This is a genomic window from Pseudomonas lijiangensis, from assembly GCF_018968705.1.
Taxonomy (GTDB): domain Bacteria; phylum Pseudomonadota; class Gammaproteobacteria; order Pseudomonadales; family Pseudomonadaceae; genus Aquipseudomonas; species Aquipseudomonas lijiangensis.
On sequence record NZ_CP076668.1, the window covers coordinates 3,895,575 to 4,356,947 of the forward strand.

410 protein-coding genes, 10 tRNA genes, 7 pseudogenes and 1 riboswitch (2 of these 428 running past the window's edge) are annotated in these 461,373 nt (G+C 58.3%); of the genes and pseudogenes, 177 read left to right on the forward strand and 250 right to left on the reverse strand.

Annotated elements, in window-relative coordinates:
• The 8 genes and pseudogenes from flgE to KQP88_RS16055 form a co-directional block, all read right to left on the reverse strand.
• A protein-coding gene (gene flgE, locus KQP88_RS16020; RefSeq protein ID WP_216703583.1) for a flagellar hook protein FlgE crosses the window boundary here: on the reverse strand, nucleotides 1–393 show its 5' end (the start). The gene continues 945 nt to the left of window position 1, outside the view; the window shows 393 of its 1,338 coding nt (coding positions 1–393); the start codon lies at nucleotides 391–393; its stop codon lies off the left edge, out of view.
• 28 nt (nucleotides 394–421) lie between these two features.
• Nucleotides 422–1,102: a flagellar hook assembly protein FlgD gene (locus KQP88_RS16025; RefSeq protein WP_216703584.1), complete on the reverse strand. Its 681-nt coding sequence runs from the start codon at nucleotides 1,100–1,102 to the stop codon at nucleotides 422–424.
• 15 nt (nucleotides 1,103–1,117) lie between these two features.
• On the reverse strand, nucleotides 1,118–1,558 hold the full coding sequence (flgC, locus tag KQP88_RS16030; RefSeq protein WP_025260919.1) for a flagellar basal body rod protein FlgC: 441 nt from the start codon (nucleotides 1,556–1,558) through the stop codon (nucleotides 1,118–1,120).
• Between the two features lie 3 nt (nucleotides 1,559–1,561).
• Entirely contained in the window at nucleotides 1,562–1,969 is a 408-nt protein-coding gene (flgB, locus tag KQP88_RS16035; RefSeq protein ID WP_025260920.1) for a flagellar basal body rod protein FlgB, read from the reverse strand.
• A gap of 229 nt (nucleotides 1,970–2,198) precedes the next feature.
• Nucleotides 2,199–3,479, reverse strand: a complete 1,281-nt coding sequence (locus KQP88_RS16040) for an efflux RND transporter periplasmic adaptor subunit (RefSeq protein ID WP_216703585.1) — start codon at nucleotides 3,477–3,479, stop codon at nucleotides 2,199–2,201.
• Entirely contained in the window at nucleotides 3,472–4,947 is a 1,476-nt protein-coding gene (locus KQP88_RS16045; RefSeq protein WP_200993368.1) for a TolC family protein, read from the reverse strand. Before KQP88_RS16045 ends, KQP88_RS16040 begins: the two co-directional genes overlap by 8 nt.
• Nucleotides 4,940–6,154, reverse strand: a complete 1,215-nt coding sequence (locus KQP88_RS16050) for an ABC transporter permease (RefSeq protein WP_216703586.1) — start codon at nucleotides 6,152–6,154, stop codon at nucleotides 4,940–4,942. The genes KQP88_RS16045 and KQP88_RS16050 overlap by 8 nt, the downstream gene beginning before the upstream one ends.
• A 168-nt stretch (nucleotides 6,155–6,322) precedes the next feature.
• A pseudogene (locus KQP88_RS16055) lies at nucleotides 6,323–6,902 on the reverse strand (ABC transporter ATP-binding protein); the annotation flags it as partial.
• Between the two features lie 469 nt (nucleotides 6,903–7,371).
• Between KQP88_RS16055 and KQP88_RS16060 the strand changes: the two are divergent.
• Nucleotides 7,372–7,800: a flagellar protein FlhE gene (locus KQP88_RS16060; RefSeq protein WP_216703587.1), complete on the forward strand. Its 429-nt coding sequence runs from the start codon at nucleotides 7,372–7,374 to the stop codon at nucleotides 7,798–7,800.
• A gap of 149 nt (nucleotides 7,801–7,949) precedes the next feature.
• Here KQP88_RS16060 and cheR read toward each other — a convergent pair whose 3' ends face one another.
• Both cheR and KQP88_RS16070 read right to left on the reverse strand, forming a co-directional pair.
• Nucleotides 7,950–8,801 carry a protein-glutamate O-methyltransferase CheR gene (gene cheR, locus KQP88_RS16065; protein WP_200993371.1) on the reverse strand — a complete coding sequence of 284 codons (852 nt, stop codon included), beginning with the start codon at nucleotides 8,799–8,801 and terminating at the stop codon, nucleotides 7,950–7,952.
• A 23-nt stretch (nucleotides 8,802–8,824) separates the two neighbouring features.
• Entirely contained in the window at nucleotides 8,825–9,757 is a 933-nt protein-coding gene (locus KQP88_RS16070; protein ID WP_198728470.1) for a chemotaxis protein CheV, read from the reverse strand.
• Nucleotides 9,758–9,836: 79 nt separating this feature from the next.
• Between KQP88_RS16070 and flgA the strand changes: the two genes are divergently transcribed.
• The 4 genes from flgA to KQP88_RS16090 all read left to right on the forward strand — a co-directional run bounded on the left by flgA (nucleotide 9,837) and on the right by KQP88_RS16090 (nucleotide 12,422).
• Nucleotides 9,837–10,595, forward strand: a complete 759-nt coding sequence (flgA, locus tag KQP88_RS16075; RefSeq protein WP_200993372.1) for a flagellar basal body P-ring formation chaperone FlgA — start codon at nucleotides 9,837–9,839, stop codon at nucleotides 10,593–10,595.
• A 162-nt stretch (nucleotides 10,596–10,757) separates the two neighbouring features.
• The gene (gene flgM, locus KQP88_RS16080) at nucleotides 10,758–11,075 is read left to right on the forward strand and encodes a flagellar biosynthesis anti-sigma factor FlgM (RefSeq protein WP_200993373.1); all 318 of its coding nucleotides are present in this window, start codon (nucleotides 10,758–10,760) and stop codon (nucleotides 11,073–11,075) included.
• A 50-nt stretch (nucleotides 11,076–11,125) separates the two neighbouring features.
• Nucleotides 11,126–11,593 (forward strand): flagella synthesis protein FlgN, encoded by a 468-nt coding sequence (locus KQP88_RS16085; protein ID WP_200993374.1) that lies wholly within the window; start codon nucleotides 11,126–11,128, stop codon nucleotides 11,591–11,593.
• A gap of 82 nt (nucleotides 11,594–11,675) precedes the next feature.
• Nucleotides 11,676–12,422: a flagellar brake protein gene (locus KQP88_RS16090; RefSeq protein ID WP_216703588.1), complete on the forward strand. Its 747-nt coding sequence runs from the start codon at nucleotides 11,676–11,678 to the stop codon at nucleotides 12,420–12,422.
• 92 nt (nucleotides 12,423–12,514) lie between these two features.
• On the opposite strand, the gene KQP88_RS16095 is transcribed toward KQP88_RS16090, so the two are convergent.
• Together KQP88_RS16095 and KQP88_RS16100 are read right to left on the reverse strand one after the other, a co-directional pair.
• Nucleotides 12,515–13,885 carry an MFS transporter gene (locus KQP88_RS16095; protein ID WP_216703589.1) on the reverse strand — a complete coding sequence of 457 codons (1,371 nt, stop codon included), beginning with the start codon at nucleotides 13,883–13,885 and terminating at the stop codon, nucleotides 12,515–12,517.
• A 54-nt stretch (nucleotides 13,886–13,939) separates the two neighbouring features.
• On the reverse strand, nucleotides 13,940–15,181 hold the full coding sequence (locus tag KQP88_RS16100; protein ID WP_216705977.1) for a glutamine synthetase family protein: 1,242 nt from the start codon (nucleotides 15,179–15,181) through the stop codon (nucleotides 13,940–13,942).
• 382 nt (nucleotides 15,182–15,563) lie between these two features.
• Here KQP88_RS16100 and vioA point away from each other — a divergent pair, with 382 nt between their 5' ends.
• The 3 genes from vioA (at nucleotide 15,564) to KQP88_RS16115 (ending at nucleotide 21,002) form a co-directional block, all read left to right on the forward strand.
• Nucleotides 15,564–16,679 carry a dTDP-4-amino-4,6-dideoxy-D-glucose aminotransferase VioA gene (vioA, locus tag KQP88_RS16105; RefSeq protein WP_200992407.1) on the forward strand — a complete coding sequence of 372 codons (1,116 nt, stop codon included), beginning with the start codon at nucleotides 15,564–15,566 and terminating at the stop codon, nucleotides 16,677–16,679.
• A gap of 2 nt (nucleotides 16,680–16,681) precedes the next feature.
• Nucleotides 16,682–17,407, forward strand: a complete 726-nt coding sequence (locus KQP88_RS16110; protein WP_216703590.1) for a class I SAM-dependent methyltransferase — start codon at nucleotides 16,682–16,684, stop codon at nucleotides 17,405–17,407.
• 73 nt (nucleotides 17,408–17,480) lie between these two features.
• The gene (locus KQP88_RS16115; protein WP_216703591.1) at nucleotides 17,481–21,002 is read left to right on the forward strand and encodes a glycosyltransferase; all 3,522 of its coding nucleotides are present in this window, start codon (nucleotides 17,481–17,483) and stop codon (nucleotides 21,000–21,002) included.
• A gap of 234 nt (nucleotides 21,003–21,236) precedes the next feature.
• On the opposite strand, the gene KQP88_RS16120 is transcribed toward KQP88_RS16115, so the two are convergent.
• The 7 genes from KQP88_RS16120 to KQP88_RS16150 form a co-directional block, all read right to left on the reverse strand.
• The gene (locus KQP88_RS16120; protein ID WP_216703592.1) at nucleotides 21,237–22,256 is read right to left on the reverse strand and encodes a ketoacyl-ACP synthase III; all 1,020 of its coding nucleotides are present in this window, start codon (nucleotides 22,254–22,256) and stop codon (nucleotides 21,237–21,239) included.
• A gap of 5 nt (nucleotides 22,257–22,261) precedes the next feature.
• Nucleotides 22,262–22,903, reverse strand: coding sequence for an acetyltransferase (locus KQP88_RS16125; protein WP_200992411.1), 642 nt, complete (start codon nucleotides 22,901–22,903; stop codon nucleotides 22,262–22,264).
• Nucleotides 22,900–23,661, reverse strand: a complete 762-nt coding sequence (locus KQP88_RS16130; RefSeq protein ID WP_216703593.1) for an SDR family NAD(P)-dependent oxidoreductase — start codon at nucleotides 23,659–23,661, stop codon at nucleotides 22,900–22,902. The genes KQP88_RS16125 and KQP88_RS16130 overlap by 4 nt, the downstream gene beginning before the upstream one ends.
• 203 nt (nucleotides 23,662–23,864) lie before the next feature.
• Nucleotides 23,865–24,071: an acyl carrier protein gene (locus tag KQP88_RS16135; RefSeq protein ID WP_200992413.1), complete on the reverse strand. Its 207-nt coding sequence runs from the start codon at nucleotides 24,069–24,071 to the stop codon at nucleotides 23,865–23,867.
• A 228-nt stretch (nucleotides 24,072–24,299) separates the two neighbouring features.
• The gene (locus KQP88_RS16140; protein WP_200992414.1) at nucleotides 24,300–24,992 is read right to left on the reverse strand and encodes a sensor histidine kinase; all 693 of its coding nucleotides are present in this window, start codon (nucleotides 24,990–24,992) and stop codon (nucleotides 24,300–24,302) included.
• Complete coding sequence (locus KQP88_RS16145) at nucleotides 24,989–26,590, reverse strand: tetratricopeptide repeat-containing response regulator (protein WP_216703594.1); 1,602 nt, start codon at nucleotides 26,588–26,590, stop codon at nucleotides 24,989–24,991. The genes KQP88_RS16140 and KQP88_RS16145 overlap by 4 nt, the downstream gene beginning before the upstream one ends.
• A 279-nt stretch (nucleotides 26,591–26,869) precedes the next feature.
• Nucleotides 26,870–27,541 (reverse strand): TIGR04211 family SH3 domain-containing protein, encoded by a 672-nt coding sequence (locus KQP88_RS16150; protein ID WP_200992416.1) that lies wholly within the window; start codon nucleotides 27,539–27,541, stop codon nucleotides 26,870–26,872.
• Between the two features lie 334 nt (nucleotides 27,542–27,875).
• On the opposite strand from KQP88_RS16150, the gene ppnN reads away from it, so the two are divergent.
• Nucleotides 27,876–29,249: a nucleotide 5'-monophosphate nucleosidase PpnN gene (ppnN, locus tag KQP88_RS16155; protein ID WP_200992417.1), complete on the forward strand. Its 1,374-nt coding sequence runs from the start codon at nucleotides 27,876–27,878 to the stop codon at nucleotides 29,247–29,249.
• Between the two features lie 36 nt (nucleotides 29,250–29,285).
• Here the strand turns inward: ppnN and KQP88_RS16160 are convergent, their stop codons facing one another.
• Nucleotides 29,286–30,155, reverse strand: coding sequence for a helix-turn-helix domain-containing protein (locus KQP88_RS16160; protein WP_216703595.1), 870 nt, complete (start codon nucleotides 30,153–30,155; stop codon nucleotides 29,286–29,288).
• Nucleotides 30,156–30,306: 151 nt separating this feature from the next.
• Between KQP88_RS16160 and pobA the strand changes: the two genes are divergently transcribed.
• The 10 genes from pobA to KQP88_RS16210 all read left to right on the forward strand — a co-directional run bounded on the left by pobA (nucleotide 30,307) and on the right by KQP88_RS16210 (nucleotide 42,326).
• Nucleotides 30,307–31,491 (forward strand): 4-hydroxybenzoate 3-monooxygenase, encoded by a 1,185-nt coding sequence (pobA, locus tag KQP88_RS16165; RefSeq protein ID WP_216703596.1) that lies wholly within the window; start codon nucleotides 30,307–30,309, stop codon nucleotides 31,489–31,491.
• A gap of 257 nt (nucleotides 31,492–31,748) precedes the next feature.
• Nucleotides 31,749–33,077 (forward strand): MFS transporter, encoded by a 1,329-nt coding sequence (locus KQP88_RS16170; RefSeq protein ID WP_216703597.1) that lies wholly within the window; start codon nucleotides 31,749–31,751, stop codon nucleotides 33,075–33,077.
• Between the two features lie 781 nt (nucleotides 33,078–33,858).
• Nucleotides 33,859–34,731 (forward strand): 4-hydroxy-tetrahydrodipicolinate synthase, encoded by an 873-nt coding sequence (gene dapA / locus KQP88_RS16175; protein WP_216703598.1) that lies wholly within the window; start codon nucleotides 33,859–33,861, stop codon nucleotides 34,729–34,731.
• Between the two features lie 15 nt (nucleotides 34,732–34,746).
• Complete coding sequence (locus KQP88_RS16180; protein WP_216703599.1) at nucleotides 34,747–35,916, forward strand: iron-containing alcohol dehydrogenase; 1,170 nt, start codon at nucleotides 34,747–34,749, stop codon at nucleotides 35,914–35,916.
• Nucleotides 35,913–37,172, forward strand: coding sequence for a four-carbon acid sugar kinase family protein (locus KQP88_RS16185; RefSeq protein ID WP_216703600.1), 1,260 nt, complete (start codon nucleotides 35,913–35,915; stop codon nucleotides 37,170–37,172). The genes KQP88_RS16180 and KQP88_RS16185 overlap by 4 nt, the downstream gene beginning before the upstream one ends.
• Complete coding sequence (gene pdxA / locus KQP88_RS16190; protein ID WP_216703601.1) at nucleotides 37,165–38,187, forward strand: 4-hydroxythreonine-4-phosphate dehydrogenase PdxA; 1,023 nt, start codon at nucleotides 37,165–37,167, stop codon at nucleotides 38,185–38,187. Before KQP88_RS16185 ends, pdxA begins: the two co-directional genes overlap by 8 nt.
• Nucleotides 38,188–38,254: 67 nt before the next feature.
• A complete protein-coding gene (locus KQP88_RS16195; protein ID WP_216703602.1) occupies nucleotides 38,255–39,670 on the forward strand; it encodes a sodium:solute symporter family protein in 1,416 nt (471 codons plus the stop codon).
• Nucleotides 39,657–40,781 (forward strand): sialidase family protein, encoded by a 1,125-nt coding sequence (locus KQP88_RS16200; RefSeq protein ID WP_216703603.1) that lies wholly within the window; start codon nucleotides 39,657–39,659, stop codon nucleotides 40,779–40,781. The genes KQP88_RS16195 and KQP88_RS16200 overlap by 14 nt, the downstream gene beginning before the upstream one ends.
• Before the next feature lie 48 nt (nucleotides 40,782–40,829).
• On the forward strand, nucleotides 40,830–41,513 hold the full coding sequence (locus KQP88_RS16205) for an SDR family NAD(P)-dependent oxidoreductase (protein ID WP_216703604.1): 684 nt from the start codon (nucleotides 40,830–40,832) through the stop codon (nucleotides 41,511–41,513).
• Nucleotides 41,514–41,549: 36 nt separating this feature from the next.
• Complete coding sequence (locus KQP88_RS16210) at nucleotides 41,550–42,326, forward strand: DeoR/GlpR family DNA-binding transcription regulator (RefSeq protein ID WP_095066841.1); 777 nt, start codon at nucleotides 41,550–41,552, stop codon at nucleotides 42,324–42,326.
• Here KQP88_RS16210 and araD1 read toward each other — a convergent pair whose 3' ends face one another.
• Both araD1 and KQP88_RS16220 read right to left on the reverse strand, forming a co-directional pair.
• Nucleotides 42,327–43,319 (reverse strand): AraD1 family protein, encoded by a 993-nt coding sequence (araD1, locus tag KQP88_RS16215; RefSeq protein WP_216703605.1) that lies wholly within the window; start codon nucleotides 43,317–43,319, stop codon nucleotides 42,327–42,329. It lies immediately after the preceding gene.
• Between the two features lie 12 nt (nucleotides 43,320–43,331).
• On the reverse strand, nucleotides 43,332–44,648 hold the full coding sequence (locus KQP88_RS16220) for an MFS transporter (protein WP_200992426.1): 1,317 nt from the start codon (nucleotides 44,646–44,648) through the stop codon (nucleotides 43,332–43,334).
• Between the two features lie 156 nt (nucleotides 44,649–44,804).
• Here KQP88_RS16220 and KQP88_RS16225 point away from each other — a divergent pair, with 156 nt between their 5' ends.
• Entirely contained in the window at nucleotides 44,805–46,547 is a 1,743-nt protein-coding gene (locus KQP88_RS16225) for an IlvD/Edd family dehydratase (RefSeq protein ID WP_216703606.1), read from the forward strand.
• A 99-nt stretch (nucleotides 46,548–46,646) separates the two neighbouring features.
• A complete protein-coding gene (locus KQP88_RS16230) occupies nucleotides 46,647–47,363 on the forward strand; it encodes a FadR/GntR family transcriptional regulator (RefSeq protein ID WP_198728439.1) in 717 nt (238 codons plus the stop codon).
• Between the two features lie 190 nt (nucleotides 47,364–47,553).
• Here KQP88_RS16230 and KQP88_RS16235 read toward each other — a convergent pair whose 3' ends face one another.
• The 15 genes from KQP88_RS16235 to KQP88_RS16305 all read right to left on the reverse strand — a co-directional run bounded on the left by KQP88_RS16235 (nucleotide 47,554) and on the right by KQP88_RS16305 (nucleotide 63,699).
• Nucleotides 47,554–49,947, reverse strand: coding sequence for an efflux RND transporter permease subunit (locus KQP88_RS16235; protein WP_216703607.1), 2,394 nt, complete (start codon nucleotides 49,945–49,947; stop codon nucleotides 47,554–47,556).
• Nucleotides 49,948–49,974: 27 nt separating this feature from the next.
• Complete coding sequence (locus tag KQP88_RS16240; protein ID WP_122320577.1) at nucleotides 49,975–51,015, reverse strand: WD40/YVTN/BNR-like repeat-containing protein; 1,041 nt, start codon at nucleotides 51,013–51,015, stop codon at nucleotides 49,975–49,977.
• Nucleotides 51,016–51,296: 281 nt separating this feature from the next.
• Nucleotides 51,297–52,454: a glutathionylspermidine synthase family protein gene (locus KQP88_RS16245; protein WP_095066835.1), complete on the reverse strand. Its 1,158-nt coding sequence runs from the start codon at nucleotides 52,452–52,454 to the stop codon at nucleotides 51,297–51,299.
• Between the two features lie 12 nt (nucleotides 52,455–52,466).
• Nucleotides 52,467–53,207 (reverse strand): DUF1190 domain-containing protein, encoded by a 741-nt coding sequence (locus KQP88_RS16250; protein ID WP_216703608.1) that lies wholly within the window; start codon nucleotides 53,205–53,207, stop codon nucleotides 52,467–52,469.
• A 27-nt stretch (nucleotides 53,208–53,234) separates the two neighbouring features.
• Nucleotides 53,235–53,660: a DUF350 domain-containing protein gene (locus KQP88_RS16255; RefSeq protein WP_095066833.1), complete on the reverse strand. Its 426-nt coding sequence runs from the start codon at nucleotides 53,658–53,660 to the stop codon at nucleotides 53,235–53,237.
• A gap of 13 nt (nucleotides 53,661–53,673) precedes the next feature.
• The gene (locus KQP88_RS16260; protein WP_216703609.1) at nucleotides 53,674–54,327 is read right to left on the reverse strand and encodes a YjfK family protein; all 654 of its coding nucleotides are present in this window, start codon (nucleotides 54,325–54,327) and stop codon (nucleotides 53,674–53,676) included.
• Entirely contained in the window at nucleotides 54,324–55,349 is a 1,026-nt protein-coding gene (locus KQP88_RS16265) for an ion channel (protein WP_216703610.1), read from the reverse strand. Before KQP88_RS16265 ends, KQP88_RS16260 begins: the two co-directional genes overlap by 4 nt.
• Nucleotides 55,350–55,435: 86 nt before the next feature.
• On the reverse strand, nucleotides 55,436–56,143 hold the full coding sequence (locus KQP88_RS16270) for a PspA/IM30 family protein (protein ID WP_095066830.1): 708 nt from the start codon (nucleotides 56,141–56,143) through the stop codon (nucleotides 55,436–55,438).
• 26 nt (nucleotides 56,144–56,169) lie between these two features.
• A complete protein-coding gene (locus tag KQP88_RS16275) occupies nucleotides 56,170–56,823 on the reverse strand; it encodes a YjfI family protein (RefSeq protein ID WP_216703611.1) in 654 nt (217 codons plus the stop codon).
• Nucleotides 56,824–57,174: 351 nt separating this feature from the next.
• The gene (pepN, locus tag KQP88_RS16280) at nucleotides 57,175–59,835 is read right to left on the reverse strand and encodes an aminopeptidase N (RefSeq protein ID WP_216703612.1); all 2,661 of its coding nucleotides are present in this window, start codon (nucleotides 59,833–59,835) and stop codon (nucleotides 57,175–57,177) included.
• A 10-nt stretch (nucleotides 59,836–59,845) separates the two neighbouring features.
• Nucleotides 59,846–60,682, reverse strand: coding sequence for a DUF2797 domain-containing protein (locus KQP88_RS16285; protein ID WP_216703613.1), 837 nt, complete (start codon nucleotides 60,680–60,682; stop codon nucleotides 59,846–59,848).
• On the reverse strand, nucleotides 60,679–60,939 hold the full coding sequence (locus KQP88_RS16290) for a YeaC family protein (protein WP_025260969.1): 261 nt from the start codon (nucleotides 60,937–60,939) through the stop codon (nucleotides 60,679–60,681). The genes KQP88_RS16285 and KQP88_RS16290 overlap by 4 nt, the downstream gene beginning before the upstream one ends.
• 29 nt (nucleotides 60,940–60,968) lie before the next feature.
• Nucleotides 60,969–61,841, reverse strand: coding sequence for a rhomboid family intramembrane serine protease (locus tag KQP88_RS16295; RefSeq protein WP_216703614.1), 873 nt, complete (start codon nucleotides 61,839–61,841; stop codon nucleotides 60,969–60,971).
• Nucleotides 61,838–62,809 (reverse strand): metallophosphoesterase, encoded by a 972-nt coding sequence (locus tag KQP88_RS16300; RefSeq protein ID WP_216703615.1) that lies wholly within the window; start codon nucleotides 62,807–62,809, stop codon nucleotides 61,838–61,840. Before KQP88_RS16300 ends, KQP88_RS16295 begins: the two co-directional genes overlap by 4 nt.
• Nucleotides 62,809–63,699, reverse strand: a complete 891-nt coding sequence (locus KQP88_RS16305; protein WP_025260972.1) for an NAD(+) kinase — start codon at nucleotides 63,697–63,699, stop codon at nucleotides 62,809–62,811. Before KQP88_RS16305 ends, KQP88_RS16300 begins: the two co-directional genes overlap by 1 nt.
• Nucleotides 63,700–63,890: 191 nt before the next feature.
• On the opposite strand from KQP88_RS16305, the gene KQP88_RS16310 reads away from it, so the two are divergent.
• Nucleotides 63,891–64,874, forward strand: coding sequence for a DUF1853 family protein (locus tag KQP88_RS16310; RefSeq protein WP_216703616.1), 984 nt, complete (start codon nucleotides 63,891–63,893; stop codon nucleotides 64,872–64,874).
• Here KQP88_RS16310 and KQP88_RS16315 read toward each other — a convergent pair whose 3' ends face one another.
• The 4 genes from KQP88_RS16315 to KQP88_RS16330 all read right to left on the reverse strand — a co-directional run bounded on the left by KQP88_RS16315 (nucleotide 64,875) and on the right by KQP88_RS16330 (nucleotide 70,828).
• Nucleotides 64,875–66,083: an MFS transporter gene (locus KQP88_RS16315; RefSeq protein ID WP_200992437.1), complete on the reverse strand. Its 1,209-nt coding sequence runs from the start codon at nucleotides 66,081–66,083 to the stop codon at nucleotides 64,875–64,877.
• Between the two features lie 160 nt (nucleotides 66,084–66,243).
• On the reverse strand, nucleotides 66,244–67,578 hold the full coding sequence (locus tag KQP88_RS16320) for an MFS transporter (RefSeq protein WP_216703617.1): 1,335 nt from the start codon (nucleotides 67,576–67,578) through the stop codon (nucleotides 66,244–66,246).
• Nucleotides 67,579–67,682: 104 nt separating this feature from the next.
• Nucleotides 67,683–68,591 (reverse strand): 1-aminocyclopropane-1-carboxylate deaminase/D-cysteine desulfhydrase, encoded by a 909-nt coding sequence (locus KQP88_RS16325; RefSeq protein WP_216703618.1) that lies wholly within the window; start codon nucleotides 68,589–68,591, stop codon nucleotides 67,683–67,685.
• A gap of 200 nt (nucleotides 68,592–68,791) precedes the next feature.
• Nucleotides 68,792–70,828, reverse strand: coding sequence for an NADPH-dependent 2,4-dienoyl-CoA reductase (locus KQP88_RS16330; RefSeq protein ID WP_216703619.1), 2,037 nt, complete (start codon nucleotides 70,826–70,828; stop codon nucleotides 68,792–68,794).
• Between the two features lie 201 nt (nucleotides 70,829–71,029).
• Here KQP88_RS16330 and KQP88_RS16335 point away from each other — a divergent pair, with 201 nt between their 5' ends.
• The 3 genes from KQP88_RS16335 (at nucleotide 71,030) to ilvA (ending at nucleotide 75,247) form a co-directional block, all read left to right on the forward strand.
• Nucleotides 71,030–72,175: a nitrilase-related carbon-nitrogen hydrolase gene (locus tag KQP88_RS16335; protein ID WP_216703620.1), complete on the forward strand. Its 1,146-nt coding sequence runs from the start codon at nucleotides 71,030–71,032 to the stop codon at nucleotides 72,173–72,175.
• A 2-nt stretch (nucleotides 72,176–72,177) separates the two neighbouring features.
• Entirely contained in the window at nucleotides 72,178–73,299 is a 1,122-nt protein-coding gene (locus tag KQP88_RS16340) for an AraC family transcriptional regulator (protein ID WP_216703621.1), read from the forward strand.
• 424 nt (nucleotides 73,300–73,723) lie between these two features.
• Nucleotides 73,724–75,247, forward strand: a complete 1,524-nt coding sequence (gene ilvA, locus KQP88_RS16345; protein ID WP_407681808.1) for a threonine ammonia-lyase, biosynthetic — start codon at nucleotides 73,724–73,726, stop codon at nucleotides 75,245–75,247.
• Between the two features lie 112 nt (nucleotides 75,248–75,359).
• Here ilvA and KQP88_RS16350 read toward each other — a convergent pair whose 3' ends face one another.
• Both KQP88_RS16350 and KQP88_RS16355 read right to left on the reverse strand, forming a co-directional pair.
• Nucleotides 75,360–76,124 (reverse strand): DUF2242 domain-containing protein, encoded by a 765-nt coding sequence (locus KQP88_RS16350; protein WP_216703622.1) that lies wholly within the window; start codon nucleotides 76,122–76,124, stop codon nucleotides 75,360–75,362.
• Between the two features lie 150 nt (nucleotides 76,125–76,274).
• The gene (locus KQP88_RS16355; protein ID WP_216703623.1) at nucleotides 76,275–77,177 is read right to left on the reverse strand and encodes a LysR family transcriptional regulator; all 903 of its coding nucleotides are present in this window, start codon (nucleotides 77,175–77,177) and stop codon (nucleotides 76,275–76,277) included.
• Nucleotides 77,178–77,283: 106 nt separating this feature from the next.
• On the opposite strand from KQP88_RS16355, the gene KQP88_RS16360 reads away from it, so the two are divergent.
• The gene (locus KQP88_RS16360; RefSeq protein WP_216703624.1) at nucleotides 77,284–78,162 is read left to right on the forward strand and encodes an MBL fold metallo-hydrolase; all 879 of its coding nucleotides are present in this window, start codon (nucleotides 77,284–77,286) and stop codon (nucleotides 78,160–78,162) included.
• Nucleotides 78,163–78,295: 133 nt separating this feature from the next.
• Here the strand turns inward: KQP88_RS16360 and KQP88_RS16365 are convergent.
• The 32 genes from KQP88_RS16365 to KQP88_RS16520 form a co-directional block, all read right to left on the reverse strand.
• Nucleotides 78,296–78,372 (reverse strand) — tRNA-Asp (locus tag KQP88_RS16365).
• Nucleotides 78,373–78,494: 122 nt separating this feature from the next.
• A tRNA-Asp gene (locus KQP88_RS16370) sits at nucleotides 78,495–78,571 on the reverse strand.
• A gap of 55 nt (nucleotides 78,572–78,626) precedes the next feature.
• Nucleotides 78,627–78,702: transfer RNA gene (locus KQP88_RS16375), tRNA-Val, on the reverse strand.
• 178 nt (nucleotides 78,703–78,880) lie between these two features.
• Nucleotides 78,881–80,152, reverse strand: a complete 1,272-nt coding sequence (locus tag KQP88_RS16380; protein ID WP_216703625.1) for a family 16 glycosylhydrolase — start codon at nucleotides 80,150–80,152, stop codon at nucleotides 78,881–78,883.
• Between the two features lie 237 nt (nucleotides 80,153–80,389).
• Complete coding sequence (locus KQP88_RS16385; protein WP_216703626.1) at nucleotides 80,390–81,154, reverse strand: SDR family oxidoreductase; 765 nt, start codon at nucleotides 81,152–81,154, stop codon at nucleotides 80,390–80,392.
• A gap of 11 nt (nucleotides 81,155–81,165) precedes the next feature.
• Complete coding sequence (locus KQP88_RS16390; protein WP_117167338.1) at nucleotides 81,166–82,377, reverse strand: O-succinylhomoserine sulfhydrylase; 1,212 nt, start codon at nucleotides 82,375–82,377, stop codon at nucleotides 81,166–81,168.
• A gap of 19 nt (nucleotides 82,378–82,396) precedes the next feature.
• Nucleotides 82,397–83,905 carry an amidophosphoribosyltransferase gene (purF, locus tag KQP88_RS16395; protein WP_200992447.1) on the reverse strand — a complete coding sequence of 503 codons (1,509 nt, stop codon included), beginning with the start codon at nucleotides 83,903–83,905 and terminating at the stop codon, nucleotides 82,397–82,399.
• Between the two features lie 12 nt (nucleotides 83,906–83,917).
• Nucleotides 83,918–84,505 (reverse strand): CvpA family protein, encoded by a 588-nt coding sequence (locus tag KQP88_RS16400; RefSeq protein WP_025260989.1) that lies wholly within the window; start codon nucleotides 84,503–84,505, stop codon nucleotides 83,918–83,920.
• Nucleotides 84,506–84,591: 86 nt separating this feature from the next.
• The gene (locus KQP88_RS16405; RefSeq protein ID WP_216703627.1) at nucleotides 84,592–85,287 is read right to left on the reverse strand and encodes an SPOR domain-containing protein; all 696 of its coding nucleotides are present in this window, start codon (nucleotides 85,285–85,287) and stop codon (nucleotides 84,592–84,594) included.
• The gene (gene folC, locus KQP88_RS16410) at nucleotides 85,271–86,578 is read right to left on the reverse strand and encodes a bifunctional tetrahydrofolate synthase/dihydrofolate synthase (protein WP_216703628.1); all 1,308 of its coding nucleotides are present in this window, start codon (nucleotides 86,576–86,578) and stop codon (nucleotides 85,271–85,273) included. The genes KQP88_RS16405 and folC overlap by 17 nt, the downstream gene beginning before the upstream one ends.
• Entirely contained in the window at nucleotides 86,575–87,495 is a 921-nt protein-coding gene (accD, locus tag KQP88_RS16415; protein ID WP_117182866.1) for an acetyl-CoA carboxylase, carboxyltransferase subunit beta, read from the reverse strand. The genes folC and accD overlap by 4 nt, the downstream gene beginning before the upstream one ends.
• Nucleotides 87,496–87,734: 239 nt before the next feature.
• Nucleotides 87,735–88,355 (reverse strand): phosphoribosylanthranilate isomerase, encoded by a 621-nt coding sequence (locus KQP88_RS16420; RefSeq protein WP_200992450.1) that lies wholly within the window; start codon nucleotides 88,353–88,355, stop codon nucleotides 87,735–87,737.
• A 60-nt stretch (nucleotides 88,356–88,415) separates the two neighbouring features.
• A complete protein-coding gene (gene truA / locus KQP88_RS16425) occupies nucleotides 88,416–89,240 on the reverse strand; it encodes a tRNA pseudouridine(38-40) synthase TruA (protein WP_216705979.1) in 825 nt (274 codons plus the stop codon).
• 154 nt (nucleotides 89,241–89,394) lie between these two features.
• Nucleotides 89,395–92,253, reverse strand: coding sequence for a FimV/HubP family polar landmark protein (locus tag KQP88_RS16430; RefSeq protein WP_216703629.1), 2,859 nt, complete (start codon nucleotides 92,251–92,253; stop codon nucleotides 89,395–89,397).
• Nucleotides 92,254–92,361: 108 nt separating this feature from the next.
• Nucleotides 92,362–93,372 carry an aspartate-semialdehyde dehydrogenase gene (locus KQP88_RS16435; RefSeq protein ID WP_216703630.1) on the reverse strand — a complete coding sequence of 337 codons (1,011 nt, stop codon included), beginning with the start codon at nucleotides 93,370–93,372 and terminating at the stop codon, nucleotides 92,362–92,364.
• An 83-nt stretch (nucleotides 93,373–93,455) separates the two neighbouring features.
• Nucleotides 93,456–94,016, reverse strand: a complete 561-nt coding sequence (locus tag KQP88_RS16440; RefSeq protein ID WP_025260997.1) for a DUF1285 domain-containing protein — start codon at nucleotides 94,014–94,016, stop codon at nucleotides 93,456–93,458.
• A gap of 9 nt (nucleotides 94,017–94,025) precedes the next feature.
• Nucleotides 94,026–94,628: a DUF4823 domain-containing protein gene (locus KQP88_RS16445; protein ID WP_216703631.1), complete on the reverse strand. Its 603-nt coding sequence runs from the start codon at nucleotides 94,626–94,628 to the stop codon at nucleotides 94,026–94,028.
• Between the two features lie 241 nt (nucleotides 94,629–94,869).
• Nucleotides 94,870–95,523, reverse strand: a complete 654-nt coding sequence (locus tag KQP88_RS16450; RefSeq protein WP_200992455.1) for a TetR/AcrR family transcriptional regulator — start codon at nucleotides 95,521–95,523, stop codon at nucleotides 94,870–94,872.
• Between the two features lie 121 nt (nucleotides 95,524–95,644).
• Entirely contained in the window at nucleotides 95,645–96,289 is a 645-nt protein-coding gene (locus KQP88_RS16455; RefSeq protein WP_216703632.1) for a LysE family translocator, read from the reverse strand.
• A 360-nt stretch (nucleotides 96,290–96,649) separates the two neighbouring features.
• On the reverse strand, nucleotides 96,650–97,438 hold the full coding sequence (locus tag KQP88_RS16460) for a TatD family hydrolase (protein ID WP_216703633.1): 789 nt from the start codon (nucleotides 97,436–97,438) through the stop codon (nucleotides 96,650–96,652).
• Between the two features lie 14 nt (nucleotides 97,439–97,452).
• Complete coding sequence (locus KQP88_RS16465; protein ID WP_200992458.1) at nucleotides 97,453–97,809, reverse strand: PilZ domain-containing protein; 357 nt, start codon at nucleotides 97,807–97,809, stop codon at nucleotides 97,453–97,455.
• A 33-nt stretch (nucleotides 97,810–97,842) separates the two neighbouring features.
• The gene (locus KQP88_RS16470) at nucleotides 97,843–98,829 is read right to left on the reverse strand and encodes a DNA polymerase III subunit delta' (protein ID WP_198727202.1); all 987 of its coding nucleotides are present in this window, start codon (nucleotides 98,827–98,829) and stop codon (nucleotides 97,843–97,845) included.
• Entirely contained in the window at nucleotides 98,822–99,454 is a 633-nt protein-coding gene (gene tmk / locus KQP88_RS16475) for a dTMP kinase (RefSeq protein ID WP_025261004.1), read from the reverse strand. Before tmk ends, KQP88_RS16470 begins: the two co-directional genes overlap by 8 nt.
• A 19-nt stretch (nucleotides 99,455–99,473) precedes the next feature.
• Nucleotides 99,474–100,601 carry an endolytic transglycosylase MltG gene (mltG, locus tag KQP88_RS16480; RefSeq protein ID WP_216703634.1) on the reverse strand — a complete coding sequence of 376 codons (1,128 nt, stop codon included), beginning with the start codon at nucleotides 100,599–100,601 and terminating at the stop codon, nucleotides 99,474–99,476.
• A 3-nt stretch (nucleotides 100,602–100,604) separates the two neighbouring features.
• On the reverse strand, nucleotides 100,605–101,420 hold the full coding sequence (gene pabC, locus KQP88_RS16485) for an aminodeoxychorismate lyase (RefSeq protein ID WP_216703635.1): 816 nt from the start codon (nucleotides 101,418–101,420) through the stop codon (nucleotides 100,605–100,607).
• Nucleotides 101,420–102,664: a beta-ketoacyl-ACP synthase II gene (gene fabF / locus KQP88_RS16490; protein WP_200992461.1), complete on the reverse strand. Its 1,245-nt coding sequence runs from the start codon at nucleotides 102,662–102,664 to the stop codon at nucleotides 101,420–101,422. Before fabF ends, pabC begins: the two co-directional genes overlap by 1 nt.
• Nucleotides 102,665–102,773: 109 nt before the next feature.
• Entirely contained in the window at nucleotides 102,774–103,010 is a 237-nt protein-coding gene (gene acpP, locus KQP88_RS16495; protein ID WP_025261008.1) for an acyl carrier protein, read from the reverse strand.
• Between the two features lie 191 nt (nucleotides 103,011–103,201).
• Nucleotides 103,202–103,945 (reverse strand): 3-oxoacyl-ACP reductase FabG, encoded by a 744-nt coding sequence (fabG, locus tag KQP88_RS16500; protein WP_025261009.1) that lies wholly within the window; start codon nucleotides 103,943–103,945, stop codon nucleotides 103,202–103,204.
• A 15-nt stretch (nucleotides 103,946–103,960) separates the two neighbouring features.
• Entirely contained in the window at nucleotides 103,961–104,899 is a 939-nt protein-coding gene (fabD, locus tag KQP88_RS16505) for an ACP S-malonyltransferase (protein ID WP_038399950.1), read from the reverse strand.
• Between the two features lie 117 nt (nucleotides 104,900–105,016).
• Nucleotides 105,017–106,039: a phosphate acyltransferase PlsX gene (gene plsX, locus KQP88_RS16510; RefSeq protein WP_216703636.1), complete on the reverse strand. Its 1,023-nt coding sequence runs from the start codon at nucleotides 106,037–106,039 to the stop codon at nucleotides 105,017–105,019.
• A gap of 4 nt (nucleotides 106,040–106,043) precedes the next feature.
• Nucleotides 106,044–106,226 (reverse strand): 50S ribosomal protein L32, encoded by a 183-nt coding sequence (gene rpmF, locus KQP88_RS16515; RefSeq protein WP_003179396.1) that lies wholly within the window; start codon nucleotides 106,224–106,226, stop codon nucleotides 106,044–106,046.
• 12 nt (nucleotides 106,227–106,238) lie between these two features.
• The gene (locus tag KQP88_RS16520) at nucleotides 106,239–106,766 is read right to left on the reverse strand and encodes a YceD family protein (protein ID WP_025261012.1); all 528 of its coding nucleotides are present in this window, start codon (nucleotides 106,764–106,766) and stop codon (nucleotides 106,239–106,241) included.
• A gap of 106 nt (nucleotides 106,767–106,872) precedes the next feature.
• Between KQP88_RS16520 and KQP88_RS16525 the strand changes: the two genes are divergently transcribed.
• Complete coding sequence (locus tag KQP88_RS16525) at nucleotides 106,873–107,451, forward strand: Maf family protein (protein WP_216703637.1); 579 nt, start codon at nucleotides 106,873–106,875, stop codon at nucleotides 107,449–107,451.
• Between the two features lie 217 nt (nucleotides 107,452–107,668).
• Here KQP88_RS16525 and KQP88_RS16530 read toward each other — a convergent pair whose 3' ends face one another.
• From KQP88_RS16530 to rluC, 3 genes are read right to left on the reverse strand one after another with little or no spacing between them, the layout of a single operon-like run.
• On the reverse strand, nucleotides 107,669–108,670 hold the full coding sequence (locus KQP88_RS16530) for a S49 family peptidase (RefSeq protein ID WP_216703638.1): 1,002 nt from the start codon (nucleotides 108,668–108,670) through the stop codon (nucleotides 107,669–107,671).
• A 25-nt stretch (nucleotides 108,671–108,695) separates the two neighbouring features.
• Nucleotides 108,696–109,358, reverse strand: coding sequence for an HAD-IA family hydrolase (locus tag KQP88_RS16535; RefSeq protein WP_216703639.1), 663 nt, complete (start codon nucleotides 109,356–109,358; stop codon nucleotides 108,696–108,698).
• Complete coding sequence (gene rluC / locus KQP88_RS16540; RefSeq protein WP_025261016.1) at nucleotides 109,348–110,304, reverse strand: 23S rRNA pseudouridine(955/2504/2580) synthase RluC; 957 nt, start codon at nucleotides 110,302–110,304, stop codon at nucleotides 109,348–109,350. The genes KQP88_RS16535 and rluC overlap by 11 nt, the downstream gene beginning before the upstream one ends.
• A 722-nt stretch (nucleotides 110,305–111,026) precedes the next feature.
• Here rluC and rne point away from each other — a divergent pair.
• Nucleotides 111,027–114,191: a ribonuclease E gene (gene rne / locus KQP88_RS16545; RefSeq protein WP_216703640.1), complete on the forward strand. Its 3,165-nt coding sequence runs from the start codon at nucleotides 111,027–111,029 to the stop codon at nucleotides 114,189–114,191.
• Nucleotides 114,192–114,266: 75 nt separating this feature from the next.
• Here rne and murB read toward each other — a convergent pair whose 3' ends face one another.
• The 10 genes from murB to KQP88_RS16595 all read right to left on the reverse strand — a co-directional run bounded on the left by murB (nucleotide 114,267) and on the right by KQP88_RS16595 (nucleotide 123,451).
• Nucleotides 114,267–115,286: a UDP-N-acetylmuramate dehydrogenase gene (gene murB / locus KQP88_RS16550; RefSeq protein ID WP_216703641.1), complete on the reverse strand. Its 1,020-nt coding sequence runs from the start codon at nucleotides 115,284–115,286 to the stop codon at nucleotides 114,267–114,269.
• Between the two features lie 34 nt (nucleotides 115,287–115,320).
• On the reverse strand, nucleotides 115,321–116,085 hold the full coding sequence (gene kdsB, locus KQP88_RS16555) for a 3-deoxy-manno-octulosonate cytidylyltransferase (protein ID WP_216703642.1): 765 nt from the start codon (nucleotides 116,083–116,085) through the stop codon (nucleotides 115,321–115,323).
• Nucleotides 116,082–116,267, reverse strand: a complete 186-nt coding sequence (locus KQP88_RS16560; protein WP_025261020.1) for a Trm112 family protein — start codon at nucleotides 116,265–116,267, stop codon at nucleotides 116,082–116,084. Before KQP88_RS16560 ends, kdsB begins: the two co-directional genes overlap by 4 nt.
• Nucleotides 116,268–116,284: 17 nt before the next feature.
• The gene (lpxK, locus tag KQP88_RS16565; protein WP_216703643.1) at nucleotides 116,285–117,280 is read right to left on the reverse strand and encodes a tetraacyldisaccharide 4'-kinase; all 996 of its coding nucleotides are present in this window, start codon (nucleotides 117,278–117,280) and stop codon (nucleotides 116,285–116,287) included.
• Nucleotides 117,280–117,711 (reverse strand): ExbD/TolR family protein, encoded by a 432-nt coding sequence (locus KQP88_RS16570; RefSeq protein WP_025261022.1) that lies wholly within the window; start codon nucleotides 117,709–117,711, stop codon nucleotides 117,280–117,282. The genes lpxK and KQP88_RS16570 overlap by 1 nt, the downstream gene beginning before the upstream one ends.
• Nucleotides 117,708–118,382, reverse strand: coding sequence for a MotA/TolQ/ExbB proton channel family protein (locus KQP88_RS16575; RefSeq protein ID WP_025261023.1), 675 nt, complete (start codon nucleotides 118,380–118,382; stop codon nucleotides 117,708–117,710). Before KQP88_RS16575 ends, KQP88_RS16570 begins: the two co-directional genes overlap by 4 nt.
• 81 nt (nucleotides 118,383–118,463) lie before the next feature.
• A complete protein-coding gene (locus KQP88_RS16580; RefSeq protein ID WP_216703644.1) occupies nucleotides 118,464–120,680 on the reverse strand; it encodes a DNA internalization-related competence protein ComEC/Rec2 in 2,217 nt (738 codons plus the stop codon).
• Between the two features lie 266 nt (nucleotides 120,681–120,946).
• Nucleotides 120,947–121,735: an ABC transporter permease gene (locus KQP88_RS16585; RefSeq protein WP_025261025.1), complete on the reverse strand. Its 789-nt coding sequence runs from the start codon at nucleotides 121,733–121,735 to the stop codon at nucleotides 120,947–120,949.
• A complete protein-coding gene (locus KQP88_RS16590; RefSeq protein ID WP_025261026.1) occupies nucleotides 121,732–122,664 on the reverse strand; it encodes an ABC transporter ATP-binding protein in 933 nt (310 codons plus the stop codon). Before KQP88_RS16590 ends, KQP88_RS16585 begins: the two co-directional genes overlap by 4 nt.
• A gap of 163 nt (nucleotides 122,665–122,827) precedes the next feature.
• Nucleotides 122,828–123,451 (reverse strand): glutathione S-transferase family protein, encoded by a 624-nt coding sequence (locus tag KQP88_RS16595; RefSeq protein ID WP_216703645.1) that lies wholly within the window; start codon nucleotides 123,449–123,451, stop codon nucleotides 122,828–122,830.
• A 159-nt stretch (nucleotides 123,452–123,610) separates the two neighbouring features.
• Between KQP88_RS16595 and KQP88_RS16600 the strand changes: the two genes are divergently transcribed.
• Complete coding sequence (locus KQP88_RS16600) at nucleotides 123,611–126,058, forward strand: acyl-CoA dehydrogenase (protein WP_216703646.1); 2,448 nt, start codon at nucleotides 123,611–123,613, stop codon at nucleotides 126,056–126,058.
• A 75-nt stretch (nucleotides 126,059–126,133) separates the two neighbouring features.
• Complete coding sequence (locus tag KQP88_RS16605; RefSeq protein ID WP_117167382.1) at nucleotides 126,134–126,544, forward strand: PA2817 family protein; 411 nt, start codon at nucleotides 126,134–126,136, stop codon at nucleotides 126,542–126,544.
• A 279-nt stretch (nucleotides 126,545–126,823) separates the two neighbouring features.
• On the opposite strand, the gene KQP88_RS16610 is transcribed toward KQP88_RS16605, so the two are convergent.
• From KQP88_RS16610 to recQ, 3 genes are all read right to left on the reverse strand, one after another.
• A complete protein-coding gene (locus KQP88_RS16610; RefSeq protein WP_216703647.1) occupies nucleotides 126,824–129,001 on the reverse strand; it encodes a FimV/HubP family polar landmark protein in 2,178 nt (725 codons plus the stop codon).
• A gap of 85 nt (nucleotides 129,002–129,086) precedes the next feature.
• A complete protein-coding gene (locus KQP88_RS16615) occupies nucleotides 129,087–129,521 on the reverse strand; it encodes a MarR family transcriptional regulator (RefSeq protein ID WP_025261031.1) in 435 nt (144 codons plus the stop codon).
• Between the two features lie 91 nt (nucleotides 129,522–129,612).
• Nucleotides 129,613–131,742 carry a DNA helicase RecQ gene (gene recQ / locus KQP88_RS16620; protein WP_216703648.1) on the reverse strand — a complete coding sequence of 710 codons (2,130 nt, stop codon included), beginning with the start codon at nucleotides 131,740–131,742 and terminating at the stop codon, nucleotides 129,613–129,615.
• Nucleotides 131,743–131,919: 177 nt separating this feature from the next.
• Here recQ and KQP88_RS16625 point away from each other — a divergent pair, with 177 nt between their 5' ends.
• Together KQP88_RS16625 and KQP88_RS16630 are read left to right on the forward strand one after the other, a co-directional pair.
• Entirely contained in the window at nucleotides 131,920–132,507 is a 588-nt protein-coding gene (locus tag KQP88_RS16625) for a UPF0149 family protein (protein WP_025261033.1), read from the forward strand.
• A 10-nt stretch (nucleotides 132,508–132,517) separates the two neighbouring features.
• The gene (locus KQP88_RS16630; protein WP_216703649.1) at nucleotides 132,518–132,919 is read left to right on the forward strand and encodes a YbaN family protein; all 402 of its coding nucleotides are present in this window, start codon (nucleotides 132,518–132,520) and stop codon (nucleotides 132,917–132,919) included.
• A 3-nt stretch (nucleotides 132,920–132,922) separates the two neighbouring features.
• Here KQP88_RS16630 and KQP88_RS25385 read toward each other — a convergent pair whose 3' ends face one another.
• The gene (locus KQP88_RS25385; protein WP_216703650.1) at nucleotides 132,923–135,505 is read right to left on the reverse strand and encodes a retention module-containing protein; all 2,583 of its coding nucleotides are present in this window, start codon (nucleotides 135,503–135,505) and stop codon (nucleotides 132,923–132,925) included.
• Nucleotides 135,506–135,924: 419 nt separating this feature from the next.
• Between KQP88_RS25385 and KQP88_RS16640 the strand changes: the two genes are divergently transcribed.
• From KQP88_RS16640 to KQP88_RS16670, 7 genes are all read left to right on the forward strand, one after another.
• Complete coding sequence (locus KQP88_RS16640; RefSeq protein WP_216703651.1) at nucleotides 135,925–137,280, forward strand: TolC family outer membrane protein; 1,356 nt, start codon at nucleotides 135,925–135,927, stop codon at nucleotides 137,278–137,280.
• 164 nt (nucleotides 137,281–137,444) lie between these two features.
• On the forward strand, nucleotides 137,445–139,592 hold the full coding sequence (locus KQP88_RS16645) for a type I secretion system permease/ATPase (protein ID WP_216705980.1): 2,148 nt from the start codon (nucleotides 137,445–137,447) through the stop codon (nucleotides 139,590–139,592).
• Nucleotides 139,593–139,603: 11 nt separating this feature from the next.
• Complete coding sequence (locus tag KQP88_RS16650; protein ID WP_216703652.1) at nucleotides 139,604–140,944, forward strand: HlyD family type I secretion periplasmic adaptor subunit; 1,341 nt, start codon at nucleotides 139,604–139,606, stop codon at nucleotides 140,942–140,944.
• Between the two features lie 326 nt (nucleotides 140,945–141,270).
• Nucleotides 141,271–141,723, forward strand: coding sequence for a TIR domain-containing protein (locus KQP88_RS16655; protein ID WP_216703653.1), 453 nt, complete (start codon nucleotides 141,271–141,273; stop codon nucleotides 141,721–141,723).
• Nucleotides 141,720–142,325 carry an Nmad2 family putative nucleotide modification protein gene (locus KQP88_RS16660; RefSeq protein ID WP_221592356.1) on the forward strand — a complete coding sequence of 202 codons (606 nt, stop codon included), beginning with the start codon at nucleotides 141,720–141,722 and terminating at the stop codon, nucleotides 142,323–142,325. The genes KQP88_RS16655 and KQP88_RS16660 overlap by 4 nt, the downstream gene beginning before the upstream one ends.
• A 218-nt stretch (nucleotides 142,326–142,543) precedes the next feature.
• Nucleotides 142,544–143,749, forward strand: a complete 1,206-nt coding sequence (locus tag KQP88_RS16665) for a hypothetical protein (RefSeq protein WP_216703655.1) — start codon at nucleotides 142,544–142,546, stop codon at nucleotides 143,747–143,749.
• Nucleotides 143,750–143,754: 5 nt separating this feature from the next.
• Complete coding sequence (locus KQP88_RS16670; protein ID WP_216703656.1) at nucleotides 143,755–144,429, forward strand: uracil-DNA glycosylase; 675 nt, start codon at nucleotides 143,755–143,757, stop codon at nucleotides 144,427–144,429.
• A gap of 463 nt (nucleotides 144,430–144,892) precedes the next feature.
• On the opposite strand, the gene KQP88_RS16675 is transcribed toward KQP88_RS16670, so the two are convergent.
• The 4 genes from KQP88_RS16675 to KQP88_RS16690 all read right to left on the reverse strand — a co-directional run bounded on the left by KQP88_RS16675 (nucleotide 144,893) and on the right by KQP88_RS16690 (nucleotide 148,365).
• The gene (locus KQP88_RS16675; protein WP_216703657.1) at nucleotides 144,893–146,155 is read right to left on the reverse strand and encodes a HEPN domain-containing protein; all 1,263 of its coding nucleotides are present in this window, start codon (nucleotides 146,153–146,155) and stop codon (nucleotides 144,893–144,895) included.
• A 161-nt stretch (nucleotides 146,156–146,316) separates the two neighbouring features.
• On the reverse strand, nucleotides 146,317–146,937 hold the full coding sequence (locus tag KQP88_RS16680; RefSeq protein ID WP_216703658.1) for a hypothetical protein: 621 nt from the start codon (nucleotides 146,935–146,937) through the stop codon (nucleotides 146,317–146,319).
• 7 nt (nucleotides 146,938–146,944) lie between these two features.
• Nucleotides 146,945–147,838 (reverse strand): glycine zipper family protein, encoded by an 894-nt coding sequence (locus KQP88_RS16685; RefSeq protein ID WP_253950493.1) that lies wholly within the window; start codon nucleotides 147,836–147,838, stop codon nucleotides 146,945–146,947.
• Complete coding sequence (locus tag KQP88_RS16690) at nucleotides 147,835–148,365, reverse strand: PAAR domain-containing protein (protein WP_216703659.1); 531 nt, start codon at nucleotides 148,363–148,365, stop codon at nucleotides 147,835–147,837. The genes KQP88_RS16685 and KQP88_RS16690 overlap by 4 nt, the downstream gene beginning before the upstream one ends.
• A gap of 181 nt (nucleotides 148,366–148,546) precedes the next feature.
• Here KQP88_RS16690 and KQP88_RS16695 point away from each other — a divergent pair, with 181 nt between their 5' ends.
• Nucleotides 148,547–148,903 carry a DUF7079 family protein gene (locus KQP88_RS16695; RefSeq protein ID WP_216703660.1) on the forward strand — a complete coding sequence of 119 codons (357 nt, stop codon included), beginning with the start codon at nucleotides 148,547–148,549 and terminating at the stop codon, nucleotides 148,901–148,903.
• 172 nt (nucleotides 148,904–149,075) lie between these two features.
• On the opposite strand, the gene KQP88_RS16700 is transcribed toward KQP88_RS16695, so the two are convergent.
• Together KQP88_RS16700 and KQP88_RS16705 are read right to left on the reverse strand one after the other, a co-directional pair.
• A complete protein-coding gene (locus tag KQP88_RS16700; RefSeq protein WP_095067425.1) occupies nucleotides 149,076–149,435 on the reverse strand; it encodes a DUF7079 family protein in 360 nt (119 codons plus the stop codon).
• 14 nt (nucleotides 149,436–149,449) lie between these two features.
• Nucleotides 149,450–150,076: a TetR/AcrR family transcriptional regulator gene (locus KQP88_RS16705; RefSeq protein WP_216703661.1), complete on the reverse strand. Its 627-nt coding sequence runs from the start codon at nucleotides 150,074–150,076 to the stop codon at nucleotides 149,450–149,452.
• Between the two features lie 111 nt (nucleotides 150,077–150,187).
• On the opposite strand from KQP88_RS16705, the gene KQP88_RS16710 reads away from it, so the two are divergent.
• Together KQP88_RS16710 and KQP88_RS16715 are read left to right on the forward strand one after the other, a co-directional pair.
• Entirely contained in the window at nucleotides 150,188–151,393 is a 1,206-nt protein-coding gene (locus tag KQP88_RS16710; protein ID WP_216703662.1) for an MFS transporter, read from the forward strand.
• A gap of 173 nt (nucleotides 151,394–151,566) precedes the next feature.
• Nucleotides 151,567–152,007, forward strand: coding sequence for an aegerolysin family protein (locus tag KQP88_RS16715; protein ID WP_216703663.1), 441 nt, complete (start codon nucleotides 151,567–151,569; stop codon nucleotides 152,005–152,007).
• A 217-nt stretch (nucleotides 152,008–152,224) separates the two neighbouring features.
• On the opposite strand, the gene KQP88_RS16720 is transcribed toward KQP88_RS16715, so the two are convergent.
• The 4 genes from KQP88_RS16720 to KQP88_RS25315 form a co-directional block, all read right to left on the reverse strand.
• Entirely contained in the window at nucleotides 152,225–152,581 is a 357-nt protein-coding gene (locus tag KQP88_RS16720) for a DUF7079 family protein (RefSeq protein ID WP_216703664.1), read from the reverse strand.
• Nucleotides 152,566–153,348 carry a hypothetical protein gene (locus KQP88_RS16725; protein WP_216703665.1) on the reverse strand — a complete coding sequence of 261 codons (783 nt, stop codon included), beginning with the start codon at nucleotides 153,346–153,348 and terminating at the stop codon, nucleotides 152,566–152,568. The genes KQP88_RS16720 and KQP88_RS16725 overlap by 16 nt, the downstream gene beginning before the upstream one ends.
• Nucleotides 153,349–153,358: 10 nt before the next feature.
• Complete coding sequence (locus KQP88_RS16730) at nucleotides 153,359–153,904, reverse strand: PAAR domain-containing protein (RefSeq protein WP_216703666.1); 546 nt, start codon at nucleotides 153,902–153,904, stop codon at nucleotides 153,359–153,361.
• A gap of 192 nt (nucleotides 153,905–154,096) precedes the next feature.
• Nucleotides 154,097–154,435 carry a hypothetical protein gene (locus KQP88_RS25315; RefSeq protein ID WP_253950494.1) on the reverse strand — a complete coding sequence of 113 codons (339 nt, stop codon included), beginning with the start codon at nucleotides 154,433–154,435 and terminating at the stop codon, nucleotides 154,097–154,099.
• A gap of 149 nt (nucleotides 154,436–154,584) precedes the next feature.
• Between KQP88_RS25315 and KQP88_RS16740 the strand changes: the two genes are divergently transcribed.
• The 3 genes from KQP88_RS16740 to KQP88_RS16750 all read left to right on the forward strand — a co-directional run bounded on the left by KQP88_RS16740 (nucleotide 154,585) and on the right by KQP88_RS16750 (nucleotide 157,059).
• Nucleotides 154,585–154,833 (forward strand): helix-turn-helix domain-containing protein, encoded by a 249-nt coding sequence (locus KQP88_RS16740; RefSeq protein WP_201000261.1) that lies wholly within the window; start codon nucleotides 154,585–154,587, stop codon nucleotides 154,831–154,833.
• A 552-nt stretch (nucleotides 154,834–155,385) separates the two neighbouring features.
• Nucleotides 155,386–156,510: a hypothetical protein gene (locus tag KQP88_RS16745; RefSeq protein ID WP_216703667.1), complete on the forward strand. Its 1,125-nt coding sequence runs from the start codon at nucleotides 155,386–155,388 to the stop codon at nucleotides 156,508–156,510.
• 69 nt (nucleotides 156,511–156,579) lie between these two features.
• The gene (locus tag KQP88_RS16750) at nucleotides 156,580–157,059 is read left to right on the forward strand and encodes a GNAT family N-acetyltransferase (RefSeq protein ID WP_216703668.1); all 480 of its coding nucleotides are present in this window, start codon (nucleotides 156,580–156,582) and stop codon (nucleotides 157,057–157,059) included.
• A 221-nt stretch (nucleotides 157,060–157,280) separates the two neighbouring features.
• Here KQP88_RS16750 and KQP88_RS16755 read toward each other — a convergent pair whose 3' ends face one another.
• The 4 genes from KQP88_RS16755 to KQP88_RS16770 form a co-directional block, all read right to left on the reverse strand.
• Nucleotides 157,281–158,108 carry a TIR domain-containing protein gene (locus tag KQP88_RS16755; protein WP_216703669.1) on the reverse strand — a complete coding sequence of 276 codons (828 nt, stop codon included), beginning with the start codon at nucleotides 158,106–158,108 and terminating at the stop codon, nucleotides 157,281–157,283.
• 60 nt (nucleotides 158,109–158,168) lie between these two features.
• Nucleotides 158,169–159,035, reverse strand: coding sequence for a TIR domain-containing protein (locus KQP88_RS25320; protein WP_253950495.1), 867 nt, complete (start codon nucleotides 159,033–159,035; stop codon nucleotides 158,169–158,171).
• A 309-nt stretch (nucleotides 159,036–159,344) separates the two neighbouring features.
• On the reverse strand, nucleotides 159,345–160,841 hold the full coding sequence (pap, locus tag KQP88_RS16765) for a polyphosphate:AMP phosphotransferase (protein ID WP_216703670.1): 1,497 nt from the start codon (nucleotides 160,839–160,841) through the stop codon (nucleotides 159,345–159,347).
• A gap of 139 nt (nucleotides 160,842–160,980) precedes the next feature.
• Entirely contained in the window at nucleotides 160,981–161,562 is a 582-nt protein-coding gene (locus KQP88_RS16770; RefSeq protein WP_216703671.1) for a YciE/YciF ferroxidase family protein, read from the reverse strand.
• 259 nt (nucleotides 161,563–161,821) lie between these two features.
• On the opposite strand from KQP88_RS16770, the gene KQP88_RS16775 reads away from it, so the two are divergent.
• Together KQP88_RS16775 and KQP88_RS16780 are read left to right on the forward strand one after the other, a co-directional pair.
• Nucleotides 161,822–163,045 carry a zinc-dependent alcohol dehydrogenase gene (locus KQP88_RS16775; protein ID WP_216703672.1) on the forward strand — a complete coding sequence of 408 codons (1,224 nt, stop codon included), beginning with the start codon at nucleotides 161,822–161,824 and terminating at the stop codon, nucleotides 163,043–163,045.
• Between the two features lie 18 nt (nucleotides 163,046–163,063).
• A complete protein-coding gene (locus tag KQP88_RS16780; protein ID WP_216703673.1) occupies nucleotides 163,064–163,288 on the forward strand; it encodes a PLDc N-terminal domain-containing protein in 225 nt (74 codons plus the stop codon).
• Nucleotides 163,289–163,438: 150 nt separating this feature from the next.
• Here KQP88_RS16780 and KQP88_RS16785 read toward each other — a convergent pair whose 3' ends face one another.
• A complete protein-coding gene (locus KQP88_RS16785; RefSeq protein ID WP_200992488.1) occupies nucleotides 163,439–164,170 on the reverse strand; it encodes an aspartate/glutamate racemase family protein in 732 nt (243 codons plus the stop codon).
• 372 nt (nucleotides 164,171–164,542) lie between these two features.
• Here KQP88_RS16785 and KQP88_RS16790 point away from each other — a divergent pair, with 372 nt between their 5' ends.
• The 9 genes and pseudogenes from KQP88_RS16790 to KQP88_RS16830 all read left to right on the forward strand — a co-directional run bounded on the left by KQP88_RS16790 (nucleotide 164,543) and on the right by KQP88_RS16830 (nucleotide 177,981).
• Complete coding sequence (locus KQP88_RS16790) at nucleotides 164,543–165,994, forward strand: NCS1 family nucleobase:cation symporter-1 (RefSeq protein ID WP_216703674.1); 1,452 nt, start codon at nucleotides 164,543–164,545, stop codon at nucleotides 165,992–165,994.
• Nucleotides 165,995–166,101: 107 nt separating this feature from the next.
• Nucleotides 166,102–168,084 (forward strand): bifunctional tRNA (5-methylaminomethyl-2-thiouridine)(34)-methyltransferase MnmD/FAD-dependent 5-carboxymethylaminomethyl-2-thiouridine(34) oxidoreductase MnmC, encoded by a 1,983-nt coding sequence (gene mnmC / locus KQP88_RS16795; protein ID WP_216703675.1) that lies wholly within the window; start codon nucleotides 166,102–166,104, stop codon nucleotides 168,082–168,084.
• Between the two features lie 233 nt (nucleotides 168,085–168,317).
• Nucleotides 168,318–168,986 (forward strand): ABC transporter ATP-binding protein, encoded by a 669-nt coding sequence (locus KQP88_RS16800; RefSeq protein ID WP_200992491.1) that lies wholly within the window; start codon nucleotides 168,318–168,320, stop codon nucleotides 168,984–168,986.
• Nucleotide 168,987: 1 nt separating this feature from the next.
• A complete protein-coding gene (locus KQP88_RS16805; protein WP_216703676.1) occupies nucleotides 168,988–171,468 on the forward strand; it encodes an ABC transporter permease in 2,481 nt (826 codons plus the stop codon).
• Nucleotides 171,458–172,534 (forward strand): lipocalin-like domain-containing protein, encoded by a 1,077-nt coding sequence (locus KQP88_RS16810; RefSeq protein ID WP_216703677.1) that lies wholly within the window; start codon nucleotides 171,458–171,460, stop codon nucleotides 172,532–172,534. The genes KQP88_RS16805 and KQP88_RS16810 overlap by 11 nt, the downstream gene beginning before the upstream one ends.
• Nucleotides 172,535–172,753: 219 nt before the next feature.
• Nucleotides 172,754–174,524 (forward strand): annotated as a pseudogene (locus tag KQP88_RS16815) (N-acetylglutaminylglutamine amidotransferase).
• A 3-nt stretch (nucleotides 174,525–174,527) separates the two neighbouring features.
• Nucleotides 174,528–176,281, forward strand: a pseudogene (ngg, locus tag KQP88_RS16820) (N-acetylglutaminylglutamine synthetase).
• A gap of 101 nt (nucleotides 176,282–176,382) precedes the next feature.
• A pseudogene (locus tag KQP88_RS16825) lies at nucleotides 176,383–177,555 on the forward strand (osmoprotectant NAGGN system M42 family peptidase); the annotation flags it as partial.
• Between the two features lie 198 nt (nucleotides 177,556–177,753).
• Nucleotides 177,754–177,981 carry a YheU family protein gene (locus KQP88_RS16830; RefSeq protein WP_216705982.1) on the forward strand — a complete coding sequence of 76 codons (228 nt, stop codon included), beginning with the start codon at nucleotides 177,754–177,756 and terminating at the stop codon, nucleotides 177,979–177,981.
• Here KQP88_RS16830 and csrA read toward each other — a convergent pair.
• The 4 genes and pseudogenes from csrA to KQP88_RS16850 all read right to left on the reverse strand — a co-directional run bounded on the left by csrA (nucleotide 177,978) and on the right by KQP88_RS16850 (nucleotide 180,060).
• A complete protein-coding gene (gene csrA, locus KQP88_RS16835) occupies nucleotides 177,978–178,181 on the reverse strand; it encodes a carbon storage regulator CsrA (RefSeq protein ID WP_025261121.1) in 204 nt (67 codons plus the stop codon). The genes KQP88_RS16830 and csrA overlap by 4 nt on opposite strands.
• A 167-nt stretch (nucleotides 178,182–178,348) precedes the next feature.
• The gene (locus tag KQP88_RS16840) at nucleotides 178,349–178,681 is read right to left on the reverse strand and encodes a YnfA family protein (protein ID WP_216703678.1); all 333 of its coding nucleotides are present in this window, start codon (nucleotides 178,679–178,681) and stop codon (nucleotides 178,349–178,351) included.
• Nucleotides 178,682–178,772: 91 nt separating this feature from the next.
• A pseudogene (locus KQP88_RS16845) lies at nucleotides 178,773–179,589 on the reverse strand (SDR family oxidoreductase).
• Between the two features lie 93 nt (nucleotides 179,590–179,682).
• Nucleotides 179,683–180,060 carry a DUF2784 domain-containing protein gene (locus KQP88_RS16850; RefSeq protein ID WP_198725475.1) on the reverse strand — a complete coding sequence of 126 codons (378 nt, stop codon included), beginning with the start codon at nucleotides 180,058–180,060 and terminating at the stop codon, nucleotides 179,683–179,685.
• A gap of 310 nt (nucleotides 180,061–180,370) precedes the next feature.
• Between KQP88_RS16850 and KQP88_RS16855 the strand changes: the two genes are divergently transcribed.
• Nucleotides 180,371–180,529: a DUF3309 family protein gene (locus tag KQP88_RS16855; protein WP_038399964.1), complete on the forward strand. Its 159-nt coding sequence runs from the start codon at nucleotides 180,371–180,373 to the stop codon at nucleotides 180,527–180,529.
• A 70-nt stretch (nucleotides 180,530–180,599) separates the two neighbouring features.
• On the opposite strand, the gene KQP88_RS16860 is transcribed toward KQP88_RS16855, so the two are convergent.
• From KQP88_RS16860 to KQP88_RS16870, 3 genes are all read right to left on the reverse strand, one after another.
• Nucleotides 180,600–182,258 (reverse strand): cation acetate symporter, encoded by a 1,659-nt coding sequence (locus KQP88_RS16860; RefSeq protein WP_200992501.1) that lies wholly within the window; start codon nucleotides 182,256–182,258, stop codon nucleotides 180,600–180,602.
• Nucleotides 182,255–182,566, reverse strand: a complete 312-nt coding sequence (locus tag KQP88_RS16865; protein WP_198725470.1) for a DUF485 domain-containing protein — start codon at nucleotides 182,564–182,566, stop codon at nucleotides 182,255–182,257. Before KQP88_RS16865 ends, KQP88_RS16860 begins: the two co-directional genes overlap by 4 nt.
• 211 nt (nucleotides 182,567–182,777) lie before the next feature.
• Nucleotides 182,778–183,632, reverse strand: a complete 855-nt coding sequence (locus KQP88_RS16870) for a glycine betaine ABC transporter substrate-binding protein (RefSeq protein WP_198725467.1) — start codon at nucleotides 183,630–183,632, stop codon at nucleotides 182,778–182,780.
• Nucleotides 183,633–184,802: 1,170 nt separating this feature from the next.
• Between KQP88_RS16870 and KQP88_RS16875 the strand changes: the two genes are divergently transcribed.
• The 3 genes from KQP88_RS16875 to KQP88_RS16885 all read left to right on the forward strand — a co-directional run bounded on the left by KQP88_RS16875 (nucleotide 184,803) and on the right by KQP88_RS16885 (nucleotide 187,839).
• Nucleotides 184,803–186,101, forward strand: a complete 1,299-nt coding sequence (locus KQP88_RS16875; protein WP_200992502.1) for a serine/threonine protein kinase — start codon at nucleotides 184,803–184,805, stop codon at nucleotides 186,099–186,101.
• Nucleotides 186,094–186,906, forward strand: coding sequence for an MlaA family lipoprotein (locus KQP88_RS16880; protein WP_200992503.1), 813 nt, complete (start codon nucleotides 186,094–186,096; stop codon nucleotides 186,904–186,906). Before KQP88_RS16875 ends, KQP88_RS16880 begins: the two co-directional genes overlap by 8 nt.
• A 138-nt stretch (nucleotides 186,907–187,044) precedes the next feature.
• Nucleotides 187,045–187,839 (forward strand): alpha/beta hydrolase, encoded by a 795-nt coding sequence (locus tag KQP88_RS16885; protein WP_216703679.1) that lies wholly within the window; start codon nucleotides 187,045–187,047, stop codon nucleotides 187,837–187,839.
• 154 nt (nucleotides 187,840–187,993) lie between these two features.
• Here KQP88_RS16885 and KQP88_RS16890 read toward each other — a convergent pair whose 3' ends face one another.
• Together KQP88_RS16890 and KQP88_RS16895 are read right to left on the reverse strand one after the other, a co-directional pair.
• Complete coding sequence (locus tag KQP88_RS16890; protein ID WP_253950496.1) at nucleotides 187,994–190,141, reverse strand: autotransporter family protein; 2,148 nt, start codon at nucleotides 190,139–190,141, stop codon at nucleotides 187,994–187,996.
• A 734-nt stretch (nucleotides 190,142–190,875) separates the two neighbouring features.
• The gene (locus KQP88_RS16895) at nucleotides 190,876–191,235 is read right to left on the reverse strand and encodes a DUF805 domain-containing protein (protein ID WP_216703681.1); all 360 of its coding nucleotides are present in this window, start codon (nucleotides 191,233–191,235) and stop codon (nucleotides 190,876–190,878) included.
• A 291-nt stretch (nucleotides 191,236–191,526) separates the two neighbouring features.
• Between KQP88_RS16895 and KQP88_RS16900 the strand changes: the two genes are divergently transcribed.
• A complete protein-coding gene (locus tag KQP88_RS16900) occupies nucleotides 191,527–192,381 on the forward strand; it encodes a pirin family protein (RefSeq protein ID WP_216703682.1) in 855 nt (284 codons plus the stop codon).
• Nucleotides 192,382–192,558: 177 nt separating this feature from the next.
• Here the strand turns inward: KQP88_RS16900 and KQP88_RS16905 are convergent, their stop codons facing one another.
• Both KQP88_RS16905 and KQP88_RS16910 read right to left on the reverse strand, forming a co-directional pair.
• A complete protein-coding gene (locus tag KQP88_RS16905; protein ID WP_025261132.1) occupies nucleotides 192,559–193,743 on the reverse strand; it encodes a patatin-like phospholipase family protein in 1,185 nt (394 codons plus the stop codon).
• Between the two features lie 33 nt (nucleotides 193,744–193,776).
• On the reverse strand, nucleotides 193,777–194,709 hold the full coding sequence (locus tag KQP88_RS16910) for a lipid A biosynthesis lauroyl acyltransferase (protein WP_216703683.1): 933 nt from the start codon (nucleotides 194,707–194,709) through the stop codon (nucleotides 193,777–193,779).
• Nucleotides 194,710–194,830: 121 nt separating this feature from the next.
• On the opposite strand from KQP88_RS16910, the gene minC reads away from it, so the two are divergent.
• The 7 genes from minC to KQP88_RS16945 all read left to right on the forward strand — a co-directional run bounded on the left by minC (nucleotide 194,831) and on the right by KQP88_RS16945 (nucleotide 200,084).
• Complete coding sequence (gene minC / locus KQP88_RS16915) at nucleotides 194,831–195,571, forward strand: septum site-determining protein MinC (protein WP_200992509.1); 741 nt, start codon at nucleotides 194,831–194,833, stop codon at nucleotides 195,569–195,571.
• 230 nt (nucleotides 195,572–195,801) lie between these two features.
• Nucleotides 195,802–196,614 carry a septum site-determining protein MinD gene (gene minD / locus KQP88_RS16920; protein ID WP_117164165.1) on the forward strand — a complete coding sequence of 271 codons (813 nt, stop codon included), beginning with the start codon at nucleotides 195,802–195,804 and terminating at the stop codon, nucleotides 196,612–196,614.
• A complete protein-coding gene (minE, locus tag KQP88_RS16925) occupies nucleotides 196,615–196,875 on the forward strand; it encodes a cell division topological specificity factor MinE (RefSeq protein WP_025261136.1) in 261 nt (86 codons plus the stop codon).
• A 91-nt stretch (nucleotides 196,876–196,966) separates the two neighbouring features.
• Nucleotides 196,967–197,602, forward strand: a complete 636-nt coding sequence (locus KQP88_RS16930) for an RluA family pseudouridine synthase (RefSeq protein WP_216703684.1) — start codon at nucleotides 196,967–196,969, stop codon at nucleotides 197,600–197,602.
• Nucleotides 197,603–197,712: 110 nt separating this feature from the next.
• Nucleotides 197,713–199,002: a M18 family aminopeptidase gene (locus tag KQP88_RS16935; RefSeq protein WP_025261138.1), complete on the forward strand. Its 1,290-nt coding sequence runs from the start codon at nucleotides 197,713–197,715 to the stop codon at nucleotides 199,000–199,002.
• A 266-nt stretch (nucleotides 199,003–199,268) separates the two neighbouring features.
• Nucleotides 199,269–199,601, forward strand: a complete 333-nt coding sequence (locus KQP88_RS16940; RefSeq protein ID WP_200992510.1) for a hypothetical protein — start codon at nucleotides 199,269–199,271, stop codon at nucleotides 199,599–199,601.
• Between the two features lie 141 nt (nucleotides 199,602–199,742).
• Nucleotides 199,743–200,084, forward strand: coding sequence for a hypothetical protein (locus KQP88_RS16945; RefSeq protein ID WP_216703685.1), 342 nt, complete (start codon nucleotides 199,743–199,745; stop codon nucleotides 200,082–200,084).
• Nucleotides 200,085–200,215: 131 nt separating this feature from the next.
• Here KQP88_RS16945 and KQP88_RS16950 read toward each other — a convergent pair.
• Nucleotides 200,216–200,929, reverse strand: a pseudogene (locus KQP88_RS16950) (UTRA domain-containing protein); the annotation flags it as partial.
• Nucleotides 200,930–201,279: 350 nt separating this feature from the next.
• On the opposite strand from KQP88_RS16950, the gene KQP88_RS16955 reads away from it, so the two are divergent.
• The 10 genes from KQP88_RS16955 (at nucleotide 201,280) to KQP88_RS17000 (ending at nucleotide 217,100) form a co-directional block, all read left to right on the forward strand.
• The gene (locus KQP88_RS16955) at nucleotides 201,280–202,347 is read left to right on the forward strand and encodes an ABC transporter substrate-binding protein (RefSeq protein ID WP_200992513.1); all 1,068 of its coding nucleotides are present in this window, start codon (nucleotides 201,280–201,282) and stop codon (nucleotides 202,345–202,347) included.
• A gap of 91 nt (nucleotides 202,348–202,438) precedes the next feature.
• Nucleotides 202,439–203,245, forward strand: a complete 807-nt coding sequence (locus KQP88_RS16960) for an alkaline phosphatase family protein (protein WP_216703686.1) — start codon at nucleotides 202,439–202,441, stop codon at nucleotides 203,243–203,245.
• Nucleotides 203,242–204,084, forward strand: coding sequence for an ABC transporter permease (locus KQP88_RS16965; RefSeq protein ID WP_216703687.1), 843 nt, complete (start codon nucleotides 203,242–203,244; stop codon nucleotides 204,082–204,084). Before KQP88_RS16960 ends, KQP88_RS16965 begins: the two co-directional genes overlap by 4 nt.
• Complete coding sequence (locus tag KQP88_RS16970; protein ID WP_216703688.1) at nucleotides 204,071–204,868, forward strand: ABC transporter permease; 798 nt, start codon at nucleotides 204,071–204,073, stop codon at nucleotides 204,866–204,868. Before KQP88_RS16965 ends, KQP88_RS16970 begins: the two co-directional genes overlap by 14 nt.
• Nucleotide 204,869: 1 nt before the next feature.
• Nucleotides 204,870–205,859 carry an ABC transporter ATP-binding protein gene (locus tag KQP88_RS16975; RefSeq protein ID WP_216703689.1) on the forward strand — a complete coding sequence of 330 codons (990 nt, stop codon included), beginning with the start codon at nucleotides 204,870–204,872 and terminating at the stop codon, nucleotides 205,857–205,859.
• A gap of 138 nt (nucleotides 205,860–205,997) precedes the next feature.
• A complete protein-coding gene (locus tag KQP88_RS16980) occupies nucleotides 205,998–206,651 on the forward strand; it encodes an HAD family hydrolase (RefSeq protein ID WP_216703690.1) in 654 nt (217 codons plus the stop codon).
• A 168-nt stretch (nucleotides 206,652–206,819) separates the two neighbouring features.
• Nucleotides 206,820–211,877: an Ig-like domain-containing protein gene (locus KQP88_RS16985; protein ID WP_216703691.1), complete on the forward strand. Its 5,058-nt coding sequence runs from the start codon at nucleotides 206,820–206,822 to the stop codon at nucleotides 211,875–211,877.
• A gap of 72 nt (nucleotides 211,878–211,949) precedes the next feature.
• A complete protein-coding gene (locus KQP88_RS16990; RefSeq protein WP_200992520.1) occupies nucleotides 211,950–213,560 on the forward strand; it encodes a hypothetical protein in 1,611 nt (536 codons plus the stop codon).
• Between the two features lie 42 nt (nucleotides 213,561–213,602).
• A complete protein-coding gene (locus tag KQP88_RS16995) occupies nucleotides 213,603–215,186 on the forward strand; it encodes a hypothetical protein (protein WP_216703692.1) in 1,584 nt (527 codons plus the stop codon).
• A gap of 69 nt (nucleotides 215,187–215,255) precedes the next feature.
• Nucleotides 215,256–217,100 (forward strand): hypothetical protein, encoded by a 1,845-nt coding sequence (locus tag KQP88_RS17000; RefSeq protein WP_216703693.1) that lies wholly within the window; start codon nucleotides 215,256–215,258, stop codon nucleotides 217,098–217,100.
• Nucleotides 217,101–217,140: 40 nt separating this feature from the next.
• Here the strand turns inward: KQP88_RS17000 and KQP88_RS17005 are convergent, their stop codons facing one another.
• From KQP88_RS17005 to KQP88_RS17020, 4 genes are all read right to left on the reverse strand, one after another.
• On the reverse strand, nucleotides 217,141–219,390 hold the full coding sequence (locus KQP88_RS17005) for an autotransporter outer membrane beta-barrel domain-containing protein (RefSeq protein WP_221556322.1): 2,250 nt from the start codon (nucleotides 219,388–219,390) through the stop codon (nucleotides 217,141–217,143).
• A 307-nt stretch (nucleotides 219,391–219,697) separates the two neighbouring features.
• Nucleotides 219,698–221,692, reverse strand: coding sequence for a hypothetical protein (locus KQP88_RS17010; protein WP_216703694.1), 1,995 nt, complete (start codon nucleotides 221,690–221,692; stop codon nucleotides 219,698–219,700).
• Between the two features lie 149 nt (nucleotides 221,693–221,841).
• Entirely contained in the window at nucleotides 221,842–223,146 is a 1,305-nt protein-coding gene (locus KQP88_RS17015; protein WP_216703695.1) for a hypothetical protein, read from the reverse strand.
• Nucleotides 223,147–223,278: 132 nt separating this feature from the next.
• Nucleotides 223,279–224,241, reverse strand: a complete 963-nt coding sequence (locus KQP88_RS17020; RefSeq protein WP_216703696.1) for an NAD(P)H-quinone oxidoreductase — start codon at nucleotides 224,239–224,241, stop codon at nucleotides 223,279–223,281.
• 309 nt (nucleotides 224,242–224,550) lie between these two features.
• On the opposite strand from KQP88_RS17020, the gene KQP88_RS17025 reads away from it, so the two are divergent.
• The 3 genes from KQP88_RS17025 to KQP88_RS17035 all read left to right on the forward strand — a co-directional run bounded on the left by KQP88_RS17025 (nucleotide 224,551) and on the right by KQP88_RS17035 (nucleotide 230,788).
• Nucleotides 224,551–226,395, forward strand: a complete 1,845-nt coding sequence (locus KQP88_RS17025; protein WP_216703697.1) for a hypothetical protein — start codon at nucleotides 224,551–224,553, stop codon at nucleotides 226,393–226,395.
• A gap of 422 nt (nucleotides 226,396–226,817) precedes the next feature.
• On the forward strand, nucleotides 226,818–228,899 hold the full coding sequence (locus tag KQP88_RS17030) for a carboxy terminal-processing peptidase (RefSeq protein ID WP_200992527.1): 2,082 nt from the start codon (nucleotides 226,818–226,820) through the stop codon (nucleotides 228,897–228,899).
• Nucleotides 228,900–229,015: 116 nt separating this feature from the next.
• A complete protein-coding gene (locus KQP88_RS17035; RefSeq protein ID WP_216703698.1) occupies nucleotides 229,016–230,788 on the forward strand; it encodes a bifunctional diguanylate cyclase/phosphodiesterase in 1,773 nt (590 codons plus the stop codon).
• 164 nt (nucleotides 230,789–230,952) lie between these two features.
• Here the strand turns inward: KQP88_RS17035 and KQP88_RS17040 are convergent, their stop codons facing one another.
• The 13 genes from KQP88_RS17040 to KQP88_RS17100 form a co-directional block, all read right to left on the reverse strand.
• On the reverse strand, nucleotides 230,953–231,318 hold the full coding sequence (locus KQP88_RS17040) for a hypothetical protein (RefSeq protein ID WP_200992529.1): 366 nt from the start codon (nucleotides 231,316–231,318) through the stop codon (nucleotides 230,953–230,955).
• The gene (locus tag KQP88_RS17045; protein WP_216703699.1) at nucleotides 231,315–231,656 is read right to left on the reverse strand and encodes a helix-turn-helix domain-containing protein; all 342 of its coding nucleotides are present in this window, start codon (nucleotides 231,654–231,656) and stop codon (nucleotides 231,315–231,317) included. Before KQP88_RS17045 ends, KQP88_RS17040 begins: the two co-directional genes overlap by 4 nt.
• 101 nt (nucleotides 231,657–231,757) lie before the next feature.
• Nucleotides 231,758–232,210, reverse strand: coding sequence for a YkvA family protein (locus KQP88_RS17050; protein ID WP_200992531.1), 453 nt, complete (start codon nucleotides 232,208–232,210; stop codon nucleotides 231,758–231,760).
• 357 nt (nucleotides 232,211–232,567) lie between these two features.
• Nucleotides 232,568–233,317, reverse strand: a complete 750-nt coding sequence (locus KQP88_RS17055) for an FKBP-type peptidyl-prolyl cis-trans isomerase (protein ID WP_198725413.1) — start codon at nucleotides 233,315–233,317, stop codon at nucleotides 232,568–232,570.
• A 159-nt stretch (nucleotides 233,318–233,476) separates the two neighbouring features.
• Nucleotides 233,477–234,883: a DUF4329 domain-containing protein gene (locus KQP88_RS17060; RefSeq protein ID WP_216703700.1), complete on the reverse strand. Its 1,407-nt coding sequence runs from the start codon at nucleotides 234,881–234,883 to the stop codon at nucleotides 233,477–233,479.
• Between the two features lie 94 nt (nucleotides 234,884–234,977).
• On the reverse strand, nucleotides 234,978–235,412 hold the full coding sequence (locus KQP88_RS17065; RefSeq protein WP_200992533.1) for a RidA family protein: 435 nt from the start codon (nucleotides 235,410–235,412) through the stop codon (nucleotides 234,978–234,980).
• 24 nt (nucleotides 235,413–235,436) lie between these two features.
• Nucleotides 235,437–237,020: a flavin monoamine oxidase family protein gene (locus KQP88_RS17070; RefSeq protein ID WP_216703701.1), complete on the reverse strand. Its 1,584-nt coding sequence runs from the start codon at nucleotides 237,018–237,020 to the stop codon at nucleotides 235,437–235,439.
• A gap of 22 nt (nucleotides 237,021–237,042) precedes the next feature.
• Nucleotides 237,043–237,990 carry an ABC transporter substrate-binding protein gene (locus KQP88_RS17075; RefSeq protein ID WP_200992535.1) on the reverse strand — a complete coding sequence of 316 codons (948 nt, stop codon included), beginning with the start codon at nucleotides 237,988–237,990 and terminating at the stop codon, nucleotides 237,043–237,045.
• 29 nt (nucleotides 237,991–238,019) lie between these two features.
• Entirely contained in the window at nucleotides 238,020–238,805 is a 786-nt protein-coding gene (locus tag KQP88_RS17080) for an amino acid ABC transporter ATP-binding protein (protein ID WP_216703702.1), read from the reverse strand.
• Entirely contained in the window at nucleotides 238,798–239,766 is a 969-nt protein-coding gene (locus tag KQP88_RS17085) for an amino acid ABC transporter permease (RefSeq protein WP_216703703.1), read from the reverse strand. Before KQP88_RS17085 ends, KQP88_RS17080 begins: the two co-directional genes overlap by 8 nt.
• Nucleotides 239,767–239,846: 80 nt before the next feature.
• Nucleotides 239,847–242,252, reverse strand: coding sequence for a TonB-dependent receptor plug domain-containing protein (locus KQP88_RS17090; protein ID WP_216703704.1), 2,406 nt, complete (start codon nucleotides 242,250–242,252; stop codon nucleotides 239,847–239,849).
• 752 nt (nucleotides 242,253–243,004) lie between these two features.
• Nucleotides 243,005–243,081, reverse strand: a tRNA-Asp gene (locus tag KQP88_RS17095).
• Nucleotides 243,082–243,102: 21 nt separating this feature from the next.
• Nucleotides 243,103–243,178 (reverse strand) — tRNA-Val (locus KQP88_RS17100).
• A gap of 161 nt (nucleotides 243,179–243,339) precedes the next feature.
• Here KQP88_RS17100 and rdgC point away from each other — a divergent pair.
• Nucleotides 243,340–244,260, forward strand: coding sequence for a recombination-associated protein RdgC (gene rdgC / locus KQP88_RS17105; RefSeq protein ID WP_025261164.1), 921 nt, complete (start codon nucleotides 243,340–243,342; stop codon nucleotides 244,258–244,260).
• A gap of 81 nt (nucleotides 244,261–244,341) precedes the next feature.
• Nucleotides 244,342–245,307 (forward strand): bile acid:sodium symporter family protein, encoded by a 966-nt coding sequence (locus KQP88_RS17110; protein ID WP_216703705.1) that lies wholly within the window; start codon nucleotides 244,342–244,344, stop codon nucleotides 245,305–245,307.
• 45 nt (nucleotides 245,308–245,352) lie between these two features.
• On the opposite strand, the gene KQP88_RS17115 is transcribed toward KQP88_RS17110, so the two are convergent.
• Complete coding sequence (locus tag KQP88_RS17115; RefSeq protein ID WP_216703706.1) at nucleotides 245,353–247,227, reverse strand: MFS transporter; 1,875 nt, start codon at nucleotides 247,225–247,227, stop codon at nucleotides 245,353–245,355.
• A gap of 125 nt (nucleotides 247,228–247,352) precedes the next feature.
• Complete coding sequence (locus KQP88_RS17120) at nucleotides 247,353–249,299, reverse strand: membrane-associated oxidoreductase (protein ID WP_253950497.1); 1,947 nt, start codon at nucleotides 249,297–249,299, stop codon at nucleotides 247,353–247,355.
• 133 nt (nucleotides 249,300–249,432) lie between these two features.
• Between KQP88_RS17120 and KQP88_RS17125 the strand changes: the two genes are divergently transcribed.
• On the forward strand, nucleotides 249,433–252,906 hold the full coding sequence (locus KQP88_RS17125) for a hybrid sensor histidine kinase/response regulator (RefSeq protein ID WP_216703707.1): 3,474 nt from the start codon (nucleotides 249,433–249,435) through the stop codon (nucleotides 252,904–252,906).
• 177 nt (nucleotides 252,907–253,083) lie between these two features.
• Here the strand turns inward: KQP88_RS17125 and aceK are convergent, their stop codons facing one another.
• Complete coding sequence (gene aceK / locus KQP88_RS17130) at nucleotides 253,084–254,793, reverse strand: bifunctional isocitrate dehydrogenase kinase/phosphatase (protein ID WP_216703708.1); 1,710 nt, start codon at nucleotides 254,791–254,793, stop codon at nucleotides 253,084–253,086.
• Nucleotides 254,794–255,017: 224 nt separating this feature from the next.
• Between aceK and KQP88_RS17135 the strand changes: the two genes are divergently transcribed.
• Nucleotides 255,018–256,628, forward strand: a complete 1,611-nt coding sequence (locus tag KQP88_RS17135) for a methyl-accepting chemotaxis protein (protein WP_371856561.1) — start codon at nucleotides 255,018–255,020, stop codon at nucleotides 256,626–256,628.
• Between the two features lie 153 nt (nucleotides 256,629–256,781).
• Here KQP88_RS17135 and KQP88_RS17140 read toward each other — a convergent pair whose 3' ends face one another.
• Nucleotides 256,782–257,720 (reverse strand): aspartyl/asparaginyl beta-hydroxylase domain-containing protein, encoded by a 939-nt coding sequence (locus KQP88_RS17140; RefSeq protein WP_095067451.1) that lies wholly within the window; start codon nucleotides 257,718–257,720, stop codon nucleotides 256,782–256,784.
• Nucleotides 257,721–257,837: 117 nt separating this feature from the next.
• Entirely contained in the window at nucleotides 257,838–258,812 is a 975-nt protein-coding gene (gene cysK, locus KQP88_RS17145; protein ID WP_095067452.1) for a cysteine synthase A, read from the reverse strand.
• 126 nt (nucleotides 258,813–258,938) lie between these two features.
• Between cysK and KQP88_RS17150 the strand changes: the two genes are divergently transcribed.
• From KQP88_RS17150 to KQP88_RS17165, 4 genes are all read left to right on the forward strand, one after another.
• Nucleotides 258,939–260,009, forward strand: a complete 1,071-nt coding sequence (locus KQP88_RS17150; protein WP_216703709.1) for a DUF748 domain-containing protein — start codon at nucleotides 258,939–258,941, stop codon at nucleotides 260,007–260,009.
• 156 nt (nucleotides 260,010–260,165) lie between these two features.
• On the forward strand, nucleotides 260,166–261,011 hold the full coding sequence (locus KQP88_RS17155) for an AAA family ATPase (protein ID WP_200992542.1): 846 nt from the start codon (nucleotides 260,166–260,168) through the stop codon (nucleotides 261,009–261,011).
• A 39-nt stretch (nucleotides 261,012–261,050) separates the two neighbouring features.
• Nucleotides 261,051–262,229 (forward strand): vWA domain-containing protein, encoded by a 1,179-nt coding sequence (locus tag KQP88_RS17160; RefSeq protein WP_216703710.1) that lies wholly within the window; start codon nucleotides 261,051–261,053, stop codon nucleotides 262,227–262,229.
• A 186-nt stretch (nucleotides 262,230–262,415) separates the two neighbouring features.
• Nucleotides 262,416–263,135 carry a WbqC family protein gene (locus KQP88_RS17165; protein WP_216703711.1) on the forward strand — a complete coding sequence of 240 codons (720 nt, stop codon included), beginning with the start codon at nucleotides 262,416–262,418 and terminating at the stop codon, nucleotides 263,133–263,135.
• A 193-nt stretch (nucleotides 263,136–263,328) separates the two neighbouring features.
• Here KQP88_RS17165 and KQP88_RS17170 read toward each other — a convergent pair whose 3' ends face one another.
• From KQP88_RS17170 to KQP88_RS17180, 3 genes are read right to left on the reverse strand one after another with little or no spacing between them, the layout of a single operon-like run.
• On the reverse strand, nucleotides 263,329–263,853 hold the full coding sequence (locus KQP88_RS17170) for a DUF2937 family protein (protein WP_216703712.1): 525 nt from the start codon (nucleotides 263,851–263,853) through the stop codon (nucleotides 263,329–263,331).
• Between the two features lie 28 nt (nucleotides 263,854–263,881).
• On the reverse strand, nucleotides 263,882–264,667 hold the full coding sequence (locus tag KQP88_RS17175; protein ID WP_216703713.1) for a class II glutamine amidotransferase: 786 nt from the start codon (nucleotides 264,665–264,667) through the stop codon (nucleotides 263,882–263,884).
• 52 nt (nucleotides 264,668–264,719) lie between these two features.
• Nucleotides 264,720–265,190 carry an MFS transporter gene (locus KQP88_RS17180; RefSeq protein WP_095067455.1) on the reverse strand — a complete coding sequence of 157 codons (471 nt, stop codon included), beginning with the start codon at nucleotides 265,188–265,190 and terminating at the stop codon, nucleotides 264,720–264,722.
• Between the two features lie 141 nt (nucleotides 265,191–265,331).
• On the opposite strand from KQP88_RS17180, the gene KQP88_RS17185 reads away from it, so the two are divergent.
• The 7 genes from KQP88_RS17185 (at nucleotide 265,332) to KQP88_RS17215 (ending at nucleotide 272,126) form a co-directional block, all read left to right on the forward strand.
• Nucleotides 265,332–267,380 (forward strand): S9 family peptidase, encoded by a 2,049-nt coding sequence (locus tag KQP88_RS17185; RefSeq protein WP_216703714.1) that lies wholly within the window; start codon nucleotides 265,332–265,334, stop codon nucleotides 267,378–267,380.
• 75 nt (nucleotides 267,381–267,455) lie between these two features.
• On the forward strand, nucleotides 267,456–267,932 hold the full coding sequence (locus KQP88_RS17190) for a cyclic nucleotide-binding domain-containing protein (protein ID WP_025261183.1): 477 nt from the start codon (nucleotides 267,456–267,458) through the stop codon (nucleotides 267,930–267,932).
• 68 nt (nucleotides 267,933–268,000) lie between these two features.
• Nucleotides 268,001–268,372, forward strand: a complete 372-nt coding sequence (locus KQP88_RS17195) for a YajD family HNH nuclease (RefSeq protein WP_216703715.1) — start codon at nucleotides 268,001–268,003, stop codon at nucleotides 268,370–268,372.
• A 120-nt stretch (nucleotides 268,373–268,492) separates the two neighbouring features.
• Nucleotides 268,493–270,247, forward strand: coding sequence for a copper resistance system multicopper oxidase (locus KQP88_RS17200; RefSeq protein WP_216705985.1), 1,755 nt, complete (start codon nucleotides 268,493–268,495; stop codon nucleotides 270,245–270,247).
• Between the two features lie 58 nt (nucleotides 270,248–270,305).
• Complete coding sequence (locus KQP88_RS17205) at nucleotides 270,306–271,130, forward strand: copper resistance protein B (RefSeq protein ID WP_407681840.1); 825 nt, start codon at nucleotides 270,306–270,308, stop codon at nucleotides 271,128–271,130.
• 52 nt (nucleotides 271,131–271,182) lie between these two features.
• Entirely contained in the window at nucleotides 271,183–271,671 is a 489-nt protein-coding gene (locus KQP88_RS17210) for an RNA methyltransferase (protein ID WP_198728969.1), read from the forward strand.
• 77 nt (nucleotides 271,672–271,748) lie between these two features.
• The gene (locus KQP88_RS17215; protein WP_216703717.1) at nucleotides 271,749–272,126 is read left to right on the forward strand and encodes a YgaP family membrane protein; all 378 of its coding nucleotides are present in this window, start codon (nucleotides 271,749–271,751) and stop codon (nucleotides 272,124–272,126) included.
• A 5-nt stretch (nucleotides 272,127–272,131) separates the two neighbouring features.
• On the opposite strand, the gene KQP88_RS17220 is transcribed toward KQP88_RS17215, so the two are convergent.
• Entirely contained in the window at nucleotides 272,132–272,581 is a 450-nt protein-coding gene (locus tag KQP88_RS17220; protein WP_200992549.1) for a YcgN family cysteine cluster protein, read from the reverse strand.
• Nucleotides 272,582–272,796: 215 nt separating this feature from the next.
• Here KQP88_RS17220 and KQP88_RS17225 point away from each other — a divergent pair, with 215 nt between their 5' ends.
• Entirely contained in the window at nucleotides 272,797–273,390 is a 594-nt protein-coding gene (locus KQP88_RS17225; RefSeq protein ID WP_216703718.1) for a nitroreductase family protein, read from the forward strand.
• Between the two features lie 132 nt (nucleotides 273,391–273,522).
• Here KQP88_RS17225 and KQP88_RS17230 read toward each other — a convergent pair whose 3' ends face one another.
• The 5 genes from KQP88_RS17230 to KQP88_RS17250 form a co-directional block, all read right to left on the reverse strand.
• Nucleotides 273,523–274,455 (reverse strand): D-2-hydroxyacid dehydrogenase, encoded by a 933-nt coding sequence (locus tag KQP88_RS17230; RefSeq protein ID WP_200992551.1) that lies wholly within the window; start codon nucleotides 274,453–274,455, stop codon nucleotides 273,523–273,525.
• A 107-nt stretch (nucleotides 274,456–274,562) separates the two neighbouring features.
• Nucleotides 274,563–274,856 carry a YcgL domain-containing protein gene (locus tag KQP88_RS17235; protein ID WP_025261192.1) on the reverse strand — a complete coding sequence of 98 codons (294 nt, stop codon included), beginning with the start codon at nucleotides 274,854–274,856 and terminating at the stop codon, nucleotides 274,563–274,565.
• Nucleotides 274,853–275,986, reverse strand: a complete 1,134-nt coding sequence (rnd, locus tag KQP88_RS17240) for a ribonuclease D (protein WP_216703719.1) — start codon at nucleotides 275,984–275,986, stop codon at nucleotides 274,853–274,855. The genes KQP88_RS17235 and rnd overlap by 4 nt, the downstream gene beginning before the upstream one ends.
• Before the next feature lie 183 nt (nucleotides 275,987–276,169).
• On the reverse strand, nucleotides 276,170–277,819 hold the full coding sequence (locus KQP88_RS17245; RefSeq protein WP_216703720.1) for a phosphoethanolamine transferase: 1,650 nt from the start codon (nucleotides 277,817–277,819) through the stop codon (nucleotides 276,170–276,172).
• Nucleotides 277,820–278,062: 243 nt separating this feature from the next.
• The gene (locus tag KQP88_RS17250; protein WP_198728963.1) at nucleotides 278,063–279,754 is read right to left on the reverse strand and encodes an NAD-dependent malic enzyme; all 1,692 of its coding nucleotides are present in this window, start codon (nucleotides 279,752–279,754) and stop codon (nucleotides 278,063–278,065) included.
• A gap of 284 nt (nucleotides 279,755–280,038) precedes the next feature.
• Between KQP88_RS17250 and KQP88_RS17255 the strand changes: the two genes are divergently transcribed.
• Complete coding sequence (locus KQP88_RS17255) at nucleotides 280,039–280,686, forward strand: HAD-IA family hydrolase (RefSeq protein ID WP_216703721.1); 648 nt, start codon at nucleotides 280,039–280,041, stop codon at nucleotides 280,684–280,686.
• Nucleotides 280,687–280,741: 55 nt separating this feature from the next.
• Here the strand turns inward: KQP88_RS17255 and gvpU are convergent, their stop codons facing one another.
• From gvpU to dapA (KQP88_RS17290), 7 genes are all read right to left on the reverse strand, one after another.
• Nucleotides 280,742–281,209, reverse strand: a complete 468-nt coding sequence (gene gvpU, locus KQP88_RS17260) for a gas vesicle accessory protein GvpU (protein ID WP_200992555.1) — start codon at nucleotides 281,207–281,209, stop codon at nucleotides 280,742–280,744.
• 149 nt (nucleotides 281,210–281,358) lie between these two features.
• Nucleotides 281,359–283,395 carry an acyltransferase family protein gene (locus tag KQP88_RS17265; protein ID WP_216703722.1) on the reverse strand — a complete coding sequence of 679 codons (2,037 nt, stop codon included), beginning with the start codon at nucleotides 283,393–283,395 and terminating at the stop codon, nucleotides 281,359–281,361.
• A gap of 302 nt (nucleotides 283,396–283,697) precedes the next feature.
• Nucleotides 283,698–283,787: transfer RNA gene (locus tag KQP88_RS17270), tRNA-Ser, on the reverse strand.
• A gap of 92 nt (nucleotides 283,788–283,879) precedes the next feature.
• Nucleotides 283,880–284,590, reverse strand: coding sequence for a phosphoribosylaminoimidazolesuccinocarboxamide synthase (purC, locus tag KQP88_RS17275; protein ID WP_095067461.1), 711 nt, complete (start codon nucleotides 284,588–284,590; stop codon nucleotides 283,880–283,882).
• A 28-nt stretch (nucleotides 284,591–284,618) separates the two neighbouring features.
• Nucleotides 284,619–285,377 (reverse strand): MBL fold metallo-hydrolase, encoded by a 759-nt coding sequence (locus KQP88_RS17280; RefSeq protein WP_025261202.1) that lies wholly within the window; start codon nucleotides 285,375–285,377, stop codon nucleotides 284,619–284,621.
• The gene (gene bamC, locus KQP88_RS17285) at nucleotides 285,378–286,493 is read right to left on the reverse strand and encodes an outer membrane protein assembly factor BamC (protein WP_216703723.1); all 1,116 of its coding nucleotides are present in this window, start codon (nucleotides 286,491–286,493) and stop codon (nucleotides 285,378–285,380) included.
• Nucleotides 286,494–286,511: 18 nt separating this feature from the next.
• Nucleotides 286,512–287,390, reverse strand: a complete 879-nt coding sequence (gene dapA, locus KQP88_RS17290) for a 4-hydroxy-tetrahydrodipicolinate synthase (protein WP_216703724.1) — start codon at nucleotides 287,388–287,390, stop codon at nucleotides 286,512–286,514.
• 326 nt (nucleotides 287,391–287,716) lie between these two features.
• Here dapA (KQP88_RS17290) and KQP88_RS17295 point away from each other — a divergent pair, with 326 nt between their 5' ends.
• Nucleotides 287,717–288,280 carry a glycine cleavage system protein R gene (locus KQP88_RS17295; RefSeq protein WP_025261205.1) on the forward strand — a complete coding sequence of 188 codons (564 nt, stop codon included), beginning with the start codon at nucleotides 287,717–287,719 and terminating at the stop codon, nucleotides 288,278–288,280.
• Nucleotides 288,281–288,289: 9 nt separating this feature from the next.
• On the forward strand, nucleotides 288,290–288,763 hold the full coding sequence (locus KQP88_RS17300; RefSeq protein ID WP_200992556.1) for a peroxiredoxin: 474 nt from the start codon (nucleotides 288,290–288,292) through the stop codon (nucleotides 288,761–288,763).
• Between the two features lie 45 nt (nucleotides 288,764–288,808).
• Here KQP88_RS17300 and KQP88_RS17305 read toward each other — a convergent pair whose 3' ends face one another.
• Together KQP88_RS17305 and KQP88_RS17310 are read right to left on the reverse strand one after the other, a co-directional pair.
• Entirely contained in the window at nucleotides 288,809–289,879 is a 1,071-nt protein-coding gene (locus KQP88_RS17305; RefSeq protein ID WP_200992557.1) for an AI-2E family transporter, read from the reverse strand.
• Between the two features lie 33 nt (nucleotides 289,880–289,912).
• Nucleotides 289,913–290,164, reverse strand: coding sequence for a sulfurtransferase TusA family protein (locus KQP88_RS17310; RefSeq protein ID WP_198729002.1), 252 nt, complete (start codon nucleotides 290,162–290,164; stop codon nucleotides 289,913–289,915).
• Between the two features lie 148 nt (nucleotides 290,165–290,312).
• Here KQP88_RS17310 and KQP88_RS17315 point away from each other — a divergent pair, with 148 nt between their 5' ends.
• Nucleotides 290,313–291,746 carry a M48 family metalloprotease gene (locus tag KQP88_RS17315; RefSeq protein WP_025261209.1) on the forward strand — a complete coding sequence of 478 codons (1,434 nt, stop codon included), beginning with the start codon at nucleotides 290,313–290,315 and terminating at the stop codon, nucleotides 291,744–291,746.
• A 186-nt stretch (nucleotides 291,747–291,932) separates the two neighbouring features.
• Here KQP88_RS17315 and nadA read toward each other — a convergent pair whose 3' ends face one another.
• From nadA to KQP88_RS17350, 7 genes are all read right to left on the reverse strand, one after another.
• Complete coding sequence (gene nadA / locus KQP88_RS17320; protein ID WP_216703725.1) at nucleotides 291,933–292,991, reverse strand: quinolinate synthase NadA; 1,059 nt, start codon at nucleotides 292,989–292,991, stop codon at nucleotides 291,933–291,935.
• 152 nt (nucleotides 292,992–293,143) lie between these two features.
• Nucleotides 293,144–294,364: a 23S rRNA pseudouridine(2605) synthase RluB gene (gene rluB / locus KQP88_RS17325; RefSeq protein WP_200992559.1), complete on the reverse strand. Its 1,221-nt coding sequence runs from the start codon at nucleotides 294,362–294,364 to the stop codon at nucleotides 293,144–293,146.
• Nucleotides 294,365–294,549: 185 nt separating this feature from the next.
• Nucleotides 294,550–294,741 (reverse strand): DUF1289 domain-containing protein, encoded by a 192-nt coding sequence (locus tag KQP88_RS17330; RefSeq protein ID WP_216703726.1) that lies wholly within the window; start codon nucleotides 294,739–294,741, stop codon nucleotides 294,550–294,552.
• A gap of 52 nt (nucleotides 294,742–294,793) precedes the next feature.
• Nucleotides 294,794–295,558, reverse strand: coding sequence for an SMC-Scp complex subunit ScpB (gene scpB, locus KQP88_RS17335; RefSeq protein WP_216703727.1), 765 nt, complete (start codon nucleotides 295,556–295,558; stop codon nucleotides 294,794–294,796).
• 15 nt (nucleotides 295,559–295,573) lie between these two features.
• The gene (locus KQP88_RS17340) at nucleotides 295,574–296,272 is read right to left on the reverse strand and encodes a segregation and condensation protein A (RefSeq protein ID WP_176767540.1); all 699 of its coding nucleotides are present in this window, start codon (nucleotides 296,270–296,272) and stop codon (nucleotides 295,574–295,576) included.
• A gap of 119 nt (nucleotides 296,273–296,391) precedes the next feature.
• A complete protein-coding gene (locus tag KQP88_RS17345; RefSeq protein WP_198725034.1) occupies nucleotides 296,392–297,021 on the reverse strand; it encodes an L-threonylcarbamoyladenylate synthase in 630 nt (209 codons plus the stop codon).
• Nucleotides 297,022–297,034: 13 nt separating this feature from the next.
• Entirely contained in the window at nucleotides 297,035–297,898 is an 864-nt protein-coding gene (locus KQP88_RS17350; RefSeq protein WP_216703728.1) for a PHP domain-containing protein, read from the reverse strand.
• 67 nt (nucleotides 297,899–297,965) lie between these two features.
• Between KQP88_RS17350 and KQP88_RS17355 the strand changes: the two genes are divergently transcribed.
• The 6 genes from KQP88_RS17355 to KQP88_RS17380 all read left to right on the forward strand — a co-directional run bounded on the left by KQP88_RS17355 (nucleotide 297,966) and on the right by KQP88_RS17380 (nucleotide 302,124).
• Nucleotides 297,966–298,565: a septation protein A gene (locus tag KQP88_RS17355; protein ID WP_198725030.1), complete on the forward strand. Its 600-nt coding sequence runs from the start codon at nucleotides 297,966–297,968 to the stop codon at nucleotides 298,563–298,565.
• Nucleotide 298,566: 1 nt separating this feature from the next.
• Nucleotides 298,567–298,866, forward strand: a complete 300-nt coding sequence (locus KQP88_RS17360) for a YciI family protein (protein ID WP_198725029.1) — start codon at nucleotides 298,567–298,569, stop codon at nucleotides 298,864–298,866.
• A gap of 137 nt (nucleotides 298,867–299,003) precedes the next feature.
• Nucleotides 299,004–299,417: a translation initiation factor 2 gene (locus tag KQP88_RS17365; RefSeq protein WP_200992563.1), complete on the forward strand. Its 414-nt coding sequence runs from the start codon at nucleotides 299,004–299,006 to the stop codon at nucleotides 299,415–299,417.
• A gap of 7 nt (nucleotides 299,418–299,424) precedes the next feature.
• The gene (locus KQP88_RS17370; RefSeq protein WP_216703729.1) at nucleotides 299,425–300,102 is read left to right on the forward strand and encodes a response regulator transcription factor; all 678 of its coding nucleotides are present in this window, start codon (nucleotides 299,425–299,427) and stop codon (nucleotides 300,100–300,102) included.
• A 141-nt stretch (nucleotides 300,103–300,243) separates the two neighbouring features.
• Nucleotides 300,244–300,705, forward strand: a complete 462-nt coding sequence (locus KQP88_RS17375; RefSeq protein WP_216703730.1) for a Spy/CpxP family protein refolding chaperone — start codon at nucleotides 300,244–300,246, stop codon at nucleotides 300,703–300,705.
• 78 nt (nucleotides 300,706–300,783) lie between these two features.
• Nucleotides 300,784–302,124: a sensor histidine kinase gene (locus tag KQP88_RS17380; protein ID WP_216703731.1), complete on the forward strand. Its 1,341-nt coding sequence runs from the start codon at nucleotides 300,784–300,786 to the stop codon at nucleotides 302,122–302,124.
• Nucleotides 302,125–302,157: 33 nt separating this feature from the next.
• On the opposite strand, the gene KQP88_RS17385 is transcribed toward KQP88_RS17380, so the two are convergent.
• A complete protein-coding gene (locus KQP88_RS17385; RefSeq protein WP_025261223.1) occupies nucleotides 302,158–302,718 on the reverse strand; it encodes a nitroreductase family protein in 561 nt (186 codons plus the stop codon).
• 162 nt (nucleotides 302,719–302,880) lie between these two features.
• Here KQP88_RS17385 and KQP88_RS17390 point away from each other — a divergent pair, with 162 nt between their 5' ends.
• Together KQP88_RS17390 and KQP88_RS17395 are read left to right on the forward strand one after the other, a co-directional pair.
• Nucleotides 302,881–304,335 carry a TrkH family potassium uptake protein gene (locus KQP88_RS17390; protein ID WP_200992566.1) on the forward strand — a complete coding sequence of 485 codons (1,455 nt, stop codon included), beginning with the start codon at nucleotides 302,881–302,883 and terminating at the stop codon, nucleotides 304,333–304,335.
• A gap of 57 nt (nucleotides 304,336–304,392) precedes the next feature.
• A complete protein-coding gene (locus KQP88_RS17395) occupies nucleotides 304,393–304,704 on the forward strand; it encodes a DUF962 domain-containing protein (protein ID WP_200992567.1) in 312 nt (103 codons plus the stop codon).
• Nucleotides 304,705–304,710: 6 nt separating this feature from the next.
• Here the strand turns inward: KQP88_RS17395 and KQP88_RS17400 are convergent, their stop codons facing one another.
• Entirely contained in the window at nucleotides 304,711–305,532 is an 822-nt protein-coding gene (locus tag KQP88_RS17400) for a UDP-2,3-diacylglucosamine diphosphatase (protein ID WP_216703732.1), read from the reverse strand.
• A 99-nt stretch (nucleotides 305,533–305,631) separates the two neighbouring features.
• Nucleotides 305,632–305,934 (reverse strand): SelT/SelW/SelH family protein, encoded by a 303-nt coding sequence (locus KQP88_RS17405; RefSeq protein WP_200992569.1) that lies wholly within the window; start codon nucleotides 305,932–305,934, stop codon nucleotides 305,632–305,634.
• A 407-nt stretch (nucleotides 305,935–306,341) separates the two neighbouring features.
• On the opposite strand from KQP88_RS17405, the gene KQP88_RS17410 reads away from it, so the two are divergent.
• The 5 genes from KQP88_RS17410 to KQP88_RS17430 all read left to right on the forward strand — a co-directional run bounded on the left by KQP88_RS17410 (nucleotide 306,342) and on the right by KQP88_RS17430 (nucleotide 313,790).
• Nucleotides 306,342–307,223, forward strand: a complete 882-nt coding sequence (locus KQP88_RS17410) for a DUF4123 domain-containing protein (RefSeq protein ID WP_216703733.1) — start codon at nucleotides 306,342–306,344, stop codon at nucleotides 307,221–307,223.
• Nucleotides 307,216–310,599 (forward strand): T6SS effector BTH_I2691 family protein, encoded by a 3,384-nt coding sequence (locus tag KQP88_RS17415; protein WP_216703734.1) that lies wholly within the window; start codon nucleotides 307,216–307,218, stop codon nucleotides 310,597–310,599. Before KQP88_RS17410 ends, KQP88_RS17415 begins: the two co-directional genes overlap by 8 nt.
• Nucleotides 310,600–310,853: 254 nt before the next feature.
• Complete coding sequence (locus tag KQP88_RS17420) at nucleotides 310,854–311,306, forward strand: permease (protein ID WP_253950498.1); 453 nt, start codon at nucleotides 310,854–310,856, stop codon at nucleotides 311,304–311,306.
• A 516-nt stretch (nucleotides 311,307–311,822) separates the two neighbouring features.
• Nucleotides 311,823–312,521, forward strand: coding sequence for a permease (locus KQP88_RS17425; protein WP_216703736.1), 699 nt, complete (start codon nucleotides 311,823–311,825; stop codon nucleotides 312,519–312,521).
• 180 nt (nucleotides 312,522–312,701) lie between these two features.
• Nucleotides 312,702–313,790 carry an LLM class flavin-dependent oxidoreductase gene (locus KQP88_RS17430; protein WP_216703737.1) on the forward strand — a complete coding sequence of 363 codons (1,089 nt, stop codon included), beginning with the start codon at nucleotides 312,702–312,704 and terminating at the stop codon, nucleotides 313,788–313,790.
• 60 nt (nucleotides 313,791–313,850) lie between these two features.
• Here KQP88_RS17430 and KQP88_RS17435 read toward each other — a convergent pair whose 3' ends face one another.
• Nucleotides 313,851–314,756 carry a LysR family transcriptional regulator gene (locus KQP88_RS17435; protein ID WP_216703738.1) on the reverse strand — a complete coding sequence of 302 codons (906 nt, stop codon included), beginning with the start codon at nucleotides 314,754–314,756 and terminating at the stop codon, nucleotides 313,851–313,853.
• A gap of 229 nt (nucleotides 314,757–314,985) precedes the next feature.
• Here KQP88_RS17435 and KQP88_RS17440 point away from each other — a divergent pair, with 229 nt between their 5' ends.
• The 14 genes from KQP88_RS17440 to KQP88_RS17505 all read left to right on the forward strand — a co-directional run bounded on the left by KQP88_RS17440 (nucleotide 314,986) and on the right by KQP88_RS17505 (nucleotide 329,856).
• The gene (locus tag KQP88_RS17440) at nucleotides 314,986–315,594 is read left to right on the forward strand and encodes a cysteine dioxygenase family protein (RefSeq protein WP_200992573.1); all 609 of its coding nucleotides are present in this window, start codon (nucleotides 314,986–314,988) and stop codon (nucleotides 315,592–315,594) included.
• Nucleotides 315,591–317,174: a rhodanese-related sulfurtransferase gene (locus tag KQP88_RS17445; protein WP_216703739.1), complete on the forward strand. Its 1,584-nt coding sequence runs from the start codon at nucleotides 315,591–315,593 to the stop codon at nucleotides 317,172–317,174. Before KQP88_RS17440 ends, KQP88_RS17445 begins: the two co-directional genes overlap by 4 nt.
• Before the next feature lie 374 nt (nucleotides 317,175–317,548).
• Nucleotides 317,549–318,901: an LLM class flavin-dependent oxidoreductase gene (locus KQP88_RS17450; RefSeq protein ID WP_216703740.1), complete on the forward strand. Its 1,353-nt coding sequence runs from the start codon at nucleotides 317,549–317,551 to the stop codon at nucleotides 318,899–318,901.
• Entirely contained in the window at nucleotides 318,898–320,076 is a 1,179-nt protein-coding gene (locus KQP88_RS17455) for an acyl-CoA dehydrogenase family protein (RefSeq protein WP_216703741.1), read from the forward strand. The genes KQP88_RS17450 and KQP88_RS17455 overlap by 4 nt, the downstream gene beginning before the upstream one ends.
• A gap of 507 nt (nucleotides 320,077–320,583) precedes the next feature.
• On the forward strand, nucleotides 320,584–321,675 hold the full coding sequence (locus KQP88_RS17460; RefSeq protein WP_216703742.1) for a methyl-accepting chemotaxis protein: 1,092 nt from the start codon (nucleotides 320,584–320,586) through the stop codon (nucleotides 321,673–321,675).
• 33 nt (nucleotides 321,676–321,708) lie between these two features.
• The gene (locus KQP88_RS17465) at nucleotides 321,709–322,074 is read left to right on the forward strand and encodes a response regulator (RefSeq protein ID WP_095067474.1); all 366 of its coding nucleotides are present in this window, start codon (nucleotides 321,709–321,711) and stop codon (nucleotides 322,072–322,074) included.
• A gap of 4 nt (nucleotides 322,075–322,078) precedes the next feature.
• Nucleotides 322,079–322,396 (forward strand): STAS domain-containing protein, encoded by a 318-nt coding sequence (locus KQP88_RS17470; RefSeq protein ID WP_216703743.1) that lies wholly within the window; start codon nucleotides 322,079–322,081, stop codon nucleotides 322,394–322,396.
• Nucleotides 322,397–322,399: 3 nt separating this feature from the next.
• Nucleotides 322,400–324,472: a chemotaxis protein CheA gene (locus tag KQP88_RS17475; protein ID WP_216703744.1), complete on the forward strand. Its 2,073-nt coding sequence runs from the start codon at nucleotides 322,400–322,402 to the stop codon at nucleotides 324,470–324,472.
• A 27-nt stretch (nucleotides 324,473–324,499) separates the two neighbouring features.
• Nucleotides 324,500–326,128 carry a methyl-accepting chemotaxis protein gene (locus tag KQP88_RS17480; protein ID WP_216703745.1) on the forward strand — a complete coding sequence of 543 codons (1,629 nt, stop codon included), beginning with the start codon at nucleotides 324,500–324,502 and terminating at the stop codon, nucleotides 326,126–326,128.
• Between the two features lie 15 nt (nucleotides 326,129–326,143).
• Complete coding sequence (locus tag KQP88_RS17485) at nucleotides 326,144–326,662, forward strand: chemotaxis protein CheW (protein ID WP_200992580.1); 519 nt, start codon at nucleotides 326,144–326,146, stop codon at nucleotides 326,660–326,662.
• Between the two features lies 1 nt (nucleotide 326,663).
• Nucleotides 326,664–327,476 carry a CheR family methyltransferase gene (locus KQP88_RS17490; RefSeq protein ID WP_216703746.1) on the forward strand — a complete coding sequence of 271 codons (813 nt, stop codon included), beginning with the start codon at nucleotides 326,664–326,666 and terminating at the stop codon, nucleotides 327,474–327,476.
• Entirely contained in the window at nucleotides 327,467–327,985 is a 519-nt protein-coding gene (locus KQP88_RS17495; protein WP_253950499.1) for a chemotaxis protein CheD, read from the forward strand. The genes KQP88_RS17490 and KQP88_RS17495 overlap by 10 nt, the downstream gene beginning before the upstream one ends.
• Nucleotides 327,982–329,037, forward strand: a complete 1,056-nt coding sequence (locus tag KQP88_RS17500; protein ID WP_216703747.1) for a protein-glutamate methylesterase/protein-glutamine glutaminase — start codon at nucleotides 327,982–327,984, stop codon at nucleotides 329,035–329,037. The genes KQP88_RS17495 and KQP88_RS17500 overlap by 4 nt, the downstream gene beginning before the upstream one ends.
• Nucleotides 329,038–329,193: 156 nt before the next feature.
• Nucleotides 329,194–329,856, forward strand: coding sequence for a response regulator (locus KQP88_RS17505; RefSeq protein ID WP_200992583.1), 663 nt, complete (start codon nucleotides 329,194–329,196; stop codon nucleotides 329,854–329,856).
• 2 nt (nucleotides 329,857–329,858) lie between these two features.
• Here the strand turns inward: KQP88_RS17505 and KQP88_RS17510 are convergent, their stop codons facing one another.
• From KQP88_RS17510 to KQP88_RS17520, 3 genes are all read right to left on the reverse strand, one after another.
• The gene (locus KQP88_RS17510; protein WP_216703748.1) at nucleotides 329,859–332,129 is read right to left on the reverse strand and encodes a molybdopterin guanine dinucleotide-containing S/N-oxide reductase; all 2,271 of its coding nucleotides are present in this window, start codon (nucleotides 332,127–332,129) and stop codon (nucleotides 329,859–329,861) included.
• 61 nt (nucleotides 332,130–332,190) lie between these two features.
• Nucleotides 332,191–333,129: an ABC transporter substrate-binding protein gene (locus KQP88_RS17515; RefSeq protein ID WP_216705987.1), complete on the reverse strand. Its 939-nt coding sequence runs from the start codon at nucleotides 333,127–333,129 to the stop codon at nucleotides 332,191–332,193.
• 213 nt (nucleotides 333,130–333,342) lie between these two features.
• Nucleotides 333,343–334,236 carry a LysR family transcriptional regulator gene (locus tag KQP88_RS17520; RefSeq protein ID WP_216703749.1) on the reverse strand — a complete coding sequence of 298 codons (894 nt, stop codon included), beginning with the start codon at nucleotides 334,234–334,236 and terminating at the stop codon, nucleotides 333,343–333,345.
• A 150-nt stretch (nucleotides 334,237–334,386) separates the two neighbouring features.
• Here KQP88_RS17520 and KQP88_RS17525 point away from each other — a divergent pair, with 150 nt between their 5' ends.
• The 3 genes from KQP88_RS17525 (at nucleotide 334,387) to KQP88_RS17535 (ending at nucleotide 338,995) form a co-directional block, all read left to right on the forward strand.
• Nucleotides 334,387–335,409, forward strand: coding sequence for an alpha/beta hydrolase (locus tag KQP88_RS17525; RefSeq protein WP_216703750.1), 1,023 nt, complete (start codon nucleotides 334,387–334,389; stop codon nucleotides 335,407–335,409).
• A gap of 308 nt (nucleotides 335,410–335,717) precedes the next feature.
• Nucleotides 335,718–336,122: a helix-turn-helix domain-containing protein gene (locus KQP88_RS17530; protein WP_200992886.1), complete on the forward strand. Its 405-nt coding sequence runs from the start codon at nucleotides 335,718–335,720 to the stop codon at nucleotides 336,120–336,122.
• 98 nt (nucleotides 336,123–336,220) lie between these two features.
• Entirely contained in the window at nucleotides 336,221–338,995 is a 2,775-nt protein-coding gene (locus KQP88_RS17535) for an ATP-binding protein (RefSeq protein WP_216703751.1), read from the forward strand.
• On the opposite strand, the gene KQP88_RS17540 is transcribed toward KQP88_RS17535, so the two are convergent.
• Entirely contained in the window at nucleotides 338,975–340,444 is a 1,470-nt protein-coding gene (locus KQP88_RS17540) for an ATP-binding protein (protein WP_216703752.1), read from the reverse strand. The genes KQP88_RS17535 and KQP88_RS17540 overlap by 21 nt on opposite strands.
• Nucleotides 340,445–341,081: 637 nt before the next feature.
• Between KQP88_RS17540 and KQP88_RS17545 the strand changes: the two genes are divergently transcribed.
• Nucleotides 341,082–342,002, forward strand: a complete 921-nt coding sequence (locus KQP88_RS17545; protein WP_216703753.1) for a hypothetical protein — start codon at nucleotides 341,082–341,084, stop codon at nucleotides 342,000–342,002.
• A 79-nt stretch (nucleotides 342,003–342,081) separates the two neighbouring features.
• Here KQP88_RS17545 and KQP88_RS17550 read toward each other — a convergent pair whose 3' ends face one another.
• The 3 genes from KQP88_RS17550 to KQP88_RS17560 all read right to left on the reverse strand — a co-directional run bounded on the left by KQP88_RS17550 (nucleotide 342,082) and on the right by KQP88_RS17560 (nucleotide 343,667).
• The gene (locus KQP88_RS17550; protein ID WP_216703754.1) at nucleotides 342,082–342,369 is read right to left on the reverse strand and encodes a type II toxin-antitoxin system RelE/ParE family toxin; all 288 of its coding nucleotides are present in this window, start codon (nucleotides 342,367–342,369) and stop codon (nucleotides 342,082–342,084) included.
• Nucleotides 342,347–342,595 (reverse strand): CopG family ribbon-helix-helix protein, encoded by a 249-nt coding sequence (locus KQP88_RS17555; RefSeq protein ID WP_216703755.1) that lies wholly within the window; start codon nucleotides 342,593–342,595, stop codon nucleotides 342,347–342,349. Before KQP88_RS17555 ends, KQP88_RS17550 begins: the two co-directional genes overlap by 23 nt.
• Before the next feature lie 121 nt (nucleotides 342,596–342,716).
• Nucleotides 342,717–343,667 carry a GlxA family transcriptional regulator gene (locus KQP88_RS17560; RefSeq protein WP_216703756.1) on the reverse strand — a complete coding sequence of 317 codons (951 nt, stop codon included), beginning with the start codon at nucleotides 343,665–343,667 and terminating at the stop codon, nucleotides 342,717–342,719.
• A 203-nt stretch (nucleotides 343,668–343,870) separates the two neighbouring features.
• Here KQP88_RS17560 and KQP88_RS17565 point away from each other — a divergent pair, with 203 nt between their 5' ends.
• Complete coding sequence (locus KQP88_RS17565) at nucleotides 343,871–344,593, forward strand: pirin family protein (protein ID WP_216703757.1); 723 nt, start codon at nucleotides 343,871–343,873, stop codon at nucleotides 344,591–344,593.
• A gap of 115 nt (nucleotides 344,594–344,708) precedes the next feature.
• On the opposite strand, the gene KQP88_RS17570 is transcribed toward KQP88_RS17565, so the two are convergent.
• The 4 genes from KQP88_RS17570 to KQP88_RS17585 all read right to left on the reverse strand — a co-directional run bounded on the left by KQP88_RS17570 (nucleotide 344,709) and on the right by KQP88_RS17585 (nucleotide 345,122).
• A tRNA-Gly gene (locus KQP88_RS17570) sits at nucleotides 344,709–344,784 on the reverse strand.
• Nucleotides 344,785–344,786: 2 nt separating this feature from the next.
• Nucleotides 344,787–344,862 (reverse strand) — tRNA-Glu (locus tag KQP88_RS17575).
• 104 nt (nucleotides 344,863–344,966) lie between these two features.
• A tRNA-Gly gene (locus KQP88_RS17580) sits at nucleotides 344,967–345,042 on the reverse strand.
• A 4-nt stretch (nucleotides 345,043–345,046) separates the two neighbouring features.
• Nucleotides 345,047–345,122, reverse strand: a tRNA-Glu gene (locus tag KQP88_RS17585).
• Nucleotides 345,123–345,407: 285 nt separating this feature from the next.
• Between KQP88_RS17585 and KQP88_RS17590 the strand changes: the two genes are divergently transcribed.
• Complete coding sequence (locus KQP88_RS17590; RefSeq protein WP_216703758.1) at nucleotides 345,408–346,166, forward strand: hypothetical protein; 759 nt, start codon at nucleotides 345,408–345,410, stop codon at nucleotides 346,164–346,166.
• Between the two features lie 51 nt (nucleotides 346,167–346,217).
• On the opposite strand, the gene KQP88_RS17595 is transcribed toward KQP88_RS17590, so the two are convergent.
• Nucleotides 346,218–346,700 (reverse strand): GAF domain-containing protein, encoded by a 483-nt coding sequence (locus KQP88_RS17595; RefSeq protein WP_200992591.1) that lies wholly within the window; start codon nucleotides 346,698–346,700, stop codon nucleotides 346,218–346,220.
• Nucleotides 346,697–347,587 carry an ATP-binding protein gene (locus KQP88_RS17600; RefSeq protein ID WP_025261258.1) on the reverse strand — a complete coding sequence of 297 codons (891 nt, stop codon included), beginning with the start codon at nucleotides 347,585–347,587 and terminating at the stop codon, nucleotides 346,697–346,699. The genes KQP88_RS17595 and KQP88_RS17600 overlap by 4 nt, the downstream gene beginning before the upstream one ends.
• Before the next feature lie 87 nt (nucleotides 347,588–347,674).
• Here KQP88_RS17600 and KQP88_RS17605 point away from each other — a divergent pair, with 87 nt between their 5' ends.
• Nucleotides 347,675–350,035, forward strand: a complete 2,361-nt coding sequence (locus tag KQP88_RS17605; protein ID WP_216703759.1) for a hybrid sensor histidine kinase/response regulator — start codon at nucleotides 347,675–347,677, stop codon at nucleotides 350,033–350,035.
• On the opposite strand, the gene KQP88_RS17610 is transcribed toward KQP88_RS17605, so the two are convergent.
• Nucleotides 350,028–350,513, reverse strand: coding sequence for a glutathione peroxidase (locus tag KQP88_RS17610; protein ID WP_216703760.1), 486 nt, complete (start codon nucleotides 350,511–350,513; stop codon nucleotides 350,028–350,030). The genes KQP88_RS17605 and KQP88_RS17610 overlap by 8 nt on opposite strands.
• A 163-nt stretch (nucleotides 350,514–350,676) precedes the next feature.
• Entirely contained in the window at nucleotides 350,677–351,072 is a 396-nt protein-coding gene (gene msrB, locus KQP88_RS17615) for a peptide-methionine (R)-S-oxide reductase MsrB (protein WP_216703761.1), read from the reverse strand.
• A 191-nt stretch (nucleotides 351,073–351,263) separates the two neighbouring features.
• Between msrB and KQP88_RS17620 the strand changes: the two genes are divergently transcribed.
• The 3 genes from KQP88_RS17620 to KQP88_RS17630 all read left to right on the forward strand — a co-directional run bounded on the left by KQP88_RS17620 (nucleotide 351,264) and on the right by KQP88_RS17630 (nucleotide 354,541).
• Nucleotides 351,264–352,475, forward strand: coding sequence for a pyridoxal phosphate-dependent aminotransferase (locus KQP88_RS17620; RefSeq protein WP_216703762.1), 1,212 nt, complete (start codon nucleotides 351,264–351,266; stop codon nucleotides 352,473–352,475).
• 240 nt (nucleotides 352,476–352,715) lie between these two features.
• Nucleotides 352,716–353,603 (forward strand): protease HtpX, encoded by an 888-nt coding sequence (gene htpX / locus KQP88_RS17625; protein ID WP_216703763.1) that lies wholly within the window; start codon nucleotides 352,716–352,718, stop codon nucleotides 353,601–353,603.
• 170 nt (nucleotides 353,604–353,773) lie between these two features.
• Nucleotides 353,774–354,541 (forward strand): DODA-type extradiol aromatic ring-opening family dioxygenase, encoded by a 768-nt coding sequence (locus tag KQP88_RS17630; protein WP_216703764.1) that lies wholly within the window; start codon nucleotides 353,774–353,776, stop codon nucleotides 354,539–354,541.
• Nucleotides 354,542–354,613: 72 nt separating this feature from the next.
• Here KQP88_RS17630 and KQP88_RS17635 read toward each other — a convergent pair.
• Nucleotides 354,614–356,318 (reverse strand): annotated as a pseudogene (locus KQP88_RS17635) (DEAD/DEAH box helicase).
• A 416-nt stretch (nucleotides 356,319–356,734) separates the two neighbouring features.
• A complete protein-coding gene (locus KQP88_RS17640) occupies nucleotides 356,735–357,496 on the reverse strand; it encodes a spermidine synthase (protein ID WP_216703765.1) in 762 nt (253 codons plus the stop codon).
• A gap of 161 nt (nucleotides 357,497–357,657) precedes the next feature.
• On the opposite strand from KQP88_RS17640, the gene KQP88_RS17645 reads away from it, so the two are divergent.
• Entirely contained in the window at nucleotides 357,658–359,004 is a 1,347-nt protein-coding gene (locus KQP88_RS17645) for a class II 3-deoxy-7-phosphoheptulonate synthase (RefSeq protein ID WP_216703766.1), read from the forward strand.
• Between the two features lie 154 nt (nucleotides 359,005–359,158).
• On the opposite strand, the gene KQP88_RS17650 is transcribed toward KQP88_RS17645, so the two are convergent.
• A complete protein-coding gene (locus KQP88_RS17650; RefSeq protein WP_216703767.1) occupies nucleotides 359,159–360,361 on the reverse strand; it encodes a winged helix-turn-helix domain-containing protein in 1,203 nt (400 codons plus the stop codon).
• A gap of 65 nt (nucleotides 360,362–360,426) precedes the next feature.
• Nucleotides 360,427–361,173, reverse strand: a complete 747-nt coding sequence (locus tag KQP88_RS17655) for a sulfite exporter TauE/SafE family protein (protein ID WP_200992598.1) — start codon at nucleotides 361,171–361,173, stop codon at nucleotides 360,427–360,429.
• A 192-nt stretch (nucleotides 361,174–361,365) separates the two neighbouring features.
• On the opposite strand from KQP88_RS17655, the gene KQP88_RS17660 reads away from it, so the two are divergent.
• From KQP88_RS17660 to KQP88_RS17670, 3 genes are all read left to right on the forward strand, one after another.
• On the forward strand, nucleotides 361,366–361,839 hold the full coding sequence (locus tag KQP88_RS17660; RefSeq protein WP_216703768.1) for a MarR family winged helix-turn-helix transcriptional regulator: 474 nt from the start codon (nucleotides 361,366–361,368) through the stop codon (nucleotides 361,837–361,839).
• Between the two features lie 243 nt (nucleotides 361,840–362,082).
• Nucleotides 362,083–362,502 carry an organic hydroperoxide resistance protein gene (locus KQP88_RS17665; RefSeq protein ID WP_025261270.1) on the forward strand — a complete coding sequence of 140 codons (420 nt, stop codon included), beginning with the start codon at nucleotides 362,083–362,085 and terminating at the stop codon, nucleotides 362,500–362,502.
• Nucleotides 362,503–362,525: 23 nt separating this feature from the next.
• Nucleotides 362,526–363,545 carry an alpha/beta hydrolase gene (locus KQP88_RS17670; RefSeq protein WP_216703769.1) on the forward strand — a complete coding sequence of 340 codons (1,020 nt, stop codon included), beginning with the start codon at nucleotides 362,526–362,528 and terminating at the stop codon, nucleotides 363,543–363,545.
• Between the two features lie 67 nt (nucleotides 363,546–363,612).
• Here KQP88_RS17670 and KQP88_RS17675 read toward each other — a convergent pair whose 3' ends face one another.
• Together KQP88_RS17675 and earP are read right to left on the reverse strand one after the other, a co-directional pair.
• Nucleotides 363,613–364,182, reverse strand: a complete 570-nt coding sequence (locus KQP88_RS17675; RefSeq protein ID WP_025261272.1) for an elongation factor P — start codon at nucleotides 364,180–364,182, stop codon at nucleotides 363,613–363,615.
• A 99-nt stretch (nucleotides 364,183–364,281) separates the two neighbouring features.
• A complete protein-coding gene (gene earP, locus KQP88_RS17680; protein WP_216703770.1) occupies nucleotides 364,282–365,415 on the reverse strand; it encodes an elongation factor P maturation arginine rhamnosyltransferase EarP in 1,134 nt (377 codons plus the stop codon).
• A gap of 117 nt (nucleotides 365,416–365,532) precedes the next feature.
• Between earP and KQP88_RS17685 the strand changes: the two genes are divergently transcribed.
• The 4 genes from KQP88_RS17685 (at nucleotide 365,533) to KQP88_RS17700 (ending at nucleotide 367,517) form a co-directional block, all read left to right on the forward strand.
• Complete coding sequence (locus tag KQP88_RS17685) at nucleotides 365,533–365,919, forward strand: hypothetical protein (RefSeq protein ID WP_025261274.1); 387 nt, start codon at nucleotides 365,533–365,535, stop codon at nucleotides 365,917–365,919.
• Nucleotides 365,920–365,922: 3 nt separating this feature from the next.
• Nucleotides 365,923–366,405, forward strand: coding sequence for a GreA/GreB family elongation factor (locus tag KQP88_RS17690; RefSeq protein ID WP_216703771.1), 483 nt, complete (start codon nucleotides 365,923–365,925; stop codon nucleotides 366,403–366,405).
• A 110-nt stretch (nucleotides 366,406–366,515) separates the two neighbouring features.
• Complete coding sequence (locus tag KQP88_RS17695) at nucleotides 366,516–366,722, forward strand: hypothetical protein (RefSeq protein ID WP_025261276.1); 207 nt, start codon at nucleotides 366,516–366,518, stop codon at nucleotides 366,720–366,722.
• Nucleotides 366,723–366,977: 255 nt separating this feature from the next.
• On the forward strand, nucleotides 366,978–367,517 hold the full coding sequence (locus KQP88_RS17700; RefSeq protein ID WP_216703772.1) for a PaaI family thioesterase: 540 nt from the start codon (nucleotides 366,978–366,980) through the stop codon (nucleotides 367,515–367,517).
• 81 nt (nucleotides 367,518–367,598) lie between these two features.
• Here the strand turns inward: KQP88_RS17700 and KQP88_RS17705 are convergent, their stop codons facing one another.
• Together KQP88_RS17705 and KQP88_RS17710 are read right to left on the reverse strand one after the other, a co-directional pair.
• A complete protein-coding gene (locus tag KQP88_RS17705) occupies nucleotides 367,599–368,876 on the reverse strand; it encodes an aromatic amino acid transport family protein (protein ID WP_216703773.1) in 1,278 nt (425 codons plus the stop codon).
• Between the two features lie 205 nt (nucleotides 368,877–369,081).
• Nucleotides 369,082–370,572, reverse strand: coding sequence for a DASS family sodium-coupled anion symporter (locus tag KQP88_RS17710; protein ID WP_200992606.1), 1,491 nt, complete (start codon nucleotides 370,570–370,572; stop codon nucleotides 369,082–369,084).
• A gap of 255 nt (nucleotides 370,573–370,827) precedes the next feature.
• Between KQP88_RS17710 and KQP88_RS17715 the strand changes: the two genes are divergently transcribed.
• Entirely contained in the window at nucleotides 370,828–371,364 is a 537-nt protein-coding gene (locus KQP88_RS17715; protein ID WP_200992607.1) for an RNA polymerase factor sigma-70, read from the forward strand.
• 224 nt (nucleotides 371,365–371,588) lie between these two features.
• Entirely contained in the window at nucleotides 371,589–372,155 is a 567-nt protein-coding gene (locus KQP88_RS17720) for a TetR/AcrR family transcriptional regulator (RefSeq protein ID WP_216703774.1), read from the forward strand.
• Nucleotides 372,156–372,243: 88 nt separating this feature from the next.
• On the opposite strand, the gene KQP88_RS17725 is transcribed toward KQP88_RS17720, so the two are convergent.
• From KQP88_RS17725 to mtnA, 13 genes are all read right to left on the reverse strand, one after another.
• The gene (locus KQP88_RS17725) at nucleotides 372,244–372,576 is read right to left on the reverse strand and encodes a ComEA family DNA-binding protein (protein WP_216703775.1); all 333 of its coding nucleotides are present in this window, start codon (nucleotides 372,574–372,576) and stop codon (nucleotides 372,244–372,246) included.
• Between the two features lie 174 nt (nucleotides 372,577–372,750).
• Nucleotides 372,751–374,754, reverse strand: coding sequence for a polysaccharide biosynthesis protein (locus KQP88_RS17730; RefSeq protein ID WP_216703776.1), 2,004 nt, complete (start codon nucleotides 374,752–374,754; stop codon nucleotides 372,751–372,753).
• Between the two features lie 102 nt (nucleotides 374,755–374,856).
• The gene (locus tag KQP88_RS17735) at nucleotides 374,857–375,873 is read right to left on the reverse strand and encodes an MraY family glycosyltransferase (protein ID WP_200992610.1); all 1,017 of its coding nucleotides are present in this window, start codon (nucleotides 375,871–375,873) and stop codon (nucleotides 374,857–374,859) included.
• Nucleotides 375,874–376,064: 191 nt separating this feature from the next.
• Nucleotides 376,065–377,495 (reverse strand): MBL fold metallo-hydrolase RNA specificity domain-containing protein, encoded by a 1,431-nt coding sequence (locus KQP88_RS17740; protein ID WP_216703777.1) that lies wholly within the window; start codon nucleotides 377,493–377,495, stop codon nucleotides 376,065–376,067.
• A gap of 421 nt (nucleotides 377,496–377,916) precedes the next feature.
• Entirely contained in the window at nucleotides 377,917–378,159 is a 243-nt protein-coding gene (locus KQP88_RS17745) for a lipopolysaccharide assembly protein LapA domain-containing protein (protein ID WP_200992612.1), read from the reverse strand.
• A gap of 24 nt (nucleotides 378,160–378,183) precedes the next feature.
• Nucleotides 378,184–378,480: an integration host factor subunit beta gene (ihfB, locus tag KQP88_RS17750; protein WP_003369729.1), complete on the reverse strand. Its 297-nt coding sequence runs from the start codon at nucleotides 378,478–378,480 to the stop codon at nucleotides 378,184–378,186.
• Between the two features lie 321 nt (nucleotides 378,481–378,801).
• The gene (gene rpsA / locus KQP88_RS17755; RefSeq protein WP_025261287.1) at nucleotides 378,802–380,487 is read right to left on the reverse strand and encodes a 30S ribosomal protein S1; all 1,686 of its coding nucleotides are present in this window, start codon (nucleotides 380,485–380,487) and stop codon (nucleotides 378,802–378,804) included.
• Between the two features lie 122 nt (nucleotides 380,488–380,609).
• Nucleotides 380,610–381,299: a (d)CMP kinase gene (cmk, locus tag KQP88_RS17760; protein ID WP_200992613.1), complete on the reverse strand. Its 690-nt coding sequence runs from the start codon at nucleotides 381,297–381,299 to the stop codon at nucleotides 380,610–380,612.
• Complete coding sequence (locus KQP88_RS17765) at nucleotides 381,296–383,536, reverse strand: bifunctional prephenate dehydrogenase/3-phosphoshikimate 1-carboxyvinyltransferase (protein ID WP_216703778.1); 2,241 nt, start codon at nucleotides 383,534–383,536, stop codon at nucleotides 381,296–381,298. Before KQP88_RS17765 ends, cmk begins: the two co-directional genes overlap by 4 nt.
• Before the next feature lie 96 nt (nucleotides 383,537–383,632).
• Nucleotides 383,633–384,727, reverse strand: a complete 1,095-nt coding sequence (pheA, locus tag KQP88_RS17770) for a prephenate dehydratase (RefSeq protein WP_200992615.1) — start codon at nucleotides 384,725–384,727, stop codon at nucleotides 383,633–383,635.
• Complete coding sequence (gene serC / locus KQP88_RS17775) at nucleotides 384,727–385,812, reverse strand: 3-phosphoserine/phosphohydroxythreonine transaminase (RefSeq protein WP_216703779.1); 1,086 nt, start codon at nucleotides 385,810–385,812, stop codon at nucleotides 384,727–384,729. Before serC ends, pheA begins: the two co-directional genes overlap by 1 nt.
• 135 nt (nucleotides 385,813–385,947) lie before the next feature.
• Entirely contained in the window at nucleotides 385,948–388,728 is a 2,781-nt protein-coding gene (gene gyrA, locus KQP88_RS17780) for a DNA gyrase subunit A (RefSeq protein ID WP_200992616.1), read from the reverse strand.
• 235 nt (nucleotides 388,729–388,963) lie between these two features.
• Complete coding sequence (gene mtnA, locus KQP88_RS17785; protein WP_216703780.1) at nucleotides 388,964–390,040, reverse strand: S-methyl-5-thioribose-1-phosphate isomerase; 1,077 nt, start codon at nucleotides 390,038–390,040, stop codon at nucleotides 388,964–388,966.
• Between the two features lie 123 nt (nucleotides 390,041–390,163).
• Between mtnA and KQP88_RS17790 the strand changes: the two genes are divergently transcribed.
• From KQP88_RS17790 to KQP88_RS17810, 5 genes are all read left to right on the forward strand, one after another.
• Nucleotides 390,164–391,492, forward strand: coding sequence for a TRZ/ATZ family hydrolase (locus tag KQP88_RS17790; protein ID WP_216703781.1), 1,329 nt, complete (start codon nucleotides 390,164–390,166; stop codon nucleotides 391,490–391,492).
• A 69-nt stretch (nucleotides 391,493–391,561) separates the two neighbouring features.
• Nucleotides 391,562–392,260 carry a bifunctional 2-polyprenyl-6-hydroxyphenol methylase/3-demethylubiquinol 3-O-methyltransferase UbiG gene (gene ubiG / locus KQP88_RS17795; protein WP_025261295.1) on the forward strand — a complete coding sequence of 233 codons (699 nt, stop codon included), beginning with the start codon at nucleotides 391,562–391,564 and terminating at the stop codon, nucleotides 392,258–392,260.
• A gap of 3 nt (nucleotides 392,261–392,263) precedes the next feature.
• Complete coding sequence (gene mupP / locus KQP88_RS17800) at nucleotides 392,264–392,935, forward strand: N-acetylmuramic acid 6-phosphate phosphatase MupP (protein ID WP_025261296.1); 672 nt, start codon at nucleotides 392,264–392,266, stop codon at nucleotides 392,933–392,935.
• A 29-nt stretch (nucleotides 392,936–392,964) separates the two neighbouring features.
• On the forward strand, nucleotides 392,965–393,705 hold the full coding sequence (locus KQP88_RS17805) for a YciK family oxidoreductase (protein WP_216703782.1): 741 nt from the start codon (nucleotides 392,965–392,967) through the stop codon (nucleotides 393,703–393,705).
• A 215-nt stretch (nucleotides 393,706–393,920) separates the two neighbouring features.
• Entirely contained in the window at nucleotides 393,921–394,847 is a 927-nt protein-coding gene (locus tag KQP88_RS17810) for a GGDEF domain-containing protein (protein WP_216703783.1), read from the forward strand.
• Nucleotides 394,848–394,941: 94 nt separating this feature from the next.
• Here the strand turns inward: KQP88_RS17810 and KQP88_RS17815 are convergent, their stop codons facing one another.
• The 7 genes from KQP88_RS17815 to KQP88_RS17845 all read right to left on the reverse strand — a co-directional run bounded on the left by KQP88_RS17815 (nucleotide 394,942) and on the right by KQP88_RS17845 (nucleotide 402,745).
• Complete coding sequence (locus tag KQP88_RS17815; protein WP_025261299.1) at nucleotides 394,942–395,727, reverse strand: TenA family transcriptional regulator; 786 nt, start codon at nucleotides 395,725–395,727, stop codon at nucleotides 394,942–394,944.
• Complete coding sequence (locus KQP88_RS17820; protein ID WP_216703784.1) at nucleotides 395,724–398,222, reverse strand: EAL domain-containing protein; 2,499 nt, start codon at nucleotides 398,220–398,222, stop codon at nucleotides 395,724–395,726. The genes KQP88_RS17815 and KQP88_RS17820 overlap by 4 nt, the downstream gene beginning before the upstream one ends.
• 141 nt (nucleotides 398,223–398,363) lie before the next feature.
• A complete protein-coding gene (locus KQP88_RS17825; RefSeq protein ID WP_216705988.1) occupies nucleotides 398,364–400,181 on the reverse strand; it encodes an ABC transporter ATP-binding protein in 1,818 nt (605 codons plus the stop codon).
• Nucleotides 400,174–400,806 carry a DsbA family protein gene (locus tag KQP88_RS17830; protein WP_200992622.1) on the reverse strand — a complete coding sequence of 211 codons (633 nt, stop codon included), beginning with the start codon at nucleotides 400,804–400,806 and terminating at the stop codon, nucleotides 400,174–400,176. Before KQP88_RS17830 ends, KQP88_RS17825 begins: the two co-directional genes overlap by 8 nt.
• Before the next feature lie 3 nt (nucleotides 400,807–400,809).
• Nucleotides 400,810–401,748: an oxygen-dependent tRNA uridine(34) hydroxylase TrhO gene (gene trhO / locus KQP88_RS17835; RefSeq protein ID WP_216705989.1), complete on the reverse strand. Its 939-nt coding sequence runs from the start codon at nucleotides 401,746–401,748 to the stop codon at nucleotides 400,810–400,812.
• A 160-nt stretch (nucleotides 401,749–401,908) separates the two neighbouring features.
• Entirely contained in the window at nucleotides 401,909–402,202 is a 294-nt protein-coding gene (locus KQP88_RS17840; RefSeq protein WP_025261304.1) for a BolA family protein, read from the reverse strand.
• 15 nt (nucleotides 402,203–402,217) lie between these two features.
• Complete coding sequence (locus KQP88_RS17845) at nucleotides 402,218–402,745, reverse strand: DUF2059 domain-containing protein (RefSeq protein ID WP_025261305.1); 528 nt, start codon at nucleotides 402,743–402,745, stop codon at nucleotides 402,218–402,220.
• Between the two features lie 180 nt (nucleotides 402,746–402,925).
• Here KQP88_RS17845 and KQP88_RS17850 point away from each other — a divergent pair, with 180 nt between their 5' ends.
• Nucleotides 402,926–404,320 (forward strand): class II fumarate hydratase, encoded by a 1,395-nt coding sequence (locus KQP88_RS17850; protein WP_200992624.1) that lies wholly within the window; start codon nucleotides 402,926–402,928, stop codon nucleotides 404,318–404,320.
• Nucleotides 404,313–404,924 (forward strand): NAD(P)H-dependent oxidoreductase, encoded by a 612-nt coding sequence (locus tag KQP88_RS17855; protein WP_025261307.1) that lies wholly within the window; start codon nucleotides 404,313–404,315, stop codon nucleotides 404,922–404,924. Before KQP88_RS17850 ends, KQP88_RS17855 begins: the two co-directional genes overlap by 8 nt.
• Before the next feature lie 9 nt (nucleotides 404,925–404,933).
• On the opposite strand, the gene KQP88_RS17860 is transcribed toward KQP88_RS17855, so the two are convergent.
• Complete coding sequence (locus KQP88_RS17860; protein ID WP_216703785.1) at nucleotides 404,934–405,890, reverse strand: DMT family transporter; 957 nt, start codon at nucleotides 405,888–405,890, stop codon at nucleotides 404,934–404,936.
• Nucleotides 405,891–406,170: 280 nt separating this feature from the next.
• Complete coding sequence (locus KQP88_RS17865; protein ID WP_216703786.1) at nucleotides 406,171–406,767, reverse strand: tRNA-uridine aminocarboxypropyltransferase; 597 nt, start codon at nucleotides 406,765–406,767, stop codon at nucleotides 406,171–406,173.
• A gap of 163 nt (nucleotides 406,768–406,930) precedes the next feature.
• On the opposite strand from KQP88_RS17865, the gene KQP88_RS17870 reads away from it, so the two are divergent.
• Complete coding sequence (locus tag KQP88_RS17870; protein ID WP_216703787.1) at nucleotides 406,931–407,191, forward strand: hypothetical protein; 261 nt, start codon at nucleotides 406,931–406,933, stop codon at nucleotides 407,189–407,191.
• Nucleotides 407,192–407,291: 100 nt separating this feature from the next.
• On the opposite strand, the gene KQP88_RS25390 is transcribed toward KQP88_RS17870, so the two are convergent.
• Together KQP88_RS25390 and rmuC are read right to left on the reverse strand one after the other, a co-directional pair.
• Nucleotides 407,292–407,414 carry a PA1414 family protein gene (locus KQP88_RS25390; protein WP_117164006.1) on the reverse strand — a complete coding sequence of 41 codons (123 nt, stop codon included), beginning with the start codon at nucleotides 407,412–407,414 and terminating at the stop codon, nucleotides 407,292–407,294.
• 184 nt (nucleotides 407,415–407,598) lie between these two features.
• Nucleotides 407,599–408,963 (reverse strand): DNA recombination protein RmuC, encoded by a 1,365-nt coding sequence (gene rmuC / locus KQP88_RS17875; protein ID WP_216705990.1) that lies wholly within the window; start codon nucleotides 408,961–408,963, stop codon nucleotides 407,599–407,601.
• 1,020 nt (nucleotides 408,964–409,983) lie between these two features.
• On the opposite strand from rmuC, the gene KQP88_RS17880 reads away from it, so the two are divergent.
• The 3 genes from KQP88_RS17880 (at nucleotide 409,984) to KQP88_RS17890 (ending at nucleotide 412,385) form a co-directional block, all read left to right on the forward strand.
• Nucleotides 409,984–410,208 (forward strand): hypothetical protein, encoded by a 225-nt coding sequence (locus KQP88_RS17880; RefSeq protein ID WP_200992889.1) that lies wholly within the window; start codon nucleotides 409,984–409,986, stop codon nucleotides 410,206–410,208.
• Nucleotides 410,209–410,470: 262 nt separating this feature from the next.
• Nucleotides 410,471–410,989 carry a hypothetical protein gene (locus KQP88_RS17885; protein WP_200992628.1) on the forward strand — a complete coding sequence of 173 codons (519 nt, stop codon included), beginning with the start codon at nucleotides 410,471–410,473 and terminating at the stop codon, nucleotides 410,987–410,989.
• A gap of 112 nt (nucleotides 410,990–411,101) precedes the next feature.
• A complete protein-coding gene (locus KQP88_RS17890; RefSeq protein WP_216703788.1) occupies nucleotides 411,102–412,385 on the forward strand; it encodes an OmpP1/FadL family transporter in 1,284 nt (427 codons plus the stop codon).
• 88 nt (nucleotides 412,386–412,473) lie between these two features.
• Here KQP88_RS17890 and KQP88_RS17895 read toward each other — a convergent pair whose 3' ends face one another.
• The 13 genes from KQP88_RS17895 to cobO all read right to left on the reverse strand — a co-directional run bounded on the left by KQP88_RS17895 (nucleotide 412,474) and on the right by cobO (nucleotide 423,517).
• Nucleotides 412,474–413,025 carry a glutathione peroxidase gene (locus KQP88_RS17895; RefSeq protein WP_216703789.1) on the reverse strand — a complete coding sequence of 184 codons (552 nt, stop codon included), beginning with the start codon at nucleotides 413,023–413,025 and terminating at the stop codon, nucleotides 412,474–412,476.
• A 60-nt stretch (nucleotides 413,026–413,085) separates the two neighbouring features.
• Entirely contained in the window at nucleotides 413,086–413,208 is a 123-nt protein-coding gene (locus KQP88_RS25395; protein WP_260406087.1) for a hypothetical protein, read from the reverse strand.
• Nucleotides 413,205–414,413, reverse strand: a complete 1,209-nt coding sequence (locus KQP88_RS17900) for an MFS transporter (RefSeq protein WP_200992631.1) — start codon at nucleotides 414,411–414,413, stop codon at nucleotides 413,205–413,207. The genes KQP88_RS25395 and KQP88_RS17900 overlap by 4 nt, the downstream gene beginning before the upstream one ends.
• 300 nt (nucleotides 414,414–414,713) lie before the next feature.
• Complete coding sequence (locus KQP88_RS17905) at nucleotides 414,714–415,454, reverse strand: adenosylcobinamide-GDP ribazoletransferase (RefSeq protein WP_216703790.1); 741 nt, start codon at nucleotides 415,452–415,454, stop codon at nucleotides 414,714–414,716.
• 1 nt (nucleotide 415,455) lies between these two features.
• Nucleotides 415,456–416,028, reverse strand: coding sequence for an alpha-ribazole phosphatase family protein (gene cobC, locus KQP88_RS17910; protein WP_216703791.1), 573 nt, complete (start codon nucleotides 416,026–416,028; stop codon nucleotides 415,456–415,458).
• Entirely contained in the window at nucleotides 416,025–417,077 is a 1,053-nt protein-coding gene (gene cobT, locus KQP88_RS17915; protein WP_216703792.1) for a nicotinate-nucleotide--dimethylbenzimidazole phosphoribosyltransferase, read from the reverse strand. The genes cobC and cobT overlap by 4 nt, the downstream gene beginning before the upstream one ends.
• Nucleotides 417,074–417,595, reverse strand: a complete 522-nt coding sequence (cobU, locus tag KQP88_RS17920) for a bifunctional adenosylcobinamide kinase/adenosylcobinamide-phosphate guanylyltransferase (RefSeq protein WP_216703793.1) — start codon at nucleotides 417,593–417,595, stop codon at nucleotides 417,074–417,076. Before cobU ends, cobT begins: the two co-directional genes overlap by 4 nt.
• 1 nt (nucleotide 417,596) lies before the next feature.
• Entirely contained in the window at nucleotides 417,597–419,057 is a 1,461-nt protein-coding gene (locus tag KQP88_RS17925; protein WP_216703794.1) for a cobyric acid synthase, read from the reverse strand.
• Nucleotides 419,054–420,055 carry a threonine-phosphate decarboxylase CobD gene (gene cobD, locus KQP88_RS17930; protein WP_216703795.1) on the reverse strand — a complete coding sequence of 334 codons (1,002 nt, stop codon included), beginning with the start codon at nucleotides 420,053–420,055 and terminating at the stop codon, nucleotides 419,054–419,056. Before cobD ends, KQP88_RS17925 begins: the two co-directional genes overlap by 4 nt.
• Nucleotides 420,048–420,956, reverse strand: coding sequence for an adenosylcobinamide-phosphate synthase CbiB (gene cbiB, locus KQP88_RS17935; protein ID WP_200992638.1), 909 nt, complete (start codon nucleotides 420,954–420,956; stop codon nucleotides 420,048–420,050). Before cbiB ends, cobD begins: the two co-directional genes overlap by 8 nt.
• Complete coding sequence (gene bluB, locus KQP88_RS17940) at nucleotides 420,953–421,603, reverse strand: 5,6-dimethylbenzimidazole synthase (protein WP_200992639.1); 651 nt, start codon at nucleotides 421,601–421,603, stop codon at nucleotides 420,953–420,955. The genes cbiB and bluB overlap by 4 nt, the downstream gene beginning before the upstream one ends.
• A complete protein-coding gene (locus tag KQP88_RS17945; RefSeq protein ID WP_216703796.1) occupies nucleotides 421,600–422,895 on the reverse strand; it encodes a cobyrinate a,c-diamide synthase in 1,296 nt (431 codons plus the stop codon). Before KQP88_RS17945 ends, bluB begins: the two co-directional genes overlap by 4 nt.
• A 10-nt stretch (nucleotides 422,896–422,905) precedes the next feature.
• Nucleotides 422,906–423,517, reverse strand: coding sequence for a cob(I)yrinic acid a,c-diamide adenosyltransferase (cobO, locus tag KQP88_RS17950; protein ID WP_117163990.1), 612 nt, complete (start codon nucleotides 423,515–423,517; stop codon nucleotides 422,906–422,908).
• Between the two features lie 92 nt (nucleotides 423,518–423,609).
• Nucleotides 423,610–423,831, reverse strand: a riboswitch (cobalamin riboswitch).
• Nucleotides 423,832–423,935: 104 nt separating this feature from the next.
• On the opposite strand from cobO, the gene KQP88_RS17955 reads away from it, so the two are divergent.
• Nucleotides 423,936–425,255 (forward strand): PQQ-dependent sugar dehydrogenase, encoded by a 1,320-nt coding sequence (locus tag KQP88_RS17955; protein WP_216703797.1) that lies wholly within the window; start codon nucleotides 423,936–423,938, stop codon nucleotides 425,253–425,255.
• A gap of 74 nt (nucleotides 425,256–425,329) precedes the next feature.
• On the opposite strand, the gene KQP88_RS17960 is transcribed toward KQP88_RS17955, so the two are convergent.
• The 6 genes from KQP88_RS17960 to KQP88_RS17985 form a co-directional block, all read right to left on the reverse strand.
• A complete protein-coding gene (locus tag KQP88_RS17960; protein WP_200992642.1) occupies nucleotides 425,330–425,878 on the reverse strand; it encodes a C40 family peptidase in 549 nt (182 codons plus the stop codon).
• An 84-nt stretch (nucleotides 425,879–425,962) separates the two neighbouring features.
• Nucleotides 425,963–426,640, reverse strand: a complete 678-nt coding sequence (locus tag KQP88_RS17965) for a C40 family peptidase (protein WP_025261328.1) — start codon at nucleotides 426,638–426,640, stop codon at nucleotides 425,963–425,965.
• 75 nt (nucleotides 426,641–426,715) lie between these two features.
• A complete protein-coding gene (locus KQP88_RS17970; protein ID WP_216703798.1) occupies nucleotides 426,716–427,480 on the reverse strand; it encodes an NAD-dependent deacylase in 765 nt (254 codons plus the stop codon).
• Nucleotides 427,474–428,178 carry a DnaA regulatory inactivator Hda gene (gene hda, locus KQP88_RS17975; RefSeq protein WP_025261330.1) on the reverse strand — a complete coding sequence of 235 codons (705 nt, stop codon included), beginning with the start codon at nucleotides 428,176–428,178 and terminating at the stop codon, nucleotides 427,474–427,476. Before hda ends, KQP88_RS17970 begins: the two co-directional genes overlap by 7 nt.
• A gap of 205 nt (nucleotides 428,179–428,383) precedes the next feature.
• On the reverse strand, nucleotides 428,384–429,457 hold the full coding sequence (locus tag KQP88_RS17980) for an AI-2E family transporter (RefSeq protein WP_200992643.1): 1,074 nt from the start codon (nucleotides 429,455–429,457) through the stop codon (nucleotides 428,384–428,386).
• Between the two features lie 49 nt (nucleotides 429,458–429,506).
• Nucleotides 429,507–430,583 (reverse strand): DUF2066 domain-containing protein, encoded by a 1,077-nt coding sequence (locus KQP88_RS17985; protein ID WP_200992644.1) that lies wholly within the window; start codon nucleotides 430,581–430,583, stop codon nucleotides 429,507–429,509.
• Between the two features lie 326 nt (nucleotides 430,584–430,909).
• Here KQP88_RS17985 and purM point away from each other — a divergent pair, with 326 nt between their 5' ends.
• From purM to KQP88_RS18005, 4 genes are all read left to right on the forward strand, one after another.
• Nucleotides 430,910–431,968 (forward strand): phosphoribosylformylglycinamidine cyclo-ligase, encoded by a 1,059-nt coding sequence (purM, locus tag KQP88_RS17990; protein ID WP_025261333.1) that lies wholly within the window; start codon nucleotides 430,910–430,912, stop codon nucleotides 431,966–431,968.
• A complete protein-coding gene (gene purN / locus KQP88_RS17995; protein WP_200992645.1) occupies nucleotides 431,968–432,618 on the forward strand; it encodes a phosphoribosylglycinamide formyltransferase in 651 nt (216 codons plus the stop codon). The genes purM and purN overlap by 1 nt, the downstream gene beginning before the upstream one ends.
• Nucleotides 432,619–432,626: 8 nt before the next feature.
• Nucleotides 432,627–433,340 (forward strand): DUF3108 domain-containing protein, encoded by a 714-nt coding sequence (locus KQP88_RS18000; protein ID WP_198727064.1) that lies wholly within the window; start codon nucleotides 432,627–432,629, stop codon nucleotides 433,338–433,340.
• Nucleotides 433,341–433,673: 333 nt separating this feature from the next.
• The gene (locus KQP88_RS18005) at nucleotides 433,674–433,853 is read left to right on the forward strand and encodes a hypothetical protein (RefSeq protein WP_025261336.1); all 180 of its coding nucleotides are present in this window, start codon (nucleotides 433,674–433,676) and stop codon (nucleotides 433,851–433,853) included.
• Between the two features lie 58 nt (nucleotides 433,854–433,911).
• On the opposite strand, the gene KQP88_RS18010 is transcribed toward KQP88_RS18005, so the two are convergent.
• From KQP88_RS18010 to cysM, 5 genes are all read right to left on the reverse strand, one after another.
• A complete protein-coding gene (locus tag KQP88_RS18010; RefSeq protein WP_200992646.1) occupies nucleotides 433,912–434,451 on the reverse strand; it encodes a DUF2058 domain-containing protein in 540 nt (179 codons plus the stop codon).
• 30 nt (nucleotides 434,452–434,481) lie between these two features.
• Nucleotides 434,482–435,315 (reverse strand): nucleoside triphosphate pyrophosphohydrolase, encoded by an 834-nt coding sequence (gene mazG, locus KQP88_RS18015; protein ID WP_200992647.1) that lies wholly within the window; start codon nucleotides 435,313–435,315, stop codon nucleotides 434,482–434,484.
• Between the two features lie 96 nt (nucleotides 435,316–435,411).
• A complete protein-coding gene (relA, locus tag KQP88_RS18020; protein ID WP_198727069.1) occupies nucleotides 435,412–437,652 on the reverse strand; it encodes a GTP diphosphokinase in 2,241 nt (746 codons plus the stop codon).
• 158 nt (nucleotides 437,653–437,810) lie between these two features.
• Nucleotides 437,811–439,166 (reverse strand): 23S rRNA (uracil(1939)-C(5))-methyltransferase RlmD, encoded by a 1,356-nt coding sequence (gene rlmD, locus KQP88_RS18025; protein ID WP_216703799.1) that lies wholly within the window; start codon nucleotides 439,164–439,166, stop codon nucleotides 437,811–437,813.
• Entirely contained in the window at nucleotides 439,166–440,068 is a 903-nt protein-coding gene (gene cysM / locus KQP88_RS18030; RefSeq protein ID WP_216703800.1) for a cysteine synthase CysM, read from the reverse strand. Before cysM ends, rlmD begins: the two co-directional genes overlap by 1 nt.
• A gap of 242 nt (nucleotides 440,069–440,310) precedes the next feature.
• On the opposite strand from cysM, the gene KQP88_RS18035 reads away from it, so the two are divergent.
• From KQP88_RS18035 to KQP88_RS18050, 4 genes are all read left to right on the forward strand, one after another.
• The gene (locus tag KQP88_RS18035; RefSeq protein ID WP_216703801.1) at nucleotides 440,311–443,064 is read left to right on the forward strand and encodes a response regulator; all 2,754 of its coding nucleotides are present in this window, start codon (nucleotides 440,311–440,313) and stop codon (nucleotides 443,062–443,064) included.
• Between the two features lie 176 nt (nucleotides 443,065–443,240).
• Complete coding sequence (locus KQP88_RS18040; protein WP_216705991.1) at nucleotides 443,241–444,236, forward strand: 2-hydroxyacid dehydrogenase; 996 nt, start codon at nucleotides 443,241–443,243, stop codon at nucleotides 444,234–444,236.
• Nucleotides 444,237–444,262: 26 nt separating this feature from the next.
• On the forward strand, nucleotides 444,263–444,700 hold the full coding sequence (locus tag KQP88_RS18045; RefSeq protein ID WP_200992651.1) for a hypothetical protein: 438 nt from the start codon (nucleotides 444,263–444,265) through the stop codon (nucleotides 444,698–444,700).
• Nucleotides 444,697–445,101: an META domain-containing protein gene (locus tag KQP88_RS18050; RefSeq protein ID WP_198727080.1), complete on the forward strand. Its 405-nt coding sequence runs from the start codon at nucleotides 444,697–444,699 to the stop codon at nucleotides 445,099–445,101. Before KQP88_RS18045 ends, KQP88_RS18050 begins: the two co-directional genes overlap by 4 nt.
• Before the next feature lie 72 nt (nucleotides 445,102–445,173).
• Here KQP88_RS18050 and KQP88_RS18055 read toward each other — a convergent pair whose 3' ends face one another.
• Nucleotides 445,174–445,641 carry a TlpA disulfide reductase family protein gene (locus KQP88_RS18055; RefSeq protein ID WP_216703802.1) on the reverse strand — a complete coding sequence of 156 codons (468 nt, stop codon included), beginning with the start codon at nucleotides 445,639–445,641 and terminating at the stop codon, nucleotides 445,174–445,176.
• A 118-nt stretch (nucleotides 445,642–445,759) separates the two neighbouring features.
• On the opposite strand from KQP88_RS18055, the gene arsC reads away from it, so the two are divergent.
• The 4 genes from arsC to KQP88_RS18075 all read left to right on the forward strand — a co-directional run bounded on the left by arsC (nucleotide 445,760) and on the right by KQP88_RS18075 (nucleotide 447,940).
• Complete coding sequence (gene arsC / locus KQP88_RS18060) at nucleotides 445,760–446,113, forward strand: arsenate reductase (glutaredoxin) (protein WP_200992654.1); 354 nt, start codon at nucleotides 445,760–445,762, stop codon at nucleotides 446,111–446,113.
• Nucleotides 446,110–446,715, forward strand: a complete 606-nt coding sequence (gene wrbA / locus KQP88_RS18065) for an NAD(P)H:quinone oxidoreductase (RefSeq protein ID WP_198727085.1) — start codon at nucleotides 446,110–446,112, stop codon at nucleotides 446,713–446,715. Before arsC ends, wrbA begins: the two co-directional genes overlap by 4 nt.
• Nucleotides 446,708–447,124: a DUF2069 domain-containing protein gene (locus tag KQP88_RS18070; protein ID WP_216703803.1), complete on the forward strand. Its 417-nt coding sequence runs from the start codon at nucleotides 446,708–446,710 to the stop codon at nucleotides 447,122–447,124. Before wrbA ends, KQP88_RS18070 begins: the two co-directional genes overlap by 8 nt.
• Nucleotides 447,125–447,268: 144 nt before the next feature.
• Complete coding sequence (locus tag KQP88_RS18075) at nucleotides 447,269–447,940, forward strand: DNA-3-methyladenine glycosylase I (protein ID WP_200992891.1); 672 nt, start codon at nucleotides 447,269–447,271, stop codon at nucleotides 447,938–447,940.
• 7 nt (nucleotides 447,941–447,947) lie between these two features.
• Here the strand turns inward: KQP88_RS18075 and ttcA are convergent, their stop codons facing one another.
• A complete protein-coding gene (ttcA, locus tag KQP88_RS18080; protein WP_025261351.1) occupies nucleotides 447,948–448,772 on the reverse strand; it encodes a tRNA 2-thiocytidine(32) synthetase TtcA in 825 nt (274 codons plus the stop codon).
• A 227-nt stretch (nucleotides 448,773–448,999) separates the two neighbouring features.
• Between ttcA and KQP88_RS18085 the strand changes: the two genes are divergently transcribed.
• Entirely contained in the window at nucleotides 449,000–449,599 is a 600-nt protein-coding gene (locus tag KQP88_RS18085; protein WP_198727091.1) for a Yip1 family protein, read from the forward strand.
• 122 nt (nucleotides 449,600–449,721) lie between these two features.
• Nucleotides 449,722–450,216 carry a SprT family zinc-dependent metalloprotease gene (locus KQP88_RS18090; RefSeq protein WP_198727139.1) on the forward strand — a complete coding sequence of 165 codons (495 nt, stop codon included), beginning with the start codon at nucleotides 449,722–449,724 and terminating at the stop codon, nucleotides 450,214–450,216.
• A 70-nt stretch (nucleotides 450,217–450,286) separates the two neighbouring features.
• On the opposite strand, the gene KQP88_RS18095 is transcribed toward KQP88_RS18090, so the two are convergent.
• From KQP88_RS18095 to KQP88_RS18110, 4 genes are all read right to left on the reverse strand, one after another.
• Nucleotides 450,287–451,630: a dicarboxylate/amino acid:cation symporter gene (locus KQP88_RS18095; RefSeq protein ID WP_216703804.1), complete on the reverse strand. Its 1,344-nt coding sequence runs from the start codon at nucleotides 451,628–451,630 to the stop codon at nucleotides 450,287–450,289.
• 444 nt (nucleotides 451,631–452,074) lie between these two features.
• Nucleotides 452,075–453,418: an ATP-binding protein gene (locus KQP88_RS18100; protein WP_025261355.1), complete on the reverse strand. Its 1,344-nt coding sequence runs from the start codon at nucleotides 453,416–453,418 to the stop codon at nucleotides 452,075–452,077.
• Nucleotides 453,415–454,092 carry a response regulator gene (locus KQP88_RS18105; protein ID WP_025261356.1) on the reverse strand — a complete coding sequence of 226 codons (678 nt, stop codon included), beginning with the start codon at nucleotides 454,090–454,092 and terminating at the stop codon, nucleotides 453,415–453,417. The genes KQP88_RS18100 and KQP88_RS18105 overlap by 4 nt, the downstream gene beginning before the upstream one ends.
• A gap of 10 nt (nucleotides 454,093–454,102) precedes the next feature.
• Nucleotides 454,103–454,453 (reverse strand): hypothetical protein, encoded by a 351-nt coding sequence (locus KQP88_RS18110; protein WP_095067500.1) that lies wholly within the window; start codon nucleotides 454,451–454,453, stop codon nucleotides 454,103–454,105.
• A gap of 172 nt (nucleotides 454,454–454,625) precedes the next feature.
• Here KQP88_RS18110 and KQP88_RS18115 point away from each other — a divergent pair, with 172 nt between their 5' ends.
• Both KQP88_RS18115 and KQP88_RS18120 read left to right on the forward strand, forming a co-directional pair.
• Complete coding sequence (locus KQP88_RS18115; RefSeq protein ID WP_216703805.1) at nucleotides 454,626–455,414, forward strand: dienelactone hydrolase family protein; 789 nt, start codon at nucleotides 454,626–454,628, stop codon at nucleotides 455,412–455,414.
• Between the two features lie 142 nt (nucleotides 455,415–455,556).
• On the forward strand, nucleotides 455,557–456,282 hold the full coding sequence (locus KQP88_RS18120) for a 4'-phosphopantetheinyl transferase family protein (RefSeq protein WP_216703806.1): 726 nt from the start codon (nucleotides 455,557–455,559) through the stop codon (nucleotides 456,280–456,282).
• Nucleotide 456,283: 1 nt separating this feature from the next.
• Here KQP88_RS18120 and fhuF read toward each other — a convergent pair whose 3' ends face one another.
• From fhuF to KQP88_RS18135, 3 genes are read right to left on the reverse strand one after another with little or no spacing between them, the layout of a single operon-like run.
• Nucleotides 456,284–456,970 (reverse strand): siderophore-iron reductase FhuF, encoded by a 687-nt coding sequence (gene fhuF, locus KQP88_RS18125; RefSeq protein ID WP_216703807.1) that lies wholly within the window; start codon nucleotides 456,968–456,970, stop codon nucleotides 456,284–456,286.
• On the reverse strand, nucleotides 456,967–458,577 hold the full coding sequence (locus KQP88_RS18130; protein WP_216703808.1) for an ATP-binding protein: 1,611 nt from the start codon (nucleotides 458,575–458,577) through the stop codon (nucleotides 456,967–456,969). Before KQP88_RS18130 ends, fhuF begins: the two co-directional genes overlap by 4 nt.
• A 3-nt stretch (nucleotides 458,578–458,580) precedes the next feature.
• Entirely contained in the window at nucleotides 458,581–459,318 is a 738-nt protein-coding gene (locus KQP88_RS18135; RefSeq protein ID WP_162880412.1) for a response regulator, read from the reverse strand.
• A 682-nt stretch (nucleotides 459,319–460,000) separates the two neighbouring features.
• Between KQP88_RS18135 and KQP88_RS18140 the strand changes: the two genes are divergently transcribed.
• Nucleotides 460,001–461,373: the start of a ribonucleoside-diphosphate reductase subunit alpha gene (locus KQP88_RS18140; protein WP_216703809.1), read on the forward strand. The gene runs 1,540 nt beyond the window's last position; the window shows 1,373 of its 2,913 coding nt (coding positions 1–1,373); the start codon lies at nucleotides 460,001–460,003; its stop codon lies beyond the right edge, outside the window.

Below are 461,373 nucleotides of genomic sequence, written 5' to 3' on the forward strand. Positions count from 1 at the left end.
CGCATCAACGTTGTAACCCTGAAGGTTCATGCCCGAGCTGTTGACGACATAGCCATCCTTGTCGGTACGGAATGCACCGGCACGGGTATAGAGCGTCTCGCCGTTGTTGCTGAGCATGAAGAAACCATTACCGTTGATTGCCAGGTCCAGGCTGTTACCAGTCCCGGTGGTCAGGCCACCCTGGGCAAACTGCTGGGAAACGGCAGCCGTGGTCACACCGCTACCGATGCTGGTACCACCGGAAGTGCCACGAATCGACTGAGCATACTGGTCAGCAAATTCGATACGCGATTGCTTGAAACCAGTGGTCGCAACGTTGGCAATGTTGTTGCCGGTAACGTCGAGACTTTTGTTTGCTGCATAGAGCCCACTAAGGCCGATATTGAATGACATGTACCACTCCTACGCCGTCTAGTCGGCTCTATATTCCGATTGATTGCACTTTGGACAGAGCGATCGAATTGCCGCCAGCCAGGTTTAGAGTCATTTCCCCACCACTCACAGCCGTAGTAACGCTGTTGACTGTTGCTGGAAGGTAAGTCGAGAGACCATTGTTCGTGCCGTTGATAGTGCCATTTGCAATAAAGCTGTAAGTCCCCGAAGGCATGGCAGTACCTTCGCTGTTGAGGCCATCCCAAGTGAAACTTGCATTGCCTGCGCTCTTGGAGCCCAGGTCGATGGTATCCACCAGATTGTTGCTGGCATCGTATACCTTGACCGTCGTTGCCGAGGTCGAGGACGGCACTACAACCGAACCGGTCAGGCCTTTAGTGGTATCCACCTGAGCGGTACCGGTCTCGACAATCACCGAACGACCTACCAGCGAGGAAGCCTGCAAAGCCTGGGAAGACTTGTAGCTGGTCGCAATCGAGTCAACGGTCGAGGTCAGGTTCTGCATGCTTTCCAGACTGCTGAACTGCGCCAACTGCGCAACGAATTGCGTGTTGTCCTGCGGATCCAGCGGGTTCTGGTTTTTCATCTGGGTGACGAGCAACTGCAGGAACGCATCCTTGCCCAGCGCTTCGCCCGAACTGCTGGCACTGGCTTTGGGGTTCTGCAGCGAGTTTATAAAACTCGTCGATACATCGTTTTCAACGGCCATAACGTTCGCCCTTTATTACTGACCGAGGGTCAGAACTTTCTGCATCATGGATTTTGCGGTGTTCATGATTTCGGCGTTCGTCTGGAACGAACGGCTGGCGGAAATCATGTCAGCCATTTCTTCCACGACGTTGACGTTGGGGTAGTAGACGTACCCGTTCTTGTCAGCGGAGGGATGATTAGGCTCGAAACGCGCTTCAAGGTTGGAGCTGTCTTCGATGATGCCGTTGACCTGAACGCCCTGACCGGCATCGCTCTGATCCTGAAACAGCGAACCACCGTTGGACTGCTGACCCTGCAACACGGTTGCGAACACCGGGTGACGGGCACGGTAGGTCTGATCCATGCTCGATGACACGGTCTCGGCGTTGGCGATGTTACTGGCAGTGGTGTTCAGACGCGTGGTCTGGGCACTCATGGCGCTACCGGCAATGTTGAACACATTGGCTAGTGACATGGATTATTCTCCGCGCAGGGCTGAGATCAGCCCTTTGAATTTGCTGTTGAGCAGGGTGAAACTGGCCTGGAAACCCATGGCGTTATCGGTGTAGCTGGCCTGCTCGACCTGCGAATCGACGGTGTTCTGGTCCAGCGAAGGCTGAGACGGGGTGCGGTACATCAACGTACCATCGCCATTGCCCATGCCTTCAGCTTCGATATGACGGTTATTGGTCATGTTCAGCGCAAAACGACCGTTCTGAGCCTTCTCGTTTTCGGCGGCCAGCACCGAGGAAAAGTCCAGATCACGGGCCTTGAAATTCGGGGTATCGGCGTTGGAAATGTTGTTGGCCAACACCTCTGCACGCTGAGCCCGGAAGTTGAGGGCCTTTTCGTGTATGCCTAATGCTTTATCGAAGCTGATGCTCATTTCGGGAAACCTTTGCCGGTTGACCTGATTCTCGTATCACTGAGAAAGCAATCAGCGTGCCAAATCCATAAAGCCAGTGTTTGCGGGGTCTGTAGCGACATGCAGGTCGGCAATGCCAGAAAAGCGGCAAGGCATTTCCGCTACGAAGGGTTAAAGCGGCAAGGGATGTGCCGTTTTTTTGCCATGTCCGCGGCACAGGCTGCCGCAGGCTGCACAATCACTGAGCCTGTCAGCGGGCGGTGGCAGGCAACTCGACATAACCGGGTTTCAGGCCGGAAACCTCGACCCCCTGAGGCATCGCACGACCGGCAGTGACCATGACCCGCTGCGGCGCATCGGCCATGTCTTTGCGATAGACAATGAAAGTTCGGCCTTCGGCATCCTGGCGCAACACCTCAGGCGGCACCGCGAAGCCGTTGTCAGTCCGATAGGTGACGATCGCCAGCCGGGCACTCATGCCAAGGCGGACCTTCACCTGCTGGGCAGGCGTCAGGGAAGCGATGCTGATGACCACTTCGTACGTCGTGCCGCCGCCGAAATCGGGGGCCACGCCCTGCGCAGCAATCGAAGACAGGGTTCCCTGCAGGGTAATACCCTCGAAGCCATCACCCGTGACCTGCACAGGCATGCCATCGGCCAGTTGATGCAGATCCACCTCTTCGACACGGGCAACCGCCCGGATCTGCTCCAGACTCGCCAGCTCGAAAAGCGGCGTACCCTGAGGCATGCGCATCCCTTGCTGGATCAAGGGCGCAACGCCTCCTTCCGGCCTCTGTGGGCGCAATACAATCCCGGCGAACGGCGCCTCGATTTCCCGGCGGGCATGCAGAGCCTGCAAGGCCTGATAACGCGACTGGGCATTGGCCAGCTCCATATCGGCTATCTGGCGATTTTCACCCTTGCCCTTCTCCATGACGGCATTCAATTCGGACTGCGAGGCTGTCATGTCAAGTCGCTGGACCCTGGCCTGCTGCTCGAGTGAATCCACATCCATGCGCGCGACAATACCCCGCTCGAACAAGCGGCGCGTATCCGCCAGTTTTCGCTCGGTATCGCTCAGTCCGTACTGAGCACTTGTGAGTGCTCGACGCGCACGCGCCACCTCTTCGCCCTGCGCCCAGTTTTCCATATCCTTTACTGTGCGCTGAAGCTTCAACTGGGCAGCCAGCGCCTCACGCAACTGGATATCCAGTTGTGCGGTATCCAGTGTCAGCAAATGCTGACCACGCTCGACCCGCTGCCCCTCGACGACAGCGACCTGCTGCACGACACCTTCAAACGGAGCTGCCATCGTTGATCGGCTGGCTGCCTCGATTCGCCCCACCAGCCCCAACTGACTCTCCAGCAATTGCGGCTGCACGGCTATCCAGCGAACGTCTGGCGATGCCGATTCGGACTGCGACTGATAGCCATAGACAAGGCCCGCAAGAAGCCCGGCAGCAACAACGCCAGCGACAGCAGCCCGAACACCGACGCGAGAGGTGCGCAATCGAGTCAGATACTTAGTCATTGAGATCAATATCCCAGCTCTCCAGAGTCGTACCCAGCGTCTGATCCAGACTTGTCTGGGCATTGAGGTAAGCAATCAATGCATTGAGGCGAGCATTTTCGGCATTGCGCAGGTCGGCCTCGAAACTCAGGACCTGGAAGTTGCTGGAGCGGCCGGACTGCAGTTTTTCCCGCTCGATATTCAGTTTGCGAAGCGACAACTCACGCGCCCTCTGGGAAATCTCATACTGTCGCCAACGGGTCCCCAGATCGCGCACACCATCCCCGACATCCTGCGCCAGGGACTGATTCGCCTCAGCCAGGAGCAGCTCCTGGTTTTCCACATCGACCCGCGCTCGCACCTCGGCTTGCCGCCGACTCAAATCACCAATCGGGATATCGATCTGAACACCGGCATAGCCCTCCCAGGTACGGTTTGTGCTGGGGCCGAAATCATTCTGGGAACGATCACGCACCTGAGTGGCACCGCCGATCAATGACACATCCCATAACCGCTCGTTACGGGCGACAAGAAGATTGATTTCCGCCTGCTTGCCGGCAATCAAGCGAGTGAGATAGGCAGGCTGCCGCTCCCTCGCAGTGAGCAAAGCCTGCTGCGCACTGACCTCGATACGACGCGCATCAAGCACCTCGACCGCACGCAATCGCGTGCCCAGGTCCAGGGCCAGGAGACGCAACAGTTCAAGGCGACTGGCATCCAGCTGGTTGGCCGCCTCCTCTATCGCCAGTTCCTGAGTGGCGACGTCAGCTTCAGTCTGAACAATGTCGAACTCTGCCATTTGCCCCGCTGAAATCATCGCCCTGTTTGCGTCAAGCAACTGACGTGAACGCTCAAGCGCATCACGCGCAATGCGTACCTGCTCCTGGGCACGCAACAATTCACGATACCCCGTAATGATCCGGTTGATGGTGTCCGAAACCGTAGACTTCAGAGCCAGACGGTTGACCTTCTCCGAAAGAACCGCCAACCGCACGGGAGCTGTGGCCACCTCTTTTCCGGCACCTCGCAACAAAGGCTGAATGACCGTGAGGGTTGCGCCATCGTTACGAGTGCGGCCTGCCGTGTCGGCCATGGTCAGTTGATTCGACCAGGCAAGGGAAAGCTGGGTCCCGTACTCACCCAGCATGGTGGTCTGGGGAATGACTTCAGCCTGACGATAGTGATCGCTCTGATTGCGCGTCGCCAGATAACGGCTGCTGAGTACCAGCTTGGGCGTAAAGAGGTCCTGGGCAACACGCAAATCGAACTTCTGGGCAATGCGATCAAGATAGGCACTGCGAATGGAGCGGTTGTCCCGCAACCCCAGAAATACCGCATCGGCCAGGGTCAGCTCGATCGTCTGCTCACTCAGGGAGACTGCCCGACCCGGCATGCTCGGACCGCCCGGCACAAGCGGTGCCGCCACGGCAGATTCAAGGCCACCGAGAACCAGGCAACACACCAACAGACTCCGACAGAGATCAATCATCGCGCAACGCCTGTACCGGTTCCAGGCGAGCCGCCATCAAGGCCGGGTTCAATCCGAAGAAAAGCCCCACCAGCAGCGAACTGACAATACCCAGCGGGAGCGAAGGCAACGACAAGGTGAATCCCCAGCCCGACACTACCGAGAACAGCCAGGCAGCCAGCAGCCCCAGACACGCGCCTATCGTCGCTCCTGCAATGGACAACACAGCCGCCTCCAGCAGAAACAGTCGCCCGATATCCACAGGACGCGCGCCCAGCGCCATGCGAACACCAATCTCACGGCGTCGCTCGGACACATTCATGACCATCACATTCATGACCCCGACACCGCCTACCAACAGGGAAATACCGCCCAGGCCCGCCAGCAGATAGGAAAAGGTCCGGGACTGTTGCGCCAGACCATCAATCAATTGCTGGGGAATCTGCACCTGGACATCGCGCCCTGGCGCCAGCGTTTGCAGGTAACTGCTCAAGGCGTTTCCATCCTGCTCCAGGGTTTCGCCGCCCCCGCCCCTGGCAATGACATTGGTGATTTCCGGCTTTGAACTGATGCGCCGCATGCCTTCGATGGGGACGAAAACAGCGTCATCCACGGAAACGGGAATAAGCGGGTTCTGCCCATGCCCGGACAGGATCCCGACCACCTCAAAAAGATAACCGTCGATCTGTATGCGTCTCCCCGCCACATCCCGAAGACTCTCGATGCCCAGCTCCCGGGCCACTTGCGCACCCAGCACGGCATAGGTGCTGCGACTGTCGTAACTGGAAAGGAACCGGCCCTGGGCAACACGCAATCCAAGCACTGCCGCCAGATCACTGGAAGTACCCGCGATATTCGTATTATGCGTGCGCCCATCAAAACTCACTCTGGTCGAAAGCATCATGACAGGCGCGACATGAAGAACTCCGGGAACCGCCTCCATGACCGCCGGGACATCCAGCGTTGCCGGGGCCGGACGCATCTTCATTCCCGGCACTGCCGCAAAGCTGACCACCAGCATATCGCTGCCAAGCCCCTTGAACGCGCTGATGGCCTCGTTGGCCGCGTTCTGGCCAATGTTCAACAAGGCGACCACCGAAGCGCATCCCACGGCAATGCCCAGCAAGGCCAGCAACGATCGGCGCCCCAGGAGACGCAAACTGTTCAGAGGCTCCAGGAATATCTGCCCTGTCGACGGGCCGTAATGGGCGAACCGCTCTTCAGACATGAGCAATCCCGGCTGGCGCTACCCGCTCTTCGAGACAACCATCACGCACATGCAGGCAACGCTGCATGTGCCGGGCCAGGGCGTTGTCGTGCGTAACCACAATCAAGGTCACGCCTTGCTCCCGGTTCAGGGCAAGCAGCAGAGAAAGAATCTCGGCAGCCGTAGCGCTGTCGAGGTTGCCGGTCGGCTCATCGGCAAGAATCAGGGCTGGCTGCCCTACAAGAGCACGGGCAATGGCAACTCTCTGCCGCTGCCCACCGGAAAGTTCGGCAGGACGATGATGAGCCCTGTCGGCCAGCCCCACGCGCTCGATTTCTCGCTGCGCGGCCACTCGCGCAGCGTGGCGGGAATAGCCGCGATACAGCAACGGCAGGGCGACGTTATCCAGAGCATTCAGACGCGGCAGGAGGTTGAAACTCTGGAAGACAAAACCGATGAGCCGGTTACGGACCTTCGCACGCGACGGTGCAGAAGCGTCGCCCATGTCCAGCCCATCCAGAAACAGACCGCCCGCTGTCGGACGATCAAGAAGGCCGAGGATATTGAGCAGCGTACTCTTGCCTGAGCCGGAGCTGCCGACAATGGCACAGCTCTGGCCGCGCTCGATGGTCAGCGATACATCGTGCAGAACCGAGTGAGATACCGCGCCTGCCTGATAGGAATGGCAGATACGATCCAGTTGAATCAGGTTTGTGCAAGGTAGCGGCGTGGCGCTTGTGCATTGCTCCTGAGTGACGTGCCCTTCCATTGCGTACAGCCTTCTCCATGACCTCGTATTCGCCCGCCCTTATATCACCTCGACAAAGGGTGTTGGAGCGTTTTTTTGCATGAAGGAAAAAAATTCATACTGTCACTCAACGCATGAACCCTGAAAAACTTTAGTGCTTACTCAACACACCAATAAAAATAATACAAAAAATGACAAGACAAATAATAAAGTCATGTAGGAAATCATAAGAAACTCAGACAGCACAGCACCTGACCACCATTACCACCAAAACACAATTCAAAATATTTCAAGCCAAAAAAACATAAAAACAAAGATTAAATCTTTCAGCACGAAGAGCGCTAGAAAGAACCAGCACTGCTTAAAATTATTTTTCACGTTACTGTCTTGCCTGAATAAAAATGAGAAGGTATAAAGCTCCCGCCGCCTGTCAAGACAGGCAGGGGCTTCGCAAAGAATGCGAACTCATGGATTAGAAGGAGTCTTAAAAATGAAAAGAAAAGGTATTCTTGGGTGTGCAGCAGCATTGGCACTGGCAACGATTGGCAGCAATGCCTTTGCAGTAGGGGGTGGATACGCTCAAACAGCTAATATTAAACCCACCTACTCTACGAACCAATGGAACACCACAACTGTTCCGATTATTGGCACCACTCCTGCAAGCGGGAAAATAACATTTATCAGTTGGAATTATACAATCGGTGCAATACCCGCCAATGCAACCTTCAATGCCCTCCTATGTCACGGAGATACAAGCTCTTGCATTGATGTGACATCCCTGAGAAGCGGATCGACCACCTTTTTCGCAAACAAATCGCCAAGCAAGAATTTCTTTCTGTACCACCGCATCTATCGCTCAAGCTCATTCGCGCCTGTCACAGGCGGCCCACTGCAAGTCATCGTTAACTGGGAAAATTAATCCCCGCTAAACGCACTTGCCGAGTCATAAAAACTTAACACTCATGATTCGGCAAGTACTTCTCTGCGCACTAAAAACCTGCATATCAGAAGAACACCCACAAAAAAGAGACCCGAAGGTCTCTTTCATGCTCATACCTACAACCACCATCACTTGGCCTTGTAGATAATCCCCGGACTGCACTGAACCATCTGATAATGATCCGGCAAGCCGTTAAGCGCTTCGGAAGCACCCAGGAACAGGTAGCCACCCGGCTTGAGCGTGCCGTGGATGCGCAGCAGGATGTCTTTCTTCACTTCGGCCGAGAAGTAGATCAACACGTTGCGGCAAAACACGATGTCGAACTTGCCCAGGCTTGCGTAGCTGTCGAGCAGGTTGAACGAGCGGAACTCGACACGGCTCTTGATCGGAGCCTTCACCACCCAGCGACCCGGACTTTTCACGTCGAAGTAGCGCTGCAGGCGATCCGGCGACAGGCCGCGGCCGATTGCCAGGCTGTCGTACTCGCCCGTCTTGCAGTTGGTGAGCATCAAGCCGGACAGGTCGGTTGCAACGATCTGTGCACCCGCCTTGAGCTGGCCCGGATTGCTGCGCTCGAACTCGTCGATGGACATCGACAGCGAGTACGGTTCCTGACCCGACGAACAGGCCGCCGACCAGATACGCAAGCGCTGGCCCGGGCTGGCCTTGATCTGCTCTGGCAGCACCCTGTTCTTCAGCACCTCAAAGGGATAGGTATCACGAAACCACAGGGTTTCGTTGGTCGTCATCGCATCGACCACCTGTTCGCGCAAACCGCTGCGGGGTTGCGACTGGATACGCTGCACCAGTTCGCCCAACGATTTGAGTCCCTGCTGCTCCATCAGCTTGTTGAGACGGCTGGAGACCAGGTACTGCTTGTTTTCCCCCAGCAAGATGCCACAGGCTTTTTCCAGAAAGACCCGGAACTGTTCAAAATCCAAATTACCTGTAGAAGACAAGGTGCCGCCTCTCAAAATCATGTGAACCACCAGGAGCGACGCTCCTAGCTATTGTCTGCCGCCTTGATCCGCGCCACGACCCTGGCCGCGAGGTCATCAGGTCGAAATTTCGCGAGAAAATCGTCAGCACCCACTTTCTTTACCATCGCCTGGTTGAACACCCCGGAAAGCGAGGTATGCAAGGTGATGTGCAGCTTCTGCATTCGCGGATCGTTGCGTATCGCTGTTGTAAGGGTATAGCCATCCATCTCCGGCATTTCAATGTCGGAAATCATCATCAGAAACTCTTCTTCGGGTTTCTTGCCCTCTTCAACCATCGCACGCAGGTAATCCAGCGCCTGACGCCCGTCGTTCAAGGCAACCACCTCGACACCGACAGTTTCCAGGCAGCGACTCACCTGCTTGCGCGCAACCGACGAGTCATCGACCGTCAGCACTCGCAACGATACAGCCTTGCTATGAGTCTCTTCGTCGATCACGCCGTGGGATACAGCCTCGGTAATCGGCGCCACCTCGGCGAGAATCTTCTCGACGTCGATGATTTCCACCAACTGGTTGTCCACACGCGTCACGGCCGTCAGGTAGTGATCGCGTCCGGTGCCCTTGGGTGGTGGATGAATCTCTTCCCAGTTCATGTTCACGATGCGTTCTACCGAATGCACCAGAAAACCCTGAACCTTGGTGTTGTATTCGGTAATGATGACGAAGGAATTAACCAGCGAAATCATTCCGGTCGAACCCGTCGCCATTGCCAGATCCATGATCGGGATCGTGCCACCGCGAATGTTGGCCACACCACGCACAATCCGGCTGGACTTGGGCATGATGGTCAGTTTCGGGCATTGCAGTACTTCTTTAACCTTGAATACGTTGATCCCATAGAGCTGCTTGCCGTCCAGACGGAATAACAGCAGCTCAAGGCGATTCTGACCGACCAGCTGAGTTCGCTGGTTCACCGAATCCATTACACCCGCCATGCCCGACCCCCTTAACAAAAGCCACCGTTCGCCACACACCAGATTTGGCAAGCGGCACGAGCCTTGCTTTTTATACGCCATGAACGCAAAGACGACAATTTTTCGACACCTGAAACTGGAAACCCGCAGACTGCTCTGCGTGATCGCTCTCCTGTGCCTTTCAAGCACTGCAAACTACGGCCGCGCCGAGAATTTCACACTGCCTGAACAGCTTATCGGCGTCACACAGGGGTTTCTTGAGTTCACAGTAGAAGACTATTTAGCGAGCAACCAGATTGAAGGCCGTTTTGAAATTCAGGTGAGGCAACTGGACCCCAGAATGCGCATGGGTTCCTGTGACAAGGATTTGACAGCAAAACTGGAAAGCGCCAAGCCATTGGGCAGAGTGAGCGTACGCGTACGCTGTGAAGGCTCATCCCCATGGACCGTGTTTGTGCCGGCGGAAGTGAAGCTGTTTCGCAATGTGGTGGTGTCGGTACGCCCCTTGAAACGCGACAGTATTGTGTCGCAGGACGATGTCATGTTGAGGGAAAGGGACATCGGCAGCCTGGGCCTGGGTTTCCTCTCCTCACTGGATCAGGCAGTCGGGCAAAAGGTAATCCGACCAACGGTCATCGACCAGGTCATGTCGCCCGTATTTCTGGAACAGCCACAGATGGTTCGCAAGGGCGACCAGGTGGTCATTACCGCCCGTAGCGGCTCGCTGGCGGTGCGCATGCCCGGCGAGGCGCTGTCCGATGGCGGTTTCAACGAGCAGATACGGGTGAAAAACCTGAATTCGAATCGCGTCATCAAGGCCAATATCACTGGCCCGGGGCAGGTGGAAGTCGCAATGTAGATCGATTGAGGCTAGCGTCGAACGCGCGTTTTTCCTAGACTGCGGTGCATATTCCCGCGGTGGAAAGCCCGTTCCATATGCTTTTCACACAAAGCCTAAAGTTTTTTTGGGATGGGCCGAAAACAAGGCAAGCGTCCAAACACCCAAGAGGTTTTTTCAATCATGGTCATCGATTTCAGTCGCCTTGGAAATTCACAGTCTGCCGGTAGCGTTTCGCGCACCGGGACTACAAAGGAAAGCGGTAAAACCGGCGCAACCGAGTCTGCAGCAGCTGCTGCAAACGTCAAAGGCACCGGGGAATCCGTTCATTTGAGCAGTGAGGCTCAGCAGTTGCAGAAGATCACTGATAAGTTGGGCGATCTGCCAACCGTCAACAGCGCTCGCGTCGCCGAATTGAAGCAGGCGATTGCAGACGGCACCTACACAGTGGACAGCAACCGCGTAGCCAGCAAACTGCTCAACTTCGAAACCCAGCGCTAAGCCCTGTGCTTGCGGTGGATAATCTGGACGCTTGAAAACCAGAGCATGCGATGCAAGATACTACTTTGCTTCAGATGATCACCGAAGGCATGGCTCCGACCCGGCAACTGCTTGAGTTGCTGCAGGCCGAGTCACTGGTTCTGCATGGCCGCGACATGGGCGAGATGGAACATATCCTGGCGCAGAAACAGGCGCTGGTGATTCTCCTCGAGCAACATGGCCGCAGACGCAGTCAGTTACTTGCCGGCCTTGGGCTACCTGCGAACCGCAAAGGTCTCCAGGAGCTGGCCAGCCATTCGGATGTGGGCGAACAGCTTCTCGCCGCGAGCGATGAACTGAGCGCATTGATCGCTGAGTGCCAGGCTATCAACGAGCAGAATGGTAGTCTTATCCAGTTGCAGCAGGTGACAACCGCTCACCAGCTCCGCATCCTGAATGGTGCCGATACCCCGACGCTGTACGACAGCCGGGGATCGACCGCAGGAAGAGCAAGACCACGCCCTCTGAGTCAGGCGTAACTTCCTGTTTCAAGGTTCAGTGCGTAGTGGCAGAATGCCTGTTGTTGCGTTGCCGTAGTATTTTGCCTGGAGAAGTTAAAACGTGAATGGCTCAATCGCGGATGATGCTCCGCAGCCCCCGAAGGTCCTCAATACACCTTTGGAAATTGCCGCCAACCTGCGGTTACTGCATGAACATAATGATCCACTGATCATTACCTTTCATGAGCGCGCCCAACGCTTCCAGAGCTACCTGATCGAGGTCGATCGTGACAGTAATGTCATGGCCCTCGATGAAATGATTCCACGCGACGGTGAACGATTCCTGGCCAATGGCGAATCGTTCAGGGTCGAAGGCTTCCACGACGGTGTGCGCATCGCCTGGGAAAGCTCGGATCAGATGACCATCGTCGACGTGGATGGCCAGCGCCTCTACCGCGGCCCCCTGCCGACTGAAGTGATCTACCACCAGCGTCGCAACGCCTTCCGTGCAGCCCTCAAGCTCGCACAACTGGTCGACATTGAAATCGGTGGCGACAGACTCAAATCCCCTCTGGTCGGCAAACTCCTGGATATCTCGGCAACCGGCTGCAAACTGCGTTTCGAGGGCGATGTGTCCGAGCGTATGCAACTGGGTCAGGTATACGAGCGTTTCATCGCCAAGCTGCCTTTCGGCGCGATGACTGCGCCGGTCGAGCTGCGCTACCTGCACTTCGAAGAAAGATTCCACACCACTTTCGCAGGCGTGCGCTTCCACAACATGAGCGGCCTGGTACAACGCCAGGTGGAACGCTTCGTTTATCAACTGCAGCGCGAAGCGCGTCGGTTCGATAAAGACGACGATTTTTGATCGCACCCCGTAGGAGCGAATTCATTCGCGAAAGGCCAAGAGCTGCGTCTGCCTTTCGCGAATAAATTCGCTCCTACAGCCCCGCTCCTCTGTCAGGGCCGATTGATTTCCTCTTCCTCTTCCTCAGCAACCTTTGCCGCTTTCACCGGCTGCTCGGCGCTGACTTCCTGCTCAGGTTCCGGCTCAGGCTCAGGCTCAACCGTCGCCTGCATCTGCTCCTGAACCACCTGCTCGTCGACCCGCGGGTCAAGCGCTACCACCAGTGGCGAACTGGACATGCTGTCCGGCATTGCCACGTGATGCAGCGGCGCGTCGTCCACCTGATGCTGATGGGTAACAGCTTTAGGTCGGGTCAGCAGCGCCAGTACCAGTGAGATGAAACAGACAAACGCATAAAGCATGTTGCTGCCGAACTGCTTCATCAGAGCACCGGCTACCAGCGGGCCAATGCTGGCGCCAATGCCGAAGGTCATCAGCAGCATGGCTGTCAGCGACACACGCCGCTCGCCCTCGACGTGGTCGTTGGCAAAAGCCACCGCCAGCGGGTACAGGCTGAACTGCACCAGCGAAGCAATGAAACCCACCACCAGCAGCATTTCCAGCGGCATGCTCGGCAGCACCGCAAGCGGCAAGGCGGCAATCACCAGGACACCCGCGAAGGTACGCATCAGTTGCGCCCGGTCATAGCGGTCGGAAAGCAGGCCCAGCGGCCATTGCACCAAAAGGCCGGCAAGAATGCAGAAACCCATGAACATACCCACATGCTCAGTCGACAGACCTTGCTGGGCGGCATACAGCGGCGCCAGACCATAAAAGGCTCCGACGATAAGCCCGGAAGCCAGCACCGTGGTCAGCGACTGCGGCACACGGCTGATGAAAAAGCGCGGCTCCAGCGGCGCCGGACGCAGTGGCGCAGGGTGAATGCTGCGGGTCATGGCCACCGGCACCAGACACAGGGCAAAACACATGGCGATCAGCATCAGCAGCTCAGGCCCGAGCCCTGGATGAACCACCAGAATCAGTTGCCCCAAGACCAGTCCCAGGTACGACGCAATCATGTAGCCGCTGAAGACCATGCCTCGCTGGCGTGCCGCCGCCTGCTCGTTGAGCCAGCTTTCGACCACCATGTACTGACACATCATCCCCAACCCGACGATCATGCGCAGGAACAGCCAGGCCGGCAGCCAGTTGATCAGCCCAAGTCCCAGCACCGCAGCGCCCACGATCCCGGCGCAGGTCGCATAGGCACGGATGTGCCCTACCCGGCCGATCAGGCGGTGCCCGACTTTGCCGCCCAGCACCAACCCGAAATAGTTGGCGGCCATCATCGCACCGATCCACAGACCGTCGACCTCATCGGCCGCCAGCCGCAAGGCCAGGTAGGTGCTTAAAAGACCCGAGCCGATCAACATCATCAGCGAAGCAAAATACAGACCCCGAAAAGACTTCCAGATTTGACGCATGGAGATTCCAAAAATAAAGAGTCGCCCGCACAGGCGACGCCAAAACAACGGTTCTTAGACCTGGGCACCCAGCACACGCCGCTCCCAAGGGGTTATTTCATCAAGAAAACTGGTCAGTTCCATGGTCTTCGAGGCGATGTAGCCTTCGATAAACACATGACCAAACAGTTCCTTGGCCAACGGACTGCGCTTCAGACGCTCCAGAGCAGCGTGCAAGGTACACGGCAATGCCAATTCTTCCGGCACCTCGATTTCCCCCTGCACAGGAGCGGTGGGCTCTAGCCTGTGTTCGATGCCATACAGACCTGCCGCCAGACTCGCGGCAATCGCCAGATAAGGATTGGCATCGGCACCCGGCAGGCGATTCTCCACCCTTCGGGCCACAGGCGAACTCGCCGGAATGCGCAGCCCCGCACTGCGGTTATCCAGGGACCAGCAGACATTATTGGGCGATGCATAAGGATGAAACAGTCGCAGGTAGGAATTCACGTGGGGTGCGAACAACGCCGTGAAATCGCCAAGGCATGCCTGCTGCCCCGCAATGAAATGCCGGAAGATATCCGTCGGCAGCCCCTGATCATCGCTGAACACATTACGCCCAGACGCCGACTCCACCACGCTCTGGTGAATATGCATCGAGCTGCCCGCCGTCTGCGCCAACGGCTTGGCCATACACACCACGTTCAGACCGTGCTTGAGCCCGACCTCCTTGAGCAGGTGCTTGAACAGGAAGGTCTGGTCAGCCAGCAACAAAGGGTCGCCATGCCAGAGATTGATCTCGAACTGGCTGACGCCCATCTCATGCATGACCGTGTCACGCGGCAGCCCCAGTTCCGCCATGCATTGGTAGACCTCCCTGAAGAACGGGCGCAGGCCATTATTGGAACTGATACTGAAGGCCGAAAAACCTTCTTCACGCCGACCATCCAGCCCCACCGGCGGCACAAAGGCCTGGCAAGGATCAGGATTGGAGGCAAAGACAAAGAATTCGAGTTCAGTCGCCACCACCGGCACCAGACCGCGCTCGGCATAGCGGGCAATGACGGCCTTCAGTTGTACCCGCGTCGACAACTCGCAACCTTCACCACTCAGATTGTCAGCATCACAGATCGCCAATGCGCGCGGCTGCTCGCTCCAGGGCAGGCGATGGATCTGTTGCGGATCAGCGACCAGAGCAAGGTCGCCATCATCACTGCTGTAAAAGCGCGCGGGTGGATAGCCTCCCATGATGCATTGCAGCAATACGCCACTGGCCAGTTGCAGGCGACGCCCCTCAAGGAAACCGGCAGCGGTCATCACCTTGCCTCGTGGCACGCCATTGAGATCAGGCGTAACGCATTCCACTTCATCGATGCCCACCAACCGTTGCGCAAGGGAATGGGGGTCACTGCAGGTCATTGCTCAATCCTTTGATTGTCATGGGGACCGTCTTTCGGCATCTGTACAAAATACTCACCGGGCGTTCTCAATATCAAGCACTGAAAACACTTCCTCGACAGGATCACAACCCGGAGCACCCGAAACGCGGCACGGCACTCTTGGCCGGTTTTTTGCTTTTACCATCGGCAAAACAGTTTGGCTGCCATTTTTATGTCAACGCCATTCCCGCGAACGGGTGAAGCGTCAAGAAATGTCCTGCCGAGCAGCAATCATCTGCGACACGAGTAGAGAAGTCTCCATGAGCGCATCGATTCCCGTAACTCGTCCCCTGTTACCGCCTCTTGAGGAATTCATTCCCTACCTCGAAAAGATCTGGCAAAGCCATCAGCTCACCAACGGCGGCCCGTTTCACCAGCAGCTCGAAAAAGAGCTGGCCGAGTATCTGGGCGTCCAGCATCTTTCGCTGTTTTCCAATGGCACCCTGGCGCTGATGACCGCCATCCAGGCGCTGCGAATCAAGGGCGAAGTCATCACCACGCCCTACTCCTTCGTCGCCACCGCACACTCCTTGCTGTGGAATGACCTGACACCGGTCTTCGTCGACATCGACCCCAACACCTACAGCCTGGACCCGGACCGCATCGAGGAAGCCATTACTCCGGCAACCACAGCCATCATGCCGGTGCATTGTTACGGGATTCCTTGCGATGTGGACCGCATTCAACAGATCGCCGACCGTTACGGCCTGAAAGTCATCTATGACGCAGCCCATGCCTTCGGCGTGCAGTTCCGTGGCGAAAGCCTGCTCAATCACGGCGACCTGTCGGTACTGAGCTTCCACGCCACCAAGGTATTCAACACCTTTGAAGGCGGCGCCATCGTCAGCCCGGATGCGAAAACCAAGCAACGCATCGACTACCTGAAGAACTTCGGCTTCGCCGATGAAGTCACGGTGGTCGCGCCCGGCATCAACGGCAAGATGAGCGAAGTGAATGCCGCTTTCGGTCTCTTGCAACTGCAACACATCGACCAGGCGCTTCTGAAACGTCAGCGCATCGACGAACGCTATCGGGAGGCGCTGGCCTCGGTGCCCGGTATCGACATCGTCTGGCAGAGCACCGAGAAGCACAATTACTCGTACTTCCCGGTGCTGGTCAGAAAAGAGTTTGCCGTATCCCGAGATGACCTTTATCAACGCATGCGCGACAACAATATCCTCGCACGTCGCTATTTCTACCCGCTGATTTCCACCTTCCCGATGTACAGGGGCCTGGACTCGGCCAAACCTGATCGCCTGCCTGTCGCTACCGATCTGTCCAACCAGATCCTCTGTCTGCCCATTTTCGACAGCCTCACCGATGAAGCCTTCGACAGCATCATCGACGTGATTGTCTCTGCAAGTAATGAGAACTAACCATGCGAACGTGCCCGGTATGCTCCTGTCGTTTTCCGAATTTCTATCCCTTGGGAAAAGGTCATCTGGAAGCCCTCCATCGCTTGAACGTCTATTACTCGATCGAGGACTTCGAAACACTCAATGTCGGCCAGTACAGCTGCCCTGAGTGCCTCGCCTCCGATCGTGACCGGCTCTATGCCCTGTTCTCCATGCACCTGCTGAACAACCCGGAAGGCAAGGAACTGCGCATTCTGGACATTGCACCAGCGCCGGTGCTGTCAAAGTTTCTGCGCAGCCTGCCCAATGCCCGCTATCGCTCGGCAGACCTGTTTTCGCCCATGGCCGATGACAAGGTCGACATCATGGACATGAACATCTATGCCGATGAGTCCTTCGACCTCATCGTCTGCTCACACGTACTCGAACATGTGCGTGACGACGCCAAAGCCATGTCCGAGCTCTATCGCGTGCTGGCCAAGGGCGGCTCGGCCATCCTGATGGTGCCCTTGCTGCTGACAGCTACCACCACCGACGAAGACCCGGATGAAGAGAGCGTGGATGAGCGCTGGGCGCGTTTTGGCCAGGACGATCACGTGCGCATGTATGCAAAACACGACTTCATTGGCCGCCTGGAAACAGCCGGCTTCCAGGTCGATGCACTGGGCACCCGGGCCTTCGGTGATGGCGTATTCAAACAGCACGGCATCACCGAGCAATCGGTTCTGTACATAGGCCGCAAGTGTTGAGCAAAGCCTGCCCACTTGCACCGACCCCGTTGAACGGCCGGTCCTCCCTACTCTCTTCACATGTGGTATTGCGATGAGTTCTTCACGCCTGGTCAGTATTGTTATTCCCGCCTACAAGCCTGCTTTTTTTGAGGCAGCGCTTGCCAGCGCACTGCGACAGAACCATGACGAGATCGAAATTCTGGTCTGCGATGACTGCCGGGATGACGGCATCAAAAATATTGTCGACAAGCTCAGCCCCGACAGCCGCTGGCCCATTCGCTATCTGAAAAATGCCACCTCACTGGGCGAACCACACAATATTGCATACGGCATCAGCCAGGCCCGTGGTGAATACATCAAGTTTCTCTACGACGATGACATCCTCGTCCCGGATTGCGTGCGCCTGCAGTTCGATGTGCTGCATGACAGCCCGGATATCAAGCTTGTGTCCGCCACCCGAAAGAGAATCGACAGCAACGGCGATCTGCTGCCCGACAATCTGGCCACCCTCAACCCCTTCGGAAAAAACGTCGTTCTGGACGGTCCGGAGCTGGTTTCGTTTCTCTCCCAGAACCCCATCAACTTCGTGGGCGAGCCCAGTTCGGTGATGTGCCGTCGCGAGGATGTACTCGCTTTCGGGCAAGACATCATGTCGCTCAACCAGACATTGATCTGGGGGCTGGGCGATGTCGCGCTCTATCTGAAACTGTTGCGCCAGGGCAACCTGGCCATGCTTGCACGAACACTTTCATATTTCCGCGTTTCGGATCAGCAGAGCAGTGAAGGGTTTCGTGTCGATCCGACGCTCCCACGCGAAGGGCATGCCAATCACTACCGTATTACCCGTGAACTGGGCTGGGTTCGTCCCGACGGGCTCAACGACACGGTCAAGATCGCTCCGCTGTCACAGCGCGACCATATTCAGGAACTTGACCTGCGCGCCCATTTCGACAGAAGACCAGAAGCCACAAAACGCAATACGCAATACGCAGGCTGGCTGGGCAAACGCCGACCATCGCCAGCCGAGCACTCACTCCTTGCGGACTACCTGAGCAGCCATGATGGAGGCCCTTCGGTCGCGATTGTCGTCTCGGACTTCAACAATCAACCCGAGAGTGTCCTGAGCACCCTGCAAAGCCTGGCCTCCGAGGCGCCGCTGCTGGACAGGCTCAAGGTCTTCATCCTGGCCGACTACGATCAGTCGACGCAAACCCCGCTCCAGGCACAATTGCCATGGCTGTCGGCTGATCTGGAAAATCGTGGGTCAGTCCTCAATGGGCTGATGCAGGAAAACGTCCATGACTGGTGGATTCTGGTCGACGCAGGCACGACCTTCACCCAGAGCGGCCTGCTGTGTGCCGTCATGAAGCTGATTGAAGCACCGGATGCCTGCGCCCTGTTTGGCGATGAAGTGGCTCTGGATGCAAAGAGCGGTGCCAGCCTCGTGTTTCGCCCAGACTTCAGCCTGGACTACCTGTTGTCCTGCCCTTCAGCAACCAGCCGCCACTGGCTGTTCAATCGAAACAAGGCCCTGGCCGTGGGCGGGTTTGACCCAGCGTATGCCAATGCCCTGGAGCTGGACCTGATCCTGCGCATGATCGAAGATGCCGGCTTTACCGAGTTCGTACATGCCTCAGAGCCGCTGGTCATAGCGCCACAAAGGCACCACCTGCACAACTACGACGAAGCCAATACGCTGCAACGCCATCTGCTTGCCCGTGGCTATGTCAACGGCGCGGTTCATGCCACCGAGGCAGGCCATTACCGCATCGAATACGGCCAGACCGACCAGCCTCTGGTTTCCATTCTCGTGATCTCACAGGAGCAGCTGGATACCCTGCTGCCTTGTATCGAAAGCATTCTGGAAAACACGACCTATCCGCACTATGAAATTCTGGTTGCCGACAACAACAGTCAGTCGTCTCAGACCATCGAATGGCTGGCGACCATCGAGTCGATGCAGTCGGACAGAATCCGTATCCTGCGCCATGAAGAAACCCTGAGCACATCGGCACTCTTCAACTCTGCAGCCCGCAACGCCAGGGGCGACTACCTTTTGATGCTGGCCAGCAATGCCTCGATCATCCAGAGAGACTGGCTGGACAACCTGCTCAATCACGCGCTGCGACCCGAGGTCGGGATCGTGGGCGCCAAAATGGTTTCGCCCGATGGAAACGTCGTGCAGGCAGGCATCATCGTGGGCCTCAACGGTACAGCAGGCGCTGTGACCTCCAAGGATCTGGCGTCCTGTGCCAGTCAGTCGCAACGACTGGATACGGACCAGAACTACAGTGCTGTCAGTGGTTCATGCCTGATCGTGCGCAAGTCCCTGTATGACGATGTTCAGGGTCTGAACGAGCATCTGTTCCACGAGCACTTCAACGATGTCGACCTCTGCCTGAAAGTTCGCGACACCGGGCATCTGGTCGTCTGGACACCGCACTCGATCCTCGCGCTCAGATCCGTGACCATCGAAACCGATGCCCAACAACTGGACTTCGCCACTCGCGCTCTGTACCACAGGTGGCTGCATTACATGGCCTGGGACCCGGCCTACAACAAGAACCTGGCGTTGCAGGCATCCGGTTTCGTCACCCAGAGCAACCCTGAGTTGAGCTGGCGCCCCCTGATACATCGCCCGCTGCCCGTCGTGCTGGCACAACCCGGCAATCGTGGCGACACAGGCAAGCGCATTACCGATCCTCTGCAAGGACTGCGCACTGGCCAAAAGGTCGATGCCATAGTTGAACACAACCCACTTGTGCTGGCAGAAATCGCCAGACTCAGTCCGGATTCGGTCGTGATTCAAGGGCCGGTCAACGAAAGCGCAATGGGCAGAATCAACGCCATCAAGGACCACACCAACGCCCTGGTGATCTACGACCTGCCTGAATATCCCGTTTTCAATGAGATCGATAAAAACGCCCCACCGCTTGCAGCGATACAAGCCTCGTTGCAGTACACACTGGCACGGGCGGACCGGGTAACCGTGCCGACCCCGGCGCTGGCCGAACTGCTTCAGGACGTGCATCCGAACGTGCAGGTCATCGAAACCAGGCTGTCGCCTGATACCTGGCTGAGTCTGGAAAGCCGGCGCAGGACACGCACCAAGCCACGTGTAGGCTGGGTTGGCAGCGCTCACCAGCAGGCCGACCTTTTGATGCTCTCAGGCGTGATAAAAGCGCTGGCCGACAAGGTGGAGTGGGTCATCATGGGACCTTGCACAAGGTGGCTGCGCCCCTATATCCACGAACTGCGCTCCCCTGTTGAAGGCGCTCTGTTTCCTGGCGCACTGGCCAGCCTGGATCTGGATCTGGTCCTGGCTCCGGCTCAGCCACACTTGATCAACCAGAGCAAAAGCGCGGTGTCTCTGCTCGAGTTCGGAGCTTGCGGCTTCCCGGTGATTTGCAGCGACATCCTGTGCTATCAGGGCAGCCTGCCGGTTACGCGGGTCAAGAATGAAACCGCTGCCTGGATCGAAGCCATCAATGCGCACATGGATGACCTGGATGCCTGCGCCCGAATGGGCGATGCACTGAAACAGGAGGTCACTCGGCACTGGATGCTGGATGAGGCTCACCTGCAAACCTGGCGCGATGCCTGGCTAAGCTGAAAGAGATGGGGCACCTGAAGGTGCCCTTTCCCACAGATAAAAGAAAGGGCCTCTGTTGAGTTAAGGCACAAACAACACTTGTGGGAGGCAGCTTGCTGGCGACTTCAGCATACGACGCAGAATATCTGCCAGTGTCAGGCCTTTTTCGCCAGCAAGCTGCCTCCCACAAAGAGGTCTATTGACCTTAACTGATCGCCCTGACTCTGTTGAGGCCCTTTCCTTTCAGATGCTTTTTCACCAGCGAATCAAGCAGGCACCCCAGGAATAGCCGACGCCAAAGCCTACGGCCGCGACGAGATCACCCTGCTTGAGAGCGCCTTTGTTCACGGACTCTTTCAGGGCAATCGGGATCGTGCAGGACACCGTGTTGCCGCAGTGCTGGAACGCCATGGCAAACTTTTCGGCAGGCAACTTCAAGCGACGGCGCAGCGCATCGAGCATGAACTGGTTGGCCTGATGAAAGACGAACAGATCAATGTCAGGCACACCCACTTCTTCATCGAACAACGAGGCAAACAGCTGAGGAACCCGCGTCATCGAGAACTCGAAAATGGCCGGGCCGTTCATGTAAAGGTTCGCATCGGTGCGGACATTGCCGCTGTCATCGCCATACGCTTGCGGCTGCTGATTCTTCGCGAAAGGCCTGCGTGCACCACCAATCGGAACGATCAGGTTTTCGGCGCCAGCCCCGTCGCTGCCATAACGAAACCGCTCCAGAAACGGCCCGTCCTGTTGAGCAGCAGTAAGCAAAGTGACGGCTGCCGCATCGCCAAACAGAGTCCGGACACTCTTGTCCTGCGGGTGAATGTAACGACTGTAGGTTTCTGCCGTTACCAGCAATACATTCCTGCATTGCCCGGACTCGATCAGCCCCTTGGCAATTCCGAGCCCATAAATGTAACCGGAACATCCCTGATTGAAATCGAAAGCAGCGCAGGTGGTAGGTAGTTGCAAGCGGTGCTGCAGAATACAGGCCGTGGCCGGCAATACGTAATCAGGGCTCTGGGTGCAATAAATCAAGGCATCGATATCGCCGCGCTGGATATCGGTGTTGTGAAAAAGCTTCTCGCATGCACGAAACGCCAGATCCGATGCTGTTTCGGACTCATCAACGATGTGGCGCTGATTGATACCGGTCTTCTGGAAGATCTTGTCTACGTCCCATTCGGGAAAATCCCTGGCCAGCGCTTCATTATCCAGCGACCGGGCAGGCAACTCGTACTCTATGTGTGCGATGCGAGCATAGGTACCCATGACACTCACCCTGAAATACGTTTGGCAGGTATACCCAGGACTGTCTGCCCAGGGGACACCGAGCGGACAACGACACTGCCGGCCCCGATGACAGCCTTTTCCCCTACGTGAACGCCCGGGATCATGGTTGCCCCGGTACCGACAAATACCTCTTCATCCAGAGTAACGTTGCCATTGACATCACAATGCGGACTGAGTGTGACAAACCCGCCGATACGAGAATCATGCCCAACGGTGCAGGATAGATTTACCGTGACGAACGGCCCCACTTCAATATCAACCGTCAGTATCGAGAGAGGGCAAACAATCGAGCCTTCGCCGATGACCACATTTCTACCGACGATCGCTTTAGGGTGAACAAGTGTAAAAAACCTGCCTCCCTTGTTCTTCAACTTCTCTACGACCAATCTTTTACCGGAAGGTATTCCTATTGCACAAACCAGATACTCGTCAGGACGAGGCTCATACGCCTCGATCGTAGAAAGAATGGGCGAATACCCTTTCTTGTCGCCAAGATCTTTTTTGAGATCATCGATGAAGCCTGCAATCACCCACCCTTCATGGCAGGCCACCCAGTCTTCAAGCCACTGATGAACTTCCCGTCCAAACCCACCCGCGCCGACAATAATCAGTTTATTCATATTCATTCCGCCAGGTATCCGCCGTCTACAACCAATGAAGTTCCCGTTACCCAACGGGCAGCAGGCGATAACAGATAATTGATCGCATAAGCTATATCCAGTGGATGACCAAAACCCAAGGCATGCTTCTGCTCGATAAGCTCCATTGAGTCTGTACCGACAAGATCTTCCAGCTTCTGCGTCATTTCAGTTCTCACCACACCGGGAGCCACTGAATTCACACGTATTCCCTCACGCGCCAGCTCCAGGGCTGCAGCGCGCACCATTGATTCAACCGCGCCTTTGGTTGCGCAATACCCCACCAGTGCAGGTTGTCCAGCCTGGGCCATGACTGAAGACAAAAGTACGATGCTGGACGCCTGGGTACAGACACCTTTCTGCCGGAATGCCTTGATCAGGGAGAAACCGGATTTGACATTGATCGCAAACAACTTGTCCCACTGCTCCAGCCCCTGGGCACGGATGGGAAGAGGCATTTGTACGCCGGCCGCATGAACCAGACCATGGAGAGGAGAGTACGTCTGAGTGATTTTCTTCATCCAGCCCGAGATATCCTGTCCGTCCAGGAAATCGAAAGGCTCGATGATATGGTGTTCTCCCTGCATTTCAGCTTTCGTGGCTTCCAGTTGCTCTTCGTTCCTGGCCACCAGAACAATACGAGCCCCTTGCTGACTGAGCCAGATGGCAACTTGTCGTCCAATACCGGACGATGCCCCGGTTACCATGATGAACGTGTTGTTCAGTGAAAAAGGATTGGTTTCCACTTATCTTTCCTTATTTGAATACACAACCGGGCTGACTTGTGTATTCGACAGCCATACAACACAACCACCCCATGAATAACCTGCGAAATATCGCCCGTCAGCTTCGGGGCTCATGCACAAGGCAAGCGGTACGATCAGGGGAAAAGTCCATATTCACGCCGCGCTCCAGGCTGAAGATGCCTTTGTTGCACGTCGAAAAAATCTTATCCGTTTACAAGATTGACGACGTCATCAACCGTGTGACAGTTGCTCAATCGGCTAGCCGCGAGTGTCTTGCCAAAATGTTCGTCGGCCAGGGCCATGAAAGTCACCACGGCAATCGAGTCCCAATCAAGAGCCTGCCCCATGCTCAGCGTGCCCTCGTCGGTCTCCATGGCTTCTTCCATCAACCTCAGAACCTTGTCTTCCATTGCCAGTACTCCACAAGCAAAAATCGGATGGGTGACGTGAAGATGGACTTCGCGCGCATTTAAAGGGGGCAAAGCAATAATCGAACCAAGCCCGTTTACGCGGATTCAGAGCATGCGCCATGGGGGTATGGAGCATGCTCTGAAAGACCAGGAGGAGAGAAAGACAAAAAACCGGCGCAGGTAGCAGAACGGAAAAATTGAAAATCCGTATGAGGTGTCAAAAACTCATCAAGGCAGATAAAGACTGAACTTGCCGCCGCCCAGCACACCGCCATTGGCAATCTCGATACGGCCCCGCACACCATTGCGTTCATGCAGGCGAGCGATATGCGCTGCGAAGTAAAGGCCAAGCCCGGTGCTGCCTGTGCTCTGGTTGATACCCTGAACATAATCGTCCTGATTCTCGATCATGTGCGCCGGATAGCCCGGGCCATCGTCATTAATGACGATCTTCAACTGGCCATCCTCTTCGCTTGCGCTGATCACGATTTCCTCACGGGCAAATCGGATGGCGTTGACGATGATATTGGCCACCACCGAACCGATCAGTTCGCGGTCGAAGAAACCCAGCGGGCTCAAGGCATCCACGACATAGTTGGCAGTGATGCCACGACTGCCCAGCACTTCCTGGTGATGCGCCAGTTGTGCCTCGATGAAATCATCCAGCTCGTGATAATCGGGACGCAACGGAAGCTGATTGACGCCCAGCTTGTAGATCCCCAGCAACTGCACCAGCATGCCGTTGAGGTTGGCGAATTCGTAATCGATGACGCCATGCTCGGGAGAACTGCGCTGCTCGCCGGGGAGCTGTGCCAGCCACTCGCTGTGAGCCTGGGTCAGGGTCGCCAGGGAGTTTTTCATGTCGTGGACGGTGGAAGCGATCACCATGGAGAAATCGAGTCCGTTCTCTTTGTCACTCATGCGCCAAACGCCCTTTCCTTGAGTTTCTGATAACGGTCGTACCGTGGGTCGCTATCGGGCATCTTGCCAACCATTTTCAGGGTAGCACGACACTCTTCACGCCCTGCTTCGCCCAGGTTCTGTCCCGGATGCAGCAAGGACTGCGCCATGTTCAGCGCAATACTGATGTTCTTGGGCTGCAAGGCCAGGGCACGACGGAACATGTCCTGAGCTTCGGTGAGATTACCGGCCTTGTAGCTGCGCACGCCCTGGATATTGAGATCGATGGCCGCCTTGTTGGCACCCAGAATCGCAGGATCATCGGTAATGGCGGCGATGCTTTTCATGACAGCCGGGTCATCGCCGTAGATTTCCGCACAGTTCTTGAGCACACCTGCGCCAGCATCTTCCTGACCCAGTTGCTTGAGCTGGGTGGCCACCACCAGCGCCGCCTCCGCACTGAGAAACTGCCCCATATTGTCCAGACGCGACATGGCCTGCTCGGTCAGCTTGGCAGCCATTTCAGGGTCCGAATGCTGCAGGCTGGCCGCTTTCATCAAGCGAGTACGCACTTGCAGACCTTCGTCTTCAACGTGCTCCTTGGCCACATCGCCCAAGGCGTTGTTGATCTCGACACGGGTACGTGCATCCAGTCCCTGGTCGCCACCCTTGCTGATCAGGGCATGGGCCAGACCGAGATTGGTTTCAGGGTCCTTGAAGCGAGAATGCTGGCCCTGGGAAACGGCCTGGCGATAAGCCTTTGAGGCACTCTCGAAATCTTCGTTGCCCAGCGCCAGCTTGCCCAGCAGCTTTTGCCGACGCACCGCCAGAGGCGAAAGGCGCACGGCGTTTTCCAGCACACTCTGGGCGCGTTTGGCATCGCCACGAGCCACCAGCACTTCGGCAAGGCCGTCAAACAGCGCGGGCATGGTGGGGAAAGCCTTGATGGCCTGCTCGAAAACCGCTTGCGCCTCGGTCACCTTGCCACGCTTGAGCAACAGATTGCCCAACGCGCCGTACGCCCAGGGCGTAGCCCGGTCGGCCAGGATGGTCTTGAGGAAGCTTTCCAGAGGTTCATTCTGGTTAAGGTCACGCAGGGCGTCGGCCTTGTAGCGCAGGCACAGGGGCGCAAAGCGCGGGTCCTGTTGAATCAGGGTATTGCAGGCCGCCAGGACTTCGGCAGGCTTGCGACGGTCGAGCGCCTGAAGGATAGGCTTGAGCAGGGTCTTGCGCTGCACCAGCTTTTCAAGGCGCTGGGCAAGGCCTGCACGGTTGAAAGGTTTGGTCAGGTAGCCATCGGGCTCCCATTCAAGAGCGCTCATGACCATGGCCTGGCTGTTTTCGGCAGTCACCATGATAAAGACGCTTTCATAGCTCAACAGCCTTTCGACCATCAGGTCTTCGAGCACCTGCTGACCGTTCTTGCGGCCATCACCCAGGTTGAAATCATGCAAGACGAAGTCATAGCGCTTTTGCGAGCACATGCGCAGAGCCTGCTCACCGGTGTCGGCAGTATCCACTTCCTTGACGCCCAGCTCACGCAGCATCGATCTTACCGAACTCCGAAAATCGGAAAAATCGTCGACGATAAGAAAGTTCTTTTGGTTGTACGCCAGCATCCAGATTCCTGTCTTGCAGAGGGTGAAAATGTGCTTCCAATAACCTGAAAACGCTTTAAATCAGGCTTGGCAACCAACTTTCAGGTCGCACATGATAACTAATGGCTAGTTGCCATTAAACAATTTTCCACTTGCGGGATTCTTTCCGCTATCTGCCAGAAACTGGCAAGACTATTCAGTTTCTCGACCGAAGGTTGAAAAACTGAATAGTCTTGGGCGAACGTACGCGAATTCATTCGCGATGAGGTGATTGGAGCGGGACAGCGCAGCAGCTAATCGTCAGACCCAACCGTCGTTGCGCTTGCGGCTGCGGGTCAGGGAAGGAAGGATCAGGCCAACCAGCAGGCCGATACCGGCAATGCTGCCGCCATAGACCATGTAACGCATCATGACCTGCTTGTTTTCGTCACCCAGTCGGGCCTGGGTGTTGCGCAGTTCGGACTGGGTGTCGGTCAGCTCGGTATTGAGCGCCAGGGTACGGGCTTCCAGTTCGTCAATCAGCTTCTTGCGTGCATCCAGGGTTTCCTGCATGCCCTGAACCCGGGTCTTCCAGGTGTTGTCGATATTGGCCAGTTGCCCGGTCAGTTCGTCTACCTTCTCGGTCAGCTGCGGGACCCTTTCGGCTGGGCCGGCAACATCCTGCAGGTCGCTGCTGAGAATCCAGACGGTGCTGCCACCCTCGCCCCTGACCTGGCTGTAGTTGCCTTGGGTCGAAAGCAGATCGACCTTCTGCCCGGACTTCAGGGTGCCGACAATGCGGTGTCCATCGGTTGGACCGCTGCGCACGTAAGTGCTGAGGTTGTCGCTGACCCAGCGATCGTTTTCCGCCGCGTGGGCATGAGGCGTCAAAACTGTCAGCAGCGTGCCGAAAAGACCGGCACCCAGAGCGCGACGGGAAGCATTGAAGAGGACAGGTGCACGAGATACGAGTGCGGAAAAATGACGAGACATGGCAATGATTATCTTTGTCTGAAATAAGAAATTAAGACCCTGAGGCTCCTGACCTTGTGGTCCGTCGAGTGAGTCCATCAGCTAACAGACCCTCCGAACGGGGTCAGGTTCACTATCGACCCCTCAAGCGTCAAAATTCAGCCATATGGCAAAAGGCCCGTTATTGCCTGATTTCAAACGGTTTCAGCCGTGCGACTATGCTCAAGACAGTGACTGTGATGCACAGCGTTTGCTTTCCCGTCCATGTGCCGTAGACAATGCGGGCAGGCGTGAACGTCATCGATGCTCACCATCCTGATGCAACTGCGGATGCATCGCTCTAATGGAAAATAGAATGATCCCAAGACAAGTGATTAACGCCTCGGTCAGCCCCAAAGGCAGCCTCGAAACCCTCTCCCAACGTGAAGTGCAGCAACTCAGCGCGGCAGGTTCAGGCAGTACCTACACACTTTTTCGCCAGTGCGCCCTGGCCATTCTCAATACCGGCGCCCATGTCGATAACGCCAAGACCATTCTTGAAGCCTACGAGAACTTCGAGGTTCGCATTCATCAGCAGGACCGCGGAGTTCGCCTGGAACTGCTCAATGCGCCAGCGGACGCCTTCGTAGATGGCGAAATGATCGCCAGCACTCGCGAAATGCTGTTCAGCGCCCTGCGCGACATCGTTTACACAGAGAGCGAGCTGGACAGCCAGCGCATCGACCTGAGCACTTCCCATGGCATCACCGACTACGTCTTCCACCTGCTGCGCAACGCCCGCACCCTGCGCGCCGGCGTAGAGCCGAAGATGGTGGTGTGCTGGGGTGGTCACTCGATCAACACCGAAGAATACAAATACACCAAGAAAGTCGGTCACGAACTGGGCCTGCGCAGCCTGGACATCTGCACCGGCTGCGGCCCGGGCGTGATGAAAGGCCCGATGAAAGGCGCCACCATCGCCCACGCCAAACAGCGTATCAATGGCGGCCGCTACCTGGGTCTGACCGAGCCCGGCATCATCGCTGCCGAAGCGCCGAACCCCATCGTCAACGAACTGGTGATCCTGCCGGACATCGAAAAACGTCTGGAAGCCTTCGTGCGTGTCGGCCACGGCATCATCATCTTCCCGGGCGGCGCTGGCACGGCTGAAGAGTTCCTGTATCTGCTGGGCATCCTGATGCATCCGGACAACAGGGATGTACCGTTCCCGGTGATCCTGACCGGTCCGAAAAACACCGAGCCTTACCTGCAACAACTGCATGCTTTCGTCGGCGCCACCCTGGGTGAAGCCGCTCAGAAGCACTACCAGATCATCGTCGATGATCCGGCAGAAGTTGCCCGGGTGATGACCCGCAGCCTGAAGGAAGTCAAACAGTTCCGCCGCGAGCGCAACGATGCCTTCCACTTCAACTGGCTGCTCAAGATCGAAGAAAGCTTCCAGCACCCTTTCGATCCGACCCACGAAAACATGGCGAAACTGCAACTGAACCATGAGATTCCACCTCATGAACTGGCTGCCAATCTGCGTCGTGCGTTCTCCGGTATCGTGGCGGGCAACGTGAAGGACAAGGGTATTCGCCTGATCGAGGAACATGGTCCTTATCAGATCCATGGCGACCCGGCGATCATGAAGCCGCTGGACAAGCTGTTGCAGGCATTCGTCGAACAGCATCGTATGAAACTGCCCGGTGGCGCAGCCTATGTGCCGTGCTATCAGGTGGTGACGTAAGACCGACGGGGCGCCTGCAAAGCGCCCCGTTTTTTATTAACGCCGACTACGAAACTGCCTGGGCGAAAGCCCTGTCGCGCGCTTGAAGAAGCGCGAGAAATACGCAGGCTCTGAAAACCCCAGGCTGTCAGATACCTGGTTGATGGTCATGGTGGTGTAAACCAGACTGCGCCGGGCCTCCAGCAGCAATCGCTGGTTGATGATCTGCAAGGCCGACTGGTCGCAAAGGCGACGACACAAGGCATTGAGATGCGCAGCACTGATACCCATCTGCTGCGCATGTCGCTCGATGGGCCAATGCTCGCGAAAATTCGACTCCAGTTGATGCATGAACGCCTGCAAATGCTCGCGTCCGCGATCAGGAACCTGAATATCCTGAAGCACGTGCTCGTTGCAGCGCCGACTCAGCCAGACCATCAACACATTGATCAATGACTGCAGCATCAAGTCACGTCCGGCACGAGGCTGTCGGTACTCTGCCGCAATCGCGCTGAACAGGGTGTCCACGTAATGACTGTCAGCCCCAAGCGAAAGGCAGTGAGCCGAACCCGACACCGGATCGTCCAGTGCTGCCTCCAGTTGCTCCACCAAAGGCCTGGCCAGGCTGAGGATATGGCCCTGAATGTCTTCGCTGAACTTGAAGGTGTGTACGCTCAGCGCCGGGACCACCAGCAACGAGGGCGTGTCGACCTCATGGACCGCCTCCTCCACCTTCAACACGGCCCGTCCCGATTGCACATACAGCAGTTGCACCAGATCGCTGTGTCGATGGGGCTTGATCTCCCACTCATGAATCCTGCTGCGTTCGGGGATCGACTCGCAATGGATCAGATCCGGCGTGGGCCAGGCGGCCGTCTCGCCATAGAGCTTGAAAACCGGAATCGCGGCAAGCGCTGTTCTGGGCATGACCGGTTCCTGTGGGTAATCCTTGAAAAGTCCAGATAATGTGCTGAATAGTGCCTTCTTATGCCATGGGCATCCATTAAAAATACAGGAGACAAAAACAAGACATCCCGCCGCTCATCGACTGGCAGGGACACAGGACAGGAAAACAACAATGAAAACCCAAGTCGCAATCATCGGCTCAGGCCCGTCCGGGCTGCTGCTGGGCCAACTGCTGCAACGTGCCGGTATCGATAACGTCATCATCGAACGCAAGAACCCTGACTACATCCTTTCCCGCATCCGCGCCGGTGTGCTGGAACAAGGCATGGTCGACCTGCTGCGCGAAGCCGGCGCCGGTGCGCGCATGAACGCGGAGGGGCTGATTCATGATGGTTTCGAGCTGGCTTTCGAGGGACGCTGCGAGCGTATCGACCTCAAAGCCCTGACCGGCGGCAAGACCGTGATGGTCTATGGCCAGACTGAAGTCACTCGCGACCTGATGCAGGCCCGCTCGCAAGCCGGTGCCATGACCGTCTATGACGCTGAAGACGTCCAGCCCCACGACCTGAAAACCGACCGCCCTTATGTGACCTTCAGCAAGAACGGCGAAACACAGCGCCTGGACTGCGATTACATTGCCGGCTGCGACGGCTTCCACGGTGTTTCCCGGCAATCCATTCCCGCAGACAGCCTGAAAATCTTCGAGCGCGTCTATCCCTTTGGCTGGCTCGGCGTACTGGCAGACACGCCACCGGTCAACGAAGAGCTGGTGTACGCCAACCATCCACGCGGCTTTGCCCTGTGCAGCATGCGCTCGACCACTCGAACCCGTTACTACGTACAGGTCAGCACAGATGAAAAGGTCGAAGACTGGCCGGATGAGCGTTTCTGGGACGAGTTGAAGACCCGGCTACCGGAGCACCTGGCCGAACGACTGGTCACCGGCCCGTCCATTGAAAAGAGCATCGCGCCGCTGCGCAGTTTTGTCGTGGAGCCCATGCAGTACGGTCGCCTCTTCCTGGTGGGCGACACCGCCCATATCGTCCCGCCGACCGGTGCGAAAGGGCTGAACCTGGCAGCCAGTGATGTCAACACGCTGTACCGGATCATGCTCAAGGTCTACAAGGAAGGTCGCACCGACCTGCTGGAAAAATATTCACAGATCTGCCTGCGCCGGGTCTGGAAAGCCGAGCGATTTTCCTGGTGGATGACCTCGATCCTGCACAGCTTTCCAGGCACCGATGACTTCAGCCAGCGGCTGCAGCAGACCGAGCTGGATTACTACGTAAGCTCGGAATCCGGGCGCAGGACCATCGCCGAGAACTATGTGGGCCTGCCCTACGAAACGATTGAGTAGTGAGCAGTCACCACAATCCGTGGGAGGCAGCTTGCTGGCGAGAAAGGCATGAAAACCGGCAGATATTCTGCGCCTGTACGCCAAAGTCGCCAGCAAGCTGCCTCCCACAAAGTGATTCATTGACCTTGATTGTGCAATCTCACAACAACCACCCGGCATGGCAGTGCAAATCGCCAAAGAGTTTTCGTCCCCGCCCCCATAAGATCGGAGTCAGTTACACGCAGTATAAAAACAACAAGTTCCGAGGATTCACCGCCATGTCCAACCCATCGATTCGGGATGTTGGCGACGTCGAAGGCAACCATGTCTACCGTCGCATCACCCTGCGCCTCATACCCTTCATTTTCATCTGCTACCTGTTCAACTATCTGGATCGGGTCAACGTCGGCTTTGCCAAGCTGCAGATGCTCGATGCCCTGAACTTCAGCGAAACCGTCTACGGCCTGGGAGCCGGGATCTTCTTCATCGGCTACGTATTGTGCGGCCTGCCCAGCAACCTGGCGCTCAACCGTTTCGGGCCGCGGCGCTGGATCGGCCTGATGATGATCACCTGGGGCACGTTCTCCACCTGCCTGCTGTTCGTCACCACGCCAATGGAGTTCTACGTACTGCGCTTCCTGACCGGCATGGCCGAAGCCGGGTTCTTCCCCGGCATCGTGCTCTACCTCTCGCGCTGGTACCCGAACCAGCGACGTGGCCGGATCATGGCCTTGTTCATGTCCGCCATCCCGGTTTCCGGCCTGTTGGGCGGACCGTTCTCCGGCTGGATTCTCAACCACTTCGCCGCGGGCCAGGGCGGCATGGCCGGCTGGCAGTGGATGTTCCTGATTCAGGGCCTGCCGACCGTCGTGCTGGGCCTGCTGGCGTTCCTGCTGCTGTGCGACAAGGTTGAAGATGCACGCTGGCTGACACCCGAGCAGCGTCAGCTGGTCAAGGCCGATATCACCGCCGATGAACTCAGCCGTCCGGTGATCAGCGAAAAAGCCTCCCCGCTTTCGGTACTGACCATGCCGTTCATCTGGGTGCTGGGCTTTATCTACTTCTGTATCCAGAGTGGCGTGTATGCAATCAACTTCTGGCTGCCGTCGATCATCAAGAACCTGGGTTTCAGCGATGCATTGGTAATCGGCTGGATCAGCGCCGTGCCTTATCTCATGGCTGGCGTGTTCATGATTCTGGTGGGCCGCTCGGCGGATCTGCGCAATGAACGACGCTGGCACTTGGTTGTGCCGATGCTGATGGGGGCTCTGGGCCTGATCATCGCTGCCAACTTCGCCACCGTGCCGGTCATCGCGATCCTTGGCCTGACCATCGCCACCATGGGCGCCCTCACCGGCCTGCCGATGTTCTGGCCACTGCCCACCGCCCTGCTCAACGCCAGCGTCGCGGTTGCCGGATTGGCCCTGATCAACTCCATCGGCCAGATGGCCGGCCTCCTCAGCCCGTACCTGGTGGGCTGGATCAAGGACCAGACCGGCTCCACCACCATGGCGCTGTACTCTCTGGCCGGCCTGACCATCGTCGGCAGCCTGGTGACTCTGCGAATCAGCCGCCAGCAAACGCCGAAGGTGGCAGCCGCCGCGTAAGCCTTGCCCGCAAAGTCAAAAGCCAGACTTCGTGTCTGGCTTTTTTTGTGAGTCAGAAACGTTCTCCGGTGTACATATCCATTATCGGTATGTGCTGGTACTACTGGTTCCGCCTTTACGGCGGCCCCCTTTTGTTTCGGCAAAAGGGGGGAAAACCATCCGCTCCGGGTTCGGCCCCGCCTTGAGGCGGGGTTCCCTCGCTCCGGCATTGCTCCGTGGGTACGCGCCGACGGGCCTTCCATGGCCCTGCGGCGCTTGCTCGGCGTCCTGCCTCGCACCCCACTGCGCAATACCTCCACTCGGCCTTCACCAACGTCGCAATCGGCGGTGTCTGAGCTATCTCGGTTTAAAAAGCACAAGCGACAAGCACAAGCGTAAAAGCTCTTTGCCGCGGTTGTGAGAACACCGCAGAGCGCGACGTTGGTGACGGCTGAGTGGAGGCAGTGATCCGGTGGGAACTCTGCAGGGATGCAGAGTTAGCCGCACAGGGCCATGGATGGCCCATTGCGGCGACCGCCGGATCACTGCCGGAACGAAGGAACCCCGCCCCAAGGCGGGGCCGAACCCGGAGCAATGGCTTTGGTTACTTTGGCCGAAACCAAAGTGACGCGCCGTAAAGGCGCAAGGCGACCTCAAGCCGAACACTCAATTTGCAACAACACTGCACCAGGGCGGCGGGTGATCTCCTACCCGCATTTTGAAAAAACCAATCAAAACCACTTGCCACAAATGATCGATTCAATCACTATCGAGCCACTAACAATAAAACGAGACTATGGCCATGCAATTTCGCGGCATCATTCCAGCTCTGGTCACGCCCTTTACCGATGACCAGCAACTCGATGAGCAAGCCCTTCGCGGCCTGATCGAAAACCTTCTGCAAGCCGGTGTACACGGGCTTTTCGTGCTGGGTACCAACGGTGAGTTCTTCACCCTCTCCGAATCCGAAAAACTGAAAATCGCCCGCATCACCGTCGAAGCGGCAGCCGGGCGCGTGCCTGTAGTCGTGGGCACCGGGGCCTTTGCCACCCATGAAGTGATCGAACTGAACAAAAAAATGATCGATGTGGGCGCAGATGCCCTGTCCATCATCACACCGTACTTCAATGCCATCAGCCAGTCCGAACTCATCAAGCACTACGCAGCCATCGCCGATGCGTCCGAGTTGCCGCTGATGATGTACAACATTCCGGCCAAGACCGGCATGTCGATTGGCATCGGTGCCGTGGCCACCCTCAGCCAGCACCCGAAAATCAAAGGCATCAAGGACAGCGCCGGTAACTTCGACGCGCTGGTGCAGATGATGAAATACCGCAGCGACGACTTCGCCGTGTTCGCGGGCACCGACTCGTTGATCTACTGGAACCTGCTGGCCGGTGGCGATGGCGCTATCGCAGCCACCGCCAATGCGGTGCCGGATGTGGTCATGTCGATCTGGAACAACTTTCAGTCGGGCAATCACGAAGCCGCCCGCGTTGCCCAGGAAGCCCTGCGTCCACTGCGCGATGCGTTCGCGCTGGGCACCATGCCGGTGGTGCTGAAGACCGCGACCCAATTGCTCAATGTCCCCGTCGGCCCATGCCGTGCGCCGGTCCAGCCGCTGGATGCCGCGGCACTGGAAAAACTCCAAGGCCTGCTGGCCGTCTACCGCTAAGCCGGAGGTAATCCCATGTCCGCCACTTATCACTTCCAGACCGTGAAGCATGTGGTTCACGGCCCCGGCAGCCTTGATCTGCTCGCTGAAAAGCTGCCGCTGCTCGATGTCCCGGTCAAAACCGTGGTGCTGGTCACTCAGAACGCCATGCACAATCTGGGCGTGACCCAGCGTGTCATCGAGCAACTTCAGGCCCGCGATATCGCCGTGCACATGCTCGATAACGTCGAGATCGAACCGACGCTGGAAAACATCGAGCGGGTGTTCCGGGAAGACGTTGCCCCTCACGCCCCCGATGCACTGATCGCCATTGGTGGTGGCAGCGTGCTGGACGCCGCCAAGCTGTTCGCAGTGATGCTGACCAACGACACACCACTCAAGGATCTGCTGGGCATCGACAAGGTCACGCACCCCGGCAAACCCATGGTGCTGGTGCCGACCACGTCGGGCACCGGCTCGGAAGTCACCCCCAACGCCATCGTCACCCTGCCGGATGAAGAACTGAAAATCGGCGTAGTCAGCCGTCATCTGCTGCCGACCCTGGTGCTGCTCGATCCGCTGCTGACCCTCAGCCTACCCCGCCCGATCACCGCAGCCACCGGAATGGATGCCTTCACCCATTCGCTGGAATCCTTCATTTCCACCAAGGCCAACCCCATCAGCGATGCCTTTGCGCTGGAGTCCATGCGCCTGATCGCGGGCAGTATTGTCGAGTCCTATGAGCAACCGGAATCGGTGCGGGCACGGGGTGACATGCTGCTGGGTTCGATGTACGGCGGTCTGGCCCTGACGGCGGCCGGAACCGCAGCAGTGCATGCATTGGCTTACCCGCTGGGCGGCAAGTTTCATGTCACCCATGGCGTGGCCAACGCCATGCTGCTGCCCCATGTCATGGCCTTCAATCTGGACAGCTGCGCCGAACGCCTCAAGCGCGCCGCGCTGGTGTGCGGCCTTGCCAGTCATGAGGACAGCAACGAAGCAGCCGCCCATAAACTGATCGAGCAGATTCGCCAGTGGACCCTGGTGCTGAACATTCCTCAGAACCTGCGTGATTTCGGCGTTGCCGAAGAGCATCTGCCGGACATGGCGGTGGCAGCGTCCAAAGTGACCCGCCTGATGACCAACAACCCCAAGCCCTTGAGCCTGGACGACATCCAGCAGTTGTACCGGTGCCTGCTGCCATGAGTCGCGCCGACTTTCCCGGCCTGCTGATACTCGCTGACGATCTGTCAGGGGCAGCCGACTGTGCAGCGGATTTTGCAGCGCGTATCGAGACTCGCGTAGTGCTGACCACTGCGGGCTCGCTGGCAGCGGACGTCGTCGCCATAGATGTTGACTCCCGTCGCATGGCACCCCAGCAGGCAGCCGAACAACACCGTGTCATCCTGCGCCAGCAACATGCCACATCCATGGCGTTGTACAAGAAAATCGACTCCACCCTGCGCGGCAATGTCGCCAGCGAAATCGACGCGTTGCAATCGGTACGCGGTATGGCCCTGGTGGCTCCGGCTTTCCCGGACATGAAGCGCACTACCAGCCAGGGCGTGCAATTGATCGATGGCGTACCGGTGGATCAGAGCGATGTGTGGCGCAACGAGAACCTGCAAGGCACCAGCAATCTGCTGGAGCTGCTGCTCAAGCAGGGTTTGCGTACGCAATGGCTGGGGCTGGACGATCTGCGCGATGGCGCGACTCTGAAACAGACCTTGCGCACGGCCCTGGAAAACGGCGTACAGGCACTGGTCTGCGATGCCGAGCGGGACAGCGATCTGCAGAAACTGGCCCAGGCTTCGGCCCAGTGGCATCAGCAATTGTTCTGGGTCGGTTCGGCAGGTCTTGCCCGGCATCTGCCTCAGGCATTGGGGCTGCCAGCCGCCCGAACCGTCCAGGTAACGCCCCGCTCTCCCGTACTGACCGTGGTCGGCAGCATGTCCCGGCACTCGCAGGTACAGGCCGACACCCTGGCGCAATACAGCCCGCAATACAGCCTGACGATTGCTCCAGCCACCTTGCTGGACAGCCATGCACAGGTCGAACGCGATGCACTGCGCCAGCAACTGGAAGACCAGTTGAGCGCAGGGCATGACGTGCTGGTGCGACTGGATCAGCAACATCGCGACCCGGCACAAGCGGCCGACCTGAGCAACGCACTGGCCCGATGGCTGGCACCGGCCCTGCCCCATGCCGGTTCGCTGATCGCCACCGGCGGCGAAACTGCACGGGCGATTCTGGTGGAGGCCGGGATCGATCACATGACCCTGCTGGGCGAACTCGCCACCGGCGTGGTGCTGTCCCAGGCCCGACTCGGCTCCCGCCACCTCAATGTGGTGACCAAGGCTGGCGGCTTTGGTAACCCCGACACCTTTCTCGCGGCCTGGCGACAGCTGCATGAACCGGCTGCGACCGGCACTACTTTCAAAGAGGAAGCTCCCTATGTCTGAACGTCCTGTCATTGGTATCACCATGGGCGACGCCGCCGGGGTGGGTCCTGAAATCATCATGAAAACCCTGACCCACGCTTCGGTGTACGAAACCTGCCGTCCGCTGGTGATCGGCGACGCCAAGCGCCTTGAAGACGCCAACCGCATCGTCGGCAGCAACCTGCGCGTCAACAGCATTGCCAGCCCGGCACAGGCGCGCTTCGCCCAGGGCGTGGTGGACTGCATCGATCTGGGCCTGATCCCTGCCGACCTGCCTTATGGCAAGTTGTCGCCCATTGCCGGTGACGCTGCCTTTCGCTACATCGAACGCACCGTGCAACTCACCGAAGCCGGTGAACTGGATGCGATCTGCACCGCGCCACTGAACAAGGAAGCGCTGCACGCAGGCGGGCATATCTTCCCGGGCCACACTGAAATGCTCGCTCATCTGCTGGGTGTGGAAGAAGTGTCGATGATGCTGATGACGCCGATTCTGCGGGTCATCCATGTCACCACCCACATCGGCATCATCGATGCCATTGCCCGGATCGAGCCGGGCCTGGTCAAGCGCACCATCGAGCGTGCCCGGGAAACCCTGGTGCGTGCCGGTATCGAAAACCCGCTGATTGCGGTGTGCGGCATCAACCCCCATGCCGGTGAAAACGGTCTGTTCGGCTATGGCGAAGAAGCCACCAAGATCCAGCCCGCCATCGACGAATTGCGCGCACGCGGCTGGCGTGTCGAAGGCCCGCTGCCGGCCGACACGCTGTTCTTCCGGGCCGGTCGTGGCGACTTCGATGCCGTGGTCGCCATGTACCACGATCAGGGCCATGGCCCGGTCAAGGTCATGGGCCTGGAAGCCGGAGTCAACGTCACCATCGGCCTGCCGGTGATTCGGACCTCGGTGGATCACGGCACCGCTTTCGATATTGCCGGCAAAGGCATCGCCGATGAGCGCAGCCTGATCGAAGCCCTGCGCCAGGCCGTGGAACTGGCTACCCGTAAACGCGACACCCGCAATTCCATCGCCGTCTGAAACCAAATCCCGGCAAAGACGTGCGGCACCCATAACGCGCCAAAAAAACAATAATGGAGCGATACCGATGGATACCTTCAACGCACAAGACACCACGATCATCGTCGGCATGGTGATCGTCTACATCGCAATCACCACCTGGATGAGCATGCGCATGCGCAGCAAGACCAGCGAGCAATACATGGTCGCTGCCAGGACCATGCCCGCCATCATCGTCGGCATCCTGATGATGTCCGAATTCATCGGTGCCAAATCCACAGTCGGTACTGCACAGGCAGCCTTTGAAAGTGGCTTCGCCGCTTCCTGGTCGGTAATTGCCGCCGCCATCGGCTTCCCGCTGTTCGGCCTGTTGATGGCCCGCAAACTGTACAGCTCCGGGGAGTTCACCATCTCCGGCTTCATTGCCAAGAAATACGGCACATCCACCAAGCTCGCGGTGTCGATCATCATGATCTACGCCTTGCTGCTGGTGAACGTCGGCAACTATGTCAGCGGTGCGGCGGCCATTGCCACGGTGCTCAAGATCAACCTGACCACTGCCGCGTTCATCACCGCGATCATCAGCACGCTCTACTACGTGTTCGGTGGCCTGAAGAGCGTGGCGTACATGAGCATCCTGCACACCGCGGTGAAATACATCGGGGTCATGATCGTACTGGGCGTGGCCCTGAAGATGACCGGCGGCTTCACGCCGGTGATCCAGAACATGCCGGAACACTACTTCACCTGGGACGGCACCATCGGCGGTTCGAAAATCATGGCGTGGATCATCGGCACTGTCGGCGCGATCTTCTCGACCCAGTTCATCATCCAGGCGATTTCTTCAACCCAGAGCCCGAATGCGGCACGCCGTTCGACTTTCTATGCATCGCTGCTGTGTATCCCGATTGCTCTGGCCCTGGGCTTTATCGGTGTCGCCTCCAAATACCTGCACCCCGACATGAGCAGCCTCTATGCCCTGCCGGTGTTCCTGCAATCCATGAGCCCCGTGGTAGCGGGTGTGGTCACCATTTCTCTGGTCGCTTCGATCTTCGTCAGCGTCAGCACCGTGGCACTGGCCATCGCTTCGCTGGTGGTGCGCGACTTCTACGTGCCGTGGCGTAAACCGTCGGTGGATCAGGAATTCAAGACCACACGCCTGATCGCCCTGGTGATCGGCTTCGTACCGCTGTTCTTCGTGTTCTTCGTACCGGAAATCCTGAACCTGTCGTTCTTCACCCGCGCCCTGCGCCTGTCGATTGCCGTGGTCGCGATGGTTGCCATCTACCTGCCGTTCTTCGGTTCGGGCCGAGGCGCGACACTGGGACTGATCGCATCCTCCATCACCACCAGCATCTGGTATCTGTTGAACAACCCTTATGGCATCGACAACATGTACATCGCGCTGGTGACACCGGCCATCGTGATTGCCATCGAGCATATGCTGCCCAAATCCGCCCAGACCAAACGCCAAGACGCCGAGGTTCCCAATGCCAACCACTGACATTCGCCAGGACGCCTTCCTGCCAACGCCCTACGCCCAGAACCATGCCGCCAACCTGCATGAACTGGCCGACGGTACGCTGCTGTGCACCTGGTTTGCCGGCACTCAGGAAGGCATGGCCGACATCTTCGTCCTGCTGTCACGCCGCGACCCGCAGACCGGCGTGTGGAGCGAACCGCAAAAGCTGTCCGAAGACCCGACCCGCTCCGAGCAGAACCCGATCCTGTTCCAGGCGCCAGACGGGCCACTGTGGCTGATCTGGACAGCACAGGTTTCCGGCAATCAGGAGACGGCGATCATCCGCCGTCGCCTGTCCCACGACCAGGGCAAGACCTGGGGAGCCATCGAAACCCTGTTCGACGAAGCCGGTACTTTCGTTCGCCAGCCACCTGCCGTGCTGGACAATGGCGACTGGGTCCTGCCGGTCTGGTACTGCATCACGGGGCCGGGTGAAAAGTGGGTCGGCAACCATGACGTCAGCGCCGTGATGATTTCCAGCGATCAGGGCGTCACCTGGTCGCGCCATGACGTGCCGGACAGCACCGGCTGCGTACACATGAATGTCCATCAGTTGCCGGACGGCAAGCTGCTCGGGCTGTTTCGCAGCCGCTGGGCGGACTTCATCTACAGCACCCGCTCCAATGACCGTGGCCGCACCTGGAGCGTGCCGGCTCCGACCGAACTGCCCAACAACAACTCTTCGATCCAGTTCGTTCGGCTGGCCACCGATGAGCTGGCGCTGGTCTACAACCCGGTCAGCGCCGAAGGCCACAGCCAGCGCCGTGCTTCGCTGTACGACGAGATCGAGGACGAAGGCGACGACCGTGTCACGCCGGGTGCCCGCAGCGATGGCAAGGCCGCCATCTGGGGCATTCCCCGTGCGCCGATGAGCCTGGCCGTCTCCCGCGATGGCGGCCATAGCTGGCCTACACGCCTGGATATCGAACTGGGCGACGGCTTCTGCCTGACCAACAACTCGCAGGAAAAACTCAACCGCGAGTTCTCCTACCCCAGCATCATCCAGGCCGCCGATGGTAGCCTGCATGTCGCGTTCACTTACTTCCGGCAGAAGATCAAACACGTGCATCTGCCGCTCAATGCCATTCGCTGAAAGCCTTGCGCCGGTCTTCGGGCTGGCGCCTTTTCGGAAACCCTCAACATGCCTTCAATCGAATCCGTACTTGTGACCGGTGCCAGCTCCGGCATCGGTCAGGCCATTGTCGTGCGCCTGCTTGAGCAAGGCCTGCATGTCACCGGCCTCAGCCGCCGCGCCCCCGACCTGCAACACCCGAACTTCACCTGGATCGAATGCGACCTCAATGATTTCAGCGCTCTGGATCGGGCACTGGAACAGACCGTGAAAATCGATGCCCTGGTACACGCCGCAGGCTTCATGCGCACCGCCCCACTGGGGCAACTCGACGATGCCGATGGCCAGGCCATGTGGCATCTGCATGTGGCCGCCGCCAGCCATATGGTCAACGCCCTCTACCCTCGCCTTAAATCCGGTGCCCGTCTGGTGATGATCGGCAGTCGCACCATGCAGGGCGCTGCCGGTCGCAGCCAGTACGCCGCGACCAAGGCCGCGCTGCAAGGCATGGTCCGTTCATGGGCCATCGAGCTGGCGCCACGTGGCATTACCGTCAACCTCATTGCCCCCGGCGCCACCGAAACCCCGATGCTGCTGGACCCGGCACGCAGCGCAACGCCCCCCAACAAACCGCTGCTGGGCCGCTTTGTGCAGCCCCACGAGATTGCCGGGCTGGCCGCGTTTCTGCTCGGCCCGGACGCCGGTGCAATCACCGGTCAAAGCCTGGTGGTATGCGGCGGTGCGTCGTTGTAAGGTTGCACCTCGTTTTCCTGCGCTAGAAGAGCCTGAATGAAAGTCGCCAATCGTCGCCAATCGATACTCGAACTGGTTCTCTCCGGAAAATCCAACGTCGATGAACTGTGCGCCCAGCTCGGCGTTTCGGAAGCCACCGTGCGCCGCGACCTGACAGCCCTGGCCGAAGACGGCCTGATCGTGCGCACCTATGGCGGTGCAGCCCATATCGGCCAGCGCGAACCGGAAACTACGATTGAAGAACGCAGCCGTCAGCACAGCCAGGAGAAGATGGACATCGCCCTGGCGGCGCTGGCCCACATCAACGATCACGACACGTTGTTCCTGGAGGGCGGCACCAGCACCAGCGCGCTGGCCCACGTCCTCAATCAGCGACGCGGCCTGCACGTCATCACCAACAACCTGACGGCTCTGGGGGATCTGGCGCTGATTCCCGAAGGTCGGGTCACGGTGCTGGGCGGCACACTGCGCCCGTCCAGCATGTCGACCTACGGTGTGGCCGCCCAGGCTGCGCTGGAACACCTGAGCGCCGACAAACTGTTTGTCAGCGCCGATGGTGTGGTGGCGGATCTGGGATTGTGCGAAGCCAGCGCCGAGCAGGCCTATCTCAAGGAGAATATGCTGGCCCGTGCCGCACAGATCTTTGTATTGGCCGACTCCACCAAGCTGGGCCGCGCCCGCCAGCAGCACTGGACGCCGCTGCGCCAGCCGTGGACGCTGATCACCAACCCGGTGGACGATGAATCCCTGCTGGCGCCATTCAAGGCCCGCAAGTCGATTCAGGTGGAAATTGCGTACCCGCAAAAGGCCTGATCAGAGTTTGCCGATACCACCGGGCTCGAAGACCGGCTCGCTTGCCGTCAACCAGTTGACCAGCGGCTGCCCGAACTCCGGCTGACTGATCTCGAAACGATCCCCTCGCTGAGTGCGAATACCGTCGGCAAAAGACAGGGTCGCGGTGCCGAAGAAGTGGATATGCACATCCCCCGGACGCAGGAACTGGCTGTACTTGAAGTGGTGGTATTCAAGGTTTTCCAGGCTGTGACACATATTGGCCTCGCCACTGAGGAATTCCTTCTCCCACACCACCTCACCATCGCGCCAGATACGGCTGGTGCCCGCAAGATGCTGGGGCAGATCACCCACCCGCAATTCCGGGCCGAATGAGCAGGCCCGCAGTTTGGAGTGAGCCAGGTACAGATAATTGCGCCGCTCCATCACGTGGTCGGAAAACTCGTTGCCAATGGCAAAGCCCAGCCGATAAGGCTTGCGGTCGTGGCCGATCACATACAGGCCGCTCAACTCCGGCTCCTCGCCACCATCTTCGGCAAACGGCGGCAGCGTAAAGGCGGCTCCCGGACGCACCACGATGCTGCCATCACCCTTGTAGAACCATTCCGGCTGCACACCCGCCTGACCGGCCTGGGGCTTGCCACCTTCCAGACCCCATTTGAAGATGCGCATGGTGTCGGTCATCGCAGCTTCGTCACCGGCCTGCTGATGCATCTTGTCCCGGGCCGAAGCGCTGCCCAGATGGGTAAGGCCCGTGCCGCTGACCAGCATGTGTGCAGGATCGGGATGGTCCAGCGGCGGCAAAACCCGGACCTCGCGCAGCAGTTGCGCATAATCATGGTCGGTGCCAAGCCCCAGCAGATCCACCTGATGCGCCAGACTGGAACCCGCTTCGATAGCCTTCAAGGCCAGCTCGCGAACACTGTCGACACCCGGCACTTCACGTACCCGGTCACCGTCCACCAGACCGACCCGGCGCTGGCCATGACTTACCTCGAACTGTATCAGCCGCATGAAACTCTCCTTTCAACGATGGGTGGAAGCGCTTGCCGAGAACTCGGACTCAGGCAACACGTGCCTGCGCTCCAGTACGCGATAGACAATGCCGGTCAGCACCAGCCCGAACACCATGACGCCTGACAGGAAGTACAGACCCGAGGCCAGGCTGCCGGTGAGTTCTTTCAGGGTCCCGATGACGAACGGGCCGATGTAGCCGCCCAGATTGCCCACCGAGTTGATCAGCGCAATACCGGCAGCCGCACTGGCACCGGCAAAGAAACGGCCCGGCAGGGTCCAGAAGACCGCCGTGCAGGAAAACAGCGAGAACGCCACCAGACACAACGCTGCCAGTTGCGCTGCCGGCAAGGTCAGCCAGGCACTGCAGAACAGGCCGATGGCGCCCAGCACATAGAGTACGGCCAGGTGTCCGTAACGGTCGTTGAGACGGTCGGAACTGCGGGGCACGATCAGCAGGCCGATGATTCCGAAGATGTAAGGCACCGAGGAAACGAAACCGGTAGTCAGGTCGCTGCCGCCGAACTGCTTGATCAGGGTCGGCAGCCACAGGCCAAGGCCATAGATGCTCAGGGTTACCGGCAGATAGAACAGCGCCAGCAGCAACACCCGCTTGTCCTTGAGGGCGTGCAAGGGATTGCCATGGCGGGTCTGGCCATAGGTTTGCAGGTCGTTGTTCAACTCACCGGTCAGCCAGTCCTTCTCGGCCTGGCTCATCCACGCAACCTGCTGCGGACCATCCGGCAACCAGCGTAGGACCGGCCAGGTCAGCAGGATCGCCGGAGCCCCGATGACGATGAACAGCCACTGCCAGCCATGCAGCCCGAGAATGCCATCCATGCCCAGCAACCCGCCGGACACCGGCCCTGTGATCATCATGGCAATGGGTTGCGAGAGGATGAAGAAACCGAGGATCTTGCCCCGATGGCGTACCGGAAACCATTGGGTGATGTAGTACAGCACGCCGGGAAAGAACCCCGCTTCCGCCACGCCCAGCAAGAAGCGCATCACATAGAAGCTGTAAGGCCCTTGCACGAAAGCCATGCCGATAGTGATCGCGCCCCAGGTGATCATGATCCGGGCGAACCAGCGCCGTGCCCCGAAACGTTCCAGCATCAGGTTGCTGGGGATCTCGAACAGAAAGTAGCCGATGAAGAACAGGCCGGCGCCCAGCCCGTAGGCGGCATCGCCGATGCCGATGTCCGCGCCCATGTGCAGCTTGGCAAAGCCCACGGCCGAGCGGTCCACATAGGCGATCAGGTACAGCAGGATCAGGAAGGGAATCAACTTCAGGGTGATGCGACGTATAAGCCCGGTTTCCTGGCTCATGGGGGTCGGTCTCCATTTTGTTTTTGTTATGGAACCTCGATTACCGCTCGACTATATAGTATTACTATTTAGGCTGACAACTCTTCCAATGATGGATATTTAGGCTTACCTTAGCCGAAACAAAAGCAATTAAGTCTTACAATAAGAGAGACGACCATGTCTGATTCCGATAAAAAACCGACCCTGCGTTCTGCCCAATGGTTTGGTACCGCCGACAAGAACGGCTTCATGTACCGCAGCTGGATGAAGAATCAGGGCATTGCCGATCATCAGTTTCAGGGCAAACCCATCATCGGTATCTGCAACACCTGGTCGGAACTGACCCCCTGCAACGCCCACTTCCGCACGATTGCCGAACACGTCAAACGGGGCGTGATCGAAGCCGGTGGCTGGCCGGTGGAGTTCCCGGTGTTCTCCAACGGCGAATCCAACCTGCGCCCCACCGCGATGTTCACCCGCAACCTGGCCAGCATGGATGTCGAAGAAGCAATTCGCGGCAACCCCATCGACGGCGTCGTGCTGCTGACCGGTTGCGACAAGACCACTCCGGCCCTGCTGATGGGCGCCGCCAGCTGTGACGTACCCGCCATCGTCGTCACCGGCGGGCCGATGCTCAACGGCAAGCATCAGGGCAAGGACATCGGCGCAGGCACCATCGTCTGGCAAATGCATGAGTCCTATAAGGCCGGGCAGATCGGCCTGGACGAATTCCTCTCCGCCGAAGCCGGCATGTCCCGCTCGGCAGGCACCTGCAACACCATGGGCACCGCATCGACCATGGCCTGCATGGCCGAGGCACTGGGCACTTCCCTGCCCCACAACGCCGCCATTCCTGCCGTGGACTCACGCCGTTACGTGCTGGCGCACATGTCCGGCATGCGCGCCGTGGACATGGTGCGTGAAGACCTGCGCCTGTCGAAGATCCTCACCAAGGCAGCCTTCGAAAACGCGATCCGGGTCAATGCCGCCATTGGCGGCTCGACCAATGCCGTCATCCACCTCAAAGCCATCGCCGGACGCATCGGTGTGGACCTGGAACTCGATGACTGGACCCGCATCGGTCGCGGCATGCCGACCATTGTCGACCTGCAACCCTCGGGCCGATTCCTGATGGAAGAGTTCTACTACTCGGGCGGCCTGCCCGCCGTGCTGCGTCGCATGAACGAAGCCAACCTGCTGCCCAACCCCGACGCCTTGACCGTCAATGGCAAGAGCATCGGCGATAACACCCGCAATGCGCCGATCTACGGTGAAGACCAGGTCATCCGCGCACTGGACAACCCGATCCGCGCCGACGGCGGCATCTGCGTGCTGCGCGGCAACCTTGCGCCGCTGGGGGCCGTGCTCAAGCCTTCGGCAGCCACGCCGACGCTGATGCAGCATCGCGGTCGTGCGGTGGTGTTCGAGAACTTCGAGATGTACAAGTCGCGCATCAACGATCCGGATCTGGACATCGATGCCAGCTCGGTGATGGTTCTCAAGAACTGCGGTCCCAAGGGTTATCCGGGCATGGCCGAAGTGGGCAACATGGGCTTGCCGGCCAAACTGCTGGCCCAGGGCGTGACGGACATGGTGCGGATTTCCGATGCGCGCATGAGCGGCACCGCCTACGGCACGGTGGTGTTGCATGTGGCGCCGGAAGCGGCAGCGGGAGGACCGTTGGCGGTGGTAAAGGAAGGCGACTGGATCGAACTCGACTGCGCCAACGGGCGGCTGCATCTGGATATTCCTGATGCAGAACTGCAAGCACGACTGGCCGACTGGCAGGCGCCGCAGCAATTGCTGGCTGGCGGCTATCGTCAGCTCTATATCGACCGGGTGATGCAGGCCGACCAGGGCTGCGACTTCGATTTCCTGGTGGGCTGCCGGGGCGCCGAAGTCCCCCGTCACTCACATTAAGTGACGATAATGGCGGGAAGCCATAGGTACGGCTCCCGCCCTCGGTGTTATGCAATGTTATGATGCGCGGCATCACTGCCAGGATCGATTTGCGTTCCCATGGATTACCGAAAGCCCTCCGACCGTAAAAGCATGCACTCGCGTATTGTCCAGGAACTGGGCATGCAGATCGTTTCCGGCCGTTTCAAGCCTGATGACAAGCTGCCTGCCGAAGCCCTGCTCTGCGAGGAGTACGCCGTCAGCCGTCCGGTGTTGCGCGAAGCCACACGGGTATTGGTCGCCAAAGGGCTGGTGTATTCACGCCCGCGGGTCGGCACGGTGGTCAAGGCACGGCGCGAATGGCATCTGCTGGACCCGGATGTGTTGCATTGGGTGATGCAGAGTTCGCCACAGAACGAGTTCTTCAATCTGCTGACCAGCGTGCGGGCCGTGATCGAACCCGCAGTGGCCGCTTTGGCGGCGCAACATGCCACCGATGAGGAAATCGCTTCCATCGGCGAAGCCTACCAGCGCATGGAAGATGCCCCGACGCCTGAAGCCTTGCTGCAGCCGGACCTGGATTTCCACAGCCGTATCGCCGACGCGACCCACAACGACCTGCTGGCCCATTTGTGCAACATGCTGTCGCTGGCGTTGCGTGAAGCCCTCAAGCATTCCAACAAACGCCCCAACCTGCATGAACTGGCCCTGCCCCGCCACAAGGCCATCCTCACCGCCATCCAGAACCGCGACGCCCTCGGCGCCCGGCATGCAACGCTGGTGCAGCTGGATGATGCGAGGAATGCGTTGAGTGTGGTGTTGGGGGTTCGTGAGTAGCGAAGTCTTGCGGTATCTGCGGCACGGTGTGGGAGGCAGCTTGCTGGCGATAGGCCCAGTGAACTCAACGAATATTTATCGGCTTCAACGGCCCCGTCGCCAGCAAGCTGCCTCCCACAGCCACCGAACTGACCAGGTGTTCCAGGGGTCAGGATGACTGTGGGGAGCTCCGCTCATTTGCCCAAAAGCATCAATGTGAAAACAACGAATTCCCCACTTTCCCGGCCATTTTCTCCGGTTTGATCAGGAACCGCGCCAGCGCTGGCAGCAGCCAGAGCGCGCCGAACATGTTCCACAGCAGCATGAAGGTCAGCATCAGGCCCATGTCAGCCTGGAACTTGATTGCCGAGAAGATCCAGGTGCAGACCCCGATGGCCAGGCACAGACCTGTGAACAGCACGGCCTTGCCTGTGGACTTGAGGGTTTCGTAATAGGCTTCCTGCAATGGCAAGCCCGCACGCAGGAAACTCTCCAGGCGGCTGTAGATATAAATGCCGTAATCGACACCGATCCCCACACCCAGCGCCACCACCGGCAAGGTCGCGACCTTCACGCCGATCCCCATGAACGCCATCAGCGCGTTACCCAGCACCGAGGTCAGTACCAGTGGCAGAACGATACACAGCGTCGCCGCCCAGGAGCGGAAGGTGATCATGCACATGGCCGCGACACAGATATAAACCAGAATCAGGATAATCAGCTCGGACTGCTTGATCACTTCGTTGGTCGCGGCCTCGATCCCGGCGTTACCGGCTGCCAGCAGGAATTGCAGGTCCGGCGTGTTGTTCTCCTTGGCGAAGTCCTGCACCGCATGGACGGCGCGGTCCAGGGTTTCGGCCTTGTGATCGTTGAGGAACACCAGCAGCGGAGCCAGTGAGCAATCGTTGTTGTACAGGCCGTCGGCGCGGGCGATGGAACTGTTGAGCACGTCCTTGTTGCGCGACAGGGATTCCCACTTCAGGTTGCCTTCGTTCATGCCCTTGATGACTTGCTTGGAAACAGTCACCAGAGAAATGGCCGACTGCACGCCCGGCGTGTTCTCCATCTTCCACGCCAGCTCATTGATCGCCGACATGGTCGGATAGGCCGAGCAGCCTTCACGTGGCGTCTTGACCATCACCACCAGCACGTCGGAACTGGTGGAGTAATGACTGATGATGAAATTGTTGTCCTGGTTGTAGCGCGAGTCGGGGCGCAGCTCGGGAGCGCCCTGATCCAGGTCGCCGATCTTCAGGTTCTGGCTGTACCAGAGGCCGCCACCGAAAGCCAGCAGCGCCAGGACGATGGAAACCGGAGCGACTTTCGGGCTCGCGAAGTTCGACAGCAGGCGCCAGAACGGATGCTCGGACACCGCATCCTGCTTGCTGCGCACCACCGCCCGTTTGCTGATGCCGACATAGGAAATCGCCACAGGCAAAAGAATCAGGTTGGTGAACACGATCACCGCCACACCGATGGAAGCACCGATGGCCAGTTCGCGGATCACGCCGATATCGATGATCAACAAGGTAATGAAGCCCACGGCATCGGCCAGAATCGCAATCATCCCCGGCAGGAACAACTGGCGGAAAGTCCGGCGCGCAGCGGTCAGGGCATTGTCCGCATCGCTGGATTGCAGCGCGATACCGTTGATCTTCTGCACGCCATGGGAAATACCGATGGCAAAAATCAGGAACGGCACCAGCATCGAATACGGGTCGATGCCGAAGCCCACCACATGCATCAACCCGAGCTGCCAGATCACGGCAATCAGCGTGGTGCTCAATACCGCGATGGTGCTGCGGATGCAGCGCGTGAACCAGATCAGCAAGACCAGGGTAATGACAAAGGCGATGCCGAAGAACATCACCACCATGAACAGCCCGTCGATCAGATCACCGACCTTCTTGGCAAAGCCGACGATGTGGATCTTGATGTTCGGGTTCTGGGCCTGATACTTGTCGCGGATCTTTTCTTCGAGCTGATGGGAGAACTGCTGGTAATCCAGCGCAAGCAGCTTGCCCTGATCCGCCGGGTCGGGGTAGGACTCCATCAGCGGCACATCGATGATGCTGGACTTGAAGTCGTTGGCGACCAGACGCCCTACCTGCCCGGACTTGAGCACGTTGTTGCGCAACTGATCGAGGCTCTTGTCCGAGCCGTCATAGCTCTGGGGGATGACTTCACCACCGGCAAAGCCTTCTTCGGTCACTTCGGTCCAGCGGACGCTGGGGCTCCACAGCGACTTGAGGCCCGAGCGGTCGACGCCTGAGATGTAGAACACCTCGTCGTTGATCTCGCGCAGGGTTTCCATGTAGCCCTTGGAAAAGATGTCGCCATCCAGTGCTTCGACGGAAATGCGCACGGTATTGCCCAGATTCGCCAGGTCATTGCGGTGCGCCATCATGTTCTGGATGAACGGATGATCCAGCGGGATCATTTTCTCGAAACTGGTGGACGGCCGGACCTGCAGGGCCTGCCAGAACAGGAAGCTGCTGGTCAGCAGACACAGCAGGATCACCGTCGGGCGATTGTTGAAGATCAGGCGTTCAAGGAAGGTTGCCTTGTCGCCTTTATGCTGCTGTTCGTGATGAAGGTTGGTCATGCCTGAATGTCCCCGCCCTGAAGGTTCTTATTGTTGGGTCGTCTCGGCACCCGTGGGCGAGGCGACGCGTACGCCCCCCTGCCCGACCAGAATCAGATTGCCTCGGTCATTGGTGGTCACACCCGCCAGCGAAATGCGGTCGGGGCGGTTGAATATCTCGAAAGTCTGACCATCATCGGTGCTGCGCATGACGCTGCCACCATTGCCCACCAGAATCAGCGAACCATCGGCCAGCAAGGTGGCATTGGCCAGGCCGAACTCCAGTGGCCCGCGGGCTGCATTCAGGGAGATGGTTTCCCAGGTATCGCCAAAATCGGTGGAGCGAAACAGATTGCCCCGCAGGCCATAGGCCAATAGCGTCGAAGGCTGGGCGGTGCCGGTCACACCGAACAATGAGCCCTGGTAAGGGCCTTCGAGCTTTTCCCAGCTCTGGCCGTCATCGCCGGAACGGAACATGCTGCCCGCTTCACCGACAATGAACAGGCCGGCGTCCTTGACCTGAGCGATGCTGTTGAGGTGAAACTGGTCCTCGTTATCGAGCCGGTCGCTGACATCTTCCCACTGCTTGCCGCCATCGGTGGTGGTCAACAATGCGCCATAGGCCCCTACGGCAAAACCGTTATTCAGGTCCTTGAACCAGACATCCAGCAAAGGTGCCTCGCGCTTGAGGTCTTCGAACTGCTTGCTCCAGGTCTTGCCGCCATCGGTGGTTGCAAGTACCTGGGCATCATGGCCGACAGCCCAGCCGTGCTGCTCATCGACAAAGTACACCGCCGTCAGCAACTGGCGGGTCGGCACTTTGGCCTGCACCCAGCTCTTGCCCTGATCGTCGGAATAGAGAATGTGGCCGTGATCGCCAACTACCACCAACCGCGCCCCGGCGTGGGCCACGTCCAGCAACAGGCCACGTGCGGCCTTGGCGGATTCGATGGAGTAGATAGCGTCTGCGGAGGGTTTTGCAGGATCGGAAGCGGCCTGTGAAACAGTTGCTGATGCCAGAAGCGCCATGCAAAGCGCCAGGGACAGGCCCGCGGATGATCGGGTGCGCCGGATGAAGGGCTCACTCATGGACTTCTCCCGTTATTGTTATCAGGTGTTTTCTGTAGGCCGGAACGCTCTAGCCTTACCCTTTTGGAAGCAGTCACATCCTAGTCGGCTTTTCAAATCCGTGACAATCGACAACTCGTTATCTTTTGTTAAGCACTGCGCAATTGGACTGTATTGTGCAGACTCTGTGGGAGGCAGCTTGCTGGCGACTTTCACGTACAGCCGCAGAATCTCTGCCAGTTTTCAGGCCTCTTCGCCAGCAAGCTGCCTCCCACATGTGTTGTTTGTGCCTTGAATAGGCATCAATCGATCACGACATGCGGCAGAAACCGGCTGGTGTCCTTGGTAATCAGGCTCTCGTCTTCGCGAATGCCGATTCCCGAGGCCAGGTCACCGATCACCCAGGAGCCAATCAGGGTGTAGCTGTCGTCGAATTTCGGCAGTGGCGAATAGGCTTGCAGGATGTAAGGCGCATCGGTGTAAGGCCCGTCGACGGCAATCACCTGATCGCTCGGCGTGCGCATTTCGATATTGGCGCCCTCACGGGAGAAATACGGCTTGCGGACCCAGCCTTTGGGCACAGGCTTTTCGGGGTTGCGGTCGATATGGGCAGGCAGCAGGTTCGGATGGCCTTCGTTGAACTGCCACAACAGCGGCAATATGCCCTTGTTGCTCAGGATCGCCTTCCAGGCGGGCTCGACGAACTGGGTACCGCTGGCCGCCACGTGCTGGCCGAACGGTTCGTGAAAGATATGCTCCCAGGCATGCAGCTTGAACAGCCGCTCTATCCAGCGCCCTTCCATATCGACGAAACGCCCTTCGCCGTTAAGCCCGATGTCTTCGATATCGATATGCCGCGCATCGATGCCGACGTGGGCCGCCATGCGGCGCAGAAAATCCGTGGTGCCCCGGTCTTCCACCGAACCGGACATCGATGAAAAGTAGAACGGGCTGGTACGCGGAAACTCCGCGAAGGCCCGCACAACATCTTCTGCAATGGAGTTGAACTGGGTGGCATGAGCCGGCAGCACGCCCCGGGCCATCTGCTCTTCGAGCCAGAGCAACTGAAATGCCCCGGCTTCCATCAGGCTGGTGGGCGTATCGGCATTGATTTCGTACATCTTCGCCGGCCCGGTGCCGTCGTAGGCAAAGTCGAAACGCCCGTAAAGATGCGGGTGCCCCTGCTTCCATGAACTGCGAATCAGGTCGAAGAAAGCTTCGGGAATCGCCAGTTGCTCAAGCAATTCTTCGCTGTCCACGACCCGCGATACAGCATCCAGGCACATCTGGTGAAGCTCCTGGGTCGGCGCTTCAAGATCGCGGGTGATCTGCTGCTCGGTGAACAGGTAATACCCGCGCTCGTCCCAGTAGCGTTCGCCGTCGATGGTGTGGAAGTCGAACCCCTCACGCTCTGCGGTGGCTCGCCAGTCCGGGCGTTCCTGGATGCTGATCTTTTTCATGAGCCGCTGTCCTCAACCGCCGAAACTGCTGCCGCCGCTGCTCTTCCCGCCCCAGCCACTGCGCGCCGAAGCCTGACTGCCGAAGCCGCCACGCGAAATCGTCGAAGACACCGACGAACCGGAGCCGGAACTGCCAAGGCTGCGTCCCAGCGTGTTCTTGCTGTAGCTATTGTCCGGGCTGGATCTGGCCTGGGTGGACCGACTGAAGGTTTTGCCCCGGTCTATCTGGCCGGGCAAGGAAGAGGTGTAATACCCGCCACGATCATCGCGGGTCTGATATACGGGCTGCGAGTAGTAGCGCTGGTTACCAAACCCGTTGCTGAGCAGGTTACCGATCAGCAACCCGGTCAACAGGCCACTGGTGCCGCTCATGCCGGCAGGCGCTGACTGGGCAACTTCCTGATTGGCTCTGTCCAGGGCGTCCTTGGGAACATTGCCGGAGAAACCCAGCTCGAAGCCGCCCATTTTCGGCATGTACTTGCCGTCGGAGGTGACCTGACAGTAATCCGGCACGAAGTCGGCATCGCAGGAAGCCTTGTCATCGTAAGTGGGTGCAATGCGCCGATGATCGGACAAGGCCTGCATATAGGCATCCGAGCACACATCGACGGGCACTTTGGACTCGACACACTCCTGAACGGACTTGAAGTTGGCCTGGGCAGTGAAATTCGAGGTATCTTCCGGTGCCCCACATCCGGAAAGAGCGAGGGGAAGCGTGCTGGCAAGCACAAGTTTTGCTGGACTGCGTCTCATCGTAAGTCTCCTTGACCGTCGCCGCTGTCAGACCGAAGGGGTCATGCAGGCCGCGTTGAGCAGACCGACGCTAATGGCAACACTGGCGGAGTAGATGGCCGCTGCCGTCTCGCCTCTGACAATGCGCGCCGAAAGGCCCTTGAGCACCAGACTGGTGACCCCGAACGCCAGCAGTTGCACCACAGCGGCAATCACCACCCAGACGATCACGTCCAGAATGCCGACGCTGTACGTGATGATGTTGCTGGCCGGCAGCGCAAAACCGATCAGCGAGCCGCCCAGTGCCAAGGCTGCCGCGCTGTTGTTCTCGCGGATCAGGGCAAATTCCTTGTGAGGCGTGACCCTGCTGTAGATGAACTGGAACAGGGCGAACAGAATCGCCGCCACCAGGATGTACATGATGAAACCAAACACGGCAGTGGCGTTGAGCGACATACGCAGCGCGTCGATCATGGGGATTTCCTTGTCATAGAACGTTGATATCAGTGGATTGCAGCGTTACGCCAACCGCCGTTGTCAGGGTGATGGCACCCTCTTCGTCTTCTTCTACCGAAAACAGCAGAAATTCCCGACGATTGATCAAGCCCGTTTCCCGGGCGTACAGCATGCTCAGGTGCCGGATGCGATAGCCGCCGTCAGGGCTGCTCACCTCTTCGTCCATGGGCGTCAGCTCGGTCTGACCGGTTTCGGTCCCCCACTGGCGCTCGAACACTTCGCCATCGTGCTCATAGGTCGGCAGGCCGATCTTAGAGGACGGGCCGGTCAGGCGCAGTAACTCGTCCTTGCTGGCAATGGGCGAGGCACTGTAATAGCCGAACAGAATGATGTCTTGAATATCTTCAGGATTGGGGCCGTTGCTGACCACCTGCAGAAAATAATCCTCGTTATCCAGATAGAAACGATGGATGGACATCGACTGGCCAAGATCGATACGGCCCACGGCCCAGACCTTTTCGTCGCCCGGCAGGACCACTTCGGAATGACCGTCGAGCAGCATTTTCAGCGACGAATCCAGGCACAGCATGCGCCCCGAAGCCAGGCCAAAAGGACTGGTCGGGCCGCTGGCGTTACCGGACGACTTGGGCGCCTCCAGTCCCATGGCACGTTTGAACCAACTCATAGCGCATCTCCCTGCAATCGGCTGGAAGCGATGTAGAAAATTTCCCCGCCGCGAATAGACACATCATTGGCAGGATTGATCTCGAACTGCCCGCTGGCAGATGAGCGATAGCCGATCAGCGTGGCATTGAATTCCTGGCGCAGGCGCACATAGAGCTCGCCGCAGGAGGACGTGAAATCGGCAGGCAGCACATGGCGGAATTGCGTGGCGCCCTGGCCGATGCACAGCAACTCGTTGATCACGCTGCTGGAGCCCGGGTCCTGAGAGGAACGGACCAGCATTTCGATAGCCATGTCTGACGTGCATTCCAGTTCGGGGGCGTAGGTTCTGGCCAGCGCCGCCCGCTCGGAATTATTGAAGTGAGCCACGACATGGCCCGATGGCCCAAGGCTCTTGAGCGTCAGCACAATGGCCAGGGTCAGACTGTCGGACTGGGTATGCACCAGAATCCGCTGGGCACCGATGACACCGGCACGGATCAACAGCGCAGGCGAATCCAGGGAATCGCCCTTGATAAAGGATGCCCGGCCCGGCATGGGGTTTTCCGCAATGATCGAGTCGCAGATCACAAGCCCCCCACGGCTGGTCGAGACGTCCTGATCGAGCAGTTCGACGATGCGTTCACTGGACTCGCCATCCCAACCCACCAGAACCGTATGGCCCTTGAGTGCAGAGCAATCGCCCTGTCCCTTCATGTTTCTTCTCCAGATATCGCCGACCGAAGTCGATGCCTTGCCGATCACGGCGGTCAGCAAGGCGATACCGCCCAGCATGATCCAGGTGGTGGTGATGACCTTGCCCCAGCCGGATTTGGGCGACAGATCGCCATAGCCGACCGTGGTCGCGGTGGTCAGGTAGAAATAGGTGAAATCGACGCCCTGGAGCAGATGATCCTCGCCGGCCAGGGTCAGCAACACCCATGAAACGGAATAATGCACGGCCAGCAATATACCGATCCCGGCCCAGCCGAACCGGTCGAAGAATACCGAGGCGTGACGCCGAAGCAACAGAAACAGGGTCATCCGTTCAAATCCTTGAGTCAGCGTTCACTTCCGTACAGCCCCGCCCACGCACGGGATGGCCTTTGCAGCCATCCCTTCCAGACAGCTTACTGGGCGGGTGTCTGGTTACGGGCCTTCAGGCGCGCCAGCACATCTTCGGCACCGCCATTCTTGGCGCCGATGCCAGCGTCCTGCAGGCGACGCTCAAGGTCGCTGCCGCTGGACTGGCTGGCCATTTCTTCAGCCGCTTCCAGCTTGGCGTCCTGTTCATCCTGACGCTGCTTCAGACGCGCCAGAGAACTCACCGCATTTTCTACCGAGCCGCTGGCACCACCGGTCGCCGAGGCCGTGGCAACCCGCGCCTTTTGCACGGTTTCACGAGCCTTGGCCATTTCGACCTGCTGCTTGAGGCCCTTGATGCGGGATTCGGCCTTGAGCACCTGATCCTGCAACAGATTGACCTGCTTGTTGAACTGATCGGCCAGCTCCTGCTCCTGATCGCGCAGGGCTTCGATCTCTGCGACCTTTGCCGCGCACTCGACGGCCAGGGATTCTTCACCCTTGTTCAGTGCCTGCAGGGCACGGTTTTCCCAGTTGGCAATGCTGGTGGCGTGCTCTTCAAGACGCTGAGCGGACAGCTTGTGCTTGGCCTTGATGGTGATCAGGCCGTCGCGAGCCTTGACCAGTGCGCTGTCGGCGTCGCGGATTTCCTGGTCCAGAATGCGGATGGCATTGGCATCGACAATCGACTCGCCGACTTCGGAAGCACCGCCACGAACGGCAGTCACCAGTTTTTTCCAGATACTTGTGGTCATGAATTCTTTCCTCCTGACAGGACTATTCAGCGGATGAAATGGTCGTCGAAAGCTTCGGCCGCACGGATCACGTTGTCCGCGAGGGTAAAGATTTCCTGAACAATCACCGTTAGGGACGATGCGGCGCTCAGTGCGCCAAACAGGCAATAGACTTCCTGGTCGTCAGCCAGGGTTTCGATACCCACCGACGACAGGGGAAACAGGTCACGGCTGCGCAGGACGACATTGTTGAAAGCGGCCACATCCTTGATGTTGCTCACTTCGATCAGCGTGGCATCGGCCAGGATCTGGTCGCCCGCCACCGCAATGTAGATCGGCAGGTCGCCATAGCCTTTCATGGTCAACCGGATGCCGGCCTCGGCACCTTCGGTCACGGCCAGCTCAATTTCACCTTGAGTGACCAGGTCCAGCTCGGCCAGAGACTTCTGCAGGGAGCTGATGGTCCAGTGGGTGTTCTCGGTCATGAAATCCTCCAATTTGATTCTCTCGCCCAGAAAGGGCTGCCTTAGCGCTTTTTCGATGCCGCGCAATGCATCGACGTTTTCAGGGCGGATCCAGAACTCACGCTTGACCAGACCCGCTTCCTTGAGTCGCAGACGCATTTCACGCATGTAATCGGTAGAACTCTTTGACACCTTGGCCGGGAGTACCGAACTGTCGCCTTTGGTTTTACGAGGCACTGGCGTTCCCCTGTGATGTTAATGCCGATCAGTCAAGGCATATGTCACTTGTGGGAGGGGCCTTGGCCGCGACGACTTGCTTGCAGGCAATACATTTTCAGCGCCTGAAAGCTGGCTGTCGCGGCCAAGGCCCCTCCCACGGATTGCAACCTGGCCACCAACTGATCAGCATTACCCTGTCATTTCGCCTTGGATCAGGTCCGCAACTTAGCAGATGCCCTGACGGATAGATACGCCTCACATGTGATATTTTTCCGAATCAGAAACCAGGCGATTCCAGACGCAAAAAAGGTGCTGCCCGCAACCGCGAACAGCACCTTTTCCAAAGCCTACTCAATGCCGCATCAAGCCTTAAACCGCCAGGCTTTTGCTCACCACTTCGAACACGTCCGACGACAGCTCGCCAGAGCTGCGAATGCGCTCAAGCTCGGCCTTCATCAACGCCTGACGGGCGCTGTCGTACTTGCGCCAGCGGGTCAACGGTGCCAGTTGGCGAGAAGCGATCTGCGGGTTGAAGCCATTGAGCTCGATCACCAGATCCGCCAGGAAGCGATAGCCGGAGCCATCCGCCGCATGGAAGTTGATCAGGTTCTGGCCGGCGAAGGCACCGATCAGGGCTCGAACCTTGTTCGGGTTCTTGATGTTGAACGCCGGATGCTGCATCAGCTCCTTGACCCGTTGCAGACCACCCGGTTGGGTGCTGCCCGCCTGGACGCTGAACCACTGGTCCATGACCAGCGGATTGCCTTTGAAGTTTTCGGCAAACACGGCCAGAGCCTTGGCGCGCTCTTCGGTAAATGGCGAATTGACCAGCACCGCCAGCGCTGTGAGACGTTCGGTCATGTTGTCGGCGGCATCGAACTGCTCGATGGCGGCCTCCAGCACCTGCGGCCTGGCGCTGAGCATCAGGTACGACAGCGCAATGTTCTGCAGGCTGCGACGGGCGAAATGCTCGGCTTCGGCGATGTAAGGCGTGGTTTTCGACAGGCTGCGATTGGCCTGATAACGGGCCCACAGCGCATCGAACAGGCTGTCGGCAATCTGCTGACGCGCAAACTCGCGGGCCCCATGAATGGCATCGACATCCGCCACTTCGCTGATTTCAGTGAGGTACGCCTCGCCCGGCAGCGACAGCATCTCGGCGACCATGGCCTGATCCAGCTGCTCATCCGCCAGTACGGTACCCAATGCCGTCACCAGACGCTGATCCATGACCAGTGGCTGACCTTGCTGATGCTGAGCGATCAGCTCCTGAAGCACTTGCACCGACAGTTGCTGACCAGCCTCCCAGCGATTGAAGCCATCGCTGTCGTGCTGCATCAGGAACATCAACTGGTCGCGGTCGTAAGGGAAGCTGAGCTTGACCGGTGCCGAGAAACCACGCAGCAGGGACGGCAGCGGCTTTTCAGCGATATCGACAAAGGTGAAGGTCTGCTCGGCTTCGGTCACCGACAGCACGCGAGACGTCCCGCTGGCGGCGGCTTCGCCGGACAGGCGCAAGGCAATCTCGCCACCCTGCTTGTCCAGCAGACCCAGCGCGACCGGAATCACGAACGGCAGTTTTTCCTGTTTGTCCGGCGTCTGCGGGCAGCTCTGACGGAAAGTCAGGCTGTAGGTGCGCGCCGCACTGTCGTAGGACTCGCTGACCGCCAGACGAGGTGTACCGGCCTGGCTGTACCAGCGTTTGAACTGGGTCAGGTCAACGCCATTGGCGTCTTCCATGGCCTTGATGAAATCGTCACAGGTCACGGCCTGGCCGTCGTGACGCTCGAAGTACAGGTCGCTGCCCTTGCGGAAGCCTTCGGCGCCCAACAAGGTGTGGATCATGCCCACGACTTCGGAGCCCTTTTCGTAGACGGTCAGGGTGTAGAAGTTGGAAATCTCGATAAAGCTGTCCGGGCGCACGGCATGGGCCATGGGGCCGGCATCTTCGGCGAACTGGTGAGTGCGCAGGTAAGCGACATCCTGGATGCGCTTGACCGTGGCCGAGTTCATGTCCGCCGAGAAACCGGAGTCACGGAAGACCGTGAAGCCTTCCTTGAGCGACAGCTGGAACCAGTCGCGGCAGGTCACGCGGTTGCCCGACCAGTTGTGGAAGTATTCGTGAGCCACAATCGCCTCGACCCGCTGGTGAGCGGCATCGGTGGCGGTTTCGGCACGGGCCAGCACGGCGCTGGAGTTGAAGATATTGAGGCCCTTGTTCTCCATGGCGCCCATGTTGAAGTCGTTCACGGCCACGATCATGAAGATGTCCAGATCGTATTCGCGACCGTAGGTTTCTTCGTCCCAGCGCATTGACTTCTTGAGGCTGTCCATGGCGTGCTGGCACTTGTCGATGTTTTCCGGCTCGACATAGATGCGCAGGGTCACGACACGTTCGCTCATGGTGGTGAAGGTGTCTTCGACACACCACAGGTCACCGGCCACCAGCGCAAACAGGTACGCCGGTTTCATGAACGGGTCTTCCCAGGTCGCCCAGTGGCGGCCATCGTCTTCCTGGCCGCTGGCAATCGGGTTGCCGTTGGACAGCAGCACCGGGAAATCATGCTTGTCGGCGCTCAGGGTCGTGGTGAACTTGCTCATCACGTCCGGGCGGTCGAGGTAATAGGTGATCTTGCGGAAACCTTCGGCCTCGCACTGAGTGCAGAACATGCCGCTGGATTTGTACAGGCCTTCCAGGGCGGTATTGGTTTCCGGGTGGATACGCACGGTGCTGTCGACCGTGAAGCGCTCGCCCTTGGGGTGCAGCGTCAGATGGTCGGGCGTCAGCTCGTAATCGGCAGGACTCAGCTCGACATCGTCCAGTTGCAGCGACACAAGCTCCAGAAGCTGACCGTCCAGCACCAGCGGTGGCAAGCCCGCGCCGCGTTCAGGATTACGGCGCATGACCAGTTGTGCGTGCACCAGGGAATGGTCATCGAACAACTCGAAGGTCAGATGCGTTTCGTCAATGAGGTACTCAGGCGCCTGATAGTCTTTCAGGTAAATCATTTTCGGTTGTTCAGTACGCATACTGGAGTCCTTATGACTGATGCACGGCCAGTTGATAAGCCGTGTACTTGCGAATATTGATCACGCCGGTATCGAAAATCAGGTATTGGCCCTTGATCCCCAGCAGCGTGCCCTCGGCAATCGGGTTCTTGTCCAGGTTGAAGCTGACGATCTTGGTCGGATACGCCTCGACCGGATACCGAAACTCCACAGGTTCGGCGTCATGCAGCAACTGGATGGCCTGCAGGCCGAATCGGCCTTGCAACTCCTGTAATCCGGCAGCACAACTGTCGAACAGTTCCTCGCGAATGGCCTTGAGATCCACAGGCTGGGCATCGCCCTTGAGCAAGGCACGCCAGTTGGTACGATCCGCCACCTGACTGCGCAGCAGGTCTTCGACGAAACCGGACTGCTGCCGGGTCGCCACACGCAGGATCGGCAGAGCCTGACTCGCCCCCTGATCCAGCCAGCGGGTCGGCAACTGGGTGGCCCGGGTGATACCGACTTTCACGCCCGATGAATTGGCGAGATAGACGATATGGTCGGTCATGCAGAACTGCTCGCCCCAGGACGGGTCCCGGCAGGTGCCGTGCTCGTGATGGCACTTTTCCGGGCTCATGATGCACACGTCGCACTGGGCCAGCTTGAGCATGCACGGGTAGCAATAACCCTGGCTGTAGCTGGATTTGGTCTTGCGACCGCAATGGCTGCAATGGATGGCACCCAGGTATTCCAGGCGCACCGTCTTGCCGATCAGCGGGTTGACGGGGATTTCCTCATCGCCCAGCCGAAACGCATATTGCACGAACGACGCATCATCCTGACGCGCCGACATTTTGTTGACTGCTCCGCGACCAATCTCGATCAATGGATGGCATCCGACTTGAACAGGATATTGGCCACAGGCTCGGACTTGGACGCACATTCCTGCGGGCCCATGTAGCCGATGCGCTGGTCTTCCGGCAGGTTCTGCGCTTCCCAGGCGATCAACGCCTGCAAGGACAACTCGCGCTGCTCCTGAGTGAGCTTGCGGCCATCGGACCACTTGCCGATTTCCACGGCCAGCTTCAGGCTCTCGTAGATGTCCGGGGTGATGTTTTCAATCATTTCAACAAAAGAGGACATGCCGTACTCCAGAAGATAGGGGGGCAATTCTAAATCCTGCGGCGGGCAATCGCACCACCCACAAGACCTGTAAGACAACCAATGACGAGGCCGCCGACGTGGGCACCGTTGGCGATATCGCCAAAACCCAGCAGGCTCACCAGCCCGGACAGGCAGAGCACCAGCCAGACCAGCATCATGATCAGCACGCCACGGGGCATGCGATAGATCGGGTTGGGCGCCAGCCACTGGAAAATCCAGCAATGGCCCAGCAAACCGTAAAGAACCCCCGACAACCCGCCAAACAGGCTCGGGCCACCGAAAGCATATTGAACAGAGTTGGAAACCCCGGCGAACAGCAGCGTCAGGCCCAGCAAGTGCCAGCGCCCCTGGCGCAGTTCGATGCGCCGCCCCAGTTCCCAGTACCACAGGCCGTTCATGGATAGATGCAGAATGCCGAAGTGGATCAGCATCGGGGTAAAGATCCGCCACCACTGCCCTGCTGCCAGACTGTCGGCAAGAGGCGTGAACATCGCGTATTCGCCCTGGACCTGAAAGTCCAGAAACGTCAGCCAGCGCACGGTATCGAGGTCATCCCCCAACAGGGTGAGCCCGGCAACAATCAGGGTGGCCAGCAGGACCAGGGCGGTCATCGGACTGTTGCGCAACTGCTGAGCGAAGCTGGGGCGCTTCACTTCAGTCACGGCGGCTCCGGGCGGCAACTCGTAGGAATCGTCACCCTCGGGAAAGCGTGCGTACAAGTTACGCACCTCTTCGGGCAGTTGCCCCAGTTCAGGCACCCAGAGCACCTGCTCACCCGCTTCCTCGCTGACCCGATGCGGCACGCCCAGGCGCTGCAAAAGGCTGAGGAATCCCGTCAGGTCGGTACTCAGGGGCAATCGCAGAACGGCAACCGGACTCATTGGGAAACCTCGGGACGCTGCACATCGACCCAGACGAATTTACCCGGATCGATCTGTGTTTCCTGATCCAGCCGATACGCGACCAGCTTGCCGTAGAGCACGGCGCTGTAATCCAGGCAGGCCAGGTTCGGACGAATCGGCGCCGGTATGCCGCTACGCCAGTAATGGCCAACGAACAACAATGGCTCGTCGATGCCATAGCGCAACAGGGCGTTCTTTTCCGAAGTGGACAGCGGCGTCTTGGCCACGCCTTCAGGCAAGGCGTCGGGCTGGAAGACCACATCGCCATAGGTCTGGGGATCGTCTTCCCAGAACTTGGTGCGGAAGAAGGCACGAGACAGGCCATCGCCACCGGTCAGGGTCAGGCCATGGGGCAAACGCATGTCGGTGCCGCGCAGCAAGCGGTTGAAAACGCCACTGGCAAAACTGCCGGGCACCGCCGAAGCCTGGACGAAATGCTTGTCTATGCAGCCATTGCCATGCAGGCCACGCAGCGGCTCGATCAGGCTGGGGTCCCAGCAGGCATGAACCACCCTGAAGCGGCCTGCATCGATGAACAAAGGCAGTTCGTAGAACCACTGGACAAACTCGTTCCACTCCGCCGGATACTGTTCGAACTGCGCCAGCGTTTCACCGATCAGTCGCGCATGCCGCGGCGTGTGCTCGCGCACGAAACGCTGGCTGCCTTCGGGCAAGGCCGGAGTCACCCAGCCCAGCGCGTTGAATTCATGATTGCCCATGATGCAATAGGCCTGACCCGCCACGACCATATCGCGCACGATGTGCAGCGCCTCGCGAATCCGCGGGCCGCGATCGATGATATCCCCCAGGAAAATCACCCTGCGTTCAGGGTGACGCCAGACGCCCGCCTGAAAACGGTAACCGAGCAACTCCAGCAAGTGCTCAAGGGTATGAGCACAACCGTGCACGTCACCGATCAGATCGTAGCCACGCGCAGGATCGAGCATCAGTCTCCTCCGGCGCCGAGTCTGCTGCCCCAGCCGAGCTTGGTGCGGCAGACTTCGTAATAGTTGTGATCCAGCGGATGAATCAGGCGCAGTTTCTGGGATTTCTTGCTGACGGTAATGGTATCGCCCGGTGCGCAGGTGAAATGGTTCTGGCCATCACAGGACACCTGGGGATAGATGGTCATGTCCTTGGACACCACGATTTTCAGCTCGCTGTTGCCGTCCACCACGATCGGGCGACCGGACAGCGTATGCGGGTACATGGGCACAATGACAATGGCGTCGAGCTTAGGGTGCATGATCGGCCCGCCTGCCGACAGCGCGTAGGCGGTCGAACCGGTGGGCGTGGCAACGATCAGGCCGTCGGCCTTCTGGCTGCAGACGAACTGGCCATCGATATAGATCTCGAACTCGATCATCCGCGTGGACTTGCCCGGGTGCAGCACCACATCGTTGAGCGCATCGCCCTGACCGATGGCTTCGCCATGGCGGCGGACTTCGGCCTGAAGCAGGAAGCGGTTCTCCACCAGATAGTGGCCTTCCAGCACTTCAGCGACTTTGACTTCCAGTTCGTCAGGACGGATATCGGTGAGAAAGCCCAGGCTGCCACGGTTGATGCCCAGTACCGGAACATTGTGCTTGGCCAGCGCCCGCGCCGCGCCCAGCAGGCTGCCGTCACCGCCTACCACAATCACCATGTCGCAGACTTCACCGAGCATCTTGCGCGACGAGGTCTGCAGACCGTGGCCGGGCAGCACTTCAGCGATGGTGTCTTCCAGAATGACGTGCAGATGCCGGTCCAACAGGAATCTCTTGAGTCGGCGAACGGTATCGAGCACCTGAACACTGCCCAGACGACCGATGATGCCGATATTGCGAAATTGCTCCATGGGGCTCCTGCTGCGGGTTCGATACGGCTTCAAAGAAAGGGATTATGGGCGAAAGGGCCGGTGAGCGGCAATCTGTGTGCTTTGAAACCCTGCTGGGGCTTGTCACTTTGTGGGAGGCAGCTTGCTGGCGACGGGTCCCTGAAGCCACAACCGCTTTCCCCCCGCCTCCCGTCTCAGGCTATCCTCGGTACATGACTCTATTTCCCGACCTGATCGACCTCCCCCGCCAGTTGCGCCACCCTGAGGTGCGCGACCTGGCCTGGGTCATCCTCGCGCCGCCCATGCTCGCAGAAGCGCCATGGCCGCAACGTCATCCATTGACCGGCAGCGAATGGGTGCAGCATCCCGATCAACTGGCAGACTTCCTGTATCAACTGGATAGGGACAGTTCCCCGCTGGAACACTGGCTGTCGCTCAGCGCGACGCGCAGGCTGGGGCTTTATTACGAACGACTCTGGCAGTTCGCGGTGCATCATGCGCCGGGGGTCGAGATCATTGCCGCCAACCTGCCCATACGCCAGGAAGGCCATACCCTTGGCGAGCTGGACATGCTGCTGCGCGACCGCGATGGCGTGCATCACGTAGAACTGGCCATCAAACTCTACCTCGGACCGCAGGACGGCGACGGCAGTGACGCGGCGCAATGGCTCGGCCCCGGGTGCCATGACCGACTGGACCGCAAGCTCACCCACCTGAGCCAGCATCAACTGCCGATGTCCGCACGTCCGGAAAGCCGGGCAACCCTGTCGACGCTGGGGATCGAGTCCTTTACCGCCGAACTGTGGCTGGGTGGCTATCTGCTCTATCCCTGGCCGGGTCAGGCCCGATCACCCGCAGGCGCCCACAGCCAGCACCTCAAGGGGCGCTGGCTGCATCAGCGGGACTGGGAAGAATTCATCGCGCAAAGCCCGGCAGGTCGATGGCAACCTTTGCCGCGTCACGCCTGGCTGGCACCGGCCCATTACACAGAGGCCTGGAGCCATGAGCAGTTGCAGGACTGGCTGACCCGACTCGACCCGCTGGCGCCAGCGCAACTGCTGGTGCGCCTGAATCAGAACCCGCTGGGCGAATGGGAGGAAACCGAGCGGCTGTTTCTGGTATCGGACATGTGGCCCAATCTGGCCGACACCAGTAACACCCTCAGTTCATTGGCCGTTTCGACACCGCCGGTCTGATCACTTGGTCTTGGGCAGGAAGATGGTCAGGATGCCGAGCAACGGCAGGTACGAACACAGGTTGTAGACGTACAGAATGCCGTGGCTGTCAGCCAGATAACCCAGCAACGCCGCGCCGATCCCGCCAAAGCCGAACATCAGGCCAAAGAAGATACCGGCGATCATGCCCACATTGCCCGGCACCAGTTCCTGCGCATACACAACGATGGCGGAAAACGCAGACGCCAGGATAAAGCCGATGATGACGCTCAGCACGCTGGTCCAGAACAGATCGGCATAAGGCAGCGCCAGGGTGAAAGGTGCCGCGCCCAGAATCGAAAACCAGATCACTTTCTTGCGGCCGATCCGGTCGCCGATCGGGCCGCCAAAGAACGTACCCGCCGCCACTGCCCCCAGGAACAGGAACAGATGCAGCTGCGAACTGGCCACCGACAGGTCAAACTTCTCGATCAGGTAGAAGGTGAAGTAACTGGTGAGGCTGGTCATGTAGAAGAACTTGGAAAACACCAGAAACGCCAGGATGCCCAGGGACAGAATCACCCGCTGTCTCGACAGGCCGTGTGTCGCCGCCTGTCCGGCCTTCAGCTTGAACAGGTTCAGGTGCGCCCGATACCAGCGACTGATGGCGTACAGCAAGCCAAGGGAAAACAGGGCAAACAGGCCGATCCAGGCCACATTGCCCTGACCGAACGGAATGATGATCGCAGCCGCCAGCAACGGGCCGAACGCCGAACCGGTATTGCCGCCGACCTGGAAGGTCGATTGCGCCAGCCCGAAACGCCCACCGGAAGCCAGCCGTGCAATACGCGAAGCTTCAGGGTGAAAGGTCGATGAACCGATGCCGATAAGCGCCGAGGCCAACAGGATCAGCGGAAAACTGCCCACCATCGACATCATCACAATACCGATCAGGGTACAGATCGAACCCAGTGGCAGGACCAGCGGGTTGGGATGCCGGTCGGTGTAATAGCCGACCCAGGGTTGCAGCAGCGAGGCCGTGATCTGGAAGGTCAGGGTAATGAGCCCGATCTGGGTGAAGCTCAAGTCATAGCTGGCCTTGAGCATCGGGTAGATCGACGGCAGGATGGCCTGGATCAAGTCGTTGATCAAATGCGCCAGGGCAACCGCGCCGATAATGCGCATCACCAGTGGGCTGCTCTGCGGAGTCGTCGAAGCCGCGGGAGTGCCGGGCTGAGCGCTGATCGCCATACATTTCATCCGTAAAAATGGTTTTGGAATACCCTCATTCTGATATTACAAAATGTGTCATATCGAGACGGGGTCGCCAATTTGCCATTTTTCAGGGCATCCGTGCCATTTTTTATTGCACATTTGCGATGAGCTTAATGAACTCCAGACAGCAGTGAGTTCATTCGTGAACCAGGTCGCCCGTTTCTCGATGCCCAGCCACGTCATGCAGGGAAATCTTCGAAGTCTCTGGTAACGCCAAGCCACCCACCAATGCCAGAGCCGCCACGGCAATCAGATAAAAGGCTGGCGACAGGTTGCTGCCGGTCGTGCTGATCAACCAGGTCGCCACCAGCGGCGCCGTGCCACCGAACAGGGTGTAAGCCATGTTGTACGTGATGGCCGAGGCCGTGTAGCGGGTACGGGTCGGGAAGGTTTCCGAAAGCAGCGCCGCCGTGACGACGCCACACAATACCGCGCCGACAGCCAACAGCATTACCCCGAAAATCGAAGCCGCGAACGATCCCGAACTGGCCATCAGGAAAGACGGAAACACCACCAGCATCAGCAGGACACAGGCCGTGACCACCGTTGCGCGTCGCCCGACCTTGTCGGAATAAGCACCCGCCAGCGGACAGATCGCGGCCGCGAACAGCAAGGCAATCAGCGACACCAGCAACGCCGTGGCCCGGCTCAAGCCACCGGCCACTTGCAGATAGGTGGCGAAGTACGTGGTGAACATATAGAACGACAGCGCCGTCAGGGAAATGAACGCCCCCAGGCAGCAAATGGCCCCGCCATGGTTGCGCAGGGTTTCCCTGAGGGGCGAATGGGCTACCGCATGTTCCTGTGCCACCGCCTGGAATGCCGGGGTTTCGTCCAGCCTCCAGCGCAGGTACACACCGATCAGTCCCAGCGGTGCCGCGATCAGAAACGGCAGGCGCCAGCCCCAACTGCCCATGGTTTCCGCCGACAGCGACGCCTCCAGCGCATAGGCCACCACGGCTGCGGCAGCAAAGGCCGAAAAGGTCGAAACCGGCAGAAAGCTGCCGTACCAGGCACGCTGGTCCTGAGGCGCGTGCTCCATCAGGTAGGCGCATGCGCCAGCATATTCACCACCCGCCGAAAAACCCTGGGCGCAGCGAATGATGGTCAACAGAATCGGAGCGGTCACGCCGATGGCGGCATAAGTGGGCAACAGACCAATCAGGGTCGTGGCACCCGCCATCAACAGAATGGTGATGGCAAGCGTGCGCTTGCGACCGATTTTGTCACCCAGCATGCCAAAGAAAATCCCGCCCAGAGGCCGGAAGGCAAAGGCGACGGCAAAGACCGCAAAGGTTTTCAGCAGCGCTGCACTGGTGTCGGTACTTGGGAAGAATTGCAACGCGATGGTGGTCGCGAGAAAGCCATAGACTGCAAAGTCGAACCATTCGACAAAGTTACCCAGCGCGGCTGCCACGATGACCTTTCTCAGAGTCGCAGGATCGACCTGCTCTACGACGGTGGTTGTCATGCTGACCTCGGCCATTGATGGGGGAATGGACCGATTATCAGGACAGTGAATGGAAGGCTTTACTCTGAAAGTGTCATCCACATAGTCAGGGACGACGCCCGACCTCAGGACATCATTGCCCGCCGACCTTGCAGGCCGCCGGTGTGAACGAAAATCAGGCGAGTGCCCGGAATGAAGCGTCCGGCTGCCACTTCATGGTGCAGGGCCAGCAGTGCTTTGCCGGTGTAGAGCGGTTCCAGCGGGATACCACTTTGCGCTTCACTGGCGGCGATAAACGCCAGCAGATGCGCATCGGTTTTCGCAAACCCGCCGCGACTGGCATCCAGCAATTGATAATCCGAAGACGAGCCCACCAGAGCTTCCACATTCCGGGCGACCCCATGATCATCCGGCACCGCCAGCGCGCCATAGACCGGGTGAGCACCCGCCTCCGCCAACACCAACCCGGCCAGCGTGGTTCCGGTACCCGCCGCCAGCCACCAACCGTGATAATCGTCCCAGCCCAGTGACTGCAACGGCTGCTTTATCAAATCCAGCAATCGGGCACAGCCCAGCGCACCGGGCATGCCGCCACCACCTTCCGGGATCGGATACAGCTCGGGATACTGCGCCAGCCAGGGCGACCAGAAGCCCTCCTCATGCCGGGCGCGATAACCGCCATAACCCAGCCAGTGCAATTGCATGCCGAAAGCGTGCAGATCAAGCACCGTAGGCGTCTGCTGCTCATGACCGCGCAACAGGCCCACCGTGGGAAAACCAAAACGCCTGCCCGCCGCCGCTATCGCATGCAAATGATTGGAATGAGCCCCCCCAAGGCTGACAACACCCGCCGCACCCCGCTGAACCGCGTAGGTCAGATGCTCGGTGAGCTTGAACCACTTGTTGCCGCTGATGAGAGGGTCGATCAGGTCCAGCCGCAGAATTGCGACTTCGATGGCTGCCTGTTTCAACCAGGGCAGTTCAAGGCGTTCGAGAGGGGCTATGGGTTGCCAGGCAAGTGCGTCATGGATCATGGAGCGCAGTGTATCAGTAGGAGTAATGCTGATCAGTTAAGGTCATGAATTACTTTGTGGGAGGCAGCTTGCTGGCGACTTCAGCGTACGACGCAGAATATCTGCCGGTTTCAGGCCTTTTTCGCCAGCAAGCTGCCTCCCACAAGTGTTGTTTGTGCCTTGACTGATCGGCATTAGTCAGTAAGCGAATTCATTGTTACCTACAATTCAGCAGCCAACCTGGAACCCTGATCAATCGCCCGCTTGGCATCCAGCTCGGCAGCAACATCTGCGCCGCCGATCAGGTGGACGCTCTGCCCTGCCGCGACCAGGCCGTCATACAGTTCGCGCAACGGGTCCTGGCCGGCGCAGATGACGATGTTGTCCACCGGCAGCAGTTTCTCTTCGCCTTCGCCAATGCGGATATGCAGGCCGGCATCGTCGATTTTCAGGTACTGCACGCTGTTGAGCATCTGCACCTGCTTGTTCTTCAGACCGGTACGATGAATCCAGCCGGTGGTCTTGCCCAGGCCATCGCCGACCTTGGTGTCCTTGCGCTGCAACAGGAAGACCTGACGCGCCGGGGCATGGACCTCGGCCTTGATGCCGGCCACACCGCCACGCGCCCGCAGGCTGGTGTCGATGCCCCACTCTTTCCAGAAGGCGTCACGATCCTGGCTGGTGGAGACGCCCTGATGGACCAGAAACTCCGACACATCGAAGCCGATCCCGCCTGCGCCGATCACTGCCACGCTATGGCCCACGGGTTTGCGTTGCAGGATCACGTCCAGATAGCTCAGCACCTTCGGGTGATCGATCCCGGGAATAGCAGGTTTGCGAGGCACGATACCGGTGGCCAACAGCACTTCGTCGAAACCGCCATCCAGCAGATCCTGCACGGCAACACGTGTTTCAAGACGCAACTCGACACCGGTGTTTTTCAGCTTGTGCCTGAAGTAGCGCAAGGTTTCATAGAACTCCTCCTTGCCCGGTATGCGCTTGGCGATATTGAACTGGCCGCCGATTTCACTGGCCGAATCGAACAGCGTCACCTGATGCCCGCGCTCTGCCGCCACGCTGGCTGCAGCAAGGCCGGCAGGCCCAGCGCCCACCACTGCAACTTTCTTGACCTGCCGCACCGGCAGGTAATTGAGTTCGGTTTCATGGCAGGCACGGGGGTTGACCAGACAACTGGTGAGTTTGCCGCTAAAAGTATGGTCCAGGCAGGCCTGGTTGCAGCCGATGCAGGTATTGATCTCCTCGGCACGGCCAGCCGCAGCCTTGTTGACGAACTCCGGGTCCGCCAGAAACGGCCGGGCCATGGACACCATGTCGGCATCGCCTTCGCTGAGGATCTGCTCGGCGATTTCAGGCATATTGATGCGGTTGGTGGTGATCAGCGGGATCTTCACGGCGCCGCGCAGCTTGGCCGTGACCTTGCTGAAGGCACCACGCGGCACTTTGGTCGCGATGGTCGGGATACGTGCTTCATGCCAGCCAATCCCGGTGTTGATGATGGTCGCACCGGCCTGCTCGATGGCCTTGGCCAGGGTCACGATTTCTTCCCAGGTACTGCCGCCGTCCACCAGATCCAGCATCGAAAGGCGGAAGATGATGATGAACTCGGGGCCGACTGCTTCACGCACCCGACGCACGATTTCCACGGGCAGGCGCATGCGGTTTTCGTAGCTGCCGCCCCAACGGTCGGTGCGGTGGTTGGTCTGCGCGACCAGGAACTGGTTGATGAAATAGCCTTCGGAGCCCATCACTTCAACGCCATCGTAGCCAGCGCTCTGGGCCAGCGTCGAGCAGGTGACGAAATCACGGATCTGCTTTTCGATGCCCTCCTCGTCCAGCTCTCGCGGCGTGAAGGGGTTGATCGGTGCCTGGATGGCGCTGGGAGCAACTTGCTCGGGGCTGTAGGCGTAGCGCCCGGCATGCAGGATCTGCAGGCAGATCTTGCCACCGGCCTCATGCACCGCCTCAGTGACGACGCGATGCTGCTCGGCCTCTTCGGGCGTGGTCAGTTTGGCTGCGCCCTTGTAGACACCGCCTTCCTTGTTAGGCGCGATACCGCCGGTGACCATCAGCCCTACGCCACCTCGGGCCCGCTCGGCGAAGTACACCGCCATGCGCTCGAAACCTCCGGGCCTTTCTTCAAGGCCGGTATGCATGGAGCCCATCAGGGTCCTGTTGCGCAGGGTCGTGAAACCCAGGTCCAGCGGGGCCAGCAGGTGCGGATAGCTCGTGGCGGTCATGGGGCGCTCCATCGGTTTCATCACGAAAAACGAAGGCATCTGTGTACCTTCTTGTTGTAGTGCAGGCTCATTGTGCGGCCCGTTCATGACACAACAGTAAAGAGGCGCCCCGCCTCGCTCAATGACCGAAAGTGACAAGTTATTGATCCAAACGTGCAGGCAGGCTAGTGTCCTATATTGATCGGACCTTGATAGCCTTTTATGCGTAAATTCTTCGGCATCTGCCTCATCCTGGCGAGCATGGCCGCGCTGGTCAGTTATGGCCTCTGGACCCAGCAACGCCCGCAGGGACATTACCTGTCCGACCTGCGCATTCATCTGGCCATCAACGAAGGCCAGCCGGGCGAGCGCGGCAATCTGCTGGGGATCGAACCCGAGCTGTTTCCCACCGACTACCAGAACCCCCAACGCCTGCACCGCAAGCTGGCGGCCTATCTGCAACATGCACGCGAACTGGGCCTGATCAATGCCCGGACCATTGTGATTCTGCCGGAGCATGTGGGCACCTGGCTGTTCGTGTCCGGTGAGAAGAACGAACTCTTCCAGGCAAGCGAACGGGATGACGCCATGAGCTGGCTGCCCTGGAGCAACCCGCTGCAATTCATCAAGGCTTTCGTCCAGGCCACCGGCGAGAACCGGCTGGAGGATACCTATCTGCGTATGAAGGCCAGCAGCATGGCGCAGAACTATCAAACCCTGTTCGGCGGTCTGGCCAGGGAGTTCGGCGTCACCCTAGTGGCAGGCAGCATCGTGTTGCCGGAGCCCCGTGTCGAAGAGGGTCAACTGCGCATCGGCAGTGGCGATCTGTACAACAGCAGCCTGGTCTTTGGCAGCGACGGCCTGCCGCTAGGCCAGCCTCAACGCCAATTGTTTGCGAGCCACTATCAGCACGATTACGTCGAAACACAAAGCCATGCGCCACTGAACGTCATCGACACGCCGACAGGTCGTCTGGCCGTGCTGATCGGCAGTGACAGCTGGTATCCCTCCAATTACGCACGCCTGAATGAAAGTGGCGCCGAGCTGATTGCGGTGCCCGCCTTCGTACCCGGCAAAAGCAGTTGGGCCGGTTCATGGCGCGGCTTGCGGGACAAGAGTGAAAATCCTGGCACCGACCTCAAGCCCGGAGCAATCAGCGAAAGCGAGGCTTGGCACCAGTTGACCCTGACCGGTCGCAAACCTGACAGTAACGCCCGGGCCGGAATCAGCGTGTTCCTGCATGGGCAGTTCTGGAATCAGGGCAGCTCCGGGCAAGGCTTTGCCAGCGACAACGGGCAGATCATTGACGAGCAACCGGTGGAAAACAGCGCCATGAGCGGTGCCCGCCTGATCAATATCTGGCTCTGAACATGCCTGACTTGACGCTGCGCCTCGGTGATCTGTCAGTTGGCTTTATCCAGAGCCTGGGAGATGCCGTGCGCAGTTTCGGCCATGATCCCGCCCCGCTTCTGGAGCAATACGGCCTGGACACGGCGCGTCTGAGCGAAGCCGGCGCACGCCTGTCGATCCCGCGTTATATGCGCCTCGGGTATGCGGCCATCCAGCTCACCGGGCAACCGGGACTGGGTTTGCGCATGGGGCAACTGAGTCGCCTCAGTCAGCTCGGGCTGGCGGGCGTCACGGCAGCCCAAGCACCGAATGTGCGGGAAGCGGCGCGGGTCCTGAGCCGTTTCGAGGCGCTGTATGGCTCCAACTATCGTGGTCAGTCCAGCTTTCATGAAGATGCAGAAGGTGCCTGGCTGCGCTTCTACTCCATCAGCCCTTACAACGCTTATAACCGCTTCGTGGTGGACTCGATCCTCTGTGCCTGGATCAGCAACCTGTCTGCCCTGGCCGCCAACCCCTTGCGCGCTCAGCGGGTCGAGATCGAATTCGAAGCGCCCGACTACGCCGCCGATTACAGCTTCATGAGCGACAACCCGGTGATCTTTGGCGCGGCGACCAACCAATTGCGTCTGGATCAGGCCAGCCTGGCGCTGCGCAATCCCGACCATTGTCCGAGCACATGGCAACATTTGCTGCAATTGTGTGAAAGGGAACTGGAACAGCTGACCCGCACCCGCAGCCTGCGTGAGCGCATCATTCAGTTGTTGGGACCGTTATTGAACGGTGGAAGGGAACCGGATCTGGAGGAAATCGCAGCACGGCTCAAGCTGCCGACCTGGACGCTACGCCGAAAACTGGCCGATGAAGGCACCCGCTTTCGCACCATCCTCAATGACACACGCCGTGATCTGGCGATGACTTACATCCGCGACACTGAACTGGCGTTCGGCGAGATCGCGTATCTATTGGGTTTTGCCTCGGCCGAAGCCTTTCAACGCGCCTTCAAACGCTGGAACAGCCAGACTCCGGGAGAGTTTCGCCGCAGCCAGCGTCAAAGCGCATGCCCCCCTCACAGTTCGGTAGCGTCGTCGGAGGGCTCCAGCGGGTCCAGTTCAAAGGCGCGGGATTCCAGCAGTTCTTCTTGATATTCGTCCATCGTTTAAGTCCTTTTGCGTGATTGATTACAGGGGTGGAAACACTGAAATAACTGACCACAGCCACCACAGTAAAGTGCCAATGTGAATAAAAATGTTACGCCTTATAAAAATACGAGCCCTGCTCAGAAGAATTTAGCGCACTCAATTCACTCTTGACTTGGCAGCACCTCCCGCCATAACCTCCGGCTCATGAACGCAATAAAGCAAAACTTCGGCCAGATTATTATTACCGTCATTCCAGTCATGGCGGGTTAGCCGACGTTTGCAAAAAACCCGCCCTGGAGGCGGGTTTCTTCTGTCTCCCGGGCCACTTTCAGCACCAGGAGTCAGACATGATCATCATCCATCGCTCTATCGCGCCTCGCCTGCTTTCGAAGCTGATCATCCTGCCCTTGTCCAAGGGGTTGACGCGATGACCGATCTGCTCAACCACTACGCCCGCAAGATCCTCACTTCCCGCGTCTATGACGTCGCTGTCGAAACCCCGCTGCAGGGCGCCCGCCAGCTTTCCGAGCGGCTGGCCAACCAGATATTGCTCAAGCGCGAAGACCTGCAACCGGTGTTCTCTTTCAAGATTCGCGGCGCCTATAACAAACTGGCGCAACTGAGCGCTGAGGAACTGAGCCGTGGCGTGGTGACGGCTTCGGCAGGCAACCATGCCCAAGGCCTGGCGCTGGCAGCCAAGGTGTTGGGCATCAAGGCCACTATCGTCATGCCCAAGACGACGCCCGAAATCAAGGTCGAAGGCGTCCGCTCCCGGGGCGCCCAGGTGGTGCTGCATGGCGACTCCTTCCCGGAAGCTTTGGCTTACTCCCTCAAGCTGGTGGACGAGCAAGGTTTTGTTTACATCCATCCTTACGATGACCCTGACACCATTGCCGGACAAGGCACGGTGGCCATGGAAATCCTGCGCCAGCAACCGGGCCAGCTGGATGCCATTTTCGTTCCGGTGGGCGGTGGCGGCCTGATTGCGGGCATCGCGGCCTACGTCAAATACCTGCGCCCGGATATCAAGGTCATTGGTGTCGAGCCGGACGACTCCAACTGCCTGCAAGCCGCCATGGCGGCGGGTGAGCGGGTGGTGTTGAATCAGGTCGGGCTGTTTGCCGATGGCGTGGCAGTGGCGCAGATCGGCCATCACACCTTCGAGGTCTGCCGTCACTACGTCGATGAAGTCATCACCGTCAGCACCGATGAAATCTGCGCGGCCATCAAGGACATCTACGACGACACCCGCTCCATCACCGAACCCGCCGGTGCGCTGGGCGTGGCCGGGATCAAGAAGTATGTAGAGCAACGTGGCATCAGCGGCCAGACCCTGGTGGCCATCGATTCCGGTGCCAACGTCAACTTCGACCGCCTGCGCCATGTGGCCGAGCGCGCCGAGTTGGGTGAAGGTCGCGAAGCCATCATCGCCGTGACCATTCCCGAGCAGCCGGGCAGCTTCAAGGCCTTCTGCCAGGCCATCGGCAAGCGCCAGATCACTGAATTCAACTACCGCTACCACACCGACCGCGAGGCCCATATCTTCGTCGGCGTACAGACCCACCCGGACAACGACCCGCGCAGCGCCTTGATTTCAAGCCTGACGGAGCAAGGGTTCCCGGTGCTGGACCTGACCGACAACGAACTGGCCAAGCTGCATATTCGGCATATGGTCGGTGGCCATGCCGAGCGGGTCAGCGATGAAGTGGTGCTGCGCTTCGAGTTTCCGGAGCGGCCGGGTGCGCTGTTCAACTTCCTGAACAAGCTGGGCGGGCGCTGGACCATCTCCATGTTCCACTACCGCAACCACGGCGCCGCCGATGGCCGCGTGGTGGCCGGGCTGGTGGTGCCGGAAGAAGAACGACATCTGGTGGGCGCAGCGCTGGACGAGATTGGCTATCCGTATTGGGATGAGAGCCAGAATCCGGCTTATAAGCTGTTTCTGGGGTAGGCAATCTGTAGGAGCGAATTCATTCGCGAAAAGCCATACATCCGAAGAGCATGTATCGCCTTCAATGATGTCATCGCGAATGAATTCGCTCCCACACAGTTGGCGCTGCTCGCTACTGCTCTTCAACAGGCTCTGCGCTGAAAGTCGCAGGCTCCACAGGTGCAGCAACAGGTTCGCTGCTGACAGGCGTCGCTGGAGACTCCGGCACCACGTCAGCCTTCGGCGCTTCCTCAACCGGCTGGGGCGCCAGGGAAGCAGGTGCTGGAGTCGGGGCCTGCGCTGGAGCCGGTGCAGCCTCAGGCACACCCAGGTCAGTCTTGGGCTTCTCGACGATATGCGCAGCCTGCTTCACTTCCGGAGGCAGGAAGTTTTCCACCAGCGCGAAGAAGCGCTCATAGAACTTGGCCGAAGCAACGGTCTCGCTGGCAACCTTGACCATGGAGTCGTCGGTCGAGCCGATCGGCATCGATACCGAACCCAGCACACCGACACCCAGACTGGCGGAGTTATTGGTCTTCTTCAGTGCATAACGGTCCTGCAGGGCGTTGGCGAACATGGTCGAGCCAGCACCTCCTACATCGGCTGCGCAAACCAGGTTGAAACTGATCTCGATATGCGTCTCGCCCGTCTGCTGGAAGCTCTTGCGCCCGCTGATCATTTTCGGGTCGTTGCTGGTGATGATGTAGCCCTGACTCAGCAATGCACGCCGCCCCGCTTCACAGGACGAATCATCACTAGCCGGATAACTTCTGGAAAAAGTCCCTGCGTCATCGAAATGCTCGTGATCGTAAACAGCCTGCTTGGGCGACGAACAGCCAGCCATGACCAGCAGGACGGACGTCCAGCAGGCGGTACGAAGGTTCAGTAACTTAAACATCGAGAATCCTGGGGAAGATAGCTGTCAGCAGGGCTGTAGCGGGAAAACGTCGGTAAGTCTGCAACAAGGCCAGCACAGGATCAACGCAGACAGTGAAAAGATGCTGATACAAATGGCGAAATTTTCGTGTCGAGGCTTTGCGAGCCCCCCTCAAGCCAGATCCCATACCGGTTCAGGCGCAAAACGTTCGGCCAGGAAGTCCAGCAGCGCCCGCAAGGCCGATGACATATGTTTGCGTGAGGTATAGACCGCATGAATGCTCAGCTCCATGGGCTGGTAGCGGATCAGCAGCGGCACCAGACGACCACTCTTGATGAGCGGCGCGGCCAGGTAGGTGGGCAGCAGTGCAATGCCCGCCCCGCAAAGGGCCGCCTGCAGAGTGGTGATGGAATCATTGGTGCTGAGGTTGCCCTTCACTGCCACGCTATGGGGTACGCCCTTGCGGGTGAAATGCCAGAGGCTGCTGCTGTGATAGGTATGGGTCAGGCAGTTATGCAGGGCCAGGTCTTCAAGGCTGTCGGGGATCGAATGCTCTTCCAGATAAGCAGGCGAAGCACAGACCACCGACCGGCAGGTCGTCAGGCGGCGGGCAATCAGGTTGGGGTCCAGGTCGTTGGTGATGCGAATCGCCAGATCCAGCCCTTCGTCCACCAGATTCACTGTGCGATCTAGCAACACCATGTCGATGCGCACCTGGGAGTAGCGCCCCACAAATTCGGTGACGGCCTGGGTGAGCTGGGACTGACCAAACGAGGTGCTGGAGGTAATACGCAGCAAGCCTTTGGGCTCACTCTCGGGCGCGGCCACGACAGCGCGCATGTCGTCTGCCAGGTCGAGCATGCGCCGACACAGCGGCAGAACCTCGGCACCCGCTGCGGTCAGGTTCAGGCGTCTGGTCGTGCGGTGCATCAGCCGCGCACCGGTCCACTCTTCAAGCTCGGCGAGTAATCGGGAGATAACCGGCCGTGAAAGACCGAGCTTGTCCGCCGCTGTTGTCTGACTGCCGCAGTCTACGACTGTGACGAAAGCCTGCATGGCCTGTAACTTGTCCATTATTCGACCGGTTTACGCAACAAACATGGGCCTAATCTAGCGTTTTTCAGGCTATAAATCTCAACTAATCTGGGCTTCTTTCAATACAGCCCGGATGGAGATTTTCATGCTACCGCTATTTGCACGACGCTTTGTTGCCAGTATCGCCCTGCTCGGCTTCGCCGGCACCAGCCTGGCGGCCCAGCCGTTGAAGCTGGATGTCTACAACCCAGGAGCCGAGGCCATCTTCCCGGTGTCATCGGTGCTGGTCACTGCCGAGAAAGATGCAATCCTGGTGGACGCGCAGTTTGGCAAACCTCAGGCCGAACAGGTCGTGGAGAAGATCCGCAAGAGCGGCAAAAACCTTACCACCATCTACATCAGCCATGGCGACCCGGATTATTACTTCGGCCTGCAAACCATCACCGAGGCCTACCCAAAGGCCAAGGTCGTGGCCAGCGCCGAAACCGTCGCTCACATCAAGGAAACCATGGAGGGCAAGCTGGCCTACTGGGGACCCAAGCTAGGCGATGGCGCACCAAGCAAACTCATCGTTCCTGAAGTCATTCAGGGCAACCATCTGAAGCTTGAAGGCCAGGACCTGCAGATCGTCGGCCTTGACGGCCCTCAACCTGACCGGACGTTCGTGTGGGTGCCCTCCATCAAGGCAGTGATCGGCGGCGTGGTACTGGCCAACAATATCCATGTGTGGATGGCGGATACCCAGAGCACAAAATCTCATCAGGACTGGCTGGCAACCCTGGCCACCATCGAGAAACTCAAGCCTGTGACCATCGTTCCCGGTCATTTCCTGAGTGGCGAACTGAAATCGGAACAGGCGCCCGCCTTCACCACGAACTACATCAAGACCTTCGATGCCGAAACCGCCAAGGCCAAGGATTCGGCAGCACTGATCAAGGCCATGAAAGCTCATTACCCGAAACTGGGTGAAGAGTCCTCACTGGAGCTGAGTGCCAAGGTGGCCAAGGGCGAAATGAAGTGGTGAGCAAGGGTTGAATGATCAGGCTGCGCTTGTCATGAGCGCAGCTTTTTTTGCATGAATCGCAGGCAAAAAAAAGCGACCGGTTAAGGTCGCTTTCTTTTTTGCTTCAAGGAGTTCAAGGCCTTGAAGCTTTGTATGGCGCAGCGGACGGGACTCGAACCCGCGACCCCCGGCGTGACAGGCCGGTATTCTAACCGACTGAACTACCGCTGCGTATCGCTTGTGAAACTCTTTTAATCGACCTGAAACAAACTTTCGGTAGTTTGAATCACTGCCTGATTGAACAACCTTCTGGCTCCTCAATCCCAAACCCGGAAAACCGGATCTGGATAATATGGCGCAGCGGACGGGACTCGAACCCGCGACCCCCGGCGTGACAGGCCGGTATTCTAACCGACTGAACTACCGCTGCGCATGTGTTGCTTCAATCCTGAAAGCCCTCGTGAAACAGCTTCCAGACTCAACGATGGTGGGTGATGACGGGATCGAACCGCCGACCCTCTGCTTGTAAGGCAGATGCTCTCCCGGCTGAGCTAATCACCCTTTGCTTCGCTGAGGCCGCGAAATTTACGCACCTACCGTACCTAAGTCAATACCCCCATTGAATTTTTTCCAAAAAACTTAAAATTGGGGGGATTCAGTCTCCGAGGTTGGGCCGGGGAATGAGAGAGCCGACTCTTGTCTGATTTGTGAAGAACCTTTCGCGAATCCATTGAGGCGGTCAGTCGCTCAATGGATAAACCCTGACATAGTCGACGTCGAAATCGGTCTGGGCGCTGTACTGGTCACCGAACCCCTCGGGAGGGAACTGCCTGGGCACTTCGGAACTCAGGATGACTATTTCGTCACCCAATGAAATCGGCGCGACCGAAGGCGGCACCGTTTTCGTCATTACCCCATCCACATAGAATTCATATCGATCCCTGCCCCACAACACGCCAAACCTGTGAAACTTCCCGTCATCCAGACTATCCAGTAACCCGGCCCAGGCCCAAGACTTGTGATGCTCCCCGTAGAGATCCCAGTGGATGGCATGGTTATAGTTTTTACTTTCTGCACCAGACAAATGCTCGAAGACGTCAATCTCAACGCCCTTCTCCGGATAGCCCACTTCCATGGCTGGGGCTTGAACCCAGAAAGCAACCTGCACACCGAAAGCCCGTTTGAACCGGACCGACGCTTCCCAGTAACCCTGGCTGGCAAGGAAAGTGTCAGCCGTGGAAATCATGCCGCAGTAATTCTGAAGTATCCCGTTGCTCAGCCCACTGTAGGTTTTGATGGTGAGATACCCTGACCTGACACTGACCGTTTCCGGAACATTCTTGCAGTTGTTGCGAATGCCCGGTAACCGATGACTCCATTTGGCGCTATCCAGTTGATCGCCTTCGAACTCGTCAGCAAATATCGGCGTTGAAGCGACACCCTCAGGTAACCGACCATTGAGTTGCCAGCTCCACGTTCCCGATACTGCGTCCGGGTCTGTAACGGTCAAACTGTTGTCGGCGCGCAGGGCCAGCTCGCCGGGTCGGCCGTAGTCGTTCTGCACTTTACTGACCAATGAATACATCCCGGAGGGCCTTAGTATCCGGGTCCAGTAGACGTGCGAGGTGTAGTTCTCGCTGTTACAGGCAGTCATGTTGACGACACTGGCATCGACCGAGCTGAACAGACACAGGTTATCGCCGGCGCCTTCGTTCTTGATCGTGCTGAGCTCACCCACTTGCTTTTCGATGATCCAGGCCTGCCTGACCGATTGATCGCAGGGATTGAAAATCACGACCTGGTTATTGGCGGACAGGTCCATGCACAACCTGGACCCGGCCCGTTCGTTGACGAGCCCGGTCCTGACCCGATCCGGAAACTCGATCTGCGCGGGTGCAGGTGCATCACTGGCATCCTGGTCCTGTAGTGCCTGGGCATCTGGAGATATTGCGAAGCAAGGGCTGAGCATTGCACTCAGTACCGCTAGAGATAGCGCTCTGAGGCTTGCCATGATTGACATTTCCATTGTTATTCACCGTACGTGAGTCCATTCAACTATTCGTCGTTCACCGTTCAGACGGTGTATCAACTACCGGTAAATCGACAACTCCGGGGAATGCCATTCCTCGCAGTACAGCAAACGAGTCTTCGCCCCTGCACCGATGCTGCTCCGAGCAACAATGGTCTTCAACGCATTCAGGACAAACGGCAGCCGTGAGCGCTGGTTGCGAACCGCGGCAACCGGGACTCAGTCGGCGTAAATCATCTTTCGGGTCATGCCGCCATCGACCACGAATTCCTGCCCGGTGACAAACCCGGCATTTCTGGAAAGCAGCCACGCCACCATGGCAGCAACATCGTCCACGGTCCCTACCCTGCCCGCCGGATGCTGTGCGTGATCGCTCTCGGACAGCGGCTCGGCACGACGCTGGGAAGGATCCCGCGCATCGATCCAGCCAGGACTCACGGCGTTGACGCGAATCTCCGGACCGAGACTGATGGCCAGCGCATGAGTCAGGGCCAGCAGGCCGCCCTTGCTCGCCGCGTAGGCCTCGGTATCGGGTTCGGATTGTCTGGCACGGGTCGAGCTCAGATTGACGATGCTGCCGCAATGAGCGCGCAGATATGGCGCACAATGCTTGGCCAGCAGCATCGGACCGCTGAGGTTGACGCCCAGCACTCGATTCCAGTGAGCCAGATCGAGGCTTTCGAGAGTGGTGTTATGGGGATCGGCAACGGCCGCATTGCACACCAGCGCATCAAGGCGACCAAAGCGCCTGAGCACTTCGGCCACACCTGCGGCGACCTGATCCTCGCTGGCAACGTCCATGGCAATGAACAGGGCATTGTCACCCAGCACACCAGCCACTTTTGCGCCACGAGCACGATCAAGGTCAGCCAGCACCACCTGCCAGCCCTCGGTGATCAGCCAGGCAGCGATGCCCAGGCCGATCCCGCGTGCCGCTCCAGTCACCAGAGCCACACGGCCGTTGTTGGTGCTGGCGAATTTCATCGCCCAATCGCTCACAACGCCGCCAGACCGCGTGCCAGGTCAGCCTGAAGGTCTGCAACGTCTTCCAGGCCGACCGCAACCCGGATCAGGCTGTCACGAATGCCGGCCGACTCACGCTCTTGAGGCGTCAGGCGACCGTGGGACGTGGTAGCCGGATGAGTGATTGTGGTCTTGCTGTCACCCAGGTTGGCAGTGATGGAAATCAGGCGAGTGGCATCGATGAAACGCCATGCGCCTTCCTTGCCACCCTTGACCTCGAAACTCACCACCGCCCCGAACCCCTTTTGCTGGCGCTGGGCCAACTCATGTTGCGGATGGCTCTTGAGTCCGGCGTAGTGAACCTTCTCGATGCCATCCTGCTGCTCCAGCCACTCGGCAACGGCCTGGGCATTGGCGCAATGAGCGCGCATGCGCAGGCTCAGGGTTTCGAGGCCCTTGAGGAAAATCCAGGCGTTGAACGGGCTCAGCGTCGGCCCGGCAGTGCGCAGGAAGCCGACCACTTCCTTCATCTGCTCACTGCGTCCGGCAACCACACCGCCCATGCAACGGCCCTGGCCGTCGATGAACTTGGTGGCCGAGTGCACGACGATATCCGCACCCAGGCGCAACGGCTGTTGCAGTGCCGGCGTGCAGAAGCAGTTATCCACCACCAGATGCGCACCCTTGGCGTGGGCGACTTCTGCCAGTGCGGCGATGTCCACCAGTTCGGCCAGCGGGTTGGACGGCGACTCGACGAACAGCATCTTCGTATTGCTCTTGATTGCCGCATCCCAGCCGGACAGGTCCGCCAGAGGCACGTAATCGACTTCGATGCCGAAACGCTTGAAGTACTTCTCGAACAGGCTGATGGTCGAACCGAACACGCTGCGCGACACCAGTACATGGTCGCCCGCACTGCACAGACTCATGACCACCGACAGAATCGCGGCCATGCCGGTTGCCGTGGCAACGGCCTGCTCTGCGCCTTCCAGAGCGGCGATGCGTTCCTCGAAGGAACGCACTGTCGGGTTGGTGTAACGCGAATAGACGTTACCCGGCACCTCGCCCGCAAAACGCGCGGCTGCATCGGCAGCCGTGCGGAATACGTAGCTGGAGGTAAAGAACATCGGATCGCCATGCTCGCTTTCCGGCGTGCGATGTTGCCCGGCACGTACGGCGAGGGTATCGAAACCCACGCCTTCAAGGTCGCTGTCCAGCCGACCGGCATCCCATTCCTGAGTCATGCCGTCACTCCTTGCTCGATTAGTTGTTGTACAGATCGATGATAGCGCTCACTGCCTGGCTTTTTACCTTGGAAGCGTCGTTGCGCGCATGCTCGATCCTGTTCAGATAATGCTCGTCGATGTCGCCGGTGACGTATTTGCCATCGAACACCGAGCAGTCGAAGTTATCGATCTTGATCTTTTTGCTGCCGCTGACCGCTTCGATCAGGTCATTGAGATCCTGATAGACCAGCCAGTCGGCACCGATGAGGTCGGCAACGTCCTGGGTGGAGCGGTTGTGGGCGATCAGTTCGTGAGCACTCGGCATGTCGATGCCGTAGACGTTGGGGTAACGCACTGCCGGCGCAGCCGAGCAGAAGTAGACGTTCTTGGCACCGGCTTCGCGAGCCATCTGGATGATCTGCTTGCAGGTGGTGCCACGCACGATGGAGTCATCCACCAGCATCACGTTCTTGCCGCGGAATTCCAGCTCGATGGCGTTGAGCTTCTGGCGCACGGACTTCTTGCGTGCAGCCTGACCCGGCATGATGAAGGTACGGCCGATGTAGCGGTTCTTGACGAAGCCTTCGCGGAACTTGACGCCCAGGTGGTTGGCCAGTTCCAGCGCAGCGGTGCGGCTGGTGTCCGGAATCGGGATGACCACGTCGATATCGTGATCCGGACGCTCGCGCAGGATCTTGTCCGCCAGCTTCTCGCCCATGCGCAGACGCGCCTTGTAGACCGAGATACCGTCGATGATCGAATCCGGGCGCGCCAGATAGACGTGCTCGAAGATGCACGGGGCATATTTCGGATTGGCCGCACACTGACGGGTGAACAGCTTGCCGTCTTCAGTGATGTAGACCGCTTCGCCCGGCGCCAGGTCGCGAATCAGGGTAAAGCCCAGCACGTCCAGGGAAACGCTTTCGGAGGCGATCATGTACTCGACGCCTTCGTCGGTATGACGCTGGCCGAACACGATAGGACGAATGGCGTCAGGGTCGCGGAAACCGACAATACCGTAACCGGTGATCATCGCCACCACGGCATAGCCGCCACGGCAACGGTTGTGCACGTCGGTCACGGCCGCGAAGATATCTTCTTCGGTAGGCTGCAACTTGCCGCGCACGGCCAGTTCATGGGCGAAGACGTTGAGCAGCACTTCCGAGTCGGAGCTGGTGTTGACGTGGCGCAGGTCGGATTCGTAAATCTCCTTTGCCAGTTGCTCGACGTTGGTCAGGTTGCCGTTGTGCGCCAGCGTGATGCCGTAAGGCGAGTTGACGTAGAACGGCTGAGCTTCGGCCGAAGTCGAGCTGCCCGCTGTCGGGTAACGCACATGGCCAATGCCCATGTGCCCGACCAGACGCTGCATATGGCGCTGATGGAACACATCACGCACCAGGCCATTGTCCTTGCGCAGGAATAACCGGCCTTCATGACTGGTCACGATACCGGCAGCGTCCTGGCCGCGGTGCTGGAGGACGGTAAGCGCGTCATACAGCGCCTGATTGACGTTCGACTTACCGACGATACCGACGATGCCACACATGCGACACAACCCCTACTTAGTGGAACTTGATTTACCAAGCACTTCCTGCGGCATGGTAGCCGGCAGGATCTGCTCCTTGAACGGCAGCTCAGCAGGAATGCTGATGCCGCTGGCGAGCCACTGGCTGGACATCCCGAGAATCAGGTTTTTCGACCAGTCAGCAACCATGAGAAATTGCGGCAGCAGCCTTGATTCCTGCCACCATTGATCCTGTTGTACAGGGCCGAGGCTCAGCAGCCCGACCGCTACCACGACAAGCAACCCTCCGCGCGCAGCGCCGAAGACCATACCCAGAAAACGATCGGTCCCGGAAAGCCCGGTGACGCGAATCAGTTCGCCGATAAGAAAGTTGACCATGGCGCCTACCAGCAATGTGGCGACGAACAGAATGATGCAGCTCGCGATCACGCGGGCTGAAGGTGTATCGATGTAATTGACCAGATAGAGGGACAGCCCCGCACCGAACATCCAGGCCACGACGCCCGCGATGATCCAGGTCAGCAGAGACAGGGCTTCCTTGACGAAGCCGCGCTTGATGCTGATCAGAGCGGAAATGGCGACAATTCCGATAATCGCCCAGTCAACCGGAGTAAATGGCACGGTGCAGCCTACAGACTGATGAGGCGGCGCATTTTAGCAGAGCGCCCGCCTGCCGGTAAGCTGCGATTCGCGATGCGTTGCGACTTTTAGCCACGCTCCGGCTGAAAGCGCACCACAATTCCCTTGAGTTTCTGCTGTTTGTCGAGCTGATCGCGCAGACGATCGGCCTCGGCACGTTCGATCAACGGTCCGACAAACACCCGGTTTACACCATCGGCGGTGCGAATGTAGGCGTTGTAGCCTTGGGCACGCAGCGTCTTTTGCAGGTTATCCGCGTTGGCACGATTGGACATGCTGGCCAGCTGAACCGACCAGCTCACCGAAAGCCCGTTGGCATCGACACCACTCGGCGCTGCCTTGGCAGTTGTTGCCGGAGCAGGAGCTGGAGCTGGAGCAGGTGCAGCAGGCGTTGCGGCCGGAGCAGGCTTGGCAGGCTTGGGTGCTGGAGCAGGCGCTGCAGCCTGTGCCGGTGCTTGCGCCGGGGCAGAAGCGACAGGTGGAGCAGGCGCGATCGGCATCGAAGGCGGCAACTGGCTGGCAGAGCTCATGTCCTCTTCACCGGGTACCGGCTCCTGAGGCAGGATCTGCGGCTCGGGAACCGGCACCGGATCCACCTTGACCTGCGGGGCAACCGGAGCCTGTGGCGCAGCAGGTGCTTCAACCTGCACCTGACGCACTTCGTCCTGACGGGTGAACAGCATCGGCAGGAAGATGACCGCCACCGCAATCAGAACCAGGGCGCCAACCATTCGCTGCTTGAATACTTTATCCAGCAAAGCCATTTGCAGCTTCCTCATCGGTGTACCGGGCCAACCACTCCAGAGCCTCGGCCACACAGTAAAAAGATCCGAACAGCAAAATCTCGTCATCAGCCGTCGCACGTGCGCATTGCGCCTCAAGCGCCAGCGCAACACTGTCGTAAGACGCTACTTGAGCGCCAAGGTTCTGCAAGGCTGACTGCAATTGTGCGACAGGCCGGGTACGTGGTGTCGGCAAAGGCGCCACGGCCCAGTCCTGGACACTGGAAACCAGCTCGCTCACCACTCCGTCGAGATCCTTGTCCGACAGCAGGCCAAATACCGCAAGGCGTTTGCCGATTACTGGCCGCTGAGCCATGCGCTGCGCCAGAAACTGCGCAGCATGGGGGTTGTGGCCCACATCGAGCAACAGATTGAGAGTCTTGCCCTGCCACTGGAATACGCGCCGATCCAGACGACCGGTAATGCGCGCACCTGCCAGTGCAGAGTGGATGACATCGGCCTGCCATGGCATATCCAGTAACAGATAAGCCTGAAGCGCCAGCGCGGCATTCTCCATGGGCAGATCCAGCAAAGGCAGACCGGAAAGCTCGACCACCTGCCCCGTCTTGTCACGACCACGCCAGTTCCAGCCCTCACGGGTCACGGCCAGATCGAAATCGCGACCACGCAACGACAAGGGACAGCCTAGCTTATCCGCCTGCTCCAGCAACGGCGCGGGAGGATCAAGATCACCGCAAAGCGCCGGACGGCCCTCGCGGAAGATACCGGCCTTCTCGAAAGCAACCGACTCACGACTATCGCCCAGCCAGTCGGCATGATCGATACCGATGCTGGTCACCAGCGAAAGATCGGCATCCACCAGATTCACCGCATCCAGACGTCCGCCCAGGCCGACTTCCAGCACGACGGCATCCAGACGCGCCTGCTCGAACAGCCAGAAAGCCGCCAGCGTGCCCATCTCGAAATACGTCAGGGTGATATCGCCACGCGCCGCTTCGACAGCGGCAAAGGCCTTGCACAATTCGGCATCGGACGCTTCGACGCCCTGCACCTGCACACGCTCGTTATAGCGCAGCAGGTGCGGAGAACTGTAGACACCCACTTTCAGACCCTGGGCCTGAAGCAAGGCTGCGACGAATGCGCATGTCGAGCCTTTGCCATTGGTGCCGGTTACCGTGATCACCCGGGGCGCAGGACGGGTAAGCCCCAACTGCTGCGCCACCTGTCGCGAACGATCCAGCCCCATGTCGATGGCCGAGGGATGCAGTTGCTCCAGATAGGCGAGCCAGTCGCCCAGGGTCACAGGGGTCATACAGTGGCCGGAGCCGGCGGAACGACGACAGGCTCGATGACGGGTGCTACGAACTTGGGCGTCGGCAGGTTCATCATCTGGGCCAGCAGATTACCCAGGCGCGGACGCAGCTCGCTGCGCGCAATGATCATGTCGATGGCGCCATGGTTCAGCAGGAACTCGCTGCGCTGGAAGCCTTCAGGCAGTTTTTCGCGAACGGTCTGCTCGATGACGCGAGGACCTGCGAAACCGATGAGGGCCTTTGGCTCGGCAACGATGACATCGCCCAGCATTGCCAGACTGGCGGATACACCACCGTAGACCGGGTCGGTCAGGACGGAAATGAACGGCAGGCCTTCTTCACGCAGACGCGCCAGAACAGCCGAAGTCTTGGCCATCTGCATCAGGGAAATCAGGGCTTCCTGCATCCGGGCACCGCCGGAAGCAGCGAAACAGACCATCGGGCAGCGGTTTTCCAGCGCATAGTTGGCAGCACGTACGAAACGCTCGCCCACGATGGCGCCCATCGAACCGCCCATGAAGGAAAACTCGAACGCCGAAACCACGATCGGCATACCCAGCAGGGTGCCGCTCATGGAAATCAGGGCGTCTTTCTCGCCGGTCTGCTTCTGTGCACCGACCAGACGGTCCTTGTACTTCTTGCTGTCGCGGAATTTCAGGCGATCCACCGGCTCCAGATCGGCACCCAGCTCTGCACGGCCTTCGACATCCAGGAAGATGTTCAGGCGGGCACGGGCGTCAATACGCATGTGGTGGTTGCACTTGGGGCAGACGTCCAGGGTCTTTTCCAGCTCAGGGCGATAAAGCACCGCTTCGCAGGAAGGACATTTATGCCAAAGCCCCTCGGGAACCGAGCTTTTCTTGACCTCGGAACGCATGATCGAAGGGATCAGTTTGTCTACCAACCAGTTGCTCATGCTTTATTTCTCCAGTACCGGTTTGGCTCCCGCACCTGGCGATCAACACCAGGCGCACGCCCTTGACTTAAATTCGTATAGGTGGCGGTGATTGACGGGCAGCGGTCAGCCTGACCTGCATTACCCTCGACCCCGCTGTTAATCGGCGATGCACGCAGGTGCAATCGCTTGTTCAATCCGACCCGCATACTTATGGCGGGGACAGGCTTATGGACGGCGGCAAATCGACAACCGTCACATCAGGCGCCGTGGACCGCACTCATGAAGGCAAGAATCTTGTCGCGATCCTTGATGCCCTTGCTCTTTTCGACCCCGCCACTGACATCGACGGCATACGGCCGGACCTGGGCAATGGCTTGTGCCACATTAGCCGAAGTCAGCCCGCCCGCCAGAATAACCGGCTTGTCCAGGTTGTCGGGGATCAACGCCCAGTCGAAGGTTTCACCCGTACCACCGGGCACACCGGCTACATAGGTATCGAGCAGGATTCCGCTGGCCTTGCCATAGGCGCGACAGGCCGCTGCGATATCGTCACCCGCCTTGACCCTGAGCGCCTTGATATACGGACGATGGTAGCCATCGCACTCTTCAGGCGTTTCATCGCCATGAAACTGCAGAAGGTCCAGGGGCACGGCATCCAGGGTTTCGTTGAGCTCGCAACGGCTGGCGTTGACGAACAGGCCGACAGTGGTGATGAAAGGCGGCAAGGCGGCAATAATGGCTCGCGCCTGCTGCACATTCACGGCCCGGGGACTTTTGGGGTAGAACACCAGACCGATGGCATCGGCACCCGCCTCGACGGCCGCCAATGCATCCTCTATGCGGGTAATCCCGCAGATCTTGCTGCGAACGGCTGACATGTGGTGAAAACCTCAGACCTTTCGGAAAGTCCCGGATGTTAGCAAATGCTGTTCCGGACGTCAGCCGCCAAGTTCGCTGAAGCCTGTAAGAAAGTGCGGGCCGATATAGCGCTCCGGCAGCGGAAACTCGTCCCGATACTCCACCTGCACCAGATACAGACCGTAAGGATGCGCCGTGACGCCACCCGTGCGACGAACCTTGCTTTCCAGCACGTCACGCGCCCACTCCACCGGCCTCTCCCCCGCCCCGATGGTCATCAGCACGCCCGCGATATTACGCACCATATGATGCAGAAAGGCATTGGCCCGCACATCGATGACGATCATCTTGCCATGCCGGGTAACGCGCAAATGATGCAACTGCTTGACCGGCGACTTGGCCTGACACTGCCCGGCACGAAAGGCGCTGAAGTCATGGGTGCCGACCAGATACGCGGCAGCCTCGGCCATCCGCTCGACATCCAGCGGCCGGTGATTCCAGGTGATTTCCTGGCCAAGGTGCGCCGGGCGAATCTGGTCGTTGTAGATAACGTAACGATAGCGGCGGGCAATGGCCTTGAAGCGCGCATGGAAATGGGCCGGCATGACCTTGGCCCAGGTGACGCTGATATCGTGGGGCAGATTGATATTGGCCCCCATGACCCAGGCCTTCATGGTGCGCTCGGCCTTGGTATCGAAATGCACAACCTGACCGCAGGCATGCACACCGGCATCGGTACGCCCGGCGCACATCAGCGAAACAGGTGAGGCTGCGACTTTGGACAAGGCATCCTCAAGGGTTTCCTGTACCGTCAGAACGCCAGAGGCCTGACGCTGCCAGCCGCAATAGCGCGAGCCCTTGTATTCGACGCCCAGCGCGATTCGGGAAAAGCCCTCGGCAGCCATCTCGGCGGCCGGGTTATCTATGTTCGCCAAGGTGCTACAGCCTGTGAGTCCGCGAAAAGGCGGCCATTATACGGGCACCGAAAAAAGACGCCAGTAACAGGCCGCAAAAGCAAACGGCCGCAGAGGCGGCCGTTGCTGTATAGCGCAGGTTGAATCAGGCCAGTCGCGACAACATCTCGCGTGCTTCACTCTTCTGACCGTCATCCCCTTCGCTGACGACTTCATCGAGAATGTCCCGAGCGCCGTCGGCATCGCCCATGTCGATATAGGCACGCGCCAGATCCAGCTTGGTCGCAGCCTCATCGGTACCCGACAGGAAGTCGAACTCAGGCTCGTCATCCAGCGCCGCATCTTCAGCCGTGAAGCGAGGCTCATCGAGCGGTGGATGCTCCAGATTCTGGGAAAGACGATCCAGCTCGGCGTTGACGTCTTCGATCTCGGAAGCGAAAGCCTGGGTCGCCTGATCGGTTTCGATCTCATCGGCCAGCGACAGATCGAAATCTTCAGGCAGCTCCAGATCTTCCTCGACTGAAGGCACCGGCTCACCCAGATCGAGAGGATCGTCACCCAGGCTCAGCAACTGATCATCCTCAGCCTTGAGCGCTGGTTCTTCTTCGGAAAGATCCAGATCGAAATCAGCCAGATCATCAACACCGGCCGCGGCCTGGGCATCTTTCTGCTGCTGCATGATCGACTCGAAGCTCAATTCTTCGTCGTCACTTGCAGCCGAAATGGCAGGCTCGTCCAGCAACAGGTCGTCCAGATCATTGATCGTGGAGACCTCGGCCACAGGCGTTTCGTCGAACTCGTCCAGGCTCAGATCGAAATCGTGATCGAACGGATTGTCTTCTTCGACAACAGGCTCGGCCACCACAGGCGCAGGCTGCTCGGCCACAGGCTCCAGCTCGGGTTCCGGCTCAAGCTCAGGCTCTGGAGCAAGCACAGGCGTTGGATCTTCGGGATCCTCGGCCAGAAGCTCTTCGACATACTTGGCATCCAGCTCCGCCGCCACGGCAGCCGCCGTGACCGCCGCCGCAGCGGCTGCAACGGCAACCTGAGGAGCCACTGCAGGCGCAGGCTCTGGTGCTGGAGCAGGCTCCGGCGCAGCAGGTGCCTGAACAGGTTCAGCAGCCACCGGCGCCGTTACAGGTTCCGGGGCCTTCTCGGTCGAGTATCGATCCTTTAGCTGCTCGACCTCAGCATTACGCTTTCCCGCAGCCACCAACTTCCGTTCGTGGGCCGCATAGGCCTTGTTGTTACCCTGCTCGGCGTAGATTTCCATCAGCTTGCGGCGAATATCGTCACGCGACGGATCTTCCTTGACGGACTCTTCGAGCAACTCGATCGCCTGATTCATGCGACCGTAAGCGATATGGATTTCGGCCTGAACCAGTGGATCGGCCGGACGCTCACGGGAGGCAGCAGCGGCGGCTGCCGGAGCTGCGCCCATCTTGACGTTCGGCGGCGGTACATCAAGCCCGTCGAAACTGGCCTGAGGCACGTCCATGTCCATATCGGAAACGAAGTCGGACTCTTCAGCCAGGGCACGCGCCATGCGCTTGTGCTTTTCAGCCTCGGCCTTGGCATTGCGACGACGAGCCAGGAACAGCAGCAACAGCGCCAGAACCAGAAGAACCCCACCCCCGATCAGACCCAGCAGGACCGGATTATTGAGGATGGCGTTGAGTGGATCTTCTTCCTGGATTGCGACAGGCTCAACGGCCAGAGGCTGATCGGCAGCCGGTGTCGCCACCTGAGCGGCCAATGCATCCTCGGGAGCCACTTCGCCCGCGGGCTTGAGCGGCGCACCATTGGCGTCGACCAGTGCAGCCGGCACCGCCGGATTGACCGGTGCGGCAGGCGCAGGCGCTGCTGCACCGGCTTGTACCTTGGCCAGTTGATCGTTCTTGAGTTCGATGAGGCGCTGCAGTTTATCGAGCTGGCTTTGCAGGTCGTTCATGCGGCTTTTCAGCTCGGCATTGTCACGACGCGAGGTATCCAGCGCTTCCTGAGCCACGGCCAGCTTGTTGCTCAGATCGGCGTCACCTGACGCACCTTTGGCAGCAGGTTTGCCATTTGCAGAAACAAGGCTGAGGTTGTCACGGGTTTCGACCTGCGACGGAGCCTCACCGGCTCGCGTACGCCGGGTAGCATCCACCTGACGGGTACCCGCTGGCAGGCGACGCCCTTCGCGCCAGGCGCGATATTGCTGGGAAACTTCTGCCAGCGCCTGAGGCTGAGGCAGCGCGGTAGTCTGCTGAGGCGTCGGCAGACGCAGCACCTGACCTTTTTTCAGACGGTTGATGTTGCCGCCGATGAACGCATCGGGGTTCAACGCCTGGATCGCCAGCATGGTCTGTTGAACCGTGCCCGCCGTACGAACCTTGGCGGCGATTTCCCACAAGGTATCGTTATTGGTGGTGACGTATTGCGCAGGCTTGTCCGCAGCAGGAGGCGGCAAGGCGGCCTCAGGGGCCTGGGCTGGAGCAGGCGGCGCGGCAGGTGCCGGTACCGGTGCGGCGGCTGGCGGCGCAACCGCTGGCAATTGCGCAGGCGCTGCTGCCGGAGCGGAAGGAGCTGCGGCAGCAGCCGCCGCGGCGGCCTCTGGCGAGAACTTCGGCGGATCCAGCAACAGGCTGTATTCACGCAGCAGTCGGCCATTAGGCCATAGCACCTGAACCAGGAACTTCACATAGGGATCGCGCACCGGCTTGCTGGAAGTAATGCGCAACACGCTTTTACCACTGGCATTGATGACCGGGGTAAAAGTCAGGTCATTGAGAAATGCCTGTCGCGTGACACCCGCCTGAGCGAAATCTGCAGTAGTTGCCAGACTCGGGACAACTTGTGCAGCATCGAGGCCCTGCGCCTGAGTCAATTCAATCTCGGCTACCAGAGGCTGGTTCAGGGTCGACTTTACCGACAATTCCCCGAGCCCCAACGCCTGCGCCATACCTGATGACAGCGCCGAAGCCGCAGCAATTGCTAATACCAGTTTACGAACCTGAACCATAGCCCATCCCTTGTTTAAAGATCCCCCGGTATCCGGGGAGGTAGTCCTGCATTGGGTGTAAGGCATAGCGCCGCTAGAAATATTCTTCAAATTGTTGCCAAGTATCTTTTACACATAGCCTTTTATCAACAATTCGCCAACCTGCACAGCATTCAAAGCGGCTCCTTTTCGAACATTATCGGAAGTAAGCCACAAATTAAGTTGCTCTGGATCGTCTATTCCGCCACGGACACGGCCTATATAAACAACGTCCTGGCCTACGGCATCCCCCACCGGCGTCGGGTAATCACCCGCGTCGACCAGCTCGATACCTGGCGCGGAATCGAGCAATTCATTGATCGCGACGATATCCACCGGGCCGGCGGCCTGCATCGAAACACTGAAGCTGTCACCGAAGAAAACCGGCACCTGAATGCAACTGGCAGAAATCTTGAGCTCAGGCAGCGCCAGCAGTTCGCGCACTTCTTCGACCAGACGCTTCTCAAGCGGTACATGGCCCGACTCGTCCGGCGCGCCGACCTGCGCCAACAGGTTGAATGCCATCTGCCGATCAAAGAAACGTGTTTCCAGCGGGCGAACGTTCAGCAGCTCGGTGGTCTGGCGTGCCAGCTCGGCAACCCCTTCGCGCCCCAGCGTCGAAACAGCCAGACAGGCTGTGACGTTGATTCGCACGATATCCAGAACATTGCGCAAAGGCGCGAGGGCCAGCGCCAGTGCCGTGGCCGACGCACTCGGGCTGCTCACCAGATGCGGGCCGGCATTCGCGGCAAGCAGGTCACCATTGACCTCGGGAACCAGACGCGGCGCCTGGCTGGCTGGCAGCGCACCGGAAAGATCCACCACCGAACAACCGGCGGCAATGGCGCGGGAAGCGAAGCTCAGGCTGACGGCTGGACCGGCGGCGAAAAATGCCAGACGAACCTGGCTGAAATCGAACGCATCGACTTCGTGCACACGCACATTCTTGCCCCTGAACGGCACGGAATGGCCGGCAGACTCGATGCTGGCCAGCAGGTGCAGATTGCCGACCGGGAAATCGCGTTCTTCCAGAATCTGGACGATGGTTTCGCCGACAGTACCGGTGGCACCAATCACGGCGATATCAAAGGACTGACTCATGCAAAAACCTCAGGCAAAACAGGGAGCGGCACTTTAACTGTCGCGATGCCAGCAGGCAATCAAGCCTGCCGAGGCAAACAGCCTCAGGGTTCCAGGCCAATCGGGAAGAATGAGCCATGGCTCCATACACCCAGCCAGGTCTGGCCGTTCAACTGACGCGAAACCGCCAGCTCGACCAGCTCATAAAACACATTGCGATGAATCAGGGCTTCAAGATTGCTGCGCACATGAACGTACGGCGAAGGCTCCTGAGTGACAGGATCGATCAGGACGCGGATCGGATGCTCGGGCCCGGCCTCGACTTCATCCTCCACATGGGTAACAAAGCGCAGGACCTGCGCCTCACCCTCGCCACTCACCTGCACAGCGATCGCTACGAAAGGAGCGTCATCGACCTTGATTCCCACCTTCTCCACAGGAGTGACAAGAAAATAGTCGTCGCCATCGCGACGCAGGATGGTGGAAAACAGGCGGACCATGGGTTTGCGGCCAATCGGCGTACCCAGGTAGTACCAGGTGCCGTCCCGGGCGATACGCATGTCGATATCGCCACAGAAATCCGGATTCCACAAATGAACAGGCGGCAGCCCTTTGCTTGCAGGAATCTGCGAAAGCAGATCGGTGGCCTTGCCTGAATCACTCATGTCCTGCCCCTAGTTTTCCACACCCAACAGTTTACGAGCGTAGTCCCGAAGGGGCGGACCAAGCAAATCCTGAGGCTTGGTATCGTAAAGTGTCAGCAATCCGCCACGGCTGCGAATGCGAGCGCTGTCGATGAGATAACGGGTGCTGGTTTCGATGAGCATCAACTGAATGACGCCGCTGTCTATGCCCAGGCGATCCAGCGCTTCCTGATCGGACCATTCATCGGTGGTGCCGATACGGTCATCGGCCTTGGCAAAGCGCGTGTAGAGCAAGTAATGCGCGCCGGCGCTACGGGCTTCGATCATGGCGTCGTCCAGGCCTACCGGCGCAGCAGCACGGCGGACCATGGGGAAGTATTCGACAAAACCCTTGAACGCCTCTTCGGCGACCACATTGGGACGCGGATAGGCACGGCCTGGCGGTACGAATGGGCCCTGGGCGATATAGATGAAGGAGTCCGGCTGAACGCGCCAGTTGCCCAGGCGACGGGTTTCGCTGTGATCGAGCAGGCCAGCATCACTGAATTGCTCACGAACGCCCTCCCCCATATCACTGACTTTCATGCAACCACTCAACGCCAACAGCGTCAGCAATAAGACCAGGCTACGCATCACATCCTCCCAGATGCCGGTGACGGAAAACCGGCGAATGGTCGTCGGATGCAGCTTCCGCGCCAAACAAGCCCCGAGAGGGGAATACCGATCAGTCACGGCACAAACAAAACCCGTGGGAGGCAGCTTGCTGGCGAAAAAGGCATCGAAACCGGCAGATATTCTGCGCCTGTACGCTGAAGTCGCCAGCAAGCTGCCTCCCACAAAGGAATTTATTGCCCTGAAGTGATCGGCATTGCTCCTACTCGGCTGGTTTTACATCCGGCAAGGGATCACTGTCGCGCTTGCGCTTGTTGCCCATGCGCACGCCGATATCCATCAGGAAGTGGAAAAAGCCTTCCTGATCTTCCAGCACGTTGCTCCAGAAAGGCGAGTGATACAGCGCAACTGCGCCATGCACCAACGCCCAGGCCGCGCAATAGTGATAATAGGGAGGCACGTCTTCCAGCTTGCCTTCGGTGATCCGGCCCTTGATCAGCAGGGTCAGGTGCTCGAAGTTGGAAGCCCGGATCTTGTGCAGCTCTTCGACCAGTTCGGGAACCTGATTGCCCTTGACGACTTTCTCTTCCAGACGATCAAAGAGTCGATAGCGCTGAGGATCGCGCATACGGAATTCGAAGTAGGCACGCGACAGCGCCTCCTTGTCCTTGTCGACATCGGCCGAGTGCAGCAGCTCGTTCAGGTCGCGCTCGTAGTCGAGCATCAGGCGCAGGTAGATCTCGGCCTTGGACTTGAAGTGCTTGTAGATCGTGCCTTTGCCTATGCCCACGGCATCCGCGATCATCTCGACGGTGACACTGTCTTCACCCTGCTCGAGGAACAGCTTTAGCGCGGTGTCGAGAATTTCCTGCTCACGGCGGCGAAATTCACGGATCTTACGAGGTTCTTTCTGCATAAGGAGATCTGTAGGGATCAAAATCGAAGCCGCGTATTATGCCCAAATGGCGCCAGATTGCACGGATCATCCGACCATCTCAACGCATATGGAGAAATTCTGACCGAAATGGCCGTTCTGGTTACGAAAGCGCAGGCTGCCCCACGAACTCCATATAGCCGGTAATCACGACATACAGGGTGAAATAGGCAAAGATCACCGCCGAGGCGATATAGGACCACTTCAGCATTTTCTCGCCCATGAGCCGTCCGCCCTGATGAGCCAGCGCACACAGGGTAATCGACCAGACCACACCAGCCACGAGAAAACCTGCCAGAAAGGACGAAGCGCTCGACATGTCCGAGCCCTGCCGGGCAATCAATGCCCCACCCACCGCTGCGAACCAGAGGATCGCGCTGGGCGATGACATGGCCAGGAAGATGCCGCGAAAGAACAGCGAGGGCGCCGTCCTGCCCCATTGCCCGCCCTCGCTTTCGATCCCGGCACTGACGCCCACTGCACTTCTCATCATCTTGAAGCACAGGTAAGCCAACACCGCCGAGCCTCCCAGCCAGAGTACGTAGCGCACCGCTTCATATTGCAGAAGCACGGCCATGCCCAGCATAGCCAGGACCGCGTACACCAGATCGCCGATGCAAGTCCCCAGGCCGAGCCACAAGCCCCGGGAAAAACCCTGCTGCATGGAAAGCGTGATCATCGCGATATTGGCCAGCCCGATATCCAGGCACAGCGAAAGACTCAGCAGGAAACCGTTGGAAAATTCCACTTGCAACCTCGAAAACTCAGCCCCTCTTGCAGTGCAACGAGGGTAATCAGGAGAGGAAAATCAATTTCATTTCAAATCAGGGACTTTCAGCGAAGAGATAAAAACACGCTGAACAGAGCCGCTCATTGAGCAATCAATAACCGGTTTAGTATTCCAAAACTGTTTAAAAAACGAACAACCTGTACTGGACGCGTCACAATCCTGATCGATACTTAAAACGCTGGCATGTCATACATCCCCCCAAGTGACACGCCGGTAGAGGCGCCAAGGGACCGTGTGCCTTTGCTTTACTCCTAATGGTCTTAACCCGGCTTCACCCCCCAGAATCCGGGTTTTTTTTGCCTGCGATTCAGGGGTGTATTACGGCTTCGATACACGGGCCAGAGGAAACAGCCGGGCAAAGTTGTCTGTGGTCTGCTCGGCAAAACGCTCATAAGGCTCGCCGCGCAACATCGCCAGGAACTCGGCCACTTCACGCACGTATTGCGGCAGGTTTGGCTTGCCGCGATAAGGAATCGGTGCCAGATAAGGGGAGTCGGTCTCGACCAGCAGGCGATCGGCGGGTACCTGACGCGCCACATCACGCAGCGCATCGGCATTGCGGAAGGTCACGATGCCAGACAGGGAGATATAGAAACCCAGATCCAGCGCCGCCTTTGCCATTTCCCAGTCTTCGGTGAAGCAATGCAGCACGCCTGCCTGTGGCAGCGCAGCTTCACGCAACAGATTCAGAGTATCGGCACGCGCCCCGCGTGTATGCACGATGACCGGCTTGCCGGTGACACTGGCCGCCTGCAGGTGCAGACGAAAGGAAGCCTGCTGAAGCTCCGCAGCCTCGGGCTCATAGTGATAATCCAGGCCGGTTTCACCGATGGCCACCACCCGAGGATGATTCAGCTCGGACAGCAGCCAGTCCAGAGCAGGCGCTTCGCCGGGCTTGAGATCCAGCGGGTGAATGCCCACCGAGCAGTCCACGTCGTCATAACGCTCGGCCAGGGCTTTTACAGCGCCGGCATTGTCGGCACTGACGCCAATGCACAGAAAATGCCCGACACCTCTGCCACGCGCCGCATCAAGGGCAGCGTCCAGAGAGCCATCATGCTGGGTGAGATCAAGGCGGTCGAGGTGGCAATGCGAATCTACAAGCATGGGCAAAGAGGCAACTACATCGTATGAGTGGGACGGTCGGACTTCAGAGCACCAACCAGATAGGTTTCGATCAGGTTACGAGCGGTATTGTCACCGTCGTTGAATTGCACGCCGACACCGGCGGCCCGGTTGCCTTGTGCGCCCTTGGGAGTGATCCAGGTCACCCTGCCGGTCACCGGAACCTTCTCCGGCTCATCCATCAGATTGAGCAGCATGAACACTTCATCACCCAGCTTGTAGCTTTTGCTGGTGGGAATGAACAGGCCGCCATTCTTGATAAAAGGCATGTAAGCCGCATACAGCACGGATCTGTCCTTGATGGTCAGGGACAGAATGCCGTTCCGTGGGCCTGTACTAGGTGGCAAGCTCATTGCTACTCCTCATAGGTTCCCAAGTCTGCGAGTCTACGCCTGTCCGGGCAGACCTGCCCACTGCACCAGCAAGGCTTCGAGCAGCAGCACGCGATTGAGGTTGGCCTTGGACAAGACTTTCTGTCGCTGCGCCAGCACCCAGTCCTGAATCTCCAGCACCTTGGTGCGGGGCGTCTTTTGCGCCAGATACTGCACGACCTTGCGCATATCGCTCAAGCCAAGGCCTTCTTCGTCTTCAGTCAACTGGTAACGCAGGATCAGGTGCGACCAGTCGCAGAACCAGTCGAACAGCAGCAACAGCGGGATATCCTTCCAGCCTTCCGCAAGCTGGGTCGGCGATTGCTGCTGCTTGAGCAGCTTTTTCACGCCTTCCACCACCTGGGCACGCTGTTCACGAATACCCTGGGCCTGAAGCGAAACCGCCGCCAGAGGCGAACCGGCCGCAAGGGTCAGCAACTCCACCCGCTCTTCTTCGGAACTGTCCGGCAAGGCCGTTGCCAGCCATTCCAGGCTGGCCTGCCCACTCGGCAGCGGGCAGGCCTGTTGCACACAGCGGCTCTTGATGGTCGGCAGCAACCGGCTCGGCTGATGACTGACCAACAGCAGGACCGTATTGCCCGAAGGCTCCTCAAGACTTTTCAGCAGGGCGTTGGCCGCGTTGATGTTCATCGCCTCGACCGGTTCGACCAGCACCACCTTGCGCCCGCCCATTTGCGCGGTCTGCACGACGAAACTCACCAGATCGCGAACCTGATCGACCTTGATGGGCTTGTCTGCCTCTTCCGGTTCCAGCACGTAATTGTCAGGATGACTGCCAGCCGCCAGCAACAGACAGGACTTGCACTGCCCGCAGGCATCGAGCCCTTCGGGACGCTGGCACAGCAAGGTGTGCATCAGACGCTCGGCCAGCGCCCGCTTGCCGATCCCCACTGGACCATGCAGCAGATAGGCATGAGCATGCTGGGAACGACCGGCCATCTGTTGCCACAGAGATGTCTGCCAAGGGTAGGCTTCAGCCACGATGCCGCTCCAGCAACTCGGGCAACAACGCATCCAGGGATGACTGGACCTGAGCCAGTGTCTGAGACGCATCCACCAAACGGTAACGCGCTGGCTCGGCATGCGCCCGCGCCAGATAAGTACTGCGCACAGCATCAAAGAACGCGCGACCTTCCTGCTCGAAACGATCCAGCCGGCCTCTGGCAGCGGCACGCGCCAGACCCACTTCGACCGGCAGGTCGAACACCAGCGTCAGGTCAGGCCGCAAGGTACCCTGGACAAAACTTTCCAGTGTGGCAATACGCTCATGGGACAAGCCGCGCCCGCCACCTTGATAGGCGTAGGTCGCATCCGTGAAACGATCACACAAGACCACTTCACCACGGGCCAGTGCAGGACGAATGACTTCGGCCAGATGCTGAGCGCGTGCCGCGAAAACCAGCAGCAGCTCGGTATCGGCAGACATGGCTTCGTCGCTGGGTGCCAGCAGCAATTCGCGAATGCGCTCGGCCAATGGCGTACCACCGGGCTCACGGGTCAGCAGCACCTCGATGCCCTGGGCACGCAACTGAGCCGCCAGGTAATCGCGATTGGTGCTTTTGCCAGCACCTTCCGGGCCTTCAAGGGTGATGAACAAGCCAGTCACAGGCAATCCTTAGTTGTTTTCATTGCGAGGCTGAATCGCCGGGCGGCGCATCGGGCGCAGCCGCGGGTTCAGACTCTGTGGGAGTCGAGCCGGATCCGGCAGGTGCTACCGGAGTCGGTGCCGGGCTGGATCGGTAATCTGCACGGCGCTTGAGCTGGTATTCGCGCACCGCGGCATTATGGGCATCCAGATCGTCGGAGAACACATGGCTGCCATCCCCTTTCGCCACGAAGTACAGGCTGGTGCCCGATACGGGGTTGAGGGCCGCATTGATGGCTTCGCGCCCGGCCAGAGCAATCGGTGTCGGCGGCAGGCCGGAAATGACGTAGGTGTTGTAAGGCGTCGCCTCTTTGAGATTGGCGCGGGTCAGCTTGCCGTTGTAGCGCTCGCCCATGCCGTAGATCACCGTCGGATCGGTCTGCAGCATCATGCCCAATCCCAGACGGCGGACAAATACACCGGCAATTTCACCACGCTCGCGAGGCACGCCGGTTTCCTTTTCCACCAGCGAAGCCATGATCAAGGCCTCGTAAGGATCCTTGTAAGGCAAATCCGCAGCCCGCTTGCTCCACTCCTCCTCCAGCACGTCTTGCAGACGGTTGTAGGCCTGTTTGAGCAGATCGGCGTCGCTCATGCCGCGCACATAGCGATAGGTGTCGGGAAAAAAGCGGCCTTCAGGGAAGACATCGGGATGCCCGAGCTTGCCCATCAAGTCCTTGTCGCTCAACCCGGCCAGGGTCTGTTCGAGCTTGGGCTGTTTGGCCAATGCGGCGCGCACCTGACGAAAGTTCCAGCCTTCCACCAGCGTCAGGCTGTACTGCACGACTTCCTTGCGCTTCCAGACACCAAACAGGGCTTGTACGTCCATGCCCGGCGTCATGCGGTATTCGCCACTGTGCAGCGGCTGTTCGGCCAGATTGAAACGCCAGTAAACACGCAACCAGAAGGCGTCCTTGATCACGCCGTCATTCTCAAGGCGATTGAGCACCAGGGAAGGCGACGATCCGGCAGGTACGTCCAGCAGTTGTTCCTGAGTGACATTCAGAGGCTGGTTCAACGCTTCCCGCTGCTTCCACCAGGCAAAGCCCAGCGTCAGCCCTGCCAGGACTACAGCGATTTCCAGCAACACCAGTATTTTTCGGATCACGAATCAGTTATCCAGAAGTGCTCGAGCAATATCTTGCAGTTTACGGGTGAGCGGACCAACCGGCCAGTTCAGCCTTGAAAAGCCACGCACCGGCCACACGCCATAAACGCTATTGCACAGAAACAGCTCATCCGCCTGTTCAAGGTCGGACAAGTGCAGGTCACGGATATCGACAGCAATACCCTGATTTCGTGCCTGATCCAGCAACTCGGCACGCATCACGCCCGCTACACCGCAACGACTCAGGTCAGCCGTCAGCAGGACACCCTCGCGAACCAGAAACAGATTGCTGTAGACACCTTCGATCACGCGACCGGAGGTATCGCACATCAGGCCTTCGGCATGTTCGCTGTCCTGCCACTCGGAGCGGGCCAGCACTTGCTCCAGGCGGTTCAGATGCTTGATGCCGGCCAGCAGCGGCTGCTCGGCCAGACGGGTCTTGCAGGGGAAAAGACGTACGCCCTGCTCGGCATGGGCCGATGGGTACGCGGGAGCCGCAGAGCCCTGCAGAATGCGTCGCGACTGTGTATCGGGGGCTGGTGCATAACCGCGCTGGCTGTCGCCGCGGGTCAGGATCAGCTTCATGACTCCGTCGCCCAGTTGCGCGGCGAAGCGGCTCATTTCAGTACGAAGCAGCACATGATCGACAGGAATGGCCAAACGGTCACAGGATGTTTCAAGACGCTGCAGATGTCGCTCGAACAGCACTGGCTGGCCCTTGCTGACGGCGATGGTTTCAAACACTCCATCGCCATAAGCCAGACCTCTGTCCCTGAGGGACAGAGAATCTTCGGGGCAACCGTCAACCCAGGCGAGCATCACTCGCCGAACCGACGGAACACCAGCGAGCCATTGGTACCGCCAAATCCGAAGGAGTTGGAGATTGCAACATCGATCGGCATGCGACGTGCCTCATGAGGCACGAAGTCCAGATCGCAGCCTTCGCCCGGCTCATCCAGGTTGATGGTCGGTGGCGCGACCTGATCGGCAATCGCCAGGACACTGAAAATCGCCTCGACCGCGCCCGCGGCACCCAGCAGGTGACCGGTCATGGACTTGGTGGAGCTGACCGCCAGTTTGTAGGCGTGATCGCCGAACACCGACTTGATCGCCGAGGCTTCAGCCAGGTCGCCCGCTGGCGTCGATGTGCCATGAGCGTTGATGTACTGGACCTGCTCGACATTGAGCTTCGCATCACGCAGCGCATTGACGATACAACGTGCAGCACCGGCACCATCCTCGGGTGGCGAAGTCATGTGATAGGCATCACCGCTCATGCCGAAGCCAACCAGCTCGGCATAGATGGTCGCGCCACGCGCCTTGGCGTGTTCGAGCTCTTCGAGCACCAGAGCGCCTGCGCCATCGGAGAGCACGAAACCGTCACGCCCCTTGTCCCACGGACGACTGGCACGTGCAGGGTCGTCGTTGCGGGTAGACAATGCACGCGCCGCACCGAAACCACCCATGCCCAGACCACAGGCTGCCATTTCGGCGCCACCGGCGATCATGACGTCAGCTTCGTCATAGGCAATATTGCGCGCAGCCATGCCGATGCAATGAGTCGCGGTGGTACACGCCGTGGCGATGGAGTAGTTAGGACCCTGTGCCCCCAAATGGATGGACAGGAACCCGGAAATCATATTGATGATCGAGCCCGGCACGAAAAACGGAGAAATCCGCCCTGGCCCTTGCTCGTGCAGCAGACGACTGCTGTTTTCGATGTTGGTCAGACCACCGATACCCGACCCCATGGCAACGCCAATGCGCTCGCGGTTGGCATCCGTGACCTCAAGACCCGCATTGCGCACAGCCTGAAAGCTGGCTGCCAGACCGTATTGAATAAAGAGATCGAGCCGACGCGCTTCCTTCGGCGCCAGGTATTCTTCGACATTGAAGCCTTTGACCGAACCACCGAAGCGGGTGGTGAAGGCCGAAAGGTCAGTGTGCTCGATAAGGCCGATGCCACTACGGCCCGCCAGAATCCCTTGCCAACTGCTGGGCACATCATTGCCCAATGGCGAAAGCATGCCCATCCCGGTGACCACGACGCGTCTACGCGACACAGGACTCTCCTTCTCTATTGTTGACAAAACATCGCTTTTTCAAAGAAAAAACCGCACGCCGGTAAGAGCAGTGCGGTTTTCACATCACAGCAACAACGATTACAAAGTCTTAGCCCTGGTGGCTGTTGACGTAATCGATAGCAGCTTGAACGGTGGTGATCTTTTCCGCTTCTTCGTCAGGGATTTCGGTCTCGAATTCCTCTTCCAGAGCCATTACCAGCTCAACGGTGTCCAGGGAGTCAGCACCCAGGTCTTCAACAAAGGAAGCGGTGTTAACGACTTCTTCTTCCTTGACGCCAAGTTGCTCGGCAACGATTTTCTTGACGCGCTCTTCGATGGTGCTCATACCTAGTTTTAACTCCTAGTGGAAATATTCAGGCATCTGGCCAGAGGGTAAGTGTATAGAAGAGGTTTTGCTGATTTCAAGCTTCACGCTCCTCCACCGAACCTCACCCGCCAATTGCCTATTTGTAGATTGCAGTTTTACAACGGATTTTAGACAGCTCGCATGACACTTTTTGAAACGAACATCCACTCTCAGCTCATGTACATCCCGCCGTTGACCGGGATTGTAGCCCCGGTAACGTAGCCTGCGCCTTCCGACGCAAGAAAAGCGACAACATGTGCAATTTCTTCAGCCTGACCCAGACGCCCCAGAGGGATCTGCGTGATCAGGGATTGACGCTGAGCTTCAGGCAGCTCGCGCGTCATGTCTGTATCGATGAAGCCTGGTGCCACCGAGTTCACGGTCACGGCACGGGAGCCCACTTCACGAGCCAGTGCACGGCTGAAACCTTCCAGACCAGCCTTGGCAGATGCGTAGTTTACTTGACCTGCGTTGCCCATGGCACCGACAACCGAACCAATGCTGATGATACGACCCCAACGCGCCTTGGTCATGCCACGCAATACGCCCTTGGACAGGCGGAACAGACTGTTCAGGTTGGTGTTTACTACATCATGCCATTCGTCATCTTTCATGCGCATCATCAGGTTGTCCCGGGTAATACCGGCATTGTTCACCAGAATCAGCGGCGCACCGACACGCTCCTGAATGGTGGACAGCACCGAATCCACGGACTCGGCATTGCACACATCCAGCGCCAGGCCGAAGCCTTCGATGCCGTTTTCCTTGAATGTAGCAGAGATGCGCTCGGCACCGGACTCAGAGGTCGCGGTACCCACAACGACTGCACCATTGCGGCCCAATTCCAGGGCAATGGCTTGACCAATTCCACGACTGGCGCCAGTCACCAGTGCAACTTTACCTTGCAGGCTCATGCAAGCTTCTCCTAATCAGGCCAGTGCCGCACGAGCGGCGGCAAAGGCGTCCGGGGTATCCAGGTTGTAGGTAATCACGCCTTCGGCGCAACGCTTGTTCAGACCAGCCAATACCTTGCCCGGCCCACATTCCACCAACTGGGTCGCACCATGGCTCGCCAGGCTCTGGATGGATTCCACCCAGCGTACCGGCTTGTACAACTGCTCCAGCAGATCGCGCTTGAGCGTAGCCAGATCGTTCACGGCAGCGGCGCTGACATTCTGCACCAGCGATATGACAGGCGCTTGCCACTCGATAGCCTCGATGGACTCGGCAAAGCGCTCGGCCGCCGGACGCATCAGCTCACAGTGGGAAGGAACGCTGACCGGCAAAGGCAATGCACGTTTTGCGCCACGGGCCTTGCACAGCTCCATTGCACGCTTCACAGCCTCGGCGGCACCGGCAATGACGACCTGGCCCGGCGAGTTGAAATTCACGGCACTGACCACTTCGCCCTGCGCAGCTTCGGCGCAGGCAGCGATGACATCGGCATCGTCCAGACCCAGGATGGCAGCCATGCCGCCCTGACCGGCCGGAACCGCTTCCTGCATCAGTTGGCCGCGACGCTCCACCAGCTTGACCGCATCGGCAAGACTGAGGCTCTGCGCAGCAACCAGTGCACTGTATTCGCCCAGGCTGTGACCGGCCACGAACGCCGGAACCGCACCACCTTCGGCCAGCCACACATGCCACAGGGCAATGGACGCCGTCAGAATGGCAGGCTGGGTCTTGTCGGTCTGGTTGAGAGACTCGACCGGACCTTGCTGGGTCAGTGCCCAGAGGTCATAGCCCAGGGCATCGGATGCCTGTTCAAAAGTGTCGAGGATCAACGGATGCTGTGCGCCCTGCTCGGCGAGCATGCCGAGCGATTGCGATCCTTGACCCGGAAAGACGAATGCGAGGGATGCAGACATGTAACAGGCCCCTGAATTGTTGTCGTCGAAAATAGGCGTCCGGGCATGCCGAACGCAGGAATTCAAATTTGCATGACTGCACGTTTGGATGACTGGCCAGTCAATTGCGTCACATTTTCAGGAATCACTACTTTGCAGTAACACTTCAAGCCGCCCGCGCAGGCGTTGCGGCAGGTTTTCCCGAACCTCGATCAGCGCCCGCCGGATCGCACTCTCGAACCCCTGGGCGCTCGCCGAACCATGACTCTTGACCACAATGCCCTGCAAACCCAGCAGGCTTGCGCCGTTGTGCCTTGCAGGCGCCAGCTCGGCCTGCAGACGCCTCAACAAGGGCATCGCCAGAACCCCGACCGCCTTGGCCATCAGATTGCGCCTGAACAGCTCATCCATTCGCGCAACAATCATGGTCGCCAGCCCTTCGCTGGACTTGAGCAGCACATTGCCGACAAAACCGTCACAGACCACCACATCCGCCTCGCCGCGATACAGGCCATCACCCTCGACGAAACCGATGTAGTTGATTCCTCTGGCTGCCTGCAACAAGACGGCAGCCTGCTTCACCTGCTGATTGCCCTTGATGTCCTCGGTGCCGACATTGAGCAAGGCAACCCTGGGATTCACAACCCCGAGCGCCTCCGCCGTGACCGCACCCATGACCGCGAACTGATAGAGAGCCTCGGCCGAACAATCGACATTGGCCCCCAGATCCAGCAACTGACAATAGCCGCTGCGCGTGGGAATGGCGGCGACCATTGCCGGCCTGTCGATACCCGGCAAGGTCTTGAGCACAAGACGCGACAACGCCATCAATGCACCGGTATTGCCTGCACTGACACAGGCCTGAGCCTGACCGTCAGCCACAAGTCCGAGGGCCACGCGCATCGAGGAATCAGGCTTGCCACGCAATGCCTGGGACGGACGCTCATCCATGGTGACCACTTCACTTGCATGAACAATATGCAGGCGCGAGCGATCCACACCGGAATGGCGGGCGATCAGTTCTTCAATCAAGGGAGCTTGGCCGACAAGGGCCAGATGAAGCGAGGGCGTAGCAGTCAGGCACGCGAGGCTTGCCTGAACAATGTTGCGGGGACCGAAGTCCCCGCCCATTGCGTCGATCGCAATGATCGGAGCGGACAAGAAATTACTCGTCAGCGCCCTTGTCGATCACTTTACGGCCACGGTATACGCCTTCTGGCGATACGTGGTGACGCAGGTGAACTTCACCAGTGGTCTTTTCTACGGACAGAGTGCTTGCCTCAAGAGCGTCGTGCGAACGACGCATGTCACGGGCAGAGCGGGATTTTTTGTTCTGCTGAACAGCCATAATGATTAACTCCTAAACGTTTGGGTCACGCTTTAACTGCGCCAATACACTGAACGGGTTGGACCGCGTTACCTCGTCCACGCTCGGTTCGGGCTCATCGAGACCCGCCGGTTGCTGGCATTCTTCCGGATGATGAGCAGGCACAATCGGCAAGGCGAGCAAAAGCTCCTCCTCGATCAATGCCAGCAGATCCAATGGATCTTCGCCCAGTTCCAGCACGTCATAACCTTTCGGTAACGACTGGGTATTCGCACCCTCCTTCACCACCGCGTAACTGCACTCGCTGTGGATCGGCAGGGTGACCAGCTCAAGACAACGCTGGCAAACCATCTTGACCGAGACGTCGATGGAACTGTGGATAACCACAGACCGGCGCTCGTCACGCTCAAAAACGAATTTAGCCTGCACCGTACCGACATCGTCGGAAAGCGGGTCGCAGAGTCTCTCCAAATCGGCCAGAAGCACTTCACCTTGAAGGGTAGTGCCACGATCAGCCAATTTGCGCGGGTCAACGTGAGGTGGAATCGGGTCATTCAACATAGGCGCAGCATTCTAGGGATGCCCCCTTGGCATGTCAAAGGAAATTCAGGCCTGTTCGCAACTCAGGCCTCTCATTAGAATCGACGCTCAGCCCAAGGAGAACCGTATGCCATCCCTGCTTCTCGCCTCCAGCTCCCCTTATCGCCGTGAACTGCTGGGTCGCCTGCGCCTGCCATTCGTCTGCAAATCGCCGGATATCGACGAAAGCCGTCACCCAGAAGAGAGCGCAATCGACCTTGTGCAGCGTCTCGCCCGGGAAAAGGCACAGGCACTTGCCAGCGAATATCAGGACCACCTGATCATCGGCTCCGACCAGGTTGCCGTACTCGGCGACCGGATTCTGGGCAAGCCTCACACCTTCGAGCGCGCTCTGGAACAACTGTCAGCCGCCAGCGGTACCACCGTCACCTTCCTGACAGGCCTGGCCCTGCTCAACAGCAGAACCGGCCACTGCCAGATCGACTACGTGCCCTTCAGCGTCCACATGCGCAATCTGGACCAGGCCAGCATCGAGCGTTACCTGCACGCCGAACAACCTTTCGACTGCGCAGGCAGCTTCAAGGCCGAAGGGCTTGGGGTGAGCCTGTTTCGCAGCACCGAGGGCAGCGACGCCACCAGCCTGATCGGCCTGCCACTGATTCGTCTGGTGGACATGCTTATAAATGAAGGCGTGAGCATTCCCTGATGCCAGAAACAGACAACCCGACCACAGACCTAATACCGGTCAGCCAAGGCGACAAATCACTTTGTGGGAGGCAGCTTGCTGGCGACTTTAACGGACAGACGCAGAATATCTGTCAGTTTTCAGGTCTTTTCGCCAGCAAGCTGCCTCCCACAAGTCTTGTCTGACCTTAACCGATCAACATTACGACCAGTGGTCGGGTTGCTTGGTAAACCAGGGATCAGCGCAACGTCGGCCCGTTGAAGCCAGCCCACATTGCAATCCGCTCCGCGATACTGGCGCCCAGCTTCTTGGAGAACCGGTCAAAAGGTGACTCCTGAATGGTGTAGTCGACGATCTCCTTCTCACCAATCACTTCACGCGCTACATAGCTGGAACTGCCGAGGCCGTCGATCAGACCCAGCGCCAGTGCCTGCTCGCCGGTCCAGACCAGCCCCGAGAACAGCTCGGGATGATCCTTGTCCTTCAGGCGATCGCCACGACCCTGCTTGACGCTGGCAATGAACTGACGATGCGTCGTGTCCAGCACGCTCTGCCAGAACTGCGTTTCGTCAGCTTTCTGTGGCTGGAACGGATCAAGAAACGCCTTGTGCTCGCCCGAGGTATAGGTCCGACGATCCACACCCAGCTTTTCCATGGTCCCGACAAAACCGAAACCGGCTGCCGTCACACCAATGGAGCCCACCAGACTGGCCTTGTCGGCGTAAATCTGGTCAGCGGCACTGGCAATGTAATAGGCACCCGAAGCACCCAGATCGGTAATCACCGCATACACCTTGATATTCGGCTTCTCGGCGCGCAGACGACGGATTTCGTCATAGACATAACCCGACTGCACAGGACTGCCGCCCGGGCTGTTGATGCGCAGGATCACGCCCCTGGTCTTGGAGTCCTCAAAAGCGGTGCGCAGGCTGCCGACAATATTGTCGGCACTGGCCGGCTCCTTGTCCGCGATCATGCCCTGCACTTCGATCAGTGCGGTGTGGCTTGCGCTGCGCGAAGCGCTTTTTTCCATATCCAGCAGCGGCGTGAACAGCAGCAACATGCTGAACAGATAGGCAAAGGTCAGAAATTTGAAGAAGATGCCCCAGCGACGCGCTCGACGCTGCTCCTGAACACCCGCCAGCAGCGTCTTCTCCAGCAGCTTCCAGCTTTTTGCATCTTCCTTGCCAGCGGCGTCATCCGCTTTTTGCGAGGCAGGCGCTTTCCATTCGTCAGACATATCTCACTCACTCCAACCGCAAAGACTAAACGCCACGCCCACTCAACCAGGTGCGCAACTCAGGAAAATTATCAATGGACAGGCGCGGCTGAAATTCGCGCAACGAAGCCATGGACTGAGCACCATAACCGACCGCCACCGAATCCATGCCAGCGTTACGTGCCATCAGCAGATCGAAGGACGAATCACCTACCATCAGCGAGCGCTCGGGACTCACGCCACAATGAGCCATGATCTCATGCAACATCAACGGGTCAGGCTTGCTGGCGGTTTCGTCGGCAGCCCGGGTGATATCGAAGTAATCCAGCCAGTCATTGGACTTCAGGACCCGATCAAGACCGCGACGCGCCTTGCCCGTGGCAACGGCAATGCGATAGCCCTCCTCGCGAAAGGCCTCGATGGACTCGCGCACACCGGCAAACAGAGGCGACGGCACCTTGTCCATTTCCATGTAGCTGTCGGCATAGCGCTGGCGAAACTCGAGCAGATCGCTCGGCGTGATGTGCGGGTAGAGCGTACGAATCGCCTCCGGCAAGCCAAGGCCGATAATGCCCTTGATTGCCGGATCGTCACGAACCTCCATACCGCCCTGCTCTGCCGCCGTACGCATGGCCTGGACGATACGACCGACCGAATCGGCCAACGTACCGTCCCAATCGAAAATCAGCAGATCATAATCACGACGCACTCAAACGCTCCACGGTCTTGGCCCACATCTCATCGACCGGGGCCTGCAACTTCAGTTCGCCACCATCTGGCAATGGCACGGTAAGCATATAGGCATGCAGGAACAGGCGCTTGCCGCCCAGGTCGCGAATCTCGCGACTGAAATCTTCATCGCCATACTTGGTATCGCCGGCAATCGAATGCCCGGCATGCAATGTGTGAACACGAATCTGGTGGGTACGCCCCGTGACAGGCTTGGCCTCGACCATGGTCGCGAAATCACCGAAACGGCGCAGGACCTTGAAAATCGTCAGGGCCTCCTTGCCTTCGTCATTGACCTCGACCATGCGCTCACCGGAACGCAGGTTGCTTTTGAGCAATGGCGCATTGACCTGTTTCTGGGCGGTCGCCCAGTGCCCGCGAACCAGCGCCATGTAGCGTTTGTCGACACCGTCGCCACGCAAGGCAGCGTGCAGGTGGCGCAACATGCTGCGCTTCTTGGCGATCATCAGCAGACCGGAAGTGTCGCGGTCCAGCCTGTGTACAAGCTCAAGCTCCTTGGCATCGGGCCGCAACTGGCGAAAGGCTTCGATGACACCGAAACTCAGGCCGCTACCGCCATGCACGGCAATGCCGGCCGGCTTGTTGAGCACGATCAGGGCCTTGTCTTCATAGACAATGGCCGCCTCGAGGCGCTGCAAAAGACCTTGTGCAACCGGTACCGGCTCATCACGCTCAGGCACACGCACAGGCGGAACGCGCACGATGTCGCCCGCCTGCAACTTGTACTCGGGCTTGATCCGCCCCTTGTTCACACGCACTTCGCCTTTGCGCAAAATGCGGTAAATCAAGGTCTTGGGCACACCCTTGAGATAAGTGATCAGAAAGTTATCGATGCGTTGACCGGCAAGTTCCGGGGCAACCTCTACCAGCTGAACGCCGGGGGTTGGGGGGGCAATATTCGTCATGCGGCAAATCATAACAATTTTTTATGGATTTGAAGCACTTAATGATTGCTGCTATAGTCGCGAACGCCGCCAAAAGCGGCCGGACAGCGGACAAACGGTTGACAACCGGCCCTGACCAACGCAATTCACGAGGACGGGAGGCCGTCCTACGAGGCGTTCGGTGACAACGGAGCACGCTGGAAACGTAACGAGCGCAGGTGACATGAGGCCTGAAACACGCCAGATCGCAGAGCAACCACTCGCCTTCCGCGCGCACAATTCACGGCCAGTTCACAAAGTGCAGTCGCTTCCAGACGCTACGAGCGAATGTTTCGGGAACAACGCCTCAAGCAATGATGCGCGAACTTCCCCTAGAAGCTCGCGGTAAATGCCAACCCGCTGCGGATTCTGCGCACGGCAGCACCCGAATTATCAGGGATACGTGTAGGGTGGAGATGCACAACCATCGGACTGTGTAGCACAAGGCTTGTTCTAGACGCTTCATCTCGTCCGCTACCGATGGTCGATTCCTCCTCCTGACAAAGTTTTTGCTGTAAAGGGTGCCTTTTGTCACCCCAGCAAACAGGAAACGTCGTCGCGACTCTTCGATTCCTTATCGAGAACATCGCTAGACAATGGAGTGTCCACACACTCTTGACGCGCCCTGACACCGACCGTGAGAAGTCGTGTGTGCCGAACGCCGTTTCCGGCAGCCCGGAAACCGACGGTACTACATGAAAAGAATGCTGATTAACGCAACTCAACCCGAAGAGTTGCGTGTTGCTCTGGTAGACGGCCAGCGCCTCTACGACCTGGACATCGAGTCCGGTGCACGCGAGCAGAAGAAGGCCAATATCTATAAAGGCCGGATCACCCGCATCGAGCCAAGCCTGGAGGCTGCCTTTGTCGATTTCGGCTCTGAGCGCCACGGCTTCCTGCCCCTCAAGGAAATCTCCCGCGAATACTTCAAGAAGTCTCCTGAAGGCCGCGTGAACATCAAGGACGTCCTGAGCGAAGGCCAGGAAGTCATCGTCCAGGTCGAAAAGGAAGAACGTGGCAACAAGGGCGCAGCCCTGACCACCTTCATCAGCCTGGCTGGCCGCTATCTGGTCCTGATGCCCAACAACCCGCGTGCCGGTGGCATTTCGCGCCGCATCGAAGGCGAAGAGCGCAACGAACTGCGTGAAGCCCTCAACGGTCTGATCGCACCTGCCGACATGGGCCTGATCGTTCGCACTGCCGGCCTCGGCCGCAGCAGCGAAGAAATGCAGTGGGACCTCGACTACCTGCTGCAACTCTGGACCGCCATCAAGGAAGCGTCCCAGGATCGTGCCGCGCCCTTCCTGATCTACCAGGAAAGCAACGTCATCATCCGCGCCATCCGCGACTACCTGCGCCAGGACATCGGTGAAGTCCTGATCGACAGCATCGAAGCCCAGGAAGAAGCCCTGACCTTCATCCGTCAGGTGATGCCGCAGTACGCCAGCAAGATCAAGCTGTACGAAGACAGCGTTCCGCTGTTCAACCGCTTCCAGATCGAAAGCCAGATCGAAACCGCCTTCCAGCGCGTCGTCGAACTGCCTTCCGGCGGCTCCATCGTCATCGATCCGACCGAAGCCCTGGTGTCCATCGACATCAACTCGGCGCGCGCCACCAAAGGCAGCGACATCGAAGAAACCGCCCTGCAGACCAACCTCGAAGCAGCCGAAGAAATCGCCCGTCAGTTGCGCCTGCGCGACATCGGCGGCCTGATCGTCATCGACTTCATCGACATGACCCCTGCCAAGAACCAGCGCGCCGTGGAAGAGAAAGTCCGCGAAAGCCTGGAAGCTGACCGCGCCCGCGTTCAGGTCGGTCGCATCTCGCGCTTCGGTCTGCTGGAAATGTCCCGTCAGCGCCTGCGCCCTTCCCTGGGTGAAAGCAGCGGCATCGTCTGCCCGCGCTGCAACGGCACCGGCATCATCCGTGACGTCGAGTCCCTGTCGCTGGCTATCCTGCGCCTGATCGAAGAAGAAGCCCTGAAAGACCGTACTGCCGAAGTACGCGCCCAGGTGCCGATCCCGGTCGCGGCCTTCCTGCTCAACGAAAAACGCAACTCGATCACCAAGATCGAACTGCGCACTCGCGCCCGCATCATCATCCTGCCGAACGATCATCTGGAAACGCCGCACTTCGAAGTCCAGCGTTTGCGCGATGACAGCCCGGAAGCGCACAACAACCAGACCAGCTACGAAATCGCCGCTGCCGCTGCCGAAGTGGAAGAAATGGCACCGCAAGCTGCTGCCACCCGCACCCTGGTTCGCCAGGAAGCGGCGGTCAAGACCGCACCAGCCCGCGCCAACGCACCGGTTCCAGCCCAGGCTGCCGCTCCGGTTGCAGCACCTGTCGCTCACGAGCCAAGCCTGTTCAAGGGCCTGGTGAAATCCCTGGTGAGCCTGTTCGCCACCAAGGAAGAGCCTGCTGCACCGGTTGTCGTGGAAAAACCGGCCACCGAGCGCCCTGCCCGCAACGAAGAGCGTCGCAACGGTCGTCAACAGAGCCGTGGCCGCAACAACCGCCGCGACGAAGAGCGCAAGCCGCGTGAAGAACGCGCACCTCGCGAAGAGCGTGCCGAGCGCGCCCCACGCGAAGAACGTGCTCCTCGTGAAGAGCGCGCTCCACGCGAACCTCGTGAAGTCCGTGACGATTCGGCTCCACGTGAAGAGCGTCCGGCTCGCGCACCACGCGAAGAACGCGCACCTCGTGAGCGCAAGCCACGCGAAGCACGTGAAGACCGTCCGGTACGTGAACTGCGCGAACCTCTGGATGCAGCGCCAGCCGCCGCCCGTGAAGAACGCCCTGAGCGCGCTCCACGTGAAGAACGCCAGCCACGCCAGCCTCGTGAAGAGCGTCAGCCACGCGAAGAGCAGGCCGCAGCAGCGGTCAGCGAAGAAGAGTTGCTGAACAACGAAGAACTGGCCAGCGAAGAGAACCAGGAAGGCAGCGAAGGCGAACGCCCTCGTCGTCGCTCCCGCGGTCAGCGCCGTCGCAGCAATCGTCGTGAGCGTCAGCGTGACGCCAACGGCAATGTGATCGAAGGCTCCGAAGAAAACGAAGGCAATGACGATGCAGCTCAGGTCGTGACTGCTGCGGTCGCTGCTGGCGTAATCAGTGCTCCGGCCGAGGCGCAAGCCAACCGTCAGGCAGAAATCGCCAACGCAACCACTGAAACACCTGCCGAGACAACTGCCGAAGAAGCACCGGCACCTGTTGTCGAAGCACCTGCTACCGAAGCCCAGCCAGTCGAAGCTCAGGTTGTAGAGGCCCCGGCCGTTGAAGCACCTGTTGCCGAAACTGCTGTAAAAGCCGAAGCAGCGCCTGAAGTCGAAGTGCAACCAGCAGCAGTCGAAGCCCCGGTACGTGCGGCCCAGGCTGAACTGTTCGAAGCGCCAAAGGCTGAAAATGTCGTGCCGTTCACGCCGACACCAGAGCCGACCCCGGAAGTTGCGGTAGAAGCGCCTGCTGCGGCAGACGTGCCAGCGACCGAGTCCACCGAGCTGCCAGTGCCTGCACCAGCCGCCGAGCCTGTGCTTGTTCAGGAGGAGCCTGCTCCTTATGCAGCAGCACCACAAGCCGTGGAGCCAGAGCCAGAGCCGGCACCGCAAGCAGAGCCTGCTCCTGCCGTAGTCGCTGAAACTCCAGCACTGCCGGTCAGCAGCAATGGTCGTGCACCGAACGACCCACGCGAAGTTCGTCGCCGCAAGCGCGAGGAAGAAGAGCGTCGTCGCCAGGAAGCTGAACAGGCTGCTGCCAGCAGCACTGAAGCCGCACCTGCCGAAGCGGTAACCGAAGAAAAGGCCGAAGAAGCCGTTGCTGCACAGCAACAGCCTCAAGCCAAGGAAGAGACTGAGCCTAAACCTCTCGTCTGATCCATGAAAAAGCCCTACCTGTGTGAGCAGGTAGGGCTTTTTTGTGTCCGCTGTTCAGCGCTGCATCAGGAAACCTCAGTACAGATTGGGCTCCATCTCCAGCTCCACGCCAAAACGCTCGGCAATGTCCGCCTGAATGCGACGGGCAAGGCTCAGCAATTGCAGGCCCGTGGCCTGGCCATGATTGACCAGCACCAGCGACTGAAGCGCATGCACGCCAGCATCACCATCACGAAACCCCTTCCAGCCTGCCTGCTCGATCAACCAGCCAGCCGCCAGTTTCACGCGACCATCGGCCTGGGGATAACCCACCACGCCCGGATAATTGCGCTTGATGGCTTCGCTCTGCCCGGCCGTCACCAACGGGTTCTTGAAGAAACTCCCGGCATTGCCCAGCACCGCAGGGTCCGGCAGTTTTTCACTGCGGATCTCGCAGATGGCGCGGCTGACATCAAAGGGCGTCGGCTCCTTGATGCCCATATCGTCCAGGCGCTGGCGAACCGGCCCGTACTCCAGATGCAGGGAAGGCGCACGCTGCAAGGTAAAGCGCACACGTAGAATCAGCCAACGACCAGGTTGTTGCTTGAATACGCTGTCGCGATAACCGAACCGGCAGTCTTCCAGGGAAAACTCACACAACTCGCCGCTCTGACGATCCAGCGCCGTCAGGCTATGGAAAACATCCTTGATCTCGACGCCATAGGCACCGATGTTCTGCATCGGGGCAGCGCCCACCGTACCGGGAATCAGGCTCAGGTTTTCCAGGCCAGAAAAACCCAGTTGCAGACATGACTGCACGAAGGGATGCCAGGGCTCGCCCGCCTCTGCCTCGATAATGCCCTGCGCACAATCTTCCTTGACGATACGAATCCCGCGACTGGCCATGCGCAGTACCAGCGCCCGGACGTCGTCGGTCAGCAGCAGATTGCTGCCACCGCCAATCACCAGCAAAGGCACATCATGCTCGGCGCTGTAGGCCAAGGCCTGATGCACTTCCTGATCGTCACGGGCCTCGGCGAACAGTTGCGCCTGCACGTCCACGCCAAAGGTATTGAAGGGTTTGAGGGAAACCCCGGACTGCACCTGCAAGGTCATGGGCTTACCTTAGATTGAACAAGACAGACTGACATCAAATCTCCAGCAAGCGCCTTACACGCTCAAGGTCTTCAGGCGTATCGACACCGGCAGGCGGCGTTTCCACCGCATCGGCCACATGAATGCGCACGCCATTCCAGAGCGCTCGCAACTGCTCCAGGCTTTCGGTGTTTTCCAGCCAGCAAGGCCCCCAACCGACGAAGTCATGCAGGAAACCGGCACGGTAGGCATAAATACCGATATGCCGACGATAAGGCACGCCTTCAGGTAACACCTCCCGACTGCTGGCCAGAGCATCACGCGCCCAGGGCAGTGGCGCCCGACTGAACGTCAGGGCCAGGCCGTTTACATCCGCGACCACCTTGACCACATTCGGATTGAACAGCGCAGCCACATCGTCCACCGGCTCGGCCAGGGTCGAAATCCCCGCTTCAGGGTGCGCCGCAAGATTGGCCGCCACCTGATCGATAACCGCTGGAGGGATCATCGGCTCGTCACCCTGGACATTGACCACAATGGCATCAGCCGCCAGCCCCAACTGCTCGGCCACTTCAGCCAGACGGTCGGTGCCGGAGTTGTGATCGTCACGCGTCATCAGAACCTGGGCACCGAATGCCTGACAGGCCTCGAAAATCCGCCCGTCATCGGTGGCAACCACGACACGTTCAGCGCTGCTTTTGCAGGCCTGCTCCCAGACATGCTGGATCATCGGCTTGCCCGCAATGGTTTTCAGGGGTTTGCCGGGAAAGCGGCTGGAGCCGAAACGCGCCGGGATGACCACCGTGAAAGCCATTGTCATTTTTCCAGGCGCTCTTCAGCCGTCAGGGTGCGCGCTTCGGTTTCCAGCATCACCGGGATGCCATCACGAATCGGGTAAGCAAGGCCTGCGCCTTTGCTGATCAGTTCGGTCTTGTCGGCACTGAGCTTCAGCGGTCCTTTGCTGATCGGGCAAGCGAGGATATCGAGCAGTTTGGTGTCCATGGGGACTCCTGAGGCAATTATGGAAAAAGACGTGTCAGCTGCTCATCGAACCAGTTGACGAAGGCAGCACCCGGCACCGCATCCACCGCCAGATACCACCAGTCATCGGCCGCGAAAGACCGGCATTTCACGGCATCCTTCTCGGTCATGATCACGGGCAGCGATGGCGTGAAAGCAAGCGTTTGAGCGCTGTAGACCGCATGGTCGGCAAAAGCGTGGGGTACGGGCCGCCAGTGTAATCCTTCAAGGGTATTGAAGAAACGTTGCGGGTTACCGATGCCGGCCACGGCATGCACTGCCTGACCGGCGGGGAAATAGTCCACCGGCTGACGCTCGCCGCTGCGCAGGTTGATCAGGGCCGAAGGCTTGAGCACAAAGCCATAGCCGTCGTCGCGATCTTCAAGGGCGCCGTTGTAGAGCAAGGCATCGACACTGTTGAGCCGTTCGACCGGCTCGCGCAAGGGACCGGCAGGCAGGCAACGGCGGTTGCCCAGCCCACGCGCGGCATCGATCAGCACCAGCTCAAGATCACGGGCCAGACGGTAATGCTGCAAGCCGTCATCACTGAGGATCAGGTCCAGCGGCTCGGCAGCCAGCAAGGCACGCACGGCACTGCTGCGATCAGGGTCGATCATGAGCGGCACGCCACAACGCTGCACGATCAGCAGCGGCTCGTCGCCCGCCTCGTCGGCACTCTGCTGCGGCAGCACCCGCCACGGCAGGCTTGGGGGTTTGGCTCCATAGCCGCGACTGACCACTCCGACCCTCAGGCCACGGCTTCGGCAGTGTTCGATCATCCACAGGATCAGCGGCGTCTTGCCCGTGCCGCCCACGGTAATGTTGCCCACCACCACGACCGGCACCGGTGCCCTGTAGATCTCGCCCTCACCGGCGAGAAAGCGCTCACGCTTGCCGTTCACGACACGCCGGTAAAGGCTCTCAAGGGGACGCAACAGCGCCAGCGCCGGATGGCCTTTGTACCAGGCTTCAAGCAAACGATCGGTAAGTGCCATCAGTTAGCCTGGTTGGCCTCGACCGTGGTCATGCGCAGATGGCTGAAACCCAGCTTGCCTGCGGCGTCCATGGCCGTAATGACCGATTGGTGGGGAGTCTTGCCATCGGCACTGATCGACAGCGGCAGGCTGGTATCGCCCGCCGACTCGCGTTGCAGGGCTTCGATCAGGGTCGCCAGATCGTTTTTCGGCAGCAACTGGTTGTTCAGGGAAAACAGGCCGTCGGCATTGATGGCGATATCCAGGTGCTTGAGGTTGGCCTCGGTATCCGGAGTGCCCGTCACCGCCTGGGGCAGATCCACACGCAGTTGGGTTTCACGGGTGAATGTCGTGGTGACGATGAAAAACAGCAACAGGATAAACACCACGTCGATCAACGACACGAGGTTGATGTCGATGTTCTCCCGAGGCTTGCGACGGCGAAATTTCACTTCTTCTTGCCCCCGGCACGGGCCTGGGATTTCAGATCGACCGGCGCGTCCACCAGATCGACATCACGGTCGCCCTGCACCACTTCCACCAGACGAATGGCCTGTTGCTCCATGCCGACCACCAGCTCATCGACGCGGCTTTGCAGGAAACGATGGAAGAAAATCGCCGGAATCGCGACGATCAGGCCCGATGCCGTACAGATCAGCGCCTTGGAAATACCGCCAGCCAGCGCACCGGCATTGGCCGTGGCGCCCGAACTGTTGAACGAACCGAAGATATCGATCATGCCCAGCACCGTACCCAGCAGACCCAACAGGGGAGCCATGGCGGCGATGGAACCCAGGGCGCTGAGGTAGCGCTCAAGATCATGGATGACTCGTGCGGCCGCTTCTTCGATGCACTCTTTCATGATCTCGCGACCATGCTTGGAGTTGGCCAGACCCGCCGCCAGGATTTCACCCAGTGGCGAATCGGCGCGCAGTAACTTGAGCTTTTCGTTGTCGAGTTTCTTTTCCTGAATCCATTGCCAGACCTGCCCCAGCAGGTGCGGCGGCGTGATGCGGCTGGCACGCAACGTCCACAGACGCTCAATGATGATGCCGGCAGCGGCGATGGAACTCAAAATGATCGGCAACATCATCCAGCCGCCAGATTTGACCAGTTCCCACACAGTGACCACTCCCTGAAAAATTGGCGCCACTCTAACATAGGCTCGGCGGCTGTCCGAAGCCCGAGATGAACATCCGCGCATTCAATCACGCCAGAAGCGCTGCTCGCCCCGCTCTGCCCGGGGTTGGCCGAAAGTCCCCAGTTGCAGCCCGACAGCACCCAGCTCGGCACTGTCGTAGCTCTTTATCCCGTGCCATCGATAACGCGCCATCACCAGAGGATGAGGATGCCCGAAGGCATTGTTGCGTCCACGGGAAATCAGCACGCCCACCGGGGCCACGGCACGCAGAAACAGCTTGGAAGAAGAGGTCCGGCTGCCATGATGGGGCGCCTGCAACCAGTGAGCACGCAGATCGAAACCGCTGTTAATCGCAGCCTGCTCGGCCTCAACATCGATATCGCCGGTCAGCAGCAATCGCTCACCCATGGCCTCGACACTCAGCAGGCAGGACGACTGATTGCCCTCCTCGGCCTGCTCCCAGCGCCAGGTCGCAAAACGCACACCATCCCATTCCCAGGTTTCATCGTTGCGACACAGTTGAGCATCAAGTCGGGGATCAAGCCTTGCCAGCTCACCACCCAGGACCCGAAGAACCGGCAGTGCACCATGAACAGCCAGCGCACCGCCGGCATGATCGGCGTCGGCATGGCTGAGCAGCATCAGGTCCAGCTTGCGCACGCCGGCTTTGCGAATCGCAGGCAGCACCACTCGCTGACCGATATCGAACTCCCCGAAACGCGGCCCGGCGTCATACAGCAGCGTGTGATGGCGGGTGCGCAAGAGAATCGCCAGCCCTTGCCCGACATCCAGTTGAAGCACCTCGACCTGCCCGTGGGGCACCGATTTGAGCGGCGGGAAAACGCACAGCAATAACAGTGGCCAACCCAACAGACGCATGGGCATGCCCTGGGGCATTAATAACAGCAGAGCGCCCAAGAGGCTCATGGCCCAGGCCCAGACTGGCACTGTGCTTGGCAGCCAGGCAGGCCGGACATCGGCAATCCAGCCCAGAACAACGAACAAGCCTTCCAGCGCAGCACCGGCCAGCCAGAGCAGGCCTTCGCCAATCACTGGGACGGGCAACAGCAGCGTCCCGAGCAATGCGGGAGGCAATACGATCAGGCTGACCCAGGGCACCGCCAGCAGATTGGCCAGCGGGCCACTGATGCTGACCGGCAGATTCAAGGCCAGCAGCATCGGCAGAAGACCAATGGCGATCAACCATTGAGCCCGCGTCCAGCTCTGCCACCAACCCCAGGCACCGAGACGCCCGCCGAAGATCAGGATCAGAATCGCCACCGCCGAGAACGACAGCCAGAAGCCCGGCTGCAAACTGACCAGAGGCTCGAAGATCAGGACCAGATTGAGCGACATCAACAGTGGCAAGAGCAGCCCGAGATGCCGAAAGCGCAAACGCCAGAGCAGCACCATCGCGACCATCACACAGGCCCGACGCACCGGCACATCGAACCCGGCCAGCAGGCCATACCCCAGCGCAGCCCCGAATGCCAGACCGCAGGCCCACGGCAGCCAGGGCAGAAAGCGCGGCCATAATCCCCGGCGAGCCAGCCCCGCGATCAGCAGATAGACCACACCGGCCAACAGGCCGATATGCTGGCCGGATATCACTAGAAGATGCACGGTGCCGGTGTCCTGCAGCACCTGCCAGTCGGAAGTCGACAAGCCCGAACCGTCGCCCAGCACCAGCGCCGCCAGCCCGCCTTCACGACCATGGGCTTCGACCGCCAGCAAGCGTTGCCGAATCCCGTCACGCCATGCAGCGCGTGCGGGTGTCAGCAACTGCCCGTCCACCACCGTGCCGGTAGCGCCAATGCGCTGGGCCAGCAACCAGGCCTGATAATCGAACGCATCGGGATTGACCAGCCCGGCAGGACGCTTGAGCTTGACCGCCAACTTCCAGCGCTCGCCGCTGCGCACTTCGGGACCGCCATACCAGGCCACACGCATCAGTTGCGGCAACCTGGCCCGCCGTGATGTTGCATCCTCCAGCTCGAAACGCACCACGCCCTCGGCAGCACCTGGCAAACCGACCACCTTGCCTTGCAGCCACAAGGTCTGCCCGTCGAGGCGCGGCAACAGACGATCGTCCAGCGCCGACTTTGCCGACACGCAGGCCCAGGTGAGTCCAAACAGAAAAAGTGCCAATGGATAAGTGCGAAACGGCAACAGCATCAACGCCAACACCGGCATCAGCAGCAATAGCCATACCGGAGGCAACACGGGCAAAAAACGCAGGGCCAACAGACCCAGAGCAAGCGCGATCATCCCTGTGCGCATGAACATCCCTCAAAGCGGTGAAGCCTCAAGGATGAGCGCAACAGACAGAAATGGGCGGGATGGAGTGTTACCGCTTTTGTTCTTCAGCCTGCCTGTGCTCCCACTATGGGGGTAATGCAGATCAGTTAAGACACAAACAAAACTTGTGGGAGGGGCCTTGGCCGCGACGACCAGCTGACAGGCAACACAACTTTCAGCGCCTGTTTACATTGCTGTCGCGGCCAAGGCCCCTCCCACGGATTGTGATCCAGCCACCTGCTTTTTGGTTACTGCCTCATACCCCGGCCACTCACCAGCAGGCGGGCGCAGCCGATGTACAGCACCACGGTCGCCACAACCATGAAAGCCAGGGCGATGCTGATCCGGATATCAGAGACACCCAGAATGCCGTAACGGAAGGCATTGACCATATGCAGCACCGGGTTGGCCAGCGAGACGGTCTGCCAGAACGGCGGCAGCAGGCTGATGGAGTAGAACACGCCACCCAGGTAGGTCAAAGGCGTCAGCACGAAAGTCGGGATAATCGAGATATCGTCGAAGTTGCGCGCAAAGACGGCGTTGATGAAGCCCAGCAGCGAGAAAATCGTTGCCGTCAGCACGACCACCACAATCGTCACACCCAGGTGATGCACTTGCAGGTCGGTGAAAAACATCGACAGCAGGGTCACGATGAACCCGACCATCAGGCCGCGCAAGACACCACCCAGGGTGTAACCCACCAGAATGGTATGCGGGGAAACCGGCGAGACCATCAGTTCTTCGATGGAGTGCTGGAACTTGGCACCGAAGAAGCTCGACACCACGTTGCCATAGGAGTTGGTGATCACCGACATCATGATCAGGCCCGGCACGATGTACTGCATGTACGTGAAGCCGCCCATGTCGCCGATCTGTCGGCCGATCAGGTTGCCGAAGATCACGAAGTACAGAACCATGGTGATCGCTGGCGGCAGCAGGGTCTGAGGCCAGATCCGCATGAAACGCCGGACTTCGCGATAGACGATGGTGTTCAGTGCAACCATGTTGGGACGAAATTCACCGCTCTGGCCGGTCATAGAGCCACCTTCGCCAGATTCTTTTCAACCAGTGACACAAACAGCTCCTCAAGTCGGTTGGATTTGTTACGCAGGCTCAGCACTTCGATGTTCTGCAGGGCCAGCTGGCTGAACAAGGCGGTGATACCGACGCTCTTGTCCACCTGGACTTCCAGAGTATGGCTGTCCAGCAGCTTGCAGGGATAGCCGATCAGTTGCGGCGCGCTCTGGTAGGCATTCTTCAGATCCAGCACGAAGGTTTCGACGCTCAGGGTGTTGAGCAACTGCTTCATGCCCATGTTCTGGACAATCACGCCGTGGTCGATGATGCCGATGTTGCGGCACAACTGCTCGGCCTCTTCCAGATAGTGCGTGGTGAGGATGATGGTGATGCCTTTCTGGTTCAACTCAGTCAGAAAGGTCCACATCGAACGACGCAGTTCGATATCCACACCTGCGGTCGGCTCGTCGAGGATCAACAGGCGCGGCTCGTGGATCAGCGCACGAGCAATCATCAGGCGACGCTTCATGCCACCGGACAACGAACGCGAAGGCACATCACGCTTGTCCCAGAGCCCCAACTGAGTCAGGTACTTCTCGGCACGCTCCTTGGCGATTTTCATCGGGATGCCGTAGTAACCGGCCTGAGTCACGACAATATCGAAGGTCTTTTCAAACTGGTTGAAGTTGAACTCCTGAGGCACCACGCCAATGGAACGCTTGAGCGCGGCCGGCTCGCGGTCCAGGTCGTGACCAAAGATGTTCACGGTGCCACTGGTCTTGTTGACCAGGGTCGAGATGATGCCGATGGTTGTGGATTTGCCAGCACCGTTAGGGCCGAGCAAAGCGAAGAAATCACCTTCGGCGACGTCCAGATCAATACCACTCAGGGCCTGGAAACCGTTGCCGTAGGTTTTGGTTAGCTGCCGGATGGACAGAGCAGAACTCATATCGAAAAACACACCAATTCAGGGAGAAAAGAAAAAGATTGTCGCTTGAAATAGCTGCTTACAAGTCAACGCAGCCCGGCCATGTTGCTTGGCTGCGTCGCACAAGTACAGATACATCCATTGATAGTAATTATTAACAGCAGGGCCAAAGTAGCCCCGATGTTCAGGTCAAGGGGGTCATGACCGCCTTCTGATAAGCCGGTCGCGTCTTCAGGCGCTCATACCAGGCTTTGAGGTGAGGCAACTCGGGACGTTCAATCGGCATTTCAAACCAGCCGTAGGCAAAGCAGCCCAACGGGATATCGCCCATGCCGAACACTTCGCCAGACAGATATGGCTGGCGGGACAGTGCCTCGTCAGCCACTTTCAACAGGCTGTGCAAGGTCTGGATGCCTGCCTTGATCTTGTCCCAGTCCTGTTTTTCGGCGGGTGTGCGAACCACGCCCCAGAACACCGGACTGAAAGGAACGGCAATGGTCGACGTGGCCCAGTCCATCCATTTATCGGCCTGGGCACGGGCCTTGAGGTCGTCTGGATACAAAGACGTGCCGGATGCATGTTGGGCGGCCAGATAGCGCACGATGGCATTGGATTCCCAGAGCACGAAATCGCCGTCCTCGATCATGGGAATACGACCATTGGGATTCTTGGCCCGGTATTCGGCCCCGTCCACCAGCCCGAAAGCACCACCTGCATCGCGGGTTTCGTAAGGCACACCCACTTCTTCGGCAATCCATAGTGCCTTGCGCACGTTGCTGGAATTCTTGCGTCCCCAGATCTTGAGCATTGCATTCCCTCGGCAATTGTTCTGAAAAATGTTCGCACGCCAGTCTAACCTGAGAACACCGCAACTTCCTTGACCATGAAGGGTCACTAACGATGTCGGCGCAGATCGGCCAGGCGAACAGCCTTTGCCAGAAGCCAATGTCATCACGGGGGAATACTTATGCTGTTGCTGTGGATTGTTGTTCTGGTGGTCGGCATTGCCTGGCTGGCCCATCGACGTACCGAACCGCTGCCTGCACTGGGCATCGTGGCGGTCTACCTGCTGGCGATGGGTATTTTCAGCCATACACCGGGCTGGCTGCTGACAATCTTCTGGGTGCTCTGGCTGGCGGTCATGTTGCCACTGGCACTGCCGGATCTGCGACGCAGGTATTTCACGGCGCCGATGTTCGCCTGGTTCCAGAAAGTGTTGCCGCCCATGTCGGAGACCGAGCGCGATGCCATCGACGCCGGAACCGTCTGGTGGGACGGCGAACTGTTCAGTGGCCGTCCGGACTGGGACAAATTGCTGGCTTATCCCAAGGCTCGCCTGACCGAAGAAGAACAGGCCTTCATCGACGGCCCGACCGAAGAACTCTGCGCCATGGTCAGCGACTGGGAAATCGGCCAGGCCATGGACCTGCCGCCTGAAGCCTGGGCGCATATCAAGGAACATGGCTTCTTTGCACTGATTATCCCCAAGGAATACGGCGGCAAAGGCTTCTCGGCCTACGCCCACTCTCAGGTCGCCATGAAACTGGCCACTCGCAGTGGTGACCTGGCGTCCACGGTCATGGTCCCCAACTCCCTTGGCCCGGCTGAATTGCTGCTGCATTACGGCACCGACGAACAGCGCAATCATTACCTCCCGCGTCTGGCCCGTGGCGAGGATATCCCCTGCTTCGCCCTGACCGGCCCGCTGGCGGGCTCCGATGCTGGCGCGATGCCCGACACCGGCATCATCTGCAAAGGCCAGTGGCAAGGTGAAGAAGTCATAGGCCTGCGCCTGAACTGGGAAAAACGCTACATCACCCTCGGCCCGGTAGCGACCTTGCTGGGTCTGGCGTTCAAGGCCCATGACCCGGAACATCTGCTGGGCGACGAAGAGGACCTGGGCATCAGCCTGGCCCTGATTCCCACCGACACACCGGGCGTGGAAATCGGTCGACGCCACCTGCCGCTGGGCGCCGCCTTCATGAACGGCCCCAACTCCGGCAAGGACGTGTTCATTCCCCTGAGCTACCTGATCGGTGGTCAGGAAATGCTCGGTAAAGGCTGGATGATGCTGATGAACTGCCTTTCGGTGGGCCGTTCGATCTCGCTGCCGGCAGTGGGCACCGGTGCCGCCAAGTACACCAGTCTGGTGACCGGCCAGTACGCGCAGGTCCGCGAGCAGTTCAATGTTCCGCTGTCGGCCTTCGAGGGTATTCAGGAAGCGCTGGCACGTATCGGCGGCAATGCCTGGCTGATGGACAGCGCCAGGATCCTGACCGCCAATGCGGTGGACCTGGGGGAAAAGCCTTCGGTACTGTCAGCGATCCTCAAGTACCACCTGACCGAGCGCGGCCGCGAATGCATCAGCCACTCCATGGACGTCCATGGCGGCAAGGGCATCATCATGGGCCCGAACAACTACCTGGGTCGCAACTGGCAAGGCGCGCCGATCTTCATCACCGTGGAAGGCGCCAACATCCTTTCCCGCAACCTGATGATCTTCGGTCAGGGCGCGATTCGCTGCCATCCGTTCGTCCTCAAGGAAATGGCCCTGGCCGGACGCGAAGACAAGGACAACGCCCTGGCCGAGTTCGACACCCTGCTGCTCAAGCATATCGGCTTTGCGGTGAGCAACGCGGCCAGCACCCTGGTGCTCAATCTGGGCCTCGGCCATTTCGAGCGGGCACCGGGCGACAGCCTGAGCCAGGGTTATTTCCGCGCACTCAACCGTCAGGCCGCTGCCTTCGCCCTGCTGGCGGACTTGAGCATGATGCTGCTGGGCGGCGAGCTGAAACGCCGTGAACGTCTGTCGGCGCGATTGGGTGATGTGCTGAGCCATCTGTATCTGGGCTCGGCCGCACTCAAACGCTATTACGATCAGCATTCGCCCGAACACCTGCGCCCCCTGCTGCGCTGGGCCATGGAAGAAAGTCTGGGGCAATCCGAGCGGGCACTGGACGAGTTGCTGAGCAACTTCCCCAACCGCCTGCTGGGCGGTTTGTTGCGAGTGGTGGTCTTCCCGTTCGGCCGTCGCCACAAAGGCCCTTCGGACAAACTGGGTGCCGAAGTCGCGCAAGTGCTGGGCCGCGACAAGGGTGACGCTACGCTGGAAGAGCTTCTGGCCGGTTGCTATCGCCCACAGGCGGAAGGTGATCCGGTCGCAGCGCTGCAACAGGCCTGCGACTTGCTGAGCGAAGCCCAACCGCTGCACAAGAAACTGCAAAAGGCGGTCAAGGGTGGACAGGTCAAACCTGAGCCGGGCGAAAACATCATTGATGCCGCCCTGCGCCTTGGCGTCCTGATGCCCAGCGAAGCACAGAGCCTTAAGACGGCAGAAGCGGCACGCCGCAAGGTGATCGACGTGGATGATTTCGACAAGGAGCAACTGACGCTGGCGCCGGGCAAGACTCGATAAGCGTCAGTCCATTCCCACAGCGAGCGCGCAGAGCCTTATACTCTCGCGCTCGTTTTTGTCTTTGAGGATCACATCATGGCCGACGCCACTCTCGACCACCATCTCAGCCTGCTGACGCACCTGCGCAGTATTCTGGTCGCGCTGGGCGAGGCCGACCAGGTTCCCGAGGAAAGCCATGCGCTGTTCCTGGAACGCTTCGACGAGTTGATCACGCTGCTTCCGCAAGACCCTATCGAAAGCCAGTATCTGGGTCAGGACATCATCTGCCAGGTCATCCAGCGCTACCCGCAAATTGCCCACCTGGTACCCCGCGACCTGCTCTGGTTCTTCGCGGGTGATTGCCTGCATTTCATGCCGGACGACGAAATCGACCTGTATCAGGCACTCGAAGAGCGCCGTTACGAAGCCGAACAGAATGACGAGCCTTTCGACTGGAACCAGGAAAAACAACTGCTGGCCATGTCGGAGCAAAGCAGCAAGCATTAAAGTCAATTCTGTGGGAGATCACCCGTAGCCTTGGCGCCGCGCTGTCGCGCAGCAAACAGGTGTAGGAGCGCGCTTGCCCGCGACCGGCTGCGCAGCAGTCGTAGATATTGCGAGCGCTTCGCACTCGGTCGCGGGCAAGCACGCTCCTACATTAACCTTGCAATTCAAGATGTTGCGCTATGTTTGATGAGAGGGGCCTTGGCCGCGACAGCAATGTAAACAGGCGCCGAAAGTAGTGTTGCCTGTCAGCGGGTCGTCGCGGGCAAGCCCCCTCCCACATCAGCTGATCCCCGCCAACAACTCCCGCGCCATCTGTTTGTGCTGCTCGTCGGACTCTTCGATCACCTGCAGCAATATCTCCCGCGCCGCCTCCGTATCGCCCTCATCGATCAGCACCTGGGCCTCGTTGATGCGGGTCAAGGGGGCTTCGTCCAGATCCAGCAGGTCGAACTCCGAATCGTCGTCCATGAAGCTGTCAAGAAACTCGTCGCTCAAGGCGTCGCTGTCGGCCGGTTCGATGACTTCAATCGGCTCGATGACTTCAGGCTCGGCGTAATCACTGAGGAACTGATCTTCAGGCAACTCGAACACTTCGGGTAACTGGGTGAGGTTCGAGGCGAAGGCCGGGTCCACTTCCGGGGCGGCAGGTTCTGCTGGCGTGGCCGCTTTGCTGCGGGTCGGTGGAGCATCGAAAGGATCGACCAGATCCCAGTTGGCATCCATCGACAGGTCATCCAGGTTCAACTGAAACTCATCGATCTGCTCGGGATTGAGCGCAGCGGCGGTTGTTTCGTCGAGCTGGGCGGCGGGCGCCTCGGGCTGCGACGGTTTTTCAAGGATAAGGGGCGCAGCGACGGCGGCTATGACCGCTGCCGTAACAGCCGGTGGCTCGCTGACTTTCATCTGCGGATAACGCGCATGAATTTCCTGGATTTTCTCGGCATCGACACCATGCCGCAGGGCAGCCTCTTCTTCCTTGGCAAAACCGGCAACATCGCCCTGCTCGGCCAGCAGCTCAAGCATTCTGATGCGGATATCTTCACGCTCCGGCTGCTTGACCAGCGCATCCCGCAGGATGCCCAATGCCTCGCTGAACCGTCCATAGGCGATATAAATGCTGACACCATCCAGCGCATCCGGGGCGGCACCCGCCAGACGTGGCGAAACAGGTGCCTTGATCACTGGCGCAGGAGCCTCAACCGGTTGCGGCTCGGCAATGGTCGGCACCTCGAACACCGGGAGGATGGTCGACTGGGCGGGTTTGATCAGCGGCTCTTCCGGCACCACGATGGGCTCCAGGTCTTTCTTCCTGGCCTGATGACGACGTTTGGAATAGGCAAATGCCAGCAGAAGCAGAACGATCACGACCGCCCCCAGCAACAGGGGCCAACTGATGAAGGAGTCGCTCTGCACGGGTTGCGCTGCCACAGGTACGGGCGCAGCCGGAGCAACAGCCGGGTTGGCCGCGGGTCTTGCCTGGACCTGTGCCAGCTCGGTGCGCAGGGCCGTGATCTGTTTGTCCTTGCCCGCCAACTGAGCTTGCAGTTCCTGAGTCGTGACCTTGAGGTCTTCCACGGCCCTGTTCAACTGCTGACTCTCAATGGCAGCCGCAGCCAGTTGATCGGCAGTCCGCTGGGCTTCGGCGGCCTGGGTGTCGGTCGATGCAGTCTTTGCCACCGGGGCGGCTGCGGCGCCAGTCGGCAATACCGCAGCATCCGGTAGCAGCAACACTTGGCCGACTTTCAAGGCAGCGTTCGCGCCACTGGCAAAGGTCTGCGGATTGAGTGCGCGGATCCCCTCGGCCAACTGGCTGGCAGACACCTTGCCCTTAGGGTCTTGAACCTGTCGGGCGATGCCATTGAGCGTATCGCCTTCGGCCACGGTGTAACGCTTGCCTTCCCGGGCTGCCGGTGGTGCAACCGGCATGCGCGTCTCGGGCGCTGGCTGGGCGGCGCGTTCCTGTTTGCGGCTGCGGATCGCGGCCTGCCCTTCCGGCGTAGTGGCTGGGTCGAGCAGCAAGGTGTAAGTGCGCAACTGATCGCCGTTGGGTCTGGCCAGTTGCACCATGAAGTTCAGGTAGGGTTCGGTGACAGGCTTGCTGGATACGACGCGAATCACGCCGCGATTACCACGAATGACCGGGGTAAAACGCAGGTCATTGAGGAAGAACGAGCGTTCGACATCGGCCTTGGCGAAGGCTTCGGCCGAGGCCAGCTTGGCAACGACATCTTCAGGGCCCAGGCCACCGGTTTCCAGCAGCGCGATCTCGGCATCGAGCGGCTGGTTCAAGGCCGAATGCAGAGTGATATCGCCCAGCCCCAGCGCCGAAGCGAGTGTCGAATAACACAGCGACGACACGAGCAGAGAGGCAGCCAGCAGGCTCTTGTGAACACTGGTTGCAACCTTGCGCTGCGTGCCACCGGCACTCTCGAAAGCAGCCTGAGAACTCTTCAGCATGCGAACCCTTATGGAAAGCTTGGCGTAATCGGTAATGGACTTCACTGTCCGTCAGCAAGTATGAGCGAGAACCCGTGGCCTCGCCTCAGGATCTTTCCAGATTGGCCAGAATCCGTGCGTGCACGCTCATGCACACTCGCAGCTCTTCTTCGCTCACCCCTTCGAACAGCTCGATACGCAACGCATTGGCGATGGTTTCGATCTTTTCGATCAGGGGACGTGCCGCATCACTGAGGACGATTTTCTTGGCGCGGCGGTCTTCGAGAACAGCCTGACGCTGCACCAGTTGCTGAGCTTCAAGGCTGTCGAGCAGACGGGCCAGGGTCGGGCCTTCGACGCCGATGCTCTGGGCCAGTTCGCGCTGGGTCGGCGGCTCTTCGTGACGCGCCAGATGCAGCAGGACCAGCCAGCGCGCCTGGGACAGCCCCAGGTCGGCAAGGCGGCGGTCCAGTTCGGCGCGCCAGCCTCGGGTGAGGTGCGCCAGTTGCATCCCGAAACGATGTTCATCAGTCAGCGGCATAAAAAACTCATATCTAAAACTAATTATTAGCGAGCTAATCATGCTCCAGATATTCAGGCAAGCATGACACTGTGATGTTTCATCGTGGGCGTTACATCTCGAATTCGGACTGCAAGGCTGCCCTTACGCAATACAGGACACCTTCGGGGACTCGCCCGGTGAACATCCCGGCAATTTCCGCAACGGCGGGCAGTTCGCCTTCGCCATCCAGGAAGGCATCCTGAACTTCGCCCAGCAGGTCTTCGGGCAGGTCCAGCGCCTGTTCCAGTGACAACTGCTGCTTGCCGATGGCTTCGGCGAGCATGGTGTAGACGTTCTTTTCCGAACACTGCAATTGCCCGGCGATCTGCGCGGGGGTCATGCCGGCGCGGGCCAGACTGATGAGTTCGTGGCGCACATCGGCCACCACGCGAGGCGCTTCTGCCGCCCCGCCCAGCACTTCAAGAAACGCTTCGCCATAACGCTCCAGCTTGCGGGCACCGACGCCGCTGACCCGGGCCATCTGCGACATGTTTTCGGGCTTGCTGCGCAGCATTTCCAGCAGGGTCGAATCGGGGAAGATGACATAAGGCGGCACGCCATGCTCTTCGGCCAGCTTGCGGCGCAAGGCACGCAGGGCTTCCCACTGCTCGCGCTCTTCGCCACGCACCAGCTGACTGGCCGGGCTGCCGGAGCTGCCTTTGGAAGAGGTCTGGGGTTTCAGGTCGCGACGCAGTTCCAGCGTGACTTCGCCTCGCAGCAGCGGGCGGCACGTGTCGCTCAGGCGCAGGCCGCCGTAGCCTTCCAGATCGATGTCCGCCAGCCCGCGGGCCACCAGTTGCCGGAACAGGGAACGCCACTCGCCTTCGGAACGCGCCTTGCCGACGCCGAATACCGAAAGATGCTGGTGACCGAAACTTTCCACCTTGTCGTTGGACTTGCCCAACAGAACGTCCACCAGATGGCCCACGCCGTAACGCTGGCCGGTGCGGTAGATAGCGGACAGGGCCTGACGCGCAGGCTCGGTGGCATCCCAGGTCTGCACGCCGTCGACACAGTTGTCGCAATGGCCGCACGGGTTGGGCATGTCTTCATCGAAATAGGCCAGCAGCGTCTGGCGGCGGCAGCGGGTTTCTTCGCACAACGCCAGCATGGCATCGAGCTTGTGGTGCTCCAGACGCTTGTGGCGCTCATCGCCCTCGGAGTTCTGCAGCATCTGCTTGAGCATCAGTACGTCTTGCAGGCCGTAGGCCATCCAGGCATCGGCGGGCAAACCGTCTCGCCCGGCGCGACCGGTTTCCTGGTAATACGCCTCAAGAGACTTGGGCAGGTCCATGTGGGCGACAAAGCGCACGTTGGGTTTGTCGATCCCCATGCCGAAGGCAATGGTGGCCACCATGATCAGGCCTTCCTCATTAAGGAAGCGCTTCTGGTTGTGAGCACGGGTTTCGGCGGGCAGACCGGCATGGTAAGGCAGCGCCGGATAGCCGTTGTCACTGAGAAACACCGCCACTTCGTCGACTTTCTTGCGCGACAGGCAGTAGACGATCCCGGCATCGCTGCGCCGCTCGGACAGAAACGCCAGCAACTGCTTGCGTGGCTGCTCCTTGGGCACGATGCGGTAGAAAATGTTCGGCCGATCGAAGCTGGACAGGAAGCGCTCGGCGTTCTGCAGGTGCAGGCGTGTGACGATTTCTTCACGGGTCCGCTTGTCGGCGGTGGCCGTCAGGGCGATGCGCGGCACGTTGGGAAACAGCTCGGCCAGTTGCCCCAGTTGCAGGTATTCAGGCCGGAAGTCATGACCCCATTGGGAAACGCAGTGGGCCTCGTCGATGGCGAACAGGGCAATCTGCAGATTCTGCAGAAACGCCAGCATGCGCGGCTGAACCAGACGCTCAGGCGCGAGATAGAGCATCTTGACCTCGCCCAGGCGGATCCGGTTGGCCAGATCGCGCTGCTGTTCGGGGCTCAGGGTCGAGTTCAGCGAAGCAGCCGAAACCCCCAGCTCGTCCAGGGTCGAGACCTGATCTTCCATCAGGGCAATCAGCGGTGAAACCACCACGCACAACCCCTCACGCAACAGGCCCGGAACCTGAAAGCACAAGGACTTGCCACCACCGGTCGGCATCAGAACCAATGCATCGCCACCGCTGGCCACGCGCTCAATAATGGCACCCTGACGACCACGAAAACTGTCGTAGCCGAAGATGTCTTTAAGTACGCGTTGTGCCTGTTCGAGCATAAAAACCCCAGATTGTCCTGCTGCACTGCAAAGCCCGGCAGTATACCCGAGCGATCAACGGCAAAGGATGACCGGGACATGAGTGGTCAAAATTAACTGTGATCGACCTCTACGCTGGCGCCCCGGACGCGCAGGGCCTAGAATTCAGCATTGTTTTCTTTCCAAGGTAGTCCGTCCATGTCCTTCGCTGAGCAACTCACCCGCCTGCAAGTCTTCCTCGATGCAGATGAACTGCATGAAGAAGCACTGGACTACGTGGCCGCTCATGGCTATCTGACCGCCATTTCCATCTGTTCCGAGCAGGTTCCGGAGCGCGAGTGGATCGATGCGCTGTTCTCTGAACCGCCGCATTACGCCAGCGAAGCCCAGCGCGTCGAAATCGAAACCACCCTGAGCCTGCTGCAGGCGCATATCGCCCGCCAACTGGCTTCCGACGAAGAGTTCGAGTTGCCATGCGACCTGGATCTGGGCGACGAGCCGGACGATTCCGATCTGCGCGGCTGGTGCATCGGTTTCATGGAAGGTGTGTTCCTGCGTGAAAACGCCTGGTTCGAAAGCGCCGAAGAAGAAGTCAGCGAAATGCTGTTGCCGATCATGGTCGGTTCGGGCCTGTTCGACGAACAACCGGAGTTCTCCGACATCGCCTCGGACGCCAACCTGATGGATGACATGATCGTCCAGATCCCGGAAGCCCTCACCGCCCTGTACCTGCTGTGCCAGGCTCCGGACGAAAAACCGGCAATCCTCAAGCCTCGTCACCACTGAGTCGGCGCCTATGGCGCAAGACCTGCCGCGCACCAGCCGTCACCGGTGGGTGCGCTATCTGCTGGTGGCTGTCGGCTGGGCCAGCGTAAGTCTGGGCGTCATCGGGATTTTCCTGCCGGTGCTGCCCACCACGCCTTTCCTGCTGCTGGCAGCCGCCTGCTTTGCGCGCAGCTCGCCACGCTTCTACAACTGGCTGGTCAATCACAAACGGCTCGGGCCGTGGATCCGTGATTATCTGGCCGGTAACGGCATTCCCCTAAAGGGCAAGGTCTACGCCATTGGCCTGATGTGGGCCAGCATCGGCCTGTCCTGTTATCTCGTGCCCCTGCCCTGGGCTCGCGGCTTCATGCTGGCCAGTGCCGTGCTGGTGACGATCTATATCCTTCGCCAGAAAACCCTGCACAAACCTTGAGCCTCAGACCGTATCGACCTTGAGGGAATGATCCCCCAGCATGCCGTTGATGATCGAAGCCGTGTCCGCGCCACTGGCGACCCAGCCGCCCGCGCCCGTGGTCACCCCGTAATGCCCGGCCAGATCGATACCCGCCAGATCGATGGTCTGGCTTGCCGCACCGCCGCTGGCACCCACCTCGATGCTCGACACCAGGTTTACCCCGCTGCCCGACACCTTGAAGTGCAAATAGTCATCCAGCGAATCGCCCACGCCCTGCAATAGCTGCGACAGATCGAGCTTGTCGGCACCAAAGGTGAAATCGACAATCCGGTCATGCCCGGTATCCCCCGCCAGCCACATGAAGGTGTCCTGACCTGCGCCGCCGGTCAGTGTGTCGTTACCGGCACCGCCAATCAGCAGATCGTTGCCATCGCCGCCGTACAGACAGTCGTTTCCGCTCCCAGCCAGCAGCACATCATCGCCATCGGTGCCGATCAGGGCATGCCCCTGCTGATAATCGATACTGACCGGCGCCACATCGCTGCCGCCATGGGCATCGTTGGCGATGTAACTGCCGTGATAAGTCGGGGTGCTGTCCACCGCGCTGTAATCGATGGTCAGGCCAATCTGGTAAGCCAGCCCTTTGTTGACCACGCCCGGATCAGGCTGATGAATCAGGATCAGGCGATAGACATTGTCCTCAGTGGCAGTGATCGTGCCGCTCGCGTCCAGAGGCTGAAATTCACCGTTGTTGTCCATTTTCCAGGCCAGCCCGATCTGATCGGACAGGTAGCGGGTATCGACGGTCAGGGTTTCTCCGGCCTTGAGTTCGATATTGAGGATGTCCTGGTGGTTATAGGTATCGATCTGCCAGGCACCCAGGTAACCGTTGAGCAACACGGTCGCGGTCACCGCGCTATTGACGTAAAAGTCGCTGCGCTGCAAGTCACGCACCTGGTTTTCGACCTTGTCCCGCGTGCCCTTGAAGTCGATAGTGCCGGGCAGGCAGGCGGTGAAATCCGCGCCAGGCGCACGCCAGCCGGTATGGAAAACCGTCGGCGTCGCGCTCAGCGGATCCCCCTGGGGCGAGCGATCATTGGCCAGCAAGACTGCGCCGGGCACCTCGATACAGGGTGCCAGAATGTTGGTGATGATGTGGTCGGCCACCGCTTGCGGCCCCTGCCACGCCGGAACCTGAATCGACAGGTCAGCGCCGGACAGATCGCCGTCGTTGTCGCTGAGCACAAAACCGATCTGCTCGGTCATGGGGCTCCCCACAGCACCCGGCGTGTAGCTGAAAGCGCCGCTGTCCATGTTCACCAGCAACGTCCCGCCCGTGCTGCTGAGCAGGGTAAGTTCGTGAGTGACCGGATCGAAACCGACCAGCCTGGAGCCGCCACAACCCGTGTAATCCACAATATGGATGCCACTTGGATCATGGAGGTAAGTCACGCCCTCCAGCGTGATGGATTTGACGAACCCGCCATCAGCGCCAAACGCTCCGCCAGTCAGCAGGCTGCCACTGACCACACGGCTCGGCTCGACCTCGCAGCCAGGCGGCGGGCACGGCACCGACAGTTCGATATCGGCCGCCATCGGCACATCGTCGATGATGGAAATATCCAGGTGAGCCGAACCTGAATCACCGTCGCGGTCCGTGGCGATCACCTCAATCTGCTCACCGACACTATTGGCCCCCTCGCCTTCGGGGTGTTCCAGCGAGTCGAGCAAGGTGTAGCTATAACTGACCACCCCGCTCTGCGGGTCATACCCCGTAATGCTCAGGCTGTTGCCCAGAGCGGTAAGGGCCGTCAGGGGAAAGCCCATCACGACACCGGCAACCACCACCTCGATACCGCCGACCGTCAGGGATTGCAGCCCGTCAGGCGCGCTGACCGTGAACGTCCCCTGCTGAGTCAGCTTTCCGGCATCGGGCTGCGAACCGCCACACAGGTTGGCTTCATTGAAGGTGAGCGCGCTGCACGACACCTGGACGCAATGATCCACGGGGGGCTCGACCGGAGGGTCGATGGGCGGTTCCACAGGTGGCTCCACGACCGGCGGCTCGGTGATGGGCGGTTCCACAATCGGCGGTATTACCACCGCGCCGGGTGGCTCACTGGCCACGCCGCGCAGGAACTCGGCCTGCCCCTCGGGGAACAGCGGCACCAGGGTCAGCCCCTGAGTAGCAAAGCCTGTGACAGGCGTCACTTCTGCGCCCGTTTCATGGAGTATCACGGCAGTGTGCCCGCCGCCCTCTGCACTGACTGTTTCATCGCCGCCCTGCACAGGCTCCTCGTCCAGCCCCGTGGCCTGCTCGACAGCCGCCAGCATTCCGAGTGTCGGGGTGATCGGGTCGAGGGTTTCCACATGGGCGGGCTGGCCGTCGAGCAACGCTGGCTCCAGCAACAGACGGCTTTCGCGTCCCAGCGTCAGCTCACCGCCGCCCTCAAGCTGCACAACAATCGCGCCTGTGGTGCCGGTCTGTAGCCGCTCACCTGCAAACACTCGATCGCCTTCACTCAACATCCGCTGAGTACCACTGCTCGACACTGCTACAACATCGCCCACCGCTTGTCGTACCGTACCGATCACCCTGGCCATATTCCCTCCCTTTTTCGTAACGATCGAGCCCGAGAACCCTCGGACCTGCTCTTGAATTGGCTCGCCCCTGCAACAGATAAAACCCCGACAACCTTTTCGCGACAAAAAATCGTCACCTGATCAATCTGTTGTTTTCACATGCAATTTCATGCGCTTCACATGCCGACATAATTCCGTCGAAAGCCAAAAAATCTAAAAAATCGCATTTAAGTGGCTGAATAAAAGGGCCTGACAAAAACAACCATCGTCGCAATTCGGAAAACTGCATAAGTTTTTTTCGGCATAAGGCATATGAAATAAACGTCTGAGCTTTCTCAAAAGTTGTTCTTAGCTGTGTTGTTACAAGCCTGACACGGCTGACTGCACGAAAAAGTCATTTTATTGACCCGCGGAACACTTTTACGAAGGGAGACGTATTCATGCGCGATTTGACCCCGCTTTACAGCGCCGTCGTGCTTGCGGTGGCCTGTGCGCAAGCGCAAGCCATTACATTGACCGAAGCGATCCAGAACACCCTGGACCATCACCCGGAAATCCAGGCCAGCAAGAACGAAAGACTGTCTGCCGGTGAAGAACTGAACGTTGCCAAAGGCGGCTACCTGCCCACCGTGGATGTGGTGGCCACCTACGGACGGCAGAAGACCGACAGCCCCAGCACACGCGCCCTCTATGGCCATGACTCGCAGATCCTCAATTACACCCAGTCCGAACTGCGCCTGCGCCAGTTGCTGTTCGACGGCTTCAACACCCCCAACGAAGTGGGCCGCACCCAGGCGGTGGTCAACTCCCGTGCCTATTACGTCCAAGGCACTTCACAGAGCCTGGCCCTGCGCGCCATCGAGGTTTATCTCGACGTGCTCAAGTGCCGTGAATTGCTGACCCTGGCCCGCAACAACCTGCAGGCGCACTTGCGCATCAATGACCAGATCACCCTGCGCAGCGAACGTGGCGTGGGCAGCGCAGCGGATCGCGAGCAGTCCCTGGCTCGCCGGGCGCTGGCGCAGAACAACTTCCATACCGCTCAGGTGGAACTGGCGGATGCCGAAGCCAGCTTTGCCAGTGCCGTGGGCCGCCTGCCGGACGAACTGGAAACCCCGCCGTCCATCAAGGGCGAGGTCCCGCTGAGCCTGTCCGATGCCCAGCAGAGCATGCTGCTCAACAACCCTTATCTGAAATCGGCACAGGCCGATGTGCAGGCCGCCGAGAAACAGTATGAAAGCTCGAAAGCGCCCTTCTACCCGCGCTTCGATGCGGAACTGGCTGTGGGCGCCAATGACAACCTGCAAGGCGAGGAAGGCCACGACAAGGAATGGCGGGCCGCCGTGGTGATGAATTACAACCTGTTCAACGGCAACCGGGACAAGTCGCGCCTGCGCTCCAACGCCTACAAGACCGGCCAGGCCCTGGACATCCGCAACAACGCCTTGCGCATGCTCAACGAAAACATGTCGCTGGCCTGGAACGCCATGGACAACGCCCGCCTGCAAACCCCGATTGCCCGAGACTACGTGACCTCCACCACCCGCGTGCGTGCCGCGTACCAGGACCAGTTCGGCCTGGGCCAACGCACCCTGCTCGACCTGCTGGACAGCGAAAACGAGCTGTACAACGCCAGCCGCCGCTACACCGAAGTGCGTTACACCGAAGAACTGGCCATGTACCGCGTACTGGCCAGCGAAGGAGAACTGCTGCGCAAACAGCGCGTGGTGCTGCCAGCCGAAGCGGTGGCGCTGAACGAAGTGGAAAACCAGGCGCGCTTGCCGTCGCTGAAATAAATAAAACCACTCCAGATTAAAGCCGACCCGTTTTGTGGGAGGCAGCTTGCTGGCGAAAAGGCCTGTGAACCGGCAGATATTCTGCGTCTGTACGCTGAAGTCGCCAGCAAGCTGCCTCCCACACGTTAAATCATCTGTTCTATGGGAGCTCCCCTGTGAATCGTATGGAACTGTCCGCCGCCCTCGACCCTGTGCCGAACGACGACGATCCCTTGCTCGATGGCCTGCTGATCCTCTGCAACCTGCATGGCTGCACCACCAGCCGTGCCAGTCTGAGTTCCGGGTTGCCGCTGGCCCGGCAGCGCTTGAGCACTGCGCAACTGCCTCGGGCCGCCGCCAATGCCGGATTGCAGGCTCGCTGGCTGCGACGTGAACTGAACGCCATCGACAGCCTGAACCTGCCAGTCCTGCTGTTGCTCGACCACCAGCGCTGCGCCGTCCTGAGCCGCTGGGGCGATGACGGACAAGCGCTGATCCTGCCCAGCGAAAACGAAGGCGGCGAGCAGTGGATCAGCCGGGAAGAACTGGCCCGTCATTACACCGGCCAAGCCCTGTTCGCACGCCCGCTGCATGAGCTGGAGCAACTGCGCGCCCCGCTGCTGCCGAGGGTCAAGACCTGGTTTCGCGACACCCTTAAACTGTCTCGCGGGCTCTACGGCGATGCGATTCTTGCCAGCCTGTTGATCAACCTGCTGGGCCTGATGGTGCCGCTGTTCGTCATGCAGACCTACGATCGCGTCGTGCCCAATCAGGCAACCGCCACCTTGTGGGTGCTGGCAATCGGGCTGCTGATCGGCACCCTGTTCGAGCTGGGATTAAGGCTGATTCGCGCCCGCTTGCTGGATCAGGCCGGCAGCAAGACCGACCTGATCCTGTCCGCGACCCTGTTTGAACGCATCATCGGCATGCACCTGCAAAACCGCCCGGCCACGGTGGGTGGCTTTGCCCAGAGCATTCATGACTTTCAGGGGCTTCGGGAGTTTCTGACCGCCGTCACCCTCACCAGCCTGATCGACCTGCCCTTCGCGCTGCTGATGCTCGGCGTCATCGGCCTGCTGGGCGGCTGGCTGGTGCTGATCCCGATGATCGCCTTCCCGCTGACCGTCGCCCTTGCCTGGACAATCCAGGTTTTGTTACGCGACACCGTACAAAAAAGCCTGAGCCTGGGCGCAGCGCGGCAGGCCTTGCTGGTAGAAACCCTCGGCGGCCTGGAAACCCTCAAGGCCTGCAATGCCGAAGGCGAACGCCAGCATCAGTGGGAAAGTACCCACGGCACCCTCACCCGCCTGGACAACCACGCTCGCCACCTGGCCGCACTGGCCAGCAACAGCACTCTGTTCATCCAGCAGTTCTGCGGCATGGCGACCATCGTCGCCGGGGTCTACAGCATCATCGCCGGCAACCTGAGCGTCGGCGCGCTGGTGGCCACCTACATGCTGGGCAGCCGCGTGCTGGCACCGCTGGGTCAGATCGCCGGGCTGATCACCCGCTATCAACAAGCGCAACTGACTATGAAAAGCACCGACACCCTGATGGCCTTGCCTCAGGAACGAGACACCCACCAGCGACCGCTGCAATGCCCGCCCCTCAAGGGTGCGGTGACTGCCAGCAACGTCAGCTTCGCCTATGGCCAGCAAGGCGCAGCGGCACTGCACGGCATCAGCTTCAGTGTCGAACCGGGCGAGCGGATCGGCATCATCGGTCGCAGCGGCTCGGGCAAAAGCACCTTGGCGCGGCTGCTGATGGGCTTCTATACCCCCGACGAAGGCCAGTTGCTGCTGGACAGCCTCGACCTGCGGCAACTGGAAATCACCGCCCTGCGCCAACAGATCGGCTACGTCGCCCATGACATGCCGCTGCTGGCCGGCAGCCTGCGCGACAACCTGACCCTTGGCGCTCGTCACACCAGCGACGCCCGCATGCTGGAAGTCGCACGTCTTACCGGCATCGACGAACTGGCCCTCAAGCATCCCCAAGGGTTCGATCGCCCCGTGGGCGAGCGCGGCCAGTTGCTGTCCGGTGGTCAGCGTCAGGCCGTGTTGCTGGCCCGGGCGCTGTTGCGCGACCCGCCGATCATGCTGCTGGACGAACCCACCAGCCACATGGACAACGTCAGCGAAGACATCCTGCGCCAGCACCTGCATCAACTGATGCCCGGCAAAACCCTGCTGCTGGTCACCCACCGCATGTCGATGCTGAGCCTGGTGGACCGGCTGCTGGTTCTGGACAACGGCAAGCTGGTGGCCGACGGCCCCAAGGCGGCTGTGATCGAAGCGCTGCGCAAGGGCCAGGTCGGCCAAGCACCTGTTTGAGGAGCCTTATCATGTCAGTCACCTACGGATTGCGCCGCCGCTTCAAGCCAGAACTCGCCTTCATGAGCGAACGCAACAGCGCCCTGCAGCAAGATTCATCAGACTCACAACGCCTCACGGTCTGGGTCGCCACGGCGCTGATCCTGACCGCGCTGATCTGGGCAAACTATGCCGTGCTGCAGGAAGTCACCACCGGCGAAGGCAAGGCCATTCCGTCCAGCAAGGTTCAGGTGATCCAGAATCTGGAAGGCGGCATCGTCACCGAGATCTTCGTGCGCGAAGGCCAGGTAGTGAACAAGGGCGATACCCTGCTGCGCCTGGACGACACCCGCTTTCTGTCCAACCGGGGCGAAAGCGAAGTCGACCGCCTGACCCTCACCGCCCAGGTCGAACGCCTGGCCGCCGAAGCCGAAGGACGGCCCTTGCTGCTGCCCCAGGAACTGCTCGACAAAGCCCCGCAAGTCGCCGCCGATGAACGTGCGCTGCATGAGTCCCGTCAGAGGCGTCTGGACGGAGAACAACGCACCCTCAACGAACAACTCAGGCAAAAAACCCAGGAACTGGCCGAATTTCGCTCCCGCCAGGAACAGTTCCGCAACAGCCTTGCACTGGTGCAGCAGGAACTGGACATGTCGATCCCGCTGGTAGGCTCAGGCGCCGTCTCGCCCGTGGAAATCCTGCGCCTCAAACGCAACGCCGTGGAAATGCGCGGCTCGATGAACGCCAACACCCTGGCCATCCCCCGCGCCGAAGCCGCCATCAACGAAATCAAAAGCAGAATCCAGGAATCGGAACTGACCTTCCGCAGCGAAGCCTCCCGCGAACTCAACGAAAAACGCTCCGACCTCGCCAAAATCAGCGCCAACCGCATCGCCATCGACGACCGCATGACCCGCACCACCGTCACCTCCCCGGTACACGGCATCGTCAAGACCCTCAAGGTCAACACTATCGGCGGCGTCGTCCAGCCCGGCAGCGACCTGCTGGAAATCGTCCCGCTGGAAGACAACCTGCTGATCGAAGCCAAGGTTCGTCCGCAGGATGTTGCCTTCCTGCATCCGGGGCAAAAAGCGATGGTCAAATTCAGCGCGTATGACTACACGATTTATGGCGGGTTGCCGGCGCGGCTGGAGATGATTGGCGCGGATACGGTCACGGATGACAAGGGGAACAGTTTTTATCTGATACAGGTACGGACGGATAGAAATCATCTGGGTGAGGATGAGCGGCCGCTGCTGATTATTCCGGGGATGGTGGCGACGGTGGATATCATTACCGGGGAGAAGAGCGTGATGGATTATTTGTTGAAGCCGGTGTTGAAGGGGGAGAGTGAGGCGTTGAGGGAGAGGTAATTGAGAGAGAGCTTGTGAGAGAGAGATGGTTGAGTAATCACTATAATCAATCGCGCAGGAAAACTCATTTATTAGTCCATCAGATTTTATCACAAATATACTGTATACAAACACAGCAATTTTCCGAACATAAAAAATTGCGACCGATATAGCCATTTTCTGCTTGTGGCAGATTGGTATTATGAGATAAATTCGGTCGAAATATTTGACACAAACGCATGCATGAGGACTTCTTTGCTTAATTAGCAAAAATTTTGACGCACGCATAAAGCCTGCCTAGAACAATCCGATTAAAACTCTGAATTCCAGTTATCAAAGGTATAGCTATGTCCAATGCAAAGGCATGCATCGTATTTACGATCGGGCTTGAAAAAAAAGTGCCGCCAATTTCTACACAGCTCGCAGATGAAGGCTTTAACGTGTGTACGGCGGCGGCCGACCAAGAGATAGTAGAAGCAGCACAATCCAGAAGTCTCAGCGTTCCTGAAGTGGTTAAAAGCTGCATCGATAATGCAGAAATCTGTATATTCCTTATACCCAAAGAGGAATCTGAGGGCACAATGACTGCTGCTGGCTATGCTGGTAGTTTGGGAAAGAAGATCATCGCAGTCGTTGAAGATATCAACTCTCTCCCCCAGACCTTCGATGACCTAGCTACCTCCGTTGTATGCATAGGCAGTCCCCAGCTTCCTGATGCTCTCAAAGGCAAATCAGTATGGGAAAGTCCAAACGGATCCGAGGCTGGGAAACGCAAAATAGACAGGGTCCGATGCCAATGAATCTACCTAGAGTCTATTCCTATAAACTATCTAGAGATTTCGGGTTCGCTCCCAACCCATTTCATGGCATCTGTACTCTCGCAACTTGTAAGCCCCAGATAAGGAAGGGAGCACAAGTGGGAGACCTCGTCATTGGCTGCGGAAGCAAAGAGCTAAATATGCCGGGGACAATAATTTTTGCCATGCGAGTTTCTGAGAAAATAACATTTCAACAATACTGGGACGACCCTAGATTTTCAGCAAAAAAAGTTAATTTTAGCTCTAGCAAGGCCGCAGCATACGGTGACAATATTTATCACGTTGATAATGGCCAATGGATTCAGGAAGACTCTCATCACAGTTTTGATGGCGGATTGGTGAACACTGACAACCTGAAGAGAGATCTAGGCTCTGACAATGTCCTAATCGGTGTGGATTTTGTATATTGGGGATCGAGCGCACCAATAATCCCCCCCCATTTACGTGATCTTGAAGGCGACGATTTATTCCCAAAAGGCCGAAATTTTCGATCTATCTTTTCAAACACCTTTAGAAATGAAGTTTTAAATTGGTTCGCTGAACTTCCACAAAGGGGAAATCTCGGTCGCCCTACATGCTGGTGAAACTTCCACGAATCTTCATGACCGATCTATAGATTGGTGAAGACCACCACCCACATGTACCGGATAAGATTAGCACAATACACATTCCGCTAGTAAATAGAATATGAGAGCCGCACAAGCATAAATCATTGTCAGCACACAAAACAGATTCATCAGAGATACTTTGCTGCACCGAAGCATTTCGCGAAGCGCTTAACAAATGGATAAAGGGAATTTCCATGTCTAAACCTATGCCCCAGCTTGAGTCACTCTCGATTCTCGATTACAAGCGAAAAGCGTTTTCAACCAACCAGTTCCAACAAGATGAGGGTGGTTTTCAAAAAATCATATTTGGTTACTTCGGTGAAATTGGTGGGCTACTGTCAGCACTTAAAAAATCAGGCCGAGACAAGCTTGCGACAACCGAGACAGAGATGGCTGGAGAAGAGCTGGGCGATGCTTTGTGGTATCTAGTCAACATCGCAGGATTTCTGGAAGTGGATGCCGACCAAATAGGCGACCAATGCATTAGGTTATTGCGCATAAAATACCAAGAATCCAAGCTCGACCCCGTCACCCCCGTTACCTTCCGTCACATCGATAGCCTGATGGAAATCCGCAGAACTCCAGAATCTATTGATCGCTCCTCCCAGCTTGGCAACCTCGCTTACCACTCAGGCATCATGGCTAACACTTCGTTATCGGAATACCAGTCGATGAGCCATTTGGCCCGTGCCGAAAATATGGGAAAACACCTCGCCGAGCTCGCAACTGCATGCGCAAGCTTCGACTTGAGGCTGGAAGACGTAGCACGCTCAAATCTTAAAAAAATCCATAGCCGGTGGCCTGGAAAAGAAGCTATTTATCCAACCCCTTTTGATGTTGGCTATGCTGAACATGAGCAGTTTCCCCCGATACTTGAAATAACGTTCATAGAAAGAGGTACCCGCGAAAAAGGCCACGTTGTTCAAAGCCTACATGGAGTATTCATTGGAGACCGGCTCACAGACAACAGTAATGAACCCGACGACTACCGTTTTCACGATGTTTTTCACCTAGCATATTTAGCATTTCTCGGATGGTCACCAGTGCTGCGTGGATTGCTAAAGCGTAAGCGCAAGTCAAACGCCAAAATCGATGAAAACGAAGATGGGGCCCGTGCGATGATTATCGAAGAAGGCATCGCAACCTGGATTTTTAACCATGCCAAGGAGCAAAAATCTTATGCCGAAGACCAGCATCGAGGCTTGGACTATCGTGTTCTCAAGCAGATCAGCAGCATGGTCCAAGGTTACGAAGTTGAAAAATGTCAAATATGGCAGTGGGAAAAAGCTATAGTGGTAGGCTTTGAGATTTTCCGACAGTTGCAGAAGCATCGCGGGGGCACCGTGATCGTAGATGTGCTCAAACACACCATGGATTTTTTACCTCCTGCCAAGAATTGATCGCCATGACACCTACAGCCTTTGTGAACGCCCTATCCGAACTGAAACTGGACAATGTATTCAATCCCTATGCTGACACGTGTCCGGTCCACGACCGTGCAGATGCTGCATCTGCACGCCGACGCAACCTGAAGGGGTACCTAAAGGCAGCTCTGGAAATTGGTGTAGATACAATCTGGATGGGGCGTGACCTAGGTTACCGTGGTGGCCGCCGAACCGGATTGGCTCTGACAGATGAGTACCATCTGCCTGAAATGACGCAACGTTATCCCGGTTCAAACTTCAAACAAGCAACTGTGGGACCTGCTATCGCGGAACGTACTGCATCGGAAATTTGGTCGGTTTTGCGCTCAGTCGCTTTACCTCCTTTGTTATGGAACGTTTTTCCCTTTCATCCTCATGAACCAGGCAATCCGTTCTCCAACCGTAAGTTCACAGCACGCGAGCTTCAACAAGTCGAAATCTTGAATGAGATGCTGATCAAATGGCTTAAAGTACGTAGGGTAGTTGCGATCGGTCAGGACGCCTTGAGTTATGCTAGCCGTTTTGGAGTCGAAGTGATCGCCATCCGCCACCCAAGCTATGGAGGCATCAAGGATTTTCGTAATGGCATGAGCGCGCTCTATAATATCCCTATCGAAATCTTAAATACGAAACAGCGTCAAGGGTCACTATTCTAACTTCACTGAAAAGCTATTGAGCATTTTCTTGATAGCTTAGGCGCGGCCCTTGCCTACAACCTTATAAATGCATAAATGGCAATATATTTGTGTAATGACAAGTAATACCCAGACGGATACGAAAACAGGAAAACAGGAAAATTTGATATTCCAGCAAATTTCACAATTGCAACTTATTAGTTTTTGAATGCTAAAAAACCAAAATACACGGTGCGCAAAAAGGAGAAGCCCTAACTGGATCGATAGAAGATGGCGTCGCAGGTGGACGCTCTTGCATATCTGAACTCCCTATGAAATGCGCTAAACACGATGATACTGGATTAATAGATAGGCTCGGAGTTTTCATTTATAACAATAAACTTCGACTCCTCGCCTATTGCTACCTTTCCTCACTTCAGTCCAAAAACCCTATACAGAACCTATAGATTTTTTGTCAACAAAACCCCATCCAACATTCAATTAATCAATCTTCACCAACAACCCCTAATCTCAAATCACGAAGATGATTGAAAAATCTTTCTTCAATCTTGCCATTTCCTGAAGAATTTAATTTATCGTACAACCTAAAAGTATATAGGATAGTTTTTGCTGATATAGCTTCTGCCTTTCTTATAAGATCATCATCAATCTCAATTTTACCGGTATGTACAAGAGCTGAACGAGCATCATAAATAGACTTTACATCACCATATACTTTAACTCGCTCTTCAGAAGGATAGCAAAGTAGCGCTATATATTCAGCGAGGGTAATTCTAATTGGCGTATGTTTATCACGGGAAAAAATAGCTTCAATTGCTATTACATAAGATACAAAACCCAGCACTCTATCCGCCCCATTCAACCCTCTAGAGAAAAAATTCAAAGCACTCTTAAGCCTAACAAATAGCTTGTCATTATGATTGATTACCATATTCGAGAAGATACTAAACTCACCATCCAATGACTCATAAAATTTATAGCTAGGATCAACATTTATCCTAGTGGGCATCCTGATTGGTGATCGTTCTATTGCCCCTGTAGTCTTATTAACGAGAAAAACGTGATTTGTCTCAATTTCGTTTCCAGCCCAAGAAATCCCTTTACAACCCGCCAAAACTCCATAGACCTCCAACAGGCTAATTAGATACCGTACTTTCCACTTGCCATAGTTAAATGCTGCATCCTGTGCTCCGTGCACATCAAACATTATCAATGGGCACTTTGCTATTGATCCGCTGCCTTGAAAGGTCTGATGCTTATGGTCTACTTTAGAAAGACCTTCAATATCAAACTCACGCCCCAACACCTCGCTTAGTTGCTCATATGTATGAGGAGCAGTTTTGATCGCGAACACCCCATATCTAAGATCATTATTTGTACTTTTTCCGCGAAGAAAACCTGATAGTGCCTGATTAAAAATAAATGGAAATATTGCAACCCAGTCTCGACTATCACTTGTCGACTCAACATACTCATTAATTCTTTTCGCTATTAACTCAGGTTCAATGACACCATAATTAACAACAATCGAATGTAGAAGCCCCATAAAAAAATCATAATCTAGGTACTTCTCAGCATACGCTGTTTTAGTGAGTGCCTTTAAAAGCTGCTCATCGAACTCAAAAATATAAAACGAACCCTCATAATCTTCACTGCCTTTATTAGACAAAGAATTAATATATTGGGGAATTAGCACCTCCAAGCGTTTCTTAACTGCCATAACATCAATTCTCTTCTCCTTACTCATTACGACCACTCCTTTTAATTCTTACTTAACTACAACCAATACGTCTAACACAGCATATTCTATTTTTTGCTAGACATCAGGGGGGGGGGGGGGGTTACCATATACGCTCCGCACTGCGGATATACGTTCATTCGTCCAAGACGATCAAAAGCAAACCGCCATCAGATGTCCAACATCAAATCCAAACTCTTAATCCACTCATCAGTTGCTGAGTACCTTGCATAATAACCCACTCTTTCTGCTACGCTCAAAGCCGAAAAAAATGGAAAGAAATAATTATCACTATAATAACCTTGAGCACCTTGCATATCACCCCCCCACCAAGATGGGTCATAATTCTCAAAGGCTATCCACGGCGGAGGAACTGCAAATTTCTTTTCCTTTATCAAGCGTAACAACTCGGCGCTGTTCGTGACCAGCCGAATCGTTGCCACATTGAACTCTTTGTACGAAACAGAAAATATGAGCTCATCACTCGCGACCTGATTTTTATAGCGCGTCACAATCAATTCATTGAAAACTCTTTCATCAATCTTCAAAAAACGCTCATCAATGAGTTCTTGCAGCGCACCAACATCTGCCTTATCCATGACAAAACTTGAGTAATACGCTTGTATTCCTGCTGAGGCCAGCAACGTATGAGTTGGATAATAAGAAGGTTCTCCCACCTCCTCAGTCAATACTTTCCCGAAAACAGACTTTAGTTCTGAAACGGAATAGCCCAGTACTTGCTCATCAGGAGTACGTTTAAAAAGACTTTTTACGCGACTAAAAAAACTCATACCACTATTACTCCTGAAGGTAATCAGTCAGCCAGGTAGCTCCCAGGTAACCTGCAATGCCAAATATGATTCCGCCGACTGCACCACTTACAAAAGCGCCTGGCCCTGTCTCTATACCAACGGCAGCTCCGGCAACAATTCCAACTCTTGCGCCAGCCATCGCTCCACCCCAGCCGCCAGCCTGTTTGACAACCTCGACAGTTATAGGCTTTACGCTGGACTGTTTTATTGACTCATCCGCAGCCAATTTCAAATCATACGCAGTAAACCCGATAGCAAACACCCTTACGACTTTCGCCCCATTCATCAGCGCACTGGTTACTGCGTGGGACTTTGGAGTGAATATTGCGCTTGCTGGCACCTTCTCCGCCTGAACCAATACTTCCTTGTCGATATCCTTGACCCAGCTTGCGATTTGATCAATTCTTGCTGCATTCTTCGGAGCTACTTTCTTATAGTCTTCTAACGACTTAAGTATTTCCTCCGTCGTAACCAGCTTCGCTCCAGCTGCCTTTGCTTTCTCAATATCGATGTAGACGACCTTCCCATCGAACCTTGGAGAACCACTTGGAAACTCGGAGCTGGTTGAAAGATAGCTTGATGGATATCTCTTGCTGCTGAAAACGTGCTCGGCCACGGTGGCGCTTGAGTTCGGCGCGACAGGCCGCATGCCGTACTTTTCAGGCCAGACTTCATGCTGCATCTGAAACGCGGGGAGATTTTTTGCGACGAGATGGGGATCGTCCGGGGACGAATAGATTTTTCGGACTAGAAAACCATCCTTGCCTATTTCATCCACCACGACAAAAAGGTGGATGTTTGCAGGCATTGCATAGCCAGACACGTTGCTTACAGAACCGCTTTCCTTGTTTGTAGGTACTTTGCAGGAGAACTCTGTCATGCATCCTCCCACTTTTCGAGCGCAGCAACTCCCGTCGTGATTTCCAGCATTTCCTCCCTGCTCGTAGCGATTCTCGGTGTACGTCCCGACTCATCTGAAAAGCCGGTATACACCCTGCCCGACTCATCCTTGATGTGATACGGAACATTAGCCAACGGCTGACCGCCATCACCAATGATCCGGAACTGCTCATCGAATACCAAAGCCCATAGAGGCATGGCAGACGGAGGAATGAAATCTGCCGGGGTATGGGTGTTACCTATGATTACGGTGCCAGACCCACTGATGACGTTATTACCATGAGCGCCAGTACTCCCGACAGTTGCTGCCGGCATGCCATTGATAAGAACAGTCGAAGCTACGTCTCCTACAATAGGGCTACCGCATGCACTCTTGTCATTTTGCCGTGCGGCAGCCAGGCCATCGAAAAAGACGTCTGGAGAACCCGAGGCAATTGGATTGACTCCATGTCCAGGCTGAGGGCAGGAGGTTGGATCGGTAATGCGAGCTGCTGGTTTACCTGACATATGAAACATCCTTGTACAATCCACACGAGTTGAAGTGTTACATAAAAGGCAGGTCGTATCTATGCATGGACGATGTGAGACAGCTGGAGTCATCACCACGCTCTATGGTTCTAGCGCGCCCATTTGCGCCATTGCTGTAGTTTTTTGAATGGATCGCTGACTCGCTGGAGGTGTTTTCACATTGGGACATTTTCTGACTGAACCACAACTGACAGAAGTCAGAACCGCACTGTCCGAGCCATTCAACTATTTTCCGACCGATTACGACTACATCGTGCGCAAAGTCAAAGGGATCGATACTGACGTACTCTACGAAATCTTTTATTCAGAAGTAGCGCCCGTGTGCTTTTCCAACCTTGCAGCAGTCTTGCCAACTGTCTGGACAGGCTTTGACCCCGATTGGCTCAGAACGAGTATCGAAGAAAGGCTGGCAGCAAGGGAAAAGAGCTGGTTGCGCCGACAATTTGATAAGGCGCTGGTTGCATGGCTGAAATACAACTATGGCTACATGTGGAAAGAAATTGCGAGCAGGCTTTGAACACATCGCTTTCATCCGTCCACCACATACTGCACAGCCTGTGCTATTGGCCCCTCACCTGAGTCAAAGCAATACCACGCGTGGTATGCGGCACACCATCGAGAGCCAGTGTCGACACCTGTCGAACACCGCAGCGAGTGTCTGCGGTACCGGCATCATTATGCGTTCGGATTCAAAGCCTGCTGGCGATTTCCTTCCAGATGTAGGCGTAGTTGTATTGCAGCCAGCGAACCAGCACTTTATCGAACTGCCGACGAAACCAGTTGCGCTCTCTGGCTGCCAATCTTTCTTCTATCGATTCTCTGAGGATATCGGGGTCGAACCCTGTCCATACCGGAGGCACGGCTGCCACGAGATTGGTGAAGCACACTGGCGCGACCTCTGAATAGAGGATTGTGTAAAGTATTTCAGGGTCGACGCCTCTTACCTTATTCGCCACATAGTCATATTCGACGGGAAAATCATTGAATGGCTCGGAAAGAGCGGCTCTGACTTTGGTCAGTTGTGGTTCAGCCAGAATGGTCAAGCTCATGCAAAACCTCCACCTCATTCCCCCTCGACAACAACACCCAACCCATCCCAAACACCCATCACCTGCCCCACCGCAGCATCCAGCGTCTCATACGGCACCCCATCCCGAGCCAGTGTCGACAAGCCCAGAAGAAAGCTGTCGAACACCGCGGCAAGTGTCTCCGGCACCACCGTCACAGGCAATTCGCCTGCTGCAATGGCGCGTTCGATGCAAGCAGCAATACCCGCACGGTTCAACTTCCGCGCCCGTGCAAGAGGCTCGGAGATGGCTTTGCTCTCTTGCGAGCAAGCGCTCATCAGGCCTAACGCCACCAGACACCCCTTGGGATGATCGGGCTCGCATTGCATTTTCGCTGACCGGCGAAGGGTGAGTTCAATCGCGTCCCTGGGCGGCAGGTTTGTATCAAAAAGGCTGTCCATAACACGGCCATGGGTGGCGAGGTAGCGCTCCATGACCTCATTGAACAGCGCCTGCTTCGAGCCAAAGGCCGCGTAAAAGCTGGGGGCGGTGATGCCTCCCCCAATATTCGTCTTGAGCTGGCTGAGGGAGGTCGCGTCGTATCCATGCTCCCAAAACAGATGCAGTGCCTGAGTGATTGCTTCGTCGCGGTCAAAGGTTCGAGGACGCCCCATCTGTGCCATGTCGGTTCTCCTTCAGAATTACTTAAATACTAATCGATACATAAGTCATTGACCAGCCGACCGCTCACGCCCTATATTTATACCGATCAGTATATTAGTAGGAAAAATCGAATGACTACACATGAGAAACAGAGCGACAGGCTTCCGCTTGGGGCATTACTGGCCCTGGCGATGACAGGATTCATTTGCATCGTGACCGAGACGTTGCCTGCAGGTTTGCTGCCCGAGATCGGCAGCGGTCTGGGCGTTTCGGCATCGTTTGCAGGGCAGATGGTGACGGTTTACGCGCTGGGGTCGCTGCTGGCAGCCATTCCGCTGACCATCGCCACCCAAAGCTGGCGTCGCAGAACCGTCTTGTTGCTGACGATTGTCGGCTTTCTGATTTTCAATTCCGTCACGGCGTTGTCTTCCAATTACTGGCTGACCTTGATCGCGAGGTTTTTCGCGGGCGTCTCTGCGGGTCTGGCCTGGAGCCTTATTGCGGGTTATGCGCGACGCATGGTTGTCCCGCAATTGCAGGGGCGCGCACTGGCAGTCGCGATGGTCGGAACGCCCATCGCCTTGTCGCTGGGCGTGCCGTTGGGAACGTGGCTGGGTGGCTTCATGGGCTGGCGCATGGCGTTTGGCTTGATGTCCGGGCTGACGCTGCTGCTGATCGTCTGGGTGCTGGTCAAGGTGCCGGACTACCCTGGCCAATCCTCATCACAGCGCATGGCGTTGCGTCAGGTCTTTTTTACACCTGGCGTGCGCTCGGTGCTGGGGGTCGTCTTCACCTGGATGCTGGCGCACAACATCCTCTACACCTACGTCGCGCCCTTTGTTTCCGAGGCCGGGCTGGCGAGTGACGTTGACCTGGTACTGCTGGCATTTGGCGTTGCCGCGCTGGCGGGTATCTGGGTCACGGGTCGGCTGGTTGATCGCCATCTGCGCAAGACCGTACTGGCCAGCCTTGCAACCTTTGCAGCGGTTTCGGTGTTCTTCGGCCTGTTTTCAGGCTCTGCCCTGGCCATTTACGTCGGGGTTTCCATCTGGGGCCTGACCTTCGGTGGCGCCGCCACGCTGCTGCAAACCGCCCTCGCCGACTCGGCCGGTAAAGGCGCAGACGTTGCGCTGTCCATGAACGTCGTTGTCTGGAACAGCGCCATCGCAGGCGGCGGGCTACTGGGTGGCGTTTTGCTCGGCCAATGGGGCGTGAGTGCTTTTCCCTGGGTCTTGCTGGTGCTGTTACTGCTCAGTCTGGCCATTGCATCGAGCGCGCGAGCCCATGGTTTTCCAAGCGGTGACAGACAGTCCGGCCAGATAATCGCCGGTCATTGATGTGCAGGCAGCACTGCGCGGCATGACCTGACGTTTCAACACAGCAGATCGATAACTGCCCTCGCCCATCAGGCAAGCGTCAAGGTTCGCGTTTTCAACCCTATAACTATGCATCTCAACTACTTGAAAATCAGTTATATCGTATGGAGCTTTTCAAACTTCAGGAAAATGAAATGGCATATGCACAATGGGGTACATTTATAATTCATGCGGTAAATTTTGATATCACCATTAAAAACATCACGCACGCATGGGGGAAATTTTACGACTCAAAACAGATCGGTATCGCCGGCGGAAACAAGGATAACGAATATGGACCGGGTGCCGTCGAAGGGAAAGTAATAAAATCAGGTCAATCGCTCGCTATCAACGCTTGTGGGCGAGAGGGTGCATCCTCTGGAACGGAAGGCTCCTTCGATATTTACGATGGTCAGATCTTCGTCGGAACCTACAGCTGGGAGTGCCCGTGGGGCAGCAAGAAAAACTCTTCGACGTGGAATTCGGCAGGCTCCCAGCCGATGTTCAACCGTTACATTACCCAGCAAAGCGGAGCGAATCTGAATGGTGGTGCACTGGGCACCGTGATCATTCAGACAGCAAAACTACCATCATGAAGAAGTAATAAATCCCGCCAGGAAGTTGCAGGTGAAATTCATCTGGCGGCGAATCAAGAATTCAATGACCGCTTCAGGCTGATAGTGGCTACAAGGCCTGCTCCAGCCAGAAGCGTACATTGATTTCATCTCTATTCCTGATCCACACAAAACAGCCAAAATGATCAGAGCTTTTTTCTACTGTTCAGTGAGTCGCTACTCCATTGTGGGTTCGGATTCAAAGCCTACTGGCGATTTCCTTCCAGATGTAGCCGTAGTTGTATTGCAGCCAGCGAACCAGCACTTTATCGAACTGCCGACGAAACCAGTTGCGCTCTCTAGCTGCCAATCTTTCTTCTATCGATTCTCTGAGGATATCGGGGTCGAACCCTGTCCATACCGGAGGCACGGCTGCCACGAGATTGGTGAAGCACACCGGCGCGACCTCTGAATAGAGGATTGTGTAAAGTATTTCAGGGTCGACGCCTCTGACCTTATTCGCCACATAGTCATATTCGACGGGAAAATCATTGAATGGCTCGGAAAGAGCAGCTCTGACTTTTGTCAGCTGTGGTTCAGTCAGAAGATGTCCCAATGTATGAGCTCCTCTAACTCTTCGTCCAGTGAGCTCGCCACCGCTTCGCCTGCGACACCACCGGCGATTGTCCCTGCCAAGACAACTGCTATTGCACAAATGGGGGCACCAGGGCCACACAATGCGCTAACGCCCATCCCCGCAAGAATACCGCCGACCGCACCAGCACCGACGATGATGCCTTGGCGAGCGACTTCTTTGGGTTTGTTGTCAGCATTCAATATTTGATAGGTTGCCAGGGCCGCCGTCACGAGAACACCAAGCTTGCCCATGACCAACATTTTTTTGGTGCCGGTCGTGAATTTCGCATTATCACGACCCGAGGACTCCAGAATGGCGTAGTGAACCTTGTTCTTTTCTACTTCTGAAAGGCTGTCGTAACCCTTTTGAAACAGGTTTTCCGAATACATATCCAAAAGTGTTTTGAGTCCCTTCCCGTCTTTTTTCTTCTTCTGAACGATTGCCCCCCCCTGCGCTGAAGTAAATTTGCGATGCTCCATCATGATTTTGTTTCGCATCTCATGACTGAACTTCACCCCTTCTTGCGCAGTAATCTTTCCCGCTTTCACGTCATCTCGGACTTGCTGAGACATGCGTTTGATATTCTTGGTATAGCTCGATCTGACCTTTTCATCAGAGATCGCATCCAGTGAAAATCTCAGCGCAGAACCTTCCATCAGTTCTAACGCCCTGTCGAGGGGAGAGTCTTGCAAGGCGTGCTCACGCTGAACAACATAGCTGCCGGTGATAATGTACGGCTCTGTCACAGGATGGTCCTCATCCTAAAATTGTGCTCAATAGGCTCTCGGTGAGAGAGGATTCCCCTGCGGATGCTTGCTCTTCAAACTTGAGCATCACGCAGGTCTTGCCGGACGGATTTGAAAACTTAACTGCGTTGTCTTTATTGAACACACCTGACAGTGATGATCCATCCTCAAAATGTGCGGTGCACGATAAGCCCTCGTAGCTTTCGTCAGCAGGAATTCTGAAGCCGATCCAGCTCGCGAAACCCGTTAATGGCGTAGGAGAAAAAAACTCGCAGGGTGTATGGGTATCGCCAATGATTACCGTACCCGAACCACCAGTCACGATACCGCCGTGGGTGCCTCCGGTATCAATGGTCGCCGCATTCTTACCATTAATGAAAACGGTCGCAGACAGCCCTGAAGAGAGCGCACTACCGCATGTACAGGGGTCGCCCTGACGCGCGGCAGGAAGGCCGTCGAAGAATACGTCAGGAGATCCTGATGCTATAGGGTTGGTACCGTGCCCAGGCAGAGGGCAGCTGTATGAATCACTTTTCCGTGCTGCTGGCTTAGCCATTGTGACCTCCTGTCAGCAATCCCTGTGCGCGTCGTAACTTACCAGAACAGATCGCCCATTAGAAATCTGGTGGTGATGGGCGCATGACCTGACGTTTCAATACAACAGGCCGATGGTTGCCCTAGCCCGGGGCAGCTCCGGCCGCAAACGCGCATCGACTTCAGCAATGCGCTTGAGCCTGCGCAGCATCACTCACTCAACAGCCCTGCTCGTCTCATCAATCCCAAGCCGCCTGCGCCGAGCAACCAACGCCCGACGAAATGACAAATCGGCATAGTCCAGAAAAAGTCGCGCCAGATGATTGAGCGCCTTCTCCTCCCCTTCACTGCCCGCAACAAAATCGAAACCCAAGGCACGCTTGTTCTCCTCGGGCAGCTCCTCCCAACTCGTCATCAGGTAGGCGTACATGGAGCTGACGATTTGCAGTTGAGTCGAAGGTGTCTTTGGGGCAGATCCTGCGCGGCTGGGAAAGCGTGGGCGTGCATTGCGGGATGATTGCCTGGGGTTGCGGGGGTGGGTTCGGGTTTTCATGGGTTGTGTCCTTTCAGATAGGGCTTCCGGATTTCTTGGGCATCCGGGCAAACCAATCGACCCACCCGGAATCAAAGCCGAGAATATCTGAAAATCAGATATCTGGAAATCAGTTATAGCTTGTGAAGCTGTTCAACGAGAACGGCATCATGACAAAAGCACTTTATCGGCAAGAACATCAGGTCCTGATCAAGCTGCTGCGGACGATCAGGGAAAATGCCAACCTCACCCAGTCAGAGTGCTCTCGGGCGCTTGGCCGGCCTCAGTCTTTCATGAGCGATGTGGAAAAGGGGTTGCGGCGGCTGGATATCGTACAGTTGCGGGATTTGTGTGCGGTGTTGGGGTATGAGCTGCCGCGATTTATAAGTGAATATGAAGAGGCGTTGGCGGCTGGGTAAGTGATAAATTCTGGTTGCAGGTGCGAGACCAAAAGCTGGAATCGGACCGAAGTGGCTTGTGTGCGTGTTTGCAATCAATAAGAGTCACATTCGTCCCCTTTCGGTGCTCGTAGCTGGATTACATAAGCAACATTGCGGGAATATGTGGTTTGACAGTGCAGCCATGTGGACGCATAGGTCTGCTTTATCCTTGTAGGATCTGACCCGCCTAATAGGAGAAAACTGAGTGAATACGCCACGCTCAAACGCAACATAAACCAACGCCGCACAGCCTGAATTGGCAAGTATGGATTGACCGCCTTCGACAAGAAGCGGTCCCTCGTTGAAAGCGGCTAATGCCTCGTCACGAGTAGGAGCCAACCCGAAATAGGCAATGGACATGCTGCAGGCTACTTCGTAATCTCCGTGCACTCCGTCTCTCGTCGCGTTTCCGCCACGCCTTGAGAGCTGCTGAAGGCGTTACCCATGCATAAGGAATGTTATCAGGAATATATGACGAAAATATTGCCCTGCTTGGGGTATCTAATTATAGTTAGGCTCATGGAGTAAAAATTGAGTATTAATCTATTTGAGACATCGCTAGATGAAAACAAATTACATCCGTACTTTAAGGAAATTAAGAATACTCCAGAGTATGCCGAGGCCCGTAAAGTGATAAATGAATGGAGTGAAGGGATTTTTGAACGTCGAGGGGAAGCTGCTAAATTTATTAATGAATTCCAGACCAGCTTCAACTCTACGTTTTGGGAGATCTATCTTAACAAGGCATTTAAGCTGCTCGAATTCAAAATTGATTATACAAAGGCTAGCCCAGATTTCAATTTACAGAGTAAATGTGGAAGGAATATTTCTGTCGAAGCGGTAACATCTAACCCTTCAAATCTGCCAAAATTAAATCTTGACACGCCAAGTGTGTCCGAAGAAAGCTTCCTCAATAATGCTACGCTGAAACTGTCTGGAAAAATACGTGACAAGCACCAACTTTACTTGGGTATGGGCAAAGGAAAATATTCATACTCGTCTTTAGATCACGTAAAAGGTAACCCTTTTGTCCTGGCGGTTGCGCCATTTGATAGTAAACTCTCGCAAAGCCAAAATAATACAGCCATGAATAGAGTTCTTTATGGTTTGGAGCCTCCAATTAATTATAGCGAGCCACAAGCTGTAGTCGCTTCTGTTAAAAATAAAAATGGCAAAAACATTGATTTGGGAATTTTCACCAATGATAATTACAAAGAAATTAGCGCTGTTGTTTTTTCCACGACAGGTACTTTTGGAAAAGCAGTGGCTTTAGCTGGTACAGCAAACTTCGTAAAATCCAGCAGGCTCAGAAAAATGGGGATAGTTGAATTCTTAGCTAAGGAAGGCCTAGAAAAAATTGGTAAAACTAGAACTAAAGTGTCAGATACCTACGATATTTTCTCTGAGCGCTTCTACTCCGGCATAGATATTTGTGGACATGACATCCATATTTGTAACGGAAGTGATCATAAAGAAACTCATTTAGATGGGCTGCAGGTATATCACAACCCATTTGCGATCCATCCATTATTGAAAAATGATTTCAGTGCTCAAGAAGTCGTTCATTATTTCTACGACGTCGAGAATGCAGCCATGAAGATCAAATATAATGACAACGTGATGATTTCGAGAAGCACAGTATCATCAGTTTTATAATAATGGTTCAAACCGCTTCTTGGGATGAGCTAAAGTCCGCCCATCAACCAAATATTATGAGGTATGAGCATGAAAAAAATATCCAAAGCCCCCAGAGACTGCAACAACTCAGAGCTTGAGACATTTGAAAGTTTAGTTTCTGCTGGTGGTGAAGTTTCGCTAGTCGGCTTGCGTCAGCGAATTCTTAATGCAGAAAAACTTATCTTCATCATCAATGATGGTGAGTGTGTTGCTATAGGGGCAATAAAAAACCCTAACGCTGGATATAAGGCTAGAGTTTTTAGAAACTCCAACGTTACAGAATCAAGAAAATACCAATATGAGCTAGGCTGGCTTTATGTATCCAGCATTGCAAGAGGCAGAGGTTACGGTCGGGCCTTAATGAAAGAGATCAAAGAATTACTAGCTGGTGCCACATGCTTTGCGACTACACGTGAAAATAATGGGCCCATGCGTAACTTATTCAAAGATTTTGGTTTCTCAATGCTCGGACAACCTTACAAAAGTGATAAAGGAGATTATCCCCTTACCCTCTATGCCATATCATAATAATTGGTTCAGGTTCTGGCTAAAACTGCCCTCTTAAACAAGGGTCAGGCGATAACGGCCTCTGGCCCGATTGCTGCCACTACGAAAAAATGGCATGTGCCTGGCGTGATAAGCACATATGACGGCTTAACGGATCCTTCCGGGTAGGGGGAATAAGTGGGAGGGGGCGCTGAGCCGCGATATCGAAAACTGCGGGAAGCTGCCTAGTCACCGTTACTGAATCACCATTTGCTGATTGAATAGCCGCAGGCTCTAAGCTCCGCAACTACTTTAAACTTCCACGCGCCATGTTGCTCATGAAGGACGTAGGCCACTCCGCTAATGTCATTTGGCGTCTCAATATCGCCTTTCACCAAAGCGCAGACATTTTCTCTACCAAGCTTGGCCATGAGGTAGCCATGCTCAAAGACTACATTCTGTCGAGCGCGATCCTTTGGACGAGCGTTTCCTTCGTGGTATCCACGGCCTTGATCGCATGGTGTATAGAGGACAAGTGCAAAATCGGCATCGTTGGTGTATCGTTCTATTTTTTCGATGATCGTCATGCCTGCGTTAGCTTGCTCGTGCAGTATGATCGCTTCAAGACCGAGGCTTTCGATAAACCGACTGACCTCAACTCTCACAAGATCATCTCTTCCGTGAACGATGAATACTTTTCGCTTATTCCTGGCAATAACTGGCGCCGGAGTAACAAATGGAGCAGCAGTTGAGGGGCCAATACCGTTCGGCTGTATGGACTGGGGAGTCGGACGCGGGAGCGGAGGGAGTTCCAACGAGTCTAAGATCGGGGTGAACTGCTCTGAAAGGAACGTTCTCCGCTCGGCGTACGTTTGGTGTTTCCCCTTTATCCAAGTCCAAAAAGTATCAAGGGAGCCATGTTGCCTCACGAATGCTGGAAGTGCTGCGCTCGTTGTAGGATCACTCAGCAGTTCACGTCGAAGATGGATATACTCATTCGGATCCGCAGCATTGCCCGTAGCTCGGGCCACCAAGAGGTTCTGTAGGTAGCTTACCTTATCGAATGTGCTAACCAAGAATTCTATGGACATGGAAGGGCTCGTTATCTTACAGAGTGTCATGAGGAAACACGGATTTTAGGCTGAGATTGTTCAACCCATAACCTTGTTCCAGTCGATTGCATAGCCCGCCTGTTTCAACTCGCGTGCCAATGCGGTTTTCCACTCGCCGGACATCTCCGTCCAAACTACCCCGGCGAAGTCGGTAGGTATTTCCACTTTTCCAGATCTCAGCGCGCAGACTTTGTCACGACCCAGCGCACCAATAAAGTAACCAAGCTCCAGTAGCACATTCTGCCTAACGCGAGGTTCCACCTGGCCGCCCGCTTTGCAGCCAACATCGTCGGGCGTTAGCAGCACCACGGCCATTCCCACATCCGAATTGTGCTCGATTTTCTCAATGATCGTGCGCCCACTATTGGCCTGCTCGTGGAGGATGATCACCTGAAGGCCTAGCTTCTCTAGAAAGCGTGCAACGGTTTCACGGACAGCCTCATCGTGCCCATGGACGAGAAAAACTCGAGAGGAGCCCGCTGATGAATTAGCTTTCATTGCTGGCGCAAGAAGGCTAGGTCCAATGTCTTCAAGGTCCGCTTTTAAGGCATTTATCGCTTGGTCTAGCAGCGCTTTCGCCGCTTCTATATTTGTTTTCGTGTGTGCTCTGTAGTTGGGCTCTGGCATTCCAGATACCCAAACCCTCTGATGGTAATGCAGCTCCTGCGCCGCTTTATAACGATTGGCTGCGGTAGTGTTTGCTCCGAAATAGCGCTCCAACGTATCTTCAATACTGCACTCTAGGGCTTGGAGTTCGGGAGATGTCCCACTCTTCAATGTGTTGAGATCAAACGAATCAAGATCCGCGATTCTTTGCTCAAGCCGGTCAATTCCTTTCTGCAGCTGATCTGCCGTCAAGTGAACCTTTGGTTGAACAACCGGGGATGGGGGTGACTTCCGAGCCATAGCTACTCCTTGGTATGTGGCTATGTCCCATCATGCCATTACGCGGGGTGGAGCAAAACTACAAAAGGCTCAATAGCCACGATGCCGTTGTTCGTCAGCACGAGTTCAAGCGTCTTCTGCGCCGGCATCTTGATGTTGTAGCCCGCATTTAGTGCTTGGCTCTGTACCATTCCGGAAATAGCGCGTGTCCGCTTCTGGTCGTTCTCTGCCACTGTTAATAAGTCACTTCAAATTGATCTCGGCCTGCCACAAACCGCACCATTCCTCCACCTCACAGAACACCCCAGCGCCCGAAAGGCCCCCATAGCCCTACCCCTTCTTACCCCTCCCAAACGCCCCCTCCAACGCCTCATTAATCACCCGCAAAACCTTAACCCGCGCCCACCGCTTGTCATTCGCCTCAACCAACGTCCAAGGCGCAATCTCGGTACTCGTGCGATCCACCATATCCCCCACAGCCTGGCGATACTGCGGCCATTTTTCGCGGTTGCGCCAGTCGTCTTCGGTGATTTTGTAGCGTTTGAAGGGGATTTTTTCTCGCTCCTGGAAGCGTTCGAGTTGGGTCTGTTCGTCGATGGCGAGCCAGAATTTCACGACGACGATGCCGGCGTCGGTGAGTTGTTCTTCGAAGTCGTTGATTTCGCCGTAGGCTCTGACCCAGTCGGATTCGCTGCAGAAGCCTTCGACCCGTTCCACCAGCACGCGGCCGTACCAGGAGCGGTCGAAGATGGTGAATTTGCCTCGTGGCGGGATCTGTCGCCAGAAGCGCCATAAGTAGGGTTGGGCGCGTTCGTCCTGGGTGGGGGCGGCGATGGGGACGATGTTGTACTGGCGTGGGTCGAGTGCGGCGGCGACGCGGCGGATGGCGCCGCCTTTGCCTGCGGCGTCGTTGCCTTCGAAGACGGCCACCAGGGCGTGTTTTTTCATGCGTTTGTCGCGCAGGTTGACGGACAGGCGCGCCTGTTCGGCAATCAGTGCTTCCTGGTATTCGTCCTTGCTCAGGCTGCGGCTCAGGTCGAGGCTGTCGAGCAGGGTCAGTTCGCCGTGATTGGCGGGCAAAGGGCCGAAGGTCAAAGGCTTGGGCTCAGCCTTGGGGGTGTTCAATGCGTTCTGCATGCCTTCGAGCAGCAGTCTACCCACGGTGAGGCTGCGGTAGTTGGCGTCCACGCCTTCGATCACGTGCCAGGGTGCGTATTCGCGGCTGGTGCGGCGCAGTACCCGCTCGCCGAAGCGCACGAATTTGCCGTAGGTTTTCGATTGTTGCCAGTCCAGCGGGCTGATGCGCCAGCTGTGCAGCGGGTCGTCCTTGAGGGTCTTGAGGCGTGATTTCATCTGTTTGCGGGACAGGTGAAACCAGAATTTGAAGATGAGTGCGCCTTCGTCACAGAGCATTTTTTCCAGGCGTTCGGCGCCGCTGATGGCCTGGTCGAGTACCGCGTCCTTGAACAGCCCATGCACTCGCCCTTGCAGCATCTGGCTGTACCAGTTGCCGAAGAAGATGCCCATGCGTCCCTTGGCGGGCAGTTGCCGCCAGTAGCGCCAGGCTGTGGGGTGAGCCAGTTCTTCGTCGGTCTGTTGGTCGAAGGTACGTACTTCAATCAGGCGCGGGTCCATCCACTCGTTGAGCAATTTGACGGTTTCGCCTTTGCCCGCACCTTCGATGCCGTTGATCAATACGATGATCTGACGTCCGGCCTGTTCATGCAGGTCGTACTGGGCTTCCAGCAAGGCCTCGCGCAGCGCAGGGACTTCAGCCTCGTAGGTTTCATCGGAGATAGCATGGCCTATTTCAGCGGACTCAAACATTAGCGGCACTCTTCAAATGATCTGCGGCTAATGTAGACCACTCATGGCATCAAGCTATCCTCGTGGGTCAATAAAAGAGGCAGAGAAAACCCTGTGCGCTGACGTCAGTCACGATAACTGGCTTTCTCACGCCCCGAACTCAGGCTTGTCTTTTCTTCTGCCTGCCCTGTTTTTCCTGCGCCTGATCGTCCTCCGAATCCTGATCTTCCAGGTCCAGTGTCGCGGCCTGGGTGCCGCCCTCTTCGGCTATGGCCGTGAGTTTCTGGTCAGTGGACTTTTCTTCTTCCAGGGTTTCGCCCAGCAGGCTCGCGGCGTCGTCCAGGCCCAGGTGTTTGGCCATGGCGATGAGCGTGCCGTAACCGGCGATTTCATAGTGCTCGACCTTCTGGCAGGCCGCGATGAGGCCGGCGTCGAGGACGGGGCCTTTTTCGATTTCCTCCAGCAATTCCTTGCTCTCTTCGATCAGCCCTTCCATGGCAATGCATTTGACGCGTTTGAGTTTGATCTCGGACTGCTCAACCAGTTGATCGATACGCTGGATCTGGCCCTGGGTTTCTTCCAGGTGTGCGTTGAACGCTTCGGCCAGCTTGGGGTTGGTCGAAGCACGAGCCAGTTTAGGCAATGCTTTGGTGATCTGCTTTTCAGCACTGTAGATATCGGAAAGCTCGTGAATGAACAGATCTTCTATCGTCGTTCTGCTCTTGCTTGATGCTTTGTTCATCGGGAACCTCGTGGAGTGAGTCCTGCTTCAGGTTGATGACCTTGAAGGGTTACGACTGCTTACCCGTCAATGGGGTCGACCGGGCAAGAACGAGGGCTGTTCAGAGCGATGAAAAATAAGCCGACGAACAGTAGCAGTGGCCATTACCCACCTTTGCCAACGATCTGTAACCGTTAATCCATTGTTCTGAACCAAAACCGGAAACCCCTGTTCCTCTGAGGCAAGTCCAGACTTCTTCTGGCACAGCCGAGGGCTAACCATGAGAGCACTGACCTACCACGGGGCGCACAATGTAAAAGTCGATACCGTGCCAGACCCGGAACTACAGGAAGCCGATGACATCATTCTGCGGGTCACGGCCACCGCCATCTGCGGGTCCGACCTGCACCTTTATCACGGCAAGATTCCGGCCACTGAACATGGCGATATCCTGGGCCACGAGTTCATGGGGATCGTCGAAGAAGCAGGCCCGGCGGTGACTGCCGTGCAGCGTGGCGACCGGGTTGTCATTCCCTTCGTGATTGCCTGCGGGGAATGTTTTTTCTGTCAGCTGGATCTGTTTTCTGCCTGCGAAACCACCAATACCGGCCGAGGCGCGATCCTCAACAAGAAATCCATTCCACCCGGCGCCGCGCTGTTCGGCTACAGCCATTTGTATGGCGGCATTCCCGGCGGGCAGGCGGAGTATGTGCGGGTGCCCAAGGCCAACGTCGGCCCGTTCAAGGTGCCGGGCACGCTGGCGGACGAGAAGGTGCTGTTTCTCTCCGACATTCTGCCCACCGCCTGGCAGGCGGTGCTCAATACCGGCATCGGCCAGGGTTCCAGCATCGCCATCTACGGCGCAGGACCGGTCGGGCTGCTGTGTGCGGCCTGCGCCAGAATGCTGGGGGCCGAGCGGATTTTCATCGTCGATCATTACCCGTACCGGCTGGCGTATGCGCAGCAGACGTATGGCGCGATCCCGATCAATTTCGATGAAGACGACGACCCGGCCGACACCATCATTCGCCAGACGCCCGGCATGCGCGGGGTCGATGGCGTGGTGGATGCCGTGGGCTTCGAGGCCAAGGGCAGCACCACGGAAACCGTGCTCGCGACCCTCAAGCTGGAAGGCAGCAGCGGCAAGGCGTTGCGCCAGTGCATCGCGACTGTGCGGCGCGGCGGCGTGGTGAGCGTGCCGGGGGTTTATTCAGGGTTCATCCACGGCTTCATGTTTGGCGATGCGTTCGACAAGGGCCTGACGTTCAAGATGGGCCAGACCCACGCCCAGCGTTTCATGCCGGAACTGCTGAAGCATATCGAAACCGGCCGGCTGTCTCCTGAAGCCATCATCACTCACCGCATGTCCCTGGAAGAGGCCGCTGCGGGCTACAAGATTTTCGACAAGGGGCAGGAAGACTGTCGCAAGGTGATCCTCACACCGGGCAATAACGCCATCAGCGTGCCGGAACCCGATTCAACGATAGTGCTGCCTGCGACATGACAGGTACGGAGGTGCCGAATGGAAATGTCTACCGTGTTCTGGATCGCCGTGGCGGTCATGATCGTGGCGCTGGATGCGTGGATCATCAACAGCGTCTGGCGCTCCCGTAAAAGCCGGGCGACCAAGGCCGGCTGGAGCGCGCTGGTGCTGATCATGCCTATGGTCGGCGCCGGTATCTGGGGCATCGCCGGCCCCCGCGGTGTGGTTGAAGGGCCGACTTCGCCGGAGCATAGCAAGGGGTGAGAAAGAAAAGCGCATGGGCGGATAATGATGTGGGAGGCAGCTTGCTGGCGACGGGGACAGTGAAGCCGATAAACATTTTTTGGTTTCACTGGTGCCGTCGCCAGCAAGCTGCCTCCCACAGTCATCTCATGTGCTGATTCCGTTTTGGTTTCACCGACTCAAATACGAAAAACGCCCCTTGAACGGTTTGCCGATCGGGTCGGCCAGGTCGCCGTGCTTGCTGGTGGTCAGGCCCAGGTCTACCAGTGATTCGGCGAGTTTCACGGCGGCGCTGACGCCTTCCACTACGGGCAGGCCGATAGCGTCGCTGAGCTGGCGAGGCAGGTCGGCCATGCCGCCGCAGCCCAGCACGATAGCACCGGCACCTTCTTCGTCGCGGGCGCGGCGGGCTTGTTCGATCATGCGTTCGATCAGTTCCGGGCCGCCTTCTTCCAAGGCCAGGACCGGCATGTCGATGCAGCGCACCGAGGTGCAGAGTTCGCTGAAGCCATAACGTTGCAGCAGGTGCTCGGCAATGATCCGGGTGCGGCTCAGGGTGGTGACGACGGCAAAACGGGTGGCGATCAGGCCTGCCATGTGAAAGGCCGCTTCGGCGATGCCGATGACCGGCGCCGTGGCGTATTCCCGGGCGGCCAGCAGGCCGGGGTCGCCGAAGCAGGCGATGATGTGGGCATCGACCTGTTGCTCCCTTCCCTTGCGTACTTCATCCAGCACGCCCAGCGTGGCAATGGCTTCGTCAAAATGCCCTTCGATGGACACCGGACCATCCTCGGGGCTGCAAGCGATGATGTGCGTGCCCGGCCTTGCGATGGCTTGTGCGGCCAGCCCGATCTTGTGGGTCATGGCATCGCTGGTGTTGGGGTTGATCACTTGAATACGCACAGGGCCTCCTTCAGCGCCGTTTGAAAATGCCATGGATATTATCGGCACTCAGGATTGTATACAGAAATAGTGCCATGTTGGATTACCGATCAGGTAGCCCGATTCCAATCCTCTCTGTTCTGACACGCCGTTTTCTCAAGGCTGAATGCACTCCAATCGAGCAAAACCGCCCTTTTATCGTGCACTGCAAACGCCACCGGGTGTTGGTCCGTCACGCGCACTTCCCCTCCTTGAACGCATGCCCGGCAACACTCTGCGGGCTTTTTCCCGAACAATTCAGGCCATGGCATACGTCTTGCGTACAGGATCGTATACAAAAACCTCATCGCGGGTACCCAGCCGTAGCGATGGCCCAACAAGGGAGGGAATGCCATGACAGACCAACGCCCGGCCGGTTACAGCCCGCGCCTGCACAATGAGGATCTGGGACCGATTCCACAGAAGTGGACCTGGTACAACATCTTTGCCTTCTGGATGAGCGATGTGCACAGCGTCGGCGGTTATGTGTTCGCCGCCAGTCTGTTCGCCCTCGGGCTGGCAAGCTGGCAGGTGCTGATCGCGCTGCTGGTGGGTATCTGCATCATTCAGGTGATCGCCAATCTGGTGGCCAAACCCAGCCAGCAGGCTGCGGTGCCCTACCCGGTCATCTGCCGTCTCGCCTTTGGTGTCTTCGGGGCCAATATCCCGGCCATCATTCGTGGCCTGATCGCAGTGGCCTGGTATGGCATTCAGACTTATCTGGCGTCCAGCGCCCTGGTGATTGTGGTGCTGCGTTTCTTCCCGGAACTGGCCGCGTATCAAGACGTGAGTTTCCTGGGGCTTTCCTACCTGGGCTGGTTCGGTTTCCTGACGCTCTGGGTGGTGCAGGCGATTGTGTTCTGGTCGGGCATGGAGTCGATCCGTCGTTTCATCGACTGGGCTGGCCCTGCGGTCTACGCCGTGATGTTCGTGCTGGCAGGCTGGATCGTCTGGCGTGCGGGCTGGGACAACATCAGTTTCACCCTGGCGGAAAAAGAGCTGTCCGGCTGGGCGGCCTTTGGTCAGGTGATCATGGCGATTGCGCTGGTGGTGTCGTATTTCTCCGGCCCGACCCTGAATTTCGGCGATTTCAGCCGCTACTGCCGGAGCATGGAAGACGTGCGTCGCGGCAACTTCTGGGGCCTGCCCGTTAACTTCCTGGCGTTCTCCCTGGTGACGGTGGTGATCGTGTCCGGCACCTTGCCGATTTTCGGTGAGATGATCCACGACCCGATTGCGACCGTGGCCCGTATCGACAACACCACTGCCGTGCTGCTCGGCGCGTTTACCTTTGTTACCGCCACCATCGGCATCAACATTGTCGCCAACTTCGTCTCGCCAGCCTTCGACTTCGCCAACGTGGCGCCCAGCCGTATCAGCTGGCGTGCAGGCGGGATGATCGCGGCAGTCGCGTCCATCTTCATCACCCCATGGAACCTGTTCAATAACCCGGAAGTGATTCACTACACCCTGGATATTCTGGCGGCCTGTATCGGCCCGCTGTTCGGCATCCTGCTGGTGGACTACTACCTGGTGAAGAAACAACAGATCGATGTCGATGCCCTGTTCGACGACACCCCGAGCGGTCGTTACTGGTACACCAATGGCGTAAACCGGGTGGCGGTCACGGCGCTGCTGCTGAGCGCGCTGGTGGGCTTGTGCTTTACCTTCATTCCCTGGTTCAAGCCGATTGCCAACTTCGCCTGGTTTACCGGTTGCTTCCTGGGTGGCGTGTTGTATTACAGCCTGACCCTGTGGCCACGCAAGCAGCCTGAAAATGCAGGCAGCCCGGTCGTCCAGAACTGAAAAAACTGCCGGACAGGTCCCCTGCAGGGCTTGTCCGGCTATCAATCTGCACCGCTTTTGTCTGCATACACGGGTAAAATGCCGCCTCTGCCACCGCCGAGCCGAACATGACCATTACCCGCCACGCCCAGATCGACTGGGACGAACAAGGCAACCCGCATTCCCGCGCCTTTTCCGATGTTTATTTCTCCACCGAGTCCGGTCTGGAAGAGACACGCCATGTGTTTCTGGTGCAGAACGACCTGCGCGCGCGTTTCACGGCCCTGCCTGCGGGTGATCGGCTGGTCATCGGAGAAACAGGTTTCGGCACCGGGCTGAATTTTCTCTGCGCCTGGCAGTTGTTTCAGGAATGCGCTCACCCCGAAGCACGGCTGCATTTCGTCAGTGTTGAGAAATTCCCTCTCAGCCGCGCCGACCTGCAACGTGCCCTGGCCTTGTGGCCGGAGCTGAAAGCTTTTGCCGAACCCTTGCTCGATCAATACATCGCCGTGCATGAAGGCTTTCAGCGGCTGATCTTCGACGAGGGGCGTGTGACCCTGACGCTGTTGATTGGCGATGCCTTGCACATGCTGCCGCAACTGGACGGCCAGATCGATGCCTGGTTTCTCGACGGTTTCGCCCCGGCCAAGAACCCGGAAATGTGGACGCCGGAGCTGTTCGCCGAACTGGCGCGGCTGTCGGCGCCCGAGGCGAGTATTGGCACTTTTACCAGCACCGGCTGGGTTCGCCGCGCCCTGAACGCGGCGGGTTTCAAGATGAAGCGTGTGCCGGGCATCGGCCATAAATGGGAAGTGCTGCGCGGCAGGTTCATTGCCTGGCCTGAAGAGGCGCCACTGCCCTCGCCCATCAAGCCATGGTTCGCCCGGCCCGCTGCATTTGAGGGTGAACGCAAGGCGCTGGTTATCGGTGCCGGGCTGGCCGGTTGTGCCACGGCCGAGAGCCTGGCCAGACGCGGCTGGCAGGTGAGTCTGCTGGAGCGTCATGCCCAACCGGCCCAAGAGGCCTCGGGCAATCCGCAGGGCGTGCTTTATTTGAAACTGTCGGCACACGGCACCGCCTTGTCGCAGTTGATCCTCAGTGGTTTTGGCCACACGCGGCGGCTGCTTGAGCGTCTGCAACGGGGCATCGACTGGGACAATTGCGGCGTGCTGCAACTGGCCTTCGACGACAAGGAAGCCCAGCGCCAGCAGCAACTGGCCGAGGCGTTTCCCGAAGAGCTGTTGCATCAACTGGATCAGCCTTCAGCCGAGACTCGCAGCGGTGTAAACCTGAGTTGGGGCGGGCTGTATTTCCCCGAAGGCGGCTGGGTTCATCCACCTGCGCTGTGCCACTCGCAGGTTGCACACCCGAATATCAAACTGATTGCGCATCACGAAGCACTGGAGTTGCGTCGCGTCGATGGGCAATGGCAGGCTTGGGATCAGGAGCAGATGATCGACAGCGCTCCGGTGGTGGTGCTGGCCGGTGCGGCGGATATCAAGCAGTTTGCCCAAAGTGCCGACCTGCCCCTCAAGCGCATTCGCGGGCAGATCACTCGCCTGCCCCAGACCGAAGCCAGTCAGGTGTTGGGCACTGTGGTCTGTGCGGAAGGTTATGTGGCGCCAGCACGATTGGGCGAACACACGCTGGGGGCCAGCTTCGATTTCAACAGTGACGACCTGAATACCAATACCGCCGATCACCTGAGCAACCTGCAATTGCTGCAGGAAATATCCCAAGATCTGACCGCTCGTATGGGTGCTGCGGACTTGCCGCCAGAAGAACTGCAAGGGCGTGCAGCCTTTCGCTGCACCAGCCCGGATTACCTGCCAATCGTCGGACCGCTGGCGGATAAAGAAGCCTTTACCCAGGCGTATGCCGCGCTGGCCAAGGATGCGCGGCAAGTACCGGACATTGCCTGCCCGTGGCTGGACGGCCTGTACGTCAACAGCGGCCATGGTTCACGCGGCCTGATTACCGCGCCTTTGTCCGCCGAACTGATCGCCGCCTGGCTGGATAACGAACCGTTGCCGCTGCCCCGCAGTGTTGCAGAGGCCTGTCATCCCAACCGGTTTGCCTTGCGGGGGTTGATTCGCAGGCAGGGGAAATGACCTGATTTTTCACTTTGTGGGAGGCAGCTTGCTGGCGACTTCTCAGCGTATAGACGCAGAATATCTGCCAGTTTTCAGGCCCTTTTCGCCAGCAAGCTGCCTCCCACAGGTTTCCCCTACACCCGATAGAAATGCATCGCATGAAACCCCGTCCCCACGAATGAATTCGTTCCCACATGAGCAGGCGATAGCCGTTATCCTCAAGGCATGATCACTTCCAACCGGGCATTCCGATGTTGCATGTGCAAAACGTATTCAAGAGCTATCCCTCGGCTCAAGGCCCGGTGGAGGTGTTGCGTGGTGTCGACTTGCAACTGGAGCGCGGCAGCAGTCTGGCGCTGATGGGCGAGTCGGGCAGTGGCAAAAGCACGTTGCTGCATCTGGTTGCCGGGCTGGATAAAGTGGACCGCGGCACGATCCAGGTCGCCAGTCAGCACCTGAACAGCATGAGCGAAGCTCAACTGGCCAATTGGCGGCGAACCGAAATCGGGCTGGTGTTCCAGCAGTTCAACCTGATCGAAAGCCTCAAGATCGATGACAATCTGGCCTTTCAGGCACGTCTGGCCGGGCGTCATGACCCGGTCTGGCAAGCACAACTGATTGAACGCCTGGGTCTGGGGGATCTGCTCAATCGTTATCCCGAGCAACTGTCCGGCGGTCAGCAGCAGCGCGTCGCCATCGGACGCGCCCTTGCCTCGCGCCCCGCTCTGCTGCTGGCCGACGAGCCCACCGGCAACCTGGACGAAAATACCAGTGATGAGGTATTGCAACTGCTGCTGGACCTGTTGAGCGACAGCAGCACCAGCCTGCTGATGGTGACTCACAGCGACCGTGTCGCCGCACGTCTGACGCACAAGGTCAGGCTGCATCGGGGTCATATTCTCCTTGAAGGCGAAGGCTGACATGCGAGTGTTTTATTGGGCATTGCGCGCCCTGCTCAGCCACTGGCGACGTCATCCGGTACAACTTTTCAGCCTGCTGACCGGGCTCTGGCTGGCGACCAGTCTGCTGACCGGCGTGCAGGCCTTGAATAGCCAGGCACGGGAAAGCTATCAACAGGCCAGTCAGTTGATCGGCGGCGAACCGCAAACCAGTCTGGCGTCTCCCGAGGGCGTGGCCTTTTCGCAGGACCTGTACATCAGCCTGCGGCGCATTGGCTGGCCGGCTTCCCCCATGCTGCAAGGGCGCATCACGTTGAAAGGCCTGGAAGACCAGCGCCTGCAACTGATCGGCATTGAACCGGTGACATTGCCCAGAGGTTCCACGCTGGCCGGGCAGACACTGGATACCCGGCAGATCGTCGACTTTCTCACCCCGCCCGGCGTGACCTGGATTGCCCCTCAGACCCTGCAGGCGCTCGGCCTGCAAGAAGGCCAGCGCCCACAGGCTGAAAACGGCCTGCTCCTGCCGCCGTTGCTGGCACGAAGGGATATGGCGCCGGGTGTATTGCTGACGGACATCGGTTTTGCCCAGGCGCTACTCAATCTGCCCGATCAATTGACCCGCCTGTTACTGCCCCATGACTTTGCCGCCGGGAATCCGGTGCTGCCCTCACCTGTCGCCGAGCAACTGGTGATCAAAAAGAGCGGCGAAGAAAACAATCTGCAACGCCTCACCGAAAGCTTTCACCTGAATCTGAATGCGCTGGGCGTGCTGTCCTTCGTGGTCGGCCTGTTTATCGTGCATGCCGCCATCGGCCTGGCTCTGGAACAGCGCCGGGGTTTGCTGCGCAACCTGCGGGCATCAGGGGTCAGTGCGCGCATGCTGATTGCGGCATTAAGCCTGGAGCTGGGCAGCATGGCGTTGATCGGCGGGCTGTTCGGCGTGATCAGTGGCTACCTGCTGGCCAGCCTGCTGTTGCCGGATGTCGCGGCCAGCCTGCGCGGTCTTTATGGTGCTGAAGTGGGCGGGCAGTTGAACCTGAATATCGGCTGGTGGCTCAGCGGCATTGCCTTGAGCCTGTTCGGGGCGTTCATGGCTGGCGCCAACAGCCTGCTGCGCGCCGCTCGGCTGCCCTTGCTGGCACTGTCCAACGCACAAGCCTGGCAGCAGGCCCATGCCCGCTGGCTGCGGCGTCAGGCCTGGATTGCGGCAGGCAGTGCAATAGTGGCCGTTGCCGCACTGATTTTCGGCAACAGCCTGACCTGGGGTTTTGTGCTGATTTCGAGTGTGTTGCTGAGTGCTGCACTGGGCCTGCCGGTCCTGCTCGATGGGCTGCTGAGCGGCTTGCTCAAACGCAGCCGCTCAGTGCTGGGCCAATGGTTTCTGGCCGATTGCAGGCAACAGTTGCCCGCCTTGAGCCTGGCATTGATGGCCTTGCTGCTGGCCATGGCGGCCAATATCGGCGCGGGCAGCATGACCTCCGGTTTTCGCCAGACCTTCAGCGCCTGGCTGGAGCAGCGCTTGACCGCCGAGCTGTACGTCACGCCCCAAACCCCGAGCCAGGCTGAGGAAATGCAGGCCTGGCTCGGCGCACAAACGGATATTGATGCGGTACTTCCCAACTGGCAAGTGCCGATTCAGGTTCAAGGCTGGCCAGCGGATCTGTTCGGCATCATCGAACATGAAACCTATCGCCAGCACTGGCAACTGCTGGAATCGACACGGGACGATCCCTGGAACCAACTGGCCCATGCCGACACCCTGATGCTCAGTGAACAACTGGCCAGACGCCTCAAGGTCGGACTGGGAGACACACTCGACATCCCGGTTCCCGCAGGCCGATGGTCGCCGCGTATCGTGGGAATTTACGCCGACTACGGCAATCCCAAGGGCCATCTGTTGGTCAATGCCGAGCACCTGCTGAAACACTGGCCACATCTGGTGCCCACTCGCTTCAATCTGCGAGTCGATCACGCAGCCGCACCGTCATTGGTCAATCGGTTGCATAACCGGTTCAACCTCGACGAGAACCGCATCATCGATCAGGGCCAGCTCAAGCAATGGTCGACTCAGGTGTTCGAACGGACCTTCGCCGCCACTGCCGCCCTCAACAGCCTGACCCTGGGCGTCGCTGGCGTGGCGCTGTTCATCGGCCTGCTGACCCAGAGCCAGAGTCGTCTCGGGCAACTGGCACCGCTGTGGGCGCTGGGGGTTACCCGACGTCAGTTGATGCTGCTCAACCTGGGCCAGACCTGGTTGATGACGGTGCTGACACTGCTGTTCGCCCTGCCTCTGGGACTGATGCTGACCTGGTGTCTGAATACCGTGATCAATGTCCAGGCCTTCGGCTGGCGCCTGCCCTTGCAGGTTTTCCCTCTGCAACTGCTGCAACTGATGGGGCTGGCAATGCTTGCGACCTTGCTGGCTTCGGCCTGGCCACTGTTGAAGCTCTATCGCACCCGGCCAGCGGACCTGCTCAGGACATTTGCCCATGAAAAGTAAATGGCTGGTGCTGATCGCCTGCCTGTGGCTGCTCAGCGCCTGCGATCAGCAACAGCCTCCAGAAGCCGGTTTTGCCGGCATGGGCAATGAGGCCGACGACTTCACTGCGGTCAAGCCCGGGCGGGTGTTCTCATTCCCTGAAGACCATGCTCCGCATCCAGGTTTTCGTATCGAATGGTGGTACATCACCGCCACCCTCAAGGACGAAAAGGGCCAGGACTTCGGCGTGCAATGGACACTGTTCCGCAATGCCCTGCGCCCCGGCGCGACCGGCAGCGGCTGGAATGACAACACGATCTGGCTGGGCCATGCCGCCGCAACCTCTGCCAGCCAGCATCATGTGGCCGAGCGCTACGCCCGCGGCGGCGTCGGACAGGCAGGCGTCAAGCTGGCGCCCTTCTCGGCCTGGATCGATGACTGGTCCCTCAACAGCGAATCCCAGGCGCAGGACCCGCTGGCGAAGATGCAATTGCAGGCTGCCGGGAAGGACTTTCAATACGACTTGCAACTCACCTCCAGCAAACCCCTGGTGCTGCAAGGTGAACAGGGATATAGCAAGAAGTCCGATCAGGGCCAGGGTTCTTACTACTATAGCCAGCCCTTTTTCGAGGCCAGCGGCAGCCTGACGATGGATGGCAAGACCTATCAGGTCAGCGGTCACGCCTGGCTTGACCGGGAATGGAGCAGTCAGCCCTTGACGGCCAACCAGTCCGGCTGGAACTGGCTGTCCCTGCATCTGGACGGCGGCGAACGCGTGATGCTCTATCGCATGCGCCACAAAAGCGGCGCTCCTTACCTGAGCGGCACCTGGATCGACGCCGACGGCAAGACACAAAGCCTGCAAGCCAGTGATATCGACATGAAGCCGCTGAACGAAACCGAAGTCGCCGGACGACGCTTGCCCACACGCTGGTCGATCAAGATTCCTGGCAGGCATCTGGATATCACCACCGAGGCCCTGAACCCTCAGGCCTGGATGGGCGTTAGCATTCCCTACTGGGAAGGGCCGGTGAAAGTCAGTGGCAGCCAGAGCGGGGTCGGGTATCTGGAGATGACGGGGTATTGAACGTTTTCTTTTCGCCCACAGCACCTTGGTAGGAGCGAATTTATTCGCGAAAGGTCGATGAAGAAATGCATCGCCTGCAATGAAGTTTCGCGGATAAATCCGCTCCTACACATTCTGCTTATAACCGATTGATCTAAAACTCCCGCAACGCCTCCGGGTCAGTTTCTGGGTGACTGCACTTTTTCAGTCACCTCCCCAACGGAAACCCGGTAAGGAATTATGTGCGGATTAGCAGGTGAATTACGTTTCGACCAACAACCAGCGGATCTGGCCGCTGTTGAACGCATAACCCACAATCTGGCGCCTCGCGGCCCGGATGCATGGGGCTTTCACAGTCAGGGGCCGATTGCCCTGGGCCACCGACGGCTGAAAATCATGGACCTGTCCGACGGTTCGGCACAGCCCATGATCGACAGTCATCTGGGCCTGTCCATGGCCTTCAATGGTGCTGTCTACAACTTCCCCGAATTGCGGGCCGAGCTGGAAGGTCTGGGTTACCAGTTCCATTCCGGTGGCGACACCGAGGTGTTGCTCAAGGGCTACCACGCCTGGGGCGCAGATATGCTGCCCAAGCTCAATGGCATGTTCGCGTTTGCCATCTGGGAGCGGGACACTCAGCAGTTATTCATTGCCCGTGACCGTCTGGGCGTCAAGCCGCTTTATCTGTCGCACACCGACAAGCGCCTGCGCTTTGCATCGACGCTGCCGGCCCTGCTCAAGGGTGGCGATATCAGCCCGATGCTCGACCCGATTGCCCTCAATCACTACCTGAACTTTCATGCCGTGGTGCCTGCACCGCGTACCTTGCTGGCCGGTGTCGAGAAACTGCCGCCCGCCACCTGGATGCGTGTCTACGCCAACGGCACGATCGAGCAGCAGACCTGGTGGACCCTGCCTTATGGTCCCCATGACGACGAGAAGCACCTGACGCTGGAAGACTGGCGCGACCGCGTGCTGGACAGCACCCGTGAAGCGGTAGCGATTCGTCAGCGTGCGGCTGTGGACGTGGGCGTGCTGCTTTCCGGTGGTGTCGATTCGAGCATGCTGGTGGGCCTGTTGCGTGAAGTCGGCGTCGAAGACCTGTCGACCTTTTCCATCGGCTTCCAGGATGCCGGTGGCGAACGTGCGACGAGTTCCAGTATTCGGACCTGATCGCCAAGCACTACGGCACCCGTCACCATCAGTTGCGCATTCAGGAAAGCGAGATCATCGAGCAATTGCCTGCGGCCTTCCGGGCCATGAGCGAGCCGATGGTCAGCCATGACTGCATTGCGTTCTACCTGCTGTCACGAGAAGTGGCCAAACACTGCAAGGTGGTGCAGAGCGGCCAGGGCGCGGACGAGCTGTTTGCCGGTTATCACTGGTATCCGCAAGTCGATGCGCCAGCGATCCGGTGGCGGCCTACCGTGCAGCCTTCGTGGACCGCAGCTATGACGAATACACCGCGACCGTGCAATCCCGGTGGCTGACCGCTACTGACGCGGCCGGTGATTTTGTACGCGACCACTTTGCCCAACCCGGCGCCACGGCGGCCGTCGACAAGGCCTTGCGCCTGGACAGTACCGTGATGCTGGTTGAAGACCCGGTCAAGCGGGTGGACAACATGACCATGGCCTGGGGCCTGGAAGCTCGTACACCGTTCCTCGACTATCGTCTGGTCGAGTTGTCTGCCCGCATTCCCGGCCAGTTCAAACTGCCGGATGGCGGCAAGCATGTCTTGAAGGAAGCAGCACGCCTGGTCATCCCTTCCGAGGTGATAGACCGCAAGAAAGGCTACTTCCCGGTGCCGGGCCTCAAGCATTTGCAGGGCGATACCCTCAACTGGGTGCGCGACCTGCTGCTGGACCCAAGCCAGGATCGAGGCCTGTTCAACCCGTCGATGATCGACACACTGTTGACCAACCCTCAAGGCCAACTCACGCCGTTACGCGGCTCCAAGCTGTGGCAGTTGGCAGCGCTGAATCTGTGGCTCAGCGAACAAGGACTCTGATCGATGAAACACAATGCGACGGCTTACAGCCAACGATTGTTGCGCACACAGTCGCCCTCCTATGAACGTCTGCAAGCGCGCTTCGCCGAAGACGGCAGTCAGCCGGACAACGAGCAATTGGCGTTGCACTGCGGCTGGGGCCGCTTGCTGCTCGGTCATACCTACCCCGACGCCGCCGCACTGGCCCAGGAGCTGCTCAACGAAAAGCCCGGTGAACGCGACATCGCGCTGTACGTGGCTGCGCCCCAGCAGGTGCTGGCGCAGTCACCGCAGCAGTTGTTCCTCGACCCGTCCGATACGCTGCGCCTGTGGTTCAGCGATTACCGTCCGGCGCAGCGGGTCTTCCGGGGCTTTCGCATCCGTCGTGCCCAGAGCGAAGCCGACTGGCAGGCCATCAACAACCTATACCTGGCGCGAGGCATGCTGCCCATCGATCCGGCCTTGCTGACGCCACGTCATCAGGGCGGACCGGTCTACTGGCTGGCCGAGGATGAACGCAGCAATGCGGTGATCGGCAGCGTCATGGGCCTGAATCACCAGAAGGCGTTCAATGACCCGGAAAACGGCAGCAGCCTGTGGTGCCTGGCGGTTGATCCGCAATGCACACGCCCCGGTGTGGGTGAAGTGCTGGTGCGTCACCTGATCGAGCATTTCATGAGCCGAGGCTTGAGCTATCTCGACCTGTCCGTGCTGCATGACAACGAACAGGCCAAGGCGCTGTATGCCAAGCTGGGGTTTCGCAACCTGCCGACCTTCGCCATCAAGCGCAAAAACGGCATCAATGAATCGCTGTTTCTGGGGCCAGGGCCTCAGGCGGACTTCAATCCTTATGCGCGGATCATTGTAGAAGAGGCGCATCGTCGCGGTATTGATGTGCAGGTCGATGATGCCGATGCAGGTCTGTTCACTCTGAGTTACGGCGGACGCCGCATTCGCTGCCGTGAATCACTGAGCGACCTGACCAGCGCGGTCAGCATGACCCTGTGCCAGGACAAGAGCCTGACCCACAAGGCCCTCAAGGCCGCGGGCCTGAATGTGCCTGCCCAGCAACGCGTCGGCAATGCCGATGACAACCTGGCGTTTCTCGAAAAGCACGAGCGGATCGTGGTCAAGCCGCTGGATGGCGAGCAAGGCAACGGTGTGGCCGTGGATTTGCGCACCTTCGATGAAGTGCAGAATGCTATCGAGTGTGCTCGTCAGTTCGACAGCCGGGTGATTCTGGCAAGCTTCCACGAAGGCCTGGACCCTGCGCATCGTGGCATCGGTTTGAAGTGGTGGCGGCTGCGATTCGCCACCCTGCCGAGATCATTGGCAAACGGTCGCCATAACCATCCGCCACAGTTTGATCGAAGCTCAAAGCCGTCGTCGCTCTGCTGCCACCGATGGTGAAAGCAAGATCCCGATGGATGAAGAAACCGAACGTACGGTCCGCGACGCGGGCTATGCTATTCAAGCATCCTGCCAATGGACCAGCGCGCCTGGCTGTGCGCCGCACCGCCAACCTGCACACCGGCGGCTGCCTTGAAGACGTCACCGCAACGCTGCACCCGGTCCTTATAGACGCCGCCGTGCGTGCCGCCCGGGCGCTGGACATTCCGGTGGTTGGCCTGACCTGATGGTGCCTGCCGCCGACCAGCCCGAATACGTGTTCATCGAGGCCAACGAACGTGTCGGCCTGGCCAACCACGAACCTCAACCCACCGCTGAACGCTTTGGTCGATCTATTGTTTCCGCACAGCCTGCCTGTGCATGGTTGAAACCTAGCTGCAAGTTTCAAGCGCCAAGCTGCAAGCAAGTGTACTCATCTGCTTGTAGCTTACAGCTTGAGGCTTGCAACTGCTTTTAAAGGAATCCCTCCATGCCTGTTGAAAAAATTCCCGATCCGGATCTGAACTACCTGCAGAAAGTCCTGCTGGAAATGCTGGCCATACGAGCCCTACGGGTTTTACCGACACCATCGTGCGCTATGTCGCCGAACGCCTGGAAGAGCTGGGCATTCCGTTTGAACTCACTCGGCGCGGCACCATTCGCGCCACCCTCAAAGGCAAGCAGAGCAGCCCCGACCGGGCTGTCTCGGCGCATCTGGACACCATTGGCGCCAGTGTTCGCGAGGTCAAGGATAACGGGCGCCTGGCGCTGTCGGCTGTGGTCTGCTGGTCCAGCCGCTTTGCCGAAGGCAGCCGGGTCAGTGTGTTCACCGATACCGGCGTGATCCGTGGCAGCGTGTTGCCGCTGATGGCCTCAGGTCATGCGTTCAACACCGCCGTGGATGAAATGCCCATCAGTTGGGAGCATGTCGAGCTGCGCCTGGATGCCTATTGCACCACCCGCGCCGACTGCGAATCCCTGGGTATCAATATCGGTGACTTCGTGGCTTTCGACCCGTTGCCGGAGTTCACTGAAAGCGGCCATATCAGCGCCCGCCACCTGGATGACAAGGCCGGTGTCGCCGCCTTGCTGGCGGCGCTCAAGTCGATTGTCGAGAGTGGTGCCGAACCTCTGATCGATTGTCACCCGCTGTTCACCATCACCGAGGAAACCGGCACCGGTGCAGCAGGCGTATTGCCCTGGGACGTGAGCGAGTTCGTCGGCATCGACATCGCTCCGGTCGCAGTCGGCCAGCACTCCAGCGAACATGCGGTGAGCGTGGCGATGCAGGATTCGGGCGGACCTTACGACTATCACTTGTCCCGGCATCTGCTGCGCCTGGGTGTCGAAAACGAATTGCCCGTGCGTCGCGATATCTTTCGCTATTACTACAGCGATGCCCATTCGGCGGTGACGTCGGGCAATGACATTCGTACCGCGCTGCTGGCCTTTGGTTGCGATGCCACCCATGGTTATGAACGCACCCATATCGACAGCCTCGCGGCCCTGAGCAAACTGCTGGGCGCCTACATGCTCAGCCCACCGGTATTCGCCAGCGACGCCAAACCGGCCCCAGACTTCACTGGAGCGGTTCAGTCATCAGATTGAACATGACACCCAGATGGAGTCCGAGACCCGCGTGCCGTCCGTGGATAGCCTGCTGGGCAGAATCGCGAAGAGGTTTGAGTTTCTGAATAGAGGCACGGTCCCTGTGGGAGGGAGCTTGCTCGCGAAGAGTCCCGTCGCGAGCAAGCTCCCTCCCACAAGTTTTGTTTGTGACTTAAAAAATCGGCATTACGGGTGGGAGCGACTTCAGTCGCGAAGAGGCCTATCATCGCGGGCTACCGATACGAGAACCAGCATGCTGATCCCTTACGACCAACTCGAACCTGACACCCTCACCCGCCTGATCGAAGATTTCGTGACCCGCGACGGCACGGACAATGGCGATGAAAACGCCTCTGCAAACCGCGTGCTTCGGGTGCGTCATGCCTTGAGCAAAGGTCAGGCAGTGATTTTCTTCGACCTCGAAAGCCAGCAATGCCAGTTGATGCCAAAGCATGAGGTGCCCAAAGAGTATTTCGACTAGGCTGCGGGCGACTCGGGAGCGGCGGCCTGCTGCGAGAGCTTTCGGGCAATGCGCCGGAACACTTCGGCGCGATGGATCTTGATGTCTTTGGGGGCATCGATTCCGAGCCTGACCTGATTGCCGTTCACCCCGAGAATCTGCACGGTGATGTTGTCACCGATGGAAAACGATTCGCCAATTTCCCGCGTTAGTACAAGCATTTTCTGCCTCTCTTGTTATTGCAAAGAGTGCAGAGTGCGCCCACGAAAAGGTCGCTTCAATGAGGCGGCGGCAAATCAGTAACGCCCTTCAAGCTCGCCAGAACACACTGTCGGAAACGTCTTACTTGCAGACCAAACGAGTAGGAAAACTGCCATATCCCCGGCGTTCAGGACGCCGACCAGCGTGGCCCCAACAGGATGATTGTCGCGCCGATGACGCAAAAGGCGACACCCAGCCAGTCGCTGCTCAAGGGCCTGACCCGCTCGACCACGCCCAGCCAGGCAATCGACGCAATGATGTAAATCCCGCCATAAGCCGCATAAGCACGGCCTGCGTAGGCTGACTCGATCCGGGTCAGCAACAGGGCGAAGATCGTCAGGCTGATGAGTGCCGGAATGACCCACAAGGCACTCTTGCCCTGACGCAGCCACAGCCAGAATGCATAACAGCCGAATATCTCGAACAGGGCCGCAAGGAAGAACCAGAGGTAATTGAGCACGCCAGTCTCGTCAGTCAGAGTTTGAATGGCCGAACCCTAGCAGAAAAAGACTTTCCTGACCCCGGCCTTCAAACCCTGACAGGGCAACGGGTCAGGCCTTCGTCTGCCGGGCCTTGGCGCGCATCTTGGCGCACATGGTGGTCATCTCGTCATAGAGCGCCTGGGGATGCTTGCGTTTCAAGGTCCAGGCATCACGCCCCTGCTCATGGGGCAGGATCATGAACTCGCCCTTGGCGACTTCGTCGAAGATGTAATCGGCAATGTCACTGGCGCTGATGGGCGAGCTTTCCAGCAGCTTGCCGACCTGGGCTTTCATCGCAGGCGTCGGGCCGCGGAAGGAGTCCAGCAGGTTGGTCTGAAAAGAACGACGGACAGACCACATGCACGCCGACGCCCTGCTCGGTCAGCTCAACCAGCAGGCTTTCCGACAGCGCCACCACACCCGCCTTGGCGACGTTGTAATTGCTCATGGCCGGCCCCTGCATCAAGGCCGCCATGGAAGCGATATTGATGATCTTGCCCTTGCTGGCCTCCAGCAGCGGCAGGAATGCCTTGCAGCCTTTGACCACGCCCATGAGGTTGATTGCGATCTGCCAGTCCCAATCTTCCAGGGACAACTCGCTGAAGAAACCACCCGAAGCCACACCGGCGTTGTTGACGATGATATCGATGCCGCCAAAGCGTTCTTCGCAGGCTTGCGCCAGGGCCATGAGCTGGCTGTAGTCGCGCACATCGCAGCGCTGGGTAAAGCCTTCGCCACCAGCTTCGCGCACCATGGCCAGGGTTTCCTGCAAACCGGCATCGTTGACGTCGGACAGTGCCAGACGCCAGCCTTCGCGCGCCCAGCGCAGTGCAATTTCACGGCCCAGACCAGAGCCCGCGCCAGTAATCATGATGCGATTTTGCATAGAGAATGCCTTGTGGTTTGCAGGACGTTGTCTGGAGTGTAATCACAGCTGACGATCTCTAATGCCACCATCAAGACGCTGAATGCCGGCCCCTCATGTCTGCCTGATACGACGCACGAAGCGGATCAGCAGCCAGCCATAGATCGCGGCATTGATCGATACCACGACTGCGCCCAGCCACAACTGGATCTGCGGTGTCAGCGCTGGCGGATAGATCAGCGGAATCAGGTAATGCTCGATGAAGCCGCCCTCATACCCCTGCTGACCGGCCTTCTGGCGCAGGGAGTTTTCCAGGGGCGTCAGTGGGCAATACAGGTGAAAGAACTCCACCGAAGCCCCCCACACCATGGCCGGGACATGCAGGAATCCGATCCAGGGTCTGCGCAGCACCAGCAGCCCGCCAAACAGCACGAACAGAATAAACAGCAGATGAAACACGACCACGGCATCCGCAGCGAATCGATAAGGCATGGTGCAATCCTGTGTAAAAGTTCCATTGTTTTCAGGTAATCCATTCAGCCTTGGAACAGGCCAATGCGTCATATAAACCCTGAAAAGTTCAATAATAATTGCCGGTAAAAAACAGACACTAGATAGTCAAATAAAAACATAACCATTTGAAATTTAAACAATTTTTTAAATTATTAAAATCCTGTGAAATATTTAGAACCTTTCAAGATTCGCAACAGTCGGATAATTCAAGCAGCGAAAATCATACACCTGCTGAACTTTGCTTTAACTGCAAACGCCATTCGACACTGACGAAAAGAAGGAACTCATCATGGGCATAAGCACGATTCTTATCATCGTACTGATTCTGATCCTGATCGGTGGTCTGCCGGTCTTCCCGCACTCCCGCAACTGGGGCTACGGTCCTTCGGGTGTGGTGGGCACGATCCTGGTCATTCTGTTGGTGCTGGTATTGCTTGGCAGGATATGACCTTATCGGTAGCCCAATGAAAAAGCAGCCCCGAGGGGCTGCTTTTTTTATTGCCGGTCAAACATGCAACTTAGTGTGACGATGCACCGCTGGCACCCAGGCCAGTCTGCGAACGCACGAATTGCGGGTAGAACAGCGCACGCTCTTCGTCTGCAGCCTTGGACTTGTCGGTGATGGAGAAGAACCAGATACCGACGAAGGCGATGATGATGGAGAACAGCGCCGGGTACTCATACGGGAAGATGGCTTTGGGGTTGTGCAGGATCTGCACCCAGATGGTCGGACCCAGCACCATCAGCACCACAGCACTGACCAGCCCCATCCAGCCGCCAATCATGGCGCCACGGGTGGTCAGGTTTTTCCAGTACATCGAGAGCAGCAGAACCGGGAAGTTACAGCTGGCCGCGATGGAGAACGCCAGGCCGACCATGAACGCGATGTTCTGGCTCTCGAAGGCGATACCCAACAGGATGGCCACGACCGCCAGGGCGATAGTCGTCATCTTGGAAACGCGGATCTCGTCTTTCTCGTTGGCCTTGCCTTTCTTGATCACGCTGGCATACAGGTCATGGGACACTGCCGACGCACCGGCCAGGGTCAGGCCCGCAACCACCGCCAGGATAGTCGCGAACGCCACCGCCGAGATGAAGCCCAGGAACAGACTGCCACCCACTGCGTTGGACAGATGCACCGCTGCCATGTTGTTGCCGCCGATCAAGGCGCCTGCTGCATCCTTGAACGCCGGGTTGGTGCTGACCAGCAGGATCGCGCCAAAACCGATGATGAAGGTCAGGATGTAGAAGTAGCCGATGAAACCGGTGGCGTAGAACACCGACTTACGGGCTTCCTTGGCATCGCTCACCGTGAAGAAGCGCATCAGGATGTGCGGCAGACCCGCAGTACCGAACATCAGGGCCAGGCCGAGGGAGAACGCCGAAATCGGGTCTTTGACCAGACCGCCAGGGCTCATGATCGCTTCACCTTTAGGGTGAACGGCAACAGCCTGGGCGAACAGCTGGTTGAAGTCGAAGTTGACGTGCTTCATGACCATCAGCGCCATGAACGAAGCACCCGACAGCAGCATCACGGCCTTGATGATCTGTACCCAGGTGGTCGCCAGCATGCCGCCGAACAGCACATACAGGCACATCAGGATACCGACCAGGATCACCGCAACGGTGTAGTCCAGACCGAACAGCAGCTGGATCAGTTTGCCTGCACCCACCATCTGGGCAATCAGGTAGAACGCAACCACCACCAGCGAACCGCAGGCGGACAGGGTGCGAATCTCTTTCTGCTTCAGGCGATAGGAGGCCACGTCGGCAAAGGTGTACTTGCCCAGGTTACGCAGGCGTTCGGCGATCAGGAACAGAATGATCGGCCAGCCCACCAGGAAGCCGATCGAGTAGATCAGGCCGTCGTAGCCGGAGGTATAGACCAGTGCGGAAATACCCAGGAAGGACGCCGCCGACATGTAGTCGCCTGCAATCGCAAGGCCGTTCTGGAAACCGGTGATCTTGCCGCCTGCGGCGTAGTAGTCGGAAGCCGAGTTGTTCTTCTTGGATGCCCAGTAGGTGATGTAGAGGGTGAACGCCACGAACATCACGAACATGATGATCGCCGGTACGTTCAGGGGCTGCTTCTGCACGGCGCCGGTCAGGGCGTCAGCTGCCATCAGAGCAGGTGCGAATGCTGCAAGGCCTAAAGCCGCGGAGAGACGACGGATCATTGCTGAATCTCCTTGAGAATTGCATTATTCAGCTCGTCGAACTCACTGTTGGCACGGCGTACGTAGACCCCCGTCAGAATGAATGCCGAGACGATCAGGCCGACCCCTATCGGCATGCCCCACGTAATGGTTGAAGTCGCACTGATCTTGGCTCCCAGAATATGAGGCCCATACGCAATCAAGAGAATGAATGCGGCATAGAGCCCGAGCATGATCGCCGAAAGAATCCAGGCGAACCGCTCTCTTTTGGAAACCAGCTCCTTGAAGCGCGGGCTGTTTTGAATCGAGAGGTAAATGCTGTCGTTCATTGTTTTTGTCCTCGCAGCACAGATGAGTTGTCACGTCTTCAACTTTAGTCAGGTCCGGCACGTACTCCAGACGACCTTAGTATTAGAACGACATTAATCATTGAAGCACTTCAAGGAACTTTTGCAGGTTCACATCGAACCCGGATAAACAAAAGGCCATCTGCCAGGAGTGGCAGATGGCCTTGAACGATGCGATACAGAGGCTTCGGCGTTATTTAGCAGTCCATGCAGCTACACGCTCAGGGTGCTTGGCCACCCACTCTTTCGCAGCGGCATCGGGTTTGGCGCCATCCTGAATCGCCAGCATCACTTCACCGATTTCATCCTTGGATTCCCACTGGAATTTTTTCAGGAAGGCAACGACGTCAGGCGCTTTCTTCTCCAGGCTCAGGCTGGCAACGTTGTCGACGGTTTCAGCAGCGCCGTACACGCTTTTCGGGTCTTCAAGAAAACGCAGTTTCCATTTGGCGAACATCCAGTGCGGCACCCAGCCGGTGACCACGATGGATTCCTTGCGTTTCTCGGCACGGGTCAGCTCGGCAATCATCCCGGCTCCCGAGCTGGCCTGCAGCTTGTAACCGTCAAGGCCGTAGTCCTTGATGGCCTGGTCGGTCTTGAGCATCACGCCCGAGCCGGCATCGATCCCGGTGATCTTCTTCTTGAAGGAATCATCGGTCTTGAGGTCTTCGATGGTCTGGGCCTTGACGTACTCCGGCACGATCAGGCCGATCTTGGCGTCCTTGAAGTTCGGGCCGTAGTTCACGACCTGATCCTTGTATTTGGTGTAGTACTCGCCATGAGTGCCAGGCAACCAGGCCGACAGCATCATGTCCAGTTTGTCGGTGGCCACTGCCTGCCACATGATCCCGGCTGCAACGGATTGCAACTTGACGTCATAGCCCAGTTTTTCCTTGAGCACTTCGGCGGCGACGTGGGTCGTGGCGACACTGTCGGACCAGCCTTCGACGTAGCCGATAGTCAGTGTCTTGGTTTCAGCAATGGCCAGCGTGGAGCTGGCAGCCAGTACCAGCGCGGCACCTGCCCCCAGAATTTTTCGCATATTCATCATCACGTCCCCGGAAGTTGCGCGCCGACGGATGTCGGGCTGCATTAACGTTGTTTTTCAGAGTCGCCCGCCATGCCCGGCTTTGGGGCAGACGGTGCCCTTCACGTTTCAGTCGTGCTCGCCCGCCATGACAGGCATCACATCAACTTCTCGATAATCAACCGGCCTGCAGATCGGACATGCTCTGTCAGCGACACGGAGGAACCGGGAAACGACATCACACAGCCATCAGCGACAACACCCACGAAAAGCGTCGGCAAAGCCGTCTGGTTTTTGCATGAAACGAAACATGCGATCCCCCTCGCCCCCTTGCAGGGCCGGGAGTGCGGGATGGGCCTCTGCCCCGTTCTGGTTCACTCAGGGCCGGGAAACAGAATGTGTTACCGCCTATGACCAGCGGCCACTCAAGACGGGTAACACGGAAACAATCGCATTGCCTTTCGCCCTTTGGTTTTGCCTAACCATTTTTCAAGCCATTGTTTTTAAAGGACTTTAAAAAGTTGGCACAGCTTCTGCTATCTCTCTGGCACAACAAGAATAAAAACACGTAGCACACCAACAAGAACAACACGAAACGGCTCTGACATAACAAGAACAACACGGACAGAGGCGCAGCTAACAGATTTTTTTGGAGTGGATAGGCTTTACAGGGACTTCTTGAAAGAGAGGCCTCGCAACCGGACAGAGAACAATAAAACTACCTTCAGGTAGCTTCCCGTACCGGCTGGACCATGACGTTGTGCAGACCCATGGTTAAAGTGAATCAGCGCTCAAAAAAATACGTTTGCTCTTGATCCCGGATGGGGATCACACAAGAACGCAGTAAAGGGACTGGTCGCCAAAAACAAGAACAGGCCGCCCTATAAAAATAAAAAGAGCAGGCAAGACACATTGAAGGAGAGCCCAGGCTCTCCTTTCGTGTTTTTGGGCTGCTGAGCTGCAAGCTGCAAGCTGCAAGCTGCAAGCTGCAAGCTGCAAGAAAGATACGCTACGTCCCCCTTCCCTCATTAAAAACAACAAAAAAGCACGGATACACATTCCTGGCTCCGCAGAACGTGTATTGTTTCGCTGGATTTACAAAGGTTCGTTTGTTGATAGGGCACTTTGGCACTACACCGGTGGTCATAGGCTGCATACCTCACCAGCACTTCTTTCCCAAGGGATTTAGTCATGCTCCGTTTTCTGCGCTTCGCTACCGTTTTAGGTGGCTTATGTTTGAGTGCGTCCGCTCTGGCGACCAACATTGATCCCGCCACCTATGGTTATCCGCTGACTAACCCGTTCGAAGCGACCATTGCGACCACTCCACCGGACATGCGCCCTGAACTGCCTGACGATGAAGATATCGATCAGGACGTCTACACGCTCAATCTGCACCCGGAACGCGAATTCATCCTGCCGGACAATTTCTGGGCCGTAAAAAAGCTGAGCTATCGCCTGGCCAAGCAAGACCATGCAGCACCGCTGATTTTCCTGATTGCCGGAACCGGCGCGCCTTATAACAGCACTCTCAATGAGTTCCTGAAGAAGCTGTATTACGGCGCGGGTTATCACGTCGTGCAGTTGTCATCGCCCACCAGCTACGACTTCATGAGTTCCGCCTCGCGTTTTGCCACGCCGGGGATCTCCACGGAAGATGCCGAAGACCTGTACCGGGTGATGCAAGCCATCCGTGCCCAGCAGGCAGACTTGCCGGTGACCGAGTATTACCTGACCGGTTACAGCCTCGGCGCACTCAATGCGGCCTTCGTCAGCAAGCTGGACGAAACCCGTCGCAGCTTCAACTTCAAGAAAGTCCTGCTGCTCAACCCGCCGGTCAACCTCTATACGTCCATCAGCAACCTGGACAAGCTGGTACAGACCAACGTCAAGGGTATCAACGACACCACCACCTTCTATGAACTGGTCCTGGCCAAGCTGACCCGCTACTTCCGCCAGAGAGGCTACATCGACCTCAACGATGCGTTGCTCTATGACTTCCAGCAGTCCAAGCAGCACCTGACCAATGAACAGATGGCGATGCTGATCGGCACCTCATTCCGTTTTTCGTCGGCCGACATTGCGTTCACTTCCGACCTGATCAACCGTCGCGGCCTGATCACCCCACCGAAGTTTCCGATTACCGAAGGCACCAGCCTGACGCCGTTCCTCAAGCGCGCCATGCAATGCGACTTCGACTGCTACCTGACAGAGCAAGTCATCCCCATGTGGCGTGCCCGCACCGATGGTGGCAGCCTGTTGCAACTCGTGGATCAGGTCAGCCTGTATGCACTCAAGGATTACCTGCACACCAGCACCAAGATCTCGGTCATGCATAACGCAGACGACGTGATTCTGGGCTCGGGTGACCTGGGCTTCCTGCGCAAGACTTTCGGTGATCGCCTGACCGTTTACCCATACGGTGGCCATTGCGGCAACATCAATTACCGCGTCAACAGTGACGCCATGCTGGAGTTCTTCCGTGGCTAAACGTCTTTTGCTCCTTGCCGCCGTCTTGTGCGCAGGTACTGTCCACGCCGCTGACGCGGACACCAGCAACAAAGCCCAGCATCCGGCCACCGTGGTGCGCAACCTTGATGCCGATGGTTTTACCCAGCCGCTGAAATCGCTGCAGTTCAACCCCGGCCTGGACCAGCGCGAATTCGAGCGCGCCTCCATCAACGCCCTGGAAGTCTACGACCCGCTGGAGTCCTGGAACCGTCGGGTCTACCACTTCAACTACCGCTTCGATGAGTGGGTGTTCCTGCCGACGGTCAACGGCTACCGCTACATCACACCGGGCTTCGTGCGCAGCGGCGTCAGCAACTTCTTCAGCAACCTGGGCGATGTGTCCAACCTGGTGAACAGCCTGCTGCAGTTCAAGGGCCAGCGCTCGATGCAGACCACCGGGCGCCTGCTGCTCAACACCACCATCGGCATCGCCGGTCTGTGGGACCCGGCTACCCTGATGGGCCTGCCACGCCAGACCGAAGACTTCGGCCAAACCCTGGGCTTCTATGGCGTACCGTCAGGCCCGTACCTGGTGCTGCCGCTGTTCGGTCCTTCGAACCTGCGTGACACCGGTGGCCTGGTGTTCGACTACGCCGCCGAAACGCAGATCAACTTCCTGAACGTGGCCGAAGTCAGCAGCGACCACCCGGAAATCACCCTGCTGCGCGCCATTGATCGCCGCTACGTCACAAGCTTCCGCTACGGCCAACTGAACTCGCCGTTCGAGTACGAGAAGGTGCGTTACGTCTATACCGAGTCGCGCAAGTTGCAGATTGCCGAGTAAATCTGGCACATGATAAAAACGGCCAACCGGGGCGATCCGGTTGGCCGTTTTCATTTGTGTACCGGCTCGACTTCGCTTCGGTTCAGGCGCAGGATCGCTTCCTTTCATCAACGTTGAAGTGTCATGCAGCAGTCAATCATGGTAATGGTTCTGATAGCCGGCCTGACCCTGTCAGGCTGCGCCAGCCAGCAGGAAAAGCTCTATTCGTGGGCTCAAGCAAAAGGCGCAGAAGCCAGGGTGATTGAAACCCGCACCTTTGCGCTGCAAACCGTTACGCCCCGCTCCCTGCCCAAAGGCGGCCGGTTGAGTATTTTCATTGAAGGAGATGGCCGAGCCTGGGCCACGAGCAGCCAGCCAAGCCTAGATCCTTCGCCACGGCAACCGGGTATGGCGCGCCTGGCTCTGGACCCGAACCACGCAGGTGCGTACGTTGCCAGACCTTGCCAGTTTGTGATGTCCAAAGCTTGTGGCAGTGAGGTGTGGACAGATGCCAGGTTCAGCGATGGCGTCATTGAAGCGCTCAACGATGTGATCGACCGATTGAAGAGTCGCTACAACGCTTCTTCAATCGAGCTGATCGGCTATTCGGGAGGCGCAGCGGTCGCATTATTGATAGCAGAAGGACGAGATGATATTTCGCAGATCCAGACCATCGCCGGGAATGTCGATCCTCATGGCTGGGTCGCGCTGCATGGGATTTCTCCCTTGAAAGGCTCGCTGGACCCGCTGGAAAAAAGCCTGCGACTCAAACCGATAGCGCAACGGCACTTCGTTGGAACAACCGATACCGTTGTGCCGCCCACACTGCTGACAGGCTTTGTCAACAGGACCCAACCCGATTGCAGCGAGATCGTGAGCCTGCCGGGCTCCCATGCAACGCTCATGGAAGCCGTTGATGGGCAAATGCTTTCCCGCCCGATTCAGTGTCAGTAAGGCTAGTGCCGATCAGTCAGGGTCATAACTCACTTTGTGGGAGGCAGCTTGCTGGCGACTTTTACAGACGCAGAATATCTGCCGGTTTTAAGGCCTTCTTCGCCAGCAAGCTGCCTCCCACCAGTTTTGTTGTGCCTTTACTCAAACGCGACTATCAGAATGCGTAACGCGCCTTGAACATCAGGGTTTCAGCGTCGTAACCCGAACGACCCTGATAGGTGTAGCTTGTCCCCAGCGTCAGTGCGCTGATGGCATAACTCACCCCCACAGAACCTTCATAGCTGTCACGGGCCGATTTTGCACCCGTGACCACGAAGCTCGAACCGCCCTGAGCAAATGCCGACGTCTGGCTGATTCGGTCACCGATCAGGTCGTGATACGTCATCAGAGTCAGTTCAGGCGTCAGCGTACCGCCCAGCAAAGGAGCCTCACTGGCAACCCGCAAACCGGCACCCACCTCCCCGGTTTCAAAGCGCTGGTCACTGTTGCGCAACGCCGCAGTCGAACCGTGTTCGGTGTAAGCATCGACCTGAACATTCGAATACCGGGCGCCAACACGTGGCTCCAGCAATATGTGATCGCTGAGTCGCAAGCCATAGCCAGCCAGGGTGCTGATGCTCAGGACATCACTGTCGAAGTTGCCTTTGGCCAGGGTGCCAGCCACATAGCGGCGGCTGTCGTTATCATTGCGTCCATAGGAAACGCTGCCCTGAGCAAACCAGTTGTCCTTGTCCCAGCTTCCATAAAGTGACAGCGCATTACCCTGCACATCGGTCTTGTAGCCAATGTCGGAGGTTGCGTTGGCATTTACATAGGAATAGGCAAAACCCAGGGTCGCCCCCGAGGAGAACTGGCCATCCACGCCTACTGCAACGCCACTGGCATTGGCCGAGTAGCCTTCCACACCACCACGGCTGTCCTGATCCATGTTGCTGTTCAATGCCTGCATCCACACGCCGGTATCGGACAGTTCATCACCTGAAGAAAGGCCGCTGCGCAATCCAGTCATCCGGGTATCGAGTGCCGATCTGCTGGCACCCTGCCCGGCCAGGGCTGCATCCACTCCGCCACGGCTGACGTCGGGTGACAACTGTTTGCCAAGCTCAGCCAGTTGAGCGCTGTTGGCGTTGGCGAACGACTGAAATACCCGGTCATTGCTGTCGAGCTGGCCCATCACATTGTTCTTGAAGCGGTTGATCAGACCTTGTGTACGCTGGTCGCCCCCAGCATTGTCCAGCTCCTGACTCACCTGCTGGTCGGATTTGGGCCTGACCACGGCAGACACAGAGTCGGCATCGACGCTGTAGCTGGCAACATCGAGCAGGGCCGAGGCGCTGTTCACGGTCAAACCGTTGTTCTGCACACTGCCTGCGGACAGCAAGGCGTAAGTCTTGCCCTCGGTAACAGGGGTGAAATCACCAGGGTTGGCGCTCAGGGTGATACGCGAACCGGCTGCAAAAGTCGCAGCCCCGGCAACGGTCAGATAGGGCGTGGTATTCACGACGCTGTCGGATAACCGCATGTCCAGCGCGCCCAGATTCGCAAGCTGCAGATTCCCGGTGATGGAACTGCCTGGACGGTCCAGATTCAGGGAGCCGCCCTGGACGACAACATTACTGTCGATGATCGCACCCTTGAATGTCGCCATGCCCTGAACATTCACGGCGGCCATATCAAGAAGATCGCCACGAATCTCGCCACCGGACCAGTTCAACGTGGCCAGATTACGGCCACGGATGGCAGCGCCCGAATCACTGGCGATAAAGCCCGCCTTCTGATTGATTTCAAAGCCGATGGGCAATGCATCCCGGGTAACCACAATCGTATCGCCCTGGGAGGTAATGGTTCCGGTGTTCACGATGCCCCTTGAACCGGAAGGATTGGTGGTAGTGAAGTCAATGCCTTGAACCATGATGGCATGCGAATCACTGCTACCCGTTGCGCTGACAAGGCCACTGTTATTCAAGACATCAAGTGTCCCCTCCCACAAATTGATGCTTTCGGCCCCCAGCCCCTGGGCAACGATTGAACCGCTGTTATCGAAGTGCAGAGGAGATGTAGGAGACTCTATATCCAGCCCTACCGAGTTGTTCCCCACAACAAGGATGGAGCCCGAATTAATGAGCTTACCGCCAAGACTGAAGATTGCGGTAGCGGTGTGAAAATCGATGATCAGACCACCAGCATCCTCGCCGCGGACTTCAATTGATCCCGAGTTGATCAGATCACCACCGATTTGCGTGCCATGTAGATAAATACCTTCTGCACTACCGAAAGAAACCAGTCCGGGTTCGTCTGACATCAAGATATGTCCAGCATTGATCACAGAGCCCGTGACAATGAGATTGCCGACTTGCATCCCCTCCGCCCTGTTGGCTTTCAGAATAGTAATCGATCCGTTGTTCCGCAGATCCCCGTTGATAGTCCCCCCAAGGCCGCCCCCCGTGAAGAGTAAATCAGGAGCGTTAGCGATCCCCAGTCCGTTGACCACGTGCCCATTGGCATCCACAGTAATGTCCGCTGCGTTAACGAAAGAACCGTTCAAGACAGAACGCTGGAACTGAAAAATGTTTTCGCTCCCGGACGATTGCAACGAAACCTGGCCAATCAAGTTGAAATCACCTGTCAACGTTTGATTGATCAGTGCTGTGCGCCCCTGACTGACGTCATAATCCTGGGAATGGGCCTGACAAGCGCAGGCACCAATGAGCAGTGCCAGTAGAGTTTTCTGAAAAGTCCGATTCAAAGCCTGTGGTCCATCGATTTACTTCAGCAGCAGCCCTGCCCGGCGTGCATTCCACCGTGAATGCGTGTCGCACTCCGATTGCCTCGCAAGTCAGAGTCGTCCGGGGCGTTGTCGGCTGTTTGATACGAAGCTTTAAAAGAGCGGACACAAAGGCATCAATTAAACCGATTAAAAGGCCCGTAAACTCAAACCTATTAATCAATTGCAGATTGCCGAGTAACAAATGCAGCAATCAAAAACGCCCGGCCCAGGTTACCTGGGTCGGGCGTTTTTCATAGCACCGTCAAACTTCAGCGAGGTGCCGGGCCGTAGCCGTTCACACCGTTGGTGCCCGGCACAAACAGCAAGGCTAGCTGGAACAGCGGGCCCAGGATTGGAATAAGGCCAATCAGCACACACCAGCCGCTGAGATTGATGTCATGCAGCCTTCTGACATTCAAAGAGAGATTGGTCATGAACATGGCCACTAACAGGACAGCGGTCGCGGGCCCGAGGCCTATTCCCGGATCAAACCAGTCGTTACTGAAATCAATCCACAATGCCACCGCGGCTAGCCCGATACAAAGCAGGAAAAAGACGAAGAATTCCATCCTTGACGCCCGGCCACTGAAATCGAATGTTTTTGCAAACGTGTCATACAGATGATTCATCCCTACTTCTCTTCTTGATGGCTGTATTGGCATCCCTGGTCAATGACTGACCACGCCCCTTGGCGGCGACCAATCTAACGATTTAAAAAAATAGGGATGCAGTCACCCTCCGAAACATCCGTAGGAAAAATCGACACACCAAAACTCTTCACTCTTCAGACGCCATCGAAAGCCCACGGATTGTTCAAACCATCAAAAAATCAGATTTATTTGCGCCAGAAATCAAACCCATCAATCGAAGCATTCACACTAAGATGGCATCATTCTCACTTGATCAGGAGTGCCCTTTTCATGGCTCAATTTCGTAAAGTGCTGTCGATACAAGCTGGCCAACCGACTTCAGACGGCGCCGGTGTGCGCCTGACGCGGGTATTTGGCGGCCAGGGTGTCGAGCAGTTCGATCCGTTCCTGATGCTCGACGAGTTCGGTTCGGACAAGCCGGACGACTACATTGCCGGCTTCCCTCCGCATCCCCATCGCGGCTTTGAAACCGTGACCTATATGCTCGAAGGCCGCATGCGTCATGAGGATCACATGGGCAATGTCGGCCTGTTGCAGAGCGGTGGCGTGCAGTGGATGACAGCGGCACGCGGGATCATTCACAGCGAGATGCCCGAGCAGGAAGAAGGTGTGATGCGCGGTTTTCAGTTGTGGCTGAATCTGCCGGGCAAGAACAAGTTGATGGACGCCAGTTACCGGGACATCCAGCCGCAAGATATTCCGCGCCTCACTACCGAAGCCGGTGTGGAGGTGGTGGTGATTGCTGGCCGGTTTGACGATGGCCAGGTTCAACAGGATGGCGCCGTCCAACGGCCGGATACCGAGCCGCAGTATTTCGACTTTCATCTGCCAGCAGGCCGCAGCATCAGCCCGCTCATCCCGGCAGGGCATCGGGCGTTGCTATATGTGTACGAGGGCGCCATCGAGGTTGAAGGCTGCCCGCAAACCGTTGGCGCAAGCCGTCTGGTGCGGTTGGCCGATGAGGGCGAGTTGCAGATCAACAGTGCGAAGGGTGCGCGGGTGCTGCTGATTGCCGGCAAACCCTTGCGCGAGCCTGTGGTGCAATACGGGCCATTCGTGATGAATACCCGGGAAGAGATCGAACAGGCACTGCGGGATTTCCGGGATGATCGGTTGACGGCGTGACAGGGAGAAGCTTCGCGAATGAATTCGCTTAGATGGTAATACCGATCAGTTAAGGTCAATGAATCATTTTGTGGGAGGCAGCTTGCTGGCGACTTCAGGCGCAGAAGATGTATTGCCTGTAAGCAAGTTGTCGCGGCCAAGGCCCCTCCCACAAGTGACTGGTATGCCTTAAAACGCTTACTCCAACCTCAAAAACCGCTTCAACTCCTCCCGCTGGGCCATGGCATCGCGACGACCCAGGTCGATCAGTTCGCTGCAATAGCCCGCCTCGAACAGCAGGTAGCTCAAGACGCTGGCGCCGCTGGTTTTGGTCGCCCCCGGCCCGCGCAGGAAAGTGCGCAGTGCCGGGGGCAGTTCATGGCGGTGGCGGGCAGCGATTTCGTCCAGAGGCTGGCTCGGGGAAATCACCAGCACGTCGACCGGCGCCATGCCGGGTTGGCGTCTGGCCTGCTCGTCAGCCAGCAATGAACTCATCAGGTTCAGTCGTTCAAGCAGTTCGATATCGCTTTCCAGGTTATCGATGAAGGTGCTGTTGAGCATGTGACCACTGATTTGCGCCAGACTCGGTTGAATGCCGCTGGTAGCCCGATGGATCTGTTTATTGGGCTGCACACCTCGCGGATTGCCGCTGACACCCACCACCAGTACGCGATTGGCCCCCAGATGCAGTGCCGGACTGATGGGCGCCGACTGCCGCACCGCACCATCGCCGAAATATTCATGCCCGATCTTGACGGGCTCGAACAGCAGCGGGATCGCCGAACTGGCCAGCAGGTGGTCCACGGTCAATGCTGTCGGCAGACCGATACGTCGATGGCGCAACCAGGGTTCGATGGTGCCGCCGCCCTGATAGAAGGTCACCGCCTGCCCGGACTCGTAGCCGAAGGCTGTTACCGCCACGGCCCGCAGATGATTGCTGTCGATGGCAGCATCGATGCCCGACAGGTCAAGCCGCTCGCCGAGCAGGTCGCGCAAGGGCGAACTGTTGAGCAACGCAACAGGGAGATCACGGCCCAGCCCGGTCAGGCTGCGCCCGAAAAAACGCCCCGCCTGACGAATCACGCCGGGCCAGTCGCTGCGCAGCACCTGATGGCTGCGAAACGACTGCCAGAACTCGGTCAACTGGCGGATGGCGATACGAAAATGCAACGCGCCACTGGCCAGTTTCACGGCATTGATAGCGCCGGCCGAGGTGCCGACAATCACCGGAAACGGGTTGGCGGCGCCTGCTGGCAGGAGGTCGGCAATCCCCGCAAGTACACCGACCTGATAAGCAGCGCGAGCGCCACCTCCTGACAGGATCAAACCGGTAACCGACTCTTTCTCGTTCACTGCATTTGTCACTACTGCGCGCTCTGGCATCTACAACGAACCTCAGTGAACAACCATTTCTTTTTATTTATGTTTTTTGTATAGCTTCGGTTCACCCTCCGGTCGACTTTTAAAACGTCGATGCGCCCAGAGATATTGCTCCGGACATTCCGTGATGGCAATTTCAACCCACTGATTGATGCGCAAACAATCCTCTTCATCGCTCTGGCCGGGGAAATCCGTCAGTGGCGGATGAATCACCAGCTTGTAACCGCTGCCGTCCGCCAGGCGTTGCTGGGTGAAAGGCACGACCTGGGCACGTCCCAGCTTGGCGAATTTACTGGTGGCCGTCACGGTGGCGGCCTGAATGCCGAACAGCGGCACGAACACGCTCTGCTTGGCGCCGTAATCCTGATCCGGTGCATACCAGATGGCACGGCCGGAACGCAGCAGCTTGAGCATGCCGCGCACGTCTTCGCGCTCGACAGCCAGTGAATCGAGGTTGTGCCGCTCGCGACCGCGACGCTGGACAAAGTCGAACAACGGGTTCTTGTGCTCGCGATACATGCCATCGATGGTGTGCTGCTGGCCCAGCAAGGCTGCACCGACCTCAAGGGTGGTGAAATGCAGGGCCATGAGAATCACGCCCTCGCCCTTCTGCTGGGCATGCTGCAAATGTTCCAGCCCTTCGATGTGAGCAAGCTTTGCCAAACGCCCCCTGGACCACCACCAGCTCATGGCCATTTCGAAGAAGGCAATGCCCGTGGAGGCAAAGTTTTCCTTGAGCAACTGCTTGCGCTGAGCCGCGGACAAATGCGGGAAACACAGCTCAAGGTTGCGCGAAGCGATATATTTTCGATCAGTGGCCACGCAGTACATCGCCGCGCCCAGCAGACGCCCGATCACCAGCAGCACTCGAAACGGTAACTGGACAATCAGCCACAAGAGCCCCAACCCCAGCAACAGCGGCCAGAAACGGGGGTGAAGAAAACTGGCTTTAAAACGCGGGCGATCCATTTAAGCTTCCGTCAGGACAAAGGCTGCGCATTCTACATTGGTTCGACCCGGCTTGCGGCTCGCGGGCGTTCTCGTTATAAGTCTCGGCACTTTTAGCGACAAGCTGTTGTGTATCCCGACCATGAGCCAGATCGAATCGCAAAACCCGGACCCCGTGTTTCAGCTCAAAGGCAGCATGCTGGCCATTACCGTCATGGAGCTGTCCCGCAATAACCTCGACGCACTGGACCGTCAATTGGCGGCCAAGGTCGCTCAGGCACCGAACTTCTTCAGCAATACCCCGCTGATCCTGGCACTGGACAAGCTCGCACCCAATGAAGGCACGGTGGATCTGCCCGGCCTGGTGCGCGTCTGCCGCCAACATGGCCTGCGCACACTGGCGATACGGGCCAACCGCATCGAAGACATTGCCGCTGCCATTGCCGTGGATCTTCCCGTGCTGCCGCCTTCCGGCGCCCGGGAGCGTGTGCTGGAGCCTGTGGAAGCAGAAGCGCCAAAAAAGATTCCCGAAAAACCGCCAGAGCCCACTATCAAGCCGACTCGCGTGATAACCGCTCCCGTACGCGGCGGACAGCAGATTTATGCCCAGGGCGGCGATCTGGTGGTCGTGGCGCCAGTGAGCCCCGGTGCGGAACTTCTGGCCGATGGCAACATCCATGTTTACGGCCCAATGCGCGGCAGGGCACTGGCAGGCATCAAGGGCGACACCAGGGCAAGGATCTTTTGCCAACAATTGGGCGCCGAGCTGATTTCGATCGCCGGGCAATACAAGGTTTCCGAAGACTTGCGCAGGGATCCTCTCTGGGGTGCTCCCGTACAAGTCAGCCTGTCCGGTGACGTGTTGAACATCATTCGTCTTTAACGGATACTGCCGCAATTTTCAAAGCATCTCTGATTCGTCGCGAAAACGTAGTAAAGGTTGTAGGAAATCCGGAGAAACACCTGTTTCTCGATGGTTACACTCATCAAAGTAGTGGCACGGAGCCACTTTTTAAGGCGAGCTTCCGTGATTTCCGTCATTCTTCGATTAACGTCGCTTCAAGGGATGCTCTTCAGGGACTAACTGTCCTTTTCCTCTAGGGGTGATACACCTTGGCCAAGATTCTCGTGGTTACATCCGGCAAGGGTGGTGTGGGCAAGACCACCACCAGCGCCGCCATCGGCACAGGCCTCGCTCTGCGTGGTCATAAAACAGTGATCGTCGACTTCGACGTCGGCTTGCGTAACCTGGACCTGATCATGGGTTGCGAGCGCCGCGTGGTGTACGACTTCGTCAACGTCGTCAACGGCGAAGCGACACTCACTCAGGCCCTGATCAAAGACAAGCGCCTGGAAAACCTCTACGTGCTTGCAGCGAGCCAGACCCGCGACAAGGATGCACTGACCGTCGAAGGCGTCGAGAAGATCCTCGATGAGTTGAAGGAAAACTTCGAGTTCGTGATCTGCGACTCCCCTGCGGGTATCGAAAAAGGCGCACATCTGGCCATGTACTTCGCTGATGAAGCGATCGTCGTGACCAACCCGGAAGTCTCTTCGGTACGTGACTCGGACCGCATGCTGGGCCTGCTGGCCAGCAAGTCGCGCCGCGCAGAGCGCAACGAAGACCCGATCAAAGAACACCTGCTGCTGACCCGCTACAATCCTGAGCGCGTTACCAAAGGTGAAATGCTCGGCGTCGAAGACGTCGAAGAAATCCTCTCGATCCGTCTGCTGGGTGTGATCCCGGAATCCCAGGCGGTCCTGAAGGCTTCCAACCAGGGTATCCCGGTCATTCTCGACGACCAGAGCGACGCCGGTCAGGCGTACAGCGATGCGGTCGATCGTTTGCTGGGCAAGGACGTTGCTCATCGTTTCGTCGATGTGCAGAAGAAAGGATGGTTCGAGCGTCTTTTTGGAGGCCGCTAAATGAATATTTTTGACTTCTTTCGTGACCGCAAAAAAGAAAGCACGGCCTCGGTAGCGAAAGAGCGTCTACAGATCATCGTGGCGCACGAACGCGGCCAGCGGAGCACACCGACACCTGACTATCTTCCTGCCCTGCAGAAAGAACTGGTGGAAGTGATCCGCAAATACGTCAACATCGAGTCAGACCAGGTACAGGTCGCTCTGGAGAATCAGGGCAGCTGTTCGATCCTGGAACTCAACATCACCCTGCCAGATCGCTGATCCGGCAGTTGTCCACGGCGGTATGGGCGGCACCTCCCTCGGAGTGCCGCGCATACCGCCGTTGGCGTTTACAGCGTTTCGAGGCCGTTGCATGCCGTTGTCGAACATCCGCATCATCCACCAGGACGCCGCCGTTCTGGTCATCGATAAACCCACATTACTGCTTTCAGTCCCCGGTCGGGCCGACGACAACAAGGACTGCCTGATTACCCGCCTGCAGGAAAACGGCTACCCCGAAGCCCGCATCGTGCACCGACTGGACTGGGAAACCTCCGGCATCATCCTGCTTGCCCGGGATGCCGATACCCACCGCGAGCTGTCTCGCCAGTTCCATGACCGCGAAACCGAGAAGGCTTACACCGCCCTGTGCTGGGGTCAGCCAACCCTGGACAGTGGCAGCATCGACCTGCCCCTGCGCTACGACCCGCCGACCAAGCCCCGGCATGTGGTGGATCATGAAGCCGGGAAGCACGCACTGACCTTCTGGAAGATCGTGGAGCGCTACGACACTCACTGTCGCGTGGAGCTCACGCCGATCACCGGTCGCTCCCATCAGTTGCGGGTGCATATGCTGTCCATCGGGCACCCACTACTGGGTGATGGTCTGTATGCCCATCCCGAGGCGCTGGCGGCTTACCCGCGTCTGTGTCTGCACGCCAGCATGTTGAGCTTCACCCATCCGTTCAGTGGCGAGCGGTTGAAATTCGAGTGTGCGGCGCCGTTTTGAACGATTCGCGAATAAATTCGCTCCCACCGGGGTAGGAGCGAATTCATTCGCGAAAAAGCACGACTGAGGCCAATACGGTAAACTCGCGCCATTGCTGTCTGGAGCTACCTATGCGCGAAGAGCTGAACAAAGGCCTGATCGACTTTCTCAAGGCCTCCCCTACCCCGTTCCATGCCACTGCAACCCTTGTAAATCACCTCGAAGCGGCCGGTTTCCAGCGTCTGGACGAGCGCGAAACCTGGGCGATCGAAACCGGCGGGCGTTATTACGTCACCCGCAATGACTCCTCCATCGTCGCGTTCAGAATGGGTCGCCAATCGCCACTGACTGGCGGTATCCGCATGGTCGGCGCCCATACCGACAGCCCGTGCCTGCGGGTCAAGCCGCAGCCGGAGCTGCAGCGTCAGGGCTTCTGGCAACTGGGCGTGGAAGTCTACGGCGGCGCGCTGCTGGCCCCCTGGTTCGACCGTGACCTGTCGCTGGCCGGGCGTGTGACCTTCCGCCGTGATGGCAAGGTCGAAAGCCAGTTGATCGATTTCAAGCTGCCTATTGCGATCATTCCCAACCTGGCCATCCATCTCAATCGCACCGCCAACGAAGGCTGGGCGATCAATGCCCAGAACGAACTGCCGCCGATCCTGGCCCAGGTGGCCGGTGACGAACGTGCCGACTTCCGCGCCCTGCTCACCGAGCAACTGGCCCGTGAGCATGACCTGAACGCCGATGTGGTGCTCGATTACGAGTTGAGCTTCTACGACACCCAGAGCGCAGCCGTGGTCGGCCTCAATGGCGACTTCATTGCAGGCGCCCGCCTGGACAACCTGCTGTCATGCTTCGCAGGCTTGCAGGCGCTGCTCAACAGCGACACCGATGAAACCGCTCTGCTGGTCTGTACCGATCATGAAGAAGTCGGCTCCTCGTCGACCTGCGGCGCAGACGGCCCGATGCTGGAGCAGATCATCCAGCGCCTGCTGCCCAACGGCGAAGACTATGTGCGTACCATCCAGAAATCGCTGCTGATCTCTGCGGACAACGCCCACGGCGTCCACCCCAACTACGCCGAAAAGCACGACGCCAACCACGGCCCGAAACTCAATGCCGGGCCGGTCATCAAGGTCAACAGCAACCAGCGCTACGCCACCAACAGCGAAACCGCCGGTTTCTTCCGCCATCTGTGCATGGCCGAAGAAGTCCCCGTGCAGAGTTTCGTGGTGCGCAGCGACATGGCCTGCGGCTCAACCATCGGCCCGATCACAGCCAGCCACCTGGGCATTCGCACGGTGGATATCGGCTTGCCGACCTTTGCCATGCATTCGATCCGCGAACTGGCGGGCAGCCATGACCTGTCGCATCTGGTGAAGGTGCTTAGTGCGTTCTACGCCAGTCACGAGTTACCGTAATTCCCCTTTTGCGACTAAACGAATCGCCATTCCAACCGCTCCTGCCTGTCAGGCAGGAGCGGATGACGCATGCGCTGAAAAAACAGTTGACAGCCACTAACCGTTTCCTGTTCATTAATATTCAACATCAATAAACAACCTGCACATAAGTTGTCATCCCTTGTTTAGCAGGTGGACCGCACGGTATTGAGGATTCAGTTATAACGCAGAGTGAATCCTTATACCTGACAGGGAAATATACGAATAAAAAAATAAGGAAATTCATCATGAACGGACAAGTAAACCAAAGTCATCCTGCCCCTCATTTACCTCAACTGAACGCAAACGGAGAACTGAACGCGGCGGATATTCATCACAGCGTCCAGGTACTTATTCCTCTTTACCATAATATAAAAGCAGGCGATAAGGTCAGCGTATGCTGGGAGGGAACACCCACAGAGCCGGAAGTCAGTTTTCCGCGAATTCACACCATTGATCAAGCCGACACGATGCTGGCTGTCACGATACCCGGTTATTCAGGCTGGCAGAAACTGAAAGTCTGGTATCACGTCCAGGGCGTGGGCCTCTCCGAAGCACGGGAAGTGAAGGTGGCTCAATAACGGCTTCGCCTTGCAGTAAAGGGACAGTCACCCACAGAGTTGACATATGAATCGCATGACAGTGAAGCCTCTGACATAAGGCTTATTCAGCATTCATATCAACAAGGAAAACATACCTGTATATGAATAAGGAAATGAATCATGACTGAGCAAACACCCCAAAACCTGCCCGCTCCCGACCTGCCTCAATTGAATGAGAACGGCGAATTGAGCCTGGCAGACCTGAGCAGCGGCATCGAAGTTCTTATTCCTCTTTATCCAGGAATAAAAGTACACGACATTATATCAACCCCTTGGGAAGTTATTCCCACTCTGCCGGAGGGAACATTCCCTGAGCGGCATGAAGTTACGCAGGTCGATGAAAGAATAACCCTCAAGATTCCCAAGAAAGCCGTTCATGCCGGATGGCCAACACTGAGAGTCTGGTACCACGTCAGTGGCGTTGGCGACTCCGAGTCAGTGGAAGTTCCTCTGGTTCCATGACAACCGATGCACAACTACAGACGTTACATAGTCTGTTCTGGTTTCAATAGTGATTCGCCTCCCGGCTTGACCTGGCCCAGAGGCGAAACACTATTCTCTACATCGCCGACAACCGGCAGGCTCGACAGAAAATCCCCCGCCACCGCACTGACGTGAATCGCATCGTGCCGCCAGTATTCGAGGTCGCAATCGATCAGGCGGCCGCGCTGATCATAGTTGACCCTGGCAATGCACAGGCCGGGGCTGCCCACTGAAACCTTGAGCGCCGCGCAGGCATCGGCATGCAGCGCAGTGGGCACGATTTCGAAATGCACCTGGCCGTAAGTCAGATCGTAGCGACTGGCGTACAGCTCGGTGAGTGACTGGCTGAAATCGCAATCGAGAATGCCGGGAAAGTATTCAGGGTTCAGGTAATGCTCCACATACAGCACCAGGCGCTGGTCGATACGCCTCGCCCGGCAGATCTGGATCACACTGGAAAGGGCCGGCAACTGGAGCTTTTCACAGATCTTCGCCGAAGCCGGCTGCAGCCGGGCAGAAATGACCTGGGTTTCGGCCACCCGCCCCTGGGCCTGAACCATTGCATGAAAATGGCTGCGGCGGATCAGGTCATAGGCCAGACGCGGTGGCGAGACAAACCAGCCGCGACGCTCCTCACGGTAGATCAACCCCTGGGCTTCCAGTTGCACCAGGGCTTCACGCAGGGTGATACGGGTCGTATCAAATACTTCACTGAGCTTGCGCTCGGCAGGCAGTTTGCTACCAGACGGTAACAAACCGTGCTCGATCTGCTCCTGCAGGGCATTGCAGATGGTGGTTACCGCTCGTGGTACATCTTCGCGCATCAGGATACCTGGCTGGACTAGACCAGCTCCATTAAAGGGCACGCTTCGAGACTTGAGCCCTCATTGAAAGTGCTTTCAAGCCTAGGTCGCATATATGACCGTCATGTGACAAATCGCTTCACAATCCATGCCAATGGTCGCTTCAATACCGGGAAAGCCCTTGGAGAACAGGCTATTCAGGATGGTCTACGCTTAGCCTTCAGCGCAGCTCACAGGCTCTGACCATAGAACAGAAAACACCACTCGACACAAAAATGTCATGCAAGAAGCCTAACTTGGCTCAGGTATTGCTGATCTAGACCAACCATCCGCAACGAACGCTTCCTGAAGAAGTGCAAAAGGAGATTTGAATGAAACACCTATTGTTGGCATCACTCCTCGGTTCCGCCATCGCCCTGAGTACCTCGGTTATGGCAGCGGACACAGACCTCAAGACGCTGGAAGCCGCAGCCAGAACCGAAGGCGCGGTCAATAGCGTCGGCATGCCGGATGACTGGGCAAACTGGAAAGCCACCTGGGCCGACCTGGAAAGCAAGTACGGCCTCAAGCACATGGACACTGACATGAGCTCGGCTCAGGAAGTGGCCAAGTTCGATGCGGAAAAAGACAACGCCAGCGCCGACATCGGCGACGTGGGTGCAGCCTTCGGCCCGATTGCCGTTGCCAAGGGCGTCACCCAGCCCTATAAACCAAGCACCTGGGAACAGGTTCCGGACTGGGCCAAGGACAAGGACGGTCACTGGGCACTGGCTTACACCGGCACCATCGCCTTCATCGTCAACAAGAAGCTGCTGCACGGTTCTGAAGTACCGACCAAATGGTCCGACCTCAAGAGCGGCAAATACATGGTCACCATAGGTGACGTGAGCACCGCCGCCCAGGCCGCCAACGGTGTACTGGCGGCTTCCATCGCCATGAAAGGCGACGAGAGCAACATCGCTCCAGGCCTGCAACTGTTCACCGAGCTGGCCAAGCAGAAACGCCTGGCACTCAACAACCCGAACATTCAGAGCATGGAAAAAGGTGAAGTCGAAGTCGGCATCGTCTGGGACTTCAACGGCCTGAGCTACAAGGCCAAGATGACCAACCCGGACGATTACGTGGTACTGATCCCGTCCGATGGCTCGGTGATTTCCGGCTACACCACCATCATCAACAAATACGCCAAGCACCCGAATGCGGCCAAACTGGCGCGTGAATACATCTTCAGCGACGCGGGCCAGATCAACCTGGCCAAAGGCAACGCACGTCCGATTCGTGCCGAGCACCTGACCCTGCCCGCAGAAGTCCAGGCCAAACTGCTGCCAAACGAGCAGTACAAGGGCGTGACACCAATCAAGAACGCAGCGGCGTGGGAAGCGACTTCCAAGAAGCTGCCACAGATGTGGAACGAGCAAGTCATCGTCGAAATGAACTGATCCGACACACGCTTGAGGGCGAGTCAGCCTGGCTGCTCGCCCGTTTCCCCCGTTACACCCTTGTATCGACTGCAGTTGGAGCGATCGGCTCATGAAACACAATGTCATCCTCATCGTGCTCGACGGCCTCAACTACGAAGTGGCCAAGCATGCGATGGGCCATCTCCAGGCTTACAGCAGCGCGGGCCGGGCCATGCTCTACAAGCTCGAATCCGAGTTGCCAGCACTGTCGCGCCCCTTGTACGAGTGCATCCTGACCGGGGTCACGCCCATCGAAAGCGGCATTGTGCATAACCAGGTTTCACGCCTGTCCAACCAGCGCAGCATGTTCCACTATGCCACCGATGCCGGGCTCACCACGGCTGCGGCGGCTTATCACTGGGTCAGCGAGCTGTATAACCGAACGCCGTTCGACGCCGCCCGGGACCGTCATACCGACGACCTGGCGTTGCCGATTCAGCACGGGCACTTTTACTACGCCGACCATTACCCCGATTCGCACCTGTTTGCCGACGCCGAAAGCCTGCGGGTCAAGCACTCACCGAATCTGTTGTTGATCCACCCCATGAATATCGACGACGCCGGGCACAAGCACGGCCTCGACAGCCCGCAATACCGTAACAGCGCACGCAGCGCCGATATCCTGATTGCCGATTACCTGCAACGCTGGCTCGATGCTGGCTACCAGATCCTGATCACCGCCGATCACGGCATGAACAACGACCGGTCACATAACGGGCTGCTTCCCGAAGAGCGTGAAGTGCCGCTGTTCGTGCTGGGCGATGCATTCAGTCTTGACGCACAGGCAACCCCCAGACAAACCGAGCTGTGCGGCACTGTCTGCGAACTGCTCGGCGTGCCCCACGACAAACCGGTCTGCCGGGAGATCCTCAATTGACTACCAACAATCGTGGCAAATGGCTGGGGCTGCTATGCCTGCTGCCGTTTGCACTGTTCTTCATCGTGTTTCAAATTGCGCCGCTGGCCTGGGTCATGATCAACAGCCTGCACTCCGAAGCCGGCTGGGGGTTTGACAACTTCGCCAAGGCGTTCAGCTCCCGCTTCTACCGTCAGGCCATTCAGTTCAGCCTGGAGATCAGTTTCTGGTCCAGCCTGTTCGGCATCGTGATCGCGGTACTGGGCAGTTATTCGCTGCGCAACGTGGATTCGCGGCTACGGGACTTCGTCAATTCCTTTGCCAACATGACCAGCAACTTCTCCGGCGTTCCCCTGGCCTTTGCCTTCATCATCCTGCTGGGCTTCAACGGCGCTGTAACGCTGATGCTCAAGAAGGCCGGGATCATCGAAGACTTCAATCTGTACTCCAAGACCGGCCTGATCATTCTCTACACCTACTTCCAGATCCCGCTGGGCGTGCTGCTGCTCTACCCGGCCTTCGATGCCCTGCGCGAAGACTGGCGTGAATCCTCGGCGCTGCTCGGTGCCAGCAGTTTTCAGTACTGGCGCCATATCGGCCTGCCGGTCCTGACACCTGCCCTGCTGGGTACTTTCGTGATTCTGCTGGCCAATGCCCTGGGTGCCTACGCCACCGTCTATGCCTTGACCACCGGCAACTTCAACGTGCTGCCGATCCGCATCGCAGCCATGGTGTCCGGTGATATCAGCCTCGACCCGAACATGGCCAGTGCCCTGGCGATGATTCTGGTCGGCCTGATGACACTGGTCACTGTCGTTCATCAATGGTTGCTGAAGAGGAGCTACCATGTCTCGCGCTGAAAGAGGTCCCGCCGGGATCTACCACCGCTTCGTGGTCTATGCCCTGTTCTTCATTCTGCTGTTGCCGCTGGCCGGTACGCTGCTGTACTCGCTGTCCACCAGTTGGTCGGCGAGCATTCTGCCCAGCGGCCTGACCTTCAAATGGTATATCGCGCTGTGGAGCGATCCGCGCTTTCTCACCGCATTCGGCCAGTCGCTGCTGGTCTGCGTGGGGGCACTGATTCTGTCGGTGGTCCTGATCCTGCCGCTGCTGTTCGTGGTGCATTACCACTTCCCGCGCCTGGATGCGCTGATGAACATCCTGATCCTTCTGCCCTTCGCCGTGCCACCCGTGGCTTCGTCCGTGGGCCTGTTGCAACTCTATGGCTCCGGGCCCTTCGCCATGGTCGGCACGCCCTGGATTCTGATCGGCTGCTACTTCACCGTCGCATTGCCGTTCATGTACCGGGCCATCAGCAACAACCTGCAGGCGATCAACCTCACCGACCTGATGGACGCCGCCCAGTTGCTGGGGGCCAACACCTGGCAGGCCGCTTTCATGGTGGTGCTGCCCAACCTGCGCAAGGGCTTGCTGGTGGCATTGCTGCTGTCGTTCTCCTTCCTGTTCGGCGAGTTCGTCTTCGCCAACCTGCTGGTGGGCACCCGCTATGAAACCCTGCAGGTGTACCTCAACAACATGCGCAACAGCAGCGGGCACTTCAACAGTGCGCTGGTGATTTCCTATTTCCTCTTCGTGCTGGTGCTGACCTGGGCCGCCAACCGACTGAACAAGGACAAAGACTGATATGAGTTTTGTCAGTATCGAAAACCTGCAGAAAAGCTATTCCAGCACAGCGGTGTTCAGCGACATCAACTGCGCCATCGGACGCGGCGAGTTCGTCACCCTGCTCGGCCCGTCGGGCTGCGGCAAGTCGACCCTGCTGCGCTGCATCGCCGGGCTGACGTCGGTGAACAGCGGGCGCATCCTGCTCGATGGCCAGGATCTGGTGCCGGTCACCCCGCAAAAGCGCAATATCGGCATGGTGTTCCAGAGCTACGCACTGTTCCCCAACATGACCGTGGAGCAAAACGTCGCGTTCGGCCTGCGCATCCAGAAGGTCAACGCCGACGACACCCACAAGCGTGTCGCCGAAGTGCTGAAGCTGGTCGAGCTGACCGATTTCGCCAGCCGTTACCCGCACCAGATGTCCGGCGGCCAGTGCCAGCGCGTTGCCCTGGCCCGCTCACTGGTCACTCGCCCGCGCCTGCTGCTGCTCGACGAGCCGCTGTCGGCACTGGACGCACGGATCCGCAAACACCTGCGCGAACAGATCCGCGCCATCCAGCGCGAACTGGGCCTGACCACCATCTTTGTCACCCACGATCAGGAAGAAGCGCTGACCATGTCAGACCGAATCTTCCTGATGAACCAGGGTCGTATCGTCCAGAGTGGCGATGCCGAAACCCTTTACACTTCGCCTGTGGACGTCTTTGCGGCCGGTTTCATCGGCAACTACAACCTGCTTGAACCCGACGACGCCTCTCGCCTGATGCAGCGTCCGATCAACACCCGCGTCGCCATCCGCCCCGAAGCCATCCAGCTCAGCGTGACCGGAGCCCTGGAAGGCGAAGTGCTCAGTCACAGCCTGCTGGGCAACGTGATCCGCTATCGCGTACAGGCCCGTGACGTGGAACTGGTGGTCGACGTACTCAACCGCAGCGCGCAAGACCTCCACCCGAACGGACAACGTGTGAGCCTGAACATCGAGCTTTCGGCTTTGTGTGAGGTGGGTTGAGAGCAGCGGCAAGTTGCAAGCTTGAAGCTGCAAGTGAAAAGCACGCAAAACCGCTTGAGCTTGCAGCTTGAAGCTCCAAACTTGTAGCTGCACGCCTGCACCCAACCCACTACCGAACAACAATCCAAGGAGGCGTGCATGCCTTTAGCAATTTTCGACCTTGACGAAACCCTGATCGGCGGTGACTGCGCCAGCTTGTGGAGCGAGCAGATGGGACGTCTGGGTTGGGTCGATCCCGAGTCATTCATGAAGCGTAATGACGAACTGATGGCCGCCTACAGTGCCGGCAAACTGGCCATGGAAGATTACATGGCCTTCAGCCTTGAACCCATGGCAGGCCGTACGCCAGAGGAAGTCGATCATCTGGTCGGCCCCTGGGTCGAGGATTTCATCGAACCGATCATCTACAGCGACGCCTGCAAATGCATCGCCCAGCATCGTGCCAGGGGTGACCGCATTCTGGTGATTTCGGCCTCGGGCGTGCATCTGGTCAAGCCCATTGCCGAGCGCCTGGGCATCGATGAAGTGTTGGGGATCGAGCTGGATGTACAGAATGGCGTCTACAGCGGCGCGACGGTCGGCGTGCTGACCTACCGCGAAGGCAAGATCACGCGCCTGATGGACTGGCTGGATGCCGAGGGTGAAAACCTCGAAGGTGCCAGTTTCTACTCCGACTCACGCAACGACCTGCCGCTGCTGCTCAAGGTTGACCATCCCCATGTGGTCAATCCGGATGCCGTACTGCGCGAGCATGCCGAAAAGGCCGGCTGGCCGGTGCATGCCTGGAAGTAATGCCTGACAGTTCCCGCTTCGGGTCCGGTTGCCATGACGCACCGGACCGCCGCCCTTACCCCGGCAGTAACTGACCGACGGCAGTAAATCCCGTCATTTCTGTCAGTACCCAAAAAACCTGCCTTATTGCCCAATGACTCCATGGACAAGCCCTTGGAGTCAATTGACATGGATAACACCCTCGTTCCCGAAGCCTCTCAGGAACCCGATACCCCAGAGCCCTTGAGGTTCTTTGTCTCCACCCACGACCTCCCTCCAGATAAAGGCAGCCAGATCAGCCTTGCGCTGGACAACGTCATGCGCATCAGCACCTATATCCCTGCCGAAAAACTGGAGAACGGCGTAGAGATGCTGATCGGCAAAGCGGTTCAAGGCGCCTTTTCGTTGCTGATTCCTGTAGAACTGGAAATCCCCGGCCGCACAGGCCCCATTCCCAGCGGCGAATGGGGGATCAATATCGGAGCAGCCCAGGATAATTTTCCACTGCATGGGCTGCAGCTCTATATCCCGCACTGGTCGCAGATGTCGGAAGGTGACAACGTCAAGGTGTTGCTGGACAACACCATTGTGGTCACGGAAAACATCGAGGCCGGGGAAGTCGACCAGCGGGTTACGACCTTCATCAATGCTGCACGCCTGACACCTGGCTCTCACAAGCTGCACTACAGGCTGACACGTCTGGGGAATGTACCGGAGGACTCTGCCGAGACACCTGTTTTCGTCAAGCTGGATCGTCCCGGTGGTGAGGACATGGACGAAGATGTGCCCGGCCACTCCGAACTGCGCTTCAGCCTGCCGCAAGAGATCATCAATGACGGAGTGGACGCCGATGCGGCAAAGGCAGGCGTAGAAGCCACGATCGAACCGTACCCCAACATGACGGAAAACGATGAAATAAGGCTGTCATGGGGTGGTCAGTTCCTCAATCACACAGTACTGGCCACCGAAGTCGGCAAGCCGGTCGTCATGACCGTAGACGAAGCCACTATTCTGGCAGCAGGCGACTCGGGTGATGACGGGTTGGCGGTGACCTTCGAAGTCTATGACATCGTGCAGAACCGTTCCGAGGACTGGAGCGCCGAAACACGCATCATTGTCGATACCGGCAACTCGCGTCTGGAGGCCATTATCGTCAAGGAAGCCATTAACAGCGTGCTCGATCTCGACAGCCTGGGCACCGCGCCGGTCACTGCACAGATCATTGCCACCAAACCCGACTTCATCATTGGCGACAAGATCGTGGTCAAGCTGACAGGCACGACCGTCGAGGGAGACCCCGTCCTTTACGAAGCCCCTGAGTTACCGGTCACTGCACTGCCGAAAGTGCTTGAACAAACCGTCCCCAACGCTCTCATTCGTCAACTGGCCAAATCCCAGGCGATCTTCACTTACCGGGTGGTGCATGCGGACAGCAGTGAGTCGCTTTCCAGAGGCGCCTTTATCACGGTTATCGGTGAAGCCACACGCATGGCGGAACCCATCGCCGTTGACGCAGTCCAGGGCGCTATCGACCCGGATCTGGCCAGCACCCGTATTCAGATTCCATGGGACATCAGCATGGCGGCAGGCGACCAGATCATCCTCAAATGGATAGGGACTCGCCCCGACATGACCATCTACGACCCTCAACTGACGCCCCACAACATCACCAACGGTGAGCAGGACAGCGAGCTGCCGATCACCATGAGGGTGCCGGGCACTCACTTGAAAGCCATCGAAGGCGGGACTCTGGAACTCTATTACGTGCTGGCCAAGGACATGAACGGCACGATCGTGCAGCGCGAGTCGGCCCACGCAACAAGACTGAATATCGGGGAACCCCGTGCCGAGCTGCCAGCTCCCAACGTGTTCGGGATCGTGGACGGTGTGATGGATCCGCAAATGACCGACACCACCCTGACAGTGGCGGTGTACCCGGGCATGGAACTGGGCGACTACGTCCACTACCTCTGGAAAGGCAGCGTCAGCGGAGAAACCACTGACTGGATAAAAATAACCACGTTCACCTTGAACAAGCCCGTGGTGTTCGACATTTCGGGCAGCCATATTGCCCCCAACGATGGTGGTACGGTTGAGGCGTCATGCTGGGTCATCCATGTAGGCAGCAACCGGCGCAGTGACTCGGAAATCCTGTCCTTCAAAGTCGGTAGCGAACAGCAAGTGTCCCTGCCTGAACCTTCCGTACCCGGCAGTGAAGATGGCCTTCTGGGGCTGGAGGAAATTCCCTCTGGGGCCAGGCTCATCGTTCCCCATTGGGATGGCATGGTGGCCGGGGATTACCTGATCGTCACCTGGCAGGACGATAAAGGCACCGCGCCTTACATCCTCGAGAAAAATATCACCGGGATCATGGTCGGCAAGGATGTAGTGTTTACAGTCCCTCTTGATGAGGTTCGCAAAAGTGTTGATGCCAGGGTTACGGTCACCTATGTGGTCACACCGCTTTCCGGCGATGACCAGCCTTCCCTGCCTCTGGCGTTCGATGTCAAGACAGCGCCGCTGCCAGCTCCCGTCATTGACGAGGCCGATGGCCTGCTGCTGGACCCCAATAATGCCCTCAACGGTGCCCACGTTCGTATTGGTGCCGAAGCGAAACTGAAAACCGGAGATTCGGTCACCCTCGTCTGGGCCGGCCAGCCGGGCGGAGGCAGCGTAACCCCCACCAAACCCGTCACCGCTGATGGCGTGCTACTGATCGATATCGCCTACGCCACTGTTCTGGCCAACGATGGCCATCAGGTCGACCTCAGCTATATGATCAAACGCCAGGACAGCAGCATGGAAGGCCCTTCGCCGTTGGCGACCTACGATGTCGAGACCTCCCAGGGTGCGGGCGTACTGAAGGTCATGGGCGCGCGTTTCAACAGGAGCAGTTACCGCAGTTCAGCGACACCGCGCTGGATCAGTGCAATGCACGTCACAACCGGAGCCCCCCTGATGGCCGACTGGCAATACGAGGGCGACTCCACATGGGGTCAGGGCACCACATGGCGCGATACACGTCCCGACCTCATCCTGCGGGTGCGCAGCCAGGGGGATCTGCTCACACTCAACCCGGCCAATATCATTGGCAACGGTAACGACACTACCACCAGCGGTGATGCGGCGCTTGTAGCCCATCGCGATACCGGGGATGTGATCGGCTGGGGTAATGCGTCCTACGGCGCCAGCATTCCTGCAACGATTATCACGATGGACGATATAGTCGAAGTCAGCTGCACCCGTAGCGCTTTTGCCGCACGCCGCACCAATAATCATGTGGTCGTGTGGGGAAATACCTCTGAAGGTGGTTCACAGGGCAGCGTCCCGTCAGACAACTTTGTGTCGGTAAGCAGCAATGGAGTGTCCTTTGCCGGCATCAAGACTTCCGGGAGCGTGGTCGCCTGGGGTGATGTGACCTACGGAGGCAGCGTACCAGCGCCCATTGCGGGCCTGACCGACATCAGCCTGGTCGTGGGAGCGGGTCTTGCATTCGCAGCCCTGCGGCGCACCGGCCAGGTGGTCGCATGGGGCCATGAAAGTTTTGGCGGGGCCGTGCCAGGAGATATCGCGGCCCTGACCGACATCGTCGAGGTATCGGGTAACTACAGCGCCTTTGCTGCCATGCGCGCAAACCGAAGAGTCGTTGCCTGGGGGAACCCGGCCAATGGCGGAACCGTCCCGGCCGACATCGCTGCCTTGACGGATATCCGGGAACTGGGATCTTCCAGCGCACAGGCCTTTACGCTGATCAGGACCACCGGGCAGGTCATGGCCTGGGGGAGCGTCTCCCATGGCGGCACCGTGCCCGGGGATATCGCATCACTGAGGGATATTCAGGAAGTCAGTTCCACCTGGCAGGCATTCGCCGCACGTCGAAGCAACGGTCGAGTGGTGGCCTGGGGCACCGCGACTCATGGCGGCACCGTTCCTCAAGACATCGCAACGCTCACTGACATCGTGCAGGTGGTGGGTAACGCCAAGGCTTTTGCCGCCTTGCGGCGTAACGGAACAGTCGTGGCCTGGGGCGATGCCACCCTGGGTGGCAACACCGCCAGCGTGGTCACGGAACTCACCAACGTCCAGGCCGTGTATGCCAACAGCCAGAGTTTTGTGGCCTTGACCTCGGACGGTCGAGTCGTCACCTGGGGAGTTGCCGGTGGTGGCGGTGACAGCAGCAGTGTGCAAGGCCTGCTGCGTGGAAACGTGTCTTATCTGGCGACAGCAGCTTCCAGAGGCCGAGCCGTGACAGCCAGACGCTCAAGCGAAAAACTCGTCAGCGAGTTCAGCAGCATCGGCGCCTTGCAGACAACAGCGGCCTGGGCAAAGCCGGTAATCGACGAAGCTGAAAACGATATGCTCGACCCCGGGACCGATCCAGACCGCGCCATTGTGACCCATATCCCGCCGGGGGCCTTGAAGTATCTCGACAAGGTCAGCCTGTACGTTGGCGAAGAGCTGATCGACTACATCACGGTCGGTCGCAATGGTCCGGGGCCAGGAATCGACTTTGAAGTGCCAGCTTCGGTATTTCAGAACGTTGAGGAAACGACCGTCAGGGTCTGGTATGGCGTCACTCCGGCAGGCGCAACGGATGAGGAACCCTCGGATGAATTGCTACTGACCCTGAGCGCCGGGTTCGAGGCTGACGCGACGCTGGACCTGAGCACGAAAAACTACGTCGTTGCCGAACATGAATTGCCGGCAAACCCTCCGGCGTTTGCACAGATTACCCGAGCGGCCGACTGGGGCACGGGGCCTTACACCTACAGCAGCAGCGACGACAGTGTGGCAACGGTAGACGCTGACGGTACCGCGACGGCCAGGACCAATGGTTCATGCACGATCAGCGCACGCGACAGCACGGGAGAAACACGCGCCTATTCCCTGACCGTCAGTGGCATCAAGGTCGTTCACTTCCTCACCGGCAGCACCGACTGGGCCGGCATGCAGAGCGTCTGCACGGCAGCCGGAGTCGATCCGATCACCGTGGCGCAGTTCAAGCAGCTCTGGACGCAATACTCCGACAACCTGCCGGTGAGCACCTATCTGGGCTGGCTCGACTACCCCTTCTGGACCGCAGATGCTCTGGGGGGCGGGACCTACTGGACTTACGACCTCAGCGGCAACGATGTCGATGAAAATGCCAGCAGCAGCGACGCTTCCCTGCCTCTCCAGGCCGTGGGCGTTTCGTCGACAGCCGCTCAACTTGCCACTTACAGAAGCCGGGAGAAAACCAGCCAGTAACGGTGTACGCCCCGCCCGGACACTTGACCGGGCGCAGGGCGCTGCACCTCTATTCAGGGAGGCTGAAAGGTCATGAAGACCACAGGAACACTTATCAACGCCATCGTATCGCTGGTGTTGTTCGCCTGTTGCAATGCCCAGGCAATCACCGGTCCGCAAACCGTGCAATTGCTCAACAATCGCTACCAGAGCACCGCCACCACTTGCGCCGTCAACAAACCTGCCTGGCAATGCAATGGCGTACTGCTGCTGGCCGAGACACGACAGCCCGGACAGATGTTCTGGCAGCACAACGACAATGCCACTGCTCTGGGGGCGCAAGGGCTGATCTACTTGCGCAGCGATCTGGGCATACGGCAAGTGAGTCAGCCCAACGGGGTGGTTTTCAGTGACCTGTTCACAGCCGTCGGCAATGGCAAGAAGCTGGAAATACTTTGCGCTTACCCGTTCACACCGGGGCTCGACAGCAACCGCGACAATTATGGCTGCGCCCTGCCCGGCACATTTGAGCCAGAGGCAAACGATGCCAGCTCATGCAGTGCGCAGGGTGTCACCGATGCTTCGTCATGGCTGACGCACTTTCAGCAGCAAGGCAATCAGCCGCAACAACAATGCTCGTTAAGCAGCCTTGACCCGCTCCAGTTCAAGGCCAGTATTCAGGCCCATGAAAGTCTGGACAGTGAATGGTCGGCAAGAGCCAATCAGTTGCAACTCAGAAACTGGGACCCGACCACACCGCAGGATATCCCGGTCCAGGCGCTGTTCTATGACATCAGTCAGACCGGCGGGTTGTCCGCAGCCCAGAAGGATCAGCGCGATTACTTCACGGCCACCGGCCAATGGCTGCCGGTGGTACGCATGAACCTTGAGGACAGCTCCGGCAAGGTGTTCGGCTTCAATCTCCAGGACCAGTTGTATGTCGGCTACAGCGTCGTGGATGCCATGAACAAACGCTATGCCGATACCCGTACGCAATGTCCCGATGGAAGAGCAGCCTACTACTGCAACGGCGTATTGTTTCGTTCCAATGATGCAACACCCGCCTTCCACGCCTGGGATCCGAGCCCCGGTTCCATAGCCAACAACGGCGTTTCATTCACCTATGCGCGCAGCGACGTGCACATCAACATGCTGGCTTACAACCGCCCCTACGGTTTTACCTTCAAGGCTTACAACGCTCCCACGACCTACTTGCCACCCTTGCGCTGTGCCTATCCATACGATGCGGCTACAAGCGGCAGCCCTGATCCCTGCACCTTCCGTGGCGAGTGCGAGGCGATGGGAGTGACCACCGTGGCGGCATGGGCAGCACGCTTTCAGGCCTATCCCTACAGCAGTTGTGCATTCGGCCCCGGCGCCGTGCAGTTCCAGTTGAGCATCGATGTACGCCAGGTATTGCCCGCCAACCTCTACTGGAACGAAATCATGATCGCGGCATGGCCGCGGAACATCCCGAAGGAATTGCCCCTGGAAGCTTTTTTCCATCAGAAAAACATCGGTGGCCTGGCACAGGCTCAGTTCATTCAGAACGATTACTTCCAGCAGACCCAGCGCTTTCTTCCCATCGTGGAAATGGACCTCAACGCTACCGACGGCAAGTTCTTTTCCTACGATCCCGCACAACAACTGGCTCCCGGAGCGCCTGCATCGCGCTCCATGCAGTCCGGCAGCGAACCCCACTGAACCGTACCACGACAGGCCATGGAAAAAGGAGGCGGGAAGGTCATGAAGACCCTGAGCATATTTACCAACATCATTGCATCACTGGGGTTGTTCGCCTGCGTCAGCGCCCAGGCCATCACCGGCCCGGAAACCGTACAACTGCTCAATAACCGCTACCAGAGCACCGCCAGCACGTGTGCGAATGACAAACCTGCCTGGCAATGCAGCGGCGTACTGGTACAAGCCGCTGCACGGCAGGCCGGTCAGATGTTCTGGCACCACAACGCCAATGCCACTGCCCTGGGTGCCGAAGGGCTTGTCTACCTGCGCAGCGACGTGGGCATACGGCAACTGCCTCAGCCAAACGGAGTGATTTTCAGCGATCTGTTCACAGCCATTGGCGATGGCAAGCAACTGGAAATACTCTGCGCTTACCCGCTCACTCAGGGGCTGGACAACACTCGCGGCAATCATGGCTGTGCCCTGCCCGTCAGATTCGAGCCTTCGGCAAACGATGTCAGTTCATGCAGCGCACTGGGCGTCACCGATGCCGCGACATGGCTGACGCACTTTCAGCAACAGGGCAGCAAGCCAGGACAGCAATGCTCCTTGAGCAGCCTGGATCCGCTCCAGTTCATCGCCAGCCTTCAGGCCCACGAAATGCTGGGCAGCCCAGGGTCGGCCCAGACCAACCAGTTGCAACTCAAGAACTGGGACCCGAGCACTGCACGGGATATTCCGGTACAAGCGCTGTTCTACGACATCGACCAGGCTGGTGCGTTGTCCGCAGCCCAGAAGGATCAGCGTGATTACTTCAATGCCACCGGCCAATGGCTGACAGTTGTGCGCATGGACCTGCAGGACAACTCCCCAAACGTGTTCGGTTTCAATCTTCAGGATCAGTTGTATGTGGGTTACGAAATCGCTTCACGGTTGAATCAGCGTTATCAGGACACCGCCCCTCAATGCCGGGATGACAAGGCCGCTTACTTCTGCAATGGCGTATTGATTCGTGGTGCCGACGCCACCCCGCAATTTCATGCGTGGAATCCAAGCCCCAACTCGGTCAGCCGCAACGGAGTATCTTTCAGCTATCTGCGCGCAGACGTTGGCACATTGAAACTCGCCGGCAATCATGGATTCATCATGAAAGAGTCATTCGCGCCCGCCATTCATCCTGTGACGCTGCGTTGCTCCTATCCTGTGAATGCGAGCACCTCAATAATTCCCGACAGTTGCCGCGAAAGCTGCCTGCAACAAGGCATCGTGACAGTGGAGGGATGGAGGGCGCGATATGCCAGCACGGCAAGCTCCAGTTGTGCATTCACGCCCAGCCCGGCGCAATTTCAGCTCAACATCAACGTGCGCAATACCCTGGGTTCTGCCAAGGATTACTGGAATGAACTCATCATCGCTGCATGGCCGCAGGACATCCCCGAAAAGCTGCCTCTGGAAGGATTCTTCTATTCCGAGCCCCAGTCGAAGCCACACGCGCAGTTCATTCAGGCGGACTACTTCAAGACCACCGGCAACTTCCTCCCTGTCATCAGGGCGACACTTGCCAACCACGAGCCCTTTGTCTACGAACTGAACGATCAGCTATCCCCTGGCACACCGGGCTTGAGCAGTCGTGCGCTGGAAGACTAATCCTGAAGACTCCCGATCCGGCCATTGGCACTGGATCAGGAGCCTTCGTGCACATAAGGAAGTGCAGGCATGAAACGCTACTCACCCCGTTTGTTCCCTCCCCAAGACGATGGCTATGGCGCACTGGCATTACGCCCCGTATTGATCAGTGGCATGGCAACCCCGGTCGAAGGAGGCGATGGCGGTATCAACGCTGGCATCATCAACGACAGTCCAATGGGCCTGTTGGCTGCAGTCGATCCCTATCAACGCATGAGTGAAGGCGATCATCTTGAGATTTACTGGGATCAGACCCTGGTTGCCGAATACGACATCGCGGTCAAAGACATCAATAAACGCGTGTTCTTCTATCTTTCGACTACCCCGGTCAAGCCGGAGTGGGCCGAGAAAGTGTTCTATCGCTTGATACGCAAAGGCGCCACTACGCCTGAAGATTCGGTCGCACTGCGCCTGAGGGTCAAACTCGATCTTCCCGGTGGCGTAGACAAAGACCCTCACCTTCCAGGCCACTCCGAACTCGCCTCACCCCGCCTGCCTCAGGATGTGATCGACAACGGCATCGATGCCGACTGGGCCGCAAAAGGCATCCCCGTGCAGATTGCCGCCTACCCCGGACGCGCCGCCCACGACACCCTCCACATGAAATGGGGCAACACCGACCTTACGCACAAGGTCACGCCCGGCGAAGCCAGCGGCAGCGACCCGATTGCGATGATTGTCGATCAGGCAACCATACTCGCCGGTGGCGACGCCACCGATCTGCTGGTGCATTACGAGGTCTTCGATGAGGTCTGGAACTTCTCCACAGACTGGTCATTGCGCACCAGCGTCAGAGTAGAGGCTGGCGCACACCGGCTTGACGCGCCGATTCTGAGGGAGACTGTCAATGGGATCATTGATCTTGAACGGCTGGGAGGGCGTGATGAAGTCGTGCAGATAGAAGTCAGGGGAACACCTTTCGAACGAGGCGATACCGTGACCATGACCTGGGCCGGAACCACAGTGACAGGCTCGCCCCTGACCCACACTGAAGCCATCACCCTGACCAATATCCCTGTGGTTCTCGAACCCCGGGTGCCCAACGTCGATATACGTGCGATTCGCGAGGGTCGCGCTGAAGCCTCCTATGTCCTGACCAAAGCCAACGGTGATCCTCCTCAATCCTCCAAACGCGCCCTGGCACGAATTACCGGCCGGATCCCCTTGCCCATGCCGATGGTCGTGCAAACAGTGGGGGATTTACTCGATCCGGAACTTGAGCGCGCCCATGTGCAAATCCCGGTCTATGCCGACATGGAGAGTGGCGACTCCATCGATATGATATGGCTCGGAACACTTCAGAACGGCACACCCTACCTGCATGAAACCCAGCACAGCGTATCGGCGGGCGAAGTGGGCAATGTCATCCATATTCCAGTGACCGCAGAACACATCGCGCCATTGAGCAGCGGCAAACTGGACATCAGTTATCGGGTTTCCAATGATGCCCCGGGGGCTTTCGACGTGCGGGCCTCGGATCACTTGTACCTTGTCGTCGCCAGGCCAGCTTTCGAGCTACCCGCCCCCTCTGTGGATGAAGCTCAGGGCAACCAGCTGGACCCGGATCGAGTGCCCGAACACGCAACATTGCGTGTCTCTTATCCAGGGACCGCCACTGGCGATGTTCTGACCTGGTATTGGCACGGAGCGTCGCTGGAGGGCAGTGCCAGAGACTGGGTTCCCATCACCAGCCCCAGTGCAGGCCAGCCGCTGACCTTTCATATTCTGAGGTCAGTGATCGAACCCACTATCGATAGCACTGTGAAGGTGTCCTACAGCCTCAAGCTCGCCAGCACCGGGAAATATCAATACTCACACGTATTGGAGCTGACCATCGGCAAGTTGCCCACTCAAACGGACACACACAGGACATGACATGGAAAATAGCCGTTTACTACAGGCAGGGAGCGTCCTGTTACCACGAATAACGCAACCCGACATTCGCCCCGAACGGCTGCTCGATATGCTCGCCTTTTGCGTAATCGAAATCGGCATGCACCTGCAGGCTTTCGGAAAAGGCTACGGCGACACCTGCGCCCAACTCACCCCGTGAACCGGACAGATCATTGTTGAAGACATTGTCATTGACTTTCACTTCATTGTTTTTCGCGAATTCGTGCGCACCGGCCACCCGCACGTAAGGCTGCACGACATGACCGCTGGCGAAGGTAAAGTTGCGTCCGGCGGTCATGCCCACCTTGCCCAACAAGGATCGGGTCCGATCGCCGCTGGCCTGCATGCCGTTGTCCAGATCGTAATCCCTGCCCCGGATGACCACACCGGAAAGCTGGGTGAAGGGTTCCATGAAATAGCCATTGTCCAGTTTGATGTGGCGCCCGAACTCCACAGAGCCCCCCACGCCCAGATTGTCGTAGTCGCCTTTGGAGCGGTCACCGTCACTCATGCCGACTTGAGCTTCATTGCGGAAACGGTTGAACTTGATGACACCATCGAAGTAGTAACCGCTGCCCTGATCCAGCCAGGTCGCGTAAGTGCCCAGGTAGTAACTCTTGACCGTGCCGGAAGTGCCGCGATTGAGGTTCAGGTCAGACGTGCTGTGACCCGCCATGACCCCGATCAGCCATTGCCCGTCACCCACAGGCAGCGGTGCATCGGCGCCCAGAGAAAAGCCCTGCTGATTTTGCTGATAACCCACACCTGAAGCGTCAGCCACATCGTATTTGTTGCCATAGGCACGAACCCAGCCACCGGCCTGACCACCATTGAAACGCAGTTCGCCCATTCGGCTGCGCAGGGAAGTCAGCTCGCCATACCAGACCGTCGGTGCAGTATTGAACAGAGCAAGTACCGAACGGGTGCCAGGGCTGATGGTTGTTTTCGACGGGTCCAGATACCACTCGGTAGCGCCGTTGGCATCCGTTCTGGATGACAGCCCGTAAGACCAGGTGCCCACATCGACCGCACCACCGGCCAGCGAGAATACCGCGTCCCCTCCTGCCATTTGCACCATGGTCAACTGTTCAGGCGAAACCGGATCGACACCGGACCCGGCAATCAGCAAGGTATGACTACCCGTGGCCGACCCCGTGACATTCATGCTGTCATGCTCGTTGGTGGCAAAGTCGACATCCATCTGGAAACTACCGTTTCCGGACAGGGTTCCGACATCCAGTCGGTGGAAAGCTTGAGGATCACCGAACTTCACCGTGCCGCCATTCATCGCCAGACTGGCCACGGTGTTGTCAGCGGTCATGTTCCATTGCGACTGGCTGTTGATGTTGACGCTGTCCACATGAGTCAGGCTGCCGGTGAACACCGACTGGTTGTTCAGGGTCAGGCTGCTGGAGCTGGTGCCATCAGCCGTGATGTTTCCCTGAAGCGATGCCTGATCAAGGCTGATGTTGCCAGTACTGCCGTCGGATATCTCGATATTCCCCGTCAGGGCACTGCCTTGAATCAGGACATTGGCAGTCGCCAGCGCCTTGACTTCAAGGGCATTGCCATTACCGCCGGTAAGAGTCGTGCCATTGAGCAGATTCAGATTGGCCACCATTGGCGTACCCAGTCCGTCAATCAGGATGGCCGCGCCACTGCCACCTTCGACATGAGTACCGTCAAGATTGACTGTCCCTTCACGTACAGCGCCCGCATTGGAGCGGTACTGAATGCCATTGCTGCCGCCCTTGATGGTGCTGCTGCGCAATGTCATATCGGAACTGAAAGCCCGGATACCGTAACTACTGGCACCTGTACCGGTTACCTGAGTACCGGTCATGTCCAGGGTACTGAGGGCTGAAAGTGATACGCCACCAATGCCCCCGCTTACCGTGCCACCTGTCACGTTCAGAATACTGCCGCTGCTGGCAGGCAACTGAACGCCGCGCAACCCGATGCCACCTTCACTGGTAATCGCCGTATCGGTGAGCGTTGCCCGCCCGTTGGTGATTGACAACCCGAACGGGCTGGCAGCAGTGGCTGTAATGGTCGCGCTATGGATAATGGCTACCGAACCACTGCCCAGATTGATTTCCTGTGTCGTACTGTTGGCATTGACGTTGAGCGTCGCATTGTCAGCCCCGCTGTTGATCGCCAGTGTCTGGGCACCATCGACTGTAAGTGTCGAGTCTTGAGCCAATGTCCAGCGTTCGACGACATTGGTTGCATTGATTGTTTTAACTTCCCCCGGTTGTAATGTACCGGCCACTGTTACAGTACTGAAACACATAAGCAGGAAAATAGAGAAACCACTTCTGGCTTTATAAAAGCCAAAAACAGACCGCTTGTACATGACTGCACCCCATGGAAAAAAATCACCTTCCAACGGAGCGACAGCACCGAAGGACCCGACCGCGCAGATTACTTCGTCCCTGGCTAAATCTATGTAGGAATATTCCTGTAGCGCTGAGTGTAGTTTCCTACTAGCTTTAAAAAGTACCGTTTATCATCCAACTGGAATAACGTTTATAAAAAAAGCCGCAGGGTTGCGGCTTTCTTATAAGAACTTTCTCTAATCAGACAAAGCATGTTCCGCCCGCATTAGTAGAGGAAGCACGAATATAAACATCCCCCACCATGGGCGGAGTCGTTTTGGATACATACTTCAAGCGGATAGAACCATCACGACCTACCGGCTCGATATGATCCATATAAGGCTCTACATTGAAAGTGAAGCCGCTACTCGCTTCCACGTCGGTGATGGTTTTGGTGAGTGTCCACTCCGTGCCTGCTTCATCGCCCGAGAGCCCTTCACGTGTATTGTAAGCCTGCCACGTGAAAGTGAGCTCTTCCCCGCCCTGCAGCAACGGGTTATTGCCAGGCACCTCGACCCGCACATGGTGATCGGCATCGATGAACGATGTGCAATTGAGGATGGGTTGCCCAGAGCCACTGGTTCGCGCATCAGGAAATACGGGCGAGGCAAGTTTTATGGGCAAGGCGGCGGTGACATCCACCAGCGTGGGCTCGCACATTTCCTTGTTTCCGGAACCGTCGGCCAGGCCGACCGTATAGAACACAGGCAAGTCGACTTCGGCCGGCTTGTCCTTGATGTCATCCCATGCAACGGTAAATGTATAAATATCACCGGGGGTATCCGCTGCCGGATCAGGTAGATAAAGACCCACCGATTTGTCTGTGGACTTCCAGTACAGCTTCATTCGCTCCCCCGCACCAATGGGGTCATAAAGCGCAACGCTTACCTCCACCGGCAAACTGGCGTCATCGGCATTCAAGACGTTGTCCGTGGCATTTGGACCGGTTCCCCTCACCGTCACCCTGGGCAGGCTCCTGTTGATGGGATCGGGTCTGTCAGGATTGACAGGGCCAGGCACAAACAGATCCACATTGATGGTCGTCGCCGGGGAAGGAAAATTTCTGTTGCCGCGCTGCACGACATAGCTGATATCCGTTGCCTTGGGACCTTTTGTGGCATCGCCATAGGCAGGTTGCACAACCGTCGAATAAGGCACCCCCAGAATAATGGGATCGACGGGCGTAGGCCCGACCGTGTGATCGACCTTCAGGGCTGCGGTCCCCCAGGTCAGGATGACGTGATCGGAATTGAGCCAGTTGCCATATAGCGTGATCTGTACCAGTTCAGGCGTGCTGGAGATATCCACCAGGTCCAGCACACCGTCATCGGCCAGTGGCACCAAAGGAGCGTCCAGTGGCTCGACAGGCAGAGGCCCGATGAACAGGCCGGTTTGCGTCCGGTCAGAAAAGGGGCCTCGGTTGCCGGCCTTGTCCAACAGGCGATAATCCAGATAGATCATTCCATCCGGCAGACTGAATGCATCGCCCGGAATGATGACTTCACGATTGGCATTGAGGGTTCCTTCATGCACAGGGTCTATTGGCTGCGTGGCCGAATAGATATAGAACTGCACGCTATCGCCCGGCTTTTCATCCGCATAAGGCGGGATGACCACGGGTACACCACTGTTGGCGGTGATGTAATCCTGGGTGATACCGTCCTGGTCGATGGTGGCTTGATCGACAAACGTCAACTTCGCAGGCGATTGATTATTATGCGGTGGCGTCTTGTCGATGATGAACGTAGTCACATCCGAGGGCGTGTCCGTTCCATTTTCAATGACCACGCGATAGCGCAACTCGAACGTGCCTTCCAGAGCAAAATTCGAGCTTTTGAAGTCCAGCTGTTTGGGAAAGTCAGCCGCGTTTATAGGCCCGGGAAACTGAATCGTCTGGACCTCTGCCCAAGTGGATGAGGTCGCCAGCTTCCACTCGAAATACAGGGTATCCACATCACCGGCCACGCTTGCATAGTTGGGCCATAACGCGATGGTAATGGGCATATCCTTTTCCTGATCTTCCCGCGGAACCAGGTCGGCAAAATCCGGATCCCCGCCCCACCAGGAAGGATGCTCAGGAGCAGCCAGATTGGCGAGTACAGATCTTCCACCTCGTGCCTGACTGGCCTTTCTCATGTATCTGGCCAATGCCCGCTCGATGGTTTTCGTCTCTTCGCTGGGTGTAGTGTTCGTCATGTCGCTCTCCTTGAGACGGGTCATGCTGAATGACTCAAAGCATCCTTTCTTACAGCTGCACAGTCCGCTCTTTCATGCAGAAATTTTAATGAAGCCGGAATAAACATATAAAAACAGACTCAATGACGCGCTCGCTACTTGCTGACGGTTCATGGCCCACAGATATCACCGCCCGGCAAAAGTCTGTTGAACTTCACCAGTCCTTCCTCTGATCGCCCCGACTGTCCATTGCCTTTCAATAACACATAGGTCGCAATACCCGACCCTTCGACCATGGGTTCGATATAAGGAATAAAAGGCTCGACGATAATATCGAGATAACCGTCTACCACATGCGTAGCCAGGATCGTTGCATTGAAGACACCTTCGGTGCCTGCAATGGGATCAATACCATTCAATGAACGGTATCCTTGCCAGAAAAGAACAATCCGGTCCTGATACTCGAAAAGATTGTTGATGAAATTGATCCTCACCCGAACGCCCTTCCAGGGTTCGTTTTCACAGTTGTAATAACCCCATATCGTTGCATCGGGGAAATCGGGTTCTGGAAAGCCACCGCCCGGCAGTGGTTTAAGCACAACCGTCGTTGAGGCCTCCCGTGAAAATGTCTGAGTCTCGTTCCCGGCCCGGTCACGAACCTTGTAGGTCGCGTAATAAATGCCATCCCTGTCGGAATCGCGGATGACATCGCCAGGCAACAGCATGCGAATATCGTCCGCATCGATTTCAGACTGCGTGAGCTGTTTACTGCTGGACATCTCTGAGGTCGGCGGATTGTTTGGCGACCAATAAAGCTCAATCACATCCCCCTCTTCGGCATCCAGATAGACAGGGCTCGGCAGCCTCAGCTCGACCTGATTGCCATGGCTGTCCAGATAAGCCTCATCGATGAACCCGCCATTCAGGTCAGCAGGCAGCAGCAAGGCCAGCAGTTGCTGGTTGTAGCTGGGGGGATGGGTGTCGATGGTGACAGTCCGGGGCATGGAAAGAATGGGAGAACCGTTTTCACCCGCGACCCGGTAATGGATCTGATAGGAACCGTCAGACTGCAACAGGTTACTGGGAATGGTCAGGCTGAAGGGAAACAGGGAAGCGTCCACAGGGCCTGGAAAAGTATGAGTTGCAACAGGTACGTCCGATACCCCCCAGAAAAGCGTCAGTACATCGCTTTCACCTGGCAAGGCCGATACAGGCCACAAAGGCACCAACACCTCCAGATCCTCAAGCTGAGTACCGGTTGGAACAAGACCGGAAGGGTCTTTCGGATCAATGATCGCAGGCACATCGGGTGCAGGCAGCAGATTGGCATTCGATGCGGTGTTTGCCGCCACACAGCATTCAGAAGGTTGTAGCGAGCGCCCCTCATTCATACCGCCCATGACCTCGTTCAAAAAGTGCTCGAACCGTGCGTTATCCACCTGCACGAACTGGCCTTGATTGAACGCTCTGGGCATTTTTTTTCACACTGTCAGAAGTGACAGGTTTCGCTGCCACTGATCGGACGGCAAACAGAATATGAATGATGAAATGCGGCTCAGAAGAGAGGCATCGCGAGCAGAACGCTCACGATGCCCACAGGAGGCGTGTCACTCCAGACTGGAGTCGATAACCAGCACAATCTTGCCCGACACCTGATTGGTCGCCAGCTCCGCGAATGCGGCTTCGGCGTCACTGATCCCAAAGGTTCTGGCCAGTTGCGGCTTGAGACGCCCTTCGGTGAACAGCGGCCAGACATGCTGGCCCAGATCGCTGAGCAGGTCTGCCTTGAACGAGTCGTCACGGCTGCGCAAGGTCGAACCGAGAACCTGAATGCGTTTGCCCAGCACCTGAGCCATGTCCACCTGAGCGTCGCGCCCGCCCATCAGGCCGATCAGCACCCAGCGGCCGTCGAGGCCCAGCAGCTTGACGTTAAGCCCTGCGTAATTGGCGCCGACCGGATCGAGAATCACATCGAACGGAGCAAAGTCACTCAGGCTTTCAAGGCTGTCACTGCGCACCACCCCGCCCTGCGCGCCCAGTTCGACGCAATACGCCAGACGCTCGGTAGAGCCGACGCTGACCCAGACCGGGCTGCCGAAAGCCTTGCATAGTTGTATACCCGCAGAACCAACGCCGCTGGCGCCGGCGTGCAGCAAGACTTTTTCACCGGGCTTGAGACCCGCCAGTTGAAACAGGTTCAGCCACGCCGTGGCATAGACTTCCGGGATCGCGGCCGCTTCATGCAGCGAGAGCCCCTCAGGCACAGGCAGCACATGACGCGCATCGACCACCACTTCTTCGGCCATCGCACCGCCCGCCAGCAGCGCACAGACACGGTCTCCGACCTGCCAGGAAGTGCCCGGCCCGACCTCGTCGATCACACCCGAACACTCCAGCCCGAGGATCGACGTGACGCCCGGCGGTGGCGGATACAGACCCGCACGCTGCAACAGATCAGCCCGATTCAGGCCAGCAGCAGCCACTTTGATCCGAACCTGCCCCACATCGAGGGCCGGGGCTGGCTCTTCGACCCATTCCACATGTCCTTCAACGCCTTGCAATGCCTTCACAGTACCTCCGTCATGAGTCAGGACTGAACCCAGGGCAGTCGCCCCGGCTTCTGCATTATGCGACCGGGTCCACGATCAGGCGAACTTTAATCTGCCCGACCGTCCGGCACTGTCATTTCTGACAGTGACAGGCAGATTCATCGATTAAATACTCCCTGACACTGCCGCATTGCTGGACTCCGGAAAGGATTCTGGAGGATTCAGGCACCTGATCCAGCCTGCGCTCATTACCTCAGCCCGGCTCAACCGACGTGCATCGCCACGGTGTACCCGCCTTCAAGTAAGTCATGACTCAGCAAGGAACCATTCATGAATACTCCCTCAATCCCGTCAAGCCAGCCATCCGGAAAGCTGACTGCCCTGCAAATCCCGTCAATCGACCTCTGCGGCAACAGCGGGCTGGGCTGGACCGATCTCAAGGACCCTCAAAAAGGCGTGGCGCTGTTCGCAGTCACGCCGGTCGGTACGCTCAAAGGCGACCTCATCGAATTGCTCTGGAACGGTCAGGTCATCCAGAGCCTGTTTGCCAACCCTGATCGGCCCTCCATCGACTTTTCAGTGCTGCCTCAGGATATTCCCGACGAGCCTGAAGTTTGCGAGGTGTTCTACCGGATCACGCCCGCTGCGGGCGGTACACCCAATGATTCTCCCGTGCGCCAGGTACGGGTCAAACGCAGCGTGCCCGGCGGGCTGGATACGGACAACCACACGCCCTACATCAACGATAATCTGGCATCTGTAGAAAACCTGCCTTCGACTATCGAGACGCCAACCGATCTGCCATTAAGCATCGCAGCCTGGGACAACATGGAGGAAGGCGATGTTCTCCGGGTATTCTGGGCGAGCAACGAATTCGTCGTCGAGAACCCGCCGCTGCCATCCGGCGAAACCGGCAAGCCACAGACTATCGTCGTGCCATCTGCGTTGCAAAAGGCTGCTGGCAACAGTGAGAACCTGGCGGTCTATTACGAGATCAGCGACCGGGTGAGCAACTGGTCGCGCTATTCGCTCGCCGCATTCACCGCCGTGGATATCTTGCTGACACCCGCTCCGACGGTTAAGGAAGCGCCTGAAGGCGTGCTGGACCCACTTCTGGCCGTAGAAGGTGCAACCGTGGTGGTGGCTTACCCCAGCATGCTCGATACCGACATTATCCGCGTGCGCTGGAACGGCTACGAGGACGTGACCCATCCGGTTTCCCGGCCAGGCAGCCCTGCGAAGCAGGTCGAATTTACCGTTCCACCCGCCGCCATTGCCTCTGCGCTGGGAAAAACACTGGAGGTCACTTATATCGTGAGCCGTGACTCGAATGAGCTGGAGTCCGATGTACTGACTCTGACGGTACAGGCATTACCCGGCTCGTCTCTGCCGACACCGAAAATCACACAAGCCTCGTACCCCGGCAACGTACTGCGTATCAACCAATTAAATGAAGATGCAGATCTGACCATCGAGGCCTGGCCGCTCATCGCAACAGGTCAGCGCATCTGGCTGCGCCTCGAAAGCACCGCCCGCGATGGCTCGGACTATAACTGGAATCACCCGATCTGGCAGAACTTCGCGATCACCAGTGACACGGCCCAGAGCACCAAGGTGGCGTTGAGCGAGCTTCAAAAACTCAAACACCAGGCCTACCTGCGTTTGATCATGGAGGTATCGTTCGACGGCGGAGAGACCAGGACGTCGTTTCCGGTCGATAACCTGATAATTATCTCTTACTACCCGGTCAACGGCTCCGAGAACTGGGAAAGCATTCCCACCCTACATTTTCCGGTTAATGGAACGGTGAGGTGCTCGGATGACATGACCGTTTTCATGCACGTGAGACCGGCCTCTCTTGTAAGCCTTGGCACAACTTATCCAGCCTTCGGCAGCCGTACCTTTGAGACCACAGGGGATAACCAGTTCACGATCAATTTTAATGGCTTGATCAAGACCCTGAAAATGTCTCACGTTGGCGCGGACGCCACCCAGGATCACATCACCTTTTACGACATGGATCAAATATCTATCGTTGAAGCACAACTGCTATCTGGCACTGGCATCGTTTCCCAGGAAATTCATCTCAGTCGGCCATGCCTTTTTTGCAAGCTATCTCTAGGCCAGCACACGTTACTTCTGGACAACCTGAGCTGGACTGAATGGGTCCCTTGAATCTGAATCCGGGAAATCTCGATATCCCGGTCGCCCGGCAACTTGTGGGGCATTTGGCTGCCCCACCTGTCCGCTTTCCAGTCGCATACAGTACGCAAAAGCTGAATACTGGCTGAATCAACCCTGTTTGGCACCGAAGCTCATCAAGACCTCCAGATGCTCACCTGTCGCATCGTCTGCCGCGACAAGTGCCGCCATCCGGCCCCGAACACATTCTGCACTCATCACCGCCCCCAAGGCTTCCAGCCCCGAGACATATGCTTGGACGCCTTGCAATGCCTTCAGAGTGCCGCCATAGTGAGTCCAGACTGAGCCCGAAGCTGTTTAGCCGGGCTTTTGCATTATGCGGCCGGGTCCGAAGGAACCGGCGACCTCAAAGACGGCCTAATATGCGTTCTCACTTGTCACCACGTCGAATCAGCATGAAGCACTTACTCCCAAGCACCGCCCTCGCACTGTCTATCGGCCTGAGCCTGTTGCCGATGTCAGCCAGCACTTTTGCCGCCAACAGCTGGGATAATCTTCAGCCGGACCGCGACGAAGTGGTTGCCAGTCTCAATGTGGTCGAGCTGCTCAAGCGGCATCACTACAGCAAACCGCCGCTGGACGACAAACGCTCGGTCATCATCTATCAGAGCTACCTGAAGCTTCTGGACCCGGCCCGCAGCTATTTCACAGCCAGCGATATCACAGAATTCGACAAGTGGCAGACCCAGTTCGACGACTTCCTCAAGAGCGGCGACCTGAACCCTGGCTTCATCATGTACAAGCGTTATCTGGATCGCGTGAAAGCGCGGATGGATTTCGTGCTGGCAGAACTGAACAAGGGCGTCGACAAGATCGACTTCAACACCAAGGAAACCCTGCTGGTCGACCGCAAGGACGCCGCTTGGCCCAAGAACGAAGCCGAACTCGACGAGCTGTGGCGCAAACGCGTCAAGGATGAAGTCCTGCGTCTGAAGATCGCTGGCAAGGATCCGTCGAAGATCCAGGAAACCCTGACCAAGCGTTACAAGAATCAGCTGGCGCGCCTGGGCCAGACCCGCGCTGAAGATATCTTCCAGGCGTACATCAATACCTTCGCCATGTCCTACGATCCGCACACCAATTACCTGTCTCCCGACAGCGCGGAAAACTTCGACATCAACATGAGCCTGTCGCTGGAAGGCATCGGCGCCGTGTTGCAGAGCGACAGCGACAACGTGAAGATCGTGCGTCTGGTACCGGCAGGCCCGGCAGCCAAGACCAAGCAGGTCGCTCCGGCCGACAAGATCGTCGGTGTCGCCCAGGGCGACAAGGAAATGGTCGATGTGATCGGCTGGCGCCTGGACGAAGTGGTCAAACTGATTCGCGGGCCAAAAGGCTCGGTGGTACGCCTGGAAGTCATTCCTGCCAGCAATGCCCCGAACGACCAGACCAGCAAGATCGTTTCCATCACCCGCGAAGCGGTCAAGCTTGAAGAGCAGGCGGCGAAGAAGTCGATCCTGCACCTGAATCAGGATGGCAAGGACTACAAGCTCGGCGTCATCGAGATTCCAGCCTTCTATCTGGACTTCAAGGCCTACCGTGCCGGTGATCCGCAGTACAAGAGCACCACCCGCGACGTCAAGAAACTGCTGACCGAACTCAAGGCAGAGAATGTCGACGGCGTCGTGCTGGACCTGCGCAACAACGGCGGCGGCTCCCTCCAGGAAGCCACCGAACTGACCAGCCTGTTCATCGAACAAGGCCCGACCGTTCTGGTGCGCAATGCCGACGGCAAGGTCGATGTCCTCGAAGACGAAGCCAAAGGTGCCTTCTACAAAGGTCCGATGGCGTTGCTGGTCAACCGTTTGTCAGCATCGGCCTCGGAGATTTTCGCAGGCGCCATGCAGGACTATCACCGCGCACTGGTGATCGGCGGGCAGACCTTCGGTAAAGGCACCGTACAAACCATCCAGCCGCTCAACCATGGCGAGCTGAAACTGACACTGGCCAAGTTCTACCGGGTATCCGGTCAGAGCACCCAGCATCAGGGCGTGGTACCGGACATCACTTACCCGTCGCTGATCGACACCAAGGAAATCGGCGAAAGCGCCCTGCCCGAGGCCATGCCATGGGACAGCATCAAGCCGGCGATCAAGCCTGCCATCGATCCGTTCAAGCCATTCCTGGCGCAGTTGCAGTCGCGTCATGAAGCCCGTACTGCCAAGGACGCCGAGTTTGTCTTCATCGAAGACCGCCTTGCCCTGGCCAAGAAGCTGATGAGCGAAAAAACCGTCAGCCTCAACGAAGCGGATCGTCGTGCCGAACACACCTCGATTGAAAACAAGCAGCTGGCTCTGGAAAACACCCGCCGCAAGGCCAAGGGTGAGGAGCCGCTCAAGGAGCTGAAAAAAGAGGATGAGGATGCTCTGCCGGTAGAAAACGAGAAGACCAAACCCGAGGATGACGCCTACCTGGCGGAAACCGGGCGCATTCTGATCGACTACCTGGGGCTGAGTGGGTCGGTCGCAAAGAAGTGACCGCTTATCGTTAATGGCTAAGTAATGGCATCTGTCATTAAACGGTCATTGATCTGTAGTGTAATAAGGGGCTGAGCGTAAGCGCGTTCAGCCCCTTTTTACATCCAGAGACCGCCATGACGATGAATGAGCAGTTGAGTGCACTGAGTTCTATTCTGGCTCGTAGTGATTTGCACAGCCTGTTCCAACCCATCGTTTCGCTCTCGGGACGCAGCATCCTGGGCTATGAAGCCCTGACCCGAGGCCCGTCCAACAGCAAGCTGCACTCTCCCATCAATCTGTTCTCCGTGGCACGCAAGGCAGGTCGCCTCAGCGAGCTGGAACTGACCTGCCGCGACGGCGCCTGTCGTCGCTTCAGCCAGCAGAAGCTGCCGGGCAAGCTGTTTCTCAATGTCTCCCCCGAATCGCTGCTGGAAGCCTCCCATCCACCGGGCCGCACCCTCGAAATGCTGCAACGCTACGGCATCGCCCCGAAAGATGTGGTGATCGAACTGACCGAGCAGATGCCTACCGATGATTTCGAGCTGCTGTACAACGCGCTGCACCATTACCGCGACATGGGGTTTTCCATCGCACTGGATGATCTGGGTGCCGGTTACTCCAGCCTGAGGCTGTGGTCGGAACTGCGCCCCGATTACGTGAAGATCGACCGGCACTTCATCGACGGCATTCATCAGGATGCGGTCAAGCGCGAGTTTGTCGGCTCCATGCTGCAAATGGCCAAGGCGTCACGGGCCACGGTGATCGCCGAAGGCATCGAACTGCCGGAAGAACTGACGGCGCTGACCGAAATGGGCGTGGATCTGGTACAGGGTTATCTCCTGGCCCGTCCTCAGGAACGCCCGTCACGGGACGTGCGGGTCATGCTGCCCAAGACCGAAGTGGCCACCATATCCCTGAACGAAGAAGCGCCGGACCTGAGCGCTCTGCTCAACCCGCAACCGTCGGTCAATCAGGAAACCCCGACCGCCGACGTGCTCGAAGCCTTCCGCAAACAGGCAAATCTCAACTCACTGGCCGTGCTGGACGAGCACTTGCGGCCCTGCGGCATTGTTCATCGTCACTCGTTGTCGGAAGTGCTGCTCAAACCGTTCGGCACCGAGCTGTTTGCCCGCAAACCCATCAGCCGCCTGATGAGCGATGACTTTTTAGCCGTGGAGGTGAACCAGTCCCTGCAACAGGTCAGCCGACTGCTGACCAGCCGGGCACGCCAGCGCATCGAAGAAGATTTCATCATCACCAGCAACGGGATCTATATTGGCCTGGGCCGGGTGATCGATGTCCTGAAACTGATTACCGAGCTGAAAATCCAGCAGGCCCGCTACGCCAACCCGCTGACCCTGCTGCCGGGTAATGTGCCGATCCAGCAATGCCTGACGCGCCTGCTGCAACAAGGACGTGAATCGATAATCTGCTATGTCGACATCGACAGCTTCAAGCCTTTCAACGATATCTACGGTTACGCCCGTGGCGACGAGGTCTTGCTGTGTCTGGCCCAATGCCTGAACGATCGTATCGACCCGAGCCGTGATTTTGTCGGGCATATTGGCGGCGATGACTTTCTGATGGTGCTGGGTTTCGAGGAGTGGGAAAAACGCCTGCAGTCCCTGCTCGATGACTTCCAGAACCAGTGCCGACGCTTCTACAGGGCCGAACACCTGCAAACCGGCTGCTTCACTGCGCTGAATCGCCAGGGCCAGCGCCAGGAGTTTGCGCTGCTGTCGCTGTCGATCGGGGTGGTCCATCTGCGCAAGGAAAGCTGCTCACAAGTGGACGCCAGCCAGTTGGCCGACCTGGCCTCCCAGGCCAAACACTTCGCCAAGGATGTGGCAGGTGGCAGCGTGCATGTGATCGATTCGTTGAGGCTGGATTTGCTATCCAGTGCCTGAGTCGATTCGCGCCGATCAAAGCAGATGGCTGGGTCGCAATCCGTGGGAGGGGCCTTGGCCGCGACAGCCAGTATGAAGGCACTGAAAATGTATTGCCTTTGAGCAGGTCGTCGCGGCCAAGGCCCCTCCCACAAAGACCTCACTCACCAAAGGACGGGGAATTCCTACAACGGCTCGGGATAGGAGAACTCGAAAACCCGCACCACTTCCGAAGCATGCCAGGCGGCAGCGGCTACGCCATCGGAAGGCCCGGAAAACCTGCCCAGTCGCTCGACGCATTCGAAGAAACCAGGACGCGGTAAACGGCTCGCACCCTGGCTGATGACCAGCGAGCTGCGCAGTGGCTGCTCGGCACGTACATCCAGAGCCGCCAGATGCTCAAGGGCGGCGGTCAGGGTCTGCATCGCAGGGCTGGGCAATTGCAGGCGCTCCAGCAAGGCCCTGTAGGTCACCAGATGACGCTGGCGGCGCGCATCGTCCAGTTCGCTCAACAGTCCATCCCAATGCTGACGACTGATGCGCACACTCATGACTCGCTTCTCCAGCCTGGAAGCCCCAGCTCCCATGCCAGGCTGCGTTTGATCGCGGCATCGGGTTCGCGGGTTCCGTTTTCGATCAGCTCCAGATAGGACGGGCTGATACCGACTGACCGCGCCAGCTTCGCGGCTTCAAGCCCCTTGGCTTCGCGCAGGGCAGCCAACTGATCAAAAGCCGGGTAATCGGGACTGGAAGCTTCGCTGGATGCCTGGACCGGCTCCGTACGTGCCTTGTCCGCAAAGCCTGCGGCTTTCAGGAGCGCCTGATACTGAGCCCACGGCAGAACTGCATATTCCGGCTCTCCATCACGAGAAATCACTTGAAGATCCATACACCCCCCTGTAGGACAGAAACACATTTTGTATAGGCTTGCTCCAGACGCAGGCATAGTAACAGCGGATTGATACAGCTGGTGTAACAGAACTGAAACCGTCAGTACTTGCCGCCTTCCCTTTCCAGAGCTGCCTGAGTCTCGGGCAGCCGCTCAACCACGATGAGCTTCTCGGGTGACTGACGCTCGCGCCAGGCGCGAAAGGCGTCCAGTTCGTCGGTCAGGTGTTTCATGATCCAGGCCAGGACAGCAATGTCATCGAACATCCCCAGGCCCGGAATCCAGTCGGGAATCGCATCCAGAGGGCTCAGGAAGTACATCAGCCCCGCCACGATGGACAGAATGGCCTTGGGACTGATGTCACGGTATTCCCCGCGCCAGTAGGCCAGGCAGAGCGCCTGCAACAGACGCAGGTCCTCCTTGATACGTCCCAGCCGACTGCCCTCGGTCGAACCTTTGCGCGCCACGGCAAACAGCAGGCCCGGCAACCGTCCTGCTGCAAGCAGACGGCGGGCTCCGGGCAGGTAACGAATGAAGTTCCAGGGTGCTTTCATGTTCACTCCCGCTCAATGAGGTGATGTCGGTAAACAAGCTCCAGTCTGCTGTCCGTTTATAAGGTTATCCACATAAGCTGTGGATAACCTTGTGAACAGCGTCCGTTTTCGTGCCTGAGCGCCCCGTCCTACGGGGGTCCAGCTTAAATCGGGCATTTTTTACTCACATAAAAAAGCCCATAAAATCGTTGACTTACGGGTTTAATACGACTATTCCCGTGCAATCGTGACGAACTGTCAGACAATCTTCATCGCGCCATGATAGTGGGACTGTACGGGCAACGAAGCGTTCGGGAAATACGCCAGATACAAAAACGCCCTGTCGAGACAGGGCGTTTGGAAAAACCGGGCCAGATGTTACTTCTTGGCCTTGGCCGGAGCCGGTTCTTCTTCAGCTTCAGGTGCCGCAGCAGCCGGATCCTTGATGCCCAGCAGTTCCAGATCGAAGACCAGAACCGAGTTGGCAGGGATTGCAGGGCTCGGGCTCTGTGCGCCGTAAGCCAGGTCGCTAGGGATGAAGAGTTTGATCTTCTCGCCAACGTGCATCAGTTGCAGGCCTTCGACCCAACCTGGAATCACGCCGCCGACAGGCAGATCGATCGGGCTGCCGCGCTCGACGGAACTGTCGAACACCTTGCCGTCAGTCAACTTGCCTTCGTAATGAACAGTTACAACGTCAGTCGGCTTTGGCTGAGCGCCATCTGCCTTCTTGACAATTTCATACTGCAGGCCGGAAGCAGTGGTGACAACACCCGGTTTCTTGCCGTTTTCTTCGAGGAATTTCTTGCCGGCTGCCGCCGACTCTTCGCTCAGCTTGGCCATACGCTCTTCGGCACGCTTCTGCAGCGCTGCGAAGGCTTCAACCAGCTCTTCGTCTTTCAGTTTCTGATCTTTCTTGCCAACGGCGTCTTCGATACCCAGGGCCACAGCCTTGGAATCCAGATCGTCCATACCTTCCTGAGCCAGGCTTTTGCCCATGTTCAGACCAATACCATACGACGCTTTTTGTGCCGGGGTTTTCAGCTCTACAGTGCTGGCTTGCTTGTCACAACCTGCGAGTACCAGACCGACCAGGGCAATCGCCGCTGCCAACCGATGCTGTTTCATGCTAATTCCTTGTCCATGCGCCAATAGGGCAAACGAGTAAAGCCGCGAGCTTATCAGGCCGCCGCGATCAATGGCTACCGGCATGAGAGAGGCTAAAGCGCGATAAGTTCAGGTAAACAAAGGTTTTCTCTGGCTTACGACGCACTGTTCAGTTGCAGTTCAGCTTCCCGATCCAGACACGGACGGAGCAATGACCCCCACTTTCGGCCAGTTTCGACTGATCTGTATCACCCGCAGACGCCCTGCCTGAGCCACTTTGCGAACGAAATCGGACGACAATAGGGTCCCGGCGGCCAATTGCGCCTGTATCGACCCGGTCCCCGAATACGTCCGCGAAACCTGCCTGAGCAACTGATATTCCTCGGCCGAACGACTCGGCGTGTACCCCAGCAAAGCCCCATCGGGAGACGAGAAGTAAACCTCGGACATCGTGAAACCATAGCGAACCGGCACCAGTTTCGAGCGGCGTGCAGGTACGTGGCGATACTCGAACATACGATGCAGATCGTCCGGTTGAAAGAAGTTGCGGCCTTCCTGCCGGATCGCATTGGAAACAACGGTATCCGGAGAGAAATACATGCCGTCGATGCGATAGCCCTCAGGCAAGGGTGGCCGGTAATACTCATCGGGATGGAAGACCGAACAGGGCGCGTACACCATGCTGCCATCGCCAAGAACAGGCTCGGCCGCACGATACCGGCCCCGCCGAGGATCCATCAGCAAAAAGCCGATGGCCTGTGAATGAGCACGGGGGCCAATACGTCCATGCACGTAGCGTGCAGCCTCATCGGCACTGGAGAACTCAGGGCTCAGAAGCAACGGAGCCGGCGGCCAGACCCCATCGCAGATAACCGCAACCGGCATTTCAGGATAAGGTCGCCAGTCACTCGTCACCTTGCCGGGCCTGCCCCACAGACGACTGGTCACCACCACCTGCAGATCGCCAGCACTGGCCAGAAGCCGGACCACATCGCTGGGCATGAGGGTCTGGGCTCGTAACGCCCTGTACATCTCACTGAGTTCACACTGGTGAGGTCTGTCAGGAGGACCGGACACCCGGGCGAACAGTTTTTTTTCGGCACTGGAATGAGACAGGGTGTATTTGATCAGGGAACCGTCCGGCCCGGACAGGTAGGTGACGGAGCTGTAGGCATGATCATCGATCACTGCATAGATATCGGCGATGGACAAACTGTTGGGGTAGGTGTCCTTCTCACTCTCGGGCCAGACATCCAGGCCGGCAGCGAACGATGGATGGGAATGGTAGATCGCATAATCGCTATGCCCGACCGGATAAAAGACATACCCCTCCTTTTCATGACTTGGAAATACATCATTGGGATCGAACTGAAAGGTCTTGCCGGCCATCGGTTCGGTAGCGACGTATTTTCCATCGTCGCGCACAAGAATAAAGCCGCCATACTCACGATCACGTCGGTTACCGATAACCTCATGAACATGACGCGCCACATCATCAGGATGATCGAAGGGTTCGCTGAGCGAAGGCATGCGGGGATGAGAGGAATAAGCGACTGATCGCCGGGTTCGCCGTAGTCTTGGCTGCATATGAAGGCTCCTTGTGCCTGGCACTGAATGAGTGCGAAGCGTAAGGAGCTTTCAAGGCAGAACAGGCATATCCGGATATGACATGGGGCAAGAATTACGCCGTCCTGGCCGCGATCGCCTCGACCTCCACCAGAGCCCCCGGCAATGGCAGGGCTACGACTTGCAGCGCCGTGCGCGCCGGCTTGTTGGGCTGTTCGGCGGTGCCGAAGAATTGCGTATAACCGGCCTGCAATCCGGCGAAGTCCAGCTTGCCGCCGGTTTCTTCAGCGCCCACCAGAAACACCCGCAACTGCACGATATCGCCCAGATCCAGATCCTGTTGGCGCAGGATATTGCGTAGCTTGTTGAACACCGAAACGGTCTGGGTTTCGGTATTGCCGAACGCCGCAGGCGTACCTGCGGGAGCTTGCGGATCAGCCACATCCGGCAAGGTGCCGCTGACGAATACCAGGCTGGCCGATGCCGGAACGGTCACCGTCTGCGAGATGGGGAAATCACCGACACTGGTGCGTTTGATGAGGTCGCTCATGGTTGTATCTCCTTCAATGGATGGTCATAGCGCGCCGATGGCGGCCTTGTTTCGCTGTTCGATAACCCGTTCCCCCAGTTGCGCTACCACATGGCGCGCAGAGTTGGCTGCCGATTCCTGCCAGATGCCGACCCCGCTTTGCACAAGCCCGTCGCCAGCGAAGTACACCCGGCCATGAGCCTCTTCCAGCAAGGCGCTGGCCTGGGCCGGAAACAGTTCCCGTTGCAGCCATGGGCCTTCGCTGAACGGGATCTGCTCCCAGGACACCGCCAATGGATGGCGCAACTGTTGCGAGTAGCCCGGATGAAGTAATTCCACTGCTTCACGGGAGGTCGAGAACTGGGTATCGAGGGATTGGGTGCCGAAGGTGTCGGCGCCCTCGCCCGTGACATACCCGGCCACCAGCAGGCCCTCGCGGGTATTGAGGTCGTTGCTGGGATACCAGAGCAGTCGCGCCGGATGCTCGATCCAGGAAATCCCGCCATAGGTGCGGTACTCGCTTTCCCAGAATCGCGGCGACTGCCAGGCCACTTTGGTCGCGTGGGCGTTATGAGTGCTGAGCAACGCGGCCTTCACCGGATCACTGAAATCCGTGTCGAGCCTGGCCAGCAGCGGCAATGGCAAGGTGGACACCAGATAGTCGGCACGCACCACTTGCTCGCGGCCACTGTGTTTATCGTGATAAGTGACCGCCACGCCCTCTTCGAGCTGACGAATACGGCGCACCTGCGCGCCCAGTTGCACCTGATCGGTCAGGCGACTGTAGAAGGCATCGGTGATGCGATCCATGCCGCCCACCGGCTGAAACATCGTGGCCGAGAATTCGGGAAATTCGGAATGCAGTAACGCGCCCCACAACTCGGGATGCAGCAGTCGATCCAGCGTGACCGGCGCCACACTGCCCGGCAAAGCCCCCGGATGGCTGGGTGAATCCTGATGACCGGAGCGAATGCTGCCTTCATAGGCCAGTTCCTGAGACAGGTCGCCATACACCTGCAAAAACGCCAGCAGACGGGTACGCTCTTCGGCACTCAACACATCATCCAGTGCATCGCGCTGAACCGCCTTGGCCAGCAACCCGGACAGGTGCCCGCGAGCATCGTTGATTGCCTGCCCTACCGTGAAAGCAGGCCGTTCCAGATCAGGACGCACTTGCGCACCATGACTGGTGTTGACCAGCACTTCCAGCGGTACACCCAGCTCGCTGCAATAGTCGAGCAAGGTTCGATGCTGGCTCGGAATCCGTGCCGGGCCAGCATTGAAATACACACCCTGATCGAACTGCGCGGTTTGCGTACGGCCATCGAGGTAATCGACCCTGTCGCCATTGCGCAGGGTCCAGGTGCGGCCACCCACACGATCGCGAGCCTCCAGCACCTGCACCTTGAACCCGGCACGGGTCAGTTCCAGCGCCGTGACCAGCCCGGCAATCCCGGCACCGAGTACCAGCACACTGGCGCCCTGCCCCGTATCGGCTTTCAGTTTCAAGGGCTGTGGCCGCCGATGGGACGAAGGCCCCAGCCCCAGTGCTGCCAGCGCTCCTTTGACGGCTTGCTCGCCACCTACCGCTGCAATGCTCGAAAGCGCCTCACGTCGTGTCAGTCCCATGTTCATGTCCTCCCTGAATGACTCAATCCGGCAAACCTGGCGGGTTGATTTCCGATTGATCGATACGCTCCACATCCAGCCCCCAGCGCTTGAGCACCTGATCATATTGCCCGCCGGCAATCACACCCTGAAGCGCGGTATGGATCGGCTTGACCAGGCCGTTGTCCTTGCGCGTGGTCACTGCAATATCGGCGCGGCGCGGCCAGCCACCGTTGACGATGCCCACCAGACGGATGCCGTTGGTCAAGGCCTGGGAGTAGGCCGACAGCGCATTGGGGCCAAAGGTGGCATCGACCCGCCCGGACTGAACCGCCAGTTGCGCGGCCGCCACATCGTCGTAGTACTGCAGCAAGGCAGGCTTGATTCCGGCCTTCTCGTTTTCTTCGTTCCAGGCCAGCAGGACTTTTTCCTGATTGGTGCCGGAGCCGACGATGATCTTCAACCCGGCAATATCGCTGGCCTGCTTGATGGAGGTGATCTTGCTGTTCGCCTTCACATAGAAGCCCAGCACGTCCTGTCGATAGGTGGCGAAATCGAAACGTTTCTTGCGCGCTTCGGTGACCGTCACGTTGCTGATGACCGCATCGTATTTGCCCGAGCTGACACCCAGCGGCCAGTCCTCCCAACTGGCCTGTACCACATTGAGTTCCAGGCCAAGACTGTCGGCCACCAGTTGCGCAGTGTCGGCTTCACTGCCGATGGTGGTCTTGTCATCGGAAGCCAGCAGCGCCAAAGGTGGCCCGGCAGTCCCGGAGACGGCAACCGTGAACTTGCCCGGCTGGGCGAACTTGAAGCCCTGAGGAATCTGCGCGATGGCTTCCTCATTGCGCGGTGCACGAATGCGCTGCTGATCAGGGCTCAGGTTGACCTTCTGCACGGTCGACGGCGTGGTACTTTCGGCAGCTATCACAGGTTGAGCCAGCCCGATGGCCAGGGTCAGCAGCGCCAGACGCGCGGTATTTGCAAGCATGGGAGTCACTCCTTTAACACTCGAAACGCTCACAACACCTTGCCCAGAAAGGCGATGGTGCGAGGATGGCGGGGTTGGCGAAATATCTGTTCGGGAGGACCTTGCTCGATCAACCGGCCTTCGCAGAGAAACACCACGTGGTCGGCCACTTCTTTGGCAAAGCCGATTTCGTGGGTCACGACCACCAGAGTCACGCCCAGTCGGGTCAGGCCCTTGATAACGTCCAGCACCTCGCCCACCAGTTCCGGGTCCAGCGCGGAAGTCGGCTCGTCGAACAGCAGCACTTTGGGATCGAGCGCCAGGGCGCGGGCAATGGCCACCCGCTGTTGCTGCCCTCCGGAAAGTTGCCGTGGGTAGGCGTCGGCCTTGTCTTGCAGGCCCACCTTGCCCAGCAGTTCAAGCGCTCTTTCACGGGCCTCGGTCTTGCTCCAGCGCTTGTGGGCCAGAGGGGCTTCGGCGATGTTTTCCCAGGCCGTCAGGTGCGGGAACAGGTTGAAGTTCTGGAACACGAAACCCACGTCGATGCGACGCTTGAGGATCTCGCTTTCCTTGAGCTCATAGAGCAGGTTGCCCTGGCGGCGATAGCCGACATATTCACCGTCGATGGTGATGTGCCCGCTGTCGATTTTCTCCAAGTGATTGATGGTCCTGAGCAGGGTCGACTTGCCGGAACCGGAAGGCCCGAGAATGACCGTGACCTTGCCCGGCTCGATGGTCAGGTCGATGTTGCGCAGCACCTCCTGATTACCGAAACGCTTGCCCACGTTCTGGATCTGGATGCGCCCGGCGCGCACCGCCATTGCCGACTCAGCCATGGGTCTTCTCCTTGAACCAGTGGCGCAGACGTTGCAAGGGCGTCGGCGGCAGAACACGCGCCGTGCCACGGGCAAAATGGCGCTCGATGTAATACTGGGCACAAGTCAGCAAGGTGGTGATGATCAGGTACCAGACCGTGGCGACGATCAGCAGCGGAATCACCGCCTGGGTGCGGTTGTAGATGACCTGCACGGTGTAGAACAGGTCCGGCAGCGCCAGCACGTAAACGATGGCAGTGCCCTTGACCAGTCCGATGATTTCGTTGAACCCCGAAGGCAGGATCGAACGCAGAGCCTGAGGCAGGATGATGCGGAAAATCCGCCGCTGTGCCGGCAGTCCCAGCGCAGCCGCTGCTTCATGTTGGCCGTTGTCGACGCTGATGATGCCGCCACGAATGATCTCTGCGGTATAGGCCGCCTGCATCAGGCTCAGGCCCAACACCGCCACGGTGAACTGGCTCAACACGTCGACGGTAGACCACTCGGCCAGCACGATCCCGGTGAACGGCACGCCCAGCACGATGTGATCATAGAGGTAGGCAAAGTTGTAGAGGATGATCAATACCAGCAGCGCTGGCATGGAACGGAAAAACCAGATGTAGCCCCAGGCCAGCGATGCCAGCAACGGCGACTTCGACAGGCGCGCCAGTGCCAGCACCGTACCCAGCAACACACTGAACACCGTGCTCAATACCGTGAGAAGTAAGGTCTGCCCCAACCCGCGCAATACCGAGGGCGAGAAGAACCATTTGGCGAACACATCCCACTCCCAGCGCGGGTTGGTGGCCAGCGAATGGACAATCCCCAGCAGCACCAGTGCTGCAAAAACAGACCCCACCCAACGCCAGGGATGACGGGCCGGAACCACCTGCAAAGTCCCGACAGGAACCGCTGCCTGAGCATCGGATACCTTGTAGTGAGTCCCCTCTCGGAGGTCGAACGGTTTGGCGACAATGGGCATCTCGGGTTCCTCGCACGCAATCACACGTGATCGTGTTTCATTGATGTCGAACAGCAGGGGCGCGGTGACGGTGCGCCCGTTCAAAAGGCATACGTCAGGCGGGTGTAGTAGTAACCACCGGTAAATCCGAAGGGTGAGTAAGTGCCGTAGCTACTGGTCATGGTGTTGCTGGGGATGCCCTGTTTCTTGGGGTAGACGTCGAACAGGTTCTTGGCACCCACGGCGATGTTCAGGTCTTTGGTGAGGTTGTAGCCGACGTCCAGATCGGTGATCCATTTGGCCGCGTAGATACGATCCAGAGAGCGGTCGCCGGAATCATTGACCTCCTTGTAGGAGCCGTAGCGGGTCAGGGCCAGGTTGATAGTGAACCTGTCGATGCTCCAGTCGCCGCCCAGAATCAGCTTGGTCTTGGGCTGAATACCGGTAATGACATTGCGGGCTTCACGATCCATCAGGTCATAGGAAGTACCGAGAATGGTGGTGGAGGCCTTGTAGCTGAGGATTTCGGTCTGGTTCCAGTTGAACGCCGCAGTCCACTTCACCGAACCGAACGCGCCCAGGTCCTGGCTGTAGTTACCGACCACGTCCACGCCTTTGGTCCGGGTATCGGCACCATTGATGAAGTACTGGCCACCCGAGGTCGAGTTGACGCCGTTGTCCTGCAGCACCTGGGTGACCTCATTGCCCAGCAGCGTGCCGGTCAGGGTGATACGGTCACGAATGTTGATCACATAGGCATCGGTGGTGAGGCTCAGACGCTCGGTCGGCGTCAGGGTGAAGCCCAGGCTGAAGTTGGTGGAGCGCTCAGGCTTGAGGTCTTCGGCACCCAGGGCTCGAGCCGCATCCGAGGCGACCGGCAGCACACCAAAGTTGATGGACTGGTAGACGCCATTCACCACGCCATAGGTGGTCGAGCGGGCACTAAACAGACTGTTGGCCAGCGAGGGCGCACGGAAACCGTTGCTCACGGTCGCCCGCACAGCGAACTCGGGGGTGAAGTCATAACGGGTGGTCAGCTTGCCGCTGCGGGTCGCGCCCACGCCCTGGTTGTAGTGCTCATAGCGCAGCGCCGTGCCCAGGTACCACTGCGGCAACGGGTTGAAACCTGCATCGACATAACTGGCGACGCTGTTGCGGGTGGCGCTGCTGGCTTCGTCGGGAGAAATACCGTTGGTGACCTGCGCGCCGGAAGAAGCGCAGTTGCCCGGCGCGACACAATATCCACCATTGGCATAGGAAGCCCAGTCACCTTCCTGGACCTCATACCCGTCACGGCGATGCTCGAATCCGTAAGACAGATCCAGAGGTTTTTGCAGGCCGACATCGAAGCCGCGCTTGAAGTCCAGATTGGTCGTCAGCTCGGTGGCAATCCAGGTGCCAGAAGTGAAATGGTTGGGGGTTGCCTCGCCCAGTGAAGGGTTCTGGTTACGCTCGGTGCCCTGCTCGGCTTCGTTGCGTCCATAAGTGGAAGACAGGTCCCAGTCCCACTCGCCGACCTGACCCTTGGCACCGAACGCCGCCTGGAAATCCTCCTCGTCGATGTACCAGATCGGCACATAACCGGCCGGGTATCCGTTGGGGCCGGTGGTAATGGTGTTGGTGATGGTCGGCAGACGAAAGTTCTGGCCCTGCTCGGCCTTGCGCCGTGAATACGTGGTGAACGAGTAAAGGCTGAGGTCGTCGCTGACCGGCAGTTCCGCGTTGTAGCCCAGGGTCAGCAGGTTGATCTTCGGTGTACCGTAGCCGCCATAGGTGGACTTGCCCGCCCGATCCAGCGCCTGCTCGTAGGTGTAGCCGTTGGCACTGGCCTTGTTGTCATCGTTCTGGCTGCGGGCATCGAGCGCCAACTGCACGATGCCGCCATCGCCAATCTCGAACCCCTTGTTCAGGCTCTGCTGAACCGTCTGCTTCTTGCCGTCATACCCAATGCCCGCGTTGGTCACGGACGTGCCGCTGGTATCGGCCTTGAGGATGATATTGATCACCCCGGCGATGGCGTCGGAACCGTATTGAGCGGCAGCCCCGTCGCGCAGCACTTCGACATGATCGATAGCGCTGATGGGAATGAAATCCAGATCGGCAGGAGCCGCGCCGGTATTGATACCGTTGATGTTGAGGGTTGCGCTGGTGTGGCGACGCTTGCCATTGACCAGCACCAGCACTTCGGCGGCACTGAGGCCACGCAGGTTCGGCGCACGGGCCATGCCGCTGGCGTCCCAGCCGGTTTTTTCCGGCAGGGTCAGGGATGGAATCACCGCACTCAAGGCTTCCATCAGACCGGGCTTGCCGGTGCTTTGCAATTGCCTGGCACTGACCACATCGATCGGCACCGGGCTGCTGGTGACCGTGCGCTGCTCGGCGCCTCGGTTACCGGTCACCACCACGGTAGAAAGGGTATCGCCACTCTTCGACGCAGCTTCCTGCGCCTGAACCGTGCTGGCCAGCAGCATACCTCCCACGGCCAGAGCCAATGGATTCAGACCCATGGCGCGCCTTGGCCCATGAACATCCTGTAAGACTCTCTGCACATCCACTCCAAAGGGCCGCCATTGCAGCCCGCTCATCCAGATTGCGCGGTCGGGCACTCACGCCGTCATCGAGACAGCGCGAAGTGCATTTATGGGTTGATGCCTGCATCCGGCCCCGACGCCTGAAAACAGCCGGGACAAAACGAAAGCTAACGGTGCGCAGCCGGACGAGCGGGTGGCTGGAATACTGCAGAGCGCCTGTCAGCGACAGGGCGAGAGAAACCCGGATAACGGGATTGAGCTGGCAACATACATCGAACTCCCTTCCAACGATCCTGCAACAGGGGTCAGTGGTGGATCACCCTGGCATGCCTTGCAAACCCAGGCTCCTGGCCTGTTTGCGCGATGGCATGCGCGCAGAACCTTGATCACGATTGGTACCATCCGAGGTGAGGGGTAGGCTGTCGAAACCAAACATAACGGAATCAATGGCGTAGAAAAACTTCTATTTCGCTATAAGCTAATATGATAAATATTGATTTATACAAAGACACTTAATCCAAAAAATGAATATAAGCAGAGAAATCTGGAGTGGGAGCGAATTCATTCGCGAAGGAAGCAAAGAAAATGCATCGCCTGGAATACCGTCTCGCGAATGAATTCGCTCCTACATGAGGATGAGGGATTTCTGGACAGCAGAAAGCAAAAAAGCGACCCTAAGGTCGCTTTTCTGGTTGCTTCAAGGAGTTCAAGGGCCTTAAAGCTGAATATGGCGCAGCGGACGGGACTCGAACCCGCGACCCCCGGCGTGACAGGCCGGTATTCTAACCGACTGAACTACCGCTGCGCGTAACACTAAGAGAGAGATTGGTGGGTGATGACGGGATCGAACCGCCGACCCTCTGCTTGTAAGGCAGATGCTCTCCCAGCTGAGCTAATCACCCTTCACTCTCGGTGTGGCGCGCATTCTACGGAGCGCCCCATACTCTGGCAAGCACTTTTTTAAATAATTTTTATAATCCTTCCAAAGGCTTAGCGCAGGGTTGGCCCGGACGCCCGAGCAGCGAATAATGCCCTCCTTTGTATGGAAGGAGAGATTCACCTCATGTGGTTCAAAAACCTGCTTATCTATCGCCTGACCCAGGATGTACCTTTTGATGCCGAGGCGCTGGAAACTGCATTGGCGACCAAGCCGGCCCGCGCCTGTGCCAGCCAGGAGTTGACCACTTACGGTTTCGTCGCGCCGTTCGGCAAGGGCGAGGACGCACCACTGGTGCACGTCAGCCAGGACTTCCTGCTGATTGCTGCGCGCAAGGAAGAGCGCATTCTGCCCGGCAGCGTGGTGCGTGATGCATTGAAGGAAAAGGTCGACGAGATCGAAGCCGAACAGATGCGCAAGGTCTATAAGAAAGAACGCGACCAGATCAAGGATGAAATCATCCAGGCCTTCCTGCCTCGCGCCTTTATCCGTCGCTCGGCGACCTTTGCCGCCATCGCGCCGAAACAGGGCCTGATTCTGGTCAACGCTTCCAGCCCGAAACGTGCCGAAGATCTGCTGTCGACCCTGCGCGAAGTCATCGGCTCGCTACCGGTTCGTCCGCTGACCGTCAAGACCGCGCCAAGCGCAATCATGACCGACTGGGTCAAGACCCAGAAAGCCGCCGACAACTTCTTCGTTCTGGACGAGTGCGAACTGCGCGACACCCACGAAGATGGCGGGATCGTGCGTTGCAAGCGTCAGGACCTGACCAGCGATGAAATCCAGCTGCACCTGAACACCGGCAAGGTCGTCACCCAGCTTTCCCTGGCCTGGCAGGACAAGCTGTCGTTCGTGCTGGACGACAAGCTGGTGGTCAAGCGCCTGAAGTTCGAGGACCTGCTGCAGGATCAGGCAGAACAGGACGGCGGCGACGAAGCCCTGGGCCAACTGGACGCCAGCTTCACCCTGATGATGCTGACCTTCGGCGAGTTCCTGCCCGAGCTGTTCGAGGCACTGGGCGGCGAAGAAATCCCGCAAGGGATCTGATTCGTCCGTCTGGACTGCAACAGGACCGCGCCGCCTCTATAGGCGGCGCCTCTTTTATGGATACAGAAAAAGGAGCGAGCCATGCGGGCACTGGTAGCCTTGAGCCGTTTTGTAGGGAATACGTTTGCGTACTGGGTGCTGTTGTTCGCCATTCTGGCGTTCCTGTTCCCTCAGGTGTTCATCGGCCTCAAAGGCTGGATTGTCCCGTTGCTGGGGCTGGTCATGTTCGGCATGGGCCTGACCCTCAAGCTTGAAGATTTCTCTGAAGTGGTGCGCAACCCCTGGCGCGTGGCCCTGGGTGTGGTCGCGCATTTCGTGATCATGCCGGGCGTTGCCTGGTTGCTGTGCCAGATCTTTCATCTGCCACCGGAAATTGCCGTCGGCGTGATCCTGGTCGGTTGCTGCCCGAGCGGCACTTCGTCCAATGTCATGGCCTGGCTGGCCAAGGGCGATCTGGCGCTGGCCGTGGCTATCGCAGCCGTCACCACCCTGCTCGCCCCGTTGCTGACCCCGGCCCTGATCTGGTTCCTGGCCTCGGCCTGGCTGCCGGTGTCCTTCCTGGATATGTTCTGGTCGATCCTGCAACTGGTGATGCTGCCGATCTGCCTCGGCGTCGCCGCCCAGCGTCTGCTCGGTGCCCGGGTCAGCCATGCGGTCGACGTACTGCCACTGATTTCGGTGGTCAGCATCGTAATGATCGTCTGCGCCGTGGTCGCCGCCAGTCAGGCGAAGATCGCCGAGTCCGGCCTGCTGATCATGGCCGTGGTGATCCTGCACAACACCTTCGGTTTCCTGCTGGGCTACTTCACCGGCAAGGTATTCAAGCTGCCGCTGCCGCAGCGCAAATCCCTGGCCCTGGAAGTCGGCATGCAGAACTCGGGGCTCGGCGCAGCACTGGCCAGCGCTCACTTCTCACCGCTGGCGGCGGTGCCCAGTGCGCTGTTCAGCGTCTGGCACAATATCTCGGGCGCCCTGCTCTCGACGTACTTCCGCAAGATGCCGGAAGAAAATACTCAAGCGCCAAAAGACAAACCTGTGACGAATTAAGGCACCTCTGAAGGGGCGGCAGCAGGCCAGCCCCTTCAGCGCTGTCTAGCGCCCTGCCCCTCTCAACGCCTTAACCTGTTCACGCACATCCGCAGGTTTCGCGGCGTCGGCTGCAATCGCAGGTCCGGCGACCAGCACCACTCGGGACCACAGGCGACGCAACAGTTTCCTGTCCGGCGCATAACTGAAGAAACTGCCCCACAACCCCTGCAACGCCAGCGGGATCACCGGCACCGGTGTCTCTTCGATCACACGACTCATGCCGCTCTTGAAGCCACTGATCTCGCCATCGCGGGTCAGCTTGCCTTCAGGGAAGATACAGACCAGTTCACCCTCGGCCAGGTATCGGGCAATCCTTTTGAACGCCTGCTCGTAGATTTCCAGGTCCTCGTTACGCCCTGCAATCGGGATGGTCCCGGCCGTGCGGAAAATGAAGTTGAGCACCGGCAGACGGTAAATCTTGTAATACATGACGAAACGGATCGGCCGCCGCACGGCACCGCCGATCAGCAGGGCATCGACAAAGGACACATGGTTGCAGACCAGCAGGGCCGGGCCTTCTTCCGGGATCAGGTCCAGGTTCCGGTGCTCGACGCGGTACATGGAGTGGCTGAGCAGCCAGATCATGAAGCGCATGGTGAACTCGGGGACGATCTTGAAGATGTAAGCGTTGACCGCGATGTTCATCAGCGAGATCACCAGGAACAACTGCGGGATCGACAGTTTGGCGACGCTGAGCATCAGGATGGACACGATGGCCGACATCACCATGAACAGCGCATTGAGAATGTTGTTGGAAGCAATGACCCGGGAACGCTCCTTCTCCGGGGTGCGGGACTGGATCAGCGCATACAGCGGCACGATATAGAAACCACCGAACACCCCGATGCCCAGGATATCCAGCAGCACCCACCAGGCCTGCCCGTAGGACAGCACCGCCAGCCAGTCATTGGGCTGCACGTTCTGCGGGAAACCGCCCGAATGCCACCACAGAAGCAGGCCAAACACTGTCAGCCCCATGGAGCCGAACGGCACCAGACCGATCTCGACCTTATGGCCGGACATGCGCTCACACAGCAACGAGCCCAGCGCGATACCGATGGAGAACACCGTCAGAATCAGGGTGACCACGGTTTCGTCGCCGTACATCCACTCCTTGGCATAGGCCGGGATCTGGGTCAGGTAAATCGCCCCCACGAACCAGAACCAGGAGTTGCCGACAATCGAGCGCGACACCGCGGGCGTTTGCCCGAGCCCCATGCGCAAGGTGGCCCAGGACTGGGTGAAGATGTTCCAGTTCAGCTTCATTTCAGGAGAAGCCGCGGGCGCTTTCGGAATGCCGTAACTGGACACAAAGCCCAGGCACGCCACCAGCACAATGGCGGCTGACACCACAAAGGCGTAATGACTGGAGGACATCATGATCCCGGCACCGATGGTGCCTGCCAGAATCGCCAGGAAGGTGCCCATTTCCACCAACCCGTTGCCGCCCACCAATTCGTGCTCGCGCAGGTGCTGCGGCAGGATCGAGTATTTGACCGGCCCGAACAGCGCCGAATGAGTGCCCATGGCAAACAGCGCCAGCAACATCATCCACAGGTGATTGAACAGAAACCCTGCCCCACCGACCACCATGATGCCGATCTCCGCCAGCTTGATCAGCCGGATCAGCGCATCCTTGGGATACTTCTCACCAAACTGCCCGGCCAGTGCCGAAAACAGAAAGAACGGCAGGATGAACAGCAAGGCACACAGGTTGACGTAGATCGAACGGTCGCCCTCGATGCTCAGCTTGTAGAGAATGGCGAGGATCAGCGATTGCTTGAAGATATTGTCATTGAACGCCCCAAGGGACTGGGTGATGAAAAACGGCAGGAAACGCCGTTTTCCGAGCAGACTGAATTGTGACTGTTGGCTCATCGTCCGTGGTCCTGAATGGCTATGGGGCTGGCGAATCGGTCGCCACCCCGTGCGCTATTGAAGACGGATCCCCCACCGATGTCGATAGGCGGTGTAACGGAATCGTTATCAGAGCCCGGCCCGCTTCACTCCTTGCGTCGTGCCAGCCCGGACACCACTGCCACGAACAACAAGCTGAATCCCCAACCGGCGAGGATTTCAAACCACATCACGAACCTTACCCAGCGTTTGGGGCTGGTGAAGAAACCTGACATTTCAGCGAATACATTCGCCTTGGGCGTCTCGATCACCGGTGCCCAATCATCCTCCTGGTGCAAGTTGACCAGTGGCAGCAACAGATCCAGCGAGAAGGCTATCGGGCTGAAGGCCGTGTACTCTTGCGGCAAGACATCGCACAGATACCAGTTGGCGGTGCCAGGAGGTTCATTTCCAGTCGGCGACAGCGGCGGCGAGCACTCCTTGTAGGCGGGGTTCTGAAACACCAACGGGTCGCTGGGAGCGAAAATCGCCTGATGACTCGCAGCCCACCAATAGAAGCCAGCGCATGACAGCCAGACGCCCAGGAACCAGGGCAGCAACAGCATCGGGCGGTAGCCGTAGCTACTGAGCAGTCCATACATCGCGTGCAAAATGATCATCAAGCGCCGGTGGCACCATCGCGCAGATTCAGGCCAGCGCTTGGGACTCTGGCCGATCAGCCCCTTCTCGCGAAGCCGCTCTTCAAACTCGATCCCCACGTGCCGGGCATCCTCGGCATGACCCATTTCTTCCAGGACTTTTTGCAGTTGTCGCCAAGGTTGGGGGTAGAACTCGGGGAGTTCATCTTTTTTGGGCTTGGGAGTGACCTGCTTGTCCAGCCACTCCAGGCGGTCCTCGACTTTCATCTGCCCGTTGACATGAACGAAACCGTAAACGAAGCCGTTGAGGTTTATCTTTTTGCCCCAGCTTTCCTTATCGTCATTCAGGGATCCGACTCGTCCTCCCTGGAGTGAAACCTTGTCTGGCGGAGTCTCTAGTTTTCTCAGTATCAGTGAGCCTCCAAGGATGATCCGAGGGGCATAGATTTCGGTGATGAACTTGGCGCTGTCAGTATCCAGATCACCTTGAAGCTGTAGACTATGCAAAACCACACGGCCTTTGGCTGTGAATCCCTTCGTTAAAAATAATGAGCCTCCCAAAGAAGCCCCGCCCATGCTGAGGGCATCACTTCCATTACCGTCGAAGCAACCCGAAGAGCAGTTAAATTGCCCAGAAATTCGGGCACCTAAAAAGCGAACGCTACCAATTGCAGAAAAACCATCTCGAAGAAAAACACCGCCCTTAACATCAATACGGTCAGCTCTTAATGCATGCCCCGTGGCATTCTCGATGCGCGCCCCATTGCATCCCAACTCGCCACCAATCTGCATTGCAATCAAGTCCAATCCGCCTTTGGCCTCGATCCCATTAAGGTACAGACTGTTACGGCAAGTCGCGCCATCCATAGACAGTGCCCAACTGTCCGCAACATCCAACCTGGCGTTTGATAGTGTTATCTGCCCCTGAATGTGTGAGCCCCGAAAACTGATCGCACCCGATGAAACGATATCTGTAAGCAGTAAAGCGCCCTCCGCACGGAGGCGTGCACCTCGAATCCCCTTCAGTCGGGAGCCGCGAAGAAATAGCGTATTCTTCAGCCTCGTATCTTCCAAAACCAATGCGGCTTCGAAATCACACCACCGCAGGCTTACAGGCAATGGCACATCCAGGCTACGAAGATTCAGCGTACCAGTAATGCAGGCACCACGTAGCTGCACCCCCTGCTCATGCACTATCGCCTTTTCATCACCTCCCAAGACCAGAAAACGTATAAACCAGGCACGTACCTGATTCTCTGTCGTCTTCTCTTCGGGAACGCTTGCTCCCACTTCAGCTACGGCGCCATTCCTACAACACTTCAACAGCAATTGCTCGGCAGGCAGTAACGGCAAAAAATCACTCAACGAGCGCCCTGACGGCTTCATCTCAAATCCCTTTACGCTGACAGCGACCAGAACGCCCGGTCTGTCGAAAAAAGAGCAGATGGTAGGCATAAGGCCCGTTGCCATCAACGACTAACCATAACCCCCTGCGACGAAGCGCCACGCTCGACCTTGGTCGAGAAAGACGAACGCAATGCATCGTGCGAGACTGCCGCATCGAGATCGATACACTCTGGAAATTCATATGTCGCTGTCCAGCGGGCTGATTGCTGCCGTTGCCCTGACCTACATGGCCATTATGTTTGCCATCGCCTTCTACGGCGACCGGTACAGCGCCTCGCTGCGCCCGACCATGCGCGCCTGGGTCTACAGCCTTTCGCTGGCGGTCTATTGCACCAGCTGGACATTCTTCGGCGCGGTGGGCCAGGCCGCCGAGCAGTTGTGGTCGTTTCTGCCGATCTATCTGGGGCCTATTGTCCTGATGCTGCTGGCGCCCTGGGTGCTGCAGAAGATGGTACTGATCAGCAAGCAGGAAAACATCACGTCGATTGCCGACTTCATTGCCGCACGCTACGGCAAGTCGCAACCGCTGGCGGTGATGGTGGCGTTGATCTGCCTGATCGGGATGCTGCCCTACATTGCCCTGCAACTGAAAGGCATTGTTCTGGGGGTCAACATTCTGATCGGTGCGGGAGCCGAATCAACCGGCACCAGTGCCCAGGACACCGCGCTGGTGGTGTCGCTGATTCTCGCGCTGTTTACCATCGTGTTCGGCGCCCGCAATCTGGACGTCACCGAGCACCATCGTGGCATGGTACTGGCGATAGCCTTTGAAGCGCTGGTCAAGTTGCTGGCGTTCATGGCGGTCGGTGTGTTCGTCACTTTCGGTCTGTTCGATGGCTTCGACGACCTGTTCAATCAGGCCAGACTCGCACCGCGCCTTGAAGAATACTGGCAGGAAACGATCAACTGGCCTGCGATGATTGTGCAGACCGGCGTGGCGATGATGGCGATTATCTGCCTGCCCAGGCAGTTCCACGTCACAGTGGTGGAAAACATCGAGCCACAGGACCTGAACCTGGCCAAGTGGGTATTCCCAGCCTATCTGGTCCTGGCCGGCCTGTTCGTGGTGCCCATCGCCCTGGCCGGGCAGATGCTGCTGCCGGGCTCCATGCTCCCCGACTCGTTCGTCATCAGCCTGCCCCTGGCCCATGCGCATCCCTCACTGGCGCTGCTGGCATTTATCGGGGGGGCGTCGGCTGCCACCGGCATGGTGATCGTCGCCAGTGTCGCGCTGTCGACCATGATTTCCAACGATATGCTGCTGCCCTGGCTGTTGCGGCGCAAGAATACCGAGCGGCCGTTCGAGGCGTTTCGCTACTGGATGCTTTCGGTACGCCGCATCAGCATTGTGATGATCCTGTTGCTGGCCTATGTGAGCTATCGCATGCTCGGCTCCACGGCGAGCCTGGCGACTATCGGTCAGATTGCCTTCGCCGCCATCACCCAGCTGGCTCCCGCCATGTTTGGCGCGCTGTACTGGAAACAGGCCAACCGCCGTGGCGTATTCGCCGGTCTCGCAGCGGGGATCTTCATCTGGTTCTACACCCTGGTGCTGCCGGTGGTAGCCCATGGCATGGACTGGTCGCTGGATAACTTCCCCTTGCTGAGCTGGCTGCATAGCAACCCTCTGGACTTGCCGATCACGCCCATGACCCAGAGCGTCGTGCTGTCGATGGTGGGTAACTGCACGCTGTTCGTGTGGGTGTCGATGCTGTCGCGCACCCGGGTTTCGGAGCACTGGCAGGCTGGTCGCTTCATCGGTCAGGAAACCCAAGTTCGCCCAGGCAGTCGTCCGTTGCTGGCCGTGCAGGTCGAGGATCTGCTGAGCCTGTCTTCCCGCTTTGTCGGCGAAGAACGCGCCCGGCAGAGCTTCCTCAGTTTCTCCTATCGCCAGGGCAAGGAGTTCAATCCGAACCAGAACGCCAATGGCGAATGGATCGCCCATACCGAACGGCTGCTGGCCGGGGTACTGGGCACGTCATCGGCCAGGGCCGTGGTCAAGGCGGCCATCGAAGGCCGGGACATGCAGCTCGAAGACGTGGTACGCATCGCCGACGAAGCCTCGGAGGTGCTGCAATTCAACCGCGCCCTGTTGCAAGGAGCCATCGAGAACATCACCCAGGGCATCAGTGTCGTCGATCAGTCCCTGAGGCTGGTGGCCTGGAATCATCGCTATCTGGAGCTGTTCAATTACCCGGACGGCCTGATCAGTGTCGGACGGCCGATTGCCGACATCATTCGCTACAACGCCGAGCGCGGCCTGTGCGGGCCGGGTGAGGCCGAAGTCCACGTTGCGCGGCGCCTGCACTGGATGCGTCAGGGCCGGGCGCACACTTCCGAGCGCCTGTTCCCCAATGGTCGTGTGATCGAACTGATCGGCAACCCGATGCCCGGCGGCGGCTTCGTGATGAGCTTCACCGACATTTCGGCGTTCCGTGATGCCGAACATGCGCTCAAGGGTGCCAATGAAAGCCTGGAGCAGCGAGTTGCCGAACGGACTCATGAATTGTCGCAACTGAACATTGCCCTGACCGAGGCCAAGGGCAACGCCGAAGCCGCCAACGAGTCCAAGACCCGTTTTCTCGCGGCCGTCAGCCACGACCTGATGCAACCGCTGAATGCCGCCCGGCTGTTTTCCGCGGCGCTGTCCCATCAGGAAGAAGGCATTTCCAGCGAAGCCCAACGCTTGATCCAGCATCTGGACAGTTCGCTGCGCTCTGCCGAAGACCTGATCAGCGACCTGCTGGATATCTCACGCCTGGAAAACGGCAAGGTCACGCCGGATCGCCAGCCTTTCGTACTCAATACCCTGTTCGACACCCTGGGCGCAGAGTTCAAGGCGCTGGCTCAGGAGCAAGGCCTGAAGTTTCGGGTCAAGGGCAGCGATCTGCGGGTCGACAGTGACATCAAGCTGCTGCGCCGCATCCTGCAGAATTTCCTGACCAATGCCTTTCGCTATTCCAAAGGCCCGATCCTGCTGGGCGTCAGACGCCGTGGCGGCAACCTGAGCCTGGAAGTCTGGGACCGTGGGCCGGGCATTCCCGAAGACAAACAGAAAGTGATTTTCGAGGAATTCAAACGCCTGGACAGCCACCAGACTCACGCCGCCAAAGGCCTGGGGCTTGGTCTGGCGATTGCCGACGGCCTGTGCCGGGTGCTCGACCATCCATTGCAGGTCAAGTCATGGCCGGGCAAGGGCAGCATGTTCAGCGTCACGGTTGCGCTGGCTCAACCACTGACGCTGGCATCCAACGCACCGACCGAACCCAGCCGCGTGGTGCTCAATGGCATTCAAGTGCTGTGCGTGGACAATGAAGACAGCATCCTCATCGGCATGACCAGCCTGCTGTCCCGCTGGGGCTGCCAGGTATGGACGGCACGCAACCGGCAGGAGTGCGAAACCCTCCTCAACAACGGGATTCGCCCGCAAGTGGCGCTGGTGGACTATCACCTGGACGAAGGTGAAATCGGTACCGAACTGATGGCCTGGCTGCGAACCCGACTGGGGCAACCGGTGCCGGGCGTGCTGATCAGCGCCGACGGCCGCCCGGAACTGATTGCCCAGGTGCATGCGGCAGGCCTTGATTACCTGCCCAAACCGGTCAAGCCTGCGGCGTTGCGTGCGTTGTTGAGCAGGCATGTGCAGTTGAGTTGATTGCACCTCGGCGCATTTCAGTAGGTGGCAAGGTCACAATCCGTGGGAGGGGCCTTGGCCGCGACAGCCAGCTTGAAGACGCTGAAAATGTGTTGCCTGTAAGCAAGTCGTCGCGGCCAAGGCCCCTCCCACAAGTGACAGGTATGCCTTAACTGATCGGCATGACCCAGTGCGAATTTATTCGCGAAGGAATTCGCTGCGTCGATACGGAAACACATCGATCACCTTGCCGGCCCGGATCTCGGCCTGCAGCCCCTTCCAGTATTCGGCGTCGTACAGTTCGCCATGCAGGCTGTCGAACAGGCGGCGCTGTTGCAAGTCGGCAAACAGGAAAGGCGGAAACTCCTCGGGGAATACATCCATCGGGCCAATGGAGTACCAGGGCTCGCTGGCCATTTCATCCTCGGGCGTGCGCGGGGCCGGGATACGGCGAAAGTTGGCTTCGGTCAGAAAGCAGATTTCGTCGTAGTCATAAAACACCACACGACCATGGCGGGTGACGCCAAAGTTCTTGAGCAGCATATCGCCGGGGAAAATATTGGCCGCCGCCAGTTGCTTGATGGCCAGCCCGTAATCATCCAGCACCTCACGCATCTGCTCGGGGCTGGCCTGTTCCAGATAAAGGTTCAAGGGAGTCATGCGCCGCTCGGTCCAGCAGTGGCGGATCAACACCTTGCCACCCTTCTCCACTTTAACGGTGGAAGGCGCCACCTCCAGCAATTCGGCCAGGCATTCAGGCTCGAACTTGCTCAAGGGAAAGCGAAAATCGGCAAACTCCTGGGTATCGGCCATTCGCCCTACCCGATCGACGCTCTTCACCAGCCGGTACTTGTCGATCACGGTCATGCGGTCGACGTTCTTGGACGGCGAAAAACGGTCCTTGATGACCTTGAACACGGTATTGAAACCCGGCAGCGTGAATACGCTCATGACCATGCCCCGCACGCCGGGCGCCATGATGAAACGATCATCGGTACTGGCCAGATGATGAATCAGGGCACGGTAGAACTCGGATTTGCCCTGCTTGTAGAAACCGATGGAGGTGTACAGCTCGGCGATGTGCTTGCCGGGCAAGATACCCTTGAGAAAGCTCACGAACGCTGCAGGCACAGGGACATCGACCATGAAATACGAGCGGGTGAAGGAAAAGATAATGGACACTTCAGCTTCATCGGTAATCAGCGTATCGATCAGGATCCCGACGCCTTCGCGGTGCAGCAAGGCGATGACCAGCGGCCACTGTTCCTCGCGGGTATAGACACGCCCCACCAGATAGGCGCCCTTGTTGCGATAGAAAACCGACGAGAACAGCTCGACGCACAATGTCGGATCCTTGCACACCCAGTCAGGCAAATTGCTCTGCAATTGCATCTGGACGCGGTTCATATCGGCAGCCAGATCCGCATAGGGCACCTCGAAACGGTAATCGTCGAATACACGCCCGAACATGGCCGCCATATCACCAGACGGCCAATAGCTGCGTACTTGCGCCACACACTCTTGAGCCTGCGCCGCTGGCCTCGTGCTGTGGATGAACATGCGCTCGTCACTGATCAGGTCATGACTGAACAGGCCGAAGAAGATCGAGTTGAACCAGGTTTCGGACAGCTCATCGTCCAGCCGCGGGTCGATCAGCTCGATATAGTCGCTTTTGACTCCGGGCCAGTCACGGGCTTCCAGAGCCTGCACACCAACTCGCTGCAGGCGCTCGATCACTTCGCTGACTTTCTGCTCATAGAGATTGATCCGGTCGGCCGAAGCACGCTGGATCAATTGCCATTGCGCACCCTCGAAACGCTCCCGGGCCCCGGCGGTTATCTGCCGGAAGTGTTCACGGTAATCATCGAAACCGTCGAGGATCAGACGGGCGATAGAGCTGACAGACATGGGCTTGCCTCAAGTCGAGACACCAAAAGCCTAGCTCAGGAATGCCAGGTATCGGGAACCACTTAACCGGGACAGGCCACTGAATGCACCCTTCATTTATGACCTGTTACAGGCACATGTCGATAACATGATGGCTCGAAGATATTACTCATACCTTCTCCCACTCAACAAAAACAATCAGGGAGTTTTTACGACACAAGGAGCGGTCAATGTTCATCAGAAATATGCGTATCGGGATAAGAGCCTGTCTGGGCTTTGGGTTAGTTGCTGCCTTGTTGGCACTGGTGGGGATTTTCTGCATGGGCAAAATGGCAGAACTGCGCTCAAGTGCAGAGATCATCGAACAGTCCTGGATGCCGGATATCGAAAACATGCACGATGCAGGAGCAGCCATCGCATCCATACGGATGGAGGGACTCAGGCTGATCGCCATGCCGGAACCTGCCAGCCAGTTGCGCAGCAAGAAAGTCATCGACGACGCCAGAAGCGAGCTGTTCAACCGCCTGCAAAAGCAGAAAGATAAAACCACCGACAGCCAGGCAACCAGACTGCTGGGCGATCTTGAAAGCAGTGCGACCCGCTACCTGACACTGGTGGACAACATCATCGCGCAGATAGACAGCCAGCACTTCGATGACGCCAAAGCAATCCTCAGCGACGAACTCACGCCTCAGGGCCGGATACTCGATGCCAACCTGGATGCCGTAATCACATTCAGCCAGAAAGGTGCCGACAATGCTGCCAACGAGGCGGCTGCACTGTATGACTCCACGAAAACCATCGTGACCCTGATCATCATCGCCGCCTTGCTGGGTACAGTGTTGCTCGCATGGCTGCTGACCCGCAGCATCGTCAAACCGATCAGTGAAGCATTGACGGTCGCGCAGACCATCGCCCAGGGCAACCTGCGCACCACCATCAGCAGTGAAGGCTCGGATGAGCCGGCACAACTGCTCAACGCCTTGTCGATCATGCAGGACAACCTGCGTTCGACCATCCAGAGCATCAGCGAATCCTCATCGCAACTGGCCTCGGCCGCTGAAGAGATGAGTTCGGTCATGGAACAGAGCACCCGTGGCTTGCAGGCCCAGAATGACGAAATCGAGCTGGCGGCCACGGCAGTCAACCAGATGAGCGCTGCGGTGGATGAAGTCGCTACAAACGCCGTATCGACCTCGCAAGCGTCCAAGGCCTCGGATGCCGACAGTCAGCATGGCCATCGTCAGGTTGCCGAGACCATCGAGTCCATCGAAGGACTGGTCAGCGAAGTGCTGGGCGCGTCGGAGCAGGCGCAGGAGCTGGCGACCCAGGCTCAGGACATCACCAAGGTGCTGGAGGTCATCAGGGGCATCGCCGACCAGACCAACCTGCTGGCGCTCAATGCCGCCATCGAAGCTGCACGTGCCGGTGAAGCGGGTCGCGGCTTTGCGGTCGTGGCCGATGAGGTGCGCTCACTGGCCAAACGCACGCAGGATTCGACTCAGGAAATCGAGCTGATGATCAGCACCATCCAGACCGGCACTCACCAGACGGTCGGTGCCATGCAGAACAGCGCGCAGCAGGCAGGCCAAACCCTCAAGCGCGCCAGCAGCGCGGGCGAGGCTCTGGAAAAGATCACGGCAGCCATTTCCGAGATCAACCAGCGCAATCTGGTGATCGCCAGCGCCGCCGAACAGCAATCGCTGGTGGCCCGGGAAGTGGACCGCAGCCTGGTGAGCATTCGCGACCTGTCTACCCAGACCGCCGCTGGAGCGACCCAGACCTCGGCCGCCAGCCATGAGCTGTCACGTCTGGCCATCGGCCTGAATGGATTGGTGGCACGCTTCGCGTTGTGAATGGCCGATCAGTCAAGGCACAACAACACTTGTGGGAGGCAGCTTGCTGGCGAAAAAGGCCTGAAAAACGGCAGATATTCTGCGTCTGTAGAAGTCGCCAGCAAGCTGCCTCCCACAAAGTAACTCAATGACCTTGACTGATCATTACCAGGCTTATCCGAACAACCACTTCCACAGCAAGACCGCCACCACCACAGCCAGCACCGGGCGCATGATGCGGTAGGCCTTGGGGTTCTGGCGCTTGAACTGCTTGACCTTGCCGCTGAAGCTGTCGCTGAAACGCTTGCTGAAGGCATAGGCACGGTTGATGCCGCCCACACGCTCGTCATCCAGGTTCTGCGGTGCGGTGGCACGGCCCAGGAAAGCGCTGACACTGCGGTTGATGCGGGTCATGAAACCGTTGGTCAACGGGCGCTCCACGTCGCAGAACAGGATCACGCGCGTGGTCTGTGTTTCGTTCTTGACCCAGTGCACATAGGTTTCATCGAACATCACGTCCTGGCCGTCGCGCCAGGAATACTCTTCGCCATCGACGAAAATACGGCAGGCGTCGGAGTTGGGTGTGGACAGGCCCAGGTGATAGCGCAATGAACCGGCAAACGGGTCACGATGCGGGTTGAGATGGCTGTCGCCCGGCAGCAGGGCAAACATCGCACCTTTGACATTGGGAATGCTGTTGACCAGCGCCACGGTTTTCGGGCACAGGGTTTCGGCAGAAGGCAGCGCCTTGTCGTACCACTTCAGGTAGAAACGCTTCCAGCCCTTCTTGAAGAACGAACCGAAGCCCGCGTCGTTGTTCTTTTCGGCCGCACGGATATAGCCCTCATCGAACAGATGCATGGCTTCATCGCGAATGGTTTCCCAGTTGTCCTTGAGCACATCGAGCTCGGGAAACTTGCTGCGATCCAGATACGGCTTGGACGGCACCTTGGAAAACAGGTACATCAAGGCGTTATAAGGAGCAAAAAGCGCCGAATGGTTCACGAACTGACGCAACAGAGGCAGCCGCGCCTTGCCACGCAAATGCACATACAGCGTGCTGCACAGAAACAGCATCAGGATCGATGCCTTGGCAGCAAATGAAAGGGTCATGAAACTCTCCTTGCAACGGACAGATAGCCGGCTGCCGTCATGTCAGGGGGTATATCAGCAGCCGGCCATCATAAACACTTGTCGACTCCGGACAAAGCCGACAAGTCAAAGATACGCTTACTGTTGCAATTCCTGTTCGGTAAACAGATCGCTGAACAGCATGCTGGAGAGATAACGCTCGCCCGAGTCCGGCAGAATCACGACGATCGTCTTGCCCTGCATCTCGGGTTTTTCCGACAGACGCACAGCTGCTGCCATGGCCGCGCCACAGGAAATGCCGCACAGGATGCCCTCTTCCTGCATCAGGCGCCGCGCCATCGCCTTGGCTTCTTCATCGCTGACCCGCTCCACCCGGTCAATCAGCGACAGGTCCAGGTTGCCGGGAATGAAACCGGCACCGATGCCCTGGATCTTGTGCGGGCTGGGTTTGATCTCTTCGCCAGCCAGTGCCTGGGTGATGATCGGCGACACATCCGGCTCCACCGCCACGGACTGGATAGGCTTGCCCTGAGTGTTCTTGATATAGCGGGAAATACCGGTGATCGTGCCGCCCGTGCCCACGCCCGCCACCAGCACATCGATTGCACCTTCGGTGTCTTCCCAGATTTCAGGACCGGTGGTCTTTTCATGAATGGCCGGGTTGGCCGGGTTATCGAACTGCGCCGGCATGAAGTACTTCTCGGGATCGCTGGCCAGAAGCTCTTCGGCCTTGGCGATAGCACCTTTCATGCCCTTGGCCGGCTCGGTCAACACCAGTTCGGCACCCAGGGCCTTGAGCACCTTGCGTCGCTCGATGCTCATGGAAGCTGGCATGGTCAGCGTCAGTTTGTAGCCACGGGCAGCGGCCACAAAGGCCAGACCGATCCCGGTATTGCCCGATGTCGGCTCGATGATGGTCATGCCGGGCTTGAGTCTGCCGCTGCTTTCAGCATCCCAGATCATGTTGGCGCCAATCCGGCACTTCACCGAATAGCCGGGATTGCGCCCTTCGATCTTGGCCAGAATCGTGACGCCCCGAGGTGCGATGCGGTTGATCTGCACCAGGGGCGTATTGCCAATTGAATGGGCGTTATCAGCATAAATACGGCTCATGATCGTGTCCTTGTACGCATGCGTTAAAAACTCAAAGCCTATGCTTACCGCCAGTGCGCGTCCAGTTGCACCGAACGGATGCGAGCCTTGGGAGTCAACCATTCAACACATCCAGAGGCCCAGGTCATGAAACCTCGCTACCGCTGGCCATTATGGATATTGGCCGCTCTTGTCATATTGCTGATTGCCATCAATGTCGCGCTGCCTTATCTGGTGCGTAACTACCTCAACGACAAACTCGCGGACATGGGCGATTACCGTGGCCAGATCACCGATGTGGACATCGCCCTGTGGCGCGGTGCCTACAGGATCAACGGGCTGAATATCGTCAAGGTGGATGGCAAGGTCCCGGTTCCCTTCGTCAAGGTGCCGGTCATCGACCTTGCGGTGAGCTGGCACGCCCTCTGGTACAACCATGCAGTCGTGGCCAGGATGGTGTTCATCGAGCCGGAGCTTAACTTTGTCGATGGCGGCAATGACAGGCAGGCCTCGCAGACGGGTCAGGGCACGGACTGGCGCACCCAGTTGAACAAACTGTTGCCCATCACCCTGGATGAAGCACGCATCGAGAATGCCCGCGTCACCTTCAACAACTTCACCTCCACTCCGAAGGTCAGGATCGAGGCCGACCGGATCAATGCCAGCCTCTATAACCTGACCAACGTGGTAGATGTGGAAGGCAAGCGCGACGCCCGCTTCGAAGGCAAGGGCCGACTGCTGGGCGGTGCCGCCGTGGAAGCCAATGCGACTTTCGATCCGCTCAGCGACTTCCAGGATTTCGACTTTCGCCTGCGCGCCACGGGCATCCACCTGCGACGCCTCAATGATTTTGCCTCGGCCTATGGCAAGTTCGACTTCAATGCCGGCAATGGCGATCTGGTCATCGAAGCCCAGGCCAACGACGGTCAACTCAGCGGCTATATCAAGCCGCTGTTGCGCAATGTCGATGTGTTCAACTGGAAACAGGACGTGGAAAACCAGAACAAGGGTTTCTTCCGCTCTATCTGGGAAGCGTTGGTGGGCGGCAGTGAAACCGTTCTGAAAAACCAGCGACAGAACCAGTTCGCCACTCGCGTCGATCTCAGTGGCAGCGTACGCCAGCAGGACATCAGCGGCTTCCAAGCTTTCCTGCAGGTGCTGCGCAATGCCTTTGTCCGGGCGTTCAACACTCGCTACGAGAGCAATGAAAACTCCTGAGCCCGACACGACCCTGTGAGCGCAATCCCTCATTCAATGACTGAATGAGGCATCTGCGTTCACAGTCGGTAACCCTGCGCGCTATAGTCGTCACATTCTTTGCGCCCATTGAGCCGCGCCAGCCACAGACTGCGCGTCACGTTAGAGGATTCACCGATGAAGTTCGAAGGCACCCACGCATACGTCGCCACCGACGACCTCAAGCTTGCGGTCAATGCCGCAATCACTCTGGAGCGGCCGCTGCTGGTCAAGGGTGAACCCGGCACGGGCAAGACCATGCTGGCCGAACAACTGGCCGAATCCTTCGGCGCCCGACTGATTACCTGGCACATCAAATCCACCACCAAGGCTCATCAGGGCCTGTACGAATACGATGCGGTCAGCCGCCTGCGGGACTCGCAACTGGGCGTCGATAAAGTCCACGACGTGCGCAACTACCTGAAGAAAGGCAAGCTCTGGGAGGCTTTCGAGGCCGAGGAGCGCGTGATCCTGCTGATCGATGAAATCGACAAGGCCGATATCGAATTCCCCAACGACTTGCTGCAAGAACTCGACAAGATGGAGTTCTACGTTTACGAGATCGACGAAACCATCAAGGCCAAAAAGCGCCCGATCATCATCATTACCTCCAATAACGAAAAAGAACTGCCGGACGCCTTCCTGCGCCGCTGCTTCTTCCACTACATCGCCTTTCCGGACCGCGCCACGTTGCAGAAGATCGTCGACGTGCATTACCCCGACATCAAGAAGGATCTGGTCAGCGAGGCCCTGGATGTCTTTTTCGACGTGCGCAAGGTGCCGGGCCTGAAGAAAAAGCCCTCGACCTCAGAGCTGGTGGACTGGCTGAAGCTGCTGATGGCCGACAATATCGGCGAAGCGGTGCTGCGCGAGCGTGACCCGACCAAGGCAATTCCTCCGCTGGCCGGTGCGCTGGTCAAGAACGAGCAGGACGTGCAGTTGCTTGAGCGCCTGGCCTTCATGAGCCGCCGCGGCAATCGCTGACCGTTCTTATCCACCCTGTCACGAAAAAGGGCGACAGCCATGCTGCTCAACCTGTTCAACGAAATGCGTGCGGCGAAAGTGCCGGTGTCATTGCGTGAATTGCTGGACCTGATCAACGCGCTGAAACAGCGGGTCATCTTCGCCGATATCGATGAGTTCTACTTTCTGGCGCGCACCATTCTGGTCAAGGACGAACGCCACTTCGACAAGTTCGACCGGGCTTTCGGCGCCTACTTCAAGGGCCTGGAAAACCTCGACGATCACCTTCAGGCACTGATCCCGGAAGACTGGCTGCGCAAGGAGTTCGAGCGTTCCCTGAGCGAGGAAGAACGCGCCCAGATCCAGTCTCTGGGCGGTCTGGACAAGCTGATCGAAGAATTCAAGAAACGCCTGGAAGAACAGAAGGAACGCCACGCCGGAGGCAACAAATGGATCGGCACCGGTGGCACCAGCCCGTTCGGTTCGGGCGGTTATAACCCCGAAGGCATCCGCGTGGGCGAAGCCGGTGAACGCAAAGGCAAGGCGGTCAAGGTCTGGGATCAGCGCGAGTACAAGAACCTCGACGATCAGGTGGAACTGGGCACCCGCAATATCAAGGTCGCCTTGCGCCGCCTGCGCAAGTTCGCCCGCCAGGGTGCTGCCGATGAGCTGGATATCGACGGCACCATCGACCATACCGCCCGCGATGCAGGCCTGCTGAATATCCAGATGCGCCCCGAACGGCGCAATACCATCAAGCTGCTGCTGTTATTCGATATCGGCGGCTCGATGGATGCCCATGTGAAAGTCTGCGAAGAACTGTTTTCGGCCTGCAAGACCGAGTTCAAGCACATGGAGTATTTCTACTTTCATAACTTCATTTATGAATCGGTCTGGAAGAACAACCTGCGCCGGGGCTCGGAGCGCACCTCCACCCAGGACCTGCTGCACAAGTACGGCGCCGATTACAAAGTGATCTTCATCGGCGATGCCGCCATGGCCCCCTATGAAATCACCCAGCCGGGAGGCAGCGTCGAACACTGGAACGAGGAAGCGGGCTATGTGTGGATGCAGCGCTTCATGGCCAAGTTCAAGAAGATCGTCTGGATCAACCCTTATCCCAAGAGTGCATGGGACTACACCTCTTCCACCCACATCATCCGCGACCTGATCGAAGACCAGATGTACCCCCTGACCTTGCGCGGCCTGGAAGAAAGCATGCGCTACCTGGCCAAGTAGGCCCTCTTCACCTTTCGTCAAAGCCGGTCATCGACTGGCTTGTCGAAAGCGACCACTAACAGCTCTCTTTCCTCCCGCCAGACTAGGCTTCCCAGTGCGACACCCACAGCAGTAATCACAACCCATCAGTTGTATTCCTGACTACTCCGCCGGCTAACCACCGTCGTCGAGACCTCGTGGGGTTCCATGATCAAAACCCTGGGCATCATGCAGCCCTATTTCTTTCCCTACCTCGGTTACTTCCAGCTTATCGCCTCGGTGGAGCAGGGAATTCTCTTCGATATCGTCAAGTACAAGCGCAAAAGCTGGATGAACCGCAATCGAATGCTGGATGACAAAGGTGGCTGGCAATATATAACCGTGCCCGTGAAAAGCAGCGACGGCATGCTGATCAAGGACACGATGGTCATCGATCATGCGGGCTCATTGAGGCACATCCGCGGCCAGCTTGATCACTACCGCGGCAAGGCGCCCTTCTTCAAACAGACCCTGCAACTGCTCGACCTGACCTTCGACTCGACCCGCTCGGCCAGCATTGGCGACCTGAATGCCAGCTCCCTGAAAGTCGTCTGCGACTACCTCGGTATGGCGTTCAACTGGACAACCTGTTCCGACATGCAACTGGAACTGCCTCCCATTGAACATGCCGGCCAGTGGGCACTTGAAATCAGCAGCGTGATGGGCGCCCGCCGCTACATCAACGCCCCCGGCGGCCGGGAAATACTCATACCCCGGGAATGGCACGAACGGCAAATAGAACTGCGATTCCTGAAACCCTCGCCCTTGATCTACCCCACCGCCCACTACAACTTCGTGGAAAACCTCTCCATCCTGGACTTACTGATGTGGAATGAGCCAGGGGCGATTACGGAGTACATACGGTGTAATACGGAGTGTGTGGTTTGAGAGCTGAGTGACAGAAACACCATAGGAGTAATGCAGATCAGTCAAGGCACAAACAAAACTTGTGGGAGGCAGCTTGCTGGCGACGGGGACAGTGAAACCGGCAGATATTCTGCGCCTGTAAAAATCGCCAGCAAGCTGCCTCCCACAGGGTGATTATTGACCTTAACTGATCGTCATTGCCCCACAGACGCTATCAGCGCCAGTCCCTGTTCAACTGTGGCTTGCGCCGCCCACCTGTCACCACCCAGCCCAGCAACAGGAAGAAGCTTTCGATCAGCAGCGCCAGCAACAATGCCGAGATGATGCCCCAGGCAATGACTTCAGGTGCCAGCAGCACTTGCCAGGTGTAGCCATTGAAGGTTTCGCGACGGATGTCGGCATCGGCTGAGGTGGCGACATACAAGGCTCTGGAATACCACGCGCCTTGCAGGCCGAGCCATTGGCGCTCCAGCACGTGGGTGCGGGTCAGCAATGTGCTGATGGTGTCGGCATCGCTGCGAAACACCGGATCTTCGCTGTTGCGATAGTGCTGGATCAGCGCCTGGATGTCGCCCTTGAAAAACTGCTGCGCGGTCGCGTTGTAACCCTTGATGGCCTGTTGCGCCTCGATCAGATGCGCTTCGACTCGCTTGCTGTAGTCACTGATGAAACCCGGAACCTGAACCCCCACCAGCAGGCCAGTCGTGAACAAGACCAATCGCAGATAACTTCGCAGCATTTAGATCCCTCTTGTCGGTTAGGCGAGCTTAAATCGGAGTATCGGTTGACCCTTGGGCCACACATTCGCCCTTGCGCCACAGGCTCCACTGACCCGGTTCGTAGCGATTCCAGGTTTCGTTTTCGGTCAGCGGTTCGGTAGCAATGACAGTCACCACGTCATGGGGCGTGGTTTCTGCCTGAAAATCGACAATCACATCGACATCCTTCAAGCGTGCCGGACCAAAGGGCGCACGACGGGTGATCTGTACCAGTTTGGTACTGCAGAAACAGAACAGCCAGTCGCCATCACTGAGCAGGCTGTTGAACACGCCTTTGGCCCGGTATTCGGAGCACGCCTCGATCAGGTATGGCAGCAGTTGCTCGACTTCCACCGGCTCGGGAAAGGCTTCGCGCACCCGGTTGAGCAAGTCACAGAACGCCGCTTCACTGTCGGTATCGCCTACAGGACGATAAAAGGTAGCACGGGGACTGAAATCGGCCAGTTGGCCGTTATGGGCAAAACACCAGTTGCGTCCCCAGAGTTCGCGCACGAAAGGATGAGTGTTGGACAGGCAGACCTTACCGACATTGGCCTGACGAATATGGCCGATGACCACTTCACTCTTGATGGGGTAGCGCTGCACCAGTTGCGCGACTTCCGATTCGCTGCTGGCTGCCGGGTCCTGAAACAGACGCAGGCCGCGCCCCTCATAGAAGGCGATCCCCCAGCCATCGCGATGCGGGCCGGTGCGCCCGCCCCTCTGCATCAGCCCTGTGAAGCTGAAAACGATATCGGTCGGGACATTGGCGCTCATGCCCAGTAGTTCACACATGCTCAGGTTCTCGCTTCAATACGTGCTGCACGCTTGCCAACGAAGCGGGTTCTTACAAACGAGGCTCGACTCGCCCACGACTCGCACTGGCGGCCGGTGCAGCCGGGCTGCGGCCGTAGCGGTCGTCCCTGGCAAAAGGTTCGTCGTCGGTGTCGTCAGGCTCGGCTACAGGCTGTGGCTGACGGGCCTTGCGGTTTTTCTCCAGGGGCCAGCGCACCAGCACGAACACCAGATAGGCAATCAGGGCAAACATGCCATAGGTGGCCAGATCGATGATCGCGCTCCAGACATTGCTGCCCACCTTGAACAGCAGATCAAGGGCGGTAACGGCCACGGCAGGTGCCAGTAATTCCTTGGCTGGATCGACGATGGTCGGCGTGAACAGCAACACTGCGCCAATCACCCGAAGGGGCTCTTTCAGGTAGCGCCACATCCAGCGGGTCATCAAAAACCACACCAGCAGGCAGCCCAATGCTGCAAATGCATAGAGGCCCCAGGCGATCAGATAGTCGTTCTCGGTCATGACGTCCGTGGTAAGGCAGGTAAATAGGCGCTTATGATAACGACTTTTCACTGGCCCGGCTCGCCCGGCTTCAGTAATAGGTGCGCCATACTTGCAGCCACCGATATTTCAATGACCCGATGCCTTTAAAGAGAGCCCCGCATGTCCTTCTCGAATGCCACCTCCAGCGCCCCGATCGCTCGCAAGGCCGACGGCTCCGATCCCTATGCATGGTTGCAGAATCGCGACAGCGATGAAGTGCTCGACTATCTCAAGGCTGAAAACAGCTATCAGGAACAGCAACTGGCCGATCAGGCGCAATTGCGTGAAACCCTGTTCCAGGAAATAAAAGGCCGCATTCTTGAGACCGACCTGTCGCTGCCCTCCCCCTGGGGCCCGTACCTGTATTACACCCGCACCACCGAGGGTGATGAATATGCCAGGCACTATCGCTGCCCGCGCCCGGCAGACGACTCGAACACCGTCGATGAGAGCCATGAAGAGCTGTTGCTGGACCCCAACGTGCTGGCCGATGGCGGATTCTTCTCTCTGGGCGCGTTCAGTATCAGCCCCGACCATCAACGCCTGGCCTACAGCCTGGATACCACGGGCGAAGAGGTCTATCAGCTTTACGTCAAGGAACTGGGCACAGGCCAGGTGAGCAGCCTGCCGTTCGAAGATTGCGACGGCAGCATGACCTGGGCCAATGACAGCCAGACGCTGTTCTTCGGTGAACTGGACGACACCCACCGCCCGCACAAACTCTACCGTCATCGTCTGGGCAGCGACTCGGCCGACCTGGTATTCAGCGAGCCGGACGGCCGCTTCTTCCTGCATTGCTTCCGTAGCAGCTCCGAGCGCCAGTTGATTCTGCTGCTCAACAGCAAGACTACCAGCGAAGCCTGGCTGCTGGATGCCGAGCATCCCGAGCAAGCCTTCGTATGCATGGCCGAGCGGGTCGAAGGTCATGAATACTTTCCGGACCACGGCCAGCTCGATGGTGTCTGGAGCTGGTTTATCCGAAGCAATCAGAGCGGTATCAACTTCGCGCTGTATCAGGCCTCGGAACAGCATGCGGGCCGCGATGGCTGGCAAGAGCTGGTCCCGCACAGCGATACAGTGATGCTGGAAGATATGAGCCTCAATGCCAGAAGCCTGACCCTGAGCCTGCGCGAAGGTGGCCTGCCGATCATCGAAGTTCGCCCACAAGGTCTGCCGGCCTATCGCGTGCAATTGCCCGACGCGGCCTACAGCCTGTATGTACAGGACTCACTGGAATTCGACAGCGACAGCATTCGCCTGCGCTATCAGTCCCTCAATCGTCCGGCGCAGGTCCGCCAGTTGGCTCTGGCCACCGGCGAGCAAGTGGTGCTCAAGGAAACGCCGGTGCTCGGTGAGTTCGATGCCGATGCCTACGTCAGCCAGCGTCTCTGGGCAACCGCCAGCGATGGCACACAAGTGCCCATCAGTCTGGTAGTCAAACGCGAGTTGCTGGGCCAGGCGACGCCACTGTATCTCTATGGTTACGGCGCCTACGGCGAAAGCCTGGACCCATGGTTTTCCCACGCCCGTCTGAGCCTGCTGGATCGTGGCGTAGCCTTTGCCATTGCCCATGTACGCGGCGGTGGTGAACTGGGTGAAGCCTGGTATCGCAACGGCAAACAGGAACACAAGCAGAACACGTTCGGCGACTTCATTGCCTGCGCCGAACACCTGATCGACAAGGGCCTGACCCGCGCCGATCAACTGGTCATCAGCGGTGGCAGCGCAGGTGGACTGTTGATCGGTGCCGTACTCAACCAGCGTCCAGAGCTGTTCAAGGCAGCGATTGCCGAAGTGCCGTTCGTGGATGTGCTCAACACCATGCTCGATCCTGAACTGCCGCTGACCGTCACCGAATACGACGAATGGGGCAATCCGCAGGAGCCAGAGGTGCATGCCCGCATCAAGGCCTATGCGCCTTACGAGAATGTCAGTGCCCAGGCCTACCCCGCCACTCTGGTCATTGCCGGTTATAACGACAGCCGCGTGCAATATTGGGAAGCCGCCAAGTGGGTCGCAAAACTGCGCGACATCAAGACTGACGACAACCTTCTGCTGCTCAAAACCGAACTGGGCGCCGGCCATGGCGGCATGAGCGGTCGCTATCAGGGACTGCGCGATGTGGCCCTTGAGTACGGTTTTATCTTCAAGGTTTTGCAACTGGACTGAACTTGGCGCCAATAGTCTGTCTTAGTAGCATCGGGGGCACGGACCTGCCCCCTCTTACCTGCACAAGACCGAACCATGTCAGAACAACCGTCCCACCTGAACAATGCCATACGCGACATGCTGCTGGACTGCGGCCTGTTCGACACCCTGCTGCCCGCCGATTACCTGACCGTCGCGGGTTACTTCAGCATCAGCGATATCCAGGAAGGCCAGAGCATCTTCAACGAAGGCGATGCCGGTACCTTCATGTGCATCATCGACCGCGGCACGGTTTCGGTACAGAAACTCAATCCCGAAGGCCAGCAGGTGGAAATCGCCACGTTGCGTCGGGGCCGGGCCTTCGGCGAAATGGCGGTACTCGACGGCGAACGCCGTTCGGCCAGTTGCATCGCTGCATCGGATTGCCAGTTGCTGAACCTGGGCCGGGACTCGCTGGACAAGATGCTCGACGAAGCGCCGAAAATCGCGGCCAAGATCATTCGTGCCCTCGCCATTTCCCTGTCAAAGCGTCTGCGCATGGTCGACGGCCAACTACTCTCCCAACAGGTGTGAGTTTCGTCATCTGGCGCTAAACTTGTGCGCATTCCCGCTATCAATGCGCACACGACACAGGTGACACCATGAGCACGGCCAACCCTCCTTCCAACATGTCCAAGCTGGACCGTATCCTGGCCGACGCCCAGCGCGACCGCGAAATGGGTTATCGGGACAAGGCGCTGCGCATGTATCCGCACGTGTGTGGCCGTTGCGCACGGGAGTTTTCGGGCAAGCGCCTGAGCGAACTGACGGTTCACCATCGTGACCACAACCACGATAACAACCCGCAGGACGGCTCCAACTGGGAACTGCTGTGCCTGTATTGCCATGACAACGAGCACTCGCGTTACACCGACCAGCAGTATTTCTCCGACAGTTCCCTCAGCACCCCGAAAGCCGCCAAGGCCACCCACAACCCCTTCGCTGCGCTGGCGGGGCTGATGAAAAAGGAATGACACCCCGTCAATCCATGGGCGGTGTGATCTGTAACCTTACAGAAATGTAATCACCCGCCCGGCCTCGTTATGGCATCTTCCTTTCAGACAAGCACGCAACTGACTGGATACAACCTGGGCATGCACTCCAAGACCTCAAGACGAACCTTTGTGAAAGGGCTGACAGCCGGCAGCCTGCTGGGCGGCATCGGGCTCTGGCAAAGCCCTGTGTGGGCCATCAGCGGCGCGGATGAACCCAGGGTTCTGGCGGGCACCGAGTTCGATCTCTTCATCGGCGAAACCCCGGTCAACATCACTGGCACGCCGAAAACGGCCATGACCATCAACGGCGGCCTCCCCGGCCCTCTGCTGCGCTGGCGTGAAGGCGATACCGTCACCTTGCGGGTGAAAAACCGGCTCAAGGAAAACACGTCCATTCACTGGCACGGCATCCTGCTGCCCGCCAACATGGACGGCGTTCCGGGCCTGAGTTTTCAGGGCATCGAGCCGGACGGCATGTATGTCTATCGCTTCAAGGTCCGACAGAACGGCACTTACTGGTATCACAGCCATTCCGGCCTTCAGGAGCAATCGGGGGTGTATGGCCCGCTGGTGATCGATGCCAGGGAACCCGAACCCTTCCAGTACGAACGCGACTACGTGGTGATGCTCACGGACTGGACGGATGACGACCCCGTCGAGCTGATGAAGAACCTCAAGAAACAGTCGGATTACTACAACTACAACAAGCGCACGGTGGGTGACTTCATCCACGATGTCAGCGAAAAAGGCTGGGGCGAGGCAGTTGCCGATCGCACGATGTGGGCCGGGATGAAAATGAACCCGACCGATCTGGCCGATGTGAGCGCCGCGACCTACACCTACCTCATGAACGGCAAGGCCCCCGACATGAACTGGACGGGAGTATTTCGAGCAGGAGAGCGGATCAGGCTGCGCTTCATCAACGGCTCGTCCATGACCTACTTCGACGTGCGGATTCCGGGCCTGAAAATGACCGTGGTCGCGGCCGACGGGTTACACGTCAAGCCGGTCAGTGTCGATGAGTTGCGCATAGCCGTTGCCGAAACCTTCGATGTCATCGTCGAGCCCACCGAAGAGGCCTACACCCTGTTCGCCCAGTCCATGGACCGCACAGGTTTTGCCCGCGGCACGCTCACCCGCAAGGCCGGTGCAACGGCCCCGGTTCCGCCTCTCGACCCACGCCCATTGCTGGGCATGGATGACATGGGAATGGATCATGGCGGTATGAATCATGGAAAGATGGCCGCCATGGACCACAGCAACATGGCAGGCATGAATCACCATGACATGTCGGGCATGAGCAGCATGCAACCTGCGCCGCAATCACAACCACAGTCGCACCCGGAAACGGAGAAGAACAATCCGCTGGTGGACATGCAGGCCATGAAAACTTCTCCCAAGCTGGACGATCCTGGCATCGGACTGAGAAATAATGGTCGCCGCGTCCTGACCTACGGGGATCTGCGCAGCACATTCGAGGACCCCGACGGACGCGAGCCCGGGCGCACCATCGAACTGCATCTGACCGGTCACATGGAGAAGTTCGCCTGGTCGTTCAACGGCGTGAAGTTCTCGGATGCCGAGCCGCTTAAGCTCAAATATGGCGAGCGCATCAGGGTCGTGCTGGTCAACGACACCATGATGACTCACCCCATTCACCTGCATGGCATGTGGAGCGACCTCGAAGACGAGAACGGCCAATTCATGGTCCGCAAACACACCATCGACATGCCACCGGGCTCAAGGCGCAGCTATCGCGTCACCGCCGATGCCCTCGGGCGCTGGGCCTATCACTGCCATCTGCTCTACCACATGGAAATGGGCATGTTCCGTGAAGTGCGCGTGGAAGAATGAGAACCTCAGCATGAACAGAATCTTTCATCTTTCCCGACTGTCCGGCCTGCTTGTGGCAATGGGTCCATCGATGACAATGCCGGCCCTGGCTGCCGACATGAGCGGCATGGATCACGGCAGCCATTCCATGCACCACGACCACATGCAGCCCGCACCGTCCAGCGCTGGCCAGAGTCGTACGCCCATCCCGGAACTGACGGATGAAGACAGGGCTGCGGTCTACACCAGCCATACAGGCCATACGGTGCATGACAGCGCCATCAATACCTTCTTCATGGCCGACAAACTGGAATGGCAGAACGCCGATCAGGGCAACACGCTGGCGTGGGATCTCAAAGGCTGGGTCGGAGGTGATATCGATCGCCTGTGGATACGCTCCGAAGGCGAACGCACTGATGGCAAGACCGGGGACGCCGAAATCCAGGCGCTGTGGGGACACGCGATCAGCCCATGGTGGGACCTGGTCGCGGGCGCACGCCAGGACTTCAAGCCGGGCGATCCGCAGACCTGGGCCGCGTTTGGCATTCAGGGCATGGCCCTGTCCAACTTCGAAGCCCAGGCCACAGCCTTCATCGGCGAAGCAGGCCAGAGCGCCGCACGCCTTGAAGGCGATTACGACCTGCTGCTGACCAACCGGCTCATTCTGCAGCCCACGGCCGAGCTCAACGTCTACGGCAAGAACGATGCGCAACGCGGTATCGGCTCCGGTCTGGCCAACACTGAAGTCGGCCTGCGGCTTCGCTATGAAATCCGGCGGGAGTTCGCGCCTTATATTGGCGTGAGCTGGAACCGGACTTATGGCAAGACTGCCGATTATGCTCGTGAAGAAGGCGAAGATCGCAGCGAGGCAAGGTGGGTGCTGGGTATCAGGATGTGGTTCTAGACCTTTTGCGTTCTGCCGTATACTTGCGCGTTTTACCCAGAGCATCTCTAACGTGGCAAACAAACGGTACGCCTGCATCGGCCTTTACAACCCCAAATCCCCGGAAAACGTCGGATCGGTGATGCGGGCGGCGGGCTGTTATGGCGTGGCTTCGGTCTTCTACACCGGCAAACGCTACGAGCGCGCACGGGACTTCATCACCGATACCAAGAAGATCCATCAGGATATTCCGCTGATCGGCATCGAAGACCTCAAGAGCATCCTGCCCCTGGGCTGCATTCCGGTTGCGGTGGAACTGGTGGACGGTGCTCGTGCCCTGCCCGAATACACTCACCCGGATCGCGCCCTGTATATCTTCGGCCCGGAAGACGGCTCGCTGGATCAGGAAATCCGCGACTGGTGCGAAGACGTGGTCTACATCCCCACCCAGGGCTGCATGAACCTGGCTGCGACCGTCAATGTCGTGCTCTATGACCGCATGGCCAAGGGTATAAATACCCGCTCGGGTCCACAGTTCGGCCGGGAAAAGCCCGACCACTGATGAAAATGCAGTGAACAGTTTCACGGATGGGCAGTCAGTTTCGTTGAAGCCGACTTATCACGTCATGGAGAACCATCATGAGCGACACCCCGATCATCGATAGAATCGACACCCCGCGACTGCACAACTACCCGCAGCAGAACGTCCAGGGCTGGGAGCGCATAGGCTCTCTGGCAGGCGGCGTGACAATGATGGGCAAAGGACTGCGCCGTGGTGGCCTGCTGGGCCTGGTCCAACTGGCCATCGGCGGTGCCGTACTGGCTCGCGGTATCACAGGGCATTGCTCGGCCAAGAGCCTGATCGAAAAAAGCCGGAGCAACCTGCACAGTGCACGCTCGGATATCGAACGCGCCGGTGCCGAGTTGAAACAGCTCAAGGACAATGCCGAACTGGCCGCCAGGACGTCGGTCATCAACGGCATCGATGCCTTGAAAGACCCGAAAAGCGACGTCTGAGCCCCTTAACCGGCGCGGAAAATCAGGTAATCCTCCCAGTCGTCTTCGGGCACGCTGTTCTCACTGAGCATGCGTCCCGACTGGGAGATGCGCTCGTGGTGCACAGCCTCGCGATCTCCGCACACCAGATGGTGCCAGAGCGGTAGATCCTTCCCTTCGCTGACCAGACGATAACCACAGGTAGGCGGCAGCCATTTGAACTCGTCAGCCTGCCCGGCCGTGAGTTGAATGCAGTCAGGCACAAAGGCTCGACGATTGCTGTAATCGGAGCACTGACACGTCTTCAGGTCCAGCAACTTGCAGGCGATGCGCGTGTAGTAAACACTGTTGTCGTCTTCATCTTCCAGCTTTTGCAGGCAGCACAGACCGCAGCCATCGCACAGCGATTCCCACTCGTCCGTGTCCAGTTGGTCGAGTGTTTTGCGTATCCAGAAGGGTTCAACTTTAGCGGCCATGGTTCGGACAACGGTATCGACAATGAAAAGGCCGCCAGTCTAGTGGCACATCGGATGCGGGCCAAGCCTTTGCGACTGCCGGTATCCAACACTTCACTTGTCAGTGGCGTGGCAAAACAGTAGCGTTAGAAGGCTTTTGAGAGCACAGACAATGCCTGCCAACCACGGCCCATCATGTCAAGCTCACTTCAAACCTTCGCCACGACAGGATTCGCATGAGCACTAATCCCCGTATCGCCGACCACACCATCGACCCGCAATTCACCCATCGCTGGTCGCCACGCGCCTTCACAGGTGAAAGCATTCCACAGGAAACCCTGCTGAGTTTCTTCGAGGCCGCACGCTGGGCACCTTCGGCCTACAACTCGCAGCCATGGCGCTTCCTTTATGCGCGTCGCGACACCCCGAACTGGGAGCGTTACCTGGGCCTGCTCAATGAGTTCAACCGCAGCTGGGCGCAGAGCGCTTCGGCACTGGTGATCGTCATCTCCAAGACCACCTTCGCCGCACCCGGCGCGACCGAAGAGAGCCCGGCAACCACGCACGAGTTCGATGCCGGCTCCGCCTGGGGCTACCTGGCATTGCAGGCCAGCCTGAGCGGCTGGTACACCCACGGCATGTCAGGCTTCGACAAGGAACTGACCCGCAAGGAGCTGAACATTCCAGAAGGCTATGCCCTGCATGCAGCAGTCGCTATCGGCAAGCTGGGCGACAAGGCAATCCTGCCCGAATACCTGCAAGGCCGCGAAATCCCAAGCCCACGCAAGCCAGTAGCAGAACTGGCGGCTGAGGGTGATTTTTCGTTGTAGGTTTTTAGAGCTGCAAGCTGCAAGCTGCAAGTGGAAAGCTTCAAGCTTCTAACTTGTAGCTTGTAGCTTGTAGCTTGTAGCTTGTAGCTTGTAGCTTGTAGCTTGTAGCTTTTAACTTGCAGCTACCGCTGCTCAATATCCCCGCGAAAAATCCACTTCTCCGCGCAGCGGCTCACCTGCCTGAAAAGCCTTGAGGTTCTCGACGAACAATTCGGTCATGGCCAGGGGCGATGTCGGGGCAGAACTGTGCCCGGTCAGCAGCAGGCCATAAGCGGTCCAGAACGGATGGCGCTGAGGCAGCGGTTCCTGACGGCAGACATCGATCACAGCGCCAGCCAGGTGCCCTTCCTTCAAGGCTTCCACCAGATCCGCGTCGACCACCGCCACACCACGTCCGACGTTGATGAACAGCGCCGAAGGCTTGAATGCCGCGAACAGTTTCGCGTCGTACAAATCGTGGGTTGCCGGTGTGTTGGGCAGCAGGTTGATGACATAGTCCATATCGCCAACCATCTGTTCCAGATCCGCCAGGGCACCGACTTCGACGAACGGCTCCTGGGTGCGCGCCTGAGAAGCGACGCCGTAGACCTGCACGCCAAAAGGCACGAGGAACTGCGCGACACGCTGGCCGATATCACCCGCGCCCACGATCAGCGCCTTGCGGCCATACAGGCTCTGGCCGGGACGATTGTCCCATTTGCGTTCGACCTGACTCATCAGGCGCGCCAGCACTTCACGTTCGTGACCGAGCATGTAGGTCAACAGAAACTCGGCCATGACCTGACCGAAAATACCGACCGCCCGCGTCAATCGATAATCCCTGGATACGCCCTCGGCCAGCAACGGGGTAATTCCCGCCCAGGTCGATTGCAACCATTGCGGCTTGTGCCCCTGACGCAACAGATTGGCCAGTAGATCAGGCTGTCCCAGCCAGACCGTGCATTCACCAGCCATACGAGACAGTTCGGCGGAATCACCGCTGCTCATGATTTCAACTTCGGGCGCTACCTTGCGCAACAGTTGGGTGTAGATGGGGTAATCGTGTTCGGCAATCAGAACGCGCATGTTTCAAAAACCTTAAAAACGGGACAAACAAGCTGCAACAGCCATGGGCCGGTCTGCCTGCGTGCTGTGCAAGCAGGCAGACCGGCACTACAGTGCGGCACAACGGATCAGACTGGATCGTTGCGGCGCAACAACTCTTCGGGCAAGTGCTGGATGTATTCCTCTTCGGCAGGCGGCATCTGCAAGTGATAACCCTGGGTATCGAGGTTTTCCAGCACCTTGTTGATATCTTCACGAGCCAGCGCGCGCTCAGGACTGAGCACCAGGTCGAAAGCATGCTGGGGCGTGCCGAACGCAGCCAGTAACTCTACCGGTACACGCTTGAGCACATCGCTCTTGAGCACATACAGGTACATCTCGTTCTTTTTCGGGCTGCGATAAATGGAGCAAATACGTTTCAAGGCTGTTCTCCTGCATTGGCCAGGCTGTCGAGCAGCGCCTGCCCCATTAATTCGCGACGCCAGCCACGCAGCGAATCGGGCAATGTGTAAGGGCCATCGGGGTAGCCGCTCTTGAGCAAGGCTTCGAGGGTCTTCTTGCGCAGCACGACCTCGGGGGCAATATTCAGTTGCTCAGCGTATTGCTGACCAATCGCCCGCAAGCCTTTCAGAATGCCGGAAGCCTCGATCGGCAGAGGCTCGGGCAACGCCGCAGGCCACTGATCCGGCGGCAGATTGCCGGATTTCTTGATCAGATCCAGCAGGAACTCACCATCCTGACGTACAGTGCGCGGGTGCATGTCTTCGATCCGGGCCAGGGCACTGAGGTTGTCCGGCTGGGTCTTGGCCAGCGGCCACAACGAGTGCTCACGCACGATGCGATTGCGCGGCAGGTTGCGCGAACGCGCCTGTATCTCGCGCCAGGCACACAGCTCACGCAATACCGCCAGCTGGGCACGAGACAGCTTCCAGGCCAGTTTGGCGTCGCGGTAAATCTCGTAGGGATCGGTTTCCCGGCGCAGGTTGGCGACCAGCTCTGCTCCATCCTCGAGAACCCACAGGTATTTCTCGTCCGACAGGCGTGGCCGCAACAGGCCGAAAAGCTCGGCCAGATGCACGGCATCTTCGGCGGCATAGCTGATCTGGGTTTCCGACAACGGGCGTTGCAGCCAGTCGGAGCGGGTCTCGCCCTTGGGCAGGTCGATGTTCAGCACCTCCTGCACCAGACGCGAATAGCCCATGGAAAACCCGATGTTCAGGTAAGCGGCCGCCAGTTGAGTGTCGAACAGCGGAACCGGCAGGCTGCCCGTCAGGCGCAACAGCACTTCCAGGTCTTCGCTGCAGGCATGGACCACTTTGATGACGTCGGTGTTTTCAAGCAGTGCGGACAGAGGCGTCCAGTCGCTGATGAGCAACGGGTCGATCAGCCAGGCGCTGGAACCGTCGCCGATCTGCAACAGCGCGGCAATCGGGTAAAAGGTGTCGACCCGCATGAACTCGGTGTCGAGCGCGACAAATGGCAACGACTGCCACTGCGCGCACTGTCGGGCGAGGCTGTCGTCGTCGCGAATCCAATGAATATCGATGGCCACACGGCTCTCCCTTGATCAATGGCGCGCAGTATATATCGCCATAGGAGGTTTATCGCGCATCCGGCCTGAAACTCTTGGATATCTTCATGTCGATCGCTGCAAAACAGCAGGCTCGATCCATGGGCTGCGAGGTGCCTGGGACAAGGCCTGTCCAGTCAAGCGCCTCACAGTCAGAATCATGAATTACCTGTTGATTGCCACGCCATTGCCGATCGAACTTCTGCAACCGGAAAACAGGTCCAGACTCGGGTCATAAACCTTGGTATCGACCTTCAACAAGCCCAGCATGGAATGAAAGAGATTGTCTTGGCTCAACGGCGCATTACGCTCCCTGGCCAGGCACTCCGGATTGACGGCAAAAGACTTCTGATAGTTATCGGACAACCATATCATCATCGGTACATGTTTCTGCTGATCGGGCGCCAGCATATAAGGCGTACCGTGCAGGAACAGATTATATTCGCCCAATGACTCACCATGATCCGACAGATACAACATGGCCGTATCAACTTTATCCTGACGGCTGCGCAATATATCGATCAGGGAAGACAGGACATGGTCGGTATACAGCAACGTATTATCATAACCATTGACAATACTTTCACGACTGCAGTTATTCAGGGCATTACTTTCACACACCGGCGTAAACTTCTCGAATGCCTTGGGGTAACGCTTGAAGTACTCCGGCCCGTGACTGCCCATCTGGTGCAGTACCAATACGGTGTCTTTATCGAGACTGTCGATAAAGGCTTCCAGACCTTGCAGCAGGATCTCGTCGTGGCATTCGTTATTGGCGCACAGCAACGGGTCCTTGAGGTTGCTGACATCCTGGAAAGCCACCCGATCGCAGGTGCCTTTACAGCCGGACTGGTTGTCGCGCCACACCACCTCGATACCCGCACGTTTCAGCACATCCAGCAGCCCTTCCTGATTGCGGGCCTTGGTGGCGTTGTAATCCTTGCGCCCCATATTGGAGAACATGCAAGGCACCGACACGGCTGTCTCGGTTCCGCAGGAGTAGACATCGGTAAATGCCACGAGGCCACTCTGCCTGTTGAGCTTTGGCGTCGTCTCGCGACCGTAGCCCAGAATGCCGAAGTTCTCTGCTCGAGCACTTTCGCCCACCACCAGAACCGTCAGGGATTTGCGCGAATGCGTCGCCGCATCAGGCGAGCGCCGGGCGTCTTCGCCAATGGCCAGGAATGGTCGCTGGGACGAAATGATCTGCTCGCTCAGATAACCGACCGATGCACCGATGTAATTGCTCGGCACGACCATCAGGCGCAACTCATGGTGATTGCGAAACAGAGAGGACAACCCCTGATAATTCGCCAGCGCTACGCCCCCCATCGATACCGCGCAGACCACACAGACCAGCACCTTGCTGAACAGCTCAAGATGCCAGCGGCGGTAGTTGATCGGTGTCTTCCACAACAACGCGGATGGCAGCACACCCAGAAAGAGCATGTAGGCGCCCAGTTTCAAGGACAGGAGACCTTGAACTTCGGTCGGATTGGTTTCTGCAAAGTTGCGAAACATGCCGGCATCGATCATGACGCCGTATTCGTTCATGAAATAGGCAACACCGGCACTGGCAAAAAACAGGAAGATCAATACGGGCTTCAATAGCCGCCGATAGGCAAGCAGCGTCAATACAATATTGAATACACAGAAAACCATCACACCAAAGGCAATCCGTATGGCGACTCCCTTTGTACTGCCTCCTGTAATCTCGAAAAGATGCTGCCAGAAATTGACATTAAAACCGAACAATAGAAAGGCACTGGCAATCAACGTGACAACTTCTGGACGAACAGGCTTGATCTTCAGCATTTACAGTCTGCTTATGTAGTTTCTTATCGAATAGGGACTGAACCAGACGGCCCATCCATGCGCAGACTTTAGACGGGAGTCTATCAATTTTTTGTGAAAAGGATGCGAATAACTGATCGCATAAAACTTATTTCATCGTGGGAAATTTCCTCCAGAAAAAGACAGCATTAACGCTCCAGCACACAATAAAAAATGCCCCTTCACGAGCACACTCGCGAAGGGGCATTGAGTGAAACGCCGGGATCAGACCGAGCGACGGCGGTAGCCGCGATACTCAGGCACCCAGAAATTACGCTCGATGGCTGCCAGCAGCACTTCATCAGACGTCTCAAGCGCCAGACCTTCAGCCTGAGCTTCCTTGGCCACAGCCAGGGCGATCTTGCGGCTGACCTGCTGGATTTCCTTGAGCGGCGGCAGGACGGCATCGCCAAGCCCGGACACCATCGGCGAGCATTCCGCCAGCGCATTGGAAGCCGCCATCAGCATCCGGTCAGTGATACGCGAAGCCTTGCAAGCCACCACCCCCAGACCAATGCCCGGGAAAATGTAGGAGTTGTTGCACTGCGCGATATGCACCGTACGGCCATTGATCTCAACAGGCGCGAACGGACTGCCGGTGGCAACCAGCGCATTGCCATCGGTCCAGCGCAGGATCTCTTCTGGCGTGGCTTCGACCTTGGAGGTCGGGTTCGACAGCGGCATGACCAGCGGCTTGGCACAATGCTTGTGCAGCTCACGGATCACTTGTTCAGTGAACAGACCACGCTGACCGGATACACCGATCAGAACCGTCGCACCGGCATGAGTCACCACATCGAGCAACTGCGGGAAAGCCTCACCGCCAGCAGCCCAGCCTGCAACATCACCCGCCTTGTGGGCCAGACGCTGCTGGAAGTCCAGCAGGTTGTCCATGCCCTCGGTCAGCAGGCCAAAACGGTCGACCATGAAAATACGCTTGCGCGCTTCGCTTTCGCTCAGGCCTTCGATCTTCATCGCGGCAATGATGTGCTCGGCAATCCCGCAACCGGCAGAACCGGCGCCCAGGAACACGACCTTCTGCTGACCCAGTGTCTCGTTCTTGGCCTTGCAGGCAGCCAGCAAGGTGCCAACGGCCACCGATGCCGTGCCCTGGATGTCATCGTTGAAGCAGCACAGCTCGTCGCGATACTTCTCCAGCAGCGGCATGGCGTTGGACTGGGCGAAATCCTCGAACTGCAGCAACACATCCGGCCAGCGGCGCTGAACGGCCTCGATAAAGGTGGCGATGAAATCGTCATATTCCTTGCCGCTGACCCGCTCATGACGCCAGCCCATGTACATCGGGTCGTCGAGCAGTTCGCGGTTATTGGTGCCGACATCCAGCACGATCGGCAAGGTATAGGCCGGGCTGATGCCACCGCAGGCGGTGTACAGCGAGAGCTTGCCGATCGGAATGCCCATGCCGCCGATCCCCTGGTCACCCAGGCCCAGAATGCGCTCGCTGTCGGTGACAACGATGATCTTGATGCGGTCTTTGGTGGCGCTGCGCAGGATATCGTCGATGCGGTCGCGCTCAGGGTAGGAAATGAACAACCCGCGGTGGGTGCGGTAGATCTTGGAGAATTCCTGGCACGCCTGGCCGACCGTCGGGGTGTAAATTATCGGCAGCATCTCGTCCAGATGCGAGTCCAGCAGACGGAAGAACAGGGTCTCGTTGTTGTCCTGGATCGAACGCAGATAAATATGCTTGTCCAGATCGCTGGCGCACTGCTTGTACTGGCTGTACACCCGGGTAACTTGCTCTTCGATCGTCTCTACGTTCTGCGGCAGCAGCCCGATCAAATTGAATTCGACCCGCTCTTGCGGGGTAAAAGCACTGCCCTTGTTCAGAAGGGGCATTTCCAGCAGCGAGGGGCCGGCATAGGAAATGTACAAAGGTCGCGAAGTGTTGGTCATTTTTTCTAATCGCCTTTTTTCGTCTACTCATTGATTCTGGGTATCGACCGGGGCGGGCAGCCTGGCACTCTGTTTCTTGTTCTTTTTCTGGTTGCCAGTTCTCTATCAGGCCATTCCGGGCATAAAAATCGGATGGCACATATTACCTGCGATAAAGGCGGTTGCGGCATTTTGTCGCGCAAAACGTGGCCAAATGATGTCTCCTTGTAAAAGCCTTGCCTTGCATAAGCCGGTGTTTCGTAGGCATATTTGCCCGTTATCAGCGCCATCCACAAGAGGCATGCATGCTCAACGAGAAGCGATTTTCGGCCTTCCTGTTCGATATGGACGGGACCTTGCTCAACTCTGTCATTTCCGCCGAACGAGTGTGGGCGAAATGGGCACGCAAGCACGGCATCGACGTAGAAACCTTTCTACCGACCATCCATGGCGTGAGAAGTATCGATACCGTCCGGCGGCAGAACCTGCCCGGCATCGATGCCGAGCAGGAAGCCGAGGCCATTTCTCAGGCCGAGATCGAAGATGTCGAAGGCGTGGTCGCCATTGAAGGCGTTGCAGCTTTCCTCGCCTCGCTGCCCAAGGATCGCTGGGCCATGGTCACCTCTGCCCCGCTTGCGCTCGCCCAGGCACGCATGGGCGCTGCTGGCCTGACACTACCCGACATCGTCATCACCGCCGAAGACGTAACCCAGGGCAAACCCGCGCCCGATGGTTTTCTGCTGGCTGCCCAGCGACTCGGCGTAGCTGCCCAGGACTGCCTGGTATTTGAAGACGCACCTGCCGGCATCGCCGCAGCCAAGGCTGCCGGAGCCAGTGTGGTGGTGATCACGGCAGCCCACTTGCACCCTTATGAAACTCAAGATGCGACACTCAAGAGCTACCTTGAGGCTCGCGTAGAAACAGAAGGCCAATGGCTGAAACTGGTCCTGTAAGCGCCACAAACAAAAAGCCCCGGTAAACACCGGGGCCATTCAGCAGCTCAGGCTCTCACTTGCGCGCAATGAGCCCAATGGTAAAACCATCGACAGCCGCAATCCTTCCGCGCCACAGCACGCCCGCATCGCAGATCGGGCTTTCATCGGTCGAGTACGTTCTGCAATCCTTCAGATGGATGAAGTGGAAAGCTGGAGTGTCTTCATTGGACTCACCCGGCTTGAACGACAGGATCATCTCCTTCATCGACTCGTCAGTACCGTTATTGAACTGGGCGAAAGGTGCAGAGATATCTGCAGCCAGTTGCTCAAAGTAGGCATCGTGGGAAATCAGATGGCCGGAAACGAGGTTCCCGCCTACCGACAGGGTAATCCCCAACTCAACCTTGGTATTGGCAACGAATTTGACAAGCCACTGAAGCAGCCAGTCGATCTGCTTGCCCTGCCACTTGAACTGGGCAATGACGTCATCATGGCTCTGGCTGGGAGACGGTTGTGGTTGTGACTGGTTTACGTCCGACATCTGATAGCTCCTTGCATCACAAAACGTGAGATTTGGCTCTACCACACCTTAGCTGAAAAAAAGCAAAGGGGCGGACGGAGGTGGGATTTCTTGAAGATCCGTGAAGCACGCCCCAGAATCAGGAAGTCCCCGACACTGGAGCGACTTGGTCATTCATTCACGAAAGCTTCTCTAAACATGGGTATGAGCAAATTGGCACCCCGAAGACTCAGGTGATCGTCATCGAAATAGATAGGCAATCCCCCCTGATCTCCACGGCACCGCCCTGCATCGCAGAGGTAAGGAATGGGGTCAAGAATTTTTACACCACACCGTGCCGCCGCCAAATCCTGTGTATCCACCACATATTTCTGACGCGCCCTGTATTCCTCCAGCGATATCGATACACGCCCATCCATGCCAAGCAAAACACCCCTGGCCATGGACTTGGGAACATTTATTGCCAACTCCGGGATAGGGCGAACCATATAAACAGGTCTATCCTTGGCAAATTCACATGCGGTATTGATAGCGCCCTCACGCATTTCGCTCAAAAAAGCCTCGCTACGGCTTTCGTATTTTTTCGTTAAATAATTCAAAGGTGCCGTGTACTTGATCTTTAGATCAGGCTCATTATAGCCAATGGTATAAACCGATAAACGATTGATAATAATCAGCGGCACCGAGGCTGGTAGCGTATGACTTTTTTCAAGAAACCTTCTTACACTTTCTCCACAACGATAAGTATTATCACTCACATGCTTTAAATCCAGTATGGTAGGGCATGCAGCATAAGTCCAGTCCAGAACATGAAGATTGCGATCAGGCAAAGAATTTTCCACAGCACGAACAAGAGCACCGGCATGACTATCACCAATGACTATGGCTCCCAACTTGCTTCCACCATACGTACATTCAGGATGTTTCCCGGCCCCATAAATATGGCACTCAGTCTGCCTTGGGTTCACATCTTTAGCTTCTGCATAATCCCGGATCGCTTCTTCAGACAATCTGTGGAGATACAAGGTATCCACCTTCGTGACCAGAAAACCCACCAGAGAGACAAACGCAAATACCGTTAATAATCTGAAACTACAAAAAAGCCTGGACGGTCCACTCAAAAACCGACGCCCCGGGCCTTCGATGAATCTGAATGACAGCCATCCAAGAATAATCGAAAGGAAAATTCCGAACAAAACGAGCCACGGGTTTCCCCTGCCTTGAACATATAATAGCCCGACAGCAATCGGCCAGTGCCAGAGATAAAGCGAGTAAGAACAGTTCCCGAGCCATTGCGCGCCCCTGTTACTGCTCCATATCGAATCTTGCTGCGCAGCAATCAATATCAGCAAGGTACCGGACACAGGCAGTAATGCATTGAAACCAGGCCATCTGGTGCTTTCATCAAACAGACAGACTGAAAGAATGATCAACCCATAACCCAGAACCTCAAGCCATCGCCTTAACAGTCTTCCCAAATGAAAATTGTGTAAAACCAGAAACAAGGCACCCCCCAAAAGCATTTCCCAGGCTCTTGATGGCAGCATATAAAAAGCATACATAGGCTTTGTATTTGACAGCATGACTGAAATACAAAAAGAGATGATCGCCCCTGTAAAAAGAACGACAGCATGGATATTCCTGCTTGAGGACAGACGCCACAACAACAATATCCCCAGCGGCAGCAACATATAAAATTGCCATTCGACAGACAGCGACCACGTGTGCAAAAGGAAATTTTCCTTTGCCGCATCATCAAAATAACTAAATTCCTTGTTGAACTGCCAATTTGAGAAAAAACCTATTGCGGCAATCATGCCTTTCCCTATGGATATATATTCCACAGGAAACAATATGAGCCACCCCAACAGCGCCAGAAAAACACAGAGAACTGCCAGAGCCGGAACGATTCTGCGCGCTCTGGACAAATAAAAATCAGAAAGCCTGAATGCCGTCCCGAACCACCCTCTACCCTGAGCTTCCAGCCCTCGAAAGATTATACCGACCATGAGAAAGCCGGATATAACAAAGAAAATATCGACCCCTACAAAACCACCCGAAAACCCATACACGCCAAAATGATATAGAACCACAGACATAACGGCCCATGCTCTAAGCCCGTTAATATCGGACCTGAAACCCTCTCCCCGCCCCAGCGGCGTCATTGGCCGCTCTTGAGAGGTTTCAAGTTGTTCAATACGCCCCATCTATCACTACCTTTAATACTTATTTACAACCCGACAACCCTTATCTCACCGCTGCTTCGTGTGAGCAGTAGAAGATCCGATCCGGCCAAGCGATATACCAGATCGAGCAGAAACCGACCAGCAATAGTTGGAGCAACCTGGCCGACGCCCTTCTACAACGTATACGTCACAAGCTAACGGCTGATACCTTGACCTATTGTCGCGCCCCAAAGGTCTTGTACCGGAGCCATATTCAGGACTTGATTGAAACGACAGAAACAAAAAAGCCCCGTAGACATTCATCTACGGGGCTTTTCAATGTATGGCGGAGAGATAGGGATTCGAACCCTAGGTACCGGTGAAGGTACAACGGATTTCGAATCCGTCCCATTCGGCCACTCTGGCATCTCTCCAACGGCGCGCATGATAACAGCATCGGCGCGTAAGGCGAAGCCCTTTACGCTAATTTTTTTCGTGCTATCAAGCGCTTGCGTAACTTTTTGCCTTAGAGCGGGACGCCCAGGCGGTTTGCGACTTCTTCGTAGGCTTCGATGACGTCACCCAAGCCCTGGCGGAAGCGGTCCTTGTCCATCTTCTTGCGGGTGTCTTTGTCCCACAGGCGGCAGCCGTCAGGGCTGAATTCGTCGCCCAGGACGATCTCGCCGTGGAATACGCCGAACTCGAGCTTGAAGTCGACCAGCAGCAGGCCTGCGTCGTCGAACAGCTTGCTGAGCACTTCGTTGACCTTGAGCGACAGCTCTTTCATGCGAACCAGTTGCTCGGCGGTACCCCAACCGAATGCCACGACGTGGGATTCGTTGATGAACGGGTCGCCCTTGGCGTCGTCCTTCAGGAACAGCTCGAAGGTGTACGGATCGAGCTTGGTGCCCTCTTCCACACCCAGGCGCTTGACCAGACTGCCGGCAGCGTAGTTACGCACGACGCACTCGACGGGGATCATGTCCAGTTTCTTGACCAGGCACTCGTTGTCGCCCAGCAGCTTGTCGAATTGGGTCGGAACGCCCGCTTCTTCCAGCTTCTGCATGATGAAGGCGTTGAACTTGTTGTTCACCATGCCTTTGCGGTCCAGCTGTTCGATGCGCTTGCCGTCGAACGCCGAGGTGTCGTTGCGAAACAGCAGGATCAAGCGGTCAGCGTCGTCGGTCTTGTAAACCGATTTGGCTTTGCCGCGGTAGAGTTCTTCACGTTTTTCCATGATGGGCTCCGCTTGCTAAGTAGTTGGGCTAGGCGATATGTCGCCAGTCGAGCCCTGAATCTTGATCGGCCAGTTCCAGCCAGTCCGGGTCACACCCCAGAGTGTCGGCAAAACATTGCCGGGCCAGATACGGCAGGTTGTTCTTGCTGCTGAGATGGGCCAGCACCAGGTGCTGCAGATCCCTCCATCCCAGTTCGCTCACCAGGTTTGCGGCCTGATGATTGTTCAAATGTCCTGTTTCGCCTCCCACACGCTGCTTGAGAAAGACCGGATAACGGCCTCGGGCAAGCATGTCTCGGCAATGGTTGGCCTCAATCATCAAGGCATCCAGGCCATGATAGCTTTGCAGCACGTTGGGGCAGTAAGACCCAAGGTCGGTCAGCAGGCCAAAACGGCGACGCCCGTCATTGAAGACGAACTGGGTGGGCTCCAGTGCATCATGGGCGACGGACACCACATCGATGCCCAGCGCTCCCACCTGCAATCTTTGACCACCTTCCACCACTCCGGCGGCTTCGACCGGCTTGCGCATCCCACGCAAGGTCCCGCGACTGAGATAGACCGGCACATTGTACTGCCGAGACAGCAAACCCACGCCATGCACATGATCGGCATGTTCGTGGGTCACCAGAATGGCACTCAATTGTCTGGCACTGACTCCCAGTCGCGCCAGACGCCGCTCGGTTTCCCGCAGGGAGAAACCGCAATCGACCAGCACGTACGTATCGTTGCTTGCGACCAGCGTGCCGTTGCCACGGCTGCCGCTGCCCAGAACAGCGAAACGCACTTAACTCAGGTTGTCTTGAATGATGCTCAAGACCCTGCGAGCGACGTCGGCCGGCGCAACGGTGTTGATGTTTTTCTCGACAGTGACCTGCACGCTGTCACCCACCTTGCTCAGGCGGACCTGATAGCGCTCGGCACGGGCTTCGATTTCTTCCTTGCTGGACTTGCTGCCAAACAGGCGACCGAAGAAACCAGGCTCGTTCGCAGGCGTATTGGCCTTCTCTGCCAGGTTGATGTAGTACAGGCCAAGGCTGCGGTTGATGTCCTCAACGCGCCATTCGCCCTGATCCAGCGCACGACCGACACTCGACCATGCACGGTCCAGATCGGCACCGACAGTCAGAACCGGGTTGCCGCTGCCGTCTTCGCTCAGCGCTACACGGCTCGGCGTATCGTAGTCACGCGCCGCCACCAGAGACACGGAACCACCCTTCTCGGCGTTACGGCTCATGCTGGCCAGCAGGTCGTCGGTCAGTGCGGCATCAAGGCCGATGTTGGTCGTGCGCGGCGGGAAGCCGACGTCGGCATTGCTGCCAGCCGGACGCTCGACGCTGACCACGTAGACTTCACTGGTGTTGCGCTGCACGCCCGGTTCGATACGAACCCGCACGCGGGTTTCGGAATCGGCCGATACGCCGCTGGCCGTCAGGCGCTTGGCAACCGAAGCGGACAGCTCGTCCAGACGCTGCCAGGTGGTGCTGAATTCGCCGGTCTGTGGACGCTCTTCAGCGATACGGAAACCGTTGTCTTCAAAATACTGATGCGCCACCGGCCAGACTTCGGCAGGCGGACGCTGAGCCAGAACCCAGTGGGCGTCGCCGCTCTTCTGCAAGCTGAAATCGCTCGACTCGGAGGCTACCGACAGAGGCAACGGACGAGGCACCTTGTACTCGCCCTTCACGGTGCTGTCAGCCACGTTGCGAGGGATCGGCAGCAGCGGATCCAGGCGCTTGGTGTTGGAGATGTCGGCAGGCACCTGCATCGGTGCGGTCTGGGTTGCTTCCAGATAGTCACTGCCGCGATCGCGGAAGTAACCATCTTGCCCCCACAGCCAACCGCAACCACTGGTGCTGGAGATAATCAAGGCTAGTGCGGAAAGTCCGGCCAGTCGCTTCATTGCGTAATGCTTCCTCAATTAAACCAATACGCCGGACTGGCGCATGGCCTGACGCAGCGGTTCGTGACAGGCTTCGCTGAGCCAGGTGAGCGGCAGACGGATACCGTCTGGCATCAGGCCCATTTCATGCAGAGCCCATTTCACAGGAATGGGGTTGGATTCGATAAACAGGGTGTTATTGACCGGCATCAGCTTTTCATGGATGGCACGTGCCGTTTCGGCATCGCCACGCATGGCAGCAGCGCACAGCTCGCTCATGGCACGCGGCGCGATGTTGGCGGTCACGGAAATGTTGCCCTTGCCGCCCAGCAGCATGAGTTCGACGGCCGTGGCGTCATCGCCGGAATAGAGCAGGAAATCGCTGCTTACGCCTGCCAGGATGTCCTTGGCGCGCTGCAGGTTACCCGTGGCTTCCTTGATACCGATGATGTTGTGCACCTTTGACAGGCGAACGACCGTCTCGGGCAGCATGTCGCAAGCAGTACGACCTGGCACGTTGTAGAGGATCTGCGGGATGTCGACAGCCTTGGCGATGTGGCTGAAATGCTGGAACAGCCCTTCCTGCGTCGGCTTGTTGTAGTAAGGCGTCACCAGCAGGCATGCATCGGCGCCTGCGGTCTTGGCGTTGGTCGTCAGTTCGACGGCTTCGCGCGTGGAGTTGGCGCCGGTACCTGCAATGACAGGGATACGCCCTGCAACCTGGGTAACCACACGACGAATGACTTCGATGTGTTCGTTCACATCGAGTGTCGCCGACTCACCTGTAGTGCCGACGGCAACAATGGCGTTGGTGCCCTCTTGCAAGTGGAAGTCCACCAGTTTGCTCAGGCTGTCCCAGTCCAGACGACCTTGTGCATCCATGGGTGTGACCAGTGCCACCATACTGCCCGCAATCATGCAACCGCTCCTGCCGGAAAAAGAGAGCCGTAATGGTACTGGCGCCATCAGCCTTGTACAAGCGAAGTACCGCACTGTGAGCATTCCCCTGAGCGATGGTTTTCGCTACCCTTCGTCCTTTGATCGTTACTGGTCATCTGCGCACCTCGTTCAATCGATCGTTTTTTGTCGCCAACCCCCTTGTGCCAGCGCGTTGCAGCCCTACCATGGCCATGCCATGCAGGCGTTCAACGACGAGGCCCGGGTTGGTACCTTGCGCTCACGATCGTCGAAACAGCCCGGCAGAGCCCAAAAAGTACCGACCGCTCATCGCTTAGGAATGCTGCATGTCGTCCACCCCCACAGTTCGCGAACAATTCCTTGTTATCAGTGCCCTTGGCGCAAACCCTATGGAGCTGACCAACGTCCTGTGCCGCGCCAGCCATGAAAACCGCTGCTCGGTCGTCAGCTCCCGCCTGACCCGTCATGGTGAATGCAGCGCGCTGATCCTCCAGGTCTCTGGTAGCTGGGATGCCCTGGCCCGTCTCGAGACAGGCCTGCCGGGGCTGTCGAAAAAGCACGCCTTCACCATCAGTGTCGTGCGCAGCGCCACGCTCGAAAGCCGTCCTGAAGCCTTGCCGTACGTGGCTTACGTCAGCTCGGCCTATCGTCCGGACATCATCAACGAACTGTGCCAGTTCTTCATCGACCATAACGTCGAGCTGGAAAACCTGATCTGCGATACCTACCTGGCTCCGCAGACCGGTGGCACCATGCTCAACGCGACGTTCACGGTCACGCTGCCGGCAGGCACCCAGATCAGCTGGTTACGCGACCAGTTCCTGGACTTCGCCGACGCACTGAACCTCGATGCGCTGATCGAACCATGGCGCCCTCAAGCCCCGATGTAAGGAGTTCTCATGGCAGTAGCAGTAGATCAACCCGTTCCCGATTTCCAGGCCCCCGCCACCAGCGGGCAGGCTGTCAGCCTTGCCGGGCTCAAGGGCCAGCAGGTCGTCATTTATTTCTACCCCAAGGACAATACGCCGGGCTGCACCACCCAGGGCCAGAACTTCCGCGACAGCATCGCGCAGTTCCAGGCGGCCAATACCGTGGTTTTCGGCGTATCGCGCGACAGCCTCAAGGCCCACGAGAACTTCAAGGCCAAGCAGGAGTTTCCCTTCGAGCTGATTTCAGACAAGGACGAAGCCCTGTGCCAGCTGTTCGATGTCATCAAGCTCAAGAAGCTGTATGGCAAGGAATATCTGGGCGTTGATCGCAGCACCTTCCTGATCGACAAGGCGGGTGTACTGCGCAAGGAATGGCGTGGGGTGAAAGTCCCGGGTCATGTGGACGAAGTACTGGCAGAAGCTCAGGCCCTGAACAAGGCCTGAAGCCCGCCCCCACTGGCTGCGGCGCGCAAGGCGCCGCAACCAGCGCTACAACATCGGCGCCACGCTCGGCCCATGACGCGGCCAGGCGTCGAGAACGGCCTTGAACAGGGTCGCCAGCGGAATCGCGAAGAATATCCCCCAGAAGCCCCACAACCCGCCAAACAGCAGCACGGCGCAGATGATCGCCACCGGATGCAGATTGACGGCCTCAGAGAACAGCAGCGGCACCAGCACGTTACCGTCCAGCGCCTGAATGATGCCGTGCACCACCATCAGATAGATGAACTGATCACCCCAGCCCCATTGAAACAGACCGATCAGCGCCACCGGCACCGTGACCACCACCGCGCCCACATAAGGCACGACCACCGACACACCCACCAGCATCGCCAGCAGCGCGGCATAGTTGAGGCCAAGCGCCACGAATGCCACGTAGGTCACGCCGCCACAGATGAATATCTCGATGACCTTGCCACGAATGTAGTTGGCGATCTGGCGATTCATTTCCTCAGCGACCCGGGTCAGCAAGGCACGCTCACGAGGCAGATAGCCACGTACCCAGCGGCCGATCATCTGGCGGTCCTTGAGGAAAAAGAACACCAGGATGGGCACCAGAACCAGATAGATCATGAGATTGACCAGCAATGGCAGGCTGGACAGGGAAAACGTCAGCGCCAGTTGGCCGATCTTGCCGATTTCCCCACGCGCCGCCTCGATGGCCTGCAGCACCTGCACATCCGACACCAGATGCGGGTAACGCTCCGGCAGCAGCAACAGGAGCGACTGCCATTTGGCGAGCATGCCCGGCAACTCGTTGAACAGCGTGATCAACTGATGCCAGAGCAGCGGGACCAGCACCAGCAAGAAGACCAGCAACACGCCGATGAACAGGGCGAATACCAGACCGACCGCCCCCACTTCCGGCATGCGCAGGCGCTCCAGAAAGTTGACAACGCCCTGCATCAGAAACGCCAGCACCAGCCCGGCCAGAACAGGAGCCAGCATGCCTCCCAGTGTCAGAACCAGGGTAAATGCCAGAAACAGCAGGACTGCCAGTACAACCGCTTCCTCATCGGAGAAATACAGCTGTACCCAATTGCGAAGCACCTTGAACATCAAACATCCTTTCGAGAAAAAACGGGCTGTGATTTACGCCTTGCGCAACCAGTAGCTGTAGATGCCTTCATTGGCCTCTTCATGCAGCAATACATGGCCTGCCAGTCTGGCAAAGGTTCTGAAATCACGCTGCGACCCCGCGTCAGTCGCCATGACTTTCAGGACTGCACCACTGGGCAGGCGATTGAGTTCCATCTTGGCCTTGAGCAACGGCAACGGGCAATTGAGGCCACAGGCATCGAGTTCGGCATCACAGACCTCGGGGCGCGTTACAGCGTCAGACATCGTTTCTCTCCAGGCGGACACATCAAGTTAAAAAGTATTCGAAAAAACGCATGCAGACATTTCAGACAGAACGAGAAGAATACCTCACTCTGGTCAGCACGCCATTGAGCCAGCTACAGTAAGCGTTCTCCAGCCTAGAGCCTCGTGCATGAATTTCCTGCGTCCTACACTGCTCACGCTCGCCTGCCTGCTCGCCACGCCGAGCATGGCTGATGATTTACCATCTCTTGGCGACGCCAGCTCTTCCATCGTTTCGCCCGAACAGGAGCACCAGCTGGGCCGTGCCTGGCTGGGCATGCTGCGCGCCCAGGTGGGTCAACTGTCCGACCCGCAGCTCAAGGACTTCGTCGAAACGTCGGTCTATCGCCTCGCCGAAACCAGTCAGGTCCAGGACCGGCGCCTTGAGTTCATCCTCATCAACAGCCCACAGCTGAACGCCTTTGCGGCGCCCGGCGGAATCATCGGGGTCAACGGCGGACTGTTTCTCAACGCCCAGACCGAAGGCGAATACGCCTCGGTCATGGCCCACGAACTGGCTCACCTGTCACAGCGCCACTTCGCCCGTGGTGTCGAAGCCCAGCAGCGCATGCAGGTTCCTGTAATGGCCGCCATGCTGGCCGGTATCGTAATGGCCGCAGCAGGTGCGGGTGATGCCGGCATCGCAGCCATTGCCGGCTCACAGGCTGCGGCCATCCAGGAACAACGCCGCTTTTCGCGCCAGAACGAACAGGAAGCGGATCGCATCGGCATCATGAATCTGGAAAAGGCCGGGTATGACCCTCGCAACATGCCGACCATGTTCGAACGCCTCATGCGCCAGTATCGATTCGATGCCAGACCACCGGAATTCCTGCTGACTCACCCGGTCAGCGAATCGCGTATCGCCGACACCCGCAACCGCGCCGAGCAGGCCAAACCGGGCGGCAAGGAAGACAGCCTTCTCTATCAACTGATGCGAGCCAGGGTCGCGCTGATCTATGAGGAAACCCCGGGGATCTCCGCCAAACGCTTCCGCGCCCAACTGGTTGAAAACCCCAACTCCGATTCGGCACGCTACGGGCTGGCCATCGCGCAGATCAAGGCCGGGCAGCTCAATGAAGCCCGTGAAGAGCTCAAGCCGCTGCTGGCCAAGGCGCCCAACGACATCACCTACAACCTGACGCAGATCGATCTGGACATCACCAACAACCGTCTGGCTGATGCACAGCAGCGGGTTGACCGGATGCTCACGTTGTATCCCAACAACTATCCCCTGAACGATGTGCGGATCGACGTGCTGCTCAAGCAGAACCGCACCGCAGAAGCCGAAAAGGCACTGGAAGCGCTGCTCAAGACCCGCTCGGACGATCCGGACATCTGGTACGTGGTTGCCGAAACAAGGGGCCTGAATGGCAACACCATCGGTCTGCATCAGGCCCGCGCCGAATACTTCGCCCTGGTCGGCGACTTCCGGCAGGCCATTCAGCAACTGGATTTCGCCAAGCGTCGTGCCAGTAACAACTTCCAGCTGGCTTCCAGGATCGATGCCCGGCAGAAAGACCTGATCGAACAGGAGCGAATGGTCAAGGACATGATGAACTGACTGTTCACCTCAAAATGAAAATCCCGGCCATCGTGCCTAATGCTGATCAGTCAAGGCCATTGAATTACTTTGTGGGAGTCAGCTTGCTGGCGACTTCACGTACAGACGCAGAATCCCTGTCGGTTGAAGGTTTTTTTCGCCAGCAAGCTGCCTCCCACAAGTTTTGTATGCGCCTTAACTGATCAATCAGGCATTGCCTGCCTGTTTCAGGCGAGCTGCCTGAGTGAAATCCAGCATCCGCTGCAGAGGACGCACGGCATGAGGGATCACCGCAGGCTCGACGAATATCTCGTTGCTGCCCTCACGCAGGCACTGCAAGGTACGCTCAAGGGTGTTCATCGCCATCCAGGGGCAATGAGCGCAACTGCGGCACGCCGCGCCATTACCGGCCGTTGGCGCCTCGATGAAGATCTTGTCCGGGCACAGCTGCTGCATCTTGTAGAAAATGCCGCGGTCAGTGGCCACGATAAACATCTTGTTGGGCATGCGCTGGGCGGCGGCGATCATCTGGCTGGTGGAGCCCACCGCATCGGCCAGGGCAATGACCTCCTCAGGCGACTCGGGATGGACCAGCACGGCAGCTTCCGGATACAGCGCCTTCATGTCTTGCAACTGCTTGGACTTGAACTCTTCGTGAACGATACAGGCACCGTCCCAGAGCAGCATGTCGGCACCGGTTTCACGCTGGATATAGCGTCCCAGGTGCTTGTCCGGTGCCCAGATGATTTTCTCGCCGTTATCCATCAGGCTTTCGACGATCTCCAGGGCACAGCCTGACGTTACAACCCAGTCGGCGCGGGCTTTGACTGCGGCCGATGTGTTGGCGTAAACCACCACGGTACGGTCAGGGTGCTGATCACAGAAGGCAGAGAACTCGTCGACAGGACAGCCGACATCCAGGGAACAGGTGGCTTCAAGCGTCGGCATGAATACCCGTTTTTCCGGATTGAGGATCTTGGCGGTTTCGCCCATGAAACGCACGCCAGCCACCAGCACGGTACTGGCCGAATGGTTATTGCTGAAGCGTGCCATTTCCAGAGAGTCAGCCACACAACCGCCGGTTTCTTCGGCCAGGGCCTGGATGACCGGGTCACAGTAATAGTGGGCGACGAGCACCGCATCCCGCGCCTTGAGTTCGGCGGCGATTTCGGCGCGGTAACGGGCCTGTTCTTCAATACTCAACGCTTTGGGCTGCTTGGCATCGAGGTGAGCCTGCACCAGAAAGCGTTCGGAAATCTGCGTCATTTTTAACTGGACCTGAATGCACTTGAGCGCGAGCGACAAGTTTACACCGGAAAGGCACAAGAAATAATCCGGGCTCTACCACGGCACATTATTAAATCGCCGCCATAAAAAAACGCCAGTCGAAACCGGCGTTTTTTTATTTACATCAAGACTTACTGCGGCTTGCGACGGCCAAAGCCAGGACGCTGACCGGAACCGGCCGGTGGACCGCGACGCTTGCCCGATGGAGCATCGTCATCGACCAGCTTGATGCCTGCGCGCTTTGGCGAAGGCTTGGCTGGACGCTTGCTCACATCGCTTGGACGCTCGGCAACCGGCGTACCACGGCCGTTCTCGGCAGGACGCGGCGAACGCGAACCTGGCTTGCCCGAATCCTTGCGGGGTGGACGCTGCGTGGAATCGCCACGTGGACGATCACGATCGCTGCCGGTGACCTGCGGCTGACGCGGTGCGCGCTCGCCGGTAGCCGGTGCGCCATTGGCAGGACGCAAGGTCCGTACGCGCTCGCCTTTGCCCAATGGGCGGGACGACTGACGCTGCAAACGCTCCAGCTTGTCCTTGGTCTTGGCGTTCATCTGCGGCTGGGCCACAGGTGTAAGGCCGACTTCGGCTGCCAGGATGTCGACTTCGTACTGGCTCATTTCGCGCCAGCGGCCCATCGGCAGGTCCGAGTTGAGGAATACCGGCCCGTAACGAACGCGCTTGAGGCGGCTGACCACCAGGCCCTGGGATTCCCAGAGACGACGCACTTCACGGTTACGACCTTCCATCACCACGCAGTGATACCAGTGGTTGAAACCTTCACCACCCGGCGCCTGTTGAATATCGGTGAAACGTGCAGGACCGTCTTCGAGGATCACGCCGTTCTTGAGACGCAGCAGCATGTCGTCATCGACTTCGCCACGCACACGTACCGCATATTCGCGGTCCATCTCGAAGGACGGGTGCATCAGACGGTTGGCCAGCTCACCGTCGGTGGTGAACATCAGCAGACCCGTGGTGTTGATGTCCAGGCGACCGATATTGATCCAGCGACCCTCTTTGGGACGCGGCAGACGGTCGAACACCGTTGGACGGCCTTCAGGGTCGTCACGGGTACAGATCTCGCCATCCGGCTTGTTGTACATGATGACGCGGCGTACCGTTTCGGCAGCCTCTTCGCGCTTGATGACGCGGCCGTCAACGGTAATGGCGTCATGCATGTCGACGCGCTGACCAAGGGTGGCATCGCGGCCATTGACCTTGATACGGCCTTGGCTAATCCAGGCCTCGACGTCACGGCGCGAACCGACGCCAATACGTGCCAGAACCTTCTGCAGTTTTTCACCTGCGGGTCCGATTTCCTGGCTGTCCTGCGTGTCTTTTTCACTCATCTGGGCACCTCCCGGTGTGTCGAATCAGGGCTTGCCGAGGACCGGCAAGACCTGCTGCCCTGCGCGCTGTGGATAGCCGCAAGGCGAAATACTTTGAGCCTGGGCGAAGCGGATTCGCCAAAGGGTCGCGAATCATACGCTCATGCAGCCGGTTGCGCATCCATGCCCGGTTGAAAATCTGCCGGTCACTTCTTCTTTTTGCGACCGGTGGTCTTCAGCTTCGCCAGACGCATGGCCGACTCGGCCAGAACGAGCCGCTTGTCGTCCTTGTCGAGTTTCTTCCAGGCCTTGATCTCCCGCTTGCTGCGACCGCAGCCCAGGCAGATGTCATCGTCAAACTTGCAGAGGCTGATGCATGGGTTCTTGGTGCTGCTCATAGGGTCTGTTCGCGAATCAATTCGCTCCTACAGGATGTATGAAATTCCAGCGTCAAACATCGTCTTCAGGCTCTTTATCAGGCTGATCCACCAACAGATCATCGAAGTCGGTCTTCAGACCCTGCTCCATGGAGTCGAGTTCAAGTAACAGGCTGCGGAAGCTGGTTTCATCCCGTGGCGCCTCAGGCTCTTGCTCATCGTCAACCTCAAGACTGGCATCGGCCAGGGCCTGCAAGTGCGCCGGGACCGGGGCATCGTCGAATTCGAGCACCGGCTCCGCCTCCATTTCGCGCAGGTCAGCCAGTGGCGGCAGTTCTTCGAGGCTCTTGAGGTTGAAGTGATCGAGAAAGCCCTTGGTAGTCGCAAACATCGCCGGCTTGCCGGGCACATCGCGATAGCCCACGACCCTGATCCATTCGCGCTCCAGCAGCGTCTTGACGATATGGCTGTTGACCGCCACACCCCGTACATCCTCGATCTCGCCACGGGTAATGGGCTGGCGATAGGCAATCAGTGCCAGGGTTTCCAGCATGGCCCGGGAATAACGCTGCGGACGCTCTTCCCACAAACGCCCGACCCAGGGCGAAAAGCGCTCGCGAATCTGCAGGCGATAGCCGGAAGCCACTTCCTTGAGCTCGAAAGCACGGCCTTCGCAGGACTTGCCCAGCACTTGCAGAGCCTTCTTGAAGACCGACGGCTCCGGGCGCTCGCCTTCCTCGAACAGCTCGTACAAGCGCTCCAGCGTCTGTGGCTTTCCGGAAGCCAGCAGAAATGCTTCAAGCAAGGGTGCCAGTTCGCGAGGTTCATTGAGGTTCATGATTCAGTTCTTGCTCTACTCGGCTCGCGCCCGGACATGGATCGCCGCAAAGGGCTCGTTTTGGACCAGCTCGACCAGAGACTCCTTGACCAGCTCAAGCACGGCCATGAACGTCACTACAACACCAAGCCGCCCTTCTTCAGCGGTGAACAATTCGGCAAAAGGCACAAAACCGCCGCCCTTGAGCCGCTCCAGCACATCGCTCATGCGCTCGCGGGTCGACAATGCCTCACGGCTGACCTGATGGCTTTCGAACATGTCTCCCCGGTGCAGCACCTCGGCCATGGACATCAGCACTTCTTCCAGACTGACGTCCGGCAACAGCTTGCGCGCCCTCGCTTCGGGGGCATCGAGTTTGGGCACGATCACATCGCGCCCGACCCTCAGCAAGCCATCGATCCCTTCGGCAGCAGCCTTGAAACGTTCGTACTCCTGGAGGCGGCGGATCAGTTCGGCACGGGGATCTTCTTCATCCTCTTCCACTTCTGCCGAACGCGGCAGCAGCATGCGCGACTTGATCTCGGCCAGCATCGCGGCCATCACCAGATACTCGGCGGCCAGTTCGAGCCGCACGGTTTTCATCAACTCGACGTAACCCATGTACTGGCGGGTGATTTCCGCCACCGGGATGTCGAGGATATCGATGTTCTGTTTGCGGATCAGGTACAGCAGCAGGTCAAGCGGCCCCTCGAAGGCTTCGAGAAAGACTTCCAGAGCATCCGGCGGAATATAAAGGTCCAGCGGCATTTGCGTGACCGCCTGCCCATAGACCAGTGCGAACGGCAGTTCCTGCTGGGCATCGGCCTGGCTGTCTACCGTTTCCAGGTTCGTCATTACGCTTCTTCACCGAACGGCGTCGGATCACCGCAACCCACACGGATGATCTGCGGTTCCCCATCAGCCAGGTTGATGACGGTGGAAGCCGAAATGCCACCCATGCCGCCATCGATGATCAGGTCCACTTGATGCTCCAGGATCTGGCGCATCTCATAAGGATCACTCAGGGGCACACTGTCGCCGGGCATGATCAGGCTGACACTCATCAGCGGCTCACCCAGTTGCTCCAGCAAAGCCTGGGCAATTGGATGACTGGGCACACGCAGACCGATGGTGCGGCGCTTGGGGTGCAGAATCAGGCGCGGCACTTCACGGGTTGCATTCAGAATGAAGGTGTAAGGCCCCGGCGTGTGGGCCTTGAGCGCGCGGAAGGCGCCGGTATCGACCTTGGCGAACAGCCCCAGTTGCGACAGGTCGCAGCACATCAGGGTGAAGTTGTGCTTGTCGTCCAGCTGGCGCAGACGACGAATGCGCTCGATGGCGCTCTTGTCGCCGATCTGGCAGCCCAGCGCATAGGACGAATCGGTCGGGTACACCACCAGCCCGCCGGCTTTGATGATTTCCGCGGCCTGTTTGATCAGACGCGGTTGCGGGTTCTCCGGGTGGACCTGGAAAAATTGACTCACGGTAACTTCCTGTTCAGACGGAGGCTGGAGGCTGTTCATGTTTGAATCTGCACCACAATGGCGGCAGATCTTCGGGCAACGGCCGGTATATACCGATCTCGGACCATGCGCCAGGGCCATGGAAATCGCTGCCGGCGGTAACCAGCAGACCGAACTCACGGGCCAGTATCGCCAGGGTTCCGACCTGATCGGCAGGTTGCATGCCATTGACCACTTCGATGGCGTGACCACCAGCCTGGATGAAATCGGCGACCAGTTTACGCCGTTTACTGCGTGTGAAGTCATAATGCGATGGATGCGCGAGGCTGACCCAGGCACCTGAAGCCCGCAAAGTGGCGACGGTTTCGTCCAGAGTCGGCCAATGCTGCTTCACATCCCCCAGCTTGCCCGCCCCCAGCCATTTGCGAAAAGCCTCGGCACGATCCTTTACAAAACCGGCACGCACCAGATAGTCGGCAAAGTGCGGTCGGGCCGGAGCATTACCGCTGTCGCCCAGCTCCTGCTGGATCGCCCGGGCACCTTCCAGCGCCCCAGGCATACCTTTTATCGCCAATTTGCGACTGATTTCCTCGGCCCGGAGCCAGCGGCCTTCGTGCAAACGATCGATGGCTTCCACCAGCGCCGGGGCCTCCACGTCGAATCCGTAGCCCAGAATATGGATGGTTGCTCCTCCCCAGGTGCAGGACAGCTCGACGCCATTGACCAGTTGCATCCCCAGGGAATGCGCGGCCGCGCGGGCTTCTTCGAGGCCTTCGACCGTGTCATGGTCGGTCAGCGACAGGACCCGCACACCGTTTTCATAGGCACGGGCAACCACGGCCGCTGGCGCAAGAGAGCCATCCGACGCGGTGCTGTGGCAGTGCAGGTCAACATTCATATTCGGGAGCTATCGCTGTCTTTGATGTTTGTTATTATGCCGTCACATCCTGCTTCTGGCTGCCATTGTGAAACAATTCATAGACTTCATCCCGCTGATCCTGTTTTTCATCGTCTACAAGACCGAACCTCGCGCTGTCGACATCCTGGGCAACAGTTACATGCTAGGCGGGATTTTCAGTGCGACCGCGATGCTGATCGCCAGCTCCCTGGTCGTCTACGGGATCCTGTACGTCAAGCAGCGCAAACTGGAAAAAAGCCAGTGGCTGACCCTGGTAGCCTGCCTGGTCTTCGGCAGCCTGACACTGGCCTTTCACAGCGAAACCTTCCTCAAGTGGAAAGCCCCGGTGGTCAACTGGCTGTTTGCCCTGGCATTTGCCGGCAGCCACTTCATCGGTGATCGCCCGCTGATCCAGCGCGTCATGGGCCACGCCCTGACACTGCCTGCTGCAGTCTGGGTCAAACTCAACATTGCCTGGGTCCTGTTCTTCATTTTCTGCGGTGCGGCCAACCTGTATGTGGCCTTTACCTATCAGGACTTCTGGGTCGACTTCAAAGTCTTCGGCAGTCTGGCCATGACCCTGATCTTCCTGGTGGCTCAAGGTATCTACCTGAGCCGTCACCTGAGTGACGCGGCCCCTTCTTCCACTACCAAAACCGAGGACTGACATGCTCTACGCCATCATTGCTACAGATGTTCCCGACTCGCTGGAAAAACGCCTGAGCGTACGTCCTGCTCACCTGGAGCGCATCATCGCCCTCAAGGACGCAGGCCGTCTGGTGCTGGCGGGTCCACATCCAGCCGTGGACAGCAATGATCCAGGCCCGGCCGGTTTCAGCGGCAGCCTGATCGTCGCCGAGTTCGAGTCCCTGAGCGCTGCCGAAACCTGGGCCAAGGCCGATCCGTTCGTTGCCGCAGGCGTCTATGGCAATGTTGTGGTCAAGCCGTTCAAGCAAGTCCTGCCATAAATGCAACGCCCCCGATCCTGTCCGCCTGGGCAGGATCGCGCAACACCCTCCTGCCTCGCGATACTCATCATTCCCGCCTCCCTGCCGACAACCTCATCGATATTTCGAATAGAAACGGCTCTATCAAGGGAGTTCAGATGCGTCCAGGTGTGTTGTGTCTGTTGATGATGGTGTTAGCGGTAAACAGTGCCGCTCAGGCCGAGGAAACCAGTGATTCCGGCAACGTGCAGGCATTGCATTTGCCCAGCCCTGCCAGCCGGATTGCCGAGCTTGAACAGCGACTCAGGGAAAGCGAGCGCCTGCGCGAAGAACAGCTCAGGCTGGCGCAGAATGCCGAGGCCGAGCGTGAAAGCGCGCAACTCGCACGTTTGCGTCAAGAGAACCAGAGACTCAAGCTGCAGCTCAAGGAAGCACAGTCCATCGCGTCATCACGCTTGCTGACCGAACAGCAGCAATGGTTCATTGCAGGCGGTGGCGTTGCGGTAATAGCCCTGGTGTGCGGTATATTTGTCGGCGGTCGACGTAAGCAACGTCAGCAATGGCTAAATTGAGTGAGTCATGAGCGAGCTGTTACTAATTGATGATGATCAGGAGCTGTGTGAGCTTCTGAGCAGTTGGCTGAGCCAGGAAGGTTTTCAGGTCCGCGCCTGTCACGACGGCCACAGTGCGCGTCGGGCACTGGCGGAAACCGCTCCGTCTGCCGTGGTGCTGGACGTGATGCTGCCCGATGGCAGCGGCCTTGAACTGCTCAAGCAACTGCGCACCGACCATCCCGAGCTTCCTGTGGTCATGCTCTCGGCCCGGGGCGAGCCTCTGGACCGCATCCTCGGCCTCGAACTGGGTGCCGACGACTATCTGGCCAAACCCTGCGACCCGCGGGAACTGACGGCCAGGCTGCGCGCCGTACTGCGCCGCAGCCATCCGGTCGCCACCTCCAGCCAGCTTGAACTGGGCGACCTGTGCTTCAGCCCGGTGCGCGGCGTGGTCAGCATCGATGAAAAAGAACTGACCCTGACCATTTCCGAAAGCCGCCTGCTCGAAGCGCTGCTGCGTCAACCGGGCGAGCCTCTGGACAAGCAGGAGCTGGCGCAGCTGGCCCTGGGGCGCAAACTGACGTTGTATGACCGCAGCCTGGACATGCACGTCAGCAACCTGCGCAAGAAGATCGGCCCGCATGCCGATGGCCGGCCTCGTATCGTGGCGCTGCGTAGCCGCGGTTATTACTACAGCCTGTGAAGCAAAAGCCCCGGTGCCTGGTAAACCCGGGTGCCGGTTCGCTTTACACAAGCTTTACCGAGGGCTGACCGCCCTTGACCTTGATCTCCCTAAACTGGGCTCCAACGGCAACGAGCCGCACCAGAGACAAGGAGATTCACCATGCGCAAGACCCTCATCGCTTTGATGCTCGCAGCAGCACTGCCTACCGTCGCCATGGCCGTACCACCACCGGGTGGCCCGGAAGCCGACGTACCGGGCATCCATCAGGATCGCGATCATCGCGGCCCAGGTCCGGAAATGAAACGTGGCCCCGGCCCTTTTGCCGATCTGGATCTGACTCGCGAACAACGCCGTGACATCGGTAAATTGATGGGCGAGCAGATGAAAGACCGCCGCGACGTCACCGAGCGCTACCTGGCCAAGCTGCCCCCGGCAGACCAGAAAGCCATGAAAGACGAACTGGATGCCAAACGGGCCAAGACCGACAGCGAGATCCGCGCCCTGCTCAAGCCGGATCAGCAGAAGGAGTTCGACGAGATTCGCAAGAAACAGGAAGAGCGCCGCGCCGAATGGGCTGAATTCAAAGCCTGGAAAGCGGAAAAGGCAAAAAAGGCGCAATAATCGCCAGACTGTAAGTTGCTACTTAACTCAAACCCGACAGGCTCCCTGCCTGTCGGGTTTCTCCATTGAGGTCATCCTGTGCGTTCATTGTTCTGGCGAATCCTGGCCAGCTTCTGGTTAGCCATAGCCTTGGTTGCAGGCCTGTCGATTCTGCTTGGGCACATGCTCAATCAGGATGCCTGGATTCTCAGCCGTCATCCGGTCCTGAACGAGCTGCCGAAAAAGTGGGTGCAGATCTATGAGGAGCAAGGCGCAGCCACGGCACAGGACTACCTGCAGAACGTAAAGCGCCGCAACCGCATCGATGTGCAGGTGCTCAATGACAATGGCGAACCTGTAGTGCTCGGCACCTTTCCTCCACGGGCAGCAGCCTTTGAAGCCCGTCAGCAGGACGACTCGCGCCAGTTGCCATGGCGCCGCCTGACCACCGAATACACCAGCGACAGTACCGGCATCACTTACCTGCTGATCTTTCGCATCCCGCATCCAGAGATCGAAGACTGGCACCGCCAGAGCCTGATGTGGCCACTGAGCGCACTGGGCATCGCGCTGGTGGTACTGACGCTGTTCAGCCTTTTTGTAACGCTCTCCATCACCCGGCCACTGAGTCGGTTGCGCGGTGCCGTGCACGATCTGGGGCAAACCAGCTATCAGCAACACAGCCTGGCACAGCTGGCCAACCGCCGGGACGAGTTCGGTGTACTGGCGACCGACTTCAACCGCATGGGCGCACGCCTGCAAAGCCTGATCGGCAGCCAGCGTCAACTGCTTCGCGATGTGTCACATGAATTGCGCTCGCCTCTGGCCCGACTGCGCATTGCCCTGGCACTGGCCGAGCGGGCGGAACCGGCAGAGCGGGAAAAACTCTGGCCACGCCTGGGCCGCGAATGCGACCGCCTGGAAGCCCTGATCAGCGAGATTCTTGCACTGGCCCGCCTGGATGCCGACTTTGGCAGCCCGGAGCCTGTGGAACTGGGCAATATGCTGCAGCGCCTGAAAAACGACACGCAACTGGACGACGAACCTCAGAACATCAGGGTTCAGGTCCAGGACAACCTGCAACTGCAAGGCTGGCCGGACATGCTCGAACGTGCGGTGGACAACCTGCTGCGCAACGCCCTGCGCTTCAGTCCGCCGGGACAGCCCATCGATGTGCAGGCCATGCGCGTGGGCAATCATGTGCAACTGAGCGTGCGCGACCGCGGCCCCGGCGTCGCGGCAGAACATCTGCCACAACTGGGCGAACCGTTTTACCGCGCACCCGGCCAGACAGCGCCCGGCCACGGCCTGGGCCTGGCCATCGCCAAACGGGCGGCGGAGCGTCACGGTGGCAGCCTGACACTGGGCAATCACCCGGAAGGCGGCTTCCTTGCCACGCTGGAAATACCGATGGAACCTGTCAACCCGCAGACAAACTGATCGATTCCGGTCGCTCGCCCGAGCGACCGGTCATCAGCCCTGCCACTCGCTGACAAAACCACCCACGTCCACTTTCGGCGCTTCACGTGGCGGGTTTTGTGGCGTGCCCAGATACAGGAAGGCAATGACCTCTTCGTCATCGGCCAGTCCGAAGCCCTTGGCAACATGGGGTGAGTACGACAGATCGCCCGTACGCCATACCGCTCCGACACCCTGGGCATAAGCGGCCAGCAGCACGGCATGCGCGGCGCAGCCAGCGGTAATCAGTTGCTCCTTGCGCGGCACCTTGAAGTGATCCTGCAAGCGCGCAACCACCACGACCACCAGCGGAGCACGCAACGGCCCCAGACGCGCCTTGTCCAGAGCCTGGGGCGTGATTTCACCACCACCCTGCTGCAGAGCCTCGACCAGCAACTCGCCCATGCGCTCGCGAGCCGGACCTTCGACCGTGATGAAACGATAAGGCCGCAGTTGACCATGATCGGGTGAGCGCAAGGCTGCGCCAAACAGGATTTCCCGCTGTGCAGCATCCGGAGCGGGATCGACCAATCGTGGTACAGAAACACGATTGAGCAAAACGTCGAGTGCCTCCATGGGCGACCTCCTTGAGAATTGATCGGGCATTCTAGAATGGGTTCAGAGTCAATAACGAGCACGTCGAACAATTACTTACCACCAATGACCTTTGCCAGTCGGTTTACATGCCCTCTGGCACAGGTAAAATGACCGCCCTTCCCTATTCAGTCCGAGCAGTTCATGGCGTTGCCGACCCTTCGCATTATCGGTTTCATCATCGGCATATTCCTGATCACTCTGGCAGTCGCCATGATCGTGCCCATGGCGACACTCGTCATCTACGAGCGTTTTGAAGACCTGCGCTCCTTTCTGTGGGCCAGCGCCATCACCTTTATCGCGGGCCTGGCCCTGGTTGTGCCGGGCCGGCCGGAACATGTGCATCTGCGCCCACGGGACATGTACATGCTCACGGTTTCCAGCTGGATCATCGTGTGCATCTTTGCCGCTCTTCCCTTCCTGCTGACCCAGCACATCAGCTACACCGACTCCTTCTTCGAGAGCATGTCGGGCATCACGGCCACCGGCTCGACCGTGCTCAGCAATCTGGACAGCATGTCACCGGGGATTCTGATCTGGCGCTCCATGCTGCACTGGCTGGGCGGCATCGGCTTCATCGGCATGGCAGTAGCGATCCTGCCACTGCTGCGCATCGGTGGCATGCGTCTGTTCCAGACCGAGTCTTCCGACCGGTCCGAGAAGGTCATGCCACGCTCGCACATGGTGGCCAAGTTCATCGTCCTGGCCTATGTCGGCTTTACCGCCCTGGGCAGTCTGGCGTTCTGGGCAGCAGGCATGAGCCTGTTCGACGCAATCAACCATGCAATGTCGGCGATTTCCACAGGCGGTTTCTCCACGTCCGACCTTTCCCTGGCAAAGTGGCAGCAACCGGCGGTTCACTGGGTCGCAATCGTGGTGATGATCCTCGGCAGCCTGCCCTTTACGCTTTACGTGGCAACCCTGCGTGGCAATCGCAAGGCGCTGATCAAGGATGAACAGGTTCAGGGCCTGATCGGTCTGCTGCTGGTGACCTGGCTCATGATGACCCTCTGGTACGGCGCCACCACCGATCTGCCCTGGAGCGACGCACTGCGCCATGTGGCCCTTAACGTGACGTCAGTGGTCACCACCACCGGCTTCGCCCTGGGCGACTACAGCCTGTGGGGCAATTTCTCGCTGATGCTGTTTTTCTATCTGGGCTTCATCGGCGGCTGTTCAGGCTCGACGGCGGGCGGCGTGAAGATTTTCCGCTTCCAGGTGGCCTACATCCTGCTCAAGGCCAACCTCAATCAGTTGATCCACCCGCGGGCCGTCATCAAGCAGAAGTACAACGGACACAGGCTGGACGACGAAATCGTTCGGTCGATCCTGACCTTTTCGTTCTTCTTCACCATCACCATTTGCGTCATCGCCCTGCTGCTCTCCCTGCTGGGCCTGGACTGGATGACAGCCCTGACCGGCGCCGCGAGCACGGTATCCGGCGTGGGGCCGGGCCTGGGTGAAATCATCGGTCCAGCAGGCAATTTCTCCACACTGCCGGATGCTGCGAAATGGATTCTGTCCGCCGGCATGCTGCTGGGGCGCCTGGAGATCATCACGGTGCTGGTGCTTTGCGTACCCGCGTTCTGGCGGCATTGATGCAGGGTTCACCTTCACTCGGCTAGACTGGAGCGAGCTGACATGAGGGTGGGCATCATGGATCACGTCAAACGCTTCACCAGCTTCGCCGAGTTCTATCCTTTCTATCTGCAGGAACACCGCAGCAGCACCAGCCGACGCCTGCACTTCATCGGCACCAGCCTGGTGATTTTCCTGCTGGCTTTCGGTGTCGGCAGTGGTCGATGGTGGTTGTTGTGGCTGCTGCCCGTTGCCGGTTACGGCTTTGCATGGGCCGGGCATTTCTTCTTCGAGAAGAACCGGCCAGCCACTTTCAAGCATCCGTTCTATAGCCTGCTCGGTGACTTCGTCATGTACCGGGACATGCTGCTGGGCAAGGTGCCGTTCTAGACAGCATCAGACGACGGACTCAACCACAGGCTCCTGCTGCGCAGCGGCCTTTTGCTGAAGATGGGCGTCGGCCAGACGAAACAGTTCGATGGTGCCGTCCAGATGCTCGATCAGGGCGGTGCAGGACTCTACCCAGTCGCCGCAGTTGAGGTATTCCACCTCCCCGACCCTGCGGATTTCAGCATGGTGAATATGCCCGCACACCACGCCATCGAGGCCGCGCTTTACACATTCGTGGGCAATAGCTTCCTCGAAGTCGCTGATGAAACTCACGGCTGTCTTGACCTTGTGCTTCAGGTACGCCGACAGCGACCAGTAACCGTAGCCGTACTTAGCCCGCCAGTGGTTGAGCCAGCGATTGAGGGTCAGCGTGAATTCGTAGGCCGAATCCCCCAGAAAGGCCAGCCAGCGGTGATAGCGCGTGATGACGTCGAACTGATCCCCATGAATCACCAGCAATCGACGACCGTCCGCCGTCACGTGCACGGCCTCGTCCAGTAACTGGATATTACCCAGGATCAGTTTCGAGTAACGGCGCAGAAACTCATCATGATTGCCGGTGATATAAATCACCTCGGTGCCACGCTTGCTCATGGTCAGCAAGCGACGTATCACGTTGGTATGCGCCTGGGGCCAGTACATGCCGCTGCGCATCTTCCAGCCGTCGATGATGTCGCCCACCAGATACACCTTGTCGGCCTGATAGCGCTTGAGGAACATCGACAGATGCTCAGCCTGACAGTCGCGAGTGCCCAAGTGCACATCGGAAATCCACAAGGTCCGCACACGTTGCTTGGAGCTGGGTTTGGCAAGCTGAGCACTGCTCATGGGAAGACCTCCGGCAGGTTTTCCAAGAGAGTGCGGCATGCGGGTTAATTGAATGTGACGCCCGCATGACCGTGTAGTGACAGAGCCCCAGCGCTGCTCTTACGGATTTTCAGGCTGGCCCGACCTGTCGTTGTGGCCCAGATCGCGCAGCGGATCGATCTGGTCACGCACCCGCTGCTTGAGCACCTTGGCCTCCGGAAAGCCCCCGTCAGCCTTGCGCTCCCAGATCTGCACGCCCGCGCAGGTGATGCGAAACACCCCACCCGTCCCGGGCTCCAGAGAAACCTTGCCTAGATCGTCCGAAAACGTACTCAACAACTCCTGGGCCAGCCAGGCGGCGCGCAACAACCACTGGCATTGGGTGCAATAGGTAATGACAACTTCAGCTTTTTCGAGTGGCATGGACGAGCTCTTCAAGACAAATCAATTGATATACCCATGATAGGGCACCTGATAAACATTCCTTGTTTTCATGACGTATGTGGAACTCCATTTTTTAACTGCCCACCTATCAATAGTAGCCACAAGCCTTGATGCGCAATGTTTTGCGCACTCCATCTGCAAAAAACACTCTGCAAACCGCTACAGCCCTTGCAGATCAAGCCCGCCACCCTGCTGCGCACGATATTGCGCACATGCGCATTTTTTTGCGCAGTTAATCAGGAGAATTTGCTCAAAAAACAGGCAAAAACCGCTCATATAAAATTCAAGCTATTGATTTAAATAGGGAAATAATTTCAGGCATGACTCTTGATAGAGGCTATGCCATTAAGCGAGCAGCGTCGCTCGCAAGAACAAAGGAACAAGGGATGTTCACACCTGCTTACAAGGCCAATTACATGCTGATCGATGGTGCCCTGCACCCGAATGTCATTTGCCAACTGCAACAACGGAACGAGCCTCTGGAGATCCTGCCCCTTTACCTGTCGACATGCCTGGAGCCTGTCAAAGAGCAAGGACCGATTCTGGTACATGCGCCTTTCGGCACAACCCTGATGACCGAGTGGCAACAGACTCCAGCCCAGCATCTGTATGCCAGTGTCTTCGCCAGTCAGGCCCCCTTGCGCACCGTCTCCAGCCATCTGCGCCACTTTCTCCAGCCAACGGACCACCTGGGCAACAGCAGCCTGCTGCGCTTTGCCGACCCCGTCGTGACGTATTTCTGGTTGTCGAGCTATCCCCAGGATCATCTGGACTCATTGCTGGGACCAGTCACCGACTTATGGGTCAAGACACCGGTTCATCGCTGGCACACCCAGCCTGATCATCCTTTCACCCACTTTGCCCACAACAAACCACTCCAAGACTGGGACCCACGCTTTGCGCTGCAAGGCGAACCGCAACTGGCCGCCTTCGAGCAGGCTGGCAAGTGGCTGTTCATGGAGCAGCTTCATGAATGGCTCACCGATCACCATCCATCGGCGTTCACCAACCAGACGAGCGAACAGGTCCAGAGCTGGATGGAGCAAGTACTGGAAAAAGGCCGGGCATGGGGACTGGCAAGTGATTACTCCTTCGTCGCCTGGGCAGATATCTGCCACATCTGGGGCCTGGACTTCATGGATCGGGCTGAAAGCCCTTACCAGCGCTGGCTGACGCAGTTCCCCGAAAAGGCGCGGCTGCCTCCCGAAGTTCGTGTCGAAGTGATCGCCGAATACGCACGCCACACCACGGGCGCAGCAAATGACTGAAAAGCACGGCACCCTTCAGCAACGGCGTGCAACCCGCTTCGACAAAACACCCTCCAGCGCAACCAGCCTGTGTCCCTTCAAGGGGCCGGACGTGGCGATTGTTCCGGTGCGCTACGCTCTGGATCGTTCCCGTTACGATGTCGACCCCGAACAGCTCAAGCCCTTGCCCGCGCAAGGCCAGTGGAGCGCCTTGCCCAGGCTCAAGACCCGCAGTTACACCTTGCGCCAGCTCTATGATGGCTATGTCTATGTGTTCGACGAAACAGCAGACACCTTTCATGAGTACACCTTCTCGGGCGTCGATGCCTGCCTGACGCGCATCGTCTGGAGTGCGGCCCATCAGGGGCAGGATGTGCGCAGCGGCGAGGGCGACGGTAAACCCTATCTGCTTTATCCCCGCAAGCACCGCCTGCACCTGGCCTTTTCCCCTGTGCAATGGACGTGGCGCATCTGCGAGCACATGCGCTCCCATGCCGACAGCCGTGCCCTGTGGATGAAGCCGGTGGACCTGGCGCGTTTCTGCACCACCCTGAACGAACCCGACACCTTGCCCCTGCTGGATCTGGCCACCGCCGTGGCCGATATCGACAAGGAATACGTGGTCGAGGACAAACGCTTTGCCGATTCGTCCATTCCTACCGCTACGCCTGAATCTCAGGACCCAGTCGCAAAATCGATCGTGACGCCACTCGGAGCCGATGTGTACTGGCTGGGCAGCGTCCCGGACAAATACAGCTCGCTGCTGATTGCCCTGGACGACCCGCTGGGTGTGCTCAATGACTTGGGCCTGCAACTGGCGGGGGATCAGGCGGCCTTTCAGACCTGGCAACAGGAGCACGAGCACAAACTGCAGATGGCCCAGACCGTGGCGCTGCTCTGCGGTGCCAATGGTGACCTGCAACAATTACCCGAATCGGTGCGCGATGACCGCCTCAAGACGCAGCAGTACCTGAGCGAGCTGGAAACCTGTTTCGATCAGATGGACCAGGAGGACATGCTGACCCAGCATGGCAACTCGCTGGGTGGCTATTTGGGCACCGGCGACATGTTCAAGAGTGTGGACATGCGCCATACGTTGCGTACCCGTTATGGCCGCTACCCGTCCCAGGAAGATCGTCAGGCCTGGAAGGATCGCGAAAAGTGGCGTCGTGAAGTCGATCTCGAAGGCGCACGCGCCTATCTGCAAGAACACCTGCCCCTCAGCGAAACCCTGCTGCAACAGGTGCGCGACACCCAGTCCGACTTTCAGGCCTGGGCCGAACATCTGGGCAATGACCCGCTCCGGCTGTTCATCGACACCACCACCCCCAATACCCTGCTGTACCTGCAAACCGTCATGACCCATCTGCTGGTCGTGTATGGGCAGGATCAGCAGGCCAGTGCCTGGCTGGCCGAGCAGGAGGCCAGCGGCAGCAGCCTGTTCGGGACGATGCGCTACGGATTTTCTCCTGCCCTCAAGGAAGCCCTGCACCAGGAAGCCAACGCGCTGCTCAACGGCCTTGGCGACTTCACCAACCTCGCCACCCGCGCCGGTGAACTCAATGCCGCACTCAATCATCAGGGTTTCGCCGACGCGGCCTGGATGAAAAAGCTCAAGCAACCGGTGCGGGACACCTTCAAGGCCCTGCGCGAACTGGCGGGTGGTGCAGGCAAGACGATTGCCGAAAACATGCTGCTGGCCTGGGTGCCGGTCGACAGCCGCCTGGCCCTGGGTAAAAGCCAGAACCTCGGGGCCTTGATCCGCAACTTCATGATCGGCCAGATTCTGGCCAACAGCCCGGCACTGAGCCGCCTCAACGAACAGATTGCCTCCAGACTGAAACAGTGGAAGCGCGAGCAGCGTCATTTGGTCAAACAGATCGACGACACCCGCCATAACTGGCTCTATCCCCTCGCCCCCCGAGAACGCCGACACCTGGCGCGCCAGCTGCAATCACGACTGGACGCCCTGCGCCTGCATGAACTGAACATCCCGGGGCTGCTGGACTTCCAGAACAACCAGTACGCTCAGCTGCTACAGGACGAAATCCGTGCCTTCTGCAAATCCGGCCTGGACGTCGCCAAGGACTGGCACACCCGCGCCAAGGCCTGGAGCGAACGCCTTGGAGGCTTTGGTGCCGCGATTACCTGGGGCGTCATCCTCATCAACTTCATCAACACCGCATTCCTCTACGAAGACCTGACCCGCGATGGCGACTTCAGCGCCAAGGACATCGTCAAGGTCGGCTACAGCCTGGGGTACAGCTTCAACCTGTTGATGGCAGTGTTTGTTGAAGCGCCGTGGGCGGTGATCAAGGAGGCGAAGCCGATGCTGATTGACGGCAAGAGCGTAGGGATACTGGATCGTCCGGCGGCTTACTGGACCAAACAGGGGAATGCGGCCTGGGGTGAGGCGATTCGTGGGTTTCGGGTCACGATGGTGGCGTTGGGCGCTTTTGCAGTGGTGGCGGCGGTGTTGGAGATTTGGGATATTAGAGGCGATTACCAGAATGCTAAAACCGAGGAGGAGAAAGCAGCGCTTTTTGTAAAAGGCATTTCTGTCTTTGTGATGATTACTGCCGGTACATTTCAATTAATTGCAGGCCTAACTCTATACAGTAAGGTCGTGTTTTTTGTGATGAGTACGTGGTTTACCATCGGTCTTCTAATAGCAGGTGTCGTTTATTTAATTGCCACCATGGTTCTGAACTATTTCAAGCAGGACAGTGTCGGTTGGTGGTTGAGGAAATGCTGCTGGTCGCGCTCGTCTGAACATCGGCATACGGATACTCCAGAAGGAAAGTTCGAAGAAAAGCGCGCTCTATTGGAGATCCAGTTAAGCCCGCAAATCCTCATTAAAAGCACGGTTGAATATAGGCAGGTATACATAGGTGCAGCCGGGTATGTAAATATGCCAGTGCAAAACGGTGCCTGGATACAAATACGTTTGCCTGAAACCATACGCGGGCAATGGGTTCAGCTTAACGTAATCAGCAGTACACGACCTTTCGGTTTTCTGCCTACGGAGGAAGCCAATACACCCATTGCAGATAAATTTGAAGAGCTTGGCAAGTTTACTCAGCTCAAGGAGTTCGGCAGGCTCGGCAATGAACAAAAGCCCTATCACCCATCGGATCTGTATTTTCCGAGTTTTCCTGCGGGCGAGGATGTTGTCTGGCAGACCTGGGTTCCGCTGAGGGAAGATGCCACCTACATCGAGTTGCAAATCTGGTATCCGAAGGCAGTCGGTGTCTCGGGTGAAAAAGCTCAAAGCTATCTTTACCAGATAGAACTAAGCCAAGAGGGAAGCATGGTTGTAGATGGCTCAACACTCACACAAATTGAAGTCAGTAAAAAAAGCCGTGCCAACGCATTGATCCTTGCTCTTCCGGAATAAGAAATATGATGAATAACATAATGCCTTACAATGCAGAGCAGAGCGTACCTTCTTGCAAAGAGATATCCGTAATGGTTTGGAGTGTCAAAACAATTGACTGCCCACCAAAGGAATTAAGAAAGATTTATATTGTAATAATATTATCATGCCTCTTACCCTTTCTCTATTGCCTATGGATGATGTGGGATACGCTTCCTGAGGATGCGGAGCTACTTATAGGGTTCGGTTGTGCGGCAGTGGTGTCCGCGATTTACATGACTATGCTTGTCGCCAGAAAAAAGACCATATTCAATTACCATATAGATATCCAGGCAGGCTCTGTCGAGTACTACGACTACTACCCGAACTTCGCAGGCCCGTTCTTCAAAGGCATCGCCATTTTCACCATCCTGCTCTTTCTCGGCGTCGCGTTCGTCACCGGCTCGCTGCTCTTCCTGGTCGGCCCAGCCGCCATTTCAATCGGGGCAGCGCGTACTTTGCTGAATTGGGAGAACAAGATTCACAACGAGGAAAGCCTGCCGTGGTGCGAATACAACTTTGTCACGGTAGATCGCAAGCGCTCCATGATCATCACCCACCGCACAGACATCACGTTGGGGTTTGAATTCCGCTTTCCCAACAAAGAGTTATTCGAGCATTTTTTACAATTCCTGCATTCTGCCCTGCCGCCCACGGCTGAGTTCACTGAAAAAGACTGGGAGTGGTGAAAGGATTAAAGTGCTGCTGGTCGCGCTCGCCTGAATATCTTCATGCAGAAACTCCAGAAGAAGAGGCAGAAGAAAAACGCGCGCTACTGGAGATCCAGTTAAGCCCACAAATTCTGGTTAAAAGCACAGTGGAGTACCGGCAGAAATACATAGTCAAAGTCGGGTATGCGGATGTGCTGGTACAAAACGGGGCCTGGATACAAATACGCCTGCCTGAAACCTTACGCGGACCTATACAACCATCGGAACTGTATTTTCCGAGTTTTCTTGCGGGGAGGATGTCGTCTGGCAAACCTGGGTTCCGCTCAGGCAAGAGGCCTCCTATATCGAGCTGCAAATCTGGTACCCGAAGGCGGTCGGTGTCTCGGGTGAACAAGCTCAAAGCTATCTGTATCAGATAGAGCTAAGCCCGGAAGGAAACATGACGGTCGACGGCTCAACTGTTACGGACCTTGAAATCAATAAATACAGCCGTGCCCACGCGCTGACCCTTGCGCTTCCGGAATAAGAAATCGTATGACTCATGTGACAACCTGCCGTACAGAGCAGAACCAAACTTCCTGCACCGATGCTTCTGTCATGATGTGGAGTGTCAAAACAATCGATTGCCCGCCAAAGGAATTTATGAGATTTCAAGTCTCTTTCATGGTCGGGGCTTTTGCACTTTTTACTTACTTTGCATGGTTAATGTGGGATGCAATAACTGAAAGCGCGGGATTTTTTATAAGTTTTATTTGCGTGTCAGTTGCGTCTTTAACTTATATGATCATGCTTGTAATAAGGCAAAAAACCATCTTCAACTACCACATAAAAACCCAATCAGGCTCCGTCGAACACTTCCTTCACTACCCAGACTTCGCAGGCCCGCTCTTCAAAGGCATCGCCATTTTCACCATCCTGCTCTTTCTCGGCGTCGCGCTCGCCACCGGCTCGCTGCTCTTCCTGCTTGGCCCAGCCGCCATTTCAATCGGGGCAGCGCGTACTTTGCTGAATTGGGAGAACCCGACTCACAACGAGGAAAGCCTGCCCTGGAACGAGTACAACTTTGTCACGGTGGATCGGAAACGCTCCATGATCATCACCCATCGCACGGACACCACACTGGGATTTGAAGCGCGTTTCCCCACCAAGGTCCTGTTCGAGCAGTACCTGCAATTCCTGCATTCTGCCCTGCCGCCCACGGCTGAGTTCACTGAAAAAGACTGGGAATGGTGAAAGGATTTACGTTGCGTGTCGCTCAGACAAAACCTTCACCAAACTGATTATTAAAAAGAATAATGATGCATATTTTTTATAATTAACTTAGACCAAAATCGAATTTCACAGAGGATGCTGCCGCACTTTAAGGTGCTCTGGACAAGGTCGAACGGACCTCAACCATTGGCAGGAGTTGTCATGAGCATCGAATTCATCGGCTATATCGCGACCCAACCCGGTTCTGAAATCCATCCCCGCAGCGGCCCGACCATCCAGCCCGATTACGTGGAGAAGGTCGCCAGGGCTCATGAAGAGGCAGGCTTCGACCGGGCGCTGGTGGCGTATCACTCCAATAGCCCTGACAGTGCTTTCGTCGCAGCTCATGCCGCCAGCGTCACGACCAGACTCAAGTTCTTGATTGCCCATCGTCCGGGTTTCATTTCCCCGACCGTGGCTGCACGTCAGTTCGCGACGCTGGATGTCTTCAATGGAGGACGCACCGCCGTGCATATCATCACCGGCGGGGATGACAAGGAGCTGCGCGCCGATGGCAGCCATATCGGCAAAGACGAACGCTACGCCCGCAGCGATGAATACCTGAGTGTGGTGCGCCAGGAGTGGACCAGCGACAAGCCGTTCGATCATCAAGGCACTTACTACCAGTTCGAAGGCGCTCATTCGCAGGTCAAATCGCCACAGCAGCCGCATATCCCGCTGTACTTCGGCGGCTCGTCGGACGCCGCCATTGCCGTTGCGGGCAAGCATGCCGATGTCTATGCGCTGTGGGGCGAGACTTATGAGCAGGTGCGTGATGTCGTCAAACAGGTTCGCGCCGAAGCGGCAAAGCATGGCCGTACCATTCGCTTCAGCCTGTCATTGCGACCGATTCTGGCAGAGACCGAAGAGAAAGCCTGGGCGCGGGCCGACAGTATTCTGGAAAGAGCCACGGCCCTGGCCCAGAGCAATGGCTTCGTGCGCCGCGAACCGCCGAATGAAGGCTCACGTCGCCTGCTGGCTGCGGCGGCTCAGGGTGCGCGTCTGGACAAGCGTCTTTGGACCGGCATTGCAGGCCTTCTAGGGGCCCAGGGTAATTCCACTTCGCTGGTCGGGACACCGGAGCAGGTCGCTGAGGCGCTGCTGGACTATTACGACCTTGGGATCACCACGTTCCTGATCCGGGGTTTCGACCCGCTGGACGATGCGATCGATTACGGCAAGAAACTGATCCCGCTGACCCGTGAGCTGGTTGCAGAGCGTGAGCGTCAGGCTCGGGAAAGGGTTGCCTGATAGCCGTCGCGGCCAAGACCCCTCCCACACAGACTGTGTGAAGGGGTCATTCGCGAGCCCTCACGCCGCAGCCTGCTCCTGCTTCAACGACCTTGCCACCAGACCACCGAACGACTCCACCGGCCCTTGCAGGTTGCCAAGGAAGCGCGGGTAGACCAGCCACAGGTCCATCACCGGCTTGAAGTCCTTGAGCGGCAGAACCGCCAGTTGCTCGCGATGCGCACTGCGCTCCAGCAAGGGACGTGGCACCAGGCCCAGCCCCATGCCATCGGCAACCAGACCCAGTTGCAGTTCGGTGCCGAAGGTTTCCAGATTGACCTTCAGGTTCAGGCCCTGATCGGACAAGGTGCGCTGCAGCCCCGCACGGAATCCGCAGCCGTCCGGGTTGAGTACCCATCCCTGTTCATAACAGTCAGCCAGCTTGCCGGGCTTCTTCGTGACGGCGCTTTTGGCGCATACCACCACCAGTTCCACTTTGCCGATGGACTGCCCGATGATGTTTTCCGGGAAGATCTTGCCTGCCGGAAACAGCGCTGCAGCAGCATCCAGTTCACCATTCTCGATCTTGCCGATCAGGTTGCTGCCCCAGCCGGTCACCACCTGGGCGCGCAGGTCCGGGAATTCGCCACGCAATTGTTTGAGGGCATCTAGCAGCACCACATCGCCGATAGTCTGGGGCACGCCCAGGCGCAACAAACCGCTGGGCGGAGTATCACTGGCTACAAGCTCACGAAGTGAATCCATTTCCCGCAGTATCGCCAGACACTTCTGATAAACCTGCATGCCTATGGGCGTGGGTTTGAGCGGCTTGGTATTACGGTCGAACAACTCGACACCCAGCGCCTGCTCGAAATTCTGTACCCGACGGGTAATTGCGGGCTGAGTCAGATCCAGCGAATCCGCCGCATGGCTGATCGACTGGCAACGGATCACTGCAACGAAAGCATCGATATCATCAATTTTCATTCGGACCGCACATAAAAATATAAAAAGAACATAGGCAAAAAGCATAGTGGGATTTCAGGATTCTGAATAGCTGCCATCCGGCAACCAGAGCGATTTCATCAGGGAATCGCTCCACGCCCAAAAAAGCATTAAAGAGCTTTTCGTTATAACCTCATCATAAAAAAATAGCATATTAAGATTCCACATTATGTTTACATCCATTCAGGCATCAACTCGCCCTGGAATGGATATGACACAGACTCGACACCCGGAACGACTCAGGGCCTTTATCGGTGCACTGGCCGAGCTCATCGACGGTAACCCCCGCGAAGGCGATCTCCTGTATCGCGGCGGCAAGCTGCTTTCACAACTGGTGAGCCATGACGACTGGCTGCCTGACGAATTCGCGATACCCGATCCGACCCGCTATCAGCAATTTCTTCTGCATGCCGACTCCCGTCAGCGTTTCTCGATTGTCAGTTTCGTCTGGGGACCGGGCCAGAGTACGCCCATTCATGACCATCGGGTCTGGGGCCTGATCGGCATGCTGCGAGGTGCCGAATATTCACAGGGCTTCGTTCGCAGCCCCGATGGACGCCTGGAGCGCGAAGGTCCGGCGATTCGGCTGGAGCCAGGCCATGTGGAAGCCCTCTCGCCACGCAGCAACGATGTGCATCAGGTCAGCAATGCCTTCAGCGACCAGGTGTCGATCAGCATTCATGTCTACGGCGCCAACATCGGCGCGGTAAAGCGGGCCGTCTATGAGCCGGACGGCAGCGAAAAACTGTTCATTTCCGGTTATTCCAACGCCTTTCTCCCGAATATCTGGGACCTGTCAAAAGAGAGCAAAGCCCAATGACCACACAATCGACCCGAACCTTTGCCGACATTCGCCAGGCGCTGCTGGAGCGCCGGGAAACCGCGTTGGTGGATGTGCGCGAAGAAGCACCGTTCGCTGAAGCACATCCGCTGTTTGCAGCCAATATTCCGCTGTCGAAGCTGGAGCTGGAAGTGTTCTCGCGCATTCCGCGCCGCGACACTGCCATCACCCTTTATGACAACGGCGAAGGCCTGGCCCCGATTGCCCAGCAACGCTTGCAGGATCTTGGCTACAGCGATGTGAAGCTGCTTGAAGGCGGCCTGCAGGGCTGGCGCGATGCGGGCGGGGAACTGTTTATCGACGTCAATGTGCCCAGCAAGGCCTTTGGCGAGCTGGTGGAGCATCATCGCAACACGCCTTCCCTGTCGGCCGAAGAGGTCAAGGCGCTGCTCGACGCCAAGGCTGATGTGGTGGTGCTGGACGCCCGCCGCTATGACGAATACCAGACCATGAGCATCCCCAGCGGGATCAGCGTACCGGGTGCCGAACTGGTGCTGCGCGCACGGGAACTGGCGCCCGATCCCGATACCCGGATCATCGTCAATTGCGCCGGACGCACCCGCAGCATCATCGGGACTCAGTCACTGGTCAACGCGGGCCTTCCCAACCGCATCCATGCATTGCGCAACGGCACCATCGGCTGGCTGCTGGCCGGTCAGACACTGGATCACGGTCAGGCACGTCGCTTCGCGGCAGTCAGTGAAGACACCCGTGAAGTGGCCAGTGCCGATGCGCGAAAGGTCGCCGACAAGGCTGGCGTGCAGCGCGCCAGCCGCGACGACCTGCAACGCTGGCAGGCCGATGCTTCGCGCACCACCTATCTGTTCGATGTGCGCACCCCGGAAGAGTTTGCCAAGGGTCATCTGCCTTCGGCCCGCTCAACACCCGGCGGACAGCTGGTGCAGGAAACCGATCACTTCGCCAGCGTACGGGGCGCACGCCTGGTTCTGGTAGACGATGACGGCGTGCGCGCCAACATGTCGGCTTCCTGGCTGGCCCAACTGGGTTGGGAAGTGTTCGTGATCGATGATCTGCAAGCGGCAGACTTCAGCGAAACGGGTGACTGGGATGCGCCCTTCCCTGCGCCGCCTCAGGTCGAGGAAATCAGCCCTGAAACCCTGGTTCAATGGCAGGCCGATGGCAAGGTCGCGGTACTCGACTTCACTGCCAGCGCCAACTACGTGAAGCAGCATATCCCCGGCGCCTGGTGGACATTGCGGGCGGATCTGGCCCAGGCGCTAACCAAAGTGCCAGACGTCGAACGTTATGTGCTGACCTGCGGCAGCAGTCGTCTGGCTCGACTGGTGGTGTCCGAAGTGGAAGCCCTGACCGGCAAGCAGGTGTTCCTGCTCAACGGCGGTACGGCCAGCTGGATCAAGGCAGGCCTGCCGCTGGAGCACGGCGAAAGTCACCTGGCTTCGCCGCGCATCGATCGCTATCGCCGCCCGTATGAAGGCACCGACGCGCCACGAGAAGCGATGCAGGCTTATCTGGACTGGGAGTTCGGGCTGGTCGAGCAACTGGGGCGTGACGGGACCCATGGGTTCAATGTGATTTGATGCCAAATAAATTCGCTTCTGGGTAAGGCCGATCAGTTAAGGCACAAACAAAACCTGTGGGAGGCAGCTTGCTGGCGAGAGGGCCTTGAAACTGGCAGATATTCTGCGCCTGTACGCCAAAGTCGCCAGCAAGCTGCCTCCCACAAAGTGATTCATTGACCTTAACGGGTTTCGCCCAACATTAAATCAATATAATGCATATTATAAAAACACAAAATCAGTTAATTACATAATTAGCATATAACCAAAAGATACTTCACACCGGTTTCTTATAGGCATAACTTCAGTTCCACGGAGCCCATGAAGCTCATTCACCAAGGCAGGGACTGCTGATCTCCCGAGCCGTCAGCCCACGACATTCAGGAGCACTCGACATGAGTAAACAACGTCACTTGAAACTCGGCGCCATGGTTCACGGCGTCGGGCATGGATGGGGTGAATGGCGCCATCCGGACGCGTTGGCGGATGCCAGCGTAAATTTCGGTTTCTACAAACAGCAGACTGCACTGGCTGAAGCCGCGAAATTCGATTTCGTGTTCATTGCCGACAGCCTGCATATCCACGAAAAATCCAGCCCGCATTATCTGAACCGCTTCGAACCGCTGACCATCCTCTCTGCGCTGGCTGCAACCACGCAGAACATCGGACTGGTGGCGACTGTCACAGTCAGCTACACCGAACCCTTCCAGGTTGCCCGGCAGTTCGCTTCGCTGGACCATATCAGCGGTGGTCGCGCCGGCTGGAACGTGGTCACTTCATGGCTCAGCGGCACTGCCGACAACTTCAGCAAGGGCGAGCACCCGCCCCATGCGGTTCGCTATCGCATTGCCAAAGAACACGTCTCGGTGGTCAAGGGCCTGTGGGATTCCTGGGAGGACGACGCCTTCGCCCGCAACAAGCAGACCGGCGAATTCTTCACTCCGAGCAAGCTGCATGCGCTCAACCATCAGGGCGAGTTCTTCCAGGTCAAAGGCCCGCTGAATATTTCCCGCTCCCGCCAGGGCCATCCGGTACTGTTCCAGGCTGGCACTTCCGAAGACGGGCGCAATTTCGCAGCGGAGTATTCCGATGCCATCTTTGTCCACGCCGAAACCCTGGAAGATGCCAAAGCCTATTCCCGGGATCTGAAAAAACGCGCCGCCGGGTTCGGCCGTAATCCCGACGACCTGTCGATCTTGCCGGGTATCCGCCCGATCATCGGTCGCGACGAAGCCGAAGTCGAAAACCGTTATCAGCAAGCCGTGGAACTGGTGTCCATCGAAGATGCCATCGTGGCGCTGGGCCGTCCGTTCAACGATCATGATTTCAGCCAGTATCCGCTGGATGAGCCGTTCCCCGAGCTGGGTGATCTGGGCTCCAACAGCCAGAAAGGCGGTTCGGACCGGATCAAGCAACTGGCCAGGGACGAAGGCCTGACCCTGCGCGAAGTTGCCCTGTATTTCTCCCGTCCGCGTCGCGATTTCGTCGGCACGCCCGATCAGGTCGCCGATGCGGTGCAGACCTGGTTCGAACAAGGTGCAGCCGATGGCTTCATCATCAACTCATTGCTGCCCGACGGCCTGCAGTACTTCACCGAGCTGGTCGTACCGCTGTTGCAGCAACGTGGTCTGTTCCGCAGCGAATACACAGGTTCCACCCTGCGCGAGCACTTTGGTCTGTCAGTGCCGGTCAATCGCCATGCGCCAGACGCCCAGAGCGTCAGCGCCAGAGAGGAAGCCGTGGCATGAGCCTTTCCCAGCTTCGCCCACAGAACGCTGCCGAATCAGCCGAGGCTTTCACCGCCCGGCTCGCCCAGATCACCGCCCGACTGGCCGAAACCGCAGAGCACTACGATGTCAGCGGCGAATTTCCTCACGCCAACTTTCGTCTGCTGCATGAACACGGCCTGCTGGGCCTGACGGTACCCAAAGACCTGGGCGGCGGTGGCGCCGACCTGGCTCAGGCACTGCAAGCCGTCAGCGCCGTTGCCAGGGGTGAACCTTCCACAGCGCTGATTCTGGTCATGCAATACATCCAGCATTCCCGTTTACAGGAAAGCAAAAGCTGGCCAAAGGACTTACGTGTGCTGATTGCAAAACAGGCCGTGCAGGATGGCGCGCTGATCAATGCCCTGCGGGTGGAGCCGGATCTCGGCACCCCGGCTCGCGGCGGTCTGCCAGCTACCATCGCCCGCCGTACCGCGCAGGGCTGGCGGATCAGCGGCAGCAAGATTTACTCCACCGGAAGCCATGGCCTGACCTGGTTCAGCGTCTGGGCTCGCAGCGACGATGAAGATCCGCTGGTCGGTGCCTGGCTGGTACACAAGGACACGCCCGGCATCAGGATCGTCGAAGACTGGGACCACCTGGGGATGCGTGCCACCAGCAGCCATGAAGTGATTTTCGAGGATGTGCTGGTGCCGCTGGAACATGCGGTCAGCGTAAGCCGCTGGAGTGCGCCACAACCGGAGCTCGACGCCTCGGGCCTGCTGTGGATGTCGGTTCTGCTGTCATCGGTCTATGACGGTATCGCCCACTCGGCAAGGGATTGGCTGGTGCACTGGCTGGAACAGCGCAAGCCGTCCAACCTGGGTGCCACATTGTCGACCCTGCCCCGTTTTCAGGAAGCCGTGGGGCATATCGATACCTTGCTGTTCGCCAATCAGAACCTGTTGCAGTCTGCCGCCCAGGGCCTGGTCCCGACGAAAAACGCCGCGCAGATCAAATATCTGGTAACCGGCAATGCCCTTCGCGCTGTAGAACTGGCCATTGAAGCGACGGGCAATCCCGGCCTGTCGCGCAGCAATCCGCTGCAACGGCATTACCGCAACGTGCTGTGCGGGAGGGTCCATACGCCGCAAAACGACGCGGTCCTTCAGGGTGTGGGCAAGGCCGTTTTCGCTGCGCGCAGCACGCCTTTATAAAAGACATCATCAGATCGTCTTTTCCGATGATGATCACTCTAATTGAGAGGCGTTTTCATGAGTAACTTCGTGAGGGCGCCAACCAAAATAAAAAAGCAACATTCAATATTAAAACCCCCTCCGATCAATCCTTTAGCAACTAATACTTTACTTCCCCCGCCCTTTACATCCTCTTTGAAAATCACCCTCCACTAGTTACCGAATCGCGATAGTAAATCTATCTAAAACTCATATTAGTTCGCCTTGAAAAAATGCTAAAACGTATAGACCCTTAAGCCATTCACCTAGGAAACACAACATTCACTCACATCCGAGACAGCGCAACCCCGATCAAAAAGCATTGAAAAAAATGACTTTTACCTGACGATTCGGTCAGCTAAAAATCCATAAACTCTCATCGTGGAATCTGCCGATCGCGGAACAAGGATTAGGGGTTATCCCGATATTGACGTCAATTTACCATCGCTACTATCCGATTATCTTTAAGACAATCGAATGGATGCGAGCATGGCTATCTACATTGGTTTTTGGCTTGGGCTCGTAGTCGGTGCCACCGGAATAATACTGGGGCAAAACACCATTTCAGCCATTGGCCTGGCCATTATTGGGGCCACTACCGTCGCGCTGCACTTGCGCGCCAAATCGCCAACCCCACAGATCACGTCTGAAAATCCCGGATCAGGCTTGCCCCAGCCCCAAGGCCAACCCGACGTACCGGCTCTGTTGCACACCATCGTCCCCAGCTGGAGCGATAGCATCAACCAGAGCCGTGATCTGCTGCAGACCAATATCAGCGAACTGTTCAACAGCTTCAGCAATATTGCGACCCGTCTGGAAGGCAGCCTCAACAACTCTGAAAACATTCTGGGTAATGGCGGTGTCGGTGCCAGCCTGCTTGAAGCCAACCAGCGGCTCGAGGAAGTGACCCGCTCCTTCAACGCCAGCAGTCAGCGCCAGCAGGAGTTGACGACAACGATCAGCAAACTCGACAGCTATGCCAGCCAGTTGCAGTTCATGGCCAAGCGCGTGCAGGAAATCGCCAGCCAGACCAACCTTCTGGCCCTCAATGCCGCCATCGAGGCCGCTCGTGCAGGGGAACATGGTCGCGGTTTCTCGGTTGTAGCCGATGAAGTGCGCAAGCTTTCTTCGCTATCCGCCGAGACAGGCCAGGGCATGGACACCAAAGTCGAAGAGATCAACAAGGCCATCCAGTCCACCATCACCGCCGCAGCCGAACTGGGCGAAAGCGAGCGTAGCAATCTGGATTTCCTCAACGACTCGGTCACCAAGGTCATGACCCGCCTTGGAGAGAACCTCAACGAACTCTCCGATTCGTCCCATGCACTGCAACGCGACGCCCGCGATACCCAGCGCGACATCCACTCGATCATGGTCAACCTGCAGTTCCAGGATCGTGCCGATCAGATGCTCGATCATGTCCAGGCCGACCAGCAACAACTGCTCAGCGCCCTGCACAGTCAGGACGAGAGTCTCGATGACCCGCACGCCTGGCTGGATCGCCTGCGTCAGCGCTTCACCACGGAAGAAGAGCGCCACGGGCGACCACAGGCCGCCGCCAGCGAAATCACTTTTTTCTGATTCCTGCTTTTTCCCTATACGAGAGTTCCTAACATGGCCAAGACCGTACTGATCGTCGATGACTCTGCATCGATGCGCCAACTGGTGAGAATGAGCCTGAGCAGCGCAGGGCATCAAGTGATCGAGGCTGTAGACGGTCGCGACGCCCTCAGCAAGCTCACCGGGCAGAAAGTCAACCTGATCATCAGTGACGTGAACATGCCCAATCTCGATGGCATCGGCCTGGTCAAAGAGGTCAAGGCGCGCCCCGAATACCGCTTCACCCCCATCATCATGCTCACCACCGAAAGCGAGCAGTCCAAGAAAGCAGAAGGCCAGGCCGCGGGTGCCAAGGCCTGGATCGTCAAACCTTTTCAGCCTCAGCAGTTGCTCGCTGCGGTCGAGAAACTGCTGGGGTAAGCCCATGTTCTCGATAACCGAAGGGACGCAAGACACACCCACGCTGATGCATGTGAAAGGCGACCTGACCATCTACGAAGTCAGGCAGGCACATGAGTTGCTCATGCCCTTGATCTCAACACAGGCACAGGCCTGGCAACTGGACCTCAGCGGCGTCGATGAAATAGACAGCGCCGGTGTTCAGCTATTGCTGGCGTTGCAGCGCGAACTGTCATTGAGCGGGGCATCAGCCAGTGTCAGTGCAGCTTCGCCCAGCGTGATGGAAATGACCGGGCTGCTGGCTCTGGATGTGCTCCAACCTGTGGCTCAGGCCGAGGATTGACCGATGCTCAGTGGCGAACAGTGGAATCAGTTATTGCAGGGCTTTCTGGATGAAGGCCGGGACCTGCTCAAGGATGCCGAAGACAGCCTGCTGCGTCTTGAAACCACTCCGGACGATCACGACGCGGTCAATGGTCTTTTTCGTGCCGTTCACACCCTCAAGGGCTCGGCCGGGATCTTCTCGCTGACGCCGCTGGTCACCCTCACCCATCATCTGGAAAGCCTGTTGATGTCGGTGCGCGACGGGCAGCGGGTGCTGACCTCGGACCTCACCTCACTCATGCTCAAGTGCATGGATGAGTTGAGCACCATGCTCGAAAGCGTAGACCCCGACAACGGCGTGATGGAAGCCAACGAAAGCCGTCAGGCGCCTCTGCTCGCAGCACTGGCCAAGGCTCAGGGGCATGAAGCCGTAGAAACCGAAGATGCCACGTCAGTCAGCAACGAAGCGGTCATCAACGATGACGAACACGACTGGCAGGTTTCCATCGCATTTGCCAGGGAGCTGTTTCAGAACGGTTTCGACCCGGCAGCCTTCGTGCGCTATCTCAAGAAGCTCGGCACCATCACCAGCATGCAGACGCTGACACCGTCCTTGCCGGAGCTGGGAAGTCTTGATCCTGAAGACTGCTATCTGGAACTGAACCTGACCCTGCGCAGCAGCGCTCAGGCCAGCGAGATCGAAGACGTTTTCGAGTTCATTCAGGACTTCTGCACCCTGCAGATCGAGCGACTGGCTTCAGAGCCCGAGGCCAGCGTGACACTCGTCGAGCAGTACCCGGTCGTCGAACAAGCTCCAGTCCTGCAAGTACAGGCCTTGGCCCCGGTGGCTGTGGCCGCGCCTGAAAGACCTGCGGCAGCTGCGAATCCCAACCGCGACCGTCGCCCCGTGGAAAACACGATGGTCAAGGTTGCAGCCAACAAGCTCGACGAGTTGATCAATCTGGTAGGCGAGCTGGTCATCAGCACGGCCGGCGCACAGATGCAGGCCCGCCTGGGCGGTCACAATGGCAGCATCGAAAGCACCCAGGCGGTGCTGCAACACGTGGAGCAGATTCGTGAAATCGCGCTGAAACTGCGCATGGTCGAAGTGGGCGAAACCTTCAACCGCTTCCATCGCGTGGTGCGTGACGTCAGCCAGGAACTGGACAAGAAAATCCAGTTGACCATTCGTGGCGGCGAAACCGAACTGGACAAGTCGGTGATCGACAAGGTGGCCGATCCGCTGACCCACCTGGTTCGCAACGCCATCGACCACGGCATCGAATCCGCCGCCGATCGTATGGCGGTCGGCAAACCGGCAGAGGGCAATCTGAGCCTCAATGCCTATCACGACTCCGGCATGATCGTGCTGGAAATCAGCGATGACGGTCGCGGCCTGAATACTGCGCGCATTCTGGAAAAAGCCATCGCAAAAGGCATGGTCGAACCCGATGCCCAACTGAGCGACAGCGATATTCACCTGCTGATATTCGAGGCCGGTTTCTCCACTGCCGAACAGGTTTCCAACCTGTCGGGACGCGGTGTAGGCATGGATGTCGTGCGCAGCGCCATCGATCAACTGCGCGGCACGATCGAAATCGATTCGGTTGCCGGTGAAGGCTGCACCTTCCGCATTCGCCTGCCGCTGACCCTGGCCATCATCGATGGTTTTCTGGTCAGTGTGGGCCAGGACAGCTTTGTCATTCCGCTGGATGTGGTCACCGAATGCATGGAAGCCACCGCACCGCCTCTGGAAAACGGCTATGGCTATCTGAACCTGCGAGGCAGACCTCTGCCGTGCATTGCGCTGAACAGTCACTTCGGCATCAAGGCCGAGCCGTCCCGGCGTCGCAACATTGTCGTGGTCAGCCAGGGACGCCAGCAGGCCGGGCTGATCGTCGATCAGCTACACGGAGAACTGCAAACCGTCATCAAGCCTCTGGGCAAGATGTTCCAGCACCTTCGCGGTATCAGCGGCTCAACCATTCTGGGGTCCGGTCAGGTCGCACTGATTCTGGATATCCCCAGCCTGTTTCGCCATTTGCAAGCCCAGGTCGAAAGCGCCAGTCAAACCAGTGTCGCCAGCGCCAACTAACTTTTGCAGCCTTCAGGAGATGTAAGCATGCAGTTCATCCGAAATATGAAGATAGGGGTCCGGCTGACATTCGGTTTTCTTATAGTCGTCGTCTTTACCGCAGCCATCGGCACGCTGGGCATACATAATCTGGAGGAGGTCAACAGGCTCTCTGACCGCATGTACGAAATCGATGTCGAGGGCATGAGTCAGTTGCAGGAAGCGAATATCCAGCTGATTGCGGCAGGACGTTCCCTGCGCCAGAGTTTGCTCTCCACGACCACGGAAAGCCGTGACAAAGCGGCCGAACTCACCCGCAACACACTGGAAACGACCCGTGCCCTGATCATCAAGTCACGCGAAAGCTTCGTGACCAAAGAAGGTCAGGCCCGAGTCGACGCCCTGCTGGCACCGCTGACCGAGTACGAGAACGTTTCCAGGCTGCTCTTGCAACTGAATCAGCAAAGCGGTCAGCTCCAGGAGGCCAGTGCAGTCACCGATCTGATGCCAAAAGCCATATCGAGCGGTAATGTCGTCGATGAAATGTTGGGAGACGTGGTCGACTACAAGAAAGAACGTGCCGGGCAGTCGAACCAGGAAATCAGTAATATCTCCGAAAAGTCCCGCGTACAGATGATTGTGCTAGTGGCCTTGGCTACCCTGCTGGGCATGCTGATCGGCGTCCTGGTCACCCGCAGCATCACCAAGCCGCTCAATGGCGCAGTGGAAGCCGCCAACCGCATGGCGGCGGGTGATCTGAGCAAGGACCTTGAAATCAACAGCAAGGACGAAACCGGTCAACTGCTGGCGTCCATGCAAAACATGGCCGTGCGTCTGCGCAGCATTCTGGGCGATGTGCGCAGTGCCGCCGACTCGCTGTCCTCGGCTTCGGAGCAGGTCAGCTCCACCTCGCAATCCCTGAGTCAGGCCGCCAACGAACAGGCCGCCAGCGTCGAGCAGACCAGTGCCTCGGTGGAGCAGATGTCCGCCTCGATTTCCCAGAACACCGAAAGCGCCAAGATCACCGACGGCATCGCCGGCAAGGCGGCCAATGACGCCGTTCAAGGCGGCGGTGCAGTAGGCGACACGGTTCTGGCCATGAAGCAGATTGCCGACAAGATCAGCATCATCGACGACATCGCCTACCAGACCAACCTGCTGGCCCTGAACGCTGCAATTGAAGCCGCTCGCGCAGGCGATCATGGCAAAGGCTTCGCTGTGGTCGCAGCCGAAGTGCGCAAGCTGGCCGAACGCAGCCAGGTGGCCGCTCAGGAAATCGGTCAGGTCGCCTCCAGCAGCGTACAACTGGCCGAACAGGCCGGGCGCCTGCTCAACGAGATCGTGCCCAACATTCAGAAGACCTCTGATCTGGTGCAGGAAATCACCGCGGCCTCCCAGGAGCAGAGCGGTGCAGCCGGGCAGATCAATATTGCCATGGGCCAGATGAACCAGATCACCCAGCAGAACGCCTCGGCGTCTGAAGAGCTGGCAGCCACGGCAGAAGAAATGAATGCCCAGGCCGGCCAGTTGCAGGAGTTGATCGGCTTCTTCCGCTTCGAGGCACAGTCTTCGTCGAAACCTCAGTCACGCGCCAATGACAACTACAGCAGCCCGACGCCGCCGTGGTCCAGAGGCAAGTCGCAGGTCGACGAAGGCCAGTTCGTCAGCTTCAACTGACAGGGAGGTACGATCATGAGTCTTCCCCAAACTGTCGAACGGTTATCCGATACCGACACGATGAGCATCCAGCACCTGTCGTTTCGGGTGCGGGACGCCGCTTATGCGCTGCCTATCGATCTGGTGCGCGAGATCATCGAGTACGACGAAGTCACGTCCGTACCGATGATGCCGGCCTTTATCCATGGCGTGATCAACCTGCGCGGCAACGTGGTGCCGGTGCTCGATCTGGCGGCACGCTTCGGCTTCGAGCTGACCACGCCAGGCAAGCGCACCTGCATCGTGATCATCGAGCTGACGCTGGAAGACCTCTACCAGCGCATCGGCCTGGTGGTGGATGCCGTGGACGCCGTGCTGGATATCGACCCGCAGCAAGTGGTGCCTGCACCGCCGTTCGGGGCCGGTATCCGTACGGATTTCATCGCGGGCATGGCACGTCGCGACCAGACCTTCACCATCATTCTGAACATTGCACAAGTGTTGTCCCTGGACGACATTCGCCAGCTCAGTCTTGCTGTGCTCAAGGGAAGTTGAAATGTCGGAAGTTTTGAAGATGCCGACACTCGGCGACGCCGAGTTTCTCCATCTGCAAAAGCTCATGGCTGATGCTTCGGGCATCCAGTTGGCGCAGAACAAGCGCCCGCTGGTTGCCGGGCGTCTGATGAAGCGTCTTCGCTATTACCAGCTGAACAGCTACACCGAATACCTGCAGATGCTTGAACAGCCCCTGTACAAGCAGGAGCGCCGTCTGGTGGTCGATCTTCTGACCACAAACGAAACATATTTTTTCCGCGAAAACCCGCATTTCGAGTTTCTGGGCCAGTGGCTGGCAAGGCGACGGGGCCCGATACGACTGTGGAGTGCGGCCTGCTCATCGGGCGAAGAACCTTACACTCTGGCCATGGTTCTGAGTGAAAGCGCCACTACCCAGGACTGGTCCATCATGGCTAGTGATCTCAGCCTGAGCATGCTGCAAAAGGCCCACGAAGGTATCTATGACCTGACTCAGGCCAAGTACTTTCCAGAAGGCTGGATGCAGCGTTATTGCCTCAAGGGGATTGAAGACATGAGCGGACGCTTCAGGGTCAAGGCAGCCCTGCGCGACCGTATCACGCTCCAGGAAGTCAACATCGTTCAGCCCCTGTCAGAGGACGTGGGCCTGTTCGATGTGATTTTTCTGCGTAATGTGTTGATTTACTTCGACAATGAAGAAAAAAAACGTATCGTGCAGCGCCTTGTCTGTCAGTTGCGTCCCGGCGGCCTGTTATTCATAGGTCATGCCGAAAGCATTCACGGTTTTGATCTACCTGTACGGCTGGTAAGGCCTTCGGTGTACGAATGTCTATAAACCAACCCCTTTTCCTGCGACCCGGTGATTACTTCTTCGGTCGTCACGACGGACCGGTCACGACACTGCTGGGCAGTTGCGTGTCTGTGATTCTCTGGCACCCACGCTGGCGGTTACTGGGAGTGTCGCACTACCTGCTGCCCCGTGACCCGACCGCAAGCTGCAACGATCACGACACTCGCTACGGTGAAGCCGTGTTCCAGCGCATGCATGCCGACATGGTGCGTCACGGCACCAACCCGAGCGAGTACCGCAAAGGCATTTTCGGCGGAGGTTGCTTGACGCGCTTCGAGGGCAACGGCCTGCGCAAGATAGGCCATACCAACAGCGACTTCGCGCGCAAGGAATTCAACCTGCGCAAGTGGTCGGTGGACTTGCACGATCTCAATGGCGACCATTACCGCCGTCTGCAGATCGATGGACTGAGCGGCAGGATCGAATGCCAGCGCAATGAAGTCACGTTGCCCCTCATCACACCGAACTCAAGGACAGGTGGGCATATTCTGTGATCCGCGTATTCATCGTCGACGACTCGGCCCTGGTTCGCCAGGTACTGACCAATTGCCTGGCAAGCCACCCCGGTATCGAGGTGATCGGCCAGGCCAGCGACCCGATCTACGCCATCGACAAGATGCGGCGCGACTGGCCGGATGTGATCATTCTGGATGTGGAAATGCCGCGCATGGACGGCCTGACCTTTCTGCGCCAGATCATGAGCGAGCGCCCTACCCCGACGCTGATCTGCTCGACCCTGACCGAAGCCGGTGCCAGTGTTTCCGTCGAAGCTCTGGCGGCCGGTGCCGTGGGTGTTTTCACCAAGGCACGGCTGGGCCTCAAACAGAGCCTTGAGCAGATATCGGGGGATCTGATCCGCAAGATCGAAGAAGCCGCCCGCACCCGCCCAGGCGCTTTCCGGCCACCTGTCCGTACCCAGGCTGTGGAGGCACCGCCTCCACAGGCAAACCCGCTGTTCAGAACCACCGACCGGGTCGTGGCCCTGGGCTGTTCGACCGGCGGCACTCAGGCACTGGAGTTCATTCTTCGCCAACTGCCACGTGACTGTCCGGGCATTGTGATCGTTCAACACATGCCGGAGAAATTCACGGCCGATTTCGCCCGGCGTCTCGACAGCCTGTGTCAGATCGAAGTCCGCGAAGCCAGACACCTGGACCGCGTCCACAGCGGTCTGGCCTTGATCGCTCCCGGCGGTCTGCACATGCAGCTCAAGCGCAACGGAGCCCACTATCAGGTCGAGGTTCTCGACGGCCCACCGGTCAACCGGCACAAGCCATCGGTAGATGTGCTGTTCCGGTCCATGGCCAGACATGCAGGCGCCAATACCCTGGGCGTGATCATGACCGGCATGGGTGACGATGGCGCCCGCGGCCTGCTTGCCATGCGTGAAAGCGGAGCCCACACCGTCGCTCAGGATGAGGCGAGCTGCATTGTCTTCGGCATGCCCAAGGAAGCCATTCGCATGGGCGCTGCACAAGCGATAGAACCGCTGTCCAGAGTACCGATTCTGATCCAGCAGTTTGGTGACAGCGCACGGCATGGTTAACGCAATGCCAGCACCAAAAACAGGAATAGGAATGCCCTTTTTCGAACGGATGCAGTCAGCCATCAGCGGGCTATCATCAACTCCCACGGGAGAACAGTAATCGTAGCTTTCACTCGTTGCCAGCTATCCACTTCCCATGCGACACAGGCCGTAAATATGCCTTGCCGAATTCTGCTCGCCGATAGCTATCCATTGTTTCGGGCGGGTATCCGGGCACTACTGGAAAAACAACACGAATACGAAATCGTCGGTGAAGCCGGCGATGGAGACAGCATCATCCAGCTGGCTTGCCTGCTGTCGCCGGATATCGTCCTGCTGGACATGTCCATGGAGCGATCATGCAGCGTGCATGCACTGGAAGAACTGTCAGTGCATGCGCCCGGCTCCAAGGTGCTGATGCTGTCGACACATACCGACTCAGGCTTTGTCATGAAATGCCTGCAACTGGGAGCCCAGGGCTATCTGCTCAAGAGCGCCAGTTTTCTGGAGCTGGAACTGGCCCTGCAAGCGTTGCAGCATGGCGATCAATACTTGTCTTCGGAGGTCGTGCCGCTGGTGGTCAGCGAGGCCGTCAAGAAAAGCCTCGCACCCTCGTCGCCCGCAAGACCCGGGAATTTTTCACTGACCGAAAGACAGCTGGAAATCCTGCGCCTGATCGCCCGCGGCGAATCGACCCGCTCCATCGCGCTGGGTCTTGGCCTGAGCGTCAAGACCGTGGAAGCCCATCGCTCGCAGGTCATGCATCGTCTGGGGATTCACGATCTTGCCAGTCTGGTGCTTTTCGCCGTTCGTGAGGGAATCATTCAGGTCAACGACTAGCCTCACATCAGAAGTGGCGGCTCGAAAGCCGTCACTTCCGGCAACGCCTGATCCCACTTCACGACCTCCACCGATGCGGTTTGTGCCGAGCAGCCCTGAGACAGGCTTGAAGCCCCCACATCGAGGGTAATCATGTTCGGGTTGCCATGCTTCTCAAGGCTGCCCTTCTGGCCATGTACCACAGGATCGAACCAGGCTCCCGTAGCGATCTGCACGACACCGGGGCGAATGTCGTCCGAGACAATCACTCCAGCCAGAAAAGCCCCACGCTCGTTGAAGACCTTCACCACATCGCCCTCGCTGATGCCCCGTGCCTGGGCGTCGCTGCGATTGAGGGTCAAGGGCTCGCGTTCGCGGATCTTCGAGGCTCGGCTATAGGCGCCATGATCGTACTGGCTGTGCAGACGGGTTCGCGGTTGATTGGACAGCAGGTGCAAGGGAAACGAGGTCGCAGGCTTGTCCAGCCAGACCGGATGCCCCGGACAGTCCGCATAGCCGAACCCTGCAATGCGTTCGGAGAAAATCTCGATACGCCCTGAAGGCGTGGGCAACGGGTTGGCCTGCGGATCGTCGCGAAAAGGCTTGAGCAGGATCATGTCGGTTTCGGGGTATTGAACCTCGAACAGGCCGTCGCGCCAGAACTGCTCGTAGTCGGGCAACTGCACGCCAAAGGTTTCAGCCCGCTCCCGAGACTGCTCATAGATGTGATACAGCCAGGCCGAGGCATCACGCCCTTCGGTGAAGGTATCCCCAACACCCATGCGCTGCGCCAGATCGGCAAGGATCGAATAGTCATCGCGGGCCTCGCACACCGGCTCGATGGCTTGCTGCATGGCGATCATGAAACGGTCGGAAGCCGAGCTGCCGATATCATTGCGTTCCAGCGCCGTGGTCGCGGGCAGGACAATATCGGCATACCTGGCCTGAGCGGTCCAGTACTGCTCGTGAACGATGATGGTTTCCGGACGCTGCCAGGCATCCAGCAGGCGATTGAGGTCCTGATGATGGTGGAAGATATTGCCGCCCGCCCAGTACACCAGACGAATGTCCGGGTAGTGCCGCAACTGGCCGTTGTAATCGAAAGGCGCGCCGGGGTTGAGCAGCATGTCGGCGACACGTGCCACCGGGATGAAATCCTTGACCGGGTTGCTGCCCTGCTCGAAGCGTGGCCCGGAGAATGCCTTGCGACCGCTGCCCGTATTGTTCATGCAGCCATAGCCCAGACCAAAACCGCCACCCGGCAGACCGATCTGCCCCAACAATGCGGCCAGGGTGACGGTCATCCAGAACGGTTGCTCGCCATGAATCGAGCGCTGCAGGGAATAGGCGACGTTGATCATGGTCCGCTTGCTGGCCATCCGTTGTGCCAGTTCGATGATCTGGCGGGCCGAGATGCCGCTCAGTTTCTCGGCCCAGTGCGGGTCCTTGGGCTGGCCGTCGACATGGCCCAGCACATAGTCGCGAAAACGCTCATAACCCACGGTATAGCGCTGTACGAACGCTTCGTCATGCAGGCCCTGGGTGATCAAGACCCAGGACAAGGCCAGCATCAGCGCCGTATCGCTGCCGGGAAGAATCGCCAGCCACTCATTCTTTTCAGGACCGCTCAGGTCATCGCGCAGCGGGCTGACATTGACGAACTCCACACCTGCTTTCGACATCGCCTGCAAGGCATCGCTCAGCAGGTGATCGCTGGCACCGCCGGGGCTTGTCTGGGCGTTCTTGGCAGGCAGACCACCGAAGGCCACGAACAACTCGCAGTGCTCGGCCAGGTTTTTCCAGGAGGTATGCGCCGCCAGCAGCCAGTCCATATTGCCGACGATATGCGGCATCAACACGCGTCCTGCGCCGAGGCTGTAACTGTCGGTACTGAACACATACCCGTCCAGGCAGTTGAGGAAGCGATGCAATTGACTCTGGGCATGATGAAAGCGCCCCGCACTGCCCCAGCCATAACTGCCGCCGAAGATCGCCTGATTGCCATGCTCGCCCTTGATGCGCTTCAGCTCCCGGGCGACCAGATCCAGTGCAACATCCCAGGACACTTCAACGAACGGCTCCTGCCCCCGCAGGTCGGGTCGGCCACCTGACTCATGAAGAAAACTGCGGCGCACGGCAGGACGCTTGATACGGGTCGGCGACGCGATGGCGCCAGCAACCGAATCACCGATGGGCGAAGGATCCTTGTCCCACTCAGCGGGCACCAGCGCTTCAAGCTGTCCATCCACGACCTGCGGACGATAGACGCCCCAGTGCAATGAAGTGAAAGTCATGGTGAAGGGGCTCCTGAGTGGTTGAGGTGTGGTTTTTCGCGAATGAATTCACGAAGAGCAATCAACGGGAAACCTGCTCCTGCAATTCCAGCGCCGAATTGAACGACTCATCGAACACGCTGGCCGCAGGATAGCTTTTGGTCAGCCCGGCGCTGTTGAAAAAATCGATGGTCTGCTGCGCGCCCGCAATCACGTCAGGGGTAATCGGCACCACGACTATCTGCGAACGGGAGAACCAGCGGCGGGCGACGTCTGCATCGGCCCTGGTCAGGCCTGACCAGGCATTGGCGTAGGCTTCGCTGTTCTTCGGATCGCGCACCGACCAGTCGCGAGCGGCTTGCAAACGCTGAAGGAAGTCATTGATCTGAGCACGCTTGTTCTTGATGGCCTTGTCGTTGGCAACAATGAAGCTCTGGGCAGGAATCAGCCCCTTGGCTGTGACGATCACACGCGCGCCCTGACGCTCCTGCTGGGTGACATAAGGCTCCCAGGTCGCAATGGCATCCACCGAGCCGCCGTCCAGGGCATGGGAGGAATCCAGCGCGCTGAGGTAACGATAATCCACGGCATCACGGGACACGCCCGCCTTGTCCAGTGCCGTGAGCATCAATTGCTGACTGAAAGAACCTTTCCAGATCGCCACTTTCTTGCCTGCCAAGTCCGCAACGCTCTTGATGGAAGAGTCCTTGCGCACCACGATGGCCACGCCATCCAGATTCTGCCGCGACACACCAATGACCTTGATCGGCGCACCCAGAGCGCCCATGAACAACGCTGGCGAATCCCCCAACAGACCAATATCCAGACTGCCGACGTTCAAGGCTTCGGCCACTGGCGAGCCGGCGGTGAACTGCTTCCATTCAAGTTCATAAGGCAGGTCGTTGAGCACACCCGCTGCCTCCATCACGGTACGTGCGCTGTAACTCTGGTCACCGACCACAAGGTCGGCGGCCTGCACGGTCAAGGAAGCAACAAGTGTCAGGAGCAGACCGGGCAGCAGGCTCTGCTTCCATCGGGCGAGGGTGTTGTCGGGCACGTGCAATCTCCACAGGATCGAAATGAGGTCTGGATCCGCAGGTGCGGTAGCCGGTTTTTGATAACGGTTTCAATGTCTGAAACGAATTCCAGGAACCCTATCACTCTCAAAAACATTATCTAAATTCATTTTCGATCTAGCCTGATATGCAAAAAGCTCAGTTATCACTCTCCAGATTCAAAGCGTGTCGCTGCTTGCCAGCCTTTCGCGCAGGAACTCGATCAAGGCCTGCACCGGCCTTGAGGCCTGACGATGCTGGGGATAAACCGCCGACAGCGTCAGGGGCTCGGGACGCAGATCGTCCAGCACCCGGACCAGGCTTCCACTGCTCAGCGCGGCCCCGACAATGAAGGTCGGCAAATACGTGATGCCAAGCCCGGCAATCGCCGCATCCCGCAACAACTCGCCGTTATTGGTACGCATCCGCCCGCTGACATTCAGGCTCACGGGTTTGCCGCTGCCCTGGAAACGCCACTGCACCTGGCGATTGTGGCCATAGGGCAAGCAGTCGTGGGCGTGGAGGTCTTCAGGTTTTTCCGGACGTCCCCGCTCGGCCAGGTAAACGGGGCTTGCGCAGTACACCCGGTCGATTGTGGCAATACGCCGGGCAATCAGGCTGGAGTCTTCCAGCACGCCAATGCGCAACACCAGATCATAGCCCTCGCTGAGCAGGTCCACCGGCCGGTCACTCAGGTCCACTTCCACTGCCACATCCTTGTAACGCTGCAAAAACAGCGGCAGCAGGCAACCCAGATGTGCCACGGCAAACGAGAGCGGCGCACTCAGGCGCAAGGTCCCACGCGGCTCGCTGTTCTGCCCGGAAATGCCTTGCTCGACCTGCTCGACTTCCCCCAGCAGGCGCAAGGCCGACTCGTAATAGCTCTGCCCCAGCGGGGTGACATCAAGACGCCGGGTGGAGCGATTGAGCAAGCGCACGCCGAGGCGCTCTTCGAGCTGCATCAGACGACGGCTGACGAACTGCTTGGACAGGCCCAGCTTGTCGGAGGCCGCCGTGAAGCTGCCCGACTCCATGACCTGGCAAAAAATGCGCATATCTTCAAAGGGGTTCATTGTCACAACCTGGTTGACAGTTAAACGCTTTATAGCCGCTTTTTCGCCTTTCAGCACCCTATTAATCTGTGTCCATGGTGCAGACAAGGCCCGAAGCCAGGACTGCCCTCAGTTGCCAAACCCTTACGTTTTCTCAAAAGGACTGACCCCATGAACACTCTGCAAAAAGCCCTGACCACCACCCTGCTCGCCCTGTCCGTCAACAGCGCCTTTGCCGCTGGCAGCCCTGGCGTCGAACACAACACCCAGGCCTTTCTCGAAGCGCTGGCCGCTGGCGGTGGCAAGCCGCTTGAGCAACTGAGCCCCAAGGACGCCCGTGCCGTCCTGACCGGCGCCCAGGCCTCGGTCAAGGTGGATCTGTCGGGAGTGGAAGTCAGCGAGCGTTCGATTGATGCCAACGGTCAGAAGATCACCCTCAAGATCGTCCGTCCTGCCAAGATCAAGGGTGACCTGCCGGTGTTCATGTTCTTCCACGGCGGTGGCTGGGTATTGGGCGACTTCCCTACCCACCAGCGGCTGATCCGCGACCTGGTGGTCGGCTCGGGGGCGGTAGCCGTGTATGTGGATTACACGCCATCACCTGAAGCCCGGTACCCGACAGCAATCAATCAGGCTTATGCCGCGACCCGCTGGGTGGCCGAGCATGGCAAGCAGATCGGTGTGGATGGCAGCCGACTGGCGGTCGCCGGCAACAGTGTCGGCGGCAACATGGCGGCAGTAGTGGCGCTGATGGCCAAGGAGCAGAAAACCCCGGCACTGCGCTTCCAGTTGCTGCTGTGGCCGGTGACCGATGCGAACTTCGATAACGGCTCCTACCAGCAGTTTGCCGAAGGTCACTTCCTGACCAAAGGCATGATGAAGTGGTTCTGGGATAACTACACCACCGATGCGGGCCAGCGCGCTCAGATCCATGCCTCACCGTTGCAGGCCAGCAATGAACAATTGCGCGGACTGCCAGCAGCCCTGGTGCAGACCGCCGAGTTCGATGTGCTGCGCGACGAAGGTGAAGCCTATGCCCGCAAGCTGGATGCGGCCGGTGTACCGGTTACGGCGGTGCGCTACAACGGGATGATTCATGACTTCGGCCTGCTCAACCCGCTGACCCAGATCCCGCAAGTACGTGCAGCAATGCGCCAGGCGGCGAACGAGCTGAAAACCCACCTCGGTAACTGATTCCCTCACGTAATGACCTGCCCCCATCGGGGGCAGGTTCAAGCCAGTCGCCAGGCCACTTTCCAGACGGGCTGAGACCTCGCTGAAAACCTCAGGCCAGAGCGCTGCGCACAGACGCGAAGCCACCCACCGAATTAACAACGATTAACTCGTCAGCCCTGTTCCTTCACCCAAGAATGGCGCTCTCTTCGCAGACTTTTGCCCATCGAAAGGTGCTGACAAAACAGCCAACTCACTTGCACCTTCACGCGACAATGGACATTGCCATGACTCAGGTTCCGCAATACCCCTGCTCGATATGCAAAACCATGGACGGCATCAAGCAACCGACAGCCGTCAGCGGCGGCCTGACCCTCTGGCGCGAGCGTCTGGCCAAGCAGTTGATCCTCGAAAAACTGGGTGAAAACATCGAAGTCTCCGAACTGGCCCGAGCCTGTGCCTTGTCCAGAAGCTATTTCTCCAGAGCCTTCAAACGCAGCACCGGCCTGTCGCCTCAGGAATGGATTCGCTGCCAGCGCATAGCCCGCGCAAAGTGCCTGATCCAGCACACGGAAATGACCTTGACCCAGATAAGTCATGAGTGCGGATTCTGTGATCAATCGCACTTCTCGCATATCTTTTCCCGTACTGAAGGCATCAACCCCTTTACTTGGCGCGGCCATGCGCTAAAGAACACAGATAACAGCAAAGTGTTTGCCGCCAGCGGATTCTGAAATAAGGGCTAGATTGAAAGTCGCATCACGAGCAAGCTCGAGAGCGTACTTGTCTGCCCGAAAAACAGAATCCCAGGCGACACAACAGGAATGAACCCTTGACCCTTCTCACCGAGCCGGCCGTGCATTTCGGCCCTTATCGGATCTACCCGCAGCAACGTCTGGTGCTGGAAGCTGGCCGTCCCGTGCGGCTGGGCAGTCGCGCCCTGGATATCCTGCTGATCCTTATCGAACATGCCGGGGATACGGTCAGCAAACAACAGCTCATTGCCCATGTCTGGCCCAGGACTGTGGTCGAGGACAGCAATCTGCGCGTACATATGGCTGCGCTGCGCAAAGCGCTGGGCGATGGCCAGGCGGGACAGCGTTACATTGTTACGGTTGCACAACGTGGTTACAGCTTTGTTGCTCCCATCGCCCTGCAACGGGTCGAACACAGGCCAGATGCCCCTATGAAAATCTCGACCAGCCACAATCTGCCCACTCGTCAATCGCGCATCCTGGGACGTGATGCACTGGTCAACAGGCTGGCAGGCCAACTGCAACAACACCGCTTCATTTCTCTGACGGGCCCCGGCGGCATCGGCAAGACCACGGTCGCCCTGCGGGTTGCGGAGCAGTTGATCGGCCAGTATCGCGATGGTATTCGTCTCATGGACCTGGCGCCCCTGACCGATCCGGCAATGGTCGCGACTCATCTGGCCCTGCTGCTCGATATCGCGGTACACGATGACGACCCCATGAGCCATCTTGGCGCCCACCTGCGCGATCGCCGGATGCTGCTGGTGATCGACAACTGCGAGCACATGGTCGATACCATTGCCCTGCTGAGCGAAAGCATTCTGCGCAGCGCCCCCGATGTACACATGCTGATCACCAGCCGCGAAAGCCTGCAGGTCGATGGCGAATGGGTCGAGCGACTGGAACCTCTGGACTGCCCGCCCTTCGAGGGTGTGAGCAGCGCCGAAGCCATGAATTTTGCGGCACTGCAATTGTTCGTCGAACGCGCCATGGCCAGTCAGGAACACTTTGAACTGACCGAAGCCAACCTGCCGATGGCCATTGAAATATGCCAGCGCCTGGATGGTATTCCCCTGGCCATCGAACTGGCCGCCGCTCAGGTGGGTAACCTGGGTTTCAGCAAGCTGCTCGAACACCTGCAAACCAGTTTCCGTCTTCACGGCCAAAGCCATCCGGATGGGTTGGCTCGCCACCAGACCTTGCGCGCCACGCTGGACTGGAGCTTCCAGATGCTGAGCGCCAGCGAGCAGACCTGCCTGCAACGCCTGAGTATCTTCAAGGATCGCTTCACCCTGGAGTCCGTCATGGCGGTGGTGGTGGATCCGCAGATCAGCCCGCAGGAAGTCATGGCCATCCTTCCCCAACTGGTCAGCAAATCGTTGCTCAATGTCGAGTTCGTGGACGACGAGGTCCTCTATCACTTGCTGGATACCACCCGCAGCCATGCACTGGAAAAACTGCTCCAGCACGAACGACTGCCCGAGCTTCGCGAACGCCATGCACGGCGCTGCCTGGCGCTCATGCAACAGTCACAGCAGGACTGGGAGCACATTCCCACTCAACAGTGGATCGACCGCTATATCTACAGCCTGGAAGACATAAGGACAGCACTGGAGTGGGGATTCAACAGCGCTCACGCGCAGAGGCTGGCCATCGAGCTGGTTGCCAACAGCACGCCTCTCTGGCAGGAGTTATCGTTGCTCAAGGAGCACGACTTTTATGTGCGCAAGGCATTGAAGCTGCTGGAAGCCGATCCCCTTGCCCCCGCTAATCTGCTGATCCCCCTGAAGCTGGCACTGGGCAGCATTTCCTTTCATACCCGTAACGGCACGCCCGAAGCGCTGGACGCTTTCATGAGCGCACGGGTATTGGCCGAACATGACAATGATCTGGCTGGCCAGTTACAGGCCATTTCCGGAAAGATGATCGTTGACGTGTGTCGCGGTGATTACCTGCAAGCCCTTGAACAGAATCGCCAGTTCAATCGGCTGGGAATGAACACCGATACCTTTATCTGCATGAGCACCCATCGCCTACGGGTTCTGGCGCTGCACTTTTCCGGCGATCAGACTCTGGCACGGCTGAATGCCGAGCAGGTCATCCAGCGCATGGCCCAAAGCGGACATCCTCATCAGTTCACCTATGTTTTCGGCGTGCAGTACGATCAGAGCGTTGCGGCCCTGACCATTCTGGCGCGCATTCTCTGGCTGCAAGGCCGTCCCGAACTTGCGTGGCAGACCGCCCGGCAGGCGCTGGACATTGCCCTGCAGATCAACCATGGAACGTCCATCTGCCACACCCTCTCCCTGGCCGGTTGCTCCATCGCCCTCTATAACGGCGATACCCAGACAGCCAGCGAGTTGTTGAAGCTGCTGCGCGATCAGTCGCAAAGGCATTCGGCGCTGCTGTTTTATGACTGGGGGCAGCGCTATGCGCAGTTGATGACGTCTCCAGCCACCGAGAACAATTTTGCGGACAGCACCGGGTTCATCAGAGACATCATGATCACCCTGCGTCCAGGCCCGATCGACGATGTCCTGTTCGAGCGGGCGCAAAGCGGAGCAGCAGGCTGGTGCACGTCGGAAATCCTGCGCGCCAGAGCCGACACTCTCCCACCTGAAGAGGCCGACACCGCAGAAGCCCTATTGCTCAAGGCATTGAGCGTGGCGCAAAAACAGGGTGCCCTGGCCTGGGAACTGCGCAGCGCTACGTCACTCGCCAGACTCAAGCAGCGTCAGGGCCACAGGCAGCAGGCATACGCTTTGCTGGAGCCTGTGCATGCACGATTCACCGAAGGCTTCACAACGCCGGACCTGATCGCGGCCCAGCAATTACTCGATCAGTTGCGGTGACGGAGCGCGCGCTGCTGCGAAGCGCTCCATACCGAGATAACGTGCAAGACGCGCCTCGTATATTCGCCCGTCACCACTGGCTTGCAGTTTCTCCAGCGCATAGAAACGAGTGGTGCGCAGCAAGTCATAACGCAAGGTGCCACCGCCCTGGCTTATCGACAGCAGCGACTTGTCTACCAGTTGCTCCAGTGCCTTGCCGATGCCTTCGGCGTGCAACGAAACACAGGTGCAGACCGCAATGGCAGCCGACTTCGTGAAGGCCGAACCAAAGACCGCAATACGCTGCAGTACGATTTGCTCGTGCAGACTCAGTCGCTCGAAACTCCAGTCCAGGGAGGCCTTGAAGGTCTGGTGACGCAGGACAGAAGTGCGCCGGCCAAAGCCCGGCAAATGAACCCCCTTGTCCAGTTGAGCTTGCAAACCCGTCAATCCGAACACGTCGATTCTGGCAGCCGCCAGTTCGATCGCCAGAGGGATGCCATCGAGCCGTCGACAGATATCAGCCACGATCGCGACATCCTGTTTACGCAAGACAAACCCTTGTCTGGAGGCCTGGGCACGACGGACAAAAAGCTGCATGGCCGAACAGGCCATGGCGTCACGCGTGCCTGCGGATGCAATGGTCAGCGCCGGCAGCCCCAACACGGATTCGCCTCTGGCCTGCAGCGCTTGACGGCTGGTCACCAGAATCGACAGATGAGCACAGGCCGGCAACAGGGTTTCGGCCCAGCGTCGACTGTTTTCAAGCTGATGCTCGCAACCGTCGAAGATCAACAACGCACGCCGGCCGGCCAGGGTCGAGGCCAGATCAGCCAGAGACGAGTCTCTGCCAAGCCCCAGCGCCAAAGCCATTTGACCGGCCACCTGCTGCGGATCATCCAGAACAGAAAAGTCGATAAGCCAGGCACCGTCCGGGTAATGCCTGAGCAGTGATTCGGCGACCCGGCAGGCCACCGTGGTCTTGCCGATGCCGCCAGGCCCGACCAGGGTCATGAGCCGTACTCCCGGCAACTGACGCACGATCCTGCCCACCACTTCATCGCGCCCAATCACCGATGTCAGGCGCGCAGGCAGATTGTGCTTGGGCGCATTGACCTGCGGAGTCACCTCCACGTGCTCGACCCTGGCCACGAAGCAATAACCTCGCAGAGGCACCGTCTCGATAAAGCGCTGACCTTCCTGCCCGTCTTTCAAGGCTCGGCGCAAGGCCGCGACCTGCACGCGCAAATTGATATCTTCGACGATAGAGTCAGGCCAGACCTGAGCAATGAGGCTGTTCTTGCTGACAATGCTGCCCGCCTGCCCGATCAGCACCTGAAGGATATCAAGCGCCCTGCTCCCGACACGCAATGCTTTGTCGCCCTGCATCACCAGACGCTGACGAACATCAAACACATAGGGACCGAAACGCAACACCGAATCGTTGTGAATATTCTTGAGGCTGTCCATATCCGTTCACGCGCCGTTAAACCCGGCTATCCGGACCACCGCACGCCCCTTGCAAAAGATTCGTGTTTATCTTGGCAGGCAGGAAAACCGGGACAACCGGGACAGGAGGCGCGATACGGTCATTGCGGTGCGCAATACGGACAAAGAGATTGGTATGTAATATTGGATCTCATCAAAAAACGCAAAGCGATGAGTGAAAAGCCAATTTTTGTAGGACAAGATCGAGCGGTGCTCTGTAAATCTGAGGTGAAGCATATATCCATATGCCTTTTAAGGCAGAAATAACATCTCTCCAGATAAATCCGACCCTATCTGCTAATGCCGATCAATTAAGGTCACAAATCACTTTGTGGGAGGCCGCTTGCTCACGACGTCAGTATACAGACGCAAAACATCTGCCGGCTTTCAGACTTTTCGCCAGCAAGCTGCTCCCATAAGCCTTGTTTACGTCGTAACTAATCTGAATTACTCGTGTAAAAATATTTTTCTAGCGCATTAAAAAATTTTAACGAACCCCTTTCCTATCATTGAAGCCCCCAACACTTTAACGACACGCCAAAAAAGGACAAAATTTAATTTGCAGACTCCCAAAATCATGCATTAACATCTCAAAACTTACCACTTTCAGAGAAACCACATGCCCACTGCAGTAGTACTAATAACACTTTACATACTCCTACCAATTATTTGGGGAACAAAAAAACACTATTCAACCCCTAAAAACTACAAAACCCTGATCCGCCAACTGTCACCCCTGACTAAAAAATTGAAAAATCTAGATACAGAAACGATTATTTCCATTATATTCTGGATTGCCACCTCCCTCCTATACATCTTTGTTTTTCTCCAAGCAAAAGGTGTGACACAGTCAAAATTTTTTGGCCGCTCCTTATTATTTTTCTGCTCAGCAACCCCCCTATTACTATTTATAATAAAATTCAAAATCCTCCTATTCATACGCAGCAATTATTCTTGGCTAAAATGGACTGCTGGTGTAATAGGTGTGATAGTCACTATTTTTGCAAGCGTGTACGCTGATGAAATGATTGTAAAAGCCACACACTCAAGAGCAGAAAATTTTCCTGCGGCACAACGAGTACTAATAGTTGCAAACTCACTTCTGGCATATTACTACCTCATGATATTTACCATACTTACTGTCTGTGCATTTCAAATGTTTTATATTTTCTTCAAAGAAATGATTCGAGACAAATACCTGAGCAAATACATTCGAGCCTGGAATATTATTCTCCAAAAAAAACCAAGCAAAGCCCATTACAAAAAAGCAAACTTTAGTGATCTTTCACTAGTTGTAGGACTTCTACTTTGCAGCACAGGCATGATAAAGCTTGGCGAGATACATCTTAATGAAAACTCACTCAACACGAACATTCAACGGATTATTATTTTTTCCTCTTTTCATGCAAGACCAGAAGATTGTGACATGGAATATAGCGACCGTATCTTCGTTGCTATTTTACCTTTTGATAAGATGGTTACTGCTACCCGCACCGAAAACGGGACGTATGATTTTAAGTCGGGACGATGCCAACGCTAACAGTTTTTGATAATAAACACTGCCCCTATTCATCCTTCAACTTTAAATATCAATACTTTTCTAGTTGGGCTGACCTTGATCAACAGCTGAAGCGCTCGTTACGCTCATGGAGAATTCGCGCAATGAAAACGATATCTTGCTTGACGATATAGCTCACAACAAACGGGTAGCGATTAAGTACCAACTCCCGAACATCAGGATTCTGGGCTGGTCGCCCCATGCCCGGAAATGCTTCAAGTTGTTCAATCGAGGCGAAAATTTCGGAAATTACTGTATCGGCTCGAAGGTCGCCTATAAGTGCCGCGTAATAACCATGAATGGCATCAAGGTCGCTATCAGCTTTTTCACTTAACTCGATTTGCGGCACGTGCTGCCCACTTGGCTTTAACAGTTTCCAGTTTGATCGTTTTCCCGGCCTCGATGTCAGTAAGCCCTTCGCTGACAGCCTTTACGTGCCAGGATTCTGCTTCGACATAGCGGGTCAAGGCTCGCTTAAGGTGGTACTGACGATCACGATCCGTAGCCAAGGCGAGCTGATCAAGCATTTCAATCAGACCTTCTTCAACACGGAATGACAAAACAGGGGATGCCATGATAGCTCCTTGATGATGGTCGTATACGTTGCATACACAACATGCGCAAGTATACGACGAACATTACGCATATTCCACGGCCTGCTCCACTCAACGGAACCGTAGCTATGCAGCACAAAGCCTAACTGAACTGCTCACGATACTGGGCTGGCGTCAGCCCGATCTTGCCGCTGAACAGGAAGCGCATGTGTCGCACACTGCCGAAGCCGCTTTTATAAGCCACGGTCTTGAGTGGCAGCTCTGTGGTTTCCAGCAGGTTCCGGGCGTGATCGATGCGGGCGCTCTGCAGGAAGTCCATGGGTGTCATCCCGACTTCACGGGCAAAGGTGCGAGCGAAGTGTCGGGCACTCATATTGGCGAGGCCGGCCATGCGCTCGACGCTGAAGGCCTCATCCAGATGCTCCAGCACGTAGTTCTGTACACGGGTAACGGGGGTTTCCTGCAAGGCAATGGCAGTCATCAAGGGGCTGAACTGCGCCTGGCCGCCCTGGCGCCTCATCAATACCAGCAACACTTTGGCCACATCCTGGGCGACCTTCTTGCCATGATCCTGGGCAACGACCGCAAGCGAGAGGTCGATACCGGCAGTGACGCCACCGGAGGTCATGAGGTTGCGATCACGGATGTAGATCTGATCGGTTTCCACCTGCGCCTTGGGGAAGCGCTTGATGAGCCGGTCCGTATAATGCCAGTGAGTGGTCACGCGATGTCCGTCGAGCAGACCGGCATCCCCCAGAATGAAGGCCCCGGTACAAATGGAGCCATAGCAGGAAGACCGAGGCGCGACCTCATTCAGCCAGTTCAACAAAGGCTGGTGTCTTTCGTTGTAAGCCCCTGGACCTCCAGGTATCAACAGAAGGTCGTAGTCTTCCACGGCCTGGTCCATATGCCGATCGGCCACGATGTTGACGCCGCTGGACGCACGAAGCGCACCCAGCTCGGTGCCAATGGTCGTTATCCGGTAATGCTTGTCGGGCGCCAGATAGCGATTGGCAATGGAAAAAACCTCGATAGGCCCGGCCATGTCGAGCAAGAGAAAGTCCGGGAACAGCACCATCGCCACGGTTTTCATGAGTTTCGCATCGTTTGAATGAAGACAGGCTGCACATTATGAACAAGATGGCCCGGCTCTGCTGGCCACTCGAAACTGTCAACCAGAACAGGACAGTCATTCGTTTTTCAGCTACTTATTGCCAGCCCCGATAACCAGTAACCTTTCTCTCACTAGGTCGATACCTGAATTTGCAGCCTCGACATCTGAATGGAGAAAGAATCATGCTGACTCTTCGCAAAGCTTCCGATCGTGGCGCAGCCAACCATGGCTGGCTGAAATCCTTTCACACCTTCTCGTTTGCCAGCTACTACAACCCGCTGGAACAGGGATTTTCCGATCTGCTGGTGATCAATGACGACCGTGTCGCAGCAGGCAAAGGGTTCGGCCAGCACCCCCATCGCGACATGGAGATTTTCTCCTATGTGCTCGAAGGTGCTTTGGAGCACAAGGACACTCTGGGGACCGGCTCGGTGATCCGCCCTGGCGATGTGCAATTGATGAGCGCTGGCAGCGGCGTCGCCCACAGCGAGTTCAATCACTCGGCAAGCGAGCCGGTGCATTTCCTGCAGATCTGGATTGTGCCGAATGTGGCTGGTGCGCAACCGACCTATCAGCAGGAACACTTCAGCCCGGAACAGAAGCGCGGACGCCTGAAGCTGATCATTTCCCCCGAAGGGAACGATGGCTCCTTGAAAGTCCGTCAGGATGCCCGGGTCTATGCCGGTCTGTTCGACGGTAATGAATCGGCCAGCCTTGAACTGGCAGCCGATCGCCATGCCTACGTACATGTCGCCCGTGGCAGCGTTGTACTCAATGGTGAGCGTCTCGGGGCAGGCGATGGTGTGCGCCTGCGTGACGAACAGCAGATTCACTTGAGTGAAGGCGTCGATGCCGAAGTACTGGTTTTCGACCTGCGGCCGAACGAGCGGCCACAGATGCCTTGAAGATTCTTTCTATATATAGAAAGAAAAAGCGCGCCTCCTGATGACTGGGAGGCTCGCGAAGGGAAAAAACGCAAAAACAAGAACGCCGCTCAATGAGCGGCGTTCTTGAAGAATATGGAGCGGGAAACGAGACTCGAACTCGCGACCCCGACCTTGGCAAGGTCGTGCTCTACCAACTGAGCTATTCCCGCAATGGCGTCCCCTAGGGGACTCGAACCCCTGTTACCGCCGTGAAAGGGCGGTGTCCTAGGCCACTAGACGAAGGGGACACGCTACCCGGAACACATGGTGTGTGTTCCAGTGTCCAGATCCGCATCCGAAGATTTGGTTCTGGTTTCACTCAACCCCGCCCGAAAGCAGAATTGTATAAAACTGGAGCGGGAAACGAGACTCGAACTCGCGACCCCGACCTTGGCAAGGTCGTGCTCTACCAACTGAGCTATTCCCGCAATATGGCGTCCCCTAGGGGACTCGAACCCCTGTTACCGCCGTGAAAGGGCGGTGTCCTAGGCCACTAGACGAAGGGGACACACGTGCAACATTCACTACTTACTGCGCTTCGCTGTGTGCTTTACGCTGTAAGTGGCGCGCATTCTATGGATGGTTTGGCAGGCCGTCAACCCCCTTCTGAAAATTTATTTAAATCAATGACTTCGCCCCTCTTTAAGGTTCACGCCGCTGGCCGGAAAACTATTGCCTCAGGAGAAAATTTAGTTGCAATGTCCGACGGAGGCATCTATGCGCAATAGTGCTTAGCCACTACACTCGCACAATAATTTATGGAAAAAATGAGGTTTGCGCAGTGACACCACTCATGATCACGTTGATGGTAGTAGCTGGTATCGCGCTGCTTATAGCGATTGGCTACCTGAACCATGTCGCTGAAAACAGCAAACTGGACAAGGCTCGTGCAAAGGTAGAGCTCAACGACCGGCTACGGCGTTGCAGTGAAATCAGCGAGACCTTCCCCGGCCAGTTGATGTCGCCAGCCCTCAAGCTGTTGCTGACCCGCCTGGAGCTCAATGTCGTGCAGCGCATGCTGGCGCTGGAAAAAGGCAACCCACAGCTCAAGACCCGCGTGACCGAACTGGAAGAGCTGGTGGCACAGGGCGACCGTATCCAGGTCACCAACGCCGTCAGCCCGATCCAGACCGAAGCCAAGGCCAAGGACATTCGCTTTCTACTGGAAGCGCTGCATGGTCAGGTCACTCGCGCCGCTCATGACGGTTTCCTGCCAACCAGCGAAGCCAAGCACTGGATCCGCGAAATCCGCACCATCCTGGTGAACCTGCACATCGAGTTCTTCAATAACCTCGGCCAGCTTGCGCTCTCTCAAGAGCAGCCAGGTCAGGCCCGCCTGGCTTTCGAGCGCGGCGTGCAGTACCTGCGCAATCAGCCGGACCCTGTGACCTATCAGCAACAGTTGCAGGCCATGGAAAAACAACTGGCACGCGCCAACTCCATGGTGCTGACCAATACAGCGCCTACCGATGATGACGACAACGCCCTGACCGAAGGCCTGAAGGCCGACGAAGTCGAATCGGAATGGAAGAAGAAAGTCATCTACGATTGATGACCGCACCGCCGTTGCGCTGCACTGCGCAACGGCGGACAGGCTCCCGGCTCAGCAGTCGGTAGACGCCAGAAAGATAGCTGCCAGACGTTCGATCCCCTCCTGATCCTTCTCCTTGAATCGCCCGACTTGCGGGCTGTCCAGATCCAGCACGCCAATCAGACGCCCTTCCTTTATCAACGGAATGACCAGCTCGCTATTGGAGGCACTGTCGCAGGCGATGTGCCCCGCAAAAGTATGGACATCTTCCACTCGCTGGGTTTGCCGGCTTTGGGCCGCAGCACCGCATACACCACGCCCGAACGGGATGCGCACGCAGGCGACCTGCCCCTGGAACGGCCCGAGCACCAGCTCTTCGTTGCGATTCAGATAAAAACCTGCCCAGTTCAAATCCGCTATCTGGGTATAGAGAAACGCAGAAAACTGCGCGGCGTTGGCAATGAAGTCACGTTCATCGGCCAGCAGCGCCTGTAACTGTGCAGCCAACAGGTCATAACCTTCCTGGCCCGCACCCACGTCTTGCAAATCGATCATGCCTGTTGCTCCAACAATTTCAGGCCTACCCAGTAACGCGCAAACTGGTAGGCACAACGACCATTACGATTACCCCGCCCGGTCGCCCAACGGACAGCCGCCTTGTCCAGCTCTTCATCGCGCTGCCACGTCAGGCCGGCCTTCTGTGCGAGTTGGGTAATCCAGTGTTCCACGACATTCAGGAAGTGCTCCTGAGTGAACGGATAGAAAGACAGCCACAAGCCAAAGCGGTCCGACAGCGCTATCTTGTCTTCCACCGCCTCGCTGGGATGCAGCTCGCCTTCCACATGCTTCCAGTTTTCGTTATCGCTCTCCTTCTCCGGCACCAGATGGCGGCGGTTGGAGGTTGCATAGAGCAGCACATTATCCGGTGCCTGTTCGAGCGAGCCATCGAGCACGCTCTTGAGTACGCGATAGTCACCCTCCCCCGACTCGAAGGAAAGATCATCGCAGAACAGCACAAAACGCTGGGGCAGTTTCTGCAGTTGCTCGACCACTCGCGGCAGATCACCCAGATGGTCCCGTTCGATTTCGATCAGGCGCAGGCCTGCACCGGCATATTCAGCCAGCAAGGCCCGAATCAGCGAAGACTTGCCGGTGCCACGCGAGCCCCACAGCAACGCATGGTTGGCAGGCAGGCCATCGATGAACTGACGAGTATTGCGTCCCAACTGGTCCCGCTGCCGATCGACACCGATCAGGTCCGACAGGCGCATGTCCAGGCTGACCTCAAGGGGCAGCAGATAACCGCTGCGCCCTTCTCGCACCCAACGCGCCGCCAGAGTCGCGGACCAGTCCAGCGGCTCGCGAACGGCAGGCAACAAGGGCTCCAGACGAGTCAGCACGGCATCGGCGCGCTCCAGAAAAGCCATCAACCGAGAATCCACGAAACCTCCTTATATTTAACTGATTAACCACAAGGCCCGATCGGCTATGCTTGCCCCGCAATGAGCATCAGAAGTGACTGGACTTCCATGGATATATCGTTCACCAACAGGCTGTCGTTCAAGCAAGCCAGAATGGCCGTCCTGATCGGTTTCATTCTTGGAACCTTGCTCAGTCTGCTCCAGATTGCCCTCGATTATGCCAGCGAAGATGCTTCCATCGATCGTGAAATTGGCTCCCTGATGGAAATCAGCCATAACCCGGCATCGCGCATGGCGTACAACATCGACGCCGAACTGGCTCAGGAACTGACCCTGGGCCTGCTGCACTCCCCCGCCGTGGTCAGCGCCAGACTGACCGACAACAACAATATGGTGCTCTCCAGCGTCGAACGCCCCATGGCCACCGGACGCTATCGGGTACTCAGCGACTGGCTGTTCGGAGAAAGCCGGCATTTCGAAGAAGTCCTGCATCTGGACCATATGCCCACCGAGGTCATCGGCACCCTGAGCCTGACCGTCGACACCTTCGCCTTTGGCAGCCACTTCCTGCAGCGGGCCGAGATCACCCTGCTCAATGGCTTCGTGCGCAGCCTGGTGCTGGCCGGGATCCTGACCATGCTGTTCTACGCGACCCTGACCAAGCCGCTGGTGAACCTGATCCGGGATTTGAGCCGTCACGATCCGCGCAGCCCGATCCAGAAAAAAATGGCCTGCCCGCCCAATCATGAAAACGATGAAATCGGCGTACTGGTCAAGACGTTCAACCTGCATATCGAAACCATGAGCACCGAGTTCGCCAGACGTCGCGAGGCAGAGGACCGGCTCACCAATCACCTGAACGAACTGGAAAACATCGTTTCGGCACGCACCAACGAACTCAAGGCCAGCAACATTCGCCTCAGCCAGTCCAACGAGGAATTGCAGATCGCCCGCAGCACCGCCCTGGACATGGCCAATGCCCGCACGGCCTTCCTGGCGAACATGAGCCATGAGATCCGCACACCGCTCAATGGATTGCTGGGCATGCTGGCCCTGTCACTGGACGGCCCGCTCAGTGCCGAGCAACGCCAGCAACTGATGATTGCCCATGACTCGGGCAAAGTGCTGGTGGAACTGCTCAACGATATTCTCGACATGTCCAAGTTCAACGCAGGACAACTGGAAATCGAGCGCATCCCTTTCGATCTGGGCATGCTGGTCGAAGACACTGCCAACCTGCTCTCGCAGAACGCCGCCCCCAGCGTGGAACTGACCTGTCTGATTGCTCCGGACTTTCCGCCATTGGTGATCGGCGACCCCACGCGGGTCCGGCAGATCGTCAGCAACCTGCTCTCCAATGCGCTCAAATTCACCCGTTTCGGGCGCGTGGATGTGCGCCTGTCCTGCGTGCAGGATTCTGAAACCGGGGAAAACCGGGTGCGAATCGAAGTCCGGGACACCGGCATCGGCATCCCCAAGGAAGCTCAGGAGCGGATATTCCAGCCCTTCACCCAGGCCGAAGCCGCGATCACCCGGCAATTTGGCGGCACGGGCCTGGGCCTGTCCCTGACTCACAACCTGTGCGAAGCCATGAATGGCCGCCTGAGTATCCAGTCCCAGTCAGGCCTGGGCAGCCTGTTCTGCGCCGAACTGCCGTTGCCGGTACACCTGAAGGCGGTGACACCACCCGCGCTCAAAGGCCGCGTGACCGTGATCAGCAAGGCGGGCAGTGGTCTGGTGGAACTGCTTGGCACCCTGTTGCCCAGTTGGGGAGTCGCCTTCACTCGCCGAGGCATCGATGACCGGACCTGCGAGCAGGAGCTCGACCCCGATACCGACCTGGTGATCACCGATTGCCCGGAATGCCTGTTCTCGATTCGCCCCACCACACAGGTGCCTATCCTGCTGGTCACGGCCTATGGCAACTTCATGCCCGTCGAGCAGGTCAGCGCCCTGGCGCCCTTGCAGCAGCAGGCTCGACCGCTGGCCCGCAACGCGCTCTACAACACCTTGCGCCGCGCCCTGCACATGGAAGAACCCGGAATAAGCGAAACCTCTCCCGAAGAACTCGCAACCCAGCGTCCGGCACGCATCCTTCTGGTGGAAGACAACCCGGTCAATCAACTGGTCGCCAAAGGCATGCTCAGCAAGCTGGGCTGTGAAGTGATTGTCAGCGCCCATGGCGCAGAGGCCATCGAGCAACTGGAGCACAGCAGCTTCGATCTGGTCCTGATGGACTGCAACATGCCGGTCATGGACGGTTACGAGGCCAGCCGCCAGATCCGCAGCAGCGGGCGCTGGCCCGGCCTGCCTATCGTCGCCCTGACCGCCAATGCCATGCCCGAGGAGCGCGAACGTTGCAGGGCGGCCGGCATGAACGACTATCTGGCCAAACCGTTCCGCCGAGCAGAACTGGTCAGCATGCTGGACCAGTGGATTGCGCTCACACCGGGCAACCGTGCTATTTGAGCAAGGCTTCGATCTCGCCGGTCAGCTCTTCAGGCTTGGTGCGCGGGGAAAAACGCTTGACCAGCTTCCCCTCCTTGTCGACCAGAAACTTGGTGAAGTTCCACTTGATGCCCTGAGTCCCCAGAATGCCCGGTGCCCGCTTCTTCAACTGCACGAACAGCGGATGGGCGTTACCGCCATTGACGTCGACTTTCTTGAACAACGGGAAGCTGACCCCGTAGTTCAATTCGCAGAACTCCGAGATGGCGCCTTCATTGCCGGGCTCCTGCTTGCCGAACTGGTTGCAGGGAAAGCCCAGGACCACCAGCCCGCGGTCGCGGTATTGCTGCCATAGCGCTTCCAGCCCCTTGTATTGCGGGGTGAAACCACACTTGCTTGCCGTATTGACCACCAGCACCGCCTTGCCGGCGAAATCGGCCAGGGTCTTCTGCTCGCCCTTGATCGTGGTGCAAGGAATGCTCAACAGGTTTTCGCTCATGACGATGCCTCAAAAATGAATATTGACGTCCGGGTCTGCTGCCGCTTTCTCACGGCAGCGCCGGTAACAAAACAGCAACAGACCCTAGCGTGCAATTGAATGGCCTGCGCATTCAATTTCCTCTGTTGATAGAGGCCAATAAGCCAGACCACGCCAGTGACGGTTAAACCCGTGGCACCAGATCCAGACACACCGAATTGATGCAGTAACGCAGGCCGGTAGGTGGCGGACCATCGGGAAATACATGCCCCAAATGGGCGTCGCACTTGGCGCACACCACTTCGGTGCGAATCATCCCGTGGCTGATGTCCCGCACTTCGACCACCGCACCGCCTTCTATCGGCGCGTAGAAACTCGGCCAGCCACAGCCGGAATCGAACTTGGTGGTGGAATCGAACAGCGCTTCGTTACAGCACACACAATGATAGACACCTTCAGTCTTCGTGCCGTTGTACTTGCCGGTAAAGGGGCGTTCGGTCGCTTTCAGGCGACAGACGTTGTACTGCTCTGGATCGAGCATTTGCTTCCACTCTTCGAGCGTTTTGTGCAACTTGTCCACAGGTACACCTCCGAATCCGAAAAAGCCCGATCTGTGTCTTTTCCACGGATCGGGTGGCACGTATGATTGCGCCTCATCAGATGTCAGTCTGTCACCCGCGTTTGTCGCATACAAACCCATTTTCATCGGGTCATGTCCAGCGACCTTCGTTGCAAGCCAGCAACAACTCGTCCATTTTCGGGATCAATCACATGCAGTTCAGCAAATCGAACAAGCTCGCAAACGTCTGCTATGACATTCGCGGGCCAGTGCTCAAGCACGCCAAACGCCTGGAAGAGGAAGGCCATCGCATCCTCAAGCTGAATATCGGCAACCCGGCACCGTTTGGTTTCGAGGCGCCGGACGAAATCCTGCAGGACGTGATCCGCAACCTGCCGACCGCTCAGGGCTACAGCGACTCCAAGGGCCTGTTCAGCGCCCGCAAGGCCGTGATGCAGTACTACCAGCAGAAGCAGGTCGACGGCATCGGCATCGAAGACATCTATCTGGGCAACGGCGTCTCCGAACTGATCGTGATGTCGATGCAGGCGCTGCTCAACAACGGCGACGAAGTCCTGATCCCGGCTCCGGACTATCCGCTGTGGACTGCCGCTGTCAGCCTGGCAGGCGGCAACCCGGTGCATTACCTGTGCGACGAGCAGGCCAACTGGTGGCCTGACCTGCAGGACATCAAGGCCAAGATCACGCCGAACACCAAGGCCATGGTGATCATCAACCCGAACAACCCCACCGGCGCCGTGTATTCCAAGGAAGTGCTGCTGGGCATGCTGGAACTGGCCCGCCAGCACAATCTGGTAGTGTTCTCGGACGAGATCTACGACAAGATCCTCTACGACGAAGCCGTGCACATCAGCACCGCTTCCCTTGCGCCAGACCTGCTGTGCCTGACCTTCAACGGCCTGTCCAAGTCCTACCGCGTTGCGGGCTTCCGTTCCGGCTGGGTCGCCATTTCCGGTCCCAAGCACAATGCCCAGAGCTACATCGAAGGCATCGACATCCTGGCCAACATGCGCCTGTGCGCCAACGTACCCAGCCAGCACGCCATCCAGACCGCACTGGGCGGCTACCAGAGCATCAACGACCTGGTTCTGCCTCAGGGTCGCCTGCTGGAGCAACGCAACCGTACCTGGGAACTGCTCAACGACATTCCAGGCGTCAGCTGCGTCAAACCCATGGGCGCGCTGTACGCCTTCCCGCGTATCGACCCCAAGATCTGCCCGATCCACAACGACGAGAAGTTCGCCCTCGACCTGCTGCTTTCGGAAAAGCTGCTCGTTGTGCAAGGCACCGCATTCAACTGGCCGTGGCCTGACCACTTCCGCGTGGTGACATTGCCGCGTGTCGACGACCTGGAACAGGCCATCGGACGCATCGGCAACTTCGTCAAAGGCTACAAGCAGTAAACCCAAAGAGTCCACTGCCCCGACCCGATTCGGGGCAGTTCCTGCAATACCTCCCCGCCTTCTCGCATCCCCCTCAAGACGCCCACAGCCATGGCTCAGGTGCCGTTCAGGTTGGGAGGATTAACATCGAATACGACAAGAGGACACAGTTTGAAATAGTCCCTCTGTTGAATAGCAGCGGGCATCACCTTATATACCCGGCATCACGTTGCATTTATTCCCCAGGAGAACGTTTCGACCATGATGCGCATTTTGCTGTTTTTGGCCACTAACCTTGCGGTCGTGCTGATTGCCAGCATTACCTTGAGCCTTTTTGGCTTCAATGGGTTCATGGCGGCCAATGGGGTTGATCTCAACCTCAATCAGCTGCTGGTCTTCTGCGCCGTGTTCGGTTTCGCCGGCTCGCTGTTCTCGCTGCTCATCTCCAAGTGGTCGGCAAAAATGAGCACCGGCACGCAGATCATTACCCAGCCTCGCACTCGCCATGAGCAATGGTTGCTGCAGACCGTGGAGCAACTGTCCAGGGAAGCCGGTATCAAAATGCCGGAAGTCGGTATTTTCCCGGCCTACGAGGCCAACGCCTTCGCCACGGGCTGGAGCAAGAACGACGCTCTGGTTGCGGTGAGCCAGGGTTTGCTGGAGCGCTTCTCGCCCGACGAAGTCAAGGCAGTACTGGCCCACGAAATCGGTCACGTCGCCAATGGCGACATGGTGACACTGGCACTGGTACAGGGCGTGGTGAACACCTTCGTCATGTTCTTTGCACGGATCATCGGCAACTTCGTCGACAAGGTGATCTTCAAGACTGAAAACGGTCAAGGTATCGCCTACTACATCACCACGATCTTCGCTGAACTGGTCCTGGGCTTCCTGGCCAGCGCTATCGTGATGTGGTTCTCGCGCAAACGCGAATACCGGGCTGACGAAGCGGGCGCCCGACTGGCCGGCACCAGCGCAATGATTGGCGCACTGCAACGCCTGCGCTCCGAACAGGGCGTACCGGTCAATATGCCGAGCACCCTGAGCGCATTCGGCATCAACGGCGGCCTCAAGCACGGTCTGGCTGGCCTGTTCATGAGCCACCCGCCACTGGAAGAGCGTATCGAGGCGCTGCGCCGTCGCGGTTGATCCAGGGCTGTAACCGGAAGGGCGACGCGAGTCGCCCTTTTTTGTGCCTGCCTGATTGATGCCCCGGCAACGCTTCAGGAATTTCGATCAGAATACCTAAGAACTTATATTGGATTCCGATCAATGCCCTGCCCCAAGATAAGCGCATCCCAGACACTCAGGACCTCACCATGTTTCCCAGCCTGTTCATCTCCCACGGCTCTCCCATGCTCGCGCTGGAACCCGGCGAAAGCGGTCCGGCGCTGGCACGGCTGGCGAGAGAAATGCCTGCTCCCAAGGCCATCGTGATTGTTTCAGCCCATTGGGAAAGCACCGAGCTGATCGTCAACGGCAACCCGCAACCGGAAACCTGGCATGACTTCGGCGGCTTCCCGGCCGCTCTGTTCGCCGTCCAATATCCTGCAAGGGGTTTGCCGACGCTGACCGCCGAAGTGGTCGAACTGCTGGCCGCAAACGGATTGCCCGCCCGCACAGACAGCCGACGCCCTTTTGACCACGGCGTTTGGGTACCGCTGTCGTTGATGTACCCCCAAGCCGATATCCCGGTGGTGCAGGTTTCCCTGCCAAGCCGTCAGGGCCCGGCCTTGCAGACTCGCGTCGGCCAGGCAATCGCCAGCCTGCGCGAACAGGGTGTGCTGATCATAGGCTCCGGCAGCATTACCCATAACCTGCGGGAACTGGACTGGAATGCCGGCCCTGAAAGCATCGAGCCCTGGGCGAAAGCATTTCGTGACTGGATGATCGAACGACTGGAAAGCAACGACGAGTCGGCACTGCACAATTACCGGACCCTGGCACCCCACGCCGTGCGTAACCATCCGAGCGATGAGCACCTGTTGCCTCTGTATTTCGCCCGCGGAGCTGGCGGCAGATTCAGCATTGCCTATCAGGGCTTCACCATGGGCGCACTGGGCATGGATATCTACCGCTTCGACTGAGCAAATCCCGAGCAAAAAAAATCCCCGAACCAGTCGGGGATTTTTTTATCTGACGATCAACTCAAGAGTCGATCAGTCTTCGCGATAGCGACGCAGCTTCAACTGCTTGCCAGCAACGCGGGTGTCCTTGAGCTTGGTCAGCAGACGCTCAAGGCCATCTTCCGGCAGTTCGACCAGGCTGAAGCTGTCACGAACCTGGATACGGCCGATTGCTTCGCGGGCCAGGCCGCCTTCGTTGAGGATTGCACCCAGCAGGTTCTTCGCAGCGATACCATCACGCGCACCCAGCGCGGTACGGCAACGAGCACGACCTTCGGCCAGTGGCATCGGAGCACGACGCTCGCGCTCAGGACGGTCACCGCGATCGCTACGCTCGCCACGATCAGCACGCGGAGCGTTGTTCGGAACCAGTGGACGCTCACGCTCGATGGCAGACAAGGTCAGAGCCTGACCATTGGTGGCCTTGCGCAGCAGGGCCGCAGCCAGGGCACGCGGCGTGCAGCCGATATCGGCAGTCAGACGATCGAGCAGATCGCCATGGCTCGCTTCTGCATCGGCAACCAGCGGCGACAGGCTGTTGGTCAGTTTCTTGATGCGGGCATCCAGGACGGCCTGGGAATCCGGCAGGCGGACTTCCACGACTTTCTGACCAGTTACACGCTCGATCACTTGCAGCATGCGGCGCTCACGTGGAGTCACCAGCAGCAGTGCACGACCTTCGCGACCGGCACGGCCAGTACGGCCGATACGGTGAACGTAGGACTCAGGATCGTAAGGCATGTCAACGTTGAACACGTGAGTGATGCGCGGAACGTCGAGACCACGGGCAGCAACGTCGGTCGCCACAACGATGTCCAGACGGCCATCCTTGAGGGAGTCGATGACGCGCTCACGCTGGTTCTGGGCGATATCGCCGTTCAGTGCAGCAGCCTTGTAGCCTTTGGCTTCCAGGGCGCTTGCCAGATCCAGGGTCGCCTGCTTGGTACGTACGAACATGATCAGGGCGTCGAAATCCTCGACTTCCAGCAGGCTCAGTACGGCAGAGGTTTTCTGGTCAGCGTGAACCAGCAGGTGAGCCTGCTCGATCGCGGTAACGGTCTGGGTCTTGGTCTGGATCTTGACGTGCTTCGGATCGCGCAGATGGCGTTCGGCGATGGCACGGATCGACTGCGGCAGGGTAGCCGAGAACAGAACGGTCTGACGGCTTTCCGGCATGGCCTTGAAGATGACTTCCAGGTCATCCATGAAGCCCAGCTTGAGCATTTCGTCCGCTTCGTCGAGAACCAGGTGGTTCACGGTAGCCAGGACTTTTTCGTCACGGCGCAGGTGATCGCACAGACGACCCGGGGTGGCGACAACGATCTGTGCGCCATTGCGGATGGCCTTGAGCTGTGGGCCCATGGGTGCGCCACCGTAGACGGCAACGACGGTAACGCCTGGCATCTGCTTGGCGTAGGTTTCAAACGCGGTGGCAACCTGCAGTGCCAGCTCGCGGGTTGGAGCGAGAATCAGGGCTTGCGGCTCACGCTTGCTCGGATCGATACGATGCAGGATTGGCAGGGCGAACGCGGCGGTTTTACCGGTACCGGTCTGCGCCTGGCCGATCATGTCGTGGCCGGCAAGAATAATCGGGATGGATTGCTGCTGAATGGCCGAAGGCTCTTCGTAGCCGGTCGCGATGACGGCTGCAACAATACTCGGATGAAGGTCGAGAGCGGCGAAGCCGCCGATTTCCTGGGTCATGGGTCTGCCTCTAGGTGCATCCGCAAAGACCCATGCTTCAAAGCTGCGCGTGCCGTGTACGACCTTGAGGTCACCCTGGCTGCTTTGTCGGCGGGGATTTGCGAAAACGTATTGATGAATGGATCGTCAAGAATAGTCCGCAATGCGGACAAGCTACCGAAGCAGGCTTCGGGTAACTGCAATACCTGACGAGGGCCTCTTAAGGCCGGCGCGCACTATACCGGAATTGCGGTTGAAAGTGAGGGTTTTTTTACAAAATATTGGCGGTTGAAACGGAGTTTGCAGGCATCTCGCACGCGGACAAACCGGCCGCAATGCCTTGAGAGCCCGGTATTGCGGGGGTAATCACTTAAACGTTTCACTCTTTCATGCATATGAATATGGTTGCGGCCTGCACGGTGCGGCGAAATGTCTCACTCCAACGTCTCGCCGCCCTCCTCTTTTCGCCCTTCAGGTCGCCGAACGAATATCCCTGATCAAAGGCAGTAAGGAGTACCCCAGTTGCGGCGCAAGCACCTCGGCGCGCGAGGTCAGCGACTCGACATTCAGGGTCTGTTCCAGATCGTCCGGGACAATGAGGATGACATTGCCCTCCTTCACCGGCAGCTCCCAGTAATGCCGGTGATAAAGCCCGCGCAGCAACGCAGCACCCAGAGGCTTGCCGTCATCGGTGGCCCACTGGTTGATGATCAGCCAGCCGCCAGGGTTGAGGCGCTGCTGGCAGCCCTGGAGAAAACTCCACGCCAGATGCCCGGCCCCCGGCCCGACATCGGTATAGAGGTCGACAAAGATCAGGTCGGCCGTTTCGGCGGTGTCGAGCAGTTCGAGGGCATCGCCGATGCGTATATAAAGACGCGGATCGTCATCGAGCCCCATGTACTCGATTGCCAGACGCGGAACATCCGGGCGCAGCTCGATGACTTCCACGTCCTCCAGAGGCAGAAACTTCATGCAGGCCTGAGTCAGCGTACCGGCGCCCAATCCGAGAAACAGTGCGCTCTCGGGCGCTTCATGGCACAAGGCACCGATCAGCATGGCCCGGGTGTAGTCGTACTCAAGCCAGCTGGGGTCAGCCGTGAAGGTACAACTCTGTTCGATGGCATCGCCAAATTCGAGGAAGCGATAATCATCCACCTCCAGGACGCGAATCATCCCGAACTCATCATGGACTTCGGCAAGAATCCGTTCTTCGCGCTCACGCTCTTCAGTCATCACCTTTCCCGGTTGGCCATCGCGCCGAGCGCAAAGGGCGAATTGTCAGCCAAGCGAGAGCATTTGTCACAACTATCGAGCCAGCTCGTCCCCCGCTCGCTCGCAGCTCGACAATGAACTGTTACCATGCGGATTCGATTGCACATCCCCAAGAGCCAATAATGAGCCAACCCTGGAGCCCCGACAGCTGGCGGGCATTACCTATTCAGCAACAACCCTTCTACCCTGACGCTGCGCATCTGGCAGAAGTCGAACAACGCCTGGCCAGCTATCCGCCACTGGTGTTTGCCGGTGAAGCCCGTGACCTGCGTCGCCAGTTTGCCGAAGCCTCCCAAGGCCGTGCCTTCCTGCTGCAAGGCGGCGACTGCGCTGAAAGCTTCATGGAGTTTTCGGCGGCGAAGATCCGCGACACCTTCAAAGTGCTGTTGCAAATGGCCGTTGTGATGACCTTTGCCGCTGGCTGCCCGGTGGTCAAGGTCGGGCGCATGGCCGGACAATTCGCCAAGCCGCGCTCCTCCAACGATGAAACCATCGATGGCGTGACCTTACCGGCCTATCGTGGCGATATCGTCAACGCCATCGGCTTCGACGAAAAAAGCCGTGTGCCGGACCCGGAGCGCCTTCTGCAGGCGTATCACCAGTCCACGGCCACACTGAACCTGCTGCGAGCCTTCGCTCAGGGCGGTTTTGCCGATCTGCATCAGGTTCATCAGTGGAACCTGGATTTCATCGCCAACTCGGCACTGGCGCAGAAGTACAGCCAACTGGCTGACCGCATCGACGAAACCCTGGCATTCATGCGCGCCTGCGGCATGGACAGCTCGCCACAGCTACGTGAAACGAGCTTCTTCACCGCCCACGAAGCCTTGCTGCTGAACTACGAAGAAGCCTTCGTGCGCCGCGACAGCCTGACCAACGACTACTACGACTGCTCGGCCCACATGCTGTGGATCGGCGACCGCACCCGGCAACTGGACGGCGCCCACGTGGAGTTCCTGCGCGGGGTCAATAACCCGATCGGGGTCAAGGTCGGCCCGAGCATGAACACCGATGACCTTATTCGCCTGATCGACATCCTCAACCCGGACAACGACCCGGGCCGCCTGAACCTCATCGCCCGCATGGGCGCGAACAAGGTCGGCGAGCACTTGCCACAACTGATCCGGGCAGTGGAGCGGGAAGGCCGCAAGGTGCTGTGGAGTTCCGACCCGATGCATGGCAATACCATCAAGGCCAGCAGCGGCTACAAGACCCGTGACTTTGCGCAGATCCTTGGGGAAGTGAAACAGTTCTTCCAGGTGCATCAGGCCGAAGGTACTTACGCAGGCGGTATCCATATCGAAATGACCGGCCAAAACGTCACCGAATGCATCGGCGGCGCACGTCCGATTACCGAAGACGGGTTGTCGGATCGTTACCACACCCACTGCGACCCACGGATGAATGCCGATCAGTCGCTGGAGCTGGCGTTCCTGATTGCCGAGACGTTGAAACAAGTGAAACGCTGAAAAACCGGTAGGAGCGCGCTTGCCCGCGACCGGCTGCGCAGCAGTCGTAAATTTGCGAGCGCTTCGCACTCGGTCGTCGGAGTGCCGCTCAGGGCAAGCGCGCTCCATTAACCTTGCAATTCATGATGTTGCGTTATATTTGATGAAAGCGAATTCATTCGTGAAGGCCGATATTCGCGAATGAATTCGCTCCCACAATCCGTATGTCTGGAAGCCCCAACCAGTCGGCCAGTTGGCGCAGGTTCTGGATAAGAGCCTGCCTGCCCTCCTCGTCCAGCCCGCGCTCCTCTTCATGCACAGCATGCACTGCCAGGCAACCGGTCGCCCGCTCGGAGCGAAGGTCGACACGTGCGGCAATACGCTCGTTGTGCAGGAACGGCAAGACGTAATAGCCGTAGACCCGCTTGTGCTGCGGGGTGTAGATCTCCAGGCGATAGCGGAAGTCGAACAGCCGCTCTGTGCGCGCACGCTCCCAGATCAGGGAGTCGAACGGCGACAGCAGCGCGCTGGCTGATACCTTGCGCGGCACGGGGATATCCGGCAGACAGAATGCAGGCTGTTTCCAGCCCTCGACCCGAACCCGTTGCAGCGCGCCCGCCTCGACCAGTTCAGCCAGGGCAACACGACTGGGTAACGGGTCCTGTCGGAAGTAATCTCGCAAGTCCTTTTCCGTACCGACACCCAAGGCCTTCACCGCATGCAGCAACAGGCTACGCTGTGCCTGGGCTTCATCGATTTCCGGATGATCGAGGATTGCTGCGGGAAGCACGCGCTCCGGCAGATCATACAAACGCTCGAAACCACGACGCCCGGCCACCGTTACCTCCCCGGCAGCAAACAACCACTCCAGCGCAAGCTTTTCGGCACTCCAGTCCCACCAGGGACCTGCACGCTCCTGCCGAGAAGCCAGGCTGCCAGCACCCAGGGCGCCTCGCTCACGAACGGCCTGCAAGACGCGCTCGATAACCGGCTGCTGCTCACGACCAAAACGCGCCAGTTGCTGATAAATACCCTCGCCTTGGGCTGCCCGCCGCATGCGCCAGCGCATCAGCGGATAAAACTCGATGGGCAGCAAAGAAGCCTCGTGCCCCCAATATTCGAATAACGTGCGATACCGCCCCTGACTCCAGGCAGCCTGATCCAGCAGCGTCTGCGAATAATTTCCCAGCCGTGAATACAGCGGCAGGTAGTGAGAACGCACGAGGGCATTGACCGAATCGATCTGCAACACGCCGAGCCGTCGGATCAACTGCGTGACGTGGTTGGCCTTGATGATGGCTGGCGGCTGGCGTCCCGTGAAACCCTGAGCGGCCAGTGTCAGACGACGTGCTTGCTTGAGGGACAGTTCTGCAGACATTCGATACTCCCGAGCGAGTCTGCAACGCTAGCCGATAATGCAACGCTCTGTCAGCGATTCCAGCGTTAGAGCTTGAACATCAGGATCACGGCACAGAACACCAGGAACAGGCAGAACAGGTAACGCAGAAGGCGCTCGGGCATAGAATGCGCAAGCCTTACGCCCCAACTCACGCTGGCCAGGCCACCAATCGCGAGAGGAATTCCCATGGACCAGTTCACATGATCATGCAGCGCATAGGTGAACAAGGTAATCGCCGTACTCGGCACCGCCAGAGTCAGTGCCAGCCCTTGGGCAACCACCTGAGTCGCACCGAACACGCTGGTAAGGATAGGCGTGGCAACCACTCCACCGCCAACCCCGAATAACCCGCCCGTGACGCCAGAGCCTACACCCAGCAGCCATAGCCAGTTGACGTGACGCAGTTGCGTACTGGCCTGGCTCTTTCGCGAGAACATCTGGGCGAGGTTGAAAATCGTCAGCAGGATCAGGAAAATCACAAACCCGAGACGCATGTGCTGTGGATCGACCCTGACCGCCAGCAAGGACGTGAGCCATGCCAGAAAGAAGCTGGGAACAATGAGCATCAACGCATTGCGCAGCAACACACGGTTACGCTGGTTATAACGCCACAAGGCCAGCAGGACATTGGGCAACACCATCAGCAGTGCAGTCCCCTGCGCCAGTTGCTGATCGAGACCGAACAGCACCCCCAGTGCCGGGATCGCGACCAGACCACCACCAATCCCGAAGAGTCCACCCAGGGTACCCATTGCGGCACCCATCAACACAAACATCACAACTTCAATCACACCACGTCCCCAGTCAGCCCACGAGGGTGAATGCTACGCAGTCTTGACCCGCAGGCATACGGCCAGTAGCAACATATCGTGCATGGTCCCTCAACGACTCGTATCCTGTACCCGTGAACGCCCGGATTTATCTGGCGCATTAAAGATCACGACACTAAATTAGATGAACGCCACCACTCACGAGGATCGCCCATGAATGCCGAAGACCGCCTTGACCCCGAGGCTTCTGCCGATTGCGACTCGTTGCTGCTGGATAACCAACTGTGTTTCGCGCTCTATTCCACTTCGCTGATGATGACCAAGGTCTACAAACCCTTGCTCCAGGCGCTGGGACTCACCTACCCGCAGTATCTGGCCATGATGGTGCTGTGGGAGAAAGACGGTTTGACCGTCGGCGATGTCAGCACACGCCTGCTGACCGATCCCGGCTCATTGACGCCACTGCTCAAACGTCTGGAAGCCGAAGGCTTCATCAGCCGCACCCGCAGCAAGGAAGACGAACGCGTGGTCCTGCTGCACCTGACAGAGCAAGGCCGTGCCCTTCAGCAAAAAGCCAGAGATGTTCCTGGCTGCATCCTCTCCTCAAGTGGCCTGACGCTGGACAAGCTGCGCGTGCTGCAGCGCGCGTTGCTGGACCTTCGCACCCATCTGCAGGACAGCCTGTAGGCTGACGGCAAGCCGCTCATGCACTGCGGCACTCTGCCGACGAACGGTAACCCCCCCTTCAAGCCATTGTTTTAAATGGATTTAAGTAGCTGAAAAAACTCCGCACGAGAGTTTCTTCAGGGCCAAGCATTTCAGATTCCCAAAAATTAACTTGCGCGCTAAATATTTGCGCTATAAATTTACAACCACTTAGTTAGCGCACAAGATTATTGCGAACAATCAACCAACCTGCGAGGCAATGCCATGAACACTCTCTACACTGCTGTTGCAACTGCTACCGGTGGCCGTGACGGTCGTGCCGTTTCCAGCGACAAGATCCTCGACGTCAAACTGGCGACCCCCAAAGAACTCGGTGGTGCAGGCGGCGAAGCCACCAACCCCGAGCAACTGTTTGCTGCCGGTTACTCGGCCTGCTTCATCGGCGCCCTGAAATTCGTCGCTGGCCAGAGCAAACGCAGCATTCCGGCTGACGCCTCGATCACTGCCCATGTCGGCATTGGTCAGATTCCGGGCGGCTTCGGTCTGGACATTGACTTGCACATCAGCCTGCCAGGTCTGGAACAAGCCGATGCCCAACAACTGGTCGATGCTGCTCACCAGGTCTGCCCTTACTCCAACGCCACCCGCGGCAATGTCGACGTGCGTCTGCATGTAACTGTCTAAACCCACCGGTACAGGAGTCGAACATGAAAACCCTCAGCAAAGTCTTGACCGGTACTCTTCTGGCCCTGTCCGTTGGCAGCGCCTTTGCCTCAGGCAGTACGGACATCGAGCACAACACCCAACGCTTTCTGGATGCCCTGAACTCGGGCACCGGCAAGCCAATCGAGCAGTTGTCGCCCAAGGATGCCCGTGCGGTACTGGTCGGCGCTCAAGCCGGGGTCAAGCTGACACTGCCCAAGGCCGAGGTCAGCGAGAAAACCATCAAGGTGGACGGCCAGTCCATCAGCCTGAACATCGTGCGCCCTGCCGGTGTGAAGGGGACCTTGCCGGTCTTCATGTTCTTCCATGGTGGCGGCTGGGTACTGGGGGATTTCCCGACCCACGAACGCCTGGTTCGTGACCTGGTAGAGGGGTCGGGAGCTGTGGCCGTGTTCGTCAACTACACGCCATCGCCGGAGGCGCATTATCCGACTGCGATCAACCAGGCTTATGCGGCGACAAAGTGGGTCGCCGAGCATGGCAAGGAAATCAATGTCGATGGCAAACGCCTGGCCGTTGCGGGTAACAGTGTCGGCGGCAACATGGCGGCAGTAGTTGCCCTGATGGCCAAGGACAAAGGCACTCCGGCGCTCAGATATCAGGTGCTGCTGTGGCCTGTCACGGATGCGAACTTCGATACGGCTTCCTATGAGCAGTACGCCGAAGGACACTTCCTGACCCGCAACATGATGAAGTGGTTCTGGGACAACTACACCACCGATGCCGCACAACGTAACGAGATCTATGCCTCGCCGCTGCGTGCCTCCATCGATCAGTTGAAAGGTCTGCCGCCAGCACTGGTGCAAACGGCAAGTGCAGACGTGCTACGCGACGAGGGTGAAGCTTATGCCCGCAAGCTGGATCAGGCAGGAGTGGCGGTCACGGCAGTGCGTTACAACGGCATGATCCACGACTACGGCCTGCTCAATGTGGTCAGCCAGGTTCCTGCTGTCCGCTCAGCGATGCTGCAGGCATCTCAGGAGCTGAAAACGCATCTGAAGTAAAACCGGCAGACACAAAAAACCCGCATCGCTGCGGGTTTTTTGCGTATCGGGGGTTACAAAACCATGCTTATTTGGCACGGCCTTTGTAGGAACCGCCGTCACGGGTGTCGATCTCGATCATGTCGCCGATTTCGATGAAGTCAGCAACGCTCAGCTCGGTACCGTTTTTCAGTTTGGCAGGCTTCATGACCTTGCCCGAAGTGTCGCCACGAGCCGAACCTTCGGTGTAGTCGATCTGACGAACGATGGTGGTCGGCAGCTCTACGGAAACCAGGCGCTCTTCGAAGAACACGGCTTCGCAGACGTCGGTCATGCCTTCTTCGACGAATGGCAGAACGGCTTCGATGTCTTCGGCGTTCAGTTCGTACATGGTGTAGTCAGTGGTGTCCATGAACGTGTAGGAGTCACCGCTGATGAAAGACAGGGTGGCTTCCTTGCGATCCAGGATCACGTCGTCCAGCTTGTCGTCGGCGCTGTATACGGTTTCAGTCTTGTAACCGGTCAGCAGGTTCTTCAGCTTGGTCTTCATGATCGCGCTGTTACGACCGGACTTGGTGAACTCGGCCTTCTGAACCAGCCAAGGATCGTTGTCGATACGGATCACGGTACCGGGTTTCAGCTCTTTACCAGTTTTCATTGCATATATCCGAATTTGGATTGAAATAGCCAAAGGCTCTGTACGAGAAATAGCCTGCGCAGGCACTTTTCGTACAGAGCCTGATATCAAGGCCGCGTATCATAGCGAATTTCGACAAAACTGTACCAGCGCCGCTGCAAGATCGGTTTGCGAGGCCTGTTCCAGACACCAGCGCCCGGCATGTTTTTCGAGCTCGGGCCAGTGAGTGCCCAGCGCCTGCCAGCTTGCAGCGAGATCACGACCGGCATTCCAGCCCTGCCACAGCTCATTCAGTGCCTGCCCGGCATCAGGCGAAAGCCCGGCAAGATAGAGTTCCAGAAAGGCATCGAGCTTGGGCAGATGGGCATCGCCTTCCTGCTGATAGATGTGCCACAACATCGGACGCCCGGCCCATTGGGCCCGCACGAAGGAATCCTCGCCCCGCACGACATTGAAATCACAGCACCAGAGCAACCGGTCATAGTCCTGCTGCCTGACGAACGGCAGGACCTGAATGCTGAGGGCGCCACGCTTTTGCAAGGCGCCCGCCTGCAAGGCATCGGTTCCAAGCCAGCGCTGAATGTCGCCCAGCACGCGACCTTCAGGCACCAGCAAATGAGTCGGCCGCTCATCCCTGGCCAACACTTCGAGCCAACTGCCAATACCGGGGTTCTCGTAGGCGAACACCGAGATCAGGCGAGCACCGGCACAAGGCACGATACCCAGTTGCTGCAGAAATCCTTGCTGCGCTGACTTGTCTTGCTGAAAAGCCTGACGCTGTTCGATCAGCGCGTGCTCTCGCAGCAGGCCGCCGGTCGTCTCGCGAAATCCGGGAAAGAAAAAGAATTTCTTCAAACCACTGGACTGCAAAGAAGGCAGGCCGTGACAGCCGGTGACCCACTCTTCGGCGCTGAGATAGTCCAGGTTCAGCCACACAGGCCGTGGCGAGCGCGGCAACATCGCTTCGGTGTAAGCAGTCGGCAGACGGCAGGCGAAGGCCTCGATCACCACATCTGCCACATCAGTGGCTACCCAGCATTCAGGCCAGTGGCAGACGTTCACGCCCTCATGCCACTGCTGCGCCGCTTCGGTACTGGCCTGGGGATAGAGGCGAACGAACGCCGACAGGTCATCGATCCACAGACGTACATTCAGATCATGCTCGGCCACCAGTTGCCGGGCCAGGCGCCAGGTCACGCCGACGTCACCATAGTTGTCGACGACGCTACAGAAAATGTCCCAAGAGGCTTTCATCCCGGCTCCCTGAGGCTGGATTTTGAAAAACGCTGATTGTCCTTCAGAACAACAGGTTTCCACCAGCGCCAGCCATGGCACAATTGCCACTGTCGCCCACGCCTGGAGTCCAGAGCCATGCCGTCCTATCCGAATCGCCGCGAACTGTATGTTTCCCTGAAACTGATTCTCTGCATCGCGCTGGGCATCTGGCTGGGAGCGATGGCCGTGGTTCTGACAGGTTTTGTGTTCTACAAGAACCTGCCCCCGGCACAGACACAGGTACTGGAAAAGGCCGCGGCCCAGTTGCGGGCACCCGCTGCGCCACAGGTCGAGCCGGAAAATACCATGTTCCAGAAGTACGAGCAGAGCCTGCGTGAAAGCGAAGCCCGTCAGGCCCGCGAACAGGCTCAGGAACAGCAGCAGAAAAACTTCAGCCGCTCGAAATGCGACTTCTGGATGCAGCAGGACCGCACGGCCCCCAGCGAAAAAAGCCGTGCGGGCATCAATCAATACTGCGGATAACTCATGAACAAGGCAGATATCCTGCAACAGATTATCGACAGATTGAAAATCGATCTGGATATCGCTCTGCGTGCCGCGCAGACCGCTTATGAAACCGCAACCCACGAAGAAAACATCGCAGAGAACAAATACGACACATTGGGTCTGGAAGCCTCATATCTGGCAGCGGGCCAGGCGCGCCGTGTCGAGGAGATACGCCAGTCACTGGCGCTTTACCAGAGCTGGGCACTCAAGCCATTCGATGAAGCACGCGGCATTCAGACGGGGGATCTGGTTGCCCTTGAAGCCTTGAATGGCCAGGAGCAATACCTGTTCATCGGTCCGGATGCGGCCGGCCTGAAGGTCAATTCAGACAATCAGCCGATTACCGTGATCACCGCTCGTGCGCCTCTGGGGCAGAATCTGCTGGGCAAATTCGAAGGCGACAGTGTCGAAATCATCATCAATGGCAACCGACAATCCTTCGAGGTCACTCAGGCTGTGTGACACGCCCATCATTTTCAGGGTTCCCGCCCAGAGTTTTTGTGGGTAATGTAAACCGTTGTTACTCAGGGACTACATCGCAGCAAGCAAGGACTCAATCAAGGAGATATTTCATGACGAACGTCGTCGCCTTTCCTGACGCCCATGAACGTGATCGCCTGAAGTCCAGCGAAGAACCGGCGTTGAGGTATTTGAACAAGAAAGAGAGGCTGTTGATCGATCAATTGCGTTCGACCAGCCATGCAGGACGCCAGTATGTGTATGACTACGCGAGCATCATGCACCTGTCCAAACCTCTGTATCCGGAGCCGGTGGACTAAACCGCCAGCCCGTCCATGACACTGCCTGACATCAGGCAGCACTGCACTGCGCATTTGGGGCATTCATTTTCCGTGAGGCCCCGATAGCGACCTTCTGCACGCGTGCGTTACAGCGCCCTCCTCCTGCTCTGTCTCCTGCTGCCTTTACCCAGGCAGGCGCCATCCTTTTGCGCACTTTACATTACGATCACAATCAATAAATATTATGCCAATAATATTTTTGACAATCCCAGTGTCGTCCAGGAGTAAAGCGCCATGCAAAACCTCTCGCGTGATGAAAAACTTGCCTTGTGGCATGAGGAAGAAAGGTACATGCGGGCGCGCCTTGGCCCGGCGGGCACTACAAGCCTTGCCGAAGTAGCCGCACTGGAGCCTGTCGATTTTCTGGAAGGTATCGGTCGAGGCGAATTTCCATCCCCGCCGATTGGTGATCTGATGGACTTCATCCCGTTGCAGTGGCTGCCCGGGCTGTTCATCTTTCAAGGCACACCCGACAGCCGACACTACAATCCGCTTGGCACTGTGCATGGCGGATATGCCGCGACCCTGCTGGACTCATGCATGGGCTGCGCAATCCATACCCGGCTCAAGAAGGGCCAGGGTTATACCACCCTCGATTTGCGGGTCAGCTATGTTCGCGCGCTGAGCGACAAGGTCGGACCCGTGCGGGCCGAAGGCAAGGTCATTCATCTGGGACGTTCGACGGCACTGGCCGAAGGACGCCTGTATGACGTGGATGACCGCTTGTACGCGACCGCCAGCACGACCTGCATGATTCTGGACATGAACCGCTAGGTTCGACTTACTAGAGAGGATTGGTACAAAGAAGGGAAGCCTTCCACAGAGTCAGGACAGACTCTGTGGAAGATCGATTGCTTACTGCATCAACGAGTAGACCAGCGCGGTAATCGCTACGATACCGGCCATCACCACAAACACGTTGGACAGCTTGCCCGAGTACTGACGCATGGCAGGAACCTTGCGAATCGCATACATCGGCATCAGGAACAGCAACGCCGAGATGATCGGACCGCCCAAGGTTTCGATCATGCCCAAGATGCTTGGGTTGAGTGTCGCCACCAGCCAGCACACCACCAGCATGAAACCGGCGGTCATGCGGTCCAGAGTGCGAGGCGCCGGACGACGACCGGTTTTCACGATCAGACCTTTCAGGCCTTCACTGGCACCGATGTAGTGACCCAGGAAGGATTTGGCGATGGCCACGAAAGCGATCAGCGGCGCGACAAAAGCAATGGTCGGGTTGCTGAAGTGATTAGCCAGGTAAGACAGGATCGAAATGTTCTGCGCCTTGGCTTCAGCCAGTTGTGTCGGCGACAGGGTCAGCACGCAACTGAACACGAAGAACAGCACCATCACCACCATCAGACCGTGAGCACGGGCCAGGATCTGTGAGCTGCGTACATCTGCATTCTTGCCGTACAGGCGCTTCTGATCCACGGCAAAGGCCGAGATGATCGCTGTGTGGTTGAAGGAGAACACCATCACCGGAATCGCCAGCCACACGACAGGCAGGAACGTCGATGGCTCAGGCAAAGTGGTTGCCGTGCTCAGGATGCCGCCGGTCCAGTGCGGAACCAGGTACACCGACAGGAACAGCAGCGCCACGATGAACGGATACACCATCAGGCTCATGGCCTTGACGATCAGTCGCTCGCCACAACGCACCACCAGCAGCAGGCCCAGAATCAATACGAAGGCCAGCAGCGCTCGCGGCGGAGCCGGTACATGCAGCTGGTGTTCGAGAAAACTGGTGACCGTATTGGTCAAGGCCACGCTGTAGATCAGCAGGATCGGGAAGATCGCGAAGAAGTACAGCAGCGTGATCATTGCCCCGGCGCTCTTGCCGAAATGCTGCTCGACCACTTCGGTGATATCGGCCCCGTCGCGCCCGGACAAGACGAAACGAGTCAGGCCACGGTGCGCATAAAACGTCATGGGGAAAGCCAGCAATGCCAGTACCAGCAGAGGCCAGAAGCCACCAATGCCTGCGTTGATCGGCAGAAACAGAGTGCCAGCACCGATCGCGGTACCAAACAGTCCCAGCATCCAGGTTGTATCGTGACGACTCCACGCAGCTACGCTCGCGTGTTCTGTATCCAGGCGTTCTACGACGCCGTTGGCCTGATCATTCATCCGGTCTGGTCTCCGTGGCCGGTTATTCAAATCGGGAGGGACGTGTCGCAACTTGGCAGTCAAAGGCCCCTCCCGAAACAGGGGGCGCGATTGTCAGTGATCACGGAGAGAAATCAAAGAGTTATCAGACCGAACGCTCAATAGTCACGGGCAAATCCACAAAGATTTTCGAGACGGCCCCGTGCTGTCCCGGATATGTACCGCACTACATCCAGCCCAGCCACTTCCAGTAGGTCATGCCGAACAGCAGCATCAGTGCATAGCCAATCAGAGTCATCGGGATGCCCACCTTCGCGAATTGCCGCGCATCGAAAGTTTCCGTCCCCAGGCAGACCATGTTCTGCGGCGCATTGATGGGCAGGATAAAACCGTAACTGACCACAAACCCCAGCAGCATGGTCATGCCCAGCCGGTTGAAGTCTCCAGGCAGGGTCTGCAACACCGCGATCAGGATCGGCAGCAAGGCCGAGGTCAAGGCCGTTGCGCTGGCAAACCCCAGATGAATCAGAATCAGGAAAGCGCCCAGAATGGCGAAAATCCCCAGGGAGCCGAGTTGGTCGAGGCCGGTTCTGCTCACCACCTGGCCTCCCAGCCACTGACCGGCCTGGGTCGTCAGCAAGGCAGTCCCCAGACTGATACCGACGCCGAACACGATTACGGTTCCCCAGGGAATGCGGGACTGCACATCCTTCCAGGTCATGACGCCCCAACGCGGCAGGAGCAGAATCACCAGACCCGCGTAGGTGGTGGAGGTGGTATCGAAACTGTGCAGCTTGCCCTCGGTCGACCAGAACAGCAGCAACATTACGGAAACACTCAGCAGTCGCTTCTGGGCTCCAGTCATCGGGCCTATGTCGGCCAACGATTGTGCAACCGCTTCCTTGCCTCCGGGAATGCTGTCGCTTTCAGGCGGCAGCAGCTTGAGGACCAACAGAATCAGAACGCCCGACATGATCAACGCCCAGGGCGCACCGGCGATCAGCCAGTCGATCCAGGACACCCGCTCACCGAGCATCTTGTCCATGAAGCCTGCGGTCAGGAGATTCTGTGCCGCTGCCGTCTGTATACCGATGTTCCAGACACTGGTGCCCTGAGCAACGATGATCATGATCGCCACAGCGATATTCGAACGCTTGTCGACGCCAAATGCCGCAATCACGCCCATCATGATGGGCACGACACACGCGCTGCGCGCCGTGGCACTGGGCACCACGAGACTGAGCAGGATGGTGACGGCAATGGCGCCGATCATGATCCGGCGAGTGCTGGTGCCGATGCGCGACAGGGTGACCAGCGCAATGCGTCGGTCCAGCCCGGTGTGGGTCATGGCAGCAGCCAGGAAGAGCGCCCCGGTGACCAGCGCCAGTGCCGAATTGGAAAACCCGCTCAGGGCCATCGTGATGGCGGTCGATGACCCATACAGCACCGAAGGGTCTTGCAAGGTAGGCGCCGAGCCAATCAGAAACGCAATCAGCGAAGTGATCATGATTGCGCTGGCTTCGTAGGAAACAGCCTCGGTAATCCACACCACAACGGCAAAAGCCAGAATCGCCAGCATCCGGTGGCCCGCAACCGGCAAGTCAGCGGGCATAGGCAAAAACAGCACGCCGACCATGACCAATACACCGATCAGCAGGCCCATGGGAATTTTCACCTTGCCCGTCGGTGTTTCAGGCGTCTCTGCAGACAGGTTCATGCTGATTCCTGTGTCTCATTCCATCGAAATGCACGCTCGTGCAAGCAAGCGCTACGGTCACGGCCATTCTGGACACGGACCGGCCTCATGCCCTTGATATCGGTCAAGCCGCAATCAGATGGCCAGAGAAAACCACGAATGTCAGATGTCTGAAATTAGTTACCACTTACAATTGACAATGATTATCATCCACACTAATTTGTTGCGCGATATGTCGGGGCTTCCCTGCAACCTCATTGCTGCCAGGTGATTTACATGCCGGAACGACTAACCTGTGATACCCCCCTGCTCCAGGCCTTCGTCGATAACCGTACGATCCTGGTCAAAGTTGCCACTCGCATCACCGGCTGCACCTCCCGCGCAGAAGATGTCGTGCAGGATGCGTTCTTCCGCCTGCAGTCAGCCCCTGAAATCTCTTCGTCGATCAAGGCCCAGCTCAGCTACCTGTTTCAGATCGTGCGCAACCTGGCCATTGATCACTATCGCAAGCAGGCGCTGGAGCAAAAGTACTCGGGCAGCGAAGAAGAGGGGCTGAATGTGGTCGTGCACGGTGCATCCCCCGAAACCTCACACATCAATTTTGTCACCCTGGAGCACATCGCAGACGCCTTGGCTCAGTTGCCCAGCCGCACCCGCTACGCATTCGAGATGTACCGTCTGCACGGCGTACCGCAAAAAGAGATCGCCCAGGAACTGGGAGTGTCGCCGACGCTGGTCAACTTCATGATTCGCGATGCACTGATCCATTGCCGCAAGGTCTCACGCCAGGACCCACACACTCCCTCCTCGTGACGCTCCTCTGACGAGCGGTATCATCCTTTCGTAGTATGCCGATCGGCAGGTTCTACCTTGCGCAAAAAGACGTAGCATGAACCCGTCTTGAACTTGCATTACCGAATGTGTCTAAGACCCGGATACTGTAAATGCGATTTAAGAAATCATCACTGCATCGATTAACCTATCCATGTGAAAATACGCAGTAACAATTTACGAGCCATAGTCGGGAGGCTCACCGCATGCGTTATGCCCTGGATCACAAAGCCCAAACCCATGAGCGCATCATCAAGGAAGCGTCTGCGCGGTTTCGCCGTGACGGTATTGGTGCCACAGGCCTGCAACCCTTGATGAAAGCGCTGGGACTGACTCATGGCGGCTTCTATGCCCACTTCAAATCCAAGGATGACCTGGTAGAGCAGGCGCTGCTCTGCGCTGCGCAAGAGGCGAAAGAAACAATCGGCAAGTTCTTCGCCATGGAAGACCCGATGTCCGGCCTCATCGATCTGTACCTCTCGACTGAACACCGCGACACCCCCGAATCAGGCTGCCCCCTGCCAAACATTTGTGCAGAACTTGGGCAGGCAGGTAAACCCAGCCCGATCACCGATGAAATCATCCTTCACCTGACGTCAGCCTTTGCCCAGACATTGCCAGGGGAAAACACTCAGGAAAGAAGCATCAGCATGATTTCGACACTGGTTGGCGCTCTGATCCTGGCACGCAGCACCCAGAGCAGCGAATTGTCGGAGCAGATTCTCAGCACCGCCAACGCCAGACTCAAACAGGGAATAAAAGAACTTCGTTGATGGCAGGCCCACAGGCTTTGAACCTGCACGAGAAGATTCCCGTGCAGAGGATGAAAGTCCGGTATCGGACCGAACTTTCAAGGCTGTATCATTCGACCGTCAACTTGTCACGATTCTTGTCCAGAATCGCCTTGCCAATACCTTTCACTTCGATCAATTCTTCAACGGATGCGAATGCCCCGTTGGTTTCCCGATAGGCAACTATTGCCATGGCTTTATTCTTGCCAATACCGGCAAGTGCTTTCTGCAACGTTTCTGCATCGGCCTGATTGATATTGACCGTATCGCTCTTCTGCTCCTTGGCAACAGAATGAGGGGCCATGTTGTCAGTCATCACCTGGCCAGTCGGTGCAGCCGTAACGGCAACCGAGAAACTGGTAAGCAAGGCAAAGAGTAACGTGGAGAAAAGATCAGTTCGCATAGATAACGCTCCATAAATTTCAAAGGCAGCATTCCAAATACTGCCCTCGCAATCTAAACCACTCGTTATCGATGTCAATAAAGCAGAAAGTTTCTACTTGTTTCACACTTCAACTCTAAAATCATGAAACACTTTAATAAAGACAACTTATATTCTGAATATTAGAAAAACCGCTTAGTTAAAGTCAGGTTCACGACGACGTTCCTGATATATCCAGTCAACAATTTCACCTTCCGGGCTGTAACCACTGACTGTTTCACGCAGCAATTGGCGAACAGTGCTGTAATCATCTTTATCCACCGCCTCAAGCAACGCCCTCAGTCGCCCCTTGAGCACATCCCATTGCAGATAATCTTCGTTGGCACTCATGATCATCGGATGCTCGGTGGCAACCACGTTTTCACCGATAAGCAATTCCTCGTAAAGCTTTTCACCCGGACGCAGCCCGGTGAACTCGATGGAAATATCACCTTGAGGGTTTTTCTCCGAACGAATGCTCAGTCCTGACAGATGAATCATCTTTTCAGCCAGCTCGACAATCCTTACAGGCTCGCCCATGTCCAGGACAAAGACATCCCCGCCCTGCCCCATGGAGCCCGCCTGAATAACCAGTTGAGCCGCCTCGGGGATGGTCATGAAGTAACGGGTGATCTTCGGATGGGTCACTGTCAGCGGCCCGCCTGACTTGATCTGCTTGTGGAACAACGGAATCACCGACCCTGAAGAACCCAGCACATTGCCAAAGCGGACCATGATGAAACGAGTCTTGTTGACCTGATGGACATTGGCGACATCGCCCAGGATCACTGGCGCGGTTTCGCGGCTCAGGGCCTGCAGGATCAGCTCGGCGAGGCGCTTGGTACTCCCCATGATATTGGTGGGCCTGACAGCCTTGTCGGTGGAAATCAGGACGAAATTGGAAACCCCTGCCTGCAAAGCCGCCTGAGCGGTGTTGAGCGTGCCGATGACGTTATTGGCGATGCCCTCTGCAATGTTGTGCTCGACCATGGGCACATGCTTGTAGGCGGCTGCGTGATAGACCGTGTCGACCTTCCAGGTTTTCATGATATCCAGCAGCTTCGGATGATTACGCACGGAGCCGAGGATAGGCAGCAACTTGACCCGCAGAGACTCTCGCGTCGCACGCTGCTCAAGCTCGCTGAGGATTGAATAGAGATTGAACTCACTGTGATCGAGCAACAGCAGCTTGACGGGCCCCAGTTCCAGTATCTGTCGGCACAGCTCTGAACCTATCGAACCACCGGCCCCTGTCACCAGAACAGTCTGACCCTTGATGCAGTGTTCCAGCAGGTTTTCCCTGGCGGGAACGGAGTCGCGCCCCAGCAGATCCGCAATGTCGACCTCTTGCAGATCATCGACCTTGACCCGCCCCGCGGCCAGGTCCATGAAGCCCGGAACGCTTCGCACATGCAGAGGAAAGCCTTCCAGAAACCCGAGGATTTCCCGGCGACGCCCGCGCGATACGGACGGAATCGCCAACAGGATTTCCTGGGCGCCGGTGACCTCGATCATCTGCTGAATATGTTTGGGTGTGTAGACCTGCAACCCGAAAATCACTCGATTGGAGATCGACTTGTCATCGTCGATAAAAGCAACGGGGCGCATCAGCCTGCTCATTCGCAAGGCGGCTACCAGTTGATTGCCGGCAGCGCCCGCGCCATAGATCGCAACCTTGGGCAGGCCATCGTCGCGATTGCTGAAAGGTATGTGCTGCCCGGCCACGAACCAGTCACCCAGAAAGTATTGGCGCATTGCCAGACGCAGGCCTCCGATCATGACCATGCTCAACCACCAATAGTTGAACATGACGGAGCGGGGAACCACGTGCTGATGGTTACTGTACAGATAGACCACGCAGCCAAGAATGAGCGCGGAGAGTGTGACGGCCTTGATGATTGCGATCAGCGCATCGTTGCCGAAGTAGCGCATGACAGCGCGGTACATCCCGAAGCGGATAAACAACGGGATGGCAACGATCGGGGCGCTGATGAAAAGCCAGGTGTGCTTCTCCAGAGGGTTTATCAGGTCTTCAACCCCCAGGCGAACGACAAATGCCATCCACAGTGCGAACCAGACCAGCAAGAGGTCGGCAACAACCTGAACTATTCGCTTTTTTCGCCGCGGCAGTGCCAGCAGGAAAGTTCGCAATCTGTTCATGCCCTTGCTACCCCTTGATCTCTACGGAACGTTACACCTGATATTCGAAGCAAATGCCGACATACAATGACTCAATCTATATGGAAAACGCGAGCACTCAAATCAATTGGACTCAAGCTTGCCTGCGTCGAACTTGAGGGCCAACAGTACCAGCGGGACATAAGCGATCAGCAACCCGGTCAAACCGTCGCCACCGAATACGCCGACCCATAGCGCCACAGGCAGCAGCCAGAAGACATTGATGAAGCCAACGGCCAGGGTGACAGGCAGGTGCTTGCCATAGCGGCGCGACGCGAACTGGTAGGCGTGGCTGCGATGAGCTTCGTACACCTTGTCGCCACGCAACAGGCGACGAGCAAGCGTTACGGTGGCATCGACGATAAATACTCCCAGCAGAATCAGCCAGGCCCAGAAAAGATGAGAGGACGCCCATGCAGCCTGCAAGGAGAGCACGCCCAGTGCAATTCCCAGGAATCCACTGCCCGCGTCACCCATGAATATCCGCGCCGGTGGAAAGTTCCAGTAGAGAAACCCCATGACCGCGGCGGCCAGCAACACAGGCCCCCACAGCAACTGACCAAAATCGCCCAGTACGTAAATAAGGCTGATCCCGGCGCAGACCGTCACCGCCTCGATACTGGCGATACCGTCGATGCCGTCCATGAAGTTGTAGAGGTTGAGCATCCAGACGAGGTAAAAAGCGGCAAGAATATGGCCAATGATGCCCAGATCCAGAGTGAAGCCAAAGAAGTCGAGCGGTGCCAGCCCGCCCAGCCATGCCAGCGCCCAGGCCGCCGCACTGAAATGTCCCAGCAAACGCCAGCGAGCTGCGATGTGCCCGTGATCGTCCATGAAACCGATCACGGCAACCAGTCCGCCCGCGCCTAGAACGGCAATCAGGGCCGAAGACGGAATCCGGTCCCCGAGCCCCAACAGCACAATGGCAAGCAAAAAGGCTACAACAATGGAAACCCCGCCGCCTCGCGGTGTAGGAATCTTGTGTGAGCTACGAGCATTTGGAACATCCATCAGGCTCCTGGACAGGGCGTACCTGCGAAGAACTGCCGTCAACCCCAAAGATAAAACCGCCACAGCGACTACAGAGAACCACTCAACCATTTTTGCGTTCCAGAAAAGACCGTACTGTTTCTTTCATCCTGTCATCCATCTTCACGATGGTGCCCGATCGAGCATCGTACAGGTTTTGGAAATAACGGCCTGCAAAGAATCGCAAAGCTTTTGCGAAAAACACTTTTTGCCTGGGACTGAAGACATGTGAGCAGGATCAGACCATCTTCAAAAGACAGGGCTCAAGGTACTACCAGCTCAAGACGTTTATTGGCCAGCGAGTACTTCCTGTTCAGAACATTACCCAACGTCTTCTTCGCGCTCGCCTCGCCATGCACCAGCCTTATCTGGCGCGGCCACTCGGCCATCGAGGTTACAAACCTGGCCAGCCCCTCCTGATCCGCATGGGCGGAATAACCGGCGACCGTCGAGATACCGGCACGAATATCAAAGCGCTCACGGTCAAGCTCGACATAACCGCCGACCGGACCATGCTTCTGGATCGCAGCCCCTGGCGTACCCTTGGCCTGATAACCCACGAAAACCACATTGTGCCGCCGATCACCCAGCATGGCTTTCAGGTAATTGACGATGCGCCCGCCTGCGCACATGCCATTGCCTGCGATGACGATAGCGGGTCTGGCGGTGCTGGCCAGATAGTTGACCGTCTGCAAATGCCGGTCATGGGTATCGATGGTAATCAATTGGGAGAATCCCAGAGGCTGCCTGCCGCTCTTGAGGCGCGCTTGCGCCTCGTCGTCCCAATAGTCTTCAAATGCCTGATAAACGCCCGTGAAGCGGCTGGCCAGAGGGGAATCGAGAATGATCGGCAATTGCGGCCAGTTAACCGGCAAGGCGCTCCCGTCAGCCTCATCGACAGGCTCGCCCAGCAAGGCCTTGCGCCGCAGGATATCTTCCAGCTCGTATAGCAGCTCCTGGGTGCGCCCCATGCTGAAAGCGGGAATCAGGACCGTGCCATGATCTTCCAGCGCCTGATCGATCACTTGCTCAAGGCGCAATTGCCGCGTGCTGCGGTCCTCATGAAGACGATCGCCATAAGTGCTCTCGAGCACAAGAATGTCTGCGCGCTCGGGGGATTTCGGAGCGGGAAGCATCGGTGCATCCCCTGCCCCCAGATCCCCCGAAAACACCACACGCTCCGTACGTCCCTCCAGCGGATACTGAAGATCGCACTCGACATAGGCAGAACCCAGAATGTGGCCAGCACGTTGCAGGCGGACCCGGCAGACAAGTGCATCGGTATTGACCAGGGTAAACCAGTGATCGAAGGGCAAGGCAATGATGCGCTTTTCAATCGCGGCAAGGTTTCGGTCTATCTGTTTGCGGTCATGATGAAACTCGAGTTTCAGTTGATCCTCCATGACCAGAGGCAATAAATGCGCAGAAGGCTCACTGCACAATACAGGTCCCTGATAGCCTGAAGCCAGCAACGCTGGAATACGCCCTACATGGTCAGCATGTACGTGAGTAACAATGAAGGCCTTGATATCGGCAGCAGAGAAACCGAACTTTTCATTTTCGGCACCCGGACTGTCATGTTGATTCGCACCACAATCAATCAACAGACTATGAGCCGCATCCATACATAACTGGTGACAGGAACCGGACACACTCCGGGTTGCGCCGCGATGAATGATTTCAGGGAAAGACATACAGCCACCTATTTCAGCAAGTCCGGCTTTGCAAGAACACCGAAACCTGACATCAGACTTTAAAAGAGATGGGCTATTTTGCGCTGCAAAGGTTTATCTTCAAGTCTTGACAGGTGAGCACAAGAGCATCAAAAGAAACACTAACGTGGAGCAAATTACAGAAAATGGCCTGAAATATGGGCAAAGCTAAAAACCCGAATAACAGGCTCACAAATAGAAGTAGTTATTCCCAATAAACAACAAGAAAGTTCCTACAAGAAAATCCGACATGCATATTATGAGCGAACAGGGGAAATAGTCGAAAAACCAGAAAACGACAAGAATGCATCAAGCACAGATGCCTGAAGCCCTGAGGGGAGACAAGGGAAAGCGGGACTGGTCCTTTTCGTACCACAGCAGGCAAAAGTGCCTGCTTCAGGCTCTAGACCGAACGGGCTGAACGTACGCGTTTTTTACGAAAGCTTGCCAGCCATGCCAGGACAGGGCCAACCAGCATACCCAGCAAAAGCGCAAGAACCACAGGAACAGCCTGGGAAAGCTCGGGTGCCGACCAGCCGAAAAAGACCAGCGTGACAGGCTGCCGGTTTTCAAGCATGAACACCGCCGTTGCCAGAACGACAAGCAATGCAACGACGAGCACGATGATTCGTTTGAAGATGTGCATCCACTGATCCTCTGGTTATCGGCCTCAGAGGCCCTCTTCTTCATCCTCGTTGACTCGATCCCGCAACTCCTTGCCTGGCTTGAAGTGAGGAACGAATTTGCCGTCGAGGCTGACAGACTGGCCCGTTTTTGGATTGCGCCCTACCCGCGGTGCGCGGTAATGCAGGGAAAAGCTGCCGAACCCGCGTATTTCTATGCGGTCGCCTGTCGCCAGGCACTGGGACATTTGTTCAAGCATGGTCTTGATGGCCAACTCGACATCCTTGGATGAGAGCAGCCCTTGATGGGTGACAATTCGTTCGATCAACTCCGACTTCGTCATATTTTTCCCTTCTTTTTCAAGCAGCTAGATCAGCGCTCCGAAGGTTTTAGCATGACCGGAAGAATTTGAACAGCCCATGTATTGACTTATGTGAACCCATAGCAACCAGGCATGAATCCATGACCGGAGCATGACAGCGGGAAGAGGAATGGACGGCAGGGACAGTGACATCAGGCAGGATGCGGCCTGCAAGGCACCTGGAGACGTTTAAAACGTTTAAAGCACCGGGACAGCGGCACACTGAACGCAGCGCTATAAGCCCCGAATAGCGCCCACAAAAAAGGGCGACCGAAGTCGCCCTTTTCAATGGTCAAGCAGAACTTAGTTCTGTTTTTCCATTTGCGCACGCAGCAGGTCACCAATAGTGGTTGGACCAGTGCTTTCAGCAGCTTCAGGCTTGCTACGCAGGCTCTGGATAGCTTCTTTCTCGTCTTCAACGTCTTTCGACTTGATGGACAGGCTGATTACGCGGCTCTTGCGGTCAACGCTGATGATCTTGGCTTCGATCTCTTCGCCTTCTTTCAGAACGTTACGCGCGTCTTCAACGCGGTCACGGCTGATTTCGGAGGCTTTGAGGGTAGCTTCGATGTCGTCGGCCAGAGTGATGATGGCGCCTTTGGCGTCAACTTCTTTAACGGTACCGCGAACGATAGCGCCTTTGTCATTGACAGTGACGTACTCGGAGAACGGATCGCTTTCCAGCTGCTTGATACCCAGGGAGATACGCTCACGCTCTGGATCAACAGACAGGATTACGGTGTCGAGCTCGTCGCCCTTCTTGAAGCGACGTACGGCTTCTTCGCCCACTTCGTTCCAGGAGATGTCGGACAGGTGAACCAGACCGTCGATGCCGCCGTCCAGACCAATGAAGATACCGAAATCGGTGATCGACTTGATGGTGCCGGAGATTTTATCGCCCTTGTTGAACTGGCCAGAGAAATCTTCCCATGGGTTGGATTTGCACTGTTTGATGCCGAGGGAGATACGACGACGCTCTTCGTCGATGTCCAGAACCATGACTTCCACTTCGTCGCCAACCTGAACGACTTTGGATGGGTGGATGTTCTTGTTGGTCCAGTCCATTTCGGAAACGTGTACCAGGCCTTCCACGCCTTCTTCCAGCTCTGCGAAGCAGCCGTAGTCGGTCAGGTTGGTTACACGCGCGGTAACGCGGGTGCTTTCCGGGTAGCGAGCCTTGATAGCAACCCATGGGTCTTCGCCCAGTTGCTTCAGGCCCAGGGAAACACGATTGCGCTCGCGATCGTACTTCAGGACTTTTACATCGATCTCATCGCCAACATTGACGATTTCCGATGGATGCTTGATACGCTTCCAAGCCATGTCGGTGATGTGCAGCAGGCCATCGACGCCACCCAGATCGACGAATGCGCCGTAATCGGTGAGGTTCTTGACGATACCTTTGACTTGCTGGCCTTCTTGCAGGGACTCGAGCAGTGCTTCGCGCTCTGCGCTGTTCTCTGCTTCCAGGACGCTGCGACGGGAAACGACAACGTTGTTGCGCTTCTGGTCCAGTTTGATGACCTTGAACTCGAGCTCTTTGCCTTCCAGGTGCGTGGTGTCGCGCACTGGACGGACGTCAACCAGAGAACCTGGCAGGAACGCACGGATGCCGTTAACGTCGACAGTGAAGCCGCCTTTAACCTTACCGTTGATAACGCCCTTGACCACTTCTTCAGCTGCGAAAGCCGCTTCCAGAACAATCCAGCACTCGGCGCGCTTGGCTTTCTCGCGGGACAGCTTGGTTTCGCCAAAGCCGTCTTCTACCGCGTCCAGCGCGACGTGAACTTCGTCACCGACCTTGATGGTCAGCTCGCCAGCATCGTTGTAGAACTGCTCGAGCGGGATGACGCCTTCGGACTTCAGACCAGCGTGTACAGTTACCCAGTCGCCGTCGATGTCGACAACGATACCGGTAATGATAGCGCCCGGCTGAAGGTTCAGGGTTTTTAGGCTTTCTTCAAAAAGTTCTGCAAAGCTTTCGCTCATTTTAATTCCTGTTGATCAAGGGCGAAGAATACGCCCATCTGCCACGTCCCAGAAAACGTGGGTTTCGTTCATGTAAAAGGAAGCTGTCAGGACTGAATCTGGTCGCCTGTGCAACTCCTTGATCACCCGGCGATATCGCGTAATGCGACCTCACTCAGAATGCGTTCCATCACCTGCTGGATGGATAATTCGGTGGAATCCAGCTGTATGGCGTCATGCGCCGGCTTGAGCGGAGCTACCGCTCGCTGGGTGTCACGCTCGTCGCGCGCACATATCTCATCTAGCAGACTCGACAGACTAACATCATCACCCTTCGCCTTCAACTGCAAGTAACGACGGCGTGCACGCTCCTCGGCACTGGCAGTGAGAAAAATCTTCAGGGGCGCGTCGGGAAATACCACCGTCCCCATGTCTCGGCCATCGGCCACCAGCCCGGGTTCTTCCTGAAACGCACGCTGGCGCTGCAGCAAGGCATCGCGAACGGCAGGCAAGGAAGCGACCTGGGAAGCACCGCTGCCGATCTGCTCGTTGCGGATGGCATGGGTAACGTCCTCGCCTTCGAGGATGATGCGCTGGCCCTGACCACCTGAAGCGGTCTCGAACTGCACATCGAGATGCGCAGCCAGCAGTTTCAGGGCTTCTTCATTGGTCAGGTCGACACCGTGATTGCGCGCCGCGAAGGCAAGCAGACGGTAAAGAGCCCCGGAATCGAGCAGACACCAGCCCAGATGCCTGGCCAGCAAGCCTGCAACAGTGCCCTTTCCAGAACCGCTAGGGCCGTCGATGGTAATAACAGGTGCTTTGATTTTCACTTTTTATCCTCTTGCGCGACACGCATACCGACTTGAGCGCACAGCGCCAGAAAATTGGGAAACGATGTGGCGACGTTCGCACAATCGTGAATACGGATCGGTGCCGATGCCCGCAGTGATGCAACGCTGAATGCCATTGCAATGCGGTGATCGCCATGAGCATCGATCTCGGCACCGCCCATGGAACCGCCTTCAATAATAATGCCATCCGGCGTGGGCTCAACCTTGATACCCAACGCCAGCAGACCATCAGCCATGGCCTGAATCCGGTCCGACTCCTTGACACGCAACTCCTGCGCACCGCGCAGGACAGTACGTCCCTGAGCACAAGCCGCAGCGACGAACAGCACCGGAAACTCGTCGATAGCCAACGGCACCAGTGCTTCGGGAATCTCGATCCCCTTCAGGGAGGCCGAACGGACCCGCAGGTCCGCAACCGGCTCGCCACCGACTTGCCGCGGGTTTTCCAGAGTGATATCACCGCCCATCAGGCGAAGGATATCGATAACACCCGCACGTGTCGGATTGACGCCCACATGCTCGAGCAACAACTCGGAACCTTCGGTAATGGATGCCGCCACCATGAAAAACGCGGCCGAGGAAATATCGGCAGGCACTTCTATACGGGTTGCCAGCAGCTTGTGCCCGGACTCCAGCGAAACGGTGTTGCCCTCGGCAGCCACCGGGTAGCCGAAGCCACGCAGCATGCGCTCGGTATGATCACGAGTGAGCGCCGGCTCGCTGACTATAGTCTCGCCATCGGCATATAGCCCGGCCAGCAACAGACAGGATTTGACCTGAGCACTGGCCATCGGCGCGTCATGGGTCTGACCCGAAAGCTTGCCGACAGCATGAATGGTCAACGGAGGACGGCCATCGGCCGCCGTTTCGATGGCCGCACCCATGGCCCGCAAAGGGTCGACCACACGGCTCATGGGCCGCTTGGACAGCGAGGCATCGCCCGTCAGGGTGCTGTCGAAATCCTGCGCCGCCAGCAGACCTGCCAGCAGGCGCATGGAGGTTCCGGAATTGCCCAGGTAGATCGGACCGGGCGCAGCCTTCAGGCCACGCAAGCCGACACCATGAATGATCACGCGACCATGATGCGGTCCTTCGATCACGACCCCCATGTCACGGAAAGCCTGCAAGGTCGCCAGCGCGTCCTCGCCTTCAAGAAAGCCTTCGACCTCGGTAACGCCCTCAGCCAGAGAACCCAGCATGATCGAGCGATGGGAGATGGACTTGTCTCCCGGCACGCGAATACTGCCGCTGACACTGCCGCCGGGGCTGGCGACAAAAACCAGATCATCCGCACTGACAGGCTCTACATAGGCGCGGCGAGCCAGAATCTTGCCGAAATGCTCCCGGGCAACCCGCGCACGGGTGAACACACCCAGCAGTTGATGGCCGTCGCCGGTATCCACCGCTTCACGCAAGGCATCCAGATCACTGCGGAATGTATCCAGAGTGCGCAGAACGGCTTCGCGGTTGGCCAGGAAGATGTCGTGCCACATCACCGGATCACTGCCCGCGATACGGGTGAAGTCACGGAAACCGCCCGCCGCGTACCTGAAGATCTCCAGGTTTTCGTTACGCTTGGCCAGGGAATCCACCAGACCGAATGCCAGCAGATGCGGCAGATGACTGGTCGCAGCCAGGACCTCGTCGTGACGCTCGACCTGCATATGCTCGACATCGGCGCCCAGCACCGACCAGAGACGATCAACCAGCGCCACGGCATCGGGATCCGTCTCGGCCAGCGGTGTCAGAATCACCTTGTGGCGCCGGAACAAATCGGCGTTGGACGCCTCGACGCCACTCTGTTCGGAACCGGCAATCGGATGCCCCGGCACGAAGCGGGCTGGCATGTGACCGAAGGCAAGTCGTGCAGCCCGTACCACATTGCCCTTGGCGCTGCCGACATCCGTCAGGATCGCATTACCAAGGTCCAGAGGTGCCAGCAGGCCGAGGAGCTTTTCCATAGCCAGGATCGGGACTGCAAGCTGAATGACATCTGCGCCCCGACAAGCGGTCGCCAGATCCGCTTCGCAGCGATCCACAACACCCAGCTCAACGGCCAGTACGCGGGATTTCGGGTCAAGATCGACCCCCACCACTTCACGGCACAGACCGCTTTCGCGAACACCCTTGGCAAAGGAGCCACCGATCAGACCCAGACCGACGACCACAAGCCGACCGATGACAGGTCGAGCGGATAGCTGCGAGAAATCAACCACGCGCAGAAACCTTGTGGCTGACACCCGCGCAAGGCGAATCTGTTTGCACGCCCGACAACGCAGGAGTGAGGAAATCGCTGCTCATGTATCGTCCCTTCAAAGAACCGCTTTCGGGTAGGAACCCAGTACCTTCAAGGCAACGGCTTCATGACTGATCTTCTCCAGCACCGCCTTGACCAGCGGATCCTGGTGATGCCCTACGAAATCGATGAAGAACACGTAAGTCCACTTGCCACTGCGCGACGGACGGGTTTCGATGCGGGTCAGGTCCAGGCCATTCTCATGGAAGGGCACCAGCAGTTCATGCAACGCGCCCGGCTTGTTGCTCATCGACACAATGATCGAGGTCTTGTCGTCACCGGTCGGCGGCACTTCCTGATTACCGATGATCAGGAACCGCGTGGAGTTGTCGGGACGATCTTCGATCTTCTCGGCCAGACGGGTCAGGCCATACAGGTCTGCCGCCATATCCCCGGCAATGGCCGCGGAGTTCCACTCGCTCTTGACCCGCTTGGCCGCTTCGGCGTTGCTGGCAACCGCCACGCGCTCGACATTCGGGTAATGAGCGTCCAGCCACTTGCGGCACTGGGCCAGCGACTGGGCATGGGAATAGATGCGGCTGATGCTTTTGGTCTTGGTGCTTTCACCGACCAGCAAATGATGGTGAATGCGCAGCTCGACTTCACCACAGATGACCATGTCATGTTCGAGGAAGCTGTCGAGGGTGTGGTTGACCGCGCCCTCGGTGGAGTTCTCCACCGGCACGACACCGAAATTCACGGCACCGGCAACCACTTCACGGAACACTTCATCGATAGCAGCCATGGGCAGGCTGATGACCGCATGCCCGAAGTGCTTCATGGCCGCAGCCTGGGTAAAGGTCCCTTCCGGGCCCAGATAGGCGACTTTCAGCGGCTGTTCCAACGCCAGGCAGGAAGACATGATTTCGCGAAACAGACGCGCCATCTCTTCGTTGCTCAGCGGACCGCGATTGCGGTCCATGACCCGCTTGAGCACCTGAGCTTCACGCTCAGGGCGATAGAACACAGGCACTTCGCCTTCAGCCAGCGAGGACATTTTCACCCGCGCCACTTCCTGCGCGCAGCGTGCGCGCTCGCTGATCAGCTCCAGAACCTTTTCGTCCAGGCTGTCGATGCGAACTCGCAGCGCCTTGAGTTCTTGCTCGGACATCAGCCGTGCTCCTTCTCGAAGTCTTTCATGTAGGTCACCAGCGCATTGACTGCATTGATGTCGACAGCATTGTAGATGGAAGCCCGCATGCCACCGACCGAGCGATGGCCCTTGAGGTTGAGCAGGCCGTTAGCGTCGGCACCCGCCAGGAACGGCTTGTCCAGACGGTCATCGGCCAGACGGAACGGCACGTTCATCCAGGAGCGATCAGGCTTGTTGATCGGGTTGCTGTACAGCTCGCTGGCATCGATGAAGTCATACAGGGTGCGCTTCTTGACTTCATTGAGCTTGCCGATGGCTTCGACGCCACCCTGCTCCTTGAGCCACTCGAAAACCAGACCGGACAGGTACCAGGCCAGGGTCGGCGGTGTGTTGTACATCGAGCCGTTGTCGGCGGCGACCTTGTAATCGAGCATGGTCGGGCAAAGCGCACGGGCGCGACCCAGCAGATCTTCGCGAATGATCACGACGACGATGCCGCTCGGCCCGATATTCTTCTGGGCACCGGCATAGATCATGCCGAAGCGCGAAACATCCACCGGACGGGAAAGAATATCGGAGGACATGTCGGCAATCAGTGGGACATCGCCTGTTTCCGGAATCCAGTCGAATTCCAGGCCACCGATGGTTTCGTTCGGCGCGTAGTGAACATAGGCAGCGTCCTTGGACAGCTTCCATTCGTTCTGGCCAGGAATGGCGAAATAGTCGTATGGCTTGGCGCTGGCAGCGACATTGACCGTGCCGTAGCGCGAGGCTTCTTCAATAGCCTTCTGCGACCAGATGCCGGTGTCGATGTAGTCAGCCTTGCCGTTTTCCGGCAGCAGGTTCAGGGCAATCTGGGCAAACTGCTGGCTGGCGCCGCCTTGCAGGAACAGCACCTTGTAGTTCGAGGGGATGGTCAGCAGGTCGCGAAGATCCTGCTCGGCCTTGGTGGCAATGGAGACGAACTCATCGCTGCGATGACTCATTTCCATCACGGACAGGCCCTTGCCATGCCAGTCCAGAAGCTCCGCCTGGGCACGCAACAGAACCGCTTCGGGAAGCGCAGCGGGACCTGCGCAAAAGTTAAAGGCTCGCTTGCTCATATCCACTCTCGTCAAATGCGTTGGGTCTTTCGCGCTGCTTTTCCGGTCTACTGACCGAATGTCGCAAGGGCCGACCCGCCTGCAATGCATACGCACTCACAGACGAGCCAGCCCTTGCCGGATTTACGTTACCGCTCAGCCTTGTGTTTCGTCATCGTCCGCTGCTGCATCGGCATCGACTTGCAGATCGTCGGCATCATCTGCCTCGACCACGACACCATCCACGATTTCACCGTCAAGTTCGTCATCTTCGACTTCCGATGGCTCCTGGACACGCTCCAGACCCACCAGGGTTTCGTCGGTGGCCAGCTTGATCAGGGTGACGCCCTGGGTGTTGCGATCCAGGCGGGAGACTTCGTCGACCCGAGTGCGCACCAGCGTACCCTGATCGGAAATCAGCATGATTTCCTCGCCTTCCTGAACCTGCACAGCGCCGATCAGCTTACCGTTACGACCCTTGGTGACCATGGCGATAACGCCCTGACCGCCACGACCGCGACGCGGGAACTTGCTCAGCAGGGTACGCTTGCCGAAACCACGCTCGGAAGCGGTGAGAATCTGCGCGCCAGACTCGGGGATCAGCATGGAAATCAGTCGGCCCTTGCCGATCTTCATCCCGCGCACACCGCGAGCGCCGCGGCCCATCTGACGAACATCGCTCTCGGCGAAACGGATGACCTTGCCGGCGTCGGAGAACAGCATGACTTCCTTGGCGCCGTCGGTAATCGCAACGGCAATCAGGGTGTCGCCTTCCTTGAGCTTCAGGGCAATCAGGCCGCTGGAGCGAGGACGGGAGAACTGTGCCAGAGGCGTCTTCTTGACCGTACCGAAGGCCGTGGCCATGAAGATGTAGGCGCCAGTCGGCTCGGCAACCAGTTCCGGCGTATCGCCGTCTTCTTCCTCGGCTTCCTCGGCCTCGACCACTTCACCTTCGATTACCGAATCTTCGGCATCTTCCAGCTCGTCATCGGCACCCGAACTCTGCTGCAGCGCTTCAAGATCGATCGGCAGCATGGCGGTGATGTATTCACCTTCGTCCAGCGGCAACAGGTTGACCAGCGGACGACCACGAGCGGCACGGGACGCTTCCGGAATCTCGTAGGTCTTGAGCCAGTAAACCTTGCCCTTGCTGGAGAACATCAGCAATGTGGTGTGGCTGTTGGCGACCAGCAGGTGAGCAATGTAGTCCTCATCCTTGATGCCGGTAGCCGATTTGCCTTTACCTCCACGACGCTGAGCCTGATAGACCGCCAATGGCTGGGTCTTGGCATAACCGCCGTGGGAAATGGTGACAACACGCTCTTCTTCGGTGATCAGGTCACCCAGGGTCAGGTCCAGACGCGCATCGAGAATCTCGGTGCGGCGCACATCGCCATATTCGGAGCGAATCAGTTCCAGTTCTTCGCGGATCACTTCCATCAGGCGCGTGGCGCTGCCCAGGATGCGGATCAGCTCGCCGATCTGGTTGAGGATTTCCTGATACTCGGTGAGCAGTTTTTCATGCTCCAGACCGGTCAGACGATGCAGACGCAATTCAAGAATCGCCTGTGCCTGTTCAGGCGACAGGAAATACTTGCCGTCACGCAGACCGTACTGTGGATCGAGGTTTTCCGGACGGCAGGAATCGGCACCGGCACGCTCGACCATTTCAACCACAGCGCTGGATTCCCAGGCCGTGCTGATCAGTCCTTCCTTGGCTTCGGCCGGAGAAGGCGAAGCCTTGATGAGGGCGATGACAGGGTCGATGTTCGACAGCGCAACGGCCTGACCTTCGAGAATATGCCCACGCTCACGCGCCTTGCGTAGTTCGAAGACGGTACGGCGGGTCACCACTTCGCGACGGTGACGGACGAAAGCTTCCAGCAGATCCTTGAGGTTGAGGATTCGCGGACGACCGTCGATCAACGCAACGATGTTGATGCCGAATACGCTTTGCAGCTGGGTCTGGGCATAGAGGTTGTTGAGGATGACCTCTGGAACCTCGCCACGACGCAGCTCGATGACCACGCGCATACCGTCCTTGTCGGACTCGTCGCGCAGCTCGGTGATACCTTCGAGTTTCTTCTCTTTTACCAGCTCGGCGATCTTTTCGATCAGGCGAGCCTTGTTCAACTGGTACGGCAGCTCGGTGATGACGATCTGCTGACGACCGCCTACCTTGTCGATGTCTTCGACGATGGAACGGGCACGCATATAAATGCGGCCACGACCGGTGCGATAGGCTTCGATGATGCCGGCACGACCGTTGATGATCCCCGCCGTCGGGAAGTCCGGGCCTGGAATGTATTGCATCAACTCATCGACAGTCACTTCGGGATTGTCGATCAGGGCCAAACAGCCGTCGATGACTTCACCGAGGTTGTGCGGCGGAATGTTGGTCGCCATGCCCACGGCAATACCGCTGGAGCCGTTGACCAGCAGGTTGGGAATACGGGTGGGCATGACCGCCGGGATCAGCTCGGTGCCGTCATAGTTGGGCACCCAGTCCACGGTTTCCTTGTGCAGGTCGGCCAGCAGCTCGTGAGCCAGCTTGGTCATGCGCACTTCGGTGTATCGCATGGCCGCGGCGTTGTCGCCGTCGACCGAACCGAAGTTGCCCTGGCCGTCTACCAGCAGGTAGCGCAGCGAGAAGGGCTGCGCCATACGAACGATGGTGTCGTAGACAGCGGTATCGCCATGCGGGTGGTACTTACCGATTACGTCACCAACCACACGAGCGGATTTCTTGTACGGCTTGTTCCAGTCGTTACCCAGCTCGCTCATTGCGTACAGCACGCGCCGGTGCACGGGCTTCAAGCCATCGCGCGCATCCGGCAGTGCACGCCCGACGATTACGCTCATCGCGTAGTCGAGGTAGGACTGCTTCAGCTCGTCTTCGATATTGACCGGGAGGATTTCTTTGGCCAGTTCGCCCATGAGAAGCCTGATTCCTTTTTCTGGTGAAACCTCGTACATCCATACGGGATAGACGAAGCTCGCCGCTGCCGGCATTTGCCAGGCAACGACTTACGACAAATCAACGAGTTATGCCATGGATCTGCGCAGTAAGGGCGACTACTGATAGCGCCGTTGGAAACCGCCGGATATTACCACAATCGCTGTCACGCTCCTATCCTTTGAAAGCGTTGAAAACGGGCTACGCGCAAAACCATCAATGCAGGTGCTTGCGACTCATGAGCAGGGCCATCTTGGCGGTATCCGGCCGCTCGACGATGCCCTTTTCGGTCACGATGGCATCGATCAGGTCCGCAGGCGTCACATCGAATACCGGATTGAAGGCCTCGACATCAGCGCCCACCCGATGACCGCCCACTTCCAGCAGTTCGCGACCGTCGCGCTCTTCAATGACGATGTCTTCACCGCTGGCCGTGTCCATGTCGATCGTGGAGCTGGGCGCCACCACCATGAAGCGCACACCATGGTGCATGGCTGCGACCGCCAGTTGATACGTACCGATCTTGTTGGCCACGTCACCATTGGCGGTAATGCGGTCGGCACCGACAATGACCCAGGTGATGCCTTTGGTGCGCATCAGGTGCGCAGCGGCAGAGTCGGCATTGAGAGTGACCGGAATCCCCTCGTTGGCCAGTTCCCAGGCCGTCAGGCGCGAGCCTTGCAGCCATGGCCGGGTTTCATCGGCATAGACGCGCTCGATCATGCCTTCCAGGTGCGCAGCCCGGATCACGCCCAGCGCAGTGCCAAAGCCGCCCGTGGCCAGGGCGCCAGTGTTGCAGTGGGTCAGGACCGCCTGAAGATTGCCCTGATGCTTGCGAATCAGATCCGCACCCAGTTGCGCCATGGTCAGGTTGGCTTCACGGTCGCTCAGGTGGATCGCAACGGCTTCGGCCTCCAGAACAGCCAGAGGGTTATCCCCTTCCTTGAGCCGTTGCAGGCGGTCGCGCATCCGGTTCAGCGCCCAGAACAGATTGACGGCCGTAGGACGCGAGTCCGCGAGCAGCGAGAAATCCGCCTCCAGCGCCGTCAGCCAGTCACCACCCGCCGCGAAACGGGCGCGAGCCCCCAGCACAACGCCATAAGCTGCCGCGATACCGATGGCAGGCGCACCGCGCACCACCATCGTGCGAATGGCCTCGGCCACTGCCGCAGCGCTGCTGTAGGCGTGCCAGGTTTCCTCGAACGGAAGCACACGCTGATCCAGGAGATACAGAGTGTCATCTCGCCAATCGATGGCCTTTACCTTCTCTGCAGCCAATAGCCGATCGCGCATTACCACCCACTCCATCTCGAAAACCCACAGCCCGGAATCAAAAGGGGACGATTATAGCGAGCCGACCGCGAAGGTGCTCGGGTATACTTCGCCATTACTGCAATAAGCTCTGGAAGCCTTGTCATGCCGAACGCCACCGCACCGCTCGACCTTCTGCTCCTGCCCACCTGGCTGGTGCCGGTCGAGCCCGCAGGCGTGGTACTCAAGGAGCACGGGCTGGGCATCCGTGACGGCTGCATCGCCTACATTGGCCCGAGGGCCGAAGCCTTGAAGCAGAATGCCCTGCAAATACAGGAACTGCCTGGCATGCTGCTCACTCCAGGGCTGATCAATGCCCACGGCCATGCGGCAATGACCCTTTTCCGCGGCCTGGCCGACGATCTGCCGCTGATGACCTGGCTGCAGGACCATATCTGGCCGGCCGAGGGCAAATGGGTCACCGAAGACTTCGTTCGTGATGGCACGGATGTGGCCATCGCCGAGCAGATCAAGGGCGGCATCACCTGTTTCTCGGACATGTACTTCTATCCCAAGGTCGCTGCCGATCGCGTCCATAACAGCGGGATCCGCGCCCAGATCACCGTGCCGGTGCTGGACTTCCCGATCCCTGGCGCCAGAACCACCGATGAATCCCTGCATATCGGCGTCGAGCTGTTCAACGACCTGATTCATCACCCGCGCATCAAGGTTGCCTTCGGCCCCCATGCGCCCTACACCGTCAGCGACGAAAACCTGGAAAAGGTCAGGGTCATTGCCGACGAACTCGACGCCATGATCCAGATGCATGTGCATGAAACCGCCTTTGAGGTGGAACAGGCCCTCGAACAACGCCAGGAGCGGCCATTGGCGCGCCTGAACCGTCTCGGCCTGCTGGGCCCGCGCTTCCAGGCCGTACACATGACGCAAATCAGCGACGACGACCTGGCATTACTGGTAGAAAGCAACTCCAGCGTGCTGCATTGCCCGGAATCCAACCTGAAACTGGCCAGTGGCTTTTGCCCGGTGGAGCGTCTGTGGCAAGCCGGTGTCAACGTAGCCGTGGGTACCGATGGCGCAGCCAGCAACAATGACCTGGACCTGCTGGGCGAAACCCGCACCGCCGCCCTGCTGGCCAAGGCTGTAGCGGGTTCGGCTACAGCGCTGGACGCACACCGTGCATTGCGCATGGCGACCCTGAACGGCGCACGCGCCCTGGGTATACAGGCAGAAACCGGCTCACTGGAAATCGGCAAGGCGGCGGACATGGTCGCGTTCGATCTTTCCAGGCTGGAGCAGCAACCGATCTATGATCCAGTGTCACAGCTTATATATGCCACCGGTCGCGATTGCGTGAGCCATGTCTGGGTGGCAGGCAGGCAATTGCTCGACAACCGCCGCCTGACCCGCATGGACGAGCAGGCGCTGCGCGAAACCGCCATTGCCTGGGGCAAGCGTATCAGCGGCGCAAATTGAATACATGAAGGCCTGGCTTGTTGATCGCCGGGCTGCCGAAACGAATTTCAAGTTCAAGAGGTAACTCCCATGAGCAACGTCGACCGCGCAGAAATCGCCAAATTCGAGGCACTGGCACATCGCTGGTGGGATCGTGAAAGCGAGTTCAAGCCGCTGCACGATATCAATCCGCTTCGGGTCAACTGGATCGACGAGCGGGTCAATCTGGCCGGCAAGAAAGTCCTGGACGTCGGTTGTGGCGGCGGCATTCTCAGCGAGGCCATGGCCCTGCGCGGTGCCACCGTGACCGGTATCGACATGGGCGAAGCGCCGCTGGCCGTGGCCCAGCTGCATCAGCTCGAATCCGGCGTGAGCGTCGAATATCGGCAGATCACCGCCGAAGACCTGGCTGAAGAAATGCCCGAGCAGTTCGATGTAGTGACCTGCCTGGAAATGCTCGAACACGTGCCGGATCCTTCCTCCGTGATCCGCGCCTGCTATCGCATGGTCAAGCCCGGCGGCCAGGTGTTCTTCTCTACCATCAACCGCAACCCCAAGGCCTACCTGTTCGCCATTGTCGGTGCCGAATACATCATGGGCCTGCTGCCACGCGGCACCCATGACTTCAAGAAATTCATCCGCCCGTCGGAACTGGGTGCCTGGAGCCGTGATGCAGGCCTGCAGGTCAAGGACATCATCGGCCTGACCTACAACCCGCTGACCAAGCACTACAAGCTGGCTTCGGACGTGGACGTCAACTACATGATCCAGACACTTCGGGAGGCATGAGGCATGCGCTTGAGAGCGGTTCTATTCGACATGGACGGCACATTGCTCGATACCGCACCGGACTTCATCGCCATTTCCCAGGCAATGCTGGCCGATCGCGGTTTGCCAGCAGTGGCGGACAAGCTGATTCGCGATGAAATCTCGGGCGGCGCCAAAGCCATGGTCGCAGCGACCTTTGCCATGTCCCCGCAGGACCCGGCCTTCGAGGCCCTGCGCCTGGAGTTCCTAGAGCGCTACCAGCGCGATTGCGCGGTGCACAGCAAACTCTTCGACGGCATGGCCCAATTGCTGGCCGATATCGAAAAGTCCGGCCTGATCTGGGGCGTCGTCACCAACAAGCCGGTGCGCTTCGCCCAGCCGATCATGGAACAGCTCGGGCTGGCCGAGCGCTCGGCACTGCTGATCTGCCCCGATCATGTCACCCACAGCAAACCTCACCCCGAGCCGCTGATCCTGGCCTGCAGCCAGCTTGATCTTGACCCGGCCAGCGTGCTGTTCGTGGGAGACGATCTGCGTGATATCGAGTCAGGTCGCGATGCTGGCACCAAGACAGCCGCCGTGCGTTACGGCTATATCCACCCCAACGACAACCCCGATCACTGGGGCGCCGATGTGGTCGTGGATCACCCGCTGGACCTGCGCAAGGTGCTGGACAACGCGCTGTGCAGTTGCTGAGCCTTACTGAATAGCTACAGAGGTTTCCCATGTTCGATTACTCCGCCCGCCCCGAACTGCTCAAGGACCGGGTGATTCTGGTCACTGGCGCAGGACGCGGCATCGGTGCTGCGGCAGCAAAGACCTATGCAGCCCATGGCGCCACGGTGCTGCTGCTGGGCAAGACCGAAGCCAACCTGACTCAGGTGTATGACGAGATCGAAGCGGCTGGCCATCCTCAGCCTGTGGTCATTCCATTCAATCTGGAAACCGCCCTGCCCCATCAATACGATGAGCTGGCAGCCATGATCGAAACAGAATTCGGCCATCTCGACGGCCTGCTGCACAACGCCTCGATCATCGGCCCGCGCACGCCAGTGGAGCAGTTATCCGGCGAGAACTTCATGCGGGTCATGCACATCAACGTCAATGCGACGTTCATGCTGACCAGCACCCTGCTGCCATTGCTCAAGCTGTCCGCCGATGCATCGGTGATATTCACCTCAAGCAGTGTCGGCCGCAAGGGACGCGCCTACTGGGGCGCCTATGGCGTGTCGAAGTTCGCGACCGAAGGGCTGATGCAGACCCTGGCCGACGAACTGGACACTGTCGCGCCAGTGCGCTCCAACAGCATCAACCCCGGCGCAACCCGTACCAGCATGCGAGCCCAGGCTTACCCCGCTGAAAACCCTCTGGACAACCCGACGCCCGAGGAAATCATGCCGGTCTATCTGTACCTGATGGGCCCCGACAGCACCGGCATCAACGGCCAGGCTTTCAACGCGCAATAAAGCCGGCTGCACAAAAGCCTGTCCTGGCGGAAATCCGTCACGGCAGGCTTATTTCATGAATATGCCGAGTCAAGGAAACGTCGAACTGTCTTGCCCGGTCTCTTGATCGTCTTTATTAGTCGTTTAAATTCAAATAGTTAGATTAAAAAACCGTACATGGCACGACTTTCGCTCTGCCTCTCACAAGCCAGCAACGATGTGAGAGGAGTAAAGCCATGAGTTCTCCGACCGGTCCCAAGACAATTGATTTCGATACTGCAAGATTGCAAAGGCTCGACTCTCGCACTCGACCGGCGGCCCCTCTTCCTCCTGCTGATCTGCCCACCCTCATTCAGCAACTGAGCCAGCAGTTACAGAGCAGTCTGGAAGCCGAAAAGATTCTTGGCATGTTCTTCCGTGGCATTCAACGCCTCATGCCATTGTCCGCGCTGATCTATGAACACTCCCGCAGCGATCTGAGCCTGCATTTGGGTGAAAGCGCGGAGCACCGTGCCCATTACACCTTGCGCCACATGAACGAATGCCTGGGGAATCTGGAATTCCAGCGCGACACGGCATTCAGCGAGCAGGAACTGGGCGAGCTTGAGTCACTGATCATCTGCCTGCTCTACCCCATGAAAAATGCGCTGCTGTATCGCATCGCCATGCAAAGCGCACTGCGCGACCCGCTGACCAATACCGGCAACCGGATCGCGATGGACCAGAACCTGATGCTGGAAATCGAAGTGTCTCACCGCCAGAAACAGCCGCTTTCAGTGCTGATGCTGGATATCGATTACTTCAAGAACGTCAACGACAACTTCGGCCACAAGACCGGCGATGAGGTGCTGCGCACCATTGCCCATACGCTCAAGACTCAGTTGCGCAGCGTTGACCGGATGTTCAGGTATGGCGGGGAAGAGTTTGTGGTTGTGCTTGCCAACACTGATCGCGAGTGTGCAGCCATGATCGGTGAACGCCTGCGCCAGGCGGTGCTGGAACTGAAGTTCCACGAAAGCAATACCGTGCTCAACACCACCATCAGCCTGGGCTGTTCGACGCTGCTGCCGGCAGAATCGGCCGACAGCCTGCTACGCCGCGCCGACAAGGCCTTGTATGTCGCCAAACGCGAGGGCCGCAACCGCCTGAACATGGCGGGTTAAGTGAGAGCTTCTTCGCGACTGAAGTCGCTCCCACACACAGCCCGCAGGAGCGAATTCATTCGCGAAAGACCGGACCAATGAATCCGCTGTTTTATCAGGCCCCGACCGCTGCTACACGCTCGCGCGAAGGCTTTACCTTGTCCAGCTGCATACAGCTTTCAAGGAACAGGTACATGTAGTCATAGCTCTTGGTGGTCGCCTGACGCAATTCGGTCTGTAGCTGCACGCTGGGGTTGTTGCCCGCCAGGGTGCAAATGATCTCCAGCGCTTCCCATGGGTGCGCATCGTCATACTGAGCGTGCATCTTCAGCCATTTCATGGCGCGCTTGCGGGTTTCGCTGGGGAAACCTTCGGCGTAGACATCACTGGAACAGACGACTGCCGCCCACTCGCCTGTTGCCCCCTCGATGGCATAGTTGGTGGCGGCCATGGCCACGGCCAGGGAATCCGAAGAGCTGGTCTGCCAGCACCAGTGGCTCAAGGCATGCAGCTCGGGCGCCACGCGCTGGGCGTGCAGGTCATCGACACTCACCCCATGGCCGGCACACCAGTTCACCCAATAATCTGCATGATTGAGTTCGACGCGGATATTACGCATCAGCCAGCGACGCGCCATATCCTCCCCAGGATGGCGGCCGAAACGTGTCTTGGTCAGGTTCTTGGCCATGTAGACGGCAAACTGCTCAACCACCGGCCAGCCGCCAATCAAGTAATGGCGCATGACCTGCGGGCTCAGGCGCCCATCACGCATTTTCTGATACAGCTCGTGTTCGACCACACGAGCCTTGGCGGCACTGCAATCCTTGATCAACTGTTGCGCCCATGCCGGATAACTGCTGGCTTCCATGAGCGGACCGGTTCTATTGAAAGTGTCGATCACTGTGCGGCTCCCTTTTTTGTTGGTTGTACCGAGTTGGCTTGATACCCATGAGCCTCGGCCATCACGGAGGCCGGGCGTGCAGGCTGGGTGTACAGGCTTTCACACGTCAATAACTCTGGACGAGCTATCAAGTACCCCTGTGCAAAATCCACACCTATTTCCTGCAGAGCAGACTCAATCTGCGGGGTTTCAACAAACTCGGCAATGGTTTTCTTGCCCATGACGTGGCCAATATGATTGATGACATCGACCATGGCACGATTGATCGGATTGTCGAGCATATCCTTTACAAAGCTACCATCGATCTTCAGAAAATCGACGGGAAGATGTTTCAGGTAAGCAAAGGAGGACATCCCGGAGCAGAAGTCATCAAGGGAGAACAGGCAACCCAGTGCCTTGAGTTCATTCATGAAGCGGATGGCGCTGCCCAGGTCGGCAATCGCACTGGTTTCGGTCACCTCGAAACAGATCATGCTCGGGGAAACACCATACGTCCTGAACTGCAGCTTCAGGTAATCCAGAAAGGCCTCATCACCAATACTGGAGCCGGACAGATTGATGGCACAGATCGCCTGGGGCATCTGGTGCCGTGGATCGTTCATGCATTGCGCAATGACCTGAAAGACATTCTGCACAACCCAGCGATCAAGGGTTGTCATCAAGCCATAACGCTCTGCTGCCGGTATGAAGCTGTCCGGTGAAACCATTCGCCCCGATTCGTCGCGCAGGCGCAAAAGGATCTCGACATGCCTCACCCCGTCATCAGGCTGGTGAAGCGGTGCAATTTCCTGGGTGTACAGGCAGAAACGGTTCTCGCCCAGGGCCATGTGCAGGCGCTGGATCCAGGCCATTTCACCGGAGCGTGTGGAAAGCTGCGAATCGTCCGGATGGTAGACCTGAACCCGGTTGCGACCCTTTTCCTTGGCCATGTAGCACGCCATGTCTGCTGCTCGAAGCGAAGCCTCCAGCGTGGTCGGCGCATCGCCTATATGCACCAGACCAATACTGATCGTCGTCACAAAGGGTCGGCCTTTCCAGACGAAATGCATGCTCTGCACCATCTTGCGCAGGCTCTCGGCGATTTCCAGGGCCGTCTGTGGCGCACAATTGCACAGCAGAATACCGAACTCATCGCCCCCTAAGCGGGCAAGGGTGTCACCTTCACGAATCCCCTGAGGCAACATCCGGCACAGATGCCGGAGCAGTTCGTCGCCCGCTGAGTGACCGTTGGTGTCATTGATCAGCTTGAACTGATCCAGATCCAGAAACATCAGGCAGTGACTTTCATTCGAGGATTCGGAATCTGCGAGCAACTGCTCCAGGCGATACTCGAACTCGCTCCGGTTGACCAACCCGGTCAGTGCATCATGGGCGGCCTGCCAGGAAAGGTTGGCCAGATGCTGGCTTTCCTGGGTCATGTCGTGCAGCACCAGCACAGCGCCACTGACAACCCCGTCGCTGTAGATCGGCGACCCGACCAGATTGACCATCACCGTGCTGCCATCCAGACGCTGGATCAGCTTGCAGTGCACGCTGCCACCCTTGAACTTGCCGCTGAGGATATGCTCCATCAGCGTCAGGCTGTCCTTGTGGTCGTTTTCGTCCAGCAGATTGAACAGCGCAGCCAGCGGCAGCCCGATTGCCTGGCTGTTACGCCAGTGAGTCAGCCCTTCTGCAGCTGCGTTCATGTAAACGATCGCACCGCTGACGTCCGTGGTGATAACTCCGTCGCCGATGGACTCCAGCGTGATCTGAGCCCGGTCCTTCTCCAGTTGCAGCGCATGGGCAAAGACGTGGCGCTGTTCGAGCAGCTTGCGCGAACGTAACAGTGCCAGAAGGATCAGCACCAGGGCTGTGACCGGATTGATGATCAGCAGCAGCCATAGAATGAATCTCGACCCCTCTCCCAACGCATCGCTGAAAGCCTTGGCAACGGGGGTTACCGCGTCATTGATTGCATTGATCCGGGCGTGCCATTGCAAGGATTCATCCGGGCTCACCGCACCTTCAGCCACTCGGCTGTGGATCGCGCGGGCCAGCTCATCGAGCCGGGCAAGATAGTCATCCCCGATGTTCCACCAGTAGATGGCCTTTTCCATGTAACTGAAGTCATGGAAGTTGCGGTACAGCCAGATGATGCCGCCGACATCATCCGGGTGGTTACCGCCTTGAAGAATGGCGTCTCTGGCATCCGCCAACGAGGGATCGGGCTGATTCAGCACCTGACGCAGGGCCTGACCGCCCTGGGGAATGGCAATAGCCTGCTGGTACCTGGCAAAGTCGCGCTCGTCATGACTGTCGACATAAAGTCCCAGGTAATGGATGGCGTCCTTCTGCCCCTTGGACCAGAGGCTTTCGCCCACGACATAGCTGCGTACGGCAGACAAGGTGTACAGGCTCACACACCCGAGCAGCGCCTGAAAAAGCGCCACGGCAACAAAAGGCCACACAATGCCTAAAAGACGAGGCTTAGAGAGAGACCGCGACTGCTTCATGGGTTCACTTCACCACATGACTGGTTGAACGTCCTGATCAGAGACTAGGCTAAATCCAACAAGAGAGACGAGTGATTTTCTCGGTTTTTATACAAGGTGCAACATTGCGCACAAAGCTGGCGTGGTGGGTCGGCCCTGCAATCAGACCTGTTGCAGATATCCATACAGCTTGGCGTAGAGCCCGCCCTCGGCGATCAGTTGCTGGTGATCCCCTTCCTCGGCGATACGCCCACCATCGAATACCAGGACCCGGTCGGCCTGTTTTACCGCAGACAGGCGATGAGCGATGATCAGGGTCGTGCGGCTGCGCAGAAAGAGCGCCAGCGCCTGATGCAGATTGTATTCGGTGGCCGCATCCAGCGCAGAAGTCGCCTCGTCCAGAATGACGACTTTGGGGTCCGACAACACCATGCGCGCAATGGCCAGACGCTGACGCTGCCCGCCGGACAAACGCACCCCGGAACGCCCCACAATGCTGTCCAGGCCCTCGGGCAGCAGGCGGATGGTCGACTCAAGCTGAGCAACCTCCAGCGCCGCCCAGCAGGCTTCATCCGTGCAGTCACGGCCCATGGTCAGGTTGGCGCGTATGGAGTCATTGAACAGTGCCGGATGTTGCAGCACCACTGCCACATTTTCCCGCACCCGCTCCAGACCGATCTCCTGCAGGGTGGAGCCGCCAAAACGAATGGTTCCGGTCTGCGCGCTGTACAGCCCCAGCAGCAACTGCACCAGGGTACTTTTACCGCCACCGCTGGCACCGACGATCGCGACCTTTTCACCGGGCGCAATCGACAGGTTCAACTGATCCAGGACAAGGTCTTCGCCATAGCCGAAGCTCAGCCCACGCACCTCGATGCCGACGGTTTCCCGCCCCTTGAGAGGGTCGACAACACCGGGATATTGCGGCTCGTCTTCACGGCCCAGCAGCTCATTGATACGGGTCAGCGCCCCGCCCGCCGCGTAATAGGCGTATTGCAGGTTCAGCAATTGCTCCACCGGCGCAATCATGAACCACAGGTAACTGAATACCGCGAGCATCTGGCCAATGGAAAGATCCGAGAACAGCACCGTGAGCATGGCCGCAGCCCGAAAAATATCGATGCCGAACTGAAACAGCAGGCCACTGGCCCGGCCGGACGCATCGCTTTTCCACTGGGAGCTCACTGCGTAATCGCGCACTTCCCGGGCACGCTGGCCCAGGCGCCCCAGGAAAAAGCCCTGCCGATTGCCTGCCCGCACTTCCTGAATGGCATCCAGGGTTTCGCTCAAGGCCTGGGTAAAGCGCGAAGTACTGTCGTTCTCGAGCTTTTTGAGGTGTTTGACTCGCTTGCCCAGCCGCACGGTGGCAAAGATCACCAGCGGATTGAACAGCATGATCAGCAGCGCCAGCTTCCAGTGCATCCACATCAGAATGCCAGCGGTGCCTGCCAGGGTCAGGGTCGCCACCAGAAAACGGCTGAGGGTTTCGCCGACGAACTTGTCCAGCGTGTCCAGATCAGTGACCAGATGCGTGGTCACCATGCCGCTGCCCAGGCTTTCATACTCGCGCAGGGAAATACGCTGGAGGCGTTCGATCAGCCGCAAACGGATGCGATAGACAATGTCCTTGGCCAGTCGCGCGAACAACCGCGCCTGCAGGACATTGAACAACAAGGCGCCCAATCGCAGGACCAGAGTCAGCACCAGCATCAGACCGATGTAACCCACCGCCTTCTGCAGGCTGTCGGGCAAGGCATGGTCCATGATTTTCAGCGCAGCATCACCACGCCCCAGCAGCACTTCGTCCACCAGCAAGGGCAGGAGCAACGGAATCGGCACGCTGCACAGCGTCGCCAGCACGGCCACGCCATTGGCGATCCAGAGGGCTTTCTTGTGACGTAAGGCCAGCCGCCGGATTTCGGCCCAGCTCAATCTGTCGCCGGGAGACTCCGGCTGTGGGGAGGAAGGCTCTTCATGCACTGGCTGCACGCTCCAGCCATCGCCCGAGCAATGGCGCTAGTTCGCTCAGGGGTTGATAACCATTGGTCAGCAACGCGAACTGCCCGTTGTGCTCGGCGAGCAGGGTCGGAAAACCGGCAATGCCAAGCCCCTGCACCCAGGCAAAGTCGGACGTCGTGGCCGCTCGCTGCTCAACGCTGTCAAACGCGTCCGCGAACGGCTGACGGGGCAGCCCCGCCTGCTCGGCCAGTTCGACCAGCAACGGGGCATGGGTGACATCGCGCCCTTGCGTGTAAAACGCCTGCTGAATCAGTTTGACCAGCGCCCACGCCCCTTGGGGATCAAGATGCCGGGCTGCGGTCACGGCCCGGCAGGCCGGCGTGGTGTCGTAGACGAAACCCTCCGGCAAGGCACCTTCCAGACGAAATGCCTGGCCGGTGGCTTTCTCTACCGCATCCCAGTGCTCAAGGATATAGCGCCGCGTGGAAGCGTCCAGCGCCGTGGTGCCGGAGCGCAAACCACCCATGACCAGATGCAGCGGCACGCCGCCCGCCTGTGCCTGTTCTACCAATGCCTCGGCCACCGGAGCGAAACCCCAGCACCACGAGCACATCGGGTCCATTACATAGATCAGGCGGGAGGACATGGCTCAGGCCTCGGATTGCGAACGGTAGTTGTGACCAATCGGGTGCGGCTGATTACGGGCCTTTGCCAGCTCGATCTGCTTCTGCCGGTCAATGGCGCTGCGGCGAGTCTTTTCGCTCAGGCTGTCCCAGCAGTGCGGGCAACTGACACCCGGCGAATAATGCTCGCTGGCGCGATCTTCGGCACTGATCGGTGTGCGGCAGGCATGACATTGATCGTAGTCGCCTTCGCTCAGGTCGTGACGCACCGTGACACGGTTATCGAACACGAAGCAGTCGCCACTCCACTTGCTCTCTTCCTGAGGGACTTCTTCCAGGTATTTGAGAATCCCGCCCTTGAGGTGATAGACCTCCTCGAAACCCTCGCCCAGCATGTAGCTCGATGCCTTTTCGCAACGAATGCCGCCGGTGCAGAACATGGCGACCTTCTTGTGCACGGCCGGGTCGAAGTGCTCCTTGATGTACTCGGGAAACTCGCGAAAGCTGGTGGTCTTCGGGTCGATGGCGCCCTCGAAGGTGCCGATGGACACTTCGTAGTCGTTGCGGGTATCGATCAGCAGCACTTCAGGGTCGGTGATCAGGGCGTTCCAGTCCCTGGGTTCGACATAAGTGCCAACGCGCTTGTTGGGGTCCACACCTTCGACACCCAGGGTTACGATCTCTTTCTTGAGCTTGACCTTGGTGCGATAGAACGGCTGCTCGTCGCAGAACGATTCCTTGTGATCGATATCGACCATGCGCGGATCGTTTTTCAACCAGGCCAGCAGGCCATCGATACCTTCACGGCTACCGGAAACCGTACCGTTGATGCCCTCTTCGGCGATGAGCAGAGTGCCCTTGATGCCATTGGCGATCATGGCCTGCAACAGAGGCTCACGCAGGGCAACGTAATCGCTGAGGGTCACGAATTTGTATAGCGCAGCTACGACGATCGGCTGAGTCATCGGCTCTTGTGTCATGTATCTCTCCAGGTGGTGACCCTCGTAAAGGGCCTACCGGACAAAAAATCAGAACGAAAAACGCACCGGCCTTGCGGCGCGGTGCGGATTCTAGCAAAACAGGCGTTATCAGGATATTGCTTCGGGGCGGACCCCGGCGCTCAGGTCAGTGACCGCCGGCACAGGTCGGCGAAGCGGGAGCCGCGCCGATCCTTGTCCATTCCTCAGGCGTGTAGGTGTGCAATGCCAGGGCGTGGAACTCGCCCATCAGGCTACCCAGCGTGGCGTAGACCTTCTGATGCCGCTTGACCGAGTTCAGGCCCGCAAACTGGTCGCTGACCAGAATGGCCTTGTAATGCGTCTGCTGACCACGACTGTGCATGTGGCTCTCGTCGAGCACTTGCAGGTGCTGTGGCTCAAGCAGCGCAAGCGCCGACTCGATTTTCTGTTGCATGCTCATGACCAGGCTCGCCTGTCAGGGTTTCTTGGGCGCAGCCGGGGCTGCGGCTTTGGCAGGCTCCAGCTCGGCGGTCATGTCGGCGAGCAGCTTGTTGACCACCGGCACGGCGCTTTCCAGCTTGCTCTGGGTCAGTTGGGCCGATTGCTGAGCCAGCTCAGGCATTTTGGACATGACTTTCTTGCCCAGTGGCGACTGGTAGAACACGACCAGATCCTTCAACTCGCTTTCGGTGAAGTTGGCGGTGTAGAGCTTGACCATGTCCGGCTTGAGCTTGTTCCAGCCGATTGCCTGATCGACAGCGGTGTTGGCCTTGGCCTGATAGGTTTCCAGCAAGGCCTTTTTCGATGCAGGGGCCTTGGTTTCAGCAAAACGCTGGGCAAACATCTGCTGGACCTGCGCGTATACCGGAGCACCCAGCTTGTCAGCGTTGGCAAGCTTGAGGAAGGTTTCGGCACTGGCGTTGTGGCTGGCGGTGTCGGCGAGAACCTGACCGCTGGCGCAAACCAGGGCTACCGCAGTACAGATGGCACGAAGACGGGTCATCGAATTTCCTTAATCTGACAAACGAGGCATGACCTCAAGGCCGACCATTCTGCGCTTATGTTCGCTTTTGGCTCAACCCCCGCTTAACTCAGTGGTTGAAAACCCGCTAACACAGCCCGTATGGGAACCCTGAAGAATTAAAGGCACCTAACCCTTACGCACCATAAAGGAGTAAGACCAGTGAGCCGTACAGAAACTGACAGCATTGGCCCGATAGAAGTCCCTGAAGACGCTTACTGGGGTGCACAGACGCAACGGTCGCTGATCAACTTTGCGATTGGCGACCAGTCCATGCCGCTTGCCGTGCTGCACGCCCTGACCCTCATCAAGAAAGCCGCCGCCCGGGTCAATGATCGCAATGGCGACCTGCCTGCCGATATCGCCCGGCTCATCGAGCAGGCCGCCAACGAAGTGCTCGACGGTCAGCATGACGCCCAGTTTCCGCTGGTGGTCTGGCAGACCGGCAGCGGCACGCAAAGCAACATGAACGTCAACGAAGTGATTGCCGGGCGCGCCAACGAGCTGGCTGGCCAGGGCCGTGGCGGCAAGAGCCCGGTGCATCCCAATGATCACGTCAACCGTTCACAGAGTTCCAATGACTGCTTTCCTACAGCCATGCACATCGCGGCGGCACAAGCGGTCAAGGAGCAACTGCTGCCCGCCATCGCCGAGCTTTCCAATGGCCTTGCCGAACAGTCGGCACGGCACATCAAACTGGTGAAAACCGGCCGCACCCACATGATGGATGCCACACCGATCACCTTCGGCCAGGAGCTTTCGGGCTTCGTTGCGCAACTGGACTATGCCCAGAAAGCCATTCGCGCCACCTTGCCTGCGGTCTTCGAACTGGCTCAGGGCGGCACCGCCGTGGGCACCGGCCTGAATGCTCCCAAAGGCTTCGCCGAGGCCGTGGCTGCGGAACTGGCGGCTCTGTCGGGACTGCCGTTCGTCACGGCGCCCAACAAGTTCGCCGCGCTGGCGGGCCATGAACCGCTCACCGCCTTGTCCGGGGCGCTCAAGACTTTGGCCGTGGCCTTGATGAAAATCGCCAACGACCTGCGCCTGCTGGGCTCCGGCCCCCGCGCCGGGCTTGCAGAAGTCCGGCTGCCCGCCAACGAGCCGGGAAGCTCGATCATGCCCGGCAAGGTCAACCCGACCCAATGCGAGGCGCTGTCGATGCTGGCCTGTCAGGTCATGGGCAACGACGTGACCATCGGTTTCGCCGCCAGCCAGGGTCATCTGCAACTGAACGTGTACAAGCCGGTCATCATTCATAATCTGCTGCAGTCGATCCGGCTGCTGGCCGACGGCTGCCGCAACTTCAACGAACATTGCATCGCCGGCCTGGAACCCGATGCCGCAAAAATGGCCGAACACCTGGAGCGAGGCCTGATGCTGGTCACCGCTCTCAATCCCCATATCGGTTACGACAAGTCGGCGCAGATCGCCAAGAAAGCCTACAGCGAAGGGCTGACCTTGCGTGAAGCCGCCCTTGCCCTGGGCTATCTTACCGACGAGCAGTTCGACGCCTGGGTCAGACCGGAAAAAATGCTGGAGGCGGGTAGCAATGGCTGACCCAAAGAGTGGTGCAACACCTCTGGAAGGCAGTGGAAAACGTATCCTGATGATTTACGGCACACCGAAGACCGTCAGTTTCTGCCACGCCCTGGGTGATGCCTACTCACAGGGAGCACGCAGCAAAGGTCATGTGGTGAGAATGCTCAAGCTCAGCGAGCTGGACTTCGATCCGATCCTGCATAACGGCTACGAGCAGAGTCAGAATCTGGAACACGACCTGCTCGAAGCCCAGCGCCAGATCCACTGGGCCGAGCATCTTGTATTCGTCTACCCGGTTTCCTGGGGCGGTCTGCCAGCCTTGCTGAGCGGTTTCTTCGACCGGGTGTTCATGCCCGGCTTCGCCTTCAGGACCCACGGCCGCAGACACCCGTCCAACGAGCTGCTCAAGGGCAAGACTGCGGAGCTGCTGTCTACCATGGACACCCCGCCCCGCTACTTCCGTTGGATCTACGGCGCACCGGCACATCGCCAGATGATTCGTACGATCCTGGCCTTCTGCGGAATCAGAACCAAACGCCTGACAGAATTCGCCCCGATCCGCACCTCCACCGAAGAACAGCGCCAGCAATGGCTTCGGCAGGCCGAACAACTTGGTAAATAGCCGCTGGCGCTACACCGCCAGCCGCTGCTTCCTGGCCTTCCAGCCCGCAATCATCGACGGCCCCAAGGCGGTCAGGGCCGAGCCCAGCACCACCAGCACTGCACCGCCATACCCCAGCGCATTGATTTCTTCGGCCTGCACGTAGTCGGGCCACAACCATGCGGCAACAGCCACCGCTGCCAGTGTCACCAGCGGTGTAAGGGCCAGGGTTGCGCTGACACGCGAAGCTTCCCAGTGGGCCAGAGCCTCGGCAAAGGCGCCATAAGCCACCAGGGTGTTCAGGCAACACGCCAGCAATAACCAACCCTGCAACGGGCTCAACTGCAAAGCCTCCATCGGATGCGCCCAGGGCGTGATCAGCAGCGCGCAGAACAGGTAGATCACCATCATGACCTGCAACGAATTCCACACCGTCAGCAATTGCTTCTGGCTCAGCCCGTAGAAGGTCCAGACCACAGCCGCCAGAAAGACGATCAGCACTCCGGCGGTGTAATCGCTCAGGGAGGTGAACAGCTCCACCAGACGCTCATTGAAGAACAGGCCAAAACCGATCAGCAACACAAGCAGACCGATGCCCTGCCCAAGCGTGAAGCGCTCCTTGAACAGAACGATGCTGCCGAGCAACAGCAGAATGGGCCCGGTCTGGATCATCAGTTGCGTGGTGCCGGGGCTCAACAGACGCAACCCCACCAGATACAGCACATAGTTGCCCACCAGACCAAACACCGCCAGCGCCACCAGAATCCTGCCCTTGCCACCCAACACCTTGAGGTTCGGCAAACGCTTGACCGATGCCAGCCATATAAAGAGCAGGACGCCCGATACCAGAAGACGGAACCAGGTCACCGTCACCGGATCCATCACTTGCAGCACCTGTTTGAGTTTGACGGGCAGGATGCCCCAGAGAAAAGCGGTCAGCAGCGCAAGACAGAGGCCATACACCCAGCGGCCGGAGGAAATGTGCATCGGTCATTCCAGATCAGACAAGACAGTGTTGTCAGTCTAGGCACAGATTGCCGTCACTCACAGATACAGATAGGAACGCATAAAGCGCCCAATTGTGTTGATGGCTTTTCCACTGGAGGAATGTTGATCAGTTCAAAAAGCAGGTGGCCGGGTCAAAATCCGTGGGAGGGGCCTTGGCCGCGACAGCTTCATCATCTGAAGGCGCTAAAAGTGTGTTGCCTGTGAAGTCGCGGCCAAGGCCCCTCCCACAAGTTACAGGCATGTCTTGAGTGATCGGGTATCAGCTCTCTGCGTGATTGCGCTTATACGTTTCATGGCCCATTGCTTCGATCTGCCCCTCGATCAAGGCATCGAAAGGCCGTAAAAGCGCAGAAAAAGAAGCTTCGGGCTCCAGGGTCTGCAAGGCATGGGTGACCGCTTCCAGAGTCGACAAGGCATCGGGTCCTGGCGCCTTGCGCAGGCGGTAGCGTGAAACCGGAACCGAACCCAGCGTCACTCGGGGCAAGGCAGCCAGCAGCGGGTTGAGATGCAGCAGCTTTCGCGCCTTGCGCCAGGTACCATCGGGCACTACCAGCAGCATGGGCAGATCCTGTTCGGAACAAGGCGCCAACACCTGTGTATCTTCGCCCGGAAATAGCAGACGCGCTCGATACCCGGACTGATTCAGCAGCGCTTCCAGATCCTCGAACACTTCCCCCACCACGAGTTGCGCATTGACCAGTCCCAGGGCAGCCAGGCGTGCAGTATTCAAGGCGTGACTGACTTCACTGGGGTGTTGCAGCAGTAAAACGCGAGTTCGGCTGTCCAGTTTCGGAATCAGGGCGCAGAGGCAATGGTGGTCGGGGCGCTGACAGCGCTCGCAACGAGCACGAGACATGTTTTTTTCTTCGGCTGCAAACAAGGAGCGCAGTCTAGCCGATCACCGAGCAGCCTGAACCTGCCATCGGGCACCCGTCGCCCTTGAAGGACGGCCCGGAAACTTCAGCTAGCCTGAAACCGAGGGCGGGATTAACCGACAAATGTCCAGAACCGGGGTTTCCATGAATCGCGAGGACATCAACCAAAGGGTGCTCGACATTCTTGGAGTCATTCTGGTGGACAAATCCGTGTTGCGCGACAATGCCACCTTCAAGGATCTCGTGCTGGACGAAGAAGATATCAACGAGCTTTTCGGACGCCTGGAAGAAGAGTTCGGCTTCGAGTTCCCGGCGGCCTTCATAAGAGAACGAGCCATCCAGAAACCCGAGCACCTGTCGCTGCCCATGGTGGTGGATCTGATCGTATTGATGCACCAGGTATAGCGACAGGAAACAGGCAATTGAAAACTGATAACGGGACACGGCCTTGCGTCCCGCTCATATGGAGCGCCAATGCAGGTGACCGATAGCGGTCAGCCAAGGCTTATCGACGTGGGCGGCGGCGCTCATCCTCGGCGCGCACAGGCACAGGTTGCAGTTTGGGACGTTCGATCAAACCCAGTGCAACACCCAGATCATGGAGCCATTCTTGCAATTTGCTGTTCATAAAGCCCCCTCGAGGGAAAAACCAGGCAACCGGCAATGCGCCTGTTGCTAATACTGATCATAGAAGCAAGTTTTCAATCTAGCCGACAACTCGGAAACATTTTTCCCGATAACAGCAATGTGACACCTCCGCGCCTTTCCTTCTAGTCTTGGCGACAGACGGTTTTGCACGACCACAACCTTGGCTATTCCGGCAAACGCAGGACGCCATCTTCGTCAGTCATGGCGCGTTCGAGCAGGTCGGGCGGCAGGTTTTTACTGGCCCGCGCGCCCAACAATTTGAGCTGTTCGCTGCGGCTGACCAGATTACCGCGACCGTCCGTCAATTTGTTACGGGCCGCCGAATAAGCCTTATCAAGTTGTTGCAAGCGATTGCCGACCTCGTCCAGATCCTGAATGAACAACACGAACTTGTCGTACAGCCACCCTGCCCGCTCCGCGATTTCCCGGGCGTTCTGGCTCTGGCGCTCCTGCTTCCACAGGCTGTCGATGACCCGCAAGGTGGCAAGCAGCGTCGTCGGGCTGACAATCACGATATTGCGGTCGAACGCTTCCTGAAACAGATTGGGCTCAGCCTGCAAGGCTGCCGAAAATGCCGCTTCTATGGGCACGAACAGCAACACGAAATCCAGGCTGTGCAGCCCTTCAAGGCGCTTGTAGTCCTTGCCGGACAAGCCTTTGACATGGTTACGCAAGGACAGTACATGCTGCTTCAAGGCCGCCTGACCGATCACCTCGTCGCCCGCCGATACATATTGCTGGTAGGCCGTCAGACTGACCTTGGCGTCCACCACAACCTGCTTGTCCCCCGGCAGCATGATCAGAACATCCGGCTGGAAGCGCTCGCCGTCCGGCCCCTTGAGGCTGACCTGGGTCTGGTATTCGCGGCCTTTCTCAAGCCCGGCATGCTCCAGCACCCGCTCCAGAATCAGCTCGCCCCAGTTACCCTGGGTTTTCTGGCCCTTGAGTGCGCGAGTCAGATTGGTCGCCTCATCACTCAGGCGCAGGTTCAATTGCTGCAGACGCTCCAGCTCCTTGCCCAGGGAAAACCGCTCGCGGGCTTCGTTCTGGTAACTCTCCTCCACGCGCTTCTCGAATGACTGGATGCGCTCCTTCAGAGGATTGAGCAGTTGTCCCAACTGCTGCTGGCTGGTTTCAGCGAAACGCTGCTCACGCTCATCGAAAATCTTGCCTGCCAGTTCGGCAAACTGGGCGCGCAATTCATCACGTGAACCCTGGAGATCGTTCAAACGTTGCTGATGGCTTTCCTGCTGCTCACGCAATTCGGCATTCAAGGCTGCGCACTGGGCATCCAGACGGCGCAGCTCGTTTTCCTTGCTGGCTCGCTCAAGGTTCCAGCCATGGGCGGCATCACGACCGTTATCGCACTCCAGACGCAGCAGCTCGACTTCGCGGCGCACCGCGGCCAGGTCGGCCTGACGGGCAGCGTTGGCCTGGCTCAGGTCGCTGATCTCGTCGCGGCTGGCGTCCAGCTGGGCATTGAGGCCGTCCTGAGCCATCTGCGCCATGCTCAAGCGCTCATCGAGCAATGCCGTGTCGGCCTGCTGACGCGCCAGACGCCGCTGCAACTGCCAGACCCACGCCAGCAAAGGCAGCGCCGCCGCACCAAGCCCCAGCAACAGGCTGTTCAGGTCCAAAGCCATAACGACTCCCTACATGCCGGATCATTGCCTGCGGCATTATGAACGAAAGAAGATTCAGGAACGTCTCCGGGACAGAGACAGCGACTCAAGGCACGCATGATAGGCATTGCGGGGAAAATCGGGGGACATAACTCTACTCTCTTTTAGCGCAAGGTAAACCCTCGATATAACCGCCTGATGTGACGGGACAATCCACAGAAGCTGTGGATAACTCAGTGGACAACCCCCCTTTAACCTCCGCAAACCCATACAGAACGGGGGCTGCGCTCAAACTGACGATTTTTTCACCAGTAAAAAAAAGCGATGTTTTTCATTGACTTAATAATTCACCACAGTAAATCAAACTCTTAGGGTCGTATGTGACAGTGATGTGGCAGCTTGTGCCGCTAATGTGCACAAGTGGATTTTGCGCCCCCCGGACAAAGCGCCCGACAAGGAAAAATATTTGTAAATATCCCTTTCATTTTTCCGGATATTGCATTAGTGTTGCCGACGTTAGTACCAAGCTGAAAATCAATTCCGGTCGATAAGTCCCCCGACAAGCGCCAATCCATATGGAAGCGGTGTCGACAACAAGGGATCGACCACCTCGATGGTTTCCAGGCATGTCCTGCGCAACATGGCCCACAAAGGGCAAAGCGTAATCATGGCCTGCATTGACCAGCCTGCAATTGATCAGGATCTTCACCCCGAGCGTCGAACCTTTGCTCCTGTTGTGTTGCCTGCCCTCCTAAGTACCTACCTGTCAGCCAGGGCGCCATACGATAAAGCGCGCTTCAACTGACTGCCTTGTTCCAGTCAGGTTCTTCGCCCGGCCCGCTTCGACATTCAAGCCAGCCCGCGTTTACTGGAGCCTTTATTGATGCACGGTATTGTTCCGTGTCGTTTCAGGAAACACTTTCAATGATGACTACTCATATCCAGACTCAGGATGCCATCCGCACCCTCACCCACGCTTTCGCTCCAATGGACTGCTTGATCATGGCAGCCCGCAAAGGCTCCTTCAGCTTTACCCTCGTCAATGAACACGGTATTGCCCGCCACAGCGAACGCCTTTACCCCGATCAGTACTCCAGCGCCGAGCCGCTGCAGGCCGTGATCGAGCGGACTCGCCAGGCACTGACTGCCTGAAGCCAAAAGCCGCTGCCACGCCGAATGAAAAGCCCCGCCGTCAAAGCGGGGCTTTTTTGTTTCTGCGCGCCCCCTCTAATCGCCAACCGATCTATAGCGCCGAGTGCAAATCCTAAAACGATGTAAAACATAATTTTACAATCCAATTATGAGACTACACTTCAACTCAAGCGGCCTTGGGCTGCTTCCAGTGGGCCCTATCCGATTCACCGCTGCCACGCATCAGGGTCCGCTGGTCATTATCTAGCGAGCTGACTGTCTTATGGGTATTGCAGCCATAGAATTATGCCGTCACGTAATCCGCCCCACCCTGGTTTATCTGGATCGTCAAAACCCCTGCGCCGAATCGCTGCTTCTGGGCATTGCGGCCAGCCAGTCATCACTGGGCGATGCGCTGGGCAGCAGACGCGGACATGGCCTGTACCGCATTCCCGAGTTGCGTCACCGCCAGCTCTGGGACAATTACCTGGCCCACGATCCGGACCTCGCCAGCCGCGTGCGCGGTCTTGCCAGCCAGCATGCCTTCCTGAGCGGGCCGAATCTGGAACTGGCCGTCAACCTGCGCTACTCCACCGCCATAGCCTGGATGATGATCGAAGCGCAGAGCCTCACCCTGCCCACCGCAGACGACCCATTGGCCATGGCCAGAATCTGGCGACAGATCTTCCAGCCCCAGGGACGATTACGAGATTTCGTAACAGCCTGGCACTCGTGCGTCGCCCCTCTTTACATCTCGCAATACTCACAATTGCGGAAAAACAAAGTTCTGGAAAATTCCTGAATTCTGATCAGATTGTCCTACAAAAATAGCTCTAAATCGGGCTATCCAGCCTATAGCGCGTTCTCAAAAATGTTGGTAATTTCCGCCACGTGATCAACAAGGAGTTCTAATAATGAAAATAACGACAAAATCGATCCAAAGGACAACACTGGGCTTAGCCATCGGACTGGCGTCTTCACAACTTCTCGCCTCCGGCTTTGCGGTCAACGAGCAAAGCATCAGCGCCATGGGTACCGGTTTTGCCGGACGCTCCTCCTCCGCCGACGACGCCAGCACGGTGTTCGGCAACCCGGCCGGCATGTCCCGCCTCAAGCGCGAACAAGTCAGCGTTGGCGCAGCGGCCATCATCGCCAAGACCGATATCGACAACGGTCGCGGCACGTTCGGCGGCAGCAATGACGGCGACATGGTCCCTGTCATCGGCGTGCCCATGGGCTACTACGTCAAACCACTGGACGATCAATGGGCCGTAGGCCTGGGTGTCTACGTGCCGTTTGGCCTGGTCACCGACTATGAAAACGGCTTCGCGGGCCGCTACTGGGCCGACAAGAGCCACGTACAGGTCGTCACCTTCCAGCCGACCGTGAGCTACGCCTTCAACGACAAGGTTTCCATCGGTTTCGGCCCGACCATCAACCGCATCGAAGGCGAACTGACCTCTTCGACCCTCAACGCCGCGTCTCTGGGCACAAACGATGGCAAGGTCAAGATCAAGGGTGACGACGTCGCTCTGGGCTTCAACGTCGGCATCCTGGTCCAGGCCACCGACACCACCCGCCTGGGCCTGACCTACCACTCCAAGGTTGACTACAAGCTAGAAGGCAAGACCAAGGTCGAAGGCACCGGCTTCGGTCCCTTCAACGGCCAGAAGTACGACGCTTCGCTGGATATCAGCACCCCTGAGTCGGTGGACTTCTCCATCACCCAGCAACTGGACGAAAACTGGACCGTCTACGCAGGCAGCACCTGGACACGCTGGAGCCGCCTGAAAGACATCACCGTCAACAACAGCGGTGTTCCGGCTGGCCTGGGTGGTGCCAACGGTGCAATCGGACGTATTTCCGAAGAGCAGGACTGGCATGACACCTGGGCTCACGCCATCGGCGCTTCGTACAAGGTCAATAAAGAATGGACCTTGCGTACCGGCTATACCGTCGACCAGTCGCCTACCAACAACGTGAACCGTTCTCCACGCATTCCGACCGGTGATCGTCAGATCGTCAGCTTCGGTGCTGGCTGGACCCCGAACGACGCGATCACCATCGATGTCGCCTATTCGTACCTGTGGGAAGACGAAGCCAAGATTCGCAACGCCAGTACCTCCAAAGGTGCCTACAGCGCTGACTACAAGAACAGCGCCCACGGTATCGGTACTTCGTTGACCTATCGCTTCTGATGACACCTGACCAAGGCAGGCTGAAAAGCCTGTCTGCGGTCACAAAAAAGCCCGCGACCAGTAATGGTCGCGGGCTTTTTCGTATGGGTCACGGTTTCGAAGCGATGGCTTTCTCGATGGCTGCGATCAGATCGGGATCGTCCGGCTTGGTCATGCTGGAGAAACTGGCGACCACCTTGCCCTGGCGATCCACCACATATTTATAGAAGTTCCAGCGCGGCGCACTGCTCTGCTCGGCCAGCACCTTGAAAAGATGCGTTGCATCATCGCCCCTGACCGGCTGCGGCTCGGTCATGGTGAAGGTCACGCCGTAATTGACGTAACAGACCTTGGCGGTTTCCTCGCCATCCCCGGACTCCTGCTTGAAGTCATTGGAAGGCACACCGAGCACTTCCAGCCCTTGGGCCTTGTAGCGCTGACTCAACGCCTCAAGCCCCTTGAACTGCGGGGCAAAGCCGCAAAAGCTGGCGGTATTGACCACCACCATAGGCTTGCCGGCAAAACGCTGGCAAAGGTCGATGTTTTCCTTGCTGCGCAGCTTCGGCAATTCGCCCTGCAGCAAGGGCGGGCAATCGGCAGCCAATGCTGCGCCACTCATGGCGAGCAATAGAACAGGGACAGAAATCCAGCGTATTTTCATCAAGGCATCCCTACTACATTATTGTCTGGCCACACACGCTACTCCTTGCTGCGCCTGCACTCAACAGGCACCAAGCCCCAACTGCAAGGCAGCCAGACCGACCTGCTGCCAGGCCCACCAGAGCAATGCAAGCACCACGCTGCCGGTCAGCACCGCTGCCAGCACAGGCCAGTGCCGGTTCACGCGACGCTGCCTTGAGGTTGCAACCGGGCCACCGGCTTCTCGCGCACGGGCCAGTTCAGGGCTGCTGCCATGAGGCTGAGCAGAATGGAAACCTGCCAGATCAAATCGTAACTCCCGGTATGGTCATACACGAGCCCGCCCAGCCAGCCGCCGAGGAAAGCGCCCAATTGATGGAACAGGAAGACAATACCACCGAGCATCGACAGGTTACGCACACCGAACAACGTCGCCACCGTACCGTTGGTCAGCGGGACCGTGGACAGCCACAACAGCCCCATGGCCACGCCAAACAGATAAGCCGTCGTCTGGCTCAACGGAATCCAGAGGAACAGGACGATGACCACTGCGCGCAGCAGATAGAGGGTGACCAGCAAGCGCGGCTTGGACATACGCCCGCCCAGCCAGCCTGCGGTGTAAGTACCGAAGATATTGAACAGGCCAATGAGCGCCAGCACCGTCGTCCCGACCGTGGCCGGCAAATGCTGATCCACCAGATAAGCAGGCAAATGGACGCCGATGAACACCACCTGAAAGCCACAGACGAAAAAACCCAGCGCCAGCAGCCAGAACCCGGAATGGGAACACGCCTCGCGCAGTGCTTCACCCAGGGTCTGCTCACTGCCAAGCGAAGCGGCCGGGCTGTCCTTGAGCATGCTGACCAGCGGCAGGATCAAGGCAACCAGTAAACCCAGCACCAGCAAGGTGCTGGACCAGCCCAGCCAGCCCAGCAGCCCAAGGGTTCCCGGCAGCATGGCGAACTGGCCGAAGGAACCCGCAGCACTGGCGATCCCCATGCCCATGCTGCGTTTTTCGGCAGGCAAGGCACGGCCGACGACACCCAGAATGACCGAGAAAGAAGTGCCGGACAGACCAATGCCGATCAGGATGCCGGCACTCAGGGAAAGGCTTGCAGGAGAATCCGCCATGCTCATGCAGATCAGGCCTGCGGCATAAAGCACACCGCCGATAAACACCACTTTCGCCGCACCGAAGCGATCCGCCAGGGCTCCGGCAAACGGCTGCGCCAGCCCCCACATGAGATTCTGCAGGGCGATGGCAAAGGCAAAGACCTCGCGGCCCCAGCCGAAATCGGCGCTCATAGGGGCCAGAAACAGCCCGAAGCCATGCCGGGTACCCAAGGAAAGCGCAAGAATCAATGCACTGCCCAATAAAATCCAACCGCTGGTACGCCAGACCGATGTCATTTTTCTTATTCTCCCTGAGGCTTCACGAGTAATTTACGTGGATATACCCGCAAATAATTACAACGGGAAGTTACGCCTCGCGGGATGGAGATGTCAATGGATTACGGGTGTCATCTTTCGCGAATGAATTCGTAGCACCGGAAGGAGTCACCTGTGGGAGGGGCCTTGGCCGCGACAGCCAGTTCAGGCACTGAAAATGTGTTGCCTGTAAGCTAGTCGTCGCGGCCAAGGCCCCTCCCACAAGTGACAGGTGTGCCTTAACTGATAGGCATTACCCGGTAGAATCGGGCGACGCTCCGCTCATTCGCGAAAAACCAACACCACAACCAACAAAACCACCACCTCCAGCAACTCCAGCAAAGCCCCCGCCGTATCACCGGTCGTGCCGCCCAACCGACGCAGCATCAACTTGCGCAACCAGAAGAAACCGGCAGTGGCCGCAACCACCGCAATCAATCCGGCCCAACCGCCCAGCAACACACAAGCGCCCGCGCTGATCAGCAAGACCCACTGCCCGGTACGACGAGGCAAATGATCGGCCAACGCCTGCCCCAGACCGCCCGCACGCACATAAGGCGTGCCGAGAAACAACCCAAGCATGGCGCTGCGCCCGATCAGTGGAGCCAGTAACAAGGCGATGCTGTTGTGGCTTTCGATCAAGGCAAGGATCGCGGTGAACTTGAGCAGCAGGATCAGCACCAGCGTCACCACGGCGATAGGGCCGCTGCGTGGGTCCTTCATGATGCTCAGGGTTCGCTCTCGGTCGCCAAAGCCGCCCAGCCAGGCATCGGCGCTGTCCGCCAGACCGTCCAGGTGCAGACCGCCGCTCAGCAGCACCCAGGCGGTCAGCAGCAAGGCCGCATGCAGCATCACGGGCGAACCTTCGAGCACCCGGTTCAGCGCCATCAACAGCACGCCGAACAGCACGCCGACCAATGGATAGAACAGCAGCGAGCGTCCCAATTCCTGAGGCTGCGGCATACCCGGCAGCCGAACCGGCAGGCTGCTGAGAAATTGCAGGGCAATCCAGAACGGCAGCATCTCAGTTCTCCGTCAGCACGCCACCGGCGGCGACCTTGATGGACAGCAGCGCGCCGTGACCGACCGTCACCTGCAACAACTGTTCGCGAGGCAGGCCCCGGGCCTGAGCCAGCAACAGGCGCATTACCCCGCCGTGGCTGACCAGCAACACTCGCTCGCCGGCATGGCGTTGCTGCAAGCCTTGCACAGCGCCCAATACTCGCTCGGAGAAATCCGTCACCCGCTCGCCATTGGGCGGCGTAAAAGCGTAGGGATCTTCCCAGAACAGCCCCAGCCCTTCGGCATCGGTTTCCATCAATTGCGCCGCGCTATGCCCTTCCCAATCGCCGAAGTGCAGCTCCTGCAAGCCAGGCTCGACATGCAGCGGCAGCGCCAGCTTTGCGGCCAGTTCTTCGGAGAAACGCGCACAACGCTGCAAGGGCGAGGTGTAAATCCGGTCCCACGGCTCTGCTTGCGCCACGGCCTCGCGCATCTGCTCCCAGCCTGTTGCGGTCAGGGCATCGTCCAGGCTGCCGCGCAGGCCGCCGCCCAGTTCGGTTTCACCGTGGCGCAACAGATCCAGATGCAATGTCATGCCGGACGATCCGCCACTGCCGCTTCGGCAAAGGTCGCCATGCCGTTATGCAGCTCACAGGCAAGCCGCACCAGAGGCACTGCCAGGGCTGCACCACTGCCCTCGCCCAGGCGCAGGCCCAGGTCCAGCAGAGGTTCGGCCTGCAAGGCTTCCAGCAGATGCCGATGCCCAGGCTCGGCGCCACGATGGCCGAACAACAGCCAGTCGCGACAGGACGGGTTAAGACGCACCGCCACCAAGGCAGCCACGCTGCAAATGAAACCATCCACCAGTACCGCGATGCCTTCCTGGGCACAGGCCAGATAGGCGCCCACCAGTGCAGCGATCTCGAAACCGCCCAGGCAGAACAGACTTTGCAACGGGTCACCCGCCTGATCCGCATGCAAGGCCAGGGCACGCTCGATGACTTCGCTCTTGTGTCGCATACCGTCGGCGTTCAGACCGGTGCCGGGGCCGACCAACAATTGCGCCGCGCACTCCAGCAACGAACAGGCGACCGCACTGGCTGCCGTGGTGTTGCCGATCCCCATCTCGCCGCCGATAAACAGCTCGGCGCCCGCCGCCTTGGCGCGCAGCACGCTGTCACGTCCGGCCTGCATGGCCGCCAGTCCTTGCTCGGCGGTCATGGCCGGGCCCTGGGTGAAGTCGGCGGTGCCTGCTCCGATGCGCAAATGGCGCACACCGGGGAAATCCACTGGCGACACGGTGCCCAGATCGACCACATCCAGCTTCGCCGACAACTGCCGGGCCAGCACGCTGATCGCAGCGCCGCCATTGACGAAGTTATGCAGCATCTGCCCGGTCACTTCCTGCGGATAGGCCGAGACGCCCTGGGCAACGACGCCATGATCGCCAGCAAAAATCGCGATCCACAGCTGATCGGCCTTGGGTTTGATGCGTCCCTGCAAACCTGCGAGCTGAACCGCCAGCCGCTCCAGTTGCGCCAGCGAACCGGCCGGTTTGGTCAATTGCTGCTGACGGGCCAGCGCAGCTTCGCGCATCGGCACATCCACAGCCTGAGCGGGCTTGAGCCACCAGGAATTACTCATAATGCGGGTCCTTTCAAAGTCAGAGGCAAGCCGGCAACGGTCAACACCACACGCTGGCAACGCTCGGCCAGGGCTTGATGCAACAGCCCGGCTTCATCGACATAGCGGCGGGTCAGCTCACCCATCGGCACGACGCCCAGCCCGGTTTCGTTACTGACAAAAATGATTTCACCCGGCAGTTCGCCCAGGCATTCCAGCAGCGCCTCGTGCTCCTGAGCCAGGCGCTCGGGGTCATCGAGCATCAGCAGGTTGGTCAGCCACAGCGTCAGGCAATCCACCAGCAGGCAGTGCCCGCTTGCAGCGTTTTCTCGCAGGACACGCGCCAGTTCGACAGGTTCTTCGACCAGCCCCCAACTGTCGGGACGACGCTGACGGTGAGTCGCCACCCGCTGGTTCATCTCGCCGTCCAGCGGCTGGCTGGTGGCGATATAAATGACGCTCAACCCCGACTCCGCCGCCAGCCTTTCAGCCAGGCGACTCTTGCCGGAGCGGGCACCACCCAGGATCAATTGCAGCATTTCACTTCACCTCCAGGCCGCACAGCTCGCGCAACAGCGGGCCATCGAGGTGCTTTTCCACCAGATCGGCCAGACGCTCGATATCCCGCTCCCGCAGCCCGTGATAATCCACTTGCTGCACATCCTGCAAACCCGCCCAGCGCAACAGCGCGCTACAGGCGGCAGGCGACTCGAACAGGCCATGCAGGTAAGTACCCAGAATCTGCCCATCAGCACTTTGCGCACCGTCACAACGGCCATCGTCCAGATGCACGGCAGCGTTTTCCAGAGCCGCGCCGCTGGTCACGCCCGCATGAATTTCATAGCCGCAGACTTCTGCCTCCTCCAGCGCCAGACGCCCGCGCACATTTCGCAGTTGCTTCTCGGCTTCCAGTACCGTGCTCATGTCCAGCAAACCCAGACCGGGGCTGGAGCCCGGCGCGCCCTCCAGGCCAAGAGGATCATGCATTTGCTGACCCAACATCTGCAGGCCGCCGCAAATACCCAGCAGCTTGCCGCCATAGCGCAGATGCCGGGCAATGGCCGTCTCCCAGCCGTTGGCGCGCAGGTACGTCAGGTCGCTGCGCACGCTTTTCGAGCCCGGCAGGATGATCAGATCGGCAGGCGGCACCGCCTGACCGGGGCCGATGAATTGCAGATTGACCTGCGGGTGCAGGCGCAGCGGATCGAAATCGGTGTGGTTGCTGATGCGCGGCAGCACCGGCACCACGACATTGAGCACCCGCTCGACCTTGTCGGTCTGGCGTCGATCCAGACCGTCTTCGGCTTCCAGATGCAGATCCATCACATACGGCAGCACGCCCACCACCGGCTTGCCAGTACGGGCTTCGAGCCAGTCCAGCCCCGGTTGCAACAGCGCGATGTCACCACGAAAACGGTTGATGACAAAACCCTTCACTCGCGCCTGCTCGCTGGGCGACAGCAACTCCAGCGTGCCCACCAGATGCGCGAACACACCGCCGCGATTGATATCGGCCACCAGCAGCACCGGGCAATCCACGGCTTCGGCAAACCCCATGTTGGCGATGTCGTTGGCGCGCAGATTGATCTCGGCAGGCGAACCGGCACCCTCGACCATGATCACCGGGTACGTCTCGCCCAGGCGCCGATGGGACTCCAGCACCGCCTGCATGGCGATTTCCTTGTAGCCGTGATACGCCACGGCATTCATGGTGGTCACAGCGCGGCCATGAATGATGACCTGAGCGCCGGTATCGCTATTGGGCTTGAGCAGCACCGGATTCATGTCGGTATGAGGCTCCAGCCCGCAAGCCTGAGCCTGCACGGCCTGGGCCCGACCGATTTCGCCGCCGTCCGCCGTCACCGCACTGTTGAGCGCCATGTTCTGCGGCTTGAACGGCACCACCTTGACGCCCTGGCGGGTCAGCCAGCGGCAGAGCGCGGTCACCAGCGTACTTTTGCCGGCATCGGACGTCGTGCCTTGTACCATCAACGTGGTCATGGGGTTTCCTTGCGGTATTCGAGCAGTACATGTTCCAGACGCGACCAGTCGGCCTCTTCGCAAGGCAAGCCAAAGCGCAGACTGCTGACCGCCCCCTGACCCTCGAACAGACGCAGCAAGACACCGCGCCGGGCGCAGAAGTCATGCAGGGCCGGTGCCTGCTCGGTGACCACCCACTGAAACAGCGCGCAGCCGCCTTGTGGGCTCAGGCCGTGATTGCTCAGCAATGCCACCAGACGCTCACTGGCCTGATCGCAACGCTGGCGCTGGCGGGCATGGCCTTCAAGGTCTGCGAGACACGCCTGCCCCAGAATCCGTGTCGGCCCGCTGACCGACCACGGGCCGATTTCTGCCGCCAGTGCCTTGAGCAGGCCCGGCTCCGCCAGCACGAAGCCCAATCGCACGCCGGCCAGACCAAAGAACTTGCCGAACGAACGCAACACGATCAGGCCGACGCGCCCGGTTTCGGCCGCCAGACTGGTGTCCGGCGTGTTGTCCATGAAAGCCTCATCAACCACCAGCCAGCCGCCGCGTTCGGCCAGACGGGCGTGCCATTCCAGCAAGCGCTCCGGGGTCAGGTGCAGGCCCGTGGGATTGTTGGGGTTGACCACCACCAACACGTCGAGGCTGTCCAGGAAGTAATCCACTTCCTGTTCCTGCACTTCACGCACCAGAAATCCGCTTTTGCGCCAGGCATGGGCGTGCTCGGCATAGCAAGGCGACAGGACGCCGACCCGACAGGCGCTGCGCACACGAGGCAAGGCCTGGATCGCAGCTTGCGAACCCGGCACCGGTAAGAGTTGAGGTACGCCGTAATAGGCGCAGGCGGCAGCTTCCAGGCCGTCGTCGGTTTCCGGCAGACGCGCCCAGGCCTGTGCAGGAATCTCCGGAATCGGCCATGCCCAGGGCGCAATACCGGTGGACAGGTCCAGCCAGTCAGCACGGTCGATGCCGTAATGCTGCGCTGCCGCCCTCAGGCGACCACCGTGCTCAAGCATAGAACTCGGCCCCCACGCACAAGACCAGCAGCCACAGCCAGACGCCTCTTTGCACCAGTTGCCAGCCACGATCGATGGCATCCGCATCGGCGGGCACGCCTTCGCCCAGTTGCGGGCGCTGATGCAGTTCGCCGTGATAGATCGCCGCGCCACCCAGCTCGACACCCAGGGCACCGGCCCCAGCGGCCATGACCGGACCGGCATTGGGGCTGTCCCAGGTCGGCCCTTGAGTGCGCCAGCAACGCAGAGACAGGCGAGTCTTGCCCAGCAGCGCGTAGGTCAGGGCCACCAGACGCGCAGGAATGTAGTTGAGCAAGTCGTCAATTTTCGCCGCCGCCCAGCCAAAGCGCTCGAAACGCTCGTTGCGATAACCCCACATGGCATCCAGCGTGTTGCTCAGTCGATACAGCACCACACCGGGCGCACCGGCCACCGCAAACCAGAACAGCGCGGCAAACACCGCATCGCTGCCGTTTTCCAGTACCGATTCGGTGGCGGCACGGGCGACTTCTGTTTCGTCCAGTTCGGTGGTCTGGCGGCTGACCAGATAACCGACCCGCCGCCGCGCTTCATCCAGATTGCCCGAGCGCAGGGCCTGGGCCACCGGTTCCACATGCTCGCCCAGGCTGCGCAGCCCCAGCGCGCAATACAGCGCCAGAATCTCCACCAGCCAGCCGACATAGGGCAGCCAACTGAGGATGGTTGCCAGCAGCGTCAAGGGCACCACAGCCAGAAACCAGGCTGTGACCCCATGACTGCGCCAGCCACGTCCGCCGGAATTGAAACGCTGCTCGATACGGTCAGCCAGACGACCGAACGCCACCAGCGGATGTGAGCGTTTCGGCTCGCCGAGCAACGCATCCAGCGCTACTCCGGCAACGCTCAACAGCGCCACACTCATGGACTCACTCCCCATTGATTCTCATACAGCAATTCATTGAGTGGACGCGCTTGCGCCCAGCCTTCCAGCACCAGCATCGGTGCCGGGTAAAACTCTTCCACCGGCCCCAGGCACAGGATCGCCAGGGGTTTTGCGCCTTCGGGCATGCCCAGCAGACTGGCCAGCGCCTGAGGATCGAACAGCGACACCCATCCCATGCCCAACCCTTCGGCACGGGAGGCCAGCCACAGGTTCTGGATCGCACAGGACAAGGACGCCATGTCCATTTCCGGCAAGGTCCGACGACCGAAAATATGCTTTTCCCGATCGTCCATCAGCGCGGCCACCAACACTTCGGCGCAATCGCTGATGCCCTCGACCTTGAGCTTCATGAACTCATCGGCACGCTCGCCCAGGGCTTCGGCAGTACGCACCCGCTCTTCTTCCACCTGGGCCTGCATGTGCGCCCGCAATGCCGGGTCGCTGATGCGGATGAAACGCCAGGGCTGCATCAGGCCGACACTGGGCGCCTGATGCGCTGCTTCAAGCAAACGCGCAAGCAGTTCGGGTGCCACGCTGCCGCCACTGAAGTGACGCATGTCGCGGCGCTCGGCAATGGCCCGATAGACCGCGGCCCGCTCCTGGGGACTGAACGCCTGATCGGTCATGGTGTGAACAGCGCCGCAACCGCCTGAGGATTGGAAGGGAAATAGAAGTGCACGTAGGAAGCCGTCAGGCGCCCATCGCGATACACCGCCTCCGCGCCTCGTCCGCCATTGGGGCTGACGCCACGGGCAATGGGCTGTAACTCGGTGCTGGTCAGGGAATGGTGATACGTGTGCCCGCGCAACGAGCCTTCAGGCAGTTCGACCACTTGCAGGGCCAGGGCCGCCAGACGTTTTTGCATGACCGCCTCGCCACTGAGCAGACCCACCAACTCGGCACGCTGCCCTTCGACATCGGTCAAGGCGTCGAGCAGGTACAGCATGCCGCCGCATTCGGCCAGTATCGGCTTGCCTGCCAGATGATGGGCATGAATCGCCTCCAGCATCGGCGTGTTTTCAGCCAGCGCTGCATGATGAAGCTCGGGATAACCGCCCGGCAGGTACAGGCTGTCAGCCTCGGGCAAGTGGCTATCGCGGATCGGCGAGAAAAACGACAGCTCCGCACCCATGGCCCGCAGCAGATCCAGGCTTGCCCCGTAGGCAAAGGCAAAGGCCTCGTCACGGGCGATGGCGATACGCACACCGGCCAGCAGAGGTTCGGCAGGCACCGGGTCAGGCGCATTGAAGGTCACGGCAGGCGGCAAGAGCACGTCGCAGGTGCTGGCCAGCGCATCGGCGGCAGCGTCCAGGCGCAGGTCCAGATCGTTGAGTTCACTGGCCTGCACCAAGCCCAGATGACGGCTCGGCAATTCGATACCGGTTTCACGAGAGAGCGCGCCATACCAGCGCAGGCCTTCCGTCAGGCTGCCTTCGAGCAACTGCGCATGACGTACGGTGCCGACCCGGTTGGCCAGCACTCCGGCGAACGGCAGGTCCGGCTGATAACGCGCCAACCCCAGGGCCAGCGCTCCGAAAGTCTGGGCCATGGCCGTGCCATCGATCACACCCAGCACCGGAACGCCGAAGTGGCGGGCCAGATCGGCACTCGATGGCGTACCGTCGAACAGCCCCATGACGCCCTCGATCAGGATCAGGTCCGCCTCGGCGGCGGCTTCCCACAGCAGGCGTCGGCTTTCATCGGCGCCCACCATCCACAGATCCAGCTGGTAAACCGGCGCGCCGCTGGCCCGCTCCAGAATCATCGGGTCCAGAAAATCAGGCCCGCACTTGAACACCCGGACCTTGCGGCCCTGGTTACGGTGCAGGCGTGCCAGCGCAGCGGTGACCGTGGTCTTGCCCTGCCCGGAGGCGGGCGCGGCAATCAATACTGCCGGGCAATGACGCGGCGCTCTCATACAGGGTTACTCACAACTCGATGCCTTTTTGCGCACGGATTCCGGCCTGGAACGCATGCTTGACCACGCCGATCTCGGAAACGGTATCGGACAGGTCGATCAATTCGGGTTTGGCGCCACGGCCGGTCACCACCACATGCTGCATCGGTGGCCGGGCCTGCAAGTCGCTCAGTACTTGCTCCAGATCCAGATAGCCATGCTTGAGGGCGATATTCAGCTCATCGAGGATCACCAGACCGATGCCGGGGTCACGGAGCATTTCACGGGACACTTCCCAGGCGGCTTCGGCGGCGGCGATATCACGCTGGCGGTCCTGGGTTTCCCAGGTGAACCCCTCGCCCATCACGTGGTAACGCACCTGCTCGGGGAAACGCCGGAAGAACAGCTCTTCACCGGTGCTGTTGCGGCCCTTGATGAACTGCACCACGCCACACTGCATGTCGTGGCCCATGGCCCGGGCGAGCATGCCGAATGCCGAGCTGCTCTTGCCCTTGCCATTACCGGTCAGCACCAGCAGCAGGCCACACTCGTTGGGAGCGCTGGCAATGCGCTCGTCCATTACCGCCTTCTTGCGCTGCATGCGCGCCAGATGACGTTCGTCACGTTCGGGGGATTCGTTCATCTCAGCTCTCCGCTTGAGGGCACGCGAAAGCAGACGGAAGGACAGCATCAGGCAGCACGGCAAAGCCCTGCGCAGAGCATCGCCCGCCGTGATGCTGTTGAGTGGATCAGGCCGGTCTCCGGGCTCATGAGCAGGCATCTGCCTGATCTGCGCGCCTTCCCGTGTCCTGGGACACAGTGGCATCGAGCGCAGTCTTGACTCATTTACCGTTGCGGGGGCAGCGCCGGGATCGGAGTTGTAGTGCGTCCTCACCGGCTTCCCTGTTTCACTCTGCCAATCGAGGATTGCAAAGCACCTGAAACAAGCGGCGAAGGGTAGAGGGTTGGGCTGGGAGCGTCAATCGACACAAGAGGATTGAACCTCGACAGTTCAGGTCCCTCCTATCTTTATCTGGCCACTGACCGTTATGGAGATCGGCATGTTCACACTCAGACCCCGGCTTGCCTTGCTGCTTCTGGTTGCAGGAGGCCTCACAGCCTGCGGCGAGTCTTCGACACTGCAAGTCTCGGATGGCACCGGCCCTTCGCCCAGACTGCCCGAACCGAACAAGACCCTGATCCCCACCGTCAACATCGCCCCTGCCGTAGGTTGGGAAAAGAATGCAAAACCGGTTGCCGCACCCGGCACCCAGGTCGCCGCCTTTGCCGAAGGGCTGGATCACCCGCGCTGGCTGTACGTGCTGCCCAATGGCGACGTGCTGGTCGCGGAAACCAATTCACCGCCCAAACCTGACGACGCCAAAGGCGTGCGCGGCTGGGTCATGGAAAAAGTCATGGGCCGCGCCGGAGCCGGTGTGCCCAGCGCCAACCGCATCACCCTGCTGCGCGACAAGGACCACGACGGCGTGGCCGAAACCCGCACGGTCTTCCTGCAAAACCTCAATTCGCCGTTCGGCATGACCCTGGTGGGCAACAAGCTCTACGTGGCCGATACCGACCGCCTGATCAGTTTCCCTTATGAAACCGGCCAGACCTCCATCAGCGCCCAGGCCACCAAAGTCGTCGACTTGCCTGGCGGGACGCTGAATCACCACTGGACCAAGAACGTGATTGCCAGCAAGGACGGCAGCAAGCTGTACGTGACGGTCGGTTCCAACAGCAACGTTGGCGAAAACGGCATGGATCAGGAAGAAGGTCGCGCCGCGATCTGGGAAGTGGACGCTGCCACCGGCCAGCACCGGATTTTCGCATCGGGCCTGCGCAACCCCAATGGCATGGACTGGGAGCCCAATACCGGCAAGTTGTGGACTGCCGTCAACGAGCGTGACGAGATCGGCAGCGACTTGGTGCCCGACTACGTGACCTCTGTGCAGGATGGCGGTTTCTATGGCTGGCCTTACAGCTACTACGGCCAGCATGTGGATGAGCGGGTCAAACCGCAGAAACCGGAACTGGTCGCCAAGGCCATATCCCCCGATTACGCCGTCGGCCCGCACACCGCATCTCTGGGTCTGGTGTTCGCCGACGGCAAGACGCTTGCGGCCCCCTTCAACGAAGGCCTGTTCATTGGCCAGCACGGCTCATGGAACCGCAAGCCCCACAGCGGCTATAAAGTGGTGTTCATCCCCTTCAGCGGCGGCAAACCCAATGGCGCACCTGTGGATGTGCTGACCGGCTTCCTGAGCGCAGACGAAAAAGCCCAGGGTCGCCCGGTGGGGGTGGTCAATGACCAGCATGGCGGATTGTTGGTCGCGGATGATGTGGGCAACAAGATCTGGCGGGTGACGTCAGCCAAGTAATCCACACCCCGGTAGGAGCGAATTTATTCGCGAAGAGGCATTTCGCGAATAAATTCGCTCCTACTTCGCTGGGGTTAATTATGCAGTTGTGCGTTCTGAGCGAGGTTCGAAGGCTGGATGACGCGCTTGGCGTTGAGGTAGGACTTCTGCCAATAAGGCTTGTCCAGGCTGTCCAGTTTCACCGTGCCACCGGTTGCCGGTGCATGAACGAAGCGGCCTTCGCCGACGTAAATACCCGCATGGGAAACCTGCGAGCCACCGGAAGTGGCGAAGAACACCAGATCACCGGATTGCAGCTGTTCACGCCCGACATTCGGCGCGCCCATCACAATCATGTCGCGGGTCGAGCGCGGCAACGAGATACCCGCCGCGTCACGATAGACATAGCCGATCAGACCACTGCAGTCGAAACCCGAATCCGGTGTATTGCCGCCCCAGCGATAAGGCGTGCCAACCAGCCCGAGCGCACGAAACAGTACGTCTTCGGCAGCCTGGGAAAGAATTTGCGGGGGAGCAGAAAGCACCGGGCGCTGAACGACACGGGGCTGAGGAGGTGGCGAGCTGGCACATGCACCCAGCAACGCAGCGATGGAAATGACCGCCAGACGTAACGTAATCGACATAACCACAACAACCTGATCTGGATGCGGCCAACACTGCCGAGAAGCTGAAAATGCAGACAGGCTCATGCCTGTCTGCGCACTACATCATTTATGGCGCTTGAGTGTAGTCGATGTCATGGCAGTGGTCTGCACAGGCTCGCTGGAAGGAGCCATTGCCAGAGCACGCTTGGCCTCGATGAACGTCTTGCTCCAGTAGGCGTCATCGAGACTGTCGATGCGCACACCACCACTACGGCGGCTGCTGGAATGGATGAACTGATCGTCACCCAGGTAAATGGCTGCATGGCTCACACGACCGCGACCACGGGTGCTGAAGAACAGCAGGTCACCGGGCTTGAGGTCATTGCGCGACACCAGAGGCGCATTCACGTTGATCATTTCGCGAGTGGAACGCGGCAGGCTCATGCCAGCCTCTTCACGAAACAGATAACCGATGAAACCGCTGCAATCGAAACCCGAAGTGGTCGAAGAACCACCGAAACGGTAGCGAGTCCCGATCAGGGATTTGCCACGCTCCAGGATGCTATCGGCCAGAACCGGCAACTGGTAAGGCTTGTTGTCAGCAAAACCGGCCAGTTCTTCTTCGGTGGCGAGTTCTTCCTGCAACATGGCTGCATCTGCACGGCGAGCCGGAGATTGCGAGCTGATCGAATTCTGGTACTGCGGTTGTTGCTCTTGAGAAACCGGTAAATTGGCAGAGCAACCAAACAAAAAAGTAACGAGTGCGAGTGGCACGAGGGGTGCGAAGCGTACTACTTGCATGGGCACGACCGTGGCTGAACTGTTAAGAAGGCGAGACTATGCCCGCTATCAAGATGATTTGCAAATTCAATCGAATCAGATGTGACTTATGAGTTTTTCCATGACATGTGCTGCCCGGCACTGCAGAAAAACGTCCATCCCGGCGCTGTGATCGGTAGGCGCCGGATTGATTTCTGCCGTGAAGCCCCCGCAAATACGAGTGCGCAACACGGGTTCGTGGATGTAGGGGAAGCTGGCGGTGGTGCCGATACTCAACACCGCATCAAAGCCTTTTGCCATCTCTTCATAGAGTGTTTCAAGAGCTTTCTCGGGCAACATCTCCTGAAACAGCACGACGGACGGTCGCAAAACGCCACTACATTTCCGGCACAGAGGCGGCAAAGGTCGCAGCAGGTGCTCACTCAGATGAGGATCATTTTCGCCGCAGGACTGGCAAAGCAGTGGAGCCATTTGCCCATGGATCTCGATCAGGCGTTCCGGCGGGCTGCCAGCGGCACGATGATAGCCATCGACGTTCTGGGTCAGCACCCAGCATTCGGGCTTCATCCGCTGCAACTGGGAAATGGCGTAATGCGCGGCATTGGGCTGGCCGCCCAGGCAGGCCTTGCCCAGTTCGGCAATGTATTTCCAGCACAGCTCTGGATCACGGCGCAGCATCGGCCCGGACAACGCCACCTCAATGGGCAGGCCGTCATCGGTCTTGCCATTATAAAGACCGCCTACACCGCGATAGGTAGGCAGACCCGAATCCGCCGAAAGCCCCGCACCGGTAATCACCAGGATCCGCTGTGCATGGCGCAATGCTGCCGCCGTCTGCATCAGCAAGGCCTGATCTACCAACCCAGGGTTTCCTTGAGGAAGGGAATGGTCAGCTTGCGCTTTTCCTGAAGGGAGGCCTGATCCAGACGCTCAAGCAACTCGAACAAAGCGTTCATGCTGCGGGTGCCACGGGTAAGAATGAAATGCCCGACTTCATCGGTCAGGTGCAGACCGCGACGGGAAGCGCGCAGTTGCAGGGCGCGCAGTTTGTCTTCATCGGACAGCGGACGCATCTGGAACACCAGCGCCATGGTCAGGCGAGACTTGAGGTCCGGTAACTTGACCGGCAGTTCGCGAGGCGACTGAGAAGCCGCGATCAACAGGCGACGCCCGCTGTCACGCAAACGATTGAACAGATGAAACAGCGCCTCTTCCCATTCTGGCTTGCCCACCACAGCTTGCAGGTCATCCAGGCAGACCAGCTCGTACTGCTCAAGGTGATCGAACAGCTCGACGCCTTCATCGATGACTTCGGCCAGTGGCAGGTAAACAGAAGGCTCACCCATCTGCTCGAAACGAAGGCAAGCCGCCTGCAGCAAGTGCGTGCGCCCTACCCCATCCTTGCCCCACAGATAAATCAGGCTTTCCGTCCACCCCGCGTCAGCCTCGCACAGGCGCTCGACATAGCCGAGAGCCGCAGCATTGGCGCCGGGATAGTAATTGATGAAAGTGGCGTCATCACGCAGACGGACACTCAGGGGCAGCTGAATCGGTTTCATGCTGACGGGCACGGTTCAGGCGAACCGTTAGGGGCCTCTGGGAAAGTGCGCAAAGTTTATACCCGTGGCGTCGACGGCACAATGCGCCATACCCCAAGCAAAATCAAAGACTTGCGCTTTGGCAGCGCAAACCTTCGCCAACAGGGCCTGGGCTGCCCTGCTGGCGAAAACGTCTGAACACAGAATTCAGACACGCTGCAAAGCCCTATAGATCAGGGTCTTCCATGCCGCTGTAGACTTCAGAACCTTTATAAAGATCATGCAGATGGCGCAACAAGACCATGATCACGGCCGCCACCGGCAGCGCCAGCAGAATGCCGGTGAAACCGAACAGTTCGCCGCCCGCCAGGATCGCGAAGATCACCGCCACCGGATGCAGACCGATGCGGTCGCCCACCAGCAACGGCGTCAGCACCATGCCTTCGAGCATCTGGCCGATCATGAACACGGCGACGATGCCCAGCAGCGGATACAACTCACCGCCGAACTGGAACAGACCGGCCACCAGCGCCGCACCAATACCGATCACGAACCCCATATAAGGCACGATGGCAGCCAGCCCGGCGATCACGCCGATCAGCAGACCCAGCTCCAGGCCCACCAGCATCAGACCGGCGGCGTAGATCACGCCCAGACCGACCATCACCAGCAACTGGCCACGAATGAACGCGCCGAGCACTTCATGACATTCGCCCGCCAGTTTCACCACCTGGTCTTCACGATGGCGCGGCAGCAGGCCGCGAACCTTGCCGGTCATCAAGTCCCAGTCGCGCAGCAGGTAGAAACACACCACCGGGATCAGCACCAGATTGGTCAGCCAGCCGATCAGCGCAAGGCTCGACGCCGTGGCCTGGGACAGCACCACGCTGACGATATCCCCGGCCTGCCCCATATGCTCGGAAAGCGCGGTCTTGAGCTTGTCGAATTTCCAGAACCCGTCAGACAGACCGAACTTGGCCTGCACCCACGGCAAGGCCGTATGTTGCAGCCAGTCGAGAATCTGCGGCGCCAGCTCATAAAGGCGGAACAACTGTTTGGCCAGCATCGGCACCAGCACCAGCAGCAAGGCCATCAGCACCAGCGTGAACAAACCGAATACCGCCACTACGCCCAGGGTTCTCGACATGCCGAGTCTTTCCAGGCGATCCACCAGGGGATCGCCCATGTAGGCCAGCAGCAGCGCTACCAGAAAAGGCATCAGGATCGGATGCAGCATGAATATGAACACAGCCAGCAGGGCAATCCCGGCAGGCAAGTACCAACGCTTTGTATCAGTCATCAATGACCCCAACCCCAAGAGAAAACGTAATCCGGCACGCTTTGCCGGACTACCAGCGGAAATACAGTTGCGGTGCAGACACCGGGACAATCATTGGCGCATCCGCTGCAGGAGCCGGTGAGGCGGCGGCATCGACTGGCGCTGCTGGCGGCGGTGTAGCGGCTGCTGCTTCGCTGGCAGGCACTTCCTGCAATTTTGCCAGGGACAATTGCGAGCGTAGCTGCTCCGGGCTGCTCGTGACTTCAAATGTCACGCGATCAGCCTCGACCGACTTGAGGCGGGCGCCGAAAGGCTCGAGCAGATTGAGCAATTGCGCGTAACGCTCCAGATTCATGCCCTGCACCTGGAAGACCAGACCGGTGGACGCGCCGGGCTTTGCCGCAAAACGCGGAGCCAGCCGCTGGCTCACCGCCAGGAGAATGGAATCGGCCAGCGCTTCGGGGTTGGCACCCGTGGCGCTGCCCTGCTCGCGCTGATCGCCCAGCCACAGGCGCCATTTGCCCTGCCACTGCCCGGCTTCTTCCTTGGCGTGCACGGCGAGAATCGCGTCGGCGCCATAACGCTCGGAAACCTCTTTCAAAGGCGCAACATCGTTGCTTTCAAGGTTCTGCGCAGTACCGACACCTTGCTCACTCAGGTCAGCCAGTGGCAGGCGCAAAGGCAGGCCACGGTGCTGAGCGGCACGGCGCAGCGGTTCGGCAGCAGCCTGTCCGTCACCCACAAGATTGGAGCCTTCAGTGGAATCCAGCAGCCACCAGCCCAGGATCGATGGACGATTGCTGCCCCAGATCGCAAGACCGGCCTGACGCAGGGAGCGGTCGGTGGTGGCCGGATCGAAATCCACCAGCAGGGTTTCAGGCGGCCCGGCTTCATAACCGTACTGGCTGATGATCTGTTGCGGATCCTTGCGCAACCCGGCCAGGGCCGAGCCCTGGGCCGCCTTGGCATCGCCGGTCAGGCGCACCACCAGGGTTTCCAGAGCCGCCTGAGTGGCGCGAGTACGCTCATCGGGCGACTGGCCACTGACGGTTTCACGGACTTGATACAAATTGCTCACGGTCTCGGCAAGGCCGGGCAGGCTGAACAGGGAAAGGCAGCCGACGAAAAGGAATCTAGAAAAACGCATGGACAGTTCCCGAACGGAAAAACGGTATTGAAGACCGTATGAAGGTGTTCAACATGCCTCAGACAGCAGGTCGTTGCCAATCATTCACATTAAATTACAGCTTATTAAGGAAGACCTGCGTCGCCCGCGCAGATTTTATTTTTACCTGATAACCCCCTGCCCGTCGGCCCAAGGATGGCTCACGGGCAGCAAGCCTGATAAAATCGCGCGCCTTCGCAGACTGGCGATGGTGGCGGCCCGAACGGCACTGTGCGAAAGCACAACCCTGAACCGGCCCCGCCGCAGCGGTCGATACCCCCGACTCCCCCCTAAAGGCCTGGATTTTTATGAGCAAGCAACCCTCCCTGAGCTACAAAGACGCCGGTGTAGACATCGACGCCGGTGAAGCATTGGTCGAACGCATCAAGAGCGTCGCCAAGCGCACCAAGCGTCCGGAAGTCATGGGCGGCCTGGGAGGTTTCGGCGCCCTCTGCGAAATCCCGGCCGGCTACAAGCAACCGGTTCTGGTTTCCGGCACCGACGGCGTCGGCACCAAGCTGCGTCTGGCCCTGAACCTGAACAAGCACGACAGCATCGGCATCGACCTGGTCGCCATGTGCGTCAACGACCTGGTGGTCTGTGGCGCAGAGCCGCTGTTCTTCCTCGACTACTACGCCACCGGCAAACTCAACGTCGACACCGCGGCCCAGGTCGTGACCGGTATCGGCGCTGGCTGTGAACTGGCCGGCTGCTCGCTGGTTGGCGGCGAAACCGCTGAAATGCCTGGCATGTACGAAGGCGAAGACTACGACCTGGCCGGTTTCTGCGTCGGCGTCGTGGAAAAGGCCGACATCATCGACGGCTCGAAAGTGGCTGCCGGTGACGCCCTGCTCGCCCTGCCATCGTCCGGCCCGCACTCCAACGGTTACTCGCTGATCCGCAAGATCATCGAAGTCGCCGGTGCCGATATCGAAAACATCCAGCTGGACGGCAAACCTCTGACCGAACTGCTGATGGCCCCGACCCGCATCTACGTCAAGCCGCTGCTCAAGCTGATCAAGGAAACCGGCGCGGTCAAGGCCATGGCCCACATCACCGGTGGCGGCCTGCTGGACAACATCCCGCGTGTACTGCCAGCAGGCGCACAAGCCGTGGTCGACGTCGCCAGCTGGCAGCGTCCGGCAGTATTCGACTGGCTGCAGCAGCAAGGCAACGTTGAAGAAAACGAAATGCACCGCGTCCTGAACTGCGGCGTCGGCATGGTGATCTGCGTTGCCCAGGAGCACGTTGAAACCGCCCTGAACGTACTGCGCGAAGCAGGCGAGCAACCTTGGGTCATCGGCCAGATCGCTACCGCCGCCGAAGGTGCAGCACAAGTCGAGCTGAAAAACCTCAAGGCGCATTGATGTCTGCCACCTGCGATGTCGTGGTGCTGCTGTCCGGCACCGGTGGCAACCTGCAAGCCATGATCGACAGCTTCAAGGACGGGGCCAGCCCCGTCCGCATCCGCGCCGTCATTTCCAACCGGGAAGACGCATTCGGACTGCAACGTGCCAGAGACGCAGGTATCGAAGCCTGCGTTCTTGATCACAAGGCATACGAAGGCCGCGAGGCCTTCGATAGCGCCCTGATGAAACTGATCGACACCTTCGAGCCACAACTCGTGGTACTGGCCGGATTCATGCGCATCCTGACGGCGGACTTCGTTCGTCACTATCAGGGTCGCCTGCTCAATATCCACCCTTCCCTGCTGCCTCGCTACAAAGGCCTGCATACTCACCAGCGTGCGCTTGAAGCCGGAGATACCGAACACGGCTGCAGCGTGCACTTCGTCACCGAGGAACTCGATGGCGGGCCACTGGTCGTACAGGCTGTGATTTCAGTAGAGTTGCAGGACTCGCCAGCCACACTTGCGCAACGGGTCCACGCACAAGAGCATCGGATCTACCCGCTGGCCATACGCTGGTTCGCCGAAGGCCGATTGCGTCTTGGCGATGAGGGTTCATTACTGGATGGCAAGTTACTTCCGCCCACCGGACACTTGATTCAAGACTAGGAGATACCATGCGTCGTGCCTTGCTCTTCGCTTTCGCTCTGTTCGCACTGCCTGCGGCACATGCAGCAGATCTTCAACCCTTCTCCGCCAGCTATACCGCCGACTGGAAGCAGCTTCCCATGAGCGGTACGGCCGAACGCAGCCTGGAAGCCGGCCCCAACGGCACCTGGACCCTCAGCTTCAAGGCCTCGATGATGATCGCCAGCCTGACGGAAGTCAGCACGCTGAAAGTCGATAAAGAGGTGATGCTGCCCCAGACCTACAACTTCGAGCGCAGCGGCCTGGGCAAGTCCAAGAAGGTTGATCTGGCCTTCGACTGGAACGCCAAGTTCGTGACCGGCACCGACCGTGGTGACGCCATCAAGCTTGCGCTCAACCGTGGCGTTCTCGACAAGTCCACTTACCAGCTGGCCCTGCAGCATGACGTGGCAGCCGGCAAGAAGAGCATGAGCTATCAGGTCGTCGACGGTGACGAAATCGATACTTATGACTTCCGCGTGCTGGGCTCGGAAAAGGTCGCCACCAAGGCCGGCCAGGTCGATGCCATCAAGGTCGAGCGCGTACGTGACCCGACACAAAGCAAGCGCACCACCGTGCTGTGGTTCGCCAAGGATTGGGATTACCTGCTGGTTCGCCTGCAACAGGTCGAAACCGACGGCAAGGAATACAACATCATGCTGTTGGACGGCACCGTCAACGGCAAGGCTGTGAAAGGTAGCTGATCCTTCTGTGGGAGGCAGCTTGCTGGCGACTTTAACGGACAGCCGCAGAATATCTGTCGGTTTTCAGGTCCTTTCGCCAGCAAGCTGCCTCCCACAAGTTTTGTCTGGTTTTACCCCCCCACAAGCCTGAATTCATTCGTGAAACCCTTCATGAAGAATCCTTCATTTCCCCCTCGCAAAACCTGAAAGCCCCGCCAATCAAAGCCTCCAGCCCTGCAAAAAGTTCAATAGGCCAGTACCTGAAAAATTGCCTGTTTACTTAGCAAGCTAACCGATTCTATAAAAGAGTCCTGCGACACATCGCCGCAGTTTCTAGAGTCAGGAGCTATCAATATGACCGTTAAAGTTACTGAGCGTGACGAAGCCCACCTCTCTCATGAAGCCGTTGCGGATGGCATTCAGATCTGGGACGTTTACCAACAGGATCAGTTGGTGGGGATGTTTCACGTAGAGTCAGACGCCTATAACTACAAGGCGGAGCTGGAAGAGCAGGAAAACCAGCGCACTCACTAATAATTCGAGAGCAAAACAAAACCCGCCTTGAGCGGGTTTTGTTTTGTGCGCAAGAGACTTACCACATCAGGTCGTCAGGCACCTGATAGGCCGCATACGGATCATCTGCATCCGGCGCTTCGGTCGGGGTGTTGAGCAACACGACACGGCGTGGGTCACGTTCCTGGATCTTCAGCGCCGCTTCACGGGGAATGATTTCGTAACCGCCGCCGTGATGCACGATGGCCAGCGAGCCGCTGCTCAGCTTGTTGCGCATCAGGGCATTGACCGAGATACGCTTGACCTTCTTGTCATCGACGAAGTTGTAGTAATCCTCGGTCGTGAGCTTGGGCAGGCGCGAGACTTCGATCAGTTGCTTGATCTGCGCGGTACGAGCCTTGGCCTCGACCTTTTCCTGCTGCTGACGATTGAGCTCCTGGTCACGCCTGGCCTTTTCGGCCTGAGCCTCCTGGGCCGCACGCTTTTGCGAGTCATCGATCTGGATCTGGCCCTTGTGCGCCAGACGCTGTTCTTTCTGCTTGTCTTTGCTGACCTGCTTGGCCTGCTTTTGGTTGACCAGACCTGCCTTGAGCAACTGGTCGCGAAGGGAAAGGCTCATTGTCTACTCGCTTATGCAGATACCACACGCTCAGCCGCAGCCGGGCGTGCTCTTTTCCTGACGTTTGGCTTCGCCCCACAGAGCGTCCATTTCATCGAGAGTGCAATCTTCGATGGGACGCCCGGCCTGATGCAATGCCTGTTCAATAAATCGGAAGCGCCTGTCGAACTTGCCATTGGCCGAGCGTAGCGCAGTTTCCGGGTCAACTTTAAGATGCCGGGCCAGATTGACGACCACAAACAGCAAATCGCCCACTTCCTCGGCCATGCCCTGAGCATCATTCTCGGCCATGGCTTCAAGCACTTCATCCAGTTCTTCACGAATCTTGTCGACCACCGGCAAGGCCGCAGGCCAGTCGAAACCGACCTGAGCCGCACGCTTCTGCAGCTTGACCGCACGGGACAGCGCCGGCAGCGCTACAGGCACGTCGTCGAGCAATGAAAGCTGCTCGGGCGCTGCTGCCTTCTCGGCGCGCTCCTGAGCCTTGATCTCGTCCCAGCGCCGGTTGACCTCTTCATCGGTCAGACGCGGCGTTTCCAGTGGTGCATACAGCTCGCCGGTGGGGAACACATGGGGATGACGACGCAACAGCTTGCGAACGATGCCGTCTACGACACCTTCGAACTCGAAACGCCCCTCTTCTTTCGCCAACTGAGCATAGAACACCACCTGAAACAGCAGGTCCCCCAGTTCGCCGGGAAGATGATCGAAATCCCCCTGCTCGATGGCATCCGCGACTTCATAGGCCTCTTCCAGCGTATGCGGCACGATACTGGCGTAAGTCTGCTTCAGATCCCAGGGACAACCGTACTGCGGATCGCGCAGACGGGACATGAGATTGAGCAGGTCGGTGATTGAGTACATGGGGCTCCTTTCAGTCGCAGCTATAAGCTGAAAGCTACAAGCGGCAAGCTAGAAGACAAACGAGCTTGCAGCTTGAAGCTTAAAACTTACAGCCTCCTACGGCGTCCTGTTGCGCCGCGTCTCGATGATGTTCGGCAACTGGGCAATCCGTCCCAGCAACCGACCCAGCGCATCCAGGCCTGGAATCTCGATGGTCAGGGACATGAGCGCGGTGTTGTCTTCCTTGTTCGAGCGGGTGTTGACCGCCAGAACGTTGATCCGCTCGTTGAGCAGGACCTGGGTGACGTCACGCAGCAGCCCGGAACGGTCGTAGGCGCGGATGATGATGTCCACAGGATAGGTGAGCACCGGCACCGGTCCCCAGCTGACCTGAATGATCCGCTCGGGTTCGCGGCCACCCAATTGCAGCACCGAAGCGCAATCCTGACGGTGGATGCTCACGCCGCGACCCTGGGTGATATAGCCGACAATGGCATCCCCCGGCAGCGGCTGGCAGCAGCCGGCCATTTGCGTCATCAGGTTGCCGACGCCCTGGATCTGGATATCGCCGCGCTTGCCCGGTTTGTAACCGGTGGCCTTGCGTGGAATCAGTTCAACATCGTTGATACGTTCCGGCTCGACCTGCTGCTGGGCAAGGTTGACCAGTTGCGCCAGACGCAGGTCGCCTGCGCCCAGGGCGGCGAACATGTCTTCGGCGGTCTTGTAGTTGGCCTTGTCCGCCAGCTTCTCGAAATCCACCAGCGACAGCGCCAGACGCGCCAGTTCGCGCTCAAGCAGGGTTTTACCCGCCGCCACGTTCTGGTCACGGGCCTGCAGCTTGAACCAGTGAACGATCTTGGCCCGCGCCCGGGACGTTGTGATGTATCCCAGGTTCGAGTTCAGCCAGTCGCGGCTCGGCGTACCGTGCTTGCTGGTGATGATCTCGACCTGCTCGCCGGTCTGCAGGCTGTAGTTGAGCGGTACGATCCGGCCATTGATCTTCGCGCCACGGCAGTTGTGGCCGATCTCGGTGTGTACCCGATAGGCGAAGTCCAGCGGTGTCGAGCCCTTGGGCAGGTCGATGGCGTGACCGTCCGGGGTAAAGACGTAGACACGGTCCGGCTCGATATCGACCCGCAACTGCTCGGCCAGACCACCGATATCGCCCAGCTCTTCGTGCCATTCCAGCACCTGACGCAGCCAGGAGATTTTCTCTTCGTAATGGTTGGAGCCGGATTTGACGTCAGTGCCCTTGTAGCGCCAGTGGGCACAGACGCCCAGTTCGGCTTCTTCGTGCATGGAGTGCGTGCGGATCTGCACTTCCAGCACCTTGCCTTCCGGCCCGATAACAGCCGTGTGCAGCGAGCGATAGCCGTTTTCCTTGGGGTTGGCGATGTAGTCGTCGAACTCCTTGGGAATGTGTCGCCACAAGGTGTGAACGATACCCAGCGCGGTGTAGCAGTCGCGCATTTCCGGGACCAGCACCCGCACGGCACGCACGTCGTAGATCTGGCTGAAAGCCAGGCCCTTGCGCTGCATTTTGCGCCAGATGGAATAGATGTGTTTGGCACGCCCGCTGATGTCGGCTTTGACGCCGGTGGCCAGCAGTTCGTTTTCCAGTTGCGACATTACATCGCTGATGAAGCGCTCACGATCCAGGCGCCGCTCATGGAGCAGCTTGGCGATCTGCTTGTATTGCTCGGGCTCAAGGTAGCGGAAAGACAGGTCTTCCAGCTCCCACTTGATATGACCGATGCCAAGACGATGGGCCAGAGGCGCATAGATATCGAAAACTTCACGGGCCACGCGATTGCGCTTTTCGTCGTCGGCATTCTTTACCGCACGAATCGCACAGGTACGCTCGGCCAGCTTGATCAGGGCCACACGCACGTCATCGACCATCGCCACCAGCATCTTGCGCAGATTTTCCACCTGCGCCTGACTGCCCAGCACCAGAGACTGGCGAGGGCTGAGGCTGGCACTGATCGCCGCCATGCGCAGCACGCCGTCGATCAGCTTGGCGACGGTCGAACCGAAGCGCTGCTCGACATCCTGCAAGGGGATCACGCCTTCGCGCACGCCCCGGTAGATGACGGCTGCGATCAGGGAGTCCTGATCGAGCTTGAGGTCAGCCAGGATTTCCGCGATTTCCAGACCGGTCTGGAAACTGGAAGTACCGTCTGCCCAGTGATTCTTTAAAGCATTGTCCTTGTGCTCGGCTTGCCGGGCAAATTCACAGGCCTCTTTCATGGCCTCCCGATCGAGGACCATATCGACGCTGACAATGTGATCCAGCCATGCATCGAGGTTGATACTGCCGTCTGTGTTTATCGGCTGGTGCGCTCTCACCTGTACCATGCTGCTTACCTTCCCTACGGCGCGATGAATAGCGCCTTCAGTCGCCAGCCTTCTTGAGCGAATGCCACTTGCCGGGCAAGCAAGGACCGGCATTCGCGGGCCAGTCGGATTAAACGAGATTCCCTGTCAGCAGCTGACTCGATCCAATGAACCGCTGCTCACTTACTCGCTTCAAATAAAGCCATCGCCTCGACATGGGCCGTCTGTGGAAACATATCGAGTATTCCGGCACGTTTTAATCGGTAGCCCTGATTGACCAATTCGACCGTGTCGCGAGCCAAAGTTGCCGGGTTGCATGAAACATAAACCAACCGTCTGGCGCCTGATTTCCTGATCTGGCGCACTACTTCAAAAGCCCCGTCGCGCGGTGGGTCCAAGAGTACCGCAGAAAACCCGTCAGCGGCCCAGCTTGCTTGTGTCAGCGGCTGGGAAAGATCCGCCTGAAAAAACCTGACGTTATGCAGATCATTACTCACTGCATTGGCAGAGGCACGCTCGACCATGGTCGCAACCCCCTCGACCGCAACCACTTCCCGGGCCATCCCGGCCAGCGGCAGAGCAAAGTTGCCCAAGCCACAGAACAGATCCATCACTCGCTCGTCAGCCTTGGGCGCCAGCCACTGCAACGCCTGCTCGATCATCGCGGTATTCACCGCCGCGTTGACCTGAATGAAATCCCCCGGCCTCCAGGCCAATTGCAGATTCCATGGGTCAAGATGATAGCCCAATGCCTGATCCGGGTCTGCCGGTTGCGGCTCGCCTTCGCCATGCAGCCAGAGTTGCGCGTCATGCTCCTTGCAGAACCCTTGCAGCATGGCCAGATCACCCTCGGCCAGAGGCGCGGTGTGACGCAGCAACACGGCAATGGAAGAACCGCTGAACAATTCAACGTGACCCAGCGACTGAGGTTTGCTGAAGCTTTTCAACAAGGCAGGCAGTTGCGTCATGATCGGTTGCAAGGCCTGTACCAGCACCGGGCAATGCTCGATGCTGACGATGTCCTGACTGGCTGCCGCACGAAAGCCCACATCCAGCCGTTTGGCCTTGGCATCCCAGCGCACGGCGATGCGCGCACGTCGGCGGTAGGCCAGTTCGGCACCGGCAAGAGGCGCGGCCCATTCATCCGGCACGACATTCGCGACCCGCTGCAACTGCTCGGCCAGCATGCGCTGTTTCAGGGCAAGCTGTTCGTCATGGGGCACATGTTGCACGCTGCAACCGCCGCAGCGACCAAAATGTTCGCACGCTGCCGGGCGACGCAGATCGCTGGCCTGCAACACTCGCTCGGTACGCGCTTCGACAATCTTGCCGTGGGCATTGAGCACCCGCGCCTCGACCTCCTCACCTCCAAGGCTGCCTGCTACGAACCAGGTCTTGCCGTCGAGAAAGGCGATGCCGCGTCCGTCACTGGACAGGCGTTCAATGGTCAGCCGCTGTTTCTTGCCAGCAGGGATCTGCGCAGCCTTGACGCCTCCAGCGGGTTGGAAGCGCAGCCCTCTTGGTTGTTTGGCCATCAGTTGGGCGCGTCGTAGACGCCGGTCGACAGGTAACGGTCGCCGCGGTCACAGATGATTGCGACCATGACCGCATTTTCGACTTCACGGGACAGGCGCAACATGCCGGCTACAGCGCCACCGGACGACACGCCACAGAAGATGCCTTCTTCGCGGGCCAGTCGGCGCATGGTGTCTTCGGCTTCCTGCTGGGCCATGTCGATGATGCGATCGACACGATCGGCCTGATAGATACGCGGCAGGTATTCCTGGGGCCAGCGGCGGATGCCTGGAATCGCGGCGCCTTCCATTGGCTGCAGACCGACGATCTGCACGTCCGGATTCTGCTCCTTGAGGTAGCGCGAGGTGCCCATGATGGTCCCCGTGGTGCCCATGGAGCTGACGAAATGGGTGATGGTGCCGCCAGTCTGCTGCCAGATTTCCGGGCCGGTACTGGTGTAATGCGCTTCGGGATTGTCGCCGTTGGCGAATTGATCGAGCACCTTGCCACGGCCTTCGGCCTGCATGCGCTCAGCCAGGTCGCGGGCGCCTTCCATGCCCTCTTCCTTGCTGACCAGAATCAGTTCCGCGCCATAGGCGGTCATGGCAGCCTTGCGTTCGGCACTGGAGTTGTCCGGCATGATCAGAATCATGCGATAACCCTTGATCGCTGCGGCCATGGCCAGGGCGATGCCGGTATTGCCGGAAGTGGCTTCGATCAGAGTGTCGCCCGCGTGGATCTGGCCGCGCAGTTCGGCACGGGTAATCATCGACAGCGCCGGGCGGTCTTTTACCGAGCCAGCCGGGTTGTTACCTTCGAGCTTCAACAGGAGGGTATTGCTGGTATTACCCCCGATGCGTTGCAGGCGCACGAGCGGGGTGTTGCCGACGCAATCGGCAATGGTTTGATACTGCAAGGTCATGGCGTATTCGCGATCCAGACTGCGGGGGGCACTATCATAACGGCAAACGCCCAAAGCCCATATCACGCAAAGTGCGCTTCTTATCACCAAAAGGAATAAGCGATATTTTCGGCTCCAGCCTCACAAGCCTTGACTTCCCGCACCCCCAAGAGCGTATCGGCATGTAATATGCGTTTCAGGGTAAGCGGCTAGACTGCCCTGAAACGATATCGATGGACTGATTCCGACAGGTGGAGAAAGCTGTGCTGACCAAACTGGGTATAAAAGGCCGCGTATTACTGCTGACTATTCTGCCGGCCAGTTTGATCGCGCTGATGATGGGCACTTACTTCACGGTGATGCAGCTTCACGAGTTGCAGGGCCAGTTGCTGCAACGCGGTGAAATGATTGCCCAGGAACTGGCGCCACTGTCCGCCCCCGCGCTGGGACGCAGAGACAAGACCCTCCTGAGTCGCATCGCCTCCCAGACCCTCGAACAGGCCGATGTACGTTCGGTGTCCTTTCTGGACCCCGAGCGCAATCCCCTTGCCCATGCCGGCCCGAGCATGATCGCGCCTTCACCCATCGGTAACAGCACCCAGTTGCTCAACACGTCTGCCAACGATGCGACCCGTTACCTGCTGCCGGTATTTGGCAATCAGCGCCACCTGACCAGCGAAATCATCCCCGCCGAAGCCGACCGGCTGCTGGGCTGGGTTGAGCTGGAAATTTCCCACAACGGCACTTTGCTGCGTGGCTATCGCAGCCTGTTCGTCAGCAGCCTGCTGATCCTCTTCGGCCTGGCGCTGACTGCCATTGTCGCGGTACGCATGAGCCGCACCATCAATGAACCCCTGAGCCAGATCAAACAGGCAGTGTCGCAACTCAAGGACGGCAACCTCGAAGCACGAGTACCGCCGCTGGGCAGCGCGGAACTGGATGTGCTCGCCTCCGGCATCAATCGCATGGCTTCGACCTTGCAGAATGCCCAGGAAGAATTGCAGCACAGCGTCGATCAGGCCACGGAAGACGTCAGGCAGAACCTGGAAACCATCGAGATCCAGAACATCGAACTGGATCTGGCACGCAAGGAAGCACTGGAAGCCAGCCGGATCAAATCCGAGTTCCTGGCCAACATGAGCCATGAAATCCGCACCCCGCTCAACGGCATTCTGGGCTTCACCCATCTGTTGCAGAAAAGCGAGCTGACCCCGCGCCAGCGCGATTACATGAACACCATCGAGAAGTCGGCCGACAGCCTGCTGAGCATCATCAACGAGATTCTCGACTTCTCCAAGATCGAAGCTGGCAAGCTGGTACTGGAAAACGTCCCGTTCAACCTGCGCGACCTGCTGCAGGACACCATGACTATCCTGGCTCCGGCAGCCCATGCCAAGCAGCTTGAACTGGTCAGCCTGGTTTATCGCGACACGCCATTGTCCCTGTCGGGCGACCCGCTGCGCCTCAAGCAGATCCTGACCAATCTGGTCAGCAACGCGATCAAGTTCACCCGCGAAGGCACCATCGTCGCCCGGGCCATGGTCGAAGACGAAACCGAGGAACACGCGCAGTTGCGCATCAGCGTTCAGGACACCGGCATCGGCCTGTCCAGCCAGGATGTACGCGCCCTGTTCCAGGCCTTCAGTCAGGCGGACAATTCGTTGTCTCGCCAGCCGGGCGGCACAGGCCTCGGGCTGGTGATTTCCAAACGCCTGATCGAGCAGATGGGCGGCGAGATTGGCGTGGACAGCACGCCGGGCATCGGCTCCGAGTTCTGGATCACGCTGACGCTGCCCAAGGCCCGGGAAGAAGTCGAAGAGCTGCTGTACAAGCCGCTGGAAGGCGTTCGCGCCGCCGTGCTTGAACACCATGAACTGGCCCGTCAGGCTCTGGAACACCAACTGGAAGACTGCGGGCTTGAAACCCTGATCTTCAATAATCTGGAAAACCTGCTCAACGGGGTGACCGCCGCCCACCAGACATCGACAGCCATCGATCTGGCGGTGCTGGGCGTTACCGCCCATGAAATCCCGCCGGAGCGGCTGCGCCAGCACATATGGGATCTGGAGAACCTGGGCTGCAAGGTGCTGGTGTTGTGCCCGACCACCGAGCAGGCGCTGTTCCAGTTGTCGGTGCCAGATGTCTATAACCAGTTGCAGGCCAAGCCCGCCTGCACCCGCAAACTGCAGAAAGCCCTGTCGGAACTGATTGCGCCCAAAGTGGTGCGCACCGACGTTGTCCAGCCATTGGCCAGTCGCCCGCCAAAAGTCCTGTGCGTGGACGACAACCCCGCCAACCTGTTGCTGGTCCAGACCCTGCTCGAAGACATGGGCGCGCTGGTCGTGGCGGTCGACAGTGGTTATGCGGCGCTGCATTGCGTGCAGACCGAAACCTTCGATCTGGTGCTGATGGATGTGCAGATGCCGGGCATGGATGGACGTCAGGCCACTGAAGCGATTCGGGTCTGGGAACTGGAGCGCCAGTGTACGTCCCTGCCCATCGTCGCCCTCACCGCCCATGCCATGGCCAATGAAAAGCGTTCCTTGCTGCAAAGCGGCATGGACGATTACCTGACCAAGCCCATCAGCGAGCGGCAACTGGCGCAAGTAGTGCTCAAGTGGACAGGACTGGCCTTGCGCACGCCGCTGCCGGAGCGCCCGTCCGATACCCAGCAGAACCATGCAGGGCCGCTGGTGCTCGATCACGAAGAAGGTTTGCGTCTGGCTGCCGGCAAGCCCGATCTGGCAACCGATATGCTGGCCATGCTGCTGGCATCGCTGGATGCCGACCGCGAGGCCATTCGGCTGGCACGAGCCGCCGAAGACATTCAGGGCCTGATCGAGCGCGTCCATCGCCTTCACGGCGCCACACGCTACTGCGGCGTACCGCAACTGCGCGCCGCCTGCCAACGCGCCGAAACCCTGCTCAAACAGGATTCGCCAGAGGCTATCGATGCCCTGGACGATCTGGATAAAGCCATTACCCGGCTGGCCGTCGAAGCTCGTGTAACCGCCTAAGTTCAATGATGTGGGAGGCAGCTTGCTGGCGACAGGGCCAGTGAAGCCAAGACATTTTTATCGGCTTCAACGCCCCCGTCGCCAGCAAGCTGCCTCCCACAGTCAACGAACTGACCTGGCAAGATTTAACGCAGACAGAGCGAATAAACTCGTTTCTACAAGGAAGACCCATGACCCTGCGCACCCTGATTTTCAGCAGCCAGACCTATGACCGGGAAAGCTTCCTGGCCGCCCAGGCACCCGAAGGCCTGGAACTGCATTTCCAGCCCGCTCGCCTGACCCTGGAAACCGCCACACTGGCCCAGGACTACCCGGTGGTCTGCGCCTTTATCAATGACGACCTCAGCGCCCCGGTACTGGAGCGTCTGGCAGCCGGTGGCACCAGGCTGATTGCCCTGCGCTCGGCGGGTTACAACCATGTGGACCTGCAAGCCGCCCAGCGACTCGGCCTCGCCGTCGTCCGGGTTCCGGCGTATTCGCCCCATGCCGTGGCCGAGCACGCCGTGGCCTTGATCCTGGCCCTCAACCGCCATCTGAATCGCGCCTACAACCGCACCCGCGAAGGCGACTTCAGCCTGCATGGCCTGACCGGTTTCGATCTGGTGGGCAAGACCGTCGGCGTGATCGGCACCGGGCAGATCGGCGCAACCTTCGCGAAGATCATGTCGGGTTTTGGCTGCAAGCTGCTGGCTTACGATCCGTACCCGAATCCGCAAGTCCTGGCCCTGGGTGCCGAATATCTGAGCCTGCCCGCCCTGCTTGAACAGGCGCAGATCATCAGCCTGCATTGCCCGCTGACCGAGCAGACCCGCCACCTGATCAACCAGCAATCCCTGGCCACCCTGCAACGAGGCGCCATGCTCATCAATACCGGTCGTGGGGCGCTGGTGGAAACACCTGCATTGATCGACGCCCTCAAGACCGGGCAACTGGGGTATCTGGGGCTGGATGTCTATGAAGAGGAAGCGCAACTGTTCTTCGCCGACCGCTCGGACCTGCCGTTGCAGGACGACGTGCTGGCGCGCCTGCTGACTTTTCCCAATGTCATCATCACCGCTCATCAGGCTTTTCTGACTCAGGAAGCACTGGGCGCCATTGCCCGTACAACTCTGGATAATATTGCAGCGTGGAATGCAGGTACTCCGCAAAACCGGGTAGAAGCCCAAGCGTGATAAGATGCGCGCAATTTGGAGGACCCATGGTCGAACACGATTTCCGCTACAGCATGCTCAACCCGCAACACACTCTCACCGAGTGCCGTACGCTGGGGCCCGGGCGTTATCAAGTCACCGGTAACGGCGGCTCGATTCATAACAATGACCAGTTGCTGGTGACCATCAAGGGCAGCAAAAGCCTTTATATGCGTCTGTCGGTAGAGAAAGTCCGGCACCTGATCAACCCGCCCGGCCAATGGGTCGCAGTGGCCAATGGCCCGGCGTTCGACGAATTGGCAATCCACCAGTGGAAGGTCAATTGCGACAGTTGCTCGGCCGAGCTGGACTTCGAGTTCATGGTCGAGAGCAAGCTTGGCACCAAGGCCCAGAAACCCGCCGCCGTTGCACGCATCGCCGAGCTGGGCTGGAAGACCGAGGGTGAAAAACACACATGCAGAAAGTGTCAGGAGAAAGTGGCATGAAACACCTGGCTGTACTGAGCCTGATCGGTAGTGCCCTGCTGGTCGGCTGTGCGACTGAGCCCAAACCCATCGAACAGGATCAGAGCTATGTGCTGGAGTGGATCGGCGAACGTCCGCTGATCGACAGCAGCCGCCTGACCATGACCCTCGGCGCCGATGGCCGCGCCTACGGCAACGCAGGCTGCAACCACTGGTTCGCGCCCTACACTCTGAAAGGCCAGACCATCAGCTTCGGCCCCATCGGCAACACGCGCAAAATGTGCGTACCGCCGTTGATGGAACAGGAGCAGCGTTTCCTGAAAGAACTGAGCAAGGTGCAGCGCTGGGATATTTCACCCATCGAGCAATTGCGCCTGTGGCCAGCCGAAGGCAAGCCATTGCGGTTCTGGCCTGAGGACTGATCAAGCCACACCCAGTGGGAGCGAATTCATTCGCGAATGGCCTTCGCGAATGAATTCGCTCCCACACACACTTCAGCCTTCCCCGCGCAACGCCTTCAACTTGTCCGTCACGCCCTGTGCGGTCTGCTCGCCCAGCAACTGCGCGCGCATCTTGCCTTTGTCGTCGATGATGTAGGTCACCGGAAGCGCTTCGGAAGGTGGCAGGTTGTAGCGCTCGGCAGGGTCCTGGGCCAGGACGGTGAATTTGATGCCCAGGGCATTGGCAGCATTTTTCAGGTCGTCGCCCTGCAGGTTGTCGAAATTGACACCCAGCACGCTGACTTTCTTGTCCTTGAGTTCCTCGGACAAGTGATTGAACTCGGGGATCTCGGTACGGCATGGGCCACACCACTCCGCCCAGTAGTTAATCACCAGCCAATGGTTGTCGATGCGTTCGCTGGACACCTTCTGGCCGTTCTGGTCCACCCCCAGATCCGCGCCACAACCGCTCAACAGCAAACTGCCGACAAACATCGCTACCGCTGCCAATCGCCTCGCCATCTGTGCTTCCTTCCTCGACTTTCTCTATAAACGGTTCACCGATATGCGCCTGATCATGTCGACCCGCGCCGTCGCGCAGGTAGAATACGCGCCACTCTAGGCAAGATGCGACCTGCAAATGACTGATCTGACGCTTTATCACAACCCGCGCTGCTCGAAATCCCGCGGCGCGCTGGAACTGCTGCAGGCCCGCGGCCTGACTCCGGACATCGTTCTGTACCTCGAAACCCCACCGGACGCCGCACAATTGCGCGACCTGCTGGCAAAGCTGGGGATTGGCCCACGGCAATTGCTGCGCAGTGGCGAAGATGACTACAAGGCCCTGAACCTGGCAGACCCGAGCCTGAGCGACGAGCAACTGATCGCCGCCATGGCTTCGCACCCCAAACTCATCGAGCGGCCGATCCTGGTCGCAGGCGACAAGGCGGTTATCGGTCGTCCTCCAGAAAACATACTGGAGCTATTGCCATGAGCGATGCCTACATTCTGGTTCTGTTCTACAGCCGCAACGGTTCCACCAGCGAGATGGCCCGCCAGATCGCTCGCGGCATCGAGATGGGCGGCATGGAAGCACGGCTGCGCACCGTGCCTGCCATTTCCGCCGACTGCGAAGCCACCGCTCCGCAGATCCCGGAAAACGGTGCGCTGTATGCAACGCTGGACGACCTGAAGAACTGCTCAGGCCTGGCGCTGGGCAGCCCGACCCGTTTCGGTAACATGGCTGCGCCGCTCAAGTACTTTCTGGACGGCACCAGCAACCTCTGGCTGACCGGTGCGCTGGTGGGCAAACCGGCCAGCGTGTTTACCTCCACCGCCAGCCTGCATGGCGGCCAGGAAACCACGCTGATGTCGATGCTGCTGCCTTTGCTGCACCACGGCATGTTGGTGATGGGTCTGCCTTACAGCGAAGCCGCGCTGCTGGAAACCGCCGGTGGCGGCACGCCTTATGGTGCAAGCCACCACGCCGGAGCTGACGGCAAGCGGCCGCTGGATCGCCATGAAACCGAACTGTGCCGCGCCCTTGGCCTGCGCCTGGCGAAAACCGCGCTGCAACTGGAGACGCCGCGTGGCTAAAAAGCCCAAAGTGCTGCCGCCCAGGGAATGGCTGGAGCCAAGGGTACGCATCAGCCGGGCCGCGAGCCTGATCTGCTTTCTGGGCATGGTCGCCCTGCTGTCGGTGTATTACCTGTTCATCGCCGACCTGCATGGCGCCCGCCCCCCTGTAATCCTGGCCGTCGAACTGCTGCCCCTGTTGTTACTGGCACCCGGCATGTTGCTGGGCAAAACGCGGGGGCACTCCTGGACCTGTTTTGTCATCAACCTGTATTTCATCAAGGGCGCCCTTGCCGCCTTCGACCCGAACCGCTGGCTGTTCGGCGTGCTGGAAATGCTGGCCAGTGTGGCGGTATTCATCAGTGCGCTGCTGTATGTGCGGTGGCGATCGCAACTTGACCGCACCGACCGAATCATGCCGATCAGTTAAGGTCATACATCACTTTGTGGGAGGCAGCTTGCTGGCGACTTCAGCGTACAGACGCAGAATATTTGCCGGTTTTCAGGCCTTTTCGCCAGCAAGCTGCCTCCCACAAGTTTATGTGTGGCTGATCTATCTGCTTATGGAGAACCGATGCACGATTACAAGTGGTTGAACGAATACTGTCTGAACCGTTTCGGCTCGGCCAAGGCACTTGAGGCGCTGCTGCCGGTGCCGCATACGCCGAAGCAACTGATGGCTTTCGGCGATGATCGCTATCTGTCGACCATGGCGCTGCGAGTCTTTCGGGCAGGCTTGAAGCACAGTCTGGTGGATGCTAAATGGCCTGTGTTCGAGGAAGTGTTCTTTCGCTTCGATCCGGAGAAAGTCGTACTGATGGGGGCTGACCATCTGGAGCGGCTGATGCAGGACACTCGCATCATTCGCCACCTGGGCAAGCTCAAGAGCGTGCCACGCAATGCGCAACTGATTCTGGATGTCGCCCAGGAACACGGCAGCTTCGCCAAATTCATCGCCCAATGGCCTGTCGATGACATCACCGGCCTATGGCAATACCTGGCCAAGCACGGCAATCAGATGGGTGGGCTTTCAGCGCCGCGCTTCCTGCGCATGGTGGGCAAGGACACCTTTATCCCGAGCCAGGATGTAGTGGCTGCCCTGAACGCGCAGAACATCGTCGATAAAGTACCGACCAGCAAGCGCGATCAGGCCATCGTGCAGGATGTCTTCAATCAGTGGCATGCCCAGAGCGGGCGTCCGATGTGCCAGCTCTCGGCGATGCTGGCCTTCACCGTCAACCACTGATTGCCGGTCAGATATTCACCACATTGACGAACCGCGAGGCTGCGGTTTCGTCCATGCGCAGGCTGGTGAAGTCAAACAGGTTGCGGTCGGCCAGTTGCGACGGATGAACGTTCTGCAAGGCGCGGAAGATGCTTTCGGTACGGCCGGGCGTCTTGCGTTCCCACTCGATGAGCATTTCCTTGACCACCTGGCGCTGCAGGTTTTCCTGGGAGCCGCACAGGTTGCACGGAATGATCGGGAATTCCTTGAAGTCCGAATACGCCTGAATGTCCTTCTCATGGCAGTAAGCCAACGGGCGGATCACCACGTTGCGGCCGTCGTCGGAGCGCAGCTTGGGCGGCATGGCCTTGAGCGAACCGTTGAAGAACATGTTCAGAAAGAAGGTTTCGACGATATCGTCGCGATGATGCCCCAGCGCCATTTTGGTGGCGCCGATCTCGTCGGCGAAGGTATACAGGGTGCCACGACGCAGACGCGAGCACAGCGAACAGGTGGTCTTGCCTTCCGGAACCAGCTCCTTGACCACCGAATAGGTGTCTTTTTCGACGATGTGGTATTCGATACCCAGGGTTGCCAGATAGGCTGGCAGCACATGCTCCGGGAAACCTGGCTGCTTCTGGTCCATGTTCACGGCAACGATCTCGAACTTGATCGGCGCGACCTTCTGCAGATGCATCAGCACGTCGAGCATGGTGTAGCTGTCCTTGCCGCCGGAGAGACAGACCATCACCTTGTCGCCATCTTCAATCATGTTGAAGTCGGTAACCGCTTCGCCGGCCAGCCGACGCAGGCGTTTCTGCAGTTTGTTCTGATTGACTGAAAGGGTGCCCATGATGCTGGTGGTATCCGCTGGTGACTTCGGGGAAAGGGCGGCCATTTTACGCACAACCTGCGGATCGTTAAACCACTGGCTTATGGAACCCTGCTATTAACAGGCCATGGTAAATCGCCAAACACTCTAAGCCCGCCGTTCATGGCCTGACCATGCTTTCTATACTGCGTGATGAGGTCGCATTCAGGCTTGTGGCCTTCCATCCACGAGATGAAGGAGTCACCCTAATGATCCATCACGTCTGGGGGCTGTTCACGCATCCCGATCGGGAATGGAGACAGATACGTGGCGAAGAAGAAAGCATTGGCCACATGTACCTCACTCACACCCTCATCCTGGCCGCGATCCCGGCAGTTTCCGCTTATATAGGCACCACCCAGATCGGCTGGGCCATCGGTGACAGCCCGCCGGTGATGCTGACCCACGGCAGCGCGATAGGCATGACGCTCATGTCATACATTTCCATGCTGCTGGGTGTTGCAGTAATGGGTGGCTTCATTCACTGGATGGCTCGCACCTACGATGCCACGCCAACCCTGGCCCAATGTGTTGCGTTTGCCACCTATACGGCCACGCCTCTGTTCATCGGCGGGCTGGCGGCGCTGTATCCCCATATGTGGCTGGGGATGCTGGTGGGGACTGCGGCCATTTGCTACACGGTTTACCTGCTCTATGTCGGGCTGCCGACGTTCATGGATATTCCCGAAGAAGAAGGCTTCATGTTTTCCAGCTCCGTCCTGGCCGTGGGCCTGGTGGTGCTGGTAGCGATCATGGCCTTTACCGTGGTGCTGTGGGGCGTCGGAGTCGGCCCGGAATACACCAGTTGAAGAACCGTGCGGCGGGCAGCACGCTCATGCAGCCCGCCACGGCGACCGACCATCCGGCAGTCGGGGTTGCCAGCACGCCCCCGCATTACGGCATACTTGGCGCATCTGGAGAGCCACACAGCATGCCCGAGCAACTCAATTCCCGTGTAGAAACCTGTTACCAGCAAGCCGAAGCCTTTTTCAAACGCACCTTCAAACGCCCGGTCGTCAGCCTCAAGCTGCGCGGCCAGAAAGCCGGTGTCGCCCACCTGCACGAGAACATGCTGCGCTTCAACCCGAAGCTGTATCGGGAAAACGCCGAAGACTTCCTGCGCCAGACCGTACCCCACGAAGTCGCTCACATGATTGCCCATCAATTGTTCGGGGACCGTATCCAGCCTCATGGCGAAGAGTGGCAACTGATCATGCGCGGCGTATACGAACTGCCGCCCAACCGCTGCCATACCTACGCCATCGAACGACGCAGCGTAACCCGCTACATCTATCGCTGCCCCTGTGCCGGCAGCGACTTCCCCTTCTCGGCCCAGCGCCACAACATGGTTTCCAAAGGCCGCCGCTACCTGTGCCGCCGCTGCCGTCAGACGCTGGTTTTCAGCGGTGAAACCCGCGTCGAGTAATCCCCCGTCGCAGAAATCGCACCCATAAAAAAACCCATCCGAAGATGGGTTTTTTGTCACTCAGCGCGTGTTACACGGTCTTGCCAGTGTTCACAGGAGCCGGGCCTTCAGCGACACCCAGGTCATCTTCATGACGGGTTTCGACGATTGCCGAACCACCGGAAGCCAGCTCAGCCTGCAGCTTGTCGTTGTCCAGCTCGCCAACCCACTTGGCAACAACCAGCGTCGCGACAGCGTTACCGACCAGGTTGGTCAGGGCGCGGGCTTCGGACATGAAGCGGTCGATACCCAGGATCAGCGCCAGACCGGCAACCGGCAGGTGGCCGACGGCCGACAGGGTTGCAGCCAGAACGATGAAGCCACTACCGGTCACGCCAGCAGCACCTTTGGAGGACAGCAGCAGCACCAGCAACAGGGTGATCTGGTGAGTGATGTCCATGTGGGTGTTGGTGGCCTGTGCAATGAACACGGCAGCCATGGTCAGGTAGATCGAGGTGCCGTCCAGGTTGAAGGAGTAACCGGTCGGGATAACCAGACCAACCACCGACTTCTGTGCGCCCAGACGCTCCATCTTGATCAGCATGCGTGGCAGTGCGGATTCCGAAGAGGAAGTACCCAGCACGATCAGCAGCTCTTCACGGATGTAGCGGATCACCTTGGAGATGGTGAAACCGTGCGCACGGCAGATGGCGCCCAGTACCAGCATCACGAACAGGAAGCAGGTGATGTAGAAGCAGATCATCAACTGACCGAGCTGCACCAGGGAACCCACACCGTAGGCGCCGATGGTGAAGGCCATGGCACCGAACGCACCGATAGGCGCCAGTTTCATGATCATGTTGATGATGTTGAACATCACGTGAGCGAAGCGATCGATGAAGTCCAGGACCGGACGACCATAGGAGCCCAGGCGATGCAGCGCGAAGCCGAAGATCACCGAGAACATCAGCACTTGCAGGATGTCGCCGTTGGCGAAGGCGCCGACGATGGTGTTCGGAATCACGTTGAGGATAAAGCCGACGATGCTCTGGTCTTTACCGGCAGTGACGTAGGCAGCGATCTTGGAGGCATCCAGAGTGCTGACGTCGATGTTCATGCCGACGCCCGGCTGAACGACGTTGACCACGACCAGACCGATGACCAGGGCCAGGGTCGAGACGATCTCGAAGTACAACAGTGCGTAGCCACCGGTCTTGCCGACCGACTTCATGTTCTGCATGCCCGCGATACCGCTGACGACCGTACAGAAGATGATGGGGGCGATGACCATTTTGATCAGTTTGATGAACCCGTCACCCAGCGGCTTCAAAGCCTTGCCGGTATCAGGGTAGAAGTGGCCGATCAGGATACCGATAACAATCGCTACGATTACCTGAAAGTACAGAGTTTTGTAGAAGGGCTGACGAGTCGTCATTGTTCTTATCCTCAAGGGCGTCGTCGGCATCTCACCTGATGCACGCGAGCCTATAAAGCACTAACCCTCCTGCACTGGAGGGATTTGTTGTGTCGAGTTTGCACAGGGCAGTTCTCTACGACGACAAGTAGCAAGCGGCGTGCCATTCCTGGAAAAACGCTCCATGAGTCCGACTTACAAGGCGTCGCTGTATAAACAGTAGTAGGAAAAGGCCATGATGGTGGCGGTTTTCCGCCGATAGAGAATAAAAAAACCGAAAGGGTGGCGGGTATCCGCCTCGATGCCGAACCTCAGGAGGAGCAATACCGATCAGTCAAGGCACACGCAACACTTGTGGGAGGCAGCTTGCTGGCGAAAAAAGCCTGAAACTGACAGATATTCTGCGTCGTACGCGGAAGTCGCCAGCAAGCTGCCTCCCACAAAGTCATCTCTGGCCTTAACTGATCACGCCAGAAAATGAATCCTGAACACGGCCCCACCCAGCGGCGAGTCGCCCAGGGTCAGGCGGGCGCTGTAGCTTTCGATGATGTCCTTGACCACCGCCAGCCCGATGCCCTGCCCCGGGTTCTGTCGGTCCAGCCGCTCACCGCGCTCCAGAATGCGTGCCCGCTGGCGCAGGGGAATGCCTGGGCCATCGTCCTCGACGCACAATTCGTCACCCGTTGCAGATGACTGAAAACTGACTCTGACTTCTCCCAGACAAAGCCGGTAAGCGTTCTCCAGCAAATTGCCGAGCATTTCCAGCAACGCGCCCTCTTCCATCGGTACCTGGCAGTCCTCGGGCAGGTCCAGCGTGACCTTGACCTGCTTGTCGCGGTAAACCTTTTCCAGGGTGTTGCACAGGCTTTCGACCACAGGGCGCAGCTTCACGTGATGCCGGACCAGACCGCTCTTGCGCAGGCTGGCGCGCTGCAACTGGTAACCGATCTGCTGGCTCATGCGCTCGATCTGCGATTGCAGGACCCGCGCCTGCTCCACATCTTCAGGGCGCTTGGCGATGTTTTCGCTGACACCCTGCAACACCGCCAGCGGCGTTTTCAGGCTATGGGCCAGATCGTCCAGAGAATCGCGATAGCGAGTGCGCTGCTCGCGCTCACTGCGCAGCAGGCGGTTCAGGGAGTCGGTGAGGCGCAGCAGTTCGCTGGGATGTTCTTCACTCAGGCTGTCCCGCGCACCGGCTTCCACCTGATCCAGTTCCTGGCTCAAGCCCTTGAGCGCGCGCAGCCCCCAGGTCAGCCCCAGCCACAGCAGCCCCAGCAACACCAGCAAGGCGCCGCCGAAGCCCAGGTAAAGTTTTTTCCGTAAATCGGCAATGGTTTCCTGATAGTCGCGCAAGGGTTGCACGGCCACGATACTGAATGCCGCATTGCGGCCGCCCAGCAGACGGATCTCGGCGTCGTAGACGAAATACTCATCGCCATTGGCTTCCTTGATCTTGGAAAACAGACTGCCCTGCCCGTCATAGTGCGGGCGGTATTTGATGTTTTCGCCTTCAGTGCCCAGCGAACGCCAGACCAGTTGCCCCTGAAGGTTATAGATGTAGCCCAGCAAGCGACTGCCCGGCAGATTGAACTGCTCGCTGGGCAGGAGCGATGGCATCAGCAGACGACCGTCTTCGACACGCGCCGCTGAAATCATGGTCGTTACGTCCGCCGCCAGACGTTGTTCGATTGCGCCACGCAATGCCAGACTGAATGCGCCCTGCAAGGCAGGCAGCATCAGCAACATGAAAATCACCGCCAGGGTTGCGGCGGCCAGCATCAAACGCAGGCGCAGCGAACGAATCATGTACAGCGCTCAGTGAACAGATACCCCATGCCACGCACCGTATCGATAGGTTTGAACGCCACGGCGCCTTCCAGCTTGCGACGCAGGCGGCCGACCAGCACTTCGATCACATTCGGATCGCGCTCATCGTCGTCAGGGTACAACTGCTCCATCAGGCGCTCCTTGGGCACCACTTGCTGATGATGAAGCATCAGGTATTCGAGAATCCGGTATTCATACGCCGTCAGTGCCAGGGGCTGTTCGGACAGCGCGGCCTGCTTGCGGTTGAGGTCCAGCAGCAAGGGGCCTGCGGTGATGGTGGACTGGATGAAACCGCTGGAGCGTCGCAACAGGGCATTGAGTCGCGCTTCCAGTTCCTCGAACTGGAACGGCTTGACCACATAGTCGTCCGCACCGGCGGCCAGCCCTTCGACCTTGTCCTGCCAGTTGCCACGGGCGGTGAGGATCAGAATCGGAAACGCCTTGCCCTGGGCACGCAACTGACGAATGAGGTCCAGCCCGCCAATGCCCGGCAAGCCGAGATCGATCACGGCCAGATCATGATTGAACTGGCCGACCTGATACAGCGCCTCCTCGGCATTGGCCACTGCTTCCACCACATGACCGGTTTCGGTCAGGCGGGTCCACAAGTGATGGCGCAGCAACGCTTCATCCTCGACCACCAACAACTTCATGTAGCTCCCCCTAAGACAAATAATGAAACGACATCGCCGAATCGGTACTCGACAGCCTGGCGCTCAAGGGCAAACGCTGCGTTACATCATATCCGCCCAGCAGGACTTCCCGGCTGACAGACACACCATTGTAGGTGCCCGAGAGACTGCCATAAATAGCCGGTGAATAAAGCGCCCCCGTTGTACCGGCCAGAGAATCCTGCTGCCCCATGCCATGACTCCAGCTATTGGCATCGTCGAGCCTCTCGCTGGTCTTGCCGAACTCGATACGTGCCGGCTCCAGTCGACCGTCACCGGCCTGCGCTGCAGCACTGCCACCCAGAAAAGCCAACGCCAGGAACAACTTGTTGATGTTCAGCATAAGGACTCCTTTTGCGCTCGGGGACGCTGTCAAAGTACGATTTCACAGTAGCCCCCGTGGCCTGAACTGTTACTGAACGCGCTCTGAACCTGCGCTGAACGGAAGTTCAGGATAAAAAGGCGGAATCGTCTAAGCTGTGCCCTTTATTCCCTCCCGCTAGAAGGAACTGAACATGCGTATGTGGATTGCGTTGATCATGGTTAGCCTGACCGGACTGGCCCAGGCGGCGATCAAGACCGAACAGATCGACTATCAGAGTGCCGACGGCACCAAACTGGTGGGTTATTACGCCTACGACGACGCCATCAAGGGCCAGCGCCCAGGTGTTCTGGTGGTTCACGAATGGTGGGGACTGAACGACTACGCCAAGCGTCGCGCCCGTGATCTGGCGGCTCTGGGTTACAGCGCCATGGCCATCGACATGTACGGCGAAGGCAAGAACACCGAACACCCCAAGGATGCAATGGCCTTCATGCAGGCTGCACTCAAGGACAGCGACGCTGCCGACAAGCGTTTCGATGCAGGCCTTGAGCAATTGAAGAAACAACCCCAGACCAACCCGGCCAAGATCGCTGCCATCGGCTACTGCTTCGGTGGCAAGATCGTGCTCGACGCGGCACGTCGCGGCGAACCATTGGCGGGCGTGGCAAGCTTCCATGGCGCGCTGGTCACCAACACACCGGCAAAACCCGGGATCAAGGTTCCGATGCTGGTCGAGCATGGCGCCAAGGACAGCATGGTCACGCCCGAAAACGTCGCGGCCTTCAAGAAGGAAATGGATGACGCCAAGGCTGACTACAAATTCGTCAGCATCGAAGGCGCGAAACACGGTTTCACCAACCCCGACGCCGACCGCCTGAGCCACGGCGACCATGGTGGCCCGGACATCGGCTACGACAAGGCTGCCGACCAGAGTTCGTGGGCAGACATGCAGGCGTTCTTCAAGAAAATATTTGGTTGACCTTTGTGGGAGGCAGCTTGCTGGCGACGTGGCCTGTGAAAACAGCACATTTGTATCGCCGGTCACATACCATCGCCAGCAAGCTGCCTCCCACAGGTACTGCATTCCAGACCCAGCTTGAACATCCGGAACAATGCCGCACATGACTCCACCCCCGACATTCCCCACCTGTTGCTCCATCCCCACCCAACACTGGCCACTGCCACGGGCAGTGCCGGGGGCGGTGTTGGTCAGCAGCCATTTCGATCCACAAAAACTGGCCGAAGGTGATTTTCAGCGTTGCGCCATCGCGCCGCCTGCCAGCATCCAGCGCTCGGTCGCCAAGCGTCAGGCAGAATTCCTCGCCGGTCGGCTCTGCGCCCGTGAAGCCCTGCACCAACTCGATGAGCGTCTGTACGTCCCCGCCATTGGCGAAGACCGTGCGCCGATCTGGCCCGGCGATATCAGCGGTTCCATCACCCACAGCACCGGCTGGGCAGCCGCCATCGTTGCTTCCCGACAGCAATGGCGCGGGTTGGGGCTGGATACCGAAAACATGTTGAGCACCGATCGCGCCACGCGACTGGCCGGGGAAATCCTCACCGCCGATGAACTGGCCGCCATGGCAGCCGGACCGGAAGAAGACATCGCGCTGCGGGTCACCCTGACCTTCTCGATCAAGGAAGCGCTGTTCAAGGCCCTCTACCCTATCGTGCAAAAGCGCTTCTATTTTGAAGACGCGCAACTGCTGGAATGGTCTGCCGATGGTAGCGTGCGCCTGCGCCTGTTGATGGACCTGTCCAGCGAATGGCACAGCGGCAAGGAACTGGAAGGCCAGTTCAGCCTGCACGATCAGCACTTGTTGAGTCTGGTGAGCATCGCCGCCTGAATCAGCCCGGCAACGGGCAATGCTCGCAGCGCCCTACCCATGCCACCTGATAACTCAGGCAGCAGGTGCGGCGCTGACGACGCTGACCGACATGAGTGACCGCCTGAAACAACGGGTTGCGTCTGCCGTCCGGGCGCACTCGCACAGCCAGCAAGGCCTGCCCGGCCTCCAGCGACACCTCGCTGCACTCACCCAGTTGCACCAGACAACGTTCCAGATACTCCCCGGCGCTGCACCACAACACGCTGCTGGCAAGGCCGCCATAAACGCTCAGTGTGTCAATGAAGGGTTGCAGGTTATCGTCCAGCAGACCGGCGAAACGCTCGAAGGGATCGACCGGCAACACTTGATAAGCAGCGCCCTCGCCCAGCAATTTCACTCCTGTCGGCACGCCCCGCTCATCCAGTGCCAACGCCACCTGTTCCAGATGCAAAGGCCAGTGCCAGCGATAAACAAGGCTGGCCACCACCTGCGGCGCAATCACCTGCATGAAGTAATACTTGGCCCATTGCGACACCAGCACCGGCAAGTGATCGGTCATCAATTGCGGCCCATAAAGCCCGGTCAGCAGCGCATCCAGGGATTTCTTCTGCAGCAGATCCGGCAAGGTTCTGACCGGCCCGGAATGATCCACCGCCAGCAGCGCCTGCCCAAACCGCTCCAGGGGCCCGGCAAACAATGCACTCATCGCGATTCCTGAGTCCGCGGCCACACCAGAGTGAAGCAGGCGCCGCCCAGGCTCGGGCTGCGGTCAATGGAGGCACGGCCTTCGTGCCAGTTGATGATCCGTCGCACAATGGACAACCCCAGCCCGTGCCCGCCGGACGCCCGGGTGCGGCTGTCGTCCAGGCGCATGAATGGCGTGAAGATCTGCTCCCAGGCACTTTCCGGTACACCGGGGCCATCGTCTTCCACATCGAGACGACAGCAGCCCGGCTCAAGCCGATAGCTGATGCTGACCTGGGATTCGGCATGGCGCATGGCGTTGCTCACCAGATTCTGCACGGCACGGTGCAAGTAGCGCGGCTCGGCATCGACCCAGGCCGATTCGCCCTCACCGATAATCACGCACTCCCCACGCCCCACCCGGACATTGGCGCGCAAGGGTGCCAGTTCGGCAATCACCTGATTGATCAGCAGATCCAGATCGATACGCTGGAAATTCAGGGTCGGCGCGCCCTGCTCCAGTCGCGCATAGGTCAGCATCTCGTCCACCAGCTTGTCGAGGTCCTGGATGTCGCTGTCCATACCGGTCATGTATTTGTTGCGCGCTTCGGGGGTCGTGGCGTCGCGGATCATCTCCAGGCCGAAACGCAGACGCGATACCGGGGTGCGTAGCTCATGGGACACCGCACGCACCAGCTCCCGCTGAATCATCAGCGAACGCTGCAAGTGCTCGGCCATGCTGTTGAACGCAGTCGCCAGACGCCCGATGGAGTCGGAGCCCTCGGTGGGCACCCGGGTTTGCAGGCTGCCTTTGGCGATCAGGGTCGCGGCGGCTTCCAGCGCCTGAACCCGTCGCTCAAGAGGCCGCACCAGCAGGTAAACCACCACGCCGATAAAGCACAGCCCCAACAGCGCAATCAGCACCAGCAGTTGCGGCGGATAAGGATTCATCTGGTATAGCGGGCCGATTTCCAGCACCCAGTTGGTGTCAACGATCCCGGACAATACACGGATGGAATCTCCGCCCTTGCCCAGCGCCATGACCGTGTCGCCTTCATAGACACGCCGCCGCTGATCGTCGTCCAGATCGGCCTGATCCAGGGCAAGTAGTTTCAGGTCGAAACCAAAGCCCTTGCTCACCTGCAAGGCTTGCAGCCGGGCCGGTTGCTCATCCACCGGCAGGCGCACCAGTTCGTCGATCAATAAATAGATGGTCGCCCGCGCCAGTTGCTCGGTGATCTGCTGCACCTCGCCGGTCAGCAACAGATGCTCGTTGTCGCTGAGCTGACGATAGACCCTGGCCGCGTGCGGGCCGATCTGCTCGACCACCACCTGCCCACGCTGCAAGCGACTGCGGGCGCTGCTGTCCAGGTTCGCCTGCTCGACGCTCTGCAAGCTCAGCGGAATGCCCAGCAAGCGTTCCCATACCGCCAGCGCACGACGACGCTCGATGTCGTTCAGGGGAATCAGGTTATCGGCCATCACCGTAAACGTGCCGTGTGCCAGACGCTCGCGGTATTGCCCGCTGCGCTCCTGATTGAGCAGGTGCAGCGCCAGCACACCCAACAAGGCCACCAGCACCAGCACGCCCAGCATGCCGCCATAGATGCGCAGGAAAATGGAGTTCATGGGTCAGCCGCTGAAGACAAAGCTGTTCATGTCCTGCGCCGCTTCGGGCACGAACAGATAGCCCTTGCTGCGCACCGTCTTGATCAGGCGCGGGTGAATCGGATCGTCACCAATGCGCGGGCGGATGCGCGAGATGCGCACATCGATGGAACGGTCCTGGCCGTCATAGCCGACGCCACGCAAGGCGGTGAAGATTTCCTCCCGCGACAGGGTGCGCCCGGCATTGGCCACCAGCAGCCACAGCAGATCGAACTCGGCACCGGTCAACTCGATGCTCTGGTCCCGAAGCCAGGCCTCGCGCAAAGCGTTGTCCACCACCAGCGGGCCGAACACCAGACGGCGCAATTCGGCGGCCGGCACTTGCGGTGCTTCGCTGCGCCGCAGCAAGGCGTGGATACGCGCCAGCAATACCCTGGGATGAACCGGCTTGCAGACAAAATCGTCAGCACCGGTATCCAGGCCCTGGATCTGGTCGGAGTCGTCGGTACGTGCGGTAAGCATCAGGATCGGCCCGTCATAACGATCACGAACCTTGCGGCAGATGCTCAGGCCGTCTTCGCCGGGAAGCATCAGGTCGAGGATCACCAGATCAGGCTGCTCATCAATGATGCGCGCTGCCGCCAGAGCGCCATTGCCCTCGATGGTGACGCTCAGGCCGTTGCTCTGCAGATAATCGCAGGTCAGTTCGGCCAGTCGCTGGTCATCTTCGACGATCAGCACCTGCCAGTTTTCTTGCTCCACAAGCGGCCTCCTGATTGTTGTTATGCAAGGCGTTTTTATCGCATCGGTGCGAGCGATTGTAGCAAGCGCGGGGACAAGCACACGACATGCCAAAGCGGCCTTGCATCATATGTTTTTTGTGATAGGGTTCGCGCCCGCAAAAATCCGCTTCGAGTCGCACATCAATGTAAAAAACGATGACAAACGGTCCGGCTCAGTAGTTATGCGGCCTACACGCGATATGGGCGATTCATACACAAACTACGCACAAGCTTATCCACAGGCTGTGCGTTGCAATTGCTACCGCAAACGCATTATCTTGTAGCCCGATCCGAAGCGACACCCTACATGTAGGGTTTTGTGGAGAAACACCAGCACGACTCAATCGAGAAATTCAAGCATTTTTCTTGAGCCTGCAAGGTTGAACTTTAAGACGTGTTCAATAGCCCAAGCGACCGCGCCAGCCTTTGGCAAGCCGGTACACGTCTTGCAACATCAAACCAGCAATCTTCATCAGATTTTCAAGGGAGCGGAGCCATTGAACCGCTCCCCTTTCGACTTCAAAGCCCGGAAGTGCCGACCAAGCGCTCCCAGCTCCGTTTTGAAGTCCTTTGCAGTCGCCCCATTTGGCGGCTGAATGCCTCAAGACGGATCGGTGGGTGGCCTGGCTGCCCGAACAAACTTAAAGAACGTGGAGACACCCATGCAAACAGACACAACTCGCGAGAACTCGCCGACCAATGCGCCGCAATCGGGCCAGGGCCAACAGGACCTGTCTGCGACCGCGCCTGGTCAGTTGCGCGTGATCAAGCGTAACGGCACTGTCGTTCCGTACACCGATGACAAGATCACCGTCGCTATCACCAAAGCGTTTCTCGCAGTTGAGGGTGGCAACGCTGCCGCTTCGTCGCGCATCCACGACACCGTTGCACGTCTGACCGAGCAGGTCACCGCGACCTTCAAGCGTCGCATGCCGTCGGGCGGCACCATCCACATCGAAGAAATCCAGGATCAGGTCGAACTGGCCCTGATGCGTGCCGGCGAGCAGAAAGTCGCTCGCGACTACGTCATCTATCGTGACTCCCGCGCCAAGGAACGTGCTGGCCGCGCTCCAGAAAGCGAAGTCCAGGCACACCCTTCGATCCGCATCACTCGCGCCGACGGCAGCCTGACGCCGCTGGACATGGGTCGTCTGAACACCATCGTCACCGAAGCGTGCGAAGGCCTGGCTGAAGTCGACGCTGGCCTGATCCAGACCGAAACCCTGAAAAACCTGTACGACGGCGTTGCCCTCAAAGACGTCAACACCGCACTGGTCATGACTGCCCGTACCCTGGTCGAGCGTGAGCCGAACTACTCGTTCGTGACCGCCCGCCTGCTGATGGACACCCTGCGCGCCGAAGCCCTGAGCTTCCTGGAAGTCGCCGACAGCGCCACTCACCACGAAATGGCCGACCTGTACGCCAAGGCCCTGCCTGCCTACATCGCCACCGGTATCCAGTACGAACTGCTCAACCCTGTGCTGGCCGACTTCGACCTGGTGAAACTGGGCAAAGCCATCAACCACGAGCGCGACCAGCAGTTCACTTACCTGGGCCTGCAGACCCTGTACGACCGTTACTTCATCCACAAGGATGGCGTGCGTTTCGAACTGCCGCAGATCTTCTTCATGCGCGTGGCCATGGGCCTGGCAATCGAAGAGAAAGCGAAAGAAGATCGCGCCATCGAGTTCTACAACCTGCTGTCGTCCTTCGACTACATGTCGTCGACCCCGACCCTGTTCAACGCCGGTACCCTGCGTCCACAGCTGTCCAGCTGCTACCTGACCACCGTGCCGGATGACCTGTCGGGCATCTACCACGCGATCCACGACAACGCCATGCTGTCCAAATTCGCAGGCGGCCTGGGCAACGACTGGACGCCGGTCCGTGCGCTGGGTTCCTACATCAAGGGCACCAACGGCAAGTCCCAGGGCGTCGTGCCTTTCCTGAAAGTGGTCAACGACACCGCCGTTGCGGTCAACCAGGGCGGCAAGCGCAAAGGCGCTGTCTGTGCCTACCTGGAAACCTGGCACAT

Excerpts from the sequence above, each read along its gene's own strand:
- KQP88_RS16025 (WP_216703584.1), bottom strand. The coding sequence starts at position 1,102 with ATGGCCGTTGAAAACGATGTATCGACGAGTTTTATAAACTCGCTGCAG.
- flgC (WP_025260919.1), bottom strand. The coding sequence starts at position 1,558 with ATGTCACTAGCCAATGTGTTCAACATTGCCGGTAGCGCCATGAGTGCC.
- flgB (WP_025260920.1), bottom strand. The coding sequence starts at position 1,969 with ATGAGCATCAGCTTCGATAAAGCATTAGGCATACACGAAAAGGCCCTC.
- KQP88_RS16040 (WP_216703585.1), bottom strand. The coding sequence starts at position 3,479 with ATGACTAAGTATCTGACTCGATTGCGCACCTCTCGCGTCGGTGTTCGG.
- KQP88_RS16045 (WP_200993368.1), bottom strand. The coding sequence starts at position 4,947 with ATGATTGATCTCTGTCGGAGTCTGTTGGTGTGTTGCCTGGTTCTCGGT.
- KQP88_RS16050 (WP_216703586.1), bottom strand. The coding sequence starts at position 6,154 with ATGTCTGAAGAGCGGTTCGCCCATTACGGCCCGTCGACAGGGCAGATA.
- KQP88_RS16060 (WP_216703587.1), top strand. The coding sequence starts at position 7,372 with ATGAAAAGAAAAGGTATTCTTGGGTGTGCAGCAGCATTGGCACTGGCA.
- cheR (WP_200993371.1), bottom strand. The coding sequence starts at position 8,801 with ATGATTTTGAGAGGCGGCACCTTGTCTTCTACAGGTAATTTGGATTTT.
- KQP88_RS16070 (WP_198728470.1), bottom strand. The coding sequence starts at position 9,757 with ATGGCGGGTGTAATGGATTCGGTGAACCAGCGAACTCAGCTGGTCGGT.
- flgA (WP_200993372.1), top strand. The coding sequence starts at position 9,837 with ATGAACGCAAAGACGACAATTTTTCGACACCTGAAACTGGAAACCCGC.
- flgM (WP_200993373.1), top strand. The coding sequence starts at position 10,758 with ATGGTCATCGATTTCAGTCGCCTTGGAAATTCACAGTCTGCCGGTAGC.
- KQP88_RS16085 (WP_200993374.1), top strand. The coding sequence starts at position 11,126 with ATGCAAGATACTACTTTGCTTCAGATGATCACCGAAGGCATGGCTCCG.
- KQP88_RS16095 (WP_216703589.1), bottom strand. The coding sequence starts at position 13,885 with ATGCGTCAAATCTGGAAGTCTTTTCGGGGTCTGTATTTTGCTTCGCTG.
- KQP88_RS16100 (WP_216705977.1), bottom strand. The coding sequence starts at position 15,181 with ATGACCGCTGCCGGTTTCCTTGAGGGGCGTCGCCTGCAACTGGCCAGT.
- vioA (WP_200992407.1), top strand. The coding sequence starts at position 15,564 with ATGAGCGCATCGATTCCCGTAACTCGTCCCCTGTTACCGCCTCTTGAG.
- KQP88_RS16110 (WP_216703590.1), top strand. The coding sequence starts at position 16,682 with ATGCGAACGTGCCCGGTATGCTCCTGTCGTTTTCCGAATTTCTATCCC.
- KQP88_RS16115 (WP_216703591.1), top strand. The coding sequence starts at position 17,481 with ATGAGTTCTTCACGCCTGGTCAGTATTGTTATTCCCGCCTACAAGCCT.
- KQP88_RS16120 (WP_216703592.1), bottom strand. The coding sequence starts at position 22,256 with ATGGGTACCTATGCTCGCATCGCACACATAGAGTACGAGTTGCCTGCC.
- KQP88_RS16125 (WP_200992411.1), bottom strand. The coding sequence starts at position 22,903 with ATGAATATGAATAAACTGATTATTGTCGGCGCGGGTGGGTTTGGACGG.
- KQP88_RS16135 (WP_200992413.1), bottom strand. The coding sequence starts at position 24,071 with ATGGAAGACAAGGTTCTGAGGTTGATGGAAGAAGCCATGGAGACCGAC.
- KQP88_RS16140 (WP_200992414.1), bottom strand. The coding sequence starts at position 24,992 with ATGAGTGACAAAGAGAACGGACTCGATTTCTCCATGGTGATCGCTTCC.
- KQP88_RS16145 (WP_216703594.1), bottom strand. The coding sequence starts at position 26,590 with ATGCTGGCGTACAACCAAAAGAACTTTCTTATCGTCGACGATTTTTCC.
- KQP88_RS16150 (WP_200992416.1), bottom strand. The coding sequence starts at position 27,541 with ATGTCTCGTCATTTTTCCGCACTCGTATCTCGTGCACCTGTCCTCTTC.
- ppnN (WP_200992417.1), top strand. The coding sequence starts at position 27,876 with ATGATCCCAAGACAAGTGATTAACGCCTCGGTCAGCCCCAAAGGCAGC.
- KQP88_RS16160 (WP_216703595.1), bottom strand. The coding sequence starts at position 30,155 with ATGCCCAGAACAGCGCTTGCCGCGATTCCGGTTTTCAAGCTCTATGGC.
- pobA (WP_216703596.1), top strand. The coding sequence starts at position 30,307 with ATGAAAACCCAAGTCGCAATCATCGGCTCAGGCCCGTCCGGGCTGCTG.
- KQP88_RS16170 (WP_216703597.1), top strand. The coding sequence starts at position 31,749 with ATGTCCAACCCATCGATTCGGGATGTTGGCGACGTCGAAGGCAACCAT.
- dapA (WP_216703598.1), top strand. The coding sequence starts at position 33,859 with ATGCAATTTCGCGGCATCATTCCAGCTCTGGTCACGCCCTTTACCGAT.
- KQP88_RS16180 (WP_216703599.1), top strand. The coding sequence starts at position 34,747 with ATGTCCGCCACTTATCACTTCCAGACCGTGAAGCATGTGGTTCACGGC.
- KQP88_RS16185 (WP_216703600.1), top strand. The coding sequence starts at position 35,913 with ATGAGTCGCGCCGACTTTCCCGGCCTGCTGATACTCGCTGACGATCTG.
- pdxA (WP_216703601.1), top strand. The coding sequence starts at position 37,165 with ATGTCTGAACGTCCTGTCATTGGTATCACCATGGGCGACGCCGCCGGG.
- KQP88_RS16195 (WP_216703602.1), top strand. The coding sequence starts at position 38,255 with ATGGATACCTTCAACGCACAAGACACCACGATCATCGTCGGCATGGTG.
- KQP88_RS16200 (WP_216703603.1), top strand. The coding sequence starts at position 39,657 with ATGCCAACCACTGACATTCGCCAGGACGCCTTCCTGCCAACGCCCTAC.
- KQP88_RS16205 (WP_216703604.1), top strand. The coding sequence starts at position 40,830 with ATGCCTTCAATCGAATCCGTACTTGTGACCGGTGCCAGCTCCGGCATC.
- KQP88_RS16210 (WP_095066841.1), top strand. The coding sequence starts at position 41,550 with ATGAAAGTCGCCAATCGTCGCCAATCGATACTCGAACTGGTTCTCTCC.
- araD1 (WP_216703605.1), bottom strand. The coding sequence starts at position 43,319 with ATGCGGCTGATACAGTTCGAGGTAAGTCATGGCCAGCGCCGGGTCGGT.
- KQP88_RS16220 (WP_200992426.1), bottom strand. The coding sequence starts at position 44,648 with ATGAGCCAGGAAACCGGGCTTATACGTCGCATCACCCTGAAGTTGATT.
- KQP88_RS16225 (WP_216703606.1), top strand. The coding sequence starts at position 44,805 with ATGTCTGATTCCGATAAAAAACCGACCCTGCGTTCTGCCCAATGGTTT.
- KQP88_RS16230 (WP_198728439.1), top strand. The coding sequence starts at position 46,647 with ATGGATTACCGAAAGCCCTCCGACCGTAAAAGCATGCACTCGCGTATT.
- KQP88_RS16235 (WP_216703607.1), bottom strand. The coding sequence starts at position 49,947 with ATGACCAACCTTCATCACGAACAGCAGCATAAAGGCGACAAGGCAACC.
- KQP88_RS16240 (WP_122320577.1), bottom strand. The coding sequence starts at position 51,015 with ATGAGTGAGCCCTTCATCCGGCGCACCCGATCATCCGCGGGCCTGTCC.
- KQP88_RS16245 (WP_095066835.1), bottom strand. The coding sequence starts at position 52,454 with ATGAAAAAGATCAGCATCCAGGAACGCCCGGACTGGCGAGCCACCGCA.
- KQP88_RS16250 (WP_216703608.1), bottom strand. The coding sequence starts at position 53,207 with ATGAGACGCAGTCCAGCAAAACTTGTGCTTGCCAGCACGCTTCCCCTC.
- KQP88_RS16255 (WP_095066833.1), bottom strand. The coding sequence starts at position 53,660 with ATGATCGACGCGCTGCGTATGTCGCTCAACGCCACTGCCGTGTTTGGT.
- KQP88_RS16260 (WP_216703609.1), bottom strand. The coding sequence starts at position 54,327 with ATGAGTTGGTTCAAACGTGCCATGGGACTGGAGGCGCCCAAGTCGTCC.
- KQP88_RS16265 (WP_216703610.1), bottom strand. The coding sequence starts at position 55,349 with ATGACCCTGTTTCTGTTGCTTCGGCGTCACGCCTCGGTATTCTTCGAC.
- KQP88_RS16270 (WP_095066830.1), bottom strand. The coding sequence starts at position 56,143 with ATGACCACAAGTATCTGGAAAAAACTGGTGACTGCCGTTCGTGGCGGT.
- pepN (WP_216703612.1), bottom strand. The coding sequence starts at position 59,835 with ATGCGTACTGAACAACCGAAAATGATTTACCTGAAAGACTATCAGGCG.
- KQP88_RS16290 (WP_025260969.1), bottom strand. The coding sequence starts at position 60,939 with ATGTCCTCTTTTGTTGAAATGATTGAAAACATCACCCCGGACATCTAC.
- KQP88_RS16295 (WP_216703614.1), bottom strand. The coding sequence starts at position 61,841 with ATGAGTCCGGTTGCCGTTCTGCGATTGCCCCTGAGTACCGACCTGACG.
- KQP88_RS16300 (WP_216703615.1), bottom strand. The coding sequence starts at position 62,809 with ATGCTCGATCCTGCGCGTGGCTACGATCTGATCGGTGACGTGCACGGT.
- KQP88_RS16305 (WP_025260972.1), bottom strand. The coding sequence starts at position 63,699 with ATGGAGCAATTTCGCAATATCGGCATCATCGGTCGTCTGGGCAGTGTT.
- KQP88_RS16310 (WP_216703616.1), top strand. The coding sequence starts at position 63,891 with ATGACTCTATTTCCCGACCTGATCGACCTCCCCCGCCAGTTGCGCCAC.
- KQP88_RS16315 (WP_200992437.1), bottom strand. The coding sequence starts at position 66,083 with ATGGCGATCAGCGCTCAGCCCGGCACTCCCGCGGCTTCGACGACTCCG.
- KQP88_RS16320 (WP_216703617.1), bottom strand. The coding sequence starts at position 67,578 with ATGACAACCACCGTCGTAGAGCAGGTCGATCCTGCGACTCTGAGAAAG.
- KQP88_RS16325 (WP_216703618.1), bottom strand. The coding sequence starts at position 68,591 with ATGATCCATGACGCACTTGCCTGGCAACCCATAGCCCCTCTCGAACGC.
- KQP88_RS16330 (WP_216703619.1), bottom strand. The coding sequence starts at position 70,828 with ATGACCGCCACGAGCTATCCGCACCTGCTGGCCCCGCTGGACCTGGGT.
- KQP88_RS16335 (WP_216703620.1), top strand. The coding sequence starts at position 71,030 with ATGCGTAAATTCTTCGGCATCTGCCTCATCCTGGCGAGCATGGCCGCG.
- KQP88_RS16340 (WP_216703621.1), top strand. The coding sequence starts at position 72,178 with ATGCCTGACTTGACGCTGCGCCTCGGTGATCTGTCAGTTGGCTTTATC.
- ilvA (WP_407681808.1), top strand. The coding sequence starts at position 73,724 with ATGACCGATCTGCTCAACCACTACGCCCGCAAGATCCTCACTTCCCGC.
- KQP88_RS16350 (WP_216703622.1), bottom strand. The coding sequence starts at position 76,124 with ATGTTTAAGTTACTGAACCTTCGTACCGCCTGCTGGACGTCCGTCCTG.
- KQP88_RS16355 (WP_216703623.1), bottom strand. The coding sequence starts at position 77,177 with ATGGACAAGTTACAGGCCATGCAGGCTTTCGTCACAGTCGTAGACTGC.
- KQP88_RS16360 (WP_216703624.1), top strand. The coding sequence starts at position 77,284 with ATGCTACCGCTATTTGCACGACGCTTTGTTGCCAGTATCGCCCTGCTC.
- KQP88_RS16380 (WP_216703625.1), bottom strand. The coding sequence starts at position 80,152 with ATGGCAAGCCTCAGAGCGCTATCTCTAGCGGTACTGAGTGCAATGCTC.
- KQP88_RS16385 (WP_216703626.1), bottom strand. The coding sequence starts at position 81,154 with ATGAAATTCGCCAGCACCAACAACGGCCGTGTGGCTCTGGTGACTGGA.
- KQP88_RS16390 (WP_117167338.1), bottom strand. The coding sequence starts at position 82,377 with ATGACTCAGGAATGGGATGCCGGTCGGCTGGACAGCGACCTTGAAGGC.
- purF (WP_200992447.1), bottom strand. The coding sequence starts at position 83,905 with ATGTGTGGCATCGTCGGTATCGTCGGTAAGTCGAACGTCAATCAGGCG.
- KQP88_RS16405 (WP_216703627.1), bottom strand. The coding sequence starts at position 85,287 with ATGGCTTTGCTGGATAAAGTATTCAAGCAGCGAATGGTTGGCGCCCTG.
- folC (WP_216703628.1), bottom strand. The coding sequence starts at position 86,578 with ATGACCCCTGTGACCCTGGGCGACTGGCTCGCCTATCTGGAGCAACTG.
- accD (WP_117182866.1), bottom strand. The coding sequence starts at position 87,495 with ATGAGCAACTGGTTGGTAGACAAACTGATCCCTTCGATCATGCGTTCC.
- KQP88_RS16420 (WP_200992450.1), bottom strand. The coding sequence starts at position 88,355 with ATGTCAGCCGTTCGCAGCAAGATCTGCGGGATTACCCGCATAGAGGAT.
- truA (WP_216705979.1), bottom strand. The coding sequence starts at position 89,240 with ATGGCTGCCGAGGGCTTTTCCCGAATCGCGCTGGGCGTCGAATACAAG.
- KQP88_RS16430 (WP_216703629.1), bottom strand. The coding sequence starts at position 92,253 with ATGGTTCAGGTTCGTAAACTGGTATTAGCAATTGCTGCGGCTTCGGCG.
- KQP88_RS16435 (WP_216703630.1), bottom strand. The coding sequence starts at position 93,372 with ATGAGTCAGTCCTTTGATATCGCCGTGATTGGTGCCACCGGTACTGTC.
- KQP88_RS16440 (WP_025260997.1), bottom strand. The coding sequence starts at position 94,016 with ATGAGTGATTCAGGCAAGGCCACCGATCTGCTTTCGCAGATTCCTGCA.
- KQP88_RS16445 (WP_216703631.1), bottom strand. The coding sequence starts at position 94,628 with ATGCGTAGCCTGGTCTTATTGCTGACGCTGTTGGCGTTGAGTGGTTGC.
- KQP88_RS16450 (WP_200992455.1), bottom strand. The coding sequence starts at position 95,523 with ATGCAGAAAGAACCTCGTAAGATCCGTGAATTTCGCCGCCGTGAGCAG.
- KQP88_RS16460 (WP_216703633.1), bottom strand. The coding sequence starts at position 97,438 with ATGCTTGTAGATTCGCATTGCCACCTCGACCGCCTTGATCTCACCCAG.
- KQP88_RS16465 (WP_200992458.1), bottom strand. The coding sequence starts at position 97,809 with ATGAGCTTGCCACCTAGTACAGGCCCACGGAACGGCATTCTGTCCCTG.
- pabC (WP_216703635.1), bottom strand. The coding sequence starts at position 101,420 with ATGCTCGCCTGGGTTGACGGTTGCCCCGAAGATTCTCTGTCCCTCAGG.
- acpP (WP_025261008.1), bottom strand. The coding sequence starts at position 103,010 with ATGAGCACCATCGAAGAGCGCGTCAAGAAAATCGTTGCCGAGCAACTT.
- fabG (WP_025261009.1), bottom strand. The coding sequence starts at position 103,945 with ATGAGCCTGCAAGGTAAAGTTGCACTGGTGACTGGCGCCAGTCGTGGA.
- fabD (WP_038399950.1), bottom strand. The coding sequence starts at position 104,899 with ATGTCTGCATCCCTCGCATTCGTCTTTCCGGGTCAAGGATCGCAATCG.
- rpmF (WP_003179396.1), bottom strand. The coding sequence starts at position 106,226 with ATGGCTGTTCAGCAGAACAAAAAATCCCGCTCTGCCCGTGACATGCGT.
- KQP88_RS16520 (WP_025261012.1), bottom strand. The coding sequence starts at position 106,766 with ATGTTGAATGACCCGATTCCACCTCACGTTGACCCGCGCAAATTGGCT.
- KQP88_RS16525 (WP_216703637.1), top strand. The coding sequence starts at position 106,873 with ATGCCATCCCTGCTTCTCGCCTCCAGCTCCCCTTATCGCCGTGAACTG.
- KQP88_RS16530 (WP_216703638.1), bottom strand. The coding sequence starts at position 108,670 with ATGTCTGACGAATGGAAAGCGCCTGCCTCGCAAAAAGCGGATGACGCC.
- rluC (WP_025261016.1), bottom strand. The coding sequence starts at position 110,304 with ATGACGAATATTGCCCCCCCAACCCCCGGCGTTCAGCTGGTAGAGGTT.
- rne (WP_216703640.1), top strand. The coding sequence starts at position 111,027 with ATGCTGATTAACGCAACTCAACCCGAAGAGTTGCGTGTTGCTCTGGTA.
- murB (WP_216703641.1), bottom strand. The coding sequence starts at position 115,286 with ATGACCTTGCAGGTGCAGTCCGGGGTTTCCCTCAAACCCTTCAATACC.
- kdsB (WP_216703642.1), bottom strand. The coding sequence starts at position 116,085 with ATGACAATGGCTTTCACGGTGGTCATCCCGGCGCGTTTCGGCTCCAGC.
- KQP88_RS16560 (WP_025261020.1), bottom strand. The coding sequence starts at position 116,267 with ATGGACACCAAACTGCTCGATATCCTCGCTTGCCCGATCAGCAAAGGA.
- lpxK (WP_216703643.1), bottom strand. The coding sequence starts at position 117,280 with ATGGCACTTACCGATCGTTTGCTTGAAGCCTGGTACAAAGGCCATCCG.
- KQP88_RS16580 (WP_216703644.1), bottom strand. The coding sequence starts at position 120,680 with ATGCGCACAGGGATGATCGCGCTTGCTCTGGGTCTGTTGGCCCTGCGT.
- KQP88_RS16585 (WP_025261025.1), bottom strand. The coding sequence starts at position 121,735 with ATGACCGGCCAGAGCGGTGAATTTCGTCCCAACATGGTTGCACTGAAC.
- KQP88_RS16590 (WP_025261026.1), bottom strand. The coding sequence starts at position 122,664 with ATGAGTTCTGCTCTGTCCATCCGGCAGCTAACCAAAACCTACGGCAAC.
- KQP88_RS16595 (WP_216703645.1), bottom strand. The coding sequence starts at position 123,451 with ATGCTCAAGATCTGGGGACGCAAGAATTCCAGCAACGTGCGCAAGGCA.
- KQP88_RS16600 (WP_216703646.1), top strand. The coding sequence starts at position 123,611 with ATGCTGTTGCTGTGGATTGTTGTTCTGGTGGTCGGCATTGCCTGGCTG.
- KQP88_RS16605 (WP_117167382.1), top strand. The coding sequence starts at position 126,134 with ATGGCCGACGCCACTCTCGACCACCATCTCAGCCTGCTGACGCACCTG.
- KQP88_RS16610 (WP_216703647.1), bottom strand. The coding sequence starts at position 129,001 with ATGCTGAAGAGTTCTCAGGCTGCTTTCGAGAGTGCCGGTGGCACGCAG.
- KQP88_RS16615 (WP_025261031.1), bottom strand. The coding sequence starts at position 129,521 with ATGCCGCTGACTGATGAACATCGTTTCGGGATGCAACTGGCGCACCTC.
- recQ (WP_216703648.1), bottom strand. The coding sequence starts at position 131,742 with ATGCTCGAACAGGCACAACGCGTACTTAAAGACATCTTCGGCTACGAC.
- KQP88_RS16625 (WP_025261033.1), top strand. The coding sequence starts at position 131,920 with ATGTCCTTCGCTGAGCAACTCACCCGCCTGCAAGTCTTCCTCGATGCA.
- KQP88_RS16630 (WP_216703649.1), top strand. The coding sequence starts at position 132,518 with ATGGCGCAAGACCTGCCGCGCACCAGCCGTCACCGGTGGGTGCGCTAT.
- KQP88_RS25385 (WP_216703650.1), bottom strand. The coding sequence starts at position 135,505 with ATGGCCAGGGTGATCGGTACGGTACGACAAGCGGTGGGCGATGTTGTA.
- KQP88_RS16640 (WP_216703651.1), top strand. The coding sequence starts at position 135,925 with ATGCGCGATTTGACCCCGCTTTACAGCGCCGTCGTGCTTGCGGTGGCC.
- KQP88_RS16645 (WP_216705980.1), top strand. The coding sequence starts at position 137,445 with ATGGAACTGTCCGCCGCCCTCGACCCTGTGCCGAACGACGACGATCCC.
- KQP88_RS16650 (WP_216703652.1), top strand. The coding sequence starts at position 139,604 with ATGTCAGTCACCTACGGATTGCGCCGCCGCTTCAAGCCAGAACTCGCC.
- KQP88_RS16655 (WP_216703653.1), top strand. The coding sequence starts at position 141,271 with ATGTCCAATGCAAAGGCATGCATCGTATTTACGATCGGGCTTGAAAAA.
- KQP88_RS16660 (WP_221592356.1), top strand. The coding sequence starts at position 141,720 with ATGAATCTACCTAGAGTCTATTCCTATAAACTATCTAGAGATTTCGGG.
- KQP88_RS16665 (WP_216703655.1), top strand. The coding sequence starts at position 142,544 with ATGTCTAAACCTATGCCCCAGCTTGAGTCACTCTCGATTCTCGATTAC.
- KQP88_RS16670 (WP_216703656.1), top strand. The coding sequence starts at position 143,755 with ATGACACCTACAGCCTTTGTGAACGCCCTATCCGAACTGAAACTGGAC.
- KQP88_RS16675 (WP_216703657.1), bottom strand. The coding sequence starts at position 146,155 with ATGAGTAAGGAGAAGAGAATTGATGTTATGGCAGTTAAGAAACGCTTG.
- KQP88_RS16680 (WP_216703658.1), bottom strand. The coding sequence starts at position 146,937 with ATGAGTTTTTTTAGTCGCGTAAAAAGTCTTTTTAAACGTACTCCTGAT.
- KQP88_RS16685 (WP_253950493.1), bottom strand. The coding sequence starts at position 147,838 with ATGACAGAGTTCTCCTGCAAAGTACCTACAAACAAGGAAAGCGGTTCT.
- KQP88_RS16690 (WP_216703659.1), bottom strand. The coding sequence starts at position 148,365 with ATGTCAGGTAAACCAGCAGCTCGCATTACCGATCCAACCTCCTGCCCT.
- KQP88_RS16700 (WP_095067425.1), bottom strand. The coding sequence starts at position 149,435 with ATGAGCTTGACCATTCTGGCTGAACCACAACTGACCAAAGTCAGAGCC.
- KQP88_RS16705 (WP_216703661.1), bottom strand. The coding sequence starts at position 150,076 with ATGGCACAGATGGGGCGTCCTCGAACCTTTGACCGCGACGAAGCAATC.
- KQP88_RS16710 (WP_216703662.1), top strand. The coding sequence starts at position 150,188 with ATGACTACACATGAGAAACAGAGCGACAGGCTTCCGCTTGGGGCATTA.
- KQP88_RS16715 (WP_216703663.1), top strand. The coding sequence starts at position 151,567 with ATGGCATATGCACAATGGGGTACATTTATAATTCATGCGGTAAATTTT.
- KQP88_RS16730 (WP_216703666.1), bottom strand. The coding sequence starts at position 153,904 with ATGGCTAAGCCAGCAGCACGGAAAAGTGATTCATACAGCTGCCCTCTG.
- KQP88_RS25315 (WP_253950494.1), bottom strand. The coding sequence starts at position 154,435 with ATGAAAACCCGAACCCACCCCCGCAACCCCAGGCAATCATCCCGCAAT.
- KQP88_RS16740 (WP_201000261.1), top strand. The coding sequence starts at position 154,585 with ATGACAAAAGCACTTTATCGGCAAGAACATCAGGTCCTGATCAAGCTG.
- KQP88_RS16750 (WP_216703668.1), top strand. The coding sequence starts at position 156,580 with ATGAAAAAAATATCCAAAGCCCCCAGAGACTGCAACAACTCAGAGCTT.
- KQP88_RS16755 (WP_216703669.1), bottom strand. The coding sequence starts at position 158,108 with ATGTCCATAGAATTCTTGGTTAGCACATTCGATAAGGTAAGCTACCTA.
- KQP88_RS25320 (WP_253950495.1), bottom strand. The coding sequence starts at position 159,035 with ATGGCTCGGAAGTCACCCCCATCCCCGGTTGTTCAACCAAAGGTTCAC.
- pap (WP_216703670.1), bottom strand. The coding sequence starts at position 160,841 with ATGTTTGAGTCCGCTGAAATAGGCCATGCTATCTCCGATGAAACCTAC.
- KQP88_RS16770 (WP_216703671.1), bottom strand. The coding sequence starts at position 161,562 with ATGAACAAAGCATCAAGCAAGAGCAGAACGACGATAGAAGATCTGTTC.
- KQP88_RS16775 (WP_216703672.1), top strand. The coding sequence starts at position 161,822 with ATGAGAGCACTGACCTACCACGGGGCGCACAATGTAAAAGTCGATACC.
- KQP88_RS16780 (WP_216703673.1), top strand. The coding sequence starts at position 163,064 with ATGGAAATGTCTACCGTGTTCTGGATCGCCGTGGCGGTCATGATCGTG.
- KQP88_RS16790 (WP_216703674.1), top strand. The coding sequence starts at position 164,543 with ATGACAGACCAACGCCCGGCCGGTTACAGCCCGCGCCTGCACAATGAG.
- mnmC (WP_216703675.1), top strand. The coding sequence starts at position 166,102 with ATGACCATTACCCGCCACGCCCAGATCGACTGGGACGAACAAGGCAAC.
- KQP88_RS16800 (WP_200992491.1), top strand. The coding sequence starts at position 168,318 with ATGTTGCATGTGCAAAACGTATTCAAGAGCTATCCCTCGGCTCAAGGC.
- KQP88_RS16805 (WP_216703676.1), top strand. The coding sequence starts at position 168,988 with ATGCGAGTGTTTTATTGGGCATTGCGCGCCCTGCTCAGCCACTGGCGA.
- KQP88_RS16810 (WP_216703677.1), top strand. The coding sequence starts at position 171,458 with ATGAAAAGTAAATGGCTGGTGCTGATCGCCTGCCTGTGGCTGCTCAGC.
- KQP88_RS16830 (WP_216705982.1), top strand. The coding sequence starts at position 177,754 with ATGCTGATCCCTTACGACCAACTCGAACCTGACACCCTCACCCGCCTG.
- csrA (WP_025261121.1), bottom strand. The coding sequence starts at position 178,181 with ATGCTTGTACTAACGCGGGAAATTGGCGAATCGTTTTCCATCGGTGAC.
- KQP88_RS16850 (WP_198725475.1), bottom strand. The coding sequence starts at position 180,060 with ATGCCTTATCGATTCGCTGCGGATGCCGTGGTCGTGTTTCATCTGCTG.
- KQP88_RS16855 (WP_038399964.1), top strand. The coding sequence starts at position 180,371 with ATGGGCATAAGCACGATTCTTATCATCGTACTGATTCTGATCCTGATC.
- KQP88_RS16860 (WP_200992501.1), bottom strand. The coding sequence starts at position 182,258 with ATGATCCGTCGTCTCTCCGCGGCTTTAGGCCTTGCAGCATTCGCACCT.
- KQP88_RS16865 (WP_198725470.1), bottom strand. The coding sequence starts at position 182,566 with ATGAACGACAGCATTTACCTCTCGATTCAAAACAGCCCGCGCTTCAAG.
- KQP88_RS16870 (WP_198725467.1), bottom strand. The coding sequence starts at position 183,632 with ATGAATATGCGAAAAATTCTGGGGGCAGGTGCCGCGCTGGTACTGGCT.
- KQP88_RS16875 (WP_200992502.1), top strand. The coding sequence starts at position 184,803 with ATGCTCCGTTTTCTGCGCTTCGCTACCGTTTTAGGTGGCTTATGTTTG.
- KQP88_RS16885 (WP_216703679.1), top strand. The coding sequence starts at position 187,045 with ATGGTAATGGTTCTGATAGCCGGCCTGACCCTGTCAGGCTGCGCCAGC.
- KQP88_RS16890 (WP_253950496.1), bottom strand. The coding sequence starts at position 190,141 with ATGTCAGACGAACCCGGACTGGTTTCTTTCGGTAGTGCAGAAGGTATT.
- KQP88_RS16895 (WP_216703681.1), bottom strand. The coding sequence starts at position 191,235 with ATGAATCATCTGTATGACACGTTTGCAAAAACATTCGATTTCAGTGGC.
- KQP88_RS16900 (WP_216703682.1), top strand. The coding sequence starts at position 191,527 with ATGGCTCAATTTCGTAAAGTGCTGTCGATACAAGCTGGCCAACCGACT.
- KQP88_RS16905 (WP_025261132.1), bottom strand. The coding sequence starts at position 193,743 with ATGCCAGAGCGCGCAGTAGTGACAAATGCAGTGAACGAGAAAGAGTCG.
- KQP88_RS16910 (WP_216703683.1), bottom strand. The coding sequence starts at position 194,709 with ATGGATCGCCCGCGTTTTAAAGCCAGTTTTCTTCACCCCCGTTTCTGG.
- minC (WP_200992509.1), top strand. The coding sequence starts at position 194,831 with ATGAGCCAGATCGAATCGCAAAACCCGGACCCCGTGTTTCAGCTCAAA.
- minE (WP_025261136.1), top strand. The coding sequence starts at position 196,615 with ATGAATATTTTTGACTTCTTTCGTGACCGCAAAAAAGAAAGCACGGCC.
- KQP88_RS16930 (WP_216703684.1), top strand. The coding sequence starts at position 196,967 with ATGCCGTTGTCGAACATCCGCATCATCCACCAGGACGCCGCCGTTCTG.
- KQP88_RS16935 (WP_025261138.1), top strand. The coding sequence starts at position 197,713 with ATGCGCGAAGAGCTGAACAAAGGCCTGATCGACTTTCTCAAGGCCTCC.
- KQP88_RS16940 (WP_200992510.1), top strand. The coding sequence starts at position 199,269 with ATGAACGGACAAGTAAACCAAAGTCATCCTGCCCCTCATTTACCTCAA.
- KQP88_RS16945 (WP_216703685.1), top strand. The coding sequence starts at position 199,743 with ATGACTGAGCAAACACCCCAAAACCTGCCCGCTCCCGACCTGCCTCAA.
- KQP88_RS16955 (WP_200992513.1), top strand. The coding sequence starts at position 201,280 with ATGAAACACCTATTGTTGGCATCACTCCTCGGTTCCGCCATCGCCCTG.
- KQP88_RS16960 (WP_216703686.1), top strand. The coding sequence starts at position 202,439 with ATGAAACACAATGTCATCCTCATCGTGCTCGACGGCCTCAACTACGAA.
- KQP88_RS16970 (WP_216703688.1), top strand. The coding sequence starts at position 204,071 with ATGTCTCGCGCTGAAAGAGGTCCCGCCGGGATCTACCACCGCTTCGTG.
- KQP88_RS16975 (WP_216703689.1), top strand. The coding sequence starts at position 204,870 with ATGAGTTTTGTCAGTATCGAAAACCTGCAGAAAAGCTATTCCAGCACA.
- KQP88_RS16980 (WP_216703690.1), top strand. The coding sequence starts at position 205,998 with ATGCCTTTAGCAATTTTCGACCTTGACGAAACCCTGATCGGCGGTGAC.
- KQP88_RS16985 (WP_216703691.1), top strand. The coding sequence starts at position 206,820 with ATGGATAACACCCTCGTTCCCGAAGCCTCTCAGGAACCCGATACCCCA.
- KQP88_RS16990 (WP_200992520.1), top strand. The coding sequence starts at position 211,950 with ATGAAGACCACAGGAACACTTATCAACGCCATCGTATCGCTGGTGTTG.
- KQP88_RS16995 (WP_216703692.1), top strand. The coding sequence starts at position 213,603 with ATGAAGACCCTGAGCATATTTACCAACATCATTGCATCACTGGGGTTG.
- KQP88_RS17000 (WP_216703693.1), top strand. The coding sequence starts at position 215,256 with ATGAAACGCTACTCACCCCGTTTGTTCCCTCCCCAAGACGATGGCTAT.
- KQP88_RS17010 (WP_216703694.1), bottom strand. The coding sequence starts at position 221,692 with ATGACGAACACTACACCCAGCGAAGAGACGAAAACCATCGAGCGGGCA.
- KQP88_RS17015 (WP_216703695.1), bottom strand. The coding sequence starts at position 223,146 with ATGCCCAGAGCGTTCAATCAAGGCCAGTTCGTGCAGGTGGATAACGCA.
- KQP88_RS17025 (WP_216703697.1), top strand. The coding sequence starts at position 224,551 with ATGAATACTCCCTCAATCCCGTCAAGCCAGCCATCCGGAAAGCTGACT.
- KQP88_RS17030 (WP_200992527.1), top strand. The coding sequence starts at position 226,818 with ATGAAGCACTTACTCCCAAGCACCGCCCTCGCACTGTCTATCGGCCTG.
- KQP88_RS17035 (WP_216703698.1), top strand. The coding sequence starts at position 229,016 with ATGACGATGAATGAGCAGTTGAGTGCACTGAGTTCTATTCTGGCTCGT.
- KQP88_RS17040 (WP_200992529.1), bottom strand. The coding sequence starts at position 231,318 with ATGAGTGTGCGCATCAGTCGTCAGCATTGGGATGGACTGTTGAGCGAA.
- KQP88_RS17045 (WP_216703699.1), bottom strand. The coding sequence starts at position 231,656 with ATGGATCTTCAAGTGATTTCTCGTGATGGAGAGCCGGAATATGCAGTT.
- KQP88_RS17050 (WP_200992531.1), bottom strand. The coding sequence starts at position 232,210 with ATGAAAGCACCCTGGAACTTCATTCGTTACCTGCCCGGAGCCCGCCGT.
- KQP88_RS17055 (WP_198725413.1), bottom strand. The coding sequence starts at position 233,317 with ATGAAACAGCATCGGTTGGCAGCGGCGATTGCCCTGGTCGGTCTGGTA.
- KQP88_RS17060 (WP_216703700.1), bottom strand. The coding sequence starts at position 234,883 with ATGCAGCCAAGACTACGGCGAACCCGGCGATCAGTCGCTTATTCCTCT.
- KQP88_RS17065 (WP_200992533.1), bottom strand. The coding sequence starts at position 235,412 with ATGAGCGACCTCATCAAACGCACCAGTGTCGGTGATTTCCCCATCTCG.
- KQP88_RS17070 (WP_216703701.1), bottom strand. The coding sequence starts at position 237,020 with ATGGGACTGACACGACGTGAGGCGCTTTCGAGCATTGCAGCGGTAGGT.
- KQP88_RS17075 (WP_200992535.1), bottom strand. The coding sequence starts at position 237,990 with ATGCTTGCAAATACCGCGCGTCTGGCGCTGCTGACCCTGGCCATCGGG.
- KQP88_RS17080 (WP_216703702.1), bottom strand. The coding sequence starts at position 238,805 with ATGGCTGAGTCGGCAATGGCGGTGCGCGCCGGGCGCATCCAGATCCAG.
- KQP88_RS17085 (WP_216703703.1), bottom strand. The coding sequence starts at position 239,766 with ATGCCCATTGTCGCCAAACCGTTCGACCTCCGAGAGGGGACTCACTAC.
- KQP88_RS17090 (WP_216703704.1), bottom strand. The coding sequence starts at position 242,252 with ATGGGTCTGAATCCATTGGCTCTGGCCGTGGGAGGTATGCTGCTGGCC.
- rdgC (WP_025261164.1), top strand. The coding sequence starts at position 243,340 with ATGTGGTTCAAAAACCTGCTTATCTATCGCCTGACCCAGGATGTACCT.
- KQP88_RS17110 (WP_216703705.1), top strand. The coding sequence starts at position 244,342 with ATGCGGGCACTGGTAGCCTTGAGCCGTTTTGTAGGGAATACGTTTGCG.
- KQP88_RS17115 (WP_216703706.1), bottom strand. The coding sequence starts at position 247,227 with ATGAGCCAACAGTCACAATTCAGTCTGCTCGGAAAACGGCGTTTCCTG.
- KQP88_RS17120 (WP_253950497.1), bottom strand. The coding sequence starts at position 249,299 with ATGCCTACCATCTGCTCTTTTTTCGACAGACCGGGCGTTCTGGTCGCT.
- KQP88_RS17125 (WP_216703707.1), top strand. The coding sequence starts at position 249,433 with ATGTCGCTGTCCAGCGGGCTGATTGCTGCCGTTGCCCTGACCTACATG.
- aceK (WP_216703708.1), bottom strand. The coding sequence starts at position 254,793 with ATGTCTGTCAGCTCTATCGCCCGTCTGATCCTCGACGGTTTCGATGAT.
- KQP88_RS17135 (WP_371856561.1), top strand. The coding sequence starts at position 255,018 with ATGCGTATCGGGATAAGAGCCTGTCTGGGCTTTGGGTTAGTTGCTGCC.
- KQP88_RS17140 (WP_095067451.1), bottom strand. The coding sequence starts at position 257,720 with ATGACCCTTTCATTTGCTGCCAAGGCATCGATCCTGATGCTGTTTCTG.
- cysK (WP_095067452.1), bottom strand. The coding sequence starts at position 258,812 with ATGAGCCGTATTTATGCTGATAACGCCCATTCAATTGGCAATACGCCC.
- KQP88_RS17150 (WP_216703709.1), top strand. The coding sequence starts at position 258,939 with ATGAAACCTCGCTACCGCTGGCCATTATGGATATTGGCCGCTCTTGTC.
- KQP88_RS17155 (WP_200992542.1), top strand. The coding sequence starts at position 260,166 with ATGAAGTTCGAAGGCACCCACGCATACGTCGCCACCGACGACCTCAAG.
- KQP88_RS17160 (WP_216703710.1), top strand. The coding sequence starts at position 261,051 with ATGCTGCTCAACCTGTTCAACGAAATGCGTGCGGCGAAAGTGCCGGTG.
- KQP88_RS17165 (WP_216703711.1), top strand. The coding sequence starts at position 262,416 with ATGATCAAAACCCTGGGCATCATGCAGCCCTATTTCTTTCCCTACCTC.
- KQP88_RS17170 (WP_216703712.1), bottom strand. The coding sequence starts at position 263,853 with ATGCTGCGAAGTTATCTGCGATTGGTCTTGTTCACGACTGGCCTGCTG.
- KQP88_RS17175 (WP_216703713.1), bottom strand. The coding sequence starts at position 264,667 with ATGTGTGAACTACTGGGCATGAGCGCCAATGTCCCGACCGATATCGTT.
- KQP88_RS17180 (WP_095067455.1), bottom strand. The coding sequence starts at position 265,190 with ATGACCGAGAACGACTATCTGATCGCCTGGGGCCTCTATGCATTTGCA.
- KQP88_RS17185 (WP_216703714.1), top strand. The coding sequence starts at position 265,332 with ATGTCCTTCTCGAATGCCACCTCCAGCGCCCCGATCGCTCGCAAGGCC.
- KQP88_RS17190 (WP_025261183.1), top strand. The coding sequence starts at position 267,456 with ATGTCAGAACAACCGTCCCACCTGAACAATGCCATACGCGACATGCTG.
- KQP88_RS17195 (WP_216703715.1), top strand. The coding sequence starts at position 268,001 with ATGAGCACGGCCAACCCTCCTTCCAACATGTCCAAGCTGGACCGTATC.
- KQP88_RS17200 (WP_216705985.1), top strand. The coding sequence starts at position 268,493 with ATGCACTCCAAGACCTCAAGACGAACCTTTGTGAAAGGGCTGACAGCC.
- KQP88_RS17205 (WP_407681840.1), top strand. The coding sequence starts at position 270,306 with ATGGGTCCATCGATGACAATGCCGGCCCTGGCTGCCGACATGAGCGGC.
- KQP88_RS17215 (WP_216703717.1), top strand. The coding sequence starts at position 271,749 with ATGAGCGACACCCCGATCATCGATAGAATCGACACCCCGCGACTGCAC.
- KQP88_RS17220 (WP_200992549.1), bottom strand. The coding sequence starts at position 272,581 with ATGGCCGCTAAAGTTGAACCCTTCTGGATACGCAAAACACTCGACCAA.
- KQP88_RS17225 (WP_216703718.1), top strand. The coding sequence starts at position 272,797 with ATGAGCACTAATCCCCGTATCGCCGACCACACCATCGACCCGCAATTC.
- KQP88_RS17230 (WP_200992551.1), bottom strand. The coding sequence starts at position 274,455 with ATGCGCGTTCTGATTGCCGAACACGATTACCCCATCTACACCCAACTG.
- KQP88_RS17245 (WP_216703720.1), bottom strand. The coding sequence starts at position 277,819 with ATGCTGAAGATCAAGCCTGTTCGTCCAGAAGTTGTCACGTTGATTGCC.
- KQP88_RS17250 (WP_198728963.1), bottom strand. The coding sequence starts at position 279,754 with ATGACCAACACTTCGCGACCTTTGTACATTTCCTATGCCGGCCCCTCG.
- KQP88_RS17255 (WP_216703721.1), top strand. The coding sequence starts at position 280,039 with ATGCTCAACGAGAAGCGATTTTCGGCCTTCCTGTTCGATATGGACGGG.
- gvpU (WP_200992555.1), bottom strand. The coding sequence starts at position 281,209 with ATGTCGGACGTAAACCAGTCACAACCACAACCGTCTCCCAGCCAGAGC.
- KQP88_RS17265 (WP_216703722.1), bottom strand. The coding sequence starts at position 283,395 with ATGGGGCGTATTGAACAACTTGAAACCTCTCAAGAGCGGCCAATGACG.
- purC (WP_095067461.1), bottom strand. The coding sequence starts at position 284,590 with ATGGAAAAACGTGAAGAACTCTACCGCGGCAAAGCCAAATCGGTTTAC.
- bamC (WP_216703723.1), bottom strand. The coding sequence starts at position 286,493 with ATGAAGCGACTGGCCGGACTTTCCGCACTAGCCTTGATTATCTCCAGC.
- dapA (WP_216703724.1), bottom strand. The coding sequence starts at position 287,390 with ATGATTGCGGGCAGTATGGTGGCACTGGTCACACCCATGGATGCACAA.
- KQP88_RS17295 (WP_025261205.1), top strand. The coding sequence starts at position 287,717 with ATGTCGTCCACCCCCACAGTTCGCGAACAATTCCTTGTTATCAGTGCC.
- KQP88_RS17300 (WP_200992556.1), top strand. The coding sequence starts at position 288,290 with ATGGCAGTAGCAGTAGATCAACCCGTTCCCGATTTCCAGGCCCCCGCC.
- KQP88_RS17305 (WP_200992557.1), bottom strand. The coding sequence starts at position 289,879 with ATGTTCAAGGTGCTTCGCAATTGGGTACAGCTGTATTTCTCCGATGAG.
- KQP88_RS17310 (WP_198729002.1), bottom strand. The coding sequence starts at position 290,164 with ATGTCTGACGCTGTAACGCGCCCCGAGGTCTGTGATGCCGAACTCGAT.
- KQP88_RS17315 (WP_025261209.1), top strand. The coding sequence starts at position 290,313 with ATGAATTTCCTGCGTCCTACACTGCTCACGCTCGCCTGCCTGCTCGCC.
- nadA (WP_216703725.1), bottom strand. The coding sequence starts at position 292,991 with ATGACGCAGATTTCCGAACGCTTTCTGGTGCAGGCTCACCTCGATGCC.
- rluB (WP_200992559.1), bottom strand. The coding sequence starts at position 294,364 with ATGAGTGAAAAAGACACGCAGGACAGCCAGGAAATCGGACCCGCAGGT.
- KQP88_RS17330 (WP_216703726.1), bottom strand. The coding sequence starts at position 294,741 with ATGAGCAGCACCAAGAACCCATGCATCAGCCTCTGCAAGTTTGACGAT.
- scpB (WP_216703727.1), bottom strand. The coding sequence starts at position 295,558 with ATGAACCTCAATGAACCTCGCGAACTGGCACCCTTGCTTGAAGCATTT.
- KQP88_RS17350 (WP_216703728.1), bottom strand. The coding sequence starts at position 297,898 with ATGAATGTTGACCTGCACTGCCACAGCACCGCGTCGGATGGCTCTCTT.
- KQP88_RS17360 (WP_198725029.1), top strand. The coding sequence starts at position 298,567 with ATGCTCTACGCCATCATTGCTACAGATGTTCCCGACTCGCTGGAAAAA.
- KQP88_RS17365 (WP_200992563.1), top strand. The coding sequence starts at position 299,004 with ATGCGTCCAGGTGTGTTGTGTCTGTTGATGATGGTGTTAGCGGTAAAC.
- KQP88_RS17370 (WP_216703729.1), top strand. The coding sequence starts at position 299,425 with ATGAGCGAGCTGTTACTAATTGATGATGATCAGGAGCTGTGTGAGCTT.
- KQP88_RS17375 (WP_216703730.1), top strand. The coding sequence starts at position 300,244 with ATGCGCAAGACCCTCATCGCTTTGATGCTCGCAGCAGCACTGCCTACC.
- KQP88_RS17385 (WP_025261223.1), bottom strand. The coding sequence starts at position 302,718 with ATGGAGGCACTCGACGTTTTGCTCAATCGTGTTTCTGTACCACGATTG.
- KQP88_RS17390 (WP_200992566.1), top strand. The coding sequence starts at position 302,881 with ATGGCGTTGCCGACCCTTCGCATTATCGGTTTCATCATCGGCATATTC.
- KQP88_RS17395 (WP_200992567.1), top strand. The coding sequence starts at position 304,393 with ATGGATCACGTCAAACGCTTCACCAGCTTCGCCGAGTTCTATCCTTTC.
- KQP88_RS17400 (WP_216703732.1), bottom strand. The coding sequence starts at position 305,532 with ATGAGCAGTGCTCAGCTTGCCAAACCCAGCTCCAAGCAACGTGTGCGG.
- KQP88_RS17405 (WP_200992569.1), bottom strand. The coding sequence starts at position 305,934 with ATGCCACTCGAAAAAGCTGAAGTTGTCATTACCTATTGCACCCAATGC.
- KQP88_RS17410 (WP_216703733.1), top strand. The coding sequence starts at position 306,342 with ATGTTCACACCTGCTTACAAGGCCAATTACATGCTGATCGATGGTGCC.
- KQP88_RS17415 (WP_216703734.1), top strand. The coding sequence starts at position 307,216 with ATGACTGAAAAGCACGGCACCCTTCAGCAACGGCGTGCAACCCGCTTC.
- KQP88_RS17420 (WP_253950498.1), top strand. The coding sequence starts at position 310,854 with ATGACTATGCTTGTCGCCAGAAAAAAGACCATATTCAATTACCATATA.
- KQP88_RS17425 (WP_216703736.1), top strand. The coding sequence starts at position 311,823 with ATGACTCATGTGACAACCTGCCGTACAGAGCAGAACCAAACTTCCTGC.
- KQP88_RS17430 (WP_216703737.1), top strand. The coding sequence starts at position 312,702 with ATGAGCATCGAATTCATCGGCTATATCGCGACCCAACCCGGTTCTGAA.
- KQP88_RS17435 (WP_216703738.1), bottom strand. The coding sequence starts at position 314,756 with ATGAAAATTGATGATATCGATGCTTTCGTTGCAGTGATCCGTTGCCAG.
- KQP88_RS17440 (WP_200992573.1), top strand. The coding sequence starts at position 314,986 with ATGACACAGACTCGACACCCGGAACGACTCAGGGCCTTTATCGGTGCA.
- KQP88_RS17445 (WP_216703739.1), top strand. The coding sequence starts at position 315,591 with ATGACCACACAATCGACCCGAACCTTTGCCGACATTCGCCAGGCGCTG.
- KQP88_RS17450 (WP_216703740.1), top strand. The coding sequence starts at position 317,549 with ATGAGTAAACAACGTCACTTGAAACTCGGCGCCATGGTTCACGGCGTC.
- KQP88_RS17455 (WP_216703741.1), top strand. The coding sequence starts at position 318,898 with ATGAGCCTTTCCCAGCTTCGCCCACAGAACGCTGCCGAATCAGCCGAG.
- KQP88_RS17460 (WP_216703742.1), top strand. The coding sequence starts at position 320,584 with ATGGCTATCTACATTGGTTTTTGGCTTGGGCTCGTAGTCGGTGCCACC.
- KQP88_RS17465 (WP_095067474.1), top strand. The coding sequence starts at position 321,709 with ATGGCCAAGACCGTACTGATCGTCGATGACTCTGCATCGATGCGCCAA.
- KQP88_RS17470 (WP_216703743.1), top strand. The coding sequence starts at position 322,079 with ATGTTCTCGATAACCGAAGGGACGCAAGACACACCCACGCTGATGCAT.
- KQP88_RS17475 (WP_216703744.1), top strand. The coding sequence starts at position 322,400 with ATGCTCAGTGGCGAACAGTGGAATCAGTTATTGCAGGGCTTTCTGGAT.
- KQP88_RS17480 (WP_216703745.1), top strand. The coding sequence starts at position 324,500 with ATGCAGTTCATCCGAAATATGAAGATAGGGGTCCGGCTGACATTCGGT.
- KQP88_RS17485 (WP_200992580.1), top strand. The coding sequence starts at position 326,144 with ATGAGTCTTCCCCAAACTGTCGAACGGTTATCCGATACCGACACGATG.
- KQP88_RS17490 (WP_216703746.1), top strand. The coding sequence starts at position 326,664 with ATGTCGGAAGTTTTGAAGATGCCGACACTCGGCGACGCCGAGTTTCTC.
- KQP88_RS17495 (WP_253950499.1), top strand. The coding sequence starts at position 327,467 with ATGTCTATAAACCAACCCCTTTTCCTGCGACCCGGTGATTACTTCTTC.
- KQP88_RS17505 (WP_200992583.1), top strand. The coding sequence starts at position 329,194 with ATGCCTTGCCGAATTCTGCTCGCCGATAGCTATCCATTGTTTCGGGCG.
- KQP88_RS17510 (WP_216703748.1), bottom strand. The coding sequence starts at position 332,129 with ATGACTTTCACTTCATTGCACTGGGGCGTCTATCGTCCGCAGGTCGTG.
- KQP88_RS17520 (WP_216703749.1), bottom strand. The coding sequence starts at position 334,236 with ATGAACCCCTTTGAAGATATGCGCATTTTTTGCCAGGTCATGGAGTCG.
- KQP88_RS17525 (WP_216703750.1), top strand. The coding sequence starts at position 334,387 with ATGAACACTCTGCAAAAAGCCCTGACCACCACCCTGCTCGCCCTGTCC.
- KQP88_RS17530 (WP_200992886.1), top strand. The coding sequence starts at position 335,718 with ATGGACGGCATCAAGCAACCGACAGCCGTCAGCGGCGGCCTGACCCTC.
- KQP88_RS17540 (WP_216703752.1), bottom strand. The coding sequence starts at position 340,444 with ATGGACAGCCTCAAGAATATTCACAACGATTCGGTGTTGCGTTTCGGT.
- KQP88_RS17545 (WP_216703753.1), top strand. The coding sequence starts at position 341,082 with ATGCCCACTGCAGTAGTACTAATAACACTTTACATACTCCTACCAATT.
- KQP88_RS17555 (WP_216703755.1), bottom strand. The coding sequence starts at position 342,595 with ATGGCATCCCCTGTTTTGTCATTCCGTGTTGAAGAAGGTCTGATTGAA.
- KQP88_RS17560 (WP_216703756.1), bottom strand. The coding sequence starts at position 343,667 with ATGAAAACCGTGGCGATGGTGCTGTTCCCGGACTTTCTCTTGCTCGAC.
- KQP88_RS17565 (WP_216703757.1), top strand. The coding sequence starts at position 343,871 with ATGCTGACTCTTCGCAAAGCTTCCGATCGTGGCGCAGCCAACCATGGC.
- KQP88_RS17590 (WP_216703758.1), top strand. The coding sequence starts at position 345,408 with ATGATCACGTTGATGGTAGTAGCTGGTATCGCGCTGCTTATAGCGATT.
- KQP88_RS17595 (WP_200992591.1), bottom strand. The coding sequence starts at position 346,700 with ATGATCGATTTGCAAGACGTGGGTGCGGGCCAGGAAGGTTATGACCTG.
- KQP88_RS17605 (WP_216703759.1), top strand. The coding sequence starts at position 347,675 with ATGGATATATCGTTCACCAACAGGCTGTCGTTCAAGCAAGCCAGAATG.
- KQP88_RS17610 (WP_216703760.1), bottom strand. The coding sequence starts at position 350,513 with ATGAGCGAAAACCTGTTGAGCATTCCTTGCACCACGATCAAGGGCGAG.
- KQP88_RS17620 (WP_216703762.1), top strand. The coding sequence starts at position 351,264 with ATGCAGTTCAGCAAATCGAACAAGCTCGCAAACGTCTGCTATGACATT.
- htpX (WP_216703763.1), top strand. The coding sequence starts at position 352,716 with ATGATGCGCATTTTGCTGTTTTTGGCCACTAACCTTGCGGTCGTGCTG.
- KQP88_RS17630 (WP_216703764.1), top strand. The coding sequence starts at position 353,774 with ATGTTTCCCAGCCTGTTCATCTCCCACGGCTCTCCCATGCTCGCGCTG.
- KQP88_RS17640 (WP_216703765.1), bottom strand. The coding sequence starts at position 357,496 with ATGACTGAAGAGCGTGAGCGCGAAGAACGGATTCTTGCCGAAGTCCAT.
- KQP88_RS17645 (WP_216703766.1), top strand. The coding sequence starts at position 357,658 with ATGAGCCAACCCTGGAGCCCCGACAGCTGGCGGGCATTACCTATTCAG.
- KQP88_RS17650 (WP_216703767.1), bottom strand. The coding sequence starts at position 360,361 with ATGTCTGCAGAACTGTCCCTCAAGCAAGCACGTCGTCTGACACTGGCC.
- KQP88_RS17660 (WP_216703768.1), top strand. The coding sequence starts at position 361,366 with ATGAATGCCGAAGACCGCCTTGACCCCGAGGCTTCTGCCGATTGCGAC.
- KQP88_RS17665 (WP_025261270.1), top strand. The coding sequence starts at position 362,083 with ATGAACACTCTCTACACTGCTGTTGCAACTGCTACCGGTGGCCGTGAC.
- KQP88_RS17670 (WP_216703769.1), top strand. The coding sequence starts at position 362,526 with ATGAAAACCCTCAGCAAAGTCTTGACCGGTACTCTTCTGGCCCTGTCC.
- KQP88_RS17675 (WP_025261272.1), bottom strand. The coding sequence starts at position 364,182 with ATGAAAACTGGTAAAGAGCTGAAACCCGGTACCGTGATCCGTATCGAC.
- earP (WP_216703770.1), bottom strand. The coding sequence starts at position 365,415 with ATGAAAGCCTCTTGGGACATTTTCTGTAGCGTCGTCGACAACTATGGT.
- KQP88_RS17685 (WP_025261274.1), top strand. The coding sequence starts at position 365,533 with ATGCCGTCCTATCCGAATCGCCGCGAACTGTATGTTTCCCTGAAACTG.
- KQP88_RS17690 (WP_216703771.1), top strand. The coding sequence starts at position 365,923 with ATGAACAAGGCAGATATCCTGCAACAGATTATCGACAGATTGAAAATC.
- KQP88_RS17695 (WP_025261276.1), top strand. The coding sequence starts at position 366,516 with ATGACGAACGTCGTCGCCTTTCCTGACGCCCATGAACGTGATCGCCTG.
- KQP88_RS17700 (WP_216703772.1), top strand. The coding sequence starts at position 366,978 with ATGCAAAACCTCTCGCGTGATGAAAAACTTGCCTTGTGGCATGAGGAA.
- KQP88_RS17705 (WP_216703773.1), bottom strand. The coding sequence starts at position 368,876 with ATGAATGATCAGGCCAACGGCGTCGTAGAACGCCTGGATACAGAACAC.
- KQP88_RS17710 (WP_200992606.1), bottom strand. The coding sequence starts at position 370,572 with ATGAACCTGTCTGCAGAGACGCCTGAAACACCGACGGGCAAGGTGAAA.
- KQP88_RS17715 (WP_200992607.1), top strand. The coding sequence starts at position 370,828 with ATGCCGGAACGACTAACCTGTGATACCCCCCTGCTCCAGGCCTTCGTC.
- KQP88_RS17720 (WP_216703774.1), top strand. The coding sequence starts at position 371,589 with ATGCGTTATGCCCTGGATCACAAAGCCCAAACCCATGAGCGCATCATC.
- KQP88_RS17725 (WP_216703775.1), bottom strand. The coding sequence starts at position 372,576 with ATGCGAACTGATCTTTTCTCCACGTTACTCTTTGCCTTGCTTACCAGT.
- KQP88_RS17730 (WP_216703776.1), bottom strand. The coding sequence starts at position 374,754 with ATGAACAGATTGCGAACTTTCCTGCTGGCACTGCCGCGGCGAAAAAAG.
- KQP88_RS17735 (WP_200992610.1), bottom strand. The coding sequence starts at position 375,873 with ATGGTTGAGTGGTTCTCTGTAGTCGCTGTGGCGGTTTTATCTTTGGGG.
- KQP88_RS17740 (WP_216703777.1), bottom strand. The coding sequence starts at position 377,495 with ATGTCTTTCCCTGAAATCATTCATCGCGGCGCAACCCGGAGTGTGTCC.
- KQP88_RS17745 (WP_200992612.1), bottom strand. The coding sequence starts at position 378,159 with ATGCACATCTTCAAACGAATCATCGTGCTCGTCGTTGCATTGCTTGTC.
- ihfB (WP_003369729.1), bottom strand. The coding sequence starts at position 378,480 with ATGACGAAGTCGGAGTTGATCGAACGAATTGTCACCCATCAAGGGCTG.
- rpsA (WP_025261287.1), bottom strand. The coding sequence starts at position 380,487 with ATGAGCGAAAGCTTTGCAGAACTTTTTGAAGAAAGCCTAAAAACCCTG.
- pheA (WP_200992615.1), bottom strand. The coding sequence starts at position 384,727 with ATGTCCGAGCAAGAACTCAAGGCGCTGCGAGTTCGCATCGACAGCCTG.
- serC (WP_216703779.1), bottom strand. The coding sequence starts at position 385,812 with ATGAGCAAGCGAGCCTTTAACTTTTGCGCAGGTCCCGCTGCGCTTCCC.
- gyrA (WP_200992616.1), bottom strand. The coding sequence starts at position 388,728 with ATGGGCGAACTGGCCAAAGAAATCCTCCCGGTCAATATCGAAGACGAG.
- mtnA (WP_216703780.1), bottom strand. The coding sequence starts at position 390,040 with ATGCGCGATCGGCTATTGGCTGCAGAGAAGGTAAAGGCCATCGATTGG.
- KQP88_RS17790 (WP_216703781.1), top strand. The coding sequence starts at position 390,164 with ATGCCGAACGCCACCGCACCGCTCGACCTTCTGCTCCTGCCCACCTGG.
- ubiG (WP_025261295.1), top strand. The coding sequence starts at position 391,562 with ATGAGCAACGTCGACCGCGCAGAAATCGCCAAATTCGAGGCACTGGCA.
- mupP (WP_025261296.1), top strand. The coding sequence starts at position 392,264 with ATGCGCTTGAGAGCGGTTCTATTCGACATGGACGGCACATTGCTCGAT.
- KQP88_RS17805 (WP_216703782.1), top strand. The coding sequence starts at position 392,965 with ATGTTCGATTACTCCGCCCGCCCCGAACTGCTCAAGGACCGGGTGATT.
- KQP88_RS17810 (WP_216703783.1), top strand. The coding sequence starts at position 393,921 with ATGAGTTCTCCGACCGGTCCCAAGACAATTGATTTCGATACTGCAAGA.
- KQP88_RS17820 (WP_216703784.1), bottom strand. The coding sequence starts at position 398,222 with ATGAAGCAGTCGCGGTCTCTCTCTAAGCCTCGTCTTTTAGGCATTGTG.
- KQP88_RS17830 (WP_200992622.1), bottom strand. The coding sequence starts at position 400,806 with ATGTCCTCCCGCCTGATCTATGTAATGGACCCGATGTGCTCGTGGTGC.
- trhO (WP_216705989.1), bottom strand. The coding sequence starts at position 401,748 with ATGACTCAGCCGATCGTCGTAGCTGCGCTATACAAATTCGTGACCCTC.
- KQP88_RS17840 (WP_025261304.1), bottom strand. The coding sequence starts at position 402,202 with ATGAGCATGCAACAGAAAATCGAGTCGGCGCTTGCGCTGCTTGAGCCA.
- KQP88_RS17845 (WP_025261305.1), bottom strand. The coding sequence starts at position 402,745 with ATGACCCGTCTTCGTGCCATCTGTACTGCGGTAGCCCTGGTTTGCGCC.
- KQP88_RS17855 (WP_025261307.1), top strand. The coding sequence starts at position 404,313 with ATGGCTGACCCAAAGAGTGGTGCAACACCTCTGGAAGGCAGTGGAAAA.
- KQP88_RS17860 (WP_216703785.1), bottom strand. The coding sequence starts at position 405,890 with ATGCACATTTCCTCCGGCCGCTGGGTGTATGGCCTCTGTCTTGCGCTG.
- KQP88_RS17865 (WP_216703786.1), bottom strand. The coding sequence starts at position 406,767 with ATGTCTCGTGCTCGTTGCGAGCGCTGTCAGCGCCCCGACCACCATTGC.
- KQP88_RS17870 (WP_216703787.1), top strand. The coding sequence starts at position 406,931 with ATGAATCGCGAGGACATCAACCAAAGGGTGCTCGACATTCTTGGAGTC.
- KQP88_RS25390 (WP_117164006.1), bottom strand. The coding sequence starts at position 407,414 with ATGAACAGCAAATTGCAAGAATGGCTCCATGATCTGGGTGTTGCACTG.
- KQP88_RS17880 (WP_200992889.1), top strand. The coding sequence starts at position 409,984 with ATGACTACTCATATCCAGACTCAGGATGCCATCCGCACCCTCACCCAC.
- KQP88_RS17885 (WP_200992628.1), top strand. The coding sequence starts at position 410,471 with ATGGGTATTGCAGCCATAGAATTATGCCGTCACGTAATCCGCCCCACC.
- KQP88_RS17890 (WP_216703788.1), top strand. The coding sequence starts at position 411,102 with ATGAAAATAACGACAAAATCGATCCAAAGGACAACACTGGGCTTAGCC.
- KQP88_RS17895 (WP_216703789.1), bottom strand. The coding sequence starts at position 413,025 with ATGAAAATACGCTGGATTTCTGTCCCTGTTCTATTGCTCGCCATGAGT.
- KQP88_RS17900 (WP_200992631.1), bottom strand. The coding sequence starts at position 414,413 with ATGACATCGGTCTGGCGTACCAGCGGTTGGATTTTATTGGGCAGTGCA.
- KQP88_RS17905 (WP_216703790.1), bottom strand. The coding sequence starts at position 415,454 with ATGCTGCCGTTCTGGATTGCCCTGCAATTTCTCAGCAGCCTGCCGGTT.
- cobC (WP_216703791.1), bottom strand. The coding sequence starts at position 416,028 with ATGACATTGCATCTGGATCTGTTGCGCCACGGTGAAACCGAACTGGGC.
- cobT (WP_216703792.1), bottom strand. The coding sequence starts at position 417,077 with ATGAGTAATTCCTGGTGGCTCAAGCCCGCTCAGGCTGTGGATGTGCCG.
- cobU (WP_216703793.1), bottom strand. The coding sequence starts at position 417,595 with ATGCTGCAATTGATCCTGGGTGGTGCCCGCTCCGGCAAGAGTCGCCTG.
- KQP88_RS17925 (WP_216703794.1), bottom strand. The coding sequence starts at position 419,057 with ATGACCACGTTGATGGTACAAGGCACGACGTCCGATGCCGGCAAAAGT.
- cobD (WP_216703795.1), bottom strand. The coding sequence starts at position 420,055 with ATGCTTGAGCACGGTGGTCGCCTGAGGGCGGCAGCGCAGCATTACGGC.
- cbiB (WP_200992638.1), bottom strand. The coding sequence starts at position 420,956 with ATGAGTGTGGCGCTGTTGAGCGTTGCCGGAGTAGCGCTGGATGCGTTG.
- bluB (WP_200992639.1), bottom strand. The coding sequence starts at position 421,603 with ATGACCGATCAGGCGTTCAGTCCCCAGGAGCGGGCCGCGGTCTATCGG.
- KQP88_RS17945 (WP_216703796.1), bottom strand. The coding sequence starts at position 422,895 with ATGAGAGCGCCGCGTCATTGCCCGGCAGTATTGATTGCCGCGCCCGCC.
- cobO (WP_117163990.1), bottom strand. The coding sequence starts at position 423,517 with ATGAACGAATCCCCCGAACGTGACGAACGTCATCTGGCGCGCATGCAG.
- KQP88_RS17955 (WP_216703797.1), top strand. The coding sequence starts at position 423,936 with ATGTTCACACTCAGACCCCGGCTTGCCTTGCTGCTTCTGGTTGCAGGA.
- KQP88_RS17960 (WP_200992642.1), bottom strand. The coding sequence starts at position 425,878 with ATGTCGATTACGTTACGTCTGGCGGTCATTTCCATCGCTGCGTTGCTG.
- KQP88_RS17965 (WP_025261328.1), bottom strand. The coding sequence starts at position 426,640 with ATGCAAGTAGTACGCTTCGCACCCCTCGTGCCACTCGCACTCGTTACT.
- hda (WP_025261330.1), bottom strand. The coding sequence starts at position 428,178 with ATGAAACCGATTCAGCTGCCCCTGAGTGTCCGTCTGCGTGATGACGCC.
- KQP88_RS17980 (WP_200992643.1), bottom strand. The coding sequence starts at position 429,457 with ATGACTGATACAAAGCGTTGGTACTTGCCTGCCGGGATTGCCCTGCTG.
- KQP88_RS17985 (WP_200992644.1), bottom strand. The coding sequence starts at position 430,583 with ATGCGTTTTTCTAGATTCCTTTTCGTCGGCTGCCTTTCCCTGTTCAGC.
- purM (WP_025261333.1), top strand. The coding sequence starts at position 430,910 with ATGAGCAAGCAACCCTCCCTGAGCTACAAAGACGCCGGTGTAGACATC.
- purN (WP_200992645.1), top strand. The coding sequence starts at position 431,968 with ATGTCTGCCACCTGCGATGTCGTGGTGCTGCTGTCCGGCACCGGTGGC.
- KQP88_RS18000 (WP_198727064.1), top strand. The coding sequence starts at position 432,627 with ATGCGTCGTGCCTTGCTCTTCGCTTTCGCTCTGTTCGCACTGCCTGCG.
- KQP88_RS18005 (WP_025261336.1), top strand. The coding sequence starts at position 433,674 with ATGACCGTTAAAGTTACTGAGCGTGACGAAGCCCACCTCTCTCATGAA.
- KQP88_RS18010 (WP_200992646.1), bottom strand. The coding sequence starts at position 434,451 with ATGAGCCTTTCCCTTCGCGACCAGTTGCTCAAGGCAGGTCTGGTCAAC.
- mazG (WP_200992647.1), bottom strand. The coding sequence starts at position 435,315 with ATGTACTCAATCACCGACCTGCTCAATCTCATGTCCCGTCTGCGCGAT.
- relA (WP_198727069.1), bottom strand. The coding sequence starts at position 437,652 with ATGGTACAGGTGAGAGCGCACCAGCCGATAAACACAGACGGCAGTATC.
- rlmD (WP_216703799.1), bottom strand. The coding sequence starts at position 439,166 with ATGGCCAAACAACCAAGAGGGCTGCGCTTCCAACCCGCTGGAGGCGTC.
- cysM (WP_216703800.1), bottom strand. The coding sequence starts at position 440,068 with ATGACCTTGCAGTATCAAACCATTGCCGATTGCGTCGGCAACACCCCG.
- KQP88_RS18045 (WP_200992651.1), top strand. The coding sequence starts at position 444,263 with ATGGTCGAACACGATTTCCGCTACAGCATGCTCAACCCGCAACACACT.
- KQP88_RS18050 (WP_198727080.1), top strand. The coding sequence starts at position 444,697 with ATGAAACACCTGGCTGTACTGAGCCTGATCGGTAGTGCCCTGCTGGTC.
- KQP88_RS18055 (WP_216703802.1), bottom strand. The coding sequence starts at position 445,641 with ATGGCGAGGCGATTGGCAGCGGTAGCGATGTTTGTCGGCAGTTTGCTG.
- arsC (WP_200992654.1), top strand. The coding sequence starts at position 445,760 with ATGACTGATCTGACGCTTTATCACAACCCGCGCTGCTCGAAATCCCGC.
- wrbA (WP_198727085.1), top strand. The coding sequence starts at position 446,110 with ATGAGCGATGCCTACATTCTGGTTCTGTTCTACAGCCGCAACGGTTCC.
- KQP88_RS18075 (WP_200992891.1), top strand. The coding sequence starts at position 447,269 with ATGCACGATTACAAGTGGTTGAACGAATACTGTCTGAACCGTTTCGGC.
- ttcA (WP_025261351.1), bottom strand. The coding sequence starts at position 448,772 with ATGGGCACCCTTTCAGTCAATCAGAACAAACTGCAGAAACGCCTGCGT.
- KQP88_RS18085 (WP_198727091.1), top strand. The coding sequence starts at position 449,000 with ATGATCCATCACGTCTGGGGGCTGTTCACGCATCCCGATCGGGAATGG.
- KQP88_RS18090 (WP_198727139.1), top strand. The coding sequence starts at position 449,722 with ATGCCCGAGCAACTCAATTCCCGTGTAGAAACCTGTTACCAGCAAGCC.
- KQP88_RS18095 (WP_216703804.1), bottom strand. The coding sequence starts at position 451,630 with ATGACGACTCGTCAGCCCTTCTACAAAACTCTGTACTTTCAGGTAATC.
- KQP88_RS18100 (WP_025261355.1), bottom strand. The coding sequence starts at position 453,418 with ATGATTCGTTCGCTGCGCCTGCGTTTGATGCTGGCCGCCGCAACCCTG.
- KQP88_RS18105 (WP_025261356.1), bottom strand. The coding sequence starts at position 454,092 with ATGAAGTTGTTGGTGGTCGAGGATGAAGCGTTGCTGCGCCATCACTTG.
- KQP88_RS18110 (WP_095067500.1), bottom strand. The coding sequence starts at position 454,453 with ATGCTGAACATCAACAAGTTGTTCCTGGCGTTGGCTTTTCTGGGTGGC.
- KQP88_RS18115 (WP_216703805.1), top strand. The coding sequence starts at position 454,626 with ATGCGTATGTGGATTGCGTTGATCATGGTTAGCCTGACCGGACTGGCC.
- KQP88_RS18120 (WP_216703806.1), top strand. The coding sequence starts at position 455,557 with ATGACTCCACCCCCGACATTCCCCACCTGTTGCTCCATCCCCACCCAA.
- fhuF (WP_216703807.1), bottom strand. The coding sequence starts at position 456,970 with ATGAGTGCATTGTTTGCCGGGCCCCTGGAGCGGTTTGGGCAGGCGCTG.
- KQP88_RS18130 (WP_216703808.1), bottom strand. The coding sequence starts at position 458,577 with ATGAACTCCATTTTCCTGCGCATCTATGGCGGCATGCTGGGCGTGCTG.